General features: G+C 55.9%; 439 protein-coding genes, 3 tRNA genes and 2 pseudogenes (2 of these 444 running past the window's edge). 225 read left to right on the forward strand and 219 right to left on the reverse strand.

The window, feature by feature from the left end; all coding sequences use genetic code 11:
- On the reverse strand, positions 1-482 hold the 5' portion of the coding sequence (locus tag PH7735_RS10710) for a DMT family transporter (RefSeq protein ID WP_058311368.1). Its footprint begins 394 nt before the window's first position; only the first 482 of its 876 coding nucleotides appear in the window; the start codon lies at positions 480-482; its stop codon lies beyond the left edge, outside the window.
- A 299-nt stretch (positions 483-781) separates the two neighbouring features.
- Here PH7735_RS10710 and PH7735_RS10715 point away from each other — a divergent pair, with 299 nt between their 5' ends.
- From PH7735_RS10715 to gnd, 4 genes are all read left to right on the forward strand, one after another.
- Positions 782-1,963, forward strand: coding sequence for an aspartate aminotransferase family protein (locus tag PH7735_RS10715; RefSeq protein ID WP_058311369.1), 1,182 nt, complete (start codon positions 782-784; stop codon positions 1,961-1,963).
- A 4-nt stretch (positions 1,964-1,967) separates the two neighbouring features.
- Positions 1,968-2,894, forward strand: coding sequence for an ornithine carbamoyltransferase (argF, locus tag PH7735_RS10720; RefSeq protein WP_058311370.1), 927 nt, complete (start codon positions 1,968-1,970; stop codon positions 2,892-2,894).
- Between the two features lie 279 nt (positions 2,895-3,173).
- Entirely contained in the window at positions 3,174-4,202 is a 1,029-nt protein-coding gene (locus PH7735_RS10725; protein WP_058311371.1) for a 2-dehydropantoate 2-reductase, read from the forward strand.
- Between the two features lie 88 nt (positions 4,203-4,290).
- Positions 4,291-5,706 (forward strand): NADP-dependent phosphogluconate dehydrogenase, encoded by a 1,416-nt coding sequence (gnd, locus tag PH7735_RS10730; protein ID WP_058311372.1) that lies wholly within the window; start codon positions 4,291-4,293, stop codon positions 5,704-5,706.
- A 64-nt stretch (positions 5,707-5,770) separates the two neighbouring features.
- Here gnd and PH7735_RS10735 read toward each other — a convergent pair whose 3' ends face one another.
- The 4 genes from PH7735_RS10735 to PH7735_RS10750 all read right to left on the reverse strand — a co-directional run bounded on the left by PH7735_RS10735 (position 5,771) and on the right by PH7735_RS10750 (position 11,193).
- Positions 5,771-7,255 (reverse strand): inorganic phosphate transporter, encoded by a 1,485-nt coding sequence (locus tag PH7735_RS10735; RefSeq protein WP_058311373.1) that lies wholly within the window; start codon positions 7,253-7,255, stop codon positions 5,771-5,773.
- A 92-nt stretch (positions 7,256-7,347) separates the two neighbouring features.
- Positions 7,348-7,806, reverse strand: a complete 459-nt coding sequence (locus tag PH7735_RS10740) for an NUDIX hydrolase (protein WP_058311374.1) — start codon at positions 7,804-7,806, stop codon at positions 7,348-7,350.
- Between the two features lie 87 nt (positions 7,807-7,893).
- Positions 7,894-10,347 carry an ATP-dependent helicase HrpB gene (hrpB, locus tag PH7735_RS10745; RefSeq protein ID WP_058311375.1) on the reverse strand — a complete coding sequence of 818 codons (2,454 nt, stop codon included), beginning with the start codon at positions 10,345-10,347 and terminating at the stop codon, positions 7,894-7,896.
- Between the two features lie 42 nt (positions 10,348-10,389).
- Positions 10,390-11,193, reverse strand: a complete 804-nt coding sequence (locus PH7735_RS10750; protein ID WP_058311376.1) for a DUF3108 domain-containing protein — start codon at positions 11,191-11,193, stop codon at positions 10,390-10,392.
- On the opposite strand from PH7735_RS10750, the gene meaB reads away from it, so the two are divergent.
- From meaB to PH7735_RS10775, 5 genes are all read left to right on the forward strand, one after another.
- Positions 11,192-12,169, forward strand: a complete 978-nt coding sequence (meaB, locus tag PH7735_RS10755) for a methylmalonyl Co-A mutase-associated GTPase MeaB (protein WP_058311377.1) — start codon at positions 11,192-11,194, stop codon at positions 12,167-12,169. The two genes, PH7735_RS10750 and meaB, sit on opposite strands and share 2 nt — an antisense overlap.
- Entirely contained in the window at positions 12,166-12,963 is a 798-nt protein-coding gene (locus PH7735_RS10760; protein WP_058311378.1) for an alpha/beta hydrolase, read from the forward strand. The genes meaB and PH7735_RS10760 overlap by 4 nt, the downstream gene beginning before the upstream one ends.
- A gap of 259 nt (positions 12,964-13,222) precedes the next feature.
- Complete coding sequence (gene rpmB, locus PH7735_RS10765) at positions 13,223-13,513, forward strand: 50S ribosomal protein L28 (RefSeq protein ID WP_058311379.1); 291 nt, start codon at positions 13,223-13,225, stop codon at positions 13,511-13,513.
- 267 nt (positions 13,514-13,780) lie between these two features.
- Complete coding sequence (locus PH7735_RS10770; RefSeq protein ID WP_145865319.1) at positions 13,781-14,062, forward strand: hypothetical protein; 282 nt, start codon at positions 13,781-13,783, stop codon at positions 14,060-14,062.
- Between the two features lie 67 nt (positions 14,063-14,129).
- Positions 14,130-14,621 (forward strand): copper chaperone PCu(A)C, encoded by a 492-nt coding sequence (locus tag PH7735_RS10775; RefSeq protein ID WP_058311381.1) that lies wholly within the window; start codon positions 14,130-14,132, stop codon positions 14,619-14,621.
- Positions 14,622-14,714: 93 nt separating this feature from the next.
- Here the strand turns inward: PH7735_RS10775 and PH7735_RS10780 are convergent, their stop codons facing one another.
- Complete coding sequence (locus PH7735_RS10780; protein WP_058311382.1) at positions 14,715-15,413, reverse strand: NAD-dependent deacylase; 699 nt, start codon at positions 15,411-15,413, stop codon at positions 14,715-14,717.
- A gap of 119 nt (positions 15,414-15,532) precedes the next feature.
- On the opposite strand from PH7735_RS10780, the gene PH7735_RS10785 reads away from it, so the two are divergent.
- Both PH7735_RS10785 and PH7735_RS10790 read left to right on the forward strand, forming a co-directional pair.
- The gene (locus PH7735_RS10785; protein WP_058311383.1) at positions 15,533-16,228 is read left to right on the forward strand and encodes a 2-dehydro-3-deoxygalactonokinase; all 696 of its coding nucleotides are present in this window, start codon (positions 15,533-15,535) and stop codon (positions 16,226-16,228) included.
- A complete protein-coding gene (locus PH7735_RS10790) occupies positions 16,228-16,662 on the forward strand; it encodes a low molecular weight protein-tyrosine-phosphatase (RefSeq protein ID WP_058311384.1) in 435 nt (144 codons plus the stop codon). The genes PH7735_RS10785 and PH7735_RS10790 overlap by 1 nt, the downstream gene beginning before the upstream one ends.
- 6 nt (positions 16,663-16,668) lie before the next feature.
- Here PH7735_RS10790 and PH7735_RS10795 read toward each other — a convergent pair whose 3' ends face one another.
- Complete coding sequence (locus PH7735_RS10795; protein ID WP_058311385.1) at positions 16,669-19,071, reverse strand: GcvT family protein; 2,403 nt, start codon at positions 19,069-19,071, stop codon at positions 16,669-16,671.
- Between the two features lie 187 nt (positions 19,072-19,258).
- Between PH7735_RS10795 and PH7735_RS10800 the strand changes: the two genes are divergently transcribed.
- On the forward strand, positions 19,259-20,794 hold the full coding sequence (locus PH7735_RS10800; protein ID WP_058311386.1) for a trimethylamine methyltransferase family protein: 1,536 nt from the start codon (positions 19,259-19,261) through the stop codon (positions 20,792-20,794).
- 5 nt (positions 20,795-20,799) lie between these two features.
- On the opposite strand, the gene PH7735_RS10805 is transcribed toward PH7735_RS10800, so the two are convergent.
- On the reverse strand, positions 20,800-21,765 hold the full coding sequence (locus tag PH7735_RS10805; protein WP_058311387.1) for a LysR family transcriptional regulator: 966 nt from the start codon (positions 21,763-21,765) through the stop codon (positions 20,800-20,802).
- Positions 21,766-21,857: 92 nt separating this feature from the next.
- Here PH7735_RS10805 and hisD point away from each other — a divergent pair, with 92 nt between their 5' ends.
- Positions 21,858-23,165 (forward strand): histidinol dehydrogenase, encoded by a 1,308-nt coding sequence (gene hisD / locus PH7735_RS10810; protein ID WP_058311388.1) that lies wholly within the window; start codon positions 21,858-21,860, stop codon positions 23,163-23,165.
- A 15-nt stretch (positions 23,166-23,180) separates the two neighbouring features.
- Here the strand turns inward: hisD and PH7735_RS10815 are convergent, their stop codons facing one another.
- On the reverse strand, positions 23,181-23,504 hold the full coding sequence (locus PH7735_RS10815; protein ID WP_058311389.1) for a hypothetical protein: 324 nt from the start codon (positions 23,502-23,504) through the stop codon (positions 23,181-23,183).
- A 118-nt stretch (positions 23,505-23,622) separates the two neighbouring features.
- Positions 23,623-24,276 carry a hypothetical protein gene (locus tag PH7735_RS10820; RefSeq protein WP_058311390.1) on the reverse strand — a complete coding sequence of 218 codons (654 nt, stop codon included), beginning with the start codon at positions 24,274-24,276 and terminating at the stop codon, positions 23,623-23,625.
- A gap of 141 nt (positions 24,277-24,417) precedes the next feature.
- Here PH7735_RS10820 and PH7735_RS10825 point away from each other — a divergent pair, with 141 nt between their 5' ends.
- The 5 genes from PH7735_RS10825 to PH7735_RS10845 all read left to right on the forward strand — a co-directional run bounded on the left by PH7735_RS10825 (position 24,418) and on the right by PH7735_RS10845 (position 26,811).
- Complete coding sequence (locus PH7735_RS10825; protein ID WP_058311391.1) at positions 24,418-24,738, forward strand: antibiotic biosynthesis monooxygenase family protein; 321 nt, start codon at positions 24,418-24,420, stop codon at positions 24,736-24,738.
- A gap of 77 nt (positions 24,739-24,815) precedes the next feature.
- Positions 24,816-25,223 carry a universal stress protein gene (locus PH7735_RS10830; protein WP_058311392.1) on the forward strand — a complete coding sequence of 136 codons (408 nt, stop codon included), beginning with the start codon at positions 24,816-24,818 and terminating at the stop codon, positions 25,221-25,223.
- 27 nt (positions 25,224-25,250) lie between these two features.
- Positions 25,251-25,658, forward strand: a complete 408-nt coding sequence (locus PH7735_RS10835) for a universal stress protein (protein WP_058311393.1) — start codon at positions 25,251-25,253, stop codon at positions 25,656-25,658.
- 9 nt (positions 25,659-25,667) lie between these two features.
- Entirely contained in the window at positions 25,668-26,177 is a 510-nt protein-coding gene (locus tag PH7735_RS10840; protein WP_058311394.1) for a hypothetical protein, read from the forward strand.
- A 46-nt stretch (positions 26,178-26,223) separates the two neighbouring features.
- Entirely contained in the window at positions 26,224-26,811 is a 588-nt protein-coding gene (locus tag PH7735_RS10845) for a rhodanese-like domain-containing protein (protein ID WP_058311395.1), read from the forward strand.
- An 18-nt stretch (positions 26,812-26,829) separates the two neighbouring features.
- Here PH7735_RS10845 and PH7735_RS10850 read toward each other — a convergent pair whose 3' ends face one another.
- Entirely contained in the window at positions 26,830-27,333 is a 504-nt protein-coding gene (locus PH7735_RS10850; protein WP_058311396.1) for a HugZ family pyridoxamine 5'-phosphate oxidase, read from the reverse strand.
- Positions 27,334-27,432: 99 nt separating this feature from the next.
- Between PH7735_RS10850 and PH7735_RS10855 the strand changes: the two genes are divergently transcribed.
- Positions 27,433-27,924 carry a hypothetical protein gene (locus tag PH7735_RS10855; RefSeq protein WP_058311397.1) on the forward strand — a complete coding sequence of 164 codons (492 nt, stop codon included), beginning with the start codon at positions 27,433-27,435 and terminating at the stop codon, positions 27,922-27,924.
- A 9-nt stretch (positions 27,925-27,933) separates the two neighbouring features.
- Here PH7735_RS10855 and uvrB read toward each other — a convergent pair whose 3' ends face one another.
- The 7 genes and pseudogenes from uvrB to PH7735_RS10890 all read right to left on the reverse strand — a co-directional run bounded on the left by uvrB (position 27,934) and on the right by PH7735_RS10890 (position 36,067).
- The gene (gene uvrB, locus PH7735_RS10860) at positions 27,934-30,117 is read right to left on the reverse strand and encodes an excinuclease ABC subunit UvrB (protein WP_058311398.1); all 2,184 of its coding nucleotides are present in this window, start codon (positions 30,115-30,117) and stop codon (positions 27,934-27,936) included.
- Positions 30,118-30,321: 204 nt separating this feature from the next.
- Positions 30,322-30,561: a hypothetical protein gene (locus PH7735_RS10865; RefSeq protein WP_058311399.1), complete on the reverse strand. Its 240-nt coding sequence runs from the start codon at positions 30,559-30,561 to the stop codon at positions 30,322-30,324.
- A 60-nt stretch (positions 30,562-30,621) separates the two neighbouring features.
- The gene (locus PH7735_RS10870) at positions 30,622-31,365 is read right to left on the reverse strand and encodes a hypothetical protein (RefSeq protein WP_145865320.1); all 744 of its coding nucleotides are present in this window, start codon (positions 31,363-31,365) and stop codon (positions 30,622-30,624) included.
- A 37-nt stretch (positions 31,366-31,402) separates the two neighbouring features.
- Positions 31,403-33,121, reverse strand: a complete 1,719-nt coding sequence (locus PH7735_RS10875) for an alkaline phosphatase family protein (RefSeq protein WP_233488305.1) — start codon at positions 33,119-33,121, stop codon at positions 31,403-31,405.
- Positions 33,122-33,175: 54 nt separating this feature from the next.
- The gene (locus PH7735_RS10880; RefSeq protein WP_158503217.1) at positions 33,176-33,730 is read right to left on the reverse strand and encodes an HdeD family acid-resistance protein; all 555 of its coding nucleotides are present in this window, start codon (positions 33,728-33,730) and stop codon (positions 33,176-33,178) included.
- Between the two features lie 136 nt (positions 33,731-33,866).
- Positions 33,867-34,376, reverse strand: a complete 510-nt coding sequence (locus tag PH7735_RS10885) for a DUF1269 domain-containing protein (protein ID WP_058311401.1) — start codon at positions 34,374-34,376, stop codon at positions 33,867-33,869.
- Between the two features lie 147 nt (positions 34,377-34,523).
- Positions 34,524-36,067: pseudogene (locus tag PH7735_RS10890) on the reverse strand (arylsulfatase).
- 296 nt (positions 36,068-36,363) lie between these two features.
- On the opposite strand from PH7735_RS10890, the gene PH7735_RS10895 reads away from it, so the two are divergent.
- Entirely contained in the window at positions 36,364-37,374 is a 1,011-nt protein-coding gene (locus PH7735_RS10895; RefSeq protein ID WP_058311402.1) for a helix-turn-helix transcriptional regulator, read from the forward strand.
- A 33-nt stretch (positions 37,375-37,407) separates the two neighbouring features.
- Here the strand turns inward: PH7735_RS10895 and PH7735_RS10900 are convergent.
- A tRNA-Arg gene (locus PH7735_RS10900) sits at positions 37,408-37,485 on the reverse strand.
- 283 nt (positions 37,486-37,768) lie between these two features.
- Positions 37,769-38,470 (reverse strand): Crp/Fnr family transcriptional regulator, encoded by a 702-nt coding sequence (locus PH7735_RS10905; RefSeq protein WP_058311403.1) that lies wholly within the window; start codon positions 38,468-38,470, stop codon positions 37,769-37,771.
- A gap of 594 nt (positions 38,471-39,064) precedes the next feature.
- On the opposite strand from PH7735_RS10905, the gene napF reads away from it, so the two are divergent.
- The 9 genes from napF (at position 39,065) to PH7735_RS10955 (ending at position 46,257) form a co-directional block, all read left to right on the forward strand.
- Positions 39,065-39,568 carry a ferredoxin-type protein NapF gene (gene napF, locus PH7735_RS10915; protein WP_058311405.1) on the forward strand — a complete coding sequence of 168 codons (504 nt, stop codon included), beginning with the start codon at positions 39,065-39,067 and terminating at the stop codon, positions 39,566-39,568.
- Positions 39,562-39,831, forward strand: coding sequence for a chaperone NapD (locus PH7735_RS10920; protein ID WP_058311406.1), 270 nt, complete (start codon positions 39,562-39,564; stop codon positions 39,829-39,831). Before napF ends, PH7735_RS10920 begins: the two co-directional genes overlap by 7 nt.
- Positions 39,832-39,847: 16 nt before the next feature.
- Complete coding sequence (napA, locus tag PH7735_RS10925) at positions 39,848-42,337, forward strand: nitrate reductase catalytic subunit NapA (RefSeq protein ID WP_058311407.1); 2,490 nt, start codon at positions 39,848-39,850, stop codon at positions 42,335-42,337.
- 23 nt (positions 42,338-42,360) lie between these two features.
- Positions 42,361-43,224, forward strand: a complete 864-nt coding sequence (napG, locus tag PH7735_RS10930; RefSeq protein WP_058311408.1) for a ferredoxin-type protein NapG — start codon at positions 42,361-42,363, stop codon at positions 43,222-43,224.
- Positions 43,221-44,144, forward strand: a complete 924-nt coding sequence (gene napH, locus PH7735_RS10935; protein ID WP_058311409.1) for a quinol dehydrogenase ferredoxin subunit NapH — start codon at positions 43,221-43,223, stop codon at positions 44,142-44,144. The genes napG and napH overlap by 4 nt, the downstream gene beginning before the upstream one ends.
- A gap of 22 nt (positions 44,145-44,166) precedes the next feature.
- Positions 44,167-44,607, forward strand: a complete 441-nt coding sequence (locus tag PH7735_RS10940; protein ID WP_058311410.1) for a nitrate reductase cytochrome c-type subunit — start codon at positions 44,167-44,169, stop codon at positions 44,605-44,607.
- A gap of 32 nt (positions 44,608-44,639) precedes the next feature.
- Complete coding sequence (locus PH7735_RS10945; protein ID WP_058311411.1) at positions 44,640-45,365, forward strand: NapC/NirT family cytochrome c; 726 nt, start codon at positions 44,640-44,642, stop codon at positions 45,363-45,365.
- A gap of 4 nt (positions 45,366-45,369) precedes the next feature.
- A complete protein-coding gene (locus tag PH7735_RS10950) occupies positions 45,370-45,627 on the forward strand; it encodes a hypothetical protein (RefSeq protein ID WP_058311412.1) in 258 nt (85 codons plus the stop codon).
- 132 nt (positions 45,628-45,759) lie between these two features.
- Positions 45,760-46,257: a DUF2478 domain-containing protein gene (locus PH7735_RS10955; protein ID WP_058311413.1), complete on the forward strand. Its 498-nt coding sequence runs from the start codon at positions 45,760-45,762 to the stop codon at positions 46,255-46,257.
- A 37-nt stretch (positions 46,258-46,294) separates the two neighbouring features.
- Here the strand turns inward: PH7735_RS10955 and PH7735_RS10960 are convergent, their stop codons facing one another.
- The 4 genes from PH7735_RS10960 to PH7735_RS10975 all read right to left on the reverse strand — a co-directional run bounded on the left by PH7735_RS10960 (position 46,295) and on the right by PH7735_RS10975 (position 50,226).
- Positions 46,295-48,226: a DUF3604 domain-containing protein gene (locus tag PH7735_RS10960; protein WP_058311414.1), complete on the reverse strand. Its 1,932-nt coding sequence runs from the start codon at positions 48,224-48,226 to the stop codon at positions 46,295-46,297.
- 113 nt (positions 48,227-48,339) lie between these two features.
- On the reverse strand, positions 48,340-49,287 hold the full coding sequence (locus PH7735_RS10965) for a Hint domain-containing protein (RefSeq protein ID WP_058311415.1): 948 nt from the start codon (positions 49,285-49,287) through the stop codon (positions 48,340-48,342).
- The gene (locus tag PH7735_RS10970; RefSeq protein WP_058311416.1) at positions 49,288-49,791 is read right to left on the reverse strand and encodes a toxin-activating lysine-acyltransferase; all 504 of its coding nucleotides are present in this window, start codon (positions 49,789-49,791) and stop codon (positions 49,288-49,290) included.
- Positions 49,792-49,914: 123 nt separating this feature from the next.
- On the reverse strand, positions 49,915-50,226 hold the full coding sequence (locus PH7735_RS10975) for an ETC complex I subunit (protein WP_058311417.1): 312 nt from the start codon (positions 50,224-50,226) through the stop codon (positions 49,915-49,917).
- Positions 50,227-50,779: 553 nt separating this feature from the next.
- Here PH7735_RS10975 and kynU point away from each other — a divergent pair.
- Positions 50,780-51,973, forward strand: coding sequence for a kynureninase (gene kynU / locus PH7735_RS10980; RefSeq protein ID WP_058311418.1), 1,194 nt, complete (start codon positions 50,780-50,782; stop codon positions 51,971-51,973).
- Here the strand turns inward: kynU and PH7735_RS10985 are convergent.
- The gene (locus PH7735_RS10985; RefSeq protein WP_058311419.1) at positions 51,949-52,641 is read right to left on the reverse strand and encodes an IclR family transcriptional regulator; all 693 of its coding nucleotides are present in this window, start codon (positions 52,639-52,641) and stop codon (positions 51,949-51,951) included. The genes kynU and PH7735_RS10985 overlap by 25 nt on opposite strands.
- A gap of 84 nt (positions 52,642-52,725) precedes the next feature.
- On the opposite strand from PH7735_RS10985, the gene PH7735_RS10990 reads away from it, so the two are divergent.
- Positions 52,726-55,032: a cytochrome P450/oxidoreductase gene (locus PH7735_RS10990; RefSeq protein ID WP_058311420.1), complete on the forward strand. Its 2,307-nt coding sequence runs from the start codon at positions 52,726-52,728 to the stop codon at positions 55,030-55,032.
- Here PH7735_RS10990 and PH7735_RS10995 read toward each other — a convergent pair.
- On the reverse strand, positions 55,027-55,686 hold the full coding sequence (locus tag PH7735_RS10995; protein WP_058311421.1) for a TetR/AcrR family transcriptional regulator: 660 nt from the start codon (positions 55,684-55,686) through the stop codon (positions 55,027-55,029). The two genes, PH7735_RS10990 and PH7735_RS10995, sit on opposite strands and share 6 nt — an antisense overlap.
- A gap of 2 nt (positions 55,687-55,688) precedes the next feature.
- Positions 55,689-56,831 (reverse strand): acyl-CoA dehydrogenase family protein, encoded by a 1,143-nt coding sequence (locus PH7735_RS11000; RefSeq protein ID WP_058311422.1) that lies wholly within the window; start codon positions 56,829-56,831, stop codon positions 55,689-55,691.
- Between the two features lie 139 nt (positions 56,832-56,970).
- Here PH7735_RS11000 and PH7735_RS11005 point away from each other — a divergent pair, with 139 nt between their 5' ends.
- The 5 genes from PH7735_RS11005 (at position 56,971) to PH7735_RS11025 (ending at position 63,455) form a co-directional block, all read left to right on the forward strand.
- Positions 56,971-58,743 (forward strand): acyclic terpene utilization AtuA family protein, encoded by a 1,773-nt coding sequence (locus tag PH7735_RS11005; protein ID WP_058311423.1) that lies wholly within the window; start codon positions 56,971-56,973, stop codon positions 58,741-58,743.
- Positions 58,743-60,365 (forward strand): acyl-CoA carboxylase subunit beta, encoded by a 1,623-nt coding sequence (locus PH7735_RS11010; protein ID WP_058311424.1) that lies wholly within the window; start codon positions 58,743-58,745, stop codon positions 60,363-60,365. The genes PH7735_RS11005 and PH7735_RS11010 overlap by 1 nt, the downstream gene beginning before the upstream one ends.
- A 9-nt stretch (positions 60,366-60,374) precedes the next feature.
- On the forward strand, positions 60,375-62,357 hold the full coding sequence (locus tag PH7735_RS11015) for an acetyl/propionyl/methylcrotonyl-CoA carboxylase subunit alpha (RefSeq protein WP_058311425.1): 1,983 nt from the start codon (positions 60,375-60,377) through the stop codon (positions 62,355-62,357).
- 4 nt (positions 62,358-62,361) lie between these two features.
- Positions 62,362-63,165, forward strand: a complete 804-nt coding sequence (locus tag PH7735_RS11020; RefSeq protein ID WP_058311426.1) for a TIGR03084 family metal-binding protein — start codon at positions 62,362-62,364, stop codon at positions 63,163-63,165.
- Positions 63,166-63,269: 104 nt separating this feature from the next.
- Positions 63,270-63,455, forward strand: a complete 186-nt coding sequence (locus PH7735_RS11025; RefSeq protein WP_058311427.1) for a hypothetical protein — start codon at positions 63,270-63,272, stop codon at positions 63,453-63,455.
- A gap of 44 nt (positions 63,456-63,499) precedes the next feature.
- Here PH7735_RS11025 and PH7735_RS11030 read toward each other — a convergent pair whose 3' ends face one another.
- Entirely contained in the window at positions 63,500-64,258 is a 759-nt protein-coding gene (locus PH7735_RS11030) for an alpha/beta fold hydrolase (RefSeq protein ID WP_058311428.1), read from the reverse strand.
- Positions 64,259-64,348: 90 nt separating this feature from the next.
- On the opposite strand from PH7735_RS11030, the gene PH7735_RS11035 reads away from it, so the two are divergent.
- Positions 64,349-64,723 carry a hypothetical protein gene (locus tag PH7735_RS11035; protein ID WP_058311429.1) on the forward strand — a complete coding sequence of 125 codons (375 nt, stop codon included), beginning with the start codon at positions 64,349-64,351 and terminating at the stop codon, positions 64,721-64,723.
- 91 nt (positions 64,724-64,814) lie between these two features.
- Here PH7735_RS11035 and glyA read toward each other — a convergent pair whose 3' ends face one another.
- Positions 64,815-66,107, reverse strand: coding sequence for a serine hydroxymethyltransferase (gene glyA, locus PH7735_RS11040; RefSeq protein WP_058311430.1), 1,293 nt, complete (start codon positions 66,105-66,107; stop codon positions 64,815-64,817).
- 180 nt (positions 66,108-66,287) lie between these two features.
- Here glyA and PH7735_RS11045 point away from each other — a divergent pair, with 180 nt between their 5' ends.
- Positions 66,288-67,049 (forward strand): NAD kinase, encoded by a 762-nt coding sequence (locus PH7735_RS11045; protein WP_058311431.1) that lies wholly within the window; start codon positions 66,288-66,290, stop codon positions 67,047-67,049.
- 103 nt (positions 67,050-67,152) lie between these two features.
- Here the strand turns inward: PH7735_RS11045 and prpE are convergent, their stop codons facing one another.
- Positions 67,153-69,045, reverse strand: coding sequence for a propionate-CoA ligase PrpE (gene prpE / locus PH7735_RS11050; protein ID WP_058311432.1), 1,893 nt, complete (start codon positions 69,043-69,045; stop codon positions 67,153-67,155).
- 278 nt (positions 69,046-69,323) lie between these two features.
- Complete coding sequence (locus PH7735_RS11055) at positions 69,324-71,603, reverse strand: NADP-dependent malic enzyme (RefSeq protein ID WP_058311433.1); 2,280 nt, start codon at positions 71,601-71,603, stop codon at positions 69,324-69,326.
- A 205-nt stretch (positions 71,604-71,808) separates the two neighbouring features.
- Here PH7735_RS11055 and PH7735_RS11060 point away from each other — a divergent pair, with 205 nt between their 5' ends.
- From PH7735_RS11060 to PH7735_RS11085, 6 genes are all read left to right on the forward strand, one after another.
- The gene (locus PH7735_RS11060) at positions 71,809-72,201 is read left to right on the forward strand and encodes a cytidine deaminase (RefSeq protein ID WP_058311434.1); all 393 of its coding nucleotides are present in this window, start codon (positions 71,809-71,811) and stop codon (positions 72,199-72,201) included.
- 4 nt (positions 72,202-72,205) lie between these two features.
- Positions 72,206-73,510, forward strand: a complete 1,305-nt coding sequence (locus tag PH7735_RS11065) for a thymidine phosphorylase (protein WP_058311435.1) — start codon at positions 72,206-72,208, stop codon at positions 73,508-73,510.
- Positions 73,510-74,721 carry a phosphopentomutase gene (locus PH7735_RS11070; protein WP_058311436.1) on the forward strand — a complete coding sequence of 404 codons (1,212 nt, stop codon included), beginning with the start codon at positions 73,510-73,512 and terminating at the stop codon, positions 74,719-74,721. The genes PH7735_RS11065 and PH7735_RS11070 overlap by 1 nt, the downstream gene beginning before the upstream one ends.
- Positions 74,718-75,704 carry an adenosine deaminase gene (locus tag PH7735_RS11075; protein ID WP_082645219.1) on the forward strand — a complete coding sequence of 329 codons (987 nt, stop codon included), beginning with the start codon at positions 74,718-74,720 and terminating at the stop codon, positions 75,702-75,704. Before PH7735_RS11070 ends, PH7735_RS11075 begins: the two co-directional genes overlap by 4 nt.
- Positions 75,701-76,333 carry a uracil phosphoribosyltransferase gene (gene upp, locus PH7735_RS11080; RefSeq protein ID WP_058311438.1) on the forward strand — a complete coding sequence of 211 codons (633 nt, stop codon included), beginning with the start codon at positions 75,701-75,703 and terminating at the stop codon, positions 76,331-76,333. Before PH7735_RS11075 ends, upp begins: the two co-directional genes overlap by 4 nt.
- Positions 76,334-76,540: 207 nt before the next feature.
- Positions 76,541-77,980, forward strand: a complete 1,440-nt coding sequence (locus PH7735_RS11085; RefSeq protein WP_058311439.1) for an SPOR domain-containing protein — start codon at positions 76,541-76,543, stop codon at positions 77,978-77,980.
- A 20-nt stretch (positions 77,981-78,000) separates the two neighbouring features.
- Here the strand turns inward: PH7735_RS11085 and PH7735_RS11090 are convergent, their stop codons facing one another.
- Positions 78,001-79,011, reverse strand: a complete 1,011-nt coding sequence (locus PH7735_RS11090; RefSeq protein ID WP_058311440.1) for a M48 family metalloprotease — start codon at positions 79,009-79,011, stop codon at positions 78,001-78,003.
- Between the two features lie 124 nt (positions 79,012-79,135).
- The gene (locus PH7735_RS11095; RefSeq protein WP_058311441.1) at positions 79,136-80,764 is read right to left on the reverse strand and encodes an AMP-binding protein; all 1,629 of its coding nucleotides are present in this window, start codon (positions 80,762-80,764) and stop codon (positions 79,136-79,138) included.
- 109 nt (positions 80,765-80,873) lie between these two features.
- Between PH7735_RS11095 and PH7735_RS11100 the strand changes: the two genes are divergently transcribed.
- A complete protein-coding gene (locus PH7735_RS11100; protein WP_058311442.1) occupies positions 80,874-81,782 on the forward strand; it encodes a DMT family transporter in 909 nt (302 codons plus the stop codon).
- Positions 81,783-81,946: 164 nt separating this feature from the next.
- Entirely contained in the window at positions 81,947-82,600 is a 654-nt protein-coding gene (locus PH7735_RS11105; protein WP_058311443.1) for a Hint domain-containing protein, read from the forward strand.
- A gap of 95 nt (positions 82,601-82,695) precedes the next feature.
- On the opposite strand, the gene PH7735_RS11110 is transcribed toward PH7735_RS11105, so the two are convergent.
- The 8 genes from PH7735_RS11110 to PH7735_RS11145 all read right to left on the reverse strand — a co-directional run bounded on the left by PH7735_RS11110 (position 82,696) and on the right by PH7735_RS11145 (position 91,525).
- Positions 82,696-84,888: a 3-hydroxyacyl-CoA dehydrogenase NAD-binding domain-containing protein gene (locus tag PH7735_RS11110; protein ID WP_058311444.1), complete on the reverse strand. Its 2,193-nt coding sequence runs from the start codon at positions 84,886-84,888 to the stop codon at positions 82,696-82,698.
- A gap of 12 nt (positions 84,889-84,900) precedes the next feature.
- Positions 84,901-86,112 carry an acetyl-CoA C-acetyltransferase gene (locus tag PH7735_RS11115; RefSeq protein ID WP_058311445.1) on the reverse strand — a complete coding sequence of 404 codons (1,212 nt, stop codon included), beginning with the start codon at positions 86,110-86,112 and terminating at the stop codon, positions 84,901-84,903.
- 15 nt (positions 86,113-86,127) lie between these two features.
- A complete protein-coding gene (locus PH7735_RS11120) occupies positions 86,128-86,766 on the reverse strand; it encodes a glutathione S-transferase family protein (RefSeq protein ID WP_058311446.1) in 639 nt (212 codons plus the stop codon).
- A 275-nt stretch (positions 86,767-87,041) separates the two neighbouring features.
- On the reverse strand, positions 87,042-88,181 hold the full coding sequence (locus PH7735_RS11125) for an acyl-CoA dehydrogenase family protein (RefSeq protein ID WP_058311447.1): 1,140 nt from the start codon (positions 88,179-88,181) through the stop codon (positions 87,042-87,044).
- A 19-nt stretch (positions 88,182-88,200) separates the two neighbouring features.
- Positions 88,201-88,413, reverse strand: coding sequence for a hypothetical protein (locus PH7735_RS11130; protein ID WP_058311448.1), 213 nt, complete (start codon positions 88,411-88,413; stop codon positions 88,201-88,203).
- Between the two features lie 59 nt (positions 88,414-88,472).
- A complete protein-coding gene (locus tag PH7735_RS11135; RefSeq protein WP_058311449.1) occupies positions 88,473-90,248 on the reverse strand; it encodes an acyl-CoA dehydrogenase C-terminal domain-containing protein in 1,776 nt (591 codons plus the stop codon).
- A 15-nt stretch (positions 90,249-90,263) separates the two neighbouring features.
- Complete coding sequence (locus tag PH7735_RS11140; protein WP_058311450.1) at positions 90,264-90,665, reverse strand: MerR family transcriptional regulator; 402 nt, start codon at positions 90,663-90,665, stop codon at positions 90,264-90,266.
- A gap of 485 nt (positions 90,666-91,150) precedes the next feature.
- The gene (locus PH7735_RS11145) at positions 91,151-91,525 is read right to left on the reverse strand and encodes a MerR family transcriptional regulator (protein WP_058311451.1); all 375 of its coding nucleotides are present in this window, start codon (positions 91,523-91,525) and stop codon (positions 91,151-91,153) included.
- A 114-nt stretch (positions 91,526-91,639) separates the two neighbouring features.
- Between PH7735_RS11145 and PH7735_RS11150 the strand changes: the two genes are divergently transcribed.
- Genes PH7735_RS11150 through PH7735_RS11160 form a run of 3 tightly spaced genes read left to right on the forward strand, consistent with a single transcriptional unit; the run spans position 91,640 to position 93,905 of the window.
- Positions 91,640-92,062 carry a PaaI family thioesterase gene (locus tag PH7735_RS11150; protein WP_058311452.1) on the forward strand — a complete coding sequence of 141 codons (423 nt, stop codon included), beginning with the start codon at positions 91,640-91,642 and terminating at the stop codon, positions 92,060-92,062.
- Positions 92,063-92,575, forward strand: coding sequence for a PaaI family thioesterase (locus tag PH7735_RS11155; RefSeq protein WP_058311453.1), 513 nt, complete (start codon positions 92,063-92,065; stop codon positions 92,573-92,575).
- Positions 92,568-93,905, forward strand: a complete 1,338-nt coding sequence (locus PH7735_RS11160; protein WP_058311454.1) for an MATE family efflux transporter — start codon at positions 92,568-92,570, stop codon at positions 93,903-93,905. The genes PH7735_RS11155 and PH7735_RS11160 overlap by 8 nt, the downstream gene beginning before the upstream one ends.
- A 45-nt stretch (positions 93,906-93,950) precedes the next feature.
- Here the strand turns inward: PH7735_RS11160 and PH7735_RS11165 are convergent, their stop codons facing one another.
- Entirely contained in the window at positions 93,951-95,228 is a 1,278-nt protein-coding gene (locus tag PH7735_RS11165) for a 3-deoxy-D-manno-octulosonic acid transferase (RefSeq protein WP_058311455.1), read from the reverse strand.
- Position 95,229: 1 nt separating this feature from the next.
- The gene (moaA, locus tag PH7735_RS11170; protein WP_058311841.1) at positions 95,230-96,234 is read right to left on the reverse strand and encodes a GTP 3',8-cyclase MoaA; all 1,005 of its coding nucleotides are present in this window, start codon (positions 96,232-96,234) and stop codon (positions 95,230-95,232) included.
- Between the two features lie 50 nt (positions 96,235-96,284).
- On the opposite strand from moaA, the gene PH7735_RS11175 reads away from it, so the two are divergent.
- Complete coding sequence (locus PH7735_RS11175) at positions 96,285-96,737, forward strand: hypothetical protein (protein WP_058311456.1); 453 nt, start codon at positions 96,285-96,287, stop codon at positions 96,735-96,737.
- A gap of 5 nt (positions 96,738-96,742) precedes the next feature.
- On the opposite strand, the gene PH7735_RS11180 is transcribed toward PH7735_RS11175, so the two are convergent.
- Genes PH7735_RS11180 through glmU form a run of 4 tightly spaced genes read right to left on the reverse strand, consistent with a single transcriptional unit; the run spans position 96,743 to position 101,151 of the window.
- Complete coding sequence (locus PH7735_RS11180) at positions 96,743-97,426, reverse strand: DNA alkylation repair protein (RefSeq protein ID WP_058311457.1); 684 nt, start codon at positions 97,424-97,426, stop codon at positions 96,743-96,745.
- Positions 97,416-97,973, reverse strand: coding sequence for a pyridoxamine 5'-phosphate oxidase family protein (locus PH7735_RS11185; RefSeq protein ID WP_058311458.1), 558 nt, complete (start codon positions 97,971-97,973; stop codon positions 97,416-97,418). Before PH7735_RS11185 ends, PH7735_RS11180 begins: the two co-directional genes overlap by 11 nt.
- Complete coding sequence (glmS, locus tag PH7735_RS11190) at positions 97,973-99,796, reverse strand: glutamine--fructose-6-phosphate transaminase (isomerizing) (protein WP_058311459.1); 1,824 nt, start codon at positions 99,794-99,796, stop codon at positions 97,973-97,975. Before glmS ends, PH7735_RS11185 begins: the two co-directional genes overlap by 1 nt.
- Complete coding sequence (glmU, locus tag PH7735_RS11195) at positions 99,796-101,151, reverse strand: bifunctional UDP-N-acetylglucosamine diphosphorylase/glucosamine-1-phosphate N-acetyltransferase GlmU (protein WP_058311460.1); 1,356 nt, start codon at positions 101,149-101,151, stop codon at positions 99,796-99,798. The genes glmS and glmU overlap by 1 nt, the downstream gene beginning before the upstream one ends.
- 137 nt (positions 101,152-101,288) lie before the next feature.
- Between glmU and PH7735_RS11200 the strand changes: the two genes are divergently transcribed.
- Positions 101,289-101,960, forward strand: a complete 672-nt coding sequence (locus PH7735_RS11200; RefSeq protein WP_058311461.1) for an HAD-IA family hydrolase — start codon at positions 101,289-101,291, stop codon at positions 101,958-101,960.
- On the opposite strand, the gene PH7735_RS11205 is transcribed toward PH7735_RS11200, so the two are convergent.
- Positions 101,933-103,243, reverse strand: coding sequence for an MmgE/PrpD family protein (locus PH7735_RS11205; RefSeq protein ID WP_058311462.1), 1,311 nt, complete (start codon positions 103,241-103,243; stop codon positions 101,933-101,935). The genes PH7735_RS11200 and PH7735_RS11205 overlap by 28 nt on opposite strands.
- A 153-nt stretch (positions 103,244-103,396) precedes the next feature.
- Here PH7735_RS11205 and PH7735_RS11210 point away from each other — a divergent pair, with 153 nt between their 5' ends.
- On the forward strand, positions 103,397-104,590 hold the full coding sequence (locus PH7735_RS11210; protein WP_058311463.1) for a DegT/DnrJ/EryC1/StrS family aminotransferase: 1,194 nt from the start codon (positions 103,397-103,399) through the stop codon (positions 104,588-104,590).
- Between the two features lie 33 nt (positions 104,591-104,623).
- Here PH7735_RS11210 and PH7735_RS11215 read toward each other — a convergent pair whose 3' ends face one another.
- Positions 104,624-105,910: an APC family permease gene (locus PH7735_RS11215; RefSeq protein ID WP_058311464.1), complete on the reverse strand. Its 1,287-nt coding sequence runs from the start codon at positions 105,908-105,910 to the stop codon at positions 104,624-104,626.
- Between the two features lie 104 nt (positions 105,911-106,014).
- On the opposite strand from PH7735_RS11215, the gene PH7735_RS11220 reads away from it, so the two are divergent.
- Positions 106,015-107,181 (forward strand): isovaleryl-CoA dehydrogenase, encoded by a 1,167-nt coding sequence (locus tag PH7735_RS11220; RefSeq protein ID WP_058311465.1) that lies wholly within the window; start codon positions 106,015-106,017, stop codon positions 107,179-107,181.
- An 86-nt stretch (positions 107,182-107,267) separates the two neighbouring features.
- Here the strand turns inward: PH7735_RS11220 and PH7735_RS11225 are convergent, their stop codons facing one another.
- On the reverse strand, positions 107,268-107,870 hold the full coding sequence (locus tag PH7735_RS11225; RefSeq protein ID WP_058311466.1) for an OmpW/AlkL family protein: 603 nt from the start codon (positions 107,868-107,870) through the stop codon (positions 107,268-107,270).
- Between the two features lie 134 nt (positions 107,871-108,004).
- On the opposite strand from PH7735_RS11225, the gene PH7735_RS11230 reads away from it, so the two are divergent.
- From PH7735_RS11230 to PH7735_RS11385, 31 genes are all read left to right on the forward strand, one after another.
- Entirely contained in the window at positions 108,005-108,598 is a 594-nt protein-coding gene (locus PH7735_RS11230; RefSeq protein ID WP_233488306.1) for a lysozyme inhibitor LprI family protein, read from the forward strand.
- Positions 108,599-108,617: 19 nt separating this feature from the next.
- Positions 108,618-110,225 (forward strand): carboxyl transferase domain-containing protein, encoded by a 1,608-nt coding sequence (locus tag PH7735_RS11235; RefSeq protein ID WP_058311467.1) that lies wholly within the window; start codon positions 108,618-108,620, stop codon positions 110,223-110,225.
- A gap of 78 nt (positions 110,226-110,303) precedes the next feature.
- Positions 110,304-112,256 carry an acetyl/propionyl/methylcrotonyl-CoA carboxylase subunit alpha gene (locus PH7735_RS11240; RefSeq protein ID WP_058311468.1) on the forward strand — a complete coding sequence of 651 codons (1,953 nt, stop codon included), beginning with the start codon at positions 110,304-110,306 and terminating at the stop codon, positions 112,254-112,256.
- On the forward strand, positions 112,253-112,912 hold the full coding sequence (locus PH7735_RS11245) for a glutathione S-transferase family protein (RefSeq protein ID WP_058311469.1): 660 nt from the start codon (positions 112,253-112,255) through the stop codon (positions 112,910-112,912). The genes PH7735_RS11240 and PH7735_RS11245 overlap by 4 nt, the downstream gene beginning before the upstream one ends.
- On the forward strand, positions 112,905-113,762 hold the full coding sequence (locus tag PH7735_RS11250) for a hydroxymethylglutaryl-CoA lyase (RefSeq protein WP_058311470.1): 858 nt from the start codon (positions 112,905-112,907) through the stop codon (positions 113,760-113,762). Before PH7735_RS11245 ends, PH7735_RS11250 begins: the two co-directional genes overlap by 8 nt.
- 67 nt (positions 113,763-113,829) lie before the next feature.
- Positions 113,830-114,612, forward strand: coding sequence for a crotonase/enoyl-CoA hydratase family protein (locus PH7735_RS11255; RefSeq protein ID WP_058311471.1), 783 nt, complete (start codon positions 113,830-113,832; stop codon positions 114,610-114,612).
- Positions 114,613-115,210: 598 nt separating this feature from the next.
- On the forward strand, positions 115,211-115,576 hold the full coding sequence (locus PH7735_RS11265; protein WP_058311473.1) for an NADH-quinone oxidoreductase subunit A: 366 nt from the start codon (positions 115,211-115,213) through the stop codon (positions 115,574-115,576).
- Entirely contained in the window at positions 115,576-116,100 is a 525-nt protein-coding gene (locus PH7735_RS11270; protein WP_058311474.1) for a NuoB/complex I 20 kDa subunit family protein, read from the forward strand. The genes PH7735_RS11265 and PH7735_RS11270 overlap by 1 nt, the downstream gene beginning before the upstream one ends.
- Positions 116,097-116,705 (forward strand): NADH-quinone oxidoreductase subunit C, encoded by a 609-nt coding sequence (locus PH7735_RS11275; protein ID WP_058311475.1) that lies wholly within the window; start codon positions 116,097-116,099, stop codon positions 116,703-116,705. Before PH7735_RS11270 ends, PH7735_RS11275 begins: the two co-directional genes overlap by 4 nt.
- Complete coding sequence (locus PH7735_RS11280) at positions 116,705-117,928, forward strand: NADH-quinone oxidoreductase subunit D (protein ID WP_199534995.1); 1,224 nt, start codon at positions 116,705-116,707, stop codon at positions 117,926-117,928. Before PH7735_RS11275 ends, PH7735_RS11280 begins: the two co-directional genes overlap by 1 nt.
- A gap of 47 nt (positions 117,929-117,975) precedes the next feature.
- Entirely contained in the window at positions 117,976-118,296 is a 321-nt protein-coding gene (locus PH7735_RS11285; RefSeq protein ID WP_233488307.1) for a hypothetical protein, read from the forward strand.
- A gap of 1 nt (position 118,297) precedes the next feature.
- Positions 118,298-119,548 (forward strand): NADH-quinone oxidoreductase subunit E, encoded by a 1,251-nt coding sequence (locus tag PH7735_RS11290; protein ID WP_058311478.1) that lies wholly within the window; start codon positions 118,298-118,300, stop codon positions 119,546-119,548.
- Between the two features lie 11 nt (positions 119,549-119,559).
- A complete protein-coding gene (locus PH7735_RS11295) occupies positions 119,560-119,784 on the forward strand; it encodes a DUF5337 domain-containing protein (RefSeq protein ID WP_058311479.1) in 225 nt (74 codons plus the stop codon).
- 4 nt (positions 119,785-119,788) lie between these two features.
- The gene (gene nuoF / locus PH7735_RS11300) at positions 119,789-121,084 is read left to right on the forward strand and encodes an NADH-quinone oxidoreductase subunit NuoF (RefSeq protein WP_058311480.1); all 1,296 of its coding nucleotides are present in this window, start codon (positions 119,789-119,791) and stop codon (positions 121,082-121,084) included.
- A complete protein-coding gene (locus tag PH7735_RS11305) occupies positions 121,081-121,473 on the forward strand; it encodes a hypothetical protein (protein WP_233488308.1) in 393 nt (130 codons plus the stop codon). The genes nuoF and PH7735_RS11305 overlap by 4 nt, the downstream gene beginning before the upstream one ends.
- A gap of 89 nt (positions 121,474-121,562) precedes the next feature.
- Positions 121,563-121,967, forward strand: a complete 405-nt coding sequence (locus PH7735_RS11310; RefSeq protein WP_058311482.1) for a DUF5333 domain-containing protein — start codon at positions 121,563-121,565, stop codon at positions 121,965-121,967.
- 3 nt (positions 121,968-121,970) lie between these two features.
- Positions 121,971-123,983 (forward strand): NADH-quinone oxidoreductase subunit NuoG, encoded by a 2,013-nt coding sequence (gene nuoG / locus PH7735_RS11315; RefSeq protein WP_058311483.1) that lies wholly within the window; start codon positions 121,971-121,973, stop codon positions 123,981-123,983.
- 5 nt (positions 123,984-123,988) lie between these two features.
- Positions 123,989-124,417, forward strand: coding sequence for a YNQ4 family lipoprotein (locus tag PH7735_RS11320; RefSeq protein WP_370737388.1), 429 nt, complete (start codon positions 123,989-123,991; stop codon positions 124,415-124,417).
- A gap of 6 nt (positions 124,418-124,423) precedes the next feature.
- Entirely contained in the window at positions 124,424-125,464 is a 1,041-nt protein-coding gene (gene nuoH / locus PH7735_RS11325) for an NADH-quinone oxidoreductase subunit NuoH (protein WP_058311484.1), read from the forward strand.
- A 2-nt stretch (positions 125,465-125,466) separates the two neighbouring features.
- Positions 125,467-125,961, forward strand: a complete 495-nt coding sequence (gene nuoI, locus PH7735_RS11330; protein WP_058311485.1) for an NADH-quinone oxidoreductase subunit NuoI — start codon at positions 125,467-125,469, stop codon at positions 125,959-125,961.
- The gene (locus PH7735_RS11335) at positions 125,958-126,359 is read left to right on the forward strand and encodes a carboxymuconolactone decarboxylase family protein (RefSeq protein WP_058311486.1); all 402 of its coding nucleotides are present in this window, start codon (positions 125,958-125,960) and stop codon (positions 126,357-126,359) included. The genes nuoI and PH7735_RS11335 overlap by 4 nt, the downstream gene beginning before the upstream one ends.
- On the forward strand, positions 126,356-126,763 hold the full coding sequence (locus PH7735_RS11340; protein ID WP_058311487.1) for a carboxymuconolactone decarboxylase family protein: 408 nt from the start codon (positions 126,356-126,358) through the stop codon (positions 126,761-126,763). The genes PH7735_RS11335 and PH7735_RS11340 overlap by 4 nt, the downstream gene beginning before the upstream one ends.
- Positions 126,760-127,368 (forward strand): NADH-quinone oxidoreductase subunit J, encoded by a 609-nt coding sequence (locus tag PH7735_RS11345; protein WP_058311488.1) that lies wholly within the window; start codon positions 126,760-126,762, stop codon positions 127,366-127,368. Before PH7735_RS11340 ends, PH7735_RS11345 begins: the two co-directional genes overlap by 4 nt.
- A gap of 76 nt (positions 127,369-127,444) precedes the next feature.
- Positions 127,445-127,750 carry an NADH-quinone oxidoreductase subunit NuoK gene (nuoK, locus tag PH7735_RS11350; protein WP_058311489.1) on the forward strand — a complete coding sequence of 102 codons (306 nt, stop codon included), beginning with the start codon at positions 127,445-127,447 and terminating at the stop codon, positions 127,748-127,750.
- 6 nt (positions 127,751-127,756) lie between these two features.
- On the forward strand, positions 127,757-129,925 hold the full coding sequence (nuoL, locus tag PH7735_RS11355; RefSeq protein WP_058311490.1) for an NADH-quinone oxidoreductase subunit L: 2,169 nt from the start codon (positions 127,757-127,759) through the stop codon (positions 129,923-129,925).
- A complete protein-coding gene (locus tag PH7735_RS11360; protein ID WP_233488309.1) occupies positions 129,925-131,472 on the forward strand; it encodes an NADH-quinone oxidoreductase subunit M in 1,548 nt (515 codons plus the stop codon). Before nuoL ends, PH7735_RS11360 begins: the two co-directional genes overlap by 1 nt.
- Before the next feature lie 15 nt (positions 131,473-131,487).
- The gene (gene nuoN / locus PH7735_RS11365) at positions 131,488-132,930 is read left to right on the forward strand and encodes an NADH-quinone oxidoreductase subunit NuoN (RefSeq protein ID WP_058311492.1); all 1,443 of its coding nucleotides are present in this window, start codon (positions 131,488-131,490) and stop codon (positions 132,928-132,930) included.
- A 103-nt stretch (positions 132,931-133,033) separates the two neighbouring features.
- Positions 133,034-133,786 carry a biotin--[acetyl-CoA-carboxylase] ligase gene (locus PH7735_RS11370; protein ID WP_058311493.1) on the forward strand — a complete coding sequence of 251 codons (753 nt, stop codon included), beginning with the start codon at positions 133,034-133,036 and terminating at the stop codon, positions 133,784-133,786.
- Positions 133,787-133,803: 17 nt separating this feature from the next.
- Positions 133,804-134,580 carry a type III pantothenate kinase gene (locus tag PH7735_RS11375; RefSeq protein WP_058311494.1) on the forward strand — a complete coding sequence of 259 codons (777 nt, stop codon included), beginning with the start codon at positions 133,804-133,806 and terminating at the stop codon, positions 134,578-134,580.
- Positions 134,577-136,244: a ribonuclease J gene (locus PH7735_RS11380; RefSeq protein ID WP_058311495.1), complete on the forward strand. Its 1,668-nt coding sequence runs from the start codon at positions 134,577-134,579 to the stop codon at positions 136,242-136,244. Before PH7735_RS11375 ends, PH7735_RS11380 begins: the two co-directional genes overlap by 4 nt.
- 85 nt (positions 136,245-136,329) lie before the next feature.
- Positions 136,330-137,172 (forward strand): HalD/BesD family halogenase, encoded by an 843-nt coding sequence (locus tag PH7735_RS11385; protein WP_058311496.1) that lies wholly within the window; start codon positions 136,330-136,332, stop codon positions 137,170-137,172.
- A gap of 53 nt (positions 137,173-137,225) precedes the next feature.
- Here PH7735_RS11385 and PH7735_RS11390 read toward each other — a convergent pair whose 3' ends face one another.
- The 5 genes from PH7735_RS11390 to PH7735_RS11410 all read right to left on the reverse strand — a co-directional run bounded on the left by PH7735_RS11390 (position 137,226) and on the right by PH7735_RS11410 (position 143,307).
- A complete protein-coding gene (locus tag PH7735_RS11390) occupies positions 137,226-138,638 on the reverse strand; it encodes a DEAD/DEAH box helicase (RefSeq protein WP_058311497.1) in 1,413 nt (470 codons plus the stop codon).
- A gap of 171 nt (positions 138,639-138,809) precedes the next feature.
- Positions 138,810-139,754 carry a glycosyltransferase family 2 protein gene (locus PH7735_RS11395; RefSeq protein ID WP_058311498.1) on the reverse strand — a complete coding sequence of 315 codons (945 nt, stop codon included), beginning with the start codon at positions 139,752-139,754 and terminating at the stop codon, positions 138,810-138,812.
- On the reverse strand, positions 139,754-140,515 hold the full coding sequence (locus tag PH7735_RS11400; protein ID WP_058311499.1) for a hypothetical protein: 762 nt from the start codon (positions 140,513-140,515) through the stop codon (positions 139,754-139,756). The genes PH7735_RS11395 and PH7735_RS11400 overlap by 1 nt, the downstream gene beginning before the upstream one ends.
- A gap of 47 nt (positions 140,516-140,562) precedes the next feature.
- Positions 140,563-142,170, reverse strand: a complete 1,608-nt coding sequence (locus tag PH7735_RS11405) for a peptide chain release factor 3 (protein WP_058311500.1) — start codon at positions 142,168-142,170, stop codon at positions 140,563-140,565.
- A gap of 114 nt (positions 142,171-142,284) precedes the next feature.
- Positions 142,285-143,307 carry a Hint domain-containing protein gene (locus PH7735_RS11410; protein ID WP_058311501.1) on the reverse strand — a complete coding sequence of 341 codons (1,023 nt, stop codon included), beginning with the start codon at positions 143,305-143,307 and terminating at the stop codon, positions 142,285-142,287.
- A 144-nt stretch (positions 143,308-143,451) separates the two neighbouring features.
- Between PH7735_RS11410 and PH7735_RS11415 the strand changes: the two genes are divergently transcribed.
- The 3 genes from PH7735_RS11415 (at position 143,452) to PH7735_RS11425 (ending at position 146,557) form a co-directional block, all read left to right on the forward strand.
- Positions 143,452-144,231 (forward strand): SDR family oxidoreductase, encoded by a 780-nt coding sequence (locus PH7735_RS11415; RefSeq protein ID WP_058311502.1) that lies wholly within the window; start codon positions 143,452-143,454, stop codon positions 144,229-144,231.
- 2 nt (positions 144,232-144,233) lie between these two features.
- Complete coding sequence (locus tag PH7735_RS11420; protein WP_058311503.1) at positions 144,234-145,370, forward strand: YhaZ family DNA alkylation repair protein; 1,137 nt, start codon at positions 144,234-144,236, stop codon at positions 145,368-145,370.
- A 107-nt stretch (positions 145,371-145,477) separates the two neighbouring features.
- The gene (locus tag PH7735_RS11425) at positions 145,478-146,557 is read left to right on the forward strand and encodes an ABC transporter ATP-binding protein (protein ID WP_058311504.1); all 1,080 of its coding nucleotides are present in this window, start codon (positions 145,478-145,480) and stop codon (positions 146,555-146,557) included.
- A 3-nt stretch (positions 146,558-146,560) separates the two neighbouring features.
- Here the strand turns inward: PH7735_RS11425 and PH7735_RS11430 are convergent, their stop codons facing one another.
- The gene (locus PH7735_RS11430) at positions 146,561-147,229 is read right to left on the reverse strand and encodes a helix-turn-helix transcriptional regulator (RefSeq protein ID WP_058311505.1); all 669 of its coding nucleotides are present in this window, start codon (positions 147,227-147,229) and stop codon (positions 146,561-146,563) included.
- 202 nt (positions 147,230-147,431) lie between these two features.
- Between PH7735_RS11430 and PH7735_RS11435 the strand changes: the two genes are divergently transcribed.
- The 4 genes from PH7735_RS11435 to PH7735_RS11450 all read left to right on the forward strand — a co-directional run bounded on the left by PH7735_RS11435 (position 147,432) and on the right by PH7735_RS11450 (position 150,156).
- The gene (locus tag PH7735_RS11435) at positions 147,432-147,650 is read left to right on the forward strand and encodes a twin-arginine translocase TatA/TatE family subunit (RefSeq protein WP_058311844.1); all 219 of its coding nucleotides are present in this window, start codon (positions 147,432-147,434) and stop codon (positions 147,648-147,650) included.
- Between the two features lie 18 nt (positions 147,651-147,668).
- Positions 147,669-148,166, forward strand: a complete 498-nt coding sequence (gene tatB, locus PH7735_RS11440) for a Sec-independent protein translocase protein TatB (protein ID WP_058311506.1) — start codon at positions 147,669-147,671, stop codon at positions 148,164-148,166.
- Positions 148,163-149,110: a twin-arginine translocase subunit TatC gene (tatC, locus tag PH7735_RS11445; protein WP_058311507.1), complete on the forward strand. Its 948-nt coding sequence runs from the start codon at positions 148,163-148,165 to the stop codon at positions 149,108-149,110. Before tatB ends, tatC begins: the two co-directional genes overlap by 4 nt.
- A 203-nt stretch (positions 149,111-149,313) precedes the next feature.
- Positions 149,314-150,156, forward strand: coding sequence for an ATP-binding protein (locus PH7735_RS11450; protein WP_058311508.1), 843 nt, complete (start codon positions 149,314-149,316; stop codon positions 150,154-150,156).
- A gap of 67 nt (positions 150,157-150,223) precedes the next feature.
- Here PH7735_RS11450 and PH7735_RS11455 read toward each other — a convergent pair whose 3' ends face one another.
- From PH7735_RS11455 to PH7735_RS11560, 21 genes are all read right to left on the reverse strand, one after another.
- On the reverse strand, positions 150,224-151,444 hold the full coding sequence (locus PH7735_RS11455; RefSeq protein ID WP_058311509.1) for a LysM peptidoglycan-binding domain-containing M23 family metallopeptidase: 1,221 nt from the start codon (positions 151,442-151,444) through the stop codon (positions 150,224-150,226).
- A gap of 102 nt (positions 151,445-151,546) precedes the next feature.
- Positions 151,547-152,197 carry a protein-L-isoaspartate(D-aspartate) O-methyltransferase gene (locus PH7735_RS11460; protein WP_058311510.1) on the reverse strand — a complete coding sequence of 217 codons (651 nt, stop codon included), beginning with the start codon at positions 152,195-152,197 and terminating at the stop codon, positions 151,547-151,549.
- Complete coding sequence (gene surE, locus PH7735_RS11465) at positions 152,194-152,976, reverse strand: 5'/3'-nucleotidase SurE (protein ID WP_058311511.1); 783 nt, start codon at positions 152,974-152,976, stop codon at positions 152,194-152,196. Before surE ends, PH7735_RS11460 begins: the two co-directional genes overlap by 4 nt.
- A 119-nt stretch (positions 152,977-153,095) precedes the next feature.
- Positions 153,096-153,743 (reverse strand): SDR family NAD(P)-dependent oxidoreductase, encoded by a 648-nt coding sequence (locus PH7735_RS11470; protein ID WP_058311512.1) that lies wholly within the window; start codon positions 153,741-153,743, stop codon positions 153,096-153,098.
- Positions 153,744-153,835: 92 nt separating this feature from the next.
- Entirely contained in the window at positions 153,836-154,090 is a 255-nt protein-coding gene (locus PH7735_RS11475) for a hypothetical protein (protein ID WP_058311513.1), read from the reverse strand.
- 151 nt (positions 154,091-154,241) lie between these two features.
- Positions 154,242-154,811, reverse strand: a complete 570-nt coding sequence (locus PH7735_RS11480) for a DUF2199 domain-containing protein (RefSeq protein ID WP_058311514.1) — start codon at positions 154,809-154,811, stop codon at positions 154,242-154,244.
- Between the two features lie 34 nt (positions 154,812-154,845).
- Positions 154,846-156,354, reverse strand: coding sequence for an amidophosphoribosyltransferase (purF, locus tag PH7735_RS11485; RefSeq protein WP_058311515.1), 1,509 nt, complete (start codon positions 156,352-156,354; stop codon positions 154,846-154,848).
- A gap of 337 nt (positions 156,355-156,691) precedes the next feature.
- On the reverse strand, positions 156,692-157,987 hold the full coding sequence (locus tag PH7735_RS11490; RefSeq protein ID WP_058311516.1) for a TAXI family TRAP transporter solute-binding subunit: 1,296 nt from the start codon (positions 157,985-157,987) through the stop codon (positions 156,692-156,694).
- A gap of 203 nt (positions 157,988-158,190) precedes the next feature.
- A complete protein-coding gene (locus PH7735_RS11495; protein WP_058311517.1) occupies positions 158,191-159,405 on the reverse strand; it encodes a glycerophosphodiester phosphodiesterase family protein in 1,215 nt (404 codons plus the stop codon).
- A gap of 244 nt (positions 159,406-159,649) precedes the next feature.
- Complete coding sequence (locus PH7735_RS11500) at positions 159,650-160,117, reverse strand: DUF2269 family protein (protein ID WP_058311518.1); 468 nt, start codon at positions 160,115-160,117, stop codon at positions 159,650-159,652.
- Positions 160,114-161,409: an SDR family oxidoreductase gene (locus PH7735_RS11505; protein ID WP_058311519.1), complete on the reverse strand. Its 1,296-nt coding sequence runs from the start codon at positions 161,407-161,409 to the stop codon at positions 160,114-160,116. The genes PH7735_RS11500 and PH7735_RS11505 overlap by 4 nt, the downstream gene beginning before the upstream one ends.
- A gap of 275 nt (positions 161,410-161,684) precedes the next feature.
- On the reverse strand, positions 161,685-162,239 hold the full coding sequence (locus tag PH7735_RS11510) for a CvpA family protein (RefSeq protein WP_058311520.1): 555 nt from the start codon (positions 162,237-162,239) through the stop codon (positions 161,685-161,687).
- Between the two features lie 35 nt (positions 162,240-162,274).
- Complete coding sequence (radA, locus tag PH7735_RS11515; RefSeq protein ID WP_058311845.1) at positions 162,275-163,642, reverse strand: DNA repair protein RadA; 1,368 nt, start codon at positions 163,640-163,642, stop codon at positions 162,275-162,277.
- A 17-nt stretch (positions 163,643-163,659) separates the two neighbouring features.
- The gene (locus PH7735_RS11520; protein WP_082645223.1) at positions 163,660-164,088 is read right to left on the reverse strand and encodes a paraquat-inducible protein A; all 429 of its coding nucleotides are present in this window, start codon (positions 164,086-164,088) and stop codon (positions 163,660-163,662) included.
- A gap of 123 nt (positions 164,089-164,211) precedes the next feature.
- On the reverse strand, positions 164,212-164,958 hold the full coding sequence (locus tag PH7735_RS11525; RefSeq protein WP_058311521.1) for an ABC transporter ATP-binding protein: 747 nt from the start codon (positions 164,956-164,958) through the stop codon (positions 164,212-164,214).
- Positions 164,955-165,737: an MlaE family ABC transporter permease gene (locus tag PH7735_RS11530; RefSeq protein ID WP_058311847.1), complete on the reverse strand. Its 783-nt coding sequence runs from the start codon at positions 165,735-165,737 to the stop codon at positions 164,955-164,957. The genes PH7735_RS11525 and PH7735_RS11530 overlap by 4 nt, the downstream gene beginning before the upstream one ends.
- Entirely contained in the window at positions 165,737-166,768 is a 1,032-nt protein-coding gene (gene alr, locus PH7735_RS11535; protein ID WP_058311522.1) for an alanine racemase, read from the reverse strand. The genes PH7735_RS11530 and alr overlap by 1 nt, the downstream gene beginning before the upstream one ends.
- 160 nt (positions 166,769-166,928) lie before the next feature.
- The gene (locus PH7735_RS11540) at positions 166,929-168,416 is read right to left on the reverse strand and encodes a replicative DNA helicase (protein ID WP_058311523.1); all 1,488 of its coding nucleotides are present in this window, start codon (positions 168,414-168,416) and stop codon (positions 166,929-166,931) included.
- 299 nt (positions 168,417-168,715) lie between these two features.
- The gene (locus PH7735_RS11550) at positions 168,716-169,396 is read right to left on the reverse strand and encodes an orotate phosphoribosyltransferase (RefSeq protein WP_058311525.1); all 681 of its coding nucleotides are present in this window, start codon (positions 169,394-169,396) and stop codon (positions 168,716-168,718) included.
- A 37-nt stretch (positions 169,397-169,433) separates the two neighbouring features.
- Positions 169,434-170,477 (reverse strand): dihydroorotase, encoded by a 1,044-nt coding sequence (pyrC, locus tag PH7735_RS11555; RefSeq protein ID WP_058311526.1) that lies wholly within the window; start codon positions 170,475-170,477, stop codon positions 169,434-169,436.
- Positions 170,478-170,535: 58 nt separating this feature from the next.
- Positions 170,536-171,483, reverse strand: coding sequence for a hypothetical protein (locus PH7735_RS11560; protein ID WP_058311527.1), 948 nt, complete (start codon positions 171,481-171,483; stop codon positions 170,536-170,538).
- A 164-nt stretch (positions 171,484-171,647) separates the two neighbouring features.
- Here PH7735_RS11560 and PH7735_RS11565 point away from each other — a divergent pair, with 164 nt between their 5' ends.
- The 9 genes from PH7735_RS11565 (at position 171,648) to PH7735_RS11605 (ending at position 181,303) form a co-directional block, all read left to right on the forward strand.
- Positions 171,648-172,553 carry an AAA family ATPase gene (locus PH7735_RS11565; protein ID WP_058311528.1) on the forward strand — a complete coding sequence of 302 codons (906 nt, stop codon included), beginning with the start codon at positions 171,648-171,650 and terminating at the stop codon, positions 172,551-172,553.
- A 60-nt stretch (positions 172,554-172,613) separates the two neighbouring features.
- Positions 172,614-173,867, forward strand: a complete 1,254-nt coding sequence (locus PH7735_RS11570) for a vWA domain-containing protein (RefSeq protein WP_058311529.1) — start codon at positions 172,614-172,616, stop codon at positions 173,865-173,867.
- 98 nt (positions 173,868-173,965) lie between these two features.
- On the forward strand, positions 173,966-174,538 hold the full coding sequence (locus tag PH7735_RS11575; protein ID WP_348412243.1) for a YeeE/YedE thiosulfate transporter family protein: 573 nt from the start codon (positions 173,966-173,968) through the stop codon (positions 174,536-174,538).
- Positions 174,539-174,541: 3 nt separating this feature from the next.
- Entirely contained in the window at positions 174,542-175,129 is a 588-nt protein-coding gene (locus PH7735_RS11580) for a YeeE/YedE thiosulfate transporter family protein (RefSeq protein WP_058311531.1), read from the forward strand.
- 188 nt (positions 175,130-175,317) lie between these two features.
- Positions 175,318-176,286, forward strand: coding sequence for an XdhC family protein (locus PH7735_RS11585; protein WP_058311848.1), 969 nt, complete (start codon positions 175,318-175,320; stop codon positions 176,284-176,286).
- Positions 176,283-177,281 (forward strand): molybdopterin-binding protein, encoded by a 999-nt coding sequence (locus PH7735_RS11590; protein WP_058311532.1) that lies wholly within the window; start codon positions 176,283-176,285, stop codon positions 177,279-177,281. The genes PH7735_RS11585 and PH7735_RS11590 overlap by 4 nt, the downstream gene beginning before the upstream one ends.
- Before the next feature lie 270 nt (positions 177,282-177,551).
- On the forward strand, positions 177,552-178,037 hold the full coding sequence (locus PH7735_RS11595; protein WP_058311533.1) for a (2Fe-2S)-binding protein: 486 nt from the start codon (positions 177,552-177,554) through the stop codon (positions 178,035-178,037).
- 105 nt (positions 178,038-178,142) lie between these two features.
- On the forward strand, positions 178,143-180,506 hold the full coding sequence (locus PH7735_RS11600; RefSeq protein ID WP_058311534.1) for a xanthine dehydrogenase family protein molybdopterin-binding subunit: 2,364 nt from the start codon (positions 178,143-178,145) through the stop codon (positions 180,504-180,506).
- A gap of 14 nt (positions 180,507-180,520) precedes the next feature.
- Positions 180,521-181,303: an FAD binding domain-containing protein gene (locus PH7735_RS11605; RefSeq protein WP_058311535.1), complete on the forward strand. Its 783-nt coding sequence runs from the start codon at positions 180,521-180,523 to the stop codon at positions 181,301-181,303.
- A 62-nt stretch (positions 181,304-181,365) separates the two neighbouring features.
- On the opposite strand, the gene PH7735_RS11610 is transcribed toward PH7735_RS11605, so the two are convergent.
- The 3 genes from PH7735_RS11610 to infC form a co-directional block, all read right to left on the reverse strand.
- Positions 181,366-182,103, reverse strand: coding sequence for a dienelactone hydrolase family protein (locus PH7735_RS11610; protein WP_058311536.1), 738 nt, complete (start codon positions 182,101-182,103; stop codon positions 181,366-181,368).
- A gap of 116 nt (positions 182,104-182,219) precedes the next feature.
- The gene (locus tag PH7735_RS11615) at positions 182,220-182,819 is read right to left on the reverse strand and encodes a class I SAM-dependent methyltransferase (RefSeq protein WP_058311537.1); all 600 of its coding nucleotides are present in this window, start codon (positions 182,817-182,819) and stop codon (positions 182,220-182,222) included.
- A gap of 90 nt (positions 182,820-182,909) precedes the next feature.
- The gene (gene infC / locus PH7735_RS11620; RefSeq protein ID WP_082645224.1) at positions 182,910-183,455 is read right to left on the reverse strand and encodes a translation initiation factor IF-3; all 546 of its coding nucleotides are present in this window, start codon (positions 183,453-183,455) and stop codon (positions 182,910-182,912) included.
- Between the two features lie 194 nt (positions 183,456-183,649).
- Here infC and PH7735_RS11625 point away from each other — a divergent pair, with 194 nt between their 5' ends.
- On the forward strand, positions 183,650-184,384 hold the full coding sequence (locus PH7735_RS11625) for a hypothetical protein (protein ID WP_058311539.1): 735 nt from the start codon (positions 183,650-183,652) through the stop codon (positions 184,382-184,384).
- A 213-nt stretch (positions 184,385-184,597) separates the two neighbouring features.
- On the forward strand, positions 184,598-186,514 hold the full coding sequence (locus PH7735_RS11635; RefSeq protein WP_082645225.1) for a sensor histidine kinase: 1,917 nt from the start codon (positions 184,598-184,600) through the stop codon (positions 186,512-186,514).
- Positions 186,515-186,572: 58 nt separating this feature from the next.
- On the opposite strand, the gene PH7735_RS11640 is transcribed toward PH7735_RS11635, so the two are convergent.
- The 6 genes from PH7735_RS11640 to cysG form a co-directional block, all read right to left on the reverse strand.
- On the reverse strand, positions 186,573-187,430 hold the full coding sequence (locus tag PH7735_RS11640; RefSeq protein ID WP_058311542.1) for a ferredoxin--NADP reductase: 858 nt from the start codon (positions 187,428-187,430) through the stop codon (positions 186,573-186,575).
- 101 nt (positions 187,431-187,531) lie between these two features.
- Positions 187,532-187,951: a DUF934 domain-containing protein gene (locus PH7735_RS11645; protein ID WP_058311543.1), complete on the reverse strand. Its 420-nt coding sequence runs from the start codon at positions 187,949-187,951 to the stop codon at positions 187,532-187,534.
- Positions 187,948-188,709 carry a phosphoadenylyl-sulfate reductase gene (locus PH7735_RS11650; RefSeq protein ID WP_058311544.1) on the reverse strand — a complete coding sequence of 254 codons (762 nt, stop codon included), beginning with the start codon at positions 188,707-188,709 and terminating at the stop codon, positions 187,948-187,950. Before PH7735_RS11650 ends, PH7735_RS11645 begins: the two co-directional genes overlap by 4 nt.
- Positions 188,699-190,366, reverse strand: coding sequence for a nitrite/sulfite reductase (locus tag PH7735_RS11655; protein ID WP_058311545.1), 1,668 nt, complete (start codon positions 190,364-190,366; stop codon positions 188,699-188,701). Before PH7735_RS11655 ends, PH7735_RS11650 begins: the two co-directional genes overlap by 11 nt.
- Positions 190,367-190,395: 29 nt before the next feature.
- Positions 190,396-190,695: a DUF2849 domain-containing protein gene (locus tag PH7735_RS11660; RefSeq protein WP_058311546.1), complete on the reverse strand. Its 300-nt coding sequence runs from the start codon at positions 190,693-190,695 to the stop codon at positions 190,396-190,398.
- Positions 190,695-192,083: a siroheme synthase CysG gene (gene cysG / locus PH7735_RS11665; protein WP_058311547.1), complete on the reverse strand. Its 1,389-nt coding sequence runs from the start codon at positions 192,081-192,083 to the stop codon at positions 190,695-190,697. Before cysG ends, PH7735_RS11660 begins: the two co-directional genes overlap by 1 nt.
- A 142-nt stretch (positions 192,084-192,225) precedes the next feature.
- Between cysG and PH7735_RS11670 the strand changes: the two genes are divergently transcribed.
- On the forward strand, positions 192,226-192,699 hold the full coding sequence (locus tag PH7735_RS11670) for an Lrp/AsnC family transcriptional regulator (protein WP_058311548.1): 474 nt from the start codon (positions 192,226-192,228) through the stop codon (positions 192,697-192,699).
- Between the two features lie 41 nt (positions 192,700-192,740).
- Here PH7735_RS11670 and PH7735_RS11675 read toward each other — a convergent pair whose 3' ends face one another.
- Entirely contained in the window at positions 192,741-193,922 is a 1,182-nt protein-coding gene (locus tag PH7735_RS11675) for a cytochrome P450 (RefSeq protein ID WP_058311849.1), read from the reverse strand.
- A 60-nt stretch (positions 193,923-193,982) separates the two neighbouring features.
- On the opposite strand from PH7735_RS11675, the gene PH7735_RS11680 reads away from it, so the two are divergent.
- Positions 193,983-195,734, forward strand: a complete 1,752-nt coding sequence (locus tag PH7735_RS11680) for a sensor histidine kinase (protein WP_058311549.1) — start codon at positions 193,983-193,985, stop codon at positions 195,732-195,734.
- Complete coding sequence (locus PH7735_RS11685) at positions 195,731-196,960, forward strand: sigma-54-dependent transcriptional regulator (protein ID WP_058311550.1); 1,230 nt, start codon at positions 195,731-195,733, stop codon at positions 196,958-196,960. Before PH7735_RS11680 ends, PH7735_RS11685 begins: the two co-directional genes overlap by 4 nt.
- 29 nt (positions 196,961-196,989) lie before the next feature.
- On the opposite strand, the gene PH7735_RS11690 is transcribed toward PH7735_RS11685, so the two are convergent.
- On the reverse strand, positions 196,990-198,084 hold the full coding sequence (locus tag PH7735_RS11690) for a fatty acid desaturase (RefSeq protein ID WP_058311551.1): 1,095 nt from the start codon (positions 198,082-198,084) through the stop codon (positions 196,990-196,992).
- Positions 198,081-199,088: a stealth family protein gene (locus PH7735_RS11695; protein ID WP_058311552.1), complete on the reverse strand. Its 1,008-nt coding sequence runs from the start codon at positions 199,086-199,088 to the stop codon at positions 198,081-198,083. Before PH7735_RS11695 ends, PH7735_RS11690 begins: the two co-directional genes overlap by 4 nt.
- Before the next feature lie 342 nt (positions 199,089-199,430).
- On the opposite strand from PH7735_RS11695, the gene PH7735_RS11705 reads away from it, so the two are divergent.
- The 3 genes from PH7735_RS11705 to PH7735_RS11715 all read left to right on the forward strand — a co-directional run bounded on the left by PH7735_RS11705 (position 199,431) and on the right by PH7735_RS11715 (position 202,605).
- Positions 199,431-200,435 carry a DctP family TRAP transporter solute-binding subunit gene (locus PH7735_RS11705; RefSeq protein ID WP_058311554.1) on the forward strand — a complete coding sequence of 335 codons (1,005 nt, stop codon included), beginning with the start codon at positions 199,431-199,433 and terminating at the stop codon, positions 200,433-200,435.
- Between the two features lie 95 nt (positions 200,436-200,530).
- Positions 200,531-201,196: a TRAP transporter small permease gene (locus PH7735_RS11710; RefSeq protein ID WP_058311555.1), complete on the forward strand. Its 666-nt coding sequence runs from the start codon at positions 200,531-200,533 to the stop codon at positions 201,194-201,196.
- Positions 201,196-202,605, forward strand: a complete 1,410-nt coding sequence (locus PH7735_RS11715) for a TRAP transporter large permease (RefSeq protein WP_058311556.1) — start codon at positions 201,196-201,198, stop codon at positions 202,603-202,605. The genes PH7735_RS11710 and PH7735_RS11715 overlap by 1 nt, the downstream gene beginning before the upstream one ends.
- A 260-nt stretch (positions 202,606-202,865) precedes the next feature.
- Here PH7735_RS11715 and tyrS read toward each other — a convergent pair whose 3' ends face one another.
- The gene (tyrS, locus tag PH7735_RS11720) at positions 202,866-204,158 is read right to left on the reverse strand and encodes a tyrosine--tRNA ligase (RefSeq protein WP_058311557.1); all 1,293 of its coding nucleotides are present in this window, start codon (positions 204,156-204,158) and stop codon (positions 202,866-202,868) included.
- 63 nt (positions 204,159-204,221) lie between these two features.
- Between tyrS and PH7735_RS11725 the strand changes: the two genes are divergently transcribed.
- Positions 204,222-205,328: an anhydro-N-acetylmuramic acid kinase gene (locus PH7735_RS11725; protein ID WP_058311558.1), complete on the forward strand. Its 1,107-nt coding sequence runs from the start codon at positions 204,222-204,224 to the stop codon at positions 205,326-205,328.
- Between the two features lie 10 nt (positions 205,329-205,338).
- On the opposite strand, the gene PH7735_RS11730 is transcribed toward PH7735_RS11725, so the two are convergent.
- From PH7735_RS11730 to PH7735_RS20875, 7 genes are all read right to left on the reverse strand, one after another.
- Positions 205,339-205,758, reverse strand: a complete 420-nt coding sequence (locus PH7735_RS11730) for a cupin domain-containing protein (RefSeq protein ID WP_058311559.1) — start codon at positions 205,756-205,758, stop codon at positions 205,339-205,341.
- Positions 205,759-205,937: 179 nt separating this feature from the next.
- Positions 205,938-207,212, reverse strand: a complete 1,275-nt coding sequence (gene eno / locus PH7735_RS11735; RefSeq protein ID WP_058311560.1) for a phosphopyruvate hydratase — start codon at positions 207,210-207,212, stop codon at positions 205,938-205,940.
- A 209-nt stretch (positions 207,213-207,421) separates the two neighbouring features.
- A complete protein-coding gene (locus tag PH7735_RS11740; protein WP_058311561.1) occupies positions 207,422-208,321 on the reverse strand; it encodes a DMT family transporter in 900 nt (299 codons plus the stop codon).
- Between the two features lie 123 nt (positions 208,322-208,444).
- Complete coding sequence (locus tag PH7735_RS11745; protein ID WP_199534989.1) at positions 208,445-209,779, reverse strand: HlyC/CorC family transporter; 1,335 nt, start codon at positions 209,777-209,779, stop codon at positions 208,445-208,447.
- Positions 209,780-209,827: 48 nt separating this feature from the next.
- The gene (locus tag PH7735_RS11750) at positions 209,828-210,760 is read right to left on the reverse strand and encodes a site-specific tyrosine recombinase XerD (RefSeq protein WP_058311562.1); all 933 of its coding nucleotides are present in this window, start codon (positions 210,758-210,760) and stop codon (positions 209,828-209,830) included.
- Positions 210,761-210,763: 3 nt separating this feature from the next.
- Positions 210,764-212,278: a hypothetical protein gene (locus tag PH7735_RS11755; protein ID WP_058311563.1), complete on the reverse strand. Its 1,515-nt coding sequence runs from the start codon at positions 212,276-212,278 to the stop codon at positions 210,764-210,766.
- Positions 212,268-212,426 (reverse strand): hypothetical protein, encoded by a 159-nt coding sequence (locus tag PH7735_RS20875; protein WP_199534990.1) that lies wholly within the window; start codon positions 212,424-212,426, stop codon positions 212,268-212,270. The genes PH7735_RS11755 and PH7735_RS20875 overlap by 11 nt, the downstream gene beginning before the upstream one ends.
- Before the next feature lie 122 nt (positions 212,427-212,548).
- Between PH7735_RS20875 and PH7735_RS11760 the strand changes: the two genes are divergently transcribed.
- The 3 genes from PH7735_RS11760 to trpB all read left to right on the forward strand — a co-directional run bounded on the left by PH7735_RS11760 (position 212,549) and on the right by trpB (position 215,627).
- The gene (locus tag PH7735_RS11760; RefSeq protein WP_058311564.1) at positions 212,549-213,097 is read left to right on the forward strand and encodes a shikimate kinase; all 549 of its coding nucleotides are present in this window, start codon (positions 212,549-212,551) and stop codon (positions 213,095-213,097) included.
- On the forward strand, positions 213,098-214,210 hold the full coding sequence (aroB, locus tag PH7735_RS11765) for a 3-dehydroquinate synthase (protein WP_058311565.1): 1,113 nt from the start codon (positions 213,098-213,100) through the stop codon (positions 214,208-214,210).
- A 211-nt stretch (positions 214,211-214,421) separates the two neighbouring features.
- Positions 214,422-215,627, forward strand: a complete 1,206-nt coding sequence (gene trpB / locus PH7735_RS11770) for a tryptophan synthase subunit beta (RefSeq protein WP_058311566.1) — start codon at positions 214,422-214,424, stop codon at positions 215,625-215,627.
- Between the two features lie 62 nt (positions 215,628-215,689).
- Here trpB and pepT read toward each other — a convergent pair whose 3' ends face one another.
- The 16 genes and pseudogenes from pepT to PH7735_RS11860 all read right to left on the reverse strand — a co-directional run bounded on the left by pepT (position 215,690) and on the right by PH7735_RS11860 (position 239,033).
- The gene (pepT, locus tag PH7735_RS11775; protein ID WP_058311851.1) at positions 215,690-216,934 is read right to left on the reverse strand and encodes a peptidase T; all 1,245 of its coding nucleotides are present in this window, start codon (positions 216,932-216,934) and stop codon (positions 215,690-215,692) included.
- A 276-nt stretch (positions 216,935-217,210) separates the two neighbouring features.
- A complete protein-coding gene (locus tag PH7735_RS11780; RefSeq protein WP_058311567.1) occupies positions 217,211-218,392 on the reverse strand; it encodes a GIY-YIG nuclease family protein in 1,182 nt (393 codons plus the stop codon).
- Entirely contained in the window at positions 218,385-220,430 is a 2,046-nt protein-coding gene (locus PH7735_RS11785; RefSeq protein WP_058311568.1) for a DEAD/DEAH box helicase, read from the reverse strand. The genes PH7735_RS11780 and PH7735_RS11785 overlap by 8 nt, the downstream gene beginning before the upstream one ends.
- Complete coding sequence (locus PH7735_RS11790; protein ID WP_058311569.1) at positions 220,423-221,034, reverse strand: hypothetical protein; 612 nt, start codon at positions 221,032-221,034, stop codon at positions 220,423-220,425. Before PH7735_RS11790 ends, PH7735_RS11785 begins: the two co-directional genes overlap by 8 nt.
- 293 nt (positions 221,035-221,327) lie before the next feature.
- Positions 221,328-222,371, reverse strand: coding sequence for a DUF8606 domain-containing protein (locus tag PH7735_RS11800; RefSeq protein WP_058311571.1), 1,044 nt, complete (start codon positions 222,369-222,371; stop codon positions 221,328-221,330).
- Entirely contained in the window at positions 222,368-223,240 is an 873-nt protein-coding gene (locus PH7735_RS11805; protein WP_058311572.1) for a hypothetical protein, read from the reverse strand. The genes PH7735_RS11800 and PH7735_RS11805 overlap by 4 nt, the downstream gene beginning before the upstream one ends.
- Positions 223,237-225,978: a class I SAM-dependent DNA methyltransferase gene (locus PH7735_RS11810; protein ID WP_058311573.1), complete on the reverse strand. Its 2,742-nt coding sequence runs from the start codon at positions 225,976-225,978 to the stop codon at positions 223,237-223,239. The genes PH7735_RS11805 and PH7735_RS11810 overlap by 4 nt, the downstream gene beginning before the upstream one ends.
- Before the next feature lie 395 nt (positions 225,979-226,373).
- Positions 226,374-229,256, reverse strand: a pseudogene (locus PH7735_RS11815) (TrlF family AAA-like ATPase); the annotation flags it as partial.
- 561 nt (positions 229,257-229,817) lie between these two features.
- A complete protein-coding gene (locus tag PH7735_RS11825; protein WP_058311576.1) occupies positions 229,818-231,998 on the reverse strand; it encodes an AAA family ATPase in 2,181 nt (726 codons plus the stop codon).
- A gap of 8 nt (positions 231,999-232,006) precedes the next feature.
- On the reverse strand, positions 232,007-232,468 hold the full coding sequence (locus PH7735_RS11830) for a GIY-YIG nuclease family protein (RefSeq protein WP_058311577.1): 462 nt from the start codon (positions 232,466-232,468) through the stop codon (positions 232,007-232,009).
- The gene (locus tag PH7735_RS11835) at positions 232,465-232,932 is read right to left on the reverse strand and encodes a VPA1267 family protein (protein ID WP_058311578.1); all 468 of its coding nucleotides are present in this window, start codon (positions 232,930-232,932) and stop codon (positions 232,465-232,467) included. Before PH7735_RS11835 ends, PH7735_RS11830 begins: the two co-directional genes overlap by 4 nt.
- A 10-nt stretch (positions 232,933-232,942) precedes the next feature.
- Positions 232,943-233,374, reverse strand: a complete 432-nt coding sequence (locus PH7735_RS11840) for a hypothetical protein (protein WP_058311579.1) — start codon at positions 233,372-233,374, stop codon at positions 232,943-232,945.
- Position 233,375: 1 nt separating this feature from the next.
- Entirely contained in the window at positions 233,376-235,523 is a 2,148-nt protein-coding gene (locus PH7735_RS11845; protein WP_058311580.1) for a hypothetical protein, read from the reverse strand.
- Entirely contained in the window at positions 235,516-237,078 is a 1,563-nt protein-coding gene (locus PH7735_RS11850; protein WP_058311581.1) for a site-specific integrase, read from the reverse strand. Before PH7735_RS11850 ends, PH7735_RS11845 begins: the two co-directional genes overlap by 8 nt.
- Entirely contained in the window at positions 237,075-238,370 is a 1,296-nt protein-coding gene (locus PH7735_RS11855; protein ID WP_145865322.1) for a site-specific integrase, read from the reverse strand. Before PH7735_RS11855 ends, PH7735_RS11850 begins: the two co-directional genes overlap by 4 nt.
- 150 nt (positions 238,371-238,520) lie before the next feature.
- Positions 238,521-239,033 carry a single-stranded DNA-binding protein gene (locus tag PH7735_RS11860; RefSeq protein WP_058311583.1) on the reverse strand — a complete coding sequence of 171 codons (513 nt, stop codon included), beginning with the start codon at positions 239,031-239,033 and terminating at the stop codon, positions 238,521-238,523.
- Positions 239,034-239,238: 205 nt separating this feature from the next.
- Here PH7735_RS11860 and PH7735_RS11865 point away from each other — a divergent pair, with 205 nt between their 5' ends.
- Both PH7735_RS11865 and PH7735_RS11870 read left to right on the forward strand, forming a co-directional pair.
- Positions 239,239-239,826 (forward strand): lytic transglycosylase domain-containing protein, encoded by a 588-nt coding sequence (locus PH7735_RS11865; protein WP_058311584.1) that lies wholly within the window; start codon positions 239,239-239,241, stop codon positions 239,824-239,826.
- A 92-nt stretch (positions 239,827-239,918) separates the two neighbouring features.
- On the forward strand, positions 239,919-241,064 hold the full coding sequence (locus PH7735_RS11870; RefSeq protein WP_058311585.1) for a cytochrome-c peroxidase: 1,146 nt from the start codon (positions 239,919-239,921) through the stop codon (positions 241,062-241,064).
- Between the two features lie 12 nt (positions 241,065-241,076).
- On the opposite strand, the gene PH7735_RS11875 is transcribed toward PH7735_RS11870, so the two are convergent.
- The 6 genes from PH7735_RS11875 to miaA all read right to left on the reverse strand — a co-directional run bounded on the left by PH7735_RS11875 (position 241,077) and on the right by miaA (position 248,629).
- The gene (locus PH7735_RS11875) at positions 241,077-241,412 is read right to left on the reverse strand and encodes an antibiotic biosynthesis monooxygenase family protein (protein ID WP_058311586.1); all 336 of its coding nucleotides are present in this window, start codon (positions 241,410-241,412) and stop codon (positions 241,077-241,079) included.
- A gap of 193 nt (positions 241,413-241,605) precedes the next feature.
- Positions 241,606-243,693, reverse strand: a complete 2,088-nt coding sequence (locus PH7735_RS11880) for a dipeptide ABC transporter ATP-binding protein (RefSeq protein ID WP_058311852.1) — start codon at positions 243,691-243,693, stop codon at positions 241,606-241,608.
- Positions 243,694-243,792: 99 nt separating this feature from the next.
- Positions 243,793-245,247 (reverse strand): ABC transporter permease, encoded by a 1,455-nt coding sequence (locus PH7735_RS11885; protein WP_058311587.1) that lies wholly within the window; start codon positions 245,245-245,247, stop codon positions 243,793-243,795.
- Between the two features lie 15 nt (positions 245,248-245,262).
- The gene (locus tag PH7735_RS11890) at positions 245,263-246,348 is read right to left on the reverse strand and encodes an ABC transporter permease (RefSeq protein WP_058311588.1); all 1,086 of its coding nucleotides are present in this window, start codon (positions 246,346-246,348) and stop codon (positions 245,263-245,265) included.
- Positions 246,349-246,774: 426 nt separating this feature from the next.
- Positions 246,775-247,692, reverse strand: coding sequence for an AraC family transcriptional regulator (locus PH7735_RS11895; protein ID WP_233488310.1), 918 nt, complete (start codon positions 247,690-247,692; stop codon positions 246,775-246,777).
- 52 nt (positions 247,693-247,744) lie between these two features.
- Entirely contained in the window at positions 247,745-248,629 is an 885-nt protein-coding gene (miaA, locus tag PH7735_RS11900) for a tRNA (adenosine(37)-N6)-dimethylallyltransferase MiaA (RefSeq protein ID WP_058311589.1), read from the reverse strand.
- Between the two features lie 118 nt (positions 248,630-248,747).
- On the opposite strand from miaA, the gene pyrH reads away from it, so the two are divergent.
- From pyrH to PH7735_RS11970, 15 genes are all read left to right on the forward strand, one after another.
- Complete coding sequence (gene pyrH / locus PH7735_RS11905; RefSeq protein ID WP_058311590.1) at positions 248,748-249,482, forward strand: UMP kinase; 735 nt, start codon at positions 248,748-248,750, stop codon at positions 249,480-249,482.
- A gap of 59 nt (positions 249,483-249,541) precedes the next feature.
- Positions 249,542-250,105 (forward strand): ribosome recycling factor, encoded by a 564-nt coding sequence (frr, locus tag PH7735_RS11910; protein ID WP_058311854.1) that lies wholly within the window; start codon positions 249,542-249,544, stop codon positions 250,103-250,105.
- Positions 250,106-250,123: 18 nt separating this feature from the next.
- Entirely contained in the window at positions 250,124-250,849 is a 726-nt protein-coding gene (uppS, locus tag PH7735_RS11915) for an undecaprenyl pyrophosphate synthase (RefSeq protein ID WP_058311591.1), read from the forward strand.
- Positions 250,846-251,637, forward strand: coding sequence for a phosphatidate cytidylyltransferase (locus PH7735_RS11920; RefSeq protein WP_058311592.1), 792 nt, complete (start codon positions 250,846-250,848; stop codon positions 251,635-251,637). Before uppS ends, PH7735_RS11920 begins: the two co-directional genes overlap by 4 nt.
- On the forward strand, positions 251,637-252,809 hold the full coding sequence (gene dxr, locus PH7735_RS11925; RefSeq protein ID WP_058311593.1) for a 1-deoxy-D-xylulose-5-phosphate reductoisomerase: 1,173 nt from the start codon (positions 251,637-251,639) through the stop codon (positions 252,807-252,809). The genes PH7735_RS11920 and dxr overlap by 1 nt, the downstream gene beginning before the upstream one ends.
- 8 nt (positions 252,810-252,817) lie before the next feature.
- Positions 252,818-254,164 carry an RIP metalloprotease RseP gene (rseP, locus tag PH7735_RS11930; protein WP_058311594.1) on the forward strand — a complete coding sequence of 449 codons (1,347 nt, stop codon included), beginning with the start codon at positions 252,818-252,820 and terminating at the stop codon, positions 254,162-254,164.
- A gap of 110 nt (positions 254,165-254,274) precedes the next feature.
- Entirely contained in the window at positions 254,275-254,409 is a 135-nt protein-coding gene (locus tag PH7735_RS21165) for a hypothetical protein (protein WP_267885808.1), read from the forward strand.
- Between the two features lie 176 nt (positions 254,410-254,585).
- The gene (bamA, locus tag PH7735_RS11935; protein ID WP_082645227.1) at positions 254,586-256,937 is read left to right on the forward strand and encodes an outer membrane protein assembly factor BamA; all 2,352 of its coding nucleotides are present in this window, start codon (positions 254,586-254,588) and stop codon (positions 256,935-256,937) included.
- Positions 256,938-256,943: 6 nt separating this feature from the next.
- Positions 256,944-257,501: an OmpH/Skp family outer membrane protein gene (locus PH7735_RS11940; protein ID WP_058311595.1), complete on the forward strand. Its 558-nt coding sequence runs from the start codon at positions 256,944-256,946 to the stop codon at positions 257,499-257,501.
- A gap of 72 nt (positions 257,502-257,573) precedes the next feature.
- The gene (gene fabZ / locus PH7735_RS11945) at positions 257,574-258,038 is read left to right on the forward strand and encodes a 3-hydroxyacyl-ACP dehydratase FabZ (protein ID WP_058311856.1); all 465 of its coding nucleotides are present in this window, start codon (positions 257,574-257,576) and stop codon (positions 258,036-258,038) included.
- A gap of 6 nt (positions 258,039-258,044) precedes the next feature.
- Entirely contained in the window at positions 258,045-258,842 is a 798-nt protein-coding gene (lpxA, locus tag PH7735_RS11950; RefSeq protein ID WP_058311596.1) for an acyl-ACP--UDP-N-acetylglucosamine O-acyltransferase, read from the forward strand.
- A gap of 4 nt (positions 258,843-258,846) precedes the next feature.
- Positions 258,847-259,650, forward strand: a complete 804-nt coding sequence (locus PH7735_RS11955) for an LpxI family protein (protein ID WP_058311597.1) — start codon at positions 258,847-258,849, stop codon at positions 259,648-259,650.
- Entirely contained in the window at positions 259,650-260,807 is a 1,158-nt protein-coding gene (gene lpxB, locus PH7735_RS11960) for a lipid-A-disaccharide synthase (RefSeq protein WP_058311598.1), read from the forward strand. The genes PH7735_RS11955 and lpxB overlap by 1 nt, the downstream gene beginning before the upstream one ends.
- Positions 260,808-260,824: 17 nt before the next feature.
- Positions 260,825-261,391 (forward strand): hypothetical protein, encoded by a 567-nt coding sequence (locus PH7735_RS11965; RefSeq protein WP_158503219.1) that lies wholly within the window; start codon positions 260,825-260,827, stop codon positions 261,389-261,391.
- A 56-nt stretch (positions 261,392-261,447) separates the two neighbouring features.
- On the forward strand, positions 261,448-261,750 hold the full coding sequence (locus PH7735_RS11970) for a hypothetical protein (RefSeq protein ID WP_058311600.1): 303 nt from the start codon (positions 261,448-261,450) through the stop codon (positions 261,748-261,750).
- A gap of 4 nt (positions 261,751-261,754) precedes the next feature.
- On the opposite strand, the gene mnmA is transcribed toward PH7735_RS11970, so the two are convergent.
- A complete protein-coding gene (gene mnmA / locus PH7735_RS11975; RefSeq protein ID WP_058311601.1) occupies positions 261,755-262,900 on the reverse strand; it encodes a tRNA 2-thiouridine(34) synthase MnmA in 1,146 nt (381 codons plus the stop codon).
- 123 nt (positions 262,901-263,023) lie between these two features.
- Between mnmA and sciP the strand changes: the two genes are divergently transcribed.
- The 5 genes from sciP to PH7735_RS21170 all read left to right on the forward strand — a co-directional run bounded on the left by sciP (position 263,024) and on the right by PH7735_RS21170 (position 268,787).
- Complete coding sequence (gene sciP / locus PH7735_RS11980) at positions 263,024-263,302, forward strand: CtrA inhibitor SciP (protein ID WP_058311602.1); 279 nt, start codon at positions 263,024-263,026, stop codon at positions 263,300-263,302.
- 95 nt (positions 263,303-263,397) lie between these two features.
- On the forward strand, positions 263,398-264,117 hold the full coding sequence (gene ctrA / locus PH7735_RS11985; RefSeq protein WP_058311603.1) for a response regulator transcription factor CtrA: 720 nt from the start codon (positions 263,398-263,400) through the stop codon (positions 264,115-264,117).
- A 74-nt stretch (positions 264,118-264,191) separates the two neighbouring features.
- Positions 264,192-266,468: an NAD-dependent DNA ligase LigA gene (ligA, locus tag PH7735_RS11990; protein WP_058311604.1), complete on the forward strand. Its 2,277-nt coding sequence runs from the start codon at positions 264,192-264,194 to the stop codon at positions 266,466-266,468.
- Positions 266,465-268,555: an ATP-dependent DNA helicase RecG gene (gene recG, locus PH7735_RS11995; RefSeq protein ID WP_058311605.1), complete on the forward strand. Its 2,091-nt coding sequence runs from the start codon at positions 266,465-266,467 to the stop codon at positions 268,553-268,555. The genes ligA and recG overlap by 4 nt, the downstream gene beginning before the upstream one ends.
- 109 nt (positions 268,556-268,664) lie before the next feature.
- Entirely contained in the window at positions 268,665-268,787 is a 123-nt protein-coding gene (locus PH7735_RS21170) for a hypothetical protein (RefSeq protein ID WP_267885809.1), read from the forward strand.
- 228 nt (positions 268,788-269,015) lie between these two features.
- On the opposite strand, the gene PH7735_RS12000 is transcribed toward PH7735_RS21170, so the two are convergent.
- Complete coding sequence (locus PH7735_RS12000) at positions 269,016-269,465, reverse strand: iron-sulfur cluster assembly scaffold protein (protein WP_058311606.1); 450 nt, start codon at positions 269,463-269,465, stop codon at positions 269,016-269,018.
- Positions 269,466-269,532: 67 nt separating this feature from the next.
- Between PH7735_RS12000 and hisI the strand changes: the two genes are divergently transcribed.
- Positions 269,533-269,892, forward strand: a complete 360-nt coding sequence (hisI, locus tag PH7735_RS12005) for a phosphoribosyl-AMP cyclohydrolase (RefSeq protein WP_058311607.1) — start codon at positions 269,533-269,535, stop codon at positions 269,890-269,892.
- Between the two features lie 12 nt (positions 269,893-269,904).
- Here hisI and PH7735_RS12010 read toward each other — a convergent pair whose 3' ends face one another.
- Together PH7735_RS12010 and PH7735_RS12015 are read right to left on the reverse strand one after the other, a co-directional pair.
- Complete coding sequence (locus PH7735_RS12010) at positions 269,905-270,324, reverse strand: hypothetical protein (protein ID WP_058311608.1); 420 nt, start codon at positions 270,322-270,324, stop codon at positions 269,905-269,907.
- A 9-nt stretch (positions 270,325-270,333) separates the two neighbouring features.
- The gene (locus PH7735_RS12015) at positions 270,334-271,536 is read right to left on the reverse strand and encodes a pyridoxal phosphate-dependent aminotransferase (RefSeq protein ID WP_058311609.1); all 1,203 of its coding nucleotides are present in this window, start codon (positions 271,534-271,536) and stop codon (positions 270,334-270,336) included.
- 85 nt (positions 271,537-271,621) lie between these two features.
- Here PH7735_RS12015 and PH7735_RS12020 point away from each other — a divergent pair, with 85 nt between their 5' ends.
- From PH7735_RS12020 to PH7735_RS12030, 3 genes are all read left to right on the forward strand, one after another.
- Complete coding sequence (locus PH7735_RS12020; RefSeq protein ID WP_058311610.1) at positions 271,622-272,047, forward strand: helix-turn-helix domain-containing protein; 426 nt, start codon at positions 271,622-271,624, stop codon at positions 272,045-272,047.
- Entirely contained in the window at positions 272,040-272,300 is a 261-nt protein-coding gene (locus tag PH7735_RS12025) for a succinate dehydrogenase assembly factor 2 (protein WP_058311611.1), read from the forward strand. Before PH7735_RS12020 ends, PH7735_RS12025 begins: the two co-directional genes overlap by 8 nt.
- Positions 272,301-272,393: 93 nt before the next feature.
- On the forward strand, positions 272,394-272,891 hold the full coding sequence (locus PH7735_RS12030) for a MarR family winged helix-turn-helix transcriptional regulator (RefSeq protein ID WP_058311612.1): 498 nt from the start codon (positions 272,394-272,396) through the stop codon (positions 272,889-272,891).
- 61 nt (positions 272,892-272,952) lie between these two features.
- Here the strand turns inward: PH7735_RS12030 and PH7735_RS12035 are convergent, their stop codons facing one another.
- From PH7735_RS12035 to PH7735_RS12050, 4 genes are all read right to left on the reverse strand, one after another.
- Positions 272,953-273,651: a DUF1194 domain-containing protein gene (locus PH7735_RS12035; protein ID WP_058311613.1), complete on the reverse strand. Its 699-nt coding sequence runs from the start codon at positions 273,649-273,651 to the stop codon at positions 272,953-272,955.
- Positions 273,652-273,653: 2 nt separating this feature from the next.
- A complete protein-coding gene (locus PH7735_RS12040; RefSeq protein WP_058311614.1) occupies positions 273,654-274,082 on the reverse strand; it encodes a VOC family protein in 429 nt (142 codons plus the stop codon).
- A gap of 70 nt (positions 274,083-274,152) precedes the next feature.
- Positions 274,153-275,589, reverse strand: coding sequence for a tetratricopeptide repeat protein (locus PH7735_RS12045; RefSeq protein ID WP_145865323.1), 1,437 nt, complete (start codon positions 275,587-275,589; stop codon positions 274,153-274,155).
- Positions 275,519-276,421 (reverse strand): hypothetical protein, encoded by a 903-nt coding sequence (locus PH7735_RS12050; protein WP_058311616.1) that lies wholly within the window; start codon positions 276,419-276,421, stop codon positions 275,519-275,521. Before PH7735_RS12050 ends, PH7735_RS12045 begins: the two co-directional genes overlap by 71 nt.
- 200 nt (positions 276,422-276,621) lie before the next feature.
- Here PH7735_RS12050 and thyX point away from each other — a divergent pair, with 200 nt between their 5' ends.
- Positions 276,622-277,524: an FAD-dependent thymidylate synthase gene (gene thyX, locus PH7735_RS12055; RefSeq protein ID WP_058311617.1), complete on the forward strand. Its 903-nt coding sequence runs from the start codon at positions 276,622-276,624 to the stop codon at positions 277,522-277,524.
- Between the two features lie 117 nt (positions 277,525-277,641).
- Positions 277,642-277,929 carry a hypothetical protein gene (locus PH7735_RS12060; protein WP_058311618.1) on the forward strand — a complete coding sequence of 96 codons (288 nt, stop codon included), beginning with the start codon at positions 277,642-277,644 and terminating at the stop codon, positions 277,927-277,929.
- A 36-nt stretch (positions 277,930-277,965) separates the two neighbouring features.
- Here PH7735_RS12060 and PH7735_RS12065 read toward each other — a convergent pair whose 3' ends face one another.
- Positions 277,966-278,172 carry a cold-shock protein gene (locus PH7735_RS12065; protein WP_058311619.1) on the reverse strand — a complete coding sequence of 69 codons (207 nt, stop codon included), beginning with the start codon at positions 278,170-278,172 and terminating at the stop codon, positions 277,966-277,968.
- A 207-nt stretch (positions 278,173-278,379) separates the two neighbouring features.
- On the opposite strand from PH7735_RS12065, the gene PH7735_RS12070 reads away from it, so the two are divergent.
- Positions 278,380-278,691 (forward strand): ArsC/Spx/MgsR family protein, encoded by a 312-nt coding sequence (locus PH7735_RS12070; RefSeq protein ID WP_058311620.1) that lies wholly within the window; start codon positions 278,380-278,382, stop codon positions 278,689-278,691.
- Between the two features lie 47 nt (positions 278,692-278,738).
- On the forward strand, positions 278,739-279,107 hold the full coding sequence (locus PH7735_RS12075; RefSeq protein ID WP_058311621.1) for a hypothetical protein: 369 nt from the start codon (positions 278,739-278,741) through the stop codon (positions 279,105-279,107).
- 2 nt (positions 279,108-279,109) lie between these two features.
- Here the strand turns inward: PH7735_RS12075 and PH7735_RS12080 are convergent, their stop codons facing one another.
- The 6 genes from PH7735_RS12080 to thrS all read right to left on the reverse strand — a co-directional run bounded on the left by PH7735_RS12080 (position 279,110) and on the right by thrS (position 284,197).
- A complete protein-coding gene (locus PH7735_RS12080) occupies positions 279,110-279,625 on the reverse strand; it encodes a DoxX family membrane protein (RefSeq protein ID WP_058311622.1) in 516 nt (171 codons plus the stop codon).
- Between the two features lie 9 nt (positions 279,626-279,634).
- A complete protein-coding gene (locus PH7735_RS12085) occupies positions 279,635-280,384 on the reverse strand; it encodes an HvfC/BufC N-terminal domain-containing protein (RefSeq protein ID WP_058311623.1) in 750 nt (249 codons plus the stop codon).
- Positions 280,381-281,238: an MNIO family bufferin maturase gene (gene bufB, locus PH7735_RS12090; protein ID WP_058311624.1), complete on the reverse strand. Its 858-nt coding sequence runs from the start codon at positions 281,236-281,238 to the stop codon at positions 280,381-280,383. The genes PH7735_RS12085 and bufB overlap by 4 nt, the downstream gene beginning before the upstream one ends.
- Positions 281,239-281,268: 30 nt before the next feature.
- A complete protein-coding gene (locus PH7735_RS12095) occupies positions 281,269-281,571 on the reverse strand; it encodes a BufA1 family periplasmic bufferin-type metallophore (protein ID WP_058311625.1) in 303 nt (100 codons plus the stop codon).
- Between the two features lie 137 nt (positions 281,572-281,708).
- The gene (locus PH7735_RS12100; RefSeq protein ID WP_058311626.1) at positions 281,709-282,014 is read right to left on the reverse strand and encodes a BufA1 family periplasmic bufferin-type metallophore; all 306 of its coding nucleotides are present in this window, start codon (positions 282,012-282,014) and stop codon (positions 281,709-281,711) included.
- Positions 282,015-282,247: 233 nt separating this feature from the next.
- Positions 282,248-284,197, reverse strand: coding sequence for a threonine--tRNA ligase (thrS, locus tag PH7735_RS12105; protein WP_058311627.1), 1,950 nt, complete (start codon positions 284,195-284,197; stop codon positions 282,248-282,250).
- Between the two features lie 156 nt (positions 284,198-284,353).
- Between thrS and PH7735_RS12110 the strand changes: the two genes are divergently transcribed.
- From PH7735_RS12110 to PH7735_RS12125, 4 genes are all read left to right on the forward strand, one after another.
- Entirely contained in the window at positions 284,354-285,103 is a 750-nt protein-coding gene (locus tag PH7735_RS12110; protein ID WP_058311857.1) for an alpha/beta fold hydrolase, read from the forward strand.
- Between the two features lie 9 nt (positions 285,104-285,112).
- Entirely contained in the window at positions 285,113-286,096 is a 984-nt protein-coding gene (locus tag PH7735_RS12115) for an alpha/beta hydrolase (RefSeq protein ID WP_058311628.1), read from the forward strand.
- 13 nt (positions 286,097-286,109) lie between these two features.
- The gene (locus tag PH7735_RS12120; protein WP_058311629.1) at positions 286,110-286,544 is read left to right on the forward strand and encodes a VOC family protein; all 435 of its coding nucleotides are present in this window, start codon (positions 286,110-286,112) and stop codon (positions 286,542-286,544) included.
- Between the two features lie 88 nt (positions 286,545-286,632).
- Positions 286,633-287,343, forward strand: a complete 711-nt coding sequence (locus PH7735_RS12125; protein WP_058311630.1) for an alpha/beta fold hydrolase — start codon at positions 286,633-286,635, stop codon at positions 287,341-287,343.
- Between the two features lie 117 nt (positions 287,344-287,460).
- Here the strand turns inward: PH7735_RS12125 and phaZ are convergent, their stop codons facing one another.
- Complete coding sequence (gene phaZ, locus PH7735_RS12130; protein WP_058311631.1) at positions 287,461-288,738, reverse strand: polyhydroxyalkanoate depolymerase; 1,278 nt, start codon at positions 288,736-288,738, stop codon at positions 287,461-287,463.
- Between the two features lie 103 nt (positions 288,739-288,841).
- Here phaZ and phaC point away from each other — a divergent pair, with 103 nt between their 5' ends.
- The 3 genes from phaC to phaR all read left to right on the forward strand — a co-directional run bounded on the left by phaC (position 288,842) and on the right by phaR (position 291,913).
- The gene (phaC, locus tag PH7735_RS12135; RefSeq protein ID WP_058311632.1) at positions 288,842-290,635 is read left to right on the forward strand and encodes a class I poly(R)-hydroxyalkanoic acid synthase; all 1,794 of its coding nucleotides are present in this window, start codon (positions 288,842-288,844) and stop codon (positions 290,633-290,635) included.
- 131 nt (positions 290,636-290,766) lie between these two features.
- On the forward strand, positions 290,767-291,210 hold the full coding sequence (locus tag PH7735_RS12140; RefSeq protein ID WP_058311633.1) for a phasin family protein: 444 nt from the start codon (positions 290,767-290,769) through the stop codon (positions 291,208-291,210).
- A gap of 151 nt (positions 291,211-291,361) precedes the next feature.
- Positions 291,362-291,913 carry a polyhydroxyalkanoate synthesis repressor PhaR gene (gene phaR, locus PH7735_RS12145; protein ID WP_058311634.1) on the forward strand — a complete coding sequence of 184 codons (552 nt, stop codon included), beginning with the start codon at positions 291,362-291,364 and terminating at the stop codon, positions 291,911-291,913.
- 57 nt (positions 291,914-291,970) lie between these two features.
- Here phaR and PH7735_RS12150 read toward each other — a convergent pair whose 3' ends face one another.
- The 5 genes from PH7735_RS12150 to PH7735_RS12170 form a co-directional block, all read right to left on the reverse strand.
- A complete protein-coding gene (locus PH7735_RS12150) occupies positions 291,971-293,185 on the reverse strand; it encodes a DegT/DnrJ/EryC1/StrS family aminotransferase (RefSeq protein WP_058311635.1) in 1,215 nt (404 codons plus the stop codon).
- A gap of 154 nt (positions 293,186-293,339) precedes the next feature.
- A complete protein-coding gene (locus tag PH7735_RS12155; protein ID WP_058311636.1) occupies positions 293,340-294,647 on the reverse strand; it encodes an NAD(P)/FAD-dependent oxidoreductase in 1,308 nt (435 codons plus the stop codon).
- Between the two features lie 86 nt (positions 294,648-294,733).
- The gene (locus PH7735_RS12160) at positions 294,734-296,110 is read right to left on the reverse strand and encodes a glutamine synthetase family protein (RefSeq protein WP_058311637.1); all 1,377 of its coding nucleotides are present in this window, start codon (positions 296,108-296,110) and stop codon (positions 294,734-294,736) included.
- Positions 296,110-296,790 carry a type 1 glutamine amidotransferase gene (locus tag PH7735_RS12165; protein ID WP_058311638.1) on the reverse strand — a complete coding sequence of 227 codons (681 nt, stop codon included), beginning with the start codon at positions 296,788-296,790 and terminating at the stop codon, positions 296,110-296,112. Before PH7735_RS12165 ends, PH7735_RS12160 begins: the two co-directional genes overlap by 1 nt.
- Positions 296,791-296,921: 131 nt before the next feature.
- Entirely contained in the window at positions 296,922-298,238 is a 1,317-nt protein-coding gene (locus tag PH7735_RS12170) for a glutamine synthetase family protein (RefSeq protein ID WP_058311858.1), read from the reverse strand.
- A 240-nt stretch (positions 298,239-298,478) separates the two neighbouring features.
- On the opposite strand from PH7735_RS12170, the gene PH7735_RS12175 reads away from it, so the two are divergent.
- A complete protein-coding gene (locus PH7735_RS12175; RefSeq protein ID WP_058311639.1) occupies positions 298,479-298,886 on the forward strand; it encodes a hypothetical protein in 408 nt (135 codons plus the stop codon).
- Positions 298,887-298,901: 15 nt separating this feature from the next.
- Here PH7735_RS12175 and PH7735_RS12180 read toward each other — a convergent pair whose 3' ends face one another.
- From PH7735_RS12180 to secG, 12 genes are all read right to left on the reverse strand, one after another.
- Entirely contained in the window at positions 298,902-299,708 is an 807-nt protein-coding gene (locus tag PH7735_RS12180) for an ABC transporter permease (RefSeq protein WP_058311640.1), read from the reverse strand.
- Positions 299,705-300,589 (reverse strand): ABC transporter permease, encoded by an 885-nt coding sequence (locus tag PH7735_RS12185; RefSeq protein WP_058311641.1) that lies wholly within the window; start codon positions 300,587-300,589, stop codon positions 299,705-299,707. Before PH7735_RS12185 ends, PH7735_RS12180 begins: the two co-directional genes overlap by 4 nt.
- A 56-nt stretch (positions 300,590-300,645) precedes the next feature.
- Positions 300,646-301,365 carry a transporter substrate-binding domain-containing protein gene (locus PH7735_RS12190; protein ID WP_058311642.1) on the reverse strand — a complete coding sequence of 240 codons (720 nt, stop codon included), beginning with the start codon at positions 301,363-301,365 and terminating at the stop codon, positions 300,646-300,648.
- Positions 301,366-301,390: 25 nt separating this feature from the next.
- Positions 301,391-302,167 carry an ABC transporter ATP-binding protein gene (locus PH7735_RS12195; protein ID WP_058311643.1) on the reverse strand — a complete coding sequence of 259 codons (777 nt, stop codon included), beginning with the start codon at positions 302,165-302,167 and terminating at the stop codon, positions 301,391-301,393.
- Between the two features lie 280 nt (positions 302,168-302,447).
- The gene (locus tag PH7735_RS12200) at positions 302,448-303,185 is read right to left on the reverse strand and encodes a phosphate/phosphite/phosphonate ABC transporter substrate-binding protein (RefSeq protein WP_058311644.1); all 738 of its coding nucleotides are present in this window, start codon (positions 303,183-303,185) and stop codon (positions 302,448-302,450) included.
- Positions 303,182-303,622 carry a tellurite resistance TerB family protein gene (locus PH7735_RS12205; RefSeq protein ID WP_058311645.1) on the reverse strand — a complete coding sequence of 147 codons (441 nt, stop codon included), beginning with the start codon at positions 303,620-303,622 and terminating at the stop codon, positions 303,182-303,184. Before PH7735_RS12205 ends, PH7735_RS12200 begins: the two co-directional genes overlap by 4 nt.
- Positions 303,623-303,688: 66 nt before the next feature.
- Positions 303,689-304,111, reverse strand: coding sequence for a tellurite resistance TerB family protein (locus tag PH7735_RS12210; RefSeq protein WP_058311646.1), 423 nt, complete (start codon positions 304,109-304,111; stop codon positions 303,689-303,691).
- Positions 304,111-304,404, reverse strand: coding sequence for a DUF1330 domain-containing protein (locus PH7735_RS12215; RefSeq protein ID WP_058311647.1), 294 nt, complete (start codon positions 304,402-304,404; stop codon positions 304,111-304,113). Before PH7735_RS12215 ends, PH7735_RS12210 begins: the two co-directional genes overlap by 1 nt.
- Before the next feature lie 17 nt (positions 304,405-304,421).
- A complete protein-coding gene (locus PH7735_RS12220) occupies positions 304,422-305,120 on the reverse strand; it encodes a hypothetical protein (RefSeq protein ID WP_058311648.1) in 699 nt (232 codons plus the stop codon).
- 25 nt (positions 305,121-305,145) lie between these two features.
- Positions 305,146-305,808 carry a hypothetical protein gene (locus tag PH7735_RS12225; RefSeq protein ID WP_058311649.1) on the reverse strand — a complete coding sequence of 221 codons (663 nt, stop codon included), beginning with the start codon at positions 305,806-305,808 and terminating at the stop codon, positions 305,146-305,148.
- Between the two features lie 75 nt (positions 305,809-305,883).
- Positions 305,884-307,527, reverse strand: coding sequence for a CTP synthase (gene pyrG, locus PH7735_RS12230; protein WP_058311859.1), 1,644 nt, complete (start codon positions 307,525-307,527; stop codon positions 305,884-305,886).
- A gap of 204 nt (positions 307,528-307,731) precedes the next feature.
- Entirely contained in the window at positions 307,732-308,088 is a 357-nt protein-coding gene (gene secG / locus PH7735_RS12235) for a preprotein translocase subunit SecG (RefSeq protein ID WP_058311650.1), read from the reverse strand.
- 197 nt (positions 308,089-308,285) lie between these two features.
- Between secG and PH7735_RS12240 the strand changes: the two genes are divergently transcribed.
- The 4 genes from PH7735_RS12240 to PH7735_RS12255 are packed head-to-tail and all read left to right on the forward strand — an operon-like array spanning position 308,286 to position 310,370.
- Positions 308,286-308,705: an ACT domain-containing protein gene (locus PH7735_RS12240; protein WP_058311651.1), complete on the forward strand. Its 420-nt coding sequence runs from the start codon at positions 308,286-308,288 to the stop codon at positions 308,703-308,705.
- 56 nt (positions 308,706-308,761) lie between these two features.
- Positions 308,762-309,385, forward strand: coding sequence for a nitrile hydratase subunit alpha (nthA, locus tag PH7735_RS12245; RefSeq protein ID WP_058311860.1), 624 nt, complete (start codon positions 308,762-308,764; stop codon positions 309,383-309,385).
- Positions 309,382-310,053: a nitrile hydratase subunit beta gene (gene nthB / locus PH7735_RS12250; protein ID WP_058311652.1), complete on the forward strand. Its 672-nt coding sequence runs from the start codon at positions 309,382-309,384 to the stop codon at positions 310,051-310,053. The genes nthA and nthB overlap by 4 nt, the downstream gene beginning before the upstream one ends.
- Positions 310,050-310,370, forward strand: a complete 321-nt coding sequence (locus tag PH7735_RS12255) for a nitrile hydratase accessory protein (RefSeq protein ID WP_058311653.1) — start codon at positions 310,050-310,052, stop codon at positions 310,368-310,370. Before nthB ends, PH7735_RS12255 begins: the two co-directional genes overlap by 4 nt.
- A gap of 4 nt (positions 310,371-310,374) precedes the next feature.
- Here the strand turns inward: PH7735_RS12255 and PH7735_RS12260 are convergent, their stop codons facing one another.
- Positions 310,375-310,770 (reverse strand): DUF6524 family protein, encoded by a 396-nt coding sequence (locus tag PH7735_RS12260; protein ID WP_058311654.1) that lies wholly within the window; start codon positions 310,768-310,770, stop codon positions 310,375-310,377.
- Positions 310,771-310,910: 140 nt separating this feature from the next.
- Between PH7735_RS12260 and PH7735_RS12265 the strand changes: the two genes are divergently transcribed.
- The gene (locus PH7735_RS12265) at positions 310,911-312,206 is read left to right on the forward strand and encodes an adenylosuccinate synthase (protein WP_058311655.1); all 1,296 of its coding nucleotides are present in this window, start codon (positions 310,911-310,913) and stop codon (positions 312,204-312,206) included.
- A 13-nt stretch (positions 312,207-312,219) separates the two neighbouring features.
- Positions 312,220-312,456 (forward strand): DUF2842 domain-containing protein, encoded by a 237-nt coding sequence (locus PH7735_RS12270; RefSeq protein ID WP_058311656.1) that lies wholly within the window; start codon positions 312,220-312,222, stop codon positions 312,454-312,456.
- Between the two features lie 123 nt (positions 312,457-312,579).
- Here PH7735_RS12270 and PH7735_RS12275 read toward each other — a convergent pair whose 3' ends face one another.
- Positions 312,580-314,745 (reverse strand): hypothetical protein, encoded by a 2,166-nt coding sequence (locus PH7735_RS12275; RefSeq protein WP_145865324.1) that lies wholly within the window; start codon positions 314,743-314,745, stop codon positions 312,580-312,582.
- Positions 314,746-314,931: 186 nt separating this feature from the next.
- Between PH7735_RS12275 and PH7735_RS12280 the strand changes: the two genes are divergently transcribed.
- Positions 314,932-315,651: a thiamine diphosphokinase gene (locus PH7735_RS12280; RefSeq protein WP_233488311.1), complete on the forward strand. Its 720-nt coding sequence runs from the start codon at positions 314,932-314,934 to the stop codon at positions 315,649-315,651.
- On the opposite strand, the gene PH7735_RS12285 is transcribed toward PH7735_RS12280, so the two are convergent.
- From PH7735_RS12285 to PH7735_RS12315, 7 genes are all read right to left on the reverse strand, one after another.
- Positions 315,608-316,516: a DMT family transporter gene (locus PH7735_RS12285; RefSeq protein ID WP_058311658.1), complete on the reverse strand. Its 909-nt coding sequence runs from the start codon at positions 316,514-316,516 to the stop codon at positions 315,608-315,610. The two genes, PH7735_RS12280 and PH7735_RS12285, sit on opposite strands and share 44 nt — an antisense overlap.
- Before the next feature lie 143 nt (positions 316,517-316,659).
- Complete coding sequence (gene acs, locus PH7735_RS12290; protein ID WP_058311659.1) at positions 316,660-318,615, reverse strand: acetate--CoA ligase; 1,956 nt, start codon at positions 318,613-318,615, stop codon at positions 316,660-316,662.
- An 81-nt stretch (positions 318,616-318,696) separates the two neighbouring features.
- Positions 318,697-319,452, reverse strand: coding sequence for an ABC transporter ATP-binding protein (locus PH7735_RS12295; RefSeq protein WP_058311660.1), 756 nt, complete (start codon positions 319,450-319,452; stop codon positions 318,697-318,699).
- 12 nt (positions 319,453-319,464) lie between these two features.
- Positions 319,465-320,220 carry an ABC transporter ATP-binding protein gene (locus PH7735_RS12300; protein ID WP_058311661.1) on the reverse strand — a complete coding sequence of 252 codons (756 nt, stop codon included), beginning with the start codon at positions 320,218-320,220 and terminating at the stop codon, positions 319,465-319,467.
- 12 nt (positions 320,221-320,232) lie between these two features.
- A complete protein-coding gene (locus PH7735_RS12305) occupies positions 320,233-321,426 on the reverse strand; it encodes a branched-chain amino acid ABC transporter permease (RefSeq protein WP_058311662.1) in 1,194 nt (397 codons plus the stop codon).
- Between the two features lie 3 nt (positions 321,427-321,429).
- Positions 321,430-322,452: a branched-chain amino acid ABC transporter permease gene (locus tag PH7735_RS12310; RefSeq protein WP_058311663.1), complete on the reverse strand. Its 1,023-nt coding sequence runs from the start codon at positions 322,450-322,452 to the stop codon at positions 321,430-321,432.
- A 126-nt stretch (positions 322,453-322,578) separates the two neighbouring features.
- Positions 322,579-323,925, reverse strand: a complete 1,347-nt coding sequence (locus PH7735_RS12315; protein WP_058311664.1) for a substrate-binding protein — start codon at positions 323,923-323,925, stop codon at positions 322,579-322,581.
- Between the two features lie 219 nt (positions 323,926-324,144).
- Between PH7735_RS12315 and PH7735_RS12320 the strand changes: the two genes are divergently transcribed.
- The 5 genes from PH7735_RS12320 to PH7735_RS12340 all read left to right on the forward strand — a co-directional run bounded on the left by PH7735_RS12320 (position 324,145) and on the right by PH7735_RS12340 (position 330,081).
- Positions 324,145-325,443: a helix-turn-helix domain-containing protein gene (locus tag PH7735_RS12320; RefSeq protein ID WP_058311665.1), complete on the forward strand. Its 1,299-nt coding sequence runs from the start codon at positions 324,145-324,147 to the stop codon at positions 325,441-325,443.
- Positions 325,444-325,537: 94 nt separating this feature from the next.
- On the forward strand, positions 325,538-325,906 hold the full coding sequence (locus PH7735_RS12325) for a response regulator transcription factor (protein ID WP_058311666.1): 369 nt from the start codon (positions 325,538-325,540) through the stop codon (positions 325,904-325,906).
- Entirely contained in the window at positions 325,903-326,196 is a 294-nt protein-coding gene (locus tag PH7735_RS12330) for a hypothetical protein (protein WP_058311667.1), read from the forward strand. Before PH7735_RS12325 ends, PH7735_RS12330 begins: the two co-directional genes overlap by 4 nt.
- On the forward strand, positions 326,197-328,893 hold the full coding sequence (locus PH7735_RS12335; RefSeq protein WP_058311668.1) for an ATP-binding protein: 2,697 nt from the start codon (positions 326,197-326,199) through the stop codon (positions 328,891-328,893).
- A 78-nt stretch (positions 328,894-328,971) separates the two neighbouring features.
- Complete coding sequence (locus PH7735_RS12340; RefSeq protein WP_058311669.1) at positions 328,972-330,081, forward strand: FliM/FliN family flagellar motor switch protein; 1,110 nt, start codon at positions 328,972-328,974, stop codon at positions 330,079-330,081.
- A 69-nt stretch (positions 330,082-330,150) separates the two neighbouring features.
- Here the strand turns inward: PH7735_RS12340 and PH7735_RS12345 are convergent, their stop codons facing one another.
- The 4 genes from PH7735_RS12345 to PH7735_RS12360 form a co-directional block, all read right to left on the reverse strand.
- Positions 330,151-330,579, reverse strand: a complete 429-nt coding sequence (locus PH7735_RS12345) for a protein tyrosine phosphatase family protein (protein ID WP_058311670.1) — start codon at positions 330,577-330,579, stop codon at positions 330,151-330,153.
- 10 nt (positions 330,580-330,589) lie between these two features.
- Positions 330,590-331,024 carry a DUF6691 family protein gene (locus PH7735_RS12350; RefSeq protein WP_058311671.1) on the reverse strand — a complete coding sequence of 145 codons (435 nt, stop codon included), beginning with the start codon at positions 331,022-331,024 and terminating at the stop codon, positions 330,590-330,592.
- Positions 331,024-331,449 (reverse strand): YeeE/YedE family protein, encoded by a 426-nt coding sequence (locus PH7735_RS12355; RefSeq protein WP_099275742.1) that lies wholly within the window; start codon positions 331,447-331,449, stop codon positions 331,024-331,026. Before PH7735_RS12355 ends, PH7735_RS12350 begins: the two co-directional genes overlap by 1 nt.
- A 102-nt stretch (positions 331,450-331,551) precedes the next feature.
- On the reverse strand, positions 331,552-332,415 hold the full coding sequence (locus PH7735_RS12360; RefSeq protein WP_058311673.1) for an MBL fold metallo-hydrolase: 864 nt from the start codon (positions 332,413-332,415) through the stop codon (positions 331,552-331,554).
- 31 nt (positions 332,416-332,446) lie between these two features.
- Here PH7735_RS12360 and PH7735_RS12365 point away from each other — a divergent pair, with 31 nt between their 5' ends.
- The 3 genes from PH7735_RS12365 (at position 332,447) to PH7735_RS12375 (ending at position 335,345) form a co-directional block, all read left to right on the forward strand.
- Complete coding sequence (locus tag PH7735_RS12365) at positions 332,447-332,890, forward strand: TraR/DksA family transcriptional regulator (RefSeq protein ID WP_306341228.1); 444 nt, start codon at positions 332,447-332,449, stop codon at positions 332,888-332,890.
- 26 nt (positions 332,891-332,916) lie between these two features.
- Positions 332,917-333,132 carry a hypothetical protein gene (locus tag PH7735_RS12370; RefSeq protein ID WP_058311674.1) on the forward strand — a complete coding sequence of 72 codons (216 nt, stop codon included), beginning with the start codon at positions 332,917-332,919 and terminating at the stop codon, positions 333,130-333,132.
- Positions 333,133-333,266: 134 nt separating this feature from the next.
- Entirely contained in the window at positions 333,267-335,345 is a 2,079-nt protein-coding gene (locus PH7735_RS12375; protein WP_058311675.1) for an enoyl-CoA hydratase-related protein, read from the forward strand.
- Positions 335,346-335,356: 11 nt separating this feature from the next.
- On the opposite strand, the gene PH7735_RS12380 is transcribed toward PH7735_RS12375, so the two are convergent.
- Positions 335,357-335,572, reverse strand: coding sequence for a hypothetical protein (locus PH7735_RS12380; RefSeq protein WP_058311676.1), 216 nt, complete (start codon positions 335,570-335,572; stop codon positions 335,357-335,359).
- A 200-nt stretch (positions 335,573-335,772) separates the two neighbouring features.
- Between PH7735_RS12380 and PH7735_RS12385 the strand changes: the two genes are divergently transcribed.
- Positions 335,773-336,033: a DUF2312 domain-containing protein gene (locus tag PH7735_RS12385; protein WP_058311677.1), complete on the forward strand. Its 261-nt coding sequence runs from the start codon at positions 335,773-335,775 to the stop codon at positions 336,031-336,033.
- 150 nt (positions 336,034-336,183) lie between these two features.
- On the opposite strand, the gene PH7735_RS12390 is transcribed toward PH7735_RS12385, so the two are convergent.
- On the reverse strand, positions 336,184-337,065 hold the full coding sequence (locus PH7735_RS12390) for a hypothetical protein (RefSeq protein ID WP_058311678.1): 882 nt from the start codon (positions 337,063-337,065) through the stop codon (positions 336,184-336,186).
- Positions 337,066-337,149: 84 nt separating this feature from the next.
- Between PH7735_RS12390 and PH7735_RS12395 the strand changes: the two genes are divergently transcribed.
- The 8 genes from PH7735_RS12395 (at position 337,150) to PH7735_RS12430 (ending at position 347,797) form a co-directional block, all read left to right on the forward strand.
- Positions 337,150-338,820 (forward strand): ABC transporter permease, encoded by a 1,671-nt coding sequence (locus tag PH7735_RS12395; RefSeq protein WP_058311679.1) that lies wholly within the window; start codon positions 337,150-337,152, stop codon positions 338,818-338,820.
- A 139-nt stretch (positions 338,821-338,959) separates the two neighbouring features.
- Positions 338,960-339,880 carry a LysR family transcriptional regulator gene (locus PH7735_RS12400; RefSeq protein WP_058311680.1) on the forward strand — a complete coding sequence of 307 codons (921 nt, stop codon included), beginning with the start codon at positions 338,960-338,962 and terminating at the stop codon, positions 339,878-339,880.
- A gap of 93 nt (positions 339,881-339,973) precedes the next feature.
- A complete protein-coding gene (locus PH7735_RS12405) occupies positions 339,974-342,052 on the forward strand; it encodes a hydantoinase/oxoprolinase family protein (protein WP_058311681.1) in 2,079 nt (692 codons plus the stop codon).
- A 5-nt stretch (positions 342,053-342,057) separates the two neighbouring features.
- Positions 342,058-343,767 (forward strand): hydantoinase B/oxoprolinase family protein, encoded by a 1,710-nt coding sequence (locus PH7735_RS12410; protein WP_058311682.1) that lies wholly within the window; start codon positions 342,058-342,060, stop codon positions 343,765-343,767.
- On the forward strand, positions 343,764-344,975 hold the full coding sequence (locus PH7735_RS12415; protein ID WP_058311683.1) for an NAD(P)/FAD-dependent oxidoreductase: 1,212 nt from the start codon (positions 343,764-343,766) through the stop codon (positions 344,973-344,975). The genes PH7735_RS12410 and PH7735_RS12415 overlap by 4 nt, the downstream gene beginning before the upstream one ends.
- A complete protein-coding gene (locus PH7735_RS12420; protein WP_058311684.1) occupies positions 344,975-345,769 on the forward strand; it encodes an HpcH/HpaI aldolase family protein in 795 nt (264 codons plus the stop codon). Before PH7735_RS12415 ends, PH7735_RS12420 begins: the two co-directional genes overlap by 1 nt.
- Positions 345,744-346,961, forward strand: a complete 1,218-nt coding sequence (locus PH7735_RS12425; protein ID WP_058311685.1) for an aminotransferase class I/II-fold pyridoxal phosphate-dependent enzyme — start codon at positions 345,744-345,746, stop codon at positions 346,959-346,961. Before PH7735_RS12420 ends, PH7735_RS12425 begins: the two co-directional genes overlap by 26 nt.
- Complete coding sequence (locus tag PH7735_RS12430) at positions 346,958-347,797, forward strand: NAD-dependent epimerase/dehydratase family protein (RefSeq protein WP_058311686.1); 840 nt, start codon at positions 346,958-346,960, stop codon at positions 347,795-347,797. The genes PH7735_RS12425 and PH7735_RS12430 overlap by 4 nt, the downstream gene beginning before the upstream one ends.
- 107 nt (positions 347,798-347,904) lie before the next feature.
- On the opposite strand, the gene PH7735_RS12435 is transcribed toward PH7735_RS12430, so the two are convergent.
- The 9 genes from PH7735_RS12435 to PH7735_RS12475 form a co-directional block, all read right to left on the reverse strand.
- Entirely contained in the window at positions 347,905-348,357 is a 453-nt protein-coding gene (locus tag PH7735_RS12435; protein ID WP_058311687.1) for an SRPBCC family protein, read from the reverse strand.
- A 102-nt stretch (positions 348,358-348,459) separates the two neighbouring features.
- On the reverse strand, positions 348,460-349,065 hold the full coding sequence (locus tag PH7735_RS12440; protein ID WP_058311688.1) for a nucleotidyltransferase family protein: 606 nt from the start codon (positions 349,063-349,065) through the stop codon (positions 348,460-348,462).
- The gene (locus PH7735_RS12445) at positions 349,058-349,843 is read right to left on the reverse strand and encodes an XdhC family protein (RefSeq protein WP_058311689.1); all 786 of its coding nucleotides are present in this window, start codon (positions 349,841-349,843) and stop codon (positions 349,058-349,060) included. The genes PH7735_RS12440 and PH7735_RS12445 overlap by 8 nt, the downstream gene beginning before the upstream one ends.
- Positions 349,840-351,021: a vWA domain-containing protein gene (locus tag PH7735_RS12450; protein WP_058311690.1), complete on the reverse strand. Its 1,182-nt coding sequence runs from the start codon at positions 351,019-351,021 to the stop codon at positions 349,840-349,842. The genes PH7735_RS12445 and PH7735_RS12450 overlap by 4 nt, the downstream gene beginning before the upstream one ends.
- Positions 351,018-351,893, reverse strand: coding sequence for an AAA family ATPase (locus tag PH7735_RS12455; protein WP_199534991.1), 876 nt, complete (start codon positions 351,891-351,893; stop codon positions 351,018-351,020). Before PH7735_RS12455 ends, PH7735_RS12450 begins: the two co-directional genes overlap by 4 nt.
- A gap of 51 nt (positions 351,894-351,944) precedes the next feature.
- Positions 351,945-354,374: an aerobic carbon-monoxide dehydrogenase large subunit gene (locus PH7735_RS12460; RefSeq protein ID WP_058311691.1), complete on the reverse strand. Its 2,430-nt coding sequence runs from the start codon at positions 354,372-354,374 to the stop codon at positions 351,945-351,947.
- A complete protein-coding gene (locus tag PH7735_RS12465; protein ID WP_058311692.1) occupies positions 354,371-354,865 on the reverse strand; it encodes a (2Fe-2S)-binding protein in 495 nt (164 codons plus the stop codon). The genes PH7735_RS12460 and PH7735_RS12465 overlap by 4 nt, the downstream gene beginning before the upstream one ends.
- A gap of 14 nt (positions 354,866-354,879) precedes the next feature.
- Positions 354,880-355,734, reverse strand: a complete 855-nt coding sequence (locus PH7735_RS12470) for an FAD binding domain-containing protein (RefSeq protein WP_058311693.1) — start codon at positions 355,732-355,734, stop codon at positions 354,880-354,882.
- Between the two features lie 135 nt (positions 355,735-355,869).
- On the reverse strand, positions 355,870-356,994 hold the full coding sequence (locus PH7735_RS12475) for an MHYT domain-containing protein (protein WP_058311694.1): 1,125 nt from the start codon (positions 356,992-356,994) through the stop codon (positions 355,870-355,872).
- Positions 356,995-357,479: 485 nt separating this feature from the next.
- On the opposite strand from PH7735_RS12475, the gene PH7735_RS12480 reads away from it, so the two are divergent.
- Both PH7735_RS12480 and PH7735_RS12485 read left to right on the forward strand, forming a co-directional pair.
- Positions 357,480-358,265, forward strand: coding sequence for an HAD-IIB family hydrolase (locus PH7735_RS12480; protein ID WP_058311695.1), 786 nt, complete (start codon positions 357,480-357,482; stop codon positions 358,263-358,265).
- A gap of 12 nt (positions 358,266-358,277) precedes the next feature.
- Positions 358,278-359,495 carry a glycosyltransferase family protein gene (locus tag PH7735_RS12485; protein WP_058311696.1) on the forward strand — a complete coding sequence of 406 codons (1,218 nt, stop codon included), beginning with the start codon at positions 358,278-358,280 and terminating at the stop codon, positions 359,493-359,495.
- On the opposite strand, the gene PH7735_RS12490 is transcribed toward PH7735_RS12485, so the two are convergent.
- Both PH7735_RS12490 and PH7735_RS12495 read right to left on the reverse strand, forming a co-directional pair.
- The gene (locus PH7735_RS12490) at positions 359,492-361,240 is read right to left on the reverse strand and encodes a sugar phosphorylase (RefSeq protein ID WP_058311697.1); all 1,749 of its coding nucleotides are present in this window, start codon (positions 361,238-361,240) and stop codon (positions 359,492-359,494) included. The genes PH7735_RS12485 and PH7735_RS12490 overlap by 4 nt on opposite strands.
- 245 nt (positions 361,241-361,485) lie before the next feature.
- Positions 361,486-362,391 (reverse strand): hydrogen peroxide-inducible genes activator, encoded by a 906-nt coding sequence (locus PH7735_RS12495; RefSeq protein WP_058311698.1) that lies wholly within the window; start codon positions 362,389-362,391, stop codon positions 361,486-361,488.
- 106 nt (positions 362,392-362,497) lie between these two features.
- Between PH7735_RS12495 and PH7735_RS12500 the strand changes: the two genes are divergently transcribed.
- Together PH7735_RS12500 and PH7735_RS12505 are read left to right on the forward strand one after the other, a co-directional pair.
- The gene (locus tag PH7735_RS12500; RefSeq protein ID WP_058311699.1) at positions 362,498-362,731 is read left to right on the forward strand and encodes a TFIIB-type zinc ribbon-containing protein; all 234 of its coding nucleotides are present in this window, start codon (positions 362,498-362,500) and stop codon (positions 362,729-362,731) included.
- A gap of 66 nt (positions 362,732-362,797) precedes the next feature.
- Positions 362,798-363,772 carry a sodium-dependent bicarbonate transport family permease gene (locus PH7735_RS12505; protein WP_058311700.1) on the forward strand — a complete coding sequence of 325 codons (975 nt, stop codon included), beginning with the start codon at positions 362,798-362,800 and terminating at the stop codon, positions 363,770-363,772.
- Positions 363,773-363,937: 165 nt separating this feature from the next.
- On the opposite strand, the gene PH7735_RS12510 is transcribed toward PH7735_RS12505, so the two are convergent.
- Entirely contained in the window at positions 363,938-364,279 is a 342-nt protein-coding gene (locus tag PH7735_RS12510) for a MerR family transcriptional regulator (protein ID WP_058311701.1), read from the reverse strand.
- Between the two features lie 113 nt (positions 364,280-364,392).
- Between PH7735_RS12510 and PH7735_RS12515 the strand changes: the two genes are divergently transcribed.
- Positions 364,393-365,472, forward strand: a complete 1,080-nt coding sequence (locus PH7735_RS12515; RefSeq protein WP_058311702.1) for an NAD(P)/FAD-dependent oxidoreductase — start codon at positions 364,393-364,395, stop codon at positions 365,470-365,472.
- A 319-nt stretch (positions 365,473-365,791) separates the two neighbouring features.
- On the opposite strand, the gene PH7735_RS12520 is transcribed toward PH7735_RS12515, so the two are convergent.
- From PH7735_RS12520 to PH7735_RS21030, 13 genes are all read right to left on the reverse strand, one after another.
- Positions 365,792-365,867, reverse strand: a tRNA-Thr gene (locus PH7735_RS12520).
- 341 nt (positions 365,868-366,208) lie between these two features.
- The gene (locus PH7735_RS12530) at positions 366,209-366,415 is read right to left on the reverse strand and encodes a hypothetical protein (RefSeq protein ID WP_058311704.1); all 207 of its coding nucleotides are present in this window, start codon (positions 366,413-366,415) and stop codon (positions 366,209-366,211) included.
- A gap of 138 nt (positions 366,416-366,553) precedes the next feature.
- On the reverse strand, positions 366,554-367,705 hold the full coding sequence (locus PH7735_RS12535) for an acetate/propionate family kinase (protein ID WP_058311705.1): 1,152 nt from the start codon (positions 367,703-367,705) through the stop codon (positions 366,554-366,556).
- Positions 367,702-368,670, reverse strand: a complete 969-nt coding sequence (locus PH7735_RS12540; RefSeq protein WP_233488312.1) for a bifunctional enoyl-CoA hydratase/phosphate acetyltransferase — start codon at positions 368,668-368,670, stop codon at positions 367,702-367,704. The genes PH7735_RS12535 and PH7735_RS12540 overlap by 4 nt, the downstream gene beginning before the upstream one ends.
- A 182-nt stretch (positions 368,671-368,852) precedes the next feature.
- The gene (locus PH7735_RS12545) at positions 368,853-369,350 is read right to left on the reverse strand and encodes a flavin reductase family protein (protein ID WP_058311706.1); all 498 of its coding nucleotides are present in this window, start codon (positions 369,348-369,350) and stop codon (positions 368,853-368,855) included.
- 87 nt (positions 369,351-369,437) lie between these two features.
- Positions 369,438-370,850 (reverse strand): 3'-5' exonuclease, encoded by a 1,413-nt coding sequence (locus PH7735_RS12550; protein ID WP_058311707.1) that lies wholly within the window; start codon positions 370,848-370,850, stop codon positions 369,438-369,440.
- A complete protein-coding gene (locus tag PH7735_RS12555; RefSeq protein WP_058311708.1) occupies positions 370,850-371,374 on the reverse strand; it encodes a hypothetical protein in 525 nt (174 codons plus the stop codon). Before PH7735_RS12555 ends, PH7735_RS12550 begins: the two co-directional genes overlap by 1 nt.
- 66 nt (positions 371,375-371,440) lie before the next feature.
- Positions 371,441-373,267, reverse strand: a complete 1,827-nt coding sequence (locus PH7735_RS12560; RefSeq protein ID WP_058311709.1) for a DUF294 nucleotidyltransferase-like domain-containing protein — start codon at positions 373,265-373,267, stop codon at positions 371,441-371,443.
- Between the two features lie 108 nt (positions 373,268-373,375).
- Positions 373,376-375,163, reverse strand: coding sequence for a sodium:solute symporter family protein (locus PH7735_RS12565; protein WP_058311710.1), 1,788 nt, complete (start codon positions 375,161-375,163; stop codon positions 373,376-373,378).
- A 17-nt stretch (positions 375,164-375,180) separates the two neighbouring features.
- Positions 375,181-375,438, reverse strand: a complete 258-nt coding sequence (locus tag PH7735_RS12570; protein ID WP_058311711.1) for a DUF4212 domain-containing protein — start codon at positions 375,436-375,438, stop codon at positions 375,181-375,183.
- Between the two features lie 78 nt (positions 375,439-375,516).
- Positions 375,517-376,200, reverse strand: coding sequence for an adenylate kinase (locus PH7735_RS12575; protein WP_370737386.1), 684 nt, complete (start codon positions 376,198-376,200; stop codon positions 375,517-375,519).
- A 7-nt stretch (positions 376,201-376,207) separates the two neighbouring features.
- The gene (gene acs / locus PH7735_RS12580; RefSeq protein ID WP_058311712.1) at positions 376,208-378,172 is read right to left on the reverse strand and encodes an acetate--CoA ligase; all 1,965 of its coding nucleotides are present in this window, start codon (positions 378,170-378,172) and stop codon (positions 376,208-376,210) included.
- A gap of 444 nt (positions 378,173-378,616) precedes the next feature.
- Positions 378,617-381,442 carry a calcium-binding protein gene (locus tag PH7735_RS21030; RefSeq protein ID WP_058311713.1) on the reverse strand — a complete coding sequence of 942 codons (2,826 nt, stop codon included), beginning with the start codon at positions 381,440-381,442 and terminating at the stop codon, positions 378,617-378,619.
- 94 nt (positions 381,443-381,536) lie between these two features.
- Here PH7735_RS21030 and PH7735_RS12590 point away from each other — a divergent pair, with 94 nt between their 5' ends.
- From PH7735_RS12590 to PH7735_RS12610, 5 genes are all read left to right on the forward strand, one after another.
- Positions 381,537-382,259, forward strand: coding sequence for a hypothetical protein (locus PH7735_RS12590; RefSeq protein WP_058311714.1), 723 nt, complete (start codon positions 381,537-381,539; stop codon positions 382,257-382,259).
- A 59-nt stretch (positions 382,260-382,318) separates the two neighbouring features.
- Positions 382,319-383,593, forward strand: a complete 1,275-nt coding sequence (locus PH7735_RS12595) for an NAD(P)/FAD-dependent oxidoreductase (RefSeq protein ID WP_058311715.1) — start codon at positions 382,319-382,321, stop codon at positions 383,591-383,593.
- A gap of 242 nt (positions 383,594-383,835) precedes the next feature.
- Positions 383,836-384,846 carry a tRNA dihydrouridine(20/20a) synthase DusA gene (gene dusA / locus PH7735_RS12600; protein ID WP_058311716.1) on the forward strand — a complete coding sequence of 337 codons (1,011 nt, stop codon included), beginning with the start codon at positions 383,836-383,838 and terminating at the stop codon, positions 384,844-384,846.
- 1 nt (position 384,847) lies between these two features.
- Positions 384,848-385,672, forward strand: coding sequence for a sulfite exporter TauE/SafE family protein (locus PH7735_RS12605; protein WP_058311717.1), 825 nt, complete (start codon positions 384,848-384,850; stop codon positions 385,670-385,672).
- Complete coding sequence (locus tag PH7735_RS12610; protein ID WP_058311718.1) at positions 385,666-386,448, forward strand: hypothetical protein; 783 nt, start codon at positions 385,666-385,668, stop codon at positions 386,446-386,448. The genes PH7735_RS12605 and PH7735_RS12610 overlap by 7 nt, the downstream gene beginning before the upstream one ends.
- A gap of 3 nt (positions 386,449-386,451) precedes the next feature.
- Here PH7735_RS12610 and PH7735_RS12615 read toward each other — a convergent pair whose 3' ends face one another.
- Genes PH7735_RS12615 through ccmI form a run of 3 tightly spaced genes read right to left on the reverse strand, consistent with a single transcriptional unit; the run spans position 386,452 to position 388,414 of the window.
- Positions 386,452-386,697: a DUF1289 domain-containing protein gene (locus PH7735_RS12615; protein WP_058311719.1), complete on the reverse strand. Its 246-nt coding sequence runs from the start codon at positions 386,695-386,697 to the stop codon at positions 386,452-386,454.
- Positions 386,697-387,179, reverse strand: a complete 483-nt coding sequence (gene ruvX, locus PH7735_RS12620; protein WP_058311720.1) for a Holliday junction resolvase RuvX — start codon at positions 387,177-387,179, stop codon at positions 386,697-386,699. Before ruvX ends, PH7735_RS12615 begins: the two co-directional genes overlap by 1 nt.
- Positions 387,176-388,414: a c-type cytochrome biogenesis protein CcmI gene (gene ccmI, locus PH7735_RS12625; RefSeq protein ID WP_058311721.1), complete on the reverse strand. Its 1,239-nt coding sequence runs from the start codon at positions 388,412-388,414 to the stop codon at positions 387,176-387,178. Before ccmI ends, ruvX begins: the two co-directional genes overlap by 4 nt.
- A gap of 179 nt (positions 388,415-388,593) precedes the next feature.
- On the opposite strand from ccmI, the gene PH7735_RS12630 reads away from it, so the two are divergent.
- The 10 genes from PH7735_RS12630 (at position 388,594) to rarD (ending at position 398,192) form a co-directional block, all read left to right on the forward strand.
- Positions 388,594-389,841 (forward strand): sarcosine oxidase subunit beta family protein, encoded by a 1,248-nt coding sequence (locus PH7735_RS12630; protein WP_058311722.1) that lies wholly within the window; start codon positions 388,594-388,596, stop codon positions 389,839-389,841.
- 15 nt (positions 389,842-389,856) lie between these two features.
- Positions 389,857-390,186 (forward strand): sarcosine oxidase subunit delta, encoded by a 330-nt coding sequence (locus PH7735_RS12635; RefSeq protein WP_058311723.1) that lies wholly within the window; start codon positions 389,857-389,859, stop codon positions 390,184-390,186.
- 61 nt (positions 390,187-390,247) lie between these two features.
- Complete coding sequence (locus PH7735_RS12640; protein WP_058311724.1) at positions 390,248-393,259, forward strand: sarcosine oxidase subunit alpha family protein; 3,012 nt, start codon at positions 390,248-390,250, stop codon at positions 393,257-393,259.
- Positions 393,252-393,821, forward strand: a complete 570-nt coding sequence (locus tag PH7735_RS12645) for a sarcosine oxidase subunit gamma (protein WP_058311725.1) — start codon at positions 393,252-393,254, stop codon at positions 393,819-393,821. The genes PH7735_RS12640 and PH7735_RS12645 overlap by 8 nt, the downstream gene beginning before the upstream one ends.
- A gap of 176 nt (positions 393,822-393,997) precedes the next feature.
- Complete coding sequence (locus tag PH7735_RS12650; RefSeq protein ID WP_058311726.1) at positions 393,998-394,468, forward strand: hypothetical protein; 471 nt, start codon at positions 393,998-394,000, stop codon at positions 394,466-394,468.
- A gap of 208 nt (positions 394,469-394,676) precedes the next feature.
- Positions 394,677-395,099, forward strand: coding sequence for a lysozyme inhibitor LprI family protein (locus tag PH7735_RS12655; RefSeq protein WP_058311727.1), 423 nt, complete (start codon positions 394,677-394,679; stop codon positions 395,097-395,099).
- Between the two features lie 117 nt (positions 395,100-395,216).
- On the forward strand, positions 395,217-395,648 hold the full coding sequence (locus PH7735_RS12660; RefSeq protein WP_145865325.1) for a hypothetical protein: 432 nt from the start codon (positions 395,217-395,219) through the stop codon (positions 395,646-395,648).
- Positions 395,649-395,745: 97 nt separating this feature from the next.
- Positions 395,746-396,345, forward strand: a complete 600-nt coding sequence (locus PH7735_RS12665; protein ID WP_058311866.1) for a superoxide dismutase — start codon at positions 395,746-395,748, stop codon at positions 396,343-396,345.
- 110 nt (positions 396,346-396,455) lie between these two features.
- The gene (locus PH7735_RS12670; RefSeq protein ID WP_082645228.1) at positions 396,456-397,238 is read left to right on the forward strand and encodes an enoyl-CoA hydratase-related protein; all 783 of its coding nucleotides are present in this window, start codon (positions 396,456-396,458) and stop codon (positions 397,236-397,238) included.
- Between the two features lie 63 nt (positions 397,239-397,301).
- Positions 397,302-398,192, forward strand: coding sequence for an EamA family transporter RarD (gene rarD / locus PH7735_RS12675; RefSeq protein ID WP_058311730.1), 891 nt, complete (start codon positions 397,302-397,304; stop codon positions 398,190-398,192).
- Here rarD and PH7735_RS12680 read toward each other — a convergent pair.
- Entirely contained in the window at positions 398,162-398,713 is a 552-nt protein-coding gene (locus PH7735_RS12680; RefSeq protein WP_058311731.1) for an LOG family protein, read from the reverse strand. The genes rarD and PH7735_RS12680 overlap by 31 nt on opposite strands.
- A gap of 99 nt (positions 398,714-398,812) precedes the next feature.
- Here PH7735_RS12680 and PH7735_RS21035 point away from each other — a divergent pair, with 99 nt between their 5' ends.
- On the forward strand, positions 398,813-400,252 hold the full coding sequence (locus PH7735_RS21035) for a LysM peptidoglycan-binding domain-containing protein (RefSeq protein WP_058311732.1): 1,440 nt from the start codon (positions 398,813-398,815) through the stop codon (positions 400,250-400,252).
- A gap of 80 nt (positions 400,253-400,332) precedes the next feature.
- On the forward strand, positions 400,333-402,153 hold the full coding sequence (locus tag PH7735_RS12690) for an ABCB family ABC transporter ATP-binding protein/permease (protein WP_305879428.1): 1,821 nt from the start codon (positions 400,333-400,335) through the stop codon (positions 402,151-402,153).
- Between the two features lie 85 nt (positions 402,154-402,238).
- Here PH7735_RS12690 and PH7735_RS12695 read toward each other — a convergent pair whose 3' ends face one another.
- Entirely contained in the window at positions 402,239-406,078 is a 3,840-nt protein-coding gene (locus tag PH7735_RS12695) for an efflux RND transporter permease subunit (protein ID WP_058311734.1), read from the reverse strand.
- Positions 406,075-407,304 (reverse strand): efflux RND transporter periplasmic adaptor subunit, encoded by a 1,230-nt coding sequence (locus PH7735_RS12700; protein ID WP_058311735.1) that lies wholly within the window; start codon positions 407,302-407,304, stop codon positions 406,075-406,077. Before PH7735_RS12700 ends, PH7735_RS12695 begins: the two co-directional genes overlap by 4 nt.
- A gap of 209 nt (positions 407,305-407,513) precedes the next feature.
- Here PH7735_RS12700 and PH7735_RS12705 point away from each other — a divergent pair, with 209 nt between their 5' ends.
- From PH7735_RS12705 to PH7735_RS12720, 4 genes are all read left to right on the forward strand, one after another.
- Entirely contained in the window at positions 407,514-408,194 is a 681-nt protein-coding gene (locus PH7735_RS12705; protein WP_058311736.1) for a tetratricopeptide repeat protein, read from the forward strand.
- Between the two features lie 44 nt (positions 408,195-408,238).
- The gene (locus PH7735_RS12710) at positions 408,239-409,543 is read left to right on the forward strand and encodes a PQQ-like beta-propeller repeat protein (RefSeq protein ID WP_233488313.1); all 1,305 of its coding nucleotides are present in this window, start codon (positions 408,239-408,241) and stop codon (positions 409,541-409,543) included.
- Positions 409,544-409,591: 48 nt separating this feature from the next.
- Positions 409,592-411,049: a ribosome biogenesis GTPase Der gene (der, locus tag PH7735_RS12715; protein ID WP_058311737.1), complete on the forward strand. Its 1,458-nt coding sequence runs from the start codon at positions 409,592-409,594 to the stop codon at positions 411,047-411,049.
- A 143-nt stretch (positions 411,050-411,192) separates the two neighbouring features.
- The gene (locus PH7735_RS12720; RefSeq protein WP_058311738.1) at positions 411,193-412,179 is read left to right on the forward strand and encodes a fatty acid desaturase; all 987 of its coding nucleotides are present in this window, start codon (positions 411,193-411,195) and stop codon (positions 412,177-412,179) included.
- Between the two features lie 74 nt (positions 412,180-412,253).
- Here the strand turns inward: PH7735_RS12720 and serS are convergent, their stop codons facing one another.
- Together serS and PH7735_RS12730 are read right to left on the reverse strand one after the other, a co-directional pair.
- A complete protein-coding gene (serS, locus tag PH7735_RS12725; protein WP_058311739.1) occupies positions 412,254-413,546 on the reverse strand; it encodes a serine--tRNA ligase in 1,293 nt (430 codons plus the stop codon).
- A gap of 82 nt (positions 413,547-413,628) precedes the next feature.
- The gene (locus tag PH7735_RS12730) at positions 413,629-414,282 is read right to left on the reverse strand and encodes a trypsin-like serine peptidase (protein WP_058311740.1); all 654 of its coding nucleotides are present in this window, start codon (positions 414,280-414,282) and stop codon (positions 413,629-413,631) included.
- A gap of 193 nt (positions 414,283-414,475) precedes the next feature.
- Between PH7735_RS12730 and yajC the strand changes: the two genes are divergently transcribed.
- The 10 genes from yajC (at position 414,476) to PH7735_RS12780 (ending at position 421,533) form a co-directional block, all read left to right on the forward strand.
- Positions 414,476-414,766: a preprotein translocase subunit YajC gene (yajC, locus tag PH7735_RS12735; protein WP_058311741.1), complete on the forward strand. Its 291-nt coding sequence runs from the start codon at positions 414,476-414,478 to the stop codon at positions 414,764-414,766.
- Positions 414,767-414,799: 33 nt separating this feature from the next.
- Entirely contained in the window at positions 414,800-416,461 is a 1,662-nt protein-coding gene (gene secD, locus PH7735_RS12740) for a protein translocase subunit SecD (protein ID WP_058311742.1), read from the forward strand.
- Between the two features lie 3 nt (positions 416,462-416,464).
- Positions 416,465-417,433, forward strand: a complete 969-nt coding sequence (secF, locus tag PH7735_RS12745) for a protein translocase subunit SecF (protein ID WP_058311743.1) — start codon at positions 416,465-416,467, stop codon at positions 417,431-417,433.
- A complete protein-coding gene (locus PH7735_RS12750; RefSeq protein WP_058311744.1) occupies positions 417,426-418,193 on the forward strand; it encodes a sulfite exporter TauE/SafE family protein in 768 nt (255 codons plus the stop codon). The genes secF and PH7735_RS12750 overlap by 8 nt, the downstream gene beginning before the upstream one ends.
- Positions 418,190-418,543 (forward strand): Mth938-like domain-containing protein, encoded by a 354-nt coding sequence (locus PH7735_RS12755; RefSeq protein ID WP_058311745.1) that lies wholly within the window; start codon positions 418,190-418,192, stop codon positions 418,541-418,543. The genes PH7735_RS12750 and PH7735_RS12755 overlap by 4 nt, the downstream gene beginning before the upstream one ends.
- A gap of 183 nt (positions 418,544-418,726) precedes the next feature.
- Positions 418,727-419,356: a heme ABC exporter ATP-binding protein CcmA gene (ccmA, locus tag PH7735_RS12760; protein ID WP_058311746.1), complete on the forward strand. Its 630-nt coding sequence runs from the start codon at positions 418,727-418,729 to the stop codon at positions 419,354-419,356.
- Positions 419,353-420,009 carry a heme exporter protein CcmB gene (gene ccmB / locus PH7735_RS12765; RefSeq protein WP_058311747.1) on the forward strand — a complete coding sequence of 219 codons (657 nt, stop codon included), beginning with the start codon at positions 419,353-419,355 and terminating at the stop codon, positions 420,007-420,009. Before ccmA ends, ccmB begins: the two co-directional genes overlap by 4 nt.
- 108 nt (positions 420,010-420,117) lie before the next feature.
- Positions 420,118-420,849 (forward strand): heme ABC transporter permease, encoded by a 732-nt coding sequence (locus PH7735_RS12770; RefSeq protein ID WP_058311748.1) that lies wholly within the window; start codon positions 420,118-420,120, stop codon positions 420,847-420,849.
- On the forward strand, positions 420,846-420,998 hold the full coding sequence (gene ccmD / locus PH7735_RS12775) for a heme exporter protein CcmD (RefSeq protein ID WP_199534992.1): 153 nt from the start codon (positions 420,846-420,848) through the stop codon (positions 420,996-420,998). The genes PH7735_RS12770 and ccmD overlap by 4 nt, the downstream gene beginning before the upstream one ends.
- The gene (locus tag PH7735_RS12780; RefSeq protein WP_082645229.1) at positions 420,991-421,533 is read left to right on the forward strand and encodes a DsbE family thiol:disulfide interchange protein; all 543 of its coding nucleotides are present in this window, start codon (positions 420,991-420,993) and stop codon (positions 421,531-421,533) included. The genes ccmD and PH7735_RS12780 overlap by 8 nt, the downstream gene beginning before the upstream one ends.
- Before the next feature lie 88 nt (positions 421,534-421,621).
- On the opposite strand, the gene acnA is transcribed toward PH7735_RS12780, so the two are convergent.
- On the reverse strand, positions 421,622-424,309 hold the full coding sequence (acnA, locus tag PH7735_RS12785; protein ID WP_058311750.1) for an aconitate hydratase AcnA: 2,688 nt from the start codon (positions 424,307-424,309) through the stop codon (positions 421,622-421,624).
- Between the two features lie 330 nt (positions 424,310-424,639).
- Here acnA and PH7735_RS12790 point away from each other — a divergent pair, with 330 nt between their 5' ends.
- Both PH7735_RS12790 and PH7735_RS12795 read left to right on the forward strand, forming a co-directional pair.
- Positions 424,640-427,429: a bifunctional aconitate hydratase 2/2-methylisocitrate dehydratase gene (locus PH7735_RS12790; RefSeq protein WP_058311751.1), complete on the forward strand. Its 2,790-nt coding sequence runs from the start codon at positions 424,640-424,642 to the stop codon at positions 427,427-427,429.
- A gap of 206 nt (positions 427,430-427,635) precedes the next feature.
- Positions 427,636-428,334, forward strand: coding sequence for a DUF1223 domain-containing protein (locus PH7735_RS12795; protein ID WP_058311752.1), 699 nt, complete (start codon positions 427,636-427,638; stop codon positions 428,332-428,334).
- An 8-nt stretch (positions 428,335-428,342) separates the two neighbouring features.
- Here the strand turns inward: PH7735_RS12795 and PH7735_RS12800 are convergent, their stop codons facing one another.
- From PH7735_RS12800 to purB, 7 genes are all read right to left on the reverse strand, one after another.
- Positions 428,343-429,272 (reverse strand): lysophospholipid acyltransferase family protein, encoded by a 930-nt coding sequence (locus tag PH7735_RS12800; protein WP_058311753.1) that lies wholly within the window; start codon positions 429,270-429,272, stop codon positions 428,343-428,345.
- A 12-nt stretch (positions 429,273-429,284) separates the two neighbouring features.
- On the reverse strand, positions 429,285-430,142 hold the full coding sequence (locus PH7735_RS12805) for a DMT family transporter (RefSeq protein WP_058311754.1): 858 nt from the start codon (positions 430,140-430,142) through the stop codon (positions 429,285-429,287).
- A gap of 59 nt (positions 430,143-430,201) precedes the next feature.
- Positions 430,202-431,269: a flagellar motor switch protein FliG gene (locus PH7735_RS12810; protein ID WP_058311755.1), complete on the reverse strand. Its 1,068-nt coding sequence runs from the start codon at positions 431,267-431,269 to the stop codon at positions 430,202-430,204.
- An 81-nt stretch (positions 431,270-431,350) separates the two neighbouring features.
- Complete coding sequence (locus tag PH7735_RS12815; RefSeq protein ID WP_058311756.1) at positions 431,351-431,893, reverse strand: tetratricopeptide repeat protein; 543 nt, start codon at positions 431,891-431,893, stop codon at positions 431,351-431,353.
- Positions 431,894-432,211: 318 nt separating this feature from the next.
- Complete coding sequence (locus PH7735_RS20710; RefSeq protein WP_158503221.1) at positions 432,212-432,382, reverse strand: hypothetical protein; 171 nt, start codon at positions 432,380-432,382, stop codon at positions 432,212-432,214.
- A gap of 12 nt (positions 432,383-432,394) precedes the next feature.
- Positions 432,395-432,562, reverse strand: coding sequence for a hypothetical protein (locus PH7735_RS20715; RefSeq protein ID WP_158503223.1), 168 nt, complete (start codon positions 432,560-432,562; stop codon positions 432,395-432,397).
- Between the two features lie 154 nt (positions 432,563-432,716).
- Positions 432,717-434,021 (reverse strand): adenylosuccinate lyase, encoded by a 1,305-nt coding sequence (gene purB, locus PH7735_RS12820; RefSeq protein ID WP_058311757.1) that lies wholly within the window; start codon positions 434,019-434,021, stop codon positions 432,717-432,719.
- Between the two features lie 78 nt (positions 434,022-434,099).
- Here purB and PH7735_RS12825 point away from each other — a divergent pair, with 78 nt between their 5' ends.
- The 4 genes from PH7735_RS12825 (at position 434,100) to PH7735_RS12835 (ending at position 435,984) form a co-directional block, all read left to right on the forward strand.
- Complete coding sequence (locus PH7735_RS12825; protein WP_145865326.1) at positions 434,100-434,456, forward strand: hypothetical protein; 357 nt, start codon at positions 434,100-434,102, stop codon at positions 434,454-434,456.
- A 55-nt stretch (positions 434,457-434,511) separates the two neighbouring features.
- Complete coding sequence (locus PH7735_RS12830) at positions 434,512-435,075, forward strand: hypothetical protein (protein WP_058311759.1); 564 nt, start codon at positions 434,512-434,514, stop codon at positions 435,073-435,075.
- A 12-nt stretch (positions 435,076-435,087) separates the two neighbouring features.
- Complete coding sequence (locus PH7735_RS20330) at positions 435,088-435,357, forward strand: hypothetical protein (protein WP_082645230.1); 270 nt, start codon at positions 435,088-435,090, stop codon at positions 435,355-435,357.
- An 84-nt stretch (positions 435,358-435,441) separates the two neighbouring features.
- Positions 435,442-435,984 carry an NUDIX hydrolase gene (locus PH7735_RS12835; RefSeq protein WP_058311760.1) on the forward strand — a complete coding sequence of 181 codons (543 nt, stop codon included), beginning with the start codon at positions 435,442-435,444 and terminating at the stop codon, positions 435,982-435,984.
- 6 nt (positions 435,985-435,990) lie between these two features.
- Here the strand turns inward: PH7735_RS12835 and PH7735_RS12840 are convergent, their stop codons facing one another.
- Positions 435,991-437,205 carry a bifunctional alpha/beta hydrolase/OsmC family protein gene (locus PH7735_RS12840; protein ID WP_058311761.1) on the reverse strand — a complete coding sequence of 405 codons (1,215 nt, stop codon included), beginning with the start codon at positions 437,203-437,205 and terminating at the stop codon, positions 435,991-435,993.
- A gap of 207 nt (positions 437,206-437,412) precedes the next feature.
- The gene (gene dddP, locus PH7735_RS12845; protein WP_058311869.1) at positions 437,413-438,756 is read right to left on the reverse strand and encodes a dimethylsulfonioproprionate lyase DddP; all 1,344 of its coding nucleotides are present in this window, start codon (positions 438,754-438,756) and stop codon (positions 437,413-437,415) included.
- Positions 438,757-438,879: 123 nt separating this feature from the next.
- On the opposite strand from dddP, the gene PH7735_RS12850 reads away from it, so the two are divergent.
- Complete coding sequence (locus PH7735_RS12850; RefSeq protein WP_058311762.1) at positions 438,880-439,641, forward strand: heme-dependent oxidative N-demethylase family protein; 762 nt, start codon at positions 438,880-438,882, stop codon at positions 439,639-439,641.
- Here the strand turns inward: PH7735_RS12850 and PH7735_RS12855 are convergent.
- The 4 genes from PH7735_RS12855 to PH7735_RS12870 form a co-directional block, all read right to left on the reverse strand.
- Entirely contained in the window at positions 439,638-440,123 is a 486-nt protein-coding gene (locus PH7735_RS12855) for a flavodoxin family protein (RefSeq protein WP_058311763.1), read from the reverse strand. The two genes, PH7735_RS12850 and PH7735_RS12855, sit on opposite strands and share 4 nt — an antisense overlap.
- Before the next feature lie 99 nt (positions 440,124-440,222).
- Positions 440,223-441,332, reverse strand: a complete 1,110-nt coding sequence (locus tag PH7735_RS12860) for a hypothetical protein (RefSeq protein ID WP_058311764.1) — start codon at positions 441,330-441,332, stop codon at positions 440,223-440,225.
- Positions 441,333-441,551: 219 nt separating this feature from the next.
- Entirely contained in the window at positions 441,552-442,958 is a 1,407-nt protein-coding gene (gene glnA / locus PH7735_RS12865; RefSeq protein WP_058311765.1) for a type I glutamate--ammonia ligase, read from the reverse strand.
- A gap of 35 nt (positions 442,959-442,993) precedes the next feature.
- Complete coding sequence (locus PH7735_RS12870; protein ID WP_058311766.1) at positions 442,994-443,332, reverse strand: P-II family nitrogen regulator; 339 nt, start codon at positions 443,330-443,332, stop codon at positions 442,994-442,996.
- A 173-nt stretch (positions 443,333-443,505) separates the two neighbouring features.
- On the opposite strand from PH7735_RS12870, the gene PH7735_RS12875 reads away from it, so the two are divergent.
- The 4 genes from PH7735_RS12875 to PH7735_RS12890 all read left to right on the forward strand — a co-directional run bounded on the left by PH7735_RS12875 (position 443,506) and on the right by PH7735_RS12890 (position 447,429).
- On the forward strand, positions 443,506-445,104 hold the full coding sequence (locus tag PH7735_RS12875; RefSeq protein ID WP_058311767.1) for a bifunctional ADP-dependent NAD(P)H-hydrate dehydratase/NAD(P)H-hydrate epimerase: 1,599 nt from the start codon (positions 443,506-443,508) through the stop codon (positions 445,102-445,104).
- A gap of 190 nt (positions 445,105-445,294) precedes the next feature.
- Positions 445,295-446,437, forward strand: a complete 1,143-nt coding sequence (locus tag PH7735_RS12880) for a hypothetical protein (RefSeq protein WP_058311768.1) — start codon at positions 445,295-445,297, stop codon at positions 446,435-446,437.
- A 128-nt stretch (positions 446,438-446,565) separates the two neighbouring features.
- Positions 446,566-446,650: transfer RNA gene (locus PH7735_RS12885), tRNA-Leu, on the forward strand.
- 242 nt (positions 446,651-446,892) lie between these two features.
- The gene (locus PH7735_RS12890; RefSeq protein ID WP_058311769.1) at positions 446,893-447,429 is read left to right on the forward strand and encodes a hypothetical protein; all 537 of its coding nucleotides are present in this window, start codon (positions 446,893-446,895) and stop codon (positions 447,427-447,429) included.
- Between the two features lie 189 nt (positions 447,430-447,618).
- On the opposite strand, the gene PH7735_RS12895 is transcribed toward PH7735_RS12890, so the two are convergent.
- From PH7735_RS12895 to PH7735_RS12905, 3 genes are all read right to left on the reverse strand, one after another.
- Positions 447,619-448,581 (reverse strand): hypothetical protein, encoded by a 963-nt coding sequence (locus PH7735_RS12895; RefSeq protein ID WP_058311770.1) that lies wholly within the window; start codon positions 448,579-448,581, stop codon positions 447,619-447,621.
- A gap of 67 nt (positions 448,582-448,648) precedes the next feature.
- A complete protein-coding gene (locus PH7735_RS12900; RefSeq protein WP_058311771.1) occupies positions 448,649-449,188 on the reverse strand; it encodes a ricin-type beta-trefoil lectin domain protein in 540 nt (179 codons plus the stop codon).
- 440 nt (positions 449,189-449,628) lie between these two features.
- Positions 449,629-450,252: a glutathione S-transferase family protein gene (locus PH7735_RS12905; protein WP_058311772.1), complete on the reverse strand. Its 624-nt coding sequence runs from the start codon at positions 450,250-450,252 to the stop codon at positions 449,629-449,631.
- A 97-nt stretch (positions 450,253-450,349) separates the two neighbouring features.
- On the opposite strand from PH7735_RS12905, the gene PH7735_RS12910 reads away from it, so the two are divergent.
- The 3 genes from PH7735_RS12910 to PH7735_RS12920 all read left to right on the forward strand — a co-directional run bounded on the left by PH7735_RS12910 (position 450,350) and on the right by PH7735_RS12920 (position 455,114).
- Positions 450,350-451,060, forward strand: coding sequence for a helix-turn-helix transcriptional regulator (locus tag PH7735_RS12910; protein ID WP_058311773.1), 711 nt, complete (start codon positions 450,350-450,352; stop codon positions 451,058-451,060).
- A gap of 194 nt (positions 451,061-451,254) precedes the next feature.
- A complete protein-coding gene (locus PH7735_RS12915; RefSeq protein WP_058311774.1) occupies positions 451,255-452,331 on the forward strand; it encodes a helix-turn-helix domain-containing protein in 1,077 nt (358 codons plus the stop codon).
- 104 nt (positions 452,332-452,435) lie between these two features.
- Positions 452,436-455,114 carry a hypothetical protein gene (locus PH7735_RS12920; protein WP_058311775.1) on the forward strand — a complete coding sequence of 893 codons (2,679 nt, stop codon included), beginning with the start codon at positions 452,436-452,438 and terminating at the stop codon, positions 455,112-455,114.
- Positions 455,115-455,219: 105 nt separating this feature from the next.
- Here the strand turns inward: PH7735_RS12920 and PH7735_RS12925 are convergent, their stop codons facing one another.
- The gene (locus PH7735_RS12925) at positions 455,220-456,212 is read right to left on the reverse strand and encodes an AraC family transcriptional regulator (protein ID WP_058311776.1); all 993 of its coding nucleotides are present in this window, start codon (positions 456,210-456,212) and stop codon (positions 455,220-455,222) included.
- A 143-nt stretch (positions 456,213-456,355) separates the two neighbouring features.
- Here PH7735_RS12925 and PH7735_RS12930 point away from each other — a divergent pair, with 143 nt between their 5' ends.
- Entirely contained in the window at positions 456,356-458,275 is a 1,920-nt protein-coding gene (locus PH7735_RS12930; RefSeq protein WP_058311777.1) for an amidohydrolase family protein, read from the forward strand.
- Between the two features lie 108 nt (positions 458,276-458,383).
- Here the strand turns inward: PH7735_RS12930 and PH7735_RS12935 are convergent, their stop codons facing one another.
- Positions 458,384-459,282 carry the 3' portion of an amidohydrolase gene (locus tag PH7735_RS12935; protein WP_058311778.1) on the reverse strand. 253 nt of this gene lie beyond the right edge of the window, so only the last 899 of its 1,152 coding nucleotides appear in the window; its start codon lies off the right edge, out of view; its stop codon occupies positions 458,384-458,386.

Genomic DNA, 459,282 nt, shown 5'->3' on the forward strand with positions numbered 1-459,282 from the left:
ATCAGGGCAAGAAGTGCGCCCGCTTGCAGGGTGCCGGCGCTTGGCCGTGTCAGGATCATCGCGCCGAAAAAGGCCAGCGCAGCAGATCCCCAGCGCCAGGGGCCTACGCGCTCCCCCAGAAACGGAATCGCGAACACCATCGCAAACACGGGGTTCAAAAAGCTGATCGCGGTGGCGTCGGACAGGGGAATGAATGTGGCCGCAGCAAACATGAGCGTGACGCCGCCCCATCCCAGACCGGAACGTCCGAAATGATACCCCAAATGCGGGCGCGTGAACGTCGGGCGCAAAATCACGGCCGCCAGTGAAAACGCCAGAAACGCAAACAGGAAACGGCCCTGGCTGATTTGAAGCGGCGACAGGGCAGGGCCCAACACACCGGTTCCCACAGCTTTTGCCAAAAGGGTCGTCCCCGCCACAAACCCCGAGGCGGTGACAGTCAAAAGGGCAGCCAGTGCCGGGCGTTGGGGGGTATCGGTCATATGTGTTGCTTGGCGATGAAACGCGCGCGTGGCAAGGGGAATTGCACGTTATGTGAAAAGGGGGTTCTCAAACCGGAAAAGCAACGTTAGAGAGGCCACATGGGTAATCTTATCGCACATAACGGCCTCCGACGCCTGCGACGTACGTTCCTCCGATAATCGGCGGTACGCCTGATGTTGCGCCAAAAACGCAGCGCCTCCCCATAAATTGCGTCACAGATACGCAGCACTTTCCGACATTGTTGACTTGACCGCCTGCGTGGGGCAACCACGGGGCTTCTTTAATTAAGGACAGGACCATGATCCCTTCTGTTTTGCCAACTTATAACCGTGCGCCTTTGAACTTTGTCAAAGGCGAAGGAAGCTGGATGATCGAGGCAGATGGCCGACGTTTTCTGGATCTGGGCGCGGGGATCGCAGTGAATGTTCTGGGGCACGCCAACCCGATTTTGGTGGACGCTTTGACCGAACAGGCCAACAAGCTGTGGCACGTGTCGAACCTTTATCAGATCCCACAGCAACAGGCGCTGGCCGACAAACTGGTTGATAACAGCTTTGCTGACACCGTTTTTTTCACTAACTCGGGCACCGAAGCCTGCGAGCTGGCCGTGAAAATGGCGCGCAAGTACTGGTTTGAAAAAGGTCAGCCGGAAAAGGTTGAAATCATCGGCTTTGATGGCGCGTTTCATGGCCGGTCTTCGGCAGGCATTGCCGCGGCGGGTGGTGAAAAGCTGACCAAGGGATTTGGTCCTTTGCTTCCCGGCTTCAAGCATCTGACATGGGGCGACATAGCCGCGTTGAACGATGCGATTGACGAAAATACGGCCGCCGTGATTGTCGAGCCCATTCAGGGCGAGGGGGGTATTCGCCCGCTTGCGGATGAAGATCTGAAAGAGCTGGCGCACATTTGCAAGGAAAACGACGTCTTGTTGATTCTGGACGAGGTGCAATGTGGTGTTGGCCGGACGGGCAAGCTGTTTGCGCATGAATGGGCCGGCGTTACGCCAGATATCATGATGGTCGCCAAAGGCATCGGCGGTGGCTTTCCGCTGGGTGCCGTGTTGGCGACCGAAGACGCGGCCAGCGGCATGGTTGCGGGCACGCATGGGTCGACCTATGGCGGAAACCCTCTGGGATGTGCCGTGGGCAACGCGGTCATGGACACGGTTTCAACCCCGGAATTTCTGGCAGACGTGAACCGCAAGGCCGGTTTGTTCCGTCAAAAGCTCGAAGGTCTTGTCGCCGCGCATCCGCACGTTTTTGAAGAAGTACGCGGGTCCGGCCTTATGCTGGGGCTCAAGTGCTTTGCGCCCAACATCGATATCGTAAACGCAAGCTATGACCAAGAGATCGCTACCGTGCCGGCAGCAGACAACGTTGTCCGTCTGTTGCCCCCTTTGACAATCACTGATGAAGAAATTTCCGAGGCCGTTTCCCGGCTGGATAAAGCGGCGGCAACGGTCACCGCGAACAAGGACTAAGAACATGAACCATTTTTTGGATATTCATAAGACAGACGCGGCGGACTTGCGGGGCATCATTGATAGCGCCAAAGCCGTCAAAAATGCGCGCAATGGCAAACCAAAGGGGGCCTTGGATGCGGATCTGCCGCTGAAGGACCACATGGTTGCTCTGATTTTTGAGAAACCTTCGACACGGACACGCGTTTCGTTTGACGTTGGGGTGCGCCAGATGGGTGGCCAGACGATGGTCCTGTCGGGCAAGGAAATGCAGTTGGGCCATGGTGAAACCATCGCCGACACCGCGCGCGTTCTTAGCCGCTATGTCGACATGATCATGATCCGTACATTTGAAGAGCAGGTGCTTCTGGAGCTGGCGGAATATTCGGATGTTCCCGTGATCAATGGTCTGACCGATCGCACGCATCCCTGTCAAATCATGGCCGACATCCTGACCTATGAAGAGCATCGCGGATCGATTGCGGGCAAAAAGGTTGTCTGGTCCGGCGACGGTAACAATGTTTGTGCCTCTTTCATCCATGCTGCGGGGCAATTCGGATTTGACCTGACTTTTACTGGTCCAGAGGTTCTTGATCCGGAACAGGGGTTTGTCGATCTGGCGCGTTCCAAAGGGGCAAAGATCGAAATCGTGCGCGACCCGGCAGAAGCCGTGGCAGGCGCAGATCTGGTTGTCACGGACACATGGGTGTCGATGCATGACGCGCAATCAGCACGCGAGCGTCGCCATAACCAGCTGCGCCCCTATCAGGTGAATGAAGAGCTGATGAGCCATGCCAACCCGGACGCGCTGTTTATGCATTGTTTGCCGGCGCACCGGAACGAAGAAGCCACAAACGTGGTTATGGATGGCCCCAATTCGGTGATCTTTGACGAAGCGGAAAACAGGCTGCATGCGCAAAAAGCCGTAATGCGCTGGTGTCTGGGCAAATAAATCGCCGCAAAAGACAGTTAAAACGCCTCGCCATGTGCGGGGCGTTTTTTTGTTTGCAAGACCTGCCCGGTCATCCTTCATGATCTTTGGGGCAACAAGGGCAAGGTTTCTGCTTGGCCTGTGATCAAGATGCGCTAAGGTTGTGGGATAGATACATAAATCACAATTTTGCCTTAATGGATTGATACGCGCGGGACCAAAGTGACGTTTCTTTGATCTCGGAACATTTGTTTGAATGGTTGGTCCGACGACCGTCACGCAAGAGTGTTGGAGAAAGATATGGCTCAGGCATCAGCCCCAAAGGACAACCGTCCTCACATCGTGATTGCTGGCGCGGGCAGCATCGGCTGTTTTGTGGGTGGTTTGCTGATACGTGGTGCGCATCGTGTGACGTTGCTGATGCGGGAACGGATGGCAGACGAGATTTTGCGGCAAGGCCTGACAATCACCGATTTCAACGAACTGGATGAAGAGTTGTCTCCGGATGTGTTTGGCATCGCCACGACGCCGGAATGCCTGAAAACCGCTGACATTATCTTGGTGACTGTCAAAAGCAGCGCGACCGAAAAGATGGCGCAGGAAATCCGGGCGCATGCGCCGACATACGCCGTTGTCATCAGTCTTCAAAACGGTGTCGGCAACGCGGAAATACTGCAGAACAACCTGCCGGATCATGATGTACGCGCCGGAATGGTGCCCTTTAACGTTGTGTCCAAAGGCGGCGGGTGTTTCCACAGGGGCACCAGCGGAGACATCATTATTGCCAAAGGTAAAAACCACATCGCCCGCATGCTCAGCGTGCCTGATCTGCACTTTCAGGATCGCGCCGATATGGCACCCGTTCAGTGGGGCAAGCTGCTGATCAATCTGAACAACGCGCTGAATGCCCTGTCCGGCCTGACCCTGCGCGAGCAGTTGAGCAGCATGCCATGGCGCAGATTGATGTCAGACCAGATGGCCGAGGCCGTGCGTGTCTTGGAAAAAGCGGGCATTTCGGCCGAAACGCCCATGTCGCGGCGCATCCCCATCCGCTTTGTGCCTAAAATCCTGCGCCTTCCGTCGCCTGTGTTCAAACGGGTTGCGCGCACGATGCTGACGATCGATCCGCTGGCCCGCAGTTCGATGTGGGAAGATCTTGAAAAGGGACGCCTCACCGAAATCGAAGAGCTTCAGGGCCTGATCGTCACCTTGGCACAAGAAAAAGGCGACAAAGCCCCGATCAACATGCGTGTTGCATCCCTGATCCGGGACGCAGAAAAAAGCGGCCGTGGGTCGCCGCAGCTTTTGCCGCACGAAATCCATGTCTGACGGATAAACCCGATCCACGCCTGATGCCTCTTGCGGCATTGCCTCTCACAGCGCAGAGTGTGGACACTAAAGAAGTGGAAGAGATTGAATGCGCCAAGCGGATATTGGTGTCTTTGGATTAGGGACAATGGGCAGCGCGCTCGCGCTTAATTTCGCGGAACAGGGCGTGCGTGTCGCTGTTGGCAACAGGGAAACGGAGTGGGTTGATGCGTTTCTCGAGGAAGCCGGAACGCTCGCCTCTCATATCGTGCCAACCCATTCGCTTGAAAGCTTCGTTGCAGAACTCGAAGTCCCGCGCGTCGTTTTGTTCATGATCCCGTCCGGTGCCCCTGTTGATCACATGATCCAGGCGGTCTTGCCGTTGCTCAGCGCCGGAGACACGATTGTTGATGCTGGCAATGCAGATTTCAATGACACGCGGCGCCGTTCTGCGGCACTTGCGGCCCAAGATATCAATTTCGTCGGCATGGGCGTGTCCGGAGGGGAAGAGGGCGCCAGAAACGGCCCTTCGATGATGGTTGGGGGAAGCGATGCAAGCTGGCAACGGCTTCAACCGATGCTCGACCCCGTTGCCGCCAAGTTTCAAGATGCGCCTTGTGTGGCCCATATGGGGACGGATGGCGCGGGCCACTTTGTCAAAACGGTTCACAACGGTATCGAATATGCCGATATGCAATTGATTGCCGAGGTTTATGGCTTGTTGCGGGATGGTGGCGGCTGGGAGTCCCCGCGTATTGCCGCGCTGTTCGATCGCTGGAACCAAGGCCCCTTGCGCAGCTTCCTGATGGAGATTTCGGCCAAAGTGCTTTTGGCAACTGATCCGAAAACGGGACGACCTGCTGTCGAGGTGATCGTGGACAAGGCGGGTCAAAAAGGAACGGGACGCTGGACCGTGATCGAGGCGCTCAAACTGGGACAGTCGGCCTCGGGTATCGAGGCGGCGGTTGGTGCGCGCAGTTGGTCCTCGGAGAAAGAACTGCGTCAACGGTTGTCCCATGCCCTGTCAGGGGCCGAAACGGTGGCGCTGCCGACGGAAAACGAACTGGAACAGGCTTTTGCCGCTGCGCGTTTGCTTGCGCATATTCAGGGGTTTTCCGTGCTGCAGGCCGCTTCTGACACTTTTGACTGGTCACTGGATCTGTCACGGATTGCCGAAATCTGGCGGGCTGGGTGCATCATCCGGTCGGCGTTGCTGGATGATTTGGCAACGGCGCTGCGCGAGATTCAATTCGGGGCATCCTTGTTGGAGATCACCCAGTTTCAAAAGACACTGGACGCCACGGTTCCGGCCTTGCGCAAAGTAGTTGTGGCGGGGGTTCAGGGCGGCGTGCCGGTGCCCGCACTTGCGGCTTTGCTGGGATGGTATGACTCGATGAGACAGGCCCGCGGCACGACAAACCTGATTCAGGCGCAGCGTGATTTCTTTGGGCACCACGGGTTTGAACGCGTGGATGCAACAGGCAAACACCACGGCCCTTGGTGGGATGTGTCAGCGACATCATGAAACAAAAAACGCCCAAGAGCTATGACACTCTTGAGCGTTTTGAATTCAAGGCAACACTTGTGCCTTAGTTGACGATCGCATTCAGGATCAGGAAAATCACGGCAGACATCATCGCTGCTGCGGGCACGGTGATCACCCATGCCGCGATAATCGTCATAAAGTGGCTGCGCCGAACCAGCTTGCGACGGCGGCGTTCCTCGGGGGCGATACGCGTGGCCGCAGGGCGTTTTATGGCTGACTTGCGCAGGCGACGCTCTGCGTCCCATTCACGGTAGAAACCAACACCGAACACGCCGCCCACCGCAATGTGTGTCGAGGATACGGGCAACCCGAGCCATGACGCGACAATCACGGTAATCGCCGCAGACAAAGCCACACAGTAGGCCCGCATCGGGTTCAGCTTGGTGATCTGGCTGCCGACCATGCGGATCAGCTTTGGCCCGAAAAGGAACAGGCCAAACGAGATACCAAAGGCACCGATGACCATGACCCATGTCGGGATGCTGACCTTGGCGGCGAAATCACCAAACTCGGAGGCGTGCACGATTGCGGCCAAAGGACCAACGGCGTTCGCAACATCGTTTGCACCATGCGCAAAAGACAGAAGAGCTGCGGAAAAGACCAGCGGAATACCGAACAGAACCTTGAGCGATTTGTTCCGGTTCTCGAGACCTTCCGACTGTTTCCGGATCAGGGGTTTGGTCACGAAATAGGTGATCAGACCAGCCGTTGCACCAATGGTCAAAGCGGTTGGCATATCGATCTTGATGATCCGTTTCAGGCCTTTAAGCGCAAGGTAGGATGTGAAGGCAGCGGCCATAATGGCAACCAGAACAGGAACCCAGCGCCGTGCAGCGGCGATCTTGTCGTCCTGATAGATGATTTTGATTTTGATAAAGGCCAGAAACGCGGCTGCAATAGCGCCGCCAAGCACGGGGGAAATCACCCATGATGCCGCGATTTTGCCCATTGTGGGCCAGTTCACAGCGGCAAAACCTGCGGCTGCGATGCCTGCGCCCATAACGCCGCCCACAACCGAGTGCGTGGTGGATACTGGCGCGCCGACATATGTGGCAAGGTTTACCCAAAGCGCGGATGAGATCAAAGCAGCCATCATGGCCCAGATAAAGATCTGTGCGTTTTGAATGCCCGCCGGATCAATGATGCCCTTGGAAATGGTCGAAACAACATCGCCACCCGCAAGAAGCGCACCGGCACTTTCAAAAATGGCGGCAATCAGGATCGCGCCGCCCATCGTCAGGGCATTGGCCCCCACGGCGGGCCCCATGTTGTTGGCCACATCGTTGGCGCCGATGTTGATCGCCATATAGGCACCAAAGCCCGCCGCAGCGACAACAATCAGGTTTGAAGGATGGTCACCATAGAAAATTCCGGCAGTGATCCCGGCAAGAACGATGAAGACAAGCGCAATGCCAAGCCCGACCATGGGGCGTGCAACATATTGTGTGCCGGTTTCTAAATGAGAAAATCTTTCGAGATCGCGATCAAGTGTCTCCAGATGATCGTTATCGTTTGGTTGTGTACTCACGTGACATACCCCCCTTCAAAGCGTTCAAGAGCCGCACTAGGGGAGCCCCTTGCGCAAAGCAAGGGCGGTGTCACAAAACTGTAGTGAAAGTGTTACAATTGACGCAACAGTTCTTTCAATTGGGGTTCGTTCACCATGTTGGCCGCTTCTGCGGGGGTTACCCATTTGCGGCGACGTTCGTGCGCCTCGGGGTAATCATCCGTAAGACGCTTTACACGAATAGGGTACACCAGCGTTTCAACACGGACTGGAAGGCCGCTTTTCAGTTCTTTGTCATAGTCGTAAGAGCCAAGAACCTGATCCGACACGTCACCCTTTTTCACGCCGGCCTCTTCCCATGCTTCTTGCATGGCGGCCTCGTGGGCGTCTTTGCCGTCAATGGGCCAGCCTTTGGGGATGATCCAGCGACCTGTGTCGCGGCTGCTGACAAGCAGAACTTTTTTCTTTGGGCCATCTTCGCGATAGCACAGCGCCGCCACCTGAAGACGTTTAGGGCGTCGTAACATCGGGCCAACCATAGTGGTCAGCGCTTTTTTAAAGGCGTTGGTCATAGTCTGCTCATTGTTCGCGTTTTTTGTCTGTGCATTGTATATACAATTATCAGGTTGATTTTCAACCCTTGCACTAATTTTTCTTTTTTATTGGGGTTTTCGGCGCTTTGCGCGCAACGTGGGATCGGCTTGGGTCGGGTCTTCGGGCCAGGGATGTCTTGGATAACGCCCTCGCATATCCTTGCGTACATCCGCATAAGACGTGGCCCAAAAGCCGGGAATGTCCATCGTTGTCTGAACTGGCCGTCCTGCCGGAGATTGCAGCGTAACGCGAAGCGGCGTGCGTCCCACCATGGGGTGCGAGGTCTGGCCAAACAGCTCTTGCAGCCGCAAGCTTATCTCCGGATGCTCACCGGAATAGTCGATCGGGATCTTGCGGTTTAGCGGCGTTGTAAAATGCGCTGGTGCCTGCTGGTCAAGAAGTTGCATTTGGCCCCAGTCAAGTTGTGCTCTCAGCGCTTCAAGAACGTCGAACTTCTTCCAGTGCTCTGCTGTCTTTACACCGTTCAGATGCGGCAACAACCACTGCTCGATACGGTCCATCAAGGCCTCTGTCGTCATATCGGGCAGGTCATGTCCTGCCGCTCTTATCAATTCGACACGGGAGACAAACCGGCGGGCGGGGCCTGACAGGGACAGCCCGAGGTCACGCACGCCATCCAGCATGGCATAGGCAATTTTGTCGTCAGGTGCCTCTTTCCAGATGCGGTCATCAAGGGCAACGGCCCCCAGCATTTCTTGTCGTTTTGCAATCACGCGACGTTCGCGTTTTGACCAGACACAGCTGTCTTCCCATCTGATCTGATCTGCGAACAAGGACCGGATTTCCGCTTCGGAGATGGCAATGGCTTGGCGGATGCGCGCCTCTCTCGGGTTGCCATCAGTGTCCGAAACAACAATCAGCCGGGTGTTGGCCAGTGGATCGGCATCGTCCAGCACAACACCTTTTCCGCCCGACAGAACAAACCGTGGAACATCGCCTTTGCGCCGCAAACCAATACGATCAGGATAGGCCAGCGCTGCGGTTTCTGCCGCACTCATCGGAGTTGCATTCGTGCGTTTGCCGGATTTGCCAAGACGTTTGGCTTCGTCGCGGATCGTGTGCAACGCAGCGCGGTTCACCTGATAGGGGCGCCGTTCGGTGAAGACTCTCAAATCCGACAGGGCCTCAAGGCGCAAGGCAAGGTCGACCGGCGCACCACGCGCCAGAGGATCGCGGGCCGCCAAAAGAGCCGCAAGCGGTGCCGCATCCGGCCCCGCAACGGTCAGCATATGGGCAAGGCGTGGGTGCAGGGGGATGGTGGCCAATGTTCGGCCGTGCCTTGTGATCCGGTTGTCGTCATCAAGGGCGCCAAGCATCCGCAAAACCGTTTGTGCTTCGGCAAAGGTGCCTGCATTCGGCGGTGTCAAAAACGCCATATCCTCAATCTTTGCCCCCCAAAGTGCCAGTTCAAGCGCAAGCCCCGTGAGGTCGGCAGATTCAATTTCGGCAGGCGGATAGGCAAGCATCGCGCCTTCCTCGCCCTTGGTCCAAAGACGGTAACAGACTCCTTCTGCAACGCGCCCTGCGCGCCCTTGGCGTTGGGTGGCTTCTGCACGGGTCACGCGATCCGTCACCAGACGTGACATGCCAGAGCCGGGGTCGAAACGGGCCCTTCGTGCCTTGCCTGCATCAACGACAACGCGAATGTCCTGAATGGTCAGGGAAGTTTCTGCGATGGATGTGGCAAGAACGACCTTGCGACCGGACTCGGATGGTCGGATGGCGGCTTGCTGGTCCTTAAAGGGCATCGCGCCAAAAAGCGGGCGGACGTGACATGTGTCGGGCAATCGCAGTTTGGCTTGGGTGCGGCGGATTTCGCCTTCGCCGGGCAGAAAGACCAGGACACCGCCCTCGGTCTCGGTGATCGCGGCTTCGATTGCACGTGCGGTTGCGTCTTCCAGACGTTCGCCTTTGGCCAGTGGTTTGTCCCGCCAGCGCGTTTCCACAGGAAAACTGCGCCCTTCCGATGTGATGACGGGGACATCCCCCATCAGGCGGGCCACGGGTTCTGCGTCAAGCGTGGCCGACATGGCCAACAGGATCAAATCGTCGCGCAGCGCATCGGCAATTTCAAGACACAGGGCAAGCCCCAGGTCAGCATTCAAAGAGCGTTCATGAAATTCGTCAAAAATGACCGCGCCAATGCCAGAAAGCTCGGCATCGCTCTGGATCATACGGGTCAGAATTCCTTCGGTGACGACCTCGATCTTGGTCTCGCTGCTGACTTTGCTTTCTCCGCGTACACGATACCCGACTGTGGCGCCGGTTTTCTCTCCAAGAGTTTGCGCCATGCGCTCTGCCGCCGCTCGCGCGGCAAGCCGGCGCGGTTCAAGCATCAGAATTTTTCCGGCGCCGCTGCCAAGGCCAGCCTTTAGCATTTCAAGGGGCACAACCGTGGTTTTACCCGCCCCGGGTGGCGCTTGCAGCACGGCACGCCCCCTGTCGCGAAGCGCAGAGAGCAAAGATGGGATGGCGTCTTGGATCGGCAGGCGGGACATGCGCCCCTTATCGGCCAAGCGGCAGGGCGGGTCCAGAGGGTCTTAGTTACGCCGCACAAGCGTCGCGGGGCCATGGCGCGATCGCAGCTTGACGCCGACGCTGCGCCAAATGCCGTCCTGCAACTGATAGGTCACTGATGCGGGCGACGTCGACATTTCGGCAAGTTCTTCGGCGGAATACCCGCCCAGCCGGTCATAGCTGCCCGAACAGGTGATTTTGTCACCGTCGGTGGTTTTCCTGGTCAGATGCAGCCGCGCCAATCGGGTTCCGTCAAATTGTTTTTCGTCCTGAGAACACTCTGGCGCATCTGGCTGGTCGCGCAATGTCAGCCACATGAGCGTCATCGGATCGATGGCGCCTTTGAGCATCGCATCTGAAATCGGAACCGCCGGATCCTGTTTGCCGCTGATTTCGTGGGGGATTCCATTTTTGAACGCCAAAGAGGTTTCGGAAACCCGCTTGCCCGTGTTGATATGCCCGTCATAGGTCGCTGGCACATAGGACTGTCCCTCCAAGCGGCCCTTGGATGCGGCATCAAAGTGGATACTGGCCACGACGCCGACCAAACCGGTTGTCTGGAACTTGCCGACCCCCGAAAACGCCCCGCCGCTTTCGGTCATGGTAACCCGCAATTCCCCGACCTTCAGACCAAAGGCATGCACAGACCAAAGCTGCTCTGCCGAAACGGGCGCGGCAAAAACGGTTGCGACTGCGGCGCATAGAAGCGCGCGGCAGGATTTTCCGCGCAGAAAAGGGATCGAGGCTGGACAAGCGCGCGTGCGACAAGGCATGTAATCACCCCAAAAGGGAGGCGCGTTCAGCGCCAGAGAGACAGGAACGGCCATGGATATCGCACAGCTGCATGACAAGGTATTGAAGCAGGACCGCCGCGCGCTGGCAAGGGCGATTACGCTGGTCGAAAGCGGCCGCGCAGATCACCGTGCGCTTGCCAGTGAACTGCTCGAGCGGCTGCGCGGATCAGGGCGTCAGGCCTTGCGTATCGGTCTGTCAGGCACGCCGGGTGTGGGCAAATCGACCTTCATCGAAAGCTTTGGAATGACGCTGACGGCGAAGGGGCTCAAAGTCGCTGTTTTGGCGGTTGATCCTTCATCTGCGCGCTCCGGCGGTTCGATTTTGGGGGACAAAACCCGGATGGAGCGCCTCAGCCGTGATCCAAACGCCTTTATCCGCCCGTCTCCTAGCCAAACCCACCTTGGCGGTGTGGCCAGACGCACCCGCGAGGCCGTAGCCCTGTGCGAGGCGGCGGGTTTTGACGTTGTTCTGATCGAAACCGTTGGTGTCGGGCAGTCCGAAACTGTTGTGGCCGAGATGTCCGACCTGTTTTTGCTGTTGCTGGCGCCGGCGGGCGGGGACGAATTGCAGGGTGTGAAACGCGGCATCATGGAGATTGCGGATATCATCCTTGTGAACAAGGCGGACGGTGATCTCAAAGCGGCTGCAATGCGCACCTGTGCGGACTATTCCGGTGCATTGCGCCTGCTGCGTAAACGCCCGCAAGATCCACAAGGGTTCCCCAAGGCCATGACCGTGTCCGCGTTGCAGGAAGACGGTCTTGAGACATCATGGGGCGAAATGCAGGCCCTGACAGACTGGCGTCGTGAGAATGGCCATTGGGACATGCGGCGCGCGGGACAGGCACGGTTTTGGTTCGAAGAAGAGGTGCGTCAGGGATTGTTGGCGCGTCTGCATCAATCCCCGGCACGCGAAGCCATGGAAAGCCTTGCGCGGGACGTTGAAAACGGATCGACCACGCCCGGAAAGGCCGCGCAACGGATGCTGGAAGAGTATCTGTCGCGATGAGCAGAACAGGGCAGCGCGTGTTTGACGGAGATCGGCTTCGGGCCACTTTGTTTAACGGCGATGCCCGCAAGGCGCTTGTGACGTTCCGCCAAAGGATCACGCCAGATGGCGCATTCAGCGATCCAAAACCGATAGCGCGGTTTGTGAATCAGGGCTATGCGCACCTGCATCTGCAATCGCGCAAAAATGACTGGTACATCAATGATGAAACCGAGGCCTTCGAAGACCGGTTGCGAGACCTGACAGCGCCCTACAGGCGGGTTGTCGGTACGGGGTTTTCGATGGGGGGCTATGCGGCGTTGCGGTTTTCCAAGGCCTTGCGTTTGCAACATGCCTTGCTTGTGTCGCCGCAATTCTCGATTGCGCCCTCTCTGGTGCCTTGGGACAAACGGTATCGCGACAGTGCAGCGGGTTTTGACCCTGACCTGGGGGATGTGGCGCGCAGGTCCCGACGTGGATTGAAAGGGGTGATCCTGATTGATCCGTTTCGCCCAATGGACCGACGGCATGCGGATCTGATTTGTGTGGCGTTTCCGAACATATCGGTCTGCAGCTTGGGCTGTGGTGGTCATCCGGCCACGCGTATTCTGGGCGAAACAGGTGGTTTCGGACGGGTCCAGGCGCAATTGCTGTCCGGACGCGTAGATGTCGACGCCATTCGCCAGTTTCACCGGTCTGGACGGCGGACCTCTGCGATTTACTGGCGTCACCTTGCCGAAAACGCGCAAAAGCGCGGGCATCTTGATTTGGCAAACGAGGCGTGCGCGCGCCACGCAGCTTTGTCTGGTGACTAAGCCAAGCCCGCCAAAACATCTCGACGCCGTTCATTTGCGTAAACACCAGAATTCAGGGGCCGGAACCGGCGTGATGCTGGACCTTTGCGTCACTTCGGGATAAATCAGCGGTGTCCAAGGATTCCTTTACCTGAATCACTTGACGCCCCTGAATATTCGGCCTAATGACGCCGAACGAAATTCCGGGCGCGGCCTTGGCAGCGCCCATTTGCTTTGACGGGGTCAACTTCCCCGTGGACCGAAAAACGAGGATGTACCCATGTCGCGCCGTTGCGAACTGACCGGAAAAGGCCCGATGACTGGCAACAATGTCAGCCACGCCAAAAACAGAACCCGCCGTCGTTTTCTGCCCAACCTGAACGACGTGACTCTTCAGTCAGAAGTTCTGGGTCGTGGTGTTAAACTGCGCATTTCAGCTGCAGCCCTGCGCACAGTAGATCACCGTGGTGGTCTGGACGCATTCATGGCGAAAGCGAAAGACACAGAACTCTCAGACAACGCTCTGAAGGTCAAAAAAGAGATTGCAAAGGCCCAGGCCGCAGCCGCCTGAACCTTTTGACGATCGGACAGTGATTATGGCCCCGCCTGAGATTTCAGGCGGGGTTATTCCTTTTGCATCGCCACGCCAACAGCCCACCTAGGGTTGGCACCCGGCGAGGGGGGGTGCCTTTGGACAAAACGCACGCGCGGACGGGTGGGTAAGGCGTTTTGTCGCTATACATTCCTGCGTTGGAAGCTTTAGATACAGCCCATGGTCAGGTTGCGTCTACATATCGCGAGTCTGTTGGTTGCTGTGCTTGTTTTGACAGGACACAGCATGGCGATTGCGCGTGGAATGCCCACTGCGTCCGGCTTCATGGAGCTTTGCACCGGTACTGGACCGGTGATGATGCCCGTGGATGCCGAGGGCAATCCGACCGGACCTTCCCATATCTGTCCAGAGTTCAGCCTGTCGTTGATGGAGGCGCTGTCGCCCGTCCCTGTGGTGGCTCTTCCGCTTGATAGCCGCGGACAGAAGATTGGACATGCCTATGAGGTTTCGCTTCGGGTGATTCGACCGATTGAAGCTTCGGCGCGCGCTCCCCCTTTTGTTGTCTGAGGCCTTTGGCCGTTCTTCAAAAAGCCCAAAACAAATCAATCAGACTATACGAAACGGGAGAGACCTGATGTCTTTCAAATCCATTACTTTGGCCACCGTGGCCGCGATCGCCCTTGCTGCCCCTGCTTTTGCTGAAAGCATGATCAAGGTTGACGACCCATATGCCCGCGTATCGGCCAAAATGTCGAAATCCGGCGCTGCTTTCATGGTTATTGAAAACCACGGCGACGCAGCAGATCAGCTGATTGATGCGCGTTCGGACGTCGCCAAAAAGGTCGAGTTGCACACCCACAGTGAAAATGCCGACGGCGTTATGCAAATGCTGCACGTTCCCGAAGGATTTACCATTCCCGCGCATGGCAACCACATGCTCATGCGGGGCGGGGACCATGTTATGTTCATGGGTCTTAACCAGCAACTCGAACACGGTGATGTCGTCACTGTGACCCTGGTGTTTGAGAAAGCCGGCGAGATGACCGTCGAGATTCCGGTTGATCTGGAACGCAAGCCCATGCACGGCGGTGGTCACATGAACCACGGCACCATGAAGAAAAACTAAATCGCAGCCAGAGCCTTTTGCTGCTCTGCTGAAGATCTTGTTGAACATAAAAGGCCGCGATTGCGCGGCCTTTTTCCGTGGATGGTGGGGGCGCTAGCGCGAGAGTTCCTGAGCCACCCACTGCGGAACGATTTGCGTGGCCGGACCAAAGCAGGTTTCGGCGAAATCGGACACTCGTGACGACGGCGCAAGGTTCAACTCGATAGTGTGTGCGCCACCACGGTCTGCCTCTTGGACAAAAGCGGCGGCGGGATAGACCTCGCCAGAGGTGCCGATTGCCACAAAGGAATCCGCACTGGCAAGGTGTCCCCAGATTTCATCCATATAGTAGGGCATTTCACCAAACCAGACGATGTCCGGCCGAGTCGTCGCGCGCCCGCACTGGGGGCAGGCATCGGTTTTATGCATCACCAGCGGCGCGGGCCAGCGGCTGTCGCAGCTTGCGCATAAGGCACCGTTCAGGGCACCGTGCATGTGAAGAACATTTGTTGAGCCAGCTATTTCATGCAAACCATCAACGTTCTGGGTAACAATCAGAACTTCTCCGGGGTGGTCCCGTTCCAGCTTTGCCAAAGCATCATGTGCGGCGTTCGGTTTGGCCTCGGCTGACTGGGCGCGTCTTGCGTTATAGAAGGCGTGCACAAGATCGGGATCGCGGTGAAATCCTTCGGGGGTCGCGACATCCTCGATCCGGTGCTGCGCCCAAAGCCCGTCTTCGTCGCGAAACGTCCCAAGTCCGCTTTCTGCGGAAATGCCTGCGCCGGTCAGGATCACAATCTTGTCGTTGCTCATCGAAACGTCCTTGCCTTTGGAAATGTGTCCCTCGCACCATGGCAACCCCTGTGGAAAGCAACAAGAGGGAGTTGACCTTGGCCGCATGATTGGGAACACCAGAGGGGAAGGAGATTCAGATGAGCAAATGGATTGTCGCCGAACGCCATAAGGGAGGCGTTTCAATGTGGGAGATGCCCTCTCGTCAGGAAATCTCGGGGGCCGAGGGCCCCATTGTCATGGTCGGAGGCGGCGCCGCACCGCGCAGCCTGCCGTGCACGGCCATTCCGGATCGCCTTGTTTCGGGCGAGGGCGGAGGATGGCTGTTTCCACCACTGGCATGGGACGGTCAGGTGAGTGATGGGGCAGAGGCCCGCGTCGCGGGATTTGTGGCTGCCAACCCGAATTGGGATGGCGTGATTTGTGTCATGGGCGCAAGCACGGCCTGGGTCCATGTGAGCGCGGGTGAAGTCATCAGCTTTCAGCGGTTTGTCACAGCCCAGTTGGCTGCAGCTCTGGATGTGTCCGACGATTGGGACGAAGATCGGCTTCGGGCTGCTTTGGACGAGGTTATGACGCGTCCAGAACGGCTTGCGGCTTATCTCGCGCGGGCAGGGGACGCGGGCACGCTCTGGGGGGCATTGCTTGGGGCTGAACTGGCTGCGGCGCGCCCCTACTGGTTGGGACAGCAGGTGTTGCTTGTCGGTGCAGGGCGGAGCGCTGATGCGCTGGCTCTGGGATTGTCGGGACAGGGGGTGCCTGTTGAACGGGCCGATGATACCGATATGCTTTTGGCGGGTGTTGCCGCCGCCGTTTCCGTGCACGGAGGACTGTGATGAAGGTTCTGTTTGTCTGTCTTGGAAATATTTGCCGCTCTCCTGCGGCAGAAGGCGTTTTTCGGGATCTTGCACCTGAGGTCGAAACTGACAGTGCGGGAACAAGTGGTTGGCACGTAGGCGAGCCGCCTTATGGGCCCATGCAACAGGCCGCGCGCGCCCGTGGATATGATTTTTCCGACATGCGCTCGCGCCAGTTTGAAGCCGCCGATTTCGGGCGTTTCGATCTGACTGTGGGAATGGATGCGTCAAACATCGAGAACATGGAACGTTTGCGCCCCAACGGCAATGAAACGCCCTTGCGGTTGTTCACGGATTTTGCACCGGACAGTGGTGCGAACGAGGTGCCCGATCCGTATTATACGCGTGACTTTGACGGCGCACTGGATCTGGTTGAAGAGTGCGCACGCGGGTTGGTCGGGCACCTCGGATAGTCAGGATCAGCTGCGCGGCAACTCCATCTTCGGATCATAGCGGGCAGGCGACACCACTTCGGCGGCAACAGCTGTCCCCAGAATATCAATCGTTACCGCGCTGTGGCCTTCATCAAGGAACCCCATTGCAAGGTTTTCGTTCACGCGGTGCCCCCAGTCCGCCGAGGTCACGGTGCCGATGATTTTGCCGTTGGCGCGAATGGAGGCGCCGGGCTGAGCAGGGGCAATGTCACTTGCAACTTTGAGCGTGGCAAAGGTCTTGCCCGACGGGGCGTCCAGTCGTTTTTGCAAAGCTTCTTTGCCGATAAAGTTGGCTTTTTCCATTTTCACAAAGCGGGACAAATCGGATTCAAACGGGTCAAATTCGGTGATCAGGTCTGCTTTCCAGTGACGATATCCTTTTTCAAGACGCATGGATTCAACCGCACGTGCCCCGAACAAGGTCATGCCATGGTCGGCGCCAGCCGCACGCAGGGCAGTCCAGGCCGCAAACAGCGAGGCGTTCGGCACATGGATTTCATAGGCCAGTTCTCCGGAGAAGCTGACACTCATCACAACCGCCGGAGCGATCCCGATAGAAGCCTTGCGCACCGAGAGCCACGGGAAGGCCGCGGCCGACCAGTCACCGCGCGCCGCTTTGGACAGGACATCGCGTGATTTGGGACCGGCGATCACAATGATCGTCATGTCATTGGTCAGGCTTTTTACCGTGATGCCTTCGGGTGCATGCGCGGTGAGCCAATCCATATCATGAAATTCCGAGGCCGCAGCAGAGCCGTACCAGATGCGGCCATCGGGCAGATTGGCAATGGTGGCCTCGGCTTTGATCAACCCGTGATGGTTCAGCATATAGCCAAGCCCGATCCGGCCCGCCTTGCGGGTGACGTTGCCGCAAAACATCGTGTCGAGCCAATCCTGCGCGCCGTCACCCGAAATTTCAAACCGGTTAAACCCGTTGACCTCGGTGATCCCGACACCGGATTGCAGCGATTTGACCTCTGCCGCGACCACATCAAAGACTTCGGTAAACCGGTATCCGTGTGTTTCGGTGAAATCCGGAGAGGGTTTGAAATAGTCGGCGCGTTCCCATCCGTTGACCGGTGTGAATTCCGCGCCTTCGGCCTGCAGGATTGGCGTGAGTGGTGTTGTTTTGGCAAACCGTCCGGCAGGCCGGTGTTCGTGCGGGAAATGAAATCGGAATTCGTTCTGGTAGTCTTCGATTGCTTTCAGTGCGGTCAATTCAACATTGGCGTGGCCGGTAAAGCGACGCGGATCAATGCACCAGGTGTCGTAACACGCTTCGCCATGCACAATTTGTTGGGCGAGCATCCAGCCATGTCCACCGCCTTCGCCCAGACCCGCACGCAAACCGATGATACAAAAGGCGTTCCGCTTGCCGGGAATGGGACCCACCAACGGGGCGCCATCAATGGTATAGGTGATGGGTCCGTTAACAATCGCACGGATGCCGGTTTCCTGAAGTGCAGGCATGCGGGCAAAGGCGCCCTCGAGAACATCCATCACACGGTCAAGATCATCCGGACACAGAGCATTCACAAAGTTCGGATCAATCCCGTCCATGCCCCATGTTTTACAGTCCTGTTCGTAAAATCCGACCAGCAGGCCGTTCTTTTCCTGACGGCTGTAATAATCGCTGATCGGGCACCGCAAGAGCGGCATCCGGTGGCCCGCTTCTTTTATCGCGGGGATATCTTCCGTCAGAAAATACTGGTGCTCCATTGAGGCAACAGGATGCTCGACCCCCATCATGGCGCCAACTTCGTTTACCCGATAGCCACAGGCGTTGACGACGATTTCACAATCGATATCGCCGTGTTCGGTATGCACGGTCCAGCTGTCATCTTTATGCTGCGTCAGACCCGTTACCGGCGTGTTGCGATACACCTCGGCACCGGCCTTTCTGGCATGAAAGGCAAGCGCCTGGCACAATTGCGCAGGGTCGATGTCCCCGTCGTGCGGGTCCCACAACCCGCCAACAAGGTTATCGGTCGAAATCAGCGGGTGCCGGCGGGCGCATTCTTCGGCATCAATCACTTCGAATTCGACCCCCATGCCTTGCGCTTGGGACACGAAATGACGGTAGCCGTCCATCTGGGCTTCGGTATTGGCCAACCGGATGCCCCCGTCCCCATAGTGATATCCGACAGGGTATTCGGTGTTGGCAGCCAGTTCCCGATACAGGTTGATGGAGTGGGTTTTTAAACCCACCATCGTTTGGTTCATGCCAAAGTTTGTCACCTGAGCCGCCGAATGCCATGTTGTACCACTGGTCAGTTCATTGCGTTCAACAAGGACGACATCGCTCCAGCCTTCTTTGGTCAAATGATAGAGAGTCGAGCAACCAGCAATGCCGCCGCCAATGACAACTACGCGTGCAGTCGATTTCATGGGGTTTCCCTTTTCGTGAATCTGTTGATGCAAGGATTGGCAATAACAAGTTGTTTGCACAATCATGACCGTCACAGTTTAAGAAAATTGAAATCTGAGAATTTTTGAAACTGAAACTGAAATTCTCTGCTTGCGCCGATGGGGGGCAAGCCTTGATCTGGTGGGGAAACCTCAAAGGCGGACCCGCATGACCGACATCGAAGCAACAAAACGCCGCCGTTCTGGTCGACGGGAAAAGCTTGCACAGCGAAGTGCCCCGCCAAAAGAAAACCCGTGTCCGCCCGGGCAGCAGGGCGGACAGTACCGGCCGTTGAGTGATGCGGATTGTCAAAATATCTATGACACGGCTTTGCGATTGCTGGATGACCTCGGTATGGGCGAGGTGCCTGACTATTTGCGTGACCAGTTGGTTGCCCATGGCGCCCGCGTCAAAGGTTACAGGGTGCAATTGCCACCTGCACTGGTTCAAAAGGCCATCGCCGCCGCACCGGGCCGCTTTACACTGAACGGGCGTGATCCGGCGCGATCGATTGAAGTGGGCGGTGACCGCGTGCACTTTGGGACAGGCGGTGCTGCTGTTCAAATTCTTGATGTGGAAACAGGGGACTATCGCCCGACGACGCTTCAGGATCTTTATGACTTCACACGGCTTCAGGATGGTCTTGATAATGTCAGCTGGTTTACACGGTGCTGCGTGGCCTCGGACATGCCGGGGGAATGGTTGCTGGACCTGAACACGGTCTATGCCCTATTGCGCGGGACAACACGGCCCGTGGCCACCTCATTCACCTTGGCCGAACATGTGTCGCCCATCATCGATATGGTCGAACTGGCCGACGGGGCAGGCAGCTTTCAACGCAACCCGTGGATCAAGGCGCATATTTCGCCGGTGATTTCTCCGATGCGGTTTGGAGAAGATGCGGTGGCCGTGGCGTTGGAGTGTATTCGCCACAACATCCCGATCAGCTGTATCACGGCGGCGCAATCCGGAGCGACAGCACCTGCAACACTGGCAGGGTTTCTGGCGCAATCGCTTGCCGAGACACTGGCTAGCCTTGTGATGGTGCATGTGTATGCGCCCGGATATCCGATGGTGTTTTCGAACTGGCCTTTGGTGATTGATTTGCGCACTGGTGCCTTTTGTGGCGGCGGCGGAGAAATCAGCGTTATGAACGCGGCCTCGGCCCAGATTTCGAATTGGCTCGGACTGGTCTCGGGCGTTGCCAGCAGCATGACAGATGCCAAGGCTCTGGATGCCCAATACGGCATGGAGAAAGGCATCTCGGCCATGGCGGCAGGGCTCGCTGGCGGAAACCTGATCTATGAAAGTGCGGGCATGAGCGCGTCGCTTTTGGGGGCCTCGTTCGAGGCGTTCCTGCTCGACAATGACATGTTGGCCCACATTTACCGCGCTCTGCGGGGGGTAGAGGTCAGTCAGGACACCTTGGGCTATGACGCCATTGTGGATGCGGTTCTGGGCGAAGGTCATTTCCTCGGAGGGATGCAGACCATGGGCGCGATGGAGCGGGACTATTTCTATCCCGCGATGGCGGACAGGGACGCGCCGATCACTTGGTCCGAAAAAGGACGACAGGATGCATGGTCGCGCGCCAATGCGCAGGTGCGCGACCTGCTGGCAAAACCTGATCCGGGGTATCTGGATGCCGCAACCGACAAGCGTATTCGCGACAAATTTGATATTCGTCTGGGGGCCGCTGGATGATCCGGTTAGCCGTCCAGCACGCGCAGGTCTCCCTCCAGCCAAGGCAGGGTGCGCAGGGCCGGATCGATGATCTGTGCCTGAACAAGGCGCCGCATCGTGTGCGCCACGTCACGTGGTACGCGATCCGCCCAATCCGCGCTGGCATAAAGCGAAATGTTGCGGCTGAACGGCTTGAAGGGCAGGGGGTGCGCCTCGACCTGTTCATGGAACCGCGCCGCGCGCATGTATCCCAACGGAGTCGTCACCGCCCAACCGATGCCGCGCGACACCAGCGCCATCAACGACAGGTGGCTGCCGATTTCGAACCGTTCGGCAAAGGTCAGCTTCTGACGCGCCAGATGGGCTTCGATCTGGCGGCTGATCAATTGTTCGCGCTCGTATCGCAGCAGCGGAAACCCCTCGAGCGTCGCGAGCATATCAGGCCCCTTGGGCAGTTTGCCACGTGGCGCAACCAACACGAACGGATCCCGAACCAACGGGTATTCGGCAACACCGTCCAACACTTCGCCGGTGCTTGCGGAAACGCCGATATGCAAACGGCGCTCTTTCATCGCCGTGGTGATTTCATGACTGGGTGCCGTGATCAGCTTGAACCGGCACCGCGTGAGGCTTTCGGCCAGAACAGTGACCAGTCGCGGCGTCAGATCATTGTCAAAGTCGTCGATGATTCCCATGTTCAGCGTCGTAAGATGGGTCAGGTCCATGACCGTCAGTTCCGATTGAGCCAACCGGAGTTCCGACAAAACGCTTTCCGTGCGGGTCAGAAAACTGCGACCGGCCGAGGTCAGCTGCATCGGGCGTTTGCCATGATCCACAAGGTCGGTGCCCAGAGATTTCTCAAGGTTGCGCAGCTGTTGGCTAACCGCAGGTTGAGACAGACCCGTGATTTCGGCGGCCTGTGCCACCGACCCCGACGCGGCCAATGCCTCGAATACTTCCAAACCCCGCAGGGTTACGCCTTTCATCAGCATTGTGCGTCTCCTGTTAGATTTGCCTTTTTTGAAACTACAAGCGCATCGCGTCAAGATCGCCTGCTCGTTCCCACCCAAATGGAATACCCATCATGACAGTACGTTACCTGAAATCGTCGACTGGTCTAGCACCTGAAAACCAATCTGACACAAATGACATTGTTCAGATCATGCTGGCCCGCATCCAGACCGGAAAAGAGCAAGTGGTCAAGGACTATGCGCGTACCTTGGACGGGTGGACCGGTGAGATTGAAGTCACCCGCGAGATGATGGCCGAAGCCGAGCACAAACTGCCCCAATCCGTGCGTGACGACATACGATATGCGCATGAAAATATCCGGAACTTCGCCGAGGCGCAGCTGGCGAGTATTTCAGAATTTGAAACAGAGTTGCGCCCGGGTTTGTGGGCAGGGCAGCGATTGATCCCGCTTTCTTCGGCCGGATGTTACGTGCCGGGCGGACGTTATAGCCACATTGCAAGTGCCTTGATGACAATCACCACAGCCAAAGTCGCGGGCGTGTCAGATATCACGGCGTGTTCCCCGCCGCGTCCGGGTGAAGGTATTCCGGCGGCCATCCTCTATGCCATGGGGATCGCGGGGGCGGACCGCGCCTTGGCGCTTGGCGGGGTACAGGGGGTTGCCGCAATGGCCGGAGGCATGTTCGGTGCCAAGCCCGCCGATATTCTCGTTGGACCGGGAAACCAGTTTGTCGCCGAGGCCAAACGCCAGATGTTTGGCGAGGTGGGCATTGATATGTTCGCGGGTCCCACAGATACGATGATCCTTGCGGACGCTTCGGCGGATCCGGAACTGGTCGCTTGGGATTTGGTGGGACAGGCCGAACACGGGTTTAACTCGCCAGTGTGGTTCGCAACGGATGATCTGGCTCTTGCCGAGGCGGTTATGGCTCTGGTGCCCGGCTTGATTGCGGAACTGCCCGAACCAAACCGCAGCAGCGCGCAGCAGGCATGGGATGCGCTGGGCGAGGTGATGCTGTGTGCGGACCGTGAAGAGGTCGCCGCGATGGCCGATCAATATGGCCCGGAACACCTGCATGTTCAGGCCGCGGATCTTGATTGGTGGAAGATGCGTTTGCGCAGCTACGGGTCGTTGTTTCTAGGCGAGGAAACAACCGTGCCATTCGGAGATAAGGCATCGGGGCCCAACCACGTTTTGCCGACATCAGGGGCCGCGCGCTATACCGGCGGATTGTCTGTGCACAAATTCCTCAAGACGGTCACGTGGCAGCGCGTCGAAGACCAGGCCCTGCCTGATCTGGCGCGGATCAGTGCAAGCATTTCGCGACTGGAAGGCATGGAAGGCCATGCGCGCAGCGCGGAAATTCGATTGGAAAAATTCACGGCACCGCCAAAGCGTGTCGTCAACGGTGCCGGATAAATTCGCAGAAGGGCGTTACTTTTTCAGGTGGCTGCAGCTTGCTGCAACCACGCCGCCAAATTCGCTGTACCGCTTCCAAAAGTCTTCGTGACTGCGGTTGTCCGATTGTCGGATTTCCTGCGCTTTGTGCGGATCTGAAAAGAACGATGCGGCCATTTTCTGATCCCGACGGGTCAGGTTCTGGTCAGCGACATTCTGGATGCAACGGCACAAGTTGCGCGATTTTGCCTTGCGATCTGATTGCATGCAGGCGTTGGAAATTCTTCCGGCGTCTGCCGTGCTTATCGCAATAGGAGAGATCAACGCTGCGATCAGGGCGGTTTTCAATACTGTTTTCATGGGCTGCCTCAGTCCGTGGTGTGTGTCATGCGCCGTGTTTTCACGATGTCCATGACCGGAATCTGCGCGTATTATGTGACAAAAAATCAAGAAATTCAATTCGACTCAGGGTCGCAATTTAGAAAGAATACCAGAGGCCGATATTCACGTTCGGAACAGGGCTTTGGCTCTTTTGAACAAGGCCTGATATCACATGAAGACCGGGTTTGATCTGATACGCCCCGCCAAAACCGACAGAGTGATAGCGTTCCCCTAAAGAGGTTCGTTCAGAGGTGACTTGCAGCAAAAGCTTTGAGTCGCGGGTCAGGTTGAGCCCGACAGTGCCTTCCGCCTTGCCCAACCAGAATGCATTGTCGGGCGCATAGGTTAAAAACAGGTCAAGCGTTGCCCAACCGGTTTGGTTGAACACGGAATAGCCGCGCCCGATAGACAATCCGGGGCGCACAACAAAGGTCCGCCCCGTGGGGATCTGCGCCGTGCCAATGGCCATTTCTGCGGAAACTTTCCATTGGCTTTCACCCGAAAAGATTGGGCGATGTAAATAGGCAAGGGCCGAGCCGCTGCCGTGTAGATCGGCGCCTGCATCAAGGCCAACGGTCCACAGGTCAGACAGCCCATATTCAAAGTACAAAGAAGAGTAAGGGCGGGTTTCTCCGGTCAGATAAGGGGCCTCGTAGCTGAGCGCGACAAAGCTCTTTCCGGCACCTCTTGGCCATGGCCCGGCGTGGCAGGTCTGTGAAATCAACAAAAGAACAATCAGAAGCCGGATCATGAAAACCTCTGATTAACCTTCTGGGCGATATGGTGAATTTTTGGTTAACGCTCATGAGGTCTTTGGGCCGCAGTCTTTCAAAAAGCCTAGCCAGTTTCAACTTTGCTGCGCTAAGCTTGAATTTCAGAGGAGATGAGACAGATGCCACATATAGACCAGAATGCTGAGCTGCAGACCGTTATCACGACCTTCGAAATGACTCCGGGCACATGTCAGGATTTGCTGGAAGCCCTACAAGACGCCTATGACAACTTTATTTCAAAGCAGCCGGGTTTTATCGCAGCGGGTTTGCATGTGAACGATGCGCAGACGCGTATCGCCAACTACTCGCAATGGCGCAGACGCGAAGATTTTCAGGCGATGCTGCGCTCGGACGAAATGAGAGAGCGGAACCGCAAGATTAATCTTCTGTGCCGCAGCTTTGAACCGGTTATGTATGATGTCGTGCAGGCTTACGGCTGAAGGCACGACCCTGACTTGAATCAAGGATGACCTTGCTGGTGTTTACTAAGCTTGCGTCATGAAAGAGGAGGTGCGCTATGTACAAGAAAATTCTGGTACCTGTGTCATTCGACGACGACCGAAATATTGAAGACGCTTTGTCCATTGCCAAAAGGCTTGGCGACGAAGGCAGTTTGATTGTTTTGCTGCACGTAATGGAATTTCTTCCCTCTTACGCGATCAACTATATTCCGGAAGGCTTTAACGACGAAGCCAAGCTTGCCATTACCGGATCGCTGTCTGAGTTGGCGGTGGGTCTGTCCAATGCCACGGTCGAAGTCGTCGAAGGGCATTCGGGGCGGACGATTCTGGACTGGGCGGATGAAAATGCCGTCGATTGCATCGTAATTGCCTCTCACCGTCCCGGTATGCAGGACTATTTTTTGGGAAGCACCGCTGCACAGGTCGTGCGCCACGCAAAATGTGCCGTCCACGTCGTGCGTTGAAGGCATCCGTTCAAGAAGGGAAAAGACATGTATAAAAACATCCTCGTACCCATCGCATCAGATCACGATCCTTCGTCACCAAAGGCGATTGCCGCAGCCCGCCTTTTGGCGGACGGCGACGCACGGATCACCGTGCTGACCGTGATGGAGGCCGTGCCAGAGTATGTCGCTCAGCAATTGCCCAAGGGACAGCTGGCCCATAATGCAATTGAAATCGCAAAAGGTTTGCGCGCCGAGCTCGAAGGGCAGGACGATATTGTCGTAGAAGTGGTCGAGGGCCATTCCGGGCGCACAATTCTGGAGTGGGCGGAAGAGCATGGTGTTGACTGTATTGTTATGGCGTCGCATCGTCCGGGTCTAAGTGATTATTTTCTTGGATCGACGGCGGCGCGCGTGGTGCGTCATGCCACTTGTGCCGTTCATGTTATGCGATAGGAGAGTAGCTTGAGCTTTTTCACCCGGTTAGCTTCTGGTTTCGCCGTGGCCTGTGCTTTGTTTGCGGCGGCGCCAGCGCTTTCGCAGGGAGCAGAGGGCGCTGGTTTGTCACCATCCCAGACGGCACGTGTTGTCAGTATTCTGGACACGGGGTTTGCTTCGTGTGCGTCGGCAGCCCCGGTTTATCGGTTGGACTGTTTTAGCCAGGTGTATCGCAACGGATCCAAATTACTGGCCAATAACGCCAGCTACTGGGAAGCCGAAGTCGCGCTCACACGTGTTGGTCGCAACCTTTACACATTTGTTCGGGCGAACACTGATGCAAAGGCGGGTCGTATCCGGCTCGAAGGGTTCCGTCTAAAGGCTGTTTCTGAAGCCAAGATGCCCGAGGCGGAAAAGCTTTATGCAACGAATATTGCACGCGCCATCGTCCTTTTGCGCGGCGGTGGAGAAGCGGAAGAAACCTATTTTGGTCCAATCGCAGACGAAGTTGCCAAGTATCCAAAATTGATCCCATGAGTCGGCAAAGGCTCATCGTGAACTAGAATATTCAAGGAAGTTTCCCATGAAACGCATTGCTCTAACGTTCGCAGCCGTGCTGGCTGCTGCACCTGTTGTCGCGGAAGAAGGCGAAGTCGGCATTCGGCCGGATATCCTGTCTGTCACCGTCCAGACCGAAAGCGGCCCCATCGAGATCGAGCGCATTCAGGACACGGAGAACCGCATTCAAGGCGATTGGGCCAAGACATCGCGCAACTGTCCGAACTTTTGTGTTCAGCCCATGTCACCGGCCCCCGGCGTGACGACCATCGGAGAGTTGGAACTGCTTGCCCTGTTGCAGGATGAAGATGCCGTTGTCGTCGACAGCCGTGTGGCACGCTGGTTCGATGATGGCGCAATTCCGGGCGCGGTGCATATCCCCTATACAGAAGCGGCGGACCGTCTGGATGAACTCGGCTGTGAGATCGATTTCGAAGGTTTCGACTGTGCGAATGCCAAACCCGTCGCCCTCTACTGCAATGGCAACTGGTGTGGTCAATCCCCCACTGCGATACGACGGATGATCGAAGCAGGCTATCCTGCGGAAAAGATCTATTACTACCGTGGCGGAATGCAGGCTTGGCGGATGCTGGGGCTGACTGTAACCCAGTAATAGCCAAACCTGTCTAGGTTATGGCGTCGGGTGTGCAGGGGCGAAATCGCTTGCAGCAAAGACATATGCCTTGCCAAACCCGCCATTCATAAACCCTTGGGTGATTTCGAAACGAACAAACTGAAAGTCGGCAAAGTCGACATACAGTTTTGCCTTTGGTCGGGCCGCCAGATAATGCGACCGCATTTCGGTGTGGGCGGCCCCGTCTCGGTCGAGGAAAACAGCGCGGCACTGCAAAGTCAGTCTTGGATGCGTCAGCGGATCACCTTTGGCACCCGGTTCACCCAGCAAAAGCGAGCAACGCGGATCAGACCGCAACGCAGCCGTATGGCCGGACAAGGAAGATATGAGGGTCACCGGTGAACCATCAGGAGCAGGGGCCACAGCGATGCGCGTGACGGATGGCCCAGAGGTGACAGGATCAAGAACGCCCAAAGCAGCAAAGGCTGCATTTTCGATGAGATCACGAGCCTGCGAGACCGCTGCTTCATCTGTGGGGCGTAACGTGTTGTCTTTCGCCATGGTTGTCGCCTTTTAAAAAGTTTTCGGCGCGGTATCCTAAGTTCCCTAGCTTCGTCATCCCTACCTACATCATGCATCGTAGGAGAGAAAAGGGATCAAATGACTGTTGGGCTGCTCATAGGCGCATGTTGCGTCGTGTTGGTTCTTGGCTTTGTTCTTTTCATGTCCGTTACCAACCGTCGGTCCACATTTGCCCGCAAGGGGGCGTGGACCCGATTTTGTGCCGTGGGCAGGGACTGTCAGCTGTCGGAAGAGGCGGGCCAATTCGTTGTCACCGCCTTTGATAGCAACGAAAATATCCTGTGCCGTCGCCGATTTGCGGATCGCAACCAGACCATCAGCTTTGCGCAATTTCTTTTCGGGCAGTCACGTCTTGGGGATGTGACGCGCCACGAAGACAGCCAGACAAACCTCGTTTTGGTCTGCAAAAGCCAGCGAGGCCGGAAAAAACAGCAGGCCACGCGGGTAGAAATAACCGCAAAGAAGTGGCGTCCGGCAAAAGCCACGCTTTGGGTTGTGAAACCCTCAAGCGCGCGTGGCCTTGAACGACTTCCGCCTCAGATCATCAAGAAACCGCAATCAAGGCGGTGACCCAATCGGTTAACGTCCCCTGCGTTTGACGTTGCCGCCGCGTTGCCCCGAGCGGCCCGCGGTTGAACGTCCGCGCGCCTTTACGGCGGCTTCGCCCGCAGCCTGAACAGCGTATTGTCGTGCCATCGGATCGTCCGCAACAGCCAGATCAACGGCCTCAAGACGCTTGACCTCGTCCCGCAGGCGGGCGGCCTCTTCAAACTCAAGGTTTTCGGCGGCCTTGCGCATGTCGGCGCGCAACCCGTCCAGAACAGCCTCGAGATTGGCACCGTGCATCTGTTTGTCGACCTTGGCAGTGACACGATTCATGTCGACATCGCCATCATAGAGCCCTGCCAGAACATCCTCGACGTTCTTTTTCACCGTGGCCGGCGTGATGCCGTGTTCGGTGTTATAGGCAATCTGTCGGTCGCGGCGTCGATCGGTTTCGCCAATCGCGCGTTCCATCGATCCGGTGATCCGGTCGGCATACATGATGACACGGCCTTCGGCGTTCCGCGCCGCCCGTCCGATGGTCTGGATCAGGGATGTTTCCGAGCGCAGGAAGCCCTCTTTGTCCGCGTCCAGAATGGCAACAAGCCCACATTCAGGAATATCGAGCCCCTCTCGCAGGAGGTTGATGCCGATCAGCACGTCAAACGCCCCAAGCCGGAGGTCCCGAAGAATTTCGATGCGCTCGAGGGTATCAATATCGCTATGCATATAGCGCACCTTGATGCCCTGTTCGTGCAGGTATTCGGTCAGATCCTCGGCCATGCGTTTGGTCAGCGTCGTGACAAGGGTTCGGAACCCCTGATCCGCCATTTTTCGCACCTCGTCCAACAGGTCATCAACCTGCATTTCAACCGGCCTGATCTCGATCTGGGGATCGAGTAGGCCTGTCGGGCGAATGACCTGTTCGGTAAAGACGCCGCCGGACTGTTCAAGTTCCCAAGCCGCAGGTGTCGCCGAGACAAAGACTGACTGAGAGCGCATGGCGTCCCATTCCTCGAATTTGAGAGGGCGGTTGTCCATGCATGAGGGCAGGCGGAACCCGTGTTCTGCCAATGTGAATTTGCGGCGATAGTCGCCTTTGTACATGCCGCCAATCTGGGGCACGGAAACGTGGGATTCATCGGCAAAAACGATGGCGTTGTCGGGGATGAATTCAAACAGGGTGGGGGGCGGTTCCCCCGGTGCACGGCCCGTGAGGTATCGTGAATAGTTCTCGATCCCGTTGCAGTGGCCCGTTGCCTCCAGCATTTCGATATCAAAATTACAGCGCTGCTCAAGCCGTTGTGCCTCGAGAAGTTTACCTTCGCCGACAAGCACATCAAGGCGCTGTCGCAACTCTTCCTTGATCGACACAACCGCCTGTTTCAACGTCGGTTTTGGCGTCACATAGTGCGAGTTCGCATAGACGCGGATCCGGTCCATGCTACCTGTACGCTCGCCCGTCAGGGGGTCGAATTCTGTAATCGCTTCCAGTTCTTCCCCAAAGAACGACAGCTTCCATGCGCGATCCTCAAGGTGGGCCGGGAAAATCTCGAGACTGTCGCCCCGCACACGGAACGAGCCACGCTGGAAGGCCTGATCGTTGCGGCGGTATTGTTGTCCGACCAGCTCGCCCATGACCTCGCGTTGATCGTATTCCTTGCCAACCTCCAAATCCAAGGTCATCGCCGAATAGGTTTCAACCGAACCGATGCCGTATATACAGGAAACAGATGCCACGATAATGACGTCATCGCGTTCCAACAGTGCTCGCGTTGCCGAGTGGCGCATCCGGTCGATCTGTTCGTTGATTTGGGATTCTTTCTCGATATAGGTGTCGCTGCGCGCGACATAGGCCTCGGGTTGGTAATAGTCATAAAACGAAACGAAATATTCGACCGAGTTGTCCGGAAAGAAGCCTTTCATTTCACCATAAAGCTGCGCGGCAAGCGTTTTATTGGGCGCAAGGATAATAGCGGGGCGCTGGGTCTCTTCGATCACCTTTGCCATGGTAAAGGTTTTGCCTGTGCCGGTGGCCCCCAACAGAACCTGATTGCGTTCGCCTTCGTTGATTGCCGCCGCTATTTCGGCAATCGCCGTCGGTTGATCGCCTGCCGGTGAAAACTCGGTCGCCATGACAAAGCTTTTGCCACCCTCGAGCTTTTCAAGAGCAGCAGGCGACGACTTGGCCGGAGAACTATCGGAGTTGGCGTAGGGCATCACGGTTTCCTTTGATTCCCCTATATTTTGATCTCTTTTTGTTCTCTTTCAACCCCTGTTCAGCTTTCGCGGCTTGAGACGAGGTGGAAATACAGCCCAATGGGCCCCTGGCCCTGAGCAAAGGGGAGAAGTTCATTGGTTCGCGAGGCGACCTCATCGTCGAAGAAGCCGTGAAGCATCGCCGCCTGAAATCAGGTCCGGCAGTTAGCCGGTTACCTTCTTGGCGTTGTCGTAAGCGGCCTTCATTTTGAGGCCAAGTTCACGCGCGGCTTCGCCAACTTCGTCAGCAGTTTGATCAAACTGGGATTTTGAAAGGAACTTGTCCCATTCAGATACAAGTGCATCCCATTCCTCCTCTGCTTCCATTGATCCGAGGTGCAATTGAAGTTTGATTTCGTCTCGCTTTTGTTGAAGTTCAGCCATCATGCTTTTTAGATCTGCCATGTCTTTTCCTTTCGTTGGAGTTGGTCGGCGCGCCATTTCCTGCGCCTCATATCCGTGGGATCATAGGAACTGCATGTTAAGTGCCATGTAGATTTGCCACTTGGGTTGCCCTGCGCCTTTGTGGAAAACCGAATACTGCGGCTCTACGAAAAAGTTGTAGACCGTGTTGCCGCGCTTGGTGACTTTCCCAAGGCGAATACCTATAGGCACCGAATAGCTGTCATTGGCAAAATTATAGGTCCAGATCGGCGCGCCACCCGTATAGTAGCCATTGCCAAGCTGATAAAAAACAAAGGGCTGAAAGGCGCCAAGGTTGGCACGGGTTCGCCCGTTGGTATCGCCAACGCCTCCGCGCCAAGTCAGAAGATAGCCGTACTGAAACACAGGGGATGTTGCGTTGAAGTACACATTGGCAATGCCAAGCTGCCACTGATCTGCGCCCAGCCGGTCATCCGTTGCGGTGGGGGCGACCACTTGGGGACCAAAGGCAAAGCTGACTGCAGGGTTGCCGGTATCTATCTGGTAGGCGGCGAAAATATCGAAATCGCCGATACCGCTTACCGTCTGTCCACCTGTGCCGACAGGAAGAGAATTGTACGGCAATGAGGCCCGTATCAGCCAGTTAGTGTCCCCGATCGAGACCGGTTTGGCATAGCGCAGAACGAACTGATTGCCTGTTGAATCACCGGGGCCCGTCAATTCACCGAAATAGTAGTTCTGGATGTTAAAGGCCGTGATGTCTGCCAGTGGGTTGTTGGCCTGTGCCGCATCAGATTGTGCAAAACAGATGTGCTGGTGACGCACAAAGCGGCGATCTGAGCGAAGCGTTTGAGAAACGATTTCATGGCTTGTCCTTTGTTACTGGCATCGCCTCTGGCAAAGGCACACCCACCGCCCCCGAAGGTGCTTTGGTACCAAGAAGAGACGCAATCGTGGGCGCGACGTCGACCGTTTCGACGCGTCGCACCACGGTTTGAGGAGCGATATTCGAACCGGAAAAAATCAGGGGAACATGTGTGTCGTATGTCCAAGGCGAGCCATGCGCGGATGCAACATGCAGCCCGTCAAAATCGGCCACAAACCAATGCGGTTCAAACACAACGTAGATGTCTCCGGAACGGTCCGGATTGAAGTTTGCCAGGACCGCATCGCTTATCCTGGTTTTGGCGAATGACCCGCGCCGCAAATCCGAACTGCCGATGGCATAGGCAATGCCCGGAAGCTTTTGAAGTTCCTCGGCGACGGCATGTTCAACGGCCAGAGGGTCCAGACCGCGCTCGGAAATGAGGTCTTTGTTCAAATAGAGGTAGGGGTTGGAAAAGTTCTGAACCAGATCAGCGGATTCACCAAAATCCGTTTGCAGCCGGACAAATCCCGGTTCCGTATCGACACGGCTGAAGTCGAACAAACCCGCTTCTATCCCCAAGGTGGCAAGATACTCCGGATGCTCGGGGGCGCCGTGATCTGCCGATAACACGATCAACGTGTTTTCAAGACCAACAGCCGTCTGAACATGTTTCAACAGATCGGCAATTTGTCTGTCCAGTCGTGCAAAGTTGTCTTCTGCTTCAAGGCTCGAAGGACCAAAGATATGTCCGACATAGTCCGTGGATGACAGGCTGACGGACAGGTAGTCTGTGATCTCATCTTTGCCCAGTTGTTCTGCGTCCAAAAGGGCCTTGGCAAAATCGACGGTGATTTCATCCCCCGCCGGGCTAAGCGTCAGGAACGTTGTATAGTATTTACCGTCCGCAGCCCCCCAGTGGTGCGGGAAGACCCGCCCAAACCCGGGCATATCTGTTTCCCAAGGCTGATCATCGCGGTCGCCAAAGGCATAGTCCTCAGCCTCTCCCAGAAGGGTCCAGGATCGGTCGGCATAAGATGCCACCATGCCTTTTTCGTCCCACTTGCCGACCCACGCGGGGTAGGTATCGCGATAAAACGTGCTTGTTACGAACCGGCCTTCCGCCTTTGAAAACCAGTAGGCTTCACCGGCGTGTCCTGCCATTGCGATTGCTCCGCGATCCTTGACCGAAACGCCGAATATCTTTGATGACGGGCCAAAGTGCAGGGCAATTTCATCAGAGATCGTTGAGCTGATGATGTTGCGTGGTGACCGCCCGTCAGTTGTGGCCGCGCGTTGGGTCGGGTCGATTTCGTTTTCCGCATCAATTCCGGACGCCCCTACCAAAGGATAATCAGGGTCCTGCACGTTATAGAATGGCGTGCCTGTTTTCCGGTCGAACCAAAGGTTGGCGACCATGCCATGGATGGCGGGGTCCGTGCCGGTCGCGAGGGTCGTGTGGCCGACAATTGTTTCGGTATTGGCATGGCGGTGATGGGCGTTTGTGAAGGTCACACCAGTGTCCAGCAAATAGCGAAAACCGCCTTCTGCGATGTGGGTGCCGTATCTGTGGATCAGGTCTCCTCGTAACTGATCGACTGTAATCTGAAGAACCAGCCGTGGCTTGTCCTGCGCGCTTGAGACTGAGGGAATAGCCAAGCCCAGCCCAACAGCAGCCCATTTGACTAGCATTGAAATCGTCTTTGGCTCGGTCATGTCTCTTTTCCTTCTGGCGGCTTAACGTGTGTTCGACCTTAATGTAGCGCAGTTTCAGACCGCGACCGACACCTCGTTCTTCAAGCCATAGGCAAAGCGGACATATCCCGCGCCTTCACCGATCAGCGAAACACCTGCCACAATCCCCAACAGCATGACGCTCACTTCGGGGTACATCGCCAAAAGATATCCCGATGCCAGCACGGACAGGCAGCCCACGAAAATGACCCAGCCCGATCCTGCATCCGGCCGCGCCATCACGCCCACTACGATACGGACCAAGCCGTTCACAAAAATCGCAACGATCAGAACCAGCGTCAGCGCCACAAGCCCTTCGAGCGGGCGGAACATCAGCAACAGCCCTGCAAACAGGTTGAAGCCACCAAGGATCGGATAGATGAGCCGTGCAGTCCAGCCGTCTTTGGTTGTGAAAACCTGAAACAGCGTCACGACGCCCCCCACCGCAAAGACAATTCCCACCACGTATTCAATGGCCAGTGATACCAGAACAGGGGCAAACAGGGCGCATGCGCCACCAATCATCAAGCCGATCCCGAGTGCAAGAAACCATCCCCAGTTTTCCTGCAGTTTGTTTTCCGAGTTTCCCATACCGAATGTATCTTTCTTTATCTGGATTGCGCCGCCCGACCTTGAGGCGGTTTTTGGGTGTGTCAGTCCGACACGTCGCGAGCGTTGCCATTCCAGCAGCCCGAAGCTTGGCCGCCGGAATCCCTCGTTTTTTTGGTTAACTTCCCGACAAAACAGCGCGCAGTTCTTGTTCATCGCTGACAGACAAAGAAGTCTCGATGACTTCGCCTTTCATGCCTTCGAGTTCGCCAAGCAACTTTGTGGGGCGGTTTGACCATCCAATAACAGCCAATGCCGAAGAGTCTGGCCCCATCTTTGCACCGACACGCGCGGCCAGAGCATCTTCTTCATCTGCCTGATCCAGCATGCCCGCCAGTGTTCCCGAGCCGGCACCAACAGCTGACCCCGCAATGAACCCAGCCGCCGGATTGCCCGCCATGGCACCGATCAGCGTTCCTGTCATCGCACCAAGGGACGTGCCCCCGAGGAAACCTGCGGCGGTGAGGGTGTCAGAGTTGCGGGTCCGCACAACACCGTTTTTGTCACGGGTCATCACGACGACTTCGTCGAGATCGACCTCCCAATCCATGCTCATCTTCTGAAGACGCAAAAGCGCCTCGTCTGCCGTGTGACGGCCTTCAAATACAATTACAACCAGATCACTCATAGTCTCTCTCTCCCTGTTCGAAATGTGTTCCATTGTCTTGCAACGGCTCTCGAAAACGCTCCGTTGCGCCCAACGTTTTCTTCGGGTTTGACGCCATGTGCGCTGTCTTTCGAGAACCGCACATGACGTCTGTTTTCAAACCCGGAATTACTTGCTTCCGTTGTTTGCTTCCATCAGCTCCATCACCTGATCGATCGAGAAGCTTGCAGGTTTCTGGCGTGGTGGGAATTCCTGGAATGTCGCAAGGAACTGCCCCACGTATTTCTGTGCAGGCACGAGGAAATAGATCCGGTCGATCATCCAGTCGTAGTAGGTATTGGACGTCAGATGCGCCTGCTCATACGGGTCACTACGCAGGTTGGTGATCAAAGGAACGCGCAGGGCAGTCCAATGCTCGATCCATGCGCGCAGGGTTGAAACGGCTTTCTGCTCAAGGAAGATCAGTTTCCAATCGTCATAGCGCAGAGCCGTCAGTTCGCCGGTATCCGCGAAATAGAAAATCTCGTGGCGCGGTCCGTCTTTGGTCTCACCGGTCAGAATGGGCAGGAAGTTGTAGCCGTCCAGATGCACCTTGTATTCGCGACCAATCGCCTGAATGCCGCCCGCTTTCACTGTTCCTTGATATCCGGATTGCCAGCGGCTGCAAGGAATGTCGGCAACCAGTCCATGTGGTGCATGATTTCGTTAGAGACCGAGTCCGCCTCGATCTTGCCTGGCCAACGCACGAGCGAAGGCACACGCCATCCACCTTCCCAGTTGGTGTTCTTTTCACTGTAGAACGGGTTGGAACCAGCATCCGGCCACGTGTTTTTGTGGGGGCCATTGTCCGTTGAGTAGTGCACGATTGTATTGTCCGCGATGCCCAGCTCGTCCAGCACATCCAGAAGTTGGCCAACGTGCATGTCGTGTTCGACCATACCGTCGCCATACTCGTCTTGACCCGAGATGCCGAAATGTTCGTCTTTTACGTGCGTGCGAAAGTGCATCCGTGTGCCGTTCCACCAAACGTAGAAGGGTATGCCTTGATCGTTGGCGCGCTTGATAAAGTCGATGGCAGCCGCCACGGTTTCATCATCGACGGTCTCCATGCGCTTTTTCGTAAGCGGACCAGTGTCTTCAATGGCTCCGTCGGCTGACGACTTGATCACACCACGCGGGCCAAAGGCTTCGCGGAATGTTTGCCCGTCCGCCAGAACAGCAACACCGGGATAGTCGCGGTTTTCAGGCTCTTCTTCTGCGTTCAGGTGGTAAAGATTGCCAAAGAACTCATCAAAACCGTGGTTCGTCGGCAGCATCCGGTCCTGATCGCCCAAGTGGTTCTTGCCGAATTGGCCGGTCATATACCCCAAAGGTTTCAGAAGACCCGCGATTGTCAGATCTTCTTCCTGCATGCCAAGATCCGCCCCGGGCAGGCCAACCACGGACAGACCCGTGCGATAGACAGATTGGCCCATGATGTAGGACGAACGACCGGCCTTACATGACTGCTCACCATAATAGTCGGTGAACATCATGCCTTCGTCCGCGACCCGGTCAATGTTGGGCGTTTCATAGCCCATGAGACCCCGCGTATAGGCCGAGATATTGGATTGCCCGATATCGTCGCCCCAGATTACCAGAATGTTTGGTTTCTCTTGCGCCGAAACAGGCGCTCCTCCGAAAAAGACCGCGGCGGATAAAGCACCCAACATCGCTGTCTTTGTTAGGCTAAACCTCTGTTTTATGTGCGCTCCCAAATTTCTCAAAATCACCCCATCCGTCTTTCGACTGATGGCATCGCGAAAAAACCGAAGTCGTCGCGAAGACTTGAGATTTTAGGGACCGTTCGCGCCCTTCATGTCGGCAAACACGAATCTAAGTCCGATAGGATACCCAGTACGGCTATTTCCACATCGAGAAGAGCTATGACACGGCAAGCCGAAGGCGTTGGTACCGATCGAAAGCCATATTGTCGTCTCGGGGAATGAGTGTTTCCGCCGAGAAGTTCATGACCCGAGCGGGCACATTCCATGGGCCAACGTTGCTGCTGTCCGACAGCAAACAGGGGTTTCACAAAACCCATTTGACCCTCGACCTTTCTGCCGACGCTGAAGAAATTATTGATGTTTCGAGCTACCTGAAAGGTTTGAGGAAAATATCGCGACTGGCGGGTGATGATGATTTCTTCGTTTGGGCGGGGTTTAACCAAAAGCTTGAGGATCTTGGTTTTTTTGGTCGGGCGGCCGTTTCTGCAGATACACTTTGGGACGCTTTCCAGATCACGAAATCAGCGCTTGATTACATCCAGAGCGAGTCAGAGCTGGTGATCAGGGTCTATAGCGGACGCTGCCACATCTGGTATTTCGAACCGTTCAATGCCCATGAAGGGGCGCATGATGTGCAATACACCATTGGCCTATTGGCCAATGTCGTGTGCCGTGCAAAGAACGAGTGGGACCCTGACATCAAGATCGCCTATCCCAACGGATCCCTGACGCATTTTCCGGCGGGTTCGCCAATCGCAGAGGTGCGCAACTCGAAACAGGGCTACATTTCTTTTGACGACAGGTTGCTAAAGTCAGGCAAGGTCGGAACGGATGTCCTTCGGGCCGAGGTGTTATCGCGCTATCTGGATGCCAAGTTCATTCGCAGGGATCAGAATTTGGCCGACCTGAAGCCGTTGACCAAAGATGTCGTCGCGGGGCTTGTGCGTGCGTCGTTCGGTGTCGCACCGTGGACGCTGGCCAATACCTCTCAGGCGCTACAAACGCATGCAAGGACGATTCAACTTCGATTGAAGGCAGAAGGAACACCCTTTCGGGAAATCGTACAAACCGAACGTCACAACATGTCCAAACGTCTTTTGTTGGTTGGGAAAGGCATCGAAGAAACCGCAGAGGCGCTTGGCTTTGATCACCGGCAAAGCTTTTCCGAGGCGTTTTCAGGCTGGGAGGGCATATCCCCGTCTGCCTTTGTGAAAGCCCATGCGACGCAAAAAGCGGAAAAGACGGGTCTGTAATTTGGCCTTTCTCGGCGCATATTTTGGTGAATTTGGCGAGCCGTGGAGGACTCGAACCCCCGACCTGAGAATTAGAAGTTCCCTGCTCTAATCCAGCTGAGCTAACGGCCCGCACATGACGCGGGTGTATCAGGCAATTCTTGCACCTTGTCAACTTAGTAGAGAGGGGGAATGCCTTTCTAAAACACCGTAATCTGTTTCAACCGGATTCTTGCCTGTGGCAGGTCTTGGGGCGGCGTTTTTCGGCGCAAGTGTAAAGAGAGCTTCGCTAGCCGTGAAGGGTCACTCGTTTGGTTATTCGATGAACCGCGCTACCCAAGGAATGCCTAGAAAATTTCTGGTATTTTAGTACATGAGAACCAGCGGTTTCATGTCCCGATTGCGAACTTCGCGGTTACGCCACGTTCGCAGCGTGGGCGAGTTTTTTGAGCCTGGCGATATCGAGAACACATATTCGTTTGTTTTGACTGACCAGAACGCCATCGGTCTGCCAAACTGACAAAAGGCGGCTTACGGTATGCAGGGTCGAGCCTGTCATTTCCGAAATTTCGCGGCGGGTCAGGGGGAACTCAATCTGAAGACCGCTTGCCGTTTGCTTGCCGCTCTGGTTGGCGATCGTCAACAAAGCGCAGGCGACACGTTGTTCCACGCGCTGTGTTGCCAACTCCATCACTCTGCGGCTGACCTCTTCGAGGCGCGCGCCAACAATCTTGTAAGTTTCAGTGGCAAACCCCGGATAGGTGTCTGCGAATTTGGTCCAGAGGCGCATTGGCCATTCCAGCGCAACACAGTCTGATGCGGCCACGGCCGTCGCCGGATAGGTCTCTTTTCCCAATGCCGCAGCGATCCCGAACAGCTGCCCCGGTGGGATATGAAGCGGGATCACGCGGTCTCCGTCCTGTGTCAGGCGTTCAACACGCACATATCCGTCCAGTAATAGATAGAAAGTTGTGGCGTTGTCGCCTTCACGGAACACCGATGCGCCCCGTGGCACAAGCCGCGTGCGCGACTGGTTCAGGATGTCACGAATGTCTTCCCCGCTCAGAAGGCTGAACGGTGGCAGATGGGCAAGCAATGAATCGTCCAGATCGTGCATCAAATCTCGTCAAAGTTTGTGGAAACGCAAACTTGCCTTTTCACGCTAGCGGTATCTCTGGGCGGGAACAATACCAGGTCCGAGTCTCTCGGGCCTGGCCAAAGAAAAGGCAAAGACCGTGACATCGCTACACCTCAACCATTCTGGAACCGGTTTCGGAGGGACGGACAGACGTCGGCCGATCGGGTTTTCCATGGTTAATTGTGAGGCGGCAAAGCAGGGCAACATGCCCTTTTCCCACGTTCTGAAACTGGCTCTTGCCGGTGTTGCTCATGCCAAATGCGTCCGAGACGTCGCTTTTTTCGCTCAGACAGGAAATAAATATTCTGGATGCGGTTTTGACTTTTGGGTCCGTAAGTCCGTGTCGAAAATGCACCTTTCTGGGCCGGTTTTGTCGCATTGGATCAGGCGTTTACATATTGATGCAATTTTAGGCATATGTGGAAATATATGCAATAAATCAAATGTTTATTTGCCTGTCGATTTTGGCTTTCCCCAAAAAAACATGACCCAGATCAAGTTGCCTGAGTGTTATCGTGATTTATCCAAAGTGGATCTGATCAGCGAGCCAATGCACCGTTTCGGGAGGACTGCATGAGCCATCAAACGTCACGGCGCCACTTTTTGAGAGGTGGTTTCAATCGTCCAGCGGTGATGCGTCCCTTGGGGGCATTGGCGCCCATGACCTTCGAAGACACCTGCACAAAATGTGGAGATTGCGCCCGCGCATGTCCCGAAGGGATTATCTTTCGGGACGACGAAGGGTTTCCCGTCGTCAACCTGCGGCGCGGTGAATGCACGTTCTGTAACGCTTGTGTTGAAGCCTGTGAACCTGCAGCACTTGTTGCAGGGACGACATGGGACTGGCGGGCAGGGGCCACCGATCAATGCCTGTCAAAAACGGGCGTGCAATGTCGCACCTGCGAAGATCACTGCGATGCCCGTGCCATCCGGTTCAAACTTCTGGTTGGCGGGCGGTCAGAGCCGGTTTTTGACCGGGATGCCTGCACCGGATGTGGCGCCTGCGCCGCGCCGTGCCCGGTAAACGCCATCCACTTTACCCACATCAGCCAGCCCCAGGAGGACAGCACATGTTGAACATCTGCGGATGTCTCGTCCACACGATGCCGGAAATGTCCGAGAGCGTCATTTCTGCGATCAATGCCTTTGAGGGCGGTGAAGTTCATGCGCATGAAAACGGCCGCATCGTCATCACCGTTGAAGACACATCAACCCGGCGCGCTTCGGAACAGATCATGGATATGCACCAGATCCCGGGCGTTCTGACCATCACCCTGACTTATCACCATTTCGAGGAGCTGGACGGAAACGCCGAAGCCCTCGTTGAAACAGTTCACTGAACGGGAGCTTCTAGCCATGACACTGCCATCTTCCCGCCGCTCATTCCTCAAGGCCACTGCCGCCGCGGCCACCGCCTCAGCGGCAGGCATAACCTTGCCAAACGCAGCGGCTGCACAACTGGACGGTCCTGATATTCGCTGGGACAAAGCCGCCTGCCGGTTCTGTGGAACAGGGTGTTCCGTTCTTGTCGGCGTCAAAGACGGCCGTGTTGTTGCGACACAGGGCGACCCCAAGGCACCGGTGAACCGCGGCCTGAACTGTATCAAAGGGTATTTCCTGTCCAAGATCATGTACGGCAAGGACCGTCTGACCCAGCCTTTGCTGCGCAAGTCGAACGGCGTTTATGACAAGAACGGTGACTTTGAACCCGTCAGCTGGGACGAAGCCTTTGATGTCATGGCCGACAAATGGAAAGCTTCGATCAAGGAAAAGGGTCCGACCTCGGTTTCCATTTTCGGGTCCGGTCAATGGACCGTCTGGGAAGGCTATGCCGCCGCCAAGTTCATGAAAGCAGGCCTGCGGTCAAACAACATCGACCCGAACGCGCGTCACTGTATGGCCTCGGCTGTGGTTGGCTTCATGCGTACCTTTGGTATCGACGAGCCGATGGGCTGTTACGATGACTTCGAACACGCAGATACATTCGTTCTGTGGGGGTCAAACATGGCCGAGATGCACCCGATCCTGTGGTCGCGTCTGACGGATACCCGCCTGACCAAACCGGGCGCCGAGGTGCATGTTCTGTCGACCTTTGAACACCGGTCTTTCGAACTGGCGGATAACGGATTGATCTTTGCACCCCAGACCGATCTGGCGATCCTGAACTATATCGCGAACTACATCATCCAGAACGATGCCGTGAACTGGGACTTCGTGAACAAGAACGTCAACTTCACGAAAACCGCGACAGATATCGGCTACGGTCTGCGGGACGAGCATCCGTTGCAAACATCAGCCGAAAATCCGAATTCCGGCAAGCTCGAGAAGATCGATTTCGAAGCCTACAAAGAGTACGTCGCACCCTATACGCTCGAATATGCGTCCGAGCTGTCCGGCGTGCCCGAGGCCAACCTCTTGCGACTGGCGCAGCAATATGCCGATCCGAACCGCAAGATCATGTCCCTGTGGACCATGGGCTTTAACCAGCACACCCGCGGATCATGGGTGAATTCGTTGATGTACAACGTGCACCTGCTGGTTGGTAAAATCTCCGAGCCGGGCAACTCGCCTTTCTCGCTGACTGGACAGCCTTCGGCCTGTGGTACCGCCCGCGAAGTTGGCACTTTTGCCCACCGCTTGCCTGCCGACATGGTGGTCATGAATGAAGCGCACCGCGACTTTGCCGAGGACAAATGGGACCTGCCCAAAGGGACCATTCCGCCAAAGCCCGGCTTCCACGCAGTGTTGCAACACCGGATGCTGAAGGATGGCGTGCTGAACTGTCACTGGGTGCAATGCAACAACAACATGCAAGCCGCGCCGAACATGAACGAAGAAGGTCTGCCGGGGTATCGTAATCCGGACAACTTCATCACCGTGTCCGATCCCTATCCGACCGTGACAGCGATGGCTGCCGATCTGATCCTGCCCACCGCCATGTGGGTCGAGAAAGAAGGCGCCTATGGCAATGCTGAGCGCCGCACACAATTCTGGCGTCAGCAGGTCGATGCACCCGGCGAGGCCAAGTCGGATCTCTGGCAGATCATGGAATTCGCCAAGCGCTTTACGGTCGAGGATGTCTGGCCGGAAGAGTTGATCGCGCAAAAGCCCGAGTATCGCGGCAAGACCGTGTACGAAGTGCTGTATGAAAACGACAAGGTCAACAAATACCCGCTGAGCGAGACCGCAGAAGGCTTTAACAACGAAGAAGCCAAACACTTTGGATACTACGTTCAAAAGGGCCTGTTCGAAGAATATGCGTCCTTTGGACGTGGCAAGGCGCACGATCTGGCCGACTTTGACACTTATCATCAGGCACGGGGGCTGCGTTGGCCGGTCGTGGACGGCAAAGAGACACTTTACCGGTTCCGCGAAGGCTATGACCCCTATGTAAAAGAAGGCGAAGGCGTCAAATTCTATGGCAAGCCCGACGGCAAGGCGAACATCATCTTTGCGCCGTATGAGCCTGCCGCAGAAGAGCCCGATGACGAATTCAACCTCTGGCTGGTGACTGGCCGTGTGCTTGAGCATTGGCATTCCGGTTCTATGACCCGTCGTGTTCCCGAACTGCACAGGTCTTATCCTGCTGCCGTGATCTATATGCACCCTGAGGATGCCAAAGAGCGTGATCTGCGTCGTGGTCAGGAGATCGAGATTTCCACCCGTCGCGGGTCGGTGCTTAGCCGGGTTGAAACGCGCGGTCGCAACAAGATGCCCAGAGGTGTCGTGTTTATGCCGTGGTTCGACGAAGGCCAGCTGACCAACAAACTGACGTTGGATGCGACCTGTCCGTTGTCCAAGGAAACGGATTTCAAGAAGTGCGCCTGCAAGATCGAACGCGCGTAACCTGAGCACATAGGAACAAGACGATGTCCGCCGCCAAAAGCAAACCCAAGTCGATGGATCGACGCCGCTTCCTTCAGGATGCTGCGCGCGGTGCAACGGGGTGCGCAGTGGCGGGCATCGCCCTCTCTCAATTTATCTCGGATGCGCGGGCTTTGCCGGCGCAAGCCATCCGTCCACCCGGCGCACTGGACGAGAACGACTTTCTGGCGGCCTGCATCCGGTGCGGCCTGTGTGTGCGGGACTGCCCTTATGACACGTTGAAACTGGCCGAGTTGGGCTATGACGGACCGGCAACCGGAACGCCATTTTTCACCGCTCGCGATGTGCCATGTGAAATGTGCGAGGACATCCCTTGTGTTGTGGCCTGTCCGACGGGGGCTCTGGATAAGGGGCTAACCAATATTGATGATGCCGATATGGGGTTGGCGGTTCTGATTGATCAGGAACGATGCCTGAACGCGCTGGGCCTGCGCTGTGACGTCTGTTACCGCGTGTGCCCCGTCATCGACGAGGCGATCTCCCTTGAGCGGCGCCATAACGAACGCTCGGGTCATCACGCCATTTTTATGCCGGTTGTGCATTCTGACAAATGCACAGGTTGCGGCAAATGTGAAAAATCCTGTGTCTTGCCGGGAGAGGCCGCCATCAAGGTCTTGCCCCGCCGTCTTGCCATGGCCGAGGCCGCAGACCACTACAAATTGGGCTGGGAAGAGAACAATCCGCTGGTCGATGATCTGATAGATTTGCCTGATCGCTTGCCCGGTCCCGGCACGGATAACCTTGTTGCGCCCGGCGGATATGCACCCGACGCGCTGCCTGATCCCAACATGGATGGCGGGTTCACCCCTTCATTCAACCTTCCGGGTACGGGGGCGACAAAGCCATGACCGACAAAACCAAACTTGCCGTCGGCCAAGAGGCCATCGAGACTTTCGGTTGGCTGCGGGCGCATCGGTTTTTGCTGCTGCGCCGCGCGTCGCAAGCGTTCTTCCTTGTCTTGTTCCTTCTGGGGCCCTGGTTTGGCATTTGGTGGGTCAAAGGCAACCTGTCTGGATCTTTGACGTTCAACATCCTGCCTCTGACCGATCCCTTTATTGCGCTTCAGGGGCTGATGGCGGGGCATTGGCCCGAACTGACGGCCCTGATCGGGGCGATCATCGTTGGCGCCGTGTATGCGCTGATCGGTGGGCGTGTCTATTGCAGCTGGGTCTGCCCGATCAATCCGGTCACAGACGGCGCCCATTGGGTGCATGACAAACTTGGCCTGCAAAAGGGTTGGCAACCCAAACGCACCACCCGGTTCTGGGTGATGGGCATGGTTCTGGTTGCTTCGGTCGCAACAGGCACCATCGCATGGGAGTTCGTCAATCCAATCAGTATGCTTCACCGCGGTTTGATCTTCGGGATGGGTTTTGCATGGACCTTTGTCATCGCGGTCTTTCTGTTCGACGTGTTTGTATCGCGCCGTGGATGGTGCGGGCACCTGTGTCCTGTTGGGGCGTTTTACGGGCTGCTGGGCAGCAAATCCGTTGTGCGCATCTCGGCTGTGGAGCGCGCGGCCTGCGACGACTGCATGGATTGCTTCGCCGTGTGCCCCGAAATGCAAGTCATCACCCCCGCGCTGCGGGGCAAAGAGGGCGACACGCCTCTCATTCTTTCACCCGATTGCACCAACTGCGGTCGCTGTATCGACGTCTGCGCCATGGACGTTTTCAAATTCACCACCCGTTTCGACGACACACACGCTCCGGCGCGTGAGCAACGAAAAAGAACTCAACCTGCAACCGGGGCCAGCAAAGCCGCCTGAGCAAGCAACGGAGTATAAACCAATGAAAAAACAAGCCTTCATCAGTGCCATAGCCGCAACGGCCCTGTTTGCCGTCGCCAGCTTTGCGATTGCCCAGTCCGCATCTGTCCAGAGTTTGCGAGGTTTGGACATCGAAAGTCAGAACGTCGTCGAGGACGTTTACAAACAGGACAAACAACGGTTCACCCGAAACTATCGTCAGCAGCCGCCGCTGGTGCCGCATTCGATTGATCAATACCAGATCGATCTCAACGCCAACCAGTGTTTGCGTTGCCATGACTGGACCACTGCGGGTGACCGTAATGCCCCGACACTGTCCATGACCCACTATCTTGATCGCGAGGGCAATCAGCTTGACCGTGTCGCCGGCACGCGCTGGTTCTGTAACCAGTGCCACGTCCCACAGGTCGATGCGCCTGCCTTGGTCGACAACACCTTTGAGGCATCAAGCGGAAGCAACTGATCCTGCTGGATCCCTGTGCGAGGAAAACGACAATGACACACTCCAACTCACCGGAACCGCGCCCGGGCTTTATCCGCCGCATCTGGAACTGGTTCTGGACGCCAACTGCGGTGCTGAGCACAGGCTTTGTCCTGATCGCGGGTTTCTTGGCTGGTATCCTGTTCTGGGGCGGGTTCCACTGGTCGATGGAAATGACCAACACCGAGGAATTCTGCACCGGTTGCCACACCATGGAAACCAATTTGGGCGAGTATCGCGAAACGATCCACTATAACAACCACTCGGGTGTGCGTGCGATCTGTTCGGACTGCCATGTGCCCAAGGAATGGAACCACAAGGTCAAAGCCAAAGTGATGGCCGTCAAGGACATCTATCATGAATTGATGGGCACGATTGATACGCCGGAAAAATACGAGGAACACCGGCTTAAAATGGCGGCCCAGACTTGGAAAAAGATGAAACAGTCCGACAGCCGCGAATGCCGGAACTGTCACAACTTTGACTACATGGACTTTACCATTCAGGAAAGCCGCGCCGCGACAGAACACCAGCGTGCTATCGACAACAACATGACCTGCATCGATTGCCACCAGGGCATCGCGCACCGTCTGCCCGAAGGGTATTTGAAAGAATACAAACGTGTCGTGGACGAGCTGGACATGACCCCCAAATCAGAAGCGCAGAAAGATGCAAAGATCGATGTCGATGGCATCCGCAGCTTTCTCAAAATGACACCCTCAGAAAACCACGGAGGCTAAGGGCATGCTGAACTTTCTAGGAACCGTTGCCGGCAACGTCCTGAGCCTTCCGGGCATCTTGGGGCTGGCGCTTGGCATGACAACCCGAAACGTTTTCCTCGCGTCGGCGATGGGCGGGGCAGTCGGCATTTTCGAAACGCTGATCTTTGCCAAGTTCCAGATGGCGAATGTGGATATGCTCGAGTTGTCCGTCGCCGTCGCCATTGGTGTTCTCGCCGGTGTGGTTGGCTGTGCGATCCGCATCAAAGGGACGACCGTCTAGGCGCGCCGCCCTTAACCCCTTCAGAGCCTCCCTTTTAGGGGGAGGCTCACTCTCAAACTGACAAAGACCAACGGGCGCAGGGCAGATCGCAATGGATCTTGTCCCCCCGCGACGTCGAACAAGGACCTTCCCATGAAAATTGCCTACACTCTTGCGCCGGGACGCGGGGAAACAAATCTTGTCTTGTTGGAATTGGCCAAGGATCTTGAAAAGTCCGGCAAGCGGCTGTGCGGTACGGTTCAGGTCGATACCGAGCGTGAAAAAGACCATCACTGCGATATGGACGTGCTGGTTCTGCCGGACGGCCCGACCATCCGGATTTCCCAGTCTTTGGGGCGGGAATCCCGTGGGTGCCGCCTGAACCCCGACGCCTTGGAAAACGCGGTTGGGCTGACCGAGGCCGAGTTGGAAAAGGACGTTGATGTTCTGATCGTCAATAAATTCGGCAAACACGAGGCCGACGGGCGCGGATTTCGCGGGGCCATTGCCCGCGCTCTGGAAAAAGATGTGCCGGTGCTGGTTGGAGCGAACAAGCTCAATCTTGATGCATTGCGCAGCTTTTGCGCGGACGAGGTGGAAGAGCTTGCTCCGGATTTGGAAACCCTGCGCACATGGGTCGTTTCGGCCTGACGTCCGGCTATCGGCAATCCGCTTTATTGAGCGCCATTCATTCGTCCGGCGTGTGCCAGATCGGTGAAGAATAGGCGCGCTCTTGTGTGATCAGTTTGACCTCGGCAGGCATCTCGACACCAAACCGGACCGCATCATATGCGGGCCAGCGCGGAGTCGGGATTTCGATCACACGTGCATAGTAAAAAGCGTGTTGGGCCGCGTCAAAGTCGGGATCAGTCCAGACCGTGCCCAACTCGGCCGTCCCGATATCGTTGGTCCACGTCGGGCCTGCCAAATCAACGGTGTTTCCAACGGGGGGAAGTTTGCCATCATCGCCTTGCTGGCGCGCATCGCTCCATACGACATCATACACTTTTTCTTGGGTCTCGCCCTGTTGGTCGACCCAGCCTTTGACAATTTGAATCCGGTCCAGATTGGCGCCAACCGGATCGCGCATGGCGTAGACCAGGAAATTCGGGGAGGCCCCATCTGACGCGACAAGATCGCCGCCCATTGGAATACCTTTCGAGTATCCAACACGTGCCAGATCCCGCGTTTTGATGTCTTCGGCGGAAAAGTCATAGCCCCCAAAGAACCGCAGTGTAATGCGCGGCCCTGTTGTGGAATAGACTTCGCGCCGCTCCATGGCGTCAAATATCGCGGCGCGTGTGTTTGAGGTGGCCCAGACGGCTGTTGGTCCCGGCGTTGCGTATTGCCAACCTTTATAGCCGATATCCAACTCGGTGTTGGCTTTGGCTTCGCTGGCCGCTCGTTTCGGGCTGGGTTCCATCCATGCAAAGGCCCCGAAAAAGTTGTTGTCGTCCTGCGTTGTCAGGCCCGTATGAATGTCCGAACCGCCCACAAAGCCCAATTTGAATGGGTTGGTGCCGTTCTCTGCCCCCATGGCCAAGCCGTTCTTCAATGTCTCGCGCACGTATTCGGTTGCCAGCATTTCTGGTGTTTTGGGGGCGGACAGGTCCAGATTGCTCCAGTCCCACAATTCATAATCGGCAAAATCATCAGCGGGTGACAGCATCGGGTGCGCCTCGCTGGTGCCTTTGGTCTGGTTGATCTCAACCAGACGTTCCCATGTCGAACGGGTTTTCAGGTATTCGGGATCAAAGGCTTCGCCATCGCGGAAGGTGTCGTTCAGCGCAAACATGATGCCATTGGACAGGTTGGGGTTATGCGGAATGGCAAGAACATCGCCGCCTGTTGTGTCCTCGTAATTCTGCATCCACTTCCACAGGTCGCGCGGGTTGGGGCTTCCTGCGGGAGGGGCCATCAGGAAAGGAACGACTTGAAGGGCGCGTTCGGGACCGTCCCTGAAAATCACGTTGCGATGCAGGTTGTTGCCCTCGGTCAGCGAGGTCCACTCATAGGCGATCATGGTGGTGAACCTGTGCGGGTCGTTGAATTCTTCCGCAGCATGGACCAGATCGCGCCATGTGTTGTCATATCCTGCGCTGCCCGGTTGATACAGCAACGCCTCTGACAGGGTGCCTTGCGAGAACTGCGCGATCAGATCAATGGACGCTTGCTTTGCGTCTTCGCCGCCCTTGGCAAAGGCTTCGTGAAACGCCTTGCCCTGCGCATCGGCCATTATGTTCGGCGCACCTTTCATAATGTCCGTGATGACGCCCATACCGTCGGTGTGTTCGGTCAGCATGTAAAAATCAAACGGGCGTGAAAGCTTTACGGGTTGGCCGGTGTTCGAATTGACCTGCTCGCCGCGTGCGAACCGGTACATGTCCCTTGGCATCAGGGACGTGCCGCCGCCACCTGCGTCTGCGGACAAGGCGGAATGCACATGCGTGTCGCCAAACAGAACCTGATCCGGAAAGCCACGGTCCGCATTAGGAGAGTAGGGGCGCCCTTTCAAAACAGTGGCGGCGTCTTCTCCGGTTGGGGCGTCTTGTGCAATCGCGACAGAGCTTGCCCCCAAAAGCAAAATTGTTGAAACGAAAGTGGTAACACGCAATTTCATGACATTTCCTATGACAGGCGTTCCGCTCAAATCTGTAACAACGCTGTTTCACGGGGCCGAGGGACTTGGAATATGAACGAGCATTGCCCCCATTTCCTGTCATTGCAATAAAATTAGAGTGTGTCGCCCCCGCAGAACAGGACCTTTGGCTCCTCAAATGAAAGGCGATCGCGGATCAAACGGGCCTCATAGGCGCGCAGGCTCATCCGGGCGGTGCGGCCATAGGATTGCGGAAGAGTGCGCAGGTCAGGAAACAGTGTGAACAGTTCGTCTTGTTGGGATGCCTCAAGCCGATCGAGACCAATATCTCCAGGAAAGAAGCTTTCACTTGCGCAGCCATTGCTGGTGATCACCTGATGACAGTCGAACAGGATATGGAAATACGTGACCTCGTCCGCGGTGCCTCTTGTGATTGTATCGCCATTCACGAGATGGGACGCGGTGCAAAGAACCTCGCGTTCGCCGAACAAAAGGGACGTTTCCGCGCGGGCAATCACAACGCGGTGTTGCGGCGATAGCAAAAGGTCGCGGTCCGGAATGCCGGGACCAAGCGCATGCGCGGTAAGGCGTATGGGCTGAAATTTCTTGCCAAATTCCGTTTGCGTGAGATCCACACGTGCGCCGGCAATCCATCGGATCGGCTGCGGGCCATCGTCCCGGGTTAGAACAAGGTCTCCGATCTGCAACGTCTCGACGGGCCTTGGGCCAGAGGGGGTATTGATCAAAGTGCCGCTCACAAAACACGGCGGATCGGTGGCACCATTGATCGTAATGGTAACGGTCGAACCACCCGCATTCGAGGTGACGTTGAACACTTCGACCAGCGTATCACCATCCTCAAGCTCTTCGATGTCCGGATGGTCATTGAGCGCGGTGTAAGTCCAGTTGCCATCGACATCGATCACCAGAGAACTGCCATAACTGCCCGAGATGGTTTCGGCAGTCCATTGGCCGGCATCACTTCCCAGCAAATAGTCGATGTCCCCGGTGGTGGTTAACAGGCCGCCAACAACGTCGCTGTCTTCGGTGACTTCGCCGGTATCTGCAACGGGAAATCCCATCTAGGCCCCCGATCCCGGCAGGCGATGCCATGTTTTGATCCGGCCTTTGACGACCGTACCGTCACCACGCACCACTTTGCGTACATGTCCCTTGGCATCCAGGCGCGCAAAATAGAAAGGTTCTTCAGGGGGCGATCTGGCGATGTGTTTCGCAACAACAAGACCTTGGCCAAAAGGCGCAATCAGATCCAGAAACCAGAGATTGGATCCGCTGGTCCATTCGTCTTGGGTGGGCGGTATGCGATCCCGCAAAAGCCGTTCGCTGACCGTGTCGCTGAGACGGGCCCAGATCAATGCCGCCGCCGTTTTTCCCATGTCGTTCTCAAAAAAACGCACACAACCCTGATTCAGTGCCGGATGAAAAATGCGGGCAAGCGCCATTGCAGAAAGGTGTTTATGAACAGGGCAAAACCCTGCAAGAAAGTGCAACTTTCCAAGGGAAAGAAGTTCGTCGTCGGATGGACCGACCGCACGCACTGGCGCGATGTCTGAATGGCTGCTCATTCGTATGCCTGCCTGCCCACTTTTTGGGGCTTGGCGACATTTTACATCAGAGTGATTCGCGTGTCAAAAAAGCAAAAAGCCTCCCGCAAGGAAGGCTCTCATTGGTCTCGCAACTTGAACAGATTAGTGGGTCCAGGGACCTTTGCGGCTTGTCGCAAAGTTTTCACCATAGCCGCCCATGCGGATATTGGGCTTGCGCTTGTGCGGCTCTGTCACCTGCGCTTCGATGCCGTGTTCCTGTGCGTATTCAAGGGCGGCTTCCTTTGTGGGAAAGCGCAATTTGACCTGCGTCTGGGTGTCGCCTGAACTGGTCCATCCCATCAGCGGATCGATATCTTTTGCTTCGGAAGCCGTGTATTCCAGAACCCAAGTCTTGGTTTTGGCCGCGCCTGAAGTCATGGCATTGCGAGCGGGCTGATAGATACGCGCGAACATGTCAAATCTCCTTGATTTGAGACTGTTATCAGGCATTCACGCGCTTAGGGCAAGCTTCGAAAGCGTCGCAGGTCACGTGTTGGGAAATAGAACCGCAAGCAGCCTTGACTACCGATCAAACCACGGGGAGCGAGGGGTGTAAGTGCGGCCCGCCAGTAGTCAAGTTCTGCTGCTTGCACGTTGAGGATACAGAGCATTTTTTGCGATTGGCAAGGCGCATTAACGATTTATTTCGCACCTGCCGCATTTTCTTTTTGAAAGTTGCTCAGGCGGATAGGTGCTTTTACCAATTCGCAATTCTGGTCGAAAAAATACTGTCTAAAATGATAGGTTTTACCTGCAGTTGACGTAAGGGGAAACTTGCGAAACGAGAATCAATTCGCAGAATATTTACCCTTTTGCGATCCGGCTGGCCGCGTTTGGCCGGATTGGTCATGGTGTCGGCAGGTGCGATCTGCCCATTCCGGTTCAAATTTTTCCTCAATGGATCCGTCTGGACAATTGTGCCTGCAAATGCTGTCGTCCTGTTTCACCAAAAAAGAAAGCGATCCCCATGTCTGTGTCACTGCCCCGAAAAGAGCTTTTTGATCTGCCAGAGGGGGTGATCTATCTGGACGGAAATTCCTTGGGCGTTTTACCCAAAGGGGCGGCGGCCCGTGCCCAAGAGGTGATCGTGGATGAATGGGGCGGACAGCTGATCAAGGCGTGGAACACTGCCGGCTGGATGGATTTGCCGCGCAAGGTCGGCAATCGGATCGCGCATCTAATCGGTGCCCCAGAAGGTTCGGTCGCGACCGGAGATACGCTCTCGATCAAAGTGTATCAGGCCCTGGCCGCGGCCCTCAGAATGCGACCCGACCGCAAGGTTGTGTTGTCCGACAACGGTAACTTTCCCAGCGATCTTTATATGGCGCAGGGGCTGATGGACACGATTGGAAAAGGGTACGCGTTGCGCACGCCTGCGCCCGTGGATGTCATGGAGGCCATCACGGAAGACGTTGCCGTGGTGATGTTGACCCAAGTGGATTATCGCACGGGCCGCATGCATGACATGCAGGCCATCACCGCGCGTGCCCATGCGGTGGGGGCGGTGATGATCTGGGATCTGGCGCATTCTGCGGGGGCCGTGCCTGTCGACATCTCGGGGTGCGGGGCTGAATTCGCGGTGGGGTGCAGTTACAAATACCTGAACGGCGGGCCGGGGGCACCGGCCTTTATCTATGTCCGTCCCGATCTTGTCTCCGATATTCAGCCTGCGCTTGCCGGATGGTTGGGGCACGACGCCCCCTTCGCGATGGAATTGGCCTATCGGCCCGCCATGTCGACCGAGCGGATGCGCGTGGGAACCCCGTCCATTTTACAGCTTGCCGTGTTGGATCACGCGCTGAAGGTGTGGGAGGGCGTGACACTGGACGAGGTGCGCGCGGCGTCCATTGAATTGAGCGACCTGTTCATCGCCGAAGTCGAAGCAAGATGTCCTTCGCTGGTTCTGGCCAGCCCCCGTGATCCGAACGTGCGCGGATCACAGGTGTCGTTTTCGTTTGATCATGGATACCCCGCAATGCAGGCCTTGATAGATCGCGGCGTGATCGGTGATTTTCGCGCACCAGACATTATGCGTTTCGGGTTCACGCCTTTGTACATCGATAAACAGGACGTATTGAATGCGGCCCGTATTGTCGAAGAGGTCATACTGGGCGAAATCTGGCGCGAGGCCAAATATCAGACGGTGTCCCGCGTGACCTGAGCCGCGCCTGTCAGCAACGCTGACAGAGCCCTGGCGCAGGATTTAACCGTGTCGATAGCCCGGTCAACATCGAGGTCTTCCATCGCGACCACTCCGACGCTTGCTTCATACGTGCCGCCGCCAATGGGGCAGGCGACGCCAATCGCCCCTTGTTGCAGCGCACCCTTGGTCAGGGAGAATCCCGAGGTGCGCGCTTGCGTCACCTCGGGTGGTTCGCCGTCGGCGGGGGGGCGTCCTGCCAGTATGGCAATGCCTGCAGCACCTTTGGAAATGGCGTGGGTGCTGCCCACGCGATATCCCACACGGATCAACACGTCTTCGGGTTCGGATACGAGGATTGCCGCACATTTGTCTTGCTGTGCGACCGAGATAAACGCCGTGGCATAGGCTTGGCGCGCAAGCTGGTCGAGCAGGGGCCGCGCGCGACGGCGAAACTGTGGCTCAAACCGGCGTTCCAGTCCCAGCACCGCAGCCCCCAGCACGAGCTTTCCGTCTTGGGGAAGGCGCAAGACCATGCCGTGCTGCTCGAGCGTGGCGACAATGCGATAGGCAACGGCGCGGTCGACCTCGAGATCCAGCGCCAGATCAGCAACCGAAATGCCGTCGGCACGACGGGATACAATGTCCAGCGCGCGCAAGCCGCGATCCAATGTCTTTAAGGTGCTCATAGGGGCCTATCCTTGACTCTGCGATAAGAGTCACAGACTGTGCGATAAAAGTAAAGAGTCGTGCGATAAAAGTCTGGAGTTTGCATGTCCACATCTTCCTGTCCTGTCGATCACGGGCGCTCGCCCACCGGCTGTCTTGTTTCCGAGAAGGCCGCCGCTTTCAATCCCTTTGCCGGGGAATACCAGCTTGATCCGGCCGAGGCGCTGCGCTGGGCGCGTGACGAGGAACCTGTCTTTTATAGTCCCGAACTCGGCTATTGGGTGGTGACACGGTACGAGGATGTAAAGGCGGTGTTCCGCGACAACATTTTGTTTTCCCCTGCCAATGCGCTTGAGAAAATCACACCGGCCCCGCCGCAAGCCGAAGGCATACTGGCCAAATATGGGTTCAACATGCAGCGCACCATGGTCAACGAAGACGAGCCGGACCATATGGCGCGGCGGCGTTTGCTTCTGGATGATTTCCTGCCAGAGAATTTGGCCAAGCATGAACCAGAGGTGCGACGGCTGACGCGGCTTTATATTGACCGGTTCATCGACCGTGGGCATGCCGACCTTGTTGCGGATATGTTTTTTGAAATTCCGCTGACGATTGCGCTGCATTTTCTGGGGGTTCCCAACGAGGGCGCGGAAGAGCTGAAAAAGTTTGCCGTCGCGCACACACTGAACACCTGGGGGCGGCCCACCGAGGCCGAACAGCTAGTCATCACGGAAAATGTCGGTCGGTTCTGGCAGACCGCCAACCGTATTCTGGACGACATGTGGGCTGATCCTACGGGCGAGGGATGGATGTATGAAACCATTCGCCAGCATATCAAACATCCCGACATCGTGACCGAAAGCTATATGCGCTCGATGATGATGGCCATTCTGGCTGCAGCCCACGAGACAACATCCAATGCAACCGCGAACGCGTTTCTGACGCTTTTGTCCAACCGTGACGCGTGGGAGGATATCTGCGAAAACCCGTCCCTGATCCCAAGCGCGGTCGAAGAATGCCTGCGGGTGGCAGGATCCATCGTGGCGTGGAGACGTGTCGCAACCGCACCGGCCACAGTGGGCGGCGTCGATATTCCCGAAGGCGGGAAGCTGCTGATTGTTATGGCAAGCGCCAACAAGGACCCTCGCCATTGGGAAAATCCGGACGAAATTGACATCTATCGTGACAATGCCGCCGAACACCTGACTTTTGGCTATGGTGCGCACCAATGTATGGGAAAAAACATCGGCCGCATGGAAATGCGTGTCTTCGTCGAAGAGTTCGCCCGCCGCCTGCCGCATATACACCTGAGCGAAGGACAAGATTTCGAGTATCTGCCCAATACCTCGTTTCGCGGACCAAAGGCATTGTTGGTTGATTGGAACCCAGAGCAAAACCCCGAGCGGCAGACCCCGTCCATTCTGGAGGGCGGGCAGACGTTCCGCATCGGCGCCCCGATCAAAGAGGATATCCTGCGCCATGTCGTGATCCAGGACGTGCACGATATATGCGAGGACGTGATACATGTGACGTTGAAAGATCCACGCGGCCGGGCCTTGCCCCTTTGGACGCCGGGGGCGCATATTGACCTTATTTCGGGCACCACACGGCGCAAGTATTCGCTTTGCGGTCACCCCAAGGACACATCGACATACAGTTTGTGTATCTTGCGTGACCCTGAAGGGTGCGGAGGGTCCATGCATTTCCACGAGACCCTCAAGGCGGGACAAACGGTGCAGATTGCGGGGCCGCGCAATCACTTCCGGTTGGACGAAAACGCCGCCGGATATGTGTTGATTGCAGGCGGCATCGGGATCACGCCCATCCTTGCCATGGCGGACCGGTTGAAGGCCTTGGGCAAACTATACGAGCTGCATTATTGCGGTGCGACACGTGATCGAATGGCATTGCTCTCACGCATCGAAGCCGACCATGGCGATGCACTGACTCTCCATATTGGGGACGCAGGACAACGGCTTGATCTGGCGTCTGTCGGGCAATCTCTGGCCGGACGACAGCTTTGGTGCTGTGGCCCAGAACGGATGCTGGCAGAGCTTGAACAGCTATCAGCCGACTGGCCCGAGGGCACAGTTCATGTCGAGCATTTTTCAGGGGGGGCATCGGTGCTTGATCCCGAAAAGGAACACGCCTTCGAAGTCGAGCTGCGCGACAGCGGGTTAACTCTTTCTGTGGCACGAGACCAAACTGTTCTCGAGGCCTTGTCTGCGGCGGGCGTCGATGTGCCCTGTGACTGCAATGAAGGCCTGTGCGGCACCTGTGAGGTGTCTGTTGTCAGCGGCGACATCGATCACCGCGACAAGGTTCTGAGCGCGGCCGAGCAACAGAAAAAAGATCGCATGATGGCGTGTTGCTCTCGGGCGAAAGGCAAAAAACTGGTGCTTGGCCTATAGCTTTTTAAGCTGGGAAACGGCGTCTTCTAACCGTGCGATCGCATCGTCCAAGGGGGCCGGCTTTGTGGTGGATCTTGTATATGTGGCGCGAAACACGGTCATCAGGTTGGTGATGCAGTCTTCGCTTGATTTGGCTCTATCGAGGAAGACAGACCGCGACGAATGTTCAAGCGTGCCAAAAAACAGGTCACGTGCCACCCACAGCGGAACATCGCTTTGAATGTCGCCCCGGTCACAGGCCCGCGTAAACATGTCGTCGAAAATGCGCACATAGGAGCGGATCATGTCCACCGGCGCCTCAAATCCCAAATGCTGAACCCGCATGGCAAGGTTCAGATCAATATAGTCGATATCTTCGTGATAGGCCTTTACGTGGAAGCGGGCGAATTGTTCTAACTGTTTGAAAAACGGCAAAGAAGGATCAACGGTTTCTTTTGCCCGCAAGGTCAATCGCGACCAATAGTCATTGATAACAGCGCGCACCAGATCCTGCTTGGTTTTGTAGTAGAGATAGATCGTGCCTTCTGCCACGCCAGCCTTGCGCGCGACTTCGGCGATGCGCCCTTTTTCGTAGCCCGAAGAGGTAAAGACATCGCGGGCGGCCTCCAGAATGGCCTGTTCGCGCGCTTCCAGCTTTTGTCGTTTTGTGACCATCTTCAAAGCCCCATCTGGCGCACGGCAAGATCGCGCATGATTTCTTCCGAGCCACCGCCAATGGCCATGACTTTGACCTCGCGATAAATGCGCTCGACTGGATGCCCGCGCAGATAGGCCGCGCCACCGACAATCTGCATGGCTTCGCTGGCACAGAACTCTAACGCTTTCGAGGTGTGGAACTTGGCTTTGCTGATTTCAGCCACGGGCATGTCCGCATTGTGCACGGCCCAGCAGATCTGGCGCAGATAGGCCTCGCAGGTGTCGATCCGCACGGAGATTTCCGCGATCTTGTGGCGGATGACCTGCGCCTTGATAAGCTTTTCCCCGAAGGTTTCGCGTTCCTGTGCCCAAGAGATCGACTCGTCAAGGCAGACTTTCATCATGCCGATACACTGGGCAATCATTGCGATGCGTTCGAAATTGAAATTGTTCATGATGGCGAGAAATCCGCGGTTCTCTTCGCCGAGCATATTTGTCGCCGGAACGCGGCAGTCATCAAAAAACAGCGAGGCCTGATCGGAAGCCCACCAGCCCATTTTCCGCTCGAGCGCCGTGCGGGAAAAACCGTCGGCTTCGGCATCAACCAGAAACAAAGAGATGCCGCCCAATCCCGGCCCACCCGTACGGGCACCAACAACAAAGTGGCTTGCCGTCATGCCCCCCGTGATAAAGGCCTTTGAGCCGTTCAGAACATAGTGGTTTCCATCCTTGCGCGCCGTGGTTTTGAGATTGGCCACATCCGAGCCCCCGGAGGGTTCCGTGATCCCGAGGGCCGAACCTTTGCGGCCTGCCACGATGTCGGCCAGAATACGGTCTTTGATCTCGGCATTGGCCAGATCATGGATGGGGCCGATTGAGATCACGCGCCCCCCTAGCGCGGCAAGAACTCCGCCCGCGCCGCACTTTGCCATTTCCTCGTTGAATGCGGCCCGCAAAAAGGCGTCTTCGCCGCCCATCCCGCCATAGTCTTCGCTGACGCCAAACCCGAACACGCCAAGGGCGCCAACTTTCTGGTGAAGCGCCCAAGGGATTTCTCCGGCTTCGTCCCATTGACCCACGAAGGGCGTGATCTCGGCCTCGACAAAACGGCGCACCGTTTCACGGAAGGCGGCGGTCTCTTCGGTTTCAAACGGATTTTTCATGGTTCTGATCCTTTTGGAGGTCGATGCGAAGGCAAAGTTCCGGCACGTCACAAACAGTATGTGAGGTTGACTCATAAATGCTGAGTAGTGTTCATTCAAGCGAACAACGATGTGACGCGACGACGGAAGGATCACGGCGATGACACAAAACACCATCCGCATTGGTGGCGCTGCCGGTTTCTGGGGGGAATCCGACATGGCGCTGCCCCAGTTGTTGAACGCGGGTGGTCTGGACTTTGTCGTGTTTGACTATCTCGCGGAAATCACCCTGTCGATCATGGCGCGCCAGCGTGCAAAAGACCCCTCCAAGGGGTATGCGACCGATTTCGTCTCTGCCGTTATGGCCCCGAACCTTGACGAGATTGCCCGACAGGGGGTGCGGATCATATCCAACGCGGGTGGCGTCAACCCCGAGGCCTGCGCCGCCGCGTTACGTGACTGCATCAAGGAAAAGGGATTGTCGTTGAGCGTGGCTGTGGTCACGGGCGACGACCTGATGCATCGCCAGTCGGACTTTGCGGATGTGAAAGAGATGTTTTCGGGCGCACCTTTCCCCGAAGGGATCGCCAGCATCAATGCCTATCTCGGCGCATTTCCGATTGCATGCGCGCTGGATGAAGGGGCGGACATCGTGATCACGGGGCGCTGTGTTGACAGTGCCGTCACCTTGGGGGCGTGCATCCATGCCTTCGGGTGGGGGCGTGCCGATCTGGATTTGCTGAGTGCAGGGTCGCTTGCGGGCCATATCCTTGAATGTGGGCCACAGGCCACGGGCGGCAATTTTACCGACTGGCAAAGCGTTTCCGAGGATCTTGTGAACATCGGATACCCCATCGCGGAAGTCGACAAAGACGGCAGCTTCATTTGTACCAAACCTCCTGGAACCGGGGGGCAGGTATCGGTCGCTACGGTTGGCGAACAGATGCTCTATGAAATTGGTAATCCTGCGGCATATGCTCTGCCGGATGTGATCTGCGATTTCACCCACGTCACGTTGGAGCAGATCGGGACAGATCGCGTGCAAGTGTCTGGTGCCAAGGGCCGCGCCGCGCCTGCGCATTATAAGGTCAGCGCGACCTATGCCGACGGGTTTCGCGCCGGAACAATCGCCTTTTTCCAAGGTGAGCGGGCCGCGGACAAGGCGCGTGTTTTTGCCAATGCCGCGCTTGCCCGTGCGCGTGCGAAGCTGAAGGCCCTGAAAGCACCTGATTTCAGCGAAACCCTGATCGAAATCACCGGCGACGAAAGCTGTTACGGGGTAAACGCGCGGACGATCGAAGCGCGCGATATCGCGGTCAAGATCGCGGTGCGGCATCCGGACATGCGCGCGGCGGGCCTTTTGATCAAAGAACTGACAGGCCTCGCATTGGCGACACCACCGGGCCTCAGCTTTTTTGGGGGCGGGCAATCACGGCCATCGCCTGTGATCCGGCTGTTTTCGTTTTTGACCCCCAAATCCGAGGTGCCTGTCAGAATTTTCTTTGCAGATCGCGTATTCGAGATGCCTGTCGAAACAGGGCAGGCACCCGAGATAGCGCCGTCTTTTGCGCCAGCCGCTCCGGCAGGTACGGCCGACACCCTGCGCCCTTTGTCTGATCTCGCTGTCGCACGATCCGGAGACAAAGGTGACAAGGCCAACATCGGGATTTTGCCGCGCAAGCCCGAGTTCGCCCCGTGGATTTGGGTCGCCTTGACCGAAGAAAGCATCGCCCGCCAGTTTGCCCATTTTCTGCAAGGAGAGGTCGAAACCTTCTTTCTGCCTGGCACAGGCGCGATGAACATTCTGCTGCATGATGTTCTGGGCGGCGGAGGAATGGCGTCCTTGCGCAACGACCCACAGGCAAAAACATATGCGCAACTTCTGCTGCAGACGCCGGTGCCTGTACCGAAATCATTGATGGAGGCCATGTGATGGCAGTTTTCAAATCCGGTGTTTCGGTCTCTTCCGACGCATTCAGCAAAAACCGGCAGGACATGTTGTCTTTGATCGCGGACCTGCGCGACCTTGAAGCGCGCGGGCCAGCCTTGTCTGCCAAGCGCAACGAAACCTTTGCCAAACGCGGGCAGATCAATCCGCATGACAGGGTTGCGCGCCTTCTTGATCCGGGTATGCCGTTTTTACAGCTGCACGCGCTTGCCAACTACTTGTCTGAGGACATTAACCCCGCGACTTCTGTCCCCGGTGCCAGCATCATTTGCGGAATAGGCTTCGTAAATGGAGTGCGCGCGATGATCTGGGCCGATGACAGCGGCATCCGCGCGGGATCGCTGGTCGAGGCGTCGCTGGACGTCATTCTCAGCCTGCAAGAGATCGCCAAACGTCAGAACCTGCCATTGATCCACCTTGTCGAGAGCGCAGGTGCGAATTTGATGGGCTATAAGGTCGAGTTCTTTGTGAATGGCGGCGCGATGTTCCGAAACCTTGCCCAGATGAGCGCTGCCGGTGTGCCAACTCTGGCCGTCTTGCACGGCCCTTCTACGGCTGGGGGGGCCTATATGCCGGGCATGTCGGACTATGTCATCGGCGTGAAAGAAAACGGGCTGGCCGCATTGGCAGGTGCCGCGCTGTTGCATGCGGCGACGGGTGAGCAGGCAGACGAAAGACAGCTGGGCGGGACCGAGATGCATGCCAGCCAATCCGGATTGGTCGAGTATCTGGCAGATGACGATGCCCATGCTTTGTCCTTGGCACGGGACGTTGTGGGACGGTTCAACTGGAATACAAGCCAGCCGCCTTTGCCGCGCCAACCGTTTGTTCCGCCGGTCTATGATGCAGAGGAACTGGCCGGTGTGGTGCCTGTGGATCATCGCTCGCCCTATGACGTGCGCGAGGTTCTGGCGCGTGTGGTGGACGGTTCGGACTTTGAAGATTTCAAACCCCGTTACGGGGCAAGTTTGGTGTGTGCGCAGGCCTCGATCATGGGACTGGGTGTGGGGATCATCGGCAACAACGGCCCCATTGATCCGGCAGGTGCCACAAAAGCAGCCCAGTTTATTCAGCTTTGTGATCAAGCCGGCTTGCCGCTGGTCTTTTTGAACAACATCACGGGCTACATGGTTGGCACTGAATACGAACAGGCAGGCATGATCAAACATGGTGCCAAGATGATTCAGGCCGTCACCAACGCACGTGTCCCCAAGATTGCCATGTATATCGGCGCCAGCTTCGGGGCTGGAAACTATGGTATGTGCGGCTATGCCTATGATCCCGATTTCCTGTTCTCGTGGCCCAACGCCGCCATCGGGGTGATGGGCGGCGAACAGGCTGCCAAAACCATGAGCACCGTCGCGCGAGCCGGTGCGATGCGCAAAGGCGCCGATCTGGACGAGGGCAGACTCAAAGCGCAGGAAGACGCCATAACCGCGCATTTCACATCTCAGGAAAGCGCTTTTTACGGATCAGGCAGGTGCCTTGATCACGGGGTTATTGATCCGCGCGATACACGCAAAGTTTTGGGATTTGCACTTGAAACCGTGCTGGAGGGGCGGGCGAGACAGCTTTACCCCAACAGCTTTGGTGTGGCACGGATGTAAGGGGCTATCATGACACATTTTGATACAGTATTGGTGGCCAATCGCGGCGAGATCGCACTGCGTGTGATGCGCACAGCGCGTGATTTGGGCTTGCAGACGGTCGCGGTCTTTTCCGAGGCCGATGCAGACGCACCGCATGTCCGGTTTGCGGACCAAGCGGTCTGCATCGGGCCTGCTCCGGCGTCGGAATCCTATTTGAACGCCGAACGCATTTTGCAAGCCGCTGCCCGAACCGGGGCAGGGGCGATCCATCCGGGATACGGGTTTCTGTCCGAAAACGCCGATTTCGCTCGCGCCGTTGCGGGCGCGGGGCTGGTGTTTATTGGCCCTTCTCCAGACGCGATCGAGATCATGGGAGACAAGGCCAAAGCCAAGCGTCTGATGATCAAGGCGGGCGTGCCTTGTGTGCCCGGCTATGAGGGCGAAGATCAGGACGCGCAACAGTTCCTTGCTGCGGCAAACGAGATCGGCTTTCCCGTGATGGTCAAAGCCGCAGCAGGCGGCGGCGGCAAGGGAATGCGGCTGGTCCACACGGCGGACGAGTTGCCGGATGCCTTGCAGATTGCACGCGCAGAAGCGCTGAACGCGTTTGGATCGGATGTTTTGATCCTCGAGAAAGCGGTGCTGGAACCAAGACATGTTGAAATTCAGGTTTTTGGCGACGCAGACGGGACTGTACTCCATCTTGGCGAACGGGATTGTTCGGTGCAGCGCCGCCACCAAAAGGTGATCGAAGAGGCGCCTTCCCCTGCCGTTGATCCCGCGTTGCGGGATCGTATGGGACAGGCGGCAATCGCCGCTGCCAAGGCCGTCAACTATGTCGGGGCAGGTACGGTGGAATTCCTGCTAGAGCCATCGGGTGCGTTTTATTTCCTTGAGATGAACACACGCCTTCAGGTCGAACATCCTGTGACGGAAATGGTGACCGGTGTTGACCTTGTGGCGCTGCAGTTGCGGGTCGCATCTGGTTTGCCGCTGGATCTCTCGCAAAATGATGTTGCGCACAAAGGTCACGCCATCGAGGTGCGGCTTTATGCCGAGGACCCCGAACAGGGGTTTCTGCCCTCGGCGGGACCGATTTCTCTGTGGCATGAACCTGACGGGCAAGGTCTTCGTATCGATGGCGGGATCGAGACGGGCGGAGAGGTGTCGGCGTTTTACGATCCGATGTTGGCTAAGGTGATCGGCTGGGGCGCCACGCGCGAAGAGGCGCGACGTCGCGTTTTGCGCGGCCTGCAGAAATCCGCCCTTTTTGGTCCGGCGAGCAATCGGGATTTTCTGATTGATGCGTTGAGCCAACCGGAATTTGTTCAGGGAGAGGCGACAACAGGTTTCATCGGACGCACCTATGGGGACAGCTTCACCCCTGCGACCCGTTCCGATCAGGACCATGCCATATCCGCAGTGCTGCACACGCAATTGCATTTCGAAAAGGCCCGACAGGCCGCGCCACATATCGCAGAAGAACTGCTCGGCTGGAGCAGTTCAAAACCTCTGAGCAGCGTGGTTGTCTATCACTCTGGGGAAGCACCCGTCACCTGTCGCGTGACCCGCAAGGACACCGGTTCTGTTGTCTCCATAGGAGACGCGCAGATCGAAGTCACGCTGCGGCGCAAAGGCACAACTGAATTTGAGCTGGTGATAGACGGCGACCGCGTTTCGGGTCTTTACCATCAGCAAAGCGATCGCGCCCTTTCTGTTGCGCTGCCAGACAGCAGTTTTGCTGTTTATGATTGTGCGGGGATGCCACGCGCAGAAGAGGAAAGCGGGCTCGGACTTGTCACCGCGCCCATGCACGGGCGACTGCTTGGCCTTTCGGTTGCAGTTGGCGAGACCATTGAACGCGGTCAAAAACTGGCTGTGCTGGAAGCGATGAAAATGCAGCACGAGATTTTGGCAGCCGTGTCAGGCACTGTGTCACGGATCGAACCGCAGGCGGGTCAGCAGATGGCCGCTGGCGATCTCATTTTGGAAATTGTCGAGGACGAATAACCCAATGCAACAAGCACAAGATTTTCTGGATGAAAGCATGGCTCTTCTGGGGCTGGTTGGCCCTTTGGATGCAGACGGGTTGGCACAGGTTACAGGGTTCAAGAACTGGACCATCGAACATGTGATCGGCCATCTCCACTTGTGGAACCACGCGGCGGACCTGTCGCTGCGCGATGAAGCAGGCTTTTTCGAGTTCTTTGGCCCTGTCGCCAAGCATTTGCAAAAAGGCGGCACCATGCGCGAGTTCGAGGCCGCATGGTATGCAGAAAAAGGGTTGTCCGGCGATGATCTTATCGCGGCCTGGGAAGTGCTTTTTCATGAACTGGCCGCACGGTTTGCAGCGTCCGATCCTTCGGCGCGGGTTAAATGGGCAGGGCCGGACATGAGCGTGCGATCCTCGGCAACGGCCAGATTGATGGAAACCTGGGCGCATGGGCAGGAAGTCTATGATGTTCTTGGGGTGCGTCGCGAAAACACCGACCGGATCGGGAATATTGTTATGCTCGGGGTCAACACCTTTGGCTGGAGTTTCAAGGTTCACGGGCAACCTGTGCCAGAGACAATGCCGCATTTGAACCTCACCGCCCCGTCAGGAGCGGTCTGGACCTATGGCGAGCCGAATGAAGCAGACTGGATCAAAGGATCTGCCGAAGAATTCTGTCAGGTTGTGACCCAGACCCGCAGCATTGGCGACACAGCATTGGTGGTACACGGACCCACAGCCAAGGCGTGGATGGACAAGGCCCAGTGCTTTGCAGGGGGGGCAGAGCAACCCCCGAAACCGGGTGAACGCCGCACAAAAGAATGATGCTTTTTCAGGCAATTTCTGAAGCGGAATCTGACACAGATCAAGGAATGAACGCGGGCCGCAGAATAAACCTCTTTTGAAAATACATCATAAAGAGGCCCACCATGTTACGGCTCGCATTTATCCTTCATCTGTTCATCGGTTCGACCATTGCAGGCAGCGCCATGGTTGTGGCGCTGGTGATGGGACACGACACGCTGACGCCCATTCTGTGGTCGGCCTTGATCGGATTTATTATCTCGTTTCCGGTGACCTGGCTGGTGACCAAGGCGCTGTATGAACGGGGATAACCCCCTTCACGGATATGAACGAACGGGCCGTCCAATTGGGTGGCCTATTTGTTGAGCCACGCCTGAACCGAAGAAATAAAGGCGCGCGGTTGTTCTGCATGAAGCCAATGCCTCGCGCCGCTGAGCTTGGCAAAGCGGGCCTGAGGAAAGTGCGCGCGAATAACGGGGCGGTACTCGAGTTTCATGTATTCTGAATTGGCGCCCGACAAAAACAGGGTCGGGCCGTCAAACTGGCCGTCGATATCCGGGAACCCCAGAATTTTCGGCATTTCAGCTTCAAGAACATCCAGATTCAGTTTCCAGCGTTTGTTGGTCACGTCCAGCGATTGTGTAAAGAAGCTGCGCAATGCCGGATCATCCAGAGTTTCCTCGAGTTGTGTCACTGCGTCCGAGCGTTTTTCCACCGCGCTTAAATCCACAGCCCGCATAGAGGCAATATGTTGGGATTGATCGTGGGCATAGGTAACGGGCGCAATATCGGCGACCAGCAGGCTGCGCAGTAATTCGGGACGTTTCAGGGACAGAACCATCGTGGCCTTGCCCCCCATTGAATGCCCCAGAACATCCATTGGGCCATCCTGCGCCTCGATCACTTCGGCCAGATCCCTCGCCATATCCTCGTAGGAATGGGTGTCGAACCATGGGCTGTCGCCGTGGTTGCGCTGATCAACGCTGATGACACGACGCTCGCGTGCCAAGCGTTTGCCGATCGCGCCCCAGTTCCGTCCGGAACCGAAAAGTCCATGAACGATCATCAGATCGGGTTTGTCCGTGCGGGTGCCGTATTCGATATAGTTCAACATATGGGGGTGATAGCGCGCGGTGACGATACTGACCAGACCTGTTGAGCCTCTGACGGTCGCGAGTTAGGGTGCCCTCATGAGGATGCCCAAGTGATTAAACCCAACGATATTCGCAAACGGAATGCCGCGCTTTGTTTGCTCGCGCAGGAAAAGTTTTCGGTCAAGCCCACATCGCTTTCTTCGGCCATGAGCAAGATTGGAAGACGGCTGCCCAAACGCGCACATGAGAATGCAAAAATACTGGCAGAGGCGGAAGCACAGGCAGGTCATCCCAAGCTGGCGATGATGATGGATCAAAAGAAGATCGACAAGGCCGAGCGTGAGCTCAAGCTGGCGCTGGAGGCGATTGACCCTGCGGACCGGCGCAAGGGGATGGTCTTGTCCATTTTGGGATCAGTGGCGTTCAGCCTGATCGTGGTTTTTGCGGCTTTGATGATTGTCTTGCGCTGGCGCGGATTTGTCTGAGACTGCTTGCCTGACTTTGTCGCAACGATGAAACGCAAACCGCCGCCCCAAATCTGAGGCAGCGGCAGTATTGTATAAAAGACAGGATGTCTTAGAGGTCAGGATACAGTGGGAATTTCGCGCAAAGCGCCGAAACCTTGGCCTTTACAGCCTCTTCCACTGCAGCATTGTTTTCTTCGCCGTTAGCCGCCAGACCGTCGACAACTTCAACGATCATGTCTGCGATTTGACGGAACTCGTCTTCACCGAAGCCACGTGTTGTGCCGGCAGGTGTGCCCAAGCGGATACCAGAAGTAACCATCGGTTTTTCGGGGTCGAACGGGATGCCGTTTTTGTTGCAGGTGATGAACGCGCGACCAAGGGCTTTCTCGGTGGCGTTGCCTTTCACACCTTTGGGGCGCAGATCGACGAGCATCACGTGGGTGTCTGTTCCGCCGGTGACGATGTCGAGACCGCCTTTGACCAGTTGATCGGCCAGCGCGACGGCGTTTGCACGAACCTGTTTTTGGTACTCTTTGAACTCGGGGCGCAGCGCCTCACCAAAAGCAACAGCTTTAGCAGCGATTACGTGCATCAGGGGGCCGCCCTGAATGCCGGGGAAGATGGCCGAGTTCACTTTCTTGGCGATGGCCTCGTCATTGGTGAGGATCATGCCGCCACGAGGACCGCGCAGGGTTTTGTGCGTGGTTGTGGTTGCCACGTCTGCATATGGGAACGGCGAAGGGTGTTCGCCCGCGGCGACGAGACCGGCAAAGTGCGCCATATCAACCATCAGGAACGCGCCAACAGAATCCGCGATTTCGCGGAACTTGGCAAAATCGATCTGACGCGGGATGGCGGAACCACCAGCGATGATCAGCTTTGGCTGGTGCTCGGTGGCGAGGGCCTGAACCTGATCATAATCGATGCGGTTGTCGTCTTCGCGCACGCCGTACTGGATCGCGTTGAACCATTTGCCCGACTGGTTTGGCGCAGCGCCGTGAGTCAGGTGGCCGCCCGAAGCAAGGTTCATACCCAGAATGGTGTCACCTGGCTGGATCAGGGCTTGAAATGCGCCTTGGTTGGCTTGCGAACCCGAGTTGGGCTGAACATTGGCAAAGTCACAGCCGAACAGTTCTTTTGCGCGGTCGATGGCCAATTGCTCGGCGACGTCGACGTACTGGCAACCGCCATAGTACCGGCGTCCCGGGTAGCCTTCGGCGTATTTGTTGGTCATGACCGACCCTTGGGCCTCCATCACGGCTGCCGAGACGATGTTCTCGGAAGCGATCAGTTCGATCTCGTCGCGCTGGCGACCCAGCTCATTGGTGATTGAGCCGAACAGCTCTGGGTCACGGGTGGCCAAGGTTTCGGTGAAGAATCCGGTGTCGCGGACGGTGGTCATGGGCGATGCTCCAAGTCAGAGGGTCTAGTTGGTGATTTCCTAAAGGAAACAACCCTTGGGTAAAAGGGCTGAAAGCGACGTGACGCCCTGTCATTGCGGCTATAGCGACACTAGGGGTGGACAACCGTCTCAATAGGAAACACGGTTTAGGGGATTGGAAACACAATTTTGGGGCCAGCCATGCCAGAGAGAATCGCTTTTCTTGCCAGCGATGCACCCGTTGCCCAGACGGCACGCGCCGCTTTGATCGGACGCTACAGCGATTGCGCGCCCGAAAAGGCGGATGTGATCGTGGCCCTCGGGGGGGACGGTTTCATGCTGCAGACCCTTCACAACACACAAAGCCTTGAGGCGCCCGTCTATGGAATGAACCGGGGCACGGTGGGCTTTCTGATGAATGCCTATAACGAAAGTGACCTTCTGGACCGTTTGAAAGAAGCAGAGGAAGAAGTGGTAAATCCTCTGTCGATGCGGGCCACCTGCGTTGATGGTACGGTGCACGAAGCCTTGGCCATCAACGAGGTCTCGTTGCTGCGGGCCGGTCCCCAAGCGGCCAAGTTGCGGATCACGGTGGATGACAGGCTGCGGATGGAAGAATTGGTGTGTGACGGCGCGCTTCTGGCCACGCCGGCGGGATCAACGGCGTATAACTATTCGGCCCACGGTCCGATTCTGCCGATCGGTTCGGATGTGCTTGCTCTGACGGCGATGGCTGCGTTCCGGCCGCGTCGATGGCGGGGGGCGCTTTTGCCAAAGACCGCCAAAGTGCGCTTTGATGTTCTGGATCCGGCCAAGCGACCTGTCATGGCAGATGCAGACAGCCGGTCGGTTGAAAACGTGCAATCCGTGGAAATCCAATCCGAGCCTTCGATCAGCCACCGGATTTTGTTTGACCCCGGTCACGGTCTGGAGGAACGCCTGATCCGAGAGCAGTTCGTCTAGCGGTGCGATCACTGGTCGGCGTGCTCAGGCAGGGCACCCCACGTGTAAAGATAAAAGGCCCCGCCGGTTGGCGGGGCCTTTGTTTTGAGAAACGCGGTTTGCGTCAGGCTTTTGCGTAACCCAGCGTTTGCAGTGCTTCTTTGATCTCATCAAGGATCGCTGGATCGTCAATGGTCGCAGGCATCTTGTAAGGGGTGTTGTCTGCGATGTTCACCATTGTCCCGCGCAGGATTTTGCCCGAGCGGGTTTTTGGCAACCGGTCCACAACAACAGCCAGCTTGAAGGCTGCAACGGGGCCGATTTGCTTGCGAACAAGCGTGACGACTTCTTTCACGACATCGGCATGGTCACGGTCAACACCGGCATTCAGGCACAGGAAGCCAACCGGCATCTGGCCTTTCAGCTGATCAGTCACACCGATCACGGCGCATTCCGCCACTTCGGGGTGGCTCGCCAGAACCTCTTCCATCGCACCTGTCGACAAGCGGTGACCGGCAACGTTGATCACGTCATCTGTCCGCGCCATGATGTAGACATATCCGTCTTCGTCCATCATGCCCGCATCACCTGTTTCGTAATATCCGGGGAAGGTGTTGAGGTACGATTTCTTGAACCGGTCTTCAGCATTCCAAAGCGTGGGCAGGGTGCCGGGGGGCAGGGGAAGCTTGATCGCAATCGCGCCAAGTGTGCCGGCCTCGACAGGATGACCTGCATCATCAAGGATGGTCACCTCGTAACCGGGCATTGGAACTGTAGGGGAACCCAGTTTTGTGGGCAGCTCTTCAATACCAAGCGGATTCGCGGCAATCGCCCAGCCAGTTTCGGTCTGCCACCAGTGATCGACGATTGGCACGTTCAACTGGTCTTGCGCCCAGACAATTGTGTCAGGGTCAGCACGTTCACCAGCCAGATACACTTGTTCAAGACATCCGAGGTCGTACTTTTTGACGAATTCGCCGGTGGGGTCTTCACGTTTAACAGCGCGGAAGGCGGTCGGCGCGGTGAAGAACGATTTGACGTTGTGCTCTGAGATCACGCGCCAGAACGTACCTGCGTCCGGTGTGCCAACGGGCTTGCCTTCGAACACAATCGTCGTGTTGCCGTGGATCAGCGGACCATAACAAATGTACGAGTGACCCACGACCCAGCCTACATCCGAAGCGGCCCAGAACACATCGCCGGGATCGACGTTGTACAGGTTCTTCATGGTCCAGTTCAGCGCAACCAGTTGACCGGCGGTGTGGCGGATAACGCCTTTGGGCTGACCAGTGGTGCCCGAAGTATAAAGCACATATGCCGGATGGTTGCCTTCAACAGGCACACACTCGGCAGGCTCAACGCCAAACTGGAACCCGTGCCAGTTATAGTCGCGGCCTTCGATCAGTTGTGCGACTTCCTGTTCACGTTGGTAGATGACATTGAACGTGGGCTTGTGCTCGGACTGCTCGATAGCATCGTCCAGCAAAGGCTTGTAATGCACCACGCGACCCGGTTCGAGGCCACAAGACGCGGCGATGATGCATTTGGGCTTGGCGTCGTCGATCCGAACAGCCAGCTCGTGCGCCGCAAATCCGCCAAACACAACCGAATGCACCGCACCAAGACGTGCACAGGCCAGCATTGCTTCAAGTGCTTCGGGGATCATGGGCATATAGATGATGACACGATCACCTTTTTCGACGCCCTTGGCGCGCAGCGCCCCTGCCAGAGAGGCAACGCGGTTGCGCAGCTCGACAAAAGAAATCGCGCGTTTGGTGTGGGTGATAGGGGAGTCATAGATGATCGCGGTTTGCTCGCCGCGTCCTGCTTCCACGTGACGATCCACAGCATTCCAGCAAGTGTTCACCTTTGCATCGGCGAACCACTCATACATGTTGTCGCCTTTGTCGAACAACGCCTTTGACGGAGCTTCAACCCAATCAATCGCTTGGGCCGCATCCATCCAGAAACCTTCCGGATCTTGCTTCCATCCTTCGTAAACGTCTTTATATGCCATGGAAATTCTCCTCCAAAACTCGTTGCAAAAGAGTTACGAGAGCGGGGCGGCCTCGGGCAATAGGTTTTCGGGACGTCGCGTCAGATTATCGCGGAAAATTTGCAGTAAGGGTCTCTTAAGGCCTGCAAATTTTTGCAAACCTCAATGATTGGCGCTATTTTTCTGGAAACTTCTACGTGTTTGCAAAGTAGCAAACTTTTTGACTGCAAATCAAAAGGGGCGCGAATCTCGCGCCCCTTTGATACCGGATGAGTATATGTGTTGCCGTTGGGCCGGATCTATCCGTATTGCGCCACGGGGGTGCCGGCAATCGCCGCCATGTTCAAAAGCCCGCGCGCCGTGATCGACGGGGTCACGATGTGGGCCTTGTTTCCCATGCCCATCAGCACAGGGCCAACTTCAAGGCCGTCTGCGCGCATCTTGAGGATGTTGCGCACGCCAGATGCGGCGTCCGCATGGGCAAAGATCAGAACGTTTGCTTCGCCTTGCAGGCGCGAATGCGGGAAAATACGGCTACGTAGATCAGCGTCCAGGGCCGTGTCGACGTTCATTTCGCCTTCATAGATGAAATCGCGCGGTTCGCTGTCGAGAATGGCAAGTGCATCGCGCAGACGTTTGCCAGAGCCTTCGGACTGGTTGCCAAACTGGGATTGCGAACACAGTGCGATACGCGGCTCGAGTCCAAACCTGCGCACGTGGCGCGCCGCGCCAATTGCGGTTTCGGCAAGTTGTTCCGGTGTGGGCAGGGACCAGACGTGGGTGTCGGCGATAAACAGGGGGCCATCTTCGAGGATCATCAAAGACAGGGCGCCATGCGGGCTGAACGACGCATTGCCCAGAATTTGGGTCACATAGTTTAGGTGCCAGCGGTATTCACCGAAGGTGCCGCAGATCAGGCTATCGGCCTCGCCGCGATGAACGGCAACGGCACCAATGGCGGTTGTGTTGGTGCGCATGATGGCTTTGGCCAGATCCGGCGTCACGCCGCTGCGCTGCATCAACTCGTGATACGAGGTCCAGTAATCGCGATATCGTGGATCGTTCTCGGGGTTTACGATCTCAAAATCGGTTCCGGGGCGGATTTTAAGGCCGAAGCGTTCGCAACGGGCTTCCATCACTTCGGGACGACCGATCAGGATCGGTGTTTCCGTGGTTTCTTCCAAAACGGCCTGAGCCGCGCGCAGCACACGTTCATCTTCGCCCTCGGCAAAGACAATCCGGCGTTTTGCGGCGCGGGCAGCGTTGAAAACAGGACGCATCAAAAGCGCGGATTTGAACACCGATTGGTTCAGCTTTTGCACATAGGCATCCAGATCGTCGATCTGGCGCGTGGCAACGCCACTTTCCATCGCGGCTTTGGCGACCGCAGCCGAGACCACCCCGACAAGACGCGGGTCAAAAGGTTTGGGGATCAGGTAATCGCTGCCAAAGGTGAGATGCTCGCCCTTATAGGCGGCGGCGGCTTCGGCGCTTGTTGTTGCGCGGGCGAGTTCTGCAATCCCGTCGATGCAGGCCAGTTGCATCTCGTCGTTGATCTCTGTCGCGCCCACGTCCAGCGCCCCCCGAAAGATGAAGGGGAAACACAAAACGTTGTTCACCTGATTGGGGAAATCGCTTCGACCGGTTGCGATGATCGCATCGGGCGCAACGGCGCGTGCATCTTCGGGCATGATTTCAGGGGTCGGGTTGGCAAGGGCAAAGATGATAGGTTGCTTGGCCATCTTGCCGACCATCTCGGGCGTCAGGACGCCGGGCCCGGACAGGCCGAGGAACATATCCGCACCTTCAATGACCTCTGCCAGAGCGCGTTTGTCCGTGACTTGTGCAAATTCCGCTTTTTGCGGTGTCATGTCTTCGGTGCGCCCGTCAAAGACCACACCCTGAATGTCGCAAAGCCAGACATTTTCCCGTTTAACGCCCAGCTTCAACAGCATGTTCAGGCAAGCGATGCCAGCGGCGCCGCCACCGGTCGAGACGATCTTGATGTCCTCGAATTTTTTGCCCGCGACCCGCAATGCGTTTGTCGCCGCTGCGCCCACAACGATGGCGGTTCCGTGTTGGTCGTCGTGGAATACGGGGATGTTCATGCGTTCGCGGCACAGCTTTTCAACGATGAAACAGTCGGGCGCCTTGATGTCTTCCAGATTGATCGCGCCAAATGTCGGCCCTAGGGCGCAAACGATGTCAGCCAGCTTTTCCGGATCAGTCTCATCCACTTCGATGTCGAAACAGTCGATGTTTGCGAATTTTTTGAACAGGACGGCTTTGCCTTCCATCACCGGTTTCGAGGCCAGCGCGCCAATGTTTCCAAGGCCAAGAACAGCCGTGCCGTTTGAGACCACCGCAACGAGGTTGCCGCGAGAGGTATAGCGCGAGGCATTTGCAGCGTCTGTTTTGATTTCGAGACAGGCTTCGGCAACGCCCGGAGAATAGGCGCGGCTCAGGTCGCGTCCATTGGCCAGTGGCTTGGTCGCGCGGATCTCTAGCTTTCCTGGTTTTGGGTGCTCGTGGTAATAAAGAGCTGCGGTGCGCAGTGTTTCCTTTGGGGTGTCAGACATGTCTCGGCCTCGAATTCTAAAGTTGGTTTAGCGTTAAACTAATTATTTCACAAAGGGAATGGGGCGATTTGACCATAGGGCAAGACCCCTTGCAAAAACCCGCCACAGGCCTCAGTCTCGCAGGGCAATATATCTAATGAGTGACATGGTATGGGCTGCGTATTCAAGAGTTGTATGGGCCCGTACAATCGAGGGAGCCCCTGATATGAGTCTGCAGAAATCGGCGTTGTCCGTCCGCGAAAATGCCTATGCGCCTTATTCCAACTTCAAGGTCGGTGCCGCAATCCGGTCTGAAGGGGGTACCATTTATTCCGGTTGCAACGTCGAGAACGTGGCATATCCCGAAGGGACCTGCGCGGAAGCGGGTGCCATTGCGGCAATGGTCGCCGCTGGGGAAACGCGCCTTAGCGAGGTCTATGTCATTGCAGATAGCCCCCATCCCGTAAGCCCCTGTGGCGGATGCCGTCAAAAGCTGGCCGAGTTCGGAACCGGAGACGTGGTGGTTACCATGGCCAATCTGGACGGAGTAGAGCAGAAGATGACTCTTGCGGACCTGATGCCGGGTGCGTTTGGAGAACACCATATGGAGAACACCTGATCCCGTGGATGCAAGAGCCATCATAGCGGCCCTGCGCCGTGGAGAAACGCCCTCGCAAGAAGAGCTGACCTGGTTCGCCAACGGGTTGGCTGATGGGCGTGTGACGGATGCGCAAGCCGGCGCCTTTGCCATGGCCGTGTGTCTTCAGGGGCTTGGAGAAGAGGCGCGGGTTGCCTTGACACTGGCCATGCGCGACAGCGGCGACACGCTCAAGTGGGACTTTGACGGCCCTGTGCTTGATAAACACTCGACCGGCGGTGTCGGCGATTGCGTCTCTCTTGTGTTGGCGCCAGCGTTGGCTGCCTGTGGGGCCTATGTCCCGATGATTTCGGGGCGGGGGCTTGGCCATACAGGGGGCACGCTCGACAAAATGGAAGCGATCCCCGGATTGCGAACAACGCTGGACGAGGCACACTTCCGCGAGGTGGTCAGAACCAGCGGGTGCGCCATTGTCAGCGCCAGCGCGGATATCGCCCCTGCCGATAAACGGCTCTATGCAATCCGTGACGTGACCGGAACGGTGGAAAGCCTTGATTTGATCACGGCCTCGATCTTGTCCAAGAAACTTGCCGCTGGATTGCAGGGGCTGGTTCTCGACGTGAAGGTCGGAACGGGCGCCTTTATGAAAACACCAGATGACGCGCTGGCGTTGGCCACGTCTCTGGTCGAGACGGCAAACCTTGCCGGATGCCCGACAAGCGCCGTGATCTCGGATATGAACCAACCGTTGGCTCCGGCCTTGGGGAACGCGCTTGAGGTTGCGGAATGCATGGAGGTTCTGTGCAACGGCAAGGGGGGTGCGTTGAGGGAGTTGACCGTGGCCTTGGGGGGCGTGTTGCTGTGCAATGCTGCGCTGGCGCCTGAACTGGAAACAGGGATCGACGCCATTTCCAAGGCGCTGACAAGCGGTCAGGCCGCCGAGCGTTTCGGGCGCATGGTGGCCGCGATGGGCGGACCCGTGCAATTTGCAGAAAACTGGGAGCGGTTTTTGCCAGAAGCCCCCGTCATAAGAGAAGTGCTTGCCCCCGCGAGTGGATTTATCACGCATATGAATGGAGAGGCCTTGGGTCTTGCTGTCGTTGATCTGGGTGGCGGGCGTCAGGTGCAAAGTGATGTTGTTGATCCCGCTGTCGGGTTTTCTGATGTTGTCGCGCTGGGGCAGAAGGTGGTCAAAGGCCAACCTTTGTTGCGGATACATGCGGCCCGCGAAGACGCAGCCCGACGCGCGGAAATGGCTGTAAAGCGAGCCATCGGGATTGGGCCCGTCCGCGCCGAGACCCCACCATTGATCCACGAGAGGATCCGCTGATGACACGTGCTTTTTTGGTCGTGATGGATTCCGTTGGGTGCGGTGGTGCGCCGGATGCGGCCCAGTTCTTTAACGGCACACGGCCTGACACGGGTGCCAATACGCTGGCCCATATTGCACAGGCCTGTGCCGAGGGGCGTGCAAACGAAGGCCGCAGCGGGCCTTTGCGCCTTCCTAACCTCGACCATCTCGGGCTTGGCGCGGCGACACGGCTTGCCAGTGGTGATGCAACACCCGGACTTGAAGCGGTTCCAGAAGGGGCTTGGGGTGCCGCAACAGAGCGCAGCCTTGGCAAAGACACCCCTTCAGGCCATTGGGAGCTTGCCGGTCTGCGCGTGCCTTGGGAATGGACCTATTTTCCAACGGATGGTGACGCTTTTCCAGAGGATCTGGTTGCCGAAGTCTGTGAGATTTCAGGTGTCGACGGTATCTTGGGCAATTGCCATGCCTCTGGCACCGCGATCATCGCCGAATTGGGGCAGGACCATATAGAGACGGGGCGCCCCATCTGTTACACAAGTGCCGACAGTGTGTTTCAGATCGCCGCGCATGCAGACCACTTTGGATTGGACCGCCTGTTAGAGTTGTGCCAGCGGATCGCACCGCGGCTGCACGAGGTGAAGGTGGGCCGCGTTATTGCACGCCCCTTTGTCGGCACGTCAGAAACCGGATTTACGCGCACAACGAACCGTCGCGATTACGCGATTGTTCCGCCTGAACCTGTTTTGACAAACTGGGTACAGGACGCAGGGCGCAGGGTGCATGGGGTTGGCAAGATCGGGGATATCTTCACCATGACCGGCATTGACGATTGCGTCAAAGGATCGGATGCGGACCTGATGCAAAGCTTGCAAAAATGCGTGGATCAGGCCGAAGACGGCAGCCTGACCTTTGCAAATTTCGTGGAGTTCGACAGCCTTTATGGTCACCGGCGCGATGTTTCCGGATATGCGCGCGCGCTTGAATGGTTTGATCGCGAAATTGGCAAAGTGATCGCCGCGCTGCGCCCCGGAGATCTGTTGCTGTTGACGGCGGATCATGGCAATGACCCCAGTTGGAGCGGGACCGACCACACCCGCGAACGCGTGCCGGTTTTATGTGCTGGCGTTGGCGCGCGGGAGATTGGTCAGGTTGAATTTGTGGATGTCGCGGCCAGCGTTGCCGCGCATCTGGGGGTGCCTGCATTCGGGCCGGGAAGGAGCTTTCTGTGAGCGTTATGGATCTGCCAAAGGTCGAATTGCATTTGCACCATGAGGGGGCCGCGCCACCGGCGTTCATTCGACAGCTGGCGTTTGAGAAGAAAGTCGATCTCAGCCGGATTATTGCGGATGACGGAAGCTATGCCTTCGAGAATTTCGTGCATTTCCTGCAAGTGTATGAAGCTGCCACAAGCGTGCTTCAGTCACCCGAAGATTTCGCCCGTTTGACACGTGCCATTCTTGAGCAAAGCGCCGAGCAAGGCGTCGTATATTGCGAAAGCTTTCTGTCCCCTGATTTTTGTGGTGGCGGAGATGTCGCAGCGTGGCGCGAGTATTTGCAGGCCATTCAGGAAACCGCGCTCAAGGCCGAAGCGGATCTTGGCATCATCTTGCGGGGCATCGTGACCCCGGTGCGCCATTTCGGACCCGAACAGGCCAAGCGTACCGCGCTGTGTGCCGCCGAGACCGCCGGTGACTGGATCGTCGGATTGGGCATGGGCGGTGATGAAGGGCAGGGCCATCAAGGTGATTTCGCCTATGCGTTTGATATGGCCCGTGAAGCAGGGTTGCGCCTGACCACCCATGCAGGTGAATTTGGCGGCCCCGACAGCGTTTGGGAAGCCATTCGGGACCTCAATGTCGAACGCATTGGTCACGGCGTGCGCGCCATTGAAGATTCAAAGCTGATCGAAGAACTGGTCGCGCGTCAGATCACGCTTGAGGTCTGTCCGGGATCGAACGTCGTTTTGGGGCTTTATCCGTCTCTTGGCGAACATCCCATCGCACGATTGCGCGATGCAGGGGTACGGGTGACCGTTTCCACAGACGATCCGCCGTTTTTCCACACGACTATGCGACGCGAATATGACATGTTGAGCCAAACCTTCGGCTGGGATGAAAGTGATTTTCGCGCTCTTAACCAAACCGCCGCCGAGGCTGCATTCTGTGACACCGCTACGAAAGAGCGGGTCATGAAACTACTGGAGACTTCCTGATGGACCATTTGACCGTCGTTGATCACCCGCTTGTGCAACACAAGCTGACCCTGATGCGCAAAACCGATACGTCGACCGGCGAATTCCGGCGCCTGCTGCGAGAGATCAGCCAGCTGCTGGCCTATGAAGTCACGCGCGAGCTGCCGATGACGACAAAGCAAATCGACACGCCCATGCAAAAGATGGACGCGCCGGTTCTGGCCGGACGTAAAATGGCGTTGGTATCCATTTTGCGGGCAGGCAACGGTCTTTTGGACGGGATGCTGGAGTTGATCCCGTCGGCCCGCGTTGGATTTGTCGGACTATACCGCGACGAGGAAACCCTCGAGCCCGTGCAATACTATTTCAAAGCACCTTCCGAGCTGGACGAGCGTCTTGTCATCGCGGTGGACCCGATGCTGGCCACTGGCAACTCTTCGGCGGCAGCAATTGATTTGCTGAAAGAAAAGGGCGCAACAGACATCCGTTTTCTGTGCCTGCTGGCCGCACCGGAAGGTGTCGCGCGGATGAAAGAGGCGCATCCGGATGTGCCGATTGTCACCGCTTCGCTGGATGAGCGCCTGAATGAAAAGGGCTATATCATTCCGGGTCTCGGTGATGCCGGCGACCGCATGTTCGGCACAAAGTAAAAACTGTCGCGCAGTGCCGCCCCTGTGGTGCTGCGCGAAACCTGTTCAAAGCCTTTGAAGACATTGGTCTTTTTTGTCTAAAATTTGCCAAATGTGGCTTTTTTAAGGCAGCTGGTCTCTATGCACTGTTTACTCATATAGAGTTTTCCGTCTAAACTACCCCCTACATCTAGTAGGGACGCATTCTCTGCATCTTGTGGGGGCAAAATGAAAACGACCAGAGCATTCGCGATCTGCATTATCGCGGCATCTTTCGGATTAGCCGCAGCCGTCAAGGCGCAATCCCTGAGTAATGTTGAGACGCCAAACGAGTTTCCGCCTGCGTCCTATAAGGGCAAGCAGTACGTGGACAGCAAGGGCTGTGTTTACGTGCGCGCAGGTGTGGACGGGAACGTCACGTGGGTGCCGCGCATGACCCGTAATCGCCAGGTGATTTGTGGCTATAAGCCGACACTGGAAAATCCGGGACGCAGCACGACCTCGGCTGCGAAACTGGACAAGAACACCGTCGTTATTCAGCCTGCGGCCGCGCCGACAAGCCAAACTACGATTTTTGGTGCGCCTGCTGCCAAGACAACGACCAAAGCCCCCGCGACAAAAACAACGACAGCGGCAAAACCTGCGACGACAACCGCGGCGCCCGCCAAAACTACAACCAAGACAACGACAACGGCGAGCAAGCCCAAGCCAGCCCCAGCGCCTGCCAAAGTGCAGACGACAAGCAAGCCAAAGCCCAAACCCGTTGCCAAGACAACAACCGCAACGACGACAACGACGGCGCCTGCTGCCAAGACGACCACGGCGCCGGCCACCACAACAACAAAACCGACGAACAGACGCACGCTGAACCAGACCGTGCGCCCGTCCGGTTGTGACCAAAGTTACAATGGGTCGAAAGTGCGTTGTGGCTCGCAACAGGAACTGCCCTATACACCCGGTACTGGGAAACCCACGGCCAACCCGCCCAAGATCATTTACCGCCGTCAGGGCGCCTCATCGCGCCTTGGTACCACGCCGACCCAACCCGGTGTCGGACGTGTTGTAACGGCTGGTCAGGTCTCTGCGCAAACACGGGTCGTGCCGCGTCACGTATATGAGACGCGTGGTCCGATGCTTGCCGTCAATCAGCTTCCCAAAGGCTATCGTCGTGCGTTTGATGATGATCGTCTGAACCCTTACCGCGCAGAAATGACCTTTGAAGGGATTGCTGCGACAGACGCCATCATGGAGCGCACCGTGCCGCGCACAATGAAGAACCGCAGAACTGGCGAGGCCTATGTCGTGTCATCGAAATCGCGGTCTTCCGAAACGGTTACGTCGAACGCCACAGCGGTGCCTTTGACGGGAACGGCGCTGAACACCGAGACACCTGTTGTCTCGACACGAAGCGCACCTGCACAGAAAAAACTGCGCCTTGAAAACCGCGCCTATGTGCATGTCGCCACCTATTCGAACGCTGATGCGGCCCAAAAAGCGGCCAAGCAAATGCGCCGGTTGGGTCTGCCTGCCAAAATCGGTGTGTATTCACGGGCCGGAGAAGAGCGTCGTATGGTTCTTGTTGGACCTTATGAAAGTGCTGATGCCAGCAAATCGGCCCTGTCGAAGGCCAAAGGCGCAGGCTACAGCAGCGCGGTGATCCGGAACTAAACGTTCTTTGCGGGGAGGCTTTAGCCCCCGCAAATGCTCTGAAGGGCGACCCATTGGCCGTCACTCAGAACCGGATTGGGGCTGGTGACAAACGGGTCTGCCTCGATCAACTCAAGTGTACTTTCACCAGACGGATCAACCGCATAGGCGTATGGGCTTGTGCGGACCTGGTACTTTTCAAATCCTGCGAGAATGTCTTCGATCGCGGGCGATGCTGACGGGTCAACGACGATTTCTTCTGCAAAATCTTTCAACGTATCCGTGGGTATTCCGCCCGTCGTCAGCAGTCGGAAACTGGTCAGGATAGACGAGGAATCCAGCAACTGACGCAAAGGGTCGTTGGTTTTGGCATGTACTTTTTCGGCGATGATATAGCCTGCAGCAACCTCTGGATCTTCGTAGTCTTCCACAATCGCGCGGTTCAGCAAAACCGTACCACCAGGCAAGGCGCGCGCCGTGTGCACACCGGCGCGCACGATGACAAGGTTCGGCACGTCCAAACGCGTGGCCAAAGCCGTAAGAGACGGGGAAGCAATGACATCTGCGCAAGGCGGGCCCGTGAGCCGCTGTGTTTGCTGCAAAAGCTGATCGCCAATTTCTTGACGTTTGCTTTCGGGCACAACTGAAATCGCATGGGATCGCAAGGCCTCGGGCAACCAGAAAACCGCCAGCCCAACCAAAGCCAATGAGGACAGTCCGATTGACACAAACCGCAATCGACCAGGGCGCGGGCGCCGACGATTGATCGCGCGGCGCAGCTTCTCGATGGCCTCGACCATCTCGGTTTCTTCCGACGACAGTTCAAGTGTTTCATCAAGATCACCGTCCGGCGCATAAATCGCGGGAAACTCGCCGGGGTTCAGGCGGCGCACTGCCGGCAACGACCAATGCGCAAGCGGTTTGTCTTGGGTATCGGTGATGGTCAGCGACGCGTCCCCAATCGACACGATGACATCGCGCCGTTGTTCTTCAGACGAAACACGCCAGAGGCCAGTGGCCTCGATGCGTTCATATTTTTCTAAAGCCGTCATATTTGATCTGGATATTTCTTTGGGCTGCTCTGCCACATGCTTTCTTCTTACCTAGCACGAGAGAAAGCCGGGCGGCAACGCAAGACGATGCCACCCGTTGTCACGGATTGGTGTGGAAGATCACCTAAAGATCTGCGGCGACCTTGCGCAGCTGGAACTTTTGGATTTTGCCGGTCGAGGTTTTCGGCAATTCCTGAAACACCACCTTCTTCGGGGTTTTGAACCCGGCCAGCTTTTCCCGTGCAAAGGCGATGATCTCGGCTTCCTCTGCGCTCTTTCCGCTCAGCAGCTCGACAAAGGCGCAGGGCACTTCCCCCCATTTATCATCGGGTTTCGCCACGACGGCGGCCAATGACACGGCAGGGTGTTCCATCAATGCGCCCTCCACCTCGACTGACGAGATGTTTTCACCACCGGAAATGATGATGTCTTTGGCGCGGTCGGCAATCTGCACATAGGTGTCGCCATGTTGAACAGCGATGTCGCCGGAATGGAAATAGCCGCCCTGAAACGCTTCTGCGGTTGCTTCCGGATTTTTGAGGTACCCCTTCATGACCGAGTTGCCACGGATCACGATTTCACCTTGGGTTTTTCCGTCCATGGGGATCTGGGTCATGGTTTCGTCAACGACCGTGATATGATCCATCATGGGCATGGCAACCCCCTGACGGGCCTTGATGGCCGCTGTGCCGGGCTTGTCCAGCCCATCCCACGCGTCCGTATTCCAATAGCATTCGGTGACGTGGCCATAGGTTTCGGTCAGGCCGTAGACCTGTGTGACGTTGAAACCCAGATCTTCGATCTTGGCCAAGGTCGCAGGGGCAGGCGGGGCGCCTGCGGTAAAGACTTCGACGGTATGGTTGAATGTGCGTCGCTCTTCTTCGAGGGCATTCACGATCATGTTGAGCACAATCGGAGCGCCCCCAAAATGCGTGACGCCGTCATAGTGAATTGCATTGTAGATATTTTGCGCCGTGACATCCCGACAGCACACGAGGGTTCCGCCAATCATTGGCATCATCCATGTGTGGTTCCAGTTGTTGCAATGGAACAGGGGGACAATCGCCATATAGACGGGATGCAACACCATACGCCAGCTGACAACGGTTCCCATTGTCATCAAGTACGCGCCCCTGTGGTGGTAAACCACGCCCTTGGGGCGGCCGGTTGTACCGGACGTATAGTTCAGGGCCAAGGATTCCCATTCGTCCTTGGGCATGATCCAGTCAAAGTCGGGGTCTGCAGCGGCAAGAAGGGCTTCATATTCCTGATATTTGCCAGAGGCATGCCAGCCATCAAAATCATCTGCAACTTCGATGATGATCGGCGTGTCCCCCTCCATGCCTGCGATGGCAGCTTCGGCCAGTTCAAGGAATTGAGGGTCCACCAGAACGGCCTTGGCGCCCCCGTGATCAAAGATATAGGACACGGTCTCGGGTTCGAGGCGGATGTTGATCGTGTTCAAAACGGCCCCACAGGCGGGAACGCCGAAATGGGCCTCGGCATGTGCAGGCAGATTGGGCAACAGCGTGGCCACAACATCCCCCGGCTGAATGCCCAGTTTGGTTAATCCAGACGCAAGACGTGTACAGCGGTCATAGTATTCCGCATAGGTTTTGCGATGTTTGCCATAGATGACGGCCATCTTGTCCGGGAACACATCCCGTGCCCGTCGCAGATGTGACAGCGGTGTCAGAGGTACGAAATTGGCAGCACATTTCTCAAGCCCCGTTTCGTCAACCATCCAGCCCATCAGATCCCTCCCTTGATTCGTGGAACAATGTCGGTTTTACGACAGATTAACGTTGTCGTATCGAATTCTATGACTCGTAGCGACAAATGTCAGACAATTAGAGGCAGAAATGAGCGACAGCGTCAACAATAGACCAGCCCAAGCGGCGATTTCGATGCTGTTCGCAATGACGGTGATCGGGTTGATCGACAACTTTGTTGCGATCATTTCGACCCATGTGGGCCTGTGGCAGTTCCATGCGATGCGCTCGACTCTCATGGTGCCTTTGCTTGTCGCAATGGCGGCATTTGGCTTGGGATCATTGCGCCCCAATAACTGGCGACCCGTTTTTGCGCGGGCGACGGTTCTGTCGATTTCGATGATGCTTTATTTTGGCTCGCTGGGGATCATGCCAATTTCCCAAGCGCTTGCAGGCCTGTTTACCTCTCCGATTTTTGTTCTGTTGATCAATGTCGTGGTGATGAAGCAAAGGATCGGACCCTTTCGCATCGCCGCGGTGTTTCTCGGTTTTGCGGGGACGCTTCTGGTTCTGCAACCGGGCAGTGACGGGTTTGGCCCGCTGATGCTGATGCCTGTGCTGGCAGGGTTCTTCTATGCCATATCCGCCATCGCAACCCGAAGCTGGTGCGCCGGAGAAAGCGCGACTTCTTTGCTGGCAGCAAACATGCTGTTGTTGGGCTGTATCGGGCTGACGGTCTCTGTGCTGTTCGGTGTGTTCGGCGATGCGAGCGAAACACATTTCCTGCTGCGGGGCTGGACATGGGAGATGATGCCGGCCCTGCCTTGGGCAGTGGTTCAGGCTGTCGGGTCTGTGACGGGGGTTTTCTTAATCATTCGTGCTTATCAGCTTGATGAGCCTACCAATGTGGCGGTGTTCGAATATGCCGTCATGATCTTTGGTCCCGGTTTTGCCTGGCTGATTCTCGGGCAGTCTCTGGAACCGCTGCAAGGTGTGGGAATCGCAATGATTTCTGCCGCTGGCCTGATAATTTCGATGCGTGCCCGCAAAGGAAACTAGCGCATTGTGGATCGGTTTTATCGCAATCCCTGATCGATCCAGATTTTGTCAAAACATCGGAAACAGTGCCACAATCTTTCCACATTTACGGCAAAGCTCTTCCCTAAATTTTTAGGCAAATGCTTGGGCTGCTAAACCAAATACCAAACTTCAGGGGATGTGAAATGTTTGGATGGACCCACCCTCAAGGTTTTTCCGGAGAATACTCCGGTGCCGAGCCTCGATTACATGATCCGGTTTTGTTGGGCGCCGGTGCCGGCCTTGTTGAAGGCACGCTGGTCGCAACAAAAAACGGCTGGATACCTGTCGAAGATGTTCGCATCGGAACCCGTTTGCTCACGTTTGACGGGGGGCTTCAAAAGGTTAAGTCCATCGTGCGCAACGAAATCTGGAGTGGAACCGGACCGTGCCCTGAAACCCTTTGGCCGCTGCTGGTCGAAGCGGGCACCATCGGCAACGGCGAAGACCTTGTGCTGATGCCGCATCAAGGCGTTCTGATCGAAAGCGACGAGATTTCCGATCAATGGGGCGATCCCTTTGCGGTGATCCCTGCGACGTCTCTGGAGATACTCGAAGGTGTCGAGCGCGGCGAACCAGAAGGCACTGTCGAAGTGTTCCTGCCTGTCTTTGCCGAAGATCAGATGGTCTATGCCGACCACGGCGCATTGCTGTTTTGTCAGGCCCAGTGGGGCGTCAGCGCGGGGATCGTGCCGCGTCAGGGGGCAAGCAGCAACTACAATATGCTGCCACGGTTTGTCGCCGAAAAGCTGCTGGCATCGACCTTCTCAGCGGACGACATCGACTACGACGTGGCCTGAGCCTCTTCGTTTCAACAAAACAAAAACCAGCCACTCACAATGGAAAACGCCCGGAAGATATCTTCCGGGCGTTTTGGTTTGCTTGTGATCGTGGATCAGGCTGCCTTTGAGGCTGCTCCGAAGCGACCATAGAAGGTCTGGTTCTTGGCTGCCATTTCACGCAGCAGCGGTGGGCAGGCAAAACGGTCACCGAATTTCTCGGTCAGCTCGTCACATTTCGCAGCCGCCCATGGCGCGCCAACGATGTCCAGCCACGAGAACGGACCACCCGACCATGGCATGAAGCCCCAGCCAAGGATCGCGCCCACATCGCCTTCACGGATGTCTTCCAGAACGTCTGCTTCCAGTGCGCGAACAGCTTCCAGAACTTGACTAAAGATCAAACGGTGCTGAACTTCGGTCACGTCAGGTTGCTCTTCCAGCAGAGGGAACTTGTCCTGGAACCCTTTCCAGTACCCCAGACGCTTGCCCTTTTCGTCATAGTCAAAGAAACCGGCTTTGGCTTTGCGTCCAAAACGGCCTTCGTCAACCATCCAGAAGGTCACGTCATCCGCAATCGACTTGGGATAAGCATTGCCCATTGCCGCCATTGTGGCCTTTGCAATCTTGGCACCCAGATCCAGCGAGGTTTCGTCAACCAGTTGGATCGGCCCCACAGGGAAGCCCAACAGCTGAGCCGCGTGATCCAGAAGCTGAGGCGCAACACCTTCGCCCGCCATCATCACACCTTCGTTGATGTAGGGGATGATACAGCGGTTGGCATAGAAGAAGCGTTCGTCATTCACAACGATTGGTGTCTTCTTGATCTGGCGAACATAATCCAAGGCTTTGGCAACGGCACGTGGGCCGGTTTCATTGCCTTTGATGATCTCGACCAGTGCCATCTTCTCGACCGGCGAGAAGAAGTGGATGCCGATGAACTGTTCTTTGCGAACGGACGCTTCGGCCAGACCGGTGATCGGCAGGGTCGAGGTGTTCGAGGCAAAGATCGCATCCTCGGGGATGATCGCTTCGACCTTCTTGGTCATCTCGGCTTTGACGGCGGTGTCTTCAAACACGGCTTCGATGATCAGGTCCACATCCGACAAAGCGTTCAGATCGGTGGTGGCGTTGATCTTGGCCAGCATCGCATCCTTGGCTTCTTCGGTCAGCTTTTTGCGCGACACGCCTTTGGCTGCGAAGGCTTCCGAATAGGCTTTGCCGCGATCTGCTGCTTCCTGAGTGGTGTCGATCAGAACAACGTCGATACCTGCTTTGGCCGAAACCAGTGCGATACCTGCACCCATCATGCCTGCGCCCAGAACGCCAACTTTCTTGACGCGCTGATCCGGAACATCGGGGCGGTTCGCACCTTTTTCCAGAGCTTCCTTGTTGATGAACAGGCTGCGGATCATGGCCGAAGATGACGGGTTCATCAGAACGTTGGTGAACCAGCGTGCTTCGATGCGAATCGCAGCATCAAAAGGAACCTGCGCGCCTTCATAAACGGCCGACAGCAGCGCCTTGGCCGCAGGGTAAACGCCCCATGTGTTGGCGTTGACCATTGCCGAAGCCCCAACAAAGGTCATGAACCCGGCTGGGTGATAGGGATCGCCGCCAGGCATTTTATAGCCTTTTTCATCCCAGGGTTTGACGATCTTGGGCGAGGACAGAACCCATGCCTTTGCGTCGGCCATCGGATCTTCGCTGACTTCATCAATGATGCCCGCTGCTTTGGCTTTCTTGGGGTCTACCATTTTGCCTTGCAGCAGGAAGGGGAAGGCCGCCATGGCGCCCATCTTGCGCACCATACGGGTTGTGCCGCCGCCACCGGGGAAGATGCCAACCATGATTTCCGGCAGGCCGATTTTGGCCTTTGGATTGTCAGCCGCAAAGATGCGGTGTGTCGACAAAGGCAGTTCCAAACCAATACCCAACGCAGTACCCGGCAGAACACAAGCAATCGGCTTGCCGCCTTTGTTGGTTTTGGGTTCCATGCCCGCGCGTTCGATTTTGCGCAGAACGGCGTGCATCGACATGGTGCCGTCGAACATGCCCTGTGCAGGGTTGTCACCACCGCGTGCGCCCATTTCGGCCAGCACGTTGAGGTCCATACCGCCCGCGAACGAGCCTTCCTTGCCAGAAGTGATCACCGCGCCTTTGATAGCGTCGTCGCCCAGCACGGTATCGATGATGGCGTTCAGGTCGTTAAAGCCCTGTTCCGTCATCACGTTCATGGATTTGCCTTGGGTGTCCCAAGTGATGATGCCGACGCCGTCTGCGTCTACGGAGAGGTTAAAATCGCTCATAATTCTTGCTCCTTACACGCGTTCGATGATGGTTGCTGCGCCCATGCCCGAGGCAATGCACAAGGTCGCCAGACCCACTTCCTTGTCCGAGCGTTCCAGCTCGTCCAGAAGAGTGCCGATGATGATGGCACCGGTCGCACCCAGCGGGTGACCCATTGCGATCGAGCCGCCGTTTACGTTGACCAGCTCAGGGTCGACGTCAAAGGCTTGCTGGAAGCGCAGAACAACCGAAGCAAACGCTTCGTTGACTTCGAACAGATCGATGTCGCTGATCGACATGCCTGCGTCTGTCAGGATTTTCTGTGTGGCAGGCACCGGACCGGTCAACATGATGGTCGGGTCGAGCCCGATTTTACAGGTCTGACGGATGCGGGCGCGTGGCTTGATGCCGTACTGTTCGCCGAATTCCTTGTTGCCGATCAGAACACCGGCAGAGCCGTCCACGATACCGGACGAGTTGCCCGCGTGGTGGATGTGGTTGATGGCTTCCAGATGGGGGTATTTCATCAGCGCGATCTTGTCGAAACCGGGCATGATTTCGCCTTGTTCCTTGAACGCAGGCTTCAAGCCACCCAGCGACTGCATGTCAGTGGCGGGGCGCATATATTCGTCGTGATCCAGAATGTTCAGGCCGTTGATGTCTTTGACCGAAACAATCGACTTGGCAAAACGGTTGTCGTCCCATGCGGCCTTCGCGCGGCGCTGGGATTCCATGGCCAAAGCATCTGCCTGATCACGGGTAAACCCGTATTCGGTCGCGATGATGTCAGCTGAGATACCTTGGGGCACAAAGTACTGCTCCATTGCAACGGTCGGGTCTACCGCGATGGCGGCACCGTCAGATCCCATTGGAACGCGGCCCATCATCTCCACACCACCAGCGATATAGGCTTGGCCTGCGCCGCCTTTGACCTGGTTTGCAGCAAGGTTGACGGCTTCCATGCCAGAGGCACAGAAGCGGTTGATCGCAAGGCCCGGAATCGACTCGTCCAGATCAGAAGCGAGAACTGCGGTACGCGCCAGACAGCCGCCCTGTTCCTTCACCTGAGTGACGTTGCCCCAGATCACGTCTTCAACAGCGTGGCCTTCAAGGTTGTTACGTTCTTTGAGGGCGTTCATCACGGTTGTCGACAAACGCACCGAGGTCACTTCGTGCAACGATCCATCATTGCGGCCCTTGCCGCGCGGCGTGCGCACAGCGTCATAAATATAGGCTTCGGTCATTATGATCTCCTTGGGTCAGGCGCGGTCAGCAGGGCTGCCGGGCATCAGGTCATAGGGGTGTTTCCAGCCATCAATGGCTTGAATATTCGAAAGCCAGCGGTCGATGTTCGGCCACTCGGCGCGGTTGAACCCGAAAGGTTCGTCGTAAAATAGATATCCGCAGCAGGAAAGATCGGCATTGGTCAGCCCATCGCCCACGATCCAGTCACGGCCCTCAAGATGTTTATCGAGGATCGCATAAGTGCCTTTGAGACGGCCCTGATTAAAGCCGATCACCTCTTTGGGCTGTTTGTCTTCGGGCAGGAAGTTCATAAGGAAACGGGTCGGACCCGCGACGGCGCTCAGCTTGCTGTTGTCGAGCAAAACCCACCGGAAGATTTCGTAGTTCTCAGCCGCGTCTTTTCCGCCGAACTTGCCCGATTTTTCCGTCACATAGGCAAGGATTGCTCCGGATTGGCTGGTTTTGAAATCACCATCCACCAGAACAGGCGCTTCACCCATCTCATTGACGTTTTCACGGTATTCAGGGCTGCGGGTCTCGCCGGCGAAAAAGTCGACATAGACCGCTTCCCACTCGAGGCCGGACAGCTCGAGCGCAAGCGCAGCCTTGTAGGAATGGCCGCTTTCACCAAAGCAGTAGAGTTTTATTGACATAGCGCGTTCCCTGTGATTGGCGACGGAGCGGGGGTTTCACACCCCCGCACCCCCGTGGAGTATTTTTGAAGAGATGAAGAGGCGGGTTCACGCGTTGTTAAGGTTAACGCGTGAGTGTGTTTGGTACGGTACAGGCTGGAGAGCCGATGGCCGTAAGAGGTGAAGCCCTGCTGCCCCGCCAGCACATGCTGCGCCGGGTGGCAGGGTGGACGTCCTGCTTCATCTCTTTCTAAATACTCAAATTCCAAGATAGCCGCCTCCCAACAGCCTATCGGTCAGAGCGACCGCGAGATCAGTTCCTTCATGATCTCGTTTGTTCCGCCATAAATTCGCTGTACGCGGGCATCGACCCACATTTCGCCGATGGCGTATTCCTGCATGTAGCCATAGCCACCGTGAAGTTGCAGACATTCGTCAAGAACTTCACCCTGCGTATCGGTGATCCAGTATTTTGCCATCGCGGCCTTTTCGACTGTCAGCTCTCCGGCGATCAACTCGCTGATGCACTCGTCAAGAAATGCGCGTGCGACCTTGGTCTTGGTCAGACACTCGGCAAGCTTGAAACGGGTGTTCTGGAACTGCAGGATCGGTCCGCCAAAAGCTTCGCGTTCTTTGCAATAGGCGATGGTGCGTTCGACCGCCCCTTCCATCGCGCCCTGGGCGATACAGGCGATGACCAGACGTTCCTGACCCAGTTGCTTCATCATCTGATAGAAGCCCTGACCCTCTTCGCCGCCAAGGATGTTTTCGGGCGGGATTTCCACGTTGTCAAAGAACAACTCGGACGTATCCGCCGCGTGGCAGCCGATTTTTTCGAGGTTACGGCCACGCGAAAACCCTTCGGCGTTCTCGGTTTCGACTACCACCAGAGACGTGCCCTTGGCACCGGCCTTGGGGTCGGTTTTTGCAGCGACGATCACCAGATTGGCATGTTGGCCATTGGTGATAAAGGTCTTCGATCCGGTCAGGCGATAGGAATTGCCTTCCTTGATCGCACGGGTCTTGATCCCTTGAACGTCGGACCCGCCCGAGGGTTCGGTCATCGCCAGGGCGCCCACGATTTCGCCTGTCGCCATCTTGGGCAACCAGCGTTTCTTTTGCTCTTCCGAACCGTATTCCAGAATGTAATGCGCGACGATACCCGAATGGATGCCGTGGCCCCAGCTTGCCAGGTTGGCGCGGTTGGATTCCATCAGGATCACGGCCTCGTGGCCAAAGTCACCACCAACGCCGCCGTATTCTTCGGGGATCGAGGGGCACAACAGGCCGAGTTCACCGGCCTCTTGCCAGGTTTCACGGTCCATTTCGCCCTGCTTGCGCCATTTTTCAAAACGTGGCGCCCATTCATCATTGATGAATTTTGCGGTCATGTCCGCGAGCATCTGGTGCTCGTCTGTCATCCATGTCGAAGCCATTGATATCCCCAGCAAAGGTTCAGCGCTTGCGCGCGTCCAGATCAGAATTGAATTGTCTCAAGCGATGGCCCAGCCCTTCGGCATCGGTCACCGCGTCGAAGTTTTCAAAGAGAAAAGACAGGGCTTCACCTTCATCGAGACCAGCCTCGGCCGCAAAGCTGCGCAGGCGACGATACCCATCTTCGGTCATGGCGACCGGAAAACGGCGGGTCAGTCGAAAACGTTTCGGCATCTGTCCTCCCTCAAAGACTTTTTTGGGCAGGGCGGGGGGATCCCCGCCCGTGCCGTAAATCAGAACGCTTCTGCGCTCAGAGCCATCACAGTGTCGCCGCCGGACTGGATGCGCGCGAGGTGCATTCCTGTCGCGGGCAGACGACGTGCCATGTAATAACGGCCAGTGGTCAGTTTGGTCTCGTAGAACGCAGCGTCAGATGTGCCGTTGGCCAATGCTGACGTCGCGGCCTTTGCCATCTTGGCCCACATCAGGCCCAGGCACACATGACCGAACAGGTGCATAAAGTCGTTCGATCCCGAAAGTGCATCGTTGGGGTTCTTCATGCCGGTTTGCATAAAGTACATGCCCGCAGATTGCAGATCCTTTGAGGCCGCTTTGAGCGGTTCAATGAAATCTTTCAACGCTTCGTCGTCGCCGTTTTCCTTGCAGAAGGTTTTCACAAGATCAAAGAAGGCCATGACATGTTTGCCGCCATCTTGGGCCAGTTTGCGGCCAACAAGATCAAGCGCCTGAACGCCGTTGGCACCTTCGTAGATCATCGCGATGCGGGCATCACGGGTGAACTGAGACATGCCGTGCTCTTCGATATAGCCGTGGCCGCCATAGATTTGCTGGGCTTTCACGGTCATGTCATAGCCTTCGTCGGTCAGGAAGCCCTTGATGACAGGGGTCATCAGCGACACAAGGCCGTCAGCGTCTTTGTCGTTCGAGCGGTGCGCTTGGTCGATCAGGTTTGCGCCCCACAGGATAAACGCACGCGCGCCTTCTGCGAATGATTTCTGATCCATAAGCGAACGACGGATATCGGGGTGCACGATCAACGGGTCGGCCGGACCTTCGGGGTTTTCCGCACCGGTCACGGCGCGCCCTTGCAGACGGTCCTTGGCGTAATCAACCGCGTTCTGATAGGCGACTTCTGCCGCGGCCAGACCCTGCATGCCGACACCCAGACGGGCCTCGTTCATCATGGTGAACATGGCACGCATGCCTTTGTTCAGATCGCCCAGAAGATAACCTTCTGCTTCGTCATAGTTCAGCACACAGGTCGAGTTGCCGTGGATGCCCATTTTCTTTTCGATGTTGCCAACAGACACGCCGTTGCGCGCGCCGATGTTGCCTTCGTCGTCGACCTTGAATTTGGGGACGATGAACAAGGACACACCTTTGATGCCTTCGGGGCCACCGGGCACTTTGGCCAGAACAAGGTGAACGATGTTGTCCGCCATGTCGTGGTCACCGGCCGAGATAAAGATCTTCTGGCCCGAAATCTTGTAGCTGCCGTTGTCCTGTGGCTCTGCTTTTGTGCGCATCAGGCCAAGATCGGTGCCGCAGTGCGGTTCGGTCAGGTTCATGGTGCCAGTCCATTCGCACGAAACCATTTTGGGCAGCCATTTGGTTTTCTGCTCGTCAGTGCCGTGCGCCAGAATGGCGGCTGCGGCGCCGTGGGTCAGACCCTGATACATTGTGAAGGCCTGGTTCGAAGACGAGAACATTTCGCCGACAGCCGTGCCCAAAACATACGGCATGTTTTGGCCGCCGTATTCTTCGGGCATGTCCAGACCTGTCCAGCCGCCTTCTTTGACTTGCTCGAAAGCAGCCTTAAAGCCGGTGGGGGTGTAGACGATCCCGTTTTCCAGACGGCAGCCTTCGTGATCGCCTACAGCGTTCAGTGGCGCCAAAACGTCACCGGTCAGCTTGCCAGCTTCTTCCAGAACGGCGTTGGTAAAGTCGGCTTCCAAATCAGCATAGCCAGGGATGTCCGAGTTGGCGACGTTCAAAACATCGTGCAGGACAAACTGAAGATCTTTTACGGGGGCTGTGTATGTCGGCATGAGTCTCTTCCCTAATTACTCTGCGGCTTTTTTCGAGGCGTTGAACGAGACGATGATTTTTTCGCCCCACTTCAACTGTTCTTTCAAATCGTCGATGGCTTCGTTCAGCTCATCGCGTTGTTCTTCCATGTCTTGCAGGCGCTGCTGTGCCACCTCGTAGGTGCGCTGCAACTGGGTCGCCTGCTGATCGCCCATGTCATAGAGATCGAGCAACTGGCGAATCTCTTCGAGCGAAAACCCAAACCGCTTGCCGCGCAGGATCAGCTTGAGCCGTGCACGATCACGTTTGGTAAACAGGCGTTTCTGACCCTCGCGGATCGGAAACAAAAGCTCTTTGGCTTCGTAAAAGCGCAGCGTGCGGGGCGTTACATCAAATGCATCGCACATCTCGCGTATCGTCAGTGTTCCGTCAGTCATTTCGACAACCTCGTCTTTGTTGTTCCATGAACAGGTTGGTATCTGCAGCAATGGTTACAACGGTGCTTTACGTTGACGTAATCGAAACGCTACGTCACTTCTAAAGTTGACGTTGCGTTTGTGAAGGTAAAGTAACAGTTTCGAGATATGGGCGATTTTTCGCCGAAAAATTTTGGCAAAATCAGCTTGGAACGGGTGGTTTTGTCGGATGTTTCGGCCGCGACAAATGGACGGACGAAACTTATTTGCGATGATAGCAGCGAAACCGCCCCCTGAAACGCTTGGGTTTATTGGCGTTTCGTTGAGGGAGGCATCATGGGCGGCCCCGACGCATAAAGATGTTCAGCAGTCGCGTGGCAATCTGTGTGCGATCATGTGGCCAACGGCGTTGTTGTCGAAATAAAAAGCACCCTGACAAACACATGTGGTTCAAAAACAGAAAATCAATTCAGGGGCAAGAACCCCGCAACACTCTAAAACAGACATCACAGCTTTGCCAAAGCAACGGCGGTTTCGTCGCGAAGAGATTTCAATTCGTCCATCGCTTCGTCAAGCTGTGCCTTTTGTTCTTCCAACTCGGCATATTGGCGATCTGCCATATCAACAAACGCCTGCATTTGCGCCGCGCTGCCTTCGTGTTCGTAGATCATCAACCATTGGCGGATGTTCTCAAGCTTAATGCCGAATCGCCGTCCACGCATAATCAGGGTCATACGCGCGATTTCGCGAGAGCCGAAATACCGCGACCGTCCCTCACGTTCGGGTTCTAAAAGTTCAATATACTCATAGTAACGCAAGGTTCTTGGCGTCACGTCGAACTTGCTACACATTTCTTTAAATGACAGTCGCGCATCAGACATTGGTAATTCTCCTCGGCGCAGAACTTAGGACGCAATTTTATTTCGTGCAACCGCCCCCTTGCCGCGGATGCAAAATGCAGGACATAGTTGGCCCCGAGAATGACGGAGTAAAATATGAACCCCGAAAAATTGAAGATGGCGGAACAGTTCATTAGCGCGGTGCCACATTGCAAGACGCTGAATATGAAGCTGACCAATATTGGTGACGGGACGGCCGAGATGTCGTTGCCGTATGATCTTCGCATTGTGGGCGATCCGGAAACCGGCGTTGTTCACGGCGGGGCGGTGTCGTCTTTGATGGATACTTGCTGCGGTGCAGCGGCGATGAGCCATCCGTCTTCTCCGGCGGGGACAGCCACAATCGATCTGAGAATTGACTACATGCGTGCGGCAACGCCGGGCCAGACCATCGTCACCCGCGCGGAATGCTATCACATCACGCGCTCTGTTGCCTTTGTGCGTGCGGTCGCGATGGATGATGACGTTGACCGTCCGGTGGCGACAGCGACCGGCGCCTTTACTGTGGAGGGTAAATAAATGGCCCGTAAACGTCCCGAACCCGTCCAGATCGTAAAGCAACGTCGCGATGCCGCGCTGAACGGCCTGGTGCATGGTGTGCCTTATGTTCAGTTTTTGGGGATCGAGTTCGACCGTCGCGGTGATGAATTGACGGCGGTGATGCCCTTTGACGAAAAGCTTATCGGCAACCCGATGCTGCCCGCCTTGCATGGCGGTGCCATTGCCGGTTTCCTCGAAACAACCGCTGTGATCGGGCTGGCGTGGTCCAATCTCTGGGAAGAGATCGAATCCGGACGTTTTGACACGGATGAGTTGGCACTGGGGCATTTGCCGCGGCTGCCAAAGACCATTGATTTCAGTGTCGATTACCTGCGGTCCGGGCTGCCGCGTGATTCCTATGCGCGTGCACGGGTGAACCGGTCAGGGCGCAGGTATGCCAGTGTGCATGTCGAGGCATGGCAGGATCAGCGCGGTAAACTGTTCGCGCAGGCCACGGGCCACTTTCTGATGCCTGCTTCCAAGGATGACTGACGCCGCGGCGATCACACACAGCCGGGTTCTCAAAACCGCCGTTCCGATTGTGATTTCGAATGCCACGATCCCTTTGTTGGGATTGGTGGACACCGGCGTCGTCGGGCAACTTGGCGCGGCGGCCCCGATTGGCGCCGTCGGCATTGGCGCAACTATTCTGACCGCGCTTTACTGGCTGTTCGGCTTTCTTCGGATGGGAACAACCGGTCTCACTTCACAAGCCCACGGTGCCGGCAACACGGCCGAGGTTTCGGTGATGCTGACCCGTGTCGTGATGATCGGCTTTGTGGCGGGGTTGGGCATCATCGCGCTTCAGGTGCCCCTGTTTTGGCTGGGGTTTCAGTTGTCGCCAGCAAGCGCCGAAGTCGAAACCATGGCAAGAGAGTACCTTGCGATCCGTGTCTACAGCGCGCCGGCGATGATCGCGCTTTATGGCGTCACGGGGTGGTTGATTGCGCTTGAACGCACCCGCGCGGTGCTGATTTTACAGCTTTGGATGAACGGCCTGAATATCCTGTTCGACCTTTGGTTTGTTCTCGGGCTGGGCTGGGGCGTGTCCGGTGTTGCGTTTGCGACTTTTCTTGCGGAATGGAGCGGCCTTTTTCTGGGGATCTGGTTGTGCCGTGAAGTTTGGAGGGGGCGCGACTGGCTGGATTGGGATCAGGTGTTTGACCGTGTGCGATTGCGCCAGTTGGGAATTGTCAATTCTGACATCATGATGCGGTCGCTCATGCTTCAGGGGATCTTCATGTCTTTCCTGTTTCTCGGCGCGCGGCTGGGCGACGTGACCCTAGCCGCCAATCAGGTACTGATGCAGTTCCTGTCTCTGTCGGCCTATGCGCTCGACGGATTTGCCTTTGCTGCAGAAGCGCTCGTCGGGCAGGCGTTTGGCGCTGGAAACCGGGCCGCGCTGCGCCGTGCTGCGGTTCTCAGCAGCATTTGGAGCGTTGCAATCGTCGTGGTGATGACTCTTGGCTTTGCTCTCGGGGGCAGGGCGCTCATTGATCTTTTGACCACCGCAGAAGGCGTGCGCGCTGAGGCCTATCAATATCTGCCTTACGCGGTTCTTGCGCCGGTTTTGGGTGTGTGGTCCTTTCTTCTGGACGGCATTTTTATCGGCGCCACCCGTACACGGGACATGCGCAACATGATGGTTGTGTCGACAGGTATCTATATCGCGGCGGTTCTGGTTCTGATGCCGGCCTTTGGAAATCACGGGCTTTGGATGGCCATCCTGATCAGCTTTGTCGCGCGCGCGATCACGTTGGCGTGGCGCTATCCAAATCTGGAACGCGCGGCAGAAAACCAGCAGCAGTCCGCAACCGGATAGGTTTATGGGGTGAGGAGAGGTTGGGCATAGTCCACCGCAGCCTCTTTAGGTTCTGAGGGACAGAAGGGTTTGCACAACGGTGTCGCGGTTGTTTTTGGCAGCCGTGACATAGGTGTGGGCGTTGTCTTGCAAGGTTCTGAGGCGCGGGCTGTTGAACAGGCCGGCCACGCTCAGCCCAAGGGCCGTGGCATCTTCGACCTCAAGCGCGGCATCACAGTCTGCCATCTCGCCATAGGCTTGTGCAAAATTCGCATAAAGCGGACCATGCAGAATGGCACAGTCAAAATGGGCCGGTTCATAGGGATTGTGTCCCCCGACAGGAGCAAAGGAACCCGCCACCAAAACAATGGGTGACAAATGATACCACAGACCCGTTTCCCCCAACGTGTCCGCAAGATAGACTTGCGTCTCGGGGGTGATGGGGGTGCCTGCGCTGCGTCTGGCAACGTTCCAGCCATCCGCACGTAACTGGGTTTCTATCGCATCTCCGCGTTCGGGATGGCGGGGGGCAAGGATCAAGAGTGCATTTTGGGCCTGACTTGTCACAATGCCATGGGCGGCGGAAACGATGCTTTCTTCGCCTTCGTGGGTCGATGAGGCCACCCAGACAGGACGGTCGCCAATATCGACACCCAGAGTTTGCGCTTCGGCTGTATCAACCGGCAGCGGGGCCGCCGCGGCCTTCATGTCGCCCGAGGTGGAAAGGGCTGCGTCCTTTGTGACAAAGGCGGCCAAAGCATCGCGTGTGCTGTCGGTCTGGCACATGATGCGGTCAAATCGGGAAAACAGGGCCTGTGCCGTTTTGGGGCGCTTGTGCCAGCTTGCCACAGACTTGGCCGAGAGGCGGGCATTGATCAAGGCACGCGGAATGCCGCGCGTTTCGCAGGCCAAAATCTGATTTGGCCAGATTTCACTCTCGACGAAAATGGCAAGATCAGGCGCCCAGAAGTCCAGAAATCTGCGGGTGGCTTGAGGCGTGTCGAGTGGCGCAAACTGGTGAAATGCGCCCTCGGGCAGGCGTTTGGCAGCAATATCTGCGGCTGTCGTGGTTGTGGTTGTCACCAAAACCGAGGTGTCGCGTTTGACAAGATCGCCGACCAAATCCAAAATCGAGAGAAACTCGCCCACGCTGACGGCATGCATCCAGATCAAAGGCCCGTCGGGCCGCGCCAGCGACGGTTGCCCCTTGCGTTCTGTCAGACGATCCATGGGGCCGTTTGTGGCCTCGAACCTGCGCCGTGCAGCACACAACGCCAAGGGCGCGCCAATAGCGGTCAACGCTTTATAAAGGCGTATCGTCAAAGTCAGAGGGGCAGGTGCCATATTAGCCGCCGGTGTGACTCATGTGGCGGGTCATCTGGCCGTCAACCTTCTGGCGGGAATAGTCAAAGTCATGGCCTTTGGGCTTAAGACGAATCGCGGCGCGAATGGCGTCTTCGATCATCGCATTGTCCGCCGAGGCCCGCAGGGGCTCTCGCAGGTCATACATATCTTCCTGACCAAGGCACATGAAAAGCTGTCCAGTGCAGGTCAAACGCACGCGATTGCAGCTTTCACAGAAATTGTGGGTAAGGGGCGTGATAAACCCGATCTTCTGGCCGGTTTCTTCCAGCCGGACGTACCGCGCCGGTCCGCCCGTGCGCTCTGCAAGGTCGGTCAGGGTATAGGTCTCGCGCAGGGTGTTACGCAGATCGCTCAGGGCCCAATACTGATCCAGACGGTCTTCGTTCCCAAGGTCGCCCATCGGCATAACCTCGATCCATGTCAGATCCATATCGCGGCTGGCGCACCATTGTGTAATCGGGATCAGCTCGTCTTCGTTGAAGCCCTTCAACGCAACCGCATTGATTTTTACCCGAAGCCCGGCCTTTTGCGCGGCATCAATCCCCTTGAGAACCTGAGGCAGGCGACCCCAACGGGTGATTTCGGCAAATTTTGTCTCATCAATGGTATCGAGCGAAATATTGATTCGGCGCACGCCTGCGGCATAAAGCTGATCAGCGTATTTTTCGAGCTGCGAGCCATTGGTGGTGACAGTCAACTCTTTGAGCTTGCCGCTTTCCAGATGGCGCCCCATCGCGTTGAAGAATGTCATGATATCGCGGCGCACAAGCGGTTCCCCGCCCGTGATGCGCAGCTTTTCAACCCCGAGGTCGACGAAGGATGTGCAGAGGCGATCCAACTCTTCCAGAGTGAGCAGCTCTTTCTTGGGCAGAAAGGTCATGTTTTCCGCCATGCAATAAACACAGCGAAAGTCGCAACGGTCGGTTACCGAAACACGCAAGTAATTGACAGCGCGTTGGAAGGGGTCGATCAAGGGTGCAGTCATAAGACTATAGGTAGTGCCAGAACCGTGGGCGAGCAAGGGGAGATGCATTAATGCACAAAGTCAAAATAGGTGCCGGTGTATTTGCCTGTCTTGCGCTTGGCGCCTGCAACAGCTTGCCGCAATGGGCAACCGGCGATGGTAACGCAGCACCCGCTGCATCCTCAGAAGAGGTCGCACCCTTGCCAGATGGCACTGTGCGTCCTGTTTCGCGTCCCGATGGTTCCGCCGTGGTTTCGCCCGTCGCCGCCACAAGCGTGAGCGGGCCGCTGGGCACGACGATTGCGTCGCTCGGCGATCCGGCTGAGGCGGGTATGTGGCTGAAAACGCCCAAGGTTACCACAAACCAACCCGGCAGGGTGACTTACAAAGGGCGCACTCAGGATGTCACGCTTGTGCCGATCGAAGGCGAGGCTTCGGCCGGTTCGCGGATATCCCTGTCTGCGATGCAGGCTTTGGGAATTCCGCTAACCGATCTTGCAGAAGTCAGCGTTGAAGCCTTCTGAGAAAGCTAGTCTTTCGGCAGGAACTTCGCGGCTTCTTTGCGTGCAAAGGGCTTCATTTTCTTTGCATAGTTCTTGAGAAAATAATCCGTCCGTGCCGGATCATGTTTGGAAAGATCCCGCAACCACCACGCAACCGACTTTTGGATGAACCATTCTGGATCACCGACATAGCGCGCGGCCCAGCCCAGAACACGTTGCCGCACCGCCAGCTCGTCTGGCTTGGGGTGGTTCTGTTTTGTAAACGGCAGGGTGATCACCATCGCGGCACGACGGGTCCAGTGGCTGTCTGATTTGGTCCATTCTTCAACCTCGTCCACACGGGACAGGTCCGCGATCAGGCGCTTTTGCCCAGCCATACAGGCGTGATCTGCGATCGCCCAGCTGTCAAAGTCCGGAACCCAGGATTTGATCAGGTCCCAAACCGCATCGTCGGGGCGAATGCGCGCTTGGGTCAACAGCTTTGCCGCCGCCAGTCGCGCCTCGAAGATGTTGGTCTGCCACAATTGATCTGCAAGGGCGACGCGTTCTTCCACGGTCAACGTCTGGCGCCACTCTTTTGTCAGGTCGTTCAGGGCGGGATTGGGAATGCCCAGATATTCGCGGGGAACCTTATGATAGTCGGCCATGCCTTCCGCACGTCCCGGTTCAATATGGGCCTTCAAGGCGGCCAGTGCATCGTCAAGTGTCATCGGGATCTCCGAGAATGTCAGTGGGCATACCATCAATGGTATGTTGGTTACGGTCTTCCCAATAGGTTTGGATGCCTTCTGGGCCACGATCTTCTGCCCATTTGGCCAGTGTGTCGCGGTCTTCTACAAAGTCATAGAACGGTACGGCATATCCACAAGAAGTCTGTACCATGTCAACGTGCATATCGTAAATCTGACGGGCACTGACGATTTCGGGGAAAAGAGCGTTAAGTTCGTCGAACTCGGGATCGCGGCGGTGCAAGGTCCGGGCGCTGCCATAAGCCCGAAGGATCATGGGGCGCTTTTCAAATCCGCACCACATTAACGTCATGCGGTTGGATTGCTTCAAATGGCCCGCGGTTTCGTTTCCGCTTCCGGTGAGGTTCCGCCAGATGATGCGGTTGTGTGACAGCACGCGCAGGCTATCCATGCCTTTGGGAGAGATGTTGACCCGTCCGGTGGGGGCTGCCGACCCCACAAAGAACAGGTGTTGCGCTTCGATGAAGGCGCGATGCGGCGTTTCGATTTTGTCGAACTGTTTTGCCATTATTCGACTGTTACGGATTTGGCGAGGTTACGGGGCTGGTCCACATCTGTGCCTTTTGCAACCGCCGTGTGATAGGCCAAAAGCTGGGCCGGAATCGCATAGAGGATTGGCGTCAGAACGTCATCAACCTCGGGCAGCGTCACGACATCCCACACCCCCTGAGAGCCTTCGCCGGCACCTTCACCGTCCGTAATCAAAAGCACTTTTCCGTTGCGGGCCATGACCTCTTGCATGTTGCTGATGGTCTTGTCGAAAAGGCCGTCTCTGGGGGCCATCACAACAACAGGCACGTGTTTGTCGATCAACGCAATGGGGCCGTGTTTCAGTTCGCCTGATGCATAAGCTTCGGCGTGTATATAGCTGATTTCTTTTAGCTTCAGGGCGCCTTCAAGTGCGAGGGGGTACATAAGCCCCCGACCCAAAAACAGAATGTCGCGTGACTCGGCCAGTTTGCGCGCAACGGCTTTGAAGGCGCTTTCCCGCTCGAGAGCGGTGTTCAGGATGCCGGGCAATGTGCGCAAGGCGTTCAGCTTTTCCTGAACCTCTTCGGGGGTCATCGTGCCACGGTCTGTTGCGGCCTTCAGGGCCAACATCAAGAGCACGGTCAATTGACAGGTAAAGGCCTTGGTCGAAGCCACACCGATTTCCGTCCCTGCAAGGATCGGAAGGGCGACGTCGCTTTCGCGGGCGATCGAACTTTCGGGCACGTTCACGACCGAGACAATCTTGTCTGCCTTGCCTTCGCAATACCGCAGCGCCGCAAGCGTGTCCGCTGTCTCTCCCGACTGGCTCACAAACAGGGCCAGAGTTCCCTTCGGGATCGGAGGTTCACGATAGCGGAATTCAGAAGCAACATCGATTTCGACAGGGATACGGGCCAGCTGCTCGAACCAGTATTTGGCGGTCATGCAGGCGTAAAAGGCGGTGCCACAGGCAACCATCGTCAGCCGTTCAATCTTGGTGAAATCAATATCATCCCCGGGCAGGGCCACGGCGTTGCCGTCGTTCGACAGATAGTGACGTACCGCTTCGCCAATGACGTTGGGCTGTTCGGCAATTTCCTTTGCCATAAAGTGTTTATGACCGCCTTTGTCGACCTGTGCCTGATCCAGATGGATCGTGCGCACTTCGCGGTTGGCGACCTCGCCGTCTTTATTCCGGATTTCAAGGGACGTGCGTGTCAAAACGGCGCTGTCCCCTTCCTCTAGATAGGTGATCCGGTCCGTGAGCGGTGCCAGTGCAATCGCATCTGAGCCGACGAACATTTCGCCTTCGCCGTGCCCGATGGCAAGCGGCGATCCCTTGCGGGCCGCAACGATCAAATCGTCTTCGCCTTCGAAAAGGAAAGCCAAGGCAAAGGCACCATCCAGACGGGACAGGGTTTTACGTGCGGCCTCGACAGGTTCAAGACCCTCAGCGATATAGCGCTGCGTCATCAGGGCGACGGTTTCAGTGTCGGTTTCGGTGACAAACTGAATGCCCGCATCCTGCAATTCGGCGCGAAGCTCGCGAAAGTTTTCAATGATGCCATTGTGAACAACGGCAACGGGGCCCGCCTGATGGGGGTGGGCATTCACAACAGAGGGCACGCCGTGCGTTGCCCAGCGCGTATGCCCGATGCCAGATTTTCCACGAAGGGGGTCGTGCACCAACAGGTCGGACAAATTCACAAGCTTGCCAACGGCACGACGACGGTCCAGCGTCCCGTGGTTGACGGTGGCAATTCCGGCGCTGTCATAGCCGCGGTATTCAAGCCGCTTTAGCGCCTCAACAAGGATTGGTGCCGCTTCGTGATTTCCAAGTACCCCGACAATTCCACACATTAATTCGCTCCCTCATCCCGCTTTTTCTTTTTAGACTTTAATAAATCGAACATTTTGGTGGTGAGACCCGGTTTGGTCACCTGCTTGGCCCGCGCCAGAGCCAAAGCTTCGGCAGGGACGTCTGACGTGATGACAGATCCGCTTGCCGTCATCGCCTGATCCCCAATGGTGACGGGCGCGACCAGCATTGTGTTCGACCCGATAAAGGCGTTCGCCCCGATCGTGGTTTTGTGCTTCATCACGCCATCGTAATTACAGGTGATGGTGCCCGCACCGATGTTGGTGTCATGGCCCACAGAGGCATCACCGATATAGCTCAGGTGGTTCACCTTGGCGCCCTCGTCGAGGATGGCGTTTTTAATTTCCACGAAATTGCCGATCCGAACGTTCTCTGCCAGCTCGGCACCGGGGCGCAGGCGGGCATAGGGGCCAACAACCCCGCCGCGCGACACGTGACAGCCTTCAAGGTGCGAGAATGCACGGATGTGCGTGCCGCTTTCGACTGTTACATCGGGCCCGAAATAGACGTTTGGCTCAATCACGGTGTCGCGCCCGATGATGGTGTCATGGCTGAGCATGACGGTTTCTGGCTGTTGCAGCGTGACCCCGAGGTCCATCAACTCTGCACGTGCCCGTGCCTGAAAAATGGCTTCGGCCTGCGACAGGTGCAGGCGCGAATTGATGCCAAGGGTTTCTTCTTCTTCACAGGCAACGGCCGTCACCGAAAGCCCTTTGCCGCGTGCGATACCGACGATGTCTGTCAAATAATATTCGTCTTGCGCATTGTTGGCTTCAACGGCGTCGATCAACGCGAATATCTCTTCGCGACCGGCCAGCATAACGCCACTATTACAGAATGTTATGGCGCGCTGTTCATCGGTGGCATCCGCATACTCGACGATCGCAGAGAGTTGGTCGCCATCCATTACAAGGCGGCCGTATTTGCCGGGGTCTGCAGCTTCAAAGCCCAGAACAACCACGGCGTTGTCTTTGCGTGCGGCGACCATATTTTCGAGAGTTTCGGAGCGCACAAAAGGTGTGTCCCCAAACAGGACAATCACGTCGCCGTCAAAATCGGCCAATGCGGCGCGCGCGGCGTCTACTGCATGTGCGGTGCCTTTTTGCTCTTCCTGCAAAACCACGGTGGCCTCGGGATCATAGTCTTCGACCGCCGCTTTCACCGCGTCGAACCCGTGACCTGCCACAATGACGGTACGCTCGGGGTCCAGAGGCGCGCCGGAACGCATGGCGTGAATCAACATCGGAGCGTTCGCGATCTGGTGCAGAACCTTCGGCATATCCGAGTTCATCCGCGTGCCTTTGCCTGCGGCAAGGATGACAAGTGCAGTGCTCATACGTGTTTTCTCTTTGTATTTGTTGTTTGCCCGTTTTATCCGTTCAAGGCATCGGCGCAAGGCCGCGGGCCATCAAAAGGCGTTACGCAGTGTAACAGCGATGGGCGAAAATACGCCATAACAGGCAGGAGAGCAGTATGCGAACGGTTGTGTTTGACCTTGATGGAACGCTGGCGGACACCAGCGGAGACCTTTTGGCGGCGGCCAATGCGTGTTTTCAGGCGATGGGGGAAGGCGACGTTTTGCGCGTTGAAACCGATGCGGGAACTGCGTTGCGGGGCGGCAAAGCCATGCTGACACTGGGTCTGACGCGGCTCGGACGCATGGATGCGGCTCTGGTCGACAGCTATTATCCCATGTTGCTCGAGGCCTACGGCGCTGCCATCGACACCCATACATTCCTCTATCCCGGCGCGATGCAGGCTGTCGCAGACCTAAGCGCGATGGGTTATGGCGTTGGGATCTGTACCAACAAACCCGAAGCATTGGCAGAACAGCTTATGGCCTCATTGGGGGCGCGGGACGCATTTGGGGCATTGGTCGGGGCAGATACGCTTGCGGTGCGCAAACCCGATCCCGAACCTCTGTTTGAAACCGCGCGCCGTCTGGGGGGCGATCCAGCCAAAACCCTTTTGATCGGAGACAGCGTGACCGACCGGGAAACAGCGCGTGCTGCGGGCGTGCCGTCAGTACTTGTCACTTTTGGCCCCAGCGGCGAAGACATGGCGGCGCTCACACCAGAAGCTCTTTTGCATGATTACGCGGACTTGCCAGATATGGTTCAGGATTTGATCGGCGTGAACAGGTGATCGGTGAGGGTCGAGAGGGGACCGTTCGCCAGCTCTCTCAGACCGTTTTCAATGTGCATCGCGCGTTCGGCGCCGATCACGGGATCGGCCAGACCGTGAAATTTATCGCGTAACTCTTGGGCTGTGGGCGGTTTGGTATGATCCCATTTGGGTTCCATCCAAGCCCCTTCCAATTTTGTGCCGTTCTTCAAACGCAATGTCGTGCGCGCAAACCGTTGCGCGGGAAACTTTTCGTTCGCGAAATCGGACTCGATGACCTCGGTCGCATCTGACAGGCGCAGCACTTCGGCATCCTGCAGGGCCGCCCCCTCAAGATGTTCGGGGCGCACGTCTTGGTGAACCAGTGCGGCGGCAACAGGGAAGGATGTCGAATATTGCGCCTCTTCGCCGTTGCGAGGACGCTTTGTCGCCAGCCTGACTGATTCAAGGAACGTGTGAATTTCGATGCTTTCAATGTCGCTTGTCCCGACATCATGAGTTTGCTGCAATGCCATTGCGCCTTCCATGGGCGCCTGTGCCCAGCGGCAAACGGGGTAGGGTTTGTAATACTGTTCCAGAATGTACCAGCGTTCGCCTAAATCCGCCCAAAAGTCCGGGGCATCTTCCACAGTTATGGCCGGTGCGCCCGTAAATCCCTTTGCGGCCAGACGTGCGGCTGACAGGCCGGTCATGGCGCCCCATCCGGCTCCGTCTTTGACCATTGTCGGAAAATCGATGCATCGCATCATCTGGCTTCTGGGGGCGTGGTATTCTGCAATGCCCAGCGCATGCCGTGTTGTATCCGCATCCAGCCCCATTAGACGAGAGGCCGCTGCCGCCGCCGCAACCGCGCCCCAGCTGCCAGAGGTGTGGTAATCGGGGCATGTGGCGTGCTGGGCCATTGCCGTGCGCGCACCAATTTCATACCCGACCACAACTGCTTCCAGAAATGCGCGTCCGCTGGCGTTCGCAACATGGGCCGCCATCAATGCAGCGGGCACCATGGGGGCCGCAATGTGCCCCTTGGCGGGATTGAACCCGTCGTGACCATCCAGTGAATCGATCATCATCCCCGCAGCCAGCGCACCGCCAAGAGGGCTTGCCATGCGCCCGTCGAACAGCAGGGGAATTGTGCCGCCGAAATCTTCGTGGGCGTGGTCACGGATGATTTGGGACGTTGGTGTGGGAAAACCGCCTGCACCGACCCCCAAGACGTCCAAAAGGTTCAGTTCTGCCTGCGTTTTGACCGCATCTGACAAAGAGTCCCATGTCAGCGCATGAATGAATGTGATCGGGTTTGCCATGTTTCTATTCATCCTCCAAAGACACGGTAACAGGCAGGCGTGATCTCTGAGGTCTGTTTGCGACATGGAATTGTGATTTATGTTGGCGCATGGGCGGAAACTGTGTCCTATGCAGCGATAAGAACATCGACACGTGATTGTAAGGCCACACCTATGACCGAGACGTTTCAAGGAAGTTTCACACAGCAAGAACCCATTCCGGACGAGGGTATCGAAGCCGCGATGCGGGTGCTTCAAAGTGGCCGTCTGCACCGATACAATGTTGGACCGGACGAGCAGGGCGAAACGGCTTTGCTGGAACAGGAATTCGCTGCGCAAATGGGCGCAAAATACTGTCTGGCGGTTGCATCTGGCGGATATGCGCTTGCCACATCCTTGCGCGCTTTGGGGGTTAAGCCCGGCGACAAGGTTTTGACCAATGCCTTTACACTTGCGCCGGTGCCCGGTGCGATTGCCAGCGTCGGCGCCATTCCCGTTTTTGTCGGCGTGACCGAAAACCTTGTGATCGACCTTGAAGATCTGCGCGCCAAAGCCGCCCAAGCGGATGTTTTGATGCTGTCCCATATGCGGGGGCACCTGTGCGACATGGATCTTTTGATGGAGATCTGTGACGCGACAGGGCTAAAGGTTGTTGAGGATTGCGCCCATACGATGGGCGCGAAATGGAAAGAAACCCTGTCGGGTCGCCACGGTGCGATGGCCTGTTATTCCACGCAAACCTATAAACACGCCAACTCGGGTGAAGGCGGATTGCTGGTTTCTGACGATGATGAGTTGATGGCCAAGGCGATCATGCTGTCGGGGTCCTACATGTTGTATGAGCGGCATCTGGCGCGCCCTCCGATGGAAGTGTTCGAAAACGTGAAATACGAAACCCCCAATATTTCCGGCCGCATGGATCATCTGCGTGCGGCAATCCTGCGTCCGCAATTGCGCGATCTCGACCAGCAGGTTGCGCGCTGGAACGAACGTTATCGCGTGATCGAGGACGGCCTGCGCGACACTCCCGGTTTGACCGTGGTAGAGCGCCCGGAACAGGAAACCTATGTCGGGTCATCCATTCAGTTCCTGTTGCTGGATTGGGATGCCGACAAGATTGACGATGTGTTGCAACGCTGTGCGGCGCGCGGGGTCGAGTTGAAATGGTTTGGCGGTGCAGAACCGGTTGCCTTCACTTCGCGTTATGATTCATGGCGGTACGCGCCCTCTGAAGCCATGCCTGAGACGGATCGCGTTTTGGCCGGTGTGATTGACATGCGCATTCCCCTGACGTTTTCGGTCGAGGACTGCGCCTTTATTGCAAGCATCATTCGCGCCGAAGTCAGCGCGGTTTGGCAAGAAGGCTGATGCTGTTTTGTGGGTGCGAACGGGGGCAGGGATTTAACCCAACTTTGTGAAGACCCACGCACCCAAAGACAGAAGCCCATAGAGCACCAGAACAAAAGCAAGCTGCGCAGGCGCATGCGCGGCTTCGAACCACAAAATCAGGATTGCACCAGCTGACAGCCCGCCAATGGCGGCGATGGTCATCGCGGGATGGGCTTCGGTCTTGCCGCGATGTACGTGGTTGGCCCAAGCCATCAGAAGCGAGACCAGCAAAAATGTGATTGATCCAAACTCGAGGATCAGACGCAGGTCTCCGATCAGGATCAGCAGGCAAGCAAATCCGGCCATTGAGAGAACGGCATTGCGGGGAATGCCACGAGGGCGCGGTGCCATCCATTTTGGAAAGAACCCGTCCCGCGCGATGACAGACATCAGACGTGACGCACCAAACAGCGTGCCGGAAATGGCGCTCATGGTGGCGAGCAATGCGCCCGCGATCACCAGGTGTGTCCCGATCGGCCCCAGAATATCGCCCGCACCCGAGGCCAGCGCGTGTTCCTGATTGGCGATGATCTCGTCAAACGGGATGGCAAGCACTGCTCCGACAGCGATCACAACATAGACCACGGTGGCAAGCGTCACCGCTGCATAAATTGCCCGGGGAATATTGTGTTCGGGACGGGCCATGTCATCCATGGCATGTATGACCAGCTGGAACCCCTCATACGCCACAAAGGTGACCGAGGCGATTGTCACGATCCCGAGCAACGGGATTGGGGTGTCGACGGGGAACAGCTCTGGAAGGCCGATTGAAGCGTTGCCCCATAAGACGCCTGCCACCACCAGCAGAATCACGATCTTGGTATAAACGAGTAGATCTTCGAGGCGCCCCATACCTTTTGTCGACCAGATGTTCACTCCGGCAAAGGCGAGAATGATGCTCCAAGCCACAATTTTTCTGAGCCACGGATCATCGGAAAACGGGGCAATGGCGTATGAGGCAAACGTGAAGGCATAAAGTGCAATTGTCGAAATGTAGCCAAACACAACCCACCAGCCAATAAGCGCAGCCGAGAAGTCGTGATGGGGAAAGCTGCGCTTGAAAAAGGCATAGGTCGCGCCTTCGTCACGATAGAAAAGTGCAAGCTTTACATAGGAATAGGCCGCAAGTGTAGCGATGCATCCCCCCAGCCCGATGGCGACGGGTGTCCATGCCCCAATGGTGGCGACGCTCAGCCCCAGAACCGTGAAAATGCCCCCTCCGACCATCCCGCCCAAAGCAATCGCAATCAGTTCAGCAAGACCGAGAGGCGGGGCGGTTGAAGGGCGGTCAGGGCGCATGTCGCAAGCACATTGTTTGAGGTTGTCTGGAAAAAATCTTGATCGAATGCATGACATGATCTAGTTTAATGAACAAGCGTTCAATAATGGGAGTGTTTTGAGCGATGTTCATGCACACAATGAATTTTGATCTGGGTGAAGACGTCAACGCCATGCGAGAGATGGTGCACCGCTTTGCTCAGGAACGGATCAAACCGATGGCGGCCGAGGTCGACCAGAAAAACGAATTTCCAAACGAGCTTTGGAAAGAGTTTGGTGATTTGGGCCTTTTGGGCATTACCACACCGGAAGAATACGGTGGGGCAGGGATGTCATATCTCGCGCACGTCATCGCAGTGGAAGAGATCGCACGGGCGTCGGCGTCGGTGTCTCTGTCTTATGGCGCGCATTCGAATTTGTGCGTGAACCAGATCAAGCTGAACGGCAACGAAGAGCAAAAGCAGAAATATCTGCCGGGTCTCATTTCGGGCGAAAACGTTGGCGCGCTGGCAATGTCAGAACCATCCGCGGGCTCGGACGTGGTGTCGATGAAACTGCGCGCGGAAAAGCGCAACGACCGCTATGTTCTGAACGGCAACAAATACTGGATCACCAACGGTCCCGACGCGGACACGCTTGTTGTCTATGCCAAGACCGATCCGGATGCAGGCGCGCGCGGAATGACCGCCTTTATCGTTCAAAAAGACTTTAAGGGTTTTTCGACATCGCCGCATTTTGACAAATTGGGCATGCGCGGATCGAACACGGCCGAGCTGATCTTTGATGATTGCGAAGTGCCCTTCGAAAACGTTCTCGGCGAAGAGGGCAAAGGCGTTGCGGTTCTGATGTCCGGTTTGGACTACGAGCGTGTGGTTCTTGCGGGAATTGGCACCGGTATCATGGCGGCCTGCCTTGATGAGGTGATGCCATACATGGTCGAGCGCAAACAGTTCGGTCAACCCATCGGAAGCTTCCAGCTGATGCAGGGCAAGATCGCGGATATGTATACCGCGATGAACTCGGCGCGTGCCTATGTTTATGAAGCTGCCAAAGCTTGTGACCGTGGTGAAATCACACGTCAGGACGCTGCCGCATGCTGTCTCTATGCCTCTGAAGAAGCCATGAAGGTTGCCCATCAGGCCGTACAGGCCTTTGGCGGCGCGGGCTATCTGAGTGACAACCCTGTCGGTCGTATTTTCCGGGATGCCAAGCTGATGGAAATCGGTGCGGGCACGTCGGAAATCCGTCGCATGCTGATCGGTCGTGAACTAATGGCATCGCAAGGTGCATGAAAAAAAGCCCGTGTGACCGAGAGGGGCACACGGGCTTTCGCATGAATTCGGCTGGGCCGTTGTGGCCCAACCGCAATTTTACAGGATCAGAAGCGGTGCACGTAGGATACGCCCAGAACAATCGGATCGATCTCAGCTGTGCCGATGTAAGCACCGTTCAGATAAGTGTCGCTTTCGATGTCCATATAGCGCGCTTCAAAGCGAACCGATCCGGTGTCGCTGATCTGATAGTCAACACCGATGGTGGCTGCGAGGCCCCAGCTGTCTTCGAGCTTGAGGTTGCCAAGCGGGCTGCTTTCTTCAAAGAAAGTGGTGTAGTTCACGCCAACACCAACGAAAGGCTTCCAGGCCGACTTGGTCACAAAGTGATAGTTCAGCGAGATTGTGGGCGGCAGGTGCTTGGTTGTACCGGCATAAGCACCACCAAGGCTGATGTCATGCGAGAAGGGCGAAGCGGCCAGCAACTCGATACCGAGGTTGTCGCGGATAAAGTATTCAGCAGTCAGCGACAACTGGGTGTTGTCGTCGATGGTGGCAGATGCGCCAGCAAGAGTGCCATTGTCGGATTTGGGGTTCACGTTGGCGATACCAACACCAACGGTCCAGTCGCCTTGCGATTGCGCAAGAAGAGGGCTGGCCAAAACGGTCAAAGCAGTGGTCAGGGCCAAGGCGGCAGTCGTACGTTTCATTGTCTTACCTATTACAGAGTTTGCCCGCCGACCCTGTGCCGAGTCGCCAACCAAGACTCTGATCTGGATCAATTTTATGTCAGTGCCTCAAGTGGTGCTTTAAAATTGGACCATATAAATAAGGGGAGTTGCATATGATGCATATCGACCTTTCATTTTCTGCATGTCTGTTGGCGCCGGACTCTGCGTCGGGCGCGCATGTATTCTCGGGCGTCCACAGAACAAGAACGTTGCTGGCTGGTGCCATGTTGACCTGTCTGGCAAGCGCTCCAGCATTTGCGCAGGATTTGGTCTTTGATCCTACCGGCACCATCAGCTGTCTTGCGACAATGGTTGAGGATCAGGATCCGACCAGCTGTGTCGGTACATCTGCAAACGCCTGCATGGAGGCCTCTCCGGGGGGCGGATCCACGGTGGGGATGGGCGGATGTCTCGAAAAGGAACGCCTCTATTGGGACGGACGCCTGAACGCGGCCTACTCAAAGGTGCGCACCGCCGCCAAGGCCATTGATGCAGAGATGCAAGATCTCGGATCCAGCGCGCCGTCGCAAGGCGAAGCCCTCGTCAAGATGCAGCGCGCATGGATCGCGTATCGCGATGCGACTTGTGACTATGAAAGATCGCTCTGGGGCGGAGGTACAGGCGGCGGACCCGCCACTGTCTCTTGCCACATGTATTTGACCGCCGAACAGGCGCTTTATCTCGAGGCCCAAGAGGGCATCAACTGAACTTCAGGGAAAGACCGAAATGACCAAACTACAATCCAAGGCCCTGACCACCTCTGACGAGTTTGCCGCCAACCGCGCGGCGCACCTCGAGGCGCTGGGCATCGTGGCAGAAGCGGCTGCAACAGCCACCCAGGGCGGCGGTGAACGGTCGCGGGATCGTCATGTCAGCCGTGGGAAGATGCTACCGCGCGAACGGGTGGCGAACCTGCTCGACCCCGGCTCGCCATTTCTTGAGGTCGGGGCAACCGCGGCGCATGACATGTATGACAACGCGGCCCCGTCTGCGGGCGTGATCGCGGGCATTGGTCGTGTGATGGGCCAAGAGGTCATGGTTGTCTGTAACGATGCCACCGTAAAGGGCGGCACCTATTTCCCGATGACCGTCAAGAAACACCTGCGGGCCCAAGAGATTGCCGAGCAATGCGAGCTGCCCTGCATCTATCTGGTCGACTCAGGGGGCGCAAACCTGCCACAACAGGACGAAGTGTTCCCGGATCGTGATCACTTCGGCCGCATTTTTTATAATCAGGCGAACATGTCTGCCAAAGGCATTCCCCAGATCGCCGTTGTGATGGGGTCCTGTACCGCTGGTGGCGCCTATGTGCCCGCCATGTCGGACGTGACCATCATCGTGAAAGAGCAGGGCACGATTTTCCTTGCAGGTCCCCCACTGGTCAAAGCCGCAACCGGCGAGGTGGTGAGTGCCGAAGATCTCGGTGGTGGAGACGTGCACACGCGCCTTTCGGGGGTTGCCGACTATCTGGCCGAAGACGACGCCCATGCGCTGGCTTTGGCCCGCCGTGCAGTTGAGTCCCTGAATCGTGGCAAACCACAAACCGTTCAATGGCAGGCCTCCGAAGAACCCGCATATGATCCCGAGGAAATTCTCGGCGTGGTCCCTGCCGGTCTGCGCACACCTTATGACATCCGCGAGGTCATCGCCCGCACTGTCGATGGCAGCCGCTTTGATGAATTCAAGCCGCGCTTTGGCGAAACCCTTGTGACCGGCTTTGCCCATGTCAAAGGCTGTCCGGTTGGCATCGTCGCCAATAACGGCGTGCTTTATTCGGAAAGTGCCGTAAAAGGCGCGCATTTCATCGAGCTGTGCGCCCAACGCGGCATCCCGCTGGTGTTCCTACAAAACATCACCGGCTTTATGGTCGGCCGCAAATACGAGGCCGAAGGCATTGCCCGCCACGGCGCCAAGATGGTGACTGCTGTCGCCACCGCCAAAGTGCCAAAGATCACCATGCTGGTCGGCGGCTCGTTTGGGGCTGGCAACTATGGCATGGCCGGTCGCGCCTACTCACCGCGTTTCCTGTGGAGCTGGCCCAACAGCCGCATCTCGGTGATGGGCGGCGAACAGGCGGCTGGCGTTCTGGCCACCGTCAAACGCGACGCTATCGAACGGCAGGGCGGCGAATGGTCCGCAGACGAGGAAGCCGCCTTCAAACAACCCACGCTGGATATGTTCGAACATCAGAGCCACCCGCTTTATGCCTCGGCCCGCCTTTGGGACGACGGCATTATCGATCCACGCAAGACACGTGACGTCTTGGCTCTCTCGCTTTCCGCTTCACTCTGCGCCCCGATCGAAGAAACCAAGTTCGGCGTCTTCCGGATGTAAACTTCTTCTGGCCAAAATATCCCGGGGGTCCGGGGGCAGCGCCCCCGGCTCCGTCCTAACCAACAAGGACCACACCCGATGTTCAATAAAATCCTGATTGCAAACCGTGGCGAAATTGCCTGCCGCGTCATGGAAACCGCCCGAAACATGGGCGTCAAAACCGTCGCCGTCTATTCGGATGCCGATGCCCTGTCCAAACATGTCGCCATGGCGGACGAAGCCGTGCATATCGGCGGCTCGGCACCTGCTGAAAGCTATCTCAAGGGCGACGTGATCATAGCCGCCGCCAAGGAAACCGGCGCACAGGCAATCCACCCCGGCTATGGCTTTTTGTCAGAGAACCCCGATTTCGTGGATGCGGTTGAAAAGGCCGGTCTGACGTTCATCGGCCCATCGGCGGACGCAATCCGCAAAATGGGCCTCAAGGACGCCGCCAAGGTTCTCATGGAAGAGGCCGGGGTTCCTGTGGTTCCCGGCTATCACGGTGCCAATCAGGACGCAGATTTCCTTGCCGCAGAAGCCGTGAAGATTGGCTATCCCGTCTTGATCAAGGCGGTTGCAGGCGGCGGCGGCAAAGGCATGCGCTTGGTTGAGGTTCCCAAAGATTTTGCAGACGCTCTGGCCAGCGCGCAGGGCGAGGCGACAACCGCGTTTGGCAATCCTGATGTGCTGATTGAAAAGTACATCCTGCAACCGCGCCATATCGAGGTTCAGGTCTTTGGTGATGGCACCCATGCGGTGCACTTGTTCGAGCGTGACTGTTCGCTGCAACGTCGCCACCAGAAGGTGATCGAAGAAGCCCCTGCACCAGGCATGACGGCCGATGTGCGCGAGGCGATGGGCATGGCCGGTGTGCGTGCCGCCGAAGCAATCGGCTATAAAGGGGCTGGCACGGTAGAATTCATCGTCGATGGTGCCAACGGGCTGCGCACTGACGGGTTCTGGTTCATGGAGATGAACACAAGGCTGCAGGTCGAACATCCCGTAACCGAAGCCATCACCGGCGTTGATCTTGTTGGCTGGCAACTGCGGGTTGCCGCCGGAGAAAGCCTGCCTGCAAGTCAGGATGAACTGGCCATCTTTGGTCACAGCTTTGAAGTGCGGCTCTATGCAGAAGATGTGCCCAAAGGGTTCTTGCCTGCGACCGGCACCCTGTCTCATCTCTCTTTTCCGGACGGGGCACGGTCGGACAGCGGCGTTCGCGCCGGTGATACTATCAGCCCTTTCTATGACCCGATGATCGCCAAGATCATTACGCACGGACCAACCCGCGCGGTGGCTTTGTCGCGCATGCGCACGGCGCTTGCCGAAACACAGGTCGGCGGCACGGTGACCAACCTTGCGTTTCTTGGGGCGCTTTGTGATCATGACGGCTTTGCTGACGGACAGGTAGATACCGGCCTGATCGCCCGCGATCTTGATACGCTGGTGCAAGAGGTCGCGCCAACCGCCGCTCAGATCGGATGGGCGGGAATGGCCGCACTTGGACTGCACGAGGCGACACAGACCGAAGAGGGCTTTAACCTGTGGGGGCCATTGGCACGCAGTGTGACGCTCACGCATGGCGAAGACGATCACGCCATCAAGGTGATGATGGATGGCGAAAGCAAGGCAGACATTCTTGTCGGGGACACATCCGTTCGGGCGACGCGCATCGGCGGTGGTTGGCATCTGGATGGCAAACGCGCGGCCCCTGTCTCGGTTAGTGAGGGTAAGGTAAGCCTGTTTGCCCGCTATGGGATGGAGTTTGACGTGATTGACCCGCTGGTGGTCGAAATCGATGCAGGCGCTGCTGGCAATGTCATTTCCGCGCCTATGCCCGGATTGGTGAAAGCAATCTTTGCCGAAGCCGGCCAAGAGGTCAAAGAGGGCGATCGGCTGGCTATTCTAGAAGCTATGAAAATGGAACACTCTTTGTTGGCAGCGCGTGACGGTGTTATTGCAGAGGTGCTCGCACATGCGGGGGATCAGGTGCAAGAAGGTGCCGCATTGATCCAATTGGTTGAAGAAGCAGAGGAGGCTGCAGCATGATCCGTCTACATCACATCCCTTTTTCCCGGTCCTTTCGTGTCCTTTGGCTGCTTGAAGAGCTGGGGTTGAAGGCCGAACTCGCGCATTATTCGATCACCGATGGATCGTTGCGGGCTTCCGAATTCAAGGCGATTTCGCCCGTGGGGCGCGTGCCTGCGTTGGAAATCGACGGCATCACGATCTATGAAAGTGCCGCCATTGTGGAATATCTGACCGAGACACGCCCGGAACATGGTCTGGGTCGTCTTGCCGGAGACCCAGAGCGGGTCCAGTTCCTTGAGTGGCTGGGATATGCTGAAACACAGGCCTCTATTTTGGCATCTTTGAACATGCAGCATCTGTTTATGGGCGATCCGACACCTGCCTCACCTCTTGTTCTCAAACTTGAGGCTGCAAGGCTCACGGCTTCGTTAAAAGCACTTGAGAACAAGCTGTCAGATCAAGAGTGGCTATTGCCCTCAGGGTTCTCTGCTGCGGACACCATGATGGGGTTTAACCTGTTTTCTGCTCCTTACTATGTTCACCTCGAGCGGTTCCCGAATATCCTTGCCTATATCGAGCGCATCAAGGCGCGTCCCGCCTATCAGGAAGCGCGCAAACTGGATGGGAATCAAGAGTTCTACAAAAAGGATTTCTACGAGGTCCCCAATGGCTGACTACGTCGAAATTTTTGAAATGGGGCCGCGCGACGGTCTACAAAACGAAAAGCGTCTGATCCCAACCTCCGAGAAGATCGCCCTTGTGGACTGTCTGAGCCGCGCAGGATTCAAACGGATCGAAGTCGCCAGTTTTGTGAGCCCCAAATGGGTGCCACAGATGGCAGACTCGGGCGAAGTTCTTGCGGGCATTACACGCGCATCCGGTGTTTCTTATGCGGCGCTTACGCCCAACATGCGGGGCTTTGAGGGCGCGGTGGCTGCGCATGCTGATGAAATTGCGATATTCGGATCGGCCTCCGAAGGCTTTTCCAAGGCCAACATCAATGCCACCATTGCAGAGTCGCTTGAACGCTTCGCGCCGGTGGCCGCCGCTGCGAAGGCCGCGGATATCCCCGTCAGAGGTTATGTGTCTTGTGTCACGGACTGTCCCTATGACGGCGCAACGCCACCTGCAGAGGTGGCAAAGGTCGCAAAGGCCTTGCTGGACATGGGCTGCTACGAGATTTCCTTGGGCGATACCATCGGGCAGGGCACGCCCGAGACGATCTCGGCGATGCTTGATGCGGTTTTGCAGGTTGTCCCCGCAAACATGCTTGCCGGTCATTATCATGACACGGCGGCGCGCGCGCTTGTGAACATCGAAGCGTCTCTGGAGAAAGGCCTGCGGGTGTTTGATGCCGCAGTAGGCGGGCTGGGTGGATGCCCCTATGCACCGGGCGCTGCAGGCAACGTCGCGACGGAATCTGTCAACGATCTGCTTGTCGGGCTGGGATACGAAACCGGACTGGACGCCGGCGTTCTGGCAGAAGCCGCCGAAATGGCGCAGGCGATGCGGCAGCACGACTAAACGATCTATCACTGGAATGCAGATGCGGTGTTTTGGCGAACACCTTTGCATCACGAGAGGAAAACCGATGTTTGAAACCATTACCATCGATGTGGATGCCCGTGGGGTCGCGACGCTCACGCTAAACCGTCCCGAAAAACACAATGCCATGTCCGGTCAGATGTTGGTGGATCTGAAAGCCGCCGCCGAACAGCTGGGCGCGGATGAGACCGTTCGGGTGGTCATCCTGACAGGTGCCGGCAAATCCTTCTGCGCGGGCGGCGATCTGGGCTGGATGCAGCAACAGCGTGAAATGGCACCGGATGTGCGTGGCAAAGAGGCCCGCAAGCTGGCCGAGATGCTACAGGCCCTGAATACCCTGCCAAAGCCGCTGATCGGTCGGGTGCAGGGGAATGCCTTTGGCGGCGGTGTCGGCATGGCCAGCGTCTGTGATGTGACGATTGGTGCAGACACCGTTACAATGGGCCTGACCGAGACACGCCTTGGTCTGATCCCTGCAACGATTGGCCCCTATGTCGTTTCGCGCATGGGCGAGGCGATGGCGCGCCGTGTCTTTATGTCGGCGCGTCTGTTCAAAGCTGACGAAGCGGTCACTCTTGGTCTGTTGGCCAAAGCCGTACCAGCGGCCGATCTGGATGCTGCGGTCGAGGCCGAAGTTGTGCCCTATCTGAATTGCGCACCGGGTGCGGTGGCCTCGGCCAAGGCTCTGACGCGGACCTTGGGGATGCCGATTGATGATGCGGTGATCGACCACACTATTGATGCCTTGGTCAGCCGTTGGGAAGGCGAGGAAGCCGAAGAAGGCATCTCGGCATTTTTTGAAAAACGCAAAGCCAGCTGGATGGTCTGAGATCATTCCAAAGCAGGCAATCTTGCGCAGGTAATGATCCTGCGCAGGATAATGTCCACCCATGACAATATAATGACAGCGGGCCAATCTGACGGCGCAGGTCGCGGGTTTTTTGGCCCGCTTGGGTCAGGTTGACCCGAAATCTGCCGGGGTCGGGCGCAGATCGGTTCGTGAGGTGCCGATAATTTGTGCAACCGGCAAAGCAATAATATTTCGCGTGTTCGTTACCAGAGCCCTAGTTCACCGATTTTCTAAACGGGTACTTCGGCCTTGAAATGTCTGTTTCAAGGCACGGCTTTCGGGGCGAAATGGGGGTGATTGCAGACTTCCCGACGGAATCGCTTGTTCCAAAAAACGGCTCATCTGGGGAATTTGTCATCACTCTTCAAGCTTTGGGCGAAAATAAAGTTGCTGACTTATTGCCGCAGACCCGATGCCAAAACGCCCATACCCCTGTGTGCAAAGGGAAAAGTGAAGAAATTCACAAAGGTGAATGTGGTGTGGCTTAGTTGACCCTAGAGTGGGGCAAAGGTACATAAAGCGAGTATATCCAGCTATTTGACTGCCCGGTTTGGCCGCGCATGAAAGGAGCCACAACGTGGAAGAGATGCTGAGGGAATACCTTCCCATCGTGATCTTTTTAGCCATCGCAATTGCTCTTGGCTTGGTCCTTATCCTTGCTGCCGTTGTTTTTGCCGTCCGCAACCCTGATCCTGAAAAGGTGAGCGCCTATGAATGCGGTTTCAACGCATTTGATGACGCGCGGATGAAATTCGACGTGCGGTTTTATCTTGTTTCGATCCTGTTCATCATTTTCGACCTCGAGATCGCCTTTCTGTTCCCTTGGGCCGTGGCCTTCAAGGATCTGACGACAGTGGGCTTCTGGTCCATGATGGTGTTCCTCGGCGTCCTGACCATCGGGTTCGCTTATGAATGGAAGAAGGGGGCTCTGGAATGGGAGTGATGACCGGAGCAAACACGGCAGGTGCGGATCGCGAAGTCGCGACACAGGCACTAAACGCCGAGTTGCAGGATAAAGGTTTTATCCTGACCAGCACCGAGGACATGATCAACTGGGCGCGTACCGGCTCGTTGCACTGGATGACCTTTGGTCTTGCCTGTTGCGCGGTCGAGATGATGCAGACGTCCATGCCCCGTTATGACCTTGAACGGTTTGGCACGGCACCTCGCGCGTCTCCGCGTCAGTCGGACGTGATGATTGTTGCGGGCACGTTGACAAACAAAATGGCGCCTGCACTGCGCAAGGTTTACGACCAGATGCCCGAGCCGCGTTATGTGATCTCGATGGGATCCTGTGCAAACGGCGGTGGCTACTATCACTATTCCTATAGCGTTGTACGGGGCTGCGACCGGATTGTTCCGGTCGATATCTATGTGCCCGGATGCCCGCCAACCGCCGAAGCGCTGTTGTACGGCATTCTTCAGCTGCAACGTAAAATCCGCCGCACGGGGACGATCGAACGATGAGCGATGATACCCTCAAGGAACTGGGGCTTCATATTGAAATGAAGCGGCCCGACTGTGTGCTCGGCTGGGATGTCACGTTTGGGGAACTGAACATCGATGTGGCTCCGGCCAACATTGTGGGTTTTGTCGAGTTCCTGAAGACCGATCCGAACTGCAAGTTCACACAGATGCTGGATATCACCGGCGTAGACTATCCCGAGCGCGCCAAGCGTTTCGACGTCGTCTATCACATGCTGTCCATGTATCAGAACCAGCGCATCCGCTTGCGTGTCGGGGTGCGCGAGGACGAAAGCCTGCCCACCGTGACCGGCGTGTTCCCGAGTGCCAACTGGTACGAGCGTGAAACATTCGACATGTACGGCATCATCTTTGCCGACCATCCGGATTTGCGACGTCTGCTGACCGACTATGGTTTTCGCGGGCACCCGCTGCGCAAGGATTTCCCGACTACGGGCTATACCGAAGTTCGTTATGACGAGGCGCAAAAGCGGGTTGTGTATGAACCTGTCTCCCTGACCCAGGAATACCGGCAGTTCGACTTCATGAGTCCGTGGGAGGGTGCCGAGTACATTCTTCCGGGTGATGAAAAAGAAGGGGCGAAATGATGGACGGCTCCAAGTTTGACGACGGAAGCATGGACGCCCAAAGCGGCGAACAGAAGATCCGTAACTTTAACATCAACTTTGGTCCCCAGCACCCTGCGGCGCACGGCGTGTTGCGCTTGGTTCTGGAACTGGACGGCGAAATCGTAGAACGCTGTGATCCGCACATCGGTCTGCTGCACCGTGGCACTGAAAAGCTGATGGAAAGCCGGACCTACCTGCAAAACCTGCCATACTTTGACCGGTTGGATTATGTGGCGCCGATGAACCAGGAACATTCCTGGTGTCTGGCGATCGAGAAACTGACGGGCACCGAGGTGCCGTATCGCGGACAGTTGATCCGCGTGCTGTTTTCGGAAATCGGGCGTGTTCTCAGCCACCTGCTGAACGTGACAACGCAGGCCATGGACGTTGGTGCTTTGACACCTCCGCTTTGGGGTTTTGAAGAACGTGAAAAGCTGATGGTGTTTTACGAACGTGCCTGTGGCGCGCGTATGCACGCGGCTTATTTCCGTCCCGGTGGTGTGCATCAGGATATTCCGGATCAGCTTATTGATGATATCGAAGAGTGGGCGATCGAGTTCCCGGCATTGCTGGATGATATTGATGGCCTGTTGACCGAAAACCGGATTTTCAAACAGCGTAACGTCGATATCGGTATCGTGGATGCCGAAACTGTACACGCCTGGGGCTTTACCGGTGTTATGGCGCGTTCGGCAGGGCTTGCGTGGGATCTGCGTCGTGCGCAGCCTTACGAATGCTATGACGAATTCGAATTTCAGGTGCCGGTTGGTAAAAACGGCGACTGTTATGACCGTTACCTGATGCGCATGGAAGAAATGCGCCAGTCAACCAGCATCATCCGCCAGTCTATCGTCAAACTGCGCGAAGCAACCGGTGATGTTTTGGCCCGTGGCAAAATCACACCGCCCAAGCGCGGCGAGATGAAAACCTCGATGGAAAGCCTGATTCACCACTTCAAGCTTTATACCGAAGGGTTCCACGTGCCCGCTGGCGAAGTGTATGCCGCTGTCGAAGCCCCGAAGGGCGAGTTTGGCGTTTACCTTGTGGCTGACGGGTCCAACAAACCCTACCGCGCCAAAATCAGCTGCGCAGGATACCGACATCTTCAGGCCATGGATCACATGGCGACCGGTCACCAGCTGGCTGATGTGGCTGCCATCATCGGCACCATGGACATCGTATTCGGGGATATCGACAGGTAATGACGCTGCAAACGCTCACTGTTCTACTTTGCTTTGGAGGCGCTGTTGTGACTGGCTTTTTGGCCATTTCATTCTGGCGCAACCCCGAAGCCGGTATGGCGGCAGCGACCCATCGTCCTGAAAAATTGCCCTTGGTCATGATCGACCGCTACATCGCGTTTACGTTTTTGGCCGTAGCAGCCGCGCTTTACGGGGATCCGCTTGTGATTACCGTGTTGTTCGTTGCGTTCGCCTTTATGGGATTGGCTGACGGTGTGATCTATGCCCGCGCCGGTCATCCCCACATCAAACATACAGCCGCAGGGCTTGCCTCACTATGTGTTGCAGGCGTTGCATTGCTGACTGAATCTTTAAACGGAGCCGCCTGATATGCTGCGTCGTCTTCATCCAGAACAGCCGGAAAGCTTTGCTTTCACCCCCGCCAACGAGGCTTGGGCGGCTGCGCAAATCACCAAATACCCCGAGGGCCGTCAGGCTTCGGCGGTTATCCCGCTGTTGTGGCGCGCCCAAGAGCAGGAAGGCTGGCTCAGCAAGCCCGCGCTTGAAGCGGTCGCCGACATGCTGGACATGGCCTATATTCGCGTGCTGGAAGTGGCGTCGTTTTATTTCATGTTCCAGATGCAGCCGGTTGGATCCGTCGCCCATATCCAGATTTGCGGCACTCTCAGCTGTATGATTTGTGGCGCAGAAGATCTGATTGCAGTCTGCAAGGAAAAGATCGCAGACAAACCTCACGCTTTGTCTGCGGATGGCAAATTCTCTTGGGAAGAAGTCGAATGCCTTGGGGCCTGCACAAATGCGCCAATGGCCCAGATCGGCAAAGACTATTACGAAGACATGACCGCCGAAGGGTTATCGCGTTTGCTGGATGATCTGGCTGCGGGCACAGTGCCTGCGCCGGGTCCCATGAACGGCCGCTTCGCGTCAGAGCCGAAATCAGGTCTGACAACTCTGACCGGGTTCGACAGCGGGCACACAAAGTATAACGCCTCGGCCCAGCTTGCGACCGATATCGGCGACACGATCAAACGCATCGATGGCACGGAAGTGCCTCTTGTGACCCCGTGGGTGGGTGAAAACGGCGCTGTCGTTGGCCGCGTTGCCGCGGATCCGACACCCAAGGCACCTGCCGCTGCTAAGCCGGCTGCGAAACAGGCGGAAGAGGCAAAGAAAGCTGAAAAGCCTGCCGAAGCGCCCAAGCCCGCACCAAAAGCCGAAGAGCCTAAACCCGCGAAAGCCGACGCGCCCAAAGTGGTGCCTTCAAAAGCGCTTCCCGGTCAGGCCGAACTGGCCGAGAAAAAGGGCGATTGGAAGTATCAGGCGGACAAACCTGCGCCCGCACCCGCCAAAGCCGCATCCAAGCCGGCACCGGTTGCCGAAACCTCAGGTCCTGATGACCTGAAGTTGCTCAAAGGTGTGGGGCCGAAGCTTGAAGAGAAATTGCATGCCAACGGTGTGATGACGTTTGCTCAGATCGCGGCATGGGGCCCTGAAGACGTGGCCGACATGGATGACAAGCTGTCCTTCAAAGGACGGATTGATCGCGACGGTTGGGTCGAGCAGGCCAAGATTCTGGCAGCAGGCGGAGAGACAGAATTCTCCAAACGCAGCGCCAAATAAACGAGAAGAACATGCAGGACCAAAAGGAACAACAGCTTGAGAAAAAGGGACGGGTGGTCGCGATTGTGATTGCTGGTGCCATGCTGTTGTGGATGGCGGTCCAATGGATCGGACAGGCGGCAGGTTTGCCGGGGCGCTTCGCCATTTTGTTCGATTTCGCCGCAATTGCCGCGCTGATTTGGGCGCTGGTCAATGTCTATCAGATCTGGCGCGCGCGCCGGGAAATGCAGGGGTAAGTTGATGCTGCAGGATAAGGATCGGATCTTTACCAACCTCTATGGCATGCACGAACGCACGCTGGCAGGGGCCCGTACCCGCGGACATTGGGACGGAACGGCAAAGATCATCCAGAACGGACGTGATTGGGTTATCGACCAGATGAAGGCCTCTGGCCTGCGTGGTCGTGGGGGCGCGGGTTTCCCGACAGGCCTCAAGTGGTCCTTCATGCCAAAAGAAAGCGACGGGCGTCCCGCCTATCTGGTCATCAACGCCGATGAATCCGAGCCGGGCACCTGTAAAGACCGCGAAATCATGCGCCATGATCCGCATACGCTGATCGAGGGGGCGTTGATTGCCTCCTTCGCGATGAACGCGCATACCTGCTATATCTATATCCGCGGCGAATATATTCGCGAACGCGAAGCGCTGCAGAACGCGATCGACGAAGCCTATGATGCGGGCCTTCTGGGCAAAAACGCGGCTGGTTCGGGCTGGGACTTTGATCTGTTCCTGCACCACGGGGCAGGGGCCTATATCTGCGGTGAAGAAACCGCCCTTCTGGAAAGCCTTGAAGGCAAAAAGGGCATGCCCCGTATGAAGCCGCCGTTCCCTGCGGGGGCGGGTCTTTATGGCTGTCCGACCACAGTGAATAATGTGGAATCCATTGCGGTTGTGCCGACCATCCTGCGTCGGGGACCCGAGTGGTTCTCGTCCTTTGGTCGTCCCAATAATGCGGGCACCAAGATTTTCGGAATCTCCGGCCACGTCAACAACCCATGTGTTGTGGAAGAGGCCATGTCGATTTCGTTTGAAGAGCTGATCGAAAAGCATTGTGGCGGTATCCGCGGGGGGTGGGACAACCTTCTGGCCGTGATCCCCGGTGGATCGTCCGTTCCCTGTGTCCGCGGCGAGAACATGAAAGACGCGGTCATGGATTTCGATGCGCTGCGCGAAGTCGGGTCGTCTTTGGGCACTGCCGCCGTGATCGTCATGGACAAGCAGACCGACATCATCAAAGCGATCTGGCGTCTGTCCAAGTTTTACAAGCACGAAAGCTGTGGCCAATGTACGCCTTGCCGTGAAGGCACCGGCTGGATGATGCGCGTCATGGACCGCTTGGTGCGTGGCGAAGCCGAGCTGGAAGAGATCGACATGCTGTTTGATGTGACCAAACAGGTCGAGGGGCACACCATTTGTGCGCTTGGCGATGCGGCTGCCTGGCCGATCCAGGGTCTGATCCGGAATTTCCGCGAAGAAATCGAGGATCGCATCAAGGCCAACAAGACCGGACGTATGGGGGCCATGGCGGCTGAATGAAGACGATGAAGATGGTTCCCTCTCATAAAGCAATGGCGCCTGTTGCGCGCCGCTCTGTTATGCTGTTGGCCGCCTTTGGCGTCGCCATGACGGTTGGCGCTTGTGAAAACCGCCGCAAGAAAAACGATATCGCCTTTGATGGCGTCTTCTTTACGACCAAGGCGTCGTATGTCTCCAAGGAAAACCGTGAGCATTTCACCGTCGAAGTGAGCAAGGCATCCAAGTCTTTGGATGGCGCGAAAGAGGCCGGACGGTATCAGGCAACACAGTATTGCGTCGAGAATTTCGGCACATCGAACATCAATTGGATTTCCGGTCCGGACTCAGAGCCGCAAGACCTGAAGTTCGACAAGGAAACCCTGATTTTTGAGGGCAACTGCAAAGTATGACGGGCTGTTATTGCATAACCGAGGCGTCTGGGCCTCTCTTTGCCAGTGGTGCGCGGGATGTATCCGCGACCTCTGTAAGGAGTATTGTTATGCGTAAAGTTTTGTTGGCTGCCTCAGCTGTTTTTGCCGTCACGGGATCAGCCGCTCAGGCAAAGGCGCCGATGAGTGATGTCCCTGAAATCGAAAACGTGCTGTACGCCGCTGCTGTTGCCTATGAGATCAGCGAGATTTGCGACGACATTTCTGCACGTCGCATGAAAGCTTTGGGCGATGCGTGGAAGCTGCGCTCAATCGCGAACGATCTTGGTTACTCAGATTCCGAGATCAAAGAATACATCGAGTCCGACGCTCAAAAAGCACGGATGCGCGCCAAGGGTGAGGCCTACCTCAAATCCAAGGGCGCCATTTACGGACAACCTGAAACCTTCTGCGCGGTCGGTCGTGCGGAAATTGCAAAGAGTAGCGCGATTGGCGCGCTATTGAGGGCTAAGTAGATCATGGCTGACCTTCGCAAGATCATCATTGACGACACCGAAGTCGAAGTGGAAGGCGCGATGACGCTGATCCAGGCCTGCGAGCAAGCCGGGGTCGAGATTCCGCGTTTCTGCTATCACGAACGTCTGACCATCGCCGGCAACTGCCGGATGTGTCTGGTTGAAGTGGTTGGTGGACCGCCCAAGCCTGCTGCGTCTTGCGCGATGCAGGTGCGTGACCTGCGCCCCGGACCCGAAGGCCAGCCGCCAGTTGTGAAAACCAATTCGCCCATGGTCAAAAAGGCCCGCGAAGGCGTGATGGAATTCATGCTGATTAACCACCCGCTTGATTGCCCGATTTGTGATCAGGGCGGCGAGTGTGATCTTCAGGATCAGGCAATGGCCTATGGTATGTCTGGCACGCGGTTCAAAGAACCCAAACGTGCGGTGGACGATCTTGATCTGGGGCCGCTTGTTGCCACGACAATGACGCGCTGTATCAGCTGCACCCGCTGTGTGCGCTTTACCACCGAAGTTGCCGGCATTTCGCAGATGGGTCAAACGGGTCGGGGCGAAGACGCCGAGATCACAAGCTATTTGAACCAGACGCTTGATACGAACCTGCAGGGCAACATCATTGACCTGTGTCCGGTTGGGGCGCTGACCTCTAAACCCTATGCATTTACGGCGCGGCCTTGGGAACTGACCAAGACGGAAACAATCGATGTGATGGATGCGCTTGGATCAAACATCCGCGTCGACACAAAGGGCCGCGAGGTCATGCGCATCATGCCACGCAACCATGATGGTGTGAATGAGGAATGGATTTCCGACAAGACCCGCTTTGTGTGGGACGGCCTGCGTCGTCAGCGTCTGGATCGCCCCTATGTACGCGTTGATGGTAAGTTGAAGCCTGCCACGTGGAGCGAGGCGCTGGATGCTGCCGCCACCGCAATGAAAGGCAAGAAAGTTGCCGCACTGGTCGGTGATCTTGCACCTACCGAGGCCGTGTTTGCCCTCAAGCAGATCGTTGACGGTCTGGGTGGATCGATCGAGTGTCGCACCAACGGTGCGGTGCTGCCTGCTGGAAACCGGTCTGCCTACGTTGGCAATGCTTCGATTGAAGATATTGATACGGCGAAGAAAATCGTACTTATCGGCACGAACCCGCGCGACGAAGCGCCTGTTCTGAATGCGCGTATTCGTAAAGCCTGGTTGAAAGGGGCCAGCGTTTCGGTTGTTGGCCCGAAAGATATGGATCTGTCTTACGAGTACATGTGGCGTGGCCTCGGCAGAATTCCTGTCAACAATATGGCCTCCAAAGCTGTACCAGAAAAAGATGCGATTGTTATTGTTGGTCAAGGGGCCCTCAATAGTGGGGATGGCATTGCGGTTCTCGGACAATGCATGGCGGTTGCTGAGAGATTGGGGGGCAAGCTATTGGTCCTTCACACAGCAGCCAGCCGCGTCGGGGCAATGGATGTAAATGCCGTTACCGAAGGCGGAATGGACGTGGCGCTGGAAGGGGCCGAGGTTGTGTTCAACCTTGGGGCCGATGAGATCGAAGTGGCGGACGGCCCCTTTGTTATCTACCAAGGCAGTCATGGAGACCGCGGTGCGCATCGTGCCGACGTGATCCTGCCAGCGGCAGCCTATACCGAAGAAAATGGACTGTTCGTCAACACGGAAGGCCGCCCACAGCTTGCCATGCGAGCCGCGTTTGCACCGGGTGAAGCCAAGGAAAACTGGGCGATCCTTCGGGCATTGAGTGCCGAACTTGACGCCACATTGCCTTATAACTCTCTTGCCCAGCTGCGTCAGGCTCTGGTCAAAGACGTACCTCACTTGGCCAAGATTGATCAGGTTGTCGATAATGGATGGGAGCCACTGCCGACCAAAGCCCTTGGCAAAGGTCCTTTTCAGATCGAGGTCAAAGATTTCTATCTGACCAATCCGGTGGCCCGCGCTAGCGAGCTGATGGCGGAACTCAGCGCACAGGCCAAGGCCCGTGCAGGGGAAAAGATCGCGGCGGAATGATACGAATGCTTGTGAATGCCCTCATACCCACAATGTTGCCAGCCACCGTGCTGGGACTGTCGGCATGCACGCCCGACTGTGGTGAGGGTATGGAGTGCGTTTCGGACGTGACGGGGCCATCTTATCTGGGTGTCGAGACACAGCTTCTGGAAGGTGATCTGGTCAACTTTCATGTCGCTATGGAAGCAAAGCCGGATGACGAAGCTGCCCCTGAACAGGTGACACGCTATGCCGAATGTGCGGCGGCGCAATATGCGCTGATCCGCGGATTTGGATTTGCCCGTCATCTGCGCACCTCTGTCGACTATGTCGACAATGCGTGGCGCGGTGATGCGGTTTATACGATCTCTTCGGCACTGCCGCGGGGGCTTAAAACAATTGATGCCGAGGTTATTGTCTCGGATTGCAAAGAAAACGGGATACCGACGGTGTGAGGACGCATGATTGAATTCTTTACCACCACCAACCTTGGAATCTTCCTGCTCATCGTAGGACAGATTTTGCTGGTTGTTGTGCCGCTGCTGGTCGCGCTTGCGTTCCTGATGTACGCGGACCGCAAAATTTGGGCAGCTGTTCAGATGCGCCGGGGGCCTAACGTTGTTGGGACTTTCGGCCTTTTACAAAGCTTTGCCGACTTCCTGAAATACATCGTAAAAGAAGTGGTTTACCCCGCTGGTGCGGACAAGGTCGTGTTCCTTCTTGCGCCGATGGTCAGCCTTGTCATGGCTTTGATCGCTTGGGCAGTGATCCCCTTCAACGATGGTTGGGTTCTGTCGAACATCAACGTGGCCATACTCTATGTCTTCGCGGTGTCATCGCTCGAAGTCTATGGCGTCATCATGGGAGGCTGGGCATCCAACTCGAAGTACCCATTCCTCGGATCTTTGCGCTCGGCTGCGCAGATGATTTCTTATGAAGTCTCGATTGGTCTGATTATCATCGGCATCATCATCTCGACCGGCTCTATGAACTTTGGCGACATTGTTCAGGCACAGTCTGGTGATTATGGCCTGTTGAACTGGTACTTCATTCCACACTTCCCGATGCTGTTCCTGTTCTTCATCTCGGCATTGGCGGAAACCAACCGTCCTCCATTCGATCTGCCCGAAGCAGAGTCCGAACTGGTGGCCGGTTATCAGGTTGAATACTCATCGACCCCGTTCCTCTTGTTCATGATTGGCGAGCTTGTCGCGGTTGTGTTGATGTGTGCACTGGTGTCGCTGCTGTTCTTTGGCGGCTGGTTGTCCCCGATCCCCGGATTGCCCGATGGTATCCTGTGGATGATCATCAAAATGCTGCTGGCCTTCTTTGTCTTCTCGATGGTCAAGGCAATCACCCCGCGTTACCGCTATGACCAACTGATGCGTATCGGTTGGAAAGTATTCTTGCCCATGTCTTTGGCTTGGGTCGTGATCGTGGCGTTCCTCGCTAAATTCGAAGTTCTCGGCGGCTTTTGGGCCCGCTGGGCGATTGGAGGATAATCATGGCCAACATCGATTATAAACGCGCGGTCGGGTATTTCCTGCTGACGGATTTCATCAAGGGCTTCAAACTGGGCATGAAGTACTTCTTCCGCCCCAAGGCCACGTTGAACTATCCTCACGAGAAGGGGCCTTTGTCGCCCCGCTTTCGCGGCGAACATGCCTTGCGTCGCTATCCCAACGGGGAAGAGCGCTGCATCGCCTGTAAGCTTTGCGAGGCAATTTGCCCTGCACAGGCAATCACGATTGACGCCGAACCGCGTGACGACGGCAGCCGCCGCACAACGCGCTATGACATCGACATGACCAAATGCATCTATTGCGGCTTCTGTCAGGAAGCCTGCCCAGTGGATGCCATCGTCGAAGGGCCGAACTTCGAATTCTCGACCGAAACACGCGAAGAGTTGTTCTATGACAAGGAAAAACTCCTTGAGAACGGCGAGCGTTGGGAAGCTGAAATCGCCCGCAACCTTGAACTGGACGCGCCGTACAGATGAGCCTTGATGAACCACATATCGACACCTACGCCCGTGGCAAAGCACTGTCCGAGCAGGTGAATCCGGGCATGGAGGATGCATTGCGCGATCGCTATGACGCGCTTGTGCCCGGCTTGTCCCGGACGGTTGTCGATGTGGCGTATGGCCAGTTCTATGCTCGTGACGGTGTGGACGAAAAGACCCGTTTGCTGGCCACGATTGCGGCTTTGACAGCCTTGGGCGGACAGACCCGTCCCCAGCTCAAAGTGAATATCGCCAGTGCTCGTGCCGTGGGCGCGACCCGCGAAGAAATCTCGGAAATCATTTTTCAGATGACCCTTTATGGCGGCTTTCCCGCGATGATCAACGCCTTGAACGCCGCAATGGAAGTGTTCGAAGCGGAAGAGGAGCGCGCATGACCGACTCAAAAAATCCCTTCGAAGCGATGATCGCGCAATATCAGGAAATGGCCAAAGCCATGAACCCTGCGCTCGAGTCATTCACACCGAAAGGCTTTGAAACGCTGTGGCCAACCATGCCCAAAGAAGTAATGGAAATGTGGTTCGGCAACACCCTTAACAAAGACGGGCTGGACGCCAAGACACGCCTATTGCTGACATTGGGCGGTTTGACCGTCTTGGGCGCGCAAGCCGATACCCAAATTCGCACAACCGTGCGTCACCTCAAAGAGGTGGGTGCCAGAAAACAAGAAATCGTCGAGACCATTGGCCAGATGTCGATGTTCGCCGGAATTCCCGCCACGACCCGCGCGATGGAACTCGCGCAGGAGGTCCTGGCCGACAACGAGGAAAGTGACACATGAGCATTGCAGCACTGGCCTTTTACCTTTTTGCATCCTGCGTGATTGTTGGTGGCCTGTTCACCGTCATTAGCCGCAACCCCGTGCATTCGGTTCTTTGGCTGATCCTGTCGTTCCTGTCTGCAGCAGGCCTGTTCGTCCTTCTGGGCGCTGAATTTGTCGCCATGCTGTTGATCATCGTCTACGTGGGAGCGGTCGCCGTGCTGTTCCTGTTCGTGGTGATGATGCTGGATATCGACTTTGCCGAGTTGAAAGCTGAGATGGCCAAATACATGCCACTGGCCCTTTTGATCGGTGTGGTTCTGCTGATGCAGATCGGTCTGGCCGCCGGCGCATGGCAGGCCTCTGATGTGGCCGCCGCTCAACGTGCCGCCGTGACACCTGAAGGGGTCGAAAACACCGCCGCGCTGGGTCTGTTGATCTATGACCAGTATTTCCTGCTGTTCCAGCTGGCCGGTCTGATCCTACTGGTCGCCATGATCGGCGCCATTGTGCTGACCCTGCGCCACCGCAAGGACATCAAGCGCCAGAACGTTCTGGAACAGATGTGGCGCGATCCGGCAGACGCTATGGAAATGAAAGACATCAAACCGGGGCAGGGGCTTTGATCCTGACCCGGACCAAGAATTGGGCTGAAGTTCCAGCAAGGAACACAGTCTTCGACAGAACGATGGGACGAGACATATGATCGGACTTGAACATTATTTAACGCTGGCCACGGCGCTGTTCGTGATCGGCATCTTCGGGCTGTTCCTGAACCGCAAGAACGTCATCATCCTGTTGATGTCCATTGAACTGATGTTGCTGTCAGTGAACATCAACCTCGTGGCGTTCTCGAGCTTTATGGACGACATGGTCGGGCAGGTCTTTACCCTGCTGGTGCTGACCGTAGCCGCCGCAGAGGCCGCGATTGGTCTGGCGATCCTTGTCTCCTTCTTCCGGAACCGCGGCACCATCGCGGTGGAAGATGTCAACGTGATGAAAGGCTAACGATCCATGGAAAAGATCATTCTCTTTGCGCCACTGATCGGAAGCCTGATTGCAGGTTTCGGCTGGCGTTTTATCGGAGAGAAAACCGCACAGTATGTGACCACGGGCCTGCTGTTTCTGGCGTGCCTGTTGTCGTGGGTCGTGTTCCTTGGCCATGATGGCCAGACGCAGTACATCCACATTCTGGACTACATCCAGTCCGGAACGCTGGATACGGCCTGGTCGATCCGGATGGACCGGCTGACAGCGATCATGCTGATTGTTGTGACCACGGTGTCGGCGCTGGTTCATCTGTATTCGATGGGCTACATGGCGCACGATGAAAACTGGGGTGAGGGCGAAAGCTACAAGGCGCGTTTCTTTGCGTATCTGTCGTTCTTTACTTTCGCCATGCTTATGCTGGTGACCTCGGACAACCTTGTTCAGATGTTCTTTGGCTGGGAAGGTGTGGGCGTTGCCTCGTATCTTTTGATCGGCTTCTACTACAAAAAGCCCTCGGCCAATGCGGCCGCGATCAAGGCCTTTGTGGTCAACCGCGTCGGCGACTTTGGCTTTGCTCTTGGGATCGCTGGTCTGTTTTTCCTGACCGATAGCATCAAATTTGACGATATCTTTGCTGCCGCGCCCGCGCTGGCAGACACAACCCTGACCTTCCTGTGGACCGACTGGAATGCGGCGAACCTGCTGGCCTTCCTGTTGTTTGTCGGTGCGATGGGGAAATCGGCACAATTGTTCCTGCACACATGGTTGCCGGATGCGATGGAAGGTCCGACACCTGTGTCGGCGCTGATCCACGCGGCCACCATGGTGACGGCGGGTGTGTTCCTGATCTGTCGCATGTCGCCGCTGATGGAATACGCGCCAGAGGCCACTGCGTTTATCACTTTCCTCGGGGCCACAACGGCCTTTGTCGCGGCCACTATCGGTCTGGTTCAGAACGACATCAAACGCGTTATCGCCTATTCGACCATGTCACAGCTGGGCTATATGTTCGTGGCTGCGGGCGTTGGCGTTTACTCGGTCGCAATGTTCCACCTGTTCACGCATGCCTTCTTTAAGGCGATGCTGTTCCTTGGCGCCGGTTCGGTGATCCACGGCATGCACCATGAGCAGGACATGCGGAACTATGGCGGTCTGCGCAAGAAGCTGCCTTATACCTTCTGGGCGATGATGATAGGTACGCTGGCCATCACCGGTGTTGGTATTCCACTGACCCATATCGGGTTCGCTGGCTTCCTGTCCAAAGACGCCGTGATCGAAAGCGCATGGGCCGGAACCCAAGGGGGCTATGCCTTCTGGATGCTGGTGATCGCCGCATTGTTCACATCGTTCTATTCTTGGCGCCTGATGTTCCTCACTTTCTATGGCGAGGCGCGCGGCAACAAGAAAACACACGACCATGCACATGAAAGCCCGATGGTTATGCTTGTGCCGCTTGGTGTGCTGGCGATGGGATCGATCTTTGCGGGGATGATCTGGTACGGATCGTTCTTTGGCGATCATCACAAGGTCAACGCGTTCTTCGGCATCGAAGCGCATCACGAAGAGGTCGCTGGCGGTCATAGTGATGAGCATGCAGAGGATACGCATTCAACCGCAGAAGCCGCACCTGGCGACGATCACGCCGCGATGTCTGACGAACACCACGAAGGCAAATCCCACGATGAGATGCACGCCGATCCGGCACATGCTGTCATCGCTGCGGTTCACCACGGCGAAGCCCCGAAAGGCGCGATCTTTATGGCGCCTGACAACCACGTCATGGATGAAGCGCACCACGCCCCGACCTGGGTCAAGGTCAGCCCCTTCATTGCGATGATCTTGGGCTTTGCTGTCGCCTTCTGGTTCTACATCCTGAACCCTGTGCTGCCCAAAAAGTTGGCCGAGAGCCAATGGCCGCTCTACAACTTCCTGCTCAACAAATGGTATTTTGACGAGCTTTACGACGCGATCTTTGTCCGTCCTGCGATGGCCATTGGCCGGTTCTTCTGGAAGCGCGGTGACGGGAATGTAATTGACGGGTTCCTGAACGGCGTGGCGATGGGCATTGTGCCCTTCTTTACCCGCCTCGCTGGACGGGCCCAGTCTGGCTATATCTTTACCTATGCCTTTGCCATGGTGATCGGCATCGTCGTGCTGATTACATGGGTGACGCTCAACGGAGGAGCGCACTGATGAACGACAGCTTGCTCTCCATTGTCACATTCATTCCGGCTTTGGCCGCTCTGATACTGGCAATTTTCCTGCGCGGGGAAGAACCTGCCGCGCAGCGCAACGCCAAATCTGTTGCGATGGTGGCCACAGTCATCACCTTTCTGGTGTCGCTGGCTATCCTGATCGAATTTGACCCCTCGAATACCGGGTTTCAGTTTGTCGAAGAATACGACTGGTTGCTGGGCCTGAAGTTCAAATTGGGTGTCGACGGAATCTCGGTTCTGTTTGTCATGTTGACCACATTCATGATGCCGCTGGTGATTGCGGCCTCTTGGAATGTGACCCACCGTGTCAAAGAATACATGATTGCCTTCCTGCTGCTGGAAACGCTGATGCTCGGCGTGTTCATGGCGCTGGATCTGGTATTGTTCTACCTGTTCTTTGAAGCGGGCCTGATCCCGATGTTCCTGATCATCGGCATCTGGGGCGGCAAGAACCGCATCTATGCATCCTTCAAGTTCTTCCTCTATACCTTCCTTGGCTCGGTGCTGATGCTGGTTGCCATGGTTGCCATGTTCTCGGATGCGGGATCGACCGACATTCCGACATTGATGCTGCACCAGTTCGGATCAGAAAACTTCTCGGTTCTGGGCATCCAGATCGTGGGCGGCATGCAGACCTTGCTGTTCCTCGCTTTCTTTGCCTCGTTTGCTGTCAAAATGCCGATGTGGCCTGTCCACACCTGGTTGCCTGATGCACACGTTCAGGCGCCCACGGCGGGTTCGGTTGTTCTGGCCGCGATCCTGTTGAAAATGGGCGGCTACGGCTTCCTGCGCTTTAGCCTTCCGATGTTCCCTGTCGGATCGGCCGTGATGACCGATCTGGTCTTGTGGATGTCGGCAATTGCGGTGGTTTACACCTCGCTGGTGGCGCTGGTTCAGGAAGACATGAAAAAGCTGATTGCCTATTCGTCTGTGGCACACATGGGATACGTGACGATGGGGATCTTTGCTGCAAACCAGCAAGGTGTGGACGGCGCGATCTTCCAGATGATTTCGCACGGTTTTATCTCGGGGGCGTTGTTCCTCTGTGTGGGCGTGATTTATGACCGGATGCACACACGCGAGATCGATGCCTATGGGGGCCTCGTAAACCGTATGCCGGCTTATGCGCTGATCTTCATGTTCTTCACGATGGCCAACGTTGGTCTGCCGGGGACATCGGGCTTTGTCGGAGAATTCCTGACCATTCTGGGCGTCTTCCAGGCAAACACCTGGATTGCCTTGTTTGCGGCTTCGGGCGTTATCTTCTCGGCGTCTTATGCGCTTTGGCTCTATCGCCGCGTTGTCTTTGGCCAGTTGATCAAAGAAAGCCTCAAAACGATCAGCGACATGACACAGCGCGAGCGCTGGATCTTTGCTCCGCTGGTCGCCATGACACTTTTGTTGGGTGTCTACCCGGCACTGGTGACAGATATCATCGGGCCTTCTGTTGAAGCCCTGCTGAAAGATTACCATTCCGCCATTGCTGCGGTCGCTGAAGCGGCCCCGCAAACGGCATCGCACTAAGGAGAGCTTGAGAAAATGATCCAGGCTGATCTGAATACAATTCTGCCAGAAATCTTGCTGGCGCTCTATGCGATGCTCGCTTTGGTGGGGGTTGTTTACACTGGCAAAGACCGGCTTGCCCCGTTGTTGACGTGGGTCACGGCCGGTGTGCTGATCGCGGTTGCGGTCTGGATTGGACTGACACGGGGCGGCACGGGCGCAACGGCATTCAACGGCCTGTTCGTGGATGACGGTTTTGCCCGTTTTGCCAAAGTCGCGATCCTGCTGGCGGCGGGTGTCGTTCTGGCCATGGGGCAGGACTATATGAGCCGCAAGGGGATGCTGCGCTTTGAGTATCCGATCCTGATCGTTCTGTCCGTTGTAGGCATGATGGTTATGGTGTCGGCTGGCGACCTGATGACCCTTTATATGGGCCTCGAGCTGCAATCATTGGCCCTTTATGTTGTGGCCTCGATGCGCCGTGACAGTTTGAAGTCCTCGGAAGCGGGCCTCAAGTATTTCGTTCTGGGCGCGCTCAGTTCTGGCTTGTTGCTGTTCGGATCTTCGCTTGTCTATGGCTTTTCGGGGACCACTACATTCTCTGGTATCGTCGAGGCCGTCGGCCACGGCCACGCGCCGCTGGGTCTGTTGTTCGGCTTGACCTTTGTCACCGCCGGACTTGCCTTCAAGATTTCGGCAGTGCCGTTCCACATGTGGACACCTGATGTTTACGAAGGCGCACCAACCCCGATTACCGCATTTTTTGCGACCGCACCGAAAATGGCTGCGATGGGTCTGTTTGCCCGCGTCTTGCATGATGCCTTTGGCGGCGTGGTGTCAGACTGGCAGCAAATCATTGCGCTGATGTCCGTGTTGTCGATGTTCCTCGGGGCGGTTGCCGCGATTGGGCAGAACAACATCAAACGTCTGATGGCCTATTCTTCGATTGCCCATATGGGCTATGCGATGATGGGTCTTGCTGCGGGCACGGCCTTTGGTGTGCAGGCGCTTTTGATCTATATGGCGATCTACGTGACGATGAATATCGGTACCTTTGCCTTCATCATGAGCCTTGAGCGTGATGGCCAGCCGGTTGTCGATATCCGGTCGTTGCATATGTATTCCTCGCGTGAGCCGGGCAAGGCGCTGGCGGTGCTGCTGCTGATGTTCTCATTGGCCGGTGTGCCGCCCATGGTTGGCTTCTTTGGCAAGTTCTATGTCCTGCGGGCCGCATATGAGGCTGGTCTGGTCTGGCTGGCCGTGCTGGGTGTTGTGGCGTCTGTGATCGGGGCCTTCTATTACCTGCGGATCGTCTATTACATGTACTTTGGTGACGAAGGCGAAGCTTTGGACAAGAACCGCTCGCCTGTGCTCTGGGTTGCCTTGATGGTACCTGCAGCGGCGATGCTGATCGGTGTTGTGAACCTGTTCGGCATCGAAGGTATTGCACAGGCAGCCGCGGCCACTCTGGTTCAATAACCAACCTAAAGACGTTATAAAGACGAGACGCGCCCCTTTGGGCGCGTCATCCTTTTGAGGGACCCTGTTTGGGGACGTTACGACAAAGACAAAGGACCGGACTGTGAACAACTGGCCTGACGGATATGGAAGACGGGTGCTTGCCGAAGTGGACAGCACCAATGCCGAAGCCCAGCGGATTGCCTCGTCCCTGACAGGGCCGGAATGGATACTGGGTTTGAGCCAAAAAGCAGGGCGAGGGCGCAGGGGGCGACCTTGGACTGACCCCACCGGAAACTTTGCCGGAACCCTTGTTCTTCGACCCACGGAAACACCGGACCTGATTGCACTGCGTTCGTTTGTAGCCTCGCTTGCCTTGTTTGATGCGTTTGTGGATGTAACGGGCAGAACCGAACCTTTTTCCCTGAAATGGCCTAACGATGTGCTGTTAAACGGGGGCAAAGTGGCCGGCATTCTTTTGGAAAGCGCCGGTTTCGCAGGTGGTCAAATGAGCCATCTGGCCATCGGCATTGGCGTGAACCTGAAACATGCACCGGATGCCGCGCACCTTGAAAAACGGTCTGTCCCGCCGGTTTCACTGTTGTCCGAAACGGGCGCGGACGTAGATCCGGAAACCTTTCTGGATCTTCTTGCTGCGGCTTACGCGCGGTGGGAAACGCAATTCACCACCTATGGTTTCGATCCCATTCGCACGGCTTGGCTTGCGCGGGCTGCACGTTTGGGCGAGGAAATCACGGCGCGAACGTCACGTGATGAAACTGTTGGCACCTTTGAAACGGTGGACAGCGCGGGCAATCTGGTGTTGAAGACGCCCAAAGGTCCTGTCGCCATTCCGGCGGCGGACATTTTCTTCTAAAGCTTGAGGGGATAGTGATGCTCCTGGCCATTGATTGCGGCAATACCAATACAGTGTTTTCGATCTGGGACGGTGATAAGTTCCTGTGCACCCTGCGTACATCTACACACCATGCGCGCACGGCAGATGCCTACTTCACCTGGTTCTCGACACTGATCAAACACTATGAAATTGACCACGATATTTCCGAAGTGATCATTTCCTCGACGGTGCCGCGTGTGGTCTGGAACCTTCGGGTTTTTGCGGACCGGTTCTTTAACTGCCGCCCCTTGGTTGTGGGCAAGCCGGAATGCCTTTTGCCGATCGAAGCACGCGTCGATGCGGGGACGATTGTCGGCCCTGATCGCCTTGTGAATACAGCCGGTGCCTTTGATCGACACGGCGGCGACCTGATCGTTGTTGATTTTGGCACGGCGACAACCTTTGATGTGGTTGCGGCCGATGGCGCCTATATTGGCGGGGTAATCGCACCGGGTGTGAACCTGAGCCTTGAAGCCCTGCACAACGCCGCTGCGGCGCTGCCGCACGTTGATATTGCCAAACCAAGTTTCGTAATCGGAACCAATACCGTTGCATGCATCCAGTCGGGTGTCTTCTGGGGGTATGTTGGTCTTGTTCGCGAGATTTGTGACCGAATTAAAGCCGAACGCGACCGGCCTATGACAATTGTCGCAACCGGGGGACTGGCCCCATTGTTCCAGCAATCGGTCGATCTATTTGATAGTTTCGAAGACGATCTGACCATGCACGGCTTGACCGTGATACACAATCATAACAAGGAAAACGCAACTTGAGCAGCGAACGTCTGATCTATCTGCCTTTGGGTGGAGCCGGTGAAATCGGTATGAATGCCTATGTCTACGGGTATGGCCCCGAAAACGAAGAACGCCTGATCCTTGTCGATCTTGGCGTCACGTTTTCCGACATGGAGACAAGCCCGGGTGTCGACCTGATTTTCCCCGACCTGACATGGTTGATGGCAAACAAGCACCGTCTTGAAGCGATCTTCATCACGCATGGTCACGAAGACCACGTTGGTGCGGTTGGCCATTTTTGGGAACAATTGGGCGCGCCGGTGTATGCCCGTGCCTTTACCGCAGCATTGGCCCGTCACAAAATGGCGGACCGTGGCCAACCCGAAGAAGTCGTGAAAACCGTCTCCGCTTGGCCTGAAGTGACCAAAGCGGGTCCATTTTCCGTTGGCTTCCTGCCTGTCAGCCATTCGATCCCCGAAAGCGCAGGACTGGTGATCGATTGCCCCGCAGGCCGCGTGATCCATTCGGGCGACTTCAAGCTGGATGAAACGCCCGTTGTCGGCGAACCCTTTGACCCAGAACTTTGGGCGGATGTCTGCAAAGACGGGGTGAAGGCGCTGGTTTGTGATTCAACCAATGTGTTTTCAACTGCGCCCGGACGATCCGAGGCAACAGTTGGCCCAGAGATTGAAAAACTGATCCTGTCGGCACCACAGATGATTGCCGCGACCACGTTTGCTTCGAATGTGGCCCGTGTCAAAACCCTTGCCGAAGCAGGTGAGCGGGCAGGGCGGTCGATCTGTTTGATGGGGCGCGCCATGCGTCGCATGATCGAGGCCGCGATCCAAACCGGCGTTCTGGATAGTTTCCCAAAAGTGATCAGCCCTGAAGACGCCCGTGCAGTGCCACGTGAAAACCTGATGCTGATCGTCACCGGATCGCAGGGCGAACGTCGTGCGGCCTCGGCGCAGCTGGCGCGCGGAAAATACAATGGTTTGACGATGAAAGAGGGCGACATGTTCCTGTTCTCATCCAAAACCATTCCGGGCAACGAACGCGGTGTCATCCGGATCATGAACCAGTTTTCCGAGATGGGCGTTGATATTGTGGATGATGCCAACGGGCATTTCCATGTTTCGGGCCATGCCAACCGCCCTGATCTCGAGCGGTTGCAGGATATCGTGAAACCCCAGATGGTGATCCCGAACCACGGCGAACACCGCCATCTGCGCGCGCATGCCAAACTGTCAAACGAGCGTGGCCGTGCTTCGGTTTTGGCCGTGAATGGCACGATGGTTGATTTGACAGGCGACGAGCCACGGGTATGCGGATTTGTCGAAACCGGCCGCACCTATTTGGACGGCGCTATCAAAATTGGCGCCTTGGATGGCATCGTGCGTGACCGTATCCGTATGGCGCTGAACGGGCATCTGATCGTAACCGTTATTCTTGATGAAGATGACGAACCTTTGGGCGAAGCATGGTGCGAGATGAAGGGGTTGCCAGAGCTCGGCCGCAGCAATGCGCCGTTGTTGGAAGTCTTGGAAGAGGACCTCACCCAGTTCCTCGGACGCGCGTCTGAAAAGACTCTGACAAGCGATGACAAAATCGAGCAAGAGTTGCGCCGGATTGCGCGCAACACCTGTAATGATGAAATCGGCAAAAAGCCCGAAGTGACTGTGATTGTCTCTCGTATGAGCTAAATTCGACATTCATCTGTCGAAACTTGACGAGAATCAAATGCAAACTTGCGCTCCGCTGGGATCATTCCCAGCGGAGGCAAAGACAATGACCTTTTACGCAAACGATTTAATTGATTTAGAACGTTACCCCATTCATCAATCTGGACCCGCACGTGATGCGTTGATTGCACAGGTGCAGGGTGACTTGGCCAAAGACGGTTGTGCAGTGATCAAGGGGTTCCTGACCCCTAAGGGCATCGCGGAAATCGCAAACGAGGCTGACAGCGTCGCGCATTTAGGGCACCGGAGCTTTAACCGAACCAACCCTTATTTCACCAAGGACGATCCGGCCTTGCCCGGGGATGATCCGCGTCGACAGTTTTTCGACCGGTCCAACACCTTTATTGCCGCCGACAATTTCGCAAATCAGGGCGCGTTGCGGTGTGTGCATGACTGTGACGGGTTTGACAGCTTCATCCAAGAGTGCCTTCAGGAGAACAGGTTCTTTCGCTACGCCGATCCCTTGGCCGATGTGATCGTAAACATGGCCGAAGAGGGCAACGGGTTTCCGTGGCACTTTGATACTAACAATTTCACGGTGACCTTGGCCATTCAGAATGCCGAGGAAGGTGGTGCCTTTGAGTATGCGCCGGCCATCCGTGCCGAAACCGAGAACTTTGACGAGGTTCAAAAGGTTCTTGAGGAGCGTTCGGATCAGGTGACTGTACTGAACCTCGAACCCGGAGATTTACAGCTGTTTCGGGGGCGTTATTCCTTGCACAGGGTTGCGCCGTTGAAGGGCGCCCGCCGACGTTATGTGGCGATTTTTTCCTATGTGGAAGAACCGGATATGGTCGGGGCGCCTGAACGCACAAAACAGCTTTACGGGCGTGTCTTGCCTGTGCATCTGGAACGCGCGGGCCAGCGCGCGGATGCGTTTATTGATTGAAACGGGTGGGAAAGAAAAAGCCTCGGAACTTTAGGAAGTTCCGAGGCTCAAAATTATCCGGCGCGACGCTCGTCAAAGCTTAGCGCGATAAAGCTGGGCAGGTGATCACCCATACCAATGATCTTGTCGTCACGACCACGGTCGGAACGGCCACGTCCGCGACCACGAGCGGGCTGCTTGGTGTGTTTCGGCTCTTCCCGGCGTGGTGCGGCTGCAGGTTCTTGTTGCTTGCGTGGCGCCTCTTTGGGGGCCGCGACCTCGGCCACAGGAGCGTCCGCTTTCGGGTTTTCCTTTTTCGCCGATTTACGCGGCGCAGGTTTAACCGGATTTTCACGGCGGGGAATTTGTTTCTGGATCAGTGTCTCAACCGCATCAAACGCCTTTTCGTCGCGCGGAATGCAGATGGTGACCGCTTTGCCTTCGCGACCGGCACGACCCGTCCGTCCAATCCGGTGGACGTAATCCTCGGCGTGGCCCGGAACGTCAAAGTTGAACACGTGGCTCACGCTTGGCACATCAAGGCCACGCGCAGCAACGTCAGACGCCACCAGAATACGCAGTTCGCCATTACGGAACGCGTCAAGCGTCTTGGTGCGCTGGCTTTGATCCAGATCGCCGTGAATTGGGGCGGCGTCATAGCCGTATTTTTTCAACGACTTCGCGCAGATATCCACGTCTGTCTTCCGGTTGCAGAAGATAATCGCGTTAGAGCAGCTGTCGCCTTCCTGTTCGATCAATGCACGCAGCACGCTGCGTTTTTCACTGCCTTCACGATCACGGCGGCTTGCCTTGAACATGACCACTTCCTGCTCGATCGTTTCCGATGCGGTCGCCTGACGCGCAACTTCAACGCGGGCCGGTGCGGACAGGAAGGTGTTGGTGATCCGCTCAATCTCGGGTGCCATAGTGGCCGAGAAGAAAAGCGTCTGGCGCGTGAATGGTGTCAAGGAGAAGATGCGTTCGATATCGGGAATGAACCCCATATCCAGCATACGGTCCGCTTCGTCGACAACCATGATCTGAACGCCGGTCAAAAGCAGCTTGCCCCGCTCGAAATGGTCCAGAAGACGGCCGGGGGTCGCAATCAGAACATCCACACCGCGATCAATCAGGGCGTCCTGTTCTTTGAACGACACACCACCAATCAGCAACGCTTTAGTAAGCTTCAGGTGTTTTGAATAGGTGTCAAAGTTCTCTGCAACCTGCGCGGCAAGTTCGCGCGTCGGACACAGAACAAGGCTGCGCGGCATGCGTGCACGTGCGCGACCTCTGGCCAGCAGCGACAACATGGGCAGCGTAAAGCTGGCTGTCTTGCCTGTGCCGGTCTGGGCGATGCCCAAAACGTCTTTACCTTCCAGCGCCGAGGGAATCGCCCCCGCCTGAATAGGTGTTGGAGTTTCATACCCGGCTTCGCTGATCGCTTTCAGCACCTTGGGGTTAAGGTTCAAATCGGAAAATTTCGTCATGTGTATCCGTGGTTTACGGACACTTCCGGCCCGTAGCAGCTTTTGGGGTCAGGCCCTATCGGCCCAGCGGTTAGTCGCCTGATCAACCCTCGCGCGGTTTGTATCCCAATACCCGTCACGGGTCAATCTAAGCGCACAGTGGCGCAACCATTTGGCAACAGATGGGCGCGATTACGGAAATTGTCGCTGTCGCTTGGTATCAAGTTCCAGGCGATAGGCCCGCAGCAAGCCACGTTTTTCGAGCGCTTTGAGAAGATCCGGAGAGGCCACGCACACTTCGTCATAAAAGGCCCGCAACCCGGCTTTGCCGTCGGATTTCTCAAGCGTCGCGAACAGGTCGTGAATGGTCATGCCGCCTTTGTGGCTGGGCACAGCGGCCCGAAGATCAGATCGGTATGAGCCCCGGTTGTGACGGTATCGATACTGATCGAGCCATGTTTCCCAATCTTTGACGTGAACATGACAAAGGTCGATGTCAGCCAACTCGGCCTTCTGGGGAAGTTCTTCGCCGTTTTGAAAAGCGTTGTGTATTCGGATTGTCACGTCTGGCAGACCCGTTCGAACAAATATCTTGCCCTGTATATGGCTGAGAAATCCGCCTTTAATATAGAGGCCAAAGGTCGGGAACAGGGATTGCGAAATCTGTTGCCGCTGACCTTGGGCTGGTATGAACCCTTTGAAAAAGGTCACATCGGTCGGGGCAGCGTTGTCCGGTGGGGCAAGCGCCTCGATCGGGCGCACGCGTGCGGTTTGCACCGTGTCGGGCAAAGCGGCCAGCAGATCGCCTACAGGTCGATGGGGCCAGAGAAACTCGTCCACATCAACGTGCAAAAGCCAATCCAGATGTTGAGAGGCGCGGGCATAGGCGTGCGTCGCATTGCGCCCCTGACGCACCTGATGTTTGGCAGGGCGATGTTTGCCGCCTTTTGTCCAATAGGCTTTGTCGGTTCGGATGACACTCACGCGGGGGTGTTGTTCCAGACGGGACTGCGCGCTTTCGTAGTCATCATCAAGATAGATATAAAGATGGTCTGCGCCGATCTCGAGATAGTGTGCTGCGAAATTCAGAATATCGCGGGCAGGGGCCTTGATGGTGGCAACGATTCCCCAGCGCATCACTCTTTACCCTTAAGCCGGGCGTGCACTTCTCTCATGCGTTTGAGGCGGCGGAAAAGGGTGGCCGGATCGCGGTTCAGCGTTTCGAACAGGTGATTGGCCAACGGGGCGATGCCGGGATCGGTCATGGCCAATTCCCAAACGGGCGCAATGACATTGATGTCCAGCCCGCCATGTTGCAGCGAGTATTGCGCCATATCCATCGGCATGGGGGCTTTGACACGGCGGGCAAACCCAAAGGGCACTTTGGGTTCCATACCGCTGTATTGCCGCTCAAATTCATAGAGTTTCATGACCCCGAACAGCATGCGCATTGCCTGACCGACCTGACGTTGCACATCGGTGCCGCCGTGGTCCGCAAATGTCATGATCGAAGACACCTGCCAGCGCAGATCAAGCTGCTCGATCAGGTGTTCATGTTGCTCTGCCCAAAGTCTGAGGAAGAGTGTCGCCACATCATCAGGAGCACTGGTTTTGCGCAGATTCGAAATAAGCAGCGCATTCAGCAGGGCGAGTTCGGATTTGCCGACAAACTCGACCGCAATGTCACGCCGTTTGCGCGAAAAGGCAGACGACCTGCGCGGTTCGCCTGCACGTTTCTTCGTTGCCGCCTCGGTTACAAATGTGGTGGTAAACGGGATTAGGTCGGCATCTGCTGCGGGAAGGGAATCTTTATCCAGATCAAAGGGTTCGCGCCGAGAGTTGTAGCGTTCGATCAGGGCGTGAAGGCCGCCGGGATATGACAGGTCATCTTGGGACATAGGCTATGATTGCACGGGGGGATGCCCCGTGCAATTGGTGCAATGCCTTACACCATCATTTCCTTGGTCGCCGTCAATTTCACATCCGGATAGTCCCGTTCGACGCGGTCGATGTCCCATTGAAGGCGGGTCAAATACACGACATCGCCGTCATGGTCGTAAGAGATGTGCTGCTTGTTGGCATCTGCAAACTTCTCGACCGCTGTCCGGTCGCCGTTCACCCAGCGGGCTGACGTGAATTGAGATTGCTCGAAACGGACAGGCAGGCCGTATTCCATCTCGATCCGGCTGGCGAGCACTTCAAATTGCAGCGCCCCAACGACACCGACAATAAAGCCTGAGCCGATCATGGGTTTGAACACCTTTGCCGCGCCTTCTTCGGCAAATTGCATCAGCGCCTTTTCAAGGTGTTTAGCCTTCATCGGATCGCCTGCGCGAATGCCTTGCAACAGCTCTGGCGCAAAGGACGGAATGCCGCTCACACGTATGGCTTCGCCTTCGGTCAACGTATCGCCGATGCGCAATTGGCCGTGGTTCGGAATACCGATGATATCGCCAGCCCATGCTTCTTCGGCAAGTTCCCGATCCGAGGCCAGAAACAGGACAGGGTTTGAAATCGCCATTGGCTTTTTAGAGCGCACATGGGTCAGCTTCATGCCGCGTTTAAAGTGGCCAGATGCCAGACGGACAAAGGCAACACGGTCGCGGTGCTTGGGGTCCATATTGGCCTGCACCTTGAACACGAAACCCGATACTTTCTTTTCTTCAGGTGCAATCTTGCGAGGTTCCGCCGATTGAACCTGTGGTTCGGGGCCATAATGCGCGATGCCATCCATCAGTTCTTTGACACCAAAGGAATTGATGGCAGAGCCGAACCAGATCGGGGTCATGTGCCCTTCGAGAACGGCCTGCGGGTCAAGCGTGGGCAACAGTTCCCGCGCCATTTCCACATCTTCCTTTAGCTTTTCAAGCAAGTGTTCGGGAACATGCTCGGCCAACTGCGGGTCATCCAGCCCCTCAATCTGAAGGGTTTCGGCAACAACGTTCCGATCGGCGCGATCCATCAACTCGAGACGGTCGTTCAGAAGGTCATAACACCCCAGAAAGTCGCGCCCTGTGCCGATGGGCCAGCTGGCAGGCGTCACGTCAATGGCCAGATTTTCCTGAATTTCGTCGATGATATCGAAGGTGTCGCGGCTTTCGCGGTCCATCTTGTTACAGAAGGTCAGGATCGGCAAATCGCGCAGACGGCATACTTCGAACAGTTTTTGCGTCTGGCTCTCAACACCTTTTGCCCCATCAATGACCATCACCGCTGCATCCACAGCGGTGAGTGTCCGATAGGTGTCTTCGGAGAAATCCGAGTGACCGGGTGTGTCGACGAGGTTGAACCGGTATTTGCCGAAATCAAAAGACATCGCCGAGGCCGAAACCGAAATACCGCGGTCTTTTTCCATCTGCATAAAGTCCGAGCGTGTGCGTCGGGCTTCGCCCTTTGCACGCACCTGACCCGCCATCTGGATGGCGCCACCATACAAAAGGAACTTTTCCGTCAGAGTCGTTTTACCGGCATCCGGGTGCGAAATGATCGCAAAGGTGCGGCGACGGCCGATTTCCGGCGGTAGATTGGGGCGGTTTGAAGATACATCCAGCATGGGCAGGCATATAGAAGGGGAACGGGGGCGGTGCAACCGCGCTGTTATATGCAGGGCAAGTCGACCGCAGGCCAAAGCGGCTGAAAAAAGACGGTTTGATGCCCTTGTGAGGGGTTACTTGCTGGACGCCCTGCGCAAAAGATCTACCGCATCGGGGCGATCAAGCAGGTTTTCATGAACCTCGTATGCCAGCTGCGGTCCTTTGCCATTTGATGCCGCCGGTTTTTTAAGTTTCTGGCTGACTTCTTTAGGCAGGATTGGGCTGGTGCGCTGGTCAATCTGCATGGTTTCCGCCGAAATACCTTCGGCAAAGATAATCTGGTGAGTGTCGAACAAAAGCTGGAAGTAATCGACAAATCCGCCGGCCTGAACATAGACCGTTTCGCCGTTGACAAGATGGCGCGCGCGCACCAGCAGCTCAGAGCGGCCAGCGCCGATATGGTCGCGACGTTGATAGATAAACAGCCGGTGATCGGGGCTGACCTTGAGGTCGGCCGCGTTGTTCAACGTACCGGCAGTGATAACAATGGGGGCAAATTCGCCCTGTGCGCGGACCGTCAGGCGACCAATCCAGCGGATCTCCTGTGGGCCATCATCGCGTGTCAGGACGCGATCCCCGGCCTTGAGGTCTTCGACGCAACGTTGTTCGCCGGTTGCCATGGTGATGCGGGTGCCACGGGTAAAGCTGACACAGGCGACTTGCGCCGTGCGCAGCCGTGCATGTTCGCGGTCGACACCAACCAGAGTGTAAGGGACCTTGAATTCCAAAGGGGACAACGGCGCGGCATAGATCTGGGCTACGTGGCCTTCCGGGTCGACTTCGACAAGGATCAGGATTTCGATTGTGGCGCCGGTGGGCGGCATCACGGTCAGAATGCAATCAGGATGAAGCGCCGCGCCATGGGCACCAAGGGCGCTGTCTTGGGCGATGGTAAAGCGGTTTCCTTCGCTGACTTGGAAAGATAAGCTTTCCACATGGTTGCCATAGCCCAGTTCGTAGATGTCATCCGGAACAAGTTCATCCGCAAACGAAAGCCCATCCCCAAGGTTCGCACCATCGGTCACGCGAATTTTATCCGCGCGGTACACCGGTAGGCTTTGAGAGGGATAAACTGTTTTTTGTTCAGATTGCGGCATTTTTTCAAGATTGCTTGTTAAATTAAGTCATGCAAGCTTTGACCAAAAAATGTGTCACTTTGTGGTCTCGGGCTCGGCAATTTACTGGCACATTGTGCTAATTGTGCATTAACTGGGGCAAATTCAAGCGAAGGGGAGATTGCCATGGATCTGGGAATCAAAGGGAAGCGCGCATTGGTTTGTGCGTCATCGAAAGGTTTGGGCCTGGGATGTGCCGAAGCATTGGCAGAGGCCGGTGTGGATTTGGTCATGAACGCACGAGGGTCAGAAGCCCTCGAGGCCGCAGCCGCAGACATCCGGTCACGGTTTGGCGTTGAGGTTGCCACTGTTGCTGCGGACGTCACCACCGTGGAAGGTCAGGCCGCAGTTTTGAAAGAGGCTGAAGGTGTGGAAATTCTTGTCACCAATGCAGGCGGCCCCCCTCCGGGTTTGTGGAGCGACTGGGATCGTGACGATTTCATCAAGGCGCTCGATTCAAATATGCTGGCGCCCATTGCTTTGATGAAGGCACTGTTGCCCGGCATGATGGAAAAGGGCTGGGGCCGCGTGGTGAATATCACCTCACAGTCGGTCAAGGCGCCCATTCCCGCGCTGGGTCTGTCAAACTCGGCGCGCGCCGGTCTGACAGGATATGTGGCAGGAACGGCCCGTCAGGTCGCAGGCAGCGGCGTGAACATCAACAACCTGCAACCGGGTATTCATGCCACCGACCGTGCTGTTTCTCTGGATACCGGCGTTTCCAAGGCGCAGGGCATTTCGATGGATGAGGCCAAGGCAAACCGCTGTGCCACCATTCCGGCGGGGCGCTATGGCACTCGTCAGGAATTTGGTTCGACCTGTGCTTTCCTGTGTTCGCAACAGGCAGGGTTCATGGTGGGGCAAAATATCCTGCTGGATGGCGGTGCCACCAATTCGACAATGTAATCATGGCGCAGGGATTTTCCTTGAAAGACCAGTTGTTCAATGCGGACACGCTGGGTGATTTGGCGGCAGAGTATTCTGCCGCCTTGCCTTTCTTTGATGCAGAGGCGTTTCACGCAGAGGTCGTCGCGGGCCTTGAAGGGCGCGAACTTCTCGAGCGTCTAGACTGGATCGCGGACTGTATCGCGAACCGGTTGGCGCCCGATTTTCCAACGATGTCTGCACAATTGCTGGCGGCGATGCCTTCAAAGCTTGATCCGGGGCTGTCAGACGATGATTTTGGCCGGTTCATCCATGCGGTGCCCGGCATTCTGGCAGTGCGGCATGGGCTGGAAGAACATCACGATCAGGCACTTGATCTGCTCTATGAAGCGACGCAGCGGTTTTCGATGGAATTCTACATCCGGCCCTTTTTGAACAGGTGGCCCGAAGACACCTTGGCCCGTTTGTCACATTGGGTAGGGGACAAGAACTATCACGTGCGTCGGTTGGTCAGCGAGGGCACCCGTCCCAAGCTTCCTTGGGCCAAAAAGATAGATATGGCACCGCTGGATGCACTGCCGCTGTTGGACAGTCTGTTTGATGATCCCACACGATACGTCACACGCTCGGTGGCAAACCATCTGAATGATATCGCAAAAATCGATGCCACGGCGGTGGTGGATGCGTTGGCGGGTTGGCAGGCGTCCGGCCGACAGACCGAAAAAGAGATGGCATGGATGACCCGTCACGGGTTACGCACCCTGATCAAACAGGGCCATCCGGCAGCGCTTGAAATGCTGGGGTATCGTCAGGATGTGCCCGTGAGGCTGTCGTGTGTTGATCTGGCAGATGTGACGCCCCGCATTGGGGATGGCTTGGCGCTGTCTTTGACGCTTGAGACCGGTTCAAAAAAAGATGTGCCCGTTTTGGTCGACTATGTGATCCGGTTTCACCGTCCTGACGGACGTGAAGGCCGCAAGGTGTTCAAATTGAAGCAAGCTGTTGTGCCTGCGGGTGGATCCCTCGAATTGTCAAAACGCCATGTCCTCAAGGGGAACGCCACAACCTTTAAACTGCATCCCGGGCCACATGCGATCGAGGTGCAGGTAAACGGTCGCGTGCTTGGGCAGGTTGCCTTTGATCTGCATCCCGCAGCATGACCAGACGGGCGAGTTTGCCGCGCGGGTCGGGCTTGCGGGGGCATGACCTGACTGCTAATGGTCGGGAAATCTGAACCTTTTTCGTCGGATACTTCAAAGAGGCCCGTTTGACCCAAACACCGCCCAGACTTGAGATACGCAATCTTCGTCGCCGTTTCGGTGATCGTGATGTTGTGAATGATGTCTCGCTCAGCATTCAGCCCGGACATGTGACATGCCTTTTGGGGCCGTCAGGATGTGGTAAATCCACGACTCTGCGGATGATCGCCGGGGTCGAGATGCAGGATTCAGGCGAAATCTATGTCGACGGCAATCTGATCTGTGACACGGTGTTCCGCATTCCGCCCGAGCGTCGTCAAATCGGTTTGATGTTTCAGGATTTTGCCCTGTTTCCCCATATGAGCGTAGGCGACAACGTTGCTTTTGGTCTCAAAGGACGGCGCGATGAAAAGCGTGCGCGCGTGGAACATTTGCTGTCCAAGGTTGGCCTGCAATGGGCCATTGATGACTATCCGCACGTCCTGTCCGGTGGAGAACAACAGCGGATCGCTCTGGCGCGTGCCTTGGCGCCGCGTCCCCGCATTATGTTGATGGATGAACCCTTTTCAGGACTGGACAACCGGCTTCGTGATGGCATCCGTGACGAAACGCTTGCGGTGTTGAAAGAAGAAGACACAGCCGTTTTGCTGGTCACACACGAGCCGGAAGAAGCCATGCGCATGGCGGACGAGATTGCCCTGATGCGCGACGGCCGCATTGTCCAGCAAGGCGCGCCTTACAACATTTACAACGCGCCCTTCGACAAAGAGGCCGTCGGGTTCTTTAGCGATATCAACGTCATCAAGGCGACAAGCAACGGCGCGTTGACGGAAACGCCCTTTGGCCCCTTTTTGACACCGGGCTTTGACGACGGCGCAGAGGTCGAAATTATCGTCCGGCCCCAGCACGTCAAACTGGATTTCGATCGCAATGGGCATGGCCCAAGCCCGACACCGAGCCGCGGAGAAGCGGCCCGCGGGTTTGTGACCCGTGCACGGTTCATGGGTAACGAAAGCCTTGTTGAATTCCGGATGGAGCACGATGGCTCTATTCTGAAGACCACTGTGCCAAACGTCTTTTTGCCTGCTGAAGAGACACCATTCTGGCTGACCATTCGGCGTGACAGGTGCTTTGTCTACAAAGCCTAGTCGTTATTCCGCTGACAGATTTGGCGTGTAATCCTCTAGCCGCTTGCCCGGTTCATCCACAAACAGACCGGGCAGAATGGTCAGATCTTCAATCAGATCCGTACGCAGGGTGTCAAATCCACTCGTGGTCTCGTTCCATACAAGGCAGGTCCAGACACGTCCCCAGTAGTCCAGTTTGAGAGGACGCACGTCAAACAGGCTTTTGTCCTGCATCTTCAGGCGCAGTTTCTGACGGTTGCGCACCGCACTGCGCAATGGACCAAGGTGGCGGAACCCGTGCGCGGCATCAGCAAACGGATAGACCGCAAAGCCAAACGACTTTGGCGCGCCATGCCGGTCCTCGGGCAGAACGGCATCGATCTTGGAGGACAGGCTTTCTGCGGCCTCTTTCAGCTCTCCATCTACGCCGTTGCCCACGGCTGCGAGCCCAAGATGCAGCGCCTCGAGTTCAGTCTCGGTCAGGTTCAGGGGGGGCAGGGTGATCGCAGCCCGCGCAGAGTACCCCACGCCGCGCTCTCCTTCGACAGGCACGCCTGATGCGGCAAGTGTATCCATATCGCGATAGATCGTGCGCACCGAGACCTCAAGTTTCTGCGCCATGTCCTCTGCGCGGTGCAGGTCGCCGTCTTTTAGAATTTGGATCAGGGCATAGAGCCGGTCAGAACGTTTCATCAGGTGATTCTCTTGTCGCTTTTGACCTATTACTGACAAAAACCTGTCAACTGACAAGCTATTGACAAAACCAATCCAAAAATCGCTTCAAAAAGCCCCGGAAAGCGCGGTTTTGGCGCTTTCCGTTCCGGTGTCGAAGTTTTATCAAAGGCAGGTAATTTTCTGGCGGCATGTCACCCGCCTTGAAGCAAGGAGAGAATTCATGGGTATCGGAAATATCGGTCTTCCTGGCCTGCTGCTGATCGCGGTTGTTGTATTGGTTCTGTTTGGTCGCGGAAAAATCTCGGGCCTGATGGGCGAAGTGGGCAAAGGCATCACGTCCTTCAAAAAGGGTATCAACGAAGGCCAGCAAGAGCTGGAGCAAGAAGCCTCTGACGCGGCAAAAGACGTCACGCCCGAAGACGAAAAAGACAAAGTCTGATACGGGGGCTGAAGCGCCATGTTTGATCTGGGAATGGCAGAACTTTTGGTGATCGGCATCGTTGCGCTGATCGTCGTTGGGCCAAAAGATTTGCCGGTGCTTTTCCGCCGTGTGGGTCAGTTTGTCGGCAAGGCAAAAGGGATGGCGCGCGAGTTTTCGAGTGCCATGAACCAAGCGGCGGATCAGGCAGGCGTCAAGGACGTGACTGATACCTTCAAAAGCGCGACAGACGGTTTGAACACGGTGACCAACCCGATGAAGGCGGCCACCGAAACCTTCAAGGAAACGACCAAGACAATCACGGACCTGAACATCGATCCCGACAGCGAGACCGGCAAACTGGCGGCGCAAAGGGCCGAAGACACGCGCAAGATTCAGGAAGCGACTGCCAAAAAGGCCCAAGAGCGTTTGGAAGCCGATGCAAAGGCCGCCGAAAAAGCGGCCGCAGAGGCGCGCGCCCTTGCGGATGCGGCGCAACAGCCCGCAGCAGATGCGGCTGAAAAGGACAAAGCATGAGCAACACAGAAGAGATCGACGACAGCTCGGCCCCGCTCATCGAGCATCTGGCCGAACTCAGAACACGGCTGATCCGCTCTGTTTTGGCCCTGCTGGTGGGGGTGAGCATCTGCTTCATCCCGATTGGCGGCGATTTCATTGCTGTTCACATCCTGAATTTCCTGTTGTCCCCGATCGAAGCCTCCTTGCGGGCCTTGGGTGATCCTTCCCCGACACTTCAGTACACGTCGCCGCAGGAATACCTGTTTACGCTGTTCCGCATCTCGATGGTGTTCGGGTTTGCGATGGCCTTTCCGGTGATTGCTTTCCAGATGTGGCGCTTTGTGGCTCCGGGTCTCTACAAGAATGAAAAAGGGGCGTTTTTGCCCTTTATGATTGCATCGCCTTTTATGTTTTTGCTGGGTGCAAGCTTTGCCCATCTTGTCGTGACACCTCTGGCGATGTCCTTCTTCCTTGGTTTCGCGGATGTAAGTTCGATCTTCGCAAATCTCCTGTCGAACGCAGAACCCAATCTGCCGGGTGAAGCCGTTGTCGTTCCCGAGACACAAGAAGGTATCAAGGTGACCTTCTTTGGTAAGGTGAACGAAAGTCTGGATATCACGCTGAAGTTTATCATGGCCTTCGGCCTGTGTTTCCAGCTTCCCGTGCTTCTGACGCTGATGGGCAAAGCAGGGCTGGTCAGCTCTGAAGGTCTGGGAAGCGTTCGCAAATACGCCATGATCGCCATTCTGGTTCTGGCAGCGCTCGTGACACCTCCTGATGTTGTCACCCAGCTGATCCTCTTTTCGGTGGTCTACGGTCTCTACGAGGTTTCGATCTTCCTTGTGCGCCGCGTCGAAACCAAGCGCGAGACAAAGCTGCGCGAAGAAGGATATTATGACGATGAAGAAGAGTTTGACGATCCTCTGATGAAAGAATTTGAGGACGACGCGGACAGCAAATAAAGCAGCTGTTCTATCATAAACAAAAGCGCGCCGGATCTCGGCGCGCTTTTTGCATTTTCGGTGGGGTGGGCCTCAAGGATTTCACTCTGTGACCTGCGTGGTATGCGCCAAACAGGAACGGCGAAACGCCCCAAGCTGACAACACCTTGCTCCGGTTGCGGAAAACTGGTTTGAAGCGTTCCAAGACCTTAAAGGAGCACAGCATGGACCAAGAGACGTTAGCCCGCATTGCAGATGCCCTTGAGCGGATGTCGCCTGTCCCCTCAAAGGCGCCGGACTTTTCCGCAGCGGACGCCTTTGTCTGGCATGTCGAGCCTGATCGCCTTGAACCCGTGACCAAAATCAATCGGGTGGATCTGTCGCTTCTCATCGGGGTGAACCGTTCGCGCGACACGCTCTTGGAAAACACGGTGCAGTTCGCAAAAGGTCTTCCCGCCAACAACGCGCTTTTGTGGGGCGCGCGCGGGATGGGAAAATCTTCCTTGGTCAAAGCGATCCATGCCGAAGTCCTGAAACAGGGGCTGGGCCTCAAGATCGTGGAACTGCAGCGCGAAGATCTGCCGAGCGTGGCACGCCTGCTGAACATGCTGCGCGGCCGCGACGAACGCTTCTTGCTGTTTTGCGATGATCTGTCCTTCAGCCATGATGACCAGCACTACAAATCCCTCAAGGCCGTTCTGGATGGCGGGATCGAGGGCCGCCCTGACAATGTCGTTTTCTACGCGACATCCAACAGGCGTCACCTGATGCCACGTGACATGATCGAAAACGAACGCTCAAGCGCGATAAACCCGAGCGAAGCCGTGGAAGAAAAGGTATCCCTGTCCGACCGGTTTGGCCTTTGGCTGGGCTTCCATCCTTGCTCGCAAGATGAATACCTCGAGATGATCCGCGGCTATTGCGCGGCCCACGGTGTCGAAATAGATGCAGACACCCTCTATGCGGAAGCCATCGAATGGCAGGCCACACGCGGGGCTCGCTCGGGCCGCGTCGCTTGGCAGTATTTTACGGATCTGGCCGGCCGCAAGGGCGTCCCGTTAACCTAAGGCGCGGGCGCTAACGGCTTCTTCTGGCCGGAAATATCCCGGAGGTCGGGGGGCTGGCCCCCGTCCATCACTGAAGATACGGCATGGGGTCGACGGAATCGAACCCTTTGCGGACTTCAAAGTGCACGAAGTTGTCCTTGCTTGGAATGCTGGCAAGCGTTTGACCGCGCTTCACGCTGGCCCCTTTGGATACTTTCACGTCGTCAACATTGTAATAGACGGTCATCATGTTGTCCGAATGGCGCAGGACAACGATCTTGATGTTGTCGGCGTCCGTCGTAATAGCCGCAACCTTGCCGTCCGAGGCCGCTTTGACGGCGCTGCCGGCGGTTGCCGAAATATCGATCCCGTTGTTCTTCCCCTTTGAATAGGGGCGGATAATCTTTCCGTTGACCGGATAGCCCATTTTGCTGGTCGTGCTCTGGGTCTTGCCGAGATCAGGTGAGGCTGGCGGGGCCACGGCCTTTTCATCTGCTTTGGGCAGCGGCTTGGTCGAGCTGGGCGGTGTCGGTGTGGCCGACCCCTGTCCAGGTTTGGTGACCGCGGCTGTAGTGGCACCAGCAGCGGCTGTTGTGGCTGCAGCGGCCGGTGCAGAGGTGCTGGCGCTGCTTGTCTGGGCCACTTTCGGCGGGATCAAGAGAATTTGGTTTTCGCGAATGGTAAAGCTGCTGTCGAGACCGTTCCAGTCTGCCAGCGAGCGCACGGACACATCATACAGACGCGAGATGGTAAAGGCTGTTTCGCCACGCTGCACCTTGTGGCGAACGGGCTCGATACCGGTTTCGCCTTTGGGGGCGTTCTTCGGCGCGGGTTGCAGCGGTTCGCTTTTCACTTCTTGCGCACCGGCATTGTTGATCGCGGTGCTGGCAAGGCTTTCGATATCGACATTGGACGGCGCGGTGACCACACCGGCCCCGCCAGTGGCCTGCGAGGGCTCTGCAACGCGGTACGGCAGGGCAATGATCTCACTCTGGCGCAGCGTGTCTTCCGGCTTCAGACCGTTATATTTGGCAAGGTCCGCCACGGGCATGCCGATGCGGGTAGCAACGTCATTCAGCGTGTCCCCCCGGCGGGCCACGGCCACCTGATAATTGGGATAGGAGATGATGCCGCGTTTGTCGGGGCTGGGTCGGTCTGCAATCGCGGCCTGGGCGGCGGTGGTTGTGTCCAGCCCACCTCCGAATGTGCCGCGCATGTCAAGATCCAGACCATCATCGCAGGCCGCGACAAAGCCAACTGCCAGCCCGGCAATCGCGATCCGAAGGGGAATACGCTGGGAATTTTCCATCTCGATGTCCTCAATACGCTGCGCTGTCCAAAACGTGCTGCGCGGTTTTACTCATTAACCAGAAATACGGGCGGTTTCGCCTCTTTTATCTTCATCTCCGGTTCAGCTGTCCGGTGCAAGACCTTCTACCAGTGGCACAAACCGGACGGGGCGAATTTCGTCATAGTCAAAGCCCTGTTCGTGGCGCCGCACCCGTATCATGCTTTGCACCGTGTCGGATTGCCCAACCGGCACCACCATAATACCGCCGATCTTCAATTGCGCCAAGAGGGGGCCTGGAGGGTCTTCTGCGGCTGCGGTTACAATGATGCGATCAAACGGCGCCTGTTCGGGCAAACCAAAGCTGCCATCCGAGGTGAACGCCGTGATATTTGCCAGATCCAGTGCCTCAAATACCTGTCGCGCATCCCGAACCAGCCGTTTGTGGCGATCTACGGTATAGATCCGGCGCGCCAGCTGGCTGAGGATCGCAGCTTGATAGCCGCTGCCGGTGCCCACTTCGAGGACCTTATCCCGTGGCGAGACGTCAAGCGCCTGTGTCATCAAGCCAACAACCGAAGGCTGGGAAATCGTCTGGCCACATGCGATCGGCAGGGGCGTGTCTTCATAAGCTCGCTCGGCAAAAAGGCCACGCACGAACAGACCGCGGTCGACCTTTTCCATTGCGGTCAACACGCGCATGTCCGTGACCCCTTTGCTGCGCAGGGCAAAGAGGAATTGCATTTTGCGTTCGGCGAGCGTGTCTTCGGTCATTCGATGGCTTTCAGGCTTTCCATGGCGTCATGCGCGGTCAGGTCGGCCCGCATGGGCGTGACAGAGATATAGCCGTCCAGATTGGCCGATGCGTCGCTGCCGGGGGCGGTCTGTACCTGTTGGTTCCCGCCTTTGACCCAGAGGAACTTGCGACCCGAGGGCGAACTGTGCGCCTCGACGCTAAAACAGGTATCGGGGCGAAAGCCCTGGGTTGTGACGCGTGTGCCTTTGACATTCGCGGCCAGAACGGGCGGAAAGTTGATGTTGTAAAACAGACGATAGTCTGAACTTTCCGGCGGCGACGCGGCAAGGATCTTGCGTATGACCTCCGCGCCATGTTGGGCCGAGGCTTCGAACGGGTTGTCGATCGTATAGTTCTCAGGCCCGAGGTACTGTGATAGCGCCATTGCGGGAACGCCCTGCAATGCGGCCTCCATCGCGCCACCGAGCGTGCCGGAATACAGGGCGTTTTCGGCAGAGTTGTTTCCGCGGTTCACACCGGACAGCACCAGATCGGGAGGCGTGTCTTTCATCACGTCGTGAATCCCGGCCAGAACACAGTCTGCAGGGCTGCCTTCGGCGGCATAGCGTCGCTCGCCCATTTTGGCGATCATGGTGGGGTGGGTATAGCTGATGCAGTGGGCCACGCCCGACTGTTCAAAAGCTGGCGCAACGGTCCACACTTCGCCCTCGGGACCCGCGATTTCGGCCGCGATATCTTGCAAAACGGCCAGACCCGGTGCGTTTATGCCATCGTCGTTGGTGATAAGAATGCGCATGCCTGCCCCCTGATGCTCTTTGCGTTCTGTCTAGTGGAGCAAAGTACGTGGGGCAAGTATTGGCTTGCAAAGGGTTTGTTTCAAGCGGGTGTCATTGACCATGTGCCCTGAAAACGTCGCTAGAGACCAAGTTCTGCAAGAAGGCGGGCTGCCTCGTCACGCGGATGCACCAGATCATCTTTGTTTTCGCCCGGGAAAAAGCGGGCGCGGGTGCCGGTGGGCATGCCGTTTGGCGCAAGAACAGACACGCGGGGGCCGGTCTTTTCGGTCTCGGCCTGCCAGCTGCGCACGACGGCGGTTTGGGCCGCTTTTGTGGCGCCGTAAGAGCCAAAGAACTTCTGACCGGTGCGGGTGTCATCCGAAAAGAACACGGCATGTCCGTCTTCGCCCAAAAGCGGCGCCAGAAACGGGATGAGTTGCCCCGTTGCGGTCATGTTGATGGAAACAGATTTGTTCCAGTCTTTTTGGTCAATGTGACCGGCCGGTGTCAAAGGCGCGCCATGAATGGCGGCGTGAACCCACAGGTCAATCTTGCCCCAGCGATCATGGATTGATCGGCAAAGCTGTGCCATTGCGTCAACATTCGTGATGTCCATCGGTGCAAGCGTGGCGCTGCCACCCTTGGCCTGAATACGGTCGTCAAGCTCTTCGAGCGCACCTGTGGTGCGCGCTACGGCGACGACATGGTAATCGGTGGAAAGGGCCTCTGCAAACGCAGCACCAAGTCCGCGCGAGGCTCCGGTAACAAGAGCGATTTTCTGGGTCATGCGCTCATTTGCGACCTTCTGCCCGGAAGGTCAAGAGGAGAGGTTGCCGCGTCTTTTGGTGGGGTCGTCTTTTCAAGTCGGCGAAAGAGGTCCTATCCCGGCAAGCGCAGCGTTGTGGTACGTCCGCCGCGCTTCAGGACAACCGTGTTTTCATTGATGCCGATAACTGTCCCAACCGAGGTTTTCTTGCCCAGCTTGGCCGTGATCACGCGCCCCGACTGCAACAGGATCAATGCACGCGGTGCGGATGTGCTGCCTGCAATACCGATCAGGGTCACTGTGCCCCGGTTCAGAACGCCGGATTGGGTGGCCTGCGCCGCGACGCGGGCCGGTGTATCGTTGCTCATTTTGTTCTGGTCCGTGCATTGTGTTGCCTCCCATATGGGGCAAGACGGGGCAGCTAACAGGGCGGTGGACCAAAGAAAAGATGCGTTCGCCAAAGGTCGGCATGTTTCTGCCGCGTTGCAGCAAAGAACAGCCGAAAATCTTTGTTTTGAGTTAGTCTGAGGTCAAATGCGGGCGTATGTCCGTGCCGGACGCGGCATAGATATCGAGCAATTGATCAAAGGAAATGCCGGACTTTTGCGCCTCTGCCAAAGGCCCGGATTGGGCTATAAGACTTGGGCGTTCACCCCCTGCACCCGAAACCAGATCACAGGCAATCACGTCGCTTGTCTCAAAGCCTGGCAAATCATTCATCAACCACGCCGCGCCGCCTTCAAAGTCTTTGGACGGGTCTGTGGCGGTGTCGATATAGGCAAAGAATGTCTCGGGGGTGACGCTGGCCCAAGGGCCAAAGAAAAACACCTCGTCGCTACCACGTACTGGCAGGGGCAGCACGCAGCGAATAAACCGATGGTCGTCGACCTTGCAAAGCTCTGCCGTCAACCGATCTTCACCCACCTGGAAATCCGTCTGGCCGCTTTCGACCAAATCGCCGTGAGGCCAGATGTCGGGATGATCATAGCCGATGTCAAAAATGCCGGAAAAACGTTGTCCACAGCAAGGGCAGGCGCGATTTTCGTCGTTAAACCGTTTCCAGCGGGCGTCGAGGTCAAGAAGGTTCATCCCGGCGCTCCGCTGTTGGTTTGGCTTTTGTGACTCAAGCCGCGTTCCAGGATGCGCCCTGAGCAGGCATGTCCTTGATCTTCTCGCTGACGCGGTTCGAGCTTTCGAGCGCATCAAGATAGTCATCGCTGACGGATCCGGTCACATAGTTTCCGTCAAAGCAGGAACAATCGAATTCATTGATATCGGGATTGCCCTCGTGGGCCGCCCAGATCAGATCTTCGAGTTTCTGGTAGAACAGCGCATCGGCGCCAAGTTCTTGGCGAATTTCTTCAACCGTCAAACCGTTTGCAATCAGCTCGTGTTTGGTGGGCATGTCGATGCCATAGACGTTGGGATACTTTACGGGGGGCGACGCGCTGGCGATATAGACCTTCTTCGCGCCGGCTTCGCGGCACATCTGGACAATCTTCTTGATGGTGTTGCCACGCACAATCGAGTCATCAATCAGCATTACGTTCATGCCTTTGAACTCGAGCGGGATTGCGTTCAGCTTGCGACGTACCGATTTCTTACGCTCTTGCTGACCCGGCATGATAAAGGTCCGGCCCACATAGCGGTTTTTCACAAGACCTTCCCGATAGGGGATGCCTGTCGATTTTGCGACTTCAAGCGCGACAGGGCGTGCGCTGTCAGGCACGGGGATGATCCGGTCGATTTCCAGTCCGGCATCCTTGATCTGTTTGGCCAGCGTGGTGCCCATACGCATCTGGGTCTTGTAAACCGAAATGCCATCCAGCATTGAGTCAGGGCGCGCAAGATAAACGTATTCAAAGATGCAGGGGGTCAGTTTGCCCTCAACAGCCTGAAACTCGTGCATGTTGCCTTCGAGATCGATCAGGATCGCCTCGCCTGGGTTAAGGTCGCGGATCTTGTCAAAGCTGTTGATGGCAAAGGCCACGTCTTCCGAGGCAAAGGCATAATCATGCCCGCCACCTTCGGCATCGCGCTTGGCAACCGAAAGTGGGCGAATGCCGTTTGGATCGCGGAAGGCCAGCATGCCGATACCAGCAATCAGGCAAATCACCGAATAGGCGCCCTGAACACGTTCCATTGTCATCTTCACACCAGCAAAGATGTTGCGGATCGGGTCCGAGGTGCCGTTGACCTTGATGGCGTCCGACACTTTGTCAGCCAGAACATTCAGCAAAATTTCAGAATCCGAAGTTGTCCGCAGGTGACGCGAGTATTTCGCGGTTACCTTTTGGCGCTGTTCTTCGGTGTTTGTGATGTTGCCGTTGTGGACCAGATAGATGCCATAAGGCGCGTTTACGAAAAACGGCTGTGCTTCCGAGGCGCTGAGTGATCCCGCGGTGGGATAGCGCACATGACCCATGCCGACATTGCCGCGCAATGTTTCGGCGTCGTTGGCCTGAAACACGTCCTTAACAAGGCCGTTTTTCTTGCGTTCACGGAAGACGTCACCTGTGTAGGTCACAATGCCCGAGGCGTCCTGGCCGCGATGCTGTAGCATCAGCAGGCCGTCATAAATCTCCGCAAAAACCTCTTCATTTCGGTTTGCGATCCCCAAAATCCCGCACATAGAATGGCTCCAATTCCACGTTAGCGTTGCTGACAATGTGTTGATGGTCGGGGCGCGAACGACGCGCCACCTAGGGCAACTTGGCTCTGCGCAAGCGGGCTTCGGATGCTTTTCACCTGTTTGTTCCAAACCGCCCCGCGCAAGGCAGGCGAAAGAGTGGGTCTGGCTAAATAGCAGGACAAAGCGAGTGGCTCCGAATCCGTTTGGCGTTGTTGAGGCCCGTCTTAAGGCGTCTGATGCAGTATGTCACGAAAGGATCACAATACGAAGACATGCAGCTGTGCCGCAGTGGTTTTTCTTGGCGACGCTGCATTTCACGGCACTGCCGTGATTGACGCTAAACAGAAACGGATTCCGCCTTGCCAAGAGGTTTGTCAGGTGCGGACTGCAAAAGCCGGATGCGTTTGCGGATCAAATCAATATGCAGACGCGCATCATAAGCTGTCTGGCGATAGGCCGCTGGCAATTTGAGCTGCCCGATTTTGTGATCCAGATCATCCAGCTGCTGTTCAAACGACGCCAATGATTCCAGATCCTGATGCTCTGTGAGCTGGTCCTCGATCAGGCGAATTTGCGGATAATGCTGCCAGACCTGCCATCCCCTGAAATAGGAATAGACCAAGGGAACAGAGCGCAAAAGCGGCACCAGAAGAAGTAGGATCGGCAAAACCAGAAGCAAGGTCCGGTTCACCTGCGCCGCCATCCAGTAGGGCAACAAATTGTGCCATGCAGAGGGGCCATCCTGAATAAGCTGCCGCGCCATATTGTTCACAGGAAGCCCCGTGCCTTCGATCGTCGGAAAGGTGTCGCGATCGGTGATGATGTCCCTGCCGGTGTGAAGCTCTTTTGCGGCCATGGTCAGCCGGTTGACCATCGCGGGATGCAGATCGGGATCGATCACCAGACGCCCCTGTAGGGCAAGGGCACGCTGTGGCCGGAAAGGGCGCACGGGCTCGAGCGAGACCGCGCCGCTGGGCACGGTGACAACGTCGGCGTATTCAAGGTGGCGGGAAATGGCTTCGACATAGCTGAGATCAACAAAAGCGATTTCATCCGATGTGTAAGCTCTGGCCAGATAGGGGGCATCAACCGTTGTGACAAAAATCCCGATGTCGATTTCACCTTTTTCCAAGGCATCAATCGCTTCGGAATAGGGCAGGGGCACATCTATGTTGTCGTCCGGTCCAAGACCGACGGCCCCGCGAAAATCCCGAAATGCCACGGCGGTGCCCGATCCGGGAAGGCCGCTCGCTATCCGTAGGCCTTTCCACAGCGCGGCATTGTTCGGAATACCGTTCGGGCGCTTTGCCAAAAACAACATGGGTTCGAAAAAGACAGCGCCAATGGCTTCGGCCGTTCCATGTTCCACAGGGATGCCCGCCTGCAGCAGGGCCACATCCACTTTGCCGCTGGACATCAGTTCGGCGTTTTCGGCCGATCCGTCGGAATAAATGATGTCGACTTCGATCTCATCGCGCGCCAAAATTTCGGCGTACCGATGGGCGACTTGCGCATAAGCCCCTTTTTCAGGTCCCGCAGCAAAAACAAGCTTTTTGGGCGGGAGAAGCAAAATCAAAATAACCGTAAAACTGATCACAAAAACCAAACTTGTCAGTGCGATCCATACGCGCATCAGAAGGCTTCCATTCTATATCTTCAAGGTGTTGCTGACAAAGATGCAATGGGGACGCGCCGCACACAAGCCCCAAGACCTCGACCGCGTCACCGCGGCACAATCATTCATGATTTTTCACGCAAGGCTGGCGCAAACCAGTCCATAAACAAGAGAAACGCGCGCCCTGTGAAGGCGCGCGCATTGTTTTCGGGCAAATCGCCTTAGTTCAGGTTCATGCAGCTTGCATAGTAGGTCACGGTTGCAGGCCAGTCAGAGAAGATGCCTTCGATTCCGACTTCTGTATGCAGCGCGTGCAGCATCGTGAAATAGTCCGCATCCGTGTCGATGGTGTCTTTGACTGACTGGAAATACCAGCCGCCACCGGTGGTCAGGGGGCCAGAGCGTTCCAGCGTCCATGTCACGATCTTCAGACCGGCATCCTTGGCGGCTTTGGCATAGGGCGAGGCAACGATTTTGTCGCCCTCGGTGGTGACCAGCATCCACATGGGTGGTGCGATAAAGTTCACACCCTGATCCGCAAGGTCCTGCATCGAGGGGCTGAAGGTCTCGGGGCGCATGTAGTCGAAGCTTTCGACATTGTAGCGACCGTCGAGAAAGACCGCCTGTTTGCCAAATTCCGGCTCGTTCTTGATCCAGTAGAGAACGTCATCCAGATTGAAAGACTGAGCGAAAACGTCCTTGGCGGGGATGCCGGCTGCCTTGTATTCGTCAATCATTTTCTGGGCGTACATTTCCTGTGTGAAGCCATCAAAGGGCATTTCCACCGCAGGCGATTTCAATTCTGGCGTGAACTTTGCGCCAAGATCCTTGAACAGAGCAATCGACTCGGCGTGGGTCATAAGCGTGCCGTCTTCGATCGAATAAAGATCCGTGCGCCAGCCCGCTGTTCCGTCCAGATATGCCTCGACCGTGGTGGCTGATTTGTTGGCAGCATCCATCTTGCCACGCAGGGTGCGGAAATCGGCCAGCGTGATTTCAGAGGTCCGGCATTCCGCCTTGGCTTTGGTGTCTCCGTTGGCGGCTGTGAACGGTGTCACACATGTCTCGGCCAGATCGGTGGCCAGAATGTTTGTGGTGGTATGCAGGTCATTCTGGGCGTGACGGCAAACCAGTTCCTTGTCCTTTGTGAAGGTCACGTCGCATTCCAGAATTCCGGCTCCCATAAGAGCCGCCGCACGGTTCGATTCAACGGTATGTTCGGGGAATTGCAGAGGGGCGCCCCGGTGACCGATGGAAAAGTCCGTGCGCTTGAACGGGCCGCTTTCACAGGCTGCAAGCTGGTCTTTCAAAGCGCCGTCTGGCATCCGGTCGATCAGATAGGCAGGGCGAGGGCCCACTTGGATGGTTTCGGCAAGGGCAAAGGTCGCTGCCGAGGCCAGAACGGCGCCCGTCAGCAGGGATTTCGTGAATGTCATAACGCTCTCCGTTGTTGGATGGCGCACCGTTGGAGCGCAAATGATACGGCTTGGTGACCGATTGGTAACGGAGAGATGAAAATCGCTCTTTGTCCGTTCGCTATGATATATCCCGGAAATCAGGGATAAGGGTTTCGATAAAGACACCCTGCCGATGAAACAGGTTCGGTCGAACAAAACGCGTTCATTGACGCAGATTTTGGGGCCAGCGAGGGTCTTGTTGAGAAGAAGAGTGAGAGTTCGATCAGAAAACCGGCTTGGTCAGCATCAGCCAAACAATCGCCAGTATCGCCCCAAAAGCAGGAAATCCAAATGCGAACCACCAGCGATAAAGCCTGTGGTATCTTGCGGGGAGGGGTTTTCCAGCTTTCTCAGCGGCGATGGCAAGATCGCGCATCTGAATTTGCATCCAGACAACAGGTAGCCAAAACACACCAATCAAAACATAAAGTGCCAGCGACACGGCAACCCAGCCTTCAAACAGCGGCCAGCCGACTTCGCGTGCCAAATAAAAGCCAGTAATGGGCTGGATGATCGCGGCTGACGCGGTGAAAACGGTATCTGCTAGCACGACAATACCCGCGACATGCGCGATAAGTTTTGGGTCATTGCTGAGATTGGAGATAACCATAAAGAAGGCTATGCCCGCCCCTGTTCCTATGAGAACAGTCGCGCCAATGACATGTAAAAAGAGCAGGATTTCGTAAGTCATCTTTGGTCCAACATGAGCCATACTAGGGTCGCAAGTGTCATCCCCGGCAACACCTTGACCATAGGCCCAAGAGGATCTGCCCAAAGATCAGGCGCGGCGACAAGGCTACCAACCAAGTAAACGCTCGACAGGCCGAGCATTCCAAGTGCGGCACGACTGGCCCACGGTCGCCAAAAGATTCCGATGCCCAGAAAGATATCAGCGATTGCTCCGCCGAGTACGGCCGGAGCAATCATCCATGAAGGTGCTGCGCGTTCAGACAAGACAGACATGGCACGAGCCGGATCAGCGAGGGTTATCAGGCCGGATAGGAGCCAGAATACGGCCAACGTCCCGATTGCAAGAGGGAGCGCGATGTATGCACGTGAAAAGAGCCGTTCTTGACGCGTTGCAGGTAGAAGGTCGAATGTCTCGTCCAACGATCGACAAGCCTCCCCTCCGGCGTTTCTCCAGACCTCGGGATTGCCGCGAATACCGTCTGCAAGTGTCGTGAGCGCTGTGGTTCTTAGTGGTGACCGCCATCCAAGATATCCCAAAAGATCCGCAATCTTTCCCAAGGCGCCCACAAGGGGCGCGGGAATGGTCGGGCAGGCGACGGGGGGCGCCCATCCCTGCCACCGGCGAACTTTTGCAAGGAGTTCCGGAAAGCTGTGACTGTCCCGTTCGGTGATATCTGCGATGGTGCCCGAGCGTATTTTCCCTTGGGCCGAGGCCACGACCGCAGCGGCCACATCCCCGACATAGACCGTTTGGATCTGCGCGTCCGGCAAGGCAATTGGCTGGATCAAGGGAAGCGCCGAAGCCGCGCGAAGAAGTGCGGTCCCTCCATAGGCTTCTTGAGACAGCACAAGCGTTGGGCGAAGGATGACCCAGTTGCGAGCACTGGAAGAGAGGATCATGTCCGCTCGTGCTTTCGTTCGAAAAAAGGAGGTCGAGGCCGTCTCGGACACACCGGCAGCGGAAATATGAACGATGCGAACCGGAAGCGTTGTTGCAGCCTCTACAAGACGTTCAACTGCCGTCACATGGATCGCCTCAAGGTCGTCTTTTGCACCATCTTGAAGAGCGCCTGACGCATTCACAACCACATCAATGCCTTCGAGAATATCTAACCATTCTTGGGTGGTAATGGTAGGTATGTCGCGGATGATCCAATTTGCAGAAGGGGCCACACTTTTTGCAGAGCGCATGGATCGCCCGACGCCGCAGACTTCAAAACCGGCCTTATCCAGCGCCTGCATACATGCAAGCCCAATCAAACCGTACCCTCCAAGAACAATCGCTTTAGGCACTTTGATTCCTTTTCCTTAAACCGTCTGAAAAATACGTTCCTGAATAATATAGGGAACACCGTTTTTTATGCTGATCAAAAAGCACGAAATCTGCAGGGGGTCCTTCACCATTTCGAGGTTTGGTGTTCCTGGGAATGTTCTCTTGGAACGAGCGTCTTCTGGTTCCAGGAACTACCTTCAAAAATCAAACTGCTGCTGAGATTTCTCTCAGCAGCAGTCGTTTTGTATTCCAAAGTTCGCGATGGCGACCGAATGGTTCGGGTTTTCTGAAAAACTTACTTTTCGCAGGCGCCGACCAGTTCTTCGTATTGCTGCGTGATCCAGCCAAGAGCCTCTTCCGGGTCGCGCTCTTCGATCTGGGTGGTCATCTTGCTGAAGACGGCGGCCGAGCGGCTGTCGTCGACCATCGGAATGGTTTGTGATGTGACCACGGTTTCGTAAACGAAAAAGGCGATTGCGACCAACAGGATACCGCGCAGCACGCCGAACAGGAAACCAAGCCCCTGATCCACGCCACCAAGAGCAGACCGTTGCACCAGCGATGAAAACAGCGGTGTGAACAAAGACACAACAACCAGCGACAAGGCAAACACGGCCGCAAAGGCGGCGATGATCGACAATTCACAGCTGTCAGCGAGATATTCGCCGATAACCGGAACTTCTTTGACCAGAGGTTCGACCTGTGGCGCAAACATAAACGCCAAGACTGCGGCGGCGACCCAGCCCGCAATGGCCATAAGCTCGCGGACGACACCGCGGCTATAGGCCAGCAGAGCCGAAATAATAATGACGCCCGCAACGACGCCGTCAATGATGGTGAAACCTTCCATGCGCTTCCCGTTCCCTCTGCCCCCTTTACAGGCGGCTATCCTGCTCCAAACACTTCCCCGACAAAACTGGTCAGATCCCCGAGTTGGTTGAGGGTAATACCGTCAACCGCGAGAGATTTGCCGCCTTTTGGAGCGATTGCCGTTGTGAAACCAAGTTTTTGGGCTTCTTTCAACCTGTTTTCTGTCTGACCCACCGCTCTGAGGGCTCCAGACAGGCTGATTTCTCCAAAAACCACGGTGTCAGCCGGCAATGCGGTGTCTTCCCGTGCAGACAACAATGCGGTTGCAACGGCAAGGTCCGCTGCGGGTTCGTTGATTTTCATGCCGCCTGCAACGTTGAGGTATACATCCAATCCGGTGAAGGGGATACCGCAACGTGCCTCGAGAACGGCAAGGATCATCGCCAGCCGTCCTCCATCCCATCCGACCACTGTGCGGCGGGGCTGGGAATGCGGGCTGGGGGCGACCAGCGCCTGAAGTTCGATCAAGACGGGCCGTGTGCCTTCTATGCCTGCAAAAACAACGCTTCCGGGGCTGGGCTGACCACGATCCGAGAGAAACAGAGCCGACGGGTTCAGTACTTGCGTAAGGCCGGCGCCTGTCATTTCGAAAACGCCAATTTCGTCTGCGGGGCCAAAGCGGTTTTTGACGGCGCGCAGGATGCGGAACTGATGACCGCGCTCGCCCTCGAAATACAAAACGGTGTCGACCATATGTTCCACGACGCGTGGCCCTGCAATCTGGCCTTCTTTGGTCACATGACCCACCAGAATGACGGCCATGCCTTTGCGTTTGGCAAAGCTGGTCAATTCATGCGCTGCGGCGCGAACCTGGCTTACGCTGCCGGGGGCGCTGCCGACAGAATCGGACCACATAGTCTGAATCGAATCGATAATGGCGAGTTGTGGCTTTTCCTGTTCCAGTGTCGTCAGGATGTCGCGCAGGTTGGTTTCGGCGGCCAGTTGCACGGGCGCATCCGTCAGATCAAGACGTTGCGCGCGCATCCGGACCTGTGCGCTGGCTTCTTCGCCGCTGACATAGATGGTTTTGATGCCCTTGCGCGCAAATTGTGCCGCGGCCTGCAACAGCAAGGTGGATTTACCAATCCCCGGATCGCCCCCGACAAGGATGGCACTTGCAGGCACAAGCCCTCCGCCCAGCACGCGGTCCAGTTCGGCAATGCCGCTGTGGGCGCGGGGGGGCGGTGTTTCTTCGGTGCGCAAATCCGTCAATGGGATGCTGCGTCCCTTCGAGACGCCAAGCGAGGCCGCAGACGGACCGGATGAAATCGGTGTATCTTCGACGATGGTGTTCCAATCGCCGCATGCTTCGCATCGACCTGACCATTTGGTGGTAATGTTGCCGCAGGCAGAGCAGGAGAACTGGGTTTTTGATTTAGCCATGTTCTCGTTTTGGACCACTAACGCTTGCGGGTCAAATGGCTAATGCCAATCGAGGCCAGAACACAGGCCGTGAACAGGTAAAGCCCCCATCCGGTTTGAACCGTGACATAGCCTGCGCCTTTGACGATCACCACATAAAGCGCGATCAGAAACACGTCCGCCATCGCCAGCTTCCCAAGAAACTCCAGCGCGGGCAACGTCTTGCGGCGCATCAATCCGAACTGGATCAGGGCAAGGCCAATGGTTTTCATATAAGGCGCAAAAATCGCGAGAAACGTTACAAGCAACGCCAGCGCGGCATCCGTATCCCACAGAGATTGCAGGCCGGAAATGATCGAAATCTCGCTGAGGCCGAAAATAGGCAGAATACCTGCATGCAGCAGGGGGGCGAACCACGCGACAGGGAACAGGATCAGCAGGGACAGATTGGCAAGGCGCAGGATCATGGGCCTAGAGCTAGGGGGCAGGGGGGCAAACTACAAGAGAGATGCTGGAATTCGCAACAAGGGGTGTGGCCAATAAAGGCCACCAGCCCTCATGAGAAGGTCCTCAATCTCTAGCTTGTCGTCTTAGCGCACGGCCTCGATTGGACCTTCTGCGCTGCCCGAGATGAACTGGGTCAGGTAAGGATCGCCGGATGTGTCCATCTCGTTTACGGGGCCGGTCCACTGAATCACCCCGTCGTGCAGCATGGCGACCTTGTCGGCGATGGCGCGCACAGAGGTCATGTCGTGGGTGATGGTCATCGCAGTCGCACCCATTTCCACAACAATCTCGCGGATCAGATCGTTGATGACCCCCGACATAATGGGATCAAGGCCCGTTGTGGGTTCGTCGAAAAAGATTATTTCGGGTTCGGCGGCAATGGCACGGGCCAGACCGACACGTTTCTGCATGCCCCCCGACAGTTCAGAGGGGAACAGATCGGCCACATCCGGTGTCAAACCCACGCGGCGCAGCTTTTCTATGGCGATTTCCCGCGCTTCGGCTTTGGGGCGTTTCAGGGACCCGCGCAACAGGCGGAAGGCGACGTTCTGCCAGACCGTGAGCGAGTCAAACAAGGCGCCGCCCTGAAACAACATGCCAAAGCGGGCCAGAAACGCATCCCTGTCGCCCTTGGTGGCGTCGTTGCCATCCACGGTGATGGTGCCTTGGTCCGGTGTTAGCAGGCCGAGCACACATTTCAGCGTCACGGATTTTCCTGTGCCTGATCCGCCAATGATCACCATGGATTCACCTTTCGGCACCTCGAGGTCGACACCGCGCAGAACATGCTTTGGGCCAAAGGACTTATGGACGTTTTCGAATGTGATCATGATGTGAAAAACAACGATGTAAGCAGGAAGTTTGCAGCCAGAATAAGAACCGCCGCCGCCTGAACGCTTGCTTTGGTCGCGGCCCCGACGCCCTGTGCGCCCCGGCCAGAGTTCATGCCATAGTAGCACCCCATGGTGGCGGAAATGCCGCCAAAGACTGATCCCTTGATCAGCGAGGATACGATGTCGCTGCGCTGAAGGAAATCCACGGTATTCTGGACATATGTGGCAGGGTTAAAGCCCAACTGCTTGGTGCCGACAACAAACCCGCCATAGATGCCGATGATATCGCCAATGCCGACCAAAACGGGCACGACAATCAATGCGGCCAGCAAACGCGGTGCAGTCAGATATTTCATCGGGTGGGTGGACAGCGTGGTCAGCGCGTCAATCTGTTCGGTGACTTTCATTGTTGCGATTTCGGCCGCGATGGATGACGTCACACGGGCCGCAACCATAAGACCGACCAGAACGGGGCCCAGTTCGCGCACCATGCCGATGGCAACAATTTGCGGAACAACGGCCTCTGCTGAGAAACGACTGCCACCATCATAGATTTGCAAGGCAAGCGCACCGCCGGTGAAAATGGCGGTCAACCCGACCACCGGAAGCGAAAGCCAGCCGATGTTGAACAGGGCCATCAGAAATTCGCGCCCGTAAAACGGCGGGCGAAAGATATGGCTAAGCGCGGACAGGGCGAACAGGGTCACCTGTCCGATCAGCCCGAAAAACGCGAGCGTTGCGCGCCCGAGCGCCGCAAGGGGGGCCGTAAGGATCATCATTTATACCGTCGCGTATAGCGCGCACCCAGAGACGTCAGAATTTCATATCCGATGGTGTCTGCCGCGGCCGCAACCGTATCAACCGACTGGTGCGGGCCAATCAAATCAAGATGGGATGGCTCTTCGCTCAAATCCGTCACGTCCACGCCGATCATATCCATCGAAATCCGGCCAATAATCTTACAGGCCGTGTCACCGGAATGAACCCATGCTTTTTCGCCCATTCCACGGATGATGCCGTCTGCATAGCCGGCTGCGATGGTGGCCACGCGGCTGGGACGGTCGGCCATCCATGTGTTGGAATATCCGACGGTTTCGCCTTCTTCGACGTCCCGGATCTGGATCACGGGCACCGACAGACCCGCCACGGGCAGGGCCTCGATATAGGGCATACCGCCATAAAGACCGATACCGGGGCGCGTGAGGTCAAAATGATAATCGTCCCCCAACAGGATGCCACCTGTCGCGGCCAGCGATCTTGGGGCATCAACCCCTTCGGTCATTTCTTTGAACACGCGCAATTGGGTCGGGTTCATCGGGTGCTCGGGATCATCGGCGCACGCAAGGTGTGACATGATCAAGGTCGGGTTCTGGCTGACCACAAGGTCGCGAACCGCAGCCCATTCTCCGGCTTCCATTCCTAGACGGTTCATCCCCGTGTCCAGCTGGACGCCAAAAGGCGCGCCGGGCAGGGCTTCGACATGGCGCAACATCTGATCGATAGAATTCAGCATCGGCGTAAGCTGCATGTCAGAAATCATGTCTGTGTCGCCCGCCATATGGCCGGAAAAAACACTGATTTCCGGACCTGGCCCAAGGGCCTGACGCAGCGAGGCGCCTTCTTCTGTGGCGGCGACAAAGAACTTGCGCACGCCCGCATGTGCCAGCGCACGGGCAAGGCGGTCCGCGCCAAGCCCATATCCGTCCGCTTTGACCACAGCTGCTGTTTCGCAGTTGGTCATGGAATCAAGCGCCTTCCAGTTCGAAATCAGCGCGTCGATGTCAATTGTAAGTATACCGGTAGCCATGGCTGTTTGTTGACGGCTCGCAAGCCGAGGTCAAGAGGGAATGGAGCGAACATACCACGAGACAGAGGCGCATGGCGGCTCTGTGCCGCTTTTGCGATATCGCTCGAAGGGCAGATGGTGCGATTTTTGCGCCGCATCCAAAGAAACGGCGCAAAAAGGATCAGAACCCGACGTCTTCGTTTTGCTGCCAAGGTTTCACGAGATTCCCGAAACGGGTGAACTGTGCCTCGAACGACAGATCAACGGTGCCAATCGGGCCGTGACGCTGTTTGCCGACGATGACTTCGGCGCGGCCATGCAGGCGTTCCATCGCTTCTTTCCATTCCTCAAGGCGCTCGAGTTCGTGATCGCCCGGCTTTTCGCGTTCTTTGTAGTATTCCTCGCGGAACACGAACATCACCACGTCGGCATCCTGCTCGATTGATCCCGATTCCCGAAGATCCGAGAGCATGGGGCGTTTATCATCTCGGCTTTCCACCTGACGCGACAGCTGGGACAGCGCGATAACGGGAATGTTCAATTCCTTGGCAATCGCCTTCATCCCCATCGAGATTTCGGCAATTTCGTTCACACGGTTTTCGGCCATGCCGCGGCACAGCTGCAAATAGTCGATGATCAACACATCCAGACCATGCGTCCGCTTCAATCGACGTGCGCGCGCAGCCAGCTGTGAAATTGGCAGGGCAGGGGTGTCATCGATAAAAAGAGGGCAGGCTTCGAGATCCTTGGCGGCATCAACAAAGCGGCGGAATTCAGATTCAGTCAGGTCACCCTGACGAATCTTGTGTGACGAAATCTCGGAGGCTTCGGCCAGAATACGCCCCGCCAACTGTTCGGCGCTCATCTCGAGAGAGAAGAACCCGACCACACCACCTTCGACCGCACCTTCGGTGCCGTCCGAACGCTTGCCGCGCTTATACGCTTTGGCAACGTTGAACGCGATGTTGGTCGCCAGCGAGGTTTTCCCCATCGACGGGCGTCCCGCAAGGATCAAAAGGTCAGACGGGTGAAGGCCGCCAAGCTGTTTGTCGAGATCGTCCAGCCCGGTTGAGACACCGGCCATACCGCCCCCGCGTTCATAGGCCTGATTGGTGACGTTAACGGCCTCGGTCACGGCCTTCAGGAACGAGACAAACCCGCTTTCGGTCGTGCCCTGTTCGGACAGTTGGTACAAAGCCTGTTCTGCTTCGACGATCTGTTCTTTGGGTTCGGACGCAACATCAACCTTTTGCGCTTTGGTCGCGATGTTGTTGCCAAGGCCGATCAGCTCGCGCCGGATCGCCATGTCATAGATCATTTGGGCATAGTCACGGGCAGCAAATGCCGAGATCGCCGCCCCCGCCAGACGTGCAAGATAGGCCGGACCACCCAGTTCTTTCAGGCCGTCGTCATCTTCCAGAAACGCTTTGAGCGTGACGGGCGTGGCAAGGTTGTTTTTGGCGATGCGCGCTGCAGCCACTTCGTAGATGCGGGCGTGGACCGGATCGTAAAAGTGGCTTGAATTGATGATCGACGCAACCCGATCATAGATGTCGTTGTTTGTCAGAATGGCACCCAGAAGCTGTTGTTCAGCCTCGATGGAATGCGGCATCGGATCCGCGGCGTCCTGTGTTTCGCCAGTCGGATTGATCGTCGAGATTTCGTTCATATTGGCCTGTCTCCCCAGTAAGGGCTTTTTACGGGATTTGCGCGCGGAGTGCCATCTGGGAAAAGCTGTGGATAAGCCGCCTCAAAACCTGTGTATGCTTTTGGCTCGGGAACAGCTTTATCACATTTGGCACCATATTTCGATCACCAAGATCAGCTTGCCACAACAGGTAGATCCGCCAGAGTGAGTCCGCGCGGAGTTTTCCACAAACTATCCCCAGCATATTTTTGCGTGTTGCGACGAAAAAACCACCGCGTGGCGGTGGTTTCCCCTGTCTTCAAATACTTAGCGCGGAAAGCTTAGGCTTTCTTGTTGGCTTCCTGCCATTCACGCGGAGACTTGAGGAATTTTTCCACTTCCGCCAGCGTGTCTTCGCCAAAGGCACCCTGCGCGCGCGCTTCGGCCAGAACGTCCCACCATGTGCACAGGTAGTGCAGATCAACACCGTGATCGCCCAGTGTTTTGGTCGTCTCGGGGAAGATGTCGTAATAGAAGATGACGGCGGTATGGCCACAGGTCGCGCCGGTTTCACGGATAGCATCCACAAACGACAGCTTGGAGCCACCGTCAGTTGTCAGATCTTCCACCAGCAGGACGCGCTCGCCTTCGCTCATCGCGCCTTCGATCCGGGCATTTTTACCGTAACCTTTGGGCTTTTTGCGAACATAGGTCATGGGCAGGGCCATGCGCTCGGCCACAAGTGCAGCAAACGGGATACCCGCTGTTTCGCCGCCGGCAATGTTGTCAAAGGCTTCGAAACCCGCGTTGCGCATAACGGTGACAGTCATGAAATCCATCAGGGTAGAGCGAATGCGCGGATAGGAGATCAGCTTGCGACAATCGATATAGCTGGGCGAGGGCAGACCGGACGCCAGCGTATAAGGCTCGTCAGTGTTAAAGTTCACCGCGCCGATTTCCAGCAGCATACGCGCTGTCAGGCGGGCGATTTCCTCTTGCGAGGGATAAGTGGTGGGGATCATTGCAATGTCCTCTCGGATGGGGGCAAGGAATTTGAAGTCAGCTGCTGACCGACCAGAAAAGCGGGAAGCCGGGGTCGAAAACAGTCACGGTATGATCGCCAGCGGGCAAAGTCTTTGGGTATGTGACTTCGTCGTCGCCCTTGGTCAAAGTGATTGTCTCGTCGTTTATCGGCAGGCCATAGAACGCGGGGCCGTGGCGCGAAATGAAGCCTTCCAGCTTGTCCAGGGCGCCAGATTTTTCAAAAGTCTGGGCCAGAATGGACAGGGCGTTGGGGGCGGTAAAGCATCCCGCCGAACAGCATTCGCTTTCTTTGGCGTGTGTCGGATGTGGCGCGCTGTCGGTGCCAAGGAAGAACCGCTTGTCGCCCGAAACGGCGGCGGCCAGCAAGGCTTCGCGGTGGACGCCGCGCTTCAGAATTGGAAGACAGTAATAGTGCGGGCGCATACCGCCCACCAACATGTCGTTGCGATCCAGAATAAGGTGCTGAACGGTGATCGTCGCGCCCAGATCCTTTTCATTTGCCAGAACATAGTCAGCACCATCCTTGGTGGTGATATGCTCCATGACCACGCGCAAGCCGGGGGTGGCTTTGCGAACGGGATCCAGAACGCGGTCGATGAACACGGCCTCGCGGTCAAAAATGTCAATGTCGCGGTCTGTGACCTCGCCATGCACACACAGGGGGCAGCCGATTTCGGCCATTTTTTCGAGTACTGCGCGGACATTGTCAAAGTTCTGCACGCCCGAGGCCGAGTTGGTGGTGGCACCAGCAGGGTAGAGTTTGACCGCCTTGATCAATCCGCTTGCATGGGCGGCGGCCACGTCTTCGGGATCGGTGTTCTCGGTCAGATACAATGTCATCAACGGCTCGAACGACATGCCTTCGGGCAGGGCGGCCAGAATGCGATCGCGATAGGCTGCGGCCTGATCGCCGGTCACAACCGGCGGCACAAGGTTCGGCATGATGATCGCGCGGGCGAAATGGCGTGCGGTCTCTGGCAGCACTGTCTGCAACATGGCGCCATCGCGCAGGTGCAGGTGCCAGTCGTCGGGGCGGGCAATCGTGAGGCTTTGGGTCATGTCTGCCGCTTACACAAAAGCGCGGCTTCGCGCCAGTAGGGAGCGGCAGAAATCTGCTTTATAAGCTGACGGTCGTGCCGGTTGCTTCCAGTTCAAGCGCTTCGAGACGGTGCAGAAACTTGTGAGAGCGCATCCGGCAAACCACGTTGGCACAGAGCAATGCCTCGAGAACCGGACGTTTTTGAACCTGAAGGGCCGCAGAAAGACGTTCCAGATAGGGCGGATAGCTGCGCCGCGCGCGCGCCATGGAATGAAAGCTGTCTTCGCTGAGGGTGCCTGCAGCGACCTTGGCCAGAATGCGGAACAGCAGTTGCATTTCTAGGAGGTCGTTTTCGAGGTTGCCGCCCATAAAGGGCATACGCAGGTTGGTCACGTTGGGGCGTGTGAACATGCCCGCATGTATCGCGTCCATCGTTTCCTGCGGATCGTGAATGACATAGGCATGAGACGCCGCATCCAGCATATCGGGTGCATATCCATATCGATCCGAAAACGAGGTGCGCCGCATGTTCGAGAACCGATTGTCCCAGCCCGAAATGCGCGGGTCCAGTGTCGCCTGCGGCTGGATCGCCACAACTTTGGCACCGGGTGCTGTGACCGAAAACGCAGCTGCCGCATAGGCGCAGCCAGGGCCGGCACCATAAAAGACAACGTCTTTGAAGTCTTCGAATAACCCGTCATCAACAAGCCGGTCAAAAAAGGCATACACAGCCGGATCACGGAACCATGTGTCGCCGTCGGACAGGATGCACAGATGGGACCAGCCCAGTTCGCGGACCAGTTCAAAGCCCAAAGGCTGACCTGTGTCGCCGCGGGCCTGAATGCCCTGCATCGTTTCAAAAGTGACCAAAAGCGTTGGTTTGTCTTCAACAAAAGACGCAAAGTGCCGCGCCCCGAGAGGTTGAAGATATCCGTCTTCGTCCACGATTTCCTCAAGCTTTTTGAGCCATTGGTCGCGGTCTAAACCCAGCATTGGCACATCAAAGCCGTTAGCTGCATCCTGCATGCCTGTTATCCTTCTTGCCTGCCCTTGCCCCTTGGCGGCGGGGATTTTTTTTCTGCGTACATGCCAATAAAGGCAAAAATGTGGAAATTGGTCGCGATTGACACAGGTTTGCTTGACGAAGCCCGCGCGCCTCGTGCAGCTTCACGTTGAAACGGGGGGACAGAATGCAAATTTCATCGATTGATCAGGTTCAAAAGATGCTATCCGACGAGGGCTATGTCTGTGGACGTGACCTTGCCACAGTGGTGTTTCTCTCCCTTCGGTTGGGGCGGCCTTTGTTCCTTGAGGGAGAGGCGGGTGTCGGGAAAACCGAGATTGCCAAAGCCCTTTCTGCCGCCTTGGGGCGGCGCCTGATCCGGTTGCAGTGTTACGAGGGGCTGGATGCGTCCAGCGCCGTATATGAATGGAACTTTGCGGCACAGATGATTGCGATCCGCACCGCCGAGGCCTCTGGCACGGCGGACCGGTCCGCGCTCAACACCGAACTGTTTGGCCCCGATTATCTGGTCGAGCGTCCTTTGCTTCAGGCCATGCGCGAAGATCCCGCAGGTCCGCCTGTTTTGCTTATCGATGAACTGGACCGCACAGACGAACCGTTTGAGGCGTTTCTTCTGGAAGCTCTGAGCGATTTTCAGGTGACGATTCCCGAGATCGGCACAATCAAGGCGCCGAAGCCCCCGATTGTGATTCTCACGTCGAACCGGACCCGCGAAGTGCACGACGCCCTCAAGCGGCGCTGTTTGTATCACTGGGTGGATTATCCCAACTTTGAACGCGAAATCGAAATCCTGCAGTCACGCGCACCCGAAGCAGCCGAGGCGCTGAGCAAAGAGATCGTCGCCTTTGTGCAGCAACTGCGCACCGAAGATCTGTTCAAGAAACCCGGTGTCGCCGAGACCATCGATTGGGCCAAATGCCTGTTGGCACTGGATGTGCTTACCCTTAGTCCGGAAGTGATTTCCGACACGCTCGGGGCGATCCTCAAATATCAGGATGACATTGCCAAACTGCATGGGTCCGAAGCCAAGCGTCTGTTGGATCAGGCGCGTGCGGACATTGATTCAGCTTGATGGCGGGATTTGCCACCAGAGGTCTGTACAGGCGCGGGCTTTCTTTGTGCGAGGCCGGTCATGGTTGAACAGCTGCCTCTGGAAATACCTGATGCGCCCAAGCTCTCGCACAATATAACCTACTTTGCGCGGGCGCTGCGCAAGGCGGGGCTTCCGATTGGACCGGGGCGCGTGATCGACGCGATCCGCGCGGTCGAGGCTGCGGGCTTTAGCGAAAAGGTCGATTTCTATTGGACGCTGCATGCGTGTTTTGTGTCACGGCCCGAACATCGCGCGGTCTTTACGCAGGTGTTTCGCCTTTATTGGCGCGATCCCCGCTATCTGGAGCACATGATGGCAGCAATGTTGCCAGCGGTGCGGGGCGTTCAGGAAGAAAGAACCGCCCAAGCCGCTGAAAAACGCGCGGCCGAGGCGCTTTTGGATGGTGTGGACCATGACATTCCTGACGTGGAAAACGAAGAAGAAGGCACGGAAATCGAAATAGATTCAACCTTGACCATGTCTTCGGAAGAACGGTTGCGGTCGCTTGATTTCGAACAGATGAGCACCGCCGAAATCGCGCAGGCCAAACGGATGTTGGCGCGGCTCGAATTGCCGGTGAAACCTATCCCGTCGCGACGTGGCAAGGCCGATATCAACGGTGCGCGGGCGGATTGGAAACGCACCTTGCGCAATGCAATGCGTCAAGGCGGCGATTTCAGAACGGTCGCGCGTCAAAGCCCCAGACCACGTTGGCCGAACCTTGTGGTGATTTGCGATATTTCAGGTTCGATGAGCCAGTACAGCCGGATGGTCTTGCATTTTCTTCATGCTGTGGCCAACCAAAAAGGTGCAGGCTGGGCCAAGGTGCACGGCTTTACCTTTGGAACACGGCTGACCAATATCTCGCGTCACCTTGTGACACGCGATGTCGATGCGGCCTTGGCCTCAGCTGGGGCCGAGGCACAGGATTGGGAAGGGGGCACGCGGATTGGCGATTGTCTGCATACCTTCAACCGCGACTGGTCGCGCCGGGTTATGGGGCAGGGGGCGGTTGTTCTTTTGATTACGGACGGGCTGGATCGCGGCGACGCCGATGCGCTGGGCCATGAGATGCAACGGCTTCATCTCTCGTCGCGGCGTTTGATCTGGTTGAACCCGTTGATGCGCTGGGAAGGGTTTGCCCCCAAAGCCCAAGGCATTCGCACCATGCTGCCACATGTTGACAGCTTCCGCGCCGGGCATTCAATCGCGTCACTGGAAGACCTTGCAAAGGCTTTGTCGCGTCCAGACGACGTGGGAGAAAAGGCCCGTCTAATGGCGTCGATAAACTGATCGAGTGCAGTTCCGTTTCGGTGAAAGATCTCTGAACAGGAGCGGTTGATCCAGATCAAATAAATTCCAATAATAATATATTAGAAAAGTGGAATGTTATTTTCTGGAGTAAACACATGCCACTGAATTGGAAAACCGGCGGCGTTCTTCTTGGCTTTGTCTTCTTTTTGGCGGTGCTGCTTGTCAAACCCATCGGGGTCTCGACACAGTTTGTCATTCTGGACGCAATCGTTGCAGACGTCGCGAACCCTGAGCTGATCACGGAACCAGAGGCGGGCACCTATACGTCGACCAACGCTTATCTGGCCAAGTCGAACGGCAAATACGCCAAAAATGCCGCGAACCCGCTGAACTATAGCTTTGTCTTTGTGATTGCGATGATGATCGGCGCATTCATGTCTGCAAAGCTGCGCGGAGGTATCGGGGCGGATGAACGCAAATTGCCCGCGATCTGGTACGCCAATTACGGGGACACACCCGTAGCACGTTACAGCGTGGCTTTCGTGGGTGGGTTCATCGTTCTCTATGGCGCGCGTCTCGCGGGGGGATGTACGTCGGGGCATATGATGTCCGGAATGATGCAGACCTCGCTGTCCGGCTACTTGTTTGCGGCTGGTGCGTTTGCGGCGGCGGTTCCCGTTGCCCTGTTGATGTACAAAAAGGAGGCCTGATCCATGACAATCGTTCTTGCACTTGTGATCGGGGCTGCGTTTGGCGCAACGCTTGATCGGATTGGCGCGACCAATCCGAACTGGATCATTCGCATGTTGTCCCTGCGCAATCTGCACCTGATGAAAACCATTCTTTTGGCCATTGGTACGGGGTCCATCCTGATGTTCGGCGGGCAGATGCTTGGCCTTGTTGATGTCCTGCACATGTCCGTCAAAACGGCCTATGTCGGTGTCTTTATCGGTGGGCTGATGCTGGGCGGTGGCTGGGCCGCATCGGGCTATTGTCCGGGAACAGGCGTTTGCGCTGCGGCGTCGGGGCGCAAAGATGCGTGGTTCTTTATCGGCGGAGGCTTGCTTGGGGCTGCAGCTTACATGGTCACCTACCCAAGCTGGAAAGCGTCGGGGCTGTTAGACAAACTCGCTGGTGGCAAAGTCACACTCGGGTCGGTGCCGGGGGCAAAATACGATGGGCTGATGGCCATGTCTGGCGATCTGCTGGGGATCATTCTGGGCATTGTCTTTGTTCTGGTGGCAATTGTTCTTCCTGAACGCATGGTTGGCGACGGGCCAGCGCCGGTCGCGGCCGAATAAAGACCCCTTGTATTTGAGACTTTCGGCTGGTCTGGTTTCAGGTCAGCCGATGTCATTTCAGCAGGGCGAAACACGCGTGCCCTGAAACCTGTGTCGCTTTGTGAATGCATGCAAAGACGACCAAGACCATGGAGCGGCTTGTCATCACGGCAAAGCCGCTCCATCTTGTCTCTCAAGGGAGACATGTCATGACCAGTGATTTGAAGGGTGCGCCAGAATTGGCGCTAGAGTGGCACACCGCCGGGCGCGGTGCCGTTCTTGCAACTGTTGTTCAGACATGGGGCTCTGCACCCCGTCGCATCGGGGCGCAGATGGTTGTGTCGGGCGACGGACAAATCGAAGGGTCTGTCTCGGGCGGTTGCGTCGAAGGCGCCGTGATGGTCGAAGCGCTTGAGGCCCTTGAAGAGGGCAAGGCACGGTTGCTCGAGTTCGGTGTGAGTGATGGCGATGCCTTTGCGGTCGGGCTGGCTTGTGGTGGCACCATCAAGGTTCTGGTCGAGCCGATTGGCAAGGTTCTGGATGAAGCCGTGTTGGGCCAGTTGGTGCAAGCGCGATCCGAAAGACGCCCCGTTGCCTATGTCTGTGATATATCCAATGGGGGCGGCACCCTTGTCACGGAAGGATATGAGGATCGTTTTCGCATGGACCGGTCAGGTCTGGAAGAGGACGGATCGTTTGTCGCCATTCACAATCCCCCCCTTCGTGTTGTGATTGTCGGGGCAGTGCACATTGCACAGGCCTTTGTGCCAATGGCGCGGATTGCTGGGTTTGACCCGATCCTTGTGGACCCGCGCAGTGCTTTTGGATCCGAAGCCCGCTTTCCCGGTGAGGAGATACTGGAGGACTGGCCGGACGAGGCCATGGAACGGATCGGTCTGGACACGCGCACGGCCCTGGTGCTGTTGACGCATGATCCCAAACTGGATGATCCCGCCCTGCATATCGCGCTTGCCTCTGGTACATTCTATATCGGTGCCCTGGGATCAAAGCGCACACATGCATCCCGCGTTGCGCGTTTGACAGACGCCGGTTTTAGCGCAGATCAGATTGCGCGCATTCATGGCCCCGTCGGTCTTGATATCGGGGCGTCCAACCCTGCAGAGATTGCCGTGTCCATTCTGTCGCAAATGCTTCAGGTTCTGAGGAAAGGCGCATGAATTTTGGCGCCGTGCCCGTTGCAGAATGTGCCGGAGCGATCCTTGCCCATTCGATAAAAGCCGGCGATCTGCGTCTGCGCAAAGGCTTGCTGCTGGAAGCCTCGCATGTCGCGGCCCTTGAGGCGGCAGGTCAAACCGAAGTGATCGTGGCGCGTCTGGGGGCGGAGGATCTGCACGAAGACCAGGCCGCGATGCGGCTTGCCCGTGCTCTTGTGCCGGATCCGGATACTGCAAACCTGCGTCTGACCGAGGCCTTTACGGGGCGCGTGAATATTACAGCCGCCTGTCCGGGAGTGGTTGATCTGGATCGGGACGCGCTGACGGCGTTGAATGCCATCAACCCGATGGTGACGCTGGCCACGGTTCCACCGTGGCAGCAGATGGGCACCGGCAACATGGTTGGCACGGTCAAGATGATTGCCTACGGCGTGCCGGAAGCGGATGTCGCTCGCGGATGCGAGATTGCGCGCGCTGCGCTGCGTCTGCGTCCGGTTGTGCATCAAACGGCCACTTTGATCGTTACGGATATTCCGGGCGGTGCAGGGGACAAGGGGAAAGATGCCGTGCGTGGCCGGATCGAAGCTTTGGGGATGCAGCTCTTGGAAACAGTTCTGGTGCCGCATCGCGAAGCGGAGTTAAGTACGGCAATTGAACAGGCGGCCGGGGATTTGGTTTTGATCCTCACGGCATCGGCCACCTCGGATACGCATGATGTGGCCCCTCAGGCGCTGCGACGCGCGGGCGGTGAGGTGACGCGGTTCGGCATGCCGGTGGATCCGGGCAATCTCTTGTTTCTGGGGCAGCTGCGTTCAACCCCGGTGATTGGCTTGCCGGGCTGTGCACGATCACCTGCGCTTAATGGGGCGGACTGGGTTCTCAGCCGGATTGCCTGTGGCGTGCCGGTGACGGGCAAGGATATTGCGGAAATGGGAGTCGGGGGGCTTTTGAAAGAAATTCCGACCCGTCCAATGCCCCGCGAAAGACGCAAGCGTTAGTCCGAAACAGGGTTATCCGTGGTGATATGTCCCTTTTCAGATGTGGGAGACGAGTCTTTCCGATGGGCTTATCTGGGCGGAATGCCGCTTAAAGTTGGGTAAATCGGCCGTGCAGACCGCAAACGCGACCCGTTCCCGCCAAACCGCCTACGACTAAAGTCGTAAGGAAGTGAACCATTTGAAAAAAAATGGTTCTCAGACTGCAAAACCCGTGCTTAACTCTTCCCAATAACAAAACGAAAAATGAGTAAACAACTCTGGGAGGAGCCAATGTCACAGGTCACCATGACCGTGAATGGCAAGACTGCGTCCGGCGATGTCGAAGGCCGCACCTTGCTTAGCCAATTTTTGAGAGAAAACCTGAAACTGACGGGGACCCATGTGGGGTGCGACACAAGCCAGTGTGGTGCCTGTGTGGTCCACGTTGACGGCAAAGCCGTGAAATCCTGTACCATGCTTGCGGCCGAAGCCGACGGGGCGACGGTGGATACCATTGAAGGGCAGGCAGAGGCAGACGGATCGTTGAACACGATCCAGCAAGCCTTTCAGGACCATCACGGCCTGCAGTGCGGTTTCTGCACACCAGGTATGGTGATGTCTACCGCGGCATTGTTGAAGGACAATCCGAAACCCACCGAGGCCGAAATCCGCGATTATCTTGAAGGCAATATCTGCCGCTGCACCGGTTACCATAACATCGTTAAATCGATCATGGCGGCTTCGGGGCAGGATGTCGGATCGATCGCGGCCGAATAATACCCCCCTTGCGCCGGAGGAGGGTGCAGGGATTTCGAGTATTTTTGGAACAATGAAAAGGATTGGGAGCGCTTGCTTTCGATCCGTTCTCAGGGAGGAATTCAGATGCCGAAAGATCATGGCATTGGCGCCAGCCCAAAACGGCGCGAAGACGTCCGGTTTTTGACCGGTGAAGGAAATTATACCGACGATATCAATGTAAACGGACAGGCCTATGTCCATTTCCTGCGCTCGGATGTGGCGCACGGGAAGATCAACGGGATCGATACCAGTGCTGCGGCCGCGATGCCCGGCGTGGTGAAGATTTTCACAGGTGCCGATTTTGAAGGCATCGGCGGGCTGCCTTGCGGGTGGCAGGTTACCGACAAGCACGGCGAGCCGATGCAGGAACCGGCGCATCCGGTTCTGGCACAGGGCAAGGTCCGGCATGTCGGTGATCCGATTGCTGCGGTTGTTGCGGAGAGTGTTGAACAGGCACGCGATGCGGCAGAAGCCATCGAGGTGGATATCGAGGAGTTGCCTGCCGTTGTCGATATGAAGGCGGCGTTGAGCGAAGGAGCGACCAAGGTCCACGATGATCTGACGTCAAACCTTTGTTATGACTGGGGATTTGTTGAAGAAGTCAAACCGGATGTGGATGCGGCTTTTGAAACGGCGGCGCATGTGACTACGCTGGAGTTGGTCAACCAGCGTATGGTCGCCAATCCGATGGAACCGCGTGTTGCCATCGGCGATTATAGCCGTGGGACTGATGAGCATACGCTCTATACCACAAGCCAGAACCCGCATGTGATCCGTCTGTTGATGGGCGCGTTTGTTCTGGGCATTCCAGAGCATAAACTGCGTGTTGTGGCACCGGATGTGGGTGGCGGGTTCGGCACCAAGATTTTCCACTATGCCGAAGAGGCGTTCTGTACCTTCGCGGCCAAGGCTTGTAACCGTCCGGTCAAATGGACATCCAGCCGGTCGGAAGCCTTCATGTCGGATGCGCATGGCCGTGACCATGTCACCAAGATTGAACTGGCGTTGGATGCGGACAACAACTTTATTGCGCTGCGCACCGATACGCTGGCCAATATGGGGGCTTATCTGTCGACCTTTGCGCCGTCGGTTCCGACATGGCTGCATGGCACATTGATGGCGGGGAACTATAAAACACCGCTGATCCATGTGAATGTGCGGGCAGTGTTTACCAATACGGTACCAGTGGACGCCTATCGTGGTGCGGGGCGCCCCGAGGCGACTTTCCAGCTTGAGCGTGTGGTGGACAAGGCGGCACGTGAATTGGGTGTCGATCCGATTGCCCTGCGTCGTCAGAACTTTATTACAGAGTTCCCTTATGCGACCCCTGTGGCGGTTGAGTATGACACGGGCGACTATCACGGGACGATGGATGCCCTGGAAGGCCTTATCGATCGTGACGGGTTTGCGGCGCGCCGTGCAGAAAGCGAAAAGAACGGCAAACTGCGCGGTCTTGGCGTGAATTGCTATATCGAGGCCTGCGGGATTGCCCCGTCGAACCTTGTTGGCCAGTTGGGCGCGCGTGCGGGTCTTTATGATGCGGCCACGGTGCGTGTCACCGCGACAGGGTCGATCAGCGTCATGGTCGGGGCACACAGCCACGGTCAGGGGCACGAAACCTCGTTCCCGCAGGTTGTTGCGGAAATGATCGGTATCGATGAAAGCCAGATCGATATCGTGCATGGTGATAGTTCGAAAATCCCGTTCGGAATGGGGACCTATGGATCGCGCTCAATTGCGGTTTGTGGATCGGCCATGGTGCGTGCCACCGAGAAGATCATTGCAAAAGCGAAAAAGATCGCGGCGCACCTTCTCGAGGCATCTGATGCGGATATCGAGCTCAAGGATGGCCAGTTCAGCGTTGCAGGTACGGACAAATCCGTGGCTTGGGGCGATGTAACACTGGCGGCCTATGTGCCACATAACTATCCGCTGGAAGACATCGAACCGGGGCTCGAAGAGACGGCGTTCTATGATCCGGCCAACTTTACCTATCCGTCGGGCGCCTATGCCTGCGAGGTCGAGGTGGATCCGGAAACGGGCAAGGTCACGATCGAGAGCTTTGCGGCGGCAGATGACTTTGGCAACATCATCAACCCGATGATTGTTGACGGTCAGGTGCATGGCGGCATTGGTCAGGGTATTGGCCAGGCTTTGCTGGAAAACTGCGTGTATGACGAAAACGGGCAGCTGATGACAGGGTCCTATATGGACTATGCCATGCCGCGTGCCGATGACGTGCCGTTCTATGCCGTGGACCATTCCAGCCAGACCCCCTGTACCCATAACCCTCTGGGCGTTAAGGGCTGTGGCGAGGCCGGTGCGATCGGATCCCCGCCTTCGGTGATCAACGCAGTGGTGGACGCGCTTCAATCGGGCGGCCATGATGTGACACATATCGATATGCCTGCGTCGCCTTCGCGCGTCTGGGCGGCGATGAACAAGTAAGGAGGACTTGGTCCATGTATAACTTTGATTATGAAAAGCCCTCCACCGTTGCAGATGCAGTTGCGGCGCTTGGAGACGAAGATGCACAGGCGCTGGGCGGCGGTCAGACGTTGATCCCGACGCTGAAGCAGCGACTGGCGTCTCCGACAACGTTGGTCAGCCTGTCAGGCATTTCCGAGATGCAGGGCATTACGGATGAGGGCGGCTCAATCACCATCGGAGGGGCAACCGTGCATGCGGATGTGGCTTCTAATGGCGCGATTGCGGCCCTGTCCGATCTTGCGGGCAACATTGGCGATCCGGCGGTGCGCAACCGGGGCACCATTGGTGGCTCGTTGGCCAACAACGATCCTTCGGCCTGTTATCCGTCTGCGGCGCTAGGGTTGGGGGCAACTATCGTCACCAACACCCGTGAAATTGCAGCGGATGACTATTTCCAGGGGATGTTCTCAACGGCACTGGACGAAGGTGAAATCATCACCGCCGTGAAAGTGCCCAAGCCCGAGGCTGCGAACTATCAAAAGTTCGAACAGCCAGCATCGCGGTTTGCCTTGGTCGGTGTGTTCGTTGCCAAGACATCTGGTGGTGTCCGCGTGGCTGTGACGGGGGCTTCCGAAGAAGGGGTCTTCCGTTGGTCAGAGGCCGAAGCTGCGTTGAATGGCAATTTCTCGGCGGATGCCCTTGAAGGCATGGCGCCGGATGCGGACGGCATGATCGCCGATCTTCACGGCACCTCTGCGTATCGGGCGCATCTTGTTGGCGTTATGACACGCCGTGCGGTTGCGGCCTGTAGCTAGGTTCGATCCAAGCCAAGACACACAACAAAAGGCCGCTCACAATCGAGCGGCCTTTTCGTTTTTCAGCGGTTTTTGTCCAGAAAATCCAAAGTGCGCTTGCGGGCGAGTTTTGCCGCCACCGCATCATATTGACCGTCGGTCGTGATCGAGAACCCCGGATCGACAATGGGATAGTGATAGACTTTGTTGGCTTTGTTTTGTGCAACCAGCTCTTGCTCGAGAAACTGGATCGGTGCGCCGTCTTCCTGCGTTTCGGCGAAATGTGTCAGGATGGGCATGTCAGCGTTTTCGAAATCAACGGGGCCGACTTTGGCCAATAGGTTTGGCAAGGGTTCAAAAGCAACCACGGCATCAACGTTGAGACCTTCCATGCCAGCCTTCAAGGCGACGGTTGCGCCGAAATCAAAGCCTACCAAGGCAATGTCATCCGCATCGACACTGGGGCGCACCGAAAGATAGGTGAGCGCATCCGTGATCGTGCGTTTCAGGCGGATGCGTTGTGCGTCGATATCCTCGTGCATCATAAGGGCGCGGGCCGCTTCGGGGGTCGCAGGGGATTTTCCGGCAAACATGTCGGGCATCAGCACCACATAGCCCTGATCTGCAAAACGCTGCGCCTCAAGCTGCATCTTCTCGGAGGGTCCACTCCAGTCGTGCAGCAACAAGACGGCAGGGGCGTCGTCTGCGTCTTGTGGAAAGAAGAGGTGCCCCGTCTCTCCACGTCCAAAGGTGATTTCACTGGCATTGGCAGCCCCTGCCATCATCAGTGCAATAACCGCAGCCCAAATAGGTTTCATCATTTCCCAGTCTCATTTTAAAGTACTGTTTTGATTTGGGGAGGCTGCGCGCAAATACAAGCCATGCGCGGTCACAAATTTTGTGCGCGGATGTAGGGCAAACTGTGCGGATTTGTAATTCAGGTTGGCTTGCGTGCGACCAGATCGATCAGGGCAGACTTTCCGGAATGTCCTTTGCCTTCGTCAAGCGTGCGTTCATACGCGCGGCATTCCAGAATGTCCCATCCAGTGAAAGCGTCCCGAAGCATGTCTTCCGTGTAGAGGTTTTCCACGGCAGAAGGGCCACCGGTTCCGAATTCTAGCTGTTTGGGCGTATATCCGTGCAGCATCACAAGGCCACCGGGTTTGGTTGCCTGCTTCATCTTCTGGAATTGAAGGGCGCGGGCCTCTGGGCCCACAAATTGAATGAACACACCCGTCACCACGTCATAGTCGCGCGCAGGCCAAGGGTCTTTCAATATGTCAGCTTCGAGAAAGGTGACGGTCACATTTCGGGCTTTGGCCAGATCCTGGGCGCGGACGATCGCCGAGGGGGCAAATTCCAGTGCCGTCACCTCTATGCCCTGTTCTGCCATGAAGACAGAATTGCGCCCTTCACCATCAGCAACCGACAAAGCAGATTCGCCTGATGCGAGGTATGATTGATGATCAATCAAAAACTGAGCAGGGGCGGTCCCGAAAACATAATCATCCGAGGCTGCGAAACGTTCTTCCCACATCGTGTTTTCCCATTCTGTTGGTTCTTGCAATAAAAGAAGCCCCCGCCTGAAATTCAAGCGGGGGCGAAAAACTTTGCAGTGATGGAGTGGTTACTTTGGAAGCGGGCCAATCATCATGATCATCTGACGACCTTCCATCTTGGGCATGCTCTCGACCTTGCCCAGTTCTTTGGTGTCTTCAGCGACACGCTCAAGAAGCTGGCGACCCAGATTCTGGTGGGCCATTTCGCGGCCACGGAAGCGCAGGGTCACTTTGACCTTATCGCCTTTTTCAAGGAATTTCACCACGTTGCGCATTTTGACGTCATAGTCATGCGTGTCGGTGTTGGGGCGGAACTTCACCTCTTTCACCTGAATCGTGGTTTGCTTTTTCCGAGCTTCGGATTCTCGCTTTTGTTGTTCGTACTTGAACTTACCATGGTCCATGATCTTGCAGACAGGCGGAGTCGCGTTAGGCGAAATCTCGACAAGGTCCAGACCCGCATCCTGTGCCATGCGAAGCGCTTCACCCGGTTGTACGACGCCTACATTTTCGCCTTCTGCGCCAATCAGCCGAATTTCGGGTGCGCGGATGCGTTCATTGATGCGGGGGCCGGTGTCGCGTTGCGGAGGCGCGTTATGTGGTCTGCGTGCTATGGTATTGTTCCTTCAATAGCGGATATTACGTGGCCGGTAATCTAGTGGGGCTGCCGTGCTGATACAAGCGGTTAATCCGCATTGATGAGCCGATTTTGCCGAGTTTCCCCCTTGCTGTTGCAATGCAGCGTTGGCATCAGGAAACCAGAGCCGCTGACCGGCTATCGGGGCGGTACGGATAGGAGAATAAAAAGATGAAAAATCTGATTTGGGTGGTTGTGCTGCTGGGGGCTGCTGCTGCCGGATACTTTTTCATGATGAACAAAGAGGCCGAAGTCGTCGCAGAACCGGAATCGACACCTCTGAAGACGCAAATTGAGACGGCTGTAGAAGAAACTGCAATCGCGGCTGAAGAAGCCGTGGAAACTGTGACAGAGCAGGTTGAAGAAACTGTTGCTGCTGCTCAGGAAGCTGCGGAAGAAGCTGTTGAAGCGGCAACCGAAGAAGCCGAAGAGGCTGTAGAGGCCGCGACTGAAGCTGCAACCGAGGCAGCCGAAGAAGTGATGTCCACAGTAGAAGAAGCTGCTGAAGAAGCCACCGAAACAGCTGGCGAAGTTGCTGCCGCCGCTGAAGAAGCTGCGGACAGCGCCATGTCGTCCGTCACCGAGCAGGCCTCTGATGTTGCTGCCGCTGCAGAAGACACTGCTGAAGAAGCCGCGTCCGCTGCTGCAGAGCAAGCAGAAGAAGTCACATCTTCTGTGACCGAGCAGGCCGCAGAAGCCGCAGAAGCAGCTGCGCCTTCTATGGGCATGGCGGATCTCTTGACCGTTGATGGTTTCGACATGACCAAAGTGTCTGAAATGATCGACGCATCGGATCTGGATGTTTTGCAAAAGACGGCTCTTAAAACATCGATCGAGCAGGCCCAGAACAATCCTGAATTGCTGACACAGGCGCTGGAAACTGCAAAATCCGCTTTGGGTATGTAATCCCGAAATGAGTGCCCAAACAGCGGCATTCTGAAAGATCCGGAACACTTTGAAATGGCCGTCCTTGGGGGCGGCCATTTTCTTGTTTGGCGGCCTGTACGGCGTATACGCACTCAAATTTCGGGAATTTGCCTTAGTTTTTCCAGATTTTGATGAAAAGAACGTCGGATATTCAGAGATTTCAATTTTCGCAGACTTTATGGAGCCTGGACAATGGCCGATCAGAATGCTTCACGACCGATGTTTACATGGGGGCGCTCTAAGCGCCTCGGGGGCTTGCTTGCCCAAGCACAGGATGGTTCTGGACGGTCTCGCTTTGCACCGACTTTGAGAGGCGTCATTTTTTCGATGATGATGCTGGTTGCCGTTGTTCCCATTGTCGGGTTTTACACTTGGGTTGAACGCAACTCCTATCAAAGAGAATTGAACGCGGTTCACGAAAGCCATTTGCTGATTGCGAAAAACCTGTCTTCCGCATTGTCGCGATACGCCAAGGACGCAAAATCTGTGTTCGCCCTTGCGGTGAGCAACATGCAAGACGCTGACATGACAGACGAATTTGGTCTGGCACTGTCTAAATTTCACATCTGTCACATCGTTATTCTGGATGCAGACGGACAAGAAGTCTCGCGCATGAATGGAGACAATGACCATCCCGGAGAACTGCCAACTCCATCACTGTTGAAAGAGCTTGTTCAAACGGCGCAGGCCGCAGATGGAGAGATTGTGATCTCGGGTATTCGCCACCACCACGACGAGCCGCATTTCTTTATCTTGCAAGCTCTGGCAGGTGGACAAGTTGCTGTGGCGCCTCTTAGCCCAGCCTATGTCGTTGAACTGCAAAAATCCATTGCCTTCGGGGAACGCGGCCATTCGATGATGGTGGATCAGGATGGATTGGTCGTCGCGCACCCGAACGCCGAATGGCAACGAATTTCAAAAGACGCCAAAAAACTGTCGGTTGTTCAGGCGATGATCGGCGGCGGCACAGGCGTAATGCAGTTTTATTCACCGCCGATGCAGGCTGATATGATTGCAGGATACACTTTTGTTCCCGAAACGGGGTGGGGCGTGATGGTGCCGCAGCCTTTGAGCGAATTGGCAGACAAGGCAAACGAGTCTCGCACCGCTGCGATTGCCATCGCCGTGATGCAGTTTTCGCTGGCCGTATTGATAAGCCTTTGGCTGTCGTCATGGTTGACGAAACCGATCCGCAAGATTTCCGAAGGATCGACACGTCTGGCCCAGGGGGATCTGGATTCTCGTGTCGGTGAATTGCCAGACATGACCCCTTATGAAATTGTACGTACAGCAGAAGCCTTTGACGCAATGGGCGATGGTATCAAGATGATGACCGTGCGCCTCAAGGACGCGCTTCAAGAGGCCGAGCGAATTTCCGGAGAGCGTGCGCGGCTGCTTGAGGCGGCAGAGCGAGCCAGCGAAGTAAAGTCCCAGTTCGTCTCGATGGTCAGCCATGAATTGCGCACGCCGTTGACGTCCATCAAGGGATCGCTTGAACTTATGAACGTGCAGGCCAAGGGCCAGTTGGCACCCGAAGTGGCAACGCTTCTTGAAATTGCCATCCGGAACGGTCGGCGCCTCGCGGTTTTGATTGATGATCTGCTGGATCTGGAACAGCTTGATGCGCACAAGTTGAACTTTTCGTTCGAGCAGATTGAAATGGGGGATCTCGTGCAAGAGGCTGTGACGACACACGCCGGATACGCAACTTTGGCCGGAGTTCATCTGCATTTTACGCCACCGGAAACGGCAGTGAAGGTCGAGGCCGATTACAGTCGCCTTATGCAGGTGATGGCCAACCTGTTATCCAACGCGTCCAAATTTTCGCAAAGCGGCGATGATGTGTATGTATCGGTCAGTACCGAACAGGGCAAAGCGGTCATTCGCGTCGAAGATCACGGTATGGGCATCCCCGAAGGCACCGGAGACAGCATTTTTGAAGCGTTCACACAGCTGGATTCCTCGGATCGTCGGGTCGTTGGCGGCAGTGGTCTGGGGTTGAACATCTCGCGCACGATCGTCGAACGCCACAAAGGTACTTTGACCTATGAAAGCGTTCTGGGCGAAGGCACGACCTTTATCGTGACCTTGCCGCTTGAACAAAGTTGACCCAACAAAAAAGCCGCCCCGAGAGGGGCGGCTTTGCCAAAAGAACGCTTGTTCTCTGTTAGTCCAGGAATGCTTTTTCGACCACGTATTGCGCGGGCTTTGAATTGGCACCTTCTTCAAGGCCTGCCGCTTCCAGCATATCCTTAAGCTCGAGATTGAACGCGAGGTTGCCGCAAATCATGGCGCGGTCATTTTGGGGGCAAAGTGGTTCAACACCCAAATCCTTATACGCTTCGCCAGAATTGATCAGATCGGTGATCCGGCCCATTTTAGCGCTCTCTTCACGCGTGGTGGTCGGGTAGTATTTGATCTTCTTCCAGAAGCCTTCACCGATCACTTCGTTCAGAAGTTCGTCTTCTTTCAGCGACTCGATGATTTCACGACCATAGGTCAGCTCACCCGCTTCGCGGCAAGTGTGCGTAATGATGATCTCGTCATAGTCTTCATAAGTCTGTGGTTCGCGCAGCAATGACGCAAACGGCGCAAATCCAGTGCCGGTGGCAAAGAACCAAAGGCGTTTGCCCGGGATCAACGCATCATGCACGAGGGTGCCCACAGGTTTGGGGCGCAGGATGATTTCATCGCCGACCTTGATGTGCTGCAGCTTTGATGTCAGTGGGCCGTCCTGCACCTTGATCGAGTAAAACTCAAGCTCTTCCTCCCAAGACGGGGATGCAATCGAATAGGCACGCAGAAGCGGTTTTTGCTTGCCGGTTTTAGGATCGGGATCGCCCATTAGGCCAATCATCACAAATTCACCAGACCGGAACCGCAGCGTCGCAGGGCGGCTGCACTTAAACGAGAACAGGCGGTCAGTGTAATGTTTGACCTCGGTCACGGTTTGCGCGTCGGGCAGGGTGGGCACTTTGGGTACGGCGGTTGCTTGGGCGTCGGTCACGGGTTTTTGCTCGGTCATATGGTTTTAGGCGGAAAATCTCCGCCCCTCACTAGCAGTTCGTTGAGGTTTTTAAAGATGTATCTGGCTTATCGCTTTGATCTGGCGCAAATCACGCTGCGTTAAACAGCGGCAGCGCCACGCATGCGGGCCTGATAATCATGAGATTGCCAATCGGCACGGAACAGCCAGTCTTTTTCGGGCTGACGCGATGCCAGATCGTCGCTGATTTCGACTTCGTCAAAGCCACAGCGGCGTGCCATGGCGTATTGATCCGAGATCACATGACCTTTGGCGCGCAGCCGACCGTTGTATCCGGCAAGACGCAGTTGGCGGGCGATGGTAAAGCCCCGCCCATCAGCGAACGATGGAAAATCGACGCGGATCATGGTCACGCCGTCAAGTTGCGTCAGCAAAACAGCCGGATCCGTGTCCGAGGCTACATCAAGAGATGTGGTTCCGGCAGCGGCGTCGTCCAGCGCAGTGAACCCGGCGTCCCAAGTTTCCGGGCCAAAGCCCGTATCGGTCACGAGTACAGTCATGAGGTCTCTCCTATACGCACCATTTTGCCGTCGACAAAATGAATGCCACATTCTTCTTTGTTCTGATCGCGCCAGCGGCCGGCGCGGGGATCTTCGCCTTCCTTCACGGGGCTGGTGCAAGGGGCACACCCGATCGAAGGATAGCCTTTGGCCACCAATGGATGGCGGGGCAGGCGGTTTTCTACCATATAGGCCTGCACGTCTTCAGGGTTCCAATGGGCCAAAGGGTTAACCTTGATCCGTCCTGTGCCGTCCTCGACCTCGAAAAAATCAAGAGCGGCGCGTGTGCCGGACTGAAACCGTTTGCGGCCCGTGATCCAGCCGTCATAGCCCCCCAAAGCGCGTTGCAACGGGATCGTCTTGCGCAACATGCAGCAGGCATCCGTATCGCGCAGACGCAATGCACCAAGCGGGTCGTCCCGCTTGATGTCTTCGTCATCCGCTTTGATGACCTTGACGTTGCGCAGACCCAGCCGTTCGGCGACCTCGGCCTGATAGGCCAAGGTTTCCGGAAACAGCATCTGCGTGTCGACGAACAAGACCGGCGTGTCCTTGTCCGCAATCGCGGCAAGGTGCAGCAAAACCACGGACTCGGCCCCAAAGCTGGACACCAGAGCGATCTCGCCACCGTCTTTCAGCGCGCCACGGAACACATCCGTCGCACTGTGATGGCGGTAACGCGCATTCAGGTCCTCGACCTTTTCGCTGAGGGCGCGTCGATCCGCCCCCAACTCGGTCTGGATTTCATCAAGCGGCATGGGCCTGTGCCTCGGGATAGAGCCACGCTTTGAACGGGGCGAGGCCCAGACGGCGATAGGCTTCGAGGAAGGTTTCCTCTGGGCCCTGACGCATCTCGAGGTAGCCTTGGATCAGACGTTCGATGGCGGGAACGATCTCGTCATAGGCAAAACCCGGACCAGCACGTTCGCCAATGGCGGCGCTGTCGGTGGCGTCGCCACCCAACGTGATCTGATAGTTTTCGACACCAGCACGGTCGAGACCAAGAATTCCGATGTGTCCAACATGGTGGTGGCCACAGGCGTTGATGCAACCTGAAATCTTGATCTGCAGATGACCAATGTCATGCTCGAGTTTCAGCTCGTCAAAACGCGTCGCAATCTGCTGGGCGACAGGGATCGAACGGGCCGTTGCCAGCGCGCAATAATCCATACCGGGGCAGGCGATGATGTCCGAAACGAGACCGATGTTCGCGGTATGCAGGTCCACATCACGCAGCGCCGCATAGACCGCTGGCAGGTCCGATTTATGGACATGCGGCAGGATCACGTTCTGTTCGTGGCTGATGCGCAATTCGTCGTGGCCATAGGTTTTGGCAATCTCGGCCAAGGCACGCATCTGTTCCGCAGAGGCATCACCCGGGGTGGCCCCGTGTTTCTTGATCGAAACAGTTACGATCGCATAGCCCGAAGCGCGGTGCTCGGCCAGGTTTGTATCAACCCAGCTGCGGAACAGGGGATCCGCATCATATGCAGCATCAAAGGCATCGGTTGGCACGTTGCGGAACGAAGGCGCCGCAAAATGGGTTTTGATCTCTTCGAACAACTCTTGGTCAAACCCGGTAAAGGTTGGACGGATCTGAGCGAACCGCGCATCAACACGGGCACGGATATCTTCGAGACCATGCTCGTGAACCGTGATCTTGATGCGGGCTTTGTATTTGTTGTCGCGGCGTCCAATCTGGTTCCAGACCGAAACCGTGGCTTCGATGAAGGGAAGCAGGTCTTCGCGTGGCAGGAAGTCATGCAGAACTTTGCCGATCATAGGCGTACGGCCAAGGCCACCGCCAACCAGCACCTGATAGCCCACAGCACCGGCGTCGTTCTTTACAACACGCACGGCAAGATCGTGCGCCTTCAGAACGGCACGGTCTTTGGCACCGGCAGCCACGGCAATTTTGAATTTGCGGCCCATGAACTGGAATTCCGGGTGGTCGGTCGACCACTGGCGGATCAGCTCGGCAATGGGGCGCGGGTCTTCGATTTCGTCAGCGGCTGCACCGGCAAAGTGGTCGGCGGTCACGTTGCGGATCGTATTGCCCGACGTCTGGATGGCATGCATCTCGACCTTGGCCAGTGCGTCCAGCATGTCAGGAATATCCGACAGTTTGGGCCAGTTGTACTGGATGTTCTGGCGCGTGGTGAAGTGGCCATACCCTTTGTCCCACTTCTCGGCCAAGAGGGCGAGCGTATCCATCTGGGCGCTGTTCAACGTGCCATAAGGGATCGCAACCCGCAGCATGTAGGCATGCAATTGCAGGTAAACACCGTTCATCAGACGCAGAGGCTTGAATTCGTCTTCAGTCAGCGCTCCGGAAACACGGCGTTCAACCTGTGCACGGAACTGGCGGTTGCGCTCAGCCAAGAAAGCGCTGTCAAAGTCGTTATACTGATACATGGGTCATGGACCTTTCTGGGTGGGCTGACTTACAGCTCTGCCTGTTTTCCGTGGAAATAGTTCGAGGGGCCTGTGCGGCGGAACTCTTCGCGAAAATGCGTTGGTTCCGGGCCGTTTTCCCCGGCTTTGGCATCTGCCAAATAGGCGCCAACCACTTCGCTTGCCTGTTGCTGTGCATCAAGCAGACGCAGTTGGGCGTGGGCCTCATCGGTCAGAAACTCTGCTTCTGACAACTGGCGGGACCATGTGTCGTCAGAGGTGTAATAGATCACGTCACCTTCGATCAGGGCGTTGGCAGTGATCACTTTAGGTGTAAAGGCACGGGGCATCAGGCGAGTTCCTGTTCAAGTGGGTTTGTCTGGGTGGCGGATGCGATACGGGGGGAAAGGCCAAGCAACGTAAGTGCAGGGCCGGGGAAGTTCGCATCCGCCAAATCAGCGGGGAGGGAGTGAAGCGTAGTGTTCAAAACCCGCTGATTCTTTCGTGAAACGTTTTCAATAACCGTCACCGGAGTGTCGGGGCGGGCGCCATGCATCAGCAGGCGACCTTGAATGAACCGGGCCGCTTTTTTGCCCATGTAGATCGCGGCGACTTCGCCGGAACGCGCCAGTTGACGCCAGTCGTGGTCGGCAAAGCCTTCCATGTCATGGCCTGTCAAAAAGCGAACCGATCCGTTGCGACCGCGGCGCGTGAGGCTTTGGCCGATTGCGGCGACCGAGGCAGACGCCGCAGTGATGCCGGGAACGATATTCCAGCTGACACCGGCGGCATCACAGGCTTCGATCTCTTCGTCCAGACGGCCAAATACTGTTGAATCGCCGGATTTGAGGCGCACAACCTGTGCACCCGACTGAGCGTGTTCAACGATCAGCGCATCAATGACAGATTGCGGTGTCGAGGGGCCAAAGCCCTCTTTGCCAACATTCACCATGACGGCTTCGCGGCGGGCCAGTTCCAGAATGTCGGCACTGACCAAACGGTCATAGATCACGACGTCGGCTTCATCCAATGCCTTGCGGGCCTTGAGGGTCAGCAGTTCCGGATCACCGGGACCAGCGCCGACAAAGGCGACATGGCCGTCACGGTTTTCTGTTTGCAGGTGCTGGGCCAGCAAAGTCTCAAGCGCCAGCTGTGCTTCGCCCTGTTCCGCAATCCGCGGGCCAGCACCAAGATAATAGTCCGACCAGAAGTCGCGACGACGCCGCCCCATAGGCAGCGCATCAGCCGCGCTGCGGAACGCTTTGCCGACGCGGGCCAAAAGCCCGAGACGGGGCGACAGGCGTTCTTCGAGTTCCGCCTTGAGTGCGCGGGCCAACACAGGTGCCGCGCCTTCGGTGCCAATGGCGATGGTGACAGGATCACGGTCAACGATCGCTGGCGTGATGAAGGCACTGTCAGCAAGGTTGTCGACGACATTGATCAACACATCCGCCGCGCGCGCAATTTGCGCAGTTCTGGCGTCTTTGTTCGTGTCTTCATCGGCGGCATAGATTAGGACAGCCCCGGACGCGTCTTCTGCTTCGATGTCGCGACGGTGCAGGATAAGCTTGGACTCGTCTGCCCAGCTTTCGATTTTGGCGTCAGGAAAGGTTGTGAACACTTCAATCTGCGCTTCGGTTTTCAGCAGCAAGCGCAGCTTCGCCAAGGCGGCTTCGCCACCTCCGGCGAGCAGAATACGTTGTCCGCTCACGGACAGGTATACGGGAAAATGTTTCATGGCTTTACTGAATCCACTGTGATTTCAGTTGCAATATAGGAAATTATTCCATATTTGCGCTAGGTATCTAAGGAAATAGGGACGTTTGTTTCGTTTGCCGAGGCCGGTGACATGAATGTTCTGAGAAAAAGGAGAATTTGGAATGGCTTTTCGGGTCGACGAGATGGATCGGAAAATCCTTGAGGAGTTACAACGTGACTCTTCACAGTCTCTTGACGAGATTGCCAAGCGGGTCGGGTCATCCAAGACGCCTGTTTGGAATCGAATCCGCAAATTGCGCGAGGCGGGGATCATCAAACAGCAGACTGTTTTGCTGGACGCCGAGGCCCTTGGTTTCGAAGCGTGTTTCTTTGTCCTGATCCGCACCAGCGAACATGACGCGGAATGGCAGGCCGCCTTTCTCAAAGCTTTGCAAGATCGCCCCGAAGTACAGGAAGCACATCGCCTGGCAGGAGATATCGACTATATTCTAAAGGTGCGTGTGACCAATGCGCGGGCCTATGACGTGTTTTATCAGGCCCTGATTTCCGAGGTGAAAGTGCACAATGTGACGGCGCTTTTGTCGATGGAGGAAATCAAGTCCACCAGCCGTCTTCCTCTCGTCGACAAGACATAAAGCGCGGGCCTTTCCACTTGGCTTTGCACCGGGTTGTCAGGTCAGGACGTGACTAGCAGCCGGTCAAGCCCGTGGAAGTGATAGAGGTTTGCATACTGTGGCGCTTCCGCCAGCGAAAGGTTGGGGCAGCGCTCAAACAGGATGGGCAAAGCAATCTGAAGTTCGAGCCGCGCCAAAGGTGCGCCGACACAAAAGTGCAACCCACCGCCAAAGGCCGCGTTTTTCAACGGTGCGCGGGTGGTATCGAAGGACTGCGCATCTTCATAGGCCAACGGATCGCGATTGGCCGCGCCCAAGAGCAAGGCAACCTGATCGCCACGTTTGAACTGATGGCCCGCGATTTCGACGGGTTCATATGCATGGCGCGTGAACATATGAAGCGGAGGGTCATACCGCAGAATTTCTTCGACGGTCCGGTCGATCCTGTCGGGTGCATAGGCTTCGATTGGCGTCTGATGCTCCAGTAGGGTTTTCACCCCATTGCCCAGCGAATGCACGGTTGCTTCGTGGCCGGCGTTTAGAAGCAGGATACAGGTTGTCACCAATTCATCGGTCGATAGCTTTTCGCCGTCTTCTTCGGCCGCAATCAGTTGCGTTAACAGATCATCAGAAGGGTTTGCCCGCCTTTGATCGATATAGCTGCGCACAAAGTCAGCAAATTCAGTCGAGGCCTGTGCCGCGCGGTCTTCAATCTCGCGGGTGCGGCGGGCCTGATACATGGCGACCATATCATTGGACCACAACAGCAGCTGTTCTCCCATGGCCTCGGGAAATCCCAGCAGCCGGCAAATGATCGCGACAGGAAGGGGGGCCGCATAGGCCGGAATCAGATCGAACGGCCCCTTGGGAAAGGCATCAATCAGGTCATGACAAAGCGCGTGAATGTCATCCCGCATGGCTTGAATCTGGCGTGTGGTGAAGGCCCGCAAGACCAAAGAACGCAGCCGCGTGTGTCGCGGTGGCTCAAGCTCCAGCATCGAATGGGCTTCGATGGTATAAAACGGATCAAGATGCGCCGCATGCGGTTGTGCCAGCTCGGCAGGTACCTCGCGCCCAAAGCGGCGATCTTTGAAAAGAGCCTGCACCAGATCCTGCGAGAGGGCGGCGGGCATGCCGTATTCTTTCCACCAAACCAGCGGTCCGTGAGGGCGCGCCTCTTCGTAAAAGGCATAAGGGTTCTGCACAAAGGCGGGATCGGTCGGGGATTGGCGCATTGATTTCATGACCGCCATTTTTAGCAACCTGCTGGCCAAGGCAAGGGGGGGATTGTTAGTCTGACCCTCATGAGCACCTGGGTTCGACATAGAGTTGCGATTCTGCTGTTGTTTTTTGTTGCGCTGACGGTCGTAGCAGGCAGCGTCTGGCGCATAAGTTACGGTCAGGCGTTGGATCAGCTGGCCGAACGGGGCGAGTCCGATCTGGCGCTGGCAGCTGACCGGTTGACGGCGCAATTGCAGCGGTATCAGGAACTTGCGGTTCTCATGGCGTCTCATCCGGCTTTGGCCGGGGCGCTGGACGGAACGGTGCCCACAGCCGAAGCGCGCATCCTGCTGCAAGACGCAGCGGACAAGACGACGGCGCTGAACCTGAGCTATGCCGACGTGCGTGGCAACATTGTTGTGACGGCCTTTCCCGAAAAGGCGTCTTCCATGGAAAGCAGACCCTATTTTGAACGCGCGTTGCACGGGGCATTGGGGACCTATCATGGGGTGGATGAAAATGGCCGCCGCATCTTTTTCTTTTCCTCGCCCAGCTTCGGACCGGATGGCCGGGTCAGTGGTGTTCTGACCGTAAGCGTCGATATCACAACGGTGGAAGAGAACTGGCGTGGTGACGGCCCTGCCGTGTTTTTTGTGGATGAGGACGGATTGGTGTTCATCACCAACAGGTCCGAATTGATGTTCTGGCATCGCAAAGGACAGGACAAGGGTTTGATCCCACCGACGGGGCCCGCGCCTCCGTTCAATTCATACGAGCGGGCGGGACTTGAGCTTTGGAGACTGGATTGGGGGCCTTATCTTCCGACACGCGGATTGCACCTGATCAAGCCTTTGCCCGTGATTTCCATGACCGCCGAGGCCGTGATCGACGAAGCTCCGGCCCGACAGTTGGCAAGCCTGCAAGCGGCTGTGGTGGCCGCTCTGATCTTTGCCTTTGGTGTGTTTCTGTATCAGGCGACACAGCGCCGCCGCGTTCTGGCCGAGGCCAACGCCGTGTTGGAAGAACGCGTGGCCCTCAGAACCCGTGCCTTGTCGGAAACCAACGTGCAATTGCGCCGCGAGATCACAGAACGCCAAGATGCCGAAGCCGCGCTGAAACAGGCACAGGCCGATTTGGTACAGGCAGGCAAACTCAGTGCGCTGGGCCAGATGTCAGCAGGCATCAGCCACGAATTGAACCAGCCGTTGATGGCGATCCAACAGTTTTCCGAGAACGGAGAGTTGTTCCTTGAGCGTGGCAAAGTCGAAACTGCGGCAGATAACCTGTCGAAAATATCCGCGCTGTCAAAACGTATGGCGCGCATCATTCGTAACTTGAGGGCCTTTGCGCGCAACGAAAATGAACCCATGGGGCGGGTTGATATCCTGAGCGTTGTCGAGGCAGCACTCGAGTTGACCGAACCGCGTCTGAGACAGGACCGGATCACGCTGGATTGGGAGACGCCCGGTGGCGCAATCTGGGTACGTGGGGGCGAGGTGAGGCTTGGACAAGTTCTGGTAAACCTGATTACCAATGCGGCGGATGCCATGGCCGAAAGTGATCCTCGTGTCATCAAGATCAGGGTCACACGCGGCGATCGCGTTGCCATTTCGGTCGCTGACAGCGGTCCCGGAATTCACGAGCCCGAAAAGATCTTTGATCCTTTTTTCACCACAAAAGCAGTTGGCAGTTCAGAAGGTATGGGGCTGGGGCTTTCCATTTCTTATGGTCTGGTTCAAAGCTTTGGAGGACAAATCCGGGGCGTGAATGCGCCAGAAGGCGGCGCCGTCTTCACTGTAGAGCTGGATGACTGGAGCGAGGAACGGGCAGCATGACGCGCAGAGTCTTATTGGTTGATGATGATATTGCCGTCCGCGAGGCGCTGGGCCAGACATTGGAACTGGCAGATCTGGACGCGTTGACGGCCGGATCATTTGTCGAGGCTAAGGATCAGATTACCCCCGATTTCGAGGGGATCATCGTGTCCGACATCCGCATGCCCGGGCGTGATGGCTTTCATCTTTTGTCCTATGCCCGCGAAATGGATGCGGACCTGCCTGTTATCCTGCTGACGGGCGAAGGGGACATCCCGATGGCGGTGTCCGCGATGGGCAAGGGCGCGTTTGATTTTCTGGAAAAACCCTGTGCCCCGAAAGAGTTGATTGCCGTGATCGAGCGGGCGTTGAAAACCCGTGCGCTGGTGCTGGAAAACCGCCGTCTCAAGGCGCAACTGGAAACCGGTGACCCCGCAGCGCGGATGTTGTTTGGTACGTCCGGTTTGGCAGAAGACCTGCGATCCAGAGTGCGCAGCGTGGCCCGCACGCGCGCCGAAGTCTTGGTAAGCGGTTTGCCCGGCGTCGGAATTTCCAAGGTGGCCGAGGTCGTGCACCTGTGTTCGCCGCTCAGCAAAGGCCCCTTTGGAAAACACGCCGCTGTCGGGATGGACAGCACCAGATTTGCCGAGGCGGCCCATAACGCGACAGGCGGGAGCCTGTTTCTGGACGAAATAACAACCATGCCCATGGAGACCCAGTTCGCGCTTTTGGCGTTGATGGAACAGGGGGATCATCCACGGATGATTTTCGGAAGCACCGCAGACCTCGCACGGGCTGTTGAGCAGGGGCTGCTGCATGCGGATCTGTTTTACCGGCTTGATGCAATGCAGGTGCGCATCCCGTCTCTGGCGGAACGGCCAGAGGATATTCCCGTCCTGTTTCGTCAATATGTGGCTCAGGCCGCTGAACAATCGGGCATCAAGCCGCCTGAAATCCATTCGGAGTTGTTGGCAGATCTGATGGCACGTGACTGGCCCGGAAATGCCCGCGCCTTGATGAGTGTCGCGATGCGGTTTGTCTTGGGGCTTCAGGATGGTGATGCCCAAGAGGTCGCCACACTCGGATTGGCCGAGCAGATGGCGCAGGTTGAGCGGTCCTTGCTGCAAGAGGCCCTGCGCCGTGCAGAGGGACGCGCATCAGCAGCGGCCAAGGCGCTCAAACTGCCGCGCAAAACCTTTTATGACAAGCTGGCAAAACACGGCGTCAAACCGGAAGATTTCCGGTAATACCCTGCAGCTCCGCCCCGAAAAAATCGTTATTTGACCCAGGCCTTCTCGCGGCCTTCACAGTGGGCGATCTGATCGTGTTCGTGGATTTCCAGATCACGACTGGCCGTGAAATCTCGTTTCACATGGTCCCACCAGCAGCCCAAATAGGATTTCTCGGCCTCGGCGTGGAACACCTCTGGCGCGCCTTTATGCAGGGCGGGCAGGCGGGTCCATGGCACATTGGGAAAGCTGTGGTGTTCGTTGTGATACCCAGTGTTGAACAGGATGTGATTGATCGGCCCATAAGACGACCGGGTCGGGTTCACGTTGTCATTTCCGGGATGTTCACTGAGGGATTGGCCCAGATTGGAAATCCCCATCTTTCCAAGAAAGAACGACAGCGACCAGATGTGATAGAGTAGGGCCCATGGTCCGAACAGCGCCAGCAGTGCGATATTGGACAGAGCTGAAACAAGGATAAAGGGGCGCATGTCGGCCGAGGACGGGCGAGAGCCGGTAAAGCGCTCCTCGGGGTCGCGGATCGGTCGGCCGGACGCCCAACTGTTCAGACGCGGCAGAACAAAGTCCCCGATCATAAAGCCAAGCGGCAGAGAATGCAGAACAAGGGTGAAGATCGTTAGCGCCTTTTGCAAAACAGGATGTGTGCGCTGCACATGCTGGCGGGCCTGCAACGCACAGATGTCTTCGTGTTCATAGTCGCGTTCGTAATCACCGACATAAGGGTGGTGGCTGGTGACGTGCTGATGCTGGTAAATCAACTGTTTGCCATAAGAGGTGAGGATGACTTCCAGCCCAAGATCAAACGCCAGTTTGGCCTTGTCCCCTTTGAAGATGAGCTTGTGACAGGTTTCGTGGATGAGTGATCCTGCCGAGTGATAAACAATTTGCCCAATCAGAAAAGCCGTCAGCCCCACCAGCAGGAAACCGCCATCAGACACCAGCCACGCAATGCCCCATTGCACCGCCAGCAAAACCGGCAGGGCCAGAACGGTCAAGGGTTCGGTCCCGGACAGCTGACGCAATTCGGGATGGGCTTTTAACGCTTCTCGACGCATTTCATTGTGGCGGCGCGACTGCGGAGAAATGCCGTTTCTTTGGGATTTGGGCGTGTCGGTACTCATGGCTGGGGTCTCGGTTGCGGGGGTGAGTTTGGTGTATCAGAGATCGGGGGGCGTTCCCATGGGGCGGTCACCGGAAAACGCAGCTTCATCCATGACCGGACCATTTTTTCAACACGTGGGTTCGGGGCGGATTGAAAATTGTCATTCAGTGTCGCGCTCAAAGGCTGGCGGCGATCCATCCGGCGCAGATTGAACCATGTCCACGGCAAGAAATTGTCGATCGACACATATCCCTGCACCTTCTGGCTCAGCGTGTCGGGCGCAATCTTCGCGGCCCCGTTTTCAACGGCAAGAAAACACGCAAGCACTTCGGGGGGCACATTATCGCCCGTTCGAAATCGGCTTTTTCTTGTGATGTCGATATGTTCGCCAAAGTCGCGGCACATTTGCGCGCAGATGTCTTTGTCCAGCAAGTGGGGCCCATGTGTGATGTGTCTGCGTGGGGCGGGGCCAAACCGGTCGCTCAGCAACGTGTCCATGTTCGCAAGGGCAAGGTTCCACGGGCTTTCCGTGCCTGGGTTCAGACGCGTTTGCGGCACGATCTTGCGGGTATCGAGATGCAGCAGCGGCACGCCATCCGTATCAAAAAAAGCGTTTAGCAGGTCAGGCGACAGGGCCAGCATATCGTCTTCAAAATACAAAAACCGCGAAGACAGGTCTGGCAGCAGATGCAGATGCGATACGATGGAAAATGAGTTGAACGTCGGCAATATGCTGGCGGGCATGATCTCGTCATGGTGCGAGACATGGACCTTTGGGTGCGAGGTGTCCAGCCACGGCGGCACTTGTGGGCGCATCGATAGAATATGGATCTTGCGGATCTGAGGCAGGTTTTGCCAAACCGACCGAAGTGAGAACCGCAAGATATCAAGGTTGTCCCGTGTCCGGTTGGGATCGGTGTCTCGGGGATCATCGGCATATGCGTTCAGTTGCCCCATGTAGCCGGGGAAACTGTCATCCACCCAAGTGTAAACAACATCAATTGGTTCAGCAGGCACGCTCATACGCAAAGAGCTAGCATGCCGTCCTTGTTTCTACCAATGCGCAAATCGTTTCATGGGAGGGAGCGAGTCTGAAGGCCTTTGTGCAACGGTTGAAATTTTTGTGCGAAAATCCGCACAGTTGGATTTTGACCTGTGCGAAATCCCGCACAACACGGTTGACGCTTCTTTCAGACGCCGGCTGACGGTTTTTACAATGCTTTGAAAATAAACAGGTTTGAGCGCAATTGCGAGAAATACAAACAAAGACTTGAGCGTGTAGGCACGCATTGTCACTGTTTCAAGGCACAGCTCGTTAAGGGCGCAAATATTTTGACCACGGAATGAAAACCGGGAGGAGACCCAATGAAATTCCTGACTACCGCTGCCACCGCTCTGGCACTCGCCGTCACCGCAGGCACAGCTGCACAAGCCGCATGTGACGATGGAGAAATCGTCATCAAGTTCAGCCACGTGACCAACACCGACAAGCACCCCAAAGGGATTGCCGCGTCGTTGCTGGAACAGCGCGTCAATGACGAAATGAATGGCAAGGCTTGCATGGAAGTCTTCCCGAACTCGACACTTTACAACGACAACAAAGTGCTGGAAGCGATGCTGCAAGGCGACGTTCAGCTGGCTGCTCCTTCGCTGTCGAAGTTCGAAAAGTTCACCAAGCAATTCCGCATCTTCGATCTGCCTTTCATGTTCAAAGACGTGAACGCAGTTGATGCATTCCAGGCATCTGACGCGGGTCAGGGCCTGCTCGACTCGATGCAGCGCCGCGGCCTGCAAGGTCTGGCCTACTGGCACAATGGCATGAAGCAGATGTCGGCAAACAAGCCGCTGGTTTCGCCAACAGATGCAAACGGCCTGAAGTTCCGTGTTCAGTCGTCGGATGTTCTGGTTGCTCAGATGGAAGCTATCGGTGGTTCGCCCCAGAAAATGGCGTTCTCTGAAGTTTACGGCGCTCTGCAACAGGGTGTTGTGGACGGTCAGGAAAACACCTGGTCGAACATCTATGGCAAGAAGTTCTTTGAAGTTCAGGACGGCGTTACAGAAACCAACCACGGCATCATCGACTATCTGGTCGTGACCTCGGTTGACTGGCTCGACAGCCTTGACGCTGACGTGCGTGACCAGTTCCTGACCATTCTCGGTGAAGTCACCGAGATGCGTAACTCGGAATCGACCGCAGTAAACAATGCAGCCAAGCAATCGATCATCGATGCTGGTGGTACAATCCGCACACTGGACGCTGCACAGCGCCAGGAGTGGGTCGAAACAATGCGCCCCGTCTGGGACAAGTTCTCTAAAGACGTAGGCCAGGAAAACATCGACGCGGCGCAAGCCATCAACGCGTCCATGTAATCGCGACGGTGCGCCACTAAGAAGCGCACCCGACTATCTTGGGCGGGCCGGAAAAGGTCCGCCCTTTTTTCAAGAAAATCTGGGGACGTGGGGACATGCAACATACGCATAGCTTCGTGGACCGGATCGAGGAAACGCTGATAGCGATCCTCCTTGGGCTTATGACAGTGATTACCTTCGCAAATGTCATTGCCCGGTTCGGCTTCAATTCTAATATTCTTTGGGCGCTGGAACTGACCGTGTTCCTGTTTGGCTGGCTGGTTTTGCTGGGCGCTTCTTATGCGGTCAAGAAACACAGTCACCTTGGTGTTGATGTCATTATCAACATGGTGCCAGCACCCGTTGCGCGCATCCTGGGGCTGATCTCGGTTGGATGCTGCCTGTTGTTTTCGATCTTCATGCTGAAGGGCGCTTACGACTACTGGGCTGTCTTTGCCGATCTGCCACCAACATCGGGCCGTTGGTTCCCAACAGGCTTTGTTGAAAAGTTCCGTTCGCAGTCGTTCTACGAAGTGCAGGACGTTCCGATGGTCGCAATCTTCCGCTTTCTGGAAGACCTGATCAACTATGGCGACGAATACGAAAAACTTCCCAAAGTGGTGCCGTATCTCGTGCTGCCTATTTCGATGGGGCTGCTGCTGTACCGCTTTTTGCAAGCGTCACTTCAAATTTGGCGGGGCGAAACGGATCGTCTGGTCGCAAGCCACGAAGTGGAAGATGAAATCGAAGAAGTTCGCGAGCAAATGGGGGAGCATGACTGATGGAAGTCGTTCTACTTTTCTCAATGGTGATTGGTCTTTTGCTAATCGGTGTTCCGATCGCTGTTTCTTTGGGTCTCTCGTCGATCCTGTTCCTGTTGTTCTTCTCGGACGCAACTCTGGCCTCTGTCGCCGGCACGTTGTTCGAAGCTTTTGAAGGCCACTTTACCCTTCTGGCGATCCCGTTCTTTATCCTTGCGTCGTCCTTCATGACGACAGGGGGCGTGGCGCGCCGGATCATCCGGTTCTCGATTGCCTGTGTGGGTCACCTTCCCGGTGGTCTGGCAATTGCGGGCGTGTTTGCCTGTATGATGTTCGCGGCCTTGTCCGGTTCATCCCCTGCGACGGTTGTTGCCATTGGTTCGATTGTCATAGCGGGTATGCGTCAGGTCGGGTATTCGAAAGAATTCGCCGCAGGTGTGATCTGTAACGCGGGTACGCTTGGCATCCTGATCCCACCTTCGATCGTGATGGTTGTCTATGCCGCTGCCGTAGAAGTGTCTGTGGGACGTATGTTCCTTGCAGGGGTTATTCCGGGTCTGATGGCCGGTCTGATGTTGATGATCACCATCTATGTCATGGCCAAAGTGAAGAACCTGCCCAAAGGCGAATGGAAAGGCTGGGGCGAAGTGTTTGCGGCCGGTCGTGATGCGGGTTGGGGTCTGTTCCTGATTGTCATCATTCTGGGCGGTATTTATGGCGGTATCTTTACCCCGACCGAGGCTGCTGCTGTGGCTGCGATCTATTCCTTCCTGATTGCGTCCTTCATCTACAAGGATATGGGTCCACTTGCGGGGGCTGCTGCTGGTGTCTCTGCCGGCAACCTTGAAGCCTCGACAGGTGAAAAGATCAGCCTGTTCAAGAAACCACAGGCCCTGATCACCGCATTCTTCCACCCTGACACCAAACACACGTTGTTCGAGGCTGGAAAGCTGACAGTGACATTGCTGTTTGTGATCGCGAATGCCTTGATCCTGAAGCACGTTCTGACCGAACAGCAAGTGCCGCAACATATTGCAGGCGCGATGCTTTCGGCGGGCTTTGGTCCGGTCATGTTCCTGATCGTCGTGAACATCATCCTGCTGATCGGTGGCCAGTTTATGGAGCCTTCGGGTCTCTTGGTGATCGTTGCGCCGCTGGTGTTCCCAATCGCGATCGAACTTGGCATTGATCCGATCCACCTCGGCATCATCATGGTGGTGAACATGGAGATCGGAATGATCACGCCGCCTGTGGGTCTCAACCTGTTCGTGACCTCGGGCGTGGCTGGAATGCCGATGATGAGTGTTGTACGCGCAGCTCTGCCTTTCCTGGCTGTTCTGTTCGTCTTCCTGATCATGGTGACCTACATTCCGTGGCTTTCGACCTTCCTGCCCAATACGTTCATGGGGCCGGAGATCATAACGAAATAGGTCTTGTGAACCTTGAAATAGAAACGGCCTCCGCGTCTGCGGGGGCCGTTTTGCCTTGTCGTGTCGGGGTTTTCTTTAAAGAGATGTCGGGCAGGGCGGACAAGGCACTGGGTTCTGGCCAAACACCTGTTGAGCGGTCCTGCGGGCGTGTAAGGGGCGCTGCCCCTCGGCCTGCGGCCTCACCCCGGGATATTTGTCAGCCAGAAGAAGAACAGGGCCCGCACGGGACCCTGTTTTGTTTTAAAATTGTCGGGGTGACGTTAGTCGTCCAGTTGAACCAGCGCGTGGCGTTTTTTGCCAGCACTGAGTTTCACGGGACGGCCCGCAAACATTTTCAGCGGCACGGCAAACATCGCGGCAGTCACGGGTTCGTCATCGATCTTTGCGCCGTTTTCGGCGACCAGACGCTTGGCTTCTTTACCTGATTTCACAAGGCCCGTTTTGACAAACAACTGATTGGTCATGACATAGAGCGCGTCGGCATCCGGCATGTCGAGATCTGCCCCCGGCACGGCATCTGCCGCCGTGATCTTGATGGTCGGCAAATCGTCCCCTACACCGCCTTTTTCAAAGACTTCGCGTGCGGTCGCTTCTGCGGCGGCGGCGGCCTCGGCACCGTGGCACAGGGTTGTGACCTCGTTGGCGAGGATGATCTTGGCGTCGTTGATGTCAGAGCCGGCCAGCGCGCCGAGGCGGTCGCATTCATCGATGGGCATCTCGGTATAGAGTTTCAGGAAGCGACCCACATCCGCATCCGTCGTGTTGCGCCAGAATTGCCAGAACTCGTAAGGTGAGCGCATATCGGCATTCAGCCACACGGCACCATCTGCCGATTTCCCCATTTTCTTGCCGTCCGATGTGGTGAGCAATGGAGAGGTCAGGCCGAAAATCTGATTGTCGATGACGCGGCGTGTCAGGTCGATTCCGTTGACGATATTGCCCCACTGGTCAGAGCCGCCAAACTGCACCAGACAGCCATAGCGCCGGTTCAGTTCGAGGAAGTCATAGGCCTGCAGGATCATGTAGTTGAATTCGAGGAACGACAGGGACTGTTCGCGGTCAAGCCGTGACTTCACCGATTCAAATGACAGCATGCGATTGACCGAGAAATGGCGGCCAATATCGCGCAGGAAATCGAGGTAGTTCAGACCGTCCAGCCATTCGGCATTGTTCAGCATCAACGCGCCGGTTTCGCTGTCATCGTAGGAGATGTATTTGGCGAAGACCTGCTTGATGCCGTCGATATTGTCGTCGATCTGATCTGGGGTCAGCAGGGGACGTTCATCGGCGCGGAAGGACGGATCGCCGACCTTGGTGGTGCCGCCGCCCATCAGGGTGATCGGTTTATGGCCGGTCTTTTGCAACCAGCGCAACATCATGATCTGGATCAGCGAGCCAACGTGCAATGACTTGGCCGTGGCATCAAAGCCGATATAGCCAGGAACCACGCCCTTCACCAACGCCTCGTCGAGGCCCTGATAATCGGTACAGTCCGCAAGGAAGCCGCGTTCGATCATAACCGACATAAAGTCGGATTTGGGGTGGTAGGTCATGGTATCGGTCCCGTATTATGTGACGGGCCGTGTATAGGCGGCGATGAGGCAAAGGAAAAGGCCATGTTGAAGGCCAAGTCGGGTAAAGATCAGATCTGTGCGCTGGGGGCCATGTCGGGAACGTCACTGGACGGTGTCGACGCCGCAGTTGTCACTACAGACGGCCATGAAATTTTCGGGTTCGGCGACACGGCGTACCGGTCTTATGATGACGCGGAGCGCGCGGTTTTGACCGATGCCCTCGGACATTGGGCTGGCCCCGAGGCCGAGGCAGCAGCGGCTGTTGTTGAAGCGGCGCACAGAGACGTTCTGGCGCAGTTTCCTGCCGTGGATCTGGTCGGGTTTCATGGGCAAACGCTGGCGCATGATCCGAAAGGGCGGGGCACCTTTCAGGTGGGTGACGGGCAGGCACTTGCCGAAGCACTGAACACGCCTGTGGTCTGGGATTTTCGGACGGCGGATGTGCAACTGGGAGGTGAAGGGGCTCCGTTGGCGCCTTTCTTTCACTTTGCCTGTGCCAAGTGGATCAAGGCCGAAGGGCCGGTTTGTTTTCTCAATCTTGGTGGCGTTGGCAATATCACATGGGTTGATCCGCGCTTTGACGCGCCCGAAGACGATGGCGCGCTGTTGGCATTTGATACCGGCCCGGCCAATGCGCCGATCAATGATTTGATGCGCGAAAGGCTTGGCAAGAGCCATGACGAGAATGGAGAAACCGCGCTGCGGGGCGAGGTCGAGCAGGGCGCGCTTGAGTTGTTTCTGGCAGAGCCGTTTTTTGCAAAAATTCCCCCCAAATCACTGGATCGGAATGATTTTTCCGAAATGGTCGGGTTGGTCAGGGAATTGTCGGATGCTGATGCTGCCGCCACGCTTACAGCGATGTCTGCTGCGGGTGTTGCCGCAGGAATGATGCACTTCCCTTCGCTTCCTGACCGCGTTCTGGTCACCGGAGGCGGGCGCAAGAACCCTGTCTTGATGGAGATGCTTCGGGTCTCGCTGGATTGCCATGTGGTTCCGGTCGAGGACGTGGGTCTGGATGGGGATATGCTTGAAGCGCAAGCGTTTGCTTATCTCGCCGTGCGTGTCGCGAAGGGACTGCCGACGTCATGTCCGGGTACAACTGGCGTGCGGGCATTGGTTGGCGGCGGTGTGGTCAGCCGCCCGGGCTAGTCTGTCGCGGTCAGGGAATGTCAAAACCGGCAGGCGCCAGCGTAAATCCCTCAAATTGAAATGCGGGCGACACGGTGCAGCCTACGAGCGTCCAGTCGCCCGTTGTTTTTGCGGACTGCCAGTGGCGTTCGGGCACGATGATCTGGGGTGAGTGGCCTGCCATCAGATCAGGCCCCAGAATATGGTCCTGTTTGGGGCCGGTGTCCTTTGCGCTTAGCGACAGAACCAAGGGGGCACCTGCGTGATAGTGCCAGATTTCCGTGGCATCGACGGTGTGCCAATGGCTGCGTTCGCCCGCTTGCAACAGGAAAAAAATTGCGGTGCCCGCGGGGCGTGCACCCGAGCCGCCCCCGATCCATGTCTGTCTATAGTGTCCGCCTTCGGGATGCGGTTCCAGTTGCAGGTGTGCGATGATGTCGGCAGCGGTCATGTGCGGTCTCCGGAGCAATCGGATTTGTGCCATTGTCGATGAGTGCGAAAGGAAAGTCATCCCGTAAAACGGCAGGTAAGGAGGGCATCAAATGTCATCCGCGGTTCATCAGTCCGAAAAAAGAAAACCCCGCCAAAAAGGCAGGGTTTTCCTAGAATGATCTGAATGTCAGAACGATCTTATTTCAGGATCGAGCGCCCTGCGTATTCGGCGGTTTCGCCCAGCAGTTCTTCAATGCGGATCAGCTGGTTGTATTTCGCGAGCCGGTCCGAACGTGCCAGCGAGCCTGTTTTGATCTGTCCACAGTTGGTGGCAACGGCGAGGTCAGCAATGGTGGCGTCCTCGGTTTCACCCGAGCGGTGTGACATCACGTTGGTGTAACGTGCGCGGTGGGCCATTTCGACGGCTTTCAGCGTTTCGGTGAGCGAGCCGATCTGGTTTACTTTGACCAGCATCGAGTTGGCAACGCCTTGGGCGATACCGTCAGCCAGACGCACGGGGTTGGTCACGAACAGATCGTCGCCGACCAGCTGAACCTTGTCGCCGATCATGTCGGTCAACATTTTCCAGCCGTCCCAGTCGTCTTCGTCCATGCCATCTTCGATCGAGATGATCGGATAGTCGTCGCACAGGGCGGCGAGGTATTTGGCGTTTTCTTCGGATGTCAGCGATTTGCCTTCACCTTTCAGCTCGTACTTTCCGTCGACGTAATACTCGGACGAGGCGCAATCGAGCGCGAGGTAAATGTCTTCGCCCAGCTTATAGCCCGCTTTTTCAACAGCGTTTTTGATGAAGTCCAGCGCATCGCGGGTCGAACCGATGTTGGGTGCAAACCCGCCTTCGTCACCGATGCCGGTGTTCAGGCCAGCGGCGGTCAGTTCTTTTTTCAGAGTGTGGAAGACTTCGGCACCCATGCGGATGGCTTCGCGGATGTTCGCGGCCGACACAGGCATGATCATGAATTCCTGAATGTCGATCGGGTTGTCTGCGTGCTCACCACCGTTGATGATGTTCATCATTGGAACGGGCAGGACGCGGGCCGAGGTGCCACCGACATAGCGGAACAGGGGCTGGGCGGTGTAATCTGCCGCAGCTTTGGCAACAGCAAGCGACACGCCAAGGATCGCGTTTGCGCCAAGGCGGCCTTTGTTCGGGGTGCCGTCCAGTTCAATCATGGCGGCGTCGATGGCGACCTGCTCGGTCACGTCAAAGCCAACCAGTGCTTCTGCGATTTCGCCGTTGACTGCGGCACAGGCTTCCAGAACACCTTTGCCCAGATAACGGTCTTTGTCGCCATCGCGCTTTTCCACGGCTTCGTGTGCGCCGGTCGAAGCGCCAGAAGGCACAGCTGCACGGCCCATGGTGCCGTCTTCGAGGATCACGTCGACTTCGACGGTGGGATTGCCACGGCTGTCAAGAATTTCGCGGGCGTGAATGTCGATAATGGTGCTCATGAGGAGAGGTTCCTTGGGAAATATGGGCGTTCGCGGCGTTCATAGCAGGGGCGAGGCGAAAGTAAACGGTTGGGGGCGCTGTAAACGACAGGTTAGGGCTAACCGCGACAGTTTTGCCCGCAGGATGGTCAAAGTTTAGAGCGCCTGCATGACGAACCCACCAAGGCTGGCCCCTGATTGCTTAACCCCCTTGCGGGCACAGATGCAGATCAATCTGCGGGGAACTCGGACTGGGGCAGGGGAACAGGCTTGGCCAGCTGTCGCTCTCGCAGGAAGGTATACAGACCGGACCCGATGATCAGCGCCGCGCCGGCAAGGGTGGGCAGGTCGGGACGTTCACCAAAAACCACCACCCCGATAATGATCGAGAACAGCAGACGGCTATAGCGATATGGCGCAACAACCGAGGCTTCACCCAAGCGCATGGCCGTGACAATGCCCCAATACCCCAAGGCCCCGAACAAGATGGCGCCAGCAAACATGGCGGCTTCGCCGGACCCGATGACACCCGCAGCTTTGGTCGTGAAAGGCATCATCACCAGACCCGCAACAACCATTGAACCAAAGCCTTGCATCGACACAACGTAAGACGAGATGGACGGATCAAGGCGGCGCGTGACAAGGTCTCGCACAACAATTGCAAACACCGCGATCAGGACAAGAAGGGTTGCCGGATCAAAGCCTGCCATGCCTGGGCGAATGATCAACAGCACGCCAATGAACCCCAGTCCAATCGCGGTCCAGCGGCGCCATCCTACCTTTTCCCCAAGAAACAGAGCGGCCCCCATGGTGATGACCAGCGGCAAGGCTTGAAAAACGGCAGCAACGGTCGAAATGTCCACAAGCGCCAACGCCGAAGCAAAGGCCATGGCGGCAACGGCCTCGCCAGCGGCCCGGATCAGGGGCAAGGTTTTCCATGCTTCGGGGGCGAAAATCTTGTCTCCGCGTAGAACGGCCAAGGCTGCAAAAATCAAGGACGACCCCAGACCCAGCCAGATCAAAATCTGGCTTGTCGGCAGCGGATCAGAAAGCTGCTTGATAAACATGTCTTCGATCGTAAACCCTGCCATGGCAAAGACGACCAGTAAGATGCCTTGAATATTGTTCATGTCACGGCTCCTGTACGCGCTCTCCAAATCACAAGCGGAATTTGCGCAACAGGATCAAGCACGATTTCAGACCACATGCCTGTGATTTTGTTGGGGCAGATATCACAGAACGTGATGGACCCGTCAGAGAGGCCTGATTTTCAGGACAGTGATGCGGTTGGCCTCACGCTCCATGACCTCGAAACGAAATCCGTGAAACGAAAACACCTGACCCACTGTCGGGATCATCTGAGCCTCGTGGATCACCAGACCCGCAATGGTGTTCGCCTCTTCATCAGGCAGGGTCCAGTCCGTGGCCCGATTGAGATCGCGCAGGGTCATGGCGCCGTCAATCAGGTACTGGCCATCGTCGGATCGTGCAATTTCGGGTTCGTCGTCTGTATCAAACTCGTCGGTGATTTCGCCAACAATTTCCTCGAGGATATCTTCGAGCGTGATCAACCCCTGCAATGACCCATATTCATCCACCACAAGGGCAAAATGCGAATGGCGGCGCAGGAATTCACGCATCTGATCGTCAAGCGATGTGGTTTCCGGCACAAAATAGGGTTTCTTGAGAACCTCGGACAAATCGAAATTCAACAGACCTTCTTGCGTTGCCTCGGACTCTGACGCGCGACGATACATTGCCCGAAACAGGTCTTTGGCGTGGATCACGCCGATGATGTTTTCCGGATCGTCCTTGAACACAGGAAGACGGGTGTGATTGCTTTCAAGACACTGGTTCAGGATTTCCCGTGCGGGGCTGTTGGCATCAATCATTTCGATGCCAGAGCGGTGCAACATGATTTCTTCGATGGCACGTTCAGACAGATCAAGCGCGCCAAGAATGCGGTCGCGGTCTTCTTTTTCGACAATCCCTTCCGAGTGGCCCAGCTGAATCGCACCAGCGATTTCTTCGCGCACCGCCAGAATATGGCTGTCGGGGTCGGTTTTGACGCCAAATACCCGCAACACCAGCCGGACGAGCCAGCGCACGGCAGACACAACGGGCGCAAATAGGGTAACAAGGACGCCGATAGGACGCGCAACCGAAGCCGCCGCAGCCTCGGGGGCGGTGATGGCATAGGTCTTGGGAAGAACTTCGGCGAAAATCAGGACAAGCAAAGTCATCACAAGCGTGGCCAGGGCCACGCCGGATTCGCCAAAGGCCCGCGTGAACAGGGCCGTGGCCAACGAGGCCGCCAGAATGTTGACGAGGTTGTTTCCCAAAAGCACGGACCCGATCAGCCGTTCGCTGTCATCGGTGATGTCCAGCGCGCGTTGAGCCCCGCGATTGCCTTTGTCCGCTTGGGTTCTCAGCTTGCCGCGCGAGGCGGCAGTCAGGGCCGTTTCCGAGCCCGAGAAAAAGGCGGACAGAACCAAAAGGCCAATAATGGCGCTTGCTGTAATCCAGAAAGCGGAATCAAATGGGGTCGACGCGGCCAGTTCGGCCGTTTGGGTAACAGTTGTGCTCATGAAAAGGGTTATGGGGTGCGTGTTGTCTGCAATCAAGCACGTCGCGTTTTATTTCGAGGATTTTGCCAGCGGATGATGCGTATGCACCAATTCTCGCAACCGTTCGTCCAGAACATGGGTGTAGATTTCGGTTGTTGCCACATCCGCATGGCCCAGCAAGGTCTGAATGGTGCGCAAATCCGCCCCGTTTGCCAGAAGATGTGTTGCAAATGCGTGGCGCAATGTGTGCGGTGTGACTTTGGCAGGAGACACACCACCCGCGACGGCCAGCTCCTTGATTAAAAGATAAAAGCGGTTGCGTGTTAGGTGGCCGAGTTTGCCACGCGATGGAAACAAAAACTTCGAGACGGGTTTTCCCTTTGCCCGTTTGTCGTCTTCGATCAAGTCGCGTGCTGCGATCCAGTCGGCCAAGGCGTCACGCGCAGGCGGGGACAGGGGCACCATGCGTTCCTTGTCGCCTTTGCCGCGGATCAACAACATGCGGGGGTCGCCCCGCGTTGACGACACAGGCAGCGACACAAGTTCGCTCACGCGCATTCCGGTGGCATAGAGCAACTCCAGCAAACAGGTGTTGCGCAAGCGGTCGTGATCGTTGCGCCCGTGTTGGCGGGCCGCCTGGAGCAGGTGATCCACTTCTGACATATCGAGCGTTTTTGGCAGACGCTGATCCCGACCAGGGCCTTTGATCTGGATCGCGGGATTGTCCTCGCGCCATCCTTCTTCGAAGGCAAACCGAAACAATTGTTTAACCGCAGAGAGACGCCGAGCGCGGGTCGATTTCGCCAGCCCCTGTTCCTCACAGTGAATCAGATAGGCTTCGATGTCAGAACGGGAGAGGCTTGAAAAGCTCTGGCCTTGCATCTGTGTCCGCTCGGCAAAGTCGCGCAAATCCCGCGCATAGGCCTCTTGCGTGTTTTGGGCCGCACCGTGTTCTGCGGCCTGTGCATCCAGAAACGAAGTGATCCAGTAAACATCTTTCATGCGTCAGCCCCGCGTGTCGATGATCGCGGCCTGAAGCGCGGCCTGTCGCGCGGTATCTTCAAGCCCCACAGCGCGGAATATGGCCAGCGCATCGGTCAGAGAGGTCAGGTCGCCCTGGCTGCCGTCTGCCATCAAGGACATCGCGTGAAGAATGGCCTCTCCCAACTGGCCACGGGCCAGCATGGATGACACTTCTTGTGGAACGCGGGCGCCGTGGAACCCGTCAGAGATGGCCCGATGCAGCGGGTCCGCCGGTGTGCGCGGGGGATTGCCAAGTGCCAAGCCCGCCAGAAAATCGCGCGGTCCCAGACGGGCGGCAGCTTCGTATTGTGGAGAGAGAAGTGCGATATCGCGGGCCAGCTTGTGAGACACGCCTGTCAGGTCGAGATCCAGAAGTGCGGCGCCAAAGATGCGGGCAAAGGGCACTTCGAGATGCACAGATTGTGCGGCAGACCATGCCTTGGGCAGGGTTTCGGCCACCCTGCGCGTGTCCTGATTGGCCAGCGCCTCGTCAAATTTCTGGATCGCTGCCACACGATCCCAGATCATGCCCGAGGCAGACGGTTTGCCTTCGCTATATATCCCTATCAGACGGTTTTCGGGCAATGCGCCGGTGCGCGCCAATCGCTCGGCAGCTTCAAGTCGGGACTTCCAGCCTGCGGTGCTGCGAATATCCGCATGCGCAAAGGGGCGTGGCAAAGGAGATGTTGGCTGGTGCTCTCCGATCGCTTCATACAGTCGAAATGTAAGCGGCGTCGGCGAGCGGGGCGCGAACATCATGGGTTCGCCTTCAAACAGTTCGGGATCAAGGAACCTGAGAAGCAAAGCGTCTTCTTCCTCGGTCAACAGTCTCAAGGCGTTTGCCGTTTCCAGCGTCAGCGCCGCCGCATTCCAGTCTCCGGCGCGGGCGGTGCAAAAAATACGAGAGGCATAATCAGGGGACAAATGCGGCGCAGCCGTCAATGCCTGACAGGCGGCTTCTTCTTCTCCCATCAGAAGGGCCACATCGAACCATCGTTTGAACAACGGCGGCGTGGTTGGGCCGGACCGTTCGACAAGCGCAGAGGCTTGTTCAAGCGCGCCCATTTCAATCAGCTTGTCAATGCGGGCCAAAAGAAACCTGTCGCCGCTTGCGGTATCCATCGGCGTGTTCGCCTCGGCCAGCAGCAACGTATAGAGCAGGGCCTGCATCGCCGGCATCAGCTCTGGTCGTTGACGCGAGATCAGGGCGGACACGCGGTTGGCATCGCTGTTTTGCCAAAGGGAATTGGGCAGCCCCGTCACAGAAGTGGGCAACAATCCAACGGCATCGCGTGCTGGCGCATCCAGCGTATCCACGGAAATGGGAGCGGAGACAGGGCCGCTGAGTACCGGTGGTTCGAACACGGGTTGTCCCATGTCGATTGTCACTGTTGGCGTCTGGTCCAGCCACTCAATCGCCGACAAAGGTGCATTCTGGGCCATGGCCATGCCTGCGAAAAAGGCAAAACCGATGGCAAAAGGTGTCTTAGCTGTCATTGCCACTCTGCAATGTAACGGGGACACGGATTTCTTCCTGAGGTGCCGAAAAATCGGCGCCAAGGATTGGGCCGAGATAGGCGTATCCCACAAAAGCGATAGCGGCCAATACGATCAGCACAATAAGAAGGCGGAAGAGTCTGCCCATGGTTTACCCCAATTATCTTTGCCTGTTTTTTCCAACTTATAACTGGCCTTTTCCGCAATATCACGTCATTCAATGCCGAAAGATGAAATTTGGGCAAAGCTTGGCCGATTACGGAAGATGAAATGGGATTATTGCTGAAAAAGACGGTGGTTCTTGTGGGCATGATGGGTGCCGGTAAAACCGCTGTGGGCCGTGCTCTTGCACAGCGTCTTGGCGTGCCGTTCCTCGATTCGGATGCCGAAATTGTAAAAGCTGCCAACATGTCTATCGCAGAGATTTTTGCGCGCGATGGCGAGCCCTTCTTTCGAAGCAAGGAAACCCAGATCATTGAACGTCTTCTGGACGAAGAACGCGGCATCCTGTCGACCGGTGGCGGCGCTTACCTGAGCGATACCAACCGTGCGATGATTTCCGAAAAAGGCGTCGCCGTTTGGCTGGACGCCGATCTGGATCTTTTGTGGAACCGCGTCCGTCATAAAGACACCCGTCCTTTGCTGCGGACGTCGAACCCCAAGGCGACCCTGACCGAGATTTTTGACGCGCGCGTTCCTGTGTACGAATTGTCGGATTTGTCGGTCAAAGCGGATCCGCGATATTCAATTGACGACATGGCGGAACGCGTTGTGACCGCGCTTTTGAGCCGCCCGGATGTGTTGGAGAAGACCCCCTAAATGGAAACGGTACACGTTGGATTGGGCGACCGCGCCTATGATATTCACATTGGTCCGGGGCTGTTGGCCCAAGCTGGCGCTTTGATTGCGCCTGTGCTGAAACGCAAACAGGTCTGTGTTGTAACGGACGAAAACGTCGCCCAGTTGCATGTCGAAACCCTGCGTGCCGGATTGGCCGAGGCCGGTATCTCGATGGAAGTTCTCGTTCTTCCAGCTGGGGAAAGCACCAAGAACTGGCCAAATCTTGAGCGCACTGTTGAATGGCTTCTGGAGCAGAAAGTCGAACGCCGCGACATGGTTGTGGCCTTTGGTGGTGGCGTGATCGGAGATTTGACCGGATTTGCAGCCGCTGTTTTGCGGCGCGGCGTGGGTTTTGTTCAGATCCCGACGTCGTTGCTGGCCCAGGTTGACAGCTCGGTTGGCGGCAAAACAGGCATCAATTCCAAGCAGGGCAAGAACCTGATCGGGGCCTTTCACCAGCCTGCGCTTGTGTTGGCCGATACCGAGGTTCTGGGCACGCTGACCGCGCGCGATTTTCTGGCCGGGTATGGCGAGGTTGTAAAATACGGCCTGCTGGGCGACGCCAAATTCTTTGAATGGCTGGAAGAGCAGGGGCCCGCGTTGGCCTCTGGCGATATGGATGCGCGCATTGCTGCGGTCAAACGGTCCTGCGAAATGAAAGCCGAGATTGTCGCGCGCGATGAAACCGAGCAGGGTGACCGCGCCCTTTTGAACCTCGGGCATACCTTCTGTCACGCGCTGGAAGCGGCAACCGGATATGGGGATCGGCTTTTGCATGGGGAAGGCGTGGCGATCGGCTGTGCTTTGGCCTTTGAGCTTAGCCACCGTCTGGGCCTGTGTTCGCAAGAAGAACCAAGCCGCGTGCGTGTGCATCTGAAAGAGATGGGCATGAAGGTCGACATGTCAGACATCGAGGGGGACCTGCCGGATGCGGAAGGATTGCTCGAGTTGATGGGACAGGACAAAAAAGTTGTCGATGGTCAGCTGCGGTTCATTCTGGCGCGTGGGATCGGACAGTCTTTTGTCACATCCGACGTGCAGCGGGATGTTGTGAAAACCCTTCTTGAAGACGAGTTGGCACGCCGCGGATAATCAGATGACGCCAGACGCCCCCATCGAGGGGGCTCTGGCCTCTGTCCGCTGTGCGGACCTGTGTAGCACTGCTCTGAGAGCGGTGTTTTTCTTTTTCAGGCCTTTGAAAACGCAGACAGAAAGCAGAAGTGTTACCGCGTCAAGGTGACATCTCTACTTTGTGTAACAATTGGGCAAATGTCCTCTTCAACGTTACGTTGGAGGAAAACGGATGTCTTCATATTTAAAATCACACCCCACCCGCGACGGGTTTTTCGGCACTTACGGCGGGGCGGATCTGCCACCGGTATTGCAGCCTCATTTCGAAGAAATTTCAAAGGCCTATGACACGATTTCAAGATCGGCCGAATTTATCCGCGATCTGCGCTATATCCGTAAACACTTTCAGGGGCGACCAACCCCTGTTTCACATCTCAAGAACCTTTCGGACAGATGTGGCGGGGCCCAGATCTATGCCAAACGCGAAGATCTGAACCACACCGGCGCCCACAAACTCAATCACTGTATGGCCGAGGCCCTGTTGGCCAAACACATGGGGAAAACCAAACTAATGGCCGAAACGGGGGCAGGGCAGCATGGCGTTGCTTTGGCCACCGCTGCGGCCTATTTCGGGATGGAATGTGAAATTCACATGGGCGAGATTGATATCGCCAAAGAGGCCCCGAATGTCACCCGGATGAAGCTGTTGGGCGCTGAAGTTGTACCAGTTTGTTTTGGCGGGCGCTCGTTGAAAGAGGCTGTTGATTCCGCCTTTCAATCCTATGTGCCACAGGCCGAAACGGCGTTGTTTGCTATCGGGTCGGTTGTCGGACCGCACCCGTTTCCGATGATGGTGCGCAATTTTCAACATGTTGTCGGGATCGAAGCGCGCGAACAGTTTCTTGAAATGACAGGAGAGCTGCCTGACATGGTTGGTGCCTGTGTGGGCGGCGGGTCAAACGCGATGGGGCTTTTTGCAGGGTTTATCGATGATCCCGATGTGGCTTTGTATGGGGTTGAACCGCTGGGCACGTCGTCCAATCTCGGCGATCACGCCGCGACGCTCACCTACGGAGAAGACGGGGATATCCACGGGTTCCGCACGATGCTTCTTAAAGATGAAGCTGGAGAGCCCGCGCCGGTCCATACGGTGGCGTCTGGGCTGGACTATCCCGGTGTCGGGCCAGAGCATGCCTATCTCTATCGTTCGGGACGGGCGACCTATACGGCAGCAGATGACAAAGAGGCCCTGAAAGCCTTCTATGACCTGTCACGTCACGAAGGCATCATTCCTGCTTTGGAAAGTGCGCATGCCGTGGCTTTTGCAATGCGCGAAGCTGGCAAAAACCCTGGTAAATCCATTCTGATCAACCTGTCAGGTCGCGGTGACAAAGACATCGATTATGTCACTGAAACCTATGGGTTCAGCGTCGACTGATAACATCCGAAAAGTGGAAACAACGGCGCGCGCCGAGGGGAAACCCGAGGCGCGCGTTTTCGTTAACGTGCGGCCGCTTCGACCAGACGCAGGCAGATACGCGTGGCCATGGCCATGTCCTGAACGCTGATCCATTCCAGAGGGCCGTGGATTTCCTGCATCCCTGTAAACAGGTTGGGGCAGGGGATGCCCAGCTCGGTAAAGCGGCTACCATCGGTGCCGCCGCGAATTGGCACAGACCTTGGATCAAGACCTTCGGCGCTATAGGCGTCGCGGGCGAGGTCCACGGGCGTCATATCCTTTTCCAGCCAATAGCGCATGTTGCGGTATTGCTTGGTGATCTCGCAGGACACTTTTGCGCCGGGAAAGGCATTTTTGGCGTCTTCGCAAACCTGTCGCAGACGCTGGCGACGGGCTTCCAGTCCATCCATCTCGAAATCGCGCAAGATGAATTTGAGGGTCGCTTCGGAAGAGCCCCCCGCCATATCATAGACATGGATGAACCCATCGCGCCCGTCGGTGGTTTCGGGCGTTTCACCGTCAACATCCAGATCACCGATAATTTTGCCCGCAATATGCAGCGCATTTACAAGCTTGTTTTTGGCAAAACCGGGATGCGCGGAGACACCCGTGATCTGTACGACGGCGCTATCGGCAGAAAAGCTTTCGAATTCGATACTTCCCGCGCGGCTGCCATCCAGTGTGAAGGCAAAATCAGCCCCGAATTCTGCCGACAGCCTTTCGTCAACACCGCGACCGATCTCTTCGTCCGGAGTGAAGGCAAGTCGGATTTTGCCATGTTTGAGATCGGGCGTGTTCAGCAGGTGCTCGGCAAGCGTCATGATGATCGCGACGCCGGACTTGTCATCAGCCCCCAAAAGGGTCAGGCCGGACGCCGTGATAATTTCATCGCCAACTTTGCTGGCAAGGTAATCTGACATATCCGTGCCAAGATGCAGGTCAGCATTATCCGGAAACGTGATGTTCGCCCCGTCCCATGCTTTGTGAACGCGCGGCTTTACCCCGGTTGCATTGAACTGGGGCGCCGTGTCCACATGCGCGCAAAAGCCGATTGTGGGACAGCCCGCAACCGTGGCCGGGACGGTGGCCAGCACCGCGCCGTATTCCGTAAGGGTGACATCCAGGGCGCCGATCCTTTGCAGTTCGGCGACCAGATGATTTTGCATATCCAGCTGGATATCAGTGCTGGGCTGGTTGGACGATGTTTCGTCGCTTTGGCTGTCGATGGCACAGTAGGTGACAAGTCGCGTTTCAAGGGCACGGTCAAAGTCGGGAAATCTGGTCATCACAGCCTCTTGGATCAAAAGGGTAATGGTCACAAAATTCTTCTATAATGTGTGAGTGAGTGGGCATTTTGTGCTTTTTTTCATGGGGAATTCTACGGTTTTGCAAATCATATATCGACTCATTTGTCATTAGTGTTTATTTTTTCTGCCCAATTGAGAAAAAGGGCTCCGATTTCTCCAAAAAACAACTCTTTGCTGCTCTATCAATTGCTGTTGTTTGGGTTCTGTCGGTTGCGTCGACATGGGTACTACGTGATTGAACTTGTCGCAGCCTCTTTACACCTTGGTGATTGATGCACTTGAGGGATCGTAGACACATTTCGCAATGGATCCATCTTTAATACGATCCACAACCTCATCAATCACCGGGAGCGGCACTAAGAACCACTCTCGTGGCGTGACAGGCTTTCCGAAACGATCCTTGATTTGAATGTTTAAACGGGCAGGAGCCAAAACCTTATGAATCAGGTTTTCAAGTTTGCTGCGGTTGATGTTGTACAACTCATAGCGAGCGACAATCTCTACGTCTGCCAACAAGAAAGTTGGATCATTTTTGGCGTTAGTGATACGTCGCTCGACTTGGCCACCAGTCACTCCTATTTTGTGAAGGACATCACGGTGGGGGGAAATCTGTGGATCGTTTGATTTGGACCTCAAAACGTACACTGTTCCGCTAGCCAAGTCTTGATCAGACGTTTCAGTTCCAAAAAGAGGCCCGGCATTTGGATCTGTAATGCGACGGCCAGCATCATCTTGATGGAGCAACCTCTGTAATGAGCGCATCAGCATATTGCTCTCAGTTCCGTTATCAAAAATCACCCGTAGACGTGCGTCAGTTCTTCCTTGTGCATTTGAAAAAATCTCCCCCATTTCAGCGACATAAGCTTTCTGCCCGCCAACAATGAAATAGCTTCCAGATCGAATCTCCGACTTCAACTCAAAGGGTTTTGTTATTCGTATTCCATTTGAGATTTCGTTTTGAACGCGTTCAAACATTGGCTTGAACTCTTCAAAATCTTCACATCTATCTCGATTTCCAGCTTCTTCTGCCGCTTTCTTATCTGAAACTGATCGAACATGTTTTAGTTCGGTAATGCCAGAAGTTTTCGTGTCGATATCTACACCGAGTTCAGCCAACAAAGCATCGTCATCCATGCTGTCATCAACTTCGAGATTGACGGGCTCTCCTGATAGCAATCCCTGATAATCCAACTCGGCAACCAAATTCCGGCATTCGGTTAAGCCCTTAATTTGCTCCAACCGCACAGCGTACAAACGCTCGAATATGTCTTTGTCACCTCCTGAGAGAGGTGGCCGCCTATGCTCATCCACAAATCGTTGAATTTCTTCAAAACCGGCGATTACTCTCTCGTCGCGAGCACTAAGTGTTTTCTTCTTTTCAGGCTCAGTGCTGACTCCCAATTGTTTTAGGATATCGAAATCGGATGGTTCAGACATTTTTGGCTTCCGCTGCTTTTCGTTGGAGGAAGGCTATACCTTCTGCCATTCGTTTTTCCCATGCATCCGGAGATGTGATCGAAGGAAGGCGACCTCGTTCTTCTTTGAATTTCACGGCACGCAATGCGAGCTCGCGGGCTTCCTCGTGGCTCAAGTTGACCTTCTTGCTAGAAATAATAGCAGCCACCTGCTTTAGGCTTTCTTCGCTCATAGTCTTGGCGAGGATCGAATATGCCTCACCGAATGGATTGATCCGGTCAATCAAGTCGATATCGAGATCTCTAACATCCATGGCAAATTTCCGAACACCGTCAATAAGTGCCGTATTGGGCGACGGCTCATCACTGTCGTCACCCAAAATAACCTTCTTGGCTTCTTGCGTGATATTCAACGCTGCGACGGCATGCTGACGTACTGCCTCTTGGTCCTCTTGATCCAATTCAGGATATCGATCTTTTACTATCTTACCCATCCGGACTTGTGTGAGTTCTTCCGGCACCATTTCTTCGTCGAACAACCCTCTCTCCACATTTGTCTTATCTTGGACAAAGGCAGTGATGACTTCGTTTAGATCTTCTTGGCAAACTCGCTTGGCCTCGTCTGAAGTAGGGGCGACCAATCCCCCCACTTCTATATGAAACTGGCCCTGCTCTTCATTGAAGCCAACGTTAGGCTTGTCAGTCTGATAACCAGTTTCACCGTAGTCGAAACTCTCTTGCGGTCCACTGGTTTGCGTTTTTGGCGTGAAGTTGAACCGTGGCGCCAAAACTTGTTCCATTAGGAGACTCGCCGCAATGGCCTTCAGCGTGTCGTTGATCGCTTCTGTGACTGCTTCTTCGGAGGCGTCGGGTTCAGCAATAAGGTTCGTAAACCTTGCTCGTGTCTTTTCTTTGGCATCTCGAGTTGCACGGCCAATAATTTGAACGATTTCGGTCAAGCTGGCCCGATACCCCACCGTCAAAGCATGCTCGCACCAAATCCAGTCAAAACCTTCTTTGGCCATACCAAGAGCAATAATAATATCGACATGGTCACGGTTGTTCTTTTGGGCCGGATCCTTCAGAGCGGCAGAAACTTTATCCCGTTTGCTAGGTTCATCATCAACCAGGTCAGCGATCTTCAGAATGCGGCCATCTTCAGTTTTGACCAACTGGAAACCAGTGATTTTGTCAGTTCCCTGCCACTCTCCTAGTTCTTCAATGATGTGTTCAACTTCCTGATGTTTGTCCTTGGTGGATTCACGGGAGTTTACGTTCGGAATATGCAGGATCGTTTTCTCGTTGGGATCCAGCACTTTCAACAAATCATCCGCATAAGGACCTGAATAGAAGAAGTAACCGATATCGAGCGTTTTCAGGTAAGTGTAGCCGTTCAACTGCTCGTAATAGGTATAGGTAACCGTATCGAACTTGCTTTCGTCCTGAGGTGCCAGAACAGCCTCAGCATCGCCTCTAAAGTAAGACCCGGTCATCGCAACGACATGCACATTATCGCGAGCGATAAAGTCTCCCAGATGCGCCCCCAGTTTGTTGTCCGGGTTGGCAGACACGTGATGGAATTCATCTACGGCGATAAGTCGACCATCAAAGGCTTCTATTCCAAACTTATCCACGGCAAATCGAAAAGTGGCATGCGTGCAGACCAATATCTTGTCACTACTGTCGAGGAAGGCCCTTACAGATTTCACCTTCCCGCCATCTGTGCCTGGGCTGTTACAAAGATTCCATTTTGGCGGCACAATCCAATCCGACCAGAAACCAAATTTTGACAAGGGTTCATCGTTGAAACTGGAGCCAATCGACTTCTCAGGAACAACAATGATTGCCTGTTTCAGCCCCTGGTTTTCCAGTTTGTCCAACGCGATGAACATCAAGGCACGGCTTTTACCTGACGCTGGCGGGGACTTGATCAGCAGGTATTGTTCACCACGCTTCTCGTAGGCCCGTTCCTGCATTGGGCGCATACCAAGTTCATTGGATTTGTTGGAACTACCGTTTTGAGCGTAGTTCACCGATACGGATGGGACGGTCTTAGTCATCTTCTTTCGGCTTTCTTTTGAGACGTTTGGACACTTTATTTTCGATAGGAACTGCTCTGCTTGTTGCTTTCTCAGGTTTGCCATCTGCTACCCACTGCGCTTGATGGAGAGCAATACGTTCTTGGCGCCTTTTCTCATTCTGTTTTTGGTGTTTGGCTTCTGACAAGATATGTCGGTGCTTGGATTTGAACCTACGGGAGCGTTTTGCGAACCCCTCGTGTACCTTCTTGGTAGGGTTCTCTGGTGCGCTTCCCGGACCATCAACCTTTCCAACGCCAACACTTTGCTTTGTAACTACTCTTGCTGATGTAATGGGCTCTGTTTCCATCCGGCGCGACCACTTTGGGCAATCATGTTTAGGCCAAGGCACTCCGAGCTTGTCAAAGAATACTCGGCTGCCAGCATCATTTCGGTAGAAGAAGACCGTGGCTCCACACCCAAAGCACCGCATATTGTATGTAACAGCACCGTTGATCAACGCCCGGCCTTTGTTCCAAGAAAGCCTAAATTCAGATTTCGTATTTGAGCTCTCGAAATTGTGCTCTCTCACCGAACATGTTGTTCCGAACCGGTTAGTGCGGAAATGTTTGCGCCGAATAGCCATTTACTCTCCCTCCATTGCCGCCATCTTTGAGAGAGGTCTATCAGGGTTCGGTGATTTTTCTGAAACGATGGCCAGCTCAGATGCGTTTTGGCAATTTATCGTTGCAATCATGGGTAAGAAGCGAGGTGAAGACCATTCACTCAAACGCTCCAACAAAAGTATTTTGCCGCGAACAATCATGTTCTTTGCGTCTATTTGAATTGGGAGTAGGCTGAGACTTTTCATCCAAATAGAACTCGCGATTGCGCCCCTCCTACTCATAAGGTCTATGCCTGAAGCCACCCACCTCATCCCTATTCACCGACGCCGAATTGCTCGACCAAGAAATCAACGGTTTCTTGCTGCCGGATTTTACACACAACATTCTGATTAGAAAAAATTCCACTGAATGTGTGGGCATTGTTGATATCTACGGTAGATTTCCATTCCACCCCGACAACGTAAGCACATTTTTCAGGATCTTCCTGACTTCCCAATAGATAGTCACGAGGCAACGCGTCGGTGAGCTTTTGTCCGTCGAGTAGTTCGTATTCTGAGGCCGGTGTTTTTGTTGCCGTCACCAAGCCATATCCCAAGTATCCGTTTTTCTTTTGGTAATAGAATACTTTGTCCCCAACGGACAACTTATCCAGTTTTCCTGTATAGTGCTGACCACCACTAGCCGTGAAGAAGCCATAGTCCCGTAATTCGGCCCAAGGGCGGTCTTCCTCTGCGCCACCAGTGACATAGTAATAGCCTGACCATGGAGCCCGAACCTTCTTTTCAGATCGATCCTTTACCTCCTCTTGATCAAGCAAGTTTTCAGTAGTTAGCCACTCACGACCTTCAGCCTCAAAAATGTTGAAGAAGCTAGCGTTGATTCCGACATCGTGTTCTTCGGACAAGTACTCAATAATTCGACGTGTTCCTTCATCTACCGAGCTCGCCACCACAAACATCTGGTGAGAGGTATTAAGAGATTGGGGAAGACTGGCCCCGAATTTTTCACGATAGGCAGTCGATAGGGGAACACTCATCACATTCTGGGAAATGCGATGAACATCGCTTGTGGTTAGTCGGCATACCCAGGATGCATAATCCAATACCTGCGCAACAATATCTCTTGGGCTTTTGTCACGCTTTAGTTCGACAATGATGAGGTTTCCGCTCTCATCCATAGCTAGGACATCAATGTACTTGCCATGGTCGGTGGCAATTTGGCGTCCTATGACAAACCCATCAACACCAATCAATGAAAGATCCTCAGAGACCCATTTTTCAATCTTTTCTTCAAGATCCAAGCCCTTGCGCTTGGCCTCGATCAAGCTGTTTCCGCTGATGTTAAATAATCGGGTCATTGTAATATCTTTCGCTGATCGAAACGCTGGATGAAAAGTCTGGCCGTAATCAATGTAATCTGAAGTCTAAAAGTCGCGTCTTCTTGTTCTGACAATCCTGCATGACTTCCCGCTGGATGCATCCGACTCCACAATCCCTGAACAAACTGGGGTTTTTGCAAATTTTCATTCCACTCGTTGTAGTCAGATAATAAAAATGGCGGTGTGAGCTTTCCCAAAAACTCTCGTTTCAGTGTGGTTTCGTCCTTACCCTGATAACCCAACCTGTCAGCGATCTCATTCAAATAGCTTTCGAAAAAACTACGCAATTGGGCGTTTGATGCCTCCCAGTCTCCGCGTTGAAAGGCACTAACTGCCTGCCTTAGATGCTCTTGCGCCGTGGCAAATCCATGCTTTTTCAGCAAGGCTTCCAATTCATTATCGGCTTCCCGATTGTCTAGGCCTTCAATGCCCTCAGGTAGCATTCGTTTCAAAGCTCTCACGGTAACTTGTCTCGGGGCATCTTCAAACAAAGATGGGCGCCCTGATGGATCTGGTTTTTTTTGGTCCGTTATGACAAATCCATCGAAACGAAGTCCTGCGACAAACTTATGCCATGTCTGGTCATAACCCACGTGATCCGGTGCGAGCAAAGCCAACTCAACGAGCCCTCGTTGCAAGTTCATTTGACCGTTTTCTGTCCAGACAACTGGGTTATGTGTCAGAGCAATTTTTGCCCAACTACTGACACGGGCGTTCTTACTAGTGGTAGCAACTCCATACTGCTCTAAGTCCCACTGAACTTCTAAAACTTTCATGTCGTCATTTGAATGCGACGCTGCCACAACTTCGACTGCGGCGACAATCGTAAGGCGGTTAAACTCGTTCATGCGGCCCCCACCTTGGTTGTCATCTTTGTGTAGAGGTCGAACAGCTTTTCCAGCCGTTCGGTATCATTGCGGAAACGGCGGCCGATGTAGATGCGCTCCAGGACTTCGTCGTTGCGGTCATGGGCGGCACGCAGGTTGTCTGGCATTTTTTCAGGGTCATAGAGCTCAGCAATAGTTGCCGGAAAATGCGCCTCGCGGGCCAGCAGGATATCCTCAGCACAGCGGGTTAGGTCATCTTTGTTTTTCTGGGTGAGTTTGGGGACGGGGAATGTGTTCCAGCCGAGTGTGTTGGAGTAGGAAAAGTCGGTTCTCATTCGAACGCAAACTGCCCCGATCCATACCCAGTGCAGTCTTGATGCAACCAGTGACAGGTTCCAGATTTCCGTATCGCACATGGTAAAGTTTCTATCCCCAACGATAGTACTTTCGTCATAGAAGCCGACCGGAAGATACTCTCGGTTCTCTGAACTAACACGAGGCACCACGACGCAATTCTCTTTGCTTATACCTTGGATTTGCCGAAACTTATGCGCGTACTTTGCATAGTCTCGTGTCGAACTAGCCTTGCTGTCAAGCCGCATTTTTCGAACGCTCTCGATGCGATTTTCGATGTCTGGTATAGTAAGGGCGTCAACTAAATCCTCATCCTCGATCCAAATGCAAAAGCGCGACAGCCCTCTAATCAACTCTTGAGCGCCGATGAATTTTTTGACAAATTTTTCGGCCTTGCTTGATGAAGCCAAAAGGAGAGACTTTTCATCCGAATTCAGAAGTAAATGACCACCGTCTGTAGGCATATTGCCTCGTATCATGAACCCTCTTTTATCTAGCGCATTGGTCAGGGGCTTTACGATGATTTTGGGTCCAGAAATTAGGTAAGCGTTAATGCTGGAAACAACTTGAACACTTGTTTCTCCAGACTTGTCCTCATGAAACAGAGTTTTGCTGGTCGATGGCAGGGGTGATAGCCCCACGATCACCACTGTCACTCCAGCATTTTTGCTGGCCAGATTTGCCCACTTAAACGACGTTCGAGCAAAGTTAATGTCAACTCCGGCTTCATAAAGTATAGGCCAAACAATTGGTACTTGCTCACCTTGACAAATAGAATTGGTGCTAACAAATGCAAACGCACCTGTGGAATGATTCAGAAAATCCGCTGCGAGTTTAAACCAGCATGCTACTAGGTCTAATGACCGCCACGTTTTTGTATGGGTTTCAAAAACATTTCTTACATCAGATTTTTGCGATTCAGTCTGCTTTGAACTGCCCACATAAGGGGGATTTCCGCAGATATAGGTTTCCCCTCCTTCATTCTCGAAATCGATCTCAGCCTGATCCAATGGTGTGTTGAATAGGTCATCCCCTTTGAGTTTCACCTTTGCCCCTGTTGGAGGGCAGACACTCAACCAATCCAAACGCAAGGCATTGCCGCACGTGATCCAGTTCATCGCATTCAATGGTAGGAATTCGGCCAAGGCTTCTTTCTGACCACGGTACAGTTGATCGCATTGGAACTCGGCAATGATCAGGGCAAGGCGTGCAATCTCGGCCGGAAACTCCCGTAGCTCGATCCCGCGAAAATTGGTCAGCTTTATCTCGGTGCGGGCATCGTCTTCGCCACGACGTTTGTTGATCTCAAACTCAAGGACACGTATTTCTTTGTAAGCAATGACCAAGAAGTTTCCCGATCCGCAAGCAGGGTCAAACACCCGGATTTTGGCCATGCGATCACGAAGGTTTTTGAGCTTTGCACGATTGTCACCGGCCTCTTCCAGCCTGGTTCGTAGGTCATCCAAAAACAGCGGGTTTAGAACCTTCAGGATATTGGGAACAGAGGTGTAGTGCATCCCCAAGGACCCACGCTCTTCATCATCGGCCACAGCCTGGATCATGGATCCAAAGATATCTGGATTGATCTTGGTCCAATCCAAAGACCCGATATGCATCAGGTACGAACGTGCAATCTTACTGAACACAGGCACATCAGTGCTGCCCGAGAAGAGACCACCATTCACATATGGGAACACCTGAGCCCACCGTGGAAGGCTGGCATTGTTCTTGGTGTTCATCGCCTCGAAGAGGGTGCTGATGATCTCATGTGTGTTCGATGAATCTGAAGTACTCATCTTTGTAATAGTGTCAGTGAACAAGTTTTCTCCACTGAAGATCTCAGTGTCTTCAGCAAAAAAGCAGAAAATCAGACGAGCCATAAAATGGTTCATTTCTGATCGGCGTTCGTTGGTGCCCCAATCAGGGTTGTGCTTTAGCAGTTCTACATACAGCCGGTTCAGGCGACTGGTCGCCCGAATATCAAAGGCACTTTCGCGGATCTGTTTAACTGTGCTGATACCGGCAAGGGGTAGGAAGAATCCGAAATGATCGGGGAAGTCTTTGTATTCACAGGCGACAACTTCGCCACTGGTCAAATCAGCGGACTGAAAATCTGCTCCATCAGTGACGACGACAAACTTTACCTTGCCCTTTTGTGTCGCAGAGCTGTTTTGAAGGGCTGTGAGCGTCTCTGTGACCCTTCCATGGGGGCACGTCGCAATATGGACGTTGTTACGCTGTAGGACGCCCCCTTGGTCCGACTTGTTGGTGTCACCTTTCCGAAGGCGGTCTAAAGTGGCCTTCTTGGCTCCAAATGACTGAATGAACTGATATGGAAACTCATCCGCATCAAAGGGTTGCTCGGCCAATTCTGAAATGGCTTCTTCGATTTCAATGGCGTTCATTGCTCGTCCTCGTTGCGTTATCTAGCGGTCTAGATTTGTCTGCTGTTTTGAGTCTGCTCTCAACTTGTAGCATTCACTCTCCGACCCAAGCATTCAACCTAAGAACCCAAAGCAAATAAACTTTCTGGGAGGGTAATCTCCCCATTTTCAGTTGGGGCTAGCCATAGAGTTCACGCGGCCTTTTTACTGCAATCAAACCTAATCTATATATTCCGGTGGCCAAATCAGTTTGGTTGGCTTTGGGTCATCGGTGTTTTTTTGCTCGCAAACCTACACTTGTTTTGCGCAATGCTACTTCTCAACTTGCCACCCGAAGGATTGTTGTTAGCGGTGAAGACCTATCCGCTTTTCACACGAGCAAGGGTCGGCCTTAGCCGACTTTGGCGAGATTATCACTAGATTTGGTACTTGAGCCGTCGCTGTACGAAAGCGGGTTTCGTTCCTTCAAGAACTTTCACTACATTTGCATTGGTTCGAGGTTCTTCGATAGCACCAGATTCGTAAGAAAACTTGTAGTTCTTGTGCTTTTGTAGCTGCACATAGATGATCTGTTCGGCGTCCGCCCCGACAGCCAGGTTGGGATTGTGTGTCACGAGTACGACCTGGCGGTTCTTTTTTGCGGTACGGATACACTTGGCAAGGACAGAGAAGATACTGTCGTTATCTAGGTTGTCTTCAGCCTGATCGATAATGAGAGGCGTGTTTTCCATGTCCAAATGGAGATAGAATACAAGTAGAAGAAGACCTTTCTCTCCCGGTGAGAGTTGAGTGAGGTTTTTGTTTCCAAGCCGAAGTTCGTACATCGTTTCTATGAAATCGAGTGAAAACAGGAAGTCACAGAATTCCTTGCCCGTTTTGTTTTGCCTGATTTGCTTGGCAACGTCATGTTCCTCGACTTTTTGGAGGACCGTCTCGCAAAAACTGTAGACTGACTCAAAATCCCCCCAGTCCACTTCGGATACGAATTCTCGAAGGGCCTTTTCACCATCTGCCTGGAATGGCCCCCGAACCGCCTTGCTGATATACTCGAAAAACAGGTCGGAAAAGTTGGAAGTAAGGACAAAGGATGCTTCAAGGCTCACATGGAAATTGTCTTCCTTAAAGATGCTTAGCTTGTCCTCGACGCTTTGCTTGAGCTCAGTGTAGAATGAGAGAACCAATTCTTTTGCCCTAAAAATGCTCTTCGAAATGGCCTTCCGCTCAGTCTCTAGCGCTGAAATCTCAGTTTCGAGCTCTTCCTCAATGTATGCGATCTGGTTTTTCGTATGACGGATCGTTTTGGGGGCGGGCTGCTCCTCATCCCCGAGAAGAGTAGTCTTTTGCTTTTCGAGCTCAGCTATCTTGTGGAGATAGGACTGATACCGCTTACCGGGAGCACTCAGTTGTTCTCTGAAGGAGGAAATCTTCTGTTTCAGCGCCTCCATCACCGAGTTAACGTCAGGGATGCTGTCGTAGTCACTCGCTTTCCCAAACCCTTGGTCCTCGGGGAACTGAAGCTTACTGTCTACCGAAAGTGCAGCGATTTCACCCTTGATCGAACTGTTAAGCTGAATGAGCGATGAGGTGTCGAAGCTGAGAGTGATGATTTCATCTGCGTTGAGACCAAGTTCCTTGCAAAGGGCAACGATACTCTCTTTTTCGCTTTGGACATAAACCCTTAGTTCAGTGAGCTTAATGGTGACGCGCTTGAGCTTTTCTGAGCGCTCTTTCGCATTTGCAAGTTGCCCGGTCAGTTCCTTTCTTCGCGCCTCAAGTTCAACAAGCAACGCGCTAAACGCTTCTATCTCCCTGCTGATAGCTTGCTGTTTGGGGCTTTCTTCTGAAGGCTTTTGGACCTCAGCCGGTGTGGAGGCTTCTAGCGCTTTGAATTCGGTCTTGAGCTTTTCAAGCTCCCTTTGCAGTGTGTCCTTGAATTCTGGCTGACTGCGGCTCTTTAGTTCGTCCAGCCGATGATGTAGCTCACGAAGCTTCTGTTTTAGGTCGCTAACCTTGTCTCGGCTCTCTTGGGTTTTGAGCTCTTCGAGTTCCTTGAAGCTGCTCTGGTTTAGACGGTCGGTCTCCTCAACATGTGAAAACACAACGTTTTCGATCTCGGTCTGAAACTGGCGAACTTCTTGAATCTCATTGGTCAGCGTTTCAAAGTAGTTCTGAGGGAGGTATTTAACCTTTTCAGGGTCTGTGAACCGAACGCCCTCGCTGAGGTTCTTTGAAACTGAATTTCCATCCGCCCAAGTGAGCGTTGCATCGAAGTTTTCTGCGTATCCTCGCTGTTTGAATTTTTTGTTTCCGCGAGAATTTGCAAGGAACGAAAAGCTATCTTCTGCTCGGGAATCTCCTAGAAGTCCGAGAATGTCGGCTAGAGCGCTTTTTCCACTTCCTTTGTTCCCAATGACAGCTGTGAGCTCGGGATTGAGCGGAACATCGACCTTCTTGAACCACAATCCATTCTCGTTTCCGTAGGTCGGAACTTTTTCTATTCTCAAATGATCAATGAACTTCGTTGCCTCTGAGCTCCTCCGCTGCAAAACAGGAGGTTTCTCTCCGATAAACACCCGAGCTTCTGGCTCAAAGAGCGTTTGCTTTAGGCCTTCAAAGCTGGGGTTCGCCTTGATCCAGGTCGCTTCAAAGCCGGTGACATCTCCGCTGAGACGCTCTAGGTCATCAAAGCTGTGAGCATCACTAGCATCAAAAACGGGCTTTTTCTTTGCCTCGCCTTCTTCGTATCGCTCGGCATCCAAGAAATACCCGGTGCTGTCGCTGCCACCAAAGAAGCCATGCGCTGTCTTATCGATTTCTTCAGCAATGCTGATTTTTCGCGGTGAACCCGTATCCTGCGACTTCATCCCGTCATTCTTTGCAGGAAATATCAGGAGATAGGGTTTCGCGTCACCAAAGGTCTTTGTCAGTGCGTCCCGAATACCTTTGAGGCTCACTGTTGCCTGATCGTAATTTCCCTTGGAGGCGAGATCAGCACAGGAAACTTCGACACCGTTTCCATCAGTGAGATGAGTTTTGAGATTTTGAAGAAATGCCGCAATCTTTTCCTGGGGGCAAACGTCCGAATTGTTGTCAAAAACAACATGCATGTCAGGGCTGTTGCCTTCTTTTCCGATAGCATCAGAAAGACGGAGTTCAATATTAGGAAAGAACACCTTTTTCCCATCTGGGAAACGCTCATGGTACTTCTCGACGGCAAGGAAGTAGTTTTCGCAGCAAAAATAGTCAGTGAGACCAAAGACCTGAACATCCGAGTCTTCGAGGGCGTCCAAGTAGGTATCCCATGCGTCCCCATCTTTGGTTTTTTAATCGTTTGCCAACTTGGTTTCAGGAGTATGGAGATGGAGGTCCCAACGTCGCCAAAGGGATACTTGCTTAGAATTGGCTGTCATATTCTATCTACCCAAAAAATGCTTTTCTACTATCCGAGCTGCAATCTATCCGATGGACTATGGAATTCAATCCCGCTTTAGTTGCATTTTGGGTATTCGCGCACGAAACATTTGAGGAAGGGTTCTAGATGCTTATCAAAAAACCAAGGTCGTCTTACTGAACTTTGCAAAGTCCGTCTCTGTGCAGAACTGCCATTGGTGATATGTCATGATGTTGAGGCAAGGGGACAAAACAAAAGATAAACATAAGAAAAGGGGCTTTGCCCCCGTCGCCTCCGTCGCCTCCCCCAGGATATTTTCAGAACATTGAAAATGCTGATTTAATTAGTTTTTCTTTGACCGAAGTGCCCTTTACTGCTATCGGTTTCTTGCGGAACAGGGAGGGATCCCGATGGCCGTGAACGTTGAAAGCGGCGAGGGGAATCCTCGCCGTTTTTTCTTGGTTCCCGCTCAAAAATGGTTAAGCAAGTTCACAGTTCGCGTGCTGGCAAGTGACCCACGTTCAATAGCACGCTGAATGATCTCCTGATCAGGACAGCATACAACAAGGTTTTGCCGTGCTCGGGTTGCCCCAGTATACAGTAATGTCTTGTCCAGCATCCTTTCGACTGCGCGAGATGCAGGAAGGGCCAGAATGACATTTTCCCACTGGGATCCTTGGCTTTTGTGGATCGTTATCGCAAACCCAAGTTCCAGTTTAGAAATGACTTCATCTGTCAGTTGGATTTCATCCCCGTCAATTATTGCTAGACCGTGGCTGCCGTCTAGTGGCTCATCGTAGGCTCTTGAAATTGTCCCCAGGAAACCGTTTCTGAGGCCAAGCGCGTAGTCGTTTTTGGTGACGAGTATAGCATCGCCTTCATGTAGCCGGCTCCCTTTGTCGGTGACAAAGTGCTGTAAGTTTCCGTCTTCGTCAGGGTATTGGATGCCCCTTCGGCAACTCCCGTAACCGGCTTGGATCACCTTGTTGATGTTTGTGACTCCATCAATTCCCATGTCGGTTGGACACAAAACGATGCAGTCGTCGCGACCACCCAAATTCTCAAAAAGTTCTTTGATAGTGGTGGGATCCGTGGTCCCAAGGATAACGCAATCTGCTTTTGGTGATTCTGCGAAGGTTGGTAGCCGACAAGTGGTCTCCGAGTTGCGGACGGCGGTGGCAAATCTATGTATGCCGCTATCTTCTCCCTGCCTCTTTACCGCTCTTAAATGAAATCTCGGGATGTCAGATTCCATAATTGCGTGAAAAACGAGGCCCATGCCAACTGGCGGCAATTGCTCGACGTCACCGACGAAAATGTACCGCGTGGCGCTGGGGAGGAGTGACATCAGATTGTACATGGAGACAATGTCGACCATGCTTGCTTCATCGATAACGACTATCAGTTGATCAGGTCGTCGCTCTGGCGCCATTCTCTTCAGTTCGATAATATACTTTGAGATAGTATGTGCGGGCCGATTGGTCGCCTCTGACATTCTGGAAGCCGCTCGACCTGAGAGCGCTAGCTGAACTACTTCGGAACCCAAACTGACTTTGTCGATAATGGAGAGTACGGCATTCAGAATGGTCGTCTTACCTGTGCCTGCACCGCCCGACATAGCGCAAACTTTCGACTTAACCGCTCCGATAACCGCCTGTCGCTGCTCGCTAGTCAGTTCGAAAGAAATGCCAGCTTCGAACCTAGTCAAAAAGACAGAAATCTCTCGGTCAGAAAGTGCCGTTTCCCAGCCAGCCAGAAGTGATCCTGCGCCATTGGGCCGGTTGAATGCCGACTTCAACGTATGAGCGACGAAGTGTTCCAACAAAAACGGACCTTCCAATTGGAGTCCTGCCGGTGTTTGGGCCAACACTCTACGATCAGCAGCTGATTTTAGAATGGCTTGAGGATTAAGCCTCCTCCGGTTTGCCTCAGCGTGAAATGTTGAAACAGGTATTGCCGTCGAGCCAGTCTTCCGCGTGTATTTCTGGACAATATCCCTTACTTGAGCAGCTTGATAAACGTTGCTGGTTCTGGATATTCCTATGCTTTCAGCAACTTCACAACATTTGTTGAACGGTACTCCAAACTGAAGCAATACAAAGGGATCAGCTTCCAGGTATTCGACAGTTTTGTCTTTCCACATACCAGAGAGGCTGTGAGCTATTCTGGCTGGAAAGTTTTTCTCTGCCAGCCAATTGATCGCTTCAAGCATTTCGTCTCTGGGAAACGTCTTCAAAATTTGGCGGGCAGCATTGCTGGGTATGCCAAGGTCTAGAAGTGCATCGAAATCTTCGTTCTCGATAAGATCTAGAAGGTTTGGATTCCGTGCAAGTCGCCCAGCTTTAACTTCACCGATGCCGTCAATGTTCTTCTGAAGCCACGTTTCGATTAGGCTCGTGTTGGGCTTTATCAATTCGGCTTCGTCGACGTCGATCCGATCTTCCGTGACGGTGTAGCCATTTACTTCGAAACTAGCCTCATTTTGGGGGCCGCTGATGCGCCAAACATTTCCTGGCGTTGCTACGTCTTTGACGGCCCGTGGGAAACGAACAGAGAGGCCCTTTGATGAGTGGATGATGAAACCCTCATCAGACAGCCTCTTGGCGCTTAGAAGGCCGTTCAGTCGCGCTTTATGAATTTGGACAAGCACTTAGTAACCTAGATCTTACCGTGTTGACCAAAGGCAGGCTGCATCTGCTCTGCAAAACACGCTTCGATGATTTGTAATAGGTTGGGGTTGATGTCTGGGAACAAGTAAACATCGATTTCGTAATCGGCCGTGCCCCATTCATTTAGACGAAGAGCGCTGGTTGTATCCGATGCTTTTACCAGATGTTCTGCCAGACGTTTGCGAATATCGTCCTTATGTCTGCCTACGTACAGAATATGGTTAGGTTTCTGGTTGAGAGGCGGGCAGTTTAAATTCTCATTGTTTTCACGATAAACATTGTACTCGTTAAAGGCTGCCTGAGGTTCCCCCTTGACCTGCTTGATTATGTAAACACCGCGACTGCCCTTAAGTTCTTCGGGAATGCCATGCTTGACGCTGAAAGTTATCGGCTTTGTCTGCTTTGAACTCTCAAGATCTCTAATGAGAAGGTCTATGAAATCCCAATTCATTTCAAACTCCTTGCGAACGTTTCGTTGGCATCGTCAAAAGCTCTCTTAGCGGCAGCAAACTTGTCCATCTCACTCAAACGGAGTTTAAGTTGTCGATTTTCTTCCTCCAACATCGCGATCCGATCTAGCAGGCGACTATTGGATGTTTCAGAACGCTTAAGCTTGCTTATGGCGCGTTCGCGTGCGGCACTTTCTTCTCGTGCGGTCTTGGATTGTCGTCCATCGGATACGACAGATCCCCATTTGTCGTCGCAATTCTTCATAAGCGCATTGACTTCAGGATTTTGTGCAAAAACGCTACGGCTAAAACCCAATTCTTTTGCGACTTCAGTTCGGTTTAGCTTTCCTGATCTAACATAGTCCAGGAAATCGTTTTGCAGCTCACGTTCCTCAATCCAAAGAGCAAAGCGTTCGGCATATTCCAATGCCAAATCCGCTCCCGATTTCTTACCTGCTTTGGTCATATGGCACTGACTACCTTTTTGCTCTGTTGGTTTTGGGAAGCGGTTTGTTCAGCTGTTCATTCAGAGTAACCATGTTCACACCGGGCATCCTGTAAAGGTTGTATTGCCAGCGTGCGAACTGCTCGACGTACAGATCCCGTTCCCGCTGCAAGCGAGCGACTTTTGCCTCGAGTTTTTCTATTTCTAATAATGCCGCTTCAAGGGTATGATCTACGGTCTCTCCGGCCTTGGTCGCCTTTGAAGATTTCAATTCAGCTTTTCTAGCACGGAATGCTTCAACAAGCTGCGGGTAGCTCAATAGCGTATGTCTGGAGATACTCCTTACACCAATTTGTTTGGCTATCATTTCACCAACAAGTGGCCACGTCATCTTTCCCTGCCACCCATCCAGCTCGTTGAGGATGCGGGTCATAGCTTCTTCATTGATCAGCCTGGTCTTCATTTCAAATACTCAGGAGGCCGCGGAGATAGTCGTCAGACAGCTTCTCGTCTGCTAAATCAACGATTTCGGTTTCGTAACCAGCGTTTTGAAGCGCCCTTTTGGTTTGGCTTGTATCGTACTCATCTGGAATACGGATAATTGATCCCTCGGGCGTTTCCGGATCTTCTAGTCTCAGACGCTGGGTTCGGATGAGCGCTAGCCGGTAACCCAGATGATCTACCCACCGAGACGCCCCGAAGTAGTTCAGGCCTTCAGCTTCGCGGGCCCGGTCAAACTCGGCCTCAACGAGTTTCTCTTCTAACCTGATTTTCTCAAGGTTATCAGATAGGCCCTTGATGACGCAGTGTTCCTTGCAGGTCAGGCAGTTGCCACCCTTGGTGCATGGCTCCATGGCGAAGTCGTGTTCACAGAACCCCCACTTCGTTATTTCCGCCATGCCCAATCGGTCTTTGTGCCCAAGAGCCTCATAGGATACAGGGCCATTTAGCTTGGCTTGTTGAAGAGCGGATTGCGAAGCTGGAAGTAAGTCGAGAACCTCACGTTCTTGTTGTTCTCTCTCAGCTGGAGTTCTCAAGTCATAGTGGCGATTATCGTCGATGCGAAGGCGCCCGGCCCATTGGGCTAGTTCAAGACTCTCCATATTCCCGCGTTCAGCGTTAGTGGACAGCCAAACTCTAAGTTGGTGGCTGGTTAGCCTTACTTCAGACCCGTCTTCATTCTTTAAGTCAAAAATGTCAAAGATGGATGCAGATCTTCCACCGCTTTTGTTGTGGCGTCTGGCCAGAGCATGATTGACAAATTCTGAAGCGAAGGTTGGAACAACCAATTTATATGGCCTGGTTTTGTATTGCCGATTGGTTGCAAACTCCCAAGTAACAACCAGTGAGTCTTTCAATTTTATTTGGGTTCCCGAAATGTTTGGAAAGTCTCTTGGCAACATCCGCCTAGCCAGGTCTCCCAAATCCTCGTAGGTTATGCTTTCTTGGCCAACGACGTGATCCCAAAAATGCTTGTTAAGTTCTGGTGACCCAAAATTTGTTCCCAGAGCAATGCTCTTTGGGATGTTTTCAGTGTTTTTGAGGCTTGCATCAGAGACTTTTGGAGGCGCCGTTAACCCGAGCGCCGCATTGATCTGATATCCGTTCAAGGGCCCGCATTGGTTGAAGTCGCTGGAGGTCAAGCACCGCTCATGGACAAAAAAGCCACTTTCATTCTCATTGTAGAAAGCCGCTGCTTTTCTTGGTTCTTCGCTTATTTCACGGAGACGCCCAATTGCCATTTCAACGACGGGCTCCATAACTTTGGGAACCCATTTCACAGTCTCGCCGTAGCCCTTGGCTGAATGCCAGCGGACTCCCATTCGCCGCTTTGTTTCACCGGATTCTTCATATTCTTCTATCGTCAAGCAATCGTGGGTCAGATGATTTAGTTCTGATACCCGACCTGGCGCGAAGATCAGCATGATAATAAGACTGGTTGCATACTTGTCAGGAACTGTTTCGGCGCGATTGAATGCGTCCATAACGCACATCATTTCGTGCATAGAAGGGCATCGCTCTTCCTGCCACTTCTTGTCCTTTTCAGAGGTGCCCATGGACCTCTCGCGAGGTCGGCTCCAAGGGTTTCTCCAGATTGGCAGATCAATTACAATTTTGTTTACTCTAACATCGTCGTAAAGTTTTTCTAGCGCTTGACCAAAACGGTACAGGGCTGCGGGACCCATTCTTCCATTTGCCTCGATCAATTCGACGGCTTTTCCCTGAACGATACCGTCCAATTTCAATATGTCCGGTATTCCGTGAATTTCCACCAGAGCAGCGTAAACGTAGCGTAGTGCATTGATATTTTTGGTAATCGCTGTGGTGAGCCGTTTCGTAAGGTGCGTTCGAATATAGGCTTTGGCAAAATCCATAAATGGTTGTTCAAAGGGCACATTTTCCCGTTGGCCTAAGTTGCGCTTCTGCATTTTTGCTTGGGAAAATTGGACTGAGGTTTTATGGATTCCTGACTTGTACTCCCACTTGTCCACCAAAAATCCACCCTGGTCTTCGAACAATGTCAGCTCATCGCGAGCAAAACTGACAAAATCGCGAAGGTTGCGAGCTCCATCGGTGTCGTTTTGGGGAATAAAGACGACCACTTTACTCATTTTCAGGCCTCAGTTGTTCAACAGCAGTCTTGATCGCGAAGGATCGTGAGATTTGTAGATCGTACGATTGAAGGACGCCGTTGCCGGCATTGGATTTTCGAAGTTCGTCACGTTCATCCAAAAGCTCTGACAACAAGTCACCCCAAGGCGCGTCCATCCATGGTTGGAACTGTGTGCAGACAAGACAAGACTTGATGCCCCCAGCACAAAAACCTTCATTTCCGCAATTTCCCATAGTTGTGCCTCCGGTTTTATGTACCCGGCTGTTTGGATCATTGGCTCGGATTGCATCTCTTTCGGACTCGATGAGCATGCCTCGGGCAGCCATTGCCAAGGGGGCTAAAGCAGGGAGCATGGCTTCGTCTATCCGTTCGGCAACATTGGGAGTGTTTTCTGTATAAACACCAATCTGCTGGGTATCTGAATGGTCCAATAGATAGGCCAACTCAGTGCCGCCGATGCCTTTTCTTGCGAGGTTAGTGGCTCGACTTCGCCGCATTCGTGTTTGTGTGATGTGGATGGTGTCGCCGGTTCGTTCTGATATGGCCGTGCACATGTGAGACAATTTCTCGATAATGTAGGAGGTCTTCTGCCCGTTGGCATGCAGGTAGTCAGGCGTCTCCCTTAGAATTCTATTCAGGTCACTCAAAGAACGTAATTCTTCGATGCGTGCATCATGTGAGAAAACAGGCAACTCTTGTAGGACATCAATCGGAACGTCTTCGGAAAGGCATTCCCTAACCCGATTGCAAACGCTCTCAGCCAAGTTTTTGAGCAATAGGTACAAATCTTCGCTAATAAGAATTTCGCGAAATTGGTTACGATATGGAGCGCCCCGTTGTTTGGCCCTTGGCACAGCAAGTCGAAACTCACGAACTCCATTTTCATCGTTTGCCTTGAGATCCTTTCCGCGCAAGGCGCGTAAGTTCACGGAGCGCCGACCAGTAACAAATGAGCAAAAAAACCATGCATACTCTTTGAGTGAGATTTTGCCTTCCTCAAATTCATTTGTTGCCCAAACCAACACGGCCGCCTGTTCCGTCGTAGTAAATGGTCCGCTGTAAGGGCATCGGTGTTCCACTGCGGCCCCTTTTTTGTTGCCTCGGAGTTTGAGTGTGTGGAGATAGGGTACGACGTCCGGAGCCAAGCCGCTCTGACCGTAGTCGGCCAACGTTCGCAAAAATCCCCTAAAGTGACCGAGCCTGTATTCGTTTTCGGGTTCCAATGAAGCGCGATAATTCTTGAGTTGAGAGGCAGTTATTGGTTCGCCCGTGAAATGCGGCGACCTCAGGAAAAACAATGTATTATTGATACAGCCGGAGGTGTAGTCAGATGAAGCCTCTACGGCCAACCTCCCAAGCGTGTACCTTATCGCTTCAAAAAGAGTGGTCTGATTCTCAAGTAGCTCACTTAGGGACGAGAGATTTAGGCTAACGCCACCGTCCAGTTGCCAGGTGTTGCCCCAGAAATCAAACTTATAACCGGCTTTGGAGCGTAGGAACTTTGAACGTTCAACCTTAGTGCTTCTGGCCAATGAGGGTTCAATGGAGTTCACAATGATTTCCCTTTGATTTCGGCAATTTCGTCCAATTGGCTTTGCATTAGGCGATCCGCTTTCTGTTTAATGTGCCTTAAGTTGTATGTTTCTGCCGTCTTCTCTGAACGCCAACGATTCAAGCGCATACGAATCTGTATCTCCTCTTTTTGCGAGATGCGCTTTTCAGAGGGATCATTCGCCGTAAGGGCATTTTGTTCGTCAATTTTTTTTGAGAGGCGGTAGTTGAAGTTGTGGCGAAAGCCATGTCGCGTGATTTCATTGAAAATTTCCGGTGTCCGGCGTGATGCCGGCTTGGCAATTCTCGTTTTGAAGGTCACAATACCCACTGGCTGCCCATAGCCGGCACCCTTGCGATGGTTAACAAAAATATATGGATGACGCCGAGCCTCGGCAATTTGGGCGCGATGCTTCATTATGTATTGGTGAAGGTCACCGGCCAACGTTTCAGATACATAAACTTGCCCTTCTTCGGTTTTAGCAACCGGTTGATGCTTGCGGGTGTCGTTAGCGTCATCATGGCGTCGAACGATCCTTAGAACTCGCTGTGCCCAATCAATATCCCCGATCTGGAGGCCGAGTATTTCTCCGCCCCGTGCCCCCGTTTCAAACAAAATGTCGAACATCACTTGATTGCGCAGACGAACATTTGCGCGGAATGGGTTTTGTGGGCTATCTACGCGGACTAGGCGCAGGACTTCGTCGTAGATCTCGGGAGGGGCAGAGCGGTAGTTGGGGTCGATTTGAATCCCTGAACTACGACGCACTTTTGGCGCCTTCGCGTGCATGTTTGCCGCCATTTCATCTAGCTCGTGGTAAAGATTGGCGCGATGACTGGAGTGACGGTGCATGGTTTTTCCGACAAAAACCATAAAGCGGGCTGCGACACTCATTCTGTTTTTTTGCTGATGAGTGCTAACGGTTTCCAAAGCAGGCAAACTGTGCGGGTGATGGATTTGCATTGAAATCACATCATTCGACTTCTGGATATTCAGACTTCTTTCAACCTCGGAACGCGTGAGAGTGAAGTGTTCATATAGCGACTCGATGTCGATGGGCGTCAAAAATTTCCCATCTGCAAGCTCTGAGATTAGATCTCTTTCGTTAACGTACTCCCAGAGTCTCAAGTGACGAATTGAGGTCAGAACACTGAGGATGGTGTTCTGAGAAAGCTTGGAGCGCAACTCAACAGTAACAAACAGTGTCGACCAAAAGTCGGGTAGGCAGCCCTCAGATTCGAGGTAGCTGAACCGCTCGCCACTGGCAAAAATGATATTACGTTGTTTTGGCACAGGAGCGTCAACCAATCAAAAATTTACATTTCAATTGGTTTCGGAATCACGCCCCCTTGTCAGCCTCAAAAGTTTACACTTTTGAGGCTTTTCTTACATCTTTACAGTCGGTTGGCGTTCGTAAATCTACAATTCTGATTTATGTTACTCTCAGAACGGGATTTCATCATCCAGATCACGGGACGGCGCACCGCCACCCGATGGACCAGAAGGCGCACCGCTGTCATAGCCGCCGCCATAGCCGCCGCCCTGCTGGTCGCCGTAGCCACCACCACCGTAGCCGCCACCCTGACCGCCGCCACCGCCGCCGCTGCGCGCATCAAGCATTACCAGCGTGGCGTCAAAACCTTGCAGGACAACTTCGGTTGAATAGCGATCATTGCCGGACTGGTCCTGCCATTTGCGCGTTTGCAATTTGCCTTCGATATAAACCTTGGAGCCTTTGCGCAGGTATTGCTCGGCAACACGCACCAAACCTTCTGAGAAAATGGCGACCGTATGCCACTCGGTTCTTTCACGACGTTCACCGGTATTGCGGTCTTTCCACGTTTCCGAAGTTGCGATGCGCAGGTTACAGACCTTGCCGCCGTTCTGGAAAGTACGGACCTCTGGGTCGGCCCCCAGATTACCCACGATGATGACTTTGTTCACAGACCCGGCCATACGCCTTCTCCCCTCAGAATCTTAATTTGTCCGCGCCAGCATAGACCATTCCAACAAGTTTAATGGAACCCTAATTCGTGAGATTTTCCCTTACACACTGAGCAAAAAACAGCCGCCCGAAGTCGGGTGATGAAGAAACTGGATATTCCATAACAATTTCGTCTATATTGCGCAGGAATGACCTACGTGAGGCAGGTTACACCTGATGAAGTGCCGCTTGATTGTTGCCGGACTGTTTGCCGGACTAGTGACATCCCCGCTTTTGGCGGCGGATTACACGTCGTCGAAATCAAACAAAAAACTGTTCAGGTCGCAGACCAAGGTGCTCGATACGCGTGCCAAACAGCAATACAAAAACTCTGTGCGCCTCAAACCTGTGCCGATCTACACGCCCAGCAAATGGGGGGATGGCAGTTTCAAAGGGAAATACAAAGGGCCTTATCTGGCGATGGCACGTGAAGCTGCGCTGCGCCACGGGGTTCCGGTGGATCTGTTTCTCAAGCTGGTGCAGCAGGAATCCGGCTGGAATGCCAAAGCCAAATCCCACAAAGGCGCTATGGGGCTGGCTCAATTGATGCCGCAAACCGCAAAATCTCTGGGTGTTGATCCAAACGATCCCTATCAGAATCTTGATGGCGGCGCGCGGTATTTGTCTTTGCAATATAAAGACTTCGGATCTTGGAGGCTTGCTTTGGCAGCCTACAACGCAGGTCCTCAAGCCGTCAAAAAATATGGCGGTGTGCCCCCATATAAAGAGACCCGCAACTATGTGCGGATCATCTGGGGCAGTTGATCTAAAAATACCCTAGCATTTTGATCTGGATTAAGGTTAGAGCGCAGTGACCGCTTTACATGCGACGTCATTGTACTTGCTGGAGATGCCCGATGGCACGTTTTCTTACTGGTTTCGCAATTGGCCTTGTCATTTCAACGGGGGCGATGGCCGAACCTGTCTTTGAAACGATTGAGAGCCTTGGCGAGGCCCTGTTCTTTGATGAAAACTTGTCAAAAAACAGGACACAATCCTGTGCCTCCTGTCACGATCCCGAAAACGGCTTTACAGACCCGCGCGAAACGGATGCGGGCAAAGCGGTCAGCCTTGGTGATGATGGTGTCTCTTTGGGGGATCGATCGGCGCCCACGGCCTCTTATGCGGCATTTGTCCCCGAGTTTCACATCAACAAAGACGGCAAATATGTTGGCGGAATGTTTTGGGATGGTCGCGAAGCCGACCTTGAGGGGCAGGCCGGCGGCCCGCCTTTGAACCCGATCGAGATGGGAATGCCCGACAAAGCCAGTGTTGTAGGGCGCCTGCAAGAAAATCCGGGATATGTCAGCGCGATGAAAAGGCTGTTCTCTGAAACGGTTTTTGATGACGCTGATGCCGCCTATGCTGCGATGACAAAAGCCATTGCCGCTTTTGAAAGAACCGACTTTTTCGCGCCGTTTGATTCAAAATACGACAGGTTCTTGCGCGGTGAGGTGCAATTGACCCGCGAAGAAGAGCTGGGCCGGTTGCTGTTCTTTTCGCAGCAATTCACCAACTGCAACCTGTGTCACCAATTGCAACGCAGCGCGATCGACCCCAAAGAAACCTTTTCAAACTATGAGTATCACAACATCGGCACGCCCGTGAACCACAAGGCAAGGGCGATGAATGGTGTTGGAAAGAACGTGGTGGACGATGGCTTGCTTGCAAATCCTGCGGTGAACGACCCCGCCCATCAGGGGAAATACAAGGTGCCAACACTGCGCAATGTTGCGGTCACCGGTCCCTATATGCATAACGGTGTTTTCGAAGATCTGCGCACCGTTGTACTGTTTTATAATCGCTACAACACGAAATCGGCTGCCCGCCAGATAAACCCCGAAACCAACAAGGTCTGGGATGTGCCAGAGGTCGCGCATTCTTTGTCTTTTGCCGAATTGACCGAAGGACCAGCTCTGGAAGATGACCGGATTGATGCGTTGGTGGCGTTTATGAAAACACTGACCGACGCCCGTTACGAACATCTTCTGGAGGAAGACTAGACGACCCGACGGTTAACGCCCTTCTGGCCCCGCATAGGCGCGTTCAACTTTGGCCACACGCAGGGTGTAATAGGAATACCAGCGGGTTTTCCCAAGCTTCTGGGCCAAAAGATGTTGGGCCACGTCTTTCCAGTCCTTCAGGCTGTCCTCATCCGCCCAATAGCTCACGGTGATGCCAAGGCCGGCGTCGTCTCGGGTGCTTTCAACCCCCAGATATCCGGGTTGGTTTTGGGCAAGTTCCCCCATTTGGTCGGCCATCGCGCCGTAACCGAAATCGCCTTCGGTGCGTTGTGCGGTGAAAATGACGGCGTAATAGGGCGGCTCGGGAAGGGGGGCAAAGCGGGACATGGGTTTCCTTTGAGTTGCTTGGGACTTTCATGGCGCAGTGCGGCCTCCAGGGCAAGCCTGCCGTATGAATTGTCGCGAGGACGTGGCCAAGACATTAGGTGGATTCCCTTCGCTTCGAACACGACGCGAAGGCAAAGAAAAACGCGCCGCCCGCTGGGGCGACGCGCTGTGACTTCTGACTTTACCGCCAAGCCTATTCAGCGGCGATTTTGATAACGGGCTCCATCCGGGCAAGAATATCATCTGCAAGATGGCATTTGACCTGATGGTCTCCGTCCAGCACGCGCACTGGCGGCACTTCTTTCTCACAAAGTCCGCCGGGCACCTCCGATTTCCAGCGGCACCGCGTTTGGAAGGGACAGCCGGGGGGCGGGTTCATGGCAGAGGGGATATCCCCGTCCAGAACGATATGCTGCTTTTCGATAGACGTGTCCGCAATGGGCACCGCCGACAAAAGCGCCTCGGTATAGGGGTGATAGGGCGGGCTAAAGACCTGATCGGTCGTGCCCAGTTCCACCACATGGCCCAGATACATGACCATCACCCGATCACTGAGATAGCGCACAATCGAAAGGTCATGGCTGATGAACAGAAGCGTGGTTTTGTGTTCACGCTGAATTTCCATCAACAGATCGGTCACTGCCGCCTGCACCGACACATCCAGCGCCGACACAGGTTCATCTGCAACAACAATGCGCGCATCGCCCGCAAAGGCCCGTGCAATGCCAACACGCTGTTTTTGTCCGCCTGACAGCTGGCGCGGCATCCGATCCGCAAAGGCACGCGGCAACTTCACAAGATCAAGCAATTCCAACATACGCTTGCGTCTGGCCGCCTCGCTGTCGCCAACCCCGAAGATTTCCAGCGCCCGCATGATCTGGCGCCCCACCGACATGGACGGGTTCAGCGTATCAAACGGGTTTTGGAAAACCATCTGCACATCGGCGACGGTCTGGGTGCTGCGGTTCTCGATCGGGATCTGTTCGATGTTGCTGCCATCCAACAGAATTTGCCCATCCGTGGCGGTCTCAAGCCCCATCAGAACCTTGGCGAACGTGGATTTGCCACAGCCAGATTCACCCACAATCGCAAGCGTTTCAGACTCTCTCGCCTCGAACGAAAGCGTTTCGTTGGCTTTGACGACCTTTTTCTCGCCCCCACCGAACAGGGCATTGGCAGCCACTTCATAATATTTCTTGAGGTTGTCCATCTTCAGAACAACCTTGCCAATTTCACCTTTTTCCTTCTGGTCGGCCAGTTCGAGCGGCGCATCCCAGTCGATCTCTTCAAACTTGACGCACCGCGTGGTGTGGCGGTCAAACCCGGCCACCGCAGACATGGGAATGTCCTGCGCATCACAGCGGCCCTTTTCGAAATAGTCGCACCGCGGACCAAAGTTGCAGCCGGGCGGACGTTCGTGCGGCAAGGGGAAGTTGCCGGGAATCGCCACAAGAGGGCGGGCATTTTTATCCGCCCCGGGAAGCGGGATCGACCGGAACAAGGCCTGCGTATACGGGTGCTGCATGTGGTCGAACACATCTTCGATAGAGCCCCGTTCAACGGCCTCACCAGAATACATGACACACAACCGGTCACAGGTTTCCAGAACCAGACCAAGGTTATGCGAGATAAACAGCATTGATGTGCCGTATTTCTTGCCCAGATCCTTGACCAGTTCGACCACCGCAGCCTCGACTGTCACATCCAGGGCCGTGGTAGGCTCGTCCAAAATCAACAACGCCGGCTTTGACATCAAAGCCATCGCAATGACGATGCGCTGTTGCTGCCCTCCAGAAAGCTGATGCGGATAAGAATTCAACATGCGTTCAGGGTCGGGAAGCCGCACGTCGGTGACAACTTCCAGCGCCCGACTATAAGCTTCCTTCTCGCCAATGCCCTCGTGGATCATCGGCACTTCCATCAGCTGCTTGCCGATTTTCATGGCCGGATTGAGCGAGGCCATGGGCTCTTGGTAAATCATCGCAATTTCGTTGCCGCGCACGTCGCGCAGTTCGTCGTCGCTCATCTCCGAAAGATCGCGCCCTTTGAACTTGATCGATCCACCAACGATCCGGCCGTTCTTGCCAAGGTCCTGCATCACGCCAAGCGCCACGGTGGATTTACCACAGCCTGATTCCCCAACAAGGCCAACAGCCTCGCCGGGCATGACACGCACCGAGAAATCCATCACGGCCGGAATTTCTCTCAGTCGTGTGAAGAAGGAGATCGACAGGCGGTCAATCTCGAGGATCGGCCCGTCATAGTCTTCCATTTTACTCATGTTCCAGTCTCCCTGTTTGGAGCGGTGGGGCAGTGCCCCTTTCATTGTTCTTCAAATACTCCGGGGGCCCGGGGGCAGGCCCCCGGTTCCACCAGATTATCAATCGCGCAAGCTTTCCTCCCGCAGGCCATCAGCCAACAGGTTCAACCCCAATACCAGGCTGAGCAGGGCAAAGGCCGGAACCAGAGCAGGGTGCGGATAGATCGACAGCAACTTGCGACCATCGTTGATGGTTGTCCCCCAGTCCGGGCTTTCCGGTGGCAAACCCAGACCAAAGAACCCCAAGGTTCCCAAAAGGATCGTGGTATAGCCAATGCGCAGGCAGAAATCGACGATCAACGGCCCACGCGCGTTGGGCAGGATCTCCCACAGCATGATGTACCACGGTCCCTCACCACGGGTCTGCGCAGCCGCCACATAGTCACGCGTCTGGATGTCCAGCGCGAGCCCCCGCACGATACGAAACACGGTGGGCGAGTTGACAAACACCACGGACACAAAGACCACAAGGATCCCCGAGGCGATGTCGAACAGGTCAAGCGATCCAGGCAGGATGTTGATCTTCGATCCCGGTGCCGAGATCAAAGACAGATAGAGCCAGCCCATCACAACCATGACACCTGCCAGCAGCGGTGTTCTCAGGCGCGGACGTGTGTAGAAACGGGAGTTCAGCAGGACCGCGACAAAGATCAGCGGAAAGATGAACAACACAGTCGCCATATAGTTCGGAATACCCGTCGCCACGATTTCCGGTGTCACCAGCAGATAGAACAGCAGGATGACAGGGAAGGCGAGGATCAGGTTCGCAAGGAACGATAGACCAGTGTCCAGCTTGCCACCGAAGTAGCCCGCCGGAAGGCCCAGCGTAATCCCGACCATAAAGGCAAACAGCGTGGCAAGGGGCGCAATCTGCACCACGATCCAGCTGCCGTGCACCATACGGCTAAAGACGTCCCGAGCCAGGTTATCGCCGCCCAGAAGGTACCAGCAGCTGTGGCCACAGGTCGCCGGATCCAGCCCGGCCACCGGTGTTCCGGGCAGCTTGTTCTTCATGCGCGACACTTGCGACAAGGGATCATGGGTTGCGATCAGGTCGAAGAGGCCGGCAAACACCGCCATATAGACCCAGAACATCACAAGCCCAAAGCCGATCATGCCAATCGTGCTATCAAACAGCTTGCCATAAAGTCCAAGGCGACGCTTGTAGACGAACGACAGGGTGAAGGTCACAAAAAGAGCGATCCACACCGGTGCAAGACGCGCCGACACGGCGCCGATAATGCCTGCTTTGCCAAAGGGCATCACCAGCCCCGCAGCCAGATACAGCACAACCAGCACGACCAGAGCGAAAAACAGGTACTTCGATGCGATATCAACGTATTCTTTCGGGCCGTTTGCAGCACCTCCTGTCATCACCGCACCCACAGGGGCAGGGCGGAAAACGAAAGAGGCAACAACTTGCAAAGCGACCGCGACGACGAAGGCCATCCCGACCCATGTGAACATGGGGTTCAAAACAGGGCCAAGAGCGCCAGTCCAGGTAATTGGTTCCATTAGTCTGGCTCCTTCTTAAGAAATGCGGATACGCGGGTTCAGATAAACATAGCCGATATCCGAAATCAGCTGTGTCACCAGAACAACCACAACGGACACCACCGAGACTGCAAGAAGCATCTCGATATCGTTGTTGCCTGCCGCATTCACCAGCTGCCAGCCAAAGCCGGAGTAGGAGAACAGGGTTTCAACAATCACGACACCGTTCAGCAGCCACGGGAACTGCAGCATGATAACCGTAAACGGCGCGATCAATGCGTTCCGAAGGGCGTGCTTCATGACGATGTTGCGAAACGCAACGCCTTTTAGGCGGGCGGTCCGGATGTACTGGGCGGTCATGACTTCGGCCATCGACGCTCGAGTCATCCGGGCAATATAGCCCATGCCGTAGAGGGCGACGGTCAGCACCGGAAGGGTGAAGTTCTGAAGGTTTGCGCTGTCCATGGCGGTTTTGGCCGACCCTTTGAAAAGCGATTTACCTTCGATAATGCCCATTTCGTTCAACCACGGACCAAGACCATGTCGTGTCGATGCCAGCATTGCGATGAAAATCACACCCGACACATATTCCGGTGTCGCAGTGGACAGGATCGATACGGTGGACAGGGTCCGGTCCGTGCGGCTGCCTTCTTTCATGCCGGCCAGCACGCCAATGATCAGGGCCGAGGGCACCATGACCACCATCACCCAGAACATGAGTTTGCCGGTGTTGGCCAACCGTTTGCCCAAGACATCCGCAACGGGTGCTTTGGAAACCGTTGAAAAGCCCCAATCCCCTTGCAGAATTCCGCAATACCGCGGTGTGTCCTCGGGCGCGACGCCGGGGCGTACACATTTTCCGACGATGCTTCCGTCTTCTTTTTCGGTTACAAAGCCGGGCATCAGACCCAGCCACTGGGCGTATTTGATTGGCGTTGGCTGAAGATAGCCCCGTTCCCCGAGATAGGTTTCAACGGCCTCATCGCTCATGCGGAAGTTGCCTTGCGATTTGGCGAGTTTCTCGAGGTTGGGGTAAAGGTTGGTCATGAAGAATACGATGAAGGTCAGGCACAGTGCCGTCACAATCATCATTCCGACCCTTCTAAGGATAAACAGTCCCATATGGTCCCCTGTTGGTCTGTTCTTGTTGGGCCTTTTGTACATCCCCGGTTTTTAGGGCGTACAAAGACAAAAAAGCCGTCCGGTTGTCGGACGGCGCGTCTATGACTTTATGTTTTGGAGGCGGTTCTTGCGCGCACTGGTTTCGGCATAATATGGCGTGACAGAGCGGTCATCAGAAAAAGTGCTGTAACAAGAACAGTGGCGCTGGCAAATGCTTGCGTCATGTTTCCCCCTTGGCTGGTTCCGCGCTCTTTAAGAACCGATTGTTGTTTTGTTACACCTCAAAACCTGATGATTTCGGGCGTGATGAGCGTCTTCTTTCTTATTCGGCACCAGAAACCGGCATAGGTCAATGTTCTTGATCGTCATTTGGAGGACGAAAAGCGACACGCGTATCGGCTTTTTCCGACATGTTGCGGGCGCGGATCATTTTTGAGCGGTTAGGAAACCTTTGGGCGATTCTTTGCGAATCTGGCTGGGGCTGGCCCCAAAGTGCTGCTGGCTAAAGCGCGAGAAGTAAGCGGCACTGCCGAATCCCAGCTCGCTGGCGATCTCGTTAATCGGCATGTCGCTGTGCTTAAGAAGCATTCGGGACTCGTGCTGGATCATTTGTGTCAGCATATCCGCCGCAGTCATTCCCGCACATTGTCGACAGACACGGGTCAGATGCGTCGGCGTGATCTCCAACTCATCCGCATAGGACGCCATGGATTTGCCGGTATGAAACGAATCGGCCAGTAAATCACAGTACCGTCTCACGATACGTTCAGCGGCGGTTGCCCGAGGTTGCGCACCAACCAGTTGCATCTGGCGCCGCAGCCAGATCGACATCAGGGAGGCTTCGGCAATCAGAGCTTCGGCAAGAAAACTGCGGTTCTCATGAATTTCTCGGCGCACGTCGTCAAACAGCCCCGTCAGTTCGGCCTGTGCCAACCCGTCCTGCATGCGCAATTGTTGGGTGCGGTCGGGCAGTTGCACACGCCCGTCGGCAGGCACCACAAGAACCTGCCCCTGAATGTGGCGGCCGGTGTCCATCGCGAACAGCTTGCCTGCGGGAATGAAAATCGCGTTATGCGCGCCGAACCCACGCCGCAGCCCATGTAACAAAAGCCGCCCCTGTCCGCGCGTGATCCAGATTAGCAGGTGATGATCCCGCATGTGCAATTGCTCGAGATGCCAAGCGCCATCAAGGGTCATCTGGGCAAGCGTCATCACATGGATCGCAGAGTGATCGGTGGTGCTGGGTTCTGCAGAAACGGGCTTTTCACGGTGAATGCCCTGCGATCCGCCGGTTTGAGGCGGTCGCGTCAAAAATGAGGGAATATGAACACTTTTCTCTGCCATTGGCGGGAATTACTGACAGAGACGTTCGAAACCGGCAAGGGCGTATCTGGTTTCATACGGCGGATTCTGGCTGAAATTTGAACCAACTCTTCATTTTTGAGCGAAACCAAGTGCGCTGCCTTTTGGCGAACTGGCGGGTGGCGATTGTGGCGCGTTCCTGTGCCTCGTCCAGTGGCAACTCTCCGCGCAGATGCGCGATGAGTTCGGGGGCGCCAATGGCCTTTGACGATAAAAGGCTGGGGTCCCAGCGCTCAAGATTGTGGCGCGCCTCATCCAGAGCACCAAGATCAAGCATCATCTGGAACCGTCGGGCGATGCGAGCATTCAACCATTCGCGGTCCACATCGAACAGGATCGGCACACAGTCGGTTTCAGCCAGCATCGGGGCAGGCGTGTCGTCTTGCCACGCAGCAAGTGGGCGCCCCGTTGCCCGCAGAACTTCCCATGCGCGCTGGACCCGCATCGGGTTCAACTGATCGATTCGCTGTGTGGTTTGGGAATCAAGCTCTGCCAGAAGGGCCCTGAACCCTTCTGTGGCGACCCTTGCATCGGCCTCGGCGCGAATTTCAGGTGGGGTTGGCGGGATATGGGCCAATCCTTTTGTCAGCGCGGTAAAATACAGCCCTGTTCCGCCTGTGATAATCGGGCGCTTTCCCTCCTCAAGCAGGGGGGCAACCTCGCGCAACCAATGCCCGACCGAGTATTCGGCGTCATACGGCAAATGCCCATAAAGTGCGTGAGGAGCCCGCAATTCGTCTTCTTTCGGGGGGCGGGCCGTCAAAATGCGCCAGTTATCATAAACCTGAATGGCGTCGGCATTCACGATCACGCCGCCCTGCCGCTCTGCGATCTCCAGAGCGAGTGCACTCTTGCCGCTGGCGGTGGGGCCGGCGATCAAAACGGGTTGTTCGGAAGAGATTTGGGGCAGGGTAGACATGTGCACTCTCAGTTTTTTGTGCCGGTTTGGGTCTGACTGGGTATCTCGCCATTGAATCCGACCGTGTTTTCCGACATTTTGCGCCCGATCCTAAATCTTTGCGCAGATGGAGTGCAACATGACCGAGGCGACCCCCGAACCCGAAACCACATTCAGCCGCGTAATGCTCAAGATTTCGGGGGAGGCACTGATGGGGGACCAGGGATTTGGTCTGCATCCGCCAACCGTGCAACGTATCGCCCAAGAAGTGAAGCGCGTGAGCGACCTTGGTGTTGAAATCTGCATGGTGATCGGTGGCGGCAACATCTTTCGCGGGCTGTCCGGTTCTGCGCAAGGAATGGAGCGCACAACAGCGGATTACATGGGAATGCTGGCGACGGTGATGAACGCCCTGGCAATGCAATCCGCCTTGGAAGAGATCGGCGTGTTTACACGGGTGATCTCGGCCATCCGTATGGACGAGGTCGCGGAACCCTATATCCGTCGCCGCGCCGTGCGCCACCTTGAGAAAAAGCGGGTCTGCATCTTTGCGGCAGGCACCGGAAACCCGTATTTCACCACGGATACGGCCGCAACGCTGCGGGCCAACGAGATGGCCTGCGAAGCGATCTTTATGGGCAAAAACGGCGTCGACGGGATCTATGACAAAGATCCAAAAGAACACGCGGATGCGGTGCGCTATGACTCGGTCAGCTATGATGATGTGCTGGCCAAACGCCTGAAAGTGATGGACGCAAGCGCGATCGCCCTTGCCCGTGACAACAATCTTCCGCTGATCGTCTTCTCCTTGGATGAACCGGGGGGCTTCCGCGGTATTCTCGCAGGACGGGGCACCTATACAAAGGTCGGCTGATCCCTTTAGAATAGAAGATGAAACCGGCCGACGGGCCGCAAAACAAAAAGAGCATGAACATGTCAGATGATTTTGAACTCGACACCGCCGACCTGACCCGACGTATGGAAGGTGCCATCGGCGCGCTGCGCACGGAATTCGCGTCTTTGCGGACCGGCCGCGCCTCTGCGTCGATGCTTGAGCCGGTGATGGTCGAAGCCTACGGCCAAAAAACGCCTATCAACCAGGTCGGGACAGTGAACGTTCCCGAGCCGCGCATGGTCACCATCAACGTATGGGACAAATCGATGGTGGGTGCTGTTGAAAAGGCGATCATGAATTCCGGTTTGGGCATCAACCCGCAAACCAATGGCACAATCGTCATGCTGCCGATCCCTGAACTCAACGAAGAACGCCGGACCGAACTGGCCCGTGTTGCTGCGCAATACGCCGAACACGCCCGCGTCGCGGTGCGCAACCTGCGCCGTGATGGCATGGATCAGGTCAAGAAGGCCAAAGCGGACGGGCTGTCGGAAGATGACCAGAAGTTCTGGGAAGCCGAAGTTCAGGATCTGACCGACACCTATATCAAGAACGTGGATGCGGCGCTGGAAAACAAGCAAGCCGAAATCATGCAGGTCTGATTGGTCAGGGCTGGATAGGTGACATCGGACTCTCCCCCCGCAAGTGGACCGCGACACGTCGCGATAATCATGGATGGCAATGGCCGCTGGGCGCAAGCGCGCGGGCGGCCTCGGCTGTTTGGGCACCACGCTGGCGCGCGGCGTGTGCGTGAAATCGTCGAAGCCTGTCCGTCGAACGGCGTGAAGTATCTGACGATATTTGCGTTTTCGACAGAGAACTGGAAACGGACCCAGATCGAAGTTGCGGGGCTGATGAGCCTGTTTCGCCGCTATATTCTCAAGGAAATGCAGGATTTTGTGAAGCGCAACGTGCGTGTCCGCTTTATCGGTGACCGCGTGCGGCTTGACGAAAAACTGCGCGGCCTGATGGATGAAGCCGAAGAGCTGACCGCCCATTGTACGGGTACGAACCTGACGATTGCCTTGAACTATGGCGGGCGGGATGAAGTGGCACGGGCCACGCACCGGCTGGCGCAGGACGTGGCCGCAGGCAAGCTCGACCCGAACAAGGTCGATGAAGAAACCTTGCCCAAGTATCTCGATACCCATGTGCTGCCCGACCCTGATCTGGTGATCCGTACAAGTGGCGAGGCCCGCATTTCGAACTTCTTGCTGTGGCAATCCGCTTATGCGGAATATGAATTTATCGACACACTTTGGCCGGACTTTTCGGCAGAAGAATTCCACACGCTGGTTTCAGGGTATGGCGGTCGTGACCGCCGCTTTGGCGCGGTGACCGCATGAGTGCGGCCTCTGGAAAGCCCGAAGGGAAGTGGGGGGATTTGCGTCTTCGCATTTTGTCGGCTCTGGTTCTTGCAGCAGTCGGAATTGTTGAAGTCTGGCTTGGCGGATTGTGGTTTCATGCCTTTGTCGCACTGATCGCAGGTGTGATGACTTGGGAACTGACCCGTATGTTGGGCCCAGAGTCTGATCCCTTGCCGATTGCGATGGGGTGTTTGTCGGGCGTCGCATTGTTTGTGGCTTCGTCCTTTTTGCCGGGGCAGGCGATCTTTGCGGTGCTTGTTGCGCCTGCAATCGTCGGGGCGACCCAATTGAAAAAGGATCGGCTGATTTACGGGGCCTACACGGCGGCGCTGTTGTTGGCCTGCTATGGTCTGATCGTGTTGCGCGATCAACGGGGCATCGAATGGATTCTCTGGCTGGTGCTTGTGGTGATCGCAACGGACGTGGCGGGCTATTTCGTCGGACGCATTGTAGGCGGTCCAAAATTCTGGCCCAAGGTATCGCCTAAAAAGACATGGTCCGGCACCATTGGGGGCTGGGTGGCTGCGGCCATGGTTGGTGCAGCTTTCGGCGCTATGCCTTTGGTTATTATTAGCATTATCGCGTCGTTCTTCTCGCAGATGGGCGATGCGGCGGAAAGCGCGATCAAACGGCACACAGGTGTCAAAGACAGTTCCAATCTGATCCCCGGACATGGCGGATTTCTGGACAGGTTTGACGGAATGATGGGGGCGGCCCTGTTCGTGTTGCTGGTCGGCACGTTTATAGGACTGCCTGCGGGGCATTGATGAGAAAAGTATCCATTTTCGGGGCGACGGGTTCAATCGGACAAAACACGATTGACCTGATTGCCCGTGATCCCGAAAGCTATGATGTGGTCGCATTGACTGGCGGACGTAACACGGCTCAACTGGTACGGGACGCGCGTCGTCTGAAGGCCGATGTCGCCGTAACGGCCTTTCCCGAGTTGCTGGACGATCTTCGCGCGGCTTTGGACGGCTCTGGCATCGAAGCGGCAGCAGGCGCGACCGCAATTGACGAGGCCGCATCACGGCCTGCGGATTGGGTGATGTCGGCAATCGTCGGGGCGGCGGGGCTTGCCCCGGGCCTCAAGGCTCTTGAACAGGGCGCGACACTGGCTTTGGCCAACAAGGAATCGCTGGTGACGGCCGGTCCTTTGATCATGGGCACAGCCAAGGCGCACAACGCCAGAATCCTGCCTGTCGACAGCGAGCACTCTGCCGTTTTCCAGGGTTTGATCGGCGAGGATTTTGATGCCGTCGAGCGCATCATTATCACTGCAAGCGGTGGCGCGTTTCGGGATTGGTCGTTGGAAGACATGGCCCAGGCCACCCCGGCGCAGGCGTCGTCACATCCAAACTGGAACATGGGTCAGAGGATCACGATCGACAGCGCCAGCATGTTTAACAAGGCGCTTGAAGTGATTGAGACCAAAGAGTTCTTTGGGTGTTCTCATGATATGATCGAGGTGCTGGTTCATCCTGAATCGATGATCCATGCGCTGGTCGGATTTAACGATGGTGCGCTGATGGCGCACGTAGGCCCGCCGGATATGCGTCACGCCATTGGCTTTGCTCTGAATTGGCCCGAGCGGCGTAAATTGCCGGTGGAACGGCTGGATCTGGCAAAGATCGGATCGTTCCATTTTCGCGACCCTGATATGGTGCGCTACCCTGCACTGCGCCTTGCGCACGAGGTGCTCGAAGCTGGCGGGATGAATGGCGCGATTTTCAACGCAGCAAAGGAGCGCGCTTTGGACGGGTTCCTTGAGGGGCGCATCGGCTTTTTGCAAATGGCGGAAACGGTCGAGAAAGTTCTGACGCGAATGTCAGTGGACACCCGCCTTATTAATGCCGAAATGACACTTGATACCGTCTCGCAAACAGACCATCTGGCACGCAAGAGGGCCGACGAGGTCATGGCAGAGTGGCAAACATAGGATAACACGTGGATATTATTGGTCTGATCTCGGGATTCGGGAACATTTTCTGGGTGGTGATCGCCTTTGTGGTGGCGCTATCGGTCATCGTCGCGATTCATGAATACGGCCATTACATCGTCGGACGCTGGTCGGGAATCGGCGCCGATGTGTTTTCCATCGGGTTTGGTCCGGTTCTTTGGTCTCGCTATGACAAGCGTGGCACCAAGTGGCAGATCGCTGCTTTTCCTCTGGGCGGATACGTCAAATTCAAAGGTGACGCCAACGCGGCCAGTGGCAAAGACGATGAAGCCATGTCCGATCTGACCGATGAAGAACGCCGCCACACGATGCATGGCGCGCCTCTTTGGGCGCGGACCGCGACCGTAGCTGCAGGTCCGATTTTCAACTTTATCCTGTCGATCATCGTTTTTGCTGCTGTGTTCCTGACACGTGGCGAAGTGGGAGACACCTTTAAGGTTGGCGAGCTGCGTGATCTGCCGCCACCGGCCTATACGCTTCAGGCCGACGACGAAATTCGCGCGATTGGCGGGCTGACGGTGCCGAGCTTCGGCGATGCCGAAGGGTTCAGTGCCTTTGCAACGGACCTGCCGATTGCCGCGCCACTTGAATATGAAGTGATCCGTGATGGTCAAAATGCGCGTGCCACCGGACCCTATCTCTATCCGCCGATTGTGTTGCATCTGGCCCCTCAATCTGCGGCCTATAACATTGGCATGGAAGTCGGAGACGTTATCACCGCGATTGATGAACGTCCGATTCTCGCCTTCTCCGAATTGAAAGAAGCCGTTGAAACCGGAGAGGGCCGCGCCCTGTCGCTTACGGTTTGGCGCAGTGGTGAAGAAATCGACTTTACCCTCGTGCCGCGTCGCGTTGACGAGCCACAACCAGGCGGCGGCTTTGAAACAAACTGGCGCATCGGTATCGGAGGTGGTCTTGCCTTTGATCCGGCAACCGAAACACCCGGTGTCGGCAGTGCCGTCTGGGGCGGTGTCGTCCAGACGGGCCGTATCATCGAAGGTTCGATCTCGGGGCTGTATCATATGGTGACGGGCGCGATCAGCACCTGCAACCTGTCCGGACCCGTTGGAATCGCTCAGACTTCTGGTGCCATGGCAAGTCAGGGCGCGATGAGCTTTATCTGGTTTATCGCCGTGCTGTCGGCTGCGATCGGAATGTTGAACCTGTTCCCGATTCCCATGCTGGATGGTGGTCATCTGGTCTTTTACGCTTACGAGGCCGTTGCCGGTCGCCCCCCAAGCGATGGGGTCGTGCGCGTCTTGATGACAATGGGACTGGTTATCGTTCTGAGTATGATGGCGTTTGGCCTGACCAACGATCTGTTCTGCCCATAAAAGGAAGAGGGCAGGGCAGCTTCCCAAAGCTGTCTTAAACCTGCCCAATTTCCGCCCCATTCCTTGCTTAGCTTTGAGTCACGGAAACAAAGCATTTGAGGAATGAAACCGTGCATACCATCGAACAAGGTTACCACGCATTGGGTCTGCTCATCGACATTAACTGGGATCGTCTGCTATTCCCCATGGCAATTCTGGCCGGTCTGATGGGCGCTGCTTTTTTGGGGTCGCTCGGCTTCTTTTGAATTCAAGACACACAGTCCAGTTTGAACCCCGGAGGAGATGCAATCCTGCGGGGTTTTTCGGTTGTGGATAACTCTGTGGGTAAGTTTCCGACCTCCGCGACCTCGTGTGTTTTTGACAATGCGTTCTATTCAAGTTAGTGACATCGCATCTGGGATGTCTTGCAGGATACTGTGGTATGAACACTCTTCCACGAGCAGAGGCACGGACCAAGGTCGTAGAAAACTCTTGGCTGCGTCACTATCTGATCGGTTTTTTTATATTAATAACAGCGCTCTTTTTGCTATTGCCTGCCGCTGCCACGGCGCAGAACTATCAGTTCAGCTCGATTTCGGTCGAGGGTAATCAACGGATCGAATCTAGTGCGATTGAGACCTATGCGGGAATCAAACGTGGCCAGACCGTGAACGCGGGCGAGCTGAATTCGGCTTATCAGCGTGTACTGGCGAGCGGATTGTTTGAAAGCGTTGAACTCACACCGCGCGGCGGGACCTTGGCGATCAAGGTTGTCGAGTATCCAACCATCAACCTTGTGCGTTTTGAAGGCAATGCCCGTCTGAAAGACGAAGCTTTGTACGGGATTATCGAATCCGAACCTCGGCGCGTGTTGAACCCCACAATTGCCGAACGCGATGCAACCAACATTGCAACTGCATACGCACAGGCCGGTCGTTTGTCGGCCCGCATCACCCCGCGTATCATCCGCCGCAGCGACAACCGTGCGGACCTGATCTTTGAAATCTTCGAAGGTGGCGTCGTTGAAGTCGAGCGCGTGAGCTTTGTTGGCAACGAAGAGTTTTCGGACCGTCGCCTGCGTCGTGTTCTTGGCACAAAACAGGCGGGCATTCTGCGTCGTCTGATCCAGCAAGATACGTTTGTTGTTGATCGAGTCGAGTTTGACAAACAGGTCCTGCGCGACTTTTACCTTTCGCGCGGATATGTTGACTTCAGGACTGTCGGTGTAAATGCCGAATTGGCGCGCGAGCGTGATGGCTATTTCGTGTCCTTCAACATTCAGGAAGGACAACAGTTCAAATTTGGTCAGATCACCGCCACCAGCGAAATCGCTGCTGCTGATCCCGAAGAGTATCTGGATGCCCTGAAGATCAAGCCCGGCGTGGTTTACACACCGTCCCTGGTCGAAAGCTCCATTGCGCGTTTGGAAAATCTGGCGATCAAGCAGGGGCTGGATTTTGTGCGGGTTGATCCGCGCATAACACGAAACGAGCGTGATCTGACGCTTGATGTCGAGTTCGCAATTGTACGTGGTCCACGTATCTTCATCGAACGCATCGATATCGAAGGCAACACGACAACTCTTGATCGGGTTATCCGCCACCAATTCCGCGCTGTGGAAGGCGATCCCTTCAACCCGCGTGAAATCCGCGAAAGCGCCGAGCGCATTCGCGCATTGGGCTTCTTTGAGAATGCCGAAGTGAACGCCCGCGAGGGGTCGTCACCGGACAGTGTTGTTGTTGACGTGGACGTTGTAGAGCAACCCACCGGTTCGCTGTCGTTTGGTGGTACCTATTCGACCAACGACGGTATTGGTCTTGTGGTACGTTTTGCCGAGACGAACTTTTTGGGTCGCGGACAAGCGCTCAGCCTGTCGTTCTCGACCGCATCTGAAATCAACGACTATGTCTTCAGCTTTACAGAACCGGCCTTCCTTGGTCGGGATCTCGCGGCTGGCTTCCGTCTGAGCTTCCAGGAAGCGGATACAGACGAGGTTCGTTTTGCGAACACCGTTGGCGAATTCCGCCCGTCGATTGAGTTCCCGGTAAGCGACTATGGACGCCTGAACCTGCGCTATACCGCACAGAACGTCGAAATGGAGATCGACTCGTCCGAGGCGATTGCCGGCTCTATCATCGACGCAGAAGCTGCGCGCTCTGACATCTGGAAAAGCTCGCTCGGGTATACCTACACCTACGACACGCGCCGGAAAGGTCTTGACGTGAACCGGGGTATCCTGCTCGAGCTGTCACAGGACTTTGGTGGTCTTGGCGGGGATTACGAGTTTATTCGCACAAGCGGTAAAGCCGTCGCGGAAACCCGCGTTTTCCACGAGGAAATCACGTTGCGGGCAAGCCTTGAAGGTGGGGCCTTGTACTCACCGAACAAAGACAGCCGCGTGAACGACCGTTTCAACATCCGCTCACAGCAAATGCGGGGCTTTGAACCCTATGGTATCGGCCCGCGCGAGATCGGCGTCTCTGCAACGCAGGACGATGCCTTGGGCGGGAACTATTTTGCGGTGGCCCGTTTTGAAGCCGAGTTCCCTCTGGGTCTGCCAGAAGAGTACGGCATTGATGGCGGTATCTTCTTTGACATCGGGTCGGTCTGGGGACTGGATCAAACATCTGCGAATGTCCTTTATGAAGACTTCAGCCTGCGCCAAGTGATCGGTTTCTCCCTGTTCTGGGAAACACCAGTTGGTCCGATGCGTTTCAACTTCTCCAAAGCTTTGAAGAAAGAACAATTCGACAAAGAACAGAACTTTGACTTCACGCTTGAAGCACGGTTCTGATCCGGCATGACCAAGGCTTATACCTTTACTCTGGCGGTCCTGATCCTTGTGATCGGGACCGTTTTTGCTTCTGCTCAGTCGGGCGTGCGTGTCATCACTCCGATTTTGACGATTGATTCCGAACGGCTGTATGCCGGTTCGTCTTTTGGGGCGCGCGTTGCCAGTGAGATGGAGGCGGATCAATCCGTGCTGCTTGCCGAGAATCGCAAGATCGAAGCGGAACTTGCCGCGGAAGAAAAAGAGCTGACGGAACAGCGCAAGAATATGACACCAGAAGATTTTCGGGCCGTGGCCGATGCCTTTGACCGGCGTGTTCAGGACATTCGCCGCATTCAGGATACCAAGGCCCGATCCATCGGCGAGCGCCGAGAGCAGGAACAGGCCGTATTCGTACAGGCCGCGCGTCCCGTTCTTGTTGAACTGATGCAAGAGGCCGGCGCTTCGGTGATTTTGGAACGCAGGTCCATTCTCGCTTCCAATGACTCGATTGATATCACAGAGCAGGCAATCGCAAGGCTGAATGCGGCAATCGGAGACGGCGCACAATTGCAGCGCGACCCCTGATCCGCTTGCCCTGAAGGGCTGGGATTGCTAGGGCTGTTTTCCAAGAACAAAAGCAAATTCCAGGAGGTCGCGATGACCGAACAACTGAAGACAGCCGATATTGAATTGATCCAGCGGATTATCCCGCACCGCTATCCTTTCCTCCTGGTGGACAAGGTCGTGGACATCGATGGCTATCATTCGGCGACCGGCATCAAAAACGTCACCATGAACGAGCCCCATTTTCAGGGCCATTTTCCCGGCAAGCCGATCATGCCCGGCGTGACGATTGCCGAAGCCATGGCGCAAACCGCTGCTGTTATGGTGGGTGTTGCTCTGGATATGGCCGACAAGGAATTGCTGGTCTATTTCATGTCGATCGACAAATGCAAATTCCGCCGCATGGTTGTTCCGGGAGATCAGCTGGAAATGCGTCTGACCACGGTGCGTGGCAAGCCCGGCGGCAAGGTGTGGAAGTTCTCTGGCGTTGCCACCGTTGACGGCGAAATGGCCTGTGAAACCGAATTTACTGCAATGATGGACTTGCCCAAGGAGTAATCCGCAATGGCTGTTTCCCAAGAAGCACAGGTTCATCCGTCCGCGGTAATTGAAGACGGCGCAGAAATCGCTGCGGGGTGTATCGTTGGTCCGTTTTGCGTGGTGGGTTCGAACGTCGTGCTGCGCGCGGGTGTCGAGCTGAAATCCCACGTTGTCGTGACTGGCAACACAGAGATCGGGGAAGACACGGTTGTCTTCTCTTTCTCGGTCATTGGCGAAATCCCGCAAGATCTCAAGTTCAAAGGCGAAGCGTCGGCTCTTGTGATCGGCAAACGCAACCGCATTCGCGAGCACGTTACAATGAACACCGGCACCGAGGGTGGTGGTGGCATGACCAAGATTGGCGACGACGGGTTGTTTATGGCCGGTTGTCACATCGCACATGACGCTATTATTGGCGACCGTGTGATTGTCGTAAACTGTTCTGCGGTTGCGGGGCATTGCGTGATCGAAGACGACGTGATCATCGGCGGGCTGTCTGGTATCCACCAATGGGTACGGATTGGCCGCGGCGCCATTATCGGCGCTGTGTCGATGGTGACAAATGATGTGATCCCTTATGGTCTGGTTCAGGGGCCACGCGGTCAGCTGGATGGTTTGAATCTTGTCGGTCTGAAACGTCGTGGTGTGGCACGGTCTGATATCACAGCCCTGCGGGCCGCGTTCCAGATGATGGCACAGGGCGAAGGCGCGTTTCAGGAACGGGCCAAGCGTATGGGCGAAGAATTCGACAGCGAATATGTTGACGAAATCGTAAAGTTCATCACGGGCGACACGGACCGGTCGTTCCTGACACCGGGATAAACCGATGACTGATCTCGCGATCCTGTCAGGGGCGGGCGCATTGCCTGTCATGCTGGCCGAAGCCCACCCCGAAGCCATCCATGTTGTGTTCCACGGCGTCGACAATGCAATGACTGCGCCGCTGGCCGAACATCGGTTCGAAAAGCTTGGAACCCTGTTTGAGGATTTGAAGGCACAAGGCGTCACCCGTGTTGTGCTGGCGGGTGCCATGTCACGGCCCGCGTTGGATCCGGCACAGCTTGATCCCTTCATGATGCAGCTAGCGCCACGCCTGATGGCGGCAATGCAGGGCGGGGATGACGCAATCCTGCGCCTGATCATCGCCGTGTTCGAAGAACAAGGGTTTAGCGTGGTTGGTGCCCATGAACTTCTTCCGCAAATCACGGCCGAAGACGGCGTGATTGCCGGTGCCGAGCCCAGCAAAGCGCAACTTGCCGATGCCAGCCGCGCGGCTGACATACTGTTGGCGCTGTCGCCGCTGGATGTCGGGCAGGGGGCGGTTGTTGCGGGTGGTCTTGTTCTGGGCATCGAAACGCTTCAGGGCACCGACGCCTTGCTGCGCTTTGTCGGGGACACACCTGCGCATTTGCGCCGTGGTCAGGGCGGCGTTCTGGTCAAGGCCCCCAAACGCGGACAGGACTTGCGTGTAGACATGCCTGCTATCGGCCCCGAAACCGTGCGCAACGCTGCGGCGGCCGGGCTTGAGGGTATTATGGTCTCCGCGGGCAAGGTCTTGGTTCTGGACAGGCCAGCCACCCTGCAGGCGCTGGAAGAGACCGGTCTGTTCCTAATGGCGCGGGTTCTGTGATGAACGTCTTTCTTGTTGCCGGAGAAATGTCTGGCGACAGGCTGGGCGCGGCCCTTATGGAGGGCCTGAAAGAGGTGGCACCAGATGTTCGGTTTTCCGGCGTCGGAGGTCCTTTGATGCAGGCCCAGGGCATGCAAAGCCTGTTCCCGATGGATGAGCTGAGCGTGATGGGCATCGCCGAGGTCTTGCCCAAGTACCGTCACCTGAAACGCCGTATGCATCAGACAGCCGAGGCCGTGCTTGCCGCACAGCCGGATGTCTTGATCACCATCGATAGTCCGGATTTTTGTTTGCGGGTGGCCAAAGAGGTCAAAGCAAAAAGCAATATCCGCACTGTGCACTATGTCGCCCCTTCGGTTTGGGCATGGCGTCCGAAACGCGCGGTTAAAATGGCGCGTGTTATTGATCAGGTTTTGGCGCTTTTGCCGTTCGAGCCACCGTATATGGAAGCGGTGGGCATGCGGTGTGATTTTGTCGGCCACCCCGTGGTGTCGGAACCTGTTGCGCCGGAGGGCGAGGTTCAGGCGTTTCGCGATGACCACGGGATCGGGGACGCACCTTTGTTGATTGCGCTGCCGGGATCGCGCCGTGGCGAGGTCTCGCGTCTGACGCCTGCCTTTGGCGAGGTTGTCGAAAAACTGGTGGCCGCAAAACCGGATCTACGTGTGGTTCTGCCTGCGGCGGGGCCGGTTGCCGGATTGGTCAAAGAGCTTGTCTCTGACTGGGCACATGCCCCCGTTGTTCTTGATCCAAACGATGTGGCGCCTGATGTGGCACTTGCCAGAAAACGGGCGGCCTTTCGGGCAGCGGATGTGGCGCTTGCGGCGTCCGGTACGGTGTCGCTGGAACTTGCCGCCAATGCGACACCGATGGTTATTGCCTATGACATGAGCTGGTTGAGCTGGCAGATCATGAGCCGTGCCGCGCTGATCGATACGGTGACGCTTGTAAATCTTGTCTCGGACACGCGGGTTGTGCCCGAATTCCTTGGGCCATCTTTCAAACCCGAAAACATTGCCCCTGCCATTCTGGATGTGTTGGGCAATCCCTCTGCCCAGACAGAAGCCATGGCCTTGACCATGCAACGTCTTGGCCAAGGGGCCGAGCGCCCCGGCCTGAGGGCTGCAAGGGCCGTTCTGGAAGGTCTTGAAGGGTAATGCTTGCACACCTGAGCATGGCAGCGTCCGCCGCACTTGCGTTGATTGCCACCAACCTCGACAATCTGGCGGTCATGGTGGGCCTGCTTCTTACGGCACCGCGCACACGGGTTCTCGGCGGCTTTGGCGCCGCGCAGGTTCTGGTGCTGGGCGGGGCATTGGCCGTTGCCGAGGGCGTCGAGACTGCAATTCCCGGCTGGACAGGCTATCTTGGGATCATTCCCTTGGGGCTGGGCCTTTGGGGCGTCTGGGGACAGTGGCACGCTGATGAAAACGCGGATCAGCCGGCAGACCTCAAAAGGGGCACGTTTCTGGCCTGTTTCGTCTTGTTTGCGAGCTTGTCTACAGACAGTTTTGCAGCCTTTGCCCCCTTGTTGGCAGACAGCCAGCCTGCGTTCCGTGTTTCGGCCCTGTTCGGCGCGGGCGTTGCTGCATTGACCCTTGGCTTTGTGGGGGTGCGGCTTGTTGAAAATGCACGCGAGGGCAGCCCGCTCGTCAAAAAACTGGAACGATTTGGCCCCTACGCTATGATTGCGGTGGGTCTTTATGTGTTGGCCAACAGCGGAACCGACACCCTCGTTTGACCCCAAACGGCTTTCGCCGCACTCTGTGCAGGTAAAAAACGTTGGGGGGAATGCAAATGAGATATCTGCCAGAACTGATCGGGGCGATGTGCCTGATGGTCTTTTGCACCAGTTCCGCACATGCGACACTGGCGTGTAGCGTTATGAAAGATGCCGCGCTTTATGAGTTGCCAACGGAACAGTCCGCGATCATCCGGATTGTTCCGTCACAAGACCTTGTGCAGTTTCCACAACAAGACCTTGCGCCAGAACAGGTCGAGGACTGGTATTGGGTCAAACATGACCTCACACAGGAAGACATCTGGCAAGGTGGCGATCCCGGATGGATGCAGATCGCCATTCTAAACGACTGTGGCTAGGGGATCAGTACCCGCGCCAGATCCAGCCACCGCCAAAGATGCGGCTGCTTTCATTTGAGTAGAACACACAGGCCTGACCCGGAGAAACGCCTTCTTCGGCGGTCAGAAGTTCCACTTCGGCAGTTGTCGGGCCGGTCGGGCGAATGATGGCTTCGCGTGGTGGGCGTGTTGAGCGCACCTTGACGGACAGCGTCCATTCCTTGCGGCTTTCGAAGGGTTCATCACCCAACCAGTTGATTTCGCGCACAGGGATAATCCGCGTGGTCAGCATCTCTTTCGGGCCGACGATGACCTGCTTTTTGTCAACGTCCAGCTTGACCACATAAAGCGGCTCGCTCAGGCCACCGATGCCAATGCCGCGGCGCTGACCGATGGTATAGTGAATGACACCATTGTGGGTGCCACGGACATTGCCCTCGTGATCCACGATATCGCCGGGTTCAATCGCCCCGGGGCGCAGCTTTTCGATGACAGAAGCATAGTTTCCGTCTGGCACAAAACAGATATCCTGGCTGTCCGGTTTGTCTGCCACGGCCAGCCCGTATTCGGCGGCAAGTGCGCGGGTTGCGTCTTTGTTCGGCAGGTGGCCCAGCGGAAACCGGAGATAGTCCAGCTGTTCCGGTGTCGTCGAAAACAGGAAATAACTTTGGTCACGGCGGGCATCCGCCGCAGAGTGCAGTTCGGCCCCGTTCTGACCAACCTTGCGCTGGATGTAATGGCCCGTCGCCATACAATCCGCATCAAGGTCTTTCGCGGTTTCCAGCAGGTCTTTGAACTTCACACGCTCGTTGCAACGGATGCAGGGCACAGGGGTGGCGCCCGCAAGATAGCTTTCTGCGAACTCGTCAATGACCGCATCCTGAAAGATGTTCTCATAGTCGAGAACATAATGCGGGAAGCCTTTTTCTTCGGCCACACGGCGCGCATCGTGAATATCGATGCCGGCACAGCACGCCCCTTTTTTGGCAAGCGCTGCACCATGATCGTAAAGCTGCAGGGTGACGCCAACCACGTCATACCCTTCGTCTGCGAGCTTGGCCGCGACAACAGAGCTGTCCACGCCTCCGGACATGGCAACCACCACGCGGGTTTCTGATGGGGGTTTGGCAAAGCCAAGCGAGTTCAGTTCCATTTCGGTGTCCAGCGCCATGTGAGTCGCTCCTCTGGGAAGTCGCCAAGAATATAGGAAAATCCTAACTACTCTCAAGAGGCAGTTTCATTCCCCGTTAAACACGATGCGCCAGCATCACAGCATCTATGAGAGGGAAGGGTGATGTATCTTAAGAAAGTTGAATGTCCACGCACAGTTACACTTCACAATGGCCAGGTGATGAGCCAGGCCGACCTGCCGCCCGCAAATACGCGACGATGGGTTGCGTCCCGAAAGGCGGCGGTTGTAAAGGGGGTGGCATACGGGTTGATTTCGAAAACCGACGCCTTGCGCCGCTACAGTTTGAGCGAAGAAGAGTTCTCGGAATGGGTCAATGCCGTCAGTGTTCACGGCGTTGATGCACTTAAAGCGACAAATACGCAAAGATATAGACAACTTTAGGTTGTTTTGCTATTTTCCAGAAAGTGGTAACCGCGGATTAACCTTTTTTGATCAGGGTTAACCCCAATCTGGACCTGTTGAGCAAGGAGTTTTCCATGCGCGTTTTGTTGGTAGAGGACGATCCCGCAACCTCGAAAAGCATCGAAATGATGCTGACCCACGCTAATCTGAATGTTTATGCGACCGATCTCGGGGAGGAAGGGATTGATCTGGCAAAGCTCTATGATTACGACCTGATCCTTCTGGATCTGGGCTTGCCTGACATGAATGGGCACGATGTGCTGCGACAACTGCGGTTGGCACGGATCGAGACCCCGATTCTGATCCTGTCTGGAGATGACAATACAGACAGTAAAATCAAAGGCTTCGGGTTTGGAGCGGATGATTATCTGACCAAGCCGTTTCACCGTGAAGAACTGGTTGCGCGTATTCACGCCATCATTCGGCGGTCAAAAGGTCATTCACAGTCTGTGATCCGCACCGGCAAGGTGTCCGTAAATCTGGACGCAAAAACCGTTGATGTCGACAATAGCCCCGTTCATCTGACCGGTAAAGAATACCAAATGCTCGAATTGCTATCTTTGCGCAAAGGCACAACGTTAACCAAGGAGATGTTTTTAAACCATCTTTACGGTGGCATGGATGAGCCTGAGTTGAAAATCATCGATGTCTTTATCTGTAAATTGCGCAAAAAACTGTCCGAAGCCACGGGTGGGGACAATTATATCGAAACCGTTTGGGGGCGCGGCTACGTTCTGCGTGATCCACAGCCGGTCACACATGAAGATGAAGAACGTCTCGCGCTTAGGGCTTGATATCGACCGCTAGGTTCTGGACCTCCGCAGTTCTCCCGCCTATCACTTGAGTAAAGCGACAGGAGGGGCCGGGCGTGAGCGGCGACATCGATATTTCCGAACTGACCGAAGCCGAGGCAAAGGTTGAACTTGCCAGATTGGCAGAACTGCTCGCCGGGGCGAATACCGCGTATCATCGTGATGATGCCCCTGTCATGCCGGATGACCGTTTCGATGCGTTAAAGCGCAGAAACGCCGCAATAGAAGCGGCGTTTCCGGACTTGTTGCGCGCTGACAGCCCGTCGCAACAGGTGGGGGCAGCCCCCGCAGAAGGTTTTGGCAAAGTCACCCATGCTATTCCCATGCTCTCCTTGGGGAATGCCTTTGTTGATGAAGATGTTGCGGATTTTGATGACCGTATTCGAAAGTACCTTGGGCTGGGGCGCCAACAAGACCTTGCGTATACGGCAGAGCCCAAGATCGACGGGTTGAGCCTCTCTCTCAGGTACGAACGCGGGTCTTTGGTTCATGCGGCAACACGCGGGGATGGTGCAACAGGGGAAAACGTTACCGAAAACGCCCGAACCATTGCGGACATCCCGCAAGAGATCGACGACGCGCCGGATATTCTGGAGGTGCGCGGCGAAGTTTATATGAGCCACGAAGACTTCCAGAGCCTGAATGACAGGATCAACGCCGAGAACGTGAACCGCGCGGCTGAAGGCAAAAAACTTCTTTCAAATTTTGCGAATCCCAGAAATGCCGCTGCGGGCAGTTTGCGCCAGCTGGATGCCGCTATCACGCGGCAACGACCCTTGCGTTTCTTTGCCTATGCATGGGGAGAGTTGAGCGCACCTTTGGCGGAAACCCAATGGGATGCAATCCAGAAGCTTCGGTCTTATGGATTTGTGATCAACGATCTGACAAAGCTCTGTGATGGCCCCGCTGCGCTTGTCACACATTATCGCAAGATCGAGGAAATGCGCGCGACGCTGGGCTATGACATCGACGGTGTGGTCTACAAGGTCAATCAACTTGATCTGCAATCGCGTTTGGGATTTCGGGCAACGACACCGCGATGGGCCATTGCGCATAAATTCCCGGCGGAACTGGCCTGGACCCGGCTGGAAGCGATCGACATTCAAGTGGGGCGCACCGGGGCCCTGAGCCCTGTTGCGCGGTTGACGCCGGTCACCGTTGGCGGCGTTGTTGTGTCAAACGCAACGCTGCACAACGAAGACTATATTGAGGGGCGTGACAGCAAAGGGGCCCTCATTCGGGATGGCAAAGACATCCGCATCGGGGATTGGGTTCAGGTTTATCGCGCCGGAGATGTGATCCCCAAAATTGCAGATGTTGACCTTGCAAAACGGCCTGATACTGCGGAAAAGTTTGTATTTCCAACCTCATGTCCCGAATGTGGGTCCGACGCGGTGCGTGAAGAAGGCGACGCCGTACGCCGCTGTACGGGGGGCATTATTTGCCCCGCGCAAGCAATTGAAAAGCTGAAGCATTTCGTGTCCCGCAAGGCCTTCGATATTGAGGGGCTTGGTGCCAAACAGGTCGAACAGTTCCTTAGTGATGGCTGGATCAAACAGCCCGCTGACATTTTTGAGTTGCGCGACCGATATGGCGAAGGGCTTCAACAGCTCAAAAATCGCGAAGGCTGGGGGGAGACCTCGGCCAACAACCTTTTTGCAGCCATTGAAGAAAAGCGGCACATCCCCTTGGCACGGCTGATCTTTGGCTTGGGTATTCGCCATGTTGGCGAAGTGGGCGCACGTTATCTTGCGCTGCATTTCCAATCCTGGGAGGGCATGGCGCATTCTGTTGATATGGCACGACCTGCCGCGATGGCGCATCGAGCGGCGGATCAGGCGGAAGAACAGGAACGTGTGTTGGCCCGATCCGAAAACCGCCGCGCCCGCATTTCCGAAACACGCGCCGCCTCAATGGCCGCGTGTGACGTTCCTGAAGAAGCGCTCGCAGCATGGGGGGATCTGATTGGTGTCGATGGCATTGGCGCAACCCTTGGCTTGTCCTTGTCCGATGCGTTTGCCAACCAAGACGAGCGAGCCGCTTTTGATCGTTTGGTGAGCAAACTCACGGTGATCCCACCAGATGCGCCCGCCGCAGAAAGCCCTGTAGCAGGCAAAACGGTTGTCTTTACCGGAACATTGGAAAAAATGACCCGCGCCGAGGCAAAGGCGCGCGCAGAATCTCTGGGGGCCAAAGTGTCCGGCTCGGTGTCTGGCAAGACTGACATTCTGGTGGCGGGCCCCGGGGCTGGCTCCAAGGCCAAGAAAGCCGCTGATCTGGGCGTGGAAACGATCGACGAGGACGCGTGGTTGGCGTTGATCGAAGGCCTATGAGCGGAAGACCCGAGATCCTGTTTCCGCTTTTTGCGGATGTGACCACCCTGACGGGGGTGGGGCCAAAAGTTGCGCAAAACTTGGGTCAAATTGATATCGAAAAGCCGCGCGACCTGTTGTTCACGCTGCCCTATTCCGGCGTGGACCGGCGCTTGCGAGACTCGGTGTTGGAGGCGGATCTGCCCGGAGTGGTGACGGTGGATGTGTTGATCGGCACCCATCGCCCCGCGCGCAACCGCGGGGGCGCCTATCGGATCACGGTCGAAGACGCACAAACGACGTTTCAGCTGGTCTTCTTTCATGCACGTGGTGATTACCTGCAGCGTGTTTTGCCCGAAGGTGAACGGCGGATTATCTCTGGCAAGGTGGAATTGTTTGATGGGGTGCCGCAAATGGTGCACCCAGACCATATTGTGACCGACCAAGACGCATCGGACATTCCCGCTTTTGAGCCGGTGTATCCTTTGACGGCCGGCGTCACGCTCAAGACGATGCACAAAGCGGTTCAATCGGCGCTGACGCGTGTGCCCGAACTTGATGAATGGATTGATCCCACTCAAAAAACTCAGGCAAAGTGGCCTGATTGGGCGGATGCGATTTCGCAGGCTCATTGCCCGCAATCGTCCTCGGATCTGGGGGCAGCAACACCGGCGCGCGAACGTCTGGCCTATGACGAGTTTTTTGCCCATCAAGTGACCCTTGCCTTGGCACGATCTAAGCTGCAACGGGCCAAAGGTATCATCAGCGAAGCAACAGGACAGCTTCAGCGCAAGGTCTTGTCCGAACTGCCCTATACGCCAACCGGAGCCCAAAAGCGCGCCATTGAGGACATCTCTCGGGACATGGCGAAAACGTTGCGGATGAACCGCTTGTTGCAGGGGGATGTTGGTGCGGGCAAAACACTGGTGGCGTTCATGTCCTTGCTGGTTTCTGTTGAGGCGGGCGGGCAGGGCGTCATGATGGCCCCCACGGAAATCCTTGCGCGACAACACCTTCAAAGCCTGCGACCCCTGGCCGAGAGTGCGGGCGTCGTGCTCGAGATCCTGACCGGCCGGGACAAAGGTAAAGAACGTAAAGCAAAGCTCGAGGCCTTGGCGCACGGCGATATTCAAATCCTTGTGGGAACACACGCGGTGTTTCAGCAGGATGTGAATTTCGAGGATCTGAGGCTGGCCATTATTGACGAACAGCATCGGTTTGGTGTGCGTCAGCGTCTCGAACTGGGTAAGAAGGGCGCTGGTGTAGACGTCTTGGTGATGACGGCGACGCCAATCCCGAGATCGCTCGCTCTGGCGCAATACGGTGATATGGACGTCTCGATTCTGGACGAAAAACCACCGGGAAGGCAGCCTATCAAGACCGCCCTGATTTCGACCTCGCGTATAGACGAAGTCATCGAGCATTTGCGCAAAGCGGTCTCGGAAGGCAAACAAGCCTACTGGGTGTGTCCCTTGGTGGATGAAAGCGAGATCGTTGATCTGACGGCAGCCGAAGAGCGTTTCAAACATCTGCGCGCGGCCCTTGGGGAAGGTGTGGTTGGCCTGGTACATGGGCAAATGCCTCCGGCCGACAAAGATGCCGCCATGCGGGCCTTTCAAAATGCCGAGACCAAGGTTCTTGTTGCGACTACCGTGATCGAGGTCGGGGTTGATGTGCCCAATGCAACCATTATGGTGATTGAACGGGCCGAGTTCTTTGGCCTTGCACAGTTGCACCAGTTACGCGGCCGTGTCGGACGAGGGTCTCAGGCGTCGACCTGTCTGTTGATGTATCAGGCGCCTCTTAGTCAGAACGGTGAAAAACGCCTGACCACCCTACGAGAGAGTGAAGACGGGTTCCGGATCGCGGAAACCGATCTTGAAATGCGTGGAACAGGTGACCTGATCGGGACAGCCCAATCCGGTGTGCCACGGTTCCGCGTGGCCGATATGGAAAACCAGACCGCCTTGATGTCGATTGCGCAAAGCGATGCCAGAAAACTGTTGAACGATGATCCGGCATTGGAATCCCCGCGTGGACAGGCGGCACGTGTTCTTTTGTGGCTCATGGAACAGGATCAAGCCATTCGTTTGATTTCAGTGGGTTAGCCCGTTTCGTTCTATTTTGTTCGCTAATGTTCTCATAAAGTTCTTTACAGAATCTGAATCATGTGAGAACAAAGGGGCAACAAAGAAGAGATTGAGCAGGAGACACCCCATGATGAACCAAATCAAATCCGTTCTTCGCAATTCCGGCGACACGCTGGTGCAAGATGCGATTGGCGCTGTTGCGCTTGTGGTTATGATGGTTGTTGTTCTGCACGTGCCCGTCTTTGCCTGATTTTCTGCCTGTATGATGGTGCCGGAAAGTTTCCAGCATCCTGTCCCCACTTTGATGCGAAGCGACTGACACTGCCTGTCTTATGGTCTTTTGAAGGGACTGCCTCATCCCCCTTCACCGAAGCTTACCGGGTCCCACATCGTCATACACAACTTAACCGCCGCCTTCCTGCCAGAAGCGCGGCGGTTTTTTCTTGTAAAACCAGATGATTGTAAGGCCGAAAGCGGTCTAGGCGCAGTTGGCCTGCTCTGCTTGGTCCACGGCCTCTACTGCGGCATCCAAAGCGAGCATGATCGACGCGTGGCGGTTTTTGTAGTCCCGCGCGGGGCGCAGCACTTCGAGCCCATCAAACGGTGCAGGCGGGGTAGGTCCGTCCTGTTTCAGCATCCCCTTCAGACCCTCACGCGCCGCTTCGAGTTCAGCACGGTTGCGTCCGATGATATTGGCCCCCACAACAGATGCGGCGGCCTGTCCAAGAGCGCAGGCTTTCACGTCCTGTCCGTACGCCACAATACGCCCGTCTTCGACGGCCACATCAACCGTGACAGTTGAGCCGCAAAGCGGCGAACGCTTTTTTACCGTCGCCTGCGGAGAGCTCAGGCGTGTTGTATTCGGAATCTCAGCGGCCAGCGCCAAAATGCGCCCGGAATACAGCTTGATAAGATCGTTTTCGGACATCCGATGTTCCCTTTGACGTGTCTTTACTAGATAGAGGGCAAGATCGCAGATGCAAAGGAATTCTGTTATGCAATTTGATCCCAAAACCTTGAAGTTCAACGAAGCGGGTCTCATTCCGGCGATTGCACAGGATGCAGAAAACGGTGACGTCCTGATGATGGCCTGGATGAATGAAGAGGCGGTTCAACGTACATTGGACACCGGGCGGGTGACCTATTGGTCGCGCTCGCGTCAATCTTTCTGGATCAAGGGCGAAAGCTCGGGCCACGTGCAGGAACTGGTTGATTTTCGGGTCGATTGTGACCGCGACTGCCTGCTTGTGACCGTGAACCAAACCGGTCCGGCCTGCCATACCAACCGCCGCAGCTGTTTCTATTCGGCGGTACGGGACGGTGAAGAAGTTGAACTCATGAAACCGATGGTTTGATAGAGAATAATGTCAACCAGCCTTGGACTGGTTGGCCTTCATCAAACGATCCGCTTTTTTGCGGACAAGAACGGTGCGCAAATCATGCATCGCCAGAAGAAGCGCATCGGTCACTTCTTCAAGCTGTTCTTCGGTCGCCCGCGATTGTGCCCATTGCGCCGTCAGGTTCATGTGATCAACCGACCGCAAAATATCGTCGATATCACGATAGGCCAGAACCTCTTGGCGTTCTGCCATCCAGTCGCGGATCACGTCGAGGTCTCTTTCCGAAAGCACCCGGTCGCCATGGGGTTTGATTTCGCCGTTACGAATATTCACAACGGCGATCTGGTCCATGTCGATCCGGCGTTGACGGTTTTCGGTGTCTACGCGATACGCCAGGGCGCCGTTTTCGCGCACGCGAAAATAGTATTCGGGTAGATCAGCCGACATTTAAACCTCTCACGTCAAAGAAGCGCAGAACTTCTGAATGCGGGTACACGCAGTTTTCAAAGCTTCGTCAGAGGTAGCGTAACTTACACGGAAGTTTGGCGAAAGCCCGAATGCCGCACCAAAAACAACGGCCACGTCTGCTTCTTCCAGCAATGCGGTGGCAAATGCCTCGTCATTTTCGATGACGGTTCCGTTTGGCGTCGTCTTGCCAATCAGCCCGGAAATCGAAGGATAGACATAAAATGCTCCCTCGGGCACAGGACATGTCACGCCGTCGATGTCCGACAACATGGATACCACCAGATCACGACGCCGTTTGAAAACTTCGTTGTTTGTCGGCAGAAAATCCTGGGGTCCGTTCAGGGCTTCGATGGCTGCCCATTGGCTTACGGAGCAAGGGTTGGATGTGGACTGGGACTGAATCTTACGCATGGCTGCAATCACTTCGACGGGACCAGCCGCATATCCGATCCGCCAACCTGTCATAGCATAGGCCTTTGAGACACCGTTGCAGGTCAACGTGCGCCCATAAAGGGCAGGCTCGACCTCGGCAGGGGTGCAGAATTCGAAGTCGTCATAGGCAAGATGTTCGTACATGTCGTCAGTCATGACCCAAACATGTGGGTGACGCATGAGCACATCTGTCAACGCCTTCAGTTCTTCCCGGCTGTAACCGGCGCCGGTCGGGTTCGAGGGCGAGTTGAAGATCAGCCATTTGGTTTTGGGTGTGATTGCGGCCTCGAGCTGTTCTGGAGTCAACTTGAAGTTCGTCTCAAGAGAAGCCGCCGCGATAACGGGTTCGCCGCCAGCCAGCAACACCATGTCTGGATAACTCACCCAATACGGGGCAGGGATCACGACCTCGTCTCCGGGATTGAGAGTCGCCATCAGCGCGTTATAGAGAATCTGCTTCCCACCGGTTCCGACGCTGACCTGATTGGGGGCATAGTCTAACCCGTTGTCGCGCTTGAGCTTTGCACAAATCGCAGCCTTGAGTTCGGGAATACCGTCAACAGCCGTGTATTTTGTTTTTCCCGCCGCAATGGCCGCAACGGCCGCGTCTTTGATGTTCTGGGGGGTGTCAAAGTCGGGTTCACCTGCGCCAAGACCGATAACGTCGCGCCCAGCGGCCTTCAGCTCGGCCGCTTTGGTTGTCACAGCGATAGTTGGCGAAGGTTTTACGCGAGATAGTGTCGCGGACAAGAAAGTCATGGCGGGCCTCGTTTGTATTCAATGCAGCCATGTCTTAGGGTGCCGACAACTCCCGATCAAGCGGGAAGCTCAAGAAGGAAGCAGCATGGCCGATAATTTTACCGATGAGGACTATCAGGACTACTGGTATGGTGAAGATGTTGCAACTTTCGGTGATCGACTTGCCGCGGCGCGCCGTTACGCACAGATGTCTCAAGGCCAGTTTGCCAAGCGCCTTGGCGTGAAGCTTTCGACGGTGCGCAGCTGGGAAGATGACTTTAGCGAGCCCCGCGCAAACAAACTGCAGATGATGGCAGGTTTGCTGAATGTATCTGTTGTGTGGTTGCTGATGGGCGAGGGCGAAGGGGTGTCCACGGCGCCCGGAGACGAAGAGGCCGAGTTGTCGGATCTTTCCGGTCTCTTGCTAGAGGTTCGTGATATCCGCACGCAAATGAAAAACAATCTGGATCAGCTTGCGCGTCTTGAAAAACGCCTGCGCCAAAAAGTGTATGAGGCCACTCCGAATGAATGAGACCCACGAAAACCGTCTCAAGAGAATCTGGATGCGTTCAAAGTATCGGGGAATCCGTGAAATGGACCTGATCCTGCAGCAATTTTGCAAGGACCATCTCGAAGACATGGATGATGCCGCGCTCACACTCTATGACGCGCTGCTCTATGAAAACGATCAGGACCTCTATCAATGGGTCACCGGACAGGTCGAAACGCCCGAGAAGTTTCGCGCGCTGGTGCATGACATCTCTCTGACTTTTAATCGCACTTAATCGTTCGCATTTTAGCGGTCTTCGCCCCACTTAACCGATTCTTGGTTTTTTGCCGTCAGTTTCCGATGAAACGAATGAATGTCGGAGACTAAGATGAGTATTCACGCGTCAGTGGGATCGACCTCGGAAAAGGGGTTTATGATCGGTTATCTGGATTCGCTGGCGTTGGTCGAGCGATTGCACCGTTTGTTATTGGACGTCATCAAGGACGAATTCGAACGGGTCGGTATTCTGGATATTAATGCCGTGCAGGCGTTGTTGCTGTTTAATATCGGCGACAACGAAGTGACCGCGGGCGAACTTAAATCGCGCGGGTATTATCAGGGCAGCAATGTCAGCTATAACCTGAAAAAGCTGGTTGATATGGGCTATATGCATCATCAACGCTGCGAAATTGACCGAAGGTCCGTGCGTGTGCGCCTGACGCAGAAAGGCCGCGAAATCCGCGATATCGTGAATGGCCTGTTCGAGCGCCACGCAGAAGGCTTGCAATCCAAAGGCGTTCTCAATCCGGAAGGGATTGAAAGCATCACCTTTGCCCTGAAACGGGTCGAGCGGTATTGGACGGATCAAATCCGCTATATTTACTAGGGCGCTAGGGCACCCGAAGTCATGGCGCACAAGTCTGTTTGGTGAGTGCGGGTGCCCGCTTTTATTCTTGTAGGGACGAGATCGACATGCCCTGCAACTCTCGCAGGAGTTTACGTTTCATGGCGCGTTCATAGTCGGCGAAACCCGCTGCCGTTTCCAGAAATGCGCTCGGTCCATGCAATACGTTTGCCATGTAATACGCCGTCAGTTCCGCAGTGGATGTCGTGCCACCCTGCTCAGGGCCTGACACGACCAACCCGTTGATCGTAACCCAGTCCGGCAAAACAATATCTTTGGGTCGTGGGCCCGTGTTGGATTTTCCGTCTCCGGAAATATCCAGTGTACGTTTGGGGCAATCCCGTTGTTGCGACAAATGCCCAACGCCAAATTCAATTGCGGCCCCGAGCGCGGTAGACGGATCAGCGGGACGGCGTTTTGTTGAACGCAGTTGGTTCGTTAATTGTGCCAAGTCCTCTGGATTACGAATTTCCAGCCAGTCGACAACAACCCTGCGGTTAAAAGCACGTGGGCCGCTCCATTCATAAACCGTGATCCGAACGGGCCAGTCGGGCGGACCAATCAGAATGTTTGAAACTTCGCTCGACTCTAACGCGCTCGCAAGCCCGTCCAGCTGAAGACGATATTCGCTCGCATTAACGGACCCCGAGACATCCAATCCAAGGGCCAGCGCCTGACGGCAGTGGGGTGCGGCCTCGGCTGAAGCCGCACCCAGAATTATGAAACACGCAAGATGGCGCATGTTCACCAATGGCCAGTGTTCTCCATGCTGGCCCAGGGCTCTTGCGGCGCAAGAGAGTCGCCCTTTTGCAAAAGCTCGATCGATATATTGTCGGGAGAGCGCACAAAGGCCATGTGACCGTCGCGAGGCGGGCGGTTGATGGTTACACCGTTGTCCATAAGGTGCTGGCAGGCCTCGTAAATATTGTCGACTTCATAGGCGAGGTGCCCGAAATGGCGCGAGTCGCTGGGCAGACCTTCGTCCCCGTCCCAATTGTAAGTCAGTTCGACAGGGCAGTCTTCTTGTCCTTCGGGGGCCATGAAAACAAGGGTGAAACGCCCCTGTTCGTGATCCCAGCGGCGGGTTTCTTTCAGGCCCAAAAGTGCATAAAAGGCCATGGATTTTTCAAGATCCGCAACACGGACCATGGTGTGAAGATATTTCAATTGCATCGGTTGCTCCCTCGATGGCTTGTTCGTCGAAGTATGAGAACCCTGCGACGGATTGTCGAGCCGTCACCCTCTAAAACGAGGAACGAATGCCGAAGGTTAAAGACAATTGTTCCGTTTCAAAGCGGCTGACATTTGAATCCGTGCGCAACGCGCGAAAGGTCATCGTGGGGGCGAAGCCGGCATAGTGCATTTTGTGGAACATCAGTTCGAATTCACCTGCAACCGAGGTATCCTTGCGTCCCCCCGGAACGGTGATGAAGCCGACCCGATAATCCGGATAGTCGCTCACACCCACCTTGAACGATGTGCTTAATTTGACAGGACCAAAGGCACGTCCAAAACTGTACCCAATCTGGGCAACCGCCCCCTGTGAGGAAAACACGGGGTTGGCGTCGTCTGTTTGGCTGAGGCTGAGCGCCGTGGTCAGCCGGTTTCCGCTTTGAAGCGTGTGTGAATAGCTGGCCCCGAGGCTGGAATAGATATCGCGCGTGTCCGGTGCATTGTCCGGGCGGCGCCATTCATTGATCGCCTTGAACGACAGGCGGCGTCCCTTTGCAGGGCTCCAGCCCCAACCGCCTTCGAGACGAAACAGGTCATGCAGCGGATCGCCGCCATACCACGTTTTGCCAACCACGCCGCCCAAAGACCAGATGGCCCCTTTGGGTTTCAAACGAAAGGCATGGCGCACGCCGCCTTCCAGAACGGTGAAGGCGTAATCGGATCCGGAGGCCGCGGGTGCCAGATTTTTGGCATCGTCCGACAGGGTGACATGCCGTGTGAAGACCCGTCCGACAAGACGCGTTTCACTGCTTTCGTTTTCAGATATGCGATAGCTGACCGCAGCGTTCAGCATGGCTTCGATGCCGGACAGGGCCATTGCATCCCCGACGTTCACCCCGATCGCGGGCACGCCGTCAATGATCATGTTGCGGGACAAAGACCCGTTGTTGACGTTTGAGGACGGGCTGATTGATCCGGAAAGTTTGAACTTCAAAGGGTTTCTGGCGCGCACCTGCCTAAAGGATTGAACGGCGGCATTGCGCTGGACCTGACCGGGGGCGTTGGTGTGCGCACGTCGCAACCAGTATTGTGCTTGTGTAAAGCGTTCGTCTTTTACCGCAAGACGCGCGCTAAGATTGGCGGAGGAATAGCTTTGTAAATCGGTACGCGAAAACCGAAAGGCCGCCCGCGATGCCTTGCGCGCCGCCTTTGTGTCGCCTGCGCCCGTAAAGATCAGAGCAAGGGCATAATGCGCGGCAGGGTCTGTCGGGTCATGGTTCAAAAGGCCCAACGCCAATCGATAGGCCGCGTCCGCCTGATTTGTTTTCAAAGCGTAAGAGAGGGCCTGATGCGCTTGGGATTTGGTTAGCGTTGGACTGGGTGTCCCTTGTGCGCTGGCCACACCAGCGCACAGGCTAAAGACCAGTCCGAGAAGCCTACGGCGCAGCATTGTCGCAAATTGCGGCATCACCATCGAGACCACATTGCGTGAGAACGAAGAAACCATACTCGGTCTCGTCATCCAGATTATCTGTAAAGTCGGACATGCTTATGATGCCGGCAACGGCCGCCGCGTCTGAGCCACCGAAGACACCACCATAGTCGCCTTTGTCACTTTCGATGATGCCATGTACTTCGACGTCCCCGAAAAAGCTGCCATCAGCGGCAATATCGGTCACGATCAAAGAGATATCTTCAAGTTCAAATGGCGTGGACAGCACGATTTGGCGATCATAGACGCCACCGTTGACGGCCATATCTGCAAAGTTCGCATTCAGAAATACCTGACCGCTCACCAAATAGGGTTCGCCCGGAAGAATGGACGAATCCACATTGGGGGCGTCCGCGGAATTGGGGCCGCCATTCAAGATGCCGGCATAATCGCCCGCATAAGAAACCTGACCGGCTGCGGGGCCGGTGCCAATAGGCGGTGCATCGAAAGTGCCGTTGCGTTCATAGTAGGCGCCTTGAAGAACCCGGTTGAACTGGCCGCCGTCGCCGACGAATCCGGCCTGAACCGATCCATCCTGACTTTCCCCAACCATGGCGACAAAAAAGCGATCAAGGCTGTCTTCCTGAACGCTGTAGGCCTCGTAAGTGCCAATATCGCGTGCAGAATCCCGTGCGTACACAACGGTGACCGGCGTGGAATCCAGCGCATAAATCTCGGCGGACAGGGTCTGGTCAGTTGCATTATACGAAACAGACTTCAGATTTCCGGCCAGTTCTTCGGGCACGGTAATTTCTGTGTCATCATCGGTTTCCTCCGCGAACGGATTCGAGCCACCACAGGCAGTCAGGCTGGCCATTGCGGCCATGCACACAAAAGAACGGATCATCGTATTGCCTCAATACTGCTAAGCCCGGTTTTCCGGGTTATTTCATGCAGAATCGATCACAGGGGGGCAAAAGTCAACGTTGTGCATGCAGGTGAAAAACAGGTGTTGCGACAAGAACGCCAAATTCGTGTGTTCCATTGCAGCCGCATCACAAGATATAGTGTCGCGAAAGTACCAAAAATCCCGAAGGAATCGCTTAGATGTCGCTCACCCCGGAACAACAGGCCGAAATTGACGAACTCCGCTCATCTCCGACCCCAACTCTGCGGGTTGTGAGCGATGGCATCGAAAAGCACCTTTACAAGGCGATACCTGTTCTGGACCACGGTTTTGTACGTGTTATCGACTATATGGGCGACGATGCAGCGATCTGTCAGGCGGCTCGGGTCAGCTATGGCAAGGGGACGAAATCGGTTCAAAACGATGAGGGGCTGATCCGCTATCTCATGCGTCATTGGCATTCCACGCCTTTTGAAATGTGTGAAATCAAACTGCACGTGAAACTGCCGGTTTTTGTGGCGCGCCAGTGGATTCGTCACCGGACCGCCAATGTGAACGAGTATTCGGCACGCTATTCCATTCTTGATCGCGAGTTTTATATCCCCGCGCCGGAACACATCAACGCACAGTCTGTGGTGAACAATCAAGGCCGCGGCGAAGTTCTTAGCCCCGAGCAAACGGCGCAGGTTCTTGAGGTGCTCAAGGCCGATTCCGCACGGTGCTATGACAACTATCAGAACATGATCGACGAAGACGGGATTGGTCTTGCACGTGAATTGGCGCGCATGAACCTGCCTGCCAACATCTATACCCAGTGGTACTGGAAAGTGGATCTGCACAACTTGTTGCACTTCTTGCGCCTGCGCGCGGATGCCCACGCCCAGTATGAAATCCGTGTCTATGCCGACGCCATTTGTCAGGTCGTGGCGGATTGGGCTCCGGCGGCCTACAAGGCGTTTGAAGACTATCGCATGGGGGCCGTCACGATGTCGGCCCAGATGATGGTTGCCTTGCGCCTGATGCTCAAAGGGGAAGAGGTCACCGCTGAAAGCACAGGCATGAGCGCACGCGAATGGCGCGAGTTCCAAGACATGATCAGCTAACTGTTTCCATTTCGGGAACGATGCGTTCTCGTTATGGAAATTGACAGATCTGGGACAAAATTCGTAGCTTCAGGGCATTAACCAAGGTTTTTGTCCTGAAAATGGGAAGGATTCCCAATGTCCAAGTTTCTAAAGTTTGCCGCGATACTCTCTCTTGCTGCTGCGCCTGCCATGTCCCAGACATGGAGCAGCAACGCACCTAAGATCGGCCCGGTCAACCAGCCCGAAGGTGTGTTGTTCCAAGCCTATCCAGCCTCTGCCAACTATTGCCCCCAAGGGCTTCAGCCGGTCACTCTTGGTGGTGTGATCTGTTGTGGAACACCCAATGCAACCTACAGCCAAGCGCCTGCGCGCAGCTATTCGCCGGCACCGTCGTGCCCTGCGGGCACCAAAGGATGTAGCTGATAAGAGGATGGGGCGCGTTTTGCGCCCCGCCTGCCTTTATACGGCTTTGAGATCGCTCGCCATTTGGCGTCCGTCTCGCCCTTCAGACAGTTCAAATTCAACTTTTTGGTTGTCTGCCAGTCCGGTCATGCCGGAACGTTCGACCGCAGAAATATGGACAAATACGTCCTTGCCGCCGTCATCAGGTGCGATAAAGCCGTAGCCTTTTGTTGTGTTAAACCATTTTACGGTGCCGTTGGGCATACCGTGTCTCCTTCTAATGTCTTCATCTTCTGCATGTTAAACTGCATGTCAGGGCGCAGGTGATCCGGTGGCCCGCCGAACTTTTGCGGTACAAAAAATCAAATGCTGCATCGAAGGTTTGCACGGTTTATGTAAAAAGCAAGCAAAACCCTTGTGAAAAAGTGTGACTCCTGTTTGTGGAGTTGGGGCAAACCGGAAAGGAAACCGATGCGACTTTATGGGCTAAAGAACTGTGATACGTGCCGCAAAGCATTGAAAACATTTAATGACGTCGAGTTCGTGGATGTCCGCGCGGATGGGGTTCCAGTTGAAGTCCTTGAAAAGGCGTTTGCCGCATTTGGCAGCGCATTGGTCAATACACGGTCAACCACGTGGCGCGGTTTGACCGAGGAAGAGCGCGCAAAACCGGCGCTGGACCTGTTGGCAGAGCACCCGACATTGATGAAGCGTCCCCTAATCGAGCGTAACGGGGAATTTTTCCTCGGCTGGACCACGGACGTACAGTCAACTCTTGGATAAGACTGTTGGCTCACCTATGTGCTGAACACGTCATTTTAGGAGTTTGAATGAGAAACGCTGCGCTTGTCTTGGGAATTATTGCCGGAATGATCGGCATGCTGGTCGGCTTTTTCAGCTGGGGCTACACGGCTGCAGTCGAACATTGGGGCGAGGTCCCTGATCTGTTCGAGCAGGTGAACAACGTAAGCCTTGTCCGGGCAGGGGCGCTTTTCGCACCGATGCTGGCAATCGCCGGTGGCGCCATGGCGCGATCACGTGCTCTTTGGGGCGGTATTCTGATGGTGCTGTCAGCAGGCGGCATGTACGCCGCCTTTGACTTTAACGTCTTTACGATGTTCCCGATCAGTTTTGCGCTTTTGGGCGGTATCCTTGCCATCGCAGCAGGGAAACCCGATGAGGAAAAAGCGCATTTCTGATCCTAGCTCAGGCGCAGCAGGCGATCCAAAGACAGGGGGCCTGCGCCCTTGAGCGCGATAATCGCAAACAGGAACACCCACAATGTGCGCTCGTCAATCAAAGTTTGGGTATTGTCGAACAGCACACCCAGCTTGACGCCGTGTCCGGTTACATCGACCAGAGTTTGCACCATAACAAATCCGATCATGGCCAGAGCGGAAAGTCGTGTGAGCAAACCGACGAGCAGCAACAAGGGCAGCACAAATTCGGCGACGGTTCCCAGAAAAATGACCAGACGTTGCAAGATGTTCATCTGTGACACGTCATAGAGCGCGGCTTCAGCAGCCTTTGGGAAGATCTGGCCAAACGCACCTGCAGAGGGCGTGAAGATGGACCCGTCAATCTTGAGCGTTGCCGAGTTCCAATAGTACATCAACAAGACCGCAACAAATACCAGCCTCGCCAAAGTCGGCACAATCCATTCGGCATTGGCCACTTTTGAAAAGGTTTGGTTGTGTAGTGATATCAGGGACTTCATGGTGCTTCCTTAAAGTGTTGCTGTGGTGAGTGCTTGGGTCGAGAGCAACAATGTCAGGCATGCCCCAAGGTCGAAATTTTCGTCGCTGTTCGCCGCGGTTTCTGCGGCTTCGCCAAGTGTTTTGTGTGACCGAAGTGCCGAGACAAACACCGCACCACCCGGCGGCAGGAGATGAGGTTCGGGGTCAAAGTCGATGCGTGTCACCAGAACATCCTGCGACTCTGCCCGAGGTTTTGGAGCGCCATCAATCATGTTGAAAGCCCAGATGTCATAGATCGGCCAGCTCGAGCTCAGCACCTCGGAAGAGGGGGCAAATTCGAACTTTATGTTTTCGATCTGGTCAGCAGGCATATGGGCCAGCACATCTGCTTCAAGCGGTGAGCTGTCCGCCGCATGATACGACCGACGCATGGCTTGCTCGACCTCGGCGACATCCCCAAGATAGGGCAGGTGCGCCAAGGGTGCGAAGCTGCGCAGGAAGTCCGGAAAGGCAGCCCCGTAGTGCATCATCATCGGATTTTCCGGTGGGCTTTGACGCAAGAATAATCCCGAAATACCTTTTAAATTCTCTTCACCCAATAGTTTTGCAATCACGGGAAAGGCGGTTTCCAAAGCTTCTGACAGCGAAACAGCGACGTTGTTGCGATAGACATCAAAGCGCTTTCCGGCAACCTGACCGCTACCGTCGGTTAAACCGGACGGCGCCGGAAGATCGCTGTTCAGAACTGCGTTGCGAAAGTCGGATTGTGTGACGGTCATGCCGGCACCTGGCTCAGCGCATTCGCGGCGCGTGCGGCCTCGGACTCCAGTTCCGCCCAGTCGGGCACATCATTATCCCACTCGATCAGGATTGCGCGCGGTCCGGACAGGGCAAGCGTATGATCCAGCAAGGCCCAAACCGGATCAACAACAGGTTTTCCATGGCTGTCGATCAACAGGGTCGCACCGTGTTCATCCTCGTCTTCATCATGCCCGCCAAGGTGGATTTCCCCAACTTTATCAAGCGGGTAGGCCGCGATGTAGTCTCGAGGATCGTATCCGAGGTTCGTCGCCGAGACAAAAACGTTGTTCACATCAAGCAACAGCCCGCACCCCGAGCGATTGGCAACCTCACGCAGGAAATCCGGTTCGGACCATGTGCTTTCTTCAAAGGCCAGATAGCTGGACGGGTTTTCCAGCATCATCTGTCGCCCGATTGTGTTCTGCAATTGGTCGATATGATCTGCAACGCGGGTCAATGTGTCTTTGGTATAGGGCAGGGGCAATAGGTCATTCAGAAAGGCGTTTTCATGCGATGACCATGCAAGATGCTCGGAAAATACCGTGGGCTGAAGCCATTCACACAGGTGTTTCAGTCGCCCCAGGTGTTCAGGATCTAGAGGGCCTTCTCCGCCAATGGACAGGCCCACACCATGCACCGAAATCGGAAACTTTTCCGACAGCATCCGCATTTGAGCATGGGGCCGTCCGCCGGCCCCCATATAGTTTTCTGCGTGTACTTCGAACCACTCAACCGATCCCGCATCTTCCATAATATTTTGAAAATGTTGCGGTTTATAGCCGACACCGGGCGCATTCGGTAGTTCAGGAAAGCGGGGATGGGCGTCAAACATGGGATCAGGCTTTCGTGGGTGTAGATCGTCTTAGGAGGGCAGGTCGCGTTCCAGCGGTTTCAAGGAAGGCGTGCGTTCTGACCCGTCTGCAGTTTCGGGCAAATCGATTTCAAGACAGGTGCCTTTGTCGACAAGCGTCCAGGCGTTTCCTTGGTAATCAACGGTTGATGACCCTGCGCATGTGGTACCGGGACCAGCCGCGCAATGGTTTTCCCCAGCCATCGAAACGCCATAGCATTTTTCTTGTTGTGCAGCGTCGGCTTCAGAAGTTTGAGAGGCCACGGCAGCGAGCACAGCGCCCGCGATTGTGAAGGATTTAGCGGTGTTTGGCATGTGAGATCCTCTGATAGAATGGAATGTCTGAATGGCCCGGAATTGATCGGGTTTTCCCATCGTTATCACATCACACAAAGAAGGTGTTTGGCAAATTCCGTCTCGATGGGGATCCACCGAGACGAAACTGGGATCGCTTATGCGGGCAGGTCGCGCTCTTGAGCTTCCAGGGAACCTTTGCGCATCGAGCCGTCTGCCTGTGCGGGCAGTTCGATGTCCATGCATGTGCCTTTGTCTACGAGCGACCATGCGTTGCCTTGATAATCGATGGTCGAGGTACCTGCACATGTTGTGCCCGGGCCGGCGGCGCAGTCATTCTTGCCTGCCATGGATACGCCGTAGCATTTTTCTTTTTCAGCGGCGTTTGCAGCAGTGTGAGTGGTGGCTGTCAGGGCTGCTGCTACTGCGCTGGCTACGGCGAGAGTTTTTACGGTCTTCGACATGGTGTTTCTTCCCTTTGGTCGGTTTTGTTCAGGCTACCCTTTGTGGGTGGCATGGATAAAACTTAAGCCGTTCGGGACATAACGATCCAATCACGGGGGCGTGTATCACGGGCCCGTCAGGCGCCGTGACGTTTTCGTGAAGATTCCAGCACGGGAACCCCTTGTTTGTTTCGAAAATGAAACGGGCGCGCCCGGTTTCCCGTGGCGCGCCCGCTCAATTGTTGCAAAGTTTGTTACGCAAGGTCAGGTGCAAGCGCTTCTTGTGACAAGATGCTCACGATTTCGTCCAAACTCTGGACTTTGCTTTGTTTTTGACCAAGTCGACGGGTCGAAACGGTGCGTTCCTCGATTTCCTTCTTACCAATGGCAAGAATAACGGGAACTTTGCCAACCGAATGTTCGCGGACCTTATAGTTGATCTTTTCATTGCGAATATCGGCTTCGGCGCGCACGCCGTTGGCTTTCAACGTCGAAACGATTTCATGCACATAGTCATCTGCCTCTGAAACGATCGAGGCCACGACAACCTGACGCGGCGCGATCCAGAAGGGCAGCTTGCCTGCGTGCTCTTCAATCAGGATACCAATGAAACGTTCAAAAGACCCCAGCGTGGCACGGTGCAACATCACCGGACGATGCTTTGCCCCATCTTCGGCAATGTATGTGGCGTCGAGACGTTCGGGCAGAACAAAGTCCACCTGAAGCGTGCCACATTGCCAGTCGCGCCCGATGGCATCGGTCAGAACGAATTCCAGCTTCGGACCATAAAAGGCGCCTTCGCCGGGGTTTAGTACAAAGTCACACCCTGCCGCGATGGTTGCCGCCTTGAGGGCGGCTTCGGATTTGTCCCAGACTTCATCAGAACCGGAGCGTTTCTCGGGGCGGTCGGAAAACTTGACCGAGAAGTTTTCAAAGCCGAGGTCTTTGTAGATCTTCGAGAGGAAGTCGATGAACTTTTGAGTCTCTTCTTCGATCTGCGCTTCAGTACAGAAAATATGCGCGTCATCCTGTGTGAAGCCACGCACACGCATAATACCATGCAGCGCGCCCGAGGGCTCATACCGGTTGCACGATCCAAATTCGGCCATGCGCAGGGGCAGGTCGCGATAGGATTTGAGACCTTGATTGTAGACCTGCACGTGACACGGACAGTTCATGGGCTTCAGGGCGTTCACGGCTTTTTCGCGTGCGTGCTCTTCGTCAACTTCGACGATGAACATGTTTTCCTGATATTTGTCCCAGTGCCCCGAGGCTTCCCACAGGCGACGATCCACAACCTGAGGCGTGTTGACCTCGACATAGCCACCTTCTGTCTGACGGCGGCGCATGTAGTCCTGAAGTTGCGTGTAGATGGTCCAGCCGTTTGGATGCCAGAAAATCTGACCGGGTGCTTCTTCCTGCATGTGGAACAGGTTCATTTCCCGTCCCAGCTTGCGGTGGTCGCGTTTTGCGGCCTCTTCCAGCATATGAAGGTGCTTTTTGAGGTCTTCTTTGTTCTTGAAGGCCACACCATAGATACGTTGAAGCATCGCGCGATCACTGTCGCCACGCCAATAGGCACCGGCCACGCTCATCAGTTTGAAACCGTCAGCCGGAATTTGACCGGTGTGTTGCAAGTGCGGACCACGGCACAAATCCTGCCAGTGACCGTGCCAATACATGCGCAGCGGCTCGTCACCGGGGATCGAGTCGATCAGTTCGACCTTATAAGGTTCGTTGTTCGCTTTATAGAATGCGACCGCGCGATCACGATCCCACACTTCGGTGGTGACAGGGTCGCGGCGGTTGATGATCTCTTTCATCTTCTTTTCGATCTCACCGAGATCTTCAGGAGTGAAAGGGTCCTGCCGGTCAAAGTCATAGTACCAGCCGTTGTCGATCACAGGGCCGATGGTCACTTTGACATCAGGCCACAGCTCTTGCACGGCGCGCGCCATGATGTGCGCACAGTCGTGACGGATCAACTCGAGCGCTTCGGCGTCATTGTCCTTGAGTGTGTTGATCGCGATTTGTGAATCACTGTCGATTGGCCACTGCAAATCCCAGTGTTGACGGTCTACGGTCGCTGAGATCGCTTTTTTGCCAAGCGAGTTGGAAATGGATGCGGCGACTTCGGCAGGGGTGACACCTGCAGCGTAAGAACGCGCGTTACCATCAGGAAAAGTAAGAGAAATATCGGCCATTAGCCTCAAGCTCCTCGTCAGTTTGGCGCCCACGGAACGCCCGGTTGCGGGTATTTGGTTCGCGCGGTTTTTGCGCCTTTGAAGGCGACAAGTCAAGCGGCCTTTCCCATGGTGGCATCGGGCGTTAGTGTCGGGTCAAAGACAGATGAGGACACCATGAGCACCACCCAATTCTTTGACAGCCCCCAAGGCCGCCGCATCGCATATCACAAAAGCGGAACAACCCAGCCAACCATCGTGTTTCTGGGTGGGCTGAAGTCTGACATGGAGGGCACCAAGGCCATCCATCTTGAAGAGTGGGCGCAGGCACGTGGTCAGGCCTTTTTGAGGTTCGACTATTCCGGTCACGGCGAAAGTTCGGGCACCTTTGAAGAGGGATGTATCGGGGACTGGCATGAAGACACGCTTGCCGCAGTCGAGGCGCTGACCACGGGGCCATTGATTGTTGTGGGGTCCTCGATGGGGGGCTGGCAGGCCCTGTTGCTGGCGCGTGCTATTCCCGAGCGGATTGCGGGTATGGTCACAATCGCCGCGGCGCCGGATTTCACCGAAGACAGCTATTGGGCATCTTTCACAGAGGCTCAGAAAGAAGCGTTGGACACGGTTGGCCACGTGGAATTGCCCAGCGATTATATGGACCCGTTTGTCATAACCAAGCGCATGATCGAAGACGGGCGCACAAGGCTGGTCTTGCGTGCACCGCTTGTTTTCGATTTCCCGGTACGTTTCCTGCAAGGAACAGAAGACACAGCCGTGTCGACCGAAACGGCCATTCGTTTGCTGAACCACGCCGAGGGGCCGGACATGCGCCTGACCTTGGTCAAAGGCGCGGACCACAGGTTCTCGGATGCCGATTGTCTTAGCCTGATCGAGAAGTCTATCGAAAAAGTCATGGCAAGGCGGTAGGGGCATCCAATGCGAGGATTTGGCAAGTTTCTTGGAAGACTGTTTTTGCTTTTGATCCTCGCGGTTGTGGGGCTTTGGCTTTGGGGGCCTTATGAAAAGGTCTCTGTTGTGCCCACCTTTGACGAAACCTCCGTGGGTGCGGATGTCACCGCCTATTTCGCAGGGCGCGAAGCCCGTTTTGAGGACATAACGCCGGGTGTCGAAAAACGGGTTGTCTGGGCGCAGGGTGAAGGGGAACACACCGAAAAAGTGATTGTTTATTTGCACGGGTTCTCTGCAACTTCAGAGGAAATCAGGCCTGTCCCTGACAATGTGGCCAAAGACCTGAGGGCCAATCTTGTTTTTACCCGCCTGCGCGGGCATGGCCGCGGCGGTGCCGCGATGCTGGAAGGACAGGCACAGGCATGGATGACGGATTTGGCCGAGGCACTGGCCGTCGCGCGTCAGGTTGGGGATGAGATCGTCATTATCGCAACGTCGACCGGTGCGACGGTGGCGGCAGAGGCCGCATTGCAGCCGGACATGATGCGCAATGTTTCGGGCCTGATCCTCGTTTCGCCGAACTTTGCCTTGGCTGATCCTGCCTCTGCTGCCCTGACACTGCCGGCGGCGCGCTTCTGGTTGCCGATGGTGGCGGGCGAAACGCGCAATTGGTCGCCAAGAAGCGAACGGCACGGCGTTTACTGGACAACCTCCTATCCCACGGCTGCCCTGTTGCAGATGGCGGCTTTGGTAAAACATGCGGCCAGTGCGGATTTCAGCCAGGCCACCGTGCCGGCTTTGTTTTGGTATGCCCCCACCGACAAGGTGGTGGATCACACCGCGACAGCACGTATTGCAAAAGAATGGGGTGGTCCGACCACAATTCACAAAGTAGCTGTAGCCAAAGGCGATGATCCGTATCATCACGTTATTGCGGGCGATATTCTTTCGCCATCTGCCACACCGGGCACGATTGACGCATTTACAGGTTGGATCAACGGATTGCGGTAAGAGGTTGGATGTTATGGATCAAAGAGTAAGTCTCATCACATTGGGTGTTGAAGACCTCGAAAGGGCCGCGGTCTTTTACGAATGTTTGGGATGGAAGCGAGTCGACAGCCCGGATGGTGTTGTTGTCTATGACCTGATTGGTCAGGCGTTGGGCCTTTATCCCAAGGCAGCGCTTGCCGAAGAATTGGGGATGACCAAAGACGATATCGGTGGGTTTTCCGGCATCACTCTGGCGCATAACCTGAGTGCCAAAGAAGATGTCGCCCCTTTGCTCGAGCGGGCCGAGAAGGCCGGTGGGCGCATTCTGAAACCGGCCCAAGAGGTGTTCTGGGGCGGGTATCACGGATATTTCGCGGATCTGGACGGCCATGTCTGGGAGATCGCCTATAACCCTTTTGCGCCTCTTTCTGCGGCGGGGGCGTTTTGTTGGAACGGTTACAGCGAATAATGGCCAAGTGACGCACAGGCGCAGTTGACCTCAGGTGCGGCTATGCGAAACTGCGGAAAAACGGGTGGTTATACGAGGCAAGAAAACGATGCGCGAACCTTTGGTTCTGCTACCGGGCATGATGTGCGATGCACGGCTATTTGGTCCTCAGATTGCAGAATTGTCTGCCGAGTTTGCGGTGACGGTTGCTCCGATCACGCAAGGAGAGCGAGTCGAGGAAATTGCCTCGGGGCTTTTGGATCTGCTGCCAAACAAATTTGCTCTGGCAGGTCTGAGCATGGGCGGCATTGTCGCCATGGAACTGATGCGGCGCGCGCCCGATCGGGTGACCCGTATTGCGTTGATGGATACAAACCCCTTGGCGGAAACGCCCCAGTCCGCCGCCACTTATGAGCCGATGATCGTCGGCGCGCGGGCAGGGCGACTGGGTGATATTCTCGAAGGATTCATGAAACCGGAATACCTTGCGCCGTCTGAGATGCGAGGCGAAATTCTGGCTTTGACAAAAGACATGGGACTGTTTCTGGGGCCAGAGGTCTTTGTGCGGCAGGCGCGTGCCCTGCAACGGCGCGGCGACCAACAAGGCACATTGCGCAAATGCAAAGTGCCAGCTCTTGTTCTGTGCGGTGAACATGACGCGCTGACGCCTGTGAAGCGCCATACCTTCATGGCCGAACTTATTCCATACGCCAAACTCCAGATCATTGAAGGTGCGGGGCACCTGCCCACATTGGAGCAGCCCGCCGCCACGACCGCCGCTCTCAGGGAATGGATGACCCAGCCTTATGTGCTGAAGTAAGAGCGCAGAGTAACCTTTGCGGTTTCTTCTAAGAAAGCGCGGTTCCAAATAAACGAGACGACAAAAAGAAAGCGGGGCCCGAAAGGACCCCGCTTTAATCGTTCTAGGCGACGCTGGTTAAGCGGCGTTGTTCTTGTTGGCCGGTTTGCGCGCAGCTTTTGGTGCGTCCGAGTTCGCATCGATAAAGTCGAGAACCAGTGGACGAATGTTGTTCCGCCAGCTTTTGCCCGCGAAGATACCATAGTGACCGGCACCGGGTTCGACGTGGCTTGCCTTTTTGCTGTCTGGAAGGCCCGTGCAAAGTTCCAGCGCAAAAACACATTGGCCGGGGGCCGTGATGTCGTCTTTGTCGCCTTCAACTGTTTTGATCGCAACGGTAGTGATTTTGCTCATGTCGACCTTGCGGCCTGCGACGACAAATTCGTTCTTGGCGATTTCACATTTTTTGAAAATGCGGTCGACTGTCGACAAGTAGAATTCGGCGGGCATGTCCATAACGGCAAGGTATTCGTCATAGAAGCGGTTGTGCGCATCGTGGTCCGAGGCTTCGTCGCGTACAACACGGGCAATCTGGTCCTGGAATGCTTTCGAGTGGCGATCCGCATTCATCGACATAAACGATGCCAGCTGAAGCAGGCCGGGATACACTTTGCGTCCGACGCCGGGGTATTTGAAGCCGACACGCTGGATCATGGTTTCTTCCAGCTGGCCCATGGTGACGCGGTTGCCAAAGTCTGTCACTTCGGTCGCGTTCGCATCCGGGTTGATCGGTCCACCGATCAGCGTGAGAGAGCGCGGCTGTGCCTTGGGATCTTCTTCGGCCAGATATGCAGTCGCAGCCAAAGTCAGCGGGGCGGGCTGACACACGGCAATCACGTGCGTGTCCGGACCCAACTCTTTCATAAAGTCGACAAGGTAGAGAGTGTAATCTTCGATATCGAACTTGCCGTCCGACACGGGAATGTCACGGGCATTGTGCCAATCCGTGATGTAAACTTCACAATTCACGATCAGGCTTTTCACTGTTGAACGCAGCAAAGTTGCGTAGTGGCCTGACATGGGCGCAACAAGAAGGACCTTGCGCTTTTGCTCTTCGCGGCCAGCAACATTGAAGTGGATCAGGTCACCAAAGGGACGCTCGACAACTGTTTCAATGTTCACAAGGTGGTCTTTGCCATCTTCACACGTGAAGGTGCGGATACCCCAATCGGGTTTCACCACCATACGCTGGAAAGTCCGTTCGGTCACTTCTCCCCATGCACGCATCCATTGCAACATTGGATTAGGCGTCATCGCAAAAACGGGATACGATGCCATTGCAAGAGCAGAGGCGCCAAGCCACTGGTTCGTGTTCCGGACGGTGTCCATCAGGTCGTACGTGGCCATGTACCGCATAGGCGTCTCCTTAATTGTCCGGCTAATACCGGTATTACCGTGCCCACGAGGAGAGGGCTTTTAATATGCTGCGTAGCAGCGAGGATAGGGTGGAAAATTGATTATGACAACAAACGACAATGCCGCAGGTGAAAATTTAGAGCGGCTAAACGAGAATTTGGCGCAAGTAGAACGTCTTTCTCAGCGTTTGGTTGAGGTCATGGGGCGGCATAAACCGCTTCGCAAAGACCTTAACGCCCCGAATCAAGAAGTGTTCGCGAACGCTGCGACCGCCTATTGGACCGAGATGATGAACAATCCCGGCAAAGTTCTTGAGCAACAGCTCGATTTCTGGGCAAAGTCGGTGAAACATTTCGTTGATGCACAACATCTTATCGCACAGGGACGTATTGAAGCCCCTGAAGATCCCACTCCTCAGGATCGTCGTTTTAAGAACCCGCTCTGGCAATCCAATCCCTATTTCAACTTTATCAAGCAGCAATACCTTTTGAACTCAAAGGCGATCGCGGACGCCGTTGACGGCCTAGAGGGTCTCGATGATCTCGAAAAACACCGCATCGAATATTTCTCGCAGCAGATCATCGACATGATGTCCCCGACCAACTTTCTGGGCACAAATCCGGATGCGTTGGAAAAGGCGGTCGAAACCGAAGGTCTGTCCCTGATCAAGGGGCTCGAGAACATGATTGCCGATCTGGAATCCAACAATGGCGAACTGATTGTGACGCTGGCGGATGAGAATGCATTCGAGATTGGTCGCAACATTGCGACAACACCGGGCAAGGTGGTGTTCCGCAACCACATGTTCGAATTGCTGCAGTACTCTCCGACAACGGAAACCGTGCACGAGGTTCCACTGATCATTTTCCCGCCGTGGATCAACAAATACTATATTCTGGACCTCAAGGAACAGAACAGCATGATCAAATGGGCGGTCGACCAAGGCTATACCGTCTTTATCGTCAGCTGGATCAATCCGGATCGCTCTTATGCCAACATCGGTATGGAAGAGTATATCAACGATGGCTTTATGGTCGCGTTTGATGAGGTCAAGAAACTGACCAAACAGAAACAGGTGAACGCCGTTGGCTATTGCATCGCGGGCACCACGCTTCACCTGACCCTGTCATTGATGAAAAAACGCAAAGACAAGTCGGTCAAATCCGCGACCTTCTTTACCTGTCTCACGGATTTCGCCGATCAGGGCGAATTCACGCCATTCCTGCAGAATGATTTCATCGATGGCATTGATGACGAGATTAACGAAGAAGGCATTCTGCGGTCGTTTATCATGCAGCGCACGTTCAGCTTCCTGCGTTCGAATGATCTGATTTATGGGCCCGCCATCAAAAGCTATATGATGGGAGAGGCCCCGCCCGCATTTGACCTGCTGTACTGGAATGGGGACGGGTCCGGTCTTCCTGGCAAGATGGCACACCAGTATTTGCGTCGCCTGTGTCAGGACAACCAGTTCGTGAATGAAGGGGTCGAGCTTTGCGGTGAAACCCTGCATATCTCGGATGTGGATGTTCCGGTGATCTCGATCACCTGCGAGACCGATCACATTGCGCGCTGGAAAGACTGCTATCGCGGCTTCCAGCAAACGAAAAGCAAGAACAAAACCTTTGTGGTTTCTGAATCGGGTCATATCGCCGGGATCGTGAATCCGCCCTCAAAGAAGAAGTACGGCCATTACACCAACAGCGATCTGACCGTAGACAGCGACACGTGGATGAAGGAGGCCGACTATAACGAAGGCTCTTGGTGGCCGCTGTGGGATACATGGTTGTCATCTCGGTCGGGTAAGCAGATTGCAGCGCGTGAACCGGGCGATTCGGAACACCCTGTGCTGTGCGATGCGCCCGGAACCTATGTAGCGGTCAAGGCAACACGCTGAATTTACTCATAAATCCAATTTATTCTGCAGCGCAGCAATTTTTTTCTTGAAATGCTGCGCTGCAGAAAGCATATTGTTTCCAGAAGACGAACCGCGGGACGGCCCGCAACAAACGTTAAGGGAACTATGACATGACTAATACACCTGACATGACCGCGATGCTGAAAGACATGATGGGCGCATTCCCCGTCGATACTTCGGCAATGGAAGACGCATTCAAAAACACAGCTGCTTTGAACGAAAAGCTGAGCGGTGTTGCTCTGGAAGCTGCTGAGAAATCTTCGGAAATCTCTTCGAAATGGACAAAAGACACATTGGCTAAACTGGCTGACATGTCGAAAGTTAAAGACGAGCCAGCTGACTACGCAAAAGCAATGACCGATTTCGCTTCGGCTCAAGCTGAAGTTGCTGCTGAAAACATGGCTGCTTTCGCTGAAGTTGCTAAAAAAGTTCAAATGGAAACTGTTGAACTGATGATGGCTGCCGGCAAAGACGTCACCGAAGAGGCGACTGCTGCTGTTAAGAAAGCCACTGACGAAGTGACTTCGGCTGCTAAAAAAGCAACCACCAAGTAAGAACGCGGAACTAACTGGCACCCATCTCCTCCCTAAATGGTGCCAATCGCGTGGGCGGGCCTCTGGCTCGCCCTTTCTTTTTGTTTCCTTTTCTGCTGCACTCGCATAAGCTTTGCTGCAGCGCGATAAAAAACGATTTGGGGAGAAACTCGTGGGTGAAGATAGCAAGCCGCTACTGATCAAGCGTTATGCGAGCCGTCGGCTCTATAACACCGAGACCAGCGACTATGTCACACTTGATGATATCGCAGGTTTTATTCGTGACGGGCGCGAAGTTCAGATTATTGATCTCAAGACCGGAGATGATCTGACCCGCCAGTATCTGCTTCAGATTATTGCAGAGCACGAAAGCCGTGGCGAAAACATGCTTCCGGTGAATGTCCTGAACGATCTGGTGCGTAGTTATACAAATCAGGCGGGCAGCGTCGTACCACAGTTCCTGCAAGCTTCCTTTGAAATGTTCCGTGATGGACAAGAGAAGGTGATGGAAAGCATGGGCGGCGGTATGAAAGTCCCTGGCCTTGAAGCCATGCAAGCGCAACAAGAAGCGTTTCTGAAAGCGATGACCGGCGGAATGGGCCCTTGGGCTGCCGGAACAACCTCACCTCAAGGATCTGATGACACCTCTGAGGAGGGTGAAAACCTTGATGATATCAAGAAGCAACTCGCCGAGCTTCAAAGCAAGCTGAACAAATTGAGCTAAGCTAAAAAGCCCCGGACTGGTTCCGGGGCTTTTTGCATTCAAAGGGCAGGGCGCGTTTTAGGTGCCATAGGCGCGAAGCGGTCCCATGACATCTTCGGCAGCACCGGTCAGAGCCCCCGCAATCACATCCAACTCATCGCGCTTCAATCGCGCAGGCAGCCGCACATCGCAGGCTGACATCAGCATGGCACGGGTGCGTGGCAACTCGGGAAGATCTTCGATAAACTGCCAGTTCCAGAAGGCACGCGCATTGTCGGAGGATTGGCCGAACACCTGAACCTTAATCCCGCGCGCATTGGCTGCGGCCTGAAATGCGAGGATCTGGTCGTTGTCCATCCCTTCCAGATTGAACTGGATGGAATCCGGTGCGCGGTCTTCCGGCCCCAGCTTTTCGGGCACCTGAAGCCATGGTGAGCGGTTGAGAAGACCCGCAACATAGTCGTGGTTTGCCCGGCCATCGCGCACGCGGCGGGGCACTTCGGCCAGCTGAGGTCGAATGATCGCCGCCGACAGGTTGCTGAGACGCAGGTTGTAAAGCGGCAGCTTGTTTTGCCAGCGTTCAAACGCCAGCGCCAAAGCGCCGGTGTTATCACCTTCGGGCGCTTTGTGTTTTTGCCAGTTGTGTTCATAGGCGCCGGACATGATCACGGCGCGCGCCACCAGATCGGCATCATCTGTAATCAGGATGCCGCCTTCGCCCGCATTGACAAGTTTGTAGGACTGGAACGAGAAACATCCCACGCGGCCCACGGTGCCGATCTTTTTGCCATGCCATGTGGTTCCAAGGGAATGTGCGGCATCTTCAATCACGGGGATATTGCGCGCGTCGCATAAGTCCATGATCGCATCCATATCCGAGGTATGCCCGCGCATGTGGCTGATGATAACGGCCTGGACACTGTCGAGTTTGGCAGTGAAATCCGCGATGTCGATCCGGTAGTTTTCGCCGACCTCGCACAATACCGGCACACAATCGGCATGCACCAAAGACGATGGCACGGCGGCAAATGTGAAACCGGGGATCAGGACACGCGCGTCGCGGGGCAGGCCCAAGGCCTTGAGCGACAGGAACAGCGCAGCGGAACAGGATGAAACCGCCAGTGCGTATTTGGTACCCATCATCGCCGCGAATTCGGATTCAAGCAAGGAAACCGGCGCATCCTCTGGGGCAGTATATCGGAACAGATCACCTGATTGCAGAAGGCGCTCAACCTCGGCGCGGGCGCTTTCAGGGATTGGTTCAGCGTCATACACATTCGGAGGCAAGGTCATAGTTTTCACTTTTCTTAATTCCAACTGTGGAAAATATAAAACAAGGGAATGTGCATTTCCACCCCAAAGCGACCGGAAGAGGTGAAACTTCCATGACAAACAGGCCCGCGCACATTCGTGGCGGGCCTGTTGTTTATTTGAGTGTATTTGAAACCTAGACGCCGAGGCGGTCGCGCAGGGCGTACCACGTCATCGCCATCACAAGCAAAGGCGTGCGAAGCGCCCCGCCACCGGGAAAGGCCGGTGTTGGCAGGCGCGCAATCGTGTCGAACCCTTCGCTTTGTCCGGCGATGGCCATCGCAACAAGTTGGCCCGCGTGCGTGGCCGTGCCAACACCGTGCCCGGAATAGCCAGACGCGCTGATGATGTTGGGCGCAAGGCGGGCAAAGTACGGCATGCGTTTCATTGTAATGCCAAGGGTGCCCCCCCACGCATAGTCGATCTCGACATCCGCCAGTTGCGGATAGATCTCGGTCATGGGTTTGCGCACCAGCGCGGCAATGTCGTCGGGAAACTTGTAGCCATAGCTTTCTCCACCGCCAAACAAGAGGCGCTTGTCATGGCTCAGCCGGAAATAGTTGATGACGAATTTGCTGTCCGCGATGGCCACATCACGGCGCAAAACGCCATCAAGTTCCGTATCTGACAAGGGACGCGTCGCCGCGATATAGTTGTTGATCGGCATGACACGTGCCGCAACCTTGCGATCCAGACCGCCAAGGTATCCGTTACAGGCCAGCACGACATGGTCCGCTTCGATGCGGCCTTTGTCGGTCTGCACGGTGTTGCGCAGACCTTTCTGGATGTTGTGCACATGGGTGTTTTCAAAAATGCGCACGCCCGCAGCAACCGCCGCTCGGGCCAGGCCCAGAGCATACGCCAGCGGATGCAAATGTCCCGCGCTCATATCCAGAGATCCCCCGACATACTTGGGAGAGGGGCAAATCGCCTGCAGCTGATCGTGATCAAGTGGTTCGATCTGATCATAGCCGTATTCTGATTGCAGGTGCGCGACATAGTCGTGTTCGGCGCGGACTTCGCGCTCGTTGAAACAGGCATGTGCAATGCCCGGTTTCAGGTGGCAATTGATATTATGCTTTTCAATCAGACCTTTGGTGACCTGTTTGGCTTCTTCCGCCAAGAGCCAGAGCTTGTGCGCATCTTCACGCCCGACAAGCGCCTCGAGACCGTCCTGTTCCATCCGTTGACCGGACCCCAGTTGACCGCCGTTTCGCCCGGAGGCCCCGAACCCGACGCGGTGTGCCTCGACCAGAATGACGTTATAGCCACGTTCGGCCAGATGCAGCGCGCTCGACAATCCGGTATAGCCGGCGCCGATGACACAGACGTCTGCCTGTTCGCTGCCGCGCAGTTCCGGAAATGGGTCGAGGTGTTCCGCCGTTGCGGCATACCAGCTTTCGGGATAGTGACCCTGCCGGTCATTTGCATAGAGTAAGTCCATGGTGATCCCCCATGTCAGTCACTTGCGAAATTCCCCATCACAGGCCCCGGACCTGTACCGGCAAGGGCCTGTGGCGGGTATTCGGGTTAAACGTTCAGCAGCAAATGCTCGCGTTCCCAAGGGCTGATCACGCCAAGGAATTCTTCGTATTCCGTGCGTTTCACGATGGAATACACGCGCGCGAACTCTGGTCCCAGAACCTCGTGAAGCGCTTCGCTTTCGTCGAACAGATCCAAGGCACCGCCCAGAATGCGCGGGATGTCCTCTTCGCCTTCGTAGGCATCGCCTTTGAACTGTGCGTCGGGGCGTTCTTTTTCCAACAACCCGAGGTATCCACAGGCCAGTGAAGCCGCGATGCCAAGGTAGGGGTTACAATCCATACCCGCGAGGCGGTTTTCAACACGGCGTGCCTTGGGCGAAGAAATGGGAATGCGGATGCCTGTGGTGCGGTTGTCGCGCGCCCATTCAAGGTTAATCGGCGCCGCGTGGTCGCGCACATATCGGCGATAGCTGTTCACATACGGGGCCAGAACCGCGATGGCCGAGGGCAGGTGGTTCTGCAGGCCCGCGATAAAGTGGTAAAATGCGTCGGTATCTCCGCCCTGTGGTCCCGAGAAGATATTCTCACCGGTTTCGATATCCAGAATCGAATGGTGAATATGCATCGCACTTCCGGGCTCATCGCCAATTGGTTTGGCCATGAAGGTCGCATAGCAATTGTGACGCAGGGCTGCCTCGCGGATGAGGCGCTTGAAATAGAACACCTGATCGGCAAGTTCGACCGGATCACCGTGCAGCAGGTTGATTTCCAACTGGCCGGCGCCGCCCTCTTGGGTGATGCCGTCGATTTCAAACCCTTGTGCTTCGGCAAAATCATAGATGTCGTCGATCACGGGGCCAAATTCGTCAACCGCTGTCATCGAATACGCCTGACGCGCGGCGGCGGGGCGGCCGGACCGACCCATCATCGGTTCGATTGCCTTGGCCGGATCGATGTTGCGCGCAACGAGATAGAATTCCATTTCCGGCGCGACGACAGGTTCCCAACCTTTGGCACGATACAGGTCAACCACCCGTTTCAGCACGTTTCGCGGGCTGTAAGGAATGGGGTCGCCGTTTGTATCATAGGCATCATGGATCACTTGCAGCGTCCAGTCGCCGGTCCATGGCGCAGCTGTTGTTGTGCTCCAGTCCGGTTTGAGAACCATATCCTTTTCAATAAAGCCGCCATCCCCGGCTGCTTCGCCCCAGCCGCCAGTAATCGTTTGATAGAAGATAGAGTCTGGCAGGTGGAAAAAGCTTTGGCGTGCGAATTTTTTCGCAGGAACGGCCTTGCCACGGGCAATGCCAGGCAGGTCGCTGATGATGCATTCGACTTCGTCCAGACGTCGGCCTTCGATATAGTCTTTTGCCGAATCCGGCGTTCCTTCAAGCCATTCAGCTTGGATCTTTGGCGTGTCCATTACGAGCGCTCCCTGCGGAAGAAATCCGCCATTTGGTCGGCAAAAGTTTCGTTGTCGACATCTTCCAGAAGGTGTTCGGTCGCTGTCTGCAACAAATCGTCGGGCACTACACCCTTGCCGCGGGTATTGATCAGACCGTCAATCATGGGGGCGTCAAATTCCGGATGGGGCTGAATTGTCAGAACCCGATCACCGTACAACAGCACGGCATTTTCGCAGAAATCGTTTGATGCCAGAACAATGGTGCCTTCGGGGCGTTCGACAACCTGATCCTGATGCCAGGCGTTAAACGCCATTTCAACACCGCCAAAGTCGTATGTCTGACGGCCAACAGCCCAGCCACCTTTGTACTTTTCGACTTTGCCACCCAAAGCCTGCGCAATGATCTGGTGGCCAAAGCACACCCCAATCAGCGGACGGCCGGATTCAACGATCGCGCGGATCAGGTCTTCCAGCGGGGGAATCCAGTCGTGGTCTTCATAAGCGCCGTGTTTGGACCCCGTTATGAGCCAGCCATCCGCATCCACTGCGCTGGCGGGAAACTCGTTGTCGACCACGTTGTGGACCTCATATTCGAAACCCTGTTCGTGCAAGAGGTCTTGGAACATGTCCGCATAATCCCCGAGGAGCGGCTTCAGCTCGTCAGGGGCATGTCCGGTTTGTAGAATACCGATTTTCATGTATCACCGATTTTTTGATCAAATTTAGCGTAGCGCAGGAAATCCTGTCCGGCAAGAGGGGGACAAAGTCTCTGCAATTCAGGGCGGCCTTCCGCGCGTGGCTGTATCAGCCGGTCGTCGCGCGAAAGGGCTTACACTCTTTCGAGGTATAGCTTCCAGTGATCTTTTGAAGGCATCTCGGCCAGTTTTTTGAGTTCCTGCCGTTTGGTCATAACCAGATTGTCGATCAGCATCTTGGGCAGGCAGCGGGCAATAAACGGGTCAGACTCAAACCGGCTGATTGCGGTTTCCCAGTCGGGCGCCAGCTGTGGCAGATCGTGTTCGTAAGCATTGCCCGAGATCGGATCTGGTGGCGTCAGGCCTTCATCGACGCCTTCGATGGCTGCTCCCAAAACGCACGCCAACATCAGGTAGGGGTTGATATCGCCACCGGCGACGCGGTGTTCGATCCGGCGTGCCACATGAGGCCCGCCGGGAATACGAATGGCGGCGGTGCGGTTTTCATAAGCCCAGCAGGCCCCTGTTGGTGCATGTGCGCCGGGTACAAGCCGGGCATAGCTTGGGCCGTGCGGTGCAAAAATCAATGTCGATGCGGGCATCGCCTGAACACACCCTGCAACAGCCTGCATCAATGTGTCGGTCCCTTCGGGGCCACCATTGTCAAAGACATTCTTGCCATCCTGATCCAGAACGGAAAAATGCACATGCATGCCGTTTCCAGCGTCATCGGAATAGGGCTTGGCCATAAACGTCGCGGCCATGCCATGCCGTCTGGCGATCCCGCGCACGAGCATTTTAAAGAGCACAGCATCATCTGCGGCCCGCAAGGCGGCCTGATGCGTGAGGGTCACTTCGAATTGCCCCAGACCTGCTTCGTTGATGATGGTCTGCGCTGGCAAACCCATTGCAACGCATCCGTTGTAGAGTTCCGTAAAAAAGTCATCAAACGCGTCGAGTTCATCAATCGACAGAATATCAGGACCAAACAGACGTCGCTGTGATCGTGGATCGTGCGGAGGGCGCAGTTTCTTGCCGGTGTCATCCACCAGCGAAAATTCCATCTCGGTTGCCGCCATGACAGACCACCCACGCGTCGTGTACCGCTCGAGTACACTCGTCAGCGCCTGACGCGGGTCACCCAGAAACGGCGTGCCATCCTCGTTACACATGGTCATCGGGACAAGCGCCGAAGGCGTGTCGAGCCAAGGCATCGGGACGGGGCCACGGTCTGTTGGGAACAGAATACCGTCAGCGTCACCCGTTTCAAACACCAGTGGAGAATTCTCGATATCCGCGCCCCAGATATCCAGATTGAGCGCAGATAGGGGCATCCGAACGGCGCCTTTGTCCAGCTTGGCAGCATAAGCCGCCGGAACACGTTTGCCACGCATTTGGCCGTTCAGGTCGGTAGCGGCGACACGAAGGGTGGAAAATTGCGACAAGTTCATCGGTGGCTCCATTGCTTTGAAGATGTTGTAGCGCAAGGCACGGGCCGCTGTCATCATAATTTGATCAAAAAATCTCACCGCGCTGGATGACGGCTGAAATCAAGGCATTTTCGCATTGTCGGCGGCGATGTTGGGGCGAAACTGTCGGTCTGTCTGGTCCTGCTACACAAAATTTTGACTTGTAAGACTTCGAATACATATCCACGGTTATCTCGAAGTTTTAATGATGAGGGGTTTTCTATGACCAAATTCACACGACGCGGTCTTCTGGCAGTTTCTGCGGCAGCTGCCATTCTTCCTGCAACAGCCTTTGCGGCAAGTGTTCCGGCACCCGCAGCGGGCAAGGGTCTTATCGTCTTCTACCGCGGCGGAAGCGCTGCGGGGAATGCTGCGCGGTTTGATATCGCGGATGCTAACGGCAATGTCGTTGCACACATGCAGCGCGGCGCGGTTCAGCCTGTTTCCGTGTCTCCGGGCGCACACGAGTTTTCTGTGCCGGACGCCAACAACACATCTGGCGTGATCGAAGTCGCCGCAGGTCAAACCGTTTTTGTTGAATGCTATCTTGATGCCGCGACATTCGCGGGCAAGCTACAGTTCCGCATTCAGCCGGAAGCCAAAGCGATGAAGACGATCTCTAAGTACTAAGAACAAGGTTCCGCCTTAACGAATGATGTTGGGGCGGAACTTTATTTTTGACCGGCGTTCTGTCGGCAAGTGCCGGTTCAGGCGTCTGTTAATCATCCCGAAAATGCTCACGATAATCAGAGTCAGGATAATGAAATATCCTGCAAGGATCGGGTATGGGATGAAGGGGTTAAAAGTTTTGTCCGCAAAGTAGCTTGCGTAGTACAAAGCATCCCCTTTCTGTTTCCACGCCGGAAAACCGGTAAAATACACAAGCGTTGTTGCGTGAAACAGGAAGATCGCCTCGTTGGTATAGGCGGGCCAAGCAAGGCGCATCATTGTCGGGAACACAACACGCCGGAACCTGTGCCACCCCGACAGCCCATAGGCATCTGCGGCTTCCGTATCGCCCTTGGGGATCGAAAGCAAAGCGCCATAGAAAATCTCACCCGAATAGGCGGCGGTGTTGAAAAACAGCACAACCAGCGCCCCCAACCAGGCGGCGGTGAAGGGCGCAAAAATCGGTGCGACCTGTTTCAGAGACAGAAACAGGAAATAGGCAAAGAAAAACTGGATAAACAGGGGCGAGCCGCGGAACAGGAAGATGAACCACTCGGCAGGCTTGCGAAACAGCGGGTTCTTGGCGGCTTTGCCGACGGCCAAAGCAGTCGCAAAGAAAAAGCCGGAAATCAGCGCCAGAACACCAAAGTAGATGTTCCACAACATACCTGACCCGATCAGCGTGAACTGTTGGCACAGGGTAAAGTCTTCTTTGGGCAGAAGGCGTGCGCCAATGCCGATCGAACGCAGGCTATAGTCCGCGATGGTTTCCCAGCAACTCATACGTTTGCCCTCCGCTGGGCTTCGCCACCGGCGGTGGCTTGTCCATGTGTCAGGCGTTTCATGATGCGGTCCAGAACGACTTCGGACAGCTTCGTGAAGGAAAGATAGAACACCAGCAGGGCAAAAAAGTACCACATGCGCCAGTCAGGGTGGGGGTAATCGGTAAAGCGGGCGGTTTTGGAGCCGCCAAGTTCACGCGCCCAATATACGATGTCTTCGACCCCCAACAGGAACAACAAGGGCGTTGCTTTGATCAAAACCATCCAGAGGTTTGACAGACCGGGCAGGGCGTAGACCCACATTTGCGGGACAAGGATGCGCCAAAAGGCCTGGCGGTGGCTCATGCCATAAGCTTCGGCGGTTTCCATCTGGGCCCGTGGTACGGCGCGCATGGCCCCGAACAGCACATTGGCCGCAAAAGCACCAAACACGATGGCAAAGGTGATCACGGCGAGGCTAAAGCCATAGACCTCGTGAATCCATTGTGCCGAACTCGACAACGGCATTTTGGCATCAGGGCAGACAAGGAAATCATTTCCCTGTCGGATCGCATCGGTCCATTCGGGGCACAGCGTTTTATGGCGCAGCCACTCGATACCCTGGTCCAGAGCGATCACAAAAAACAGAAAGAAAGCAATGTCAGGCACACCGCGGACAACCGCGATATACGCTTTTCCGATCCATGACAGCGGCGCAAACCGGGCCCGTGCCGCCATCGCGCCGGCAAAACCGAACATCAGCGAAACAGGTGCCGTTATGGCAAGCAACAGAAGGACCGTGCCAAACGAGACATAGAACAACATGTGCTTGCCCGTCGTCAGGTAGCACGAGAGCCATGTCAGCCCTTCAAGTGTGGATGGATCAGAACAGTATGAAAACATGTGCAAAAAGGCGGGGCCGGTGTTTCGCCGGCCCCGCTCATCTCATGCCGCGTGGCTTAGAAGCCAGGGCCGATTTCCCATTTCATGATAAGCTTGTTCAGCGAACCATCAGCTTTCATCGACGCGATTGCAGCGTCGAACTTGGCGCGAAGATCTCTGTCGCTTTCACGCAGGCCCATGCCTACGCCACCGCCGAGAAGTTCGGTCTTTTTGAGCATTTCCAGATCGTCGTTCTCTTCAGCGATCGGACGCAGGTAAGCGTCGTCAGCCAGAACCGCGTCTGCTTCGCCGTTGCGAACAGCAGCGATGGTTTCGTCTGGTGTTGCGAACTCAACCAGAGTTGCACCCGAAGACGCGATGTGTGCCGCTTGGATTGTGCCGGTCTGGGCTGCGATAATGCCGCCTTTGAGGTCCGGGTCAGACCCTGTCAGAGCCAGATAGCCCGATGGATCAGGTTGGGTGTAGTTCTGGGTAAAGTCGATGACTTCGTCACGCTCTTTGGTGATCGACATGCCAGCGATGATGGTGTCGTAGTTTGCAGACACGAGGTTCGGGATGATCGAATCCCACTCGTTTGTGACCCACTCGCATGTCAGACGTGCGCGTTTGCAAAGCTCGTCGCCCAGCTCACGCTCAAATCCGTCAACTTCGCCAGCGTCGTTGATGAAGTTGTATGGAGGGTAGGCGCCTTCGGTGCCCATACGGACAACTTCCGAAGCAGACGCAATGCCTGCACTCAGTGCCAGAATGGCAGTGCCAAGGATCAGTTTTTTCATAGATTCACTCCCGTTAGGTTGGTTTTTAATGCGCTGCGGTGGCAGACAGGAAGCCCCGCAAACGTTCTGTTTTTGGCGACCCGAACAACGTTGCGGGATCGCCTTCTTCTTCAATCTTTCCCTGATGTAGGAAGACAACGTGGTCAGACACATCATGGGCCATTTTCATATCATGCGTCACGATAAGCATTGTACGGCCTTCTTCGGCCAGTGCTTTGATCACGCGCACAACTTCCTGTTCAAGCTCGGGGTCGAGTGCCGATGTCGGCTCGTCAAACAGCAAGGCTTCGGGTTCCATGCACAAGGCACGGGCAATCGCCGCACGTTGTTGCTGGCCGCCGGAAAGCTGGGCAGGGAACACATCGCATTTGTCGCCAATACCAACCTTGTCCAGATATTTGCGGGCAGAGTCTTCGACCTCGGCACGATCACGACCCAGAACCGTCAGGGGCGCTTCCATGACGTTTTGCAAGATGGTCATGTGGGACCACAGGTTAAACTGCTGGAACACCATCGACAGGTTCGTGCGGATGCGCAGCACCTGTTTAGGGTCGGCGGGGCGTCGGTTGTGCCCTTCGCCCTTCCACAGGACAGGTTCGCCCTTGAACAGCATATCGCCCTGTTGACTGTCTTCCAAAAGGTTGAGGCAGCGCAAAATGGTGGATTTGCCTGATCCGGAGGATCCGATCAGCGATACCACATCTCCACGATGGGCCGTGATATCAACACCTTTAATAACCTCAAGCTCGCCATAGGCTTTGTGAAGGTCGCGAATTTCGATTACGGGCGTTGTGTCGGACAAGGGCAGCAGTCACGTTGTTGTTTGCGTTATCAAAGAGCTTCCACAGCATGAGCGGGTACAAACCGTTCTTGAAACAAACCTGCCGAAAGACCGGCCAGAGGTTTCGTGTCGGTGTTGCAGCCCGACCAAAAGTCGAAACGCTTCAGGCACCTAATAGGGATGAAAAAAAGACCGAATGCAACTTGCAAAACGGGTGTCGTGTCGGGAATTGTGCCGTTTTGTCGGTTTCGTTGGTCAAAAAGGAAGCACGCCTCTCGGGGTGACGTTGGGGAAGGCGGCGTTAAACAGGGGGCGGTGGAGAGGGAACAGCCAGATATGCACTGGCGGGAATCTCGACCAGCTGTTGCAGACCAAGAATGGCCCGATCCTTGAGAGACAGATCGGCAATGGCTTTTGCCACTGCTGTGCGGATCTCGGTCGCGTTTTGGCGGGGGCCTGTGATGTAGGGCAGGGTCGGCGTCGGGGTGGTACGGGCCACCACATGCAGTGATTTTGCAAAATCATCGTAACGCTGGATCAATTCCCACGTCAGGGCATCCAAAGATGCAAAGTCTGCCTGCTTTTCCGCAACGGCCCGTGCCGAAAGGTAATGCGCGCCGGATTGGATTTTCTTGCCGGGGGCAAGACCCATTTTGGCAAGATGATATTGGGGCGCGGCCCAGCCGGATTGCGATACCGGTTCGTTATAGGCAAACGTTCCCTCGCACAGATCTGCAAGGGTGGCCTGAGACACATCCACATGGGTTACAAAAACGCTGTAGTAATGTCCCGCAGGACAGTCGGGCAGACCATAGTCCGGCGTGCCCACCAGTTGGACCTGACGGTGCAGGCGTGTGCGATAGGGCATGCCACAGGTTTGGGCAAACAACAGATCAGGTGATTCCCAGATTTCCCAGAAATCGCAATCCCGGGTGAGTTTTGATGGGCCATATCCCAAATGATCCCGGATTGCTTGCCAAAGCCTGTCATTCGATGCCGCCGTTTCGGGACGGTCATACATGCCCAGCATTGCAATCATGAGCGGGCCGTAACCCGCTGGCGGGCCAGTGCGCTGTCACGATCATTGATCCCCAACAGGTTCGACGCAAGGCGCACAATCGAGTCCTCTTCGGCATCGCGGGCACCATCGGCCAAAACGATTTGCCACAAGGCCTCAATCACGCCGATGCGTTCGTCGTGGGGAACGGCATCCTTGATGGCGCGGGTAAAGCGCACCGTATCGGGGGCGGTTTCTTCGACCTCTTCGCCTTCGCGGCGAAGTGCAGTGGCCTCAAAAGGCGACAAACCATAGCGTCCAACCAGCACACGATCGATCTGCGCCGCTTCTGCGTCGCTGTAATGCGCGTCGGCGCGGGCGATACGCACCAACAGGGCACACAAGGCAAGACGAGCGTCTTCGCCTTGAAGACTGTCTTTGGGCGCTTCGGTGAGACGTTTGAAAAAATTAGCAATCATAGACTTCATCTAGGGCTGGTGCCGGTGTCTCTCAACCCGCAAGCCCAACTTCCTTACATCGTGGGGTCAAAGTTCAATTCGATCAGACGCGCTGATACCAAGCATGTTTTCGATTTCAAGCAGGGTTTCGGATTCCGCTTCTTCCGTGGTCCCGTCCGCATCAATCACGCGCCTCAGCGCTTGAAGCATCTCAAGGCGATGGGGGTAATCCACGTTTTGACGGATCAAGAGAGCAAAGTCCGGTGTTCCTGGCGCCTGTGCTTCTAGCTTTTCGCAGGTGGCCCGCATTTTGGCGGCTTCAACCGGGTTCAGCCCGTATGTCTTTGACAGGATACGATCAATTTCACCGATCTCGACCGCATCATAATGCGCATCGGATTTGGCGACACGGACAAGCAACGCGCCCAAGGCAAGCCGCTCATCCGGTTCAGGCAGCTCTTTGGGAGCCGCGCTCTGTCCTTTGAGGCGATTGATAAGGGATTCGAACATTATCCGTCGTAACCCTCGATAATCACCATGTTGTTGACGCTGACCGTTTCACGAATGGCTTTTGCTTTTTGGTAGTCTTCGCATTCATAACAAGCCACGGCCGCTTCATAGCTTGGGAACTCGATCACAACATTGCGGTCACGTGCCGTGCCTTCGGGATTTATGAATCGTCCGCTGCGGATGAGAAACTTTGCGCCGTATTCGGCAAGCGGTGCGGCATTTGCCTCGATGTATTTTTTGTATGTTTCCATGTCGTCGATTTCGACGCTTCCGATCCAGTACCCTTTAGGCATGTTTTTTCTCCCGCCCGTTAAAACAGCATCATTTCAATCTGGAAGAGGATGTCATCAATGGCAATCCCCCCCGGATCAGTATTGGTTATCAAAATACCCGCAATCCGCGCCCTTTGGTCCGAGGTTTCAAAACCGAATTCCGAAATCCCCAAATCGGGCGACAAGACCCGCGTTTCCAAAAGATGCCCCATGCGGGTCATAAAATACACGGTGATTTGCCCGCGATCCGGCTTTTGCCCCAAAGGCGCGGCATAGTCTGTATGCACGCGAAAACCGACAGAACGCTGGTCCGTGTCAAACAGAACGGCCAATGCGCCTTCCCCGCGTCCCGACAGGTTCGAAAACCCCTCTGGCCCCAAAGGCAAAACGGCATTTGATCCAAATCCACGGTGATAGGCGATCGACAGGTTGCGATTCTTCGGGCCCGCCTGAATGGAAAGCGGACGATAGGCGTTCTCTTGTCCCAAGGCATCATGCGGAATTTTCGAAACGCTCATCCTTTGAGTTAATGACTGCCCTTTGAACCGCTCTCCCATCCATGCGCCGGTACTGCGCAAAGGATGATCGAGGTTGAAGCCAGGTTCCGGTCTTTGGGGCAGAGTTTCAAACGTGATCCGATTGTCCAACCTTTCGGACAGCACGTGGTAGGGCACATCACGGATTTCGGCCTGTGCGGTTGTGGAAAGGATCAACAGAAAGCTTGCAAGAAGGCGCATAAAGAGAGGCTAGCAGCGCGGCCTTTTATTGCAACAGCCCAAGAATCTGGATCTGGTCAAACCGCAGGTTATCCAAGGCAATCCCTTCGGGGTCGTCGTTGGTCAGAACCAGCCCTGCGATGTCTTGCATGTCCGGATTACGCTGGAACGCGTAGCTTGCTTCGCCCAGAGGCCCGATCCGGTGCGTGTCAATCGTGCTGCCGTCCCGTCGCAAAAACGAAAGCGTGGCGTATCCCATTTCACCGCCACGGATATCAAGGGCGATTGCACTTTGGTCGGTGTCGAAAGCCACGGCAATTGCGCCTTCTCCAACGGCATCGGCGCGGGGGTATTGCGTGGGGCCATGCCCCTGAAGAACCGAGGTGCGCATCAGGCGCAAAATACCCAGTGTTTCATTCGGTGCACCGGGCAATAACGTCAAAGGGGCGCGGGCCGCGCCGGTCACCCGATCAAATCCTGCTTCGTTTGAAAAAGATTGACCGACAAACCGTTCCCCAAAGCGTACGCCGTCCTGTTCCAGAATACCGTCGATCTTGCGCCCGATCCCGAAAGAGCTTGGGATGTTGTCAAACGTCACAACCCGCGCAAGCTGCAGGTCTTCGGGCGCCACGGCGCACACCGGCCGGTCACATGCCAAACCGGCAGAGGCCCAGACCATGGCCAGAAGAAACGAAAACAGGCTGCGCATCCCTCAAGGATAACGCAGCCTGCAAAAATCACCAAACGAACAAAAGGCCGTGCTTTTGTTGCGTCTTGAGCGTGCTTAGACCAGTCGTGAATTTTCGACCGCAGCGCGCACGAAATCCTTGAACAACGGGTGGGGATCAAAGGGTTTGGATTTCAGCTCGGGGTGGAACTGAACGCCGATGAACCAAGGGTGGTCTTTCCATTCGACGATTTCGGGAAGACGTCCATCCGGTGACATGCCCGAAAAGGTCATGCCGCATTCTTCCAGCTTCGTGCGATAGGTCGTGTCGACCTCATACCGATGGCGGTGACGCTCTTCGATGTTGGTCGTGCCATAGATGTCGGCCACTTTTGACCCGTCGCCCAGCACCGCGTCATAAGACCCAAGACGCATCGTGCCGCCTTTGTCGTCGTCTTGCTTGCGGGTTACTTTCGCGTTGCCCTGCACCCACTCTTTCAAGTGATAAACAACGGGTTCAAAACGCTTTTCGCCAAATTCGTGATCGAATTCCTCGGAACCGGCGGTCTTGATGCCAGCCACGTTGCGTGCCGCTTCGATGACAGCCATCTGCATACCCAGACAAATGCCCAGATAGGGGATGTTGTGTTCGCGTGCGAACTGTGCGGCCTTGATTTTGCCTTCTGTGCCACGCTCTCCGAAACCGCCGGGGACGAGGATCGCGTCATACCCTTCAAGGTAGGGGGCGGCATCATCATTGTCGAAAACTTCGGCATCGACCCAGTTCACGTTGACCTTGACGCGGTTGTGCATGCCACCATGCACCAGTGCCTCTTTGATCGACTTATAGGCGTCTTCCAATTGGGTGTATTTGCCGACAATCGCGATCTTCACATCACCATCTGTTTTGTGAATGCGGTCGTTGACGTCCTCCCAGACCCGCAAGTCGGGTTTCGGCGCGGGCGCGATGCCAAAGGCATCCAGAACCGCCTGATCCAGACCCTGACGGTGATACGCCAGCGGGGCCTCATAGATCGACTTGAGGTCATAGGCCGCCACAACGGCCTCTTTGCGGACGTTACAGAACAAGGCGATCTTGCTCCGCTCTTTTTCTGGGATGGGCTGTTCGGACCGGCAGACGAGGATATCGGGGGCAATACCGATCGACTGCAATTCCTTGACCGAGTGCTGGGTGGGTTTGGTTTTCAATTCACCCGACGCCGCAAGATAGGGAAGCAGGGTCAGATGCATAAAGATGCACTGGCCACGTGGTTTGTCATGGCTGAACTGGCGAATGGCTTCAAAGAACGGCAGACCTTCGATGTCGCCAACGGTGCCGCCAATCTCGCAGAGCATGAAATCAACTTCGTCGTCACCAATGTTGATGAAATCTTTGATTTCGTTGGTGACGTGGGGCACCACCTGAATGGTTTTCCCGAGGTAATCGCCACGACGTTCCTTTTCGAGAACGTTTGAATAGATCCGGCCAGAGGACACAGAGTCTGTCATACGGGCGGGGACCCCTGTAAAACGCTCGTAGTGACCAAGATCGAGGTCTGTCTCTGCGCCATCATCGGTGACAAAAACTTCGCCGTGTTCAAACGGGGACATGGTGCCGGGATCAACGTTCAGATACGGATCAAGCTTTCGCAGACGCACAGTGTAGCCGCGTGCTTGAAGCAGCGCACCAAGAGCAGCAGACGCAAGACCTTTGCCCAGCGACGAAACAACTCCACCTGTAATGAAAATATACCGTGCCATGTGTTTGGCGACCCCCGTGAATTCAGTCATTTTCTGGTGCCCGGACAGAGAGAATCTGCCGCTGCATCACGGGACTTAAGTATAACAGGATTCGCACTAACATTGCAACCAGACCGCAAGATGCTGTTGCGGCCCATTAGGCGATCTCAAATTGTGGTGTGTTTCGGGGCAGCTAGGCCGCCCCGTTAAACCGGCAGTGCGGTTTTAGTCTGCGCGTGGAACCAGAGGTGCCGAGTCGTCTGTCGACGGTGGCAGCAAATCTGAACCGGCAGGATCCGACGTTTCTGTCGCGGCCGCTGGGGCGTTGCCCAGACGATCAAGAACCGAGCTTGAGGCCGAGTTGCGTGCAGAAATAATGGTCAGAGCGATGGATGTGCAGATAAAGGCAATCGCCAGAATCCAGGTCACTTTGCCAAGGGCAGTCGCCGCAGCGCGGCCAGACACGGCGCCGCCGCCGCCGCCACCCATACCAAGTCCGCCCCCTTCAGAGCGTTGAAGCAGCACAACGCCAATCAGGCCAAGTGCGAGAAGAAGGTGGATGATAAGGACAACGTTTTCCATGAGGACCTGTCAAAGCGTTCGGTTGGTTCAGCGCGCTATGTAGGCAAGTTTCGCACGCGGGGCAAGCGGGTTTCCGAAGGAGATCACCTCAAAAAACCATAACATGTCGGGCGAAGCCGTGTTTGACGCGCGAGACTTGCCGGAATGGCAATTTATTGCGAGGCTGTTTTATACAATAAAGAAGAGAGAACCAGATCATGCCCGACGTGGTTACAACGGCCCAAGATATGATTGCAGGCATGTCCCCCGAGCTGCGGGCGGGGCGGTTTGTGTTTGCCAGTGTGACAGACACCGCCCAAGCGGCAGAACTGGCGTCACACGCCATTTCGGTTTTTCGCGAAGACGAAGGGGTGTCTCTGCTTTTGCCGCTGGAAACAACAGAGCAGGCAGGCCTGCCAGTAGATCTGGTGATGCAGTGCATCACCCTCAATGTGTATTCGTCACTTGAGGGCACGGGGCTCACCGCGGCTGTGTCCACGGCTTTGGCAGAGCAGGGCATTCCCTGTAATATGGTTGCAGCCTTTCATCATGATCATGTTTTTGTGCCAGAAGATCAAAGCGACGCCGCGCTTGATGTGTTGAGGGCGCTACAAAGTTCCGCTGCGCCAGACACCTGACACAAGGGGTGTTTCTGCGCTGGACATTGCGCCGTGGCTTCTGCCAAGGTTCGGCCATGCCACATGATCATCACGACCACGACCATCCACACGCCCTTTTGCCGCCGGACCCCGCGCTGCGAGTGAAGGCGCTTGAAACGATTCTGACCGACAAGGGATTGATCGATCCGGCCGCGCTGGACGAAATCATCGATACCTATCAGAACAAGATCGGCCCCCAGAACGGCGCCAAAGTTGTTGCCAAGATGTGGAGCGATCCAGAGTTTCGTGCCGCGATGCTGTCTGATCCCATGCCTTTGCTGGAAGAGATGGGGTTCTATGGCCGGCAGGGCGAACACATGGTGATCGTGGAAAACACAGACGACGTGCATAACGTCGTCGTTTGCACATTGTGCAGCTGTTATCCTTGGCCACTTTTGGGCATTCCGCCCGGTTGGTACAAATCGGACGCCTACCGTTCGCGCGTGGTGCGCGAGCCACGCAAGGTACTGCAAGAGTTTGGCGTGAACATTCCGGAAGAGACTTCGGTCAGAGTATGGGACTCGACGGCGGAAATCCGGTATCTGGTTGTGCCCAAGCGTCCCGCAGGGACCGAAGGGTTGGACGAAGCCGCCCTGGAAGCACTGGTCACACGCGATTCCATGGTTGGCACGGGGCTTGCGTTGGAGCCCGCGCAATGACGCGGGTGCACGATATGGGCGGGCGCTTTGGTGACGGCGCTGTCGACCCTTCTGACAATGCGGTCTTTGCCAAGGACTGGCATGCACGCGCCCTTGCGGTCACACTCGCCGCCGGAGCGTTGGGCCAGTGGAACATCGATGCTTCGCGCCATTCACGCGAACTGTTGTCGCCCAAAGACTATGGGCGGTTCTCGTATTACGAAAAGTGGCTGTCGGCCTTGGCGGATATGCTCGTCTCGCAGGGCGTCATCACCGAGGAAGAGCTGCGCAGCGGTACAGGGCAGGGCGAGTCGCCGATTTCAGCCAAGGCGCTGAAAGCCGCGTCTGTGGCCGCAACCCTCAGCAAAGGCAGCCCCTATGCGCGCACAGAGGCACCCGATCCAGCGTTTCAGGCTGGTGATCGCGTGCGCACGCGTCGACCGTCGCGCAATACACTGGTTGATGGTGGCCATACACGTCTGCCTGCATACGCCGCCGGCGCGACAGGGACGGTAAAGCTGTTGCATGGCGCGCATGTTTTCCCCGATGCGAATGCACACGGCTTCGGCGAGGCCGCAGAGCCCCTTTATGCAGTTGCGTTTTCGGCGCGCGATCTTTGGGGGCAAGAAGCCTCGGCGCAGGATGAGGTTATTCTTGACCTGTGGCAAAGCTATCTGGAGCCCGCATGACACGCCCCGATCCCGCATTTGAAGCCCCTTGGCATGCGCAGGTGTTTGCCTTGACCGTTCACCTGAATGAAACCGGTTTGTTTGACTGGTCCGACTGGGCCAGCGCCTTTGGGGCGACGCTGAAACAGCATGGTCTGGCAAGGGAACTGAACGGGGGCGAAGATTATTTCACCGCGTGGCTGGCGACCCTCGAACAGGTGCTTTCAGAACGCGAGATCGCGTCGCCTGCCCAAACCGCAGTGATAAAAAACGCTTGGGAACAGGCATATCTGTCGACACCACATGGTGCACCGGTTGTTTTGAAAACGGCGAGCTAATCCGCTAACCGTCCACGTCGTCCATGTCGTATTGACCCGACAGCATCCGGCGCACGATGGACCATCCCAGCCCGATACCCAAAACAGCCGAAAGCGCAAAAATGCCGATCCACGTGTTCAGATCGGGGTTTTCCAGATCCAGCATGTTCCAGTCATAAAGCACCCAAATCAGGGCTGCGACGACAGAAAGCACAAGGAACATGCCAAACCCGCCAATCGAACGCAGGGTGGCACGCAGGTAAATAATATACCCGATAACAAGCAAAAGCCCCAGCAGAACGGTCACCGGAGTCTCGTCTACATAGTGCTTCATAGCCCAGCGGACATAATTCCACTCGGTAGGATTATAGGTCAGCGCCAGCAGGATAAAGGCAAACAGCCAGCGTAAGAACAGCCCCATTATGTCTCCAATCGACTTTTTTTATGCACTGGTTTGCGAAAATTCGGGCCTCCTGTCCAGCCCTGCGGCACATTTGCGGTTTCGCGTCGCACGCAACGCAGCTAAAAGGGCGCGGGTTTGATCTCTTAAAAGGACCGGATATGGCAAACGTCGTCGTCGTAGGCGCCCAATGGGGCGATGAAGGCAAAGGCAAGATCGTTGACTGGCTAAGCGAGCGTGCAGACGTTATCGCGCGCTTTCAAGGCGGGCATAATGCCGGCCACACATTGGTCATCGATGGAAAGGTCTATAAACTGCATGCACTGCCGTCTGGCGTTGTGCGTGGCGGTAAGCTTTCCGTAATCGGGAACGGCGTTGTGCTGGACCCTTGGCACCTTATGAAAGAAATCGAGACCGTTCGCGCGCAGGGTGTCGAAATCACCCCAGAAACGTTGATGATTGCAGAGAACACGCCGTTGATCCTGCCTATTCACGGTGAACTGGACCGCGCTCGCGAAGAAGCGGCGTCCAAAGGGACCAAAATTGGCACCACCGGACGCGGTATCGGCCCATGTTACGAAGACAAGGTTGGCCGTCGCGCCATCCGTGTTGCCGACCTCGCGGATGAGGCAACGCTGGAAGCCCGCGTTGACCGTGCCCTGCAGCACCACGATCCGCTGCGCAAAGGTCTGGGCATCGAAGCCGTTGACCGCGATGCCTTGATTGCACAGTTGAAAGAGATTGCCCCTGCGATCCTTCCTTTTGCCGCACCAGTTTGGAAAGAACTGAATGAAAAGCGCAAATCCGGTAAGCGAATCCTGTTCGAAGGCGCCCAGGGTGCTTTGCTGGATATCGACTTTGGCACCTATCCGTTTGTGACATCGTCCAACGTGATCGCAGGTCAGGCCGCAACCGGTGTTGGCATTGGTCCAAACTCGATCGATTTCGTTCTGGGAATCGTCAAAGCCTATACCACCCGCGTGGGTGAGGGGCCTTTCCCGACCGAGCTGGACGATGCAGATGGACAGCGTCTGGGTGAACGCGGACATGAATTCGGAACCACGACCGGCCGCAAGCGTCGGTGCGGGTGGTTTGACGCGGCCTTGCTGCGCCAGACCTGCGCCACTTCCGGTGTCAGCGGGATCGCCCTGACCAAGCTGGACGTGCTGGACGGTTTTGAAACGCTGAAAATCTGTGTTGGGTATGATCTGGACGGAACACGTCTTGATTATCTGCCGACCGCTGCGGATCAGCAGGCGCGTTGCGTGCCGATCTATGAAGAGATGCCGGGGTGGAGCGAATCTACCGAAGGCGCACGCAGCTGGGCAGAACTGCCAGCCAACGCCATCAAATACGTGCGTCGGGTCGAAGAGTTGATCGATTGTCCCGTTGCGCTATTGTCTACGTCTCCAGAGCGCGACGACACCATTCTGGTGACGGACCCGTTCGCTGACTGATCGGAGAAACGGTATGGCTTTGTCCTATAAGGCAAGACGGCGCTGGGCGCTTGTTGTGCTGCTGATCGGAATGCCGATCTACATCGTTGTTGCGGTGTCTGTTGTTTCGATGCTGGACAGGCCGTCGATCTGGTTGGAATTTCTGGTCTATGTGGTGCTTGGCATCATCTGGATTGTCCCGTTCAAAGGGCTTTTCAAGGGCATAGGCCAAGCAGATCCGGATGCGCCGCAAGACGAATACGACTACTAAATTGAAAAAAAACGCGCTGGGCCTCCAGCGCGCTTTTTTGTGGATTGTGGGGGTCGAAAAAAAGCCCGCGAACCATTGCTTTGCTTTGTTCACAAAACAACAGCCCGCGGGACAAATCTCCCGTTAACCGACAGCGCGGTCTTCGGGTTTGTAGCGGATGAGATCGGACGCGGTGAAACGTCCACCCTCCAGTTTTTCGATCTTGTTGTCCCGCAGCAGCTGACCAAATCCACGCAGACCGTCTTCGCGGCTGAAGTTGTCTTCGTCCAGATCGCGGGCCAAACGCATCACCATCGGACGCGAGAACCGTGGGTGGCCCTCTACGAAGGTCAGATAAGCCGCTGCAGCTTCCAGAATATCCGGCAATGACCGTGCGCCTGTTTGGGCCACAAAATCATTGAAGCTGTCAGCTTCGGCAACAGAGGTGCCGACCGGGGCAGCAGGAACGGCGGGCCGCTCCATCCGGTCGGCTGCCGAGACGCGGCGCGGACGAACAGGATCGCGCTGCGGTGTTTCGGCTTTTTGCGGGGCTTCTGGTGCGGTGTCGATACGCTGTTCCGCGACCAGTTTGAGAGGTGTTGCTTCTCTGGCGGCAGCTTTGGCTGCGGAGGCAGCAATGCTTGGGCGCACAGGTTTCGCAGGAGGCTGCGGCGCACGTTGCAACGGCTGGACCACGCTGGCCAGATCGTCACGATAGACAGCTGCGTCATCCACAGAGTCTTTTTCGTGGCCTTTTTCCGCCTTGGTTGCTGCAACTGCGGCACGTAGATGGGCAATCGCATTCCGGCGGCGGCTTCCTTCGGGCTCTTCGAACTGTTGATCCGCTTCGGCCAACAGACGGGCGACCCCTTCTTCGGTTGTAGGTGAAACGTCAGACAGGTTCTGTGCACGTACCATACGCTCGGTCTCGGCCGGATTTTCATCCTCGAGGTCTGCGATATAGGTGTCTTCGAGCACAGGCTCGACGTCTGCAGGGCGGTCGCCTTTCAGTTCGGCCTCAACCTGAGCCAACTCGGCCAGAAGTTCGGCTTCTGCCTCGGGTGACAGGCTCGACTCGGCAGGGGCAGTTTTGACTTCGGCTTCGGCAACTGGCGTTTCGGGAAGATCATCGTCGTCTTCATCGTCGAAAGGTTCCGCTTCCAGAAGCTGACCGCTGGCCTTGGCCTGTTCGAAATCCGATTTTTTCATGCGCAGGATACGGGCACGCACCGGTTTCGGTGTCTCTGCGACAGGGGCGTCCTCGACTGGCAGCATTTCAATTGGATCGCTCAGCGTCAGAAGGTCGTCGCTTTCTTCTTCTTCATCCACATCGCCCATGACATTGCCGGCATGTTCGTCTTCCGAAAAATCGTCGTCTTCGGGCAGGGCTTCTACACGCGAGACAACGGCCCGGATGCGACGCAATTTGGCAGCGATGCTGTCTTCGTCAAACTGGGGATCTTCTTCGGCAGAGGTCGGCGTGAGAATTTCAGCGGCTGATTCGCCATCTGTGTCCGCGTCGCCCAGCGTGTCTTGAAGCTCGTCCAGAACGATGGGTTCTTCGATTGTGGCCTCTGCAACATCTTCAACAACGCTCTCAACACGTTCGACAACAGGTGTGTCGTCCATTTCCAGAGCGGCAGTGATGCGCGACAGGTCGAGTTCGGTTTCTGCTTCGGCGTCGTCCGCAACGTCTTCGACCGCAACTTCGGCGTCGATTTCGTCAGCTTCGACCAAAACCTCGGAAACCTCTTCGGCTTCGCTCACGTCGTCCAGATCATCTTCTTCAAGGATGCCTTCCAGCAAAACCTCTTCAGAAGCCGCGTCTTCCAAAATGGGCGCGTCAACTTCGGGCTCAGTGCTTTCTGGCTCAACAATCGCTTCATCCGCTGTAGCCACGTCTTCGGCGACTTCAGGTGCAGTGACGGCGTCAAGAATGGCATCTGTGACGTCTTCGACTTCAACTTCTTCCGCTTCCGGGGCTTCGGACTCAACCAGAGCGTATTGCGCGGTATCGCTGATTTCGCTGTCTTCCGAAACCGTTTCGGCTGGCGCTTCGGCAGGGATGGGGGCCGCGACAGTCTCTGCTGCGTTTTCGGCCTTCTCCGTTACCTCTGCGGGCGCCTCGGCGGCATCCTGCGTTGCGGCACTCAAGTAGATCGCGCCCTGATCGGTTCGGACCTGTACCCGCCGTTCGATCTCGCGCTCTGCGATTCTGGCCAGCATTTCTGCGTCCGGAGTCGGAGGCTCGGCGCCGAAGTATCGATCATCGGCGGCAAGATCGCGGAAGTACTCTGCGATTGATTTCATTGTATCGAACGATTCGTCGAACCCTTCCAGGGTGCACGAAAACGTACCATATGAGACTGTTAAAACTTTACTGTTTGTAACCATCAGACGAGGGTCCTTTGCACTACTCGAGCTTCTGTTTACTACAATAGGCAAGACGAAAGCTGACCGATTCTGTGGAAGTCAGCGTATCATTTCGTGTCGTAAATGTGGCAAGTTTCCAAAATCGGGGTCAAACCGCGTATGTCAGCAGGGATTGTTTACAGTGAGGAACCAGTAACCTTAGTTGGTGCTGGCATTTTGGGCGAAAACGATCTTGACCTGTGTTTGGGGCGCGCGCCGACGCTTGTTGCTGCGGATGGGGGCGTCCTTCATTGTTTACCAAAAGGCATACTTCCGTTTCGCATCATTGGTGACTTTGATTCCCTTCCGGCGGATATCCTTGCCAGCCTTCCCGATGAAAACCTGCTCCGTGTCACCGAACAGGACAGTACGGATTTTGACAAGGCGCTGCGCCATATCGAGGCACCGCTTGTATTGGGGGTCGGGTTTTCAGGGGCACGCATCGACCATCAGTTGGCCTGTTATAATGCCCTGTTGCGCCACCCAAACCGAAGATGTGTGCTGATCAGCGATACCGACATTGTTTTCCTGTGCCCACCAGAGTTGCAACTTGATCTGGACGACGGACAACGGTTTTCGATCTTTCCGATGGGGCCGGTGCAAGGCACCTCCAAGGGGCTTCGCTGGCCAATCGACGGGCTGCACTTTGCGCCGGACGGGCAGATCGGGACTTCAAATGAAGTGGTCGGCCCTGTGACAATCACGGCAGACAGCGCCAAGATGCTTTTGATCCTTCCACGGACATGCCTTGATCAGGCGGTTACGGCACTGGCGGCGCAACCCGGCTCATGGTCCGCTCTCTGAACAGGATATAAAGTCCCGAACTCATCGTGATCATGATGCCAAGGCTGGCAAGCGAGTTGGGCAGGTCGCCAAAAATGGCCCAGCCCATGAGTGTTGCAAAGGGGATCTCGAGGTATTGCATCGGTGCCAAGGTGGCAGAAGGCGCATAGCGCAAGGACCATGTCATCAACAGGTGGGCGAGGGTCCCGAGGATACCCGTAGACAAAAGAAGCCAGGTTTCCTTTTGCGGGATCTGCACCAAGGACAGCTCAGGCAAATCCCATATCGCGCCGAGAAACAGGAATGGTGTCAGGATGAGCATTGCCACGGCACCGCTGACCGCCTGAAGGCTGATCGGGTCGGTTTCTTTGGCAATCTGTCGCGTGACCAGCATGAACAAGGCAAAGACCACTGCCACGACCAAAGGCAGCAACGCCGGCGCGCCCACTTCGGAAAAGCTGGGCTGGATCACGAGAAGCGTGCCAATAAACCCGACGACACAAGCCATCAACCGACGAGACCCCACTTCTTCGCCAAGCACATACTTGCCAAGCAGCAGCATGAGAAACGGCATGACAAAGGCAATGGCAACCGCATCGGCAAGTGGCAGAAACCGCAGCGCGCTGACCATCGCAGCAATCCCGATGATATGTAGCAGGGTTCTAATCACGGTAAGCCGGAACACCCGGGCGTTCATGCGACACGTCCGACCTGACATCCAGATGATGGGAAACAGGATCGCCGCCTGAATGGCAAACCGCGCAAAAACAAGCTGTCCCAAGGGTACAGTTTGCCCGATGATTTTGACGACCGCGTCCCCGAGAGGCGCCAGTACGCAGAAACAAAGCATCAAGCCGATACCGAGGAGAGGGCGATCATGTGTCATGCCCCGAGGTTAGGCGCGATCTTCGTATTGTTCAATCATCTTATGCGTGTGCGTGTTGTGGAAAAAAAACGGGCCGGTACGAAGACCGGCCCGACAGGGAGTGAGTCCGGCTTTTGGATAAGAACCGGACATCGGGGAAGGGATTAGGCGTCGTCTTTATTCATTCTGTTTTCGATGAGGTCATCGACGACTGCTGGTTCTGCGAGTGTTGAAGTGTCTCCGAGTGCGCCGAAGTCGTTTTCTGCGATTTTGCGCAGGATGCGGCGCATGATTTTGCCCGAGCGTGTTTTCGGCAGGCCGGGGGCCCACTGGATCAGGTCAGGCGATGCGATCGGACCGATTTCGGTGCGAACCCATGTGCGCAGTTCCTTGTAGAGCTCGTCTGTGGGCTCGACGCCGTTCATCAGGGTGACATAGCAGTAGATGCCCTGGCCCTTGATGTCGTGGGGATAGCCAACCACGGCGGCTTCGGCGACGGCAGCATGGGCCACCAGTGCGCTTTCGACCTCGGCTGTGCCCATACGGTGACCGGAGACGTTGATCACGTCATCGACGCGGCCCGTGATCCAGAAGTCGCCATCTTCGTCGCGACGGCAGCCGTCACCGGCAAAGTAGTAGCCTTTGTAATCCGAGAAGTAGGTTTTCTCGAACCGCCCGTGATCGCCCCAGACGGTGCGCATCTGGCTGGGCCAGCTGTCTGCGATACACAGAACGCCTTCGGTGGGATAGGTGTCGATTTCTTCGCCGGAATGCGGGTCCAGAACAACGGCCTTGACGCCAAAGAAGGGCTTCATGGCCGAGCCGGGCTTGGTCGCGTGGGCGCCGGGCAGGGGGGTCATCATGTGACCACCGGTCTCGGTCTGCCACCAGGTGTCAACGATCGGGCAGCGTCCGCCACCCACAACATCATTGTACCAGTTCCAGGCTTCGGGGTTGATCGGCTCGCCCACGGTGCCCAGCACGCGCAGATCGGAGAGATCACATTTCTCGACATACTCGTTGCCCTGACCCATCAGCGCGCGCAGCGCGGTGGGGGCGGTGTAGAACTGGTTCACCTTGTGCTTTTCGCACACCTGCCAGAACCGCGAGGCATCCGGATAGGTCGGCGTGCCTTCGAACATCAGCGTGGTGGCGCCATTGGCCAGCGGGCCATAGACGATATAGCTGTGACCGGTGACCCAGCCCACGTCAGCGGTACACCAGTAGATGTCGCCTTCGTGGTAATCAAAGGTGTATTCCTGCGTCATCGCGGCATAGACCAGATACCCGCCCGAGCAATGCACAACGCCTTTGGGCTGACCGGTCGAACCGGAGGTGTACAGAATGAACAGCGGATCTTCGGCGTTCATTTCCGCCGGCTTGGAATAATCATCCGCTTCCATCGCCAGTTCGTTGTAATCGTAATCGCGGTCCTGAACCCATGTGGTCTGGCCACCGGTGCGCTTGACCACCAGACATTTGACACTGTCTTTGGTGTGCAGCAGCGCGGCATCGGCGTTGGATTTCAGCGGGGTGTTGCGGCCGCCACGGGGCGCATAGTCGGCCGTGATGACAACCTTGGCGTCACATCCGTTGATACGGGCCGCCAGCGCGTCAGGCGAGAAGCCGGCAAACACGATCGAGTGGATCGCACCGATGCGGGCACAGGCCAGCATGGCATAGGCGGCTTCGGGGATCATCGGCAGGTAGATGACAACGCGGTCACCTTTGCGCACACCGAGATCTTCGAGAATGTTGGCCATCTTGCAGACCGAGCGGTGCAGATCTTTATAGGTGATGTGCAGGGCTTTGTCTTCGGGGCTGTCTGGCTCCCAGATGATCGCGGTCTGGTCACCGCGGGTCTCGAGGTGACGGTCAATACAGTTGGCCGCAACGTTCAGCGTGCCATCTTCAAACCATTTGATGTCAACCTTGCCCGGCTCGAAAGACGTGCTCTTGACCTTGGTAAACGGCTTGATCCAGTCAATGCGCTTGCCGTGCTCGCCCCAGAACCCATCCGGATCCGCGATCGACGCAGCATACATCTCATCATATTTCGCAGCACTAATATGCGCGCGCGACACCATCTCGGCACTAGGGGCATACGTGGGGGATGTCATGGCAATACTCCGTCCAGGGGGGCAAAATGTGGGCCCACCCCCGTTTGGGCAAGCAGCAGAAACGGGGGTGGGATATCCGGCTTAGATCGCCAGATATTCCGCGCGAAGTTCTTCGTTGGCAAGAACTTCTTCGGCTGATCCGTCAAAGACGATTCCGCCAGTATCAAGGATCACCGCGCGGTCAGCGAGCTCAAGCGCGCGAACGGCGTTCTGTTCCACGATGACAGTCGTGATGCCTTGTTCTTTGATGATACGCAGCGTCTTTTCGATCTCGTCAACGATCACCGGTGCAAGACCTTCGTAAGGCTCGTCCAGCAACAGCACCTTGATGTCGCGGGCAAGAGCGCGCGCAATCGAAAGCATCTGTTGCTCCCCACCCGACAGGGTGACGCCTTCCTGTTTGCGACGTTCACCAAGGCGCGGGAACAGATCATAGAGGCGCTCAATCGACCAGCCGATCGGCGGAGCGATCTGGGCCAGTTGCAGGTTCTCTTCCACAGTCAGACCGGGAATGATGCACCGATCCTCGGGGACGAGACCAATACCGACGGCTGCGGCCTCATGGCTTTTCATCAGGTGCAATGGTTTGTGATCCAGCCAGATTTCGCCGTGCGTGACCTGTGGGCTGTCCATGCGCGCGATAGAGCGTAGGGTCGATGTTTTGCCCGCACCGTTCCGACCGAGAAGGGCCAGAATTTCGCCTTCGTGCACATTGAACGATATGTTCTGCACAATGTAGCTCTCGCCGTAGTAGGACTCCATGTTCCAGACGGACAGGAAGGCCGGGGCGGTTTCGGCGTGATTGTGACCTTTTGAAAAGTCGGGTTTGACGTTCATGTGATCTCTCCCTTACGCCGTTTCGCCCAGATACGCTTCGCGTACCTTGGGGTTGCCACGGATGTTTTCCGGATCGTCTTCGACCAAAGGTGTCCCTTGCGCCAGAACCGTGATGCGATTGGCCAGCGAGAACACAACATGCATGTCGTGCTCAATAATGGCGATGGTGATGTCGCGTTCGTCGCTGATCTGCTTGAGCAGGTCGATCGTGTTGTTGGTATCGGCACGCGCCATACCCGCAGTCGGTTCGTCCAGAAGCAACAGGCGAGGTTCCTGCGCCAGACACATGGCGATCTCGAGACGACGTTTGTCACCCCGAGACATCGAAGCAGAGTGCATGCCGGCTTTGTCGGCCATGTTCATCTCTTCGAGCATGTGCTCGGCTTTGTCGACGATCTCTGCTTCTGACATCATGTTTTCGATGGCATGCATGCGGAAGGCTCCGTCACGCTTGGCAAAGCAGGGGATCATCATGTTTTCCAGAACCGTCAGATCACTGAAGATCTCGGGGGTCTGGAACACGCGGGAAATGCCCATCTGGTTGATCTCGTAGGGGGTCCGTCCCAGAACCGACTGGCCGTCAAACATGACAGAGCCGGTATCGGGGATCAGTTTACCAACAAGACAGTTCAGCAGGGTGGATTTACCGGCCCCGTTCGGGCCGATAATTGCGTGAACGCTGTTTTCTTTGACACTTAGGTTGACGTCGCCCAGGGCTTGCAGGCCGCCGAACCGTTTGCCAACGTCTTTGACTTCAAGAATTCCCATCTTTCGGTCTCCTTATTCTGCGGGTTCGGTGGTTGCGCCAGAGTCGGAGTCTTCCGATTTGCCGCGGCTTTTGATCCATTTGCCAATGCGTTGGCCACCTTCGACCAGACCACCTGGCAAGAAGATAACAACCAGCATGAACAGGATACCCAGGGTGAGGTGCCAGCCTTTGCCGATGAAGGGATGGATGATGAAGACAACTGCGTCCTCAAGGCCATCGGGCAGGAAGCTGAACCACTGGTGCAGGATCGTGTCGTTGATCTTCGAGAAGATGTTCTCGAAATACTTGATGAAGCCTGCGCCAAGTACCGGACCAATCAGGGTGCCGGTGCCGCCAAGGATGGTCATCAGAACAACTTCACCCGATGCAGTCCACTGCATACGTTCGGCGCCTGCAAGAGGGTCCATCGAGGCCATCAGACCACCAGCCAGACCTGCATACATGCCCGAGATCACAAACGCGGCCAGTGTATAGGGACGTGGGTTCAGACCGGTATAGGACAGACGGTTCTGGTTCGATTTCACCGCGCGCAGCATCAGGCCGAACGGAGACCGGAAGATGCGGATCGAGAGATAGAAGACCAACAGCATTACAAGGGCACAGAAGTAGTAGCCGTTGTTAAAGGTAAACTGCCATGCTCCTACATCGAGTTTGAACGAGTTGTTCATAACGATGCCGAAAAGGTGCGGGCTGGTTGCCTCATTGGCGCCCAACAGAACCTGTGGGTCATTGTTATAGACCTGCAGGCCGGTTTCACCATTCGTGATGGGTGTCAGAACCGAATAGGCCAGGTTGAACGACATCTGGGCAAAGGCCAGCGTCAGGATCGAGAAGTAAATCCCCGAGCGACGCAGGCTGACATAGCCGATTGCGACAGCAAAGATACCAGCGGTCAGGACGGCAAGAGGCAGGCCATAGATGACGTTATAGTCCAAGAGCTTGTACATCCAGACAACCGAGTACGAGCCTATGCCAAGGAAGGCCGCGTGGCCGAATGACAGGTACCCGGTCAGGCCGAACAGGATGTTAAAGCCGATTGCGAAGATCCCGAAGATCACGAAGCGCTGCATCAGATCCGGATATCCGGCGTTGAACTGTGCCATGGCGCTGTCAACGGGGAAGGGGTTCAGGATGAAGGGGGCGAACATGGTCAGGATAATGACCACGATCATCAGGGATGTGTCTTTTTTATTGAGTCCGAGCATATCTTATTCCTCCATCACACCTTTGCGGCCCATCAAGCCCCGCGGACGGGTGAGCAGAATGATGATGGCGACGACGTAAATGATGATTTGGTCGATGCCGGGGATGAGCGATTTAATGGCGTTCATCGAAGCAAAGCTTTCCAGAATACCAAGCATGAAGCCGGCAAGAACCGCGCCAGGAAGCGAGCCCATACCACCGACAACCACAACAACAAAGGACAGCACAAGGAAGTCCATGCCCATATGGTAGTTCGGCGAGTTGATCGGCGTGTACATTACCCCGGCAAGTCCCGCGACGGCGGCTGCGATGCCGAACATGATGGTAAAGCGACGGTCGATGTCGATGCCCAGAAGGCCCACGGTTTCACGGTCTGCCATACCGGCGCGGACAACCATGCCGAAGGTGGTGAACTGCAGGAAGCTGAACACGGCAGCGATAATCACGGCTGCAAAGCAGAAGTATACAATCCGCCAGACAGGATAGACGATATCCATACCGAACACGGCACCCACGTTTGCCACACCGCTCAGCGCATCAGGGCTGGGGGTCTGGATCGGGTTCGCGCCATAGAAATACTTGATGATTTCCTGAAGAACGATTGCCAGACCAAAGGTCACGAGGATCTGGTCCGCATGTTCGCGCTTGTAGAAGTGTTTGATAAGGCCGCGTTCCATAATGTAGCCGACCGCGAGCATAATCGGGATCGAAAAAATGATGGCCAGTGGCACAGCCCAGTCGATCAGCGAGGCACCGATTTCGGGGCCAAACCAGCTTTCGACATAGGGGGTTTTTACCTTCAGCGGGTTACCAAGAAAGTCGGTCTGGTTGGGATCGATTGTCTCGTAGCTGAGGTTCAGAATTTTGCTGAGTGTCACGGCACAAAATGCACCGATCATGAAGATCGCGCCGTGGGCGAAGTTCACCACGCCCAGCGTACCGAAGATAAGTGTAAGCCCCAGCGCGATCAGCGCATAGGCAGAGCCCTTATCAAGCCCGTTTAGAATTTGAAGGATTAGTGCGTCCATTGTCCCGACCTTTAGTGTCTCTTTGGGTGCTTCCCTCGGACGGACGCGCGCGTTTAACGGGGTCACTCGGCCGGGAAAGGGAGAGACCGGCCGCGCGGTAAAGCGCGGCCGGAAGGTTAGCAGTGTTTATGCGCCTGGGTTACATGAGCCCAGTTCACCACCCGCAAACATTGGGTGATCGGGGGCGTAAGTAACCTGAGCAGCCGGAGTAACTTCGACAACTTCGAGAAGGTCGAATTCCGATGTCGGGTTCTCTTTACCGCGCACAACCAGAACGTCTTTGAAGCACTGGTGGTCTTCTGCACGATACAGGGTCTTGCCGTTGCCGAGACCGTCGAACTCATAGCCTTCGAGAGCTTCTGCAACACCACATGGGTTGAAGGTGCCCGCGCGCTGACATGCGTCAGCATACAGCAGAGTCTGACAGTAAACGGTGTGCGCCGCCTGCGAGGGTGGGAAGCCGTACTTGGTGCCGAACGATTTGACGAAGGCTTTCGAAGCATCGTCTTGCAGCGACCAGTGCCAGTTTGTCGAACCGTGAATACCTTTCACGTTTTCGCCAGCACCTTTCGCCATCAGGCGCGAGTACAGTGGAACAACGATTTCGAACTGCTTGCCGTTCACGATTTTCTCGCGCAGGCCGAACTGAACCGCGTTGGTCAGCGAGTTCACCATGTTACCGCCGTAGTGGTTCAGAACCAGAACGTCAGCACCCGAGTTCAGAACCGGTGCGATGTAGGACGAGAAGTCGGTCGCAGCCAGTGGCGTACGAACCTTGTTCACAGTGTTCCAGCCCAGAGCTTCGGTCGCAGCTGCGATCGACTCTTCCTGAGTCCAGCCCCATGTATAGTCGGCTGTCAGGTGATAGGCGTTACGGTCGGTGCCGTAGAGGTTCTTGAGAACCGGTGCCAGAGCGGCGCCCGACATGTAACCGTTAAAGAAGTGACGGAAGCCGTTGGCTTTCTTGTCTTTACCGGTTGTGTCGTTCGAGTGGGTCAGACCGGCCATAAAGATGACGCCTGCTTCTTGGCAGAGGCCCTGAACAGCAATCGCAACACCCGAAGATGAACCACCGGTGATCATAACAGCGCCGTCTTTTTCGATCATCGACTTGGCCGATGCACGTGCAGCGTCTGATTTGGTTTGCGTGTCGCCTGTGACGAACTCAACCTTCTTGCCCAGGATGCCGTTACCTTGCAGCTCTTTGGACGAGAATGTGTTCATCATGCCGCCATCGCCGCCACCGTTCAGGTGCTCGACAGCGAGTTCATAGGCGCGCAGTTCGTCTGCACCTTCGTCAGCGTATGGACCTGTCTGTGGTACGTTAAAACCCAGAGTAACCGAACCGCCAGTGGGTTCGTTGGTATAGGCTGCTGCCGATGATGCTGTGAAGATGGTTGGCAGAGCAACGCCTGCGCCAGCGACGGCACCAGTCTTCAGAACGCCACGACGAGTCATGGTTGATTTGGACATGTAATCCTCCCGTTTTGTGAATCGTGATACGGGGCTCCTCTTCCGCCGTATCACAGGCACATTTGTGCAAATTCATTATCGGGTGAGGATAGAAAATTTCGCAACAACTGCTTTCAAAGCAACAATTTTTTTGTAAAGTAATCCACAATACCACGGTATGCATTGTAAAGAAATTATTCGGCAGTGCAGAAAGCCTTTGAAAAAGCCAAGGAAAACAGAATGGCCCGCGACACATTGACAGGCAGTCGAATACGCGAAAGACGCACGGTTGCTGGCATACGGCAGGCCGAGCTTGCCCGTGATGTTGGAATATCCGCTTCCTACCTCAACCTGATCGAACATAACAGGCGCAGAATCGGCGGAAAACTGTTGGTCGATATCGCCCAGATTCTGGGGGTGGAACCGTCTTTATTAAGTGAAGGTGCAGAAGCCGCATTAATATCGACATTACGCGAGGCCGCAGCCGACAGTGCAGCGACCAAACCCGAGCTGGACCGCATTGATGAGTTTGCGGGCCGCTTTCCGGGATGGGCGGCTCTGATCTCGGAAAACCACCGGCGCATCGCGGCATTAGAGCGGACAGCGGCCACCCTGACAGACCGGCTGACGCATGACCCGCATCTGGCCACCTCCATGCACGAAGTCCTGACCATGGTGACGGCGATTCGCTCGACCTCGGGCATTCTGGCGGAGACCGAAGAAATCGAACCCGAGTGGCGCACAAGGTTTCACAGGAACCTGAACGAGGACAGCCAGCGCCTTGCTGAAAGTTCGCAGCGTCTTGTGTCCTATCTCGATGGAGCAGGGGATGCGGGGGCGTCCCTGACCTCGCCCATGGAAGAGGTGGAATTGATGTTGGCCGAACACAATTACAGCTTTCCGCAACTCGAGGAAGAACAGGACCAGATCGCGGAATTTGTCGAAGCCCAGACAACGCTGAAAACCAGTGCGGCCCGCGAAATGGCAGCGCAGGCGCTTCGTCAGCTTCGCGCAGACGCCCGCAATATGCCGCGCGAAGAGATGAAAGCCGTGATTGAAACAAACGGCGCCGATCCCGCAGGTCTGGCGCGCAAATTCAATGTGTCCCTCGCGGGCGTGTTTCGCCGGCTTTCCGTTCTGTCCGATGACATTTTGCCAAGACCCATGGGATTGGTGATGTGCGACGGGTCCGGCACCTTGATGCTGCGCAAGCCGATAGAAGGGTTTCCGGTTCCACGCTTTAGCGCGGCCTGTCCCAAGTGGCCGTTGTTTCAGGCGCTCAATCGCCCGTTGCACCCCATCCGGCAAACCGTGACCGTCACCGGCCGGGATGCGCTTCAGTTTGAATGCTATGCCGTGACAGAGCCCGTGGGGCAGGTGACGTTCAACGAAGATCCCTTGTATCACTCTTATATGTTGGTGGTTCCGGTCGAAAGTGGCGACACGCAAGGGCGCGAGGTTGGCTCGTCCTGTCGGGTCTGCCCCAGCGCGGAATGTCTCGGACGGCGCGAACCCTCTATCCTTGTTGACGGGATTTAGCGGGGGGCACATGGTGGGATTTAGCTTGGAATTTTTCACGGCACAGCTAAGAATGTCTTCACGCGGCGCAAGACCGCATGGGAGGGACAAGTGAATGGGGAAGCGCGTTCTTCTAATAGAAGATGAGCCAAATATCATCGAGGCGGTCAGCTTCATCCTGTCCAGAGATGGATGGGACGTGTCGACCCACTCGAATGGACATGATGCGGTCGGGGTCGTTTTGGCGGCGCCTCCGGATCTGTTGATCCTTGATGTCATGCTGCCCGGCAAAAGCGGGTTCGATATCCTGCGTGAATTGCGCGAACACCACGATGCAGAAGCCTTGCCGGTGTTGATGCTTACTGCGCGCGGTCAGCTCAAAGACCGCGAAATGGCCGAAAGGGCTGGCGCAAGCCGCTTTATGACCAAACCGTTTTCGAACTCCGAAGTGCTTGAGGTCGTGCGGGAACTGGTCTCGGCGTGAACGAAAAACGCACACCCGTCTTTCTGGAACGGCAAAGCTATCGCCGCCGACGGTTGATCGACTCTATTCGAATGGTGCCAATCATCGGCGCCCTGCTTTGGGCAGTGCCAATGCTTTGGCCGACGTCCAAAGATGAGGCCGGTGCGGACGTCACGACCTCGGATGCGTTTATCTATTTGTTCGGGTGCTGGCTATTGCTGGTGATTTGCGGGTTTGCTTTTGCGCGTTTTCTCAAACGGTCAGGATTGGAAGATGTCGAACGCGAAGAGACATCCGACGAGGATCGTTAAATGGCTACGCTGAATATCCTCGTCGCGGTCTGTCTGATATATGTCACCTTTTTGTTTGTGGTCGCCTTTGGCGCCGAACGGGCGGCCCGTCGCGGGCGTGGCGGGTGGATGCGATCCTCTGCCGTCTATACGCTGTCGCTGTCCATTTATTGTACTGCCTGGACGTTTTACGGCGCTGTGGGGAATGCCGCCCGGTCCGGGCTTGAGTATCTCACAATCTATATAGGCCCGTCTTTGGTCATGCTGGGCTGGTGGTGGGTCCTGAGAAAGCTTGTCCGTATTGGGCGCAGCCAGCGTATTACCTCAATCGCCGATCTCATCTCGTCACGCTATGGTAAATCCAACCTCTTGGCGGTTGGGGTGACGGTTTTGGCCGTGATTGGCACAACGCCCTATATTGCCCTGCAATTGCAGTCGGTTACACTGAGTTTTCAAGTGTTTGCAGACACCCAGGCGGTGGCGGGCCAAACCGTTGATCGCGATTCCACGGCCCTTTTGGTCGCGGCTGGCCTGACCCTGTTTACCATTGTGTTCGGGACACGAAATCTGGATGTGAACGAACGCCACCACGGTGTTGTCATCGCCATCGCGGTCGAGGCGATTGTGAAACTGTTTGCGCTTCTGGCGGTCGGGGCATTTGTTGTCTGGGGTCTGGCAGGGGGCGTGGCCGAAACGCTCCAGAAAATTGACAGTTCTGAGATTGGCCAATGGGAAATGCGCGGGGATCGTTGGGCGACGTTGATCTTCCTGTCGGGCGCCGCTTTCCTGTGTTTGCCACGTATGTTTCAGGTGATGGTGGTCGAAAACGATTCCGAAAGCCACCTGCGCACAGCCTCTTGGGCCTTTCCGGCCTATCTGATGGTCATGAGCCTGTTTGTGCTGCCTATCGCGGTGATGGGGCTCGATCTTTTGCCGGAAGGGTCAAACCCCGATCTGTTTGTGCTGACGCTGCCCTTGGCCAAGGGCAACGAGGGGCTTGCGATGCTGTCTTTCCTTGGCGGATTTTCCTCGGCTACGTCGATGGTGATTGTTGCGGCTTTGGCCCTGTCGACCATGGTGTCGAACCACATTGTCATGCCCATCTGGTTGTCTCTGACAGGTGGCGGTGCACAGATTTCTGGGGACGTGAGAACCGTCGTGATCATGTCCAGACGGTTTTCAATCGCGGGCGTGGTTCTGCTGGGGTACCTCTATTTCCGCGTTTCGGGCGGAGGCTCTGCCCTGTCGTCGATCGGCCTCATCTCCTTTGCGGGGGTGGCACAGTTTTTGCCGGTGATGATCGGCGGCATTTTCTGGCGCGGGGCGACGCGGACCGGCGCCTTTGCCGGGTTGAGCGTGGGCTTCGTGATTTGGGCCTTCTCCTTGCTTTTGCCCAGCATTGGCTCAGAGGTGGTTCTGTTTCAGACCATTATCGAAAACGGTTTGTTTGGCCTGTCATGGCTGCGTCCCGAAGCCCTGTTCGGCATTGAGGGGCTCGATCCTCTGGTACATGCGATTTTGTGGTCTATCTCGCTGAATGCATTGACGTTTTATGTGGCGTCCCTTGTCGGGTTCCCATCCCCGCTCGAGCGGTTGCAAGGGGCACAGTTTGTTAATGTCTATGAACATTCGGCAACCCCCCAAGGGTGGAGCGGCACCGCGGCACAATCCGAAGATCTGATGATTATGGCACAGCGCATTTTGGGCGCGCGCGAGGCACAAACCCTGTTTGAACGCGAAGCCAAACGGCAGGGTGTGACCGGTTATCTGCCCGAGCCAAGCCCGGATTTCCTGCGCAAGCTTGAACGGGAGCTTTCCGGTTCGGTTGGGGGCGCGACCTCGCATGCGATGGTGGGGCAGATCGTCGGCGGGGCCTCGGTGTCTGTTGAAGACCTTATGGCCGTTGCCGACGAAACCGCGCAGATGATGGAATACTCCAACCAGTTGGAGGCAAAATCAGAAGAACTCGCCCGTACAGCCAGACAGCTTCGGCAGGCAAACGAGAAGCTTACCCAGATTTCGGTGCAAAAGGACGCCTTCCTCGGGCAGGTCAGCCATGAGTTGCGCACGCCCATGACGTCAATCCGGGCCTTTTCGGAAATCTTGCGGGACAGTGAACGCCTGAGCGAGGAAGAAAAGGTCAAGTATTCGTCCATTATCCATGACGAAGCGATCCGGCTGACGCGCCTGTTGGATGATCTTCTGGATCTGAGCGTCTTGGAAAACGGGCAGGTGAACCTGAACCTGCAACAAGGCGAGCTGCGCATGTTGCTTGATCACGCGATTGCGTCGGCTTTGACGGGCAATAGCGGTGAAACAATCAAGGTTTACCGCCGGCGTCATGAAGAAACGGCGGTGTTGAACACTGATCTGGATCGTCTGAGTCAGGTGTTCATCAACCTGATCAGCAACGCCCAGAAATATTGTGATTCTCCGTCACCGGAACTGTCTATTTCGGTCACCCATACGGGCCGTATGTTGCAAGTGGATTTTGTGGACAACGGCAAGGGAATTTCAAAAAACGATCAGGCGGTGATCTTCGAAAAGTTCGCGCGTGTCGGAGAAATGAAAGCAGGCGGCGCGGGGTTGGGTTTGGCCATTTGCCGCGAGATCATGGGGCGTCTTGGCGGGTCGGTCACCTATTTGCCGGGGCAGGGCGGTGCCGCTTTTCGCGTCGAATTGCCCTTAACCTTTCAACCGAACAGGGTGAATTCCTAAGAATTGCCACTTCCGTCAACCACTTGGTAACTATGGCGTAATAGGTCTGATCGTGACGATCATGATGTATCGAGTGCTATGGAAAACGAAGGTTCCTCTCCTCCGGTTTTGCGACGCAAGGCAAACAAACCCACAAAACCGGATGCGTCCGAGGTTTCGATGGGCAAGGTGTTGTCGTTGTCCTTTGAGCGTGCCGCGCGCGATACCATGGGGCTTATGTTTCAGGTTGAAGAATGCCGCTATGCCCTGCAGGGCATTTCCGACCTGCCGACCACTTTGCCCGATACCGCGATGTGGTGTTTGCTGGACTGCGCCGCGGGCGATATCGCCGCGATGAGTGTTGATCTTCAGCTGCTGGCCGGATTGATCGAATTCCAAACGCTCGGCTGTGTTCTCAAGAACAAGGCGCCAGAACGCGCGCCAACGCGGGTAGATGGATCGTTGCTTATGGCGGTTGCTGATGATGCATTGGCGCGGTTGTCGGTCGACCTTGAAGGTGATCCGCATCACGCTTGGGCGCAGGATTATCGATACGGGGCCATGATCGAAAGCAAACGCGCCCTGGTGCTTTCTTTGCTGGCAGAGCAGTTCCACGTATTCAGTTTGCAGGTCTCTCTCGAGTCCGGTGCCAAATCTGGGTGCATTCAAATTGCCTTTCCTGTGTTGCCAGATGTGTCCGAGGCCCCTGTAGAAGCCGAGGAAGAAACCGCAGAAATCGAGGCGTTTCAAAGTGAAATCCGCCGTGCGCCCGCCGTTACAGAAGCGGTGCTGGCACGCGTCGCCGTTCCATATTCCAGATTGGCCAATCTTGCCGTTGGTGATGTTCTTGAATTGCCGATCGACTGTCTCAACAATCTGACTTTGGAAGTGAGCGGTCAGGTCGTTTTGGCCAAGGCCACGCTTGGCAAGGTGAATGGTTTGCGCGCTGCAAAAATAAGGCTGCCTGCGTCACAAGAAGTAAAGGGGCATAAACCCTATGATCCGGTTGCAGAACGGCCCGACACACCGGATGAGGAAATCCTGAAAGAAACCGAGGCCTTCCTGCCGGAAGTCGAAGCAGTCGAGGATGTCGCGGTGTTGCAAACGCCGGAGGAAGAAACCGAACCGGTTCTGCCAGAAGAGGACATCGAGGATTTCTCGGATCTGGATGATCTGGACATCGCGGTTCCACAGGTCGCCGCCGGTTAACGTCATACCGGTTCAAAAGCAAAAGGCGCACCTGTTTCCAGATGCGCCGTTGAATGTCTGCCTATGGTATTAGGCTGTGGTTGCGATCATCTCCAAGCGGGGACGAAGTTGTTCAAGCTCGTATCCCCCCTGACGCGCGGCATTCAGGATATCGTCAACCGGCAACGAATTGGCATGTCCCAGAGACCACGCAATGGTCGAGCGTGTCCCAGAGGCACAATAGGCCAGAACCTTGCCTTTGCTTGCTTCCAATGCGGCGCGCTGTGCTGCAAGGTTTTTCGGCGTCATCGTGTCATGGGTGAGCGGAAGTTCGAAAAAATCGATCCCCGCCGCCGTGACGGCCGTGCCGATCGCCGCGGCCTGATGGCTTGGCGGAATTTCGGCATCAGGACGGTTGCAGATAACAAGGGTGAAGCCGGCCTCTTTCAAGGCGGGCACATCCTCGGCCGCGATTTGCGGCGAGACGAAATAGCGGGGGGTGATCTGACGCAGTTCCATAGGGTGAGCGTTACTCGGCGGGGACCGCTTTGTCCAGTTGGCTGCGCACCATTGGTGCCGCAAACATGCCCGCAAGCATTGCCGCGAAGAACACCCAGTGTGGCCAACCACCATAGCTTAGCGATGCTACGGACGGTCCCGGGCACAAACCGGCAAGCCCCCAACCGGCGCCGAACAGTACGGAGCCCAGCACCAGATTACGCCCGATTTTGGGTTCTGGCGGTGTCGGAAATTCGCCGCCCACCAAAGGTTTACGACCACGAGTGAAGGCCCAGGCCACGGCCATGGGCAGGATTGCGCCCCCCATCACAAAGGCCAGTGTCGGATCCCAGCTGCCAAACACGTCCAGCCAGCCTTGGACCTTGGAGGTGTCCGTCATGCCCGAGATGAACAGGCCCGCGCCAAACAGGCCGCCCGCGATGAATGCAAAAACAAGACGGTTCATCAGATCACCCCCAGAATATGACGGAAAAGAACAACGGTAAGACCACCTGCCATGATGTAGAACACTGTCGCCACCATGCCGCGCAGGGACAGCCGCGAAATCCCGCAGACCCCGTGACCGGACGTACATCCGTTTGCGATACGCGTGCCAATTCCAACCAAAAGGCCGGCCGCAATCAGAACCGCCAGATTTTCTGTCACATGCGTAGAGAACGGGCGGTAAACAGGTTTCAAAACGATGGGCAGAAGAAACACACCGGCCAGAAATGCCAGACGTTCCGCCATGGTGTTGCGACCGGACCCATCAACCAGGCCGCCAATGATACCGCTTGCGCCCATGACACGACCATTGGCCAACAGGTATACGGCGCCTCCACAGCCAATCAGCATTCCACCGATCAGCCCCCAGATCCAGTCTGCGGGAATACTCTCCAACATGCGCGTTTCCTTTATGTTTTTTTGGAGTTTGAGTGAAAAGAACGCCCATGGGTTCGCAACCAGGGGCGTTCAAAAATCTAAACAGGGGCGTCAAATCTTGTTGACGGGAACCTTCAGGAACACATCGCCCTGTTCGTCAGGCTCGGGCATTTGACCAGCGCGCATATTGACCTGAAGCGACGGAATAATCAGCTTTGGCATCGCCAAAGTGGCATCCCGCGTGTCGCGCATTTCAACAAAGGCGTCTTTGTCTTTGCCTTCCCCAACATGGATGTTCTGCGTCTTTTGGGCGCCAACCGTGGTTTCCCATTGGTATTCATCGCGACCGGGGGCCTTGTAGTCGTGGCCAACGAAGATGCGTGTCTCGTCCGGCAGGGCCAGAATTTTCTGGATCGAATTATAGAGCGTTTCCGACGATCCCCCCGGAAAGTCGCAGCGGGCCGTGCCAAAATCCGGCATGAACAACGTATCGCCCACAAAGGCCGCGTCACCGATCACATAAGTAAGACAGGCAGGTGTGTGGCCCGGCGTATGCAGCACGTCGCCGCGCAGCTGACCGATCATAAAGCTGTCGCCTTCTTTGAACAGGCGGTCAAATTGCGAGCCATCCCGTTGGAACTCGGTGCCTTCATTGAACACTTTGCCAAAGGTGTCTTGCACCAACGTGATGTTTTCGCCGATCCCGATCTTGCCGCCGACACGTTCCTGAATATAGGGGGCCGCCGAAAGATGGTCCGCGTGAACATGGCTTTCCAGAAGCCACTCGACCGTCAGGCCCTGGTCACGCACATAGGCAATTACCTCGTCGGCGGATTTGGTATCGGTACGACCGGACGAATAGTCAAAATCCAGAACACTGTCGATAATGGCGCAAGAGGTGCCTTCAGGATCTTTCACAACAAATGAGATGGTGTTCGTCGCATTGTCAAAAAAGGCTGTTACTTCGGGTTTCATCGGGAATCCTCCATTTGTGAAAGAACATATAATGAAAAATGCATATGTCGCAACCCCCAGCATACAACAGGGTGCAGGATTGACCTACATCAAGGCTTTGGGTGGCGTGTTATGCGAGGCTCTGGTGCAACTGGAGGAAATCGCGATGATTGATCTTGCAAAGCAAAAAACATCCCTTCTGAAACGTCTGTCCGAACTGGACAGCCGCCTGCACGCCATCGAGGCAGAGCTGGAAGCGCCGCATTCGAAAGACTGGGAAGAATTGGCCGTCGAACGTGAGGGCGACGAAGTTCTCGAGCAGCTTGGCCAGAGCGGACAAGACGAGATTTTGCGTATCCGTGCGGCACTTAAGCGCCTGCGTGATGGAGAATACGGCATCTGTGTCCGTTGCGGGGACGATATTGCCGCAGAACGATTGAATATTCTGCCCGACGCACCACTCTGTAACGAGTGTGCAACCGCCGTGGCAGGTTGAATACTGGATTGGAGGAGTATCTGAACATGAACGTCAATGAACTTATTACCAAGGCAAATGAACTTGAGGCGCAAATCTCTGGGGCAACGGGGGACACCCGCTATGACCTGCATCAGAAGCTGCATCGCACTTTGGAAAATATCCGGATCAAAGGGGGCAAGGTGCCCGCGCATCTGCGTAACCTCGATCTTGAGCTGATCGATGAAGAAGTCGAAGACTCATTCGACAACATGCCGATCTAACCGATTTACAAGTGATTATGAAAAGCGCCCGCGAAGTGTTTCGCGGGCGTTTGCGTTGCAATTCCTTGCGTGATCGCGTTTGCTGCCTAAAGTTAATGTAGTCATTTGAAGTGTTTCGCGACAGGAGGTTAGGTATGGTTCAAGCAGTTCTCTTCGAGATCGAGGACAACGTGGCCGTCCTGACAATCAAAAGCCCTCCTGTAAATGCGCTGAGCCATGCCGTCCGGTCAGGGATCGTCGACGGGCTGGATCGGGCGTTGGGCGATGATGATGTCAAAGCGGTGGTTCTGATCGGGGGTGGACGCACCTTTCCTGCGGGCGCAGACATCCGTGAATTTGGACACCCCGTACAGGACCCGTGGTTGCCCGAGGTGTGCAACAGGCTGGAAATGGCGTCAAAGCCCGTTGTCGCGGCGGTGCATGGCACCGCTCTTGGCGGCGGGTTCGAAGTTGTCCTGGCCGCGCATTACCGGATCGCCGACAAAGACGCGCGGTTCGGCTTGCCCGAAGTCACGCTTGGCATTTTACCCGGCGCAGGCGGCACACAGCGCGCGCCACGTCTGGCGGGTGCCAAATTTGCACTGGATATGATGCTGACGGGGCGTCCCGTGCCTGTCACCGCGCCCGGTGCAAAGGTGTTTTTTGACGCTGTGGTCGATGGAGACCTGAGAAAAGAAGCGGTGGCCTTTGCGCAGAACCTGATCAGCGAAGGCAAAGGGCCCCGACGCACGCGTGACCAGCGCATCGGGTTCGAAGATCCGCACGCCTATCAGAACGAGGTGACCAACCGGTACCGTATGGTGGCGCGCCAACAGGAATATGCACCCGAACAGATTATCCGCTGTGTCGAGGCCGCCGCGCTTTTGCCATTTGATCAGGGGTTAGCGTTTGAACGGTCGTCTTTTCAGGATTGTCTTGAAACGTCTCAATCGGCTGCGCTGCGTCATGCCTTTTTTGCTGAACGCCGCGCCGGCAAGTTTCCCGAGTTGAAAACGGGGCAGGCGCGCGAATTGAACACCATCGGCGTGATTGGTGCGGGGGGGCTGGCGGCGTCGGTCGCCGTGATTTGCCTGCAAGAAGGCTGGCATGTGGTGGCCGCCACAACAACGGTGCGGGCCGCAGAGCATGCTGCGTCAGAGATTTCAAAACTTCTTGGCGGCGCTGTCATGCGCAAACACATGACCCAGACAGAGGCCGATGAGGCCCTCGCCCGGTTTACGACGGCGTCTGATCTGGTTGCCCTGTCCGAAGCCGATATGATTCTGGATTGTACGATCCGGCCGCCCTCTGCAAAACGGGATGTCTTCACGCAACTGGACGCGATCGCCAAAGAGGGCGCCGTGCTTGTTGATGCAGGGGCGCATTCCAAGGTGAACCTTCTGGCCCAAGCCACCGGAGCACCGGGAGATGTGGTGGCTTTGCACCTTTATGCGCCATTGCGTGTCAGCAAGGTCGCCGAGATCGTGCTAGGCGGGAATACCTCGGAAGATACGGTTGCGACCGTGATCTCGTTCTTGCGCAAGCTCGACAAGTTTCCGGTGCGTGCCAAAAATGAACAGATTGGCCCGCGCATTCTGGCGGCCTATCGCCTTGCTGCGGATTATATCGTCGAAGCAGGCGGAACGCCGTATCTGGTGGACCAGGCCATGCGCGGCTTCGGGATGAACCTTGGCCCCTATCAGGCGCTTGATTACGAAGGGTTCGAGGCTTCACTTAGTGCGCAAGGGTCTGCCTGTCGGGCGTCACATCAACCGGACTTTGTGGGACGCCTTCAGGCTGCGGGGCGCAACGGTGCACGCAGTGGCAAAGGGTTCTATCTTTACGAGGGCAAGCCCGCCTCGGTTCAGCAAGATCCGGAAGTGATTGAACTGATCCGCGCCTATCGGGAAGAAAACGGCATCGACCCCCGTGGATTTAGCGAAGACGCCATCCGGTATCGTTGCCTTGCGGCCATGGCGAACGAAGGCGCGCGTCTTCTGCGCGAAGGTGTGGCGCGGCGTCCGTCGGATATCGACACCGTCATGATACATGCCTTCGGCTTCCCGCGTTGGCAGGGTGGCCCGATGAAAGCCGCAGATAACGCGGGGCTTTTGCATATGAAGGTTGAACTGGAACGTTTTGCCCGGGAAGAGCCGAAATTCTGGACGCCGGACAGGATTTTTGATCACCTCGCCAAGAACGGCAAAGTGTTTGATGATCTGAACACCCAGTAGGTCAGTTCGTGTCAGGCGAGGAAGATCCCGAGGATCACCAACATCAGGCCGATGACCGACAGGAAAAGGGACCCAAGGTTCAAAGGCATCACTTTTTGAACTGCCACGCGCAGGTCTTCATCGCTCAAACCGGCCTTGCGGGCCTTGGCGACTTTGATGATGGACCACACAAGCCCAACCAGTCCCAACAAAGATATAGTTGCGCCGCCCCAGACAAGCCATTCCATGGTGCACGTTCCTTTTTAGTCCGTTGCCTGAGCCGCCTAAAGGATAACGCAAGTTACCGCAAGCGGCGGCATTGCGCCGGATCAGCGCATTTTGTTTATTCTGAGGGCGGGATGCTATTGCAGGGCAGGGGCCGCATGGCTAGGTTGCGGTCTTGTTTCGACCCGTTTCGATCCTAACAATAACACCTTCAGGAGGCCTCATGAGCGAGCAATCCCCCGACTCCAGCTACCGCGTCACAGCAGATGAACTGCGCCAGTTCATCGAACGTCTAGAGCGTCTGGAACAGGAAAAGAAAGACATTGCCGAGCACCAGAAAGAGGTCATGGCAGAAGCCAAGTCTCGTGGTTACGACACCAAAGTCATTCGTAAACTGATTGCGCTGCGCAAGCGCGACAAAGACGATATCGCCGAAGAAGAGGCGGTTCTCGAGATGTACAAAGAAGCGCTGGGCATGCTCTGAGAGACCTGGACGTCTTTCCAGACAGCGGGGCCTGATCTCAGGGCCCCCGCCCATACGATGCAGGCAGGTTTGATGTTGGACAACGCCGAAATGCGGGACCATCTCAAATCTGCGGCACCCGTCTGAGGTCCGAATGCCTCTCGAACAGAGTTATGGCGTGATCAAGTTGACGCCGGGCATGCGGGAAATCTCATAGACATCTTCATCATAGATGTCGGTCAACGCATCCACGTATTCTTCGGACCATCCGGGCAGGTCGAGTTCTTCTTCCAGCTCGTCTTCCAACGCAAACTTGTCCAAAAACGCTGCAATCACGCGCCGTTTCTGGATTTCGGTCATGCCTTCATGTGCCTGCACATAGGCGTGAAACCGTTCCATGCCTTCGTCTGACATGATTTCGGCCAGCAGATCGGTACCACCCTCAAGCGGCACAGTGGCTTCCACTCCGGCGAGTTCGCGCAGAATTTGTTCCCAGATCAGCGGCGTGTCTTCATTACACCAAACCGTCAAACCGATGGCGGGCACGTTTTCGCGGATGCGGCCAATGGTTTCGGCCCACCGCAGGGCGGTCGGAACGGCCCCTCGGGTCATCCCTTCCAGCGTTTCACCTTTTTTTGCCGCAACAAGAGCAGGCAGAAACGTGGCCGGATTCCGGATCGCGAAATGAACTTCGATCTCGTCCTGATGGAATAGGTTGCACATATCCAAAAGACGGTCGACGGCCTTGGGATAAAGCAGGTTTTCACGCACGGCCATTTTCGGGACGCAAAAGAAATCGTTATGAGACAAGATGATACGGTCTGGATCTTCTGCGCTGGGATCATTTAGTCCGGCAAAAAAGTCATCGCGCAGCTGGTCTGTGACCGGCATCTGCCCAAGACTGTGCAGCAGGGCGCGCAACTGGCGGCGGTAACTGCTGGGCTTGGGCAAAGAAATCCCGCGCGCAGCAAGGTTGTCCCTGTTTTTGCTCAGCGACTTCAAGAGCCTGTCTTCGTCTGTGAAATGTGCGCCGACGTGAAGAACAATCTGCATAGTGTAACTTTTTTCTTTTTGTTTGCGTCTACATTATATCTTCGTTTCTGGACAGTGAAACCAGTTTCGGGCAACAGAGACATTATGGAACAGACACGCCCTCCCATTGCCTCTGAAACCACCAAAAGCCGTGGTTTCCGGATCAAAATCGATTTTTGGTCGCTTGGCGCCTTGCTGATCGCAGCGATCGTTGTTGCCCCGATTTTGGCCGTTTTCTATCTTGCATTGTTTCCCACGGAAAACATTTGGGGGCATTTGCTTTCGACCACCTTGCCCCGATACGTGCGCAACACTTTGGTGTTGATGCTGTCGGTTGGCCTTTTGTCGGCAAGTGTCGGAACCGGCGCGGCATGGCTTGTCACGCGGTATAGATTTCCCGGTGTCGTCTGGTTGCAATGGGCGTTGTTGTTGCCGCTGTCCATTCCCGCCTATGTTGGGGCCTATGCGCTCGTAGATTTTCTTGAGTATGCAGGCCCGGTTCAAACGACGATGCGGGATATGTTTGGCTGGCAAACCTCCCGGGATTACTGGTTCCCGCAAATCCGGTCGATGGGGGCCGCCATTCTTGTGTTGTCTGCGGCGCTGTTTCCTTATGTCTACATCCTCGCGCGCGCAGCCTTTCGCGAGCAATCCGCAGCCGGTGAAGAAGTGGCGCGCTCGCTTGGGGCAGGGGCCCTTGGCCGGTTCTGGCGTGTTGGCCTGCCGATGGCACGCCCCGCGATCGCTGCGGGCACTGCGATTGTTATGATGGAAACCGTGAACGATTTTGGAACGGTTGACTATTTTGCCGTTCAAACCCTGACGACAGGGATTTTCAGTGTCTGGCTGGAAAGCAACAACGCCGGTGGTGCCGCGCAGCTGTCCACCGTGGTTTTGATGCTTGTGATTTTGCTTGTCAGTCTTGAAAAAACAAGCCGGCGCAAACAGAAGTTTTTCAACATGACCACGCGCCATCGACCTGCTGTGCGGGTCGACCTGACGGGCTTCTGGGGCATGATGGCGACATTGGCCTGTTTGATCCCATTTGCCTTCGGGTTTGTTTTGCCCTTTGGCGTCATCCTGAGCCATGCCGTTGATAACGCCAGCAGCTGGGCCGAGCCTGTCTTGATTCGCGCCCTTTGGAACACGCTGTTTGTGGGCGGGATCGCTGCCTTTGTGACGGTTCTAGCCGGGGTCTTTCTTGTTTACGGCGTGCGGCTATCGGGCAAGGCTTTGCCGCGACAGCTGTTGCCGCTGACGACCATTGGCTATGCCGCGCCGGGGGCTGTTCTTGGCGTGGGGATCTTGATCCCGCTGGCCACGGTGGACCACGGTTTGGCCGATTTCCTTGAAAGCATTACGGGCCAGCCTGTCGGGCTTTTGTTGAGTGGAACCGCCTTTGCCTTGATCCTTGCCTATTGCGTGCGGTTCTTTGCCATCGCGCAGGGGGCGGCAGACGGTGCCTTTGGACGTGTATCCCCCAGCCTACCACTGGCGGCGCGGTCCTTGGGGCGCACGCGCGGACAAACGCTGGTCGAGATCTATTTTCCGATGATCCGCACCACATTGGGATCGGCGTTGCTGTTGGTATTTGTGGATTGTGTCAAGGAACTGCCTGCTACGATGCTGTTGCGGCCCTTCAACTTTGATACATTGGCCACTTTGGTGCACGATCAGGCCAGCCTTGAAAACCTTGGCGAAGCCAGCCCGGGGGCGATCCTCATCATGCTGGTCGGTTTGGTGGCTGTCGGGCTTCTGGCGCGCGCAAACCGGTAACACCTGTCATCAAGCGGCGTGGATAAGTCCGTGCCCGAAAATGCACCCGACGCACCATGTAAGTGGATCAGCGCATCCTTCCATTGTGCCCGACGGGATTTCGCTCCTATGATAGATTTTTTCGATCACAGGATGCGAAATGATCAAAAGCCAGATCACCCTCAAGCAACTCGAGGCCTTTGCCTTTGTTGTGGATACAGGCACGTTTCGGGCGGCGGCCACGGCACTGGGTACGACACAGCCCAACATTTCGGCAAGAATATCGGCCTTGGAAAGCGCGCTTGATACCACGTTGTTGATTCGTGATGCGGGGTCTGTGCGGCTGACGTCCAAGGGAAAGCGGCTGTTGGAAAAGGCGCGTCAGGTGCTTTGGGCCGGAGAAGCGCTGATTGAAGAGGCAGGACAGCAGGTCCTGATCGAAGAAAGGCTGCGTTTGGGGGTTACAGAACTTGTCGCCTGCACATGGTTGCAAGAGTTTTTACGTCTTCTCAAAGGCGCCTATCCCAAACTGCGCGTGCAGCTGGAAGTGGACCTTTCCTCGGTCATTGAGGCGCGTCTGATGGAGGGGCAGCTTGATCTGGCCTTTCAAAACGATCCATTCAAATCCAGCGCTTTTGCCAGCGAAGCTTTGGGGGCGGAATCCTATTGCTGGGTGGCCAACCCCAACCTGATAGCCGAGATTGGAAGGTCACCGCGTGCTGGCGATTTGTTCCAGCATACAATTCTGACCCACTCCAAAGACACTCAGGCCGGTCATGCACTGCATGCCTTCGCAGAAAGTCAGGGCCTGGGGCGCCACCAGATTGTCCACTCAAGTGCACTGTCGGCCTGTGTTCCCATGGTCCTCGAAGGGCTTGGGATTGCCTTGTTGCCCAAGACCTTGGTGCGTTGTGAAATTGCCTCGGGAAACCTTCTTGAAATCGCGTTCGACTGGCTTCCCGACCCGCTGTCCTTTTATGCCAGATACGCGCCTAGCCGCGCGCCGCTGTTTGTCGCCAAGGCGGCAAAGCTGGCAAGCCGCGCCATGAACCCTGCCAAAGACGAGGTGTATGATAAATAAAATTGATCGACCTGAACAATTTAATCAATTTGCTTTTGAAAATCCGGTTTGGCTAACTGTCGGTATGACTAGATCAACGACTTGGAGCCTTTTATGAAAACCACGACCATCCGGCTTGGCGTCGACATCGGTGGGACATTCACGGATGTCGTGTTGGAAAAAAACGGCGAACCTTTTTCCACCAAGGTTCTGACGACCTATGCCGCACCGGAAAACGCGATTATCGACGGGATGCATCAGGTCTGTGAACAGGCCGGCGTGACCCCTTCGCAGATCGATCAGATTATCCACGGAACCACTCTGGCGACCAATGCGTTGATTGAACGGCGCGGCGCAAAGACCGCGCTGATCACCACCGAAGGATTTCGCGATGTCATCGAGATGCGCACCGAATCCCGCTTTGAACAGTATGACCTGAACCTCAATCTGCCAGACCCGCTGTTGCCACGCCAAAGACGCTTTACCGTGCCGGGGCGGGTTGATGCGAACGGGCAGGTGTTGATCGATCTGGATCGCTCGGACGTGGAAGCCGTTGTCGAAAAAATTGCCCAAGGCGGGTTTGAAAGCGTTGCCGTGGGTCTGATCCATTCCTACCTGAACCCGGCCCATGAACAGCTTGTTCGTGATGTTTTGCAAGAAAAGCTGCCCGAGGTTTCGGTGTCGATCTCTTCCGAGGTCAGCCCGCAGATGCGTGAATATGAACGGTTCAACACCGTGGTGGCCAATGCCTATATCAAACCCCTGATGGCCTCTTATCTGGGCCGTCTCGAAGAGCGTTTGAAAGGCGAGGGCGTCGCCTGCCGCATCTTCCTGATGCACTCTGGTGGCGGGATCATCTCGATCCAGAACGCGGCAGATTTCCCCGTGCGACTGGTCGAATCCGGTCCTGCGGGCGGGGCCGTGTTCGCGGCGCATATTGCTGCGCGGTACGGGATCGACAAGGTGCTGTCGTTTGACATGGGGGGCACCACGGCAAAAATCTGTTTGATCAAGAACCAGACACCCAAAACGTCACGCGTGTTCGAGGTCGCCCGAACCTATCGTTTCAAAAAGGGCTCTGGTATGCCCATCTCGATCCCCGTGATTGATATGGTCGAGATCGGCGCAGGCGGGGGATCCTTGGCGCATGTCGATTCCATGCGCCAGATCCGTGTCGGTCCAGAAAGTGCTGGATCTGAACCGGGCCCCGCATGTTATGGCCGCGGCGGAGAGAAACCGGGTGTCACCGACGCCGATCTTGTCTTGGGTAAACTGGACCCTGACAATTTTGCCGGTGGTTCGATCAAGCTACACCCTGAAGAGTCTAAATCCGCTCTTAAAAACCATGTTGGGGAAACGCTCGATATGGATGCCGTCGAGTCGGCCTTTGGCGTGGCCGAGGTTGTCGATGAAAACATGGCCAATGCCGCGCGTGTTCATGCCGTGGAAAACGGCGAAGACCTGAGCGAATACACCATGATTGCCTTTGGCGGTGCGGCGCCCCTGCATGCAGGGCGCCTTTGTGAAAAGCTGGGGGTTGAACGGCTTTTGGTGCCACCGGGGGCGGGCGTAGGTTCGGCGATCGGGTTTCTGCGCGCGCCTTTCAGTTTCGAGGCCAACAGGTCGGTCTATATGACGTTGTCGGATTTTGATCCCGACAAGATCAGCGCGCTTTTGCGCGACCTGCAAGCCGAAGCAACCGGTTTTGTGCGCACCTGTGATGAGGTCAGCCCTATCTTGTCCGAATTCAAGGTTTACATGCGGTACACCGGGCAGGGCTGGGAAATCCCGATCGAATTGACCGAAGAACAGGCCATGGCACCGGATGCCGCCACTTTCGAGGCGCGGTTCATCGAAGACTATACCAAACTTTTCGGACGTCCCGTTGAAGGGATGGATATCGAGATCACGGTCTGGTCCGTGAATGCGACGACGCCCCCCGAAGAGGTGGCACGCGTCTCTGAAACACAGGCGGCGGGAACTGCGACCCAAGAAGGCACCCGGCCTCTTTTTGATGCGGCCAAGGCGCAATACCTTGATGCGGGTATCATACGGCGTGACCTGATGCAGACCGGGCAATGTGCCCATGGACCGGCGGCGGTCACCGAAGCAGAAACCACAATTATCGTGCCCGCCAGCCGATATGCAATCCGTCAGCCGGATGGCTGTATCGACGTTGTGAGCAAAGGATAACTGGGATGAGCAAAGACCATTCAAAAGTCGCCTATCAGGTTATGTGGAACCGGTTGATTTCGGTTGTCGAAGAACAGGCACAGGCCCTTGTGCGCACGGCGTTTTCAACATCCGTGCGTGAAGCGGGGGATTTGTCCGCAGGTGTGTATGACACGTATGGCAACATGCTGGCGCAGGCGGTGACGGGAACACCCGGGCATGTGAATGCGATGGCCGATGCCGTGGCGCATTTCATTCGACGTATCGGACCGGCGAATATCTTCGACGGTGACGTCTATATCACCAACGACCCCTGGGAAGGCACAGGGCACCTTCATGACATTACCATGGTCACGCCGTCCTTTCATAATGGTGCACTGGTGGGGTTCTTTGCCTGTACGGCGCATATCGTCGATATTGGCGGGCGCGGTTTTGGGGCGGACGCACATTCCGTCTATGAAGAAGGGCTTTATATCCCGATTATGAAGTTCGCCAACCAAGGCACCGTGGATGAAACGCTGACCCGCATCATTCGCGGCAATGTGCGCGAGCCTGACCAGTTGATCGGAGATATCTATGCACTGGCGACATGTAACGAAATCGGACACCGGCGCCTGATCGACATGATGGACGAGTTTACGCAGGAAAATCTGGACGGGATTGCCACGTTTATTCTCGACAATTCGCGCCGTGCTACAATCGAACGGATCGCGGCATTGCCCCAGACATCCGCAGAGGGCGAGATGACCATGGACGGGTTTGACCGCCCCATCACGCTCAAGGTCAAGGTCAGCGTGGAAGGCGACCGGATTGTCTCGGACTTCACCGGAACGTCGGGCGTGGACAAGAAAGGCATCAATTGCCCGCTCGTCTATGCCAAGGCTTATGCCTGCTATGCGCTGAAAGTGGCCATTGCCCCCGAAATCCCCAACAATGCGGCTTCGCTTGCGCCGTTTGAGATCACGGCCCCCGAAAACTCGATTGTGAACGCCTTGCACCCTGCACCCGTCGCGTTGCGTCACATCGTGGGGCACTTTGTACCTGACGCCGTGTATGACGCGTTTGACAAAATTGTGCCGGATCTCGTGCCCGCCGAAGGTGCCGGTTGTTTGTGCAATTTTCAGGTGTCTTTGCGGCCCCGCACGGATGCACCGGCCCCGATGACCGCACGCCGGTCAGAGGTTCTGACTTTCAATTCCGGTGGATCCGGCGCGCGTCCGGAACATGACGGGCTGAACGCAACAGCCTTTCCTTCGGGCGTGATGACCATGCCGATCGAAGCCACGGAACATGCCGGCCCCGTGATCATCTGGCGCAAGGAATTGCGCCCCGACAGCGGCGGCGCGGGCAAAACGCGCGGCGGCCTTGGACAGTACATGGAAGTCGGCGCGCAAGAAGGCCACGAATTCGACATTCAGGCCATGTTTGACCGTGTTGACCATCCGGCGCGCGGGCGTCGTGGTGGCGGGGCGGGGGCCTCGACAACAATTGCGCGCGATGATGGTGCCACGATGCGGGGCAAGGGCAAACAATTCGTCCCGCACGGCCGCAAAGTGGTTATGGCGTTCCCAGGAGGCGCTGGATACGGTGACCCGTCAGAGCGCGCCAAAGAGCTGGTAATCAGAGATCTTGCTCGCGGGTATATCTCGGCAGAAACAGCCGCGCGTGACTATAATCTATCCGCCCAAGACATCGCAGATGTCGAGGCCGCCATAGCCCGAGGGGAAAGCCTATGAAAACGCAAGCACCACAAAGCAGCAGCTATGATGTTGTCATAATCGGCGGGGCCATGATGGGGGCATCCGCCGCTTGGTTCCTGTCGGATGACAAGGATTTCGACGGCAAGGTTTTGGTCGTGGATCGTGATCTGAGCTATGAAAACACATCCACCATGCACACCAATTCATGCATGCGGCAGCAGTTTTCAGGCGAACTGAACGTACGCATCAGCCAGTTTGCAGCGGATTTCGTGAAAAACCTGCCGCGATACATGGGCAATGACGACCGCGTGCCGGACCTTTCGATCCGCTCGTTCGGATATATGTATCTGGCGGACAACGATGCTTTTGCCGATGTGCTGCGTGAAAGCCAGAAAGTCCAGCTGGCGGCGGGGGCCGCAACGCAATTGATGACGCCCGAGCAAATTCTCGAGGCCTATCCCTTCTACAACGTCGACGACATCGTTTTGGGGTCGATCAACCTGATCGACGAAGGTTTCTGGGATGCGACAGCGGTGTTTGACTGGTGGCGCAAATCCGCGCGGGAACGTGGTACGGAATACATCGAAAACGAAGTTGTTGCCGTGACCAAAAATGCGGCTGGCACACGTGTCGAAAGCGTGACCTTAAAGTCGGGCGAAGTGATCGCCTGTGGTCAGGTTCTCAACGCGTCGGGGCCACGTGCCGCGCTCACGTCACGAATGGCGGGGATCGAGCTGCCTGTTGAGCCGCGCAAACGCTTTTCCTGGATATTCTCGGCGGCCGAACCGCTGGATCGTGACCTGCCTTTGACCATTGATCCCTCTGGTGTGCATGTGCGCGAAAACGGCGGTGGCACCTATCAATGCGGTGCCCACTCTGACATCGACCCCGCCGTTGATCCCGAAGATTTCGTAATGGACCACGCGATCTGGGAAGAACACGTGTGGCCCGTGCTTGCCACGCGCATTCCCCAGTTTGAAAGGATCAAGGTCACATCGGAATGGGCCGGGCACTATTCCATGAACACCTTTGATCACAACGCGATTATGGGGCCGCATATGGAGGTTGAAAACTTCTTTTTCCTCAACGGGTTCTCTGGCCACGGGTTGCAGCAATCTCCGGCGATGGGGCGCGGCACGGCGGAAATCATGGTGCATGGCGCCTATAAATCTCTGGACATGACCCAGTTCCATTTTGACCGCATTCCTGCAGGGCGCAAAATCATCGAAAAGGCCATCATCTGATGAAGCTCGCGAAGAATGCCTTTACCCACGCGCTGGCCTCAAAGGACAGACAACTGGGGCTCTGGATTACATTGTGCAGCAACTTTGTGGCCGAAGTGACAGCGCACGCAGGATATGACTGGGCGTTGATCGACATGGAGCACAGCCCGAATGACTATTTCAGCGTTCTGGGCCAGATGCAGGCATTCGCGGCCAGCCCGACAACCGCCATTGTACGGGTTGAATGGAATGATGCCGTTGCGGTGAAACGGTTGCTGGACCTTGGTGCGCCGGGTCTGTTGTTTCCGATGATCCAGTCGGTCGAAGAAGCCGAGGCAGCCGTCGCCGCAACGCGTTATCCGCCTCATGGCAACCGTGGCGTTTCCGGCGCGACACGTGCCACAAAATTCGGGCGTGTGACCGACTATGTTGCGCGGGTCGAAGACGAAACAACCGTTCTGTTGCAGCTAGAGACACGGGCCGCCATCGAACAGGCCGACGCCATTGCTGCCGTAGACGGTGTACACGGCATTTTCTTTGGCCCCGGCGATATCGCGGCGGACATTGGACAGCTTGGCAATCCAATGGACCCCGAGGTTTGGGCCCTCATCAAACCGGCGGCGCAAAAGCTGATCGCCAATGGCGTGCCGGTGGGCACTCTGGTTCTGGACCCCGATTTTGCGGCCGAATTGCTGAATGAAGGCTTCACCTTCGTGGCATGCGGCACAGATGCGTCCTTGCTGGCAAAGGCATCCGACGGTTTGTTGGCAAAAGTGAAGGGGGGCTTCGATGAAGTTCGCGGCGTCCCGCCTTGATGCCGTTCAACCCTCGGCATCGGCATCGGTCAGTCAGGCAGCCAAAGCGGCAAAAGCGCGTGGGGAAGATGTGATTGATCTTGGCCTTGGTGAGCCTGACTTTGACACGCCTGCGCACATTGTCGAGGCCGCGCATCTTGCGGCCTTGCGGGGGGAAACGCGGTATCCCCCGACACATGGCACAGCCGAAATGCGTCAGGCCGTCGTGGACAAGCTGCAACGCGAGAATGATCTGGGCTATGCGCTGGATGAGGTCATTGTGTCAAACGGGGCAAAGCAGGTCCTGTTCAATGCCTTGATGGCGACGCTAGAGCCAGGCGACGAGGTGTTGATGTGCGCGCCGTATTTTGGCCAGTACAAGGATATCGTCTTGATCCTCGGGGGGGCGCCTGTTGCGTTGGAATGCCCTGCCGAAAACGGATTTCGCCTGACACCTCAACAGCTTGAAATGGCGATAACGCCAAAGACGCGCTGGATCTTGCTGAATTTGCCTTCCAATCCCGCGGGCGCGGTCTATTCCGGCGAGGACTTGCGCGCGCTTGGCGCGGTGCTCGAGGCGCATCCGCATGTTCTTGTCCTGTCGGATGAAATTTATGAACATATCCTGTTTGATGGCCGCGCGTTTTTGTCGTTTGCCGCCGCCAATCCGCAACTGAAAGACCGGACATTGACCGTCAACGGCGTGTCCAAGGCTTATGCCATGACGGGGTGGCGGATCGGTTACGGGGCAGGGCCCAAGCTTTTGATCGCCGCGATGAGCAAAGTTCAAAGCCAGATATGCTCTGGCGCCTGTTCGGTTGCGCAAGCGGCGGCTGCAGCGGCCCTCAATGGCCCGCAAGATGAAGTTGCGGTGTTTCGTGCGGCCTTTGAGGCGCGCCGCGATCTGGTGGTTGAACGTGTCGCCCGCATCGCAGGCCTGACCCTTGATCCGCCGGGCGGGGCGTTTTACGCCTTTATCGGCTGTGCAGGGCTGATCGGAGCCCAAACGCCCGACGGCAAAACGCTGGAGGATGATACAGCGGTCACAGCTTATCTTCTTGACGATGCTGGAATTGCCGCCGTTCCAGGCAGTGCCTATGAGCTTTCCCCCTTTTTTCGCATTTCCACAGCGACATCTCTGGAAGTTCTGGATGTTGCGATGGACCGTATCGCGGCCTCGGTGGCCAAACTCAAAGAAAGACATGATCCATGAAAAAACTCGTTCTTACCGGTGCCGCTGGCCGTTTGGGGTCATACTTGCGCGACCCTCTTTCGAAGATGTGTGAAACCTTTGTTTCCACCGATTTGGCGGACAGCATTGAAAATCTGGCGGACAACGAAACCTATGTCAAAGCGGACCTCAGCAATCTGGATGACATGCTGGAGGTGCTGAAGGGGGCCGATATGGTCGTGCATTTCGGTGCCTATGGCGACGAAGCACCCTTTGAGACCATTTTGGGCCCCAACATCATCGGCGCCTATAACGTGTGGGAGGCCGCCTATCGCAACGGGGTGCGCCGCGTGGTCTATGCGTCGTCGATCCATGCCGTTGGGATGCACAAGAAAACCGAATTTATCGGCATTGACGCCCCCCATAAACCGGACACGTTCTATGGCTTGGCCAAGTGTTTTGCCGAAGATCTGGCCAGCATGTATTGGGACAAACGCGGCGTCGAAGCCGTGTGCATGCGCATCCTGTCCTGTGCCAAAGTCAGCAATGCCCGCGCGGTGAGCACATGGCTCAGCTATAATGATCTGATCCGGCTTGTCACGCGAGCGATTGATACAAAGGTAACCGGGTTTTCGGTTGTGTATGGCGTGTCAGACAACGACCGCGCGCCGGTGGACAACTCTGGCGCCCGTCATTTGGGGTATCGCCCTCAGGACAACGCGGAACAGTTTGCACAAGAGATTTTCGAAGAGGCGGGTGTTCTGGATCCTCAGGACCTCGCGAATGCCTGCCACGGTGGCCCGTTTGCCTCTGTGCCTTTGGGCAACTCGGGCATTGCGGCGCTAAATCTCAAATCAGATGATGTTGCCAAAAAGTAGCAATAACAAAGCAGTATTTAACTCTCCTCATCTTCTCTGATGAGGGCGTCTGCCCCCAAGCACCAGGCAAATTGCTCCTGTTGCTTGGGGCTTTTCTTTGAGAAACCCTAGGCGACGGTTTCTTCGTTCAGCACGTCCGCGAAAGATTTGAAGAACTTTGAAGCCAGCTTTTTCGCTGTGCTTTGGATCAGGCGGCTTCCAAGTTGTGCAAGCTTGCCACCGATTGCGGCTTTGGCTTCATATCTCAGAATGGTGGTGTCCCCGTCAGCGGTCAGCGTCACGTCCGCGCCCCCCTTGGCATGACCCGCAGCGCCGCCATTGCCCTGTCCGGTGAGCGAGAACGCATCGGGCGCTCCGGCTGTATCAAGTTGAACATCGCCGCTAAAGCGCGCTTTGACTGGCCCGATCTTCAGCACAACCTTGGCTTCAAGTTCCGAATCCGAATGCTTGATCAGTTCTTCACAACCGGGAATGCAGCGTTGCAATACTTCGGGATCGTTCAGGGCAGCATAGACCTGTTCCTTGGGGGCGTTGATGATGATTTCGTCCGAGAGTTCCATTGGGTTTCCTTTCCTAACAACAGGGGAATCTGATTTTGTCGGCTTGTTCCGGTGTCAGCGCCATTTTCTTGCGCAGGCGGTTGATTGTTTTGATGAGCTTTCTCATGAGAGGGCGTCCTCTTCGTTAGACACCAGCGCATAGGCGTCTGGTGTATCGACATCGCAATAGAACCCGCGCGCAGTCAGGCCGTGCCGCTGCACCAGCTGGGGATTGTCGCGAGTAAACCGCATACATCCGGGTCGGGACGGATCCGCCGTCAGACGCGGGCGCAAGGCGCGGGGCACGGCGATGGGGGTGCCACGTGTGCCGTCCAGCGCCGGAATAGATATCTTGTTCGGGGCGGCGTTGTGATGGGCCTCAACAAGCGTGGTGATGTCTTCTGCGCGCAAATAGGGCTGATCGCCCAATCCGATCAGAACCACCTCTGCATCAGGACACTTCGACAAACCAAACGCGACCGAGGTTTGCTGGCCTTGTTCAAAACCTGCATGAAAGGCGCAGTCCACCTCGAGATCCTCAAGCGCGGCCGTGACCCGAGGCGCCTCGTGACCCGTCACAACCGTGATGGGGCCTGACAGGGCAGAGCGGTATTGCATCACAACATGGCGGATCATGGGGATACCTCCCACTGGCAACAACAGCTTGTTGTTGGTCCCCATGCGGCGCGACAGTCCCGCGGCCAGAATGATCGCTGCAACATCAGTCATGCGCCACTTGAACCGGTGTGCGGCGCACACGCACAAGCTCGGCAAGTATGGACAGGGCGATTTCTTCGGGCGTGACCGCCCCTATATCGAGACCGGCCGGTGCCTTGACGGTATCTATTTGTTCCTGACTCAGCCCGTTCGCCAAAAGCTTTTCCGAAAGATTTGCGAATTTGCGGGTACTGCCCACAAACGCGACATGCGCAGCCTGAGATGCAATCGCGCTTTCGAGGGACTGAACGTCGCCTTGGCCTTGGGTGGCCACAACGATCACGCGTTGCAGGTTTGTGGCGGCAATGGTGTCGGGTGTCTCCTCCAGAACGGCCCAATGAAATTGCGGGGCCAATGAAACAAGCGCTTGGGCAACAGGCGAGCCGCCCAGCACCACAAGCTGTGGCATGGGCAGGTAGGGTTCGACGTAGATATCGATGCTGCCTTTGGACGGGCACCCGTTGCGTGCAAACCGCGTGCCGTCTACTTCTTCACCGGCGCTGACACCTTTCTCGGACAGGGTTTCTTCGGGGGCCACGGACACCAATTGCGGCTGCCCGCTTGCCAGGGCCGCCATGGTGGTCTTTTTGACGGCGCCGCGAATGCATCCGCCCCCAAGCCACCCGTGCAAAATCGTGCCATCCGCCCCCAGAATGGCCTTGGCACCGGGTTTTGCGGCGGTTGAACCAACGGTGCGCACGATGGTGGCATAGGCAAAGGGTTCGTTGTTGTCGCGCAGGTTTTGAACAACACCTGCAAGGTCTTCTGAAAGGAATTCAGCCGGAGTCATAGGGACAGCACCTCATTTTCAAGGGCCGCAAGATCGGCCAAAGTGTTGGCAGCTTTAAACAGGTCAAGATGGGGCAGGGCGGCGGCCATGCCCGAGGCGACAGGCGCATAATCGCTCCACCCCTTGAGAGGGTTGAGCCAGATAACCTTGCAGCCGCGTTTCTTGAGGGTGCGCAGCGCGGCATCAAGGATTTCGGGGCGCGCGGTGTCATAGCCGTCCGACAGGATCAGAACAACGCTGCGCCCATCGACAAAGCGTTTGGCATAGGTATTGGCAAACCGTGCCAGCGACGGCCCGATCTCGGAACCACCGCCGAACCCGTCGGCCATCAGGGACATCCGTCCAATTGCCCGCAGCGTGTCTTTGTCCCGAAGGGCTTCGGTGATGCGCACAAGGCGGGTATGAAACAAATAGGCATCCGCCGTTGGATCGCTGCGCATCAATCCTGTCAGGAAAGCCAGAAAAACCTGCGCATAAACCGTCATCGAGCCGGACACGTCGCACAAGGCAACGATCTTGCGCGGGCGATCAGGGCGGTGTTTGCGCATCAGGCGCAAAGGCTCACCGCCGGTGCCAAGACTGGCACGGATGGTTTTGCGAAAGTGCAGCCTGTCGCCTTTGCGCGCGGCAATACGTCGACGAGATCTGCGGTCGCGCAAGGCTCGTCCCAAACGACGCGCCACGTCCTCGGCCTGTGCGATGTCTTCCGCGCGTACAAGGTCCCGCAAATCCTTACGCATCAGATTGCTCACATGGGTGGCAATAAGGCGGCCTTCGCCATCGCTGTTGGCGTCACCAGTCCCACCGTCAGGTGCGGTGCTGCTTCCTGAACTACCAAGGTCCTGACCTTTGGCGTCGACGGATGAATGGATGTCGGGGTTGTTCTTGCTGGGGGGCGTTTGAACGATCTTTTGTTTTACGCGGCCCGCATCCAACCAGAAACTGTCAAACAGCGCATCAAAGCGTTCGGCCTCGTCCTTGCATCCTGTGCACACGGCGCGCAGGGCCTGACGCGTTTCTTCTGGCCGGATGGCATTGACTTCACACAGCGCGGCCAAGGCCAGATCCGTTTCCAATACACCAAGCCGCAGGCCGTTTTCGCGCAGATGCGCCATAAACCCCGACACGCGGGCTGCGGGGCCGGGGTCGCGACTGGAGAAACGGGTCACGCGTGTCATGCCGCACGTCCTGCAATACGGCCTGCAACCTCGACCGTGATCTGGGCACGGTCGCTTTGGGTCTTCAGCAATGTGCCAAGCGCGTATTGCAATGCCGTTGGATCATCGGTCAGATCGGCAATGCCCAGCCCCATCAAGGCGGCGGCAAAGTCCAGTGTCTCGGCCACGCCTGGTACTTTTTCAAGCTCTTCCTCACGCAATTTTTGTACAAAACCTACAATCTGGGCGCCCAAGCGGTCTTCGATGTGCGGGCTGCGTGCTTTCAGAATGGCGAGTTCCGTGTGCCGGTCAGGATAATCGACATAGGCGTAAAGACAGCGACGTCGCAAAGCATCCGACAGGTCGCGGGTGCCGTTGGATGTCAAGATCACGATCGGTCGGGACTGCGCCGTGATGGTGCCCAGTTCCGGAATGGTGACCTGAAACTCTGACAACAGTTCAAGAAGATAGGCCTCGAACTCTTCGTCGGCGCGATCAATCTCATCAATCAGCAAAACAGGAGGGGTGTCCTGCGTGATGGCCGCCAGCAACGGGCGTTCGAGCAGGAAATCACGTGAAAAGATACGGGTTTCCACGGCCTTGCCGGTCTCGCCGTCTTCGGCTGCCGCTCGGATGGTCAGCAACTGGCGTTGGTAATTCCATTCATAGATGGCCTGCGCCGCATCCAGGCCTTCATAGCATTGCAGCCGGATCAGCTTGGTCTCGCGCTGGGCTGCCAGACTGCTTGCCAGCTGTGTTTTGCCCACACCCGCGGCCCCTTCGAGCAGCAAAGGACGCCCCAAAGTAAGCGCGAGGTGAATGGCAACCGACAGATCATCGGATGCAACATACCCGTCATCCGCCAAAGCGGTTTGAAGATGTTTCCACGTCATCATGAATTCCCGGTTTGTGGGCCCCGCACGGCGGGAGCCCACATTTGAGTGTCAACCGTGCAGGCCCAGTTCATTTGCGGTCTTCCAGATCCGCCAATGGTCATGGGGCATGTTGGTGTGTGTGTTCCCAAAGGGCCGGAACGCATCCTGCACCGCATTAGAGAAACAAGGCACACCACCGACATGGGGGCTTTCGCCCACGCCCTTGGCACCGATAGGATGGTGCGGCGATGGCGTCACGGTATAGTCGGTCTCGTAGTTGGGAACTTCCCATGCCGTTGGCAGGAAGAAGTCCATCAACGTGCCGGTCTTGCAGTTGCCCATATCGTCATAGGCAATCTCCTGGCCCAGAGCCACGGCAAGCGCTTCGGTCAACCCCCCATGGACCTGTCCTTCGATGATCATCGGGTTGATGCGTGTGCCGCAATCATCCAGCGCATAGAAGCGGCGAATTTCCGGAACACCCGTGTCCACATCGATGTCCATCACACAGACATAGGCCCCGAACGGATAGGTCATGTTGGGCGGGTCATAGTAGCTGACCGCTTCAAGACCGGGTTCGATTCCGGGGATGGCCTGATTATAGGCGGCAAAGGCGATTTCCTTCATCGTCTTGAACTTTTCAGGCGCGCCTTTGACAACAAACCGGTCCACGTCGAATTCCACGTCATTGTCGTGCACTTCGAGCAGGTAGGCCGCGATCATTTGCGCTTTGGCGCGTATCTTGCGGCCTGCCATGGCGGTTGCGGCCCCTGCAACAGGTGTCGAGCGCGACCCGTAAGTGCCAAGCCCGTAAGGCGCCGTATCTGTATCGCCCTCCTCGATTGTGATCGAGTCTGCGGGCAGCCCGATTTCAGAGGCCAAAATCTGGGCGAAGGTGGTCGCGTGGCCCTGACCCTGAGAAATCGTTCCCAGACGCGCAATTGCCGATCCGGTCGGGTGAATGCGGATTTCGCAACTGTCGAACATACCAAGGCCAAGGATATCACAATTCTTGACGGGGCCGGCGCCCACGATCTCGGTAAAGAAAGACAGCCCAATCCCCATCAGCTTGCGGGTTTTGCCTGCTTTGAAATCCTCGACACGTTGGGCCTGTTCTGCGCGCAGCCCGTCATAGTCGACGGTCTTTAGCGCTTTGTCCCAAGCCGTGTGATAGTCACCGCTGTCATATTCCCAGCCAAGCGCGGCCTGATACGGGAACTGCTCTTTCTTGATAAAGTTGATGCGGCGCAGTTCTGCCGCGTCCATATCAAGCTTGATTGCCAGAACCTCGATCATGCGCTCGATAAAGTATACTGCTTCGGTCACGCGGAACGAACAGCGATAGCTGACACCACCGGGCGCTTTGTTGGTATAAACGCCATCGACCTCAAGATAGGCCGTGGGAATGTCATAAGAGCCCGTGCAGATGTTCATGAAACCTGCGGGGAACTTGGTCGGATCGGCGCAGGCGTCAAAACCGCCATGGTCGGCCGTCACGTGACAATGCAGACCGGTGATCTTACCTTCTTTGGTCGCGCTGATCTTGCCGGTCATATGATAATCACGCGCAAAGGCGGTGGTCATCAGGTTGTCCATCCGGTCTTCGATCCATTTGACAGGCTTGCCTGTCACGATCGAGGCGACAACAGAACACACATATCCGGGGTAGGCGCCAACCTTGTTGCCAAAGCCGCCTCCGATGTCGGGCGACACCACGCGGATGTTGTGTTCCTCGATACCAGAGATCAATGACACCACAGTACGGATCGCATGCGGGGCCTGAAACGTGCCCCAGAGCGTAAGCTTGCCGTTAACCTTGTCCATCGAGGCGACGCAACCGCAGGTCTCGAGCGGGCAGGGGTGCGTGCGGTGGTAATACATGCTTTCAGTGGCCACGACGTCTGCATTTGCGATGACTTCTTCGGTGGGCTCTTTGTCGCCCGCATCCCATGTGAAGATGTGGTTGTGGTGCTTGCGTGGGCCATGGGCCCCGTCCGGCAACGAGCCGCCTTCTCCCATCAGGTCCTCGCGCAGAACTACGTCCGACTTGAGTGCCTCAAACGGGTTTACGATGACGGGAAGCTCTTCGTACTCTACCTCGACCAGTTCGATGCCATCCGCCGCGGCATAGCGGTCTTCGGCTACAACAAAGGCGACTTCCTGACCCTGAAACAGCACTTTGCCGTCTGCCAGAACCATTTGTTTGTCACCGGCAAGCGTCGGCATCCAATGCAAACCCAGTGGTTCGAGATCGGCAGCGGTCAAAACGGCAAGAACACCGGGCACCTCAAGCGCTGCAGCTGTGTCGATGCTCTTGATGCGTGCGTGTGCATAGGGCGAGCGCACGAAATCACCAAACAGCATGCCGTCCAGCTTGATATCGTCAACATAGTTGCCTTTGCCTTGTGTGAAGCGTGCATCCTCGACGCGCTTGCGCGAGCACCCCATCCCTTTGAGGTTTGCGACGCGATCTTCGCGGGTATCTACTTCGTCCTTCATTCTGCAGCCTCCTTGGATGCGTTCATTTCCACAGCTGCCGCCTGAATCGATTTTACGATGTTCTGATACCCTGTGCAGCGACAGATATTGCCTGCCATGCCAAAGCGGATTTCTTCTTCGGTCGGGTTCGGGTTCTCTTCGAGAAGTTTGGTTGCCCGCGTGATCATGCCCGGTGTGCAATAGCCACACTGAAGCCCATGGTGTTCCTTGAACGCTTCTTGCAGCGGGTGCAGATTGTCGGGACCGCCAAGGCCCTCGATGGTTGTGATCGACTTGCCGTCTGCTTGGGCGGCAAACATCGTACAGGATTTGACCGATTTGCCGTCGATGGTGACCGTACAGGCCCCGCAATGCGAGGTCTCGCATCCGATATGAGGTCCGGTGATGTTCAACCGCTCGCGCAGGGTATAGATCAGTAACTCGCGTGGTTCGGCCAGAAACTCTTCTTCCTTGCCGTTCACGTTCAGTTTGATGTGCATTTTGTTAGACATAGTTTCTTTCTCCCTTACGCCCGCGACCATGCGCGCTCGATGGCGCGACGCAGGATGACACCCGCCACGTGTTTCTTGAACGCGATGGGTCCGCGGTTGTCCTCGGTTGGGTCGATGTCGTTCAGCATCGCGGCGACAGAAGATTTGATCGCGGCATCGTCAAGCGCGGTTCCGACCAAGGCCGCACCGGCCGCTTCCGAAAAGATGGGTGTGTCGCTCAGGTTTGTCATTGCGATGGCAGCGGACGTGCAGGTGCCGCCCGACTGGGTGATCTGCACGGATGCAGCAGCGGTCGCATAGTCCCCGATTTTGCGCTTTTGCTTTTCATAGGCATACCCCCCGCTGGGCAAGGGGATCGACACAGCGGTGAGGACTTCTTCGTCATCACGCGCCGTCATATAGGCCGCTTCATAAAAGTCGCGTGCTGGCACATCACGTTCTCCGTCTGATCCGACCAAGGTAAAGGTCGCATCCAGACATTGCATCAGGCCGGGCATGTCGTTGCCGGGATCGCCGTTTGCAACATTGCCCCCGACGGTGCCCATATACCGCACCTGAGGGTCGGCAATTTGCAATGCCGCCTCGCGCAGGATCGGCGCGGCAGCGGTCAGCTCTGCGCTATCAATGATGTCGGCTTGGGTGACCATCGCACCGATAACGATGCGGCTTGCTTCAACAGTGATATCTGACAATCCACCAACGTCTTGCAAGTCGATGAGATGGGGCACTTCGGCCATGCGCAACTTCATCATGGGGATCAGGCTGTGCCCCCCCGCCATAACGCGTGCGTCGTCTCCGTGCTCTTCAAGAATGGCAAGAACCCCGGCCATATCTTGTGGTCGATAATACTCGAATGCAGCTGGAATCATCTGCTCTCCTCCCTAAAAGCGTTTGTTCTGGCTGAGAGGACGGTGGCACGCAGGGCACGGGGCAGGCATTACAAAACCCGTGAAATACAAAGGTTTTGCACGAAATGCGCCTAGGTCAGCACGAAATGCGCCATGCTAAACGCTGAGGGCGGCCTGTATGGTTTTGAGTTTGGAACGACTGACCGGAACACTTGGCAATTCCTCTGATTCAAAAATACAGAGACCCTTGTCTTTGGCCCGTTCAAAGCGCGAGACTTTGCTCGGGTTCACAAGATAGCTGCGATGCGTCTGCAAAAAGCCCGCAGGGCGCAACCGTTTGGTCGCCTCTGTGATGGGCCAGACGCAAAACAGCCGGTCCTTACCGGCATACATCTGCGTATAGTGCCCGTCAGCGCGCACAAGAGACACATCTTCCGGCGAGATGAAAACCTTGGCCCCATCCCGTTCGCAGGGGATTTGCAACGCAGGTGCTACCGGCGCTGGGCGCGGGGCTGGAGCTGGGACAGTGGGTTCGGGCACAGGCGGGCTGGTGACGTCGCCCACAGGTCTTGCGACAAGATACGTGACGCTGACCCACAGGAACGTGCCGAACAAAACAAAGCTCGAGAACACCACACCAAGCGCCAGAACCTCATTGCTCATCGTGGGGCCGAATTCGGTCAGGTTTGGCTCTGCGACAAAGTTTGTGCCTGCCATCGCCAAAAAGTGGACCGAGACAACCGCAAAGGCAAAGCACACGGTTCCGATGACGATATTGCGGTTGGTCCGCCCGCCATAGGCCACCCAAAAGGCAAGGATGCACAGCCCGATCGCGACAGCAGACGATGTCAGAAGACCCGAGAGGGTATAAGAGGCGCGGCACATCTCGAGACCAGCCATACCGATATAGTGCATGCCAAGGATGCCCACGCCGACAACACCACCCGCAAGGCTGATCAACAGCGGCGTGCGTTCCAGAAAATGCAGCATCACCAGCGCAGCCCCGACGATCAGGATCGCCGTCAACGCCGACATCAGCGTTATCGCCGCATCATAGTAAAACAGGATCGGCAATTGCAGCCCAAGCATCGCCACAAAATGCATCGACCAAATGCCTCCGCCCAAAGCGACAGATGCCAGCGCGATGGAAACCTGTCTTTGGAACAGGGGTTTCTTTGACAGGTCGCGTGTCAAAGACAGCCCGGTAAAACCCGCAACAAGCGCCACAATACAGGACATGAACACAAGGAATGTGTTGTGATCTGATTCAAGGAATTCCATGAGCGCTAATCTGTACGAAAATCGATATTATGGCAAATAAAGAGAATGTGCCCAAAAAAGTGAAGTTTTGACCTTTGACGTTCTGCGAAATTCAAAGAGGGGCTTGAGACGAGTCCGGGCATTCTGAACTATGCACAGCACGCCGTTGCGGGTGTGTTGAGGGGCCTTGGCAAAGCGGCCCTGACGCGTTGTTGCCCGATTTGGTCCGGTGTGCATCGTTTTGAATGCTTAATAATTAGGCGCATAGGTGCAAAAAATATCCGCAACTTTATCGGGACGGACTTCTGGTCTGAAGCTGGCTCATAGGTGAACGAACGGCCTCAAGCGGCTGTTTATCCTTGGTTTTTAAGGGGCGTCCGTGGCTTTGTCGCAGGAGCGGCGTTCGCAACTGCCAAGCATTTCACACCAAAACCGTGCTTCTGTTTCGGGCGCAAGTGGTGGGGGCGTTACTTGTCATCCCCATGCATCTCGGACAGTATTTAGCCATGGCAGACTTTTGCGACTTGTTGGTTTTTACAGATCTTGACGGCACCCTGATTGATCATGACACTTATGACTTTTCGCCTGCTTTTCCTGCACTCTCAGCGTTAAAAAACATGTCGGCGGGTCTTGTTCTGGCTAGCAGTAAAACAGCCCCTGAAATCAGTGATTTACGGCAGAAACTTGGAGTCGAGGAATGGCCTGCAATCGTGGAAAACGGGGCCGGCCTCTTAACTCCTTTTGTTCAACAATCCCCTGATGCGTCACAATATGAAACCGTGCGTCGGGTCCTTGAAAGTCTGCCCAAAGATCTGCGCAGCCTGTTTCTCGGGTTCGGAGATCTGAGCGTCGCGCAAGTGGCGCAACTCACCGGACTTTCACACGCAGGGGCCGCGCGTGCCAAAGAGCGCAGCTTTTCCGAACCGGGACAATGGTCTGGAACCGCGGAACAAAGGGATGCTTTTCTGGCCGCATTGGCGCAACAAGGTGTCACCGCCCAACAAGGCGGGCGGTTTTTGACGCTTTCGTTGGGGACCAATAAAGTCGACCAGATGCGAAACCTCATCGAGACCTACCGGCCGCGTCACACCATTGCTCTTGGGGATGCGCCCAATGATATTGCGATGCTGGAATTTGCGGATCTCGGCATCGTGGTTGCCAACCCCGCGCGGGAACCTCTTGCGCCTCTCGAAACTGAAAACACCGGCGGCATCATACGCACCAAAAAACCAGGGCCCACAGGATGGAATCTGGCGGTATTGGAAGCGATTGACCGCCTCGCACGAACCTAGGACGAAGAACACATGGCTGATTTCCATCAGAACGGAAACATCACGACACTACACAACCTGCGCACGCGCGACGTTCGTGAAATGGAAAACGAGTTGAGCGCATTTGCAAGTACACGCAACATCACCTTGATCTTGCCGTGCCTTTATTCGGAACTTGAAGGCGATGCGCTGCACAACATCCTGAAAGAGCTGTCTGAGGTCAAATACCTGCACCGGATTATCATTGGTTTGGACGCAGCAAGCGAAGAGCAGTTTCGCCATGCCAAAGAGTTCTTCAAGGCGCTGGATCAAAACCATATTGTCATCTGGAACGACAGCCCGCGCATGTTGGCGCTTGGGGATCGTCTTGGCGCATTGGGTCTTCGGCCCAACGAGCAGGGCAAGGGCAAGAACGTCTGGTCGTCGCTTGGGTATCTGATGAGTTGTGCAGACAGTGACGTGATGGCAATCCACGATTGTGACATCCTGACCTACGACAAGGAAATGCTTGCGCGGCTGGTTTATCCCGTGGCCAATCCCACGTTCCCATATCAGGTCGCCAAGGGGTATTACGCCCGCATTGGCGGAGAAAAACTGAATGGCAGGGTCACGCGGTTGCTGGTGAGCCCTCTGTTGATTGCCTTGAACCGTGTGATCGGGTCGCGTGACTATATCGATTTCCTGCGCAGCTTCCGATATCCGCTGTCCGGTGAATTCGCGATGCGCACGGCCATCCTGCCTGATCTGAGAATCCCGTCCGACTGGGGGCTTGAGATCGGCGTGTTGTCCGAGGCATGGCGCAATCTCGCACCCAAAGCCGTGTGTCAGGTTGAAATTTCGGATGCCTATGATCACAAACATCAGGATCTGAGCGCGGATGAAGCGACGGCGGGCCTTAACCGGATGTCCACCGATATCTGCAAGGCGATATTCCGCAAACTTGCAGCCGATGGAACCGTGTTTACCCCGAATGTGTTCCGTACACTGAAGGCCACCTATTATCGTTTGGCGCTTGATCTGCTGGACAGCTATTGCAGCGACGCAAAAATGAACGGGCTGAACATTGACCGCCACACGGAAGAACGCTCAATCGAGTTGTTTGCGGAAAACATCATGCGGGCAGGGCAAGTGTTTCTCGATAACCCGCATGAGACACCGTTCATCCCCACGTGGAGCCGCGTGCACGCTGCAGATCCGTCATTTCTTACAGATATGAACGCGGCCGCAATAGCGGATGAGGCCGAATACTAGGTTCGGCCCTGATTGGTGATCCAGCGACATTGATACGGGGCCAGCATGATCTCTTCCTGGTCCATGTCAATTGTGTAGCTGCCCAGCAAATCAAACCACTGTTCGTCTTCGATCAGGTTCATCGACAAATGTGACAGCACGACAGGCTGGTCGCTGACGTTGTGCAGGGCAAAGATGGATTGGCGGCGATCAAGGCTTTGCCGCCAGACACCGAAAACCCGATCATCCAAGGGCATTGTGAATTGTGTGGCGTTGGGGTGGAACGCCGGTTGCTTTGCGCGAATGCGCAGACGCTCGGACAGTGCCGTCAAAACCCGCGACTGCTTCGACGCGGGGTCATCAAGCAATGCGTTCAGCTCTGGATAATCCCAGCGGTGCCGATTGATGGCACGGTTCATGCCGCGATGTTTGACCTGCGCATGGTCATTAGGGGTCGCCAGCATCGAATGGATATAGAAGGCGGGAATGCCCTCGAGCGACATGGGGATCGTCTGGGTGCAGACAAAGCGGTCAAAGTGATGATCGTCTTTTCCGTCAAAGGTTTGCGCCGTTGCTTCAAAGTACGTTGTGTTGATCTCGTAGGGGGCTTCGCCGCCGTCCGGCAAGGCCCGCATGGAAACAAGACCACCCGTGTGCTTGATTGTATCGATCATGCGCGCCTGTTCCGTTGCGGGCAGGATGCCTTCGACCGGCCGCATCCCGATGCCATCGTGGCTGGCCGTAAAATTCAGATAGGCACAGCCCATGGGGGCGGGGGGCATGCCGCTTTGCCAGCGCCGCAGGTAATGGGCGGAATTTGACATGACCGCATGCAGGATCAGCGGAGGCAAAGGAAAATTGTAAATGGCGTGGGCTTCGTCGTGCTTGCCAAAGTAACTCAGGTTTTCGGCCTTGGGCACGTTGGTTTCGGTCAGCAGGATAATGTCTTCGGAAGCATAGTCGCACAACAGCCGCATAAGCTTGATAATGGCGTGCGTCTGGGGAAGGTGGATCGATGAGGTTCCGGCTTCTTTCCAGAGAAAGGCCACCGCATCGAGGCGGATGACCTTTACGCCGTTGTCGACATGCAGGCGGATGATGCGCAGAAATTCCAACAGCACTTCAGGATTGCGGAAATCCAGATCAATCTGGTCATGGCTAAAGGTGCACCAGACATGACGCGGCCCGTTGACCGTTTCGACCTCTTGCAAAAGGGGCGTTGTGCGGGGGCGGACCACATCACCGAGGTCATCATCGGGGCTGGCCTCGAAGAAATACTTGTCATAGGGCGCCTGTCCCTGCCGGTAGCTGTTGAACCAGTGTCCCTGGCTTGAAACATGGTTCAGCACCAGATCAGACATCAGGTCAAAATCCTCGCTGATCCGGTTGATATCCGGCCAGTCCCCAAGTTGCGGGTTCACGGCGCGGAAATCGGATACGGCAAACCCGTCGTCGGATGTATAGGGAAAGAAAGGCAGGATATGCACACCGTTGACCACGCCCTTCATCCGGCGCAGCAAAAAGTCATGCAACAGATCAAGCGGCTTGTGGCTGCCGTCGATGATCGAGTTGCCATAGGTGATCAGGAGGGCATTTTCTTCGTTCCACAGATCATTGCTGGGGATACGGCCGGTCTCGCTTTGTTGGGAACCATCCGGCCAGAACGCGTCTATAACGTCATGCGCAATGTGATCACTCTCTGCGGCAGGATAAATCTCCTGAATAAGGGTGGTAAGTCTACTGTGAAGAGCGTGTTTTTGTGTCATCGGTCAGGAGCTTGTCTGGTAGTCTTCATTTGAATGATCTGGTCACCCGACCATAGGGAACCTGTCCGGTTTCCAAAATCAATTTTAGCCATATACGCCAGTTCCTGCGGCATCCGGGGCCATGTTGATGATTTCTGCAGCAGAGTCACAATTGCTAAAACAGCCGGTGATTGTACTGGCCCAAAGCTATGTCTGCTTCCCGAGCATCGGCTTAGGGTGGCGACAGTCACAAAACCAGCCAACGGTCAGTGCTTGAGAATTACCTGTGCTTCGCTTTTGAGAACATCCGCCAGTATATCGCTTCCCATACGTGGATCAGGCAGAGCAGGCTGGATCAACGCAATGTCGCGTTTTGCGGTAGGGTCTTTCAGGGCGCGCAGACAGACATCTGTTCCGCGTCTGGCCTCAACCGCCGCATAGATGCTGGGAAGGATCGCGAAACCGGCGCCTGTCGCTGCCATCAACCGGATGGCATCAAGGCTTGTGCCTTCATACTCGTCTGACACCCGTCCGCCCGCTCTGGCAGACAGGCCTGCAACAATGTGAGAGAGCCTGTGACCCGGGCTCAGCGTTAAAAACGTCTGATCCGCCAAAGCCTCCAGCGGCAAGGGTGCAGTCTGTCGTGCCTGAAGATGATCACGCGCCATGGCAACCCAAAGGGTTTCGGTGAACAGATACGTGCTGCGCGCGCCGGGGTGATCTTCTGGCGTGGAAATGATCATGTCCAACCGCCCCGTGCGCAAACCTTCGCTGAGGTCGCGCGTGCTTTCTTCACGAACGATCAGGCGAAAACTCGGGTGGTCCTTGTGGAGACGTTTGACCACGCCCGGCAAGAGGTACGGGCCAATCGATGGCAGCACCCCAAGCCGGAGCCGACCTTGGAAAATGCCGCCTCCCTTGACGGCAGCTCTTAAATCTTGATGTTCATACAGGATCCTGCGGGCGCGTCGCACAACCTCTTCGCCGGCGGGGGTGACTTTGGCGCCCGTCCGGCCTCGTTGGAACAGGGTAACGCCAAGCTCGGTTTCAACTTCCGACAACTGGGACGAGAGGCTCGGCTGGCTGACGTTCAGCTGTGCCGCAGCCAGACCGACCTGACCGGTATCAGCGATCGCCACGATATATTCCAGATGGCGTAGGGTAGGGCGCATATATAGCCTCAAGCTATGTTTGATGCGCATTATATATATTTGAATCTAATCTACCTTTCAACCCATATCGGCGCGAGTGACCCCAGCAACCTTGAAAGGTGCCCATATGAAATGCCCAGTGGACGGAACCCTGCTTGTCATCAGCGAGCGCAGCGGCGTCGAAATCGATTATTGCCCACAGTGTCGCGGCGTGTGGCTGGATCGTGGAGAGTTGGACAAGATCATCGCTCACTCTGCCCCCGCCGTCGCGCAGGACTATTCCCGCGAGCGGGATAGACACCACGCACAGAAGCCATGGAAAAAGCGCGAGAGTTTCCTGTCGGATCTCTTTGACTTCTAACGCGCATCACATCTCGGCGGGAACAGGCCCGCCTTAAACTTCCTGCAAAAAATCCAAGGGACAGTTATGGAACTTTCAATCGCCTCTCTGGCGGGCAATCTGCTCGCGCCGACTATTTTGTTTTTTGTTCTTGGCCTCGTCGCGGCCTTTGCCCGCAGCGATCTGTCGATCCCGGAAGGCGCGGCCAAGGTCATGTCGATCTACCTGCTGCTTGCCATCGGGTTCAAAGGCGGGGCGGCCGTCTCCAAAGGGGGAATTGACGGACAGCTGGTAGCATCCCTCGGCGCCGGTATCGTGCTTTCCTTTGTCTTGCCTTTTGTCGCCTTCGGCCTTCTTCGGGTGATGACCCGTCTGGATGGGTTGAATGCTGCTGCGGTGGCGGGGCACTATGGATCGATCTCCATTGTCACTTTCGTCACGGCAGTCAGCCTGCTCGAGGCGCGCGGCATCTCGTCTGAAGGTTATCTTGTGGCCGTTGCAGCCGTGATGGAAGTGCCTGCCATCATGTCTGCGCTCTGGATTGCTGCCCGCAAGGGCGAGGGCATTGCCGTTGACAGATCCCTGATACGGCACATCCTTGGCAACGGATCGATCGTGCTGCTTGTCGGATCGTTTGTGATCGGGGCAGCGACAGGTGAAAGCGGTCTCAATGACCTGCGGCCTTTCATTGTCGTGCCGTTCACCGGTGTGCTGGCACTGTTCCTTCTGGATATGGGCCTTTCTGCGGGGCGCAGCATTCTGGAACACCGCAAAGACATTTCCGGCGGTTTGCTTCTATTTGGTTGTGTGATGCCCGTTATCGGCAGCCTGTTCGGTCTCGCAGCGGCAGCTTTGGTCGGGCTTTCAACAGGCGGCGCGTTTCTCCTCATGGTACTCAGCGCCTCGGCCTCCTACATTGCGGTTCCGGCTGCGATGCGGTTGGCACTTCCCAAAGCCAAGTCCGGCATCTACCTGACCCTCGCGCTGGGTGTGACGTTCCCCTTTAACCTCACACTCGGCATGCCGCTCTATTTCATGCTCGCAAGTTCGGTGGGGCCTTGAGCGAACCGTGACAGGCAGTTGCCTCGTGTTTGCCGAAACATGGAAACGGAAGATGTCAAAGTAGAGTAGTGCCCGCAAACAGTTTCCGAACTGACGAGTGACAAACCTCATGAAACAGAAAAGGCCGCCCTCAGTTTGTGCGGCCCTTCTTTTCACGCCGTTTGATCACCGGTTCTCAAGGCTTTGCTCAAGGAATGTGACGACCCGGGCAATCTGATCGGCGCGCGTCTTCAGATCATCAATCTTGTTGCGTATCACTTGGGCGGCCTCTGATCGGTCGCAACTGCCATTCATCGTCTCGATAATGTCGCGCAGATCCGCGATCGACATACCTGCATCACGGGCTTTGGTGAAAAACCCCAAGAGTTCAAGGTTGTGATCCGGATAGTCGCGATAGTTGTTAGTGTCGCTTTCGCCCGTTGTCGACGAAATGAGGCCATTGCGTTCGTAAAACCGGATTGTGTCGCGGCTGACACCTGATTTGTCAGCGAGTTCACCTATGCGCATCTGATACTCCGTAAACCATGAACAATGGTCTATTGTTTTTTATTGATCTGATCTTTATGTAACTCTGGAAACGGCGCATTGCAATCGCCCCTCGGTTATCAGGAGTTACCCTTATGTCCATTCGCATCGCAATCATTGGCGGCGGCTACATCGGCGCCGAGCTTGCTCAAGAGCTTGAAGAAAAGGCAGAAATCACTCTGATTGAACAGCGCACCCATTTTGTGCACACGCCTGCGATGATCCGGGCGGTGGTGGATCCATCCATTCTGGATGACGCTCTGGTCCCATACGACAAACTCTTGCAAAGGGGACGTGTCATACAAGCCCGCGCTACAAAAGTGGACGAAATAGGCGTCACACTTGAAAATGGTGAGCGGGTTGAGGCGGACTATATTGTGGTGGCCACCGGCTCTGAGAACGCGATGCCATTCAAACCGAACAGCGGTGGGATCGAGCAATTGCGTGCCGACAACGCGCGTATTCATGGACTGCTGCAATCAACAGGGCGGGTGACGATCGTTGGTGCAGGCGCTGTTGGTACAGAACTGGCCGGCGAGATCGCACATTTCATGCCAGAGAAAGAAATCACCCTGGTCTCGGGAACGCCGACGTTGTTTCCGGACATGCCTCAGAAACTTGGAGCATCTCTCAAGGCCAAACTCGAGGCCGCAGGTGTGAAAGTCATCCTCGGATCCCGCGCCGAAAACCTAGAGAGCCTGACTGTGCCTTATATTGGCGATCTGTCTTTGAGCAACGGGCAAACAGTGCCGGCGGGCTTGGTTTTCCCGGCTATCGGCTCGCGCGCAACGTCCGAGATTTTGGCTGCACTGCCGGGGGTGTCCAAAGGTTCTGCAAACCGGATCAAGGTCGACAGCTGGATGCGCCCGTCTGCCTTGCCAAATGTATTTGCCGCAGGAGACGTTGCCGAAATGGGGGACGCGATGACAATTGTTGCAACCAGTCGACAAATCCCTTGGCTAAAGAAATCCTTGCAAGCGCTGGTCGGCGGCAAAAAGGTTGAAGACCTGAAGCCCTATACCCCGTGGAAGAAAGCGCCAATTCTGGTGCCCTTGGGACCGGAGAAAGGGAACTCGTTCCTGTCACTGTTTACCGCTGGAGACTTTCTGACGCGAAAGATCAAGGGCGAGGGGCTGTTTCTTCAGAAAACCCATAAAAGGTTCGGGGTTCATTGAACCAGAGCGGTCTTGTTGGAAAGCTAAAACGCTCCAGCATTTGGGCAGCTATTTCCAATGCGAAGGCTCGGAACTTTTCTTCTCGGACTGCGACGGACGTCGCTGACCGAGAAGAAAACGTATTACTGTCAGCCGTTTGAGGTACTTTGCTATTTGTAGACACGCCGGCGCAGGTCACGTTGCGCGGAAAAGATTCTGTATGCAGATTCCGAGTCGGCAAGGGGGGCATTACAGGAATAGGTTGAAAGGCGAGCCGTAACCGTTGGGGATGCGGAGCGTTCAATTTGTCAATTTCTAACAGTGTGTTGTGAAGTATAAATGGTGCCCCCACACGGACTCGAACCGCGGACCTACTGATTACAAATCAGTTGCTCTACCAGCTGAGCTATAGGGGCACACCGTTTCAGGAACGGCGTTAACAGGTTGCGAGGTTGGTTTGGTCTACAAGAGGCAGTCAAAGCTGCTTTCGAGTGACGCAAACTATCGAATCTCGTTTGCTGTTGGCGATGCTTCTAAACGTAGAAAAAGGCGGGTGCAAACCCCAAAATATGATTTGGCAAACTTTTTTTCAGGCAAGCGCTGTGTGGTTGTATTTTTACGTGTATTGTCCCAAATCGGCCGGGGCAGTCTCGCTGTTTGGCCTCGTGTCAGGGCAGAGGGAGTGCAGGGTTGGTAGGCTCGGAGGGGGCAATAAAAAGAGCCTTGTTGCGCAGGGCAAAGAGGGCGAGAGGCGTGTTTAACGACGGGCGCTTTTGGCGGGCGCTGCGGAGGCGAACAAGTTGCTTTGGCCGGTGTCGCGCAGATCTATTAGGGCATCAATCCACGCCTGCGCCTGTTCAATGTGGCCACGACGCAAAAGCTGTAGGGCCATCTCGCGTTGGGGGCAGTCGGGATAGAGATCAAGCCACTGATCTTTGGTCTGACGGATGCTTAATTCGGTCAAGAGAGTCTCCCGGCGAGAGTAATGTTTCACAATAGGTTAATAAAAGGTTAACACAGTTTTTCCATTTTCGATATCACAGAAAAAACGAAGCGGACCGAGGCCCGCTTCATATGTGTTTTCCGGTGATGCCCTGCCTGCCTAAATCAACATAGCAGTTTGTTCCGCAATCACTTTTTCTTCGTTTGTTGGAATAACGAGCGCTTTGACCACACTGTCCGCTGTGGAAATAACGGGCCCACCACTTTGATTGGCTTGCGCATTTTCGGTTACTCCAAGCCAGCCGCATCCGGCCAGAATCTTGCTGCGCACATTAGAGGCATTTTCACCGATTCCGGCGGTAAAGACGATTGCATCCACGCCTTCCAGGGCCGAGGCCATAGAGCCGATCTGGCGACAGGCGCGATAGGCAAACAAATCGATCGCTTCTGCAGCGGCGGGGTCGTCACTGGCAGCGAGGTCGCGCATGTCGCTGCTGATCCCGCCTGAGACACCATAAAGACCCGACTTAGACGAGACGATTTCCTCGGCTTCTTCGATGCTCATGCCCTTGTCGCGCACGAGATAGAAGATCACACCCGGATCCAGCTCGCCCGAACGTTTGCCCATCATCAGGCCATCAAGTGCGGTAAAGCCCATCGAGGTCGCGACGCTTTTCCCGTACTTCATGCCACACACACTCGCGCCGTGGCCGAGATGAAGAACAATCACGCGGCCCGATTGTGCGCCAAGGTACTCGGGAAGTTGAGAGGCGATGTAGTCATAGCTGAGGCCATGAAAGCCATAGCGCAACACGCCCTCGTCGCTGAGTGCGCGCGGAATGGCAAACAGCTGGGCAAGGCGCGGCTGGGTGCGGTGGAACGCGGTATCGAAACAGGCAACCTGCGGAATATCCGGCCAGACCGCTTTGAGCGCTGCAATCCCGGCAAGGTTATGCGGCTGGTGCGCGGGCGCCAAGGGGGCGAGGGTCATGATCTTTTCAATCACCTCGGGGGTGATGACGGCGCTCTTGGTGAAATCCTGTCCACCGTGCACGACGCGGTGACCGGCAGCGACGATTTCGAGGTCATCCAGCCTGACTTGCAGGTGATCGGTTAGCCAAGCGAGCGCTTCGGCATGTTTGGCCTCTGGAGCGATTGGCAATACGGTTGTTTTGCCATCTGCATGATGTTCTGCAGTACTTCCAATACGATCAATCAGCCCCTGTGCCAGAAGGCTTTGATCAGCGGCGGCAAAAACGCCGTACTTCACGGAAGAGGAACCCGCGTTCAGGACCAGAATGGCTTGGGTCACAGATATGCCTTTCCTTGACGATAGTGGACCATCAACTGGGCCAGAGCAGCAGAGACGACACGCGATAGGGTACCATCGGCGCGGCTTGTCAGCATGACAGGAACGCGCGCGCCCAGCACAAGCCCCGCTGAGTCGGCGCCAGCCAGATACATCAGCTGTTTGGCGATCATGTTGCCCGCCTCGAGATCAGGGGCGATCAGGATGTCCGGATCACCGGCCACCTCTGAGACAATGCCCTTGGTTTCTGCGGCGGCCTTGCTGACGGCGTTGTCAAAGGCGAGGGGACCATCCAGCAACCCGCCGGTAATTTGCCCGCGCTCGGCCATCTTGCACAACGCGGCTGCTTCGACCGTGGATGGAATTTTGGGATAAATGGTTTCAACAGCCGACAGAATGGCAACCTTTGGCAGATCGACACCAAGGGCGTGCCCCAGTTCAATCGCGTTTTGAATGATGTCGGCTTTGGTTTCCAGATCCGGAAAGATGTTGATCGCGGCGTCAGAAATCAAAAGCGGTTTGGGATAGGTTGGCACGTCGAGCACAAAGACATGGCTCATTCGGCGCTCGGTGCGCAGGCCACGTGTTTTGTGTACGACTTCGCCCATGATCTCGTCCGTGTGCAACGCGCCTTTCATAAGGGCCTGTGCCCGGCCTTCATGAACAAGGGATACGGCCAGTTTGGCCGCCTCGTGGCTGTGGGCGGCGTCGATGATCTCGCATCCGCTGATATCAAGACCGGCTTCGCTTGCGGCCGCGTTGATCTTGTCCTTTGGACCCACAAGGATCGGTGTGATAAGGCCGTTGTCCCGCGCGGCTATCGCGCCCTCAAGAGAGGCGTCATCGCAAGGGTGCACGACAGCTGTCGCGATCGGCTCGAGAGGCTCGGTTGCTTTCAACATGAGATCAAAGCTTGCCGAGCTTTCTGCTGCGTTGCTTTGGTCGACCTGATCAATGGGTAAAATCACGGTGGATCTCCTGATGCCCAGCCTGGAAAGCTGGTGTTACTATGCACTACGCGGCGGTACATACGCTTGTTTTGTCCCGAAAACATGACACAGCGCAAATTGGCGCGGTTGTTTGCGTAACGTCGCCCGAGTTGCCAGAGCAACGGGCGGATGTCAGCCCAAATGCCTGCGAAGCGAGCATCTCACGTGCGTGGTGCGAAATCTCCATAGTTGCGTTGCGCAAAGACCAGCGGCGTGCCTTCGCCGATCATTGCCTGCTGAACAAGGCCCACCATGATAGAGTGGTCGCCGCCTTCATGAAGCGCATGTGTCTGGCATTCGAACCGTGCAAGGCAATCGTCAAACACAGGCACGCCGGATGCGTTATAGCGCAGATCGACACTCTCGAACGCGTCGCCATTGTTGGCAAATTCAAGGGCGAGAGGTTTTTGATCGTTGCGCAGGACGTGGATCGCAAAGTGCTTTGCTTCGCAGAAAAAGGAATAGCGCTCAGAGGATTTGGCAGGGGCCCAGAGAACCAAGGGTGGCGTAAGGGAAAGCGCCGAAAAGGAATTCGCGGTCATGCCGATGCCAACGCCGGATGTGGGCGCGGTGATCACTGTCACGCCTGTTGCAAAACAGCCGAGCGCGTCCCGAAAGTCGCGGGAATTGTCTTCACATGGGGTGAACTGCCTGACCATCGCGCGATCCTGTTTTACTGCCCATTCTTGATGATTGGCACCGCCTTTACGCGAATAGGTCCCACATGCAAGAGATTTTACGAGAGATCAGTTCAAATCTTCCAGCAATCGGCCATGTTTGCGTGTTTGCTGTATCACTTCGCCAAAGGTGGCGTATCCACGCGACTTCAGCATGGGCAGCATTTTGCACAGCACTTCGGCCGTCGCATAGGCATCTCCCAAAGCGGTGTGGCGCAGGTGAGCCGGTATGGTCACGCCCAAACGCTCACACAATGCGTCCAGCGTGTGGGTTTCACTGGCCCCGAACAGAACCGCAGACAAAAGAACCGTATCAATAATGGGGTGGTCCCAATTCAAACCATTCTCTTTGCCGTAGCGGCGCAAAAAGGCCATGTCGAAAGGCGCGTTGTGGGCCACAATGACCGAGTCCCGAGCGAAGACATGAAACTGTTTTGACACGACATGCGCATCGGGCGCATTTGCGACCATCGCGTCGGTCACGTGGTGCACTTTGGTCGAGGCAGGGGGGATCTTCATGCCGGGATTGACCAATTGGTCGATGCTCTCGCCGGGGATGATCCGACCATTGACCACACGTACCGCACCCAGTTGCACAACCTCGTCCTTATGCGGAAGTAGGCCGGTGGTTTCGGTGTCAAAGACCACAAAGTTCAGCCCCATAACAGCGCGGTGCTCGAATTCTTTGTCTTCCTCGTGCTCCAACAGATCAAAGTCATAGACCAGCGGACGCGCCGCCTCTGGCGAAATCTCGGCATGAGCCTCGTCAATGACAATCATATACCCCTGCGTGGCCCCCAGCGGTTTCAGGCGGGCATCAAAACTCAACCGGCCCTCGGTGCCTTGAGCTTCAAAGGACACATCCATGCCGGATTTGACCATTTTGGTGTGGGCGGCCTTGAGGGTGTCTTTGCTCAGGTAGTCAAAGATTGACGCATTCAGGCGGGGGACATGAATCTGTCCCAGAACTTCGGCGGCCTGTCCGTCGTACAGCACAATCTGGTGGGACGGGCTGACAATGATCATGGCGATTGGAATTTCGGTGAGCAAGGCGGTCAGGAACTCTTTTTCCGTGGCCAGCTGGGCGGTTTGGGTTGCGACCGCTTCCGCTGTGGATTCCTCAGTCTGGTTCAGCTGACCTGCTACGGCCTGCGCGGCCGGGGCCAAATCACCAAGATAGCGCGCTTCTTCCGCACTCAGCTGGACATTGACGCCGGCATGGGCACGGGTGCGCATGCTGGCCGCCACCCTTTCGATTGGCTTGGCCACGTTTTCATCAAACAGCAGCCAGATGCCCATGGACAGGCCCATGAAACCAAACAGGGACAGCACGGCAGAAAAGATGAAACCATTGAGCACGTCGCCCTCGACCGATCGCTGAAAACCAATGAACAAGGCGCCAGAAACAACGGCAGCCCCACCAAAGGCGATCAGCAAAAAGAACAGAAAAACACGCAGACGCAAAGACAGACTCTCAAACATTAGCCGATCTCCTTGCACAAGACCGATAGGATCGGATCGTCAATGCCAACCGGAACCCAGTCGGCCCCGCTGATGGTTCCGTCTTGGGCGAACACAACATCCGCATCAGCCACCGCCCTGCGCCCCAGATTGCAATCTCCCAATACAGGGATTTTGTTCACTGCGGCCCAGCGACCAAACGAGTAGAGATCAAAAAGCGCCAGACCAGGCTGTGCGTCGTTGGTCTTGGCTGTTGCGATGTCAACCGCGACGAACTTGTCCACATAGGGATAAACATAGGTCCACGGACGGTACATTGCCCGGCTTTCGACTGTTTGGGCGACTTGCATGCCTTCGGGTAATTCGGACTGTGTGCGTGAAAACCACGTATATTCATTCGATATCGTCGCCGCGATCATCGCGGCGCCTGCTGTTACCGGTACGAGCCAGCTGGGCAGGCGTCCGCCTGTGGTGCGACGCACAACCATCATCAGGCCGCCCGCGGCGACCCCCGCAAAAACAACGGCGATCAATTCCAGAAACATGTTCTTTCCTCCTCATGGCGGCCCTGCCAGTCCTCTTTCCGACAGGGGGCCAATTCATTTTGAGCCTTAGCTCAGCATACCGCGTCCGTGGCCGATTGCAGACTGTAGGGATTTCACGACTACAAAGGCATCGCGCAGATGGCTGCGTTCGAAATCGGACAATTCGGCGGGTAGCAAATAGTTGTCGGGCTTGTTGCCCGCTTTGACCTGTGCAGCCTGATGCAACAGGCGGGTTTCGGCGATCAGGTCATAGGCGTCCAGCAAATCGGCCGCACCTGCTTTGCTGATGATGCCGCTGTGCAGCGCCTCTTCCAGACGGGCGCGCGTGTTGATCGCGGTCAGACGGCCTTGCAAGGCGTAGATGCGGCCAAGGTCGACGATGGGCACAACACCGTTATGCTTCATATCGAGCTGGTTCTTGTGCTCGCCGGACCGGATGGTCGCAAATCCGCGCAGCAAGCCAAGTGGCGGCTGATGTTTGAGCGAATTGGACACCATGTGGGCCACAAAGATCGAGTTTTCACTGGCTGCCTTTAATGTTGTTTCCTGAAGGTCAGCGAACAAATCGGAGTGTCCACCAATCGGGCGCAGGTCGAACATCACACTGGCCAGCATTTGCGCTTCTGGGACGGGTTTGCGAATCCAGCCGCTAAAATACTCTTTCCAGACTTTGACTGGCTGGCACCAGCGCGTCGCGGTTGCCATCATGTCTCCGGGGCAATAGAAATATCCGCAGACATCCAGACCATCACTGACAAATTTGGCAAGGTCCGCGAAATAGCCGGTCTGCTGTTCGTCGGTTACGGCATCATCAAGGATAAGACAGTTGTCCTGATCGCTGACGCCGGTTTGTTCCTGACGTCCTTGCGATCCACAGGCCAGCCAGAGATAGGGCACAGGGGCAGGGCCGAGTTTTTCTTCGGCGAGGGTCAGCAAGCGACGAGTTGCTGTGTCGGCGATGTCGGTAATCAAACGGGTGACCACCTCGTGGCGGTTTCCGCCGGCCACAAGCTGCACAAGCAACTGCGGAATGCGGGCCGTGACTTCTGCCATTTCCTCGGCGGTACGGGCATGGGCGATCTCACTGACCAACTCGGCCGAACTGACAGCCTGAAAACGGGTCAGATCGGTCTGGGTCACGATCCCGACAAGCTTGCCGGACTCGACAATCGGGATATGCCCGACTTTGCGCTCCATCATCGCGTGCAACACATCGGACCCGATTGCCGACGGGGCAAGCGTGATCGGGTTGCGTGTCATGACGTCATCTACTGAGGTCGTCACCGGCAAGGCCTCGGCCAGAACCTTGCCCGACAAATCGCGCGTGGTCAGAATGCCGGACAGGCTGTCGCCATCCGTGATGCAGAGCGATGAAATCCCTTTTTCGCGCATGATACGCGCGGCGTCCTGCACGGTGGCATCGGCGGCGCAGGTCATCGGGTTGTGCGCCATCAGGGTTTCAACGCGGCTGGTGGCAAGATTGCTTTCACGGGGTTTCTCGATCCGTGTGCGATCAAAGAATTTGCGGGCGGCCTCGTGGTCTTCGATCATCTTGTAAAAGGGGATAGGGGGCAGCACCAACAGTACAGAATGCTCGCCCGCGCGTGCGCTGGTCACGGCGATACCGTCCCGCAACAATCCGCGTTCACCAAAAGAATTACGTAGGCTCAAATGCGAGACAACAACATCGTTCTCGTCACGCACTTCGATCTTACCTTCATAGATCAGAAACAGTCCCGGAAGCTTTTCACCAACATCATAAACCGAAAAATCCTTCTCGACTTCCCATGCTTCGAACAGCGGCGCGATCTCGGCGATCACCTCGGGTTTCAAGGCATCATAGGGATGGACGGATTTCAAAAAACGGATGATTTGCTCTTGGCTCAGGGGCATTGGAATCAACCTTGAAAGGAAAAGAAAAAGTCCTGTCCGATATGCACCGGACAGGACCAGAATTAAATAGGACGGGCCGTCGCGGGGGAGGGCCCGCCCGTCATATTTTTAGTGACCTTCGACAGCCGCGCCAGCACCTTTCGGGATGCGGACGTTTTCAACCAGATCGTCGATCTCTTGTGGGATCGGATCGGTAGATTTCGACACAATAAAGGCAACCGCAAAGTTGATCATCGCGCCAACTGCACCGAACGAAGTCGACTTGATGGTGCCCAGCAGAGGATCAGCATCCGTGAACGAGTTGGTACCCGGGATGAAGAGCCAGCCTTTGTGCAGGAAGATGTAGACCAGAGTCACGATCAGACCTGCCAGCATACCAGCAACCGCACCTTTGTTGTTCACCTTGGTGAAGATACCCATCATTAGAGCCGGGAAGATCGACGCAGCAGCCAGACCGAATGCCAGAGCAACGGTTTGAGCAGCGAAGCCCGGAGGGTTCAGACCAAGGTAGGTCGCAACCGCGATCGCAACAGCCATCGAGACACGTGCCGACATCAGTTCGCCTTTTTCCGAGATGGTCGGGACCAAGGCGCCTTTGATAAGGTCGTGCGATACCGCCGACGAGATCGCCAGAAGCAGACCAGCAGCAGTCGACAGAGCAGCAGCCAGACCACCAGCAGCGACCAGAGCGATCACCCAGCTAGGCAGGTTTGCGATTTCAGGGTTAGCCAGAACCAGGATGTCGCGGTTGAACTTGGTCAGTTCGTTTTCGCTACCCCAGCCAGCGGCTTCCATTTCGGCAACTTTGTCAGCGTTCTTGTCGTTGAAGTACGCAATTTTACCGTCGCCGTTCTTGTCTTCCCAGTTCAAGAGACCGGTTTTCTGCCATGTGGCCATCCAGTCATACTTGTCTTCGGCTTCCATCATCTGGACCGAAACAGGGTCGCCCGACGTGCCATTTGGCCACATCAGTTCCGAGATGTTCAGACGCGCCATGGCACCAACAGCAGGAGCAGTCAGATACAGCAGAGCGATGAACACCAGCGTCCAACCTGCCGACCAGCGTGCGTCAGCAACGGTAGGTACTGTGAAGAAGCGCATGATGACGTGGGGCAAACCCGCAGTACCGATCATGAGCGACAAGGTGAACAGAACCATGTTAAGAGTATCGCTGTGGTGTGCGGTGTACTCTTTGAAGCCCAGTTCGGTTACGATCATGTCCAGTTTCGACAGGAGCGCTTCACCCGAAGCTGCGTGCTCGCCGAACAGGCCCAGAGCCGGGATCGGGTTGCCAGTCAGCTGCAGCGAGATGAAGATTGCCGGAATGGTGTAGGCAATGATCAAAACGCAGTACTGAGCAACCTGAGTGTATGTCACACCCTTCATGCCGCCGAAAACAGCGTAGGCGAAAACCACACATGCACCGATCAGCAGACCGGTTGTGTTGTCAACTTCCAGAAAGCGGCCAAACGCAACGCCAACACCTGTCATCTGGCCGATCACGTATGTGGTCGAAGCCACGATCAGACAAATAACGGCCACCAAACGTGCGGTGGGCGAGTAGAAACGGTCGCCGATGAATTCCGAAACGGTGAACTTGCCGAACTTACGCAGGTAAGGCGCAAGCATCAGGGCGAGCAGAACATAGCCGCCGGTCCAACCCATCAGGAAGGTCGAGTTATCATAGCCGGTGAAAGCGATCAGGCCGGCCATCGAGATGAACGACGCTGCTGACATCCAGTCAGCACCGGTTGCCATACCGTTGACGACAGGGTGAACACCCTGGCCAGCAGCATAGAATTCCGAAGTCGAGCCCGCGCGGGCCCATATTGCAATACCGATGTAGAGCGCAAAGCTCGCACCGATAAAGATCCAGTTGAGTACAAACTGATCCATCTGTCCCTAAATCCCTTTTATTCTTCTACGCCGTGTTCAGCGTCGAGTTTGTTCATCCGCCAAGCGTAGAAAAAGATCAGCGCCAAGAAGACCAGGATGGAACCTTGCTGGGCAAACCAGAAGCCCAGATCGGATCCGCCGACGGCAATGCCGCTCAGCATTGGACGCAGCAGAATGCCGAACCCGAAAGAAACCAGCGCCCAAATAACGAGGCTGATTTTGATGATACGCATGTTGGCTGCCCAATATGCGTTATTGGATGAGTTGTCGGCCATGATGGCTCCTCCCTCTGTTCCGTTTCCTCCGCAAAGGGATCGGCCCGGCCTGAACCGGAATCCCTTTACACCTTCCCTTTACGCGGTCGCCTTTTCGACAATCGCGCTCAGATTTCCCGCGATCGCATTGATGTCGCCCATGGCGTCAATGCGTTCGAGGCTGCTCTTGCCGTCGTAATAGGCAATAAGCGGTGCCGTCTGCGCGTGGTAAGCCTCAAGTCTACTTGCCACGGTTTCGGCGTTATCGTCGGCGCGGCGTTTCATCTCCGTGCCTCCGCATTTGTCGCAGGTGCCAGCAACGGCAGGCTGCTTGAATTCGTCGTGATACCCTTCGCCACAACCGCCACATGTGTAGCGACCGGAAATACGGGTCACCATGGCGGCATCTTCCACATCAAGGCTGATGGCGGCGTTGATCTTCTGGCTGCTTTCGGCAAGCAGAACATCCAGCGCTTCTGCCTGAACCGTGGTGCGCGGGAAGCCGTCAAGGATAACCCCCTTGGCGCAATCGTCGTCTTTCAGACGGTCGCGCAGGATGTTGATGACGATCTCGTCGCTGACCAGATCTCCGGCTTCCATCACGGCTTTGGCCGCAAGACCAGCCTCGGTGCCTGCAGCAACAGCTGCACGCAGCAAGTCTCCGGTCGACAGTTGGACGAGGCCAAATTTGTCTTCCAGCATGCGGGCTTGGGTTCCTTTCCCGGCCCCGGGGGGGCCGAGAAGGATGAGAACAGGGGCGGTGGCTTTTGCAGTATCCAGCATCAGTCCGTTACCCTTTGTTCATTCTGTTTTCGATGAGGTCATCGACGACTGCGGGTTCTGCGAGTGTTGATGTGTCACCGAGGGCGCCGAAGTCGTTTTCTGCGATTTTGCGCAGGATGCGGCGCATGATTTTGCCCGAGCGTGTTTTCGGCAGGCCGGGGGCCCACTGGATCAGGTCAGGCGATGCGATCGGACCGATTTCGGTGCGAACCCATGTGCGCAGTTCCTTGTAGAGCTCGTCTGTGGGCTCGACGCCGTTCATCAGGGTGACATAGCAGTAGATGCCCTGGCCCTTGATGTCGTGGGGATAGCCAACCACGGCGGCTTCGGCGACGGCAGCATGGGCCACCAGTGCGCTTTCGACCTCGGCTGTGCCCATACGGTGACCGGAGACGTTGATCACGTCATCGACGCGGCCCGTGATCCAGAAGTCGCCATCTTCGTCGCGACGGCAGCCGTCACCGGCAAAGTAGTAGCCTTTGTAATCCGAGAAGTAGGTTTTCTCGAACCGCCCGTGATCGCCCCAGACGGTGCGCATCTGGCTGGGCCAGCTGTCTGCGATACACAGAACGCCTTCGGTGGGATAGGTGTCGATTTCTTCGCCGGAATGCGGGTCCAGAACAACGGCCTTGACGCCAAAGAAGGGCTTCATGGCCGAGCCGGGCTTGGTCGCGTGGGCGCCGGGCAGGGGGGTCATCATGTGACCACCGGTCTCGGTCTGCCACCAGGTGTCAACGATCGGGCAGCGTCCGCCACCCACAACATCATTGTACCAGTTCCAGGCTTCGGGGTTGATCGGCTCGCCCACGGTGCCCAGCACGCGCAGATCGGAGAGATCACATTTCTCGACATACTCGTTGCCCTGACCCATCAGCGCGCGCAGCGCGGTGGGGGCGGTGTAGAACTGGTTCACCTTGTGCTTTTCGCACACCTGCCAGAACCGCGAGGCATCCGGATAGGTCGGCGTGCCTTCGAACATCAGCGTGGTGGCGCCATTGGCCAGCGGGCCATAGACGATATAGCTGTGACCGGTGACCCAGCCCACGTCAGCGGTACACCAGTAGATGTCGCCTTCGTGGTAATCAAAGGTGTATTCCTGCGTCATCGCGGCATAGACCAGATACCCGCCCGAGCAATGCACAACGCCTTTGGGCTGACCGGTCGAACCGGAGGTGTACAGAATGAACAGCGGATCTTCGGCGTTCATTTCCGCCGGCTTGGAATAATCATCCGCTTCCATCGCCAGTTCGTTGTAATCGTAATCGCGGTCCTGAACCCATGTGGTCTGGCCACCGGTGCGCTTGACCACCAGACATTTGACACTGTCTTTGGTGTGCAGCAGCGCGGCATCGGCGTTGGATTTCAGCGGGGTGTTGCGGCCGCCACGGGGCGCATAGTCGGCCGTGATGACAACCTTGGCGTCACATCCGTTGATACGGGCCGCCAGCGCGTCAGGCGAGAAGCCGGCAAACACGATCGAGTGGATCGCACCGATGCGGGCACAGGCCAGCATGGCATAGGCGGCTTCGGGGATCATCGGCAGGTAGATGACAACGCGGTCACCTTTGCGCACACCGAGATCTTCGAGAATGTTGGCCATCTTGCAGACCGAGCGGTGCAGATCTTTATAGGTGATGTGCAGGGCTTTGTCTTCGGGGCTGTCTGGCTCCCAGATGATCGCGGTCTGGTCACCGCGGGTCTCGAGGTGACGGTCAATACAGTTGGCCGCAACGTTCAGCGTGCCATCTTCAAACCATTTGATGTCAACCTTGCCCGGCTCGAAAGACGTGCTCTTGACCTTGGTAAACGGCTTGATCCAGTCAATGCGCTTGCCGTGCTCGCCCCAGAACCCATCCGGATCCGCGATCGACGCAGCATACATCTCATCATATTTCGCAGCACTAATATGCGCGCGCGACACCATCTCGGCACTAGGGGCATACGTGGGGTTTGATGTTGTTTCAGACGACATTGAGGCTCCTCCCTCTGAAAATTACAAAATGGTCGGCCACATTAAGGTGACGGAACAATGAAATATCCATCGTTGTTGAGATCATAGTTGAGACTGAAAATTTTGAAATAAGCTGCCGAAAGGTAAGGAAATTTTTGTAAAGACCTTTCCATACACCTGCGTAGGATTGTAAAGAAAATGCAGAAACTTGTAAAAATCCTAAGAAAAGCAATTGATTGAGAGTCAAACTCGATGGCCATAGGCGGGAATTTGCCGGTGTGTGGTGTAAAGACTCGGGCGGATACCCAGAATTACGGAGGTGTGACAAATCGTTGCTTCGAAATTCTGCAACTGAAAAACTTTGCCATCCGGTGACGTAAAGACAGATGAACGAATCTTAATATGTAACGACAAAGGCCCCCGACATTCGGAGGCCTTTGAAAGGGTCATGGAGATTTGTGTGTCTCAGGCGAGCAGATCAAACACATCGCCGCCGATCTGCAGGTTGATCGACGACTGTCCGCCGCCGTCCACCAGCGCCCACATGATCTGGCCCGTAGGACGATAGATCACGAACGCTTCTTCGACGTTATCATCGCCAGAGCGTTCACCGGCGGCTGTTGCGGTGTGTGTGGTGTTGACCTGGAACTGGCCAACCGTTGCGCTGCCGTTGCCGAAATGAAGGATATCTCCTTCGGCGGCGTCATAGTCCTGTATCCAGTCCGAGCCGTGATCAAAAATCCCGATGTGATAGAACCGGTCTGCACCCGCGCCACCGTTCAACAGGTCATGCCCAAAGCCGCCGTTCACAAAATCATCGCCATCGCCGCCAAAGATCTGATCCGCAAAGGCCGAACCGGTGAGGGTATCGTTGCCCGTGCCGCCGATCACGGTATCCGCGCCAAAGCCGCCTGCAATCGTGTCATTGCCCGCATCACCGCGCAGCTCGTCATTACCATAGCCACCGTCGATCCGGTCATTGCCCGCGCCCGCGTAGATCACGTCGCGCAGATCGTCTTCGCTGGTGCCGCCCAAAAGCGTGTCGTCGCCGTCACCGCCAACAAGGGTATCAACACCGTCGCCGCCCTGAATAAGGTCATTCCCGCCAGCGCCGCGCAGGACGTCGTTGCCGTCACCACCGTTCAGCGTGTCATCGCCAGACCCGCCGGCAAGCGTGTCTGCGCCAGCCGTTCCGGTTTGTTCAGATCCGCCCAAGGCTTCGATTTCGCTAAAGGCAAAGATACCGTCATTGAAGTGGAGCACCTCAACGGTGCTATCGATGAAGTCCACGCCCTCTGTCGAGGTCACTTCGACACCGTCATCCACCACGTTGACGCTGATGCTATCGCTGTTCACAGAGAACATCGCAGTGTCATACCCGTCGCCACCGATCAGGGTGTCGTCGCCGCCGGCCCCTGTGAGAACGTCGTTGCCGCCGCGACCATCAAGTCTGTTGCCCAAACCGTTGCCGATAAGAGTGTCGCCATCGTTGCGCGATCCGCGCGCGCTTTCGATATTGAACAGGGTGTGGGAAAAGAAGGTGCCGTTCCAGTTGCCCGTGGCTGTTCCCGTTTCCAGATTGACGTTAACAGCGGTGACACCTGATCGGTCATATCGGATAAGGTCATTGCCATCACGCCCGTCCACGGTGTCGCTGCCGGCTTGAAGGATAAAGCGGTCGTCATAGGCGCTGCCGATAATGGTGTCCGTTAGGATTGTGCCTGAAACTTCGATGGTCACACCCAGACCCACGCCCGTAATCGTATCGGTTCCGGTTGATCCGTGCTGGATGCTGCCCGTGGTCAGGTTGGCATTGATCGCTTCGTTGCCATAATACCCAAGGCGCACAATCCCGTCGCCACCGAGCACGTTAATGGTGTTGTTTCCACCAGAGCTGTCGAACGAGACCCAATCGTTGCTGTCTGCGCGCAATGTGAAGTTGACTACATCGTCATACTGGGTGCCGCCAATGCTGAGCCCCCACCAGTCTACGGCATTTCCAACATCAAGAATTGTGGTTGTGCCATTCGGACCCTTGTCGATGGTTCCTGTGTTTGCGGCACTGTTAATGTCGGCGGTAATGCCGCTGTTCAGGTTATAGTGGCTCAGGCCAATGCCACTGCGATAGATATCAGCAAGGTCGACGGTGTCGTTACCAGCACCAGTGTTAAGGGAATCCCAGCCTTCTGGAATATTTCGGCCCGGATTCAAGTAATCGTCGCCGTCACCGCCATTGAGATTGTCATTTCCCGATCCGCCAAAGAGATAGTCATTGCCGGAATCTCCGTTCAGAATATCGTTCCCGCCCAATCCAAAGAGGTGGGTGTCTTGGCCCGGCGCCGCATAAAGCTCATCTCCGAATGCGCCAATCCAGTTCTGGAAGGGATATTCGTCATCGTTGCCGATCTCGATGTGGCTGACTTCAACGCCATCAACCGTGACCGTGGCATTATCAAAAGAACTCTCGTCTTCAATGTTGCCCGTCAAAGACATCAAAACCGTGCCGTCGGGGTCTGTGAACGACATACCGTTCAACGCCAATCCCGGTACATTCGCGAGCGACGTAAAGTATCCGTTGATGTCGGTTGCATCTTCGATGTCCAGAACCGCCTCGAGAACTTCTCCGTAATCGGTCGGGAATGTTCCGTTGATCGTCAGGATGTAACCCTCGACGTTTAACGTGATCGACGTGTCCGTAATATGTGACGACAACAGGACGTCGCCATCATCCGCGAACTCAAAACCGGTACCCGCAAAGGACGACAGGTCAGTGATCAACTGCGCACGTTCTGCATTCGAGAGAGTATCAAGAGTGCCAAGGCGCGCGTCGATGCTCAGGATATCGGAAAAATCGCTCATTGTGGTGGGCAGATCACCAAAGAAGGTCAGCGACTGGTTTCCGGAAGCGATGGTATACCCGTCGGTGCCCGCCGTCAGCGTCGCGAACGTAATGTTCGGACCGCCGGCATATGCCGGACCTTCGAGAATGATCTGCGAAAAGGCCCCCGAGGCAAGCCCGCCTTCAATGGCATTGGCAAGGTCCTCAATGCTGCTGACGGGATCGATCCCCGTGCCGGTCATCGTCATACGGTGACCTGTGGCAGCGTCAGCAATTATGATTTCATTCGAGGCAAGTGAGACCAGTTGAAAATCTGGACTGACATTATCCATGTGATTGACGGCAGATTCATGATCGAACGTCACGCTCTGCAAGGCGAGTTCACCGGTATAGCTACCTGCTAGAAACTCAAGAATATATGAAAAATCCGAATTTAGATTGAGCGTAATCATGTTTGTCCCGCAGCCTTTATTTTTGTCTAATTGCATTAATAAGAGACAAAAGGTTAACGATTGTAAATCGAATTCGTTCGTGGAAAGCATAGGCATGCCATCGTTTTGCACGCCTGTTTTGGTTCTTTTGCTGGTCGTATTCGGGAACACATCGGCGTCAAAAGCCGACGTGGTATGGACCTATGATGTGTTCCTGCGCTCGGACGAACAGGCCCATGTACCTGCGGCGCTGGAACACGCGATCAATTCCTTTGTTGGCGTGGGCGGATCTTCTGTGGCTTCGCAAATTCCCAGCGATTTCCTGACACGTTCGCGCAGTGCATCGTCGTCTTCGTCCGGATCTACCCGGGTGACCTATACCCAATCGCGATCGCGCCGGTTCGGAGGGCGGGTTACGGCCGCTGCCGCCTTGTCTGGTCCTCTTTCTTTTGAAGGGTCCGGTTTGTTGGCTTATGGCCAATCAAACTATGAACTGCCGAATGGGGCAGGCGTGCACATTCAGGGCATTGATATCCGGTTTCGCACAGTCAGCGCGGAACTTGACGCGGCACTGTCGTATCAGGCGACGCTGTTTGGGTCCGTTCCCCTCAAATTGTCGGCGGGGGCAGGGGTGTTTCACGCCCATACAAAGACCAGCGTCGATTCTCCGATCCTGCGGATACGCGAAAGCAATCGTGATACCATTCCGTTTGCCGTGATGCGCTTTGGCGTTCGCTTGCCGGACCGCTTCGGCCTCGATGTGGGCGCTGTTCTGGAAATACGCAACTATGCCGATTTCGGGCCAACGGCCGCCTTTGAAATCAATATGCGCTTCTGATCGCTGCAAAGTCTGGCTAGGGTTCCGCCAGATGCCGCTTTTTTGCAGGAGAAACCGCCGTGGTTGCGCATACTGACAGCTTTTATGCCTCTCTTTTGCCGGAAAGGGCGTTATACGCCGACCCTGTTCCCAAATCCGTTGATGTCGTTGTTCTTGGTGGTGGCCTTGCGGGGCTGAGCACGGCTGTGGCAGCGATCGAACGCGGCTTGTCTGTGGTGCTTTGTGACAGTCATCGCGTCGGATGGGGCGCTTCAGGGCGCAATGGCGGGTTTGTCCTGCCTGGCTTTGCCGAGAGCACCTCGACGCTTGTCAAACAGTTGGGACAGGAGCACGGAAAAGCCCTTCATGATCTATCGCGCGAAGGATGCGCATGGGTGGAAGGACGCATTGCACAGGCGGGCACAAAAGACCTGGTCTGGGGCAAGGGGGCGCTCACGTTGGTGCGCCACAAGATGTCGCGCAAAGACATCGATGCAGACCTCGAAGCCGAGGTCGCACTAGGCGACCCGGTCACCTACTTGGATCAGTCAGCATTGCAAGACCATGTCAGATCCGACCTTTACCACGGCGGCTTTCTAAGTCAGGAAGGCATTCATATCAATCCGTTGGCCTATGTCGAAGTGCTTGCGACGCAAGCCAGACAGGCCGGTGTTGTTGTGTTGGAAAACACGGAAATATCGGATGTTAGCAAACAGGGCGGCGGCTTGCGGGTGCGTGCCGGTGCGGCAGAGATCGCCGCGCGCCACGTTGTCTTTTGCGGGTCCGGATACCAAACGGGGGGCGGCGGGGCCGTAAAGCGGGCTGTTCTTCCGGTGGCCACATATATGTGCGCCACCCAAAGCATGCCGGACACATTGACGTCTTTCTTGTCCTTTGCGGGCTGTTTGTCAGACACGCGGCGGGCAGGGGATTATTACCGGCGGGGGCCTGATGACCGGTTGCTTTGGGGCGGGCGGATCACGACAAGGCGCTCACATCCCGCGAACCTCAGCGCCAGTCTACGCAATGATATTGCGCATGTGTTCCCCGACCTGAACAACGTTCCGATTGACTATACTTGGATGGGGCTCATGGGATATTGCGTTCACAAAATGCCGTTGATCTGTGATCTGGGCGATGGGCTTTGGGCCAATACAGGTTTTGGCGGGCACGGGTTAAACACAACCGCAATTGGCGGGCAGATCATCGCGGAAGCGATCTCAAAAGAAACGGATCGCATCAGGTTGTTCGAGCCGTTCAAAGCACGCTGGGGCGGTGGCGCATTGGGCAAAGTTGCTACTCAGTTGATTTATTGGCGCATGAGGGCTCAGGATAAAGTGTCGGAATTGGTTTGATTTCAGAGGCTTGTGATGAGAATGATATGTGACTAATGCCCTTGGTTGCCATCGCCTGATCCATAAACGTTCAGTGACCTTTTAGGGTCTTGAAACAAGGGCCTGATATCCAGCTCTTTGCTGCGCAGAATGCCCTTTGCGATGTGCGGTGGATGGCCAACAAAAACGCTGGCCCAAAGGGGGATCAGCGTATCCGGTTTCATCTGGGTGACACCGTCGAATGATTGCAGTATTGGTCTCGAATGACGCATGAAAACAAACTCGATTGGCACGCAAAACTGAGCGTCGCGCCCATGATGGACTGGACGGACCGTCATTGCCGGTACTTGCACCGGCTGATGTCGCGCAACACGTTACTTTATACCGAAATGGTCACATCTCCGGCGCTGGTGCGCGGGGGGGCGTTGCATTTGCTCAAGTACCATCCGTCCGAACATCCCGTGGCCTTGCAGTTGGGTGGATCGGACCCTGTCGAGTTGGCTGAAGCCTCCAGTATCGGAGCAGAGGCATGCTATGACGAGATCAACCTGAATGTGGGCTGTCCTTCGGATCGGGTGCAATCGGGCACGTTTGGGGCCGTTTTGATGAAGCAGCCTGATCTGGTGGCGCAGTGTTGTGCCAAGATGATGGAAGCCAGCCCTGTCGAGGTCACGGTCAAATGCCGGATTGGCGTCGATGATCAGGATCCCGAAACGGTATTGCCCGATTTCCTCGAACGGGTGAGCGCCGTAGGCGTGACGCGGTTTTCGGTCCATGCGCGCAAGGCGTGGCTTCAGGGGCTGAGCCCGAAGGAAAATCGCGATATCCCGCCACTGGATTATGATCTGGTCTATCGGATGAAGGAACGGTTTCCACATCTGCATCTGTCGATTAACGGCGGCATCCAGACACTGCAAGAGGCGCAGGATCACCTTGCCCGGGGTCTCGATGGTGTGATGATTGGGCGCGCGGCCTATCATAATCCTCTGGACGTTTTGGGCGACGCGGATCGTCTGATCTATAAAGATGACCATTCAATCAGCGGAGATGTGGTCGTGCACCGTATGTTGCCCTATATCCAGTCCCATCTGGATGAAGGTGGAAAACTGGCGCAGGTGACCCGTCATATGTTGGGATTGTTTGCGGGCAAACCGGGCGCACGTATGTGGCGCCGCGTTCTGTCGGAAGGGGCCCATCGTCCGGAGGCAGGCACCGCGCTGGTGCTCGAAGCTTTGTCGCATGTGACAGACAACCAACAGGCGGCAGGAGAGTAAAATGCCAGAATTTTCAGCGATTTGGCCGATGGCCTTGATGTTGATGGCGATCGGAGGATTTGCCGGCGTGCTGGCAGGTTTGCTGGGCGTTGGCGGCGGGATTGTTCTTGTTCCTGCGTTTTTCTATGCGTTTGCATCGTTGGGGTATGAGGGGCCGCAGTTGATGCAGGTCTGTTTGGCCACTTCGTTGGCCACGATCATTGTTACCTCGATCCGGTCTGTCCTGAGCCACAACAAAAAGGGCGCGGTCGATTGGGACATTCTCAAGACTTGGGCGCCCGGAATCGCCATTGGTGCCATTCTTGGCATGATGGTGGCGTCTTCTCTGCGTTCGACCACGCTTCAGGGGATTTTCGGCTGCCTCGCGATTGTGATCGGCCTTTATATGGGGTTCGGCCGCTCTGAATGGAGACTTGGCCAAGCCATGCCCAAGGGCATCCTGCGAGCGGTCCTCAGCCCGGTAGTCGGGTTTCTTTCCGTGCTCATGGGGATTGGCGGAGGAAGCTTCGGCGTGCCCCTGATGAGCCTTTACAACACGCCCATTCACCGCGCAGTTGCCACGGCGGCGGGCTTTGGCGTGATTATCGCGGTGCCTTCCGTTGCGGGCTTTTTGCTGGTCGAAATTGATCCGGCAACGCGTCCGCCCTTTACGGTGGGGGCTGTCAACGTGCCTGCGTTCCTTCTGGTGATTGCGATGACTTTGACCACTGCGCCACTGGGCGTGAAACTTGCCCATGCGATGGACCCCAAACCCCTCAAAAGGGTCTTTGCGGTGTTCTTGACACTGGTTGCGGTGAACATGCTGCGCAAAGCCTTGGGATGGTAAGCGGGTTTTCTGAAACCGGATGGCTCAAACTGCCGTTTGATGCGGATATCCTGTCTTGGGTCACAAGTGTTTTGCCCGCAGCCCGAGCGTCAATGAGCGACCCGAAGCTGGCCCATTGGTGGGACTGCGAGGATACTTGGTTTGTCGGGGTTGATGCGCTGCCCAATGATGCGCGCGGGGCCGTCGGAGAAGGCCCTGCACTTGAAGGCGCCTCGATTGATATTGTGCGTGCGCTGTTTCGCGAATGGCCGCCACTTCACAAAGCCCAAGTCTCTGTCACACGACCGGGCTATCCCCGTCCGCGCCGCGGCGAAAGCGAGGCTGCTTTTGGCTATCGGTTGAATCGGGCGGCTGCGCATGTTGACGGGTTGAAACCCGCTGGACCACCGCGCACCCGCCATATTGACGAACCGCATGCCTTTATTCTGGGGGTGCCGTTGACCGAAAGCCATCCGCAAGCGGCGCCCTTGGTGATCTGGGAGGGCAGCCATGTGATCATGGGGCAGGCGCTTCGGAATTTGCTGTGTCAGGTCGATCCGGAAGACGTTTCCAAAGTTGACGTGACCGAAGTCTATGCCGAGGCGCGCAAACGGGTGTTCAACGACTGCCCACGCATCACGGTGCAGGCAAAGCCGGGCGAGATCACGGTTTTGCACCGCCATCTGTTGCATGGCGTTGATCCTTGGCCTGATGGCGTGCCCGGGTCGGAGCGTATGATTGCCTATTTCCGTCCCGAATGCACAGGCGGCGTTGCCGACTGGCTGGCGCAGGACTAGACCCTAGCGCGCCGTGCGGGCCGCCCGGCCACCACGGCGTTTTCGCAGAAGGGGCGCGCGGGCGGGCAGGTCATCCATAACTGCGGTGCGTGCCTCTGGGGACATTTTTGACCAGCTGGTGATTTCATCGATACTGCGCAGGCACCCTGTGCAAATCCGCTCTTCTGGATGGATAACGCAGATCTGAATGCAGGGGCTTTCGATCTCGTTGCGTTTCCAAACTTTGTCTTTTTCTGTTTTGTCAGCCATCAGGTCGCGCTCCTCAGGTGCTGCAAACGATCCAGCACACCTTGAAGGATATACGATGCCGCAACATGGTCGATAACCTCTGCGCGACGTTTGCGTGTCGTATCCGCCTCTAAAAGCGCGCGTTCGGCGGCAACTGTCGACAGGCGTTCATCCCAGAAGGTGATCGGAATCGCGGTCAGCTGAGCAAGATTGCGCGCAAAGGCGCGTGTCGACTGGCATCGCGGCCCTTCAGAGCCGTCCATGTTGCGCGGCAGGCCAAGAACAATGACACCGATGCTGCGATGATCAATGATTTCCAACAGACGGGCCGCATCCACACCAAATTTCTTGCGTTTGACGGTCTCGAGCGGTGTGGCCACGGATTGGAAGCTGTCTGAAACCGCAACCCCGATGGTTTTGGTGCCAAGATCCAGCCCCATAATGGCCTGCATCCGGGGAAGCGCATCCCCGAGGTCATCAATGCTGTCATAAATGTGGATCATTGCGAAAGACCGGCCTGTTGAGCGCCGCTTGTCACAATGGCCAGTGCTTCCGGATTGCCGGCAAATCGGCTCTGGGCTTCTTCCCAGATGGCCTGTGCCTGATCAAGATCTCCAAGGACACCCAAGGCGCCGATCAAACGGGCCCATTCCTGCGGGCTTCCGCCTTCGGTGGCCAAACGATCAGACAGGCGCGTGACCATGCCACGGATCATCTCTTGCTGGTCTTCTGTGCTCATCTCCTGAGCCGCCTGCATATCTTCTGCACTTGGACCGCTCAGACCCTGACCTGTAACAGGCGCCTGCGGTGGCAATTCGTATTCAACACCAGACAGCCACGCCAGTTCCTGAATGCGGGACCGGATCGGGGCCACCCATGGATCATTGGGTGCGCTTTCATTCAGAAGATTGCTCCAAAGACGGAAAGCCAGATCGGGGCGGCCGTTCTGGATCAGCATCAAACCCCAGTAATAGCGGCCAAGCTTATCCGACGGCTCAATCCGCAAAGCCGCACGCAACGCGGTTTCGGCCTCGGGAGAGACATAGCCTTCGGCCGCTGCAATATAGAGTTCGGCAAGGAACATGTGATCGTCCAGCGTTGCCTGGCCCGCCTTGAGGCGCACAACATTGCTCTGTGCCACATAGGCCCGCTTTACGTTGCCAAGATTGGCTTCGTTTCTGGCCAGCAAGGTCTGGCCTTGCAGGTCATCAGGCCGGTCCTTGACGGTCTGGCGCAGCTTTTCGATCAACGCACCATATTCTCCGTCAGGTTCACTTGCGGGGCGAACCGGTAGCTTGTCTTCGTATTCGGCTTGCGACAGGCGGGTCGCGTGTCTTTCAGTTGCATCATCGATGCGCTGTTGCAGGGGCATGTCATCATACCCCGGTGCCCCGAGCTGAGCATAAAGGGCTGCGGTTCCCCCGACGAGAACAACCCCCATCAAAACCGCAACAACCCGGCCTGCCATCACGGGCTGGCCTCCGGTGTCTCCGCCTTCTTGAAGCTGTGCATCGGCCGCCAGAATGCGCCGCGAGATTTCGGTGCGGATCCGTTCGGCATCTTCTGCGTTGATCACACCACGAGAGAGATCCTTTTCAACCTCTTTCAGCTGGTCCTGATACACACGCAAATCATATGCAGCGGGAGATTCCTCACCGGTGCGCCCCTTAAACAGAGCGACGGCAAAAAGGCCCGCAATCATCAAAGCTCCGGCGATTGCCACGATCCAGAATATCATTTTGCCTCCAGCTTCAGGTTCCCTTCATCTAATGCGCCACGGCCTCGGGAAAAAGGGTAAATCGTTTACGACAGCACGTATGTCGCAACCAGCCAGCAAACCGCCGGTTTGAATGAGGTGAAATTCGTCCTGATTCTGCATTACTCTTGTCATACCTGCCCGAACTCGGAATCAGACACATGAGACGTTATTCAGCTTTTGCTATCGCCCGCGAGGCCGCCCGGTTTCACACCGGATGGGAGCGCGCGTGGCGCTCGCCCGAACCAAAGAAAAAATACGACGTGATTATCGTCGGTGCAGGGGGGCATGGTCTTGCCACTGCATTTTATCTTGGCAAGAATTACGGCATCACCAATGTCGCGATCATCGAAAAAGGGTGGCTTGGTGGCGGCAACACTGGCCGTAACACCACGATTATCCGGTCGAATTATCTTCAGGACCCTTCGGCAGCACTCTATGAAAAAGCGCGCTCGCTTTATGAGACCATGTCTCAGGATCTGAACTATAACGTGATGTTCAGCCCTCGTGGCGTGATCATGCTCGCCCAGACCGAAAGTGAAATCCGCGGATATCAGCGCACGGCGCATGCCAATGCCCTGCAAGGTGTCAAAACCGAATTCATCGGCCCGCAGCGGGTCAAGGAGCTGGTGCCGATCATCAATCTCGATGGACCACGCTATCCCGTGCTGGGTGGTCTCTGGCAGGAACGCGGCGGCACGGGCCGTCACGATGCGGTGGCATGGGGCTATGCGCGGGCCTGTTCCGACATGGGCATGGATATCATCCAGAAATGCGAAGTCACGGGCGTGCGTCAGGAAGGCGGCAAGGTCACCGGCGTTGACACAACCAAAGGCCCGATCGATTGCGACAAGCTGGGCCTCGTTGTGGCCGGTAACTCGGGCGATCTGGCGAACATGGCAGGCTTCCGTCTGCCGATGGAGTCGGTTGCCCTTCAGGCGCTGGTGTCCGAGCCGATCAAACCCTGCATGGACGTGGTCGTAATGGCCAACACCGTGCACGGCTATATGTCCCAGTCGGACAAAGGCGAAATGGTCATCGGCGGCGGCACCGACGGGTTCAACAACTACACCCAGCGCGGTTCGTTCCACCATGTCGAGGAAACCGTGCGCGCTCTTGTGGAGACCTTCCCGATGGTGTCACGCCTGAAAATGCTGCGCCAGTGGGGCGGTATCGTGGACGTGACCGGCGACCGTAGCCCCGTGATTGGCAAAACGCCTCTCGGCAATTGTTTCATCAACGCAGGTTGGGGCACCGGCGGCTTCAAGGCCATTCCCGGCGGCGGCTGGGCCACGGCCGAGCTGATCGCCAAGGGCGAACCCGGACCGCTCAGCGCCGAATTTGGCATGGAACGTTTCATCGAAGGCCGCTTCATTGACGAAAGCGTCGCGGCTGGCGTAGCACACTAAGGAGGGTTATCTCACATGCTAACTCTAAAATGCCCCTACTGCGGTGTAGACGCAGAAGAAACCGAACTGCACGCCGAAGGCGAAGCGCACCTGAAACGTTTTGGTCCCGGCTCGTCGGATGACGACTTTGAAAGCTATCTCTTCATGCGCGAGAACCCCAAGGGCGTGCATTTCGAACGCTGGCGCCATCAAAGCGGCTGCGGCAAATTTTTCCACGCTGCCCGTTGCACCATGACGTTGCAGGTCTTCGGCACCTATCCGGCCCAAACTCTGGAACCGCCGCAAGACATCAAAGACAAAATTTCCGCCACATATCCCGGCTGGTCCTGGAGAGAATTCCAATGACCTTTCAGTGTTCCGTAAATACTCAAATCCCGACACCCGCCACCCAGAGGAGGCCTCTCGCATGAGCACCCGTCTCGCATCAGGCGGCCGTCTGCTGAACAAGGGCAAACAAGTCCACTTCAGCTTCAACGGCAAGCAACTGACCGGCTTCGAAGGCGATACACTTGCCTCGGCCCTTCTGGCCAATGACCAGATGATGATTGGCCGGTCTTTCAAATACCACCGTCCCCGCGGCATCGTGGCCAGCGGCGCCGAAGAACCCAATGCCTTGTTCAATATGGGCGAGGGCGGCAAGTTTGAACCGAACCAGCGCGCCACTACGACAGAGCTGTTCAACGGCTTGTCCTGTGCGTCGCAAAACCACTGGCCGAGCCTCGAGTTCGACATCGGCGCAATCAACAACCACATGACGCGCTTCTTCCCGGCGGGTTTCTACTACAAGACCTTCATGTTCCCGGCGTTTGCATGGAAACATGTGTTCGAACCCATCGTGCGCCAATCCGCCGGTCTGGGCAAAGCGCCCAAAGACCGTGACGTCGACACTTACGAGCATTTCTATGCTTACGTAGACGTTGTCATCATTGGCGGCGGCGTTGCGGGCCTGCAAGCGGCCAAGGCCGCCGGCGCATCCGGCGCCAAAGTCATCCTGATGGAGCAGACCCCGCACTGGGGTGGACGGGCCCCTGTGGATGGCGGCGACGTCGACGGCATGCCTGTCGAAGACTACATCACAACCTTGATCAACGACCTGAAGCAAATGCCCAACGTCACCATGCGCAACCGCATGATGGGGGCAGGGGTCTATGACCACGGCTACGTTCTTGGCTATGAACGTGTGACGGATCACACACCGCTTGAAAACGGTCCACGCCATCGCCTCTGGCGCATCCGCACCAAGCAGATCGTAACCGCAACCGGTGCCATCGAACGCCCATTGTCCTTTGCGGGCAATGACATTCCTGGCGTGATGCTGGCCTCGGCCGTGCGCGACTATGTCGTGGACTATGGCGTTTCGATCGGGGATCGCACCGTGGTTGTGACAAACAACGACGATGCCTACCGCACTGCGATTGCCCTGAAAAAGGCTGGTCTTGAAGTGCCCGTCGTTCTGGATGCCCGTGCATCGGGTGGCGGCGCGCTGGCAGAGGAAGCCAAGGCTCTGGGCATCCGTGTCGAAAACGGCAAGGGCATCGCCAAAGTCAAAGGCGGCAAACGCGTGACCGGCGTTGCGATCTGTGCGCAGGCCGGTGAAGGCTCGGTTCTGGAAGAGATCAAATGTGATGCCGTGGCAATGTCAGGTGGATGGTCGCCTGTTGTGCACCTGTGGTCGCACTGTGGCGGCAAATTGATCTGGGACGATGCCCAGGCGCATTTCCGCCCGGATGCAACCCGTCCGCCCAAAGGCGCGGATGGAGAAGGCTTTGTTATTCCGGCCGGAATCGCAAATGGCCCTCTTGATCTGCCTGCCGTTCTGGCAGATGCCCATGCGGCGGGACTTGCCGCGGTTAAGGCCATCGGCATGACAAGCGATGTCACCGCTCCCGTGGCCGAAGAGAAACCCGAAGCCGCGATGGAACCTGTCTGGCTGATGCCGCAAGGGGCGGGTCCCAAGCTGCGCATCAAAACCTGGCTGGATTACCAGAACGACGTCAAGGTATCGGATGTCCGTCTTGCCGCGCAGGAAGGCTATGAAAGTGTCGAACACACCAAGCGTTACACCACGCTGGGCATGGCAACCGATCAGGGCAAACTGTCCAACATCAACGGTCTGGCCACATTGGCCGGTCAGCTGAACGCTCCGATCCCAGCGGTGGGCACCACCACATTTCGTCCGCCCTATACCCCGATCAGCTTTGGTGCGATCGCGGGCGAGGCACGCGACGAGGTGTTCCAACCCCTGCGCCGCACGCCCATTTCGGGCTGGCACGCGGACAACAACGCCTTTGACGAACCTGTGGGTCAATGGCGTCGTCCGTATTGCTATCCGCAAAACGGCGAAAGCCACGCGGATGCGGTCAAGCGCGAGATCAACCAGACCCGGACCTCTGTCGGTCTTCTGGATGCCTCGACCCTTGGCAAGATCATCGTCAAAGGACCGGATGCGGGCAAGTTCATGGACATGATGTACACCAACATGATGTCGACCCTGAAACCCGGCAAATGCCGCTATGGTCTGATGTGTAACGAAAACGGCTTCCTGATGGATGACGGGGTTGTTGCCCGCATCGACGAGGATACGTTCCTGTGCCACACCACCACCGGCGGGGCAGAGCGTATTCACGGCTGGATGGAAGACTGGCTGCAATGCGAATGGTGGGACTGGAAGGTCTATACCGCCAACGTGACCGAGCAATATGCCCAGATCGCGGTTGTTGGTCCGAACGCCCGTAAAGTCATTGAAAAGCTTGGCGGTGACATGGATGTCTCGAAAGAGGCACTCGCCTTTATGGAGTGGAAAGACGGTAAGATCGGCGACTTTGACGCCCGTGCTTACCGTATTTCGTTCTCGGGCGAGCTGTCTTACGAGATTGCCGTGCCTGCATCACAGGGCCGTGCCTTCTGGGACGCGCTGCTTGAGGCAGGTGCCGAGTTTGGCATCATGCCTTACGGGACCGAAGGATTGCACGTCATGCGGGCCGAGAAGGGCTTTATCATGATTGGCGACGAAACCGACGGCACTGTCATTCCTCAGGATCTTAACCTCAACTGGGCGATCTCCAAGAAGAAGGAAGACTTTCTTGGCAAGCGCGCACAGCTGCGGGACCACATGGCAAGTGCGGACCGCTGGAAACTGGTGGGTCTGGAAACGCTGGACGGATCGGTTATTCCCGACGGGTCCTACATTCCGGCAGATGGCAACAACGCCAATGGACAACGCAACGTTCAGGGGCGCGTGACATCGACCTATTATTCGCCAACTCTGGATCGCGGCATCGCGATGGCATTGGTTCACAACGGCCTTGACCGGATGGGTGACGTGATCGAATGCAATACGGTCAGTGGCACGATGATCAAGGCAAAGATCGTTGATCCTGTCTTTTATGACAAAGAAGGAGAAAAGCAGAATGTCTAATGTTGTGAGTGCATTGGCGGGCGTTTCTCACGCCGGATTTGCCAAGATTGAAGAAACGGGCCTGAACGGAATGATCACCGTGCGTGGCGATCTGGGCTCTTCTGAAATGGCGGCAGCGGTCAAAGCGGCGACCGGCGCGTCTGTGCCGGCCATCCGCAAGATCGCGGCCGGCGACAAGGGCCGTGTGGCATGGATGTCGCCGGACGAGCTGTTGGTGATTGTGGCTTATGACGATGTGGCCGACACCATGGCTGCGCTGAACGACGGGTTGTCCGGTGTGCATGCACTTGTGGCCAATGTGTCGGACGCGCGCGCCGTGTTCCGCATCTCGGGTGACAACACGCGCGAAGTTCTGGCCAAGGTGTCACCTGTTGACCTGTCTTCGGAGGCTTTTGGTGCCGGTGATTTCCGCCGGTCGCGGATTGCACAGGTGGCAGCGGCCTTCTGGATGAATGACGATAACAGCTTTGAAGTCGTTTGCTTCCGTTCCGTGGCTCAATACGTTTTCGATGTATTGCGCGTGTCGTCGGACAAGGGCGGCGAGGTCGGGTTCTTTTCCTGAAGCCACTGCTAAAGTCAGAGTACCAAAGGGTTCCCACGCGTTGGGGACCCTTTTTCATTTTGTTGGAAAAGGTGTCGTTACGGAAGACACTTTTAGGTTGAGCTTCGTATTTCAGTGACTTAGTGAGATTGTGTTTCGCACGTTTACTATTCCTATCGAAATTCGGAGATTGCTCGATGAAATTGCCCTTGGTTGGTCTTGCCGCATTGGTTTCAGTTTTGGGGGTCGCCAGCCCGCTTTTGGCCAAAGACGAACTTTGGCAGTGCGATATCGTCGATGGGAAAGAGGGCACGTGGATTCCACAGGTTGTGGTGTTTGCCTTTCTTGATGATGGTCAAACGACACTGGTTGCTGACTCGGTCATTATGTATTTTGAGAAAGAACCCGCGGTTGTTTCTGTTAAAGACAGAGGCAAGAAGCTTCAAATGCATTGGAAGATAAATGGCGCGCGCGACAGCTGGGGTAAACCCGTTGCGCGATTTGGGTATACCGCGAACTATAACAAAGAGACGCGCAAAATCTGGATCGCGGCCAAACCGGGCGGCATGCCGCAGGCGTTCTCCGGCAAAGGAACCTGTGCCACTTTGAAAAACACCAAGTCTGTCGAGCAGGTCTTTAAAGAAGCCGCGCGCATCAAGCAAAAATGACCCTGCCGGCTTGGCTTGTTCTCAAGAAAAGCTGTGCATGCGCAGCAGTACCAAGGGCGCAAGGAACCACAAGCAAACGAATGTGGTGAGCGGCAAGAGCGGTGGTGGTCATGCGGGATCAACCATCGTAAATGTATTCAACCGGTTACTGTAAGCCCTCTTTACAACCTTGGTGGAGACCAGCAGGTCACCCGAAACAGGACGCACAATGAAAAAATTCCTAGCCCTCTCGGTTTTTCCATTTTTGTTTGCAGGCCACTCTGCTTTTGCGCAGGCCTATGAATGTCCGGTGACCCAGTCCGACTATGGGGCGGGCAAGAACACCTATTACTTTATTGTCGAACCCAAGGGGCAATTGGTGGGGGTTCTGGATGCACGGGTTTATCATCACAACAACAAGCTTCCTGTGATGGTGCGCCCCTCTGTGAACGATGCCGACACGATCGAGCTTCGTTGGCAGCTGGATGATTTCCCGGTGCGCGATACCCAGACCGGTTCGGTGGACCACTATCTTGACACGACCTTCAAGGCGCGCATTAAGAAAAAGACGGGAAAGTTTTTCGTGCGCGTCAACTTTGGCAGCTACGGCGGGCCGTTTGAGCAGGGTAAATGCGTGATCAAAAAGAAATAGAGCGATAACCTGCGGAAAAGTGAACTCTTTTTCTTCCTGATCTGTTGTAATATCCCGAACCAAGCACAAGTTGTCTGTAGGTGGCCTTGAGGGTCGCAAAAGTGAGAGGGAAGGTCGATGGGTCGATTGATAACCATGGTTTCAGCGGCAGTTGTTTTGTCCGGAGCGACAATGGCGTCTGCGCAAACCTTGAATTGCTCATTTCCCAATCAAAAGCTGGATGGCTGGATTCGCGGGCAGGTTATTCTGAAATCTGACACGAATTTCGAAAGCGCCACCATATTTGATTCACTCATCAATCAGGTGCATTCCGAACCCATTCCCGCGCGTATCAGCGCGAACAATGACAAACGTCTGACCGCGAAGTGGCAATTGAAACAGGTTCAACTGCGCGACAGTTTCGCACCCAAAATGAGCTATACGCTCACCTTCCAAAAAGAAACGGGTTCCGCGTCGATCAATGCGACCGCACCGGTTTTCCATGACAATAACAATGCCGACCGCGCCGGAGGCAATTTTGGCGCGCGCGGCTCTTGCAAATTACGCTAATCATCAACGTTTTGGCGCCTTGGGGCTTGACCTCTGGGGCCAGAACCCCGCATCTGTCTTTTCAGAATTGACCGCACGAACAACAAAGGACGCTGTTATGGCTTTTGAACTTCCCGATCTTCCATATGCACACGACGCTCTGGCCGACCTTGGCATGTCCGCCGAGACGCTGGAATTCCACCACGACCTGCACCACAACGCTTATGTCACCAACGGCAACGCGGCGATCGCGGGCACCGAGTGGGAAGGCAAGTCGCTGGAAGACATCATCACTGGCACATATGACGCGAATGCGGTTGCCCAGAACGGCATCTTCAACAACATTTCGCAGCTGTGGAACCACAACCAGTTCTGGGAAATGATGGGGCCAAACGGCAACGCCATGCCTGGTGAGCTGGAAAAAGCTCTGGTTGAGAACTTTGGCTCGGTTGACGAGTTCAAGTCGCAATTCTCGGCTGCTGGCGCTGGTCAGTTCGGCTCGGGCTGGTGCTGGTTGGTGAAAAACGCTGACGGTTCGCTGGCTGTGACCAAGACCGAAAACGGCGTGAACCCGCTTTGCTTTGGTCAGACTGCGCTGCTGGGTTGCGATGTTTGGGAGCACTCCTACTACATTGATTTCCGCAACAAGCGTCCGGTTTACCTCACCAACTTCCTCGAGAAGCTGGTTAACTGGGAAAACGTTGCTTCGCGCATGTGATTTCGGAACACTTCGAAAACAAACGAACCCCGCGTCTTTTGGCGTGGGGTTTTGTTTTTCTTGCATCTGCCTGACCTGCATCACATCCTTTCCCACATGAGGAGCAGATCATGAACCAGATGCGGGAAACCCCTTTGCTTGGACAGTCTATCAGGGATGGTGTCTTAACGCTCACATTGGGGGCGGGTAGGGCGCACGCACTTTCGCTTGAGATGCTGTGTTCTTTGAACGATGCGCTGGACGTCGCCGAAAAGGACGACGGGATAAAGGTGATTGTCGCCTACGGTCCCGGATCCATCTTTTGCGCGGGTCATGATCTCAAGGAAATATCGCGACACAGACAGGACCCCGATCAGGGGAGGGCGTATCTGACCCAATTGATTGACCAGTGTAGCGTGGTCATGACGCGTCTGACCAAGGGGTCAAAACCGACCCTGGCAATGGTTGAAGGGATCGCAACGGCGGCTGGTCTGCAAATGGTGGCGGCCTGTGATCTGGCCTTTGTTTCAACGCAAGCGCGTTTCTGTCTTCCCGGTGTGCACAATGGCGGCTTTTGTTCGACGCCAGCCGTGGCCGTAGGGCGCGTGTTGTCGCGCAAACATGCGCTTGAGATGGCGATGTCGGGGGCAACCTATGATGCCGACTGGGCGCTGGATGTGGGGCTGGTCAATCGCGTTGTCGCACCTGAGGCCCTGCAAGAGTTGGTGCACGACTTTGCCAGAACTCTGGCACAGCGGCACGCCCCCGCGGTTTCGTTGGGCAAGCAAACGTTTTACGAACAGATCGAACATCCCCTTGAAACGGCCTATGAAATCGCGGGCGCTGCAATGCTTGATCACTTTCTCGATCCAACGCGCATCGAAATCGAACGGCAAAGCTGGGCCAAAGGCTAACAAGGCTTGCCAAGGTCTGTGCTCGACGTCATCACTTCCACAGGGATGAGGGGAAAGACCAAAATGAGTGACGCACGCAAAGGCATTCTTGCGATGGTGGTGACCTGCGTCATCTGGGGGTTGTCGCCGCTGTATTACAAGCTGCTGTCTCATATCCCGCCCATCGAGATTCTGACCCACCGCACGATTTGGTCGGCGGTGATTTTCACGGGCCTTCTTCTCTTTCAGGGGCGGCTGCATCTTTTGTGGTCGGCGATGAAGCCGGGCAGGGGGCTGGTGATCATTGCCGTGGCCGCAACGCTGATTTCTATCAACTGGTTTGTGTTTATCTGGTCCATCGCCAATGCCCATGCGACAGAGGCCTCGCTCGGGTATTTTCTGTTTCCCTTGGTGGCCGTTCTGTTTGGTCGCTTGATCTTTGCCGAAACGCTAAGTCGGTTGCAGCTGATTGCTGTTGGTATGGCGTTTTGCGCTGTCGTCCTGTTGACGGTTGGGCTGGGCGTTGCGCCGTGGATCGCTCTTATCCTGTCGGGGACATTCGGGTTTTACGGCGTTATCAAGAAACAGCTGACACTTGGCCCCGTCGTGTCCGTGACGGGCGAGGTTCTTGTGCTTCTTCCGATTGCCGCTGTTATCCTGTTTAACATCCATAGTGGCGGAACCGGCCGGTTTGGCCCGGACCAGTTGCAAGACAGCTTTTTGCTGGTGTTGTCGGGGGCGTTGACGGCAACGCCCCTGATCATGTTCTCTTACGCCACGAAACGGGCCAAACTTTCAACAATCGGGTTGCTGCAATACATCAACCCGACGTTGCAGTTCATATGTGCTGTCGCGATCTTTGGGGAACCGTTTGGATTTTGGCACGCCATCAGTTTTCCCATCATCTGGGGCGCACTTGCGGTCTATACCGTTGCCGCTTTGCGTCAGGACAAGGCCCCGTCCAGCGCCGTCTGAAGCCCGTCAAAATCGTTAACGACCTCAATGAAGTCGCGCAGACTGTCCTCGGCAAAGCCTTCGTTGATTACATGATCCAACAGTCCCACCAGCGGGTCCCAGTACCCGTTGATATTGGCAAGAAGAATGGGTTTGTCATGCAGCCCAAGCTGTCGCCATGTCATGACCTCAAAGAACTCGTCCAGTGACCCTGCGCCGCCCGGCAGCACGACAATGGCATCGCAGTTCATGAACATGACTTTCTTACGCTCATGCATGTTTTCGGTAACGATGAACCGCGACAGATCGGTTTTTCCGACTTCGCGTTTCAGAAGGTGTTCGGGGATTACACCAAAGGTATCGCCGCCCGCGGTTTGCGTTGCATTGGCCACGGCGCCCATGATGCCGATGTCTCCGGCCCCATAGACAAGACGCCATCCCCGGTTCGCAATCAGCGTGCCCAATTCGATCGCTGTGGCTTCATAGCTGGGATCTTTACCTGAACGTGCGCCGCAAAAGACACAGATTGACCGTTGTGACATGGATTTCCTCAATATGATTAAAGCTGTTTTGACCAGTGTTAACTGTGTTGATATGCTCTCTCAACCACCACGGCTGGCAAAATTTGGGGAAACGCTGGCATGAGCGCTAAAGCATCACTATTCGCAGGAAACGGCGCATTGATTGGCGGCGGCGTTGTCGTTGTTGCGGCCGTAACCGTTGCAGCCGTCAGCGGCGTCTTCAGCCCTTCGGAACCGGTTCCGCCGGTAGTAGAAACCGCGCAGCCCGTGGTTGCCACGCCCCCGCAACCTTTACAGCCTGAACCAAAGCCCGAACCCGTTCCGGAAAAGGAAGTTGCCGAGGTGATACGCCCGTCTTTTGACGTCGTTCGTGTCGAGACAGATGGCAATACCCTGATTGCGGGACAGGGGGCACAGTCTTTGCCTGTGAAAATTCTGATGGACGGGGCAGAGCTGATCGCAACCGAAACAGATGCTTCGGGTAAATTCGTAAGCTTCGTCGAACTGGCCCCCAGCGATAACCCACGGGTGCTGAGCCTTGTGCAAAAAGGCGCGGACGGAGATGTGACGTCGGAAGAGACGATCATTATTGCCCCGACCCCCAAGGCCGTCGTGCCGGAGCCCACTGTTGAAACTGTTGCGGACGAAACCGAAACTCAGATCGCTGAAACGGCTGCAGTAGCAAAAGAATCTGTTGAAGATGAGGTGGCGAAAGTAACCTCTTCTGCGGAAGAAGAGGTTTCTCAACAAGAAGTTACATCCACGACTTCATCCGATGTTGATGTGGTTGAACAAGTTGCAGAGCAGGTTGAGACGGCACAGGAAGCTGTGCAGGAACAGGTTCAATCGCTTGCGGAGGTTGCCGAAGCCGAGACCGGCGTGACAGAAGAAAACCCTGTCACCGAGACTGCAGGTCAGATGGAAACGGAAGCGGCCGAGGTCGCGTTAGCCGAACCCGAACCCGCCCCGACCCAAGACGTGCCGCAAGCTGCTGCCGAGGTTGTCGTCAGCCCCACAGTTTTGAAAGCGGACGCCGACGGGATCACCGTATTGCAGGCTCCGGTAGCCGAGAATGCAGCACCGGAAATCATGTCCACAGTTGCGCTCGACGCGATTACCTATTCCGACAAAGGTGAGGTCGAACTGTCCGGTCGGGCAAACAATTCCGGCTTTGTGCGTGTTTATCTCGACAACAAACCGATTACGTCTTCCAAGGTTGCGGCAGACGGGAACTGGCGCACGGAACTGCCGGATGTAGATACCGGTATTTATACGCTGCGGGTGGATCAGGTGGATGACGCGGGCGCTGTGACCTCGCGTATTGAAACGCCTTTCAAACGCGAAGACGATGCGACGGTCGAAGCCAACCAGCAACAGTCCGCAACACAGGCGACTTCGGTGCGGGTGGTGACGGTTCAACCCGGATCCACGCTGTGGGCAATCGCCAGCGAACGGTACGGCGAAGGCCTGATGTATGTGCGCGTCTTTGAGGCCAACCGTGACCGTATTCGTGACCCGGATCTGATCTATCCCGGTCAAATTTTTGAAATCCCCGAATAATCTGGTCATTTCCGGTTGAGTTCTGGCCTTTTCCGTCTGGCGTGATTACCTGAAATGACGGATGGACAGGAACGGACCGAATGCGACACATGCAATCTGCATCAGAAAGCGAAATTGCCAAAGAAGAACGCCGCTCGGGGCTGCGAACCCTGCGTAAGGTCTTCCCCTATATCTGGCCCGACGATGCGCCATGGGTGAAGCGGCGTGTTCTGATTGCTTTGGGCCTTTTGATCATCGCCAAGCTGATCGCGGTCTACACGCCGATCCTTTACAAGGGGGCCGTTGATAGCCTTGCTGACGAAGGCGTGCCGCCTCTCGCTTTGGGGGCAGTGGGCCTGACGGTTGCTTATGGTGTGGCGCGAATGATGACTGTTGGGTTCCAACAGCTGCGCGATGTGGTGTTTGCACCTGTTGGTCAGCGCGCGTTACGGCGGCTGGCGCTGGAAACCTTTCGCCATATCCATCGCTTGTCGATGCGCTATCACATCACGCGCAAAACCGGTGGCCTGTCCCGCATTATCGAACGTGGCGTAAAAGGTGTTGAGTTTCTTTTACGGTTTCTGGTGTTCTCGATCGGGCCTTTGATCCTCGAGTTGCTGTTGGTCGCCATTATCCTGATGTGGCTGTTTGATGTCTGGTATCTGGTTGTGGTTGCCGGCACGATTGCCGTCTACATCTGGTTCACGTTTGCTGTGACCGAGTGGCGCGTGAAACTACGCCGCGAGATGAACAATCAGGACACAGATGCGAACCAGAAAGCCATCGACAGCCTTTTGAATTTTGAAACCGTCAAGTACTTCGGGGCCGAAGAACGCGAGGCACAACGTTATGATGTCTCTATGCGCGCCTATGCAAAAGCGGCGCTCAAGACATCGTATTCATTGGCTTTTTTGAACTTTGGCCAATCCATGCTGATCACTTGCGGATTGGTTGGGGTGATGGTTCTTGCCGCGCTTGGTGTGCAATCCGGCCAGTTGACGGTGGGCGATTTTGTCATGGTCAACGCCTATATGATCCAGATCACCGTTCCGTTGAATTTCCTGGGCACCGTGTATCGCGAAATTCGCCAATCTCTGGTCGATATGGGCGAAATGTTTGATCTGCTTGAGCAGCCCGAGGAAGTCACAACAAAGGACGGCGCTCCGGACCTGAAGATCGACAAGGGCGAGATCACCTTGGAGAATGTCTGGTTCGGGTATGACGCCGAACGAAACATCCTCAAAGATGTGTCGCTGACCGTGCCCGCGGGCAAGACCGTGGCGATTGTCGGGTCAACCGGCTCTGGCAAGTCGACCATCGGGCGTTTGCTGTTCCGGTTTTACGACGTTCAAAAGGGCGCGTTGAAAATCGACGGTCAGGACGTTCGGGATGTGACGCAGACCAGCCTGCACGCAACCATTGGCGTGGTGCCTCAGGACACGGTGCTGTTCAACGATACCATTCGGTATAACATTGCCTATGGGCGTGATGATGCAACCCCGGACGAGATCATCGCAGCGGCCAAAGCGGCCCAGATCCATGAATTTATCGAAAGCCTGCCTGATGGATATGACACCACCGTGGGTGAACGCGGTCTGAAACTGTCGGGTGGTGAAAAACAGCGTGTAGGCATTGCGCGAACCCTGTTGAAAGATCCCCCCATTCTGTTGCTGGACGAGGCCACGTCGGCGCTGGACACGGATACAGAGCAAGAGATCAAGGATGCGCTGGCACGGGCAGGTGAGGGGCGCACGGTGATTACCATTGCCCACCGTCTGTCGACCATTGCCGAAGCGGACGAGATCGTTGTTCTTGAAAACGGGGAAGTCTCCGAGCGCGGATCGCATGAGGCGCTTTTGGCGCATGAGGGGCGCTATGCGCAGCTTTGGAACCGTCAGCAATCGGATGACGAAGCCGCCTGAAACGACAACACAGTTTGGAAATAAAAAGCCCCGCGCCTGTTCATGGGCGCGTGGCTTTTGTTCTTTTGGCCGCGTGGCTTGCCGTCTATTCAGCGGCGTCCAGCGATGTGTTCTTGTTCGCCGGTGCCTCTGACTTGGGGGGCTGAGAAGGGCCATCGGCAAGGGCCGGTTCCGCGAAATCTGTCATGTCCCATTGCATGAGCGGTGATTTCACCCGGCGGGCCTCGCGACGCAACGCCCAGTCACGTGCGGCGCGGCTTCCTCGGCCCAAAGACATCTTGGCAAGAAGCTCTCCTGTCCAGAACAGATATGTCGAGAACCAGACACGTGCCGCCAGCATAGAAGGCGTGAAGACCAGTGTCAGAACGGTCGCGATACCAAGGCCGAACACCACGGCCGTGGCCAGCTGTGTCCACCACAGCGATGTCGGGCTTTCGAAGGAATAACCGCCACTCACAAAGTCCAGCGACAGACCGAACATCATCGGGGCCAGTCCGGCCATGGTGGTGATCGTGGTCAAGAGCACCGGACGAATACGCGCCTGTGCCGTGCGGACAATCGCATCAATGCGTGGCATGTACTGCGAATATTCCTGATAGGTGTCGATCAGAACGATGTTGTTGTTCACCACGATCCCCGCCAGCGCCACAACGCCGGTACCGGTCATGATGATCGAGAAGGGCTGGTTCATGACCAGCATGCCGATCAGAACACCTGTGGTCGACAGGACCACCGCCAGCAACACCAGCGTGGCGTTGTAAAAGCTGTTGAACTGGGCCAGCAGGATGATGAACATCAACGCCAGCGCGGCGCCAAAGGCCTGTCCAAGGAAGGCCTGGCTCTCTGCCTGATCCTCCTGGTCGCCGGTCCATTCCCAATCGATCCCCTTCGGGAAGGGGTTGCCTTCCAACCATTGTGTCAACGCTGCAATCCGTTCGTTTGCGGTCAGAACCGTCGCGGTAAATCCGCGATCTGCATATTCTTTCTGCAAACCGGAATCGGCTTCCCAAAGCGCGGTTTCCATGACTTCGGACTCACCGGTTTCGGCATTGGTCAGCACGGTCAGCCCTGCGGCCACGTCGGATTTGATGTCGAAATAGCGCTTTTGATCTACACGGTTGATTTCGGCCAGCTTCGCAACAGGCTTGCGCGTGATGAAGTTTGACAGGGGCACAAGACCGTCAGCCGTGCGCACCTTGAGCGTGTCCAGTGTCGACAGCACACGGTCTTCTTCCGGCAACCGGACGCGAATTTCGATTTCCTCATCAGACGAGTCGACACGCATCGTATCAAGAAGGATGCCACGGGTAACAAGCTGGACCATGGCACCAACCGTTGCGGTGTCCGCGCCATAGCGGCCTGCCTTGGCAACATCGACGTCGATCTGCCAGTCAATGCCGGGCAGGGGACGCGAGTCTTCGATACGGGCCAGACCGGGTGTCGTCTCGAACGCGTGTACCGCAATATCCGCCGCATCCAGCAGGTCGTTCCAGTCATCGCCTTTGATGCGCAGGTGAACCGGTTTGGCCGAGGCCGGACCACGGTTGGCTTCGAGGATTTCGATCTGGGCACCGGGGATGAGTTTCAGTTCTGCCTCGATTTCGGCAAGAACCGTATTGCCGTCCCATTGCGGGTTTTTCACATCGCGATGGATATCAATGTTCAGGAACGGCACCGTGAACCATTTTTCGCGCTGAATGGGGCGGTCTCCCCATGCGATCGTTTCCAGCTGAACCTGACCAATGGTATCTTTCGGCGCTTGTGCACCGCCCGTGTTGTTGCGCAGGCCACCTTCGCCGGCAAAGGCAAAGGCTGTTTTGATGCCGGGATGCGCCAGAACGATTTCTTCGGCTTGGCGCACAAGATCATCTTCCTGTTCCAGCGACAGGTTTCCCCGTGCCCGAACATAGATGATGGCGGCTTCCGGTTCGGATTCGACAAAGAATTCGACGCCGTTGTTGTTGGACCCGAAGTAGGTGAAGGTTACGCCCACCGCGATGAAAACACTTGCAATGGCAACAAGTGGCATAAGGGGACGCGCCACAAGCATGTGGATAAAGTCACCAAACAGGTTGCGCTGGTATTCGGTGGTGCTGTGCAGTTTTTCCTTCTTGGGGAAGACCTTGCGCCATAGAAAGCTGGCTATTTCTCCGATGGAGGTAAAGATCGAGCCGAATGACAGCAGGATTACAGCGTCTGAAATCAATGCCGTCGCGACCAAAACGATGATCCCAGTGATTGACAGGAACACCATGAGATAACCCGGAATCACGTCCCGTACGATGTCTGTGCCCATAGTGGCAAAACGGGTGCCAATGGAGTCAGCCAGGAAGCCGATCCCTGCGACCGAAATTGCGACGCCAATCAATGCGGCTACAAAAGTCGCGATCCGGAGGTACCACTTCAGGTTGGCCAGTTGCTGCGCATAGTGGCGCACCAAACGTTCCAGACGACCTGCGAGGCCACCCAGAACAGGCAAGTAGACCAATGCCACTACAAGAGATGCCGACAGAACAAAGATCAAGGTAATGGGCAGCATTTCCATGAATTGGCCGGGGACACCGGGCCAGAACAGCATTGGCAAGAACGCGCAAAGCGTCGTCGCCGTAGAAGACACGATGGGCCAGAACATCCGCTTGGCCGCCTCGACATAGGCGTGCATCGGGCCTACGCCTTCTTTGATGCGTTTGTCGGCGTATTCGACCACAACAATGGCCCCGTCCACCAACATACCCACCGCAAGGATCAGACCGAACATCACCATGTTCGAAATCGTGACGCCCATCATAGCCAAGAAGGCGAAACACAACAGGAACGATGTCGGAATCGCAAAGCCAACAAGCAGGGCGGCACGCAAACCGAGGGCCGCAAGAACCACAATCATCACAAGGGCAATCGCTGTCAGGACCGAGCCTTCAAGCTGGCGTACCATGGATGCGACAACAACGGATTGGTCATTCGACGTGCCTACTTCGACTGCAGCACGCAATTCCGGCGGCCATTCAGCGCTCGATTCCTCAACCAGTTCGCGCACGATCCGCGCCGTGTCGATCAGGTTGAACCCTTTGCGTTTGACCACCTGCAGGGCCACGGTGGTTTCATTGTTGAAACGCGCGGTTCCAAGACGGTCTTCAAACGTGAGATTGATCTGGGCGAGATCACCGAGCGTGACGATCCGGTCGCCGTTCGTTTTCACGGGCAGGTCATACACATCACGCGGTTCGGTAAAGGATGACGGCAATTTAACTGCGAATTTACCCTGAGCGGTTTCGACATCGCCAGCAGGGATCATCTGGTTGTTGTTGCGCACAACATTGATCAATTCGGTCGCCGTGACATTGTAGGATTCAAGTCGCAGCGGGTCGATCACCACTTCGAGCATCTCGTCGCGGCCACCGGCAAGGCCGGCCTCCAACACCGCATCAAGCGACTCGATATCATCCTGAAGGTCGTTTGCGATCTGCGTCATGGTCCGTTCGGGAACGTCACCGGTCAGATTCACGATGATGATCGGGAATTCCGAAAAGTTGATCTCGTTGATGGTGTACTTTTCGTACCCTTCGGGGAAGTTTGCCTCGGCAGTGCTCATGGCATCGCGGACGTCGGCCATAACCGCCGTTTTGTCCCAGCCGAAATCAAACTCGAGAAACAGGCCGGCATAGCTTTCGCCGGCGGTAGCGGACATGGAATCAAGCCCGTCGAGATCCGCCAGCTCGGTTTCCATCGGCTTGATCAAAAGCTTTTCGGCATCTTCCGCCGAAATGCCGGGGAAGGGAACAGAAATGAAGAGAGCCGGAATTTGGATATCCGGCTCTCCTTCTTTGGGCAGGCCCATATAGGCGGTGCCACCGATGATCAGCGACACCAATACAAACGCCATTACCATTCGGGCGCGCGTTGCGGCCCAGTCTACGATGCCACTCATAAGCGGGGCTCCTCAAAGACAGGCTCTACCTTGACGCCTTCTACCACGTATTCTTGACCGATGATGATCACATCCGCCTGATCCGGCAATCCACCAACCCAGATCCCGTCAATCGAATCGCGCAGCAATTCAACCGGTACAAACGCAACGGTGTTGCCTTCGACTACAATGCGGACACCAAGCGTGCCTTCGTCGTTAAGTGTCAAAGCAGATTGAGGAAGAAGATGCGCATCCGCGCCATCCGACGCAATCGCGATTTCTGCGGTTTGTCCGTCGCGGAAGGCCAGATCGGGGTTTGGAACGTTGATCTCTACGCGGAAGGTGCGCGTGGTCGAATCTGCCGAGCGGGATAGAAATGCCACCTGACCTGTCACGTCTTGGCCGGTGGTCAGACGTGCGCCTGCCATGGCGCCGATTTTCACGCGGTTCACTTCGGTTTCTGGTACGAAACCCACCACTTTGATCGGGTTGAGACGGATAACCGTTGCGCACAAGGAACCGGGCTGCAAAAGGCTGCCCAACTCGGCGGTATCTGATTCAAGCAGCCCCGCAAAAGGGGCTGTGATTGTCAGGCGCTCGATTTCGCGTTCTGCAGCGGCGACAGACGCTTCGGCAGACTGTATACCCGCCTGTGTCGATTGCAATCCTGATTTGGCGGCCTGAACACTTGCCTCGGCGGCGCGAACCGACGCTTCGGCAGATGCGACGCGTGTTTCTGACGCAAACCCGCCCTCAATCAGCTTGATTGCGGCGTTTGAATTGATACGGGCCTCTTCCAGGCGTGCGATGGCTTCGTGAAGGCGGGCTTCGGTTTCGGGAACGCGTGCCTGCGCTTCGGCAAGACGGGCCTCGGCCTCGGCCAGAGAGGCCTGACGCGTGCCGGGGTCCAGTTCGCACATGATCTGACCCTCTTCCACCATGGTTCCCTTGCGAAGGGGGGCGGACATCACCTGGGCGGATGTTTCGGCGCGCACATCAACCTGCCGGTCTGCTTCGGTCTGACCTCGCAACACAACCGCGCTGTCAATCACCTGTGCTTTTGAATGAATGGCCACAACGCGCACAAATGTGTCTGTTTCCGAGGCATCTTCCGCTTCGGACGTCTCGGTGACCACAACATCTTCAGGTGTCTCTGGTGTTTGCGACGTCAATCTGTCACGTTCGAAGACGATAAAATATAGCAGGATCGACACCAAAACGGCGGTGATCAATGGCACGATGCGCATTAGAAGTATCCCTAGCGATTATATATTTTACCCAGCGAGATAATGGCATTGGCAGAGAATGCAAGCAGTCCTCTAAAAAAAGTGAACTAACCGGTTCATTTTGATCACGCGAGGGGTCACAGGCAGTTCATCGCAACCCGTTCCCAAGGGCAAGGCTTGGCAGCCCGCCAGCTTCGCGTTAAGAGGGGGCAAATCAAAGGGGTTACGGCGTGAGCGATACCGACAGTTTCATCGAAGAAGTCACCGAAGAGGTCCGCCGCGACCGGATGTTCACTTATATGCGCCGCTATGGCTGGATCGCAGTCACATTTGTGGTTGTGCTGGTTGGTGGCGCGGCCGTGAATGAATATTTCAAGGCCACGGCGCTGTCTGATGCTCAGGCAAACGGCGACTCGGTTGTTGCGGCATTGTCAAAGAACGATGTGTCCGAACGTATCGCGGCATTGGAAGCGCTTCAGGCCAACCCGGCAGAAGCACAGACCGTTGTGGATCTGCTGTTGGCTACAGAACAGCTGTCGACAGGGGATCGCGCTGCAAGTGCCGCAACTCTGGAAGGCATCTCTGCGTCTTCGGTTGAGCAACCCGCCATCTATAACCAGATCGCCCTGTTCAAATCCGTTTTGGCACGTGGCGCCGAAGCGTCGGTCGAGGAACGCCGCGCATTGCTGGCGCCGCTGGCATCTCCGGGCGCACCTTTGGCGCTTTTGGCGCAGGAACAGCTTGCCTTGCTTGATCTGGAAGAAGGAAATGCCGACGCCGCAATGGTAAAATTGCAGAACATCAATGCCGATGCTTCTGTGACTGCGGGCTTGCGTCAACGTACAAGTCGGTTGATTGTAGCATTGGGTGGTGATCTGCCCGAACTTGCCGCACCGGCGGTAAGTCAATAAGAAACGAAGCGATTGGTTGAATAGACCACACGGGAGCCGATGCAGTGAACACGCGGAACTGGATATTGGCGCTGTCAGGCGCAACGATGCTTGCAGCCTGTGCCGAAAAGGATGTGATCCTGCCCGGCCAGCGCGAAGACTTGCGCGCGGAAGATACCGTGGCAGACGTGGTCAACGAGCGTCGCGCGATCAGTGTTCCGGCACAAACGCGCAACAGCAGCTGGACACACCGGATCGGCACACAGGCCTTTCGCGTTTCCAACGCCTCGCTTTCGACCTTTCCACAATTGGCATGGTCTGCCGGAATCGGTGAGGGCAACAGCCGCAAGAACCGCATGAGCGCAGACCCGGTTGCCGCAGACGGTCTTATCTATACCATCGACAGCCAGGCCAAATTGCAGGCCACTGCCACGAATGGCGGCGTGGTCTGGACCCGTGATTTGACACCACCGCGTGACGATTCCGAAGACGCCCTTGGCGGCGGATTGGCCTATGGCAGCGGCAAGCTGTTTGTGGCCACCGGATTCGGCTCGATGGTTGCCCTGAACCCGAAAACGGGTGCCGTTCTTTGGGAACAGGAACTGGGCGGCATCGGAAGCGGATCTCCGACGGTGTTTGGCGATCTTGTCTATATCGTCTCTGGTGATGACAACGGCTGGGCGCTGGAAGTTGAAACCGGCCGGATTGCGTGGCAATTGTCGTCGGTTCCAAATGTAAACAACATCATGAGCGCGGCAGCACCTGCGCTGAATGACCGGTTCGCCATTTTCCCATTCGGCTCGGGCGAATTGCAGGCGACGTTCCGCAATGGCGGTTTCCGCGTCTGGGACGCGGGTATTTCTGGCGAACGCCCCGGACGAGCACGCAGCAAAATCGGTGATATTTCCGGTGATCCGGTCATTGAAGGCAGCAAAGTCTACGCCGCCAACCACTCGGGCCGTATTGTGGCGCTCAACATTGAGTCCGGAGAACGTCTCTGGACCGCGACCGAAGGCGCCTTGGGGCCGGTTTGGCCCGTGGGCGGTTCCGTCTTTATGGTCAATGACCGCAACAAGCTGTTGCGCCTTGATTCCAAGGACGGCAGCGTGATCTGGTCTGTCGACCTGCCCAAGTTTGTAGAAAGCCGCCCGACACGTCAGGCCGCTTTGTATGCGCATTATGGTCCTATCCTTGCAGGAGGGCGCCTTGTTGTTGCCTCTTCGGATGGTCTGTTGCGCATCTTTGATCCTGCCTCTGGCGCACAGGTTCACGCCGTTGAAATTCCCGGTGGTGCAGCCTCGAGTCCGATCGTTATGAACGGAACTCTTTACGTCGTTGGTGGGAAAGGTAATTTGCACGCTTTCCGTTGACGCCGAAATAGTATATCGCGACGTCTTCAAGACTGTCGGAGACATCAGATGAGTTTTTCGCTCGCCATCGTGGGCCGCCCAAATGTGGGCAAATCCACCCTGTTCAATCGCCTTGTGGGCAAAAAGCTGGCTTTGGTCGACGACCAACCCGGGGTTACGCGCGATCTGCGCGAAGGCGAAGCACGGCTTGGTGATCTGCGGTTTACCGTCATCGACACCGCCGGTCTGGAAGATGCGACAGACGACAGCCTTCAGGGCCGGATGCGCCGCCTGACCGAACGCGCCGTGGACATGGCAGATATCTGCCTGTTTATGATTGATGCGCGGGCAGGGGTGACGCCAACCGATATGATTTTTGCGGAAATCCTGCGCAAAAAGTCGGCCCATGTGATTTTGGCTGCAAACAAGGGCGAAGGCTCTGCTGCGGACGCGGGCGTGATCGAAGCCTATTCTCTGGGTCTTGGAGAACCAATTCGTCTTTCGGCAGAACACGGTGAAGGTCTCAACGATCTTTATTCGCAGCTGATGCCGTTGGCTGACGAGTTTGAAAAACATGCCGTGGACACTAGCCCCGAAGTTGATATCGATCTGGATGAAGATGACGAGCATACGGATGATGTTCCCATGCCAACTTCTTCGAAACCTTTGCAAATTGCTGTGGTTGGTCGCCCGAATGCGGGCAAGTCCACACTGATCAACAAGATCATTGGCGAAGACCGGTTGTTGACCGGTCCCGAAGCCGGAATCACGCGAGACGCCATCAGTTTGCGGACCGAATGGCAGGAAACACCGATCCGTATCTTTGACACGGCTGGTATGCGCAAAAAGGCCAAGGTGCAGGACAAGGTTGAAAAACTGTCCGTGTCTGACGGATTGCGTGCGGTGAAGTTTGCCGAAGTCGTTGTTGTGCTTCTGGATGCGGCCATTCCGTTTGAACAGCAGGATTTGCGGATTGCCGACCTTGCCGAACGCGAGGGGCGGGCCGTTGTTGTTGCCGTGAACAAATGGGACATCGAAGACAGCAAACAGGAAAAGCTGCGCGATTTGAAAGAGTCGTTCACACGCCTGTTGCCACAGTTGCGCGGCGCGCCGCTGATTACGGTCTCGGCCAAAACCGGCCGTGGTCTCGACCGTTTGCATGATGCCATCATGCGCGCCTATGAGGTCTGGAATCGCCGGATCACCACGGCGCAGTTGAACCGCTGGTTAACGGGGATGCTGGAACAGCACCCGCCGCCCGCACCGCAAGGCAAGCGCATCAAATTGCGCTATATGACCCAAGCCAAAACCCGTCCACCGGGATTTGTTGTCATGTGTTCGCACCCTGACAAAATGCCGGAAAGCTATTCGCGGTATCTTGTGAATGGTCTGCGCGAAGACTTTGACATGCCGGGCACGCCGATTCGACTGATGATGCGCGGCCAGAACGACAAAAACCCTTACAAAGGGAAAAAGAAGGCACCGCCTTCGAAGTTGCGTAAACATATCAAGGGGCGCCGCGACTAGGACCTTTGTCGCTTTAGCCTCTCAGAAAAAGCCTTTTATTATGTCCCGCGTATGTGCATTGTCATGCGCGGGACATTTATTTGTTGCATTGTTTGTTTGTTGACATATCTGCCTTTCTACAGGGGTGGTCGAGGGAGTTCGGAATGGAAATTCGTGAACGTTTGCAGAAATATACTGTCAAAGACGATCGCATCGCTGCGCTCAGTTTCTTTGGGACCTTTGCGGTTTATTTTTTGACGCTCTATCTGGCCGTTGTCTATCGCGAGCTATGGTACGTGTTCATCCCCGCGGGTTTGATAAGCGCTTTTGCCGCCGTGCGCCTCTATGTGTTGCAGCATGATTGCGGGCACGCATCGCTGTTTTCGGCGCGCAAAGCCAATGACCTCGGCGGGTATGCCCTGTCCGTGTTTTCGATGGCGCCCTATGCCATCATGCGCCACAACCACAATATGCACCATTCGCATCTGGGCAATCTGGACCACCGGGAAACTGGCGAGATCCACACCATGACATTGCGCGAATGGAACGAAGCAGGGTTTTGGGACCGGTTGACCTATCGTTTGTATCGCAACCCATTCATTCTGATCCCGCTCGGATCTGCCTTTACCTATTTTATTCGGTATCGCTGGCCCAAAAACGCCAGTGAAATCGGGCTGTCCGGCCTGTTCTGGCACAATGTTGCGTTGGCGGTCTGGATCGGTGCGCTGTACCTGATGGCGGGCTGGGCCGGTCTTGGTGTTTGGATGTTCTGGGGCTTTGTGGGCGGCATGATCGGCGTGTTCCTCGTGTACCTGCAGCACAATTTCGAAGACACTTATTGGGATCGTCGCCCTGATCTCGATCCGCGCCTCGCCGCGCTTCAGGGCTCGTCTGCTCTCGATCTGGGGTGGTGGATGGATCTCGGGTCGGCCAACATCGCCTATCACGATATCCACCACTATAACGCTCGCATTCCTTCGTACCGCCTGCGCAAGGCCCATCAGGAAATCCGCGACGAATATGATTTGCGGACAATCCGTTGGCCAGAGGCGTTGCGGTCTTTCAAGCTCAAACTTTGGGATGAGGATCAGGAACGGCTTGTGCCCTATCCGAAAACACGGTCAACCAGTGCCCTGACACCGGCCGAGTGATCCCAAAGCGGGTCCTTTGACTCAAAAAAGCCGCGCTGGATCAGCGCGGCTTTTTCGCATTTACGGGGCCTTTTTCAGACCAGCGAGCCGTCGGCCGCCAACGTAGTCTTGCCACCCAGATAGGGGTGCAGAACCTCGGGCAGAACCACAGAGCCGTCTTCCTGCTGACCGTTCTCAAGAACGGCGATCAAGCAACGCCCAACAGCCAGCCCAGATCCATTCAGCGTGTGAACGAACTCTGGCTTGCCGCCCTCGGATGGTTTGAAGCGTGCGTTCATGCGACGTGCCTGAAAATCACCACAGACCGAGACCGAGCTGATTTCACGATAGGTGTTCTGACCGGGCAACCAGACTTCGATGTCGTGGGTGCGTTGCGCGCCAAAACCCATGTCGCCGGTGCACAGAACAACCGTGCGATAGGCCAGTCCTAGACGTTCCAGAATGCCTTGGGCACATTCCGTCATCCGGTCCAGCTCAGCGCGCGAGTCTTCGGGTTTGGTGATCGACACCATTTCGACTTTTTCAAACTGGTGCTGGCGCAGCATGCCGGATGTATCGCGACCGGCGCTGCCGGCCTCGGAACGGAAGCACTGCGTATGCGCCACCATGCGACGGGGCAGGGTGGCCTCGTCGACGGTTTCACCGTTTACCGTGTTGGTCAGCGTGACTTCGGCGGTCGGAACCAGCCACCAACCATTGGTGGTTTCATAAGAGTCTTCGCCAAACTTGGGCAACTGGCCGGTGCCAAACATCATTTCTGGCTTCACAAGGACGGGGGTCCATGTTTCGGTCAGCCCGTTTTCATCAATATGCGTGTTCAGCATAAACTGTGCCAAGGCACGGTGGATACGTGCAACGGCACCGCTCAGCACGACAAAACGCGAACCGGACAGCTTTGCCGCCGTTTCAAAATCCATGCCCGGCTTTACGCCTTCCAGCTCGAAGTGCTCTTTGGGCGCAAAGGCATATTCCCCCGGCGTGCCCCAGCGGTGCACCTCGACGTTGTCGTCCTCGTCCGCGCCTTCCGGCGTGTCTTCGAACGGCAGGTTGGGAATGCCCATCAGCGTATCGTTCAGCTTTTGGTCAAGCGCTTTGGCTTCGTTCTGCATGTCGGCGACTTCGGCCTTTTTCTCGCCCACAAGAGCACGCAGACGTTCGAACTCGGCCTCGTTGCCGCTGGCTTTGGCGGCGCCCACTTCTTTGGCGGCCTTTTTCTGGTCTGCCTGTGCGGCTTCGGCGGCCTGAATCTTGGCGCGGCGCTCGGCATCCAGCTCAAGGATTGACGACGACATCGGCTCGGCTCCACGGCGGGCGAGGGCGGCGTCGAAAGCGGCCGGATTTTCGCGGATGGCACGGATGTCATGCATGTCATTTGTCCTTGGTTACTGTGAATCAGTGTTTCAACGCGCGCCTTATGCACGAGTTTGATGTGTTGTTACAGAGTGCACATCACGGGAACAAGAATTCATCAACGCGTGCGGCCAGTGTCGCCGCGCCATTGCCGGCGGAAACAACCCCCACGACGCGCCAGCCATCGTTTGTTTGCAACAGGATCGGCCCGCCAGAGTTTCCCGATCTCACGGCGCATTCCAGCCAGAGAGCAGCGCCATTGGGATGACCGCCACAGCCAAACCCCGCACTTAACATATGCGGGCGGTCACTGGTGTATCCGATGATTGCAAACTGGCCCCGTTCGGGGGAGGGGGCAACAGGAATGGGGGTAACAGGGATCGGCGCAGACAGGGTCAGCACCGCCATATCGTAAGGGTATTGAATGCCGTTCATGGCAATTGCCTTCGGGTGCAATTCAACCGAAGCCGGTTTGGCCGCCGCAACATAGCTGCCCCTGAGCCAGCCCGCGACAAAAGTGATGTCTTCCAACGCGAACGGGCTGAGGTCGGCGCGTAACACGCAATGCGCGGCGGTCAGCACGCGGTCCGGCGCAATCAATGTTCCCGAACACATGCTGCGCCGGTTGTACCCCGCAATGTTGATGCGCCCGATCGCATGCCAGTTTCCATGGGCCTCGGCCGGCACCATCGACAAAGGCTGGGCAAAGCAGGACGATGCCCAGAATATGAAAAGCAGGATGGTACGAAACATGCCTCAAACCTGCCCATTCGTGGGCCTTGGCACAAGTCCTCGGGGGAAAGAGATGCCCAATGGTTGTTTTGTGCGGAAAATGCCGCTTCACGAGGGCGTTTCCCGCCTTGCATAACAAGGCGTGGACACATAGGTTCCTGCAAAATCTGTGGGACAGGTGTTTCCCAAACCAAGCTTACAAAGGAATGTCAAAATGGACGCCAGCGCAATCGGTCAGTTTCTGCCACTCATCCTGATCTTCGCGATCATGTATTTCCTGCTGATCCGCCCTCAGCAAAAGAAAGTCAAAGAGCACCAGGGCATGGTTGACGCATTGCGTCGTGGTGATCAGGTTGTGACCCAAGGTGGCGTAATCGGCAAAGTTTCGAAGGTCAAAGAAGACAACGAAATCGAAGTCGAAATTGCTGATGGCGTCAAAGTACGCGTGGTCAAAGCCACCATTGCACAGGTTCTGAGCAAGACCGAGCCAGCAAGCGCTGAATAATCCGCCCTAACACCCAACGACAAGGCTGCAATTATGCTGCAAATCGACCTTTGGAAACGGGTCCTTATCTGGGCCGTTTGTGCGTTCGGGCTGCTTATGGCTCTGCCCAACGCTTTTTACGAAAGGGTCGAGGCGCATAACGACGCCACGGCCGCGCTTGAACTTGGCTATTCCGGAAACGGTCTGGAAGAGCAGGCCGCGATGTGGCCCAACTGGATGCCGTCGTCTTTGGTTAATCTCGGTCTCGACCTTCGGGGCGGGGCCCATCTTCTTGCCGAAGTGCAGGTCGAGGACGTCTATGAGGCCCGCATCAAGTCGATGTGGCCCGAGGTGCGTGATCTTCTTCGCGAAGAGCGCGGTACGATTGGCACGATCCGGCTTCAGCCTTCTGATGTAGACGAGTTGCGCATCAAGGTATCGCAACCCGAAAACATCGGTCGCGCGGAAGAACTGGTGCGCGGACTGGCCCGACCAGTTGCCTCTTTGGCGGCGGCGGGTGCCTCGGACATCGTTGTCGACACGGACGGTGGCGAACTTGTCATTACCCTGTCCGAAGCCGAAAAACTGGCCACGGATGAACGCACGGTTCAACAAGCCCTTGAAATCATTCGCCGCCGTATCGACGAAGTCGGCACGCGCGAACCCACAATCCAGCGTCAGGGTGCAGATCGCATTCTGATTCAGGTGCCTGGCATCGGGTCTGCGGCGGAACTCAAGGAAATCATCGGGACCACTGCGCAGCTGACCTTTAGCCCTGTTATCGGTCGCGGCAGCAATCCGGATGCCAACCCGGGCGTTGGCAATGAAATCCTGCCATCTCTGGATGAAGAAGGTGTGTATTACACCATTGAATCCGCTCCGGTTGTGACCGGTGAAGAACTGGTTGATGCGCAACCGTCCTTTGACCAGAACAACCGTCCGGCTGTTTCTTTCCGGTTTAACCCAACCGGTGCCCGCAAGTTTGGCAACTATACTGCTGAAAACATCGGGTCACCTTTTGCGATCGTACTGGACGGAGAAGTTGTGTCTGCTCCTGTCATCCAAGCTCACATCTCGGGTGGATCCGGTATCATCACGGGCCGTTTTTCGGTTGAAGAAAGCACCAACCTCGCGGTTCTGCTGCGCGCTGGTGCCTTGCCTGCGGGTCTCGAGTTTCTTGAAGAACGCACCATCGGGCCAGAGCTTGGCCAAGACAGCATCGAGGCAGGGCGCATTGCCTGTATCGTCGCCTTCGTAGGTGTTCTGGTCTTTATGTTCCTGAGCTATGGCACTTTCGGGCTGTTCGCCAATATTGCCTTGATCATCAACGTTGGTCTTATCTTTGGTCTGTTGTCCATGATCGGCGCGACACTGACCCTTCCGGGGATTGCCGGTATCGTTCTGACCATCGGTATGGCGGTTGACGCCAATGTTCTGGTGTTCGAGCGTATCCGCGAAGAATTGCAATCTGCCAAAGGTCCGGCACGTGCCATCGACCTTGGGTATGAAAAGGCACTGAGCGCCATTTTGGACGCCAACATCACCACCTTCATCACTGCTGCGATCCTGTTTGCAGTCGGGTCCGGACCGGTTCGTGGCTTTGCCATTACGCTGGGGCTGGGCATCATGACATCCGTGTTCACCGCGATCTTTGTCACCCGTTTGATTGTGGTGATCTGGTTCGAACGCCGCCGTCCCAAGACAATCGAGGTATAAGCCATGCGACTGAGACTTGTTCCCAAGGACACGAAGTGGGATTTCTTCAGCCGTCCTTTGATGTGGCTGGGTATTTCCGGGCTTTTGATTGTGTTGTCGCTGGGCAGCTTTTTCGCCCAGGGCCTTAATTTTGGTATCGACTTTCGTGGCGGGACCACGATCCGGACCGAAAGCGCTCAGGCCGTTGTTGTGGCCGACTATCGCAGCGCGCTTGTGCCGCTCGAACTGGGTGATGTGACCATCACCGAGGTGTTTGACCCCAATTTCGACGCGGACGAACACGTGACAATGATCCGTATTCAGGCCCAGGACGGTCAGGAAGCGGTTACCGCTGACGTTGTCAGAAAGGTACAGACCGCGCTGCAAACAGTGGCGCCTGATATCTCGTTTGTCTCGGTTGAATCAGTCGGCCCCAAAGTTTCGGGCGAGTTGATCCAGACAGCCGTCATCGCGGTTCTTCTGGCGATTGCCGCCGTGCTGATCTATATCTGGCTGCGGTTTGAATGGCAGTTCGCCATGGGGGCGGTTGCTGCTTTGGTGCACGACGTGATTTTGACGATTGGTGTGTTCTCGGTTGTGCAAATCCGGTTTGACCTTGCCATCATCGCGGCGCTTTTGACCATCGTTGGCTATTCATTGAACGATACCGTGGTTGTGTTTGACCGGGTCCGTGAAAACCTGCGCAAATACAAAAAGCTCGAGTTGAAAGAGGTCCTGAACCTGTCGATCAACGAAACCCTGAGCCGGACGGTCATGACCTCGGTCACAACCCTTCTGGCGCTGATTTCGCTGTTTGTGCTGGGTGGGGACGTCATCCGTGGCTTCGTATTCGCGATGATCTGGGGTGTCGTTGTCGGGACCTATTCGTCGATCTTTGTGGCGTCGACCGTTCTGTTGAAGTTGGGGGTCAAGCGCGACTGGTCCAAACCATCGAACAACTCAGGCAATCAATTCGCCAACATTGATGCCTGATCTTCTGACCCAGGCGCTGGCCCTTCCGGGCCTGCCCTGGGTCATTCTTGCTGCTTTCGTCGCTGGTATCGTGCGCGGCTTTAGCGGGTTTGGCACGGCCCTCGTTTATCTGCCTGTTGCGGCCCAGTTCATGCCGCCGGTCTGGGCCATCCTGAGCGTCGCCGCGATGGATATCCTTGGCCCGCTTCCCAACATTCCCAATGCTATCAAAGTCGGTCACAAGCGGGATCTGATGCGCCTGTTTGCAGGTGTCATTGTTGCGCTGCCTGTTGGGCTTTGGGTGTTGACCAGCGTTGATCCGGATGTGTTTCGATATGCCGTTTCCATATTGGCCATCGGGATGCTGGGGATTTTGGGATTGGGCATGCGGTATCGCGGCCAGATCACACCGCCGATGGTCTATGGTATTGGCGGCGCCGGTGGTTTCCTCGGGGGGGCCGCAGGGCTGCCGGGGCCGCCCGTGATCGTGTTCTACATGGCAAGCCCGCACGGGCCATCCGTGATCCGGGCCAACACGATGGTCTTTTTATTTGGCTATGACCTGTTGCTGATTGCCGTGCTGGCCGTGACCAGCAGATTGGAACCGCTTCCATTTGTGATCGGCCTTGTGCTGACACTGCCTGCGCTCTTGGGGAATATTGTCGGGGGCGCTATATTCAACCCAGACCGCGAACGGACGTACCGTGCAGTGGCTTATGTGATTATCGCAATGTCGGCCTTATCCGGCTTGCCGTTCTGGTCCGAGGGAGGCCACCCATGAATTTGAGTGAAGTTGTCTATGCGGATGCCATTCCGATCGAGGGCTATGGCCCGGGGTTCTTCCGCATTGGCGGAGAAAAGATTGATGGCGCCGCGATTATCCACGCAAAAGGCGCGCGCAGCTGGGGCGGCTACGAAGACCTGCAACCCATTTTGGATCTCAAGGACCAGATCGACTTTGTTTTGATGGGAACGGGCGCAAACATGGTGCATGTCCCCAAAGAGTTTAAGACCGCCCTCGAAGAGGCCGGAATTGGCGTCGAGTTGATGGCGTCACCCTCGGCCTGTCGCACGTATAATGTGCTGGCGTCCGAAGGTCGGCGGATGGCGGCGGTTTTGTTGCCCGTGTGAGGTGCAACCGCACCACGTTTTCCGCAGGCCCGTTGGGCCGTTTCAATTTTGCCCCAAGGTGGCAATCGGTAATCACGGCTTTCCTTGATTCACCTCAATGCGGTTGGGCGTGCGCTTGGCGATAGAAGGGGACATCCGGCAAAATTGCTTTTGTCGGAACCGCTTATGGGCTAATGCAAACCTATGACTTTGACCGTTTCTGACCTGACAATCTCGCGCGGCGGCATTCCGGTGCTCGAAGGACTGAATTTCTCGCTGGAACCGGGAGGTGCGCTTGTGTTGCGCGGGCCAAACGGCGTTGGGAAAACCACCTTGCTGCGCACGGTTGCCGGTTTACAGCCCGCCGTTGCCGGCACTGTAGAGTGTGACCCGGAAAGCATTGCCTATGCCGCCCACAGTGACGGTTTGAAGGGGATGCTGACCGTTTCCGAAAACCTGCATTTCTGGGCGGATATCTTCGGAACCAAAGGCATCGACGCGGCCCTGAAAGGCTTTGATCTAGAAGGATTGGTAGACCGTCCGGCATCCGCGCTTTCTGCGGGGCAGAAACGCCGGTTGGGTCTGGCCCGTTTGTTGGTGACAGGACGGCCCATCTGGATTTTGGATGAGCCGACCGTCTCGCTGGATGTGGCATCCGTTGAAATGTTTGCCGATGCCGTGCGGGCGCATCTGGCCGCTGGCGGCTCGGCGTTGATTGCGACCCATATTGATTTGGGGCTTGAGGCCGAAGTGTTTGATGTTGGCCCTTATCGTGCCAAACCCGAAAACTCGACAGATGCCTTTAGCGGCAGCTTTGACGAGGGCTTCCTATGATCGCCTTGCTGGTGCGTGACATGAAGCTTGCCATGCGGGCAGGGGGCGGTTTTGGCCTTGGGTTGGCCTTTTTCCTGATTGTGACCGTGCTGGTCCCTTTCGGAGTGGGGCCGGAAAGTGGCCTTTTGTCCAAAATTGCACCGGGCATTTTGTGGCTGGGAGCCTTGCTGGCATGCCTGTTGTCGCTTGACCGTATTTTTGCGCTGGATTGGGAAGACGGGTCTCTTGATCTTTTGGCGACATCCCCTCTGCCGATGGAGGGCGTTGTCACGATCAAGGCGCTGGCCCATTGGTTAACCACAGGACTTCCTCTTTGTCTTGCTGCGCCGCTGTTTGGTTTGCTGCTCAGCCTGCCGGATACGGGATATGTCTGGCTTGTTCTGTCGCTGGTGATTGGAACGCCGGCCTTGTCCGTAGTGGGTACATTTGGCGCCGCTTTGACCGTTGGCCTGAAACGGGGCGGGCTTTTGTTGTCGCTCTTGGTGCTGCCTTTGTATGTACCGACATTGATTTTCGGGGCCGAAGTGGCACGTCGCGGGGCCTTGGGGATGGACGCCATGACGCCCCTTTTGATGCTGGGCGGTATAACCGCAGGTACAATTGCACTATTGCCCTTCGCCAGTGCCTTGGTTTTGCGGGTCAATTTGCGTTAAGAATGCATGGAAGTGAATGTGACTCGGGTTTAACCCAGATCAAGGAAGCGCGCGCGGCTCACTGTCATGTGAAATGCAAAAGCCTAAAGAGGCATATAGGGAAGAGACATGGGGTCAATCTGGGAATACGCAAATCCGGTAAAGTTCGTCCGGACGTCAGAAATTGTTCTGCCTTGGGTGTCGGTCATTGCCATGGTCACGCTGGTGGTTGGCCTTGTCTGGGGCTTTTTCTTTACGCCTGACGACTACCGGCAAGGCTCGACCGTTAAGATCATTTACCTGCACGTACCGGCGGCTCTTATGGCCATCAACGTGTGGTTCATGATGTTGGTGACCTCGTTGATCTGGCTGATCCGGCGCCACCACGTCTCTGCACTTGCTGCCAAGGCCGCAGCACCGGTTGGGATTATCATGACCGTGATCGCATTGGTCACCGGAGCCATCTGGGGCCAGCCGATGTGGGGCACCTGGTGGGCATGGGACCCGCGCCTGACCTCGTTCTTGATCCTGTTCCTGTTTTATCTTGGTTACATCGCCCTGTGGGAAGCCATCGACAATCCCGATACAGCGGCCGATCTGACGGCTGTTTTGTGCATCGTGGGGTCTGTTTTCGCGGTGCTCAGCCGGTATGCCGTGAACTTCTGGAACCAGGGGTTGCACCAGGGGGCCTCGTTGTCATTGGACAAGGAAGAAAACGTGGCGGATGTATTCTCGACACCGCTTTATATTTGCATGGTCGGCTTTGGCTTTTTGTTCATCGCTCTGGTGTTTTTGCGCACCCGCACTGAAATTCATAAACGCCGCACCAAAGCGTTGCTGGCACGGGAGAGACTGGGATGATGCCTGATCTTGGAAAATATGCAGATACGGTTCTGTCGGCCTATCTGGTCTCGATCGTGCTGTTGGTGGTTCTGGTCGCAATGAGCCTTCGCGCATCTCGCAAGGCGCGCGCCGATCTCGAACAAGTGGAGACACGTCGCCGTGGCTAAAGTATCCCCGTTAATGATTGCGCCGCCCCTGATTTTTGCAGGGTTGGCGGCGTTGTTCTTCTTTGGAATGTCGCGTGAAAATCCGGATGAACTGCCGACGGCGCTGGCGGGTAAAGTGGCCCCCGCGGTCGCGTTGGAGCCGTTCGGCGACAGGGAAGGGTTCGATTCCGAAACCCTCAAAGACGGCAAGGTCAAGCTTGTGAACTTCTGGGCAAGCTGGTGCGCGCCTTGTCGCGTCGAACATCCAACATTGATGCAGCTTGAGGCAGAAGGCGTTGCGATCTACGGGATCAATTACAAAGACTCCTTTGCCAACGGCAACAAATTCCTGACCGATCTTGGCGACCCCTTTCTGGCAATCGGAAGCGACCCAAAGGGGCGCATGGCGTTGAACTGGGGCGTATATGGTGTTCCCGAAACCTATCTGGTGGATGGCGAAGGCCGCATCGTCACCCGCGTTGCGGGGCCTTTGACACAGCGTGAACTGAATGACCGCATTCTTCCCAAACTCAAGGAACTGGGCATCCAGTTCTAGCAGGGTCACAGACCGTTCCGGATGACCCGAAAATGCAAAAGCCCCGGTGTAATCACCGGGGCTTTGTTTTTGGTTGCAAGGCCTATTGTTATGATTTGGCCAAGTCGCGCAGCACATAGTGCAGAACGCCACCGTTTTCGATGTATTCAATCTCGGGCGCTGTATCGATCCGGCATTTCAACATGATGGTCTTGGTTGTGCCGTCTGCGAACGTGATGTCACAAGGCAATTCCTGCAGCGGCTCAACTGTGTCCAGACCGGTGATTGATACGGTTTCGGCACCCGTCAGGCCAAGGGTTTTGCGGGTGTCGCCATTTGTAAACTCAAACGGAACCACGCCCATGCCCACAAGATTAGACCTGTGGATGCGCTCAAAGGACTCGGCGATAACGGCCTTGATACCCAACAGCGCCGTGCCCTTTGCCGCCCAGTCACGGGAAGATCCGGCGCCGTATTGTTCACCGCCAAAGACAACCAACGGCGTGCCTGCCTTTTGATAGGCCATTGATGCGTCAAAGACGGATGTCTGGACCCCATCGGGACCTCTGGTATAGCCGCCTTCGACACCATCCAGCATTTCGTTCTTGATGCGGATGTTGGCAAAGGTGCCGCGCATCATGACTTCGTGATTGCCGCGCCGCGACCCATAAGAGTTGAATTCCCGCACGGCGACGCCATGCTCGGTCAGATACTGTCCCGCAGGGCTGCTTTGTGTGAAGGACCCCGCCGGCGAGATGTGGTCGGTTGTCACCATATCCCCGAGAACCAGAAGAACCTTGGCCCCGTTAATGTCCGAGATCGTCCCTTTTTCTGGTCCCATACCTTGGAAATAGGGCGGGTTCTGGATGTAGGTCGATGCCGCAGGCCAGTCATATGTTTCCTGTTCAGGGACTGTGACGCCTCGCCACTTTTCATCACCTTTGAACACGTCGGCGTATTTCGACAGGAATGCATCGCGTGTCACGGTTTTCTGGACCAACTCTGCGATCTCGGTTGTCGAGGGCCAGATGTCCTTGAGGTAAACATCGTTTCCATTCTGGTCTTGGCCAAGAGGATCTGCGGCAAGATTGATATCCAGCGTTCCGGCCAGCGCATAGGCCACCACCAACGGAGGAGAGGCCAGATAGTTGGCCCGTACGTCAGGGGAAATGCGGCCTTCAAAATTTCGATTTCCCGACAAAACCGACGTTGCCACCAGATCGCCTTCGGCAATGGCTTGCGAGATTTCGCTCTGGATCGGGCCGGAATTACCGATACAGGTGGTGCAGCCATAGCCCACAAGGTTAAAGCCAACCGCGTCCAGATCCTTTTGCAGGCCAGCCGCCTCGAGATAGGCCGACACAACCTGCGATCCCGGAGCAAGTGACGTTTTGACCCAAGGTTTGCGGTTCAGCCCCAAGGCCGCCGCCTTGCGTGCAACAAGACCGGCCCCGATCATCACATAAGGGTTCGAGGTGTTGGTGCAGGACGTGATCGAAGCGATGACAACCTTGCCACTTTCCATGGTGTAGTCTTCACCCGAAACGGCAACCTCTTTGCCCATGGGGCGTTTGAAGGTCTCTTCCATCTCTTTGTGAAAGGCGGTTTTCCCGTCGCTCAGCGCCACAAAATCCTGTGGGCGTTTGGGGCCCGAAATGGCCGGCACGATGGTACCCATATCCAGCGTCAATGTGTCGGTATAGATCGGGGCATAATCCGCATCCCGCCAGAACCCGTTTGCCTTGGCATAAGCCTCGACAAGTGCAATGCGGTCTTTGTCGCGTCCGGTGTTTTCAAGATACCGCAGGGTTTCCCCATCAATCGGGAAGAACCCGCAGGTTGCGCCATATTCAGGGGCCATGTTGGCAATGGTTGCGCGATCTGCCAGCGGCAAACGGTCCAGCCCGTTGCCATAGAACTCGACAAACTTGCCGACCACACCCTTTGCACGCAGCATTTCGACGACCTTCAACACAAGATCGGTGCCGGTGGTGCCTTCCATCATTTCGCCAGTGAGCTCAAACCCGATGACCTCGGGGATCAACATGGAGATCGGTTGGCCCAACATGGCGGCTTCGGCCTCGATACCGCCTACGCCCCATCCCAAAACGGCGACCCCATTGACCATCGTGGTGTGGCTGTCGGTGCCGACAAGCGTATCCGGATAGGCGACCTCGTGCCCGTTTTGGTCAGTGTCGGTCCAGACCGTTTGGGCCAGATATTCAAGATTGACCTGATGGCAGATACCTGTGCCAGGGGGCACAACGCGAAAGTTGTTGAACGCGGTTTGACCCCATTTCAGAAAGGTATAGCGCTCCATATTGCGTTCATATTCACGGTCCACATTCATCTGAAACGCACGCGGGTTGCCAAATTCGTCGATCATGACCGAATGGTCGATAACAAGATCCACAGGCACCAGCGGATTGATCTTGGTGGCATCTCCGCCAAGGCTTTTGATGCCGTCCCGCATCGCCGCCAGATCGACCACGGCCGGAACGCCCGTGAAATCCTGCATCAGGACGCGGGCAGGGCGATAGGCAATCTCGCGCGGGTTCCGCCCGCCATTTGCCCCCCATTCGGCAAACGCCTTGATATCGTCGATCGAGACCGAAAATCCGCCATCTTCAAAACGCAGCATATTCTCCAGAACCACCTTGAGCGCTGCTGGCAGGTTCGAGAAATCCCCAAGACCTGCGTCCTGGGCTGCGGGGATCGAATAATAGGACATCGCTGTGCCGTTGACCTCGAGCATTTTTCGGGTATTGGCGGTGTCCTGTCCAACTTGAATAGTCATGGAAAACCCTCCGGAATTTGGTAAATAACAACGCAACAAAATCGGTTGCGCCAACATTGCACACCCAAGTGTTAGCGGATTGTTGCCCTTTGTCCATTGTGCTAGACGTTGCGCGTGAAATGCCTGTGAATACTCAATTGTATCTGGGATTTTTGCGCAGGCTGCCCCAAGGGAATTTGTCCAAGTGGGACAACCTGTCAACCTTCAGTACCTTGCATCCGGAATTTGACTGGTATACTACGGCATACAACGAAATTGAGAGTCGGATCGCCCCAATTGCAAGCGACCCGGATTTCAGTCTTTTTCTGACATTAACTCGCAGGGATCGTCATGAGCTTGTACACAGACTACCTAACAGAGATTGAAACTCGTAAAGAGCAGGGCTTGCACCCCAAGCCGATTGACGATGGTGCGCTTGTCGCCGAGCTGATCGAACAGATCAAAGATACCGCAAATGCCCATCGTGAAGACTCGTTGAAGTTCTTCATCTACAACACCCTGCCGGGCACCACGAGTGCTGCTGGCGTCAAGGCGGCATTCTTGAAAGAGATCATTCTGGGTCAGGCCACCGTCGCCGAGATCACGCCTGATTTTGCCTTTGAACTGCTGTCGCACATGAAGGGTGGTACATCGATCGAGGTTCTGCTTGATCTGGCTCTGGGTGATGACGCCGCGATTGCTGCTCAGGCGGCTGACGTGCTGAAGACACAGGTCTTCCTCTACGAAGCAGACATGGATCGTCTGGCGGATGCGCACAAGGCTGGCAACGCGGTCGCAACCGACCTGCTGGAAAGCTATGCCAAGGCCGAGTTCTTCACCAAGCTTCCCGAAGTGCCGGAAGAGATCAAGGTCGTGACCTATATCGCCGGTATCGGAGACATTTCGACCGACCTTCTGAGCCCCGGCGCCGAAGCACACAGCCGCGCCGACCGTGAACTGCACGGCAAGTGCATGATCACACCCGAAGCACAGGCCGAAATTCAGGAGATGCAGAAAGCAAACCCTGATGCGCGCGTTATGCTGATTGCTGAAAAAGGCACGATGGGTGTGGGTTCGAGCCGGATGTCCGGTGTGAACAACGTGGCACTCTGGACCGGTACGCAGGCGTCGCCTTATGTACCTTTCGTCAACATTGCGCCCGTTGTTGCGGGTACCAACGGCATCTCGCCGATCTTCCTGACCACCGTTGGCGTGACCGGCGGTATCGGCATCGACCTCGACAACTGGGTCAAGAAGCTGGACGCAGATGGAAACGTGGTCGTGGATGAAGACGGCGAAGCCGTACTCGAAGAGGCCTATTCGGTCGCCACTGGCACCGTTCTGACCATCAATTCGAAAACCAAGACCCTGCATGACGCGGATGGCAAAGAGCTGAAAAGCGTCGCGGCCGCCTTTACCCCACAAAAAGTGGAGTTCATGAAGGCAGGCGGATCTTATGCCGTGGTCTTTGGCAAGAAGCTGCAAACATTTGCCGCTGAAACTCTGGGTCAGACACTCGTGTCAGCTTACGCTCCTTCCAAAGAGGTTTCGGTTGAAGGCCAGGGCCTGACGGCTGTTGAAAAGATCTTCAACAAGAACGCACGTGGCACAACACCCGGCAAAACACTGCACGCCGGTTCGGACGTTCGTGTTCAGGTCAACGTCGTTGGTTCGCAAGACACCACCGGCCCGATGACTGCTCAGGAACTCGAAGCCATGGCCGCCATGGTGATTTCGCCTTCGCTGGACGTTGGTTACCAATCGGGCTGTCACACAGCCTCTGTTTGGGACACCAAGGCGCAAGCCAACATTCCCAAGCTGATGAGCTTTATGAACAACTTTGGTCTGATCACCGCGCGTGACCCCAAAGACGAATATCACGCCATGACCGACGTGATCCACAAAGTGCTGAACGACATCACCGTCAGCGACTGGGACATCATCATCGGCGGCGACAGCCACACCCGTATGTCGAAAGGCGTTGCCTTTGGTGCGGACTCGGGCACTGTTGCTCTGGCGTTGGCCACTGGTGAATCGTCCATGCCGATCCCTGAATCGGTCAAGGTCACCTTCAAAGGTAAAATGGCAGACCACCTCGACTTCCGTGACGTGGTGCACGCAACTCAGGCGCAGATGCTGAAACAGCACGGCGACAACGTTTTCCAGGGCCGCGTCATCGAAGTACATATCGGCACCCTGTTGGCCGACCAAGCGTTCACATTCACCGACTGGACTGCCGAGATGAAGGCGAAAGCCTCGATCTGTATCTCGAATGACGAGACTTTGGTTGGATCGCTGGAACTGGCCAAGTCGCGCATCCAGATCATGATCGATAAAGGCATGGACAACAAAGCCCAGCTTCTGCAGGGCCTGATCGACAAAGCCAACGCGCGTATCGCCGAGATCAAGTCGGGCGAAAAACCTGCTTTGACACCAGACGACAACGCCAACTACTTTGCCGAGGTTGTGGTTGATCTTGACCTGATCGACGAGCCGATGATTGCAGACCCTGACGTCAACAACGACGACGTGTCCAAGCGCTATACCCACGACACCATCCGTCCGGTGTCCTACTATGGTGGTGAAAAGCACGTCGACCTCGGTTTCGTTGGCTCGTGCATGGTGCACAAGGGCGACATGAAGATCGTGGCCCAGATGCTCAAGAACCTTGAAAAGCTGAACGGTAAGGTTGAATTCAATGCGCCGCTGGTTGTGGCCGCACCGACCTACAACATCATCGATGAGCTGAAAGAAGAAGGCGACTGGGAAATCCTCGAGAAATACTCGGGCTTTGAATTTGATGACCTGTTCCCGAAAACCCAGGCCCGCACCGAGTACGAGAACATCATGTATCTCGAACGTCCCGGTTGTAACCTCTGCATGGGTAACCAGGAAAAAGCCGCCAAAGGTGACACTGTTCTGGCCACATCGACCCGCCTGTTCCAAGGCCGCGTTGTAGGTGACACGGCCGAGAAAAAAGGTGAATCGCTGTTGGCTTCGACCCCGGTTGTTGTTCTGGCTGCTATCCTAGGCCGTACACCAACCATGGAAGAGTATAAGGCTGCGGTTGAAGGCATCGACCTGACCAAATTCGCACCACCGCTGGAAGTTCCCGCCGGTGCAAAATCGGCTCACTTCTAAGGCACCGTTCGGGGAACGCCTGTCGTCCTGTACGACAAGGCGTTCATCGAATTGCCGATTGAAGGTGCATACCAATAGAAAAGGGGCGTCACACCATGCTGTGGCGCCCCTTTTTCTGTATTGTAACAATCCGCTCTCGAAACCTTTATTGGCTAGTTGAACGGCGATTCAGTATCAAAGGGTCAGATGCTTAAGAAGAGGGTAACATGGGTGCCGTAATACGTTTCGCAACGCTGATCTGGCTGGCTGTGTCGGCCCCGTTGATGGCTCAAAACAACCCTGTGGTCGTCGAGCTTTACACCTCGCAGGGGTGCTCTTCCTGTCCTCCGGCGGATGCGTTTTTCCATGACAGCCTGTCGGGACGCGATGATGTGATCGCATTGTCGTTGCATGTCGATTATTGGGACTACATCGGTTGGAAAGACAGCTTTGCCAGCCCCGCTTATACCAAGCGCCAGAAAGCCTATGCCACGGCGGCAGGGCATCGTTCGGTCTATACCCCGCAAATGATTATTGCCGGCCAGGATCACGTTGTGGGCAACAAGCCCGGAAAGGTGAACGATCTGATTGAAGCGCATAAACAGATGCGCAGCGCGATTGCGATCTCAATGCAACGCAAGGGCAACAGCGTGGTGATCAATGTGGAATCCAGTGGCGCGCGCGACGATATGATTGTGCATCTTATCCGCTACAAACCGAAAGAAAACGTTTCTATCAAACGCGGTGAAAATGCCGGTAGAACAGTGACTTATTCAAATATTGTGGATGATTGGGACGTGTTGGCAGAATGGGATGGCCGCAAACCGCTTCAGATCAAGGCGCCAGCCAAAGGGGATAACCCTGTTGTGGCACTGGTTCAGAAAGCGGGCAATGGTCCCATTCTGGCGGCCGCGCGGATCAAGTAAGGCGCGGATCACGCCTTGCTTTTCGGAGGCGCTTTCTTGGGTTGCAATGGTCGCGTTGCGTATTTCCACCGCCGATGAATCCAGAACCACTGATCCATGTTTTCACGTACCAGCGTTTCGAGACCGTCGTTCACGGCCTGAGTCATGGTTAAAGGGTCGGAATGGGGGATCTCGTCCTGTGCCACGATCCGAAAGGTTAGACCGTCAGGGTTGCGCAACCCGTATACAGGGATCAGTGCCGCGTCGAATTTGAGAGCCAGTTCCGCGGTGATCAACGATGTTCTGGCCTTTTGGCCAAAAAAATCAAGAGGTTCGCCGTCCTGAACATATAGGTCAGTCAGGATGCCCAGAATACCGCCAGCCTTGATATGGCGCACCATTTCAATCATGCCTTTACGGCCCTGTTCAAACATAGGCGTGCCGATTTTCGAAATAGACCGGACATAGTGTTCATTGAAATACGGGTTCGACATCCGGCGATAAAGCGCCCCCATATTATAGCCGCGATGAATGAGGTTTGCGCGCACCGCATCATAGTTGCCCATGTGACCTGTCACCAGAATGACGGGGCGGCCCGCATCTCTTGCAGCTTCCAGACAGGCCAGTCCGGGGCCCTCAATCGGGGCGGTGATGGCGCGTTGTACGAACTCTTCACCAGAGTAAATTTCAATCAACGTGCGCCCGACATTGTCAGGCACGGCGCGCGCCATGCGTTCGACCTCTGTTTTTGGAAGGTCTGGCATTACATGGGCAAGGTTGCTTCGAACGCGTTTTCGAAAGCCGCCGATCGGCGCCAATACATGTGACGTGAGCCACCCCATGCCCCTGACGCGGGTCTCATAGGGCAAAATCAACGCGAGCCCGATGGCCCCGCGGATCACGAGGTTCACCGTATAATCGACGGCGCGCTGTCCAAAACTGGTTTGTTTTTGAGCCATGTATCTGAAAATCTACCGAAACGTTTCGCGATGCCACACATAAGTGCCGGCCGATGCAATCACAAGCGCCCCGACAATTGTCCAGAGATCCGGGAAGTCCCCGAAAAACACGATGCTCCAGACGGTTGCAAAAATCAGACCCGTATAGGCAAAGGGAGCAAGCATTGATGCCTCGCCTTGTGACAAGGCCCGTATCAACAACAATTGGGACAGGGTTCCAAACAACGTGATCAATCCCATCAACATCAGGCTGGTCGCATCCGGCATAGACATTGAGGGCAGGGCGAGCGCGCTCAGAACCACCGTGCCAAAGGCGCCTGTGTAAAAAAGCGAAGTCCAGATGTCTTCGTCTTTGCCCACAAATCGCGTGGCCAGCGCATAGGCGGTATAGCAAAACGCGGCGCAGAGGGGATAGATCGCATAGGGCGAGAACACATCCGACCCGGGCCGTATCACAATCATGGCGCCGATCAGGGCGACGCCAATGCCGGCCAAACGGCGCGGGCCAAGCCTTTCGCCCAGAAAGAGCGCCGCGCCAAGTGTGATCAGGACAGGGTTCACATTCATGATGGCGGTGGATTCCGTCAGGCCAACATTTGAAATCCCAATGAAAAAGCACCAAGTCGCCCCCATCAGGAATACGGATCGGGCCAGTTGCAGCTTGGGATACCGCGTGTGCAAAACGCCGGGCATCTTATGGGCCACAAGCACCAGAACCACTATCGTTTGACCCGCATAGCGCGCCCAAAGTGCAGGGATAATCCCGATCCGTGGCGACAACGCTTTGGCTGTCGCGTCCATGAGGGAAAAGCACAATATGGCGGCAACCATAAACAGGATCGCGCGCGTGTTGGGGGAAAACTGGGTCATGGTTCACGACTAGGGCCGTGAATGTCCGGTGTAAACCTCGAGTTGAGAGGCGCGGGTGATTAGCTGTCGTCTTCGGGCAGCAACAATTGAACCTCTCCTCTGTCCTGAAGCTGCCGAATGGCCAATACGACAGATGTCATTGCCGCCTCGCGGTCTTTTGTCGTGACCTTGCCCTGATCCTGAATATCTTCGCGGATCTGGTCCGCCATTCGCGCCGAGATATTGCCAAGAAGAAACTCGACCGTTTCGGAATTGTCAGGCTCGCCACTTGCAAAGGCCTTGACCAGTGTGTCCTGTCCCGCTTCCCGAAGAAGGGCGGGCACCGAAAGGGGAGGAAGCCGTGCGGGGATATCAGCAAAAGTGAAAATGGCCTTTCGCACCTGATCGGCAAAACCGGCATCTGTTTCTTCCAACCCGACCAGCACGTCATCGCGGGTCGCGGCCGCAGAGACGTTAAGAATGTCACCAATGCGTTTGCTTGGATCATCGTCAAACGCTTTGGGCGGTTTGTCATCCAGCGCGGTCGCCAGAGAAAGCCCGATACGATCCACCGTATCCGGGGTGATGCCCCCCGTCATCGAAATCGCGTAGGTGATGCGACGGGCCTTGTCGCCCGGAAGTTGCCCAAGAAGTTCGGCGGCTTTGGGCACATCCAGTTTGGCCAGCATGACGGCCGCGACTTCAGTGCTTTCGCGCATGACAATTTCGACCAGTGACAAAACCGGAAGGGCGCGAATGCGTCCCCAGGGATCTCCGATCTGACGCACGCCCGCTTCTTTGCGCAACCGCGTGGCGGTCATCGGGCTTATCCGTCCTTCAAGCGCGCTTAGCGCATCCGCGATGTCGCGGGGAAATGACAGGCCAACTGATTCAAGCTCACTAGCAAATTCCATTAATACCTCGGCCAGTGTATCGCGATCAACATAGCGCATCTGGGCCAACATCTGCGTCAGGTCTGCCTGCATTTCATCAGACAAACCGGTCAAAGAGACCTCTGCGCCTTCGTTCAAAAGAAACCGCACAATGATGGCCGCCTTTTGTCGCCGGCTTAGTGATTTTGATTTGGAGGGGGGGAGTTCGATTGCCGAAACGGGCGCAATCTGCGCCAAAGGTGTTGATGAGGTCATGGGCAAGCATCCTTTACTTGCCCAAACCCTACGCCGCAGTTGGTGAAGAAACCTTCAATGCGGTCTCGTCACCATCACTTTTTAGTAGCTGTAAGTCGTGCCTGTACGGATTGCATTGGCCAGGGATTCCTCGGGCCAAGATCCTGCGCCGCCACGTGCGCGGATTTCTTTCAGCTGCAAATAGGCAAGATAGGTTTCCCCGGCTTCGACATAGGCCTGTCCCATGTAAGAGCGCACCAACAGATTGTCGGGGTTTGTTTCGATTGCAGATTTGTAAAACGCCATTCCTGTTTCGACATTCCCCATCTTGCGGTGAGTAAAGCCCCAATAGGTCAGCACGCGGTCATCAAGCTGATCCGACATGGCAGAGAGCACGGTCTGCGCATTCTCGTATTGCCCCGCATAGGCGTATTCACGCACGGCACCATAAAGAATATCATCGCTCAGGCTTGCGTTTTCGGGTTTCACACATCGATTTTTCTTCTCGCTCCAGACCTTGCCTTTTTTACATTCCTTGGTGGTTTGCGTCGGTTTTGGAATGGCGGGTTCTTCGCCACCCGCAGCAAGCAGGACTTGAGGGGTTAATGCAATTGCGGCGGCTGCCAAAATAGGTTTCACGAACATCGGGGTCTCCACACAAAAAAAAGGCTATCTGCCGTTAGAGTAAATACACATTCCATCTTGCGGGTCCCAGTAAGACCCCGGAGGGCATTTCTGGGAAGCACTGGTTTGACTGGCGAACACGCACAGCATGGTGATAGATAGCAAAAACAGCAAGTGTTCTTGGAACGTTATCAGAGTTTTCATATCGATCTCTTTGGCTGGCATACCCAATTCACCATCAGGTGTCTTACAATCGGCCAAGACTCGGCAAAATGGTTACCTTGCCAGCCTAACAGGATTTCATCGTGTGGTGACTTCACGTTTTCGCGTGGAAAGCGATCAGATCCAGTTTGCAGCGACACATTTCTGGGACTGGGCGTCGATATAGAAGCCCGGCGCGCACAATGGACCGTTCTTTTCACCGATGCCCGTTTTGACGTTCGCGCCACTGGCAGAAAGCGACATAGGGGCGAGTGTCAGGGCAAGGATACATGCAAGTTTGAGTTTCATGGTCTTATCTCCTTAGCGGCCGTTGTCCGGCATGCACATGGCTTCTTTGGCGCTCCACCAAAAGCCGTCATTGCAATGCAAACGGTTTTCTTCGGAATGGATGGTCAGCGAAGTGATCGGTTTGGCCTGAACCAGCATGGGTGTTGCCGTCAACGCCAAGGCGAGGATGATACGTGACATAAAGCTCTCCTTTGAACTGTCTGATCCAGATTTAGCGCCCCGCGTTTCGTTGACCATTTGAGGCCAATCACAAAACTGTCATTGCGCCGTGCCATGCAAAAGGGCCGGCGCAATATGCACCGGCCCTGAACCTTCAACGCAATGTCGGGCGAAGTTATTCGCCAAAGACGCGCTTGAAAATCGTGTCGACGTGTTTGGTATGATAATCCATGTCGAATTTTTCGTTGATGCCATCAACGCCCAGAGCGTCAACAACTTCGGCATCGTCCAAAAGAAGCTCGCGGAAATCGAGACGCTCTTCCCAGACTTTCAGCGCGTTACGCTGCACCATGGAATAGGCAGCTTCGCGGCTGACGCCCGCTTGGGTCAGGGCCAGAAGCACGCGCTGTGACATGACCAGACCAGGGAACTTGTTCATATTGTCGAGCATGTTCTCGGGGAAGATCAGCATCTTCTCGACCACGCCTGCCAGACGGTTCAGCGCAAAATCCAGTGTCACAGTGGCGTCAGGGCCAATGCCGCGTTCAACAGACGAGTGTGAAATGTCACGCTCGTGCCAAAGGGCGACGTTTTCCATGGCCGGGATCACGGTCATGCGCACCAGACGGGCCAGACCGGTCAGGTTTTCTGTCAGAACAGGGTTCTTCTTGTGCGGCATTGCCGACGAGCCTTTCTGGCCCATCGAGAAGAATTCCGCCCCTTCGAGAACTTCGGTGCGCTGCATGTGGCGGATTTCGATCGCAACGTTTTCGATCGACGATGCGATCACGCCGAGTACGGCAAAGAACATTGCGTGACGGTCACGCGGGATGACTTGGGTCGAAATCGGCTCTGGGTTCAGACCCAGCTGTGCGCAGACGTGCTCTTCCACGGCGGGGTCGATGTTGGCAAAGGTGCCAACCGCGCCAGAAATCGCGCCGGTGGCCACTTCTTCGCGGGCTTGCTGAAGACGGGCTTTGTTGCGGTCCATTTCGGCATAGAACCGTGCAAAGGTCAGACCCATGGTGGTGGGTTCTGCGTGGATGCCGTGGCTGCGGCCAACACGAACGGTGTTCTTGTGCTCGACAGCGCGTGTTTTCAGCGCGGCCAGCAAGCGGTCCATATCTGCCAGCAGAATATCAGCGGCGCGTACCAGCTGAACGTTCAGACAAGTGTCCAGAACGTCAGACGAGGTCATGCCCTGATGCACAAAACGGGCTTCTTCCGATCCGACGTGTTCAGCAAGGTGTGTCAGGAACGCGATGACGTCATGTTTGGTGACGGCTTCGATTTCGTCGATACGTGCGACGTCGAACTCGACATCTTTGGCTTTCCAGACGGCGTCTGCGTTTTCCTGCGGGATCACGCCAAGATTGGCCATCGCGTCACAGGCATGCGCCTCGATTTCATACCAGATGCGGAATTTGGTTTCAGGTGACCAGATGGCAACCATTTCGGGGCGGGCATAGCGAGGGATCATGTCACGGCCTTGTGTATGTAAAGGATTTGCGCGCGGTTTAGACTGTCGGGGCCTTGGCATCAAGTGAGGAGGGATAAAGTGAGACGGATTGCCCTGATATTTATGGGTTTGGCCAGTATTGCACAGGCTGATGGCTGGGAACGCCTGACCGGAGAGGGAATCCAGACTGCTCTTGAAGGGCGCGTTTTGACCTATGACGCGGCCTGCCAGGAATTTCTGCCATCGGGACGCACCTTTTACGATGCCGGTCACGAAAGCTGGGGATACTGGGCGGTGCGTGGCGACACATATTGCAGCCAATGGCCGCCTGCGGATGGCTGGGCGTGTTATGCCGTGGACCGACGTGACACCCAGATCCGGTTTATCGGAGAAAGCGGTGACGCCACGTTTGGGGAATTGCGGGCAGACCAGGATGCGAGGGGCGTGCAACAGTAGACAGAACAGCGCAAAGGTTTATGGTCGTTCAGGAATTCGTCAGGAGGATTAATGAATGACCGTGTTAAGGTCGATCACGCGGCTGGCATGTGCAGCCGGACTTACGCTTGCGGCGGCGTTGCCTGCCATGGCCGATGTTCCGATAACCTACAAAGACAAGGGCAGGGCGCTTTTCCAGTTGGATGTGCCGGATTTCTGGAATGTGCGTGTTGGTGGTGAACGCAACCTGACCGCCCCCGGTGAGGACGTTACACGAAACGTGCCGCGTCTGGTGGGGCTGACCCCTGAAGGGGCGAACGATGTCTTTGTCGGTTTTATCGTGCCCCGTCATTTGTCGACCTTTGAACAGGGTTTGGCATATATGGCCGAAATCGGCCCGCATCTGGTGAAAGACGCCCAAGTGGCAAGCCGTGAAGAGCGCAGGATCGCTGGCTACCCCGCGATGCGTCTGGCCGGCACAGGACGGCGCAACGGCAAAAATGTTCAGTTTACTGCGGTTCTGATCGATATGCCGGGCAACCGGATGGCCTTTTCTGTCGCTGTTCTGGAAGCCGGTTTTGAACCCGCTGTGCTGGACGACATCAACGCAATTTATGACAGCTTCAGAGCAGTCCGGTAAGGGAGAGAGCCTATGATACGTATTCGCAAATCTCTTATGGCTCTGGGGGTGCTGGGCACCTCTGCTGTATTCCTGGGTGGATGTGAAGGCACAACGGTTTCCGGTGGGGCCTCTGTCGGCGTCTATTACGATTCCATGATGTGGAACGATTACTATCGTCCGCCGCCACCTCCGGGACGTCCGCACCCACCGGTGCGGCCACAGCCACCAATCGCCAAGCCGCCGGTGCGACCGGTGCATCCCGTGGCGCCCATACACCGGCCCACGCCGCGCGCGCGATGACAGGATGACTATTGTAAAACGGCCCGTTTGCGTGGGCCGTTTTCAATCTTGTCCTTCTACCCAAGCCGCGAAAACACAGACGGGATGGAACGACGTGTGATGCAGTTCATTGACGGGATCGGACAGTTTGCGCCGAAAACAGAACGCGACCGGTCTGAATGGGCGAAACTGTCGGCCTTTGTGGCGCAAGAGCCCAAAGCCTTTGATCGAGACCCGAAAACCAGCCATGTCACCGGATCGGCCTTTGTGCTGTCTGCGGATCGCAACTCGGTTTTGTTGACACATCACGCCAAGCTGGATCGATGGCTGCAACTGGGCGGCCATTGTGACGGCATCGCGGATGCAAGGTTCGTGGCCCAGAAAGAAGCTTATGAAGAAAGCGGACTGTCACGCATAAGCCTTGTGTCGCCGGATGTGTTCGACGTTGATATCCATCACATCCCCGAGACCCCCAAAGAATGCGCACATCTACACTATGACGTGCGCTTTCTGTTTCAGGCCGAAGCGGGCGCGCTTGCGGTTTCCGAGGAATCCCATGCTTTGGCTTGGGTGCCATTGGACGCCTTGGAACACTATACGGATGCGCGGTCGGTTCTGGTTGTCAGAGACAAGATCCGACAGGGTTAACGCACCTTACTCCGCCAGCACCGTTTCAACGACACTTGATTGCTCCAACGTGCGGTGCACCGGACATTTGTCTGCAATTTCGAGCAGGCGCTGGCGTTGTTCTGCGTCCAAAGCCCCTTCAAGGTGAATGACACGTTTGAAGGTGTCGACCTTGGAGTCGCTGCGCGATCCCGCATCCTGTGCATGGCTTTTGTCATGGCTGACATCCACCCAGATGCCTGTCAAAGGCCACTTCTTTCGCCGTGCATACATGCGGATGGTCATGGACGTACAGGCGCCAAGACCCGCCGACAAAAAACCATAAGGCGTCATGCCCTTGTTGGTGCCCCCATAGACCAGCGGTTCATCGGCAAGCGTATGATGGAACGGGCCAGATTGAACATCCTGCAAGAACCCTTTGGGATCGGCTTCGGAAACGCGCACAATTCCTTCTGGCGTTCCAATCGACGGGGCAGGCGGCGACAGCTTGAGGTACTTTTGTGCCCATGTCGCGATCACCTCGGCAGCGTACTCTGCGTCTTCCGCGCGGCTGATCAAATGGTCGGCGTCATCAAGGGTAACAAAACTCTTAGGATGCTTTGCAGCCAGGAAAATTTCGCTGGCGTTTTCGATGCCGACAACATCGTCCGTTGGTGCATGCAGCACCAACAGGGCCCGCTTGAGCCCTGCAATGGCCTCGCTCAGTTTGGCTTGCGACACATCGTTAACAAAATCCTGTTTGATCACAAAGGGACGTCCCCCAAGACAGACTTCGGCCTTGCCCTTGTCGGCGATCTCTTCAAGGGCCTCACCAAAGTTATGGGTGACATGGCCCGGTGAAAACGGCGCGCCGATGGTTGCAACGGCCTTTGCGCTGGGAATCCCTTCTGCGGCGCGCAGCACGGCCGCACCACCAAGGGAATGCCCGATCAAAAGATCTGGGGCCATGCCGCGTGCATCCAGCATGGTCGCAGCGGCGTGCAGGTCTGCGACATTCGACGTAAACGTCGTGTTCCCGAATTCGCCATCAGAATGGCCAAGGCCGGTGAAATCAAACCGCAACACGGCAATCCCCATCGAGGCCAGACGCGACGAAATACGACGCGCCGCCGGAATATCCTTGGAGCAGGTAAAGCAATGGGCAAACAAAGCCGTTGCCAAATGGGGCCCGTCCGGCAGGTCCAGACGTGCCGCCAGTTTGTTGCCGTCATGTCCGGAAAAGGTGATGCGTTCTGTGGGCATGGGTCAAATCCTCGTGTGTCGCCATCAATCTGGACGCGAAGAGGGGATTTCCCAAGGGCGAGTCATGAATTGTCACGTGAAGGTGAGCAAAGGAGAGATTGCTTGAGGCGCAGGTCACCTGCGCGTAGAGCCACGAAAGAAAGATTGGCCCTGATGTCAGTCATCAGGACCAAACATGCACATCTGTCTCATGCGTTGAAGGGGTGATCAGGCTTCGCCCATCAAGCGCGGGTCGAAAGGATAAGTGGTCAGGTTTTCAAATCCCGTTTCGGTGATCAGAACCTGATCCTCGAGCTTGATCGAAAAATCTCCCTTTTCAGGGCTGACCAGTGCTTCGACGCACAAGACCATGCCGGGCTCCAGCTCATAATCGAACGCCCCCTCAACCATGGCGTCGGGATAGGCGATCAGGGGCCATTCATCACACAAGCCGACGCCATGCATCATGCAGCCGTATTTCTGCACCTGAAACTGATCATCCAGACGGTGGCACCCACGTGACAGGTCTTGCATGTTTACGCCGGGCTTCAGCATTTCCATATTGGTCATGATATGTTCGTGGCCGTGCTGCATCGCATAGATCATATCCGGCCGTGGTGGTGTGTCTCCGATCCACCAGCTTCGGGAAATGTCGACACAGATGCCGTAAGAACCCACCAGATCCGTATCCAAAGACACCATCTCGTTGTTTTGTACGATGCGCGGGCCGCATTCCTGAAACCACGGGTTGGTGCGAGGGCCGGATGTCAAAAGACGTGTTTCGATCCATTCACCGCCACGCCGGATGTTTTCGGCATGAAGCACGGCCCAGATGTCATCTTCGCTCATGTTGCCATTTGGAACACCCTCACGTGCGGTGCGCTCCATTTCCGCCATGGCCGTTTCACAAGCGTGGCTGGCACAGCGCATCGCCAGAATTTCATCGGGGCCTTTCACCGATCGGCATTTTTCGGTGACCTCTTCGCCTTCCATGATGTCAAAACCCTGGGCCTCAAGCGCGCGAAGCCCGTGGATCATGATCTTGTCGACGGCAAGGCGTTTGTTCCCGGGGCAGTGTTCTTCCAGAAGACGTCGCACTTCGTTTGAAAACACATCGGCCTGCACGTTTACTTTGTCACCACGATCAAAATAGAACAGGTCGGCCCCCGCACGTTGTTCGCGCACCAGCGGATTAAAAGTGCTCAGGAAAGGGGACTGCTTATAGTCCCAGATCACCATATAGCCATCCGCACAAAGCAGCAGCGCACGGAACGGGTTGTGCGTGTTCCAAAGCTGCATATTGGTCGAGTCGGTGGCATACCGGATGTTCAACGGGTCAAACATCAACAAACCGGCATAGCCGCGATCCACGATATGTTGTGTCAGGCGGGTCCAGCGATATTTCCGCATGGCTTGCAGATCGGGCAATTGCAGACCCGCCGAGGCCCACTCGGCAAAGGCAAGCTGTGTTGGCCCGATTTCAACACGATCCTGATCGTTGAGCGTGTTGTCCCCTGTCAGTTCCCCCTTGTGGGGATCAATCTTGCGGATGTCGCGGTGATAGTCACGCATGCCTTCCTCCCATTTGGCTTTGAGGGCATCATGAAGCGCAGAATCATGCGGGTCGTGTCTGAAACCGACGCGACATTGGTCTTTTTTTGATGTGCTTCCTGACAGGTCGAGGTAACAAACGACATGACTGAAATCTTGCAACGCTCCATTCCATACGACGCATTCGAGGACAAACGGCTTCCGGGAATTGCGCCCCTTGATATGGCGGATTGGCTCATTGTTGATGACGCCTATGCCGGTCAGATGGCACGTCGCGAAGACCTGTTGGCCCAGAGCCGTAACAGCGTACTGGCGTTGGATGACAGCGCATTCGAGGCAGCGCAGGAATTGCTCGACCTCGCCTTGGCGCGCCTTTTATCAGGTTATAACAATGACTTTGTGCGTGAAGGTGATGCGGTTAAATGCCCTGACGAACGTGTCGTAGAGCTGGATTATTCCGATCCTTTCGGCACTTTGGGGCGTTTGACCCAAGAAGATTTTTGCCTGATGGGCAAGCGCGGCGAAGAACATGTCTTGCTCGGGGCGGTTTTGTGTTTTCCGGCCAGCTGGAAACTGTCAGAGAAATTCATGCAGCCGTTGATCGGCATTCATATTCCGGTGGAACCCTATACCGAAGACATCGCCAAGCGGGTTCAGCGTCTGTTTGACGGGGTGCGGTCTGACCGGCCTTTATGGCGCTTTAACGCCCTGTGGTACGAAGACCCCGAACTGCACCAGCCGCGCTCAGCCTCCGAGCCGCGCCGCGTCGGGGCAGGAAGCGATGAAGGACCGTATTTCCGAAGCGAGAAACAGTCGATTTTGAAACTGCCAAAGTCAGGCATGGCCGTTTTTTCAATTCATACGTTTGTCGTAAAGCGGGAAGACATGCGCGCGGCTCAACCCTAAAATACACCCATCTGCAAACCTGCAGCCATCGCTTGACCAAGATCGCGGCAAGGAGCGAGGTCTGTTTCTGTGAGGTGCTTTTTTGCAAGGATTTGTTCGGGTGTTTGCGCGTGTGTGCAAAGAATGAGTGCGGGCTGCACTTCCCTGAGCCGCCAGCCCGTCGCGATGCGGGCGAGTTGGCGTGCTGCGTTTTCCCCATCGGATCCGGCGCAGATCATCTGCGCATAGGGGCGCCCCTCGATCTGTCCCAGCAGGGGATAGTAGCACCGGTCGAACATCTCTTTCATCATGCCCGAAAGCGACGCGAGATTTTCCGGCGCGCAGAATATATACCCTGAGGCCGCCAGCAAATCCGACGGTTCGGTGGATTGTGCCGGCAGGAGATGCACTTCTGTTTCCGATCGCGCGGCTTCATAGGCCGCTTCCGCCATCTGGCGGCTGCCACCGGTGCGGGAATGATAGATGATCAGGAGTGCGGGCATAAAGGAAGAATATCAGACGCACAGGAAAGAGGAAGAGGGGCAGACGATGCGCGTGCGGCAAGGGCGGCTTTGAGCCCAAAGTGGTCATTGCGCGAAGCCTTAACTGTCCGAACAGAGGTCCAAAACTGTTGTTCTGGAATGAGCGTAAGCCATACGGCATCCATCCGGAGAGAAAGCAACGTGACGCGCGATGACACCCTTGGCAACCAATTTCCAACCCTTACGGGTATTTTCCGCATCAATTGCGAATATCCCCTGTTCTTGCCTTGGATATCCCCGACCCCAAACATGCGCGTAAACTCGGTCCCCGGACAGGTACATGTCAAGATTGCGGTAGCAACCGCAGCCACATGAAAAACAAGCTAAACTTTCTGGGTGTTCTTTCACCCAAGGCCCAGCGGGTAGTTCGATTTTGGATGCATCGTTTTGCTCAAAATCAATGACCCATGCCGACATTGGCCAATTCTTTTTCTTGGCCATATCTGACCGGTGAGCGTTAGACAGATAGGCAAGATACCTTGCGGCTCCTCGATCTTTGGTGACACCGGTTTGAAAGCCTGAAGGCGGGTCAAAGACTGAGGGCCGCTCTAGAACAATACGCCTTGTACTGTCACTGTTGATGTACTCCAAAATGGTCCGGCCTAGATCAGTTGCAGCAACTAAGTCCCGGACATCTTTGCTTGAAAAATGGTCTTGTTTCCCGACGGCTAAAAGCGGCTCGCGACCTTCCGCGAAAGATCGAATGTGGCGAGCCACGAGTTCGTTGGTGCCCTGCTGACAGTCGAAACGGTTGATTGGTTTGGCTGATGTTGAACCTTCCAAGGAAACGGTGTTCACAGCCTCGTTTTCTAAATCTAGTCGGTAGTGTGAGCTACCATAACCTCTGGCGTCTGCTTCCGAGGAATGTCGCAACCCCAAACGCAATGTATCCTCTGAGTAACAACCACCTAGCCGAAACTGATTTGAAGCGCGGCGATCAATCGGTATCGCAAAAAAGACACTTTCGTTAACGCCATCGGCGAAATCTCTCAAAAAGAGGTCTTTTGTGCCCAACAGTATTAGTTTGTCCTCTGACAACCAGTAAACCGGTTGTTTTCCAGCTATCGGCTGATGCCTGCCCTGAAGCCCAAATCCAAAATAGGAAAGGGTCATTCCCAGACACAAAATCACCGAGATGCAGATGAGTATCAGCCTAGCTTTCCAAGTCATACGTGAACACTACGTGAGGTTGATTAGCGCCACAATGAGACAATTTTGGTAATGTCCCGAAGGTCAGCTATGTCCCGCAAAGCCGACCTTTAACTGTCAAGAATGCAGCGTTTAGCTGTCGATGTCCGGTTTGACCGCATAGCAGACTTAGAGCTGAGCCCCACAAATGAAAAAGGGCGCCCCTTGAGGCGCCCTTTTGAGTCACTGTCCCAGCGTGCTTTAGCAGCTGTAGTACATGCCGAATTCGACAGGGTGAGGGGTCGTTTCGTACAGAGTGACCTCTTCCATCTTCAGCTCGATATAACCTTCGATCTGGTCTTTGGTGAACACGTCGCCAGCCAGCAGGAAGTCGTGATCCGCTTCCAGAGATTCCAGAGCTTCGCGCAGCGAACCACAAACTGTTGGGATGCCTTCCAGCTCTTCTGCTGGCAGGTCATACAGGTTTTTGTCCATGGCTTCGCCGGGATCGATCTTGTTCGAGATGCCGTCAAGGCCAGCCATCAGCAATGCTGCGAAGGCCAGGTAAGGGTTGGCAGCCGGATCAGGGAAACGCGCTTCAACACGTTTGGCTTTGGGCGATTCCGAGAAAGGAATACGTACACAACCCGAACGGTTTGCAGCCGAGTAGGCGCGCAGAACAGGTGCTTCAAAACCGGGAACCAGACGCTTGTAAGAGTTGGTTGCTGGGTTGGTGAAGGCGTTCAGCGTTTTCGCGTGCTTCAGGATACCACCGATGAAGTACAGAGCTTCCTGAGACAGATCAGCATATTTGTCGCCAGCGAACAGAGGCTTGCCGTCTTTCCAGATCGACATGTTCACGTGCATACCTGTGCCGTTGTCGCCGTAGATCGGCTTGGGCATGAAGGTTGCTGTTTTGCCGTAAGACTGAGCAACGTTGTGGATGATGTACTTATACTTTTGCAGCTCATCCGCTTGCTTGGTCAGAGAGTCAAAGATCAGGCCCAGCTCGTGCTGACAGGACGCCACTTCGTGGTGGTGTTTGTCAACTTTCATGCCCAGACGCTTCATGGTCGAGAGCATTTCCGAACGGATGTCTTGTGCATCGTCGGTTGGGTTTACCGGGAAATAGCCGCCTTTGAGACCTGGACGGTGGCCGGTGTTGCCCATTTCGTATTCTGTGTCGGTGTTCCACGATGCGTCGATTGCATCAACTTCGTAGGATACCTTGTTGATTGTGTTCGAGAAACGAACGTCGTCAAACAGGAAGAATTCAGCTTCCGGACCCATGTAGGCCACATCACCGATACCCGATGCTTTCAGGTAGGCTTCTGCTTTTTCTGCTGTGCCGCGTGGGTCACGTGCATAGGCTTCGCCTGTGTCGGGCTCAACGATCGAGCAGTGGATCGCGATGGTTTTTTCTGCATAGAACGGATCAGGATACGCCGAAGTGGTGTCCGGGATCAGTTTCATGTCAGAGTTTTCGATCGACTTCCAACCGGCCACGGACGAGCCGTCGAACATGAAGCCTTCTTCGAGGAAGTCTTCGTCGACGAGGTCAACGTCTACGGTCACGTGCTGCAACTTGCCGCGTGTGTCTGTGAAACGGATATCTACATATGCCGCTTCTTCGTCTTTGATCATCTGGAGAACTGCGTCTGCGCTCATTCTCTGGTTCCTTCTGTTTAAAGAAAAGGGTGGGATTAAAGTGCGTCCGAGCCGGCTTCACCGGTACGGATGCGGATGGCTTGCTCGACGGGGCTGACAAAAATCTTGCCGTCGCCAATCTTGTCGGTTTTGGCGGCGTCTACGATTGCTTCGATTGCACCATCAACCTGATCGTCATCCAGGACGACCTCGATTTTTACTTTAGGCAAAAAGTCTACGACGTATTCAGCGCCACGGTACAATTCCGTGTGGCCTTTCTGACGTCCAAAACCCTTAACTTCAATTACGCTCAAACCTTGAATGCCGGCCTCTTGAAGCGCTTCTTTGACCTCATCAAGTTTGAAGGGCTTGATGATAGCTTCGATCTTTTTCATCTCGGGGTTCTCCTCACCTGAGTTGTTGGAAACCGACAGACCACTTTCCCGCAGGGGTCTCAATTGGCTAAGGTGACGCGGGGCCGGTCGGGCAGGGGATTCCGATTGGTGTGACTAAAAAATAGGCAAAGTGCGCGAAAAGTGCGCTGAAATGAATCGCGAAAGATCACAGTATGACCGAATTGCTGACTGCTGCCCAAATGCGCGCCATTGAACAGGACGCCATCGAGTCGGGCGACGTAACGGGCCTCGCACTGATGGAACGCGCCGGACAGGGTGTGGTCGAAGCGATTTTCGAGGAGTGGCCGGAGTTGGGCAGCGAGGGGGGCGTTGCCCCCCGTCCTTCGGACTCCCCCCAGAGTATTTCTGAAAAGGTGAAGCATAGGGCCGTCGTTCTGTGTGGACCGGGTAACAATGGCGGCGACGGGTTTGTCGTGGCGCGGCTGTTGAAAGAGCACGGCTGGGAGGTTGAGGTGTTTCTGTACGGGAACGCCGGGACGCTGCCACCGGATGCGAAGATCAATTGTGAAAGGTGGCGCGGCATGGGGGCAATCAACGATTTGTCTGTGCCCAATGCCCTCGCGGATGTGGCGCGGCCTGACATAATCATAGATGCCGTGTTTGGAACCGGTTTGGCGCGACCCATCGAGGGACGGCTTGCGCAGATTTTACAATCTCTTGGTGCGACGAGGTCACTCGGTGCGGTCAAAAGTGTTGCTATTGATCTGCCTTCGGGACTTTGTTCGGACAGCGGTCGATCTCTGGGTGTGTTTACAACAGCGGATCTGACTGTCAGCTTTCATCGTTTCAAGCTGGGGCATGTTCTGGACCGAGGGGCGATGCAGTGTGGCCGTGCCGTCGTAAAAGGTATTGGGCTGGACGATAGGGCCTTTTCTGTTGAGCGAAAAAGGCAGGTTGTTTTGGAAGCGCGTCCTGCGCAAAGGCTTCACAAGCACTCTGTTGCGCATAAATTCTCGCACGGCCACGCCTTTGTTCTGTCTGGCGGGGCGGGAAAAACCGGCGCTGCTCGGCTGGCGGCGCGTGGCGCATTGCGCATCGGGGCAGGGCTGGTGACACTCGGGGTTCCCCACGAGGCGCAGGCCGAAGTCGCAGCGCAGATCACAGCCTTGATGATGCGCGAAGTGGGGGATGCGGGGGCCTTGGCGAAGACGCTGGAGGACGACCGACTGAACGCGCTTTGCATTGGTCCGGGTTTCGGGGTGTCCGAGACCCAAGCCGCACTTGTTGGTGCGGTTTTGAAGGCGGGGCGGGCCACGGTTCTGGATGCCGATGCGCTGACGCTCATGTCACGTGATGCAGACCTTTTTGCAGGACTACACGACAAATGCGTCCTGACCCCGCATGCAGGTGAATTTAAACGGCTGTTCCCTGACATCGCGGAAAAACTGTCTGCCGCGCCGACCAAAGGTCCGGCCTATTCCAAGGTCGACGCCACCCGCGAGGCCGCAAAACGTGCGGGCTGTGTCGTGTTGTTCAAAGGGGCGGACACGGTGATTGCCGCGCCTGACGGAAGATGTTCAATCAACGCCGCCGTTTATGATCGCAGTGCACCTTGGTTGGCCACAGCCGGGTCTGGGGACGTGTTGGCCGGGTTTATCACGGGCCTTCTGGCTCGGGGCCTCGCGCCGATGCAGGCTGCGGAAACCGGTGCCTGGCTGCATGTGGAATGCGCCCGCACATTCGGCCCTGGCCTGATCGCCGAAGATTTGCCCGAACAGCTGCCTGACGTGTTGCGCAGTCTAGGTGCCTAGACCGGAATCTGAGGGGCGCGCTTTTCAGTATCCAGCGAGAATACTTCGTTCGCACCCCCCGCGGGGAGATTTCGGCAAAACGAAGCCATGCGCAGAGCCGTTCAAATCTGCTAAACTGTCCCAAAGCGCGCCGGTGTTCATGACAGCCAAGCCGGATTGCGCCCTTCGGACTTAACAAGTGAGAGATATCATGAAGACACTTCTTCTGTGCGCTGCATTAACCGCGATTGCCACCACACCAAGCTTTGCCGACTCCGCCAAAAAGATAACGATGGCAAATGGAATTGTGGTGGACAGCGGGCAGGTGTTGCTGGGCGATGCGGTGAACAAATCAGATACTTTCCTGACAAAGAAAACGGGCGGTTCCCATAACCTCGAATGGGCGCAAAAACAGGCCGAGTTTGTGGTTATTCCCGAGGGCAATGATGTTGCCGCGACATTTGCCTCGCAAAACACCGGTAACGACAACGATCGCGCGATCAGCATCGTCGCCATCACCAAAAATGCCAGCCGAAACAAAAGTGCGACGTCTCAGGCGATCTATGCCGAGGCGGTCCGTGTCAGCCCCAAAAGCGGCAACGCGACAGGCATCGAGGTCGACGCCGCCAATATGGTGCCCAAAGGGGGGCGGGGTGACGTTAACCCGTTTCAGAACCAGTTGGGGGTTGCCATGGGTGTCTGGGTGGCCAGCGGGGCCGATGCCAAAGTCCATGCACCGACCTATCCTGCTCAAACGGCTGTGAGTGTGGTAAACAACGGCAACACCTGGGATCAGGGCCTTGTTTTGAAACACAACTCTTTGACACCCACACAATCGGCCCTCACCAAGAAAACGGCGGGGCGGGCGATTGAATTGGCCCCCAATCATCATGTGTCGTGGTATTCTAATGCGGACAAGGTGCATGAAGCGGCTGCCATTGTCGGCCGTAACAGCGGTGCTCTCGAAATCCACGCCGAGCAGAATATTTCAGCAGATGCTGGTCAGGATTTTCTTGTCGCCGCCGAAGATGAAGTCATCGTACAGGCCGCACGCGTCGCCTTGGATGCCCAAAAGTCGATCCAGATCACAGCGGATGACGCACCAGACAGCTTTGTGCGCATGACCGGCAGGCAATCTGCACAACTCGAGGCCAGCGGAACCCGCGTCGCGGCGAATGCGGCAGGCCTGTCGGTTGCTGCCATCGCGCAGTCCGGTGGAGAGCCGATTTTCTTTGTCTCCAAAGAAGACAGCACGCTTTATATCTATAACATTCCGACCAACCCAAAACACGTCAAACGCAACGGTGTCTATGCCGACCCGAAGACCGGCGTGCTCAAGATCAAGCTTCATTAAGGGGCGAATTTTGAGCGGTGAATCCGAAGAGCGCACAGGCTTTGGCATCTGATTTCAAAGCTTGTTCCAATATCCGTCATTTGGTGGATTGACAGCAAATGCCAGTAACAATAGACAGCCATTTCAGTGCGGGTGTGGCGGAATTGGTAGACGCACCAGATTTAGGTTCTGGCGCCGCGAGGCGTGGGGGTTCGAGTCCCTTCACCCGCACCATTTTGAAATCATTTGAAATTTCCACCCTTTGCGACGCACGTAGCGTGATGTGATATGGTGTGTTCAACACTTGGTTTCACTATGTCATAGAGTTCTGTTCTTCCTGAGACGCTTGTCGAACCGGCGAGGATCAGAATGTAGACCAATGGCCTGTCATCCCCTAGTCTGATGAGTAAGTCAGTCACTTTGAACCGTTTAGATATTTCGGCTCGATACTCATCGATAAAGGACACACATATTCCATGGACACCCTGAAATCTGTTAAATCGCTTTTTTCCGGAATGACTGCGGCCGTTTTGGTGCTCGCTGCAACGGCGACTTACGCTGCTGACGAAAACGTTCTGCCAGCCGCCGGCGACAACATCGAGACCTATTGGAGCGCCAAATTCTGGACGGTCTTCAAGAACAACTCGCGGCGGTCCTGTTTTATTGAGTGGCGCAGCGAGAACAGCGTGGTTCAGGCCGGTTTGACGGTATTTCAGGACTCTGGCTATCTCGGAGCTTTCCTGAAGGATTTTGAGCCACCCGAAGGTGATCACGTGATTGATATCTCGTTGAACGACAATCTTTATGTGGGCAATTCGACCACCGTTTCGCGAACGCTGTCTGGCGGGCTCAAGGGGGGCTACATCGTTTTTGATAATCCGAACTTTGTGAGTGACCTTGAAGAAGCAAGAGAATTTGTTGCTTTCCAAGGCTCTCCCTACAAGCTGACGGTGAAGTTAAAGACGCCTCGAAATGCGATTGATCGGGCCCGCGATTGCATGGCGAGTTTTTGATTAGCCTTTAAGGGTCAGGTTAAATCCGGATAAACTAATGTTCGAGCATGACTTTGGGCATGCTCCATTTTCCTAGTTTGGATCGTCACAGAGTTGGGGCGGCCGGTTTCAGCCACATCCTGGCTCAATCGCGTACGCCATCAGCGGGAACCCTGATAGTGAGGGCAGGTTTGCCGTACTTGGCACCATTCAATCAGTTGTGCGGCGCAACAGAACAACGTTGTCGAGGATCAGGTTTGATGACCAGATAAACTCGGCGTCTGCGCCAGGCGTATCAAAAACCTCGGCAAAGTTGGTGTAGGCAGGCTTGTTGGCGACACCAACTGTTTCGTTGGTGAACGTCGTGGCACGTGGCCATGCACCGTCGTCAAATTCTGCTGTCATCCATGCGGGCGGGATGGGCCAGTGTGCGGCTGAAAAACCGCCACCGTCCGCGACGTCCGAAGTATCGCAAGCCGCGCTGTCGCGCAGGGCACCCTCGACCTTGAGACAACTCACGTCTTTCAGCGGGGCAGTATAGAAGGTCTGCGCACGCCAGTTGTCATCGCTGAGCAACACGGTTTTGCCCGCGGCGTCCTGAATATGCGCCACAAATCCGCCGTCGCCAGCGTGGAACGGGCTGCGGGCGTTGGCCTCGGACCCAAGCCCGAGGTTTTCCTCCCAATCGACCATTTTGACCGCGAGGGTCACCGGACGATCCGCCTTGAACCGAATGACGTTGGAATTGAACGGAACAAAGGGGACGGGATCAACGGCCAGCAACCGACCATTCACGTAAAGCTCGAAATAGTTGTCGGCAAAGATGTAGGCGGTGAACTCTTCGTGCCCACCTGCGTCTATCATCGGGACAACAGACAAATCGATATCCGCCATGCCTGCAGGTTTGACACCATTGCATTCGTTATAAAGATCGGTGGCCTTCGGTGCAGTCTGAAACTGTGTATCGGCCGGGACAGTCCAGACTTGGCCATCATCCGACGCAATCGTGCCAACCGCGCTTATGCGAGGCGGGCGGCCGCCCAAGGGCGCAAAGTCCAACAGGCCGGGGTGGATCACATCGGCGAGGCCGGTGGTCATGCTGGGTTCTTGAGCCTGAGCCAAAGATCCAACGGTCGAGAGGCTAATGATCGCGATGGCAGCGGTGTGTTTCATACTGAATGGCCTTTGTTTTGGAACCACACCGCCGAGACTGTTTGCGGTTATGGGAACACGACTGGGGTTACTGTTGAATAACCCATTGTTTAAAGCTCGGGTCCAGATCATCACAGGCCGCGAGGATAAGATCGCGGGACTGGAAGGGGCCAGCGTCGCTAATGGTCGCGGAAACTGTTACGCATTGCGCCGCATCTGCTGCCAGATGCAGCTGCATGCTGGCGGCGTCAAAGGCAAAGTGCTGTCCCGCATCCGCATCATCGCAAGTGATCAATCCAAAAGGAAATACCGCATTTTCAGGGTCATCATAGGACATGCACAACCCTTCGTAGGTTGCAGACTCAATCATGCCTGTTTCCGGTGTAAACGAAAACAAAACATCGTCTCCTTGGGGTTTGCAAGAATGCGCATGAAGCTGATCGCTCAATTCGCGGCCTTTGGTGTCGATACACCAGCCCAGCATGGCTTCTTCACCAAGGTTATCCGCAAGGTGGATTATCGGCCCTTTGGTTTGAATATTCGGGGATTGCGCAATGACAGATTGAGGACTGATCAGGCCGATCGACGCGGTGATTGCGGCGGTTAAGATCGAGGTGCGGTTTATCATGGGTCAATCCTTTGCGACATGGGCTTGAGGGAGGGGGGCGTGTCTTAGGTTCATGTTTTGCGTTTAGTCGGGCATAGCACTTCCGCAAATGGTTTGCATCCAAACTTTTTCGTGATCTAGGGCGTGTGTCTTTGGTCCCCCACAGCTAGGGCGCTGGGGTGATCACCGGCGGGAACTTGATTAAAGGGTTTGGTCCGGATGTTTAAGAAGTGGCCAAACAGCCCTGGATGCGGAGGAAGACGGCTGCGTCATTCCGTCGGAGGCATGGACACAGGCCGCCAACAGAGGGCTTTGCTAACTCTACAAAAAACGCAACGATCGCTTTGGCAAAAGCCCCCTCGCACAGGTGCAAGGGGGCTTTAAGGCCGAATCAAAGCAAAGCAGATACCCCAAATCGCGATGACGCAAACGCGGGTCGCATTTTGCGCGTTGCCTTGCCGTCAGGCGCGCAACTTCAGCGCCTCGAAGGATTGTGCTTCAAAGGCTTCTAGTCCCGCGCCGTCCTGTGCATCGGCGACGCGCTTGAGCCATGCTTTGACCGCCGCGTTGTCGGGTGCCAGATGCGGTGCCCACTGGAACGCCGACGCCATGATAATATCCGCGATGGTCAGGCGATCGCCCACAAGGTACGGCCGGTCTCCCAAACCAGAAACGATCTGTTCGTGGACTTCTGTCATTGTCCGGAAATTGCTGTTCAGAACCGGATTATCAAGTTCCGCAAAATGCGCCACCATGGCCGGTTCCAGAACACCTCCGTAATAGCTCATCCACGAGAGGAACGACCCGCGCCCTGCAGTTCCGGGTTGAATGCCGAAGGGATATCCAAACACCTCGTCGAGATACATCATGATGGCCGTGCTTTCGCGAATGGTTTCGCCCTCATCCGTCACAAGGAAGGGCACCTTTCCCTCGGGGTGCGCGTTGTTTCGGTCGCTGTTTCCGCTGCCGTCACCTTTGATGACTTCAACAATAACGACATCGATCTGGTCGAGTTTTCCCATCAGCATAAGCTGTGAAATGATGCGGGAAGAACGAGAATGCGGAGAGTGAAAAAGAGTTGGCATGTCTAGAGGCCTTTCAGAACCGGGTTGTTGTTGGTGGGGCATCTATGGCATCACACTCCTGCCAATTTCTGTCAGGATGTTTTTCGTAGAGTGTCGCATGGCCAAATCAGATCGCCTTTTCCGACTGCTTCATCTCATCCGCGGGCTAACCCCTCCGGTCACTGCGGCGCGGCTGGCCTCGGCAATGGAGGTGTCCGAGCGGACAATCTATCGCGATATCGAGAGCCTGCGTTTGGCGGGGGCGCGGATCGAGGGCGAGGCAGGTCTTGGCTATACCATGATCGAAGACCCTGCTTTGCCGCCCCAAACGTTTACGCAGATTGAGATAGAGGCGCTTTCTCTTGGTCTATCGGATGTTAGCCAGCGTGGAGATGCCGATCTTGCACAGGCCGCCAAAGATGCGTTGACCAAGATTCTTGCAACCTTGCCCGAGCGCCAGCAACGACAGGCCGTTCATGCTGTCAATCTGGTGCACCGGTTTGGCACGCCGCCGACTCCGACGATTGACATGACCCTCTTGCGCGAGGCGATGTGGGCCGAAGAAGCCCTCGATATCGGTTACAAAGACCAGAGCGGTAGGTCGACCCAACGGCGCATCTGGCCCTTGGCGATGTCGTATCATGATAGGTCTGTGATGCTTTTGGCGTGGTGCTGTCTGCGGTCAGATTTTCGGATGTTTCATGTCACGCGCATAGACGGCTATGCAATAAGCGAAGAGAGCTTTCGACCGCGACGTGTCCCGTTGTTGAGAGAGTACATTGCAACGCTCAAGGCGCGAAAATTGCCCAGAATGCCCGCGCATCACTAAGCAGTCCAGGAGATCAGAGGCCAAACTCGTTTGCTGAAATGCTCACGCACGCACAGAACTGGATGAAATCTCTGCATGGACGCATCATCGCTGCCTCAAAATGCCATTGTTTTTTGCCGTCTCTTGCGTAAACGAACAGAATGTTGAACTAGATATCAGCACCCCATGACTACAGTAGTTAGCGAAATTGTTTCATGAATATTGTTGACCCGAATTCATTGCCTTTGGATCATCCCGCACTTGTGCCCGATATGTGGGTGCATGCCATGCTGTCTCATCCGCTTGTCACGAAAGAGGCGCGTGAACAGGCCCTTGAAACGGCTCAGCTGACCATCACCGAAGGTGAAAACGACTATTTGTTTGTTACACAAAACCACGAGGCGGTTCTTGTGACGGCTCTTTCTGAAACGCTGTCATATCGGTACTTCGGGGCAGAGGCCGGTCTGCTGCTTGATCCGGCACAGGGGTCGATCCTGACATATATGCTGTTGGCAGCCGACAATCTTCGGGACCTGTTGGGCCTGCTCGAGCGCTACTCTTCGATTACCCGCATCAACTCGATGGTCAGAGTGCAGGAGACCGCGTACGGCGTGTCTGTCATCGTGGCGTATGACACACCTGTTGTGCACCGCTTGTCGCAATATATTGAATTCGCCGTGTCCGCCGTTGTTGGTTTTCTCCGGGTGGCCTCAGGGCAAAACCTGAATGCACGGACCGTGCGCCTCGTGCACGACAATCCTGATCCGGACGCTTGTGTCTCGGATATCTTTTCCTGTGCCGTTGAATATGGGGCGCACCACAACGAAGTGATTTTTGACGCCAGCATTCTTGATCTTGAGGTGGTCAGCTCGGACGCCCGTTTGCTGAAATACCTGCGCAGCTATGGCAACATATTGCTAAAGAACAGACACCCCGAACGCACCGGAATTCGGACGCGCATCGAAGAAGTGATCCTCGAGCGTTTGCCCTATGGCGTGCCTTCAATGGAAGAGACATCCAAATGCCTTGGGGTGAGTGCCCGAACCATGTCACGGCGGCTGGCCGATCATGGCACCTCGTTTCGCGAAATCGTGGACCGTTTGCGTTATGATCTGGCCATGCATCACCTTGCAGACCCCAAACTCACGTTGGCGGACATTGCCTATTTACTGGGCTATGCGGACCAAAGCAGTTTTGGCGCGGCCTTCCGCAGAATGAGCGAAAAAACGCCACTTCAGGTGCGTGAGATGCTCGGATTTTCGCCTACTAATCAGCTTGTTAGAGAGAAATAGGGTCTCTGGCATCCTGTCGCCAAAATTTGGCGTCCTTTCAACATACGAACCCTTTTTCGAGCGTTATTTGCGAAAAGCGAGAACACTCAAAAAGGGCATTATGGATGACCAAGGGAACATTTGAAGACTTTCGCGACGCGATGCGCGCATTTGAATCCGGCTGGGACAAAGACCGCTATGAAAGTGGCAATATTCAGGACTGGCAACTTGATGAATGGGCCGGTGGCACCGTCACCGACTTTTACCCCGGTTATAGCAGTTGGGGCGATCTGACGCCCGACGAATGGGACGCGATGTCCTATCGGTCGATGAATTCTTTGGGCTTTGTCGGGTATCAGTTTGGCGAGGCGCTGCTGATTGACCTCGGATACTATGATGACGACGTGTTTTATGGGAATGGCGCATCGACTAACACGTGGGATGGTGTCTGGACCGGCAAGAACGGTGTCACGTCTCTCGAAGAGTTTATGACGGCCGAGGCACAGGAACAGGCCATTCAGGAGGCCTTTGGCTATAACCTGAAAATCATCAGCGAAGGTCTGGCAAACAGCGGAGAGAGCCTGTCAGATTATATCGGAACCACCAGAACCTATGTTCAGGATGGCGAAGAGATCACCGTTACCATTACCGAAACGGGTCTGATGGCCGCGGCCCATTTGCGGGGTGCCTACGGCACGCTTGCCTTGCTTCAATCTAACGATGTTTCGACCGATGAATACGGCACATCCATTCTGAAATATATCGATGACTTTGGCGGATACGACAGCCCGACAGTTGATGAAATGATCGCCATTTTCGAAGAGACCCTCACCGGCGACGAAGGTGTCGGCACGCCTGATGGTGGAACCGGAACAGGGGACAGCTCTGATACAGGATCAGACGGGGGCACGGATGATACATCCGGAGACAGCTCGAACAGTGGGGACGCCTTTGACAACTCGGACATCACCAGTGCCTCTGCGGATGTTGTGCTGACGTGGGCCTGGGGGGAAAACCGTGTGGTCGATCCGTTTGATCCCGAAAACGAGACTTTGTTCATTGACTGGATCAGCGCAGACCAGCTTGAAATCACGGAAACAGACGCGGGCGTTGTCTTTACACTTGCGTCAAACTCTCAGTCGCTGACACTTGGTGGTGTGACCCTGTCCGCGTTGAACGCGCAGAATATCCATGCGCTCGACACCAGTTTGCGCAGTGAGCTGGCCACCTTGATCGGTGAGGGCAGCAGTGACGGCGGCGACACCGGTGACGATGATCAGGGCGGTGATGATCACGGCGGCGGCGACGACGGACACGGTGACATGACGGGCATGATGTATACCCTTTCTTTGTCATCCCAAAGCACGCAGATTGACGGTTTCGATCCGGCCATGGACATGATCCATATCGAAGCCGGCGTCACCGGAGACCAATTCGAGATTTTTGAGGAAAGCGGTGATGCGCTTGGATTGACGACACGTCTGGTCATTACAGATGCCAGCGGGACCATCCTGTCTACGACAATCCTGACGGGCGTTGGCCTTGATGATCTCGACGTGGGCAATTTCTCTATTGCCGAAGAAACCACCCAGAACGAGATTGCCGCCGCATTGGGCAGCACGATTGATGCCCCCGCAGAGGGCACCGGATATGAGGTCGTCTATGACAGCGACGGATCTGATCCGGCCACGGTGACCGGCACAACGGCGCAAGGCGGCACCATGTATCGCGCCGATACAAATGCGGATGATATCGTCGGTTTTGACGCTTCTGTGGACCAGATCGATTTCGGGGGCACCTCGGTGCACGGAATGATCGTCACAAAAACGGCCGCTGGCGAGGTCGCCATCGACAGCCCGTGGTCCGCGCAATTGCAAATCGTGCAAGGCGTCACCTTTCAGGACATCACCATCGACACGATGGGAGTCGTCGGCAACGAACACCTGCGACAGGATATCGGCGGCGTTCTAAGTTGGGAACTTGGCATTGGCCCGCGGGACAGCGACACAATCTATGTGCGCAGCCATGAATACGGCGTGAGCGAAGTGGTCGATAATTTTGATGTCTCCACCATGAAACTCAGCTTTCTGTACTTTGGCACGCGGGAACGTTTGAGCGTGGAAGACACCGATGCGGGGCTGGTGATTTCATCGCTTCCAACCGGCCAAAGCCTGACCTTGACCGGCGTCACACTGGCAGAGTTGCGACCCGGACAGGTCGAATTTCACCACGATCAGGTGATGGAAGACAATCTCGAAACGCCGTTCGGCTTTTCTCAGGACGATGTAACGCTTGTGTCACGCGAGGGGCTTTTGACGCCCGAGGCACCGGAAGGCGAAACCACCGATGGCTATCAGACCCGCGACGGTGTTTTTGACGCGCCGGATGACGGTGGCGGCGACGACAACGGAGAAGGAGGCGACGGCGGCCCTGACGATGGCGATACCGGATCAGACGGAGGGTCCGGCACAGACCCGAATGACACGTTTGTCTTTGCGGAAGGCCTGGATCGCGCAGAAGTCAGCTGGAGCTGGAACACGCAAACCAGTATTCTGAATTTCGAAGCTGATGAAGATCTCATTGATTTTACCAGCCTGCAAGCCTCGGACGTTGCCGTGTCAGAAGTTGGTGATGATCTGCTGATCGAGGTTCTTAATAACGGCGGGCGCAGCCTGCAGTTTGACGGGCTTCAGGCAGAAGATCTTTCGATGCAAAACCTGACAGCCAATGACTGGAACCAGATTCTGGACCCGACAAGTGCTTTGGTCCTGCAACTGCAAGACCTTGGTCTGGATCTCGGGTAAGCCAAACGTGGTGTCGGGCGCGCAGGCGAGCGTGTCCGACACCATAAAAAGGCGAATGCCGGTTGGGGGCAGAGCAGGGGGCTTTGTCGCCCTCTCGCAGTCGGATCAGAGGCTTTTCCGATAGTCTCGCGGAGATTTTCCAGTCCATCCCCGAAAGGCGCGCGTGAAGTTTGAACTGTTGCTGTATCCAAGGCCGGTCGCGATTGAACCGACAGTGTCTGTTGTCTCGGTCACCTGTGCGATTGCCTGTTTTTTGCGAACCTCTTCACGGATTTCGGAAAGGCTCATCCCGTTTTCCTTGAGCTGGGATTGCAGTTTCCAACTCGACAGCCCCACACCTTTTGCGATGCTGTCCAATCCAAGATTAGGATCGGATATCGATCTCTGGATCAGCTGGCGCACCTGTTCGGGCAGTGTGGTTTCCTGCATGCTCACCACTGTTAATTCAGGCTGATCGTTTGCCGGAGAAATGCGTGGCATGTCGAACCCGAGAAAGGCCGAAGGGAACCGCAGTGTCAGGCCGGTTCCACCGGACAAGACAGATGTCGAAGGCAACAGATCGTGCGAAACCAGCTTTGTGTCAGGCAACACGGCAATGATCTTTGACGCGTCCCAATCGTGCCGCGCCGCCGATTTGAGCAGGTCTACAAAATAGCCCGCCGCTACCGCATCGGCAAAAGCGGCATCTGCGCTTGCGCCCTTTGCCCGAACCAACCGCCACAGGGCAACTGCCCCCTCAACTTCCAGTTTGTAAATGGCCGCCTTTCCCTGTTCTGAAGACATCTGGCTGAACTTCTGGAAGAAGTCCCCAACAGTTGTTGCTGAGTTCATAAGGGGCACCAAAGGCGCCCATGCCCCCTTTGCCATATGCTGGCCGATGCTGGCGCAAATCAAGGCGTCGCCCGTGCTGTCCGCTACCCATTTCAAGAAGGCGTAAACGCTGTTGGCCGGCACCGTTACCGTTGGATCAAACAGGGAGGATTCGGGCAGGCTGATACGCGCGGCCAGTAGTGACTGCGATACTCCGCGATGCAGCAGTTCGTCAAAGAACGGGTGAAGAAACGCAACGCTCATGGTTGCCGGAAGGGAATCGGGCATAGGGATTTGATACCACATGATTGGCAAATTTCTGTCATTTGGTCGGATTTTTCGAGGAATGGCTCGCGAAATGAATGGTTTATTTTGCCCGAACCGGTCTTTCCTAGCCTACCATCACCCCCTGAACCTGGAGGAGAATTTCTATGAAGCCGACCAAACTCTTGTTCCCGATGGCTCTGACGACAGTGATGCTGTCCCATGGGGCGCTGGCGGAAAACTTTGATGTTGTCATCCTGAACGGTCGCGTGATGGACCCCGAAACAGGGTTTGACCAGATTGCGAATGTTGGGATCAACAATGGCTGGATCACGGAAATCACCGCTGATGACATTGCGGGCCTCGAGACAATCGATGCAACCGACCATGTCGTTGCACCGGGTTTTATTGACCTTGAACAGCATGGGCTGCGCCCATTCGGTATCAAACTGAATTTGCGTGACGGTGTAACAACCCAAATGGATTTTGAGGTCGGCGCGCTGAATATCGCGGAATGGTATGCAGCACGCGAAGGAAATACGCAGGCAAACTTTGGCACCGTGGTCGGACAGGAATTTGCGCGTATGCGCATCCATGACGGGCTTGCGCTCGAAGGGCCAAACGTTTCTATGCCATACTTCTTTGATTATCGTGTCGAAGCCGCCGAGGATGGCGTTGACGGCTGGTCCGTTTCACGCAGCGACCTTGACCAGATGAATGCCATTTCGGCAATTTTGGATGAAGGCTTGCGGCAGGGGGCTTTAGGTGTGGGCTCGACGATTGGGTATGCCCGTGAAGGCATCACAACATATGAAATGTTCGAAGCCCAGAAAGTTGCCGCAAACTATGGCAGGCTCACAGCCGCACACCATCGCTTTCATCCAAGCGCCTCGACCCCCATTGAAACAGCCACAGGTGCGAATGAACTGTTGACCAACGCTTTGGTTCTGGGGGCCTCATTACAGCTTCATCATACCAATGACTATGGTTGGTGGGAGATTGAAGAGAAGATGCAGCTCGCCCGCGCCCAAGGGCACAATGTTTGGTCGACATGGTATCCATGGACAGCGGGGTCCGGCAATTACGGCGCTTCAATTCTCGGACCGGACAACTGGGAAAGCTCGATGGGGTACAAGTATGAAGAAACCATCTTTGATCCCCAACTCGATCGATATGTTACCAAGGAAGAATTCCTTGAATTTATGAAAACCGAGCCTGGGAGGACGGCGATTGCCTTTAGCCCACCTCGCGAGCAATGGATCAAAGATTGGATCAAGATCCCGAATTTTGTTATTTCAGGAGACGGCATGCCGGGTCTCAATGAAAAAGGCGAGCGTCTTGACTGGGATTCTCCCTACGAGGAATATGCGGGACATCCACGGTCTGCTGGGTCCCACGCAATCCTCTTGCGCCTTGCACGTGAAAATGATGTGCCGTTGATGTTTTCTCTGTCCCAGCTCAGCTATTGGGCTGCAAAACAGCTGGGAGATGCTGGGATCAAAGGGATGGATGTGCGCGGACGTATTCAAGAAGGCATGATCGCGGATATCACCATTTTCGACCCCGTGAATGTCACGGAAAACGCGAGCTATTCCAAAGGTAAAAACGGCCTGCCTTCAACCGGAATTCCGTATGTTCTCGTCAATGGCGTTATTGTCGTGTCTGACAGCAAGGTTCTGAAAGACGTTAATCCAGGTCAGGCGATCCGCTATCCGGTGGAGGAGAAAGGTCGCTTTGTACCTTCCAATAAAAAGCAATGGCTTCGCACATTTACCATCGACTCCGGAGGCGCGCGCCCAACGCTGCACGATGATATTCTTGATGATCAATCGTCGCTAGAACGACCAAATTCGACAGAGCCCCAAACCCTTCGTGTTGCCAAGGCCACAATGCCTGCCAAGGCCCCACAAGACTGGTTTGCTCAACCTGATATGTTGAATGATTCAGAACTGTTCCTGTGCCGCGTTCATGGTGTTTACGAGAGCAAGACCAAGGCGCAAAAAGACTGGGCCGAGACACTTGTCGTGAGCAACACCCAGACATCCGGCTATGATCCTCTTGCGCTTCAAGGTGCGCAAGGGAATTGAATGCAATAGTTCACAAACGTGGGACAACACACTGTTGTTTCAGGTGAATATTGAAAAGCTCATCTTGGCTGGGGCACGTTGAAATCTGCAATCTAACAAGCGCAGAGATCAACGTGTCCCCAAAATATCCCGGGCGATGCGTTCAAAAATCGCGCTGCCAATGGGAATAAGATCATCCGGAAAATCATAGTCCGGATTGTGCAGCGCCGCATAGGTCTCGCCAGGGCCAAGACACAGCATCGCGGTTTTGGCATCCCATCCAAACACACCGAAATCTTCCGAGGCCCGCATCGGTACGCCGGCATCCCCATGGGGTATGCTGAGGGCATCCATCGCCTTGGCTGCCACACCAAAGGCGTCTTCATGGTTGATCGAAGCCGCAAAGTGATCCTGAATTTCAAACGCGATAGAAAGTCCGCATTCTTCTGCGACAGTCGTGGCAAGCGAGCGGGCGTCTTGGTGAATACGCTCCATTCCTTCGTTATGCGTGGTGCGCAGGGTTGCGTATATCACACCTTCTCCGGGGGCGATCCCGAATGAAGGTTCCCCAATTTGAACGTGGGTAATCGTCACCAGCCGAAAATCATTGTCGAGGTCTCCGCCTGTCCCAAGTGCGTCGAGAGCGGGGATCAAGGTTGCAATCGCCTGTGCCGGAGAAACGCCGTCTTCCGGATCTGCGGCGTGAGCGGTTTTGCCCGTGAGCTTGATCGCCAAGCCCATTGAGGCACAGTTGATCAGGCCACCGCAGGTCGAAACATAGCCAAACGGACGTCCGGGTTCGATGTGTATGGCAAAGGCCCAATCAGGCTTGATATCCTGAAACGCAGGATCAGCCACAACAGCTTTGGCACCGCTGCCGTCTTCTTCGGCGGGTTGGAACATCAGGACAACACGGCCACGCGCGACCGGCTTGCGGGCAATCAAACGGCCAAGGGCCAGCAACATCGTCATATGCCCGTCATGGCCACAGACGTGGCTTTTGCCGGGTGTCTTTGAGGACCACGGGA

The sequence above is a fragment of the Shimia thalassica genome (genome assembly GCF_001458215.1).
GTDB classification, from domain to species: domain Bacteria; phylum Pseudomonadota; class Alphaproteobacteria; order Rhodobacterales; family Rhodobacteraceae; genus Shimia; species Shimia thalassica.

Bases quoted from the DNA above. Each gene is read 5' to 3' on its own strand.
- PH7735_RS11600 (WP_058311534.1), top strand. From the start codon at position 178,143: ATGCCGAAAGATCATGGCATTGGCGCCAGCCCAAAACGGCGCGAAGAC.
- PH7735_RS12850 (WP_058311762.1), top strand. From the start codon at position 438,880: ATGACTGAAATCTTGCAACGCTCCATTCCATACGACGCATTCGAGGAC.
- PH7735_RS11320 (WP_370737388.1), top strand. From the start codon at position 123,989: ATGCTTGTGAATGCCCTCATACCCACAATGTTGCCAGCCACCGTGCTG.
- PH7735_RS11940 (WP_058311595.1), top strand. From the start codon at position 256,944: ATGACCAAGGCTTATACCTTTACTCTGGCGGTCCTGATCCTTGTGATC.
- nuoL (WP_058311490.1), top strand. From the start codon at position 127,757: ATGGAAAAGATCATTCTCTTTGCGCCACTGATCGGAAGCCTGATTGCA.
- nuoH (WP_058311484.1), top strand. From the start codon at position 124,424: ATGATTGAATTCTTTACCACCACCAACCTTGGAATCTTCCTGCTCATC.
- PH7735_RS11785 (WP_058311568.1), bottom strand. From the start codon at position 220,430: ATGACTAAGACCGTCCCATCCGTATCGGTGAACTACGCTCAAAACGGT.
- PH7735_RS12460 (WP_058311691.1), bottom strand. From the start codon at position 354,374: ATGAAGGACGAAGTAGATACCCGCGAAGATCGCGTCGCAAACCTCAAA.
- PH7735_RS12815 (WP_058311756.1), bottom strand. From the start codon at position 431,893: ATGTTCGTGAAACCTATTTTGGCAGCCGCCGCAATTGCATTAACCCCT.
- fabZ (WP_058311856.1), top strand. From the start codon at position 257,574: ATGACCGAACAACTGAAGACAGCCGATATTGAATTGATCCAGCGGATT.
- PH7735_RS12390 (WP_058311678.1), bottom strand. From the start codon at position 337,065: ATGCAGATTGTTCTTCACGTCGGCGCACATTTCACAGACGAAGACAGG.
- prpE (WP_058311432.1), bottom strand. From the start codon at position 69,045: ATGGCATATAAAGACGTTTACGAAGGATGGAAGCAAGATCCGGAAGGT.
- PH7735_RS12220 (WP_058311648.1), bottom strand. From the start codon at position 305,120: ATGCGCCTTCTTGCAAGCTTTCTGTTGATCCTTTCCACAACCGCACAG.
- PH7735_RS11135 (WP_058311449.1), bottom strand. From the start codon at position 90,248: ATGCCGACATACACAGCCCCCGTAAAAGATCTTCAGTTTGTCCTGCAC.
- PH7735_RS11045 (WP_058311431.1), top strand. From the start codon at position 66,288: ATGCCAGAGAGAATCGCTTTTCTTGCCAGCGATGCACCCGTTGCCCAG.
- PH7735_RS12495 (WP_058311698.1), bottom strand. From the start codon at position 362,391: ATGCGCCCTACCCTACGCCATCTGGAATATATCGTGGCGATCGCTGAT.
- PH7735_RS11895 (WP_233488310.1), bottom strand. From the start codon at position 247,692: ATGGCAGAGAAAAGTGTTCATATTCCCTCATTTTTGACGCGACCGCCT.
- PH7735_RS11095 (WP_058311441.1), bottom strand. From the start codon at position 80,764: ATGGGCTGGATGGTTGACGAAACGGGGCTTGAGAAATGTGCTGCCAAT.
- PH7735_RS21030 (WP_058311713.1), bottom strand. From the start codon at position 381,442: ATGATTACGCTCAATCTAAATTCGGATTTTTCATATATTCTTGAGTTT.
- PH7735_RS12340 (WP_058311669.1), top strand. From the start codon at position 328,972: ATGGAAAACGAAGGTTCCTCTCCTCCGGTTTTGCGACGCAAGGCAAAC.
- PH7735_RS12545 (WP_058311706.1), bottom strand. From the start codon at position 369,350: ATGGTCAGGCAGTTCACCCCATGTGAAGACAATTCCCGCGACTTTCGG.
- PH7735_RS11565 (WP_058311528.1), top strand. From the start codon at position 171,648: ATGCAAATTTCATCGATTGATCAGGTTCAAAAGATGCTATCCGACGAG.
- PH7735_RS12720 (WP_058311738.1), top strand. From the start codon at position 411,193: ATGGAAATTCGTGAACGTTTGCAGAAATATACTGTCAAAGACGATCGC.
- PH7735_RS12440 (WP_058311688.1), bottom strand. From the start codon at position 349,065: ATGACTGATGTTGCAGCGATCATTCTGGCCGCGGGACTGTCGCGCCGC.
- PH7735_RS12185 (WP_058311641.1), bottom strand. From the start codon at position 300,589: ATGTTTTCATACTGTTCTGATCCATCCACACTTGAAGGGCTGACATGG.
- PH7735_RS12860 (WP_058311764.1), bottom strand. From the start codon at position 441,332: ATGACTTGGAAAGCTAGGCTGATACTCATCTGCATCTCGGTGATTTTG.
- PH7735_RS11610 (WP_058311536.1), bottom strand. From the start codon at position 182,103: ATGATGAAACCTATTTGGGCTGCGGTTATTGCACTGATGATGGCAGGG.
- PH7735_RS12320 (WP_058311665.1), top strand. From the start codon at position 324,145: ATGGCCCGCGACACATTGACAGGCAGTCGAATACGCGAAAGACGCACG.
- hrpB (WP_058311375.1), bottom strand. From the start codon at position 10,347: ATGTCCCGCCTGCCGATCCAAGACGCCATCCCATCTTTGCTCTCTGCG.
- PH7735_RS11090 (WP_058311440.1), bottom strand. From the start codon at position 79,011: ATGACGGCTTTAGAAAAATATGAACGCATCGAGGCCACTGGCCTCTGG.
- PH7735_RS12075 (WP_058311621.1), top strand. From the start codon at position 278,739: ATGAGAAACGCTGCGCTTGTCTTGGGAATTATTGCCGGAATGATCGGC.
- PH7735_RS11590 (WP_058311532.1), top strand. From the start codon at position 176,283: ATGAATTTTGGCGCCGTGCCCGTTGCAGAATGTGCCGGAGCGATCCTT.
- PH7735_RS11305 (WP_233488308.1), top strand. From the start codon at position 121,081: ATGAAGACGATGAAGATGGTTCCCTCTCATAAAGCAATGGCGCCTGTT.
- PH7735_RS11340 (WP_058311487.1), top strand. From the start codon at position 126,356: ATGACCGACTCAAAAAATCCCTTCGAAGCGATGATCGCGCAATATCAG.
- PH7735_RS11705 (WP_058311554.1), top strand. From the start codon at position 199,431: ATGAAATTCCTGACTACCGCTGCCACCGCTCTGGCACTCGCCGTCACC.
- PH7735_RS12115 (WP_058311628.1), top strand. From the start codon at position 285,113: ATGCGAGGATTTGGCAAGTTTCTTGGAAGACTGTTTTTGCTTTTGATC.
- PH7735_RS11745 (WP_199534989.1), bottom strand. From the start codon at position 209,779: ATGAGCACAACTGTTACCCAAACGGCCGAACTGGCCGCGTCGACCCCA.
- PH7735_RS12640 (WP_058311724.1), top strand. From the start codon at position 390,248: ATGAGCACCCGTCTCGCATCAGGCGGCCGTCTGCTGAACAAGGGCAAA.
- PH7735_RS12190 (WP_058311642.1), bottom strand. From the start codon at position 301,365: ATGAAAAAACTGATCCTTGGCACTGCCATTCTGGCACTGAGTGCAGGC.
- bamA (WP_082645227.1), top strand. From the start codon at position 254,586: ATGAACACTCTTCCACGAGCAGAGGCACGGACCAAGGTCGTAGAAAAC.
- PH7735_RS11710 (WP_058311555.1), top strand. From the start codon at position 200,531: ATGCAACATACGCATAGCTTCGTGGACCGGATCGAGGAAACGCTGATA.
- PH7735_RS12915 (WP_058311774.1), top strand. From the start codon at position 451,255: ATGAATATTGTTGACCCGAATTCATTGCCTTTGGATCATCCCGCACTT.
- PH7735_RS11435 (WP_058311844.1), top strand. From the start codon at position 147,432: ATGGGTATCGGAAATATCGGTCTTCCTGGCCTGCTGCTGATCGCGGTT.
- PH7735_RS10780 (WP_058311382.1), bottom strand. From the start codon at position 15,413: ATGAGCAACGACAAGATTGTGATCCTGACCGGCGCAGGCATTTCCGCA.
- kynU (WP_058311418.1), top strand. From the start codon at position 50,780: ATGTCTGTGTCACTGCCCCGAAAAGAGCTTTTTGATCTGCCAGAGGGG.
- PH7735_RS12180 (WP_058311640.1), bottom strand. From the start codon at position 299,708: ATGAGTTGCTGGGAAACCATCGCGGACTATAGCCTGCGTTCGATCGGC.
- PH7735_RS12070 (WP_058311620.1), top strand. From the start codon at position 278,380: ATGCGACTTTATGGGCTAAAGAACTGTGATACGTGCCGCAAAGCATTG.
- PH7735_RS11970 (WP_058311600.1), top strand. From the start codon at position 261,448: ATGAGATATCTGCCAGAACTGATCGGGGCGATGTGCCTGATGGTCTTT.
- PH7735_RS12555 (WP_058311708.1), bottom strand. From the start codon at position 371,374: ATGTTTCTGGAATTGATCGCCGTTGTTTTTGCGGGGGTCGCCGCGGGC.
- nuoF (WP_058311480.1), top strand. From the start codon at position 119,789: ATGCTGCAGGATAAGGATCGGATCTTTACCAACCTCTATGGCATGCAC.
- PH7735_RS10775 (WP_058311381.1), top strand. From the start codon at position 14,130: ATGTCTTTCAAATCCATTACTTTGGCCACCGTGGCCGCGATCGCCCTT.
- PH7735_RS10960 (WP_058311414.1), bottom strand. From the start codon at position 48,226: ATGAAATTGCGTGTTACCACTTTCGTTTCAACAATTTTGCTTTTGGGG.
- PH7735_RS11225 (WP_058311466.1), bottom strand. From the start codon at position 107,870: ATGAAACGTACGACTGCCGCCTTGGCCCTGACCACTGCTTTGACCGTT.
- PH7735_RS10990 (WP_058311420.1), top strand. From the start codon at position 52,726: ATGTCCACATCTTCCTGTCCTGTCGATCACGGGCGCTCGCCCACCGGC.
- PH7735_RS11755 (WP_058311563.1), bottom strand. From the start codon at position 212,278: ATGACAGCTAAGACACCTTTTGCCATCGGTTTTGCCTTTTTCGCAGGC.
- PH7735_RS12120 (WP_058311629.1), top strand. From the start codon at position 286,110: ATGGATCAAAGAGTAAGTCTCATCACATTGGGTGTTGAAGACCTCGAA.
- glyA (WP_058311430.1), bottom strand. From the start codon at position 66,107: ATGACCACCGTCCGCGACACCGGATTCTTCACCGAAACCTTGGCCACC.
- PH7735_RS11865 (WP_058311584.1), top strand. From the start codon at position 239,239: ATGAAGTGCCGCTTGATTGTTGCCGGACTGTTTGCCGGACTAGTGACA.
- PH7735_RS11540 (WP_058311523.1), bottom strand. From the start codon at position 168,416: ATGAACGAAATCTCGACGATCAATCCGACTGGCGAAACACAGGACGCC.
- PH7735_RS12835 (WP_058311760.1), top strand. From the start codon at position 435,442: ATGGAACGACGTGTGATGCAGTTCATTGACGGGATCGGACAGTTTGCG.
- ccmB (WP_058311747.1), top strand. From the start codon at position 419,353: ATGATCGCCTTGCTGGTGCGTGACATGAAGCTTGCCATGCGGGCAGGG.
- PH7735_RS12855 (WP_058311763.1), bottom strand. From the start codon at position 440,123: ATGCCCGCACTCCTGATCATCTATCATTCCCGCACCGGTGGCAGCCGC.
- pyrG (WP_058311859.1), bottom strand. From the start codon at position 307,527: ATGGCACGGTATATTTTCATTACAGGTGGAGTTGTTTCGTCGCTGGGC.
- PH7735_RS11640 (WP_058311542.1), bottom strand. From the start codon at position 187,430: ATGACCGAGCAAAAACCCGTGACCGACGCCCAAGCAACCGCCGTACCC.
- PH7735_RS11790 (WP_058311569.1), bottom strand. From the start codon at position 221,034: ATGGCTATTCGGCGCAAACATTTCCGCACTAACCGGTTCGGAACAACA.
- secG (WP_058311650.1), bottom strand. From the start codon at position 308,088: ATGGAAAACGTTGTCCTTATCATCCACCTTCTTCTCGCACTTGGCCTG.
- PH7735_RS11500 (WP_058311518.1), bottom strand. From the start codon at position 160,117: ATGACTTACGAAATCCTGCTCTTTTTACATGTCATTGGCGCGACTGTT.
- PH7735_RS11695 (WP_058311552.1), bottom strand. From the start codon at position 199,088: ATGAGCGTGCCTGCTGAACCAATTGATGTTGTTTACACTTGGGTGGAT.
- PH7735_RS11100 (WP_058311442.1), top strand. From the start codon at position 80,874: ATGAGCGACAGCGTCAACAATAGACCAGCCCAAGCGGCGATTTCGATG.
- PH7735_RS12870 (WP_058311766.1), bottom strand. From the start codon at position 443,332: ATGAAAAAGATCGAAGCTATCATCAAGCCCTTCAAACTTGATGAGGTC.
- PH7735_RS12000 (WP_058311606.1), bottom strand. From the start codon at position 269,465: ATGTCCGAAAACGATCTTATCAAGCTGTATTCCGGGCGCATTTTGGCG.
- PH7735_RS10905 (WP_058311403.1), bottom strand. From the start codon at position 38,470: ATGCACGATCTGGACGATTCATTGCTTGCCCATCTGCCACCGTTCAGC.
- PH7735_RS11955 (WP_058311597.1), top strand. From the start codon at position 258,847: ATGACTGATCTCGCGATCCTGTCAGGGGCGGGCGCATTGCCTGTCATG.
- PH7735_RS11965 (WP_158503219.1), top strand. From the start codon at position 260,825: ATGGCAGCGTCCGCCGCACTTGCGTTGATTGCCACCAACCTCGACAAT.
- PH7735_RS11310 (WP_058311482.1), top strand. From the start codon at position 121,563: ATGCGTAAAGTTTTGTTGGCTGCCTCAGCTGTTTTTGCCGTCACGGGA.
- PH7735_RS12665 (WP_058311866.1), top strand. From the start codon at position 395,746: ATGGCTTTTGAACTTCCCGATCTTCCATATGCACACGACGCTCTGGCC.
- PH7735_RS12375 (WP_058311675.1), top strand. From the start codon at position 333,267: ATGGTTCAAGCAGTTCTCTTCGAGATCGAGGACAACGTGGCCGTCCTG.
- nthB (WP_058311652.1), top strand. From the start codon at position 309,382: ATGACGCGGGTGCACGATATGGGCGGGCGCTTTGGTGACGGCGCTGTC.
- PH7735_RS10795 (WP_058311385.1), bottom strand. From the start codon at position 19,071: ATGAAATCGACTGCACGCGTAGTTGTCATTGGCGGCGGCATTGCTGGT.
- nuoN (WP_058311492.1), top strand. From the start codon at position 131,488: ATGATCCAGGCTGATCTGAATACAATTCTGCCAGAAATCTTGCTGGCG.
- PH7735_RS12895 (WP_058311770.1), bottom strand. From the start codon at position 448,581: ATGAAACACACCGCTGCCATCGCGATCATTAGCCTCTCGACCGTTGGA.
- PH7735_RS11240 (WP_058311468.1), top strand. From the start codon at position 110,304: ATGTTCAATAAAATCCTGATTGCAAACCGTGGCGAAATTGCCTGCCGC.
- PH7735_RS12020 (WP_058311610.1), top strand. From the start codon at position 271,622: ATGGCCGATAATTTTACCGATGAGGACTATCAGGACTACTGGTATGGT.
- nthA (WP_058311860.1), top strand. From the start codon at position 308,762: ATGCCACATGATCATCACGACCACGACCATCCACACGCCCTTTTGCCG.
- napA (WP_058311407.1), top strand. From the start codon at position 39,848: ATGACACTGCCATCTTCCCGCCGCTCATTCCTCAAGGCCACTGCCGCC.
- PH7735_RS12630 (WP_058311722.1), top strand. From the start codon at position 388,594: ATGAGACGTTATTCAGCTTTTGCTATCGCCCGCGAGGCCGCCCGGTTT.
- PH7735_RS11885 (WP_058311587.1), bottom strand. From the start codon at position 245,247: ATGGAACCAATTACCTGGACTGGCGCTCTTGGCCCTGTTTTGAACCCC.
- pepT (WP_058311851.1), bottom strand. From the start codon at position 216,934: ATGACCAGATTTCCCGACTTTGACCGTGCCCTTGAAACGCGACTTGTC.
- PH7735_RS11615 (WP_058311537.1), bottom strand. From the start codon at position 182,819: ATGTGGGAAGAACGTTTCGCAGCCTCGGATGATTATGTTTTCGGGACC.
- mnmA (WP_058311601.1), bottom strand. From the start codon at position 262,900: ATGGCGCTGGACACCGAAATGGAACTGAACTCGCTTGGCTTTGCCAAA.
- PH7735_RS12240 (WP_058311651.1), top strand. From the start codon at position 308,286: ATGCCCGACGTGGTTACAACGGCCCAAGATATGATTGCAGGCATGTCC.
- PH7735_RS11250 (WP_058311470.1), top strand. From the start codon at position 112,905: ATGGCTGACTACGTCGAAATTTTTGAAATGGGGCCGCGCGACGGTCTA.
- PH7735_RS11420 (WP_058311503.1), top strand. From the start codon at position 144,234: ATGGCGCAGGGATTTTCCTTGAAAGACCAGTTGTTCAATGCGGACACG.
- PH7735_RS11105 (WP_058311443.1), top strand. From the start codon at position 81,947: ATGTTTGGATGGACCCACCCTCAAGGTTTTTCCGGAGAATACTCCGGT.
- PH7735_RS12470 (WP_058311693.1), bottom strand. From the start codon at position 355,734: ATGATTCCAGCTGCATTCGAGTATTATCGACCACAAGATATGGCCGGG.
- PH7735_RS11025 (WP_058311427.1), top strand. From the start codon at position 63,270: ATGTTACGGCTCGCATTTATCCTTCATCTGTTCATCGGTTCGACCATT.
- PH7735_RS11360 (WP_233488309.1), top strand. From the start codon at position 129,925: ATGAACGACAGCTTGCTCTCCATTGTCACATTCATTCCGGCTTTGGCC.
- PH7735_RS12410 (WP_058311682.1), top strand. From the start codon at position 342,058: ATGAGCAAAGACCATTCAAAAGTCGCCTATCAGGTTATGTGGAACCGG.
- PH7735_RS11730 (WP_058311559.1), bottom strand. From the start codon at position 205,758: ATGACCGCTGCCGACATCATCGCACACCTGCAACTGGAACCGCATCCC.
- recG (WP_058311605.1), top strand. From the start codon at position 266,465: ATGAGCGGAAGACCCGAGATCCTGTTTCCGCTTTTTGCGGATGTGACC.
- bufB (WP_058311624.1), bottom strand. From the start codon at position 281,238: ATGTTTGACGCCCATCCCCGCTTTCCTGAACTACCGAATGCGCCCGGT.
- PH7735_RS12395 (WP_058311679.1), top strand. From the start codon at position 337,150: ATGGAACAGACACGCCCTCCCATTGCCTCTGAAACCACCAAAAGCCGT.
- PH7735_RS10820 (WP_058311390.1), bottom strand. From the start codon at position 24,276: ATGATCCGGCTTCTGATTGTTCTTTTGTTGATTTCACAGACCTGCCAC.
- PH7735_RS10790 (WP_058311384.1), top strand. From the start codon at position 16,228: ATGAAGGTTCTGTTTGTCTGTCTTGGAAATATTTGCCGCTCTCCTGCG.
- PH7735_RS12550 (WP_058311707.1), bottom strand. From the start codon at position 370,850: ATGTTTGAGAGTCTGTCTTTGCGTCTGCGTGTTTTTCTGTTCTTTTTG.
- PH7735_RS12795 (WP_058311752.1), top strand. From the start codon at position 427,636: ATGGGTGCCGTAATACGTTTCGCAACGCTGATCTGGCTGGCTGTGTCG.
- PH7735_RS10855 (WP_058311397.1), top strand. From the start codon at position 27,433: ATGACTGTTGGGCTGCTCATAGGCGCATGTTGCGTCGTGTTGGTTCTT.
- PH7735_RS11020 (WP_058311426.1), top strand. From the start codon at position 62,362: ATGCAACAAGCACAAGATTTTCTGGATGAAAGCATGGCTCTTCTGGGG.
- rarD (WP_058311730.1), top strand. From the start codon at position 397,302: ATGAGTGACGCACGCAAAGGCATTCTTGCGATGGTGGTGACCTGCGTC.
- PH7735_RS11295 (WP_058311479.1), top strand. From the start codon at position 119,560: ATGCAGGACCAAAAGGAACAACAGCTTGAGAAAAAGGGACGGGTGGTC.
- PH7735_RS11235 (WP_058311467.1), top strand. From the start codon at position 108,618: ATGACCAAACTACAATCCAAGGCCCTGACCACCTCTGACGAGTTTGCC.
- dusA (WP_058311716.1), top strand. From the start codon at position 383,836: ATGACGCATGAAAACAAACTCGATTGGCACGCAAAACTGAGCGTCGCG.
- PH7735_RS11400 (WP_058311499.1), bottom strand. From the start codon at position 140,515: ATGTCCCAAGATGACCTGTCATATCCCGGCGGCCTTCACGCCCTGATC.
- PH7735_RS12080 (WP_058311622.1), bottom strand. From the start codon at position 279,625: ATGAAGTCCCTGATATCACTACACAACCAAACCTTTTCAAAAGTGGCC.
- rpmB (WP_058311379.1), top strand. From the start codon at position 13,223: ATGTCGCGCCGTTGCGAACTGACCGGAAAAGGCCCGATGACTGGCAAC.
- PH7735_RS12505 (WP_058311700.1), top strand. From the start codon at position 362,798: ATGGAACTTTCAATCGCCTCTCTGGCGGGCAATCTGCTCGCGCCGACT.
- PH7735_RS11845 (WP_058311580.1), bottom strand. From the start codon at position 235,523: ATGAGTAAAGTGGTCGTCTTTATTCCCCAAAACGACACCGATGGAGCT.
- PH7735_RS11645 (WP_058311543.1), bottom strand. From the start codon at position 187,951: ATGACTGTACTCGTGACCGATACGGGCTTTGGCCCGGAAACTTGGGAC.
- PH7735_RS12805 (WP_058311754.1), bottom strand. From the start codon at position 430,142: ATGACCCAGTTTTCCCCCAACACGCGCGCGATCCTGTTTATGGTTGCC.
- PH7735_RS11810 (WP_058311573.1), bottom strand. From the start codon at position 225,978: ATGAACGCCATTGAAATCGAAGAAGCCATTTCAGAATTGGCCGAGCAA.
- PH7735_RS11410 (WP_058311501.1), bottom strand. From the start codon at position 143,307: ATGCCGCAATCTGAACAAAAAACAGTTTATCCCTCTCAAAGCCTACCG.
- PH7735_RS12280 (WP_233488311.1), top strand. From the start codon at position 314,932: ATGTGGCAAGTTTCCAAAATCGGGGTCAAACCGCGTATGTCAGCAGGG.
- PH7735_RS10970 (WP_058311416.1), bottom strand. From the start codon at position 49,791: ATGAGCAGCCATTCAGACATCGCGCCAGTGCGTGCGGTCGGTCCATCC.
- PH7735_RS11830 (WP_058311577.1), bottom strand. From the start codon at position 232,468: ATGAATTGGGATTTCATAGACCTTCTCATTAGAGATCTTGAGAGTTCA.
- ccmA (WP_058311746.1), top strand. From the start codon at position 418,727: ATGACTTTGACCGTTTCTGACCTGACAATCTCGCGCGGCGGCATTCCG.
- PH7735_RS11220 (WP_058311465.1), top strand. From the start codon at position 106,015: ATGTTCATGCACACAATGAATTTTGATCTGGGTGAAGACGTCAACGCC.
- PH7735_RS11635 (WP_082645225.1), top strand. From the start codon at position 184,598: ATGGCCGATCAGAATGCTTCACGACCGATGTTTACATGGGGGCGCTCT.
- PH7735_RS12300 (WP_058311661.1), bottom strand. From the start codon at position 320,220: ATGGGAATTCTTGAAGTCAAAGACGTTGGCAAACGGTTCGGCGGCCTG.
- PH7735_RS12335 (WP_058311668.1), top strand. From the start codon at position 326,197: ATGGCTACGCTGAATATCCTCGTCGCGGTCTGTCTGATATATGTCACC.
- PH7735_RS11520 (WP_082645223.1), bottom strand. From the start codon at position 164,088: ATGATCCTGCGCCTTGCCAATCTGTCCCTGCTGATCCTGTTCCCTGTC.
- PH7735_RS11920 (WP_058311592.1), top strand. From the start codon at position 250,846: ATGAGTGCGGCCTCTGGAAAGCCCGAAGGGAAGTGGGGGGATTTGCGT.
- PH7735_RS11000 (WP_058311422.1), bottom strand. From the start codon at position 56,831: ATGAAAAATCCGTTTGAAACCGAAGAGACCGCCGCCTTCCGTGAAACG.
- PH7735_RS12205 (WP_058311645.1), bottom strand. From the start codon at position 303,622: ATGATTGCTAATTTTTTCAAACGTCTCACCGAAGCGCCCAAAGACAGT.
- PH7735_RS11165 (WP_058311455.1), bottom strand. From the start codon at position 95,228: ATGGCACCTGCCCCTCTGACTTTGACGATACGCCTTTATAAAGCGTTG.
- PH7735_RS12125 (WP_058311630.1), top strand. From the start codon at position 286,633: ATGCGCGAACCTTTGGTTCTGCTACCGGGCATGATGTGCGATGCACGG.
- PH7735_RS12430 (WP_058311686.1), top strand. From the start codon at position 346,958: ATGAAAAAACTCGTTCTTACCGGTGCCGCTGGCCGTTTGGGGTCATAC.
- PH7735_RS12040 (WP_058311614.1), bottom strand. From the start codon at position 274,082: ATGCAATTGAAATATCTTCACACCATGGTCCGTGTTGCGGATCTTGAA.
- PH7735_RS11760 (WP_058311564.1), top strand. From the start codon at position 212,549: ATGGGATTATTGCTGAAAAAGACGGTGGTTCTTGTGGGCATGATGGGT.
- PH7735_RS12930 (WP_058311777.1), top strand. From the start codon at position 456,356: ATGAAGCCGACCAAACTCTTGTTCCCGATGGCTCTGACGACAGTGATG.
- PH7735_RS10805 (WP_058311387.1), bottom strand. From the start codon at position 21,765: ATGCTGATGAAAGGCGTAACCCTGCGGGGTTTGGAAGTATTCGAGGCA.
- PH7735_RS11510 (WP_058311520.1), bottom strand. From the start codon at position 162,239: ATGGAAGGTTTCACCATCATTGACGGCGTCGTTGCGGGCGTCATTATT.
- PH7735_RS12645 (WP_058311725.1), top strand. From the start codon at position 393,252: ATGTCTAATGTTGTGAGTGCATTGGCGGGCGTTTCTCACGCCGGATTT.
- PH7735_RS11460 (WP_058311510.1), bottom strand. From the start codon at position 152,197: ATGACCGAAGACACGCTCGCCGAACGCAAAATGCAATTCCTCTTTGCC.
- dxr (WP_058311593.1), top strand. From the start codon at position 251,637: ATGAGAAAAGTATCCATTTTCGGGGCGACGGGTTCAATCGGACAAAAC.
- PH7735_RS12370 (WP_058311674.1), top strand. From the start codon at position 332,917: ATGAACGTCAATGAACTTATTACCAAGGCAAATGAACTTGAGGCGCAA.
- PH7735_RS12400 (WP_058311680.1), top strand. From the start codon at position 338,960: ATGATCAAAAGCCAGATCACCCTCAAGCAACTCGAGGCCTTTGCCTTT.
- aroB (WP_058311565.1), top strand. From the start codon at position 213,098: ATGGAAACGGTACACGTTGGATTGGGCGACCGCGCCTATGATATTCAC.
- PH7735_RS10975 (WP_058311417.1), bottom strand. From the start codon at position 50,226: ATGTTCGCGCGTATCTATCAGCCCGCTCGCAATGCCATGACTTCAGGC.
- tatB (WP_058311506.1), top strand. From the start codon at position 147,669: ATGTTTGATCTGGGAATGGCAGAACTTTTGGTGATCGGCATCGTTGCG.
- PH7735_RS12015 (WP_058311609.1), bottom strand. From the start codon at position 271,536: ATGACTTTCTTGTCCGCGACACTATCTCGCGTAAAACCTTCGCCAACT.
- PH7735_RS11385 (WP_058311496.1), top strand. From the start codon at position 136,330: ATGACCTTTTACGCAAACGATTTAATTGATTTAGAACGTTACCCCATT.
- sciP (WP_058311602.1), top strand. From the start codon at position 263,024: ATGTATCTTAAGAAAGTTGAATGTCCACGCACAGTTACACTTCACAAT.
- PH7735_RS11875 (WP_058311586.1), bottom strand. From the start codon at position 241,412: ATGTCCCGCTTTGCCCCCCTTCCCGAGCCGCCCTATTACGCCGTCATT.
- nuoG (WP_058311483.1), top strand. From the start codon at position 121,971: ATGGCTGACCTTCGCAAGATCATCATTGACGACACCGAAGTCGAAGTG.
- PH7735_RS12925 (WP_058311776.1), bottom strand. From the start codon at position 456,212: ATGCCCGATTCCCTTCCGGCAACCATGAGCGTTGCGTTTCTTCACCCG.
- PH7735_RS12690 (WP_305879428.1), top strand. From the start codon at position 400,333: ATGCGACACATGCAATCTGCATCAGAAAGCGAAATTGCCAAAGAAGAA.
- PH7735_RS20715 (WP_158503223.1), bottom strand. From the start codon at position 432,562: ATGTCACGTATCATCCTCGCCTTGGCGTTGACGGCAACACCCATGCTG.
- PH7735_RS12325 (WP_058311666.1), top strand. From the start codon at position 325,538: ATGGGGAAGCGCGTTCTTCTAATAGAAGATGAGCCAAATATCATCGAG.
- napG (WP_058311408.1), top strand. From the start codon at position 42,361: ATGTCCGCCGCCAAAAGCAAACCCAAGTCGATGGATCGACGCCGCTTC.
- purF (WP_058311515.1), bottom strand. From the start codon at position 156,354: ATGTGCGGGATTTTGGGGATCGCAAACCGAAATGAAGAGGTTTTTGCG.
- PH7735_RS11530 (WP_058311847.1), bottom strand. From the start codon at position 165,737: ATGATCCTTACGGCCCCCCTTGCGGCGCTCGGGCGCGCAACGCTCGCG.
- PH7735_RS10715 (WP_058311369.1), top strand. From the start codon at position 782: ATGATCCCTTCTGTTTTGCCAACTTATAACCGTGCGCCTTTGAACTTT.
- PH7735_RS10995 (WP_058311421.1), bottom strand. From the start codon at position 55,686: ATGGTCACAAAACGACAAAAGCTGGAAGCGCGCGAACAGGCCATTCTG.
- PH7735_RS11450 (WP_058311508.1), top strand. From the start codon at position 149,314: ATGGACCAAGAGACGTTAGCCCGCATTGCAGATGCCCTTGAGCGGATG.
- surE (WP_058311511.1), bottom strand. From the start codon at position 152,976: ATGCGCATTCTTATCACCAACGACGATGGCATAAACGCACCGGGTCTG.
- thyX (WP_058311617.1), top strand. From the start codon at position 276,622: ATGTCGCTCACCCCGGAACAACAGGCCGAAATTGACGAACTCCGCTCA.
- PH7735_RS12695 (WP_058311734.1), bottom strand. From the start codon at position 406,078: ATGAGTGGCATCGTAGACTGGGCCGCAACGCGCGCCCGAATGGTAATG.
- PH7735_RS12840 (WP_058311761.1), bottom strand. From the start codon at position 437,205: ATGCCCACAGAACGCATCACCTTTTCCGGACATGACGGCAACAAACTG.
- uvrB (WP_058311398.1), bottom strand. From the start codon at position 30,117: ATGCCCTACGCCAACTCCGATAGTTCTCCGGCCAAGTCGTCGCCTGCT.
- PH7735_RS21035 (WP_058311732.1), top strand. From the start codon at position 398,813: ATGAGCGCTAAAGCATCACTATTCGCAGGAAACGGCGCATTGATTGGC.
- PH7735_RS11015 (WP_058311425.1), top strand. From the start codon at position 60,375: ATGACACATTTTGATACAGTATTGGTGGCCAATCGCGGCGAGATCGCA.
- PH7735_RS12150 (WP_058311635.1), bottom strand. From the start codon at position 293,185: ATGACCTTGCCTCCGAATGTGTATGACGCTGAACCAATCCCTGAAAGC.
- PH7735_RS12435 (WP_058311687.1), bottom strand. From the start codon at position 348,357: ATGGAACTCTCGGACGAAATCATCATCAACGCCCCCAAGGAACAGGTC.
- PH7735_RS11210 (WP_058311463.1), top strand. From the start codon at position 103,397: ATGACCGAGACGTTTCAAGGAAGTTTCACACAGCAAGAACCCATTCCG.
- PH7735_RS12060 (WP_058311618.1), top strand. From the start codon at position 277,642: ATGTCCAAGTTTCTAAAGTTTGCCGCGATACTCTCTCTTGCTGCTGCG.
- dddP (WP_058311869.1), bottom strand. From the start codon at position 438,756: ATGCGTGACTATCACCGCGACATCCGCAAGATTGATCCCCACAAGGGG.
- PH7735_RS12700 (WP_058311735.1), bottom strand. From the start codon at position 407,304: ATGCGCATCGTGCCATTGATCACCGCCGTTTTGGTGTCGATCCTGCTA.
- meaB (WP_058311377.1), top strand. From the start codon at position 11,192: ATGGATATCGCACAGCTGCATGACAAGGTATTGAAGCAGGACCGCCGC.
- PH7735_RS11585 (WP_058311848.1), top strand. From the start codon at position 175,318: ATGACCAGTGATTTGAAGGGTGCGCCAGAATTGGCGCTAGAGTGGCAC.
- PH7735_RS10985 (WP_058311419.1), bottom strand. From the start codon at position 52,641: ATGAGCACCTTAAAGACATTGGATCGCGGCTTGCGCGCGCTGGACATT.
- PH7735_RS11580 (WP_058311531.1), top strand. From the start codon at position 174,542: ATGACAATCGTTCTTGCACTTGTGATCGGGGCTGCGTTTGGCGCAACG.
- PH7735_RS12010 (WP_058311608.1), bottom strand. From the start codon at position 270,324: ATGTCGGCTGATCTACCCGAATACTATTTTCGCGTGCGCGAAAACGGC.
- PH7735_RS11255 (WP_058311471.1), top strand. From the start codon at position 113,830: ATGTTTGAAACCATTACCATCGATGTGGATGCCCGTGGGGTCGCGACG.
- PH7735_RS12215 (WP_058311647.1), bottom strand. From the start codon at position 304,404: ATGCCTAAAGGGTACTGGATCGGAAGCGTCGAAATCGACGACATGGAA.
- PH7735_RS12890 (WP_058311769.1), top strand. From the start codon at position 446,893: ATGGACACCCTGAAATCTGTTAAATCGCTTTTTTCCGGAATGACTGCG.
- PH7735_RS11680 (WP_058311549.1), top strand. From the start codon at position 193,983: ATGAGCACCTGGGTTCGACATAGAGTTGCGATTCTGCTGTTGTTTTTT.
- PH7735_RS12755 (WP_058311745.1), top strand. From the start codon at position 418,190: ATGAATTTGAGTGAAGTTGTCTATGCGGATGCCATTCCGATCGAGGGC.
- PH7735_RS11495 (WP_058311517.1), bottom strand. From the start codon at position 159,405: ATGACATTCACGAAATCCCTGCTGACGGGCGCCGTTCTGGCCTCGGCA.
- PH7735_RS12270 (WP_058311656.1), top strand. From the start codon at position 312,220: ATGGCTTTGTCCTATAAGGCAAGACGGCGCTGGGCGCTTGTTGTGCTG.
- PH7735_RS12465 (WP_058311692.1), bottom strand. From the start codon at position 354,865: ATGTCTAACAAAATGCACATCAAACTGAACGTGAACGGCAAGGAAGAA.
- PH7735_RS11415 (WP_058311502.1), top strand. From the start codon at position 143,452: ATGGATCTGGGAATCAAAGGGAAGCGCGCATTGGTTTGTGCGTCATCG.
- PH7735_RS12920 (WP_058311775.1), top strand. From the start codon at position 452,436: ATGACCAAGGGAACATTTGAAGACTTTCGCGACGCGATGCGCGCATTT.
- tatC (WP_058311507.1), top strand. From the start codon at position 148,163: ATGAGCAACACAGAAGAGATCGACGACAGCTCGGCCCCGCTCATCGAG.
- PH7735_RS12605 (WP_058311717.1), top strand. From the start codon at position 384,848: ATGCCAGAATTTTCAGCGATTTGGCCGATGGCCTTGATGTTGATGGCG.
- eno (WP_058311560.1), bottom strand. From the start codon at position 207,212: ATGAGCACCATTATCGACATTCACGCCCGCGAAATTCTTGACAGCCGT.
- nuoK (WP_058311489.1), top strand. From the start codon at position 127,445: ATGATCGGACTTGAACATTATTTAACGCTGGCCACGGCGCTGTTCGTG.
- der (WP_058311737.1), top strand. From the start codon at position 409,592: ATGAGTTTTTCGCTCGCCATCGTGGGCCGCCCAAATGTGGGCAAATCC.
- PH7735_RS11625 (WP_058311539.1), top strand. From the start codon at position 183,650: ATGAAAAATCTGATTTGGGTGGTTGTGCTGCTGGGGGCTGCTGCTGCC.
- napH (WP_058311409.1), top strand. From the start codon at position 43,221: ATGACCGACAAAACCAAACTTGCCGTCGGCCAAGAGGCCATCGAGACT.
- PH7735_RS10750 (WP_058311376.1), bottom strand. From the start codon at position 11,193: ATGGCCGTTCCTGTCTCTCTGGCGCTGAACGCGCCTCCCTTTTGGGGT.
- PH7735_RS10865 (WP_058311399.1), bottom strand. From the start codon at position 30,561: ATGGCAGATCTAAAAAGCATGATGGCTGAACTTCAACAAAAGCGAGAC.
- PH7735_RS10825 (WP_058311391.1), top strand. From the start codon at position 24,418: ATGCCACATATAGACCAGAATGCTGAGCTGCAGACCGTTATCACGACC.
- PH7735_RS11490 (WP_058311516.1), bottom strand. From the start codon at position 157,987: ATGCGCGTATGGATCGCACTGACAAGTTTGGTTTTTGTGATCAGTTTT.
- PH7735_RS12030 (WP_058311612.1), top strand. From the start codon at position 272,394: ATGAGTATTCACGCGTCAGTGGGATCGACCTCGGAAAAGGGGTTTATG.
- PH7735_RS11860 (WP_058311583.1), bottom strand. From the start codon at position 239,033: ATGGCCGGGTCTGTGAACAAAGTCATCATCGTGGGTAATCTGGGGGCC.
- PH7735_RS11670 (WP_058311548.1), top strand. From the start codon at position 192,226: ATGGCTTTTCGGGTCGACGAGATGGATCGGAAAATCCTTGAGGAGTTA.
- hisD (WP_058311388.1), top strand. From the start codon at position 21,858: ATGACAGTACGTTACCTGAAATCGTCGACTGGTCTAGCACCTGAAAAC.
- PH7735_RS12310 (WP_058311663.1), bottom strand. From the start codon at position 322,452: ATGGACGCACTAATCCTTCAAATTCTAAACGGGCTTGATAAGGGCTCT.
- PH7735_RS12575 (WP_370737386.1), bottom strand. From the start codon at position 376,200: ATGCTGGATACTGCAAAAGCCACCGCCCCTGTTCTCATCCTTCTCGGC.
- ruvX (WP_058311720.1), bottom strand. From the start codon at position 387,179: ATGATCCACATTTATGACAGCATTGATGACCTCGGGGATGCGCTTCCC.
- PH7735_RS12905 (WP_058311772.1), bottom strand. From the start codon at position 450,252: ATGCCAACTCTTTTTCACTCTCCGCATTCTCGTTCTTCCCGCATCATT.
- PH7735_RS11160 (WP_058311454.1), top strand. From the start codon at position 92,568: ATGACTGACGCCGCGGCGATCACACACAGCCGGGTTCTCAAAACCGCC.
- PH7735_RS11335 (WP_058311486.1), top strand. From the start codon at position 125,958: ATGAGCCTTGATGAACCACATATCGACACCTACGCCCGTGGCAAAGCA.
- PH7735_RS10800 (WP_058311386.1), top strand. From the start codon at position 19,259: ATGACCGACATCGAAGCAACAAAACGCCGCCGTTCTGGTCGACGGGAA.
- PH7735_RS10760 (WP_058311378.1), top strand. From the start codon at position 12,166: ATGAGCAGAACAGGGCAGCGCGTGTTTGACGGAGATCGGCTTCGGGCC.
- PH7735_RS11175 (WP_058311456.1), top strand. From the start codon at position 96,285: ATGCACAAAGTCAAAATAGGTGCCGGTGTATTTGCCTGTCTTGCGCTT.
- PH7735_RS12420 (WP_058311684.1), top strand. From the start codon at position 344,975: ATGAAGCTCGCGAAGAATGCCTTTACCCACGCGCTGGCCTCAAAGGAC.
- ctrA (WP_058311603.1), top strand. From the start codon at position 263,398: ATGCGCGTTTTGTTGGTAGAGGACGATCCCGCAACCTCGAAAAGCATC.
- PH7735_RS12350 (WP_058311671.1), bottom strand. From the start codon at position 331,024: ATGAACCGTCTTGTTTTTGCATTCATCGCGGGCGGCCTGTTTGGCGCG.
- cysG (WP_058311547.1), bottom strand. From the start codon at position 192,083: ATGAAACATTTTCCCGTATACCTGTCCGTGAGCGGACAACGTATTCTG.
- PH7735_RS12285 (WP_058311658.1), bottom strand. From the start codon at position 316,516: ATGACACATGATCGCCCTCTCCTCGGTATCGGCTTGATGCTTTGTTTC.
- PH7735_RS12160 (WP_058311637.1), bottom strand. From the start codon at position 296,110: ATGGACACGCCAAAGATCCAAGCTGAATGGCTTGAAGGAACGCCGGAT.
- PH7735_RS12610 (WP_058311718.1), top strand. From the start codon at position 385,666: ATGGTAAGCGGGTTTTCTGAAACCGGATGGCTCAAACTGCCGTTTGAT.
- PH7735_RS11525 (WP_058311521.1), bottom strand. From the start codon at position 164,958: ATGATCACATTCGAAAACGTCCATAAGTCCTTTGGCCCAAAGCATGTT.
- PH7735_RS11715 (WP_058311556.1), top strand. From the start codon at position 201,196: ATGGAAGTCGTTCTACTTTTCTCAATGGTGATTGGTCTTTTGCTAATC.
- PH7735_RS11430 (WP_058311505.1), bottom strand. From the start codon at position 147,229: ATGAAACGTTCTGACCGGCTCTATGCCCTGATCCAAATTCTAAAAGAC.
- PH7735_RS12385 (WP_058311677.1), top strand. From the start codon at position 335,773: ATGAGCGAGCAATCCCCCGACTCCAGCTACCGCGTCACAGCAGATGAA.
- PH7735_RS12295 (WP_058311660.1), bottom strand. From the start codon at position 319,452: ATGAACGTCAAACCCGACTTTTCAAAAGGTCACAATCACGCCGAAACC.
- hisI (WP_058311607.1), top strand. From the start codon at position 269,533: ATGCAATTTGATCCCAAAACCTTGAAGTTCAACGAAGCGGGTCTCATT.
- PH7735_RS12210 (WP_058311646.1), bottom strand. From the start codon at position 304,111: ATGTTCGAATCCCTTATCAATCGCCTCAAAGGACAGAGCGCGGCTCCC.
- PH7735_RS11150 (WP_058311452.1), top strand. From the start codon at position 91,640: ATGAACCCCGAAAAATTGAAGATGGCGGAACAGTTCATTAGCGCGGTG.
- PH7735_RS12510 (WP_058311701.1), bottom strand. From the start codon at position 364,279: ATGCGCATAGGTGAACTCGCTGACAAATCAGGTGTCAGCCGCGACACA.
- PH7735_RS12110 (WP_058311857.1), top strand. From the start codon at position 284,354: ATGAGCACCACCCAATTCTTTGACAGCCCCCAAGGCCGCCGCATCGCA.
- PH7735_RS11010 (WP_058311424.1), top strand. From the start codon at position 58,743: ATGGCAGTTTTCAAATCCGGTGTTTCGGTCTCTTCCGACGCATTCAGC.
- PH7735_RS10770 (WP_145865319.1), top strand. From the start codon at position 13,781: ATGGCGATTGCGCGTGGAATGCCCACTGCGTCCGGCTTCATGGAGCTT.
- PH7735_RS20875 (WP_199534990.1), bottom strand. From the start codon at position 212,426: ATGGGCAGACTCTTCCGCCTTCTTATTGTGCTGATCGTATTGGCCGCT.
- PH7735_RS10920 (WP_058311406.1), top strand. From the start codon at position 39,562: ATGTTGAACATCTGCGGATGTCTCGTCCACACGATGCCGGAAATGTCC.
- PH7735_RS11690 (WP_058311551.1), bottom strand. From the start codon at position 198,084: ATGAGTACCGACACGCCCAAATCCCAAAGAAACGGCATTTCTCCGCAG.
- pyrH (WP_058311590.1), top strand. From the start codon at position 248,748: ATGACCGAGGCGACCCCCGAACCCGAAACCACATTCAGCCGCGTAATG.
- purB (WP_058311757.1), bottom strand. From the start codon at position 434,021: ATGATCCCTCGCTATGCCCGCCCCGAAATGGTTGCCATCTGGTCACCT.
- trpB (WP_058311566.1), top strand. From the start codon at position 214,422: ATGTCTTCATATTTAAAATCACACCCCACCCGCGACGGGTTTTTCGGC.
- secD (WP_058311742.1), top strand. From the start codon at position 414,800: ATGCTGCAAATCGACCTTTGGAAACGGGTCCTTATCTGGGCCGTTTGT.
- ccmD (WP_199534992.1), top strand. From the start codon at position 420,846: ATGATGCCTGATCTTGGAAAATATGCAGATACGGTTCTGTCGGCCTAT.
- PH7735_RS11880 (WP_058311852.1), bottom strand. From the start codon at position 243,693: ATGAGTAAAATGGAAGACTATGACGGGCCGATCCTCGAGATTGACCGC.
- PH7735_RS12100 (WP_058311626.1), bottom strand. From the start codon at position 282,014: ATGTCGAAGACCGTAAAAACTCTCGCCGTAGCCAGCGCAGTAGCAGCA.
- PH7735_RS20710 (WP_158503221.1), bottom strand. From the start codon at position 432,382: ATGAAACTCAAACTTGCATGTATCCTTGCCCTGACACTCGCCCCTATG.
- PH7735_RS12360 (WP_058311673.1), bottom strand. From the start codon at position 332,415: ATGAAACCCGAAGTAACAGCCTTTTTTGACAATGCGACGAACACCATC.
- lpxB (WP_058311598.1), top strand. From the start codon at position 259,650: ATGAACGTCTTTCTTGTTGCCGGAGAAATGTCTGGCGACAGGCTGGGC.
- PH7735_RS10850 (WP_058311396.1), bottom strand. From the start codon at position 27,333: ATGGCGAAAGACAACACGTTACGCCCCACAGATGAAGCAGCGGTCTCG.
- PH7735_RS11030 (WP_058311428.1), bottom strand. From the start codon at position 64,258: ATGTTGAACTATATCGAATACGGCACCCGCACGGACAAACCCGATCTG.
- PH7735_RS11475 (WP_058311513.1), bottom strand. From the start codon at position 154,090: ATGAGCAACGATACACCGGCCCGCGTCGCGGCGCAGGCCACCCAATCC.
- PH7735_RS12670 (WP_082645228.1), top strand. From the start codon at position 396,456: ATGAACCAGATGCGGGAAACCCCTTTGCTTGGACAGTCTATCAGGGAT.
- PH7735_RS12650 (WP_058311726.1), top strand. From the start codon at position 393,998: ATGAAATTGCCCTTGGTTGGTCTTGCCGCATTGGTTTCAGTTTTGGGG.
- PH7735_RS11725 (WP_058311558.1), top strand. From the start codon at position 204,222: ATGTTGAAGGCCAAGTCGGGTAAAGATCAGATCTGTGCGCTGGGGGCC.
- PH7735_RS12570 (WP_058311711.1), bottom strand. From the start codon at position 375,438: ATGGCCGACAACTCATCCAATAACGCATATTGGGCAGCCAACATGCGT.
- PH7735_RS12480 (WP_058311695.1), top strand. From the start codon at position 357,480: ATGGCAGACTTTTGCGACTTGTTGGTTTTTACAGATCTTGACGGCACC.
- PH7735_RS11560 (WP_058311527.1), bottom strand. From the start codon at position 171,483: ATGCAGGATGCAGCTAACGGCTTTGATGTGCCAATGCTGGGTTTAGAC.
- PH7735_RS11550 (WP_058311525.1), bottom strand. From the start codon at position 169,396: ATGATCCCCACCACTTATCCCTCGCAAGAGGAAATCGCCCGCCTGACA.
- PH7735_RS12165 (WP_058311638.1), bottom strand. From the start codon at position 296,790: ATGAAAATCGGTATTCTACAAACCGGACATGCCCCTGACGAGCTGAAG.
- PH7735_RS11115 (WP_058311445.1), bottom strand. From the start codon at position 86,112: ATGACCGAAGCCTATATTTATGACGCTGTGCGCACGCCGCGCGGCAAG.
- PH7735_RS12365 (WP_306341228.1), top strand. From the start codon at position 332,447: ATGAAAAATGCATATGTCGCAACCCCCAGCATACAACAGGGTGCAGGA.
- PH7735_RS11270 (WP_058311474.1), top strand. From the start codon at position 115,576: ATGACCGGAGCAAACACGGCAGGTGCGGATCGCGAAGTCGCGACACAG.
- PH7735_RS12260 (WP_058311654.1), bottom strand. From the start codon at position 310,770: ATGGGGCTGTTCTTACGCTGGCTGTTTGCCTTTATCCTGCTGGCGCTG.
- PH7735_RS12880 (WP_058311768.1), top strand. From the start codon at position 445,295: ATGAAGACACTTCTTCTGTGCGCTGCATTAACCGCGATTGCCACCACA.
- PH7735_RS12660 (WP_145865325.1), top strand. From the start codon at position 395,217: ATGGGTCGATTGATAACCATGGTTTCAGCGGCAGTTGTTTTGTCCGGA.
- ccmI (WP_058311721.1), bottom strand. From the start codon at position 388,414: ATGATATTCTGGATCGTGGCAATCGCCGGAGCTTTGATGATTGCGGGC.
- PH7735_RS10845 (WP_058311395.1), top strand. From the start codon at position 26,224: ATGAAACGCATTGCTCTAACGTTCGCAGCCGTGCTGGCTGCTGCACCT.
- PH7735_RS11870 (WP_058311585.1), top strand. From the start codon at position 239,919: ATGGCACGTTTTCTTACTGGTTTCGCAATTGGCCTTGTCATTTCAACG.
- PH7735_RS12475 (WP_058311694.1), bottom strand. From the start codon at position 356,994: ATGGAATTCCTTGAATCAGATCACAACACATTCCTTGTGTTCATGTCC.
- PH7735_RS12800 (WP_058311753.1), bottom strand. From the start codon at position 429,272: ATGGCTCAAAAACAAACCAGTTTTGGACAGCGCGCCGTCGATTATACG.
- PH7735_RS10955 (WP_058311413.1), top strand. From the start codon at position 45,760: ATGAAAATTGCCTACACTCTTGCGCCGGGACGCGGGGAAACAAATCTT.
- PH7735_RS10945 (WP_058311411.1), top strand. From the start codon at position 44,640: ATGACACACTCCAACTCACCGGAACCGCGCCCGGGCTTTATCCGCCGC.
- PH7735_RS11140 (WP_058311450.1), bottom strand. From the start codon at position 90,665: ATGACTGACGGAACACTGACGATACGCGAGATGTGCGATGCATTTGAT.
- PH7735_RS11395 (WP_058311498.1), bottom strand. From the start codon at position 139,754: ATGCGCTGGGGAATCGTTGCCACCATCAAGGCCCCTGCCCGCGATATT.
- PH7735_RS12405 (WP_058311681.1), top strand. From the start codon at position 339,974: ATGAAAACCACGACCATCCGGCTTGGCGTCGACATCGGTGGGACATTC.
- PH7735_RS10880 (WP_158503217.1), bottom strand. From the start codon at position 33,730: ATGGGAAACTCGGAAAACAAACTGCAGGAAAACTGGGGATGGTTTCTT.
- PH7735_RS10950 (WP_058311412.1), top strand. From the start codon at position 45,370: ATGCTGAACTTTCTAGGAACCGTTGCCGGCAACGTCCTGAGCCTTCCG.
- PH7735_RS10875 (WP_233488305.1), bottom strand. From the start codon at position 33,121: ATGACCGAGCCAAAGACGATTTCAATGCTAGTCAAATGGGCTGCTGTT.
- PH7735_RS12095 (WP_058311625.1), bottom strand. From the start codon at position 281,571: ATGCCAAACACCGCTAAATCCTTCACAATCGCGGGCGCTGTGCTCGCT.
- PH7735_RS12635 (WP_058311723.1), top strand. From the start codon at position 389,857: ATGCTAACTCTAAAATGCCCCTACTGCGGTGTAGACGCAGAAGAAACC.
- PH7735_RS11345 (WP_058311488.1), top strand. From the start codon at position 126,760: ATGAGCATTGCAGCACTGGCCTTTTACCTTTTTGCATCCTGCGTGATT.
- PH7735_RS12425 (WP_058311685.1), top strand. From the start codon at position 345,744: ATGAAGTTCGCGGCGTCCCGCCTTGATGCCGTTCAACCCTCGGCATCG.
- thrS (WP_058311627.1), bottom strand. From the start codon at position 284,197: ATGGCCGATATTTCTCTTACTTTTCCTGATGGTAACGCGCGTTCTTAC.
- PH7735_RS11145 (WP_058311451.1), bottom strand. From the start codon at position 91,525: ATGTCTGATGCGCGACTGTCATTTAAAGAAATGTGTAGCAAGTTCGAC.
- PH7735_RS11405 (WP_058311500.1), bottom strand. From the start codon at position 142,170: ATGCTGGATGTATCTTCAAACCGCCCCAATCTACCGCCGGAAATCGGC.
- PH7735_RS21170 (WP_267885809.1), top strand. From the start codon at position 268,665: ATGATGAACCAAATCAAATCCGTTCTTCGCAATTCCGGCGACACGCTG.
- PH7735_RS12445 (WP_058311689.1), bottom strand. From the start codon at position 349,843: ATGACTCCGGCTGAATTCCTTTCAGAAGACCTTGCAGGTGTTGTTCAA.
- PH7735_RS12655 (WP_058311727.1), top strand. From the start codon at position 394,677: ATGAAAAAATTCCTAGCCCTCTCGGTTTTTCCATTTTTGTTTGCAGGC.
- PH7735_RS12065 (WP_058311619.1), bottom strand. From the start codon at position 278,172: ATGCCCAACGGCACCGTAAAATGGTTTAACACAACAAAAGGCTACGGC.
- PH7735_RS10830 (WP_058311392.1), top strand. From the start codon at position 24,816: ATGTACAAGAAAATTCTGGTACCTGTGTCATTCGACGACGACCGAAAT.
- glmS (WP_058311459.1), bottom strand. From the start codon at position 99,796: ATGTGTGGAATTGTCGGGGTACTTGGAAATCACGAAGCGGCACCAATC.
- PH7735_RS11205 (WP_058311462.1), bottom strand. From the start codon at position 103,243: ATGGCAAACCCGATCACATTCATTCATGCGCTGACATGGGACTCTTTG.
- PH7735_RS11070 (WP_058311436.1), top strand. From the start codon at position 73,510: ATGACACGTGCTTTTTTGGTCGTGATGGATTCCGTTGGGTGCGGTGGT.
- glnA (WP_058311765.1), bottom strand. From the start codon at position 442,958: ATGAGCGCAGACGCAGTTCTCCAGATGATCAAAGACGAAGAAGCGGCA.
- PH7735_RS11375 (WP_058311494.1), top strand. From the start codon at position 133,804: ATGCTCCTGGCCATTGATTGCGGCAATACCAATACAGTGTTTTCGATC.
- PH7735_RS12045 (WP_145865323.1), bottom strand. From the start codon at position 275,589: ATGGTTTCTTCGTTCTCACGCAATGTGGTCTCGATGGTGATGCCGCAA.
- PH7735_RS12790 (WP_058311751.1), top strand. From the start codon at position 424,640: ATGAGCTTGTACACAGACTACCTAACAGAGATTGAAACTCGTAAAGAG.
- PH7735_RS12175 (WP_058311639.1), top strand. From the start codon at position 298,479: ATGACCAAATTCACACGACGCGGTCTTCTGGCAGTTTCTGCGGCAGCT.
- PH7735_RS12225 (WP_058311649.1), bottom strand. From the start codon at position 305,808: ATGCGCAGCCTGTTTTCGTTTCTTCTGGCCATGGTCTGGGCCTCTGCC.
- yajC (WP_058311741.1), top strand. From the start codon at position 414,476: ATGGACGCCAGCGCAATCGGTCAGTTTCTGCCACTCATCCTGATCTTC.
- PH7735_RS11780 (WP_058311567.1), bottom strand. From the start codon at position 218,392: ATGTCTGAACCATCCGATTTCGATATCCTAAAACAATTGGGAGTCAGC.
- PH7735_RS12515 (WP_058311702.1), top strand. From the start codon at position 364,393: ATGTCCATTCGCATCGCAATCATTGGCGGCGGCTACATCGGCGCCGAG.
- PH7735_RS12900 (WP_058311771.1), bottom strand. From the start codon at position 449,188: ATGATAAACCGCACCTCGATCTTAACCGCCGCAATCACCGCGTCGATC.
- PH7735_RS11835 (WP_058311578.1), bottom strand. From the start codon at position 232,932: ATGACCAAAGCAGGTAAGAAATCGGGAGCGGATTTGGCATTGGAATAT.
- PH7735_RS12035 (WP_058311613.1), bottom strand. From the start codon at position 273,651: ATGCGCCATCTTGCGTGTTTCATAATTCTGGGTGCGGCTTCAGCCGAG.
- PH7735_RS12380 (WP_058311676.1), bottom strand. From the start codon at position 335,572: ATGGAATGGCTTGTCTGGGGCGGCGCAACTATATCTTTGTTGGGACTG.
- PH7735_RS11155 (WP_058311453.1), top strand. From the start codon at position 92,063: ATGGCCCGTAAACGTCCCGAACCCGTCCAGATCGTAAAGCAACGTCGC.
- PH7735_RS12750 (WP_058311744.1), top strand. From the start codon at position 417,426: ATGCCTGATCTTCTGACCCAGGCGCTGGCCCTTCCGGGCCTGCCCTGG.
- PH7735_RS10835 (WP_058311393.1), top strand. From the start codon at position 25,251: ATGTATAAAAACATCCTCGTACCCATCGCATCAGATCACGATCCTTCG.
- PH7735_RS11685 (WP_058311550.1), top strand. From the start codon at position 195,731: ATGACGCGCAGAGTCTTATTGGTTGATGATGATATTGCCGTCCGCGAG.
- PH7735_RS11290 (WP_058311478.1), top strand. From the start codon at position 118,298: ATGCTGCGTCGTCTTCATCCAGAACAGCCGGAAAGCTTTGCTTTCACC.
- frr (WP_058311854.1), top strand. From the start codon at position 249,542: ATGTCAGATGATTTTGAACTCGACACCGCCGACCTGACCCGACGTATG.
- PH7735_RS11125 (WP_058311447.1), bottom strand. From the start codon at position 88,181: ATGGCTTCGACATGGATGACAGACGAGCACCAGATGCTCGCGGACATG.
- PH7735_RS12315 (WP_058311664.1), bottom strand. From the start codon at position 323,925: ATGTCCAAATCAACCATGACTCGTCGTGGCGTTCTGAAGACTGGTGCC.
- serS (WP_058311739.1), bottom strand. From the start codon at position 413,546: ATGCATGACATCCGTGCCATCCGCGAAAATCCGGCCGCTTTCGACGCC.
- PH7735_RS11750 (WP_058311562.1), bottom strand. From the start codon at position 210,760: ATGAAAGATGTTTACTGGATCACTTCGTTTCTGGATGCACAGGCCGCA.
- PH7735_RS12170 (WP_058311858.1), bottom strand. From the start codon at position 298,238: ATGAACTTGTCGCAATTTTCCACCCTTCGTGTCGCCGCTACCGACCTG.
- PH7735_RS12050 (WP_058311616.1), bottom strand. From the start codon at position 276,421: ATGATCCGTTCTTTTGTGTGCATGGCCGCAATGGCCAGCCTGACTGCC.
- PH7735_RS11480 (WP_058311514.1), bottom strand. From the start codon at position 154,811: ATGAACCTTCTTGACCTCGACGCCCGCTGGAAACGGTTTAACGACGAA.
- PH7735_RS10885 (WP_058311401.1), bottom strand. From the start codon at position 34,376: ATGAGTGATCTGGTTGTAATTGTATTTGAAGGCCGTCACACGGCAGAC.
- PH7735_RS12455 (WP_199534991.1), bottom strand. From the start codon at position 351,893: ATGACGTGGAAACATCTTCAAACCGCTTTGGCGGATGACGGGTATGTT.
- PH7735_RS11650 (WP_058311544.1), bottom strand. From the start codon at position 188,709: ATGCCGCTTGATGAAATCCAGACCGAGTTGGGGGCGGATCGACGCGCC.
- PH7735_RS12560 (WP_058311709.1), bottom strand. From the start codon at position 373,267: ATGCCCCTGAGCCAAGAGCAAATCATCCGTTTTTTGAAATCCGTCCAT.
- PH7735_RS11800 (WP_058311571.1), bottom strand. From the start codon at position 222,371: ATGACCCGATTATTTAACATCAGCGGAAACAGCTTGATCGAGGCCAAG.
- PH7735_RS11060 (WP_058311434.1), top strand. From the start codon at position 71,809: ATGAGTCTGCAGAAATCGGCGTTGTCCGTCCGCGAAAATGCCTATGCG.
- PH7735_RS11230 (WP_233488306.1), top strand. From the start codon at position 108,005: ATGATGCATATCGACCTTTCATTTTCTGCATGTCTGTTGGCGCCGGAC.
- PH7735_RS12345 (WP_058311670.1), bottom strand. From the start codon at position 330,579: ATGGAACTGCGTCAGATCACCCCCCGCTATTTCGTCTCGCCGCAAATC.
- PH7735_RS11055 (WP_058311433.1), bottom strand. From the start codon at position 71,603: ATGTCTGACACCCCAAAGGAAACACTGCGCACCGCAGCTCTTTATTAC.
- PH7735_RS12500 (WP_058311699.1), top strand. From the start codon at position 362,498: ATGAAATGCCCAGTGGACGGAACCCTGCTTGTCATCAGCGAGCGCAGC.
- PH7735_RS10940 (WP_058311410.1), top strand. From the start codon at position 44,167: ATGAAAAAACAAGCCTTCATCAGTGCCATAGCCGCAACGGCCCTGTTT.
- PH7735_RS10965 (WP_058311415.1), bottom strand. From the start codon at position 49,287: ATGGGATTTCCCGTTGCAGATACCGGCGAAGTCACCGAAGACAGCGAC.
- PH7735_RS12830 (WP_058311759.1), top strand. From the start codon at position 434,512: ATGACCGTGTTAAGGTCGATCACGCGGCTGGCATGTGCAGCCGGACTT.
- phaC (WP_058311632.1), top strand. From the start codon at position 288,842: ATGACAACAAACGACAATGCCGCAGGTGAAAATTTAGAGCGGCTAAAC.
- PH7735_RS11605 (WP_058311535.1), top strand. From the start codon at position 180,521: ATGTATAACTTTGATTATGAAAAGCCCTCCACCGTTGCAGATGCAGTT.
- phaZ (WP_058311631.1), bottom strand. From the start codon at position 288,738: ATGCGGTACATGGCCACGTACGACCTGATGGACACCGTCCGGAACACG.
- PH7735_RS12680 (WP_058311731.1), bottom strand. From the start codon at position 398,713: ATGTCACAACGGTCAATCTGTGTCTTTTGCGGCGCACGTTCAGGTAAA.
- PH7735_RS11470 (WP_058311512.1), bottom strand. From the start codon at position 153,743: ATGACCCAGAAAATCGCTCTTGTTACCGGAGCCTCGCGCGGACTTGGT.
- PH7735_RS12155 (WP_058311636.1), bottom strand. From the start codon at position 294,647: ATGGACTTACTCTATGCAAATGACCGGCAGGGTCACTATCCCGAAAGC.
- acnA (WP_058311750.1), bottom strand. From the start codon at position 424,309: ATGACTATTCAAGTTGGACAGGACACCGCCAATACCCGAAAAATGCTC.
- alr (WP_058311522.1), bottom strand. From the start codon at position 166,768: ATGGCTACCGGTATACTTACAATTGACATCGACGCGCTGATTTCGAAC.
- nuoI (WP_058311485.1), top strand. From the start codon at position 125,467: ATGGCCAACATCGATTATAAACGCGCGGTCGGGTATTTCCTGCTGACG.
- PH7735_RS11390 (WP_058311497.1), bottom strand. From the start codon at position 138,638: ATGACGAAATTTTCCGATTTGAACCTTAACCCCAAGGTGCTGAAAGCG.
- miaA (WP_058311589.1), bottom strand. From the start codon at position 248,629: ATGTCTACCCTGCCCCAAATCTCTTCCGAACAACCCGTTTTGATCGCC.
- PH7735_RS12415 (WP_058311683.1), top strand. From the start codon at position 343,764: ATGAAAACGCAAGCACCACAAAGCAGCAGCTATGATGTTGTCATAATC.
- PH7735_RS12910 (WP_058311773.1), top strand. From the start codon at position 450,350: ATGGCCAAATCAGATCGCCTTTTCCGACTGCTTCATCTCATCCGCGGG.
- pyrC (WP_058311526.1), bottom strand. From the start codon at position 170,477: ATGACCCAAAGCCTCACGATTGCCCGCCCCGACGACTGGCACCTGCAC.
- PH7735_RS11120 (WP_058311446.1), bottom strand. From the start codon at position 86,766: ATGTCAATAAAACTCTACTGCTTTGGTGAAAGCGGCCATTCCTACAAG.
- moaA (WP_058311841.1), bottom strand. From the start codon at position 96,234: ATGACTGCACCCTTGATCGACCCCTTCCAACGCGCTGTCAATTACTTG.
- PH7735_RS11660 (WP_058311546.1), bottom strand. From the start codon at position 190,695: ATGCCCCGTGCCTTTACACCTAAAGTGATCACTGCCAACGCCCTGATC.
- PH7735_RS12450 (WP_058311690.1), bottom strand. From the start codon at position 351,021: ATGACACGCGTGACCCGTTTCTCCAGTCGCGACCCCGGCCCCGCAGCC.
- PH7735_RS11110 (WP_058311444.1), bottom strand. From the start codon at position 84,888: ATGAGCGATTTTAACCTCTCCGTAGACGCAGACGGCGTCGGCATCATC.
- lpxA (WP_058311596.1), top strand. From the start codon at position 258,045: ATGGCTGTTTCCCAAGAAGCACAGGTTCATCCGTCCGCGGTAATTGAA.
- PH7735_RS10740 (WP_058311374.1), bottom strand. From the start codon at position 7,806: ATGACCAACGCCTTTAAAAAAGCGCTGACCACTATGGTTGGCCCGATG.
- PH7735_RS11655 (WP_058311545.1), bottom strand. From the start codon at position 190,366: ATGTATCAGTATAACGACTTTGACAGCGCTTTCTTGGCTGAGCGCAAC.
- PH7735_RS12875 (WP_058311767.1), top strand. From the start codon at position 443,506: ATGACCGAATTGCTGACTGCTGCCCAAATGCGCGCCATTGAACAGGAC.
- PH7735_RS11005 (WP_058311423.1), top strand. From the start codon at position 56,971: ATGACACAAAACACCATCCGCATTGGTGGCGCTGCCGGTTTCTGGGGG.
- acs (WP_058311712.1), bottom strand. From the start codon at position 378,172: ATGTCGTCTGAAACAACATCAAACCCCACGTATGCCCCTAGTGCCGAG.
- PH7735_RS11275 (WP_058311475.1), top strand. From the start codon at position 116,097: ATGAGCGATGATACCCTCAAGGAACTGGGGCTTCATATTGAAATGAAG.
- PH7735_RS11840 (WP_058311579.1), bottom strand. From the start codon at position 233,374: ATGAAGACCAGGCTGATCAATGAAGAAGCTATGACCCGCATCCTCAAC.
- secF (WP_058311743.1), top strand. From the start codon at position 416,465: ATGCGACTGAGACTTGTTCCCAAGGACACGAAGTGGGATTTCTTCAGC.
- argF (WP_058311370.1), top strand. From the start codon at position 1,968: ATGAACCATTTTTTGGATATTCATAAGACAGACGCGGCGGACTTGCGG.
- PH7735_RS10725 (WP_058311371.1), top strand. From the start codon at position 3,174: ATGGCTCAGGCATCAGCCCCAAAGGACAACCGTCCTCACATCGTGATT.
- PH7735_RS11675 (WP_058311849.1), bottom strand. From the start codon at position 193,922: ATGAAATCAATGCGCCAATCCCCGACCGATCCCGCCTTTGTGCAGAAC.
- PH7735_RS10895 (WP_058311402.1), top strand. From the start codon at position 36,364: ATGACCCGAGCGGGCACATTCCATGGGCCAACGTTGCTGCTGTCCGAC.
- PH7735_RS11570 (WP_058311529.1), top strand. From the start codon at position 172,614: ATGGTTGAACAGCTGCCTCTGGAAATACCTGATGCGCCCAAGCTCTCG.
- PH7735_RS12485 (WP_058311696.1), top strand. From the start codon at position 358,278: ATGGCTGATTTCCATCAGAACGGAAACATCACGACACTACACAACCTG.
- PH7735_RS12305 (WP_058311662.1), bottom strand. From the start codon at position 321,426: ATGCTCGGACTCAATAAAAAAGACACATCCCTGATGATCGTGGTCATT.
- PH7735_RS11890 (WP_058311588.1), bottom strand. From the start codon at position 246,348: ATGGGACTGTTTATCCTTAGAAGGGTCGGAATGATGATTGTGACGGCA.
- PH7735_RS11130 (WP_058311448.1), bottom strand. From the start codon at position 88,413: ATGCCGAAACGTTTTCGACTGACCCGCCGTTTTCCGGTCGCCATGACC.
- PH7735_RS11455 (WP_058311509.1), bottom strand. From the start codon at position 151,444: ATGGAAAATTCCCAGCGTATTCCCCTTCGGATCGCGATTGCCGGGCTG.
- gnd (WP_058311372.1), top strand. From the start codon at position 4,291: ATGCGCCAAGCGGATATTGGTGTCTTTGGATTAGGGACAATGGGCAGC.
- PH7735_RS12770 (WP_058311748.1), top strand. From the start codon at position 420,118: ATGGGGTCAATCTGGGAATACGCAAATCCGGTAAAGTTCGTCCGGACG.
- PH7735_RS12590 (WP_058311714.1), top strand. From the start codon at position 381,537: ATGCCATCGTTTTGCACGCCTGTTTTGGTTCTTTTGCTGGTCGTATTC.
- PH7735_RS12615 (WP_058311719.1), bottom strand. From the start codon at position 386,697: ATGGCTGACAAAACAGAAAAAGACAAAGTTTGGAAACGCAACGAGATC.
- PH7735_RS12025 (WP_058311611.1), top strand. From the start codon at position 272,040: ATGAATGAGACCCACGAAAACCGTCTCAAGAGAATCTGGATGCGTTCA.
- napF (WP_058311405.1), top strand. From the start codon at position 39,065: ATGAGCCATCAAACGTCACGGCGCCACTTTTTGAGAGGTGGTTTCAAT.
- PH7735_RS12565 (WP_058311710.1), bottom strand. From the start codon at position 375,163: ATGGATCAGTTTGTACTCAACTGGATCTTTATCGGTGCGAGCTTTGCG.
- PH7735_RS12275 (WP_145865324.1), bottom strand. From the start codon at position 314,745: ATGAAATCAATCGCAGAGTACTTCCGCGATCTTGCCGCCGATGATCGA.
- radA (WP_058311845.1), bottom strand. From the start codon at position 163,642: ATGGCTAAATCAAAAACCCAGTTCTCCTGCTCTGCCTGCGGCAACATT.
- PH7735_RS11215 (WP_058311464.1), bottom strand. From the start codon at position 105,910: ATGCGCCCTGACCGCCCTTCAACCGCCCCGCCTCTCGGTCTTGCTGAA.
- PH7735_RS12200 (WP_058311644.1), bottom strand. From the start codon at position 303,185: ATGATTGCAATGCTGGGCATGTATGACCGTCCCGAAACGGCGGCATCG.
- PH7735_RS11180 (WP_058311457.1), bottom strand. From the start codon at position 97,426: ATGACACTTGACGATGCACTGGCCGCCTTGAAGGCCCATATTGAACCG.
- PH7735_RS12490 (WP_058311697.1), bottom strand. From the start codon at position 361,240: ATGACACAAAAACACGCTCTTCACAGTAGACTTACCACCCTTATTCAG.
- PH7735_RS11085 (WP_058311439.1), top strand. From the start codon at position 76,541: ATGAAAACGACCAGAGCATTCGCGATCTGCATTATCGCGGCATCTTTC.
- PH7735_RS11740 (WP_058311561.1), bottom strand. From the start codon at position 208,321: ATGAACAATATTCAAGGCATCTTACTGGTCGTCTTTGCCATGGCAGGG.
- PH7735_RS11200 (WP_058311461.1), top strand. From the start codon at position 101,289: ATGCGAACGGTTGTGTTTGACCTTGATGGAACGCTGGCGGACACCAGC.
- PH7735_RS11805 (WP_058311572.1), bottom strand. From the start codon at position 223,240: ATGAACGAGTTTAACCGCCTTACGATTGTCGCCGCAGTCGAAGTTGTG.
- PH7735_RS11185 (WP_058311458.1), bottom strand. From the start codon at position 97,973: ATGGCAAAACAGTTCGACAAAATCGAAACGCCGCATCGCGCCTTCATC.
- tyrS (WP_058311557.1), bottom strand. From the start codon at position 204,158: ATGACCTACCACCCCAAATCCGACTTTATGTCGGTTATGATCGAACGC.
- PH7735_RS12730 (WP_058311740.1), bottom strand. From the start codon at position 414,282: ATGTTTCGTACCATCCTGCTTTTCATATTCTGGGCATCGTCCTGCTTT.
- PH7735_RS10815 (WP_058311389.1), bottom strand. From the start codon at position 23,504: ATGAAAACAGTATTGAAAACCGCCCTGATCGCAGCGTTGATCTCTCCT.
- acs (WP_058311659.1), bottom strand. From the start codon at position 318,615: ATGACATCCCCCACGTATGCCCCTAGTGCCGAGATGGTGTCGCGCGCG.
- PH7735_RS12140 (WP_058311633.1), top strand. From the start codon at position 290,767: ATGACTAATACACCTGACATGACCGCGATGCTGAAAGACATGATGGGC.
- PH7735_RS12810 (WP_058311755.1), bottom strand. From the start codon at position 431,269: ATGACCTCATCAACACCTTTGGCGCAGATTGCGCCCGTTTCGGCAATC.
- PH7735_RS12085 (WP_058311623.1), bottom strand. From the start codon at position 280,384: ATGACCGTCACACAATCCGACTTTCGCAACGCAGTTCTGAACAGCGAT.
- PH7735_RS11595 (WP_058311533.1), top strand. From the start codon at position 177,552: ATGTCACAGGTCACCATGACCGTGAATGGCAAGACTGCGTCCGGCGAT.
- PH7735_RS11280 (WP_199534995.1), top strand. From the start codon at position 116,705: ATGGACGGCTCCAAGTTTGACGACGGAAGCATGGACGCCCAAAGCGGC.
- PH7735_RS10785 (WP_058311383.1), top strand. From the start codon at position 15,533: ATGAGCAAATGGATTGTCGCCGAACGCCATAAGGGAGGCGTTTCAATG.
- glmU (WP_058311460.1), bottom strand. From the start codon at position 101,151: ATGAGCACTGCACTTGTCATCCTTGCCGCAGGCAAAGGCACGCGGATG.
- PH7735_RS12255 (WP_058311653.1), top strand. From the start codon at position 310,050: ATGACACGCCCCGATCCCGCATTTGAAGCCCCTTGGCATGCGCAGGTG.
- PH7735_RS11245 (WP_058311469.1), top strand. From the start codon at position 112,253: ATGATCCGTCTACATCACATCCCTTTTTCCCGGTCCTTTCGTGTCCTT.
- PH7735_RS12265 (WP_058311655.1), top strand. From the start codon at position 310,911: ATGGCAAACGTCGTCGTCGTAGGCGCCCAATGGGGCGATGAAGGCAAA.
- PH7735_RS20330 (WP_082645230.1), top strand. From the start codon at position 435,088: ATGATACGTATTCGCAAATCTCTTATGGCTCTGGGGGTGCTGGGCACC.